General features: G+C 72.5%; 396 protein-coding genes, 11 tRNA genes, 3 rRNA genes, 1 other RNA gene, 6 pseudogenes and 1 riboswitch (2 of these 418 only partly in view). Of the genes and pseudogenes, 117 read left to right on the top strand and 300 right to left on the bottom strand.

Going from position 1 to position 461,373, the window contains the following annotated elements; genetic code table 11:
• From lysS to J421_RS16060, 20 genes are all read right to left on the bottom strand, one after another.
• Positions 1-327 carry the 5' portion of a lysine--tRNA ligase gene (gene lysS, locus J421_RS16155; protein WP_025412215.1) on the bottom strand. 1,239 nt of this gene lie to the left of the window's left edge, so only the first 327 of its 1,566 coding nucleotides appear in the window; the start codon lies at positions 325-327; the stop codon falls past the left edge of the window.
• Positions 324-1,449, bottom strand: a protein-coding gene (prfB, locus tag J421_RS16150; protein ID WP_425485770.1) for a peptide chain release factor 2 whose coding sequence is annotated in 2 segments (ribosomal slippage) — positions 324-1,376 and positions 1,378-1,449 — 1,125 coding nt in all. Because the reading frame shifts where the segments join, the coding sequence is not laid out codon by codon here. Before prfB ends, lysS begins: the two co-directional genes overlap by 4 nt.
• Before the next feature lie 135 nt (positions 1,450-1,584).
• Positions 1,585-2,397: a zinc-ribbon domain-containing protein gene (locus J421_RS16145; RefSeq protein WP_025412213.1), complete on the bottom strand. Its 813-nt coding sequence runs from the start codon at positions 2,395-2,397 to the stop codon at positions 1,585-1,587.
• On the bottom strand, positions 2,394-3,401 hold the full coding sequence (locus J421_RS16140) for a GGDEF domain-containing protein (protein ID WP_025412212.1): 1,008 nt from the start codon (positions 3,399-3,401) through the stop codon (positions 2,394-2,396). Before J421_RS16140 ends, J421_RS16145 begins: the two co-directional genes overlap by 4 nt.
• Positions 3,402-3,554: 153 nt before the next feature.
• The gene (locus J421_RS16135; RefSeq protein ID WP_025412211.1) at positions 3,555-4,469 is read right to left on the bottom strand and encodes a hypothetical protein; all 915 of its coding nucleotides are present in this window, start codon (positions 4,467-4,469) and stop codon (positions 3,555-3,557) included.
• 4 nt (positions 4,470-4,473) lie between these two features.
• Positions 4,474-5,493 carry a PorV/PorQ family protein gene (locus J421_RS16130; RefSeq protein WP_148306357.1) on the bottom strand — a complete coding sequence of 340 codons (1,020 nt, stop codon included), beginning with the start codon at positions 5,491-5,493 and terminating at the stop codon, positions 4,474-4,476.
• A complete protein-coding gene (locus J421_RS16125; RefSeq protein ID WP_104022703.1) occupies positions 5,474-5,641 on the bottom strand; it encodes a Trm112 family protein in 168 nt (55 codons plus the stop codon). The genes J421_RS16130 and J421_RS16125 overlap by 20 nt, the downstream gene beginning before the upstream one ends.
• Positions 5,638-6,519, bottom strand: coding sequence for a GTPase Era (gene era, locus J421_RS16120; protein ID WP_025412209.1), 882 nt, complete (start codon positions 6,517-6,519; stop codon positions 5,638-5,640). Before era ends, J421_RS16125 begins: the two co-directional genes overlap by 4 nt.
• A gap of 65 nt (positions 6,520-6,584) precedes the next feature.
• Positions 6,585-6,701 (bottom strand): 5S ribosomal RNA (rrf, locus tag J421_RS16115).
• Between the two features lie 108 nt (positions 6,702-6,809).
• Positions 6,810-9,778: ribosomal RNA gene (locus J421_RS16110) — 23S ribosomal RNA — on the bottom strand.
• Positions 9,779-10,088: 310 nt separating this feature from the next.
• Positions 10,089-11,613, bottom strand: a 16S ribosomal RNA gene (locus J421_RS16105).
• Together the 16S, 23S and 5S rRNA genes form the textbook arrangement of a ribosomal RNA operon.
• 541 nt (positions 11,614-12,154) lie before the next feature.
• Positions 12,155-12,226 (bottom strand) — tRNA-Lys (locus J421_RS16100).
• A 29-nt stretch (positions 12,227-12,255) separates the two neighbouring features.
• Positions 12,256-12,332 (bottom strand) — tRNA-Arg (locus J421_RS16095).
• 44 nt (positions 12,333-12,376) lie between these two features.
• A tRNA-Pro gene (locus J421_RS16090) sits at positions 12,377-12,450 on the bottom strand.
• Between the two features lie 15 nt (positions 12,451-12,465).
• Positions 12,466-13,128: an RdgB/HAM1 family non-canonical purine NTP pyrophosphatase gene (gene rdgB, locus J421_RS16085; RefSeq protein WP_025412208.1), complete on the bottom strand. Its 663-nt coding sequence runs from the start codon at positions 13,126-13,128 to the stop codon at positions 12,466-12,468.
• Positions 13,125-13,859: a ribonuclease PH gene (gene rph / locus J421_RS16080; protein WP_236646257.1), complete on the bottom strand. Its 735-nt coding sequence runs from the start codon at positions 13,857-13,859 to the stop codon at positions 13,125-13,127. The genes rdgB and rph overlap by 4 nt, the downstream gene beginning before the upstream one ends.
• Positions 13,849-14,352 carry a D-glycero-beta-D-manno-heptose 1-phosphate adenylyltransferase gene (rfaE2, locus tag J421_RS16075; protein WP_025412206.1) on the bottom strand — a complete coding sequence of 168 codons (504 nt, stop codon included), beginning with the start codon at positions 14,350-14,352 and terminating at the stop codon, positions 13,849-13,851. The genes rph and rfaE2 overlap by 11 nt, the downstream gene beginning before the upstream one ends.
• A complete protein-coding gene (lptE, locus tag J421_RS33645) occupies positions 14,346-14,864 on the bottom strand; it encodes an LPS assembly lipoprotein LptE (protein WP_025412205.1) in 519 nt (172 codons plus the stop codon). Before lptE ends, rfaE2 begins: the two co-directional genes overlap by 7 nt.
• Positions 14,865-14,880: 16 nt before the next feature.
• A complete protein-coding gene (locus tag J421_RS16065) occupies positions 14,881-15,531 on the bottom strand; it encodes a hypothetical protein (RefSeq protein ID WP_148306356.1) in 651 nt (216 codons plus the stop codon).
• Complete coding sequence (locus J421_RS16060; protein ID WP_025412203.1) at positions 15,524-15,934, bottom strand: acyl-CoA thioesterase; 411 nt, start codon at positions 15,932-15,934, stop codon at positions 15,524-15,526. The genes J421_RS16065 and J421_RS16060 overlap by 8 nt, the downstream gene beginning before the upstream one ends.
• 134 nt (positions 15,935-16,068) lie before the next feature.
• Between J421_RS16060 and J421_RS16055 the strand changes: the two genes are divergently transcribed.
• Positions 16,069-16,854, top strand: a complete 786-nt coding sequence (locus J421_RS16055; RefSeq protein ID WP_025412202.1) for a UDP-2,3-diacylglucosamine diphosphatase — start codon at positions 16,069-16,071, stop codon at positions 16,852-16,854.
• On the opposite strand, the gene murI is transcribed toward J421_RS16055, so the two are convergent.
• From murI to murA, 15 genes are all read right to left on the bottom strand, one after another.
• Entirely contained in the window at positions 16,789-17,601 is an 813-nt protein-coding gene (gene murI / locus J421_RS16050; protein WP_025412201.1) for a glutamate racemase, read from the bottom strand. The genes J421_RS16055 and murI overlap by 66 nt on opposite strands.
• Positions 17,598-18,350, bottom strand: coding sequence for a hypothetical protein (locus tag J421_RS16045; RefSeq protein WP_025412200.1), 753 nt, complete (start codon positions 18,348-18,350; stop codon positions 17,598-17,600). Before J421_RS16045 ends, murI begins: the two co-directional genes overlap by 4 nt.
• A gap of 23 nt (positions 18,351-18,373) precedes the next feature.
• Positions 18,374-18,775: a RidA family protein gene (locus J421_RS16040; RefSeq protein WP_025412199.1), complete on the bottom strand. Its 402-nt coding sequence runs from the start codon at positions 18,773-18,775 to the stop codon at positions 18,374-18,376.
• A 50-nt stretch (positions 18,776-18,825) separates the two neighbouring features.
• Positions 18,826-19,617, bottom strand: a complete 792-nt coding sequence (locus tag J421_RS16035) for a TatD family hydrolase (RefSeq protein ID WP_025412198.1) — start codon at positions 19,615-19,617, stop codon at positions 18,826-18,828.
• Between the two features lie 90 nt (positions 19,618-19,707).
• Positions 19,708-20,706 carry a protein translocase subunit SecF gene (gene secF, locus J421_RS16030; RefSeq protein WP_025412197.1) on the bottom strand — a complete coding sequence of 333 codons (999 nt, stop codon included), beginning with the start codon at positions 20,704-20,706 and terminating at the stop codon, positions 19,708-19,710.
• Between the two features lie 39 nt (positions 20,707-20,745).
• Positions 20,746-22,440 (bottom strand): protein translocase subunit SecD, encoded by a 1,695-nt coding sequence (secD, locus tag J421_RS16025; protein ID WP_025412196.1) that lies wholly within the window; start codon positions 22,438-22,440, stop codon positions 20,746-20,748.
• A 79-nt stretch (positions 22,441-22,519) separates the two neighbouring features.
• A complete protein-coding gene (locus tag J421_RS16020) occupies positions 22,520-23,494 on the bottom strand; it encodes a bifunctional riboflavin kinase/FAD synthetase (RefSeq protein WP_025412195.1) in 975 nt (324 codons plus the stop codon).
• Positions 23,495-23,498: 4 nt separating this feature from the next.
• On the bottom strand, positions 23,499-24,365 hold the full coding sequence (gene truB / locus J421_RS16015; protein ID WP_025412194.1) for a tRNA pseudouridine(55) synthase TruB: 867 nt from the start codon (positions 24,363-24,365) through the stop codon (positions 23,499-23,501).
• A 7-nt stretch (positions 24,366-24,372) separates the two neighbouring features.
• Entirely contained in the window at positions 24,373-24,801 is a 429-nt protein-coding gene (rbfA, locus tag J421_RS16010) for a 30S ribosome-binding factor RbfA (RefSeq protein ID WP_025412193.1), read from the bottom strand.
• Positions 24,802-24,908: 107 nt separating this feature from the next.
• On the bottom strand, positions 24,909-27,872 hold the full coding sequence (gene infB / locus J421_RS34495) for a translation initiation factor IF-2 (protein ID WP_025412192.1): 2,964 nt from the start codon (positions 27,870-27,872) through the stop codon (positions 24,909-24,911).
• A gap of 10 nt (positions 27,873-27,882) precedes the next feature.
• Positions 27,883-28,254, bottom strand: coding sequence for a L7Ae/L30e/S12e/Gadd45 family ribosomal protein (locus tag J421_RS16000; protein WP_025412191.1), 372 nt, complete (start codon positions 28,252-28,254; stop codon positions 27,883-27,885).
• Positions 28,255-28,256: 2 nt separating this feature from the next.
• Entirely contained in the window at positions 28,257-29,600 is a 1,344-nt protein-coding gene (gene nusA / locus J421_RS15995; RefSeq protein WP_025412190.1) for a transcription termination factor NusA, read from the bottom strand.
• An 11-nt stretch (positions 29,601-29,611) separates the two neighbouring features.
• Complete coding sequence (locus J421_RS15990; protein ID WP_104022697.1) at positions 29,612-30,082, bottom strand: ribosome maturation factor RimP; 471 nt, start codon at positions 30,080-30,082, stop codon at positions 29,612-29,614.
• Positions 30,083-30,197: 115 nt separating this feature from the next.
• A complete protein-coding gene (locus J421_RS15985; protein WP_025412188.1) occupies positions 30,198-30,926 on the bottom strand; it encodes a purine nucleoside phosphorylase YfiH/LACC1 family protein in 729 nt (242 codons plus the stop codon).
• Positions 30,923-32,230, bottom strand: coding sequence for a UDP-N-acetylglucosamine 1-carboxyvinyltransferase (gene murA, locus J421_RS15980; protein ID WP_025412187.1), 1,308 nt, complete (start codon positions 32,228-32,230; stop codon positions 30,923-30,925). The genes J421_RS15985 and murA overlap by 4 nt, the downstream gene beginning before the upstream one ends.
• Before the next feature lie 803 nt (positions 32,231-33,033).
• Here murA and J421_RS15970 point away from each other — a divergent pair.
• Positions 33,034-33,687: a hypothetical protein gene (locus J421_RS15970; protein WP_025412185.1), complete on the top strand. Its 654-nt coding sequence runs from the start codon at positions 33,034-33,036 to the stop codon at positions 33,685-33,687.
• Positions 33,684-34,664 carry a zinc dependent phospholipase C family protein gene (locus J421_RS15965; RefSeq protein ID WP_025412184.1) on the top strand — a complete coding sequence of 327 codons (981 nt, stop codon included), beginning with the start codon at positions 33,684-33,686 and terminating at the stop codon, positions 34,662-34,664. Before J421_RS15970 ends, J421_RS15965 begins: the two co-directional genes overlap by 4 nt.
• Here the strand turns inward: J421_RS15965 and gatB are convergent.
• Genes gatB through J421_RS15930 form a run of 7 tightly spaced genes read right to left on the bottom strand, consistent with a single transcriptional unit; the run spans position 34,661 to position 43,512 of the window.
• The gene (gatB, locus tag J421_RS15960; RefSeq protein ID WP_025412183.1) at positions 34,661-36,139 is read right to left on the bottom strand and encodes an Asp-tRNA(Asn)/Glu-tRNA(Gln) amidotransferase subunit GatB; all 1,479 of its coding nucleotides are present in this window, start codon (positions 36,137-36,139) and stop codon (positions 34,661-34,663) included. The genes J421_RS15965 and gatB overlap by 4 nt on opposite strands.
• A complete protein-coding gene (gene gatA, locus J421_RS15955; protein WP_025412182.1) occupies positions 36,136-37,617 on the bottom strand; it encodes an Asp-tRNA(Asn)/Glu-tRNA(Gln) amidotransferase subunit GatA in 1,482 nt (493 codons plus the stop codon). The genes gatB and gatA overlap by 4 nt, the downstream gene beginning before the upstream one ends.
• On the bottom strand, positions 37,614-37,952 hold the full coding sequence (gene gatC / locus J421_RS32830) for an Asp-tRNA(Asn)/Glu-tRNA(Gln) amidotransferase subunit GatC (protein ID WP_025412181.1): 339 nt from the start codon (positions 37,950-37,952) through the stop codon (positions 37,614-37,616). Before gatC ends, gatA begins: the two co-directional genes overlap by 4 nt.
• Position 37,953: 1 nt before the next feature.
• The gene (locus J421_RS15945) at positions 37,954-40,362 is read right to left on the bottom strand and encodes an ATP-dependent helicase (RefSeq protein WP_025412180.1); all 2,409 of its coding nucleotides are present in this window, start codon (positions 40,360-40,362) and stop codon (positions 37,954-37,956) included.
• Positions 40,362-41,552, bottom strand: coding sequence for a sensor histidine kinase (locus tag J421_RS15940; protein WP_025412179.1), 1,191 nt, complete (start codon positions 41,550-41,552; stop codon positions 40,362-40,364). Before J421_RS15940 ends, J421_RS15945 begins: the two co-directional genes overlap by 1 nt.
• Positions 41,553-41,558: 6 nt before the next feature.
• Positions 41,559-42,845 (bottom strand): serine--tRNA ligase, encoded by a 1,287-nt coding sequence (serS, locus tag J421_RS15935; protein ID WP_025412178.1) that lies wholly within the window; start codon positions 42,843-42,845, stop codon positions 41,559-41,561.
• A gap of 19 nt (positions 42,846-42,864) precedes the next feature.
• The gene (locus tag J421_RS15930) at positions 42,865-43,512 is read right to left on the bottom strand and encodes a hypothetical protein (protein ID WP_025412177.1); all 648 of its coding nucleotides are present in this window, start codon (positions 43,510-43,512) and stop codon (positions 42,865-42,867) included.
• A 205-nt stretch (positions 43,513-43,717) separates the two neighbouring features.
• Between J421_RS15930 and J421_RS15925 the strand changes: the two genes are divergently transcribed.
• From J421_RS15925 to J421_RS15895, 7 genes are all read left to right on the top strand, one after another.
• Entirely contained in the window at positions 43,718-44,074 is a 357-nt protein-coding gene (locus J421_RS15925) for a roadblock/LC7 domain-containing protein (protein ID WP_025412176.1), read from the top strand.
• Between the two features lie 16 nt (positions 44,075-44,090).
• A complete protein-coding gene (locus J421_RS15920; protein WP_104022694.1) occupies positions 44,091-44,648 on the top strand; it encodes a response regulator in 558 nt (185 codons plus the stop codon).
• A complete protein-coding gene (locus J421_RS15915; RefSeq protein WP_025412174.1) occupies positions 44,645-45,703 on the top strand; it encodes a mannose-1-phosphate guanylyltransferase in 1,059 nt (352 codons plus the stop codon). Before J421_RS15920 ends, J421_RS15915 begins: the two co-directional genes overlap by 4 nt.
• Before the next feature lie 34 nt (positions 45,704-45,737).
• A complete protein-coding gene (locus tag J421_RS15910) occupies positions 45,738-46,973 on the top strand; it encodes a putative sugar nucleotidyl transferase (protein ID WP_025412173.1) in 1,236 nt (411 codons plus the stop codon).
• A 4-nt stretch (positions 46,974-46,977) separates the two neighbouring features.
• The gene (locus tag J421_RS15905; protein WP_025412172.1) at positions 46,978-47,784 is read left to right on the top strand and encodes an MBL fold metallo-hydrolase; all 807 of its coding nucleotides are present in this window, start codon (positions 46,978-46,980) and stop codon (positions 47,782-47,784) included.
• Between the two features lie 137 nt (positions 47,785-47,921).
• On the top strand, positions 47,922-48,377 hold the full coding sequence (locus J421_RS15900) for a hypothetical protein (protein ID WP_025412171.1): 456 nt from the start codon (positions 47,922-47,924) through the stop codon (positions 48,375-48,377).
• An 89-nt stretch (positions 48,378-48,466) separates the two neighbouring features.
• Positions 48,467-48,931 (top strand): hypothetical protein, encoded by a 465-nt coding sequence (locus tag J421_RS15895; RefSeq protein ID WP_025412170.1) that lies wholly within the window; start codon positions 48,467-48,469, stop codon positions 48,929-48,931.
• A 63-nt stretch (positions 48,932-48,994) separates the two neighbouring features.
• Here J421_RS15895 and J421_RS15890 read toward each other — a convergent pair whose 3' ends face one another.
• On the bottom strand, positions 48,995-49,534 hold the full coding sequence (locus J421_RS15890; RefSeq protein WP_148306354.1) for a hypothetical protein: 540 nt from the start codon (positions 49,532-49,534) through the stop codon (positions 48,995-48,997).
• Positions 49,535-49,566: 32 nt separating this feature from the next.
• Here J421_RS15890 and J421_RS15885 point away from each other — a divergent pair, with 32 nt between their 5' ends.
• The gene (locus tag J421_RS15885) at positions 49,567-50,184 is read left to right on the top strand and encodes a helix-turn-helix transcriptional regulator (RefSeq protein WP_025412168.1); all 618 of its coding nucleotides are present in this window, start codon (positions 49,567-49,569) and stop codon (positions 50,182-50,184) included.
• Positions 50,185-50,247: 63 nt separating this feature from the next.
• On the opposite strand, the gene groL is transcribed toward J421_RS15885, so the two are convergent.
• From groL to J421_RS32125, 20 genes are all read right to left on the bottom strand, one after another.
• Positions 50,248-51,882, bottom strand: a complete 1,635-nt coding sequence (gene groL, locus J421_RS15880; RefSeq protein ID WP_025412167.1) for a chaperonin GroEL — start codon at positions 51,880-51,882, stop codon at positions 50,248-50,250.
• 38 nt (positions 51,883-51,920) lie between these two features.
• Entirely contained in the window at positions 51,921-52,229 is a 309-nt protein-coding gene (groES, locus tag J421_RS15875; RefSeq protein WP_025412166.1) for a co-chaperone GroES, read from the bottom strand.
• Between the two features lie 210 nt (positions 52,230-52,439).
• A complete protein-coding gene (locus J421_RS15870) occupies positions 52,440-52,631 on the bottom strand; it encodes a hypothetical protein (RefSeq protein ID WP_025412165.1) in 192 nt (63 codons plus the stop codon).
• A gap of 8 nt (positions 52,632-52,639) precedes the next feature.
• The gene (locus tag J421_RS34780) at positions 52,640-53,311 is read right to left on the bottom strand and encodes an early set domain-containing protein (protein ID WP_025412164.1); all 672 of its coding nucleotides are present in this window, start codon (positions 53,309-53,311) and stop codon (positions 52,640-52,642) included.
• On the bottom strand, positions 53,304-53,852 hold the full coding sequence (locus J421_RS15860) for an RNA polymerase sigma factor (RefSeq protein ID WP_025412163.1): 549 nt from the start codon (positions 53,850-53,852) through the stop codon (positions 53,304-53,306). Before J421_RS15860 ends, J421_RS34780 begins: the two co-directional genes overlap by 8 nt.
• Complete coding sequence (locus tag J421_RS15855; RefSeq protein ID WP_025412162.1) at positions 53,849-54,664, bottom strand: biotin--[acetyl-CoA-carboxylase] ligase; 816 nt, start codon at positions 54,662-54,664, stop codon at positions 53,849-53,851. Before J421_RS15855 ends, J421_RS15860 begins: the two co-directional genes overlap by 4 nt.
• Positions 54,648-55,412, bottom strand: coding sequence for an undecaprenyl-diphosphatase UppP (gene uppP, locus J421_RS15850; RefSeq protein WP_025412161.1), 765 nt, complete (start codon positions 55,410-55,412; stop codon positions 54,648-54,650). The genes J421_RS15855 and uppP overlap by 17 nt, the downstream gene beginning before the upstream one ends.
• Positions 55,413-55,436: 24 nt before the next feature.
• Entirely contained in the window at positions 55,437-56,567 is a 1,131-nt protein-coding gene (gene bshA, locus J421_RS15845; RefSeq protein WP_025412160.1) for an N-acetyl-alpha-D-glucosaminyl L-malate synthase BshA, read from the bottom strand.
• Complete coding sequence (miaA, locus tag J421_RS15840; RefSeq protein ID WP_158508811.1) at positions 56,564-57,496, bottom strand: tRNA (adenosine(37)-N6)-dimethylallyltransferase MiaA; 933 nt, start codon at positions 57,494-57,496, stop codon at positions 56,564-56,566. Before miaA ends, bshA begins: the two co-directional genes overlap by 4 nt.
• Positions 57,493-59,241 (bottom strand): DNA mismatch repair endonuclease MutL, encoded by a 1,749-nt coding sequence (gene mutL / locus J421_RS15835; protein WP_025412158.1) that lies wholly within the window; start codon positions 59,239-59,241, stop codon positions 57,493-57,495. Before mutL ends, miaA begins: the two co-directional genes overlap by 4 nt.
• A 17-nt stretch (positions 59,242-59,258) precedes the next feature.
• On the bottom strand, positions 59,259-61,763 hold the full coding sequence (locus J421_RS15830) for a BatD family protein (protein WP_025412157.1): 2,505 nt from the start codon (positions 61,761-61,763) through the stop codon (positions 59,259-59,261).
• Between the two features lie 85 nt (positions 61,764-61,848).
• On the bottom strand, positions 61,849-63,540 hold the full coding sequence (locus J421_RS15825; protein WP_025412156.1) for a VWA domain-containing protein: 1,692 nt from the start codon (positions 63,538-63,540) through the stop codon (positions 61,849-61,851).
• Positions 63,537-64,568: a hypothetical protein gene (locus J421_RS15820; protein WP_148306352.1), complete on the bottom strand. Its 1,032-nt coding sequence runs from the start codon at positions 64,566-64,568 to the stop codon at positions 63,537-63,539. Before J421_RS15820 ends, J421_RS15825 begins: the two co-directional genes overlap by 4 nt.
• 5 nt (positions 64,569-64,573) lie before the next feature.
• A complete protein-coding gene (locus J421_RS15815) occupies positions 64,574-65,632 on the bottom strand; it encodes a DUF58 domain-containing protein (protein WP_236646255.1) in 1,059 nt (352 codons plus the stop codon).
• Positions 65,629-66,597 (bottom strand): AAA family ATPase, encoded by a 969-nt coding sequence (locus tag J421_RS15810; RefSeq protein WP_104023132.1) that lies wholly within the window; start codon positions 66,595-66,597, stop codon positions 65,629-65,631. The genes J421_RS15815 and J421_RS15810 overlap by 4 nt, the downstream gene beginning before the upstream one ends.
• A 187-nt stretch (positions 66,598-66,784) precedes the next feature.
• Positions 66,785-67,522, bottom strand: a complete 738-nt coding sequence (locus J421_RS32825; protein WP_025412152.1) for a pseudouridine synthase — start codon at positions 67,520-67,522, stop codon at positions 66,785-66,787.
• 515 nt (positions 67,523-68,037) lie between these two features.
• Positions 68,038-68,406: a hypothetical protein gene (locus tag J421_RS32820; protein WP_025412150.1), complete on the bottom strand. Its 369-nt coding sequence runs from the start codon at positions 68,404-68,406 to the stop codon at positions 68,038-68,040.
• A 15-nt stretch (positions 68,407-68,421) separates the two neighbouring features.
• Complete coding sequence (gene scpB, locus J421_RS15800) at positions 68,422-68,970, bottom strand: SMC-Scp complex subunit ScpB (protein ID WP_025412149.1); 549 nt, start codon at positions 68,968-68,970, stop codon at positions 68,422-68,424.
• The gene (locus J421_RS15795; RefSeq protein WP_025412148.1) at positions 68,945-69,745 is read right to left on the bottom strand and encodes a segregation and condensation protein A; all 801 of its coding nucleotides are present in this window, start codon (positions 69,743-69,745) and stop codon (positions 68,945-68,947) included. The genes scpB and J421_RS15795 overlap by 26 nt, the downstream gene beginning before the upstream one ends.
• On the bottom strand, positions 69,742-70,416 hold the full coding sequence (locus tag J421_RS32125; protein WP_025412147.1) for a site-2 protease family protein: 675 nt from the start codon (positions 70,414-70,416) through the stop codon (positions 69,742-69,744). The genes J421_RS15795 and J421_RS32125 overlap by 4 nt, the downstream gene beginning before the upstream one ends.
• Positions 70,417-70,604: 188 nt before the next feature.
• Here J421_RS32125 and rpsT point away from each other — a divergent pair, with 188 nt between their 5' ends.
• The gene (rpsT, locus tag J421_RS15790) at positions 70,605-70,853 is read left to right on the top strand and encodes a 30S ribosomal protein S20 (RefSeq protein ID WP_025412146.1); all 249 of its coding nucleotides are present in this window, start codon (positions 70,605-70,607) and stop codon (positions 70,851-70,853) included.
• Positions 70,854-70,949: 96 nt separating this feature from the next.
• Here rpsT and J421_RS15785 read toward each other — a convergent pair whose 3' ends face one another.
• From J421_RS15785 to tadA, 8 genes are all read right to left on the bottom strand, one after another.
• Complete coding sequence (locus J421_RS15785) at positions 70,950-71,867, bottom strand: hypothetical protein (protein ID WP_025412145.1); 918 nt, start codon at positions 71,865-71,867, stop codon at positions 70,950-70,952.
• An 82-nt stretch (positions 71,868-71,949) separates the two neighbouring features.
• Positions 71,950-73,242, bottom strand: a complete 1,293-nt coding sequence (locus tag J421_RS15780; protein WP_025412144.1) for a dihydroorotase — start codon at positions 73,240-73,242, stop codon at positions 71,950-71,952.
• Complete coding sequence (locus J421_RS15775) at positions 73,239-74,213, bottom strand: aspartate carbamoyltransferase catalytic subunit (protein ID WP_025412143.1); 975 nt, start codon at positions 74,211-74,213, stop codon at positions 73,239-73,241. Before J421_RS15775 ends, J421_RS15780 begins: the two co-directional genes overlap by 4 nt.
• Positions 74,213-74,773 (bottom strand): bifunctional pyr operon transcriptional regulator/uracil phosphoribosyltransferase PyrR, encoded by a 561-nt coding sequence (gene pyrR, locus J421_RS15770; RefSeq protein WP_025412142.1) that lies wholly within the window; start codon positions 74,771-74,773, stop codon positions 74,213-74,215. Before pyrR ends, J421_RS15775 begins: the two co-directional genes overlap by 1 nt.
• A gap of 40 nt (positions 74,774-74,813) precedes the next feature.
• Entirely contained in the window at positions 74,814-76,112 is a 1,299-nt protein-coding gene (locus J421_RS15765) for a hypothetical protein (protein ID WP_148306350.1), read from the bottom strand.
• A gap of 84 nt (positions 76,113-76,196) precedes the next feature.
• A tRNA-Ser gene (locus J421_RS15760) sits at positions 76,197-76,284 on the bottom strand.
• Between the two features lie 100 nt (positions 76,285-76,384).
• Positions 76,385-76,471, bottom strand: a tRNA-Ser gene (locus tag J421_RS15755).
• Between the two features lie 37 nt (positions 76,472-76,508).
• Positions 76,509-77,015 (bottom strand): tRNA adenosine(34) deaminase TadA, encoded by a 507-nt coding sequence (gene tadA / locus J421_RS15750; RefSeq protein ID WP_025412140.1) that lies wholly within the window; start codon positions 77,013-77,015, stop codon positions 76,509-76,511.
• Positions 77,016-77,124: 109 nt separating this feature from the next.
• Between tadA and J421_RS15745 the strand changes: the two genes are divergently transcribed.
• Positions 77,125-77,886 carry a hypothetical protein gene (locus J421_RS15745; RefSeq protein ID WP_025412139.1) on the top strand — a complete coding sequence of 254 codons (762 nt, stop codon included), beginning with the start codon at positions 77,125-77,127 and terminating at the stop codon, positions 77,884-77,886.
• Between the two features lie 34 nt (positions 77,887-77,920).
• Here the strand turns inward: J421_RS15745 and clpB are convergent, their stop codons facing one another.
• The 34 genes from clpB to J421_RS15580 all read right to left on the bottom strand — a co-directional run bounded on the left by clpB (position 77,921) and on the right by J421_RS15580 (position 113,603).
• Entirely contained in the window at positions 77,921-80,527 is a 2,607-nt protein-coding gene (clpB, locus tag J421_RS15740; RefSeq protein WP_025412138.1) for an ATP-dependent chaperone ClpB, read from the bottom strand.
• A gap of 284 nt (positions 80,528-80,811) precedes the next feature.
• Positions 80,812-81,264: a hypothetical protein gene (locus J421_RS15735; protein WP_148306349.1), complete on the bottom strand. Its 453-nt coding sequence runs from the start codon at positions 81,262-81,264 to the stop codon at positions 80,812-80,814.
• Between the two features lie 400 nt (positions 81,265-81,664).
• The gene (recO, locus tag J421_RS15730; protein WP_025412136.1) at positions 81,665-82,468 is read right to left on the bottom strand and encodes a DNA repair protein RecO; all 804 of its coding nucleotides are present in this window, start codon (positions 82,466-82,468) and stop codon (positions 81,665-81,667) included.
• A gap of 58 nt (positions 82,469-82,526) precedes the next feature.
• Entirely contained in the window at positions 82,527-84,491 is a 1,965-nt protein-coding gene (locus J421_RS15725) for a TonB-dependent receptor plug domain-containing protein (protein WP_025412135.1), read from the bottom strand.
• 38 nt (positions 84,492-84,529) lie between these two features.
• Positions 84,530-85,330 (bottom strand): ABC transporter ATP-binding protein, encoded by an 801-nt coding sequence (locus J421_RS15720; protein ID WP_104022687.1) that lies wholly within the window; start codon positions 85,328-85,330, stop codon positions 84,530-84,532.
• Positions 85,327-86,301 (bottom strand): FecCD family ABC transporter permease, encoded by a 975-nt coding sequence (locus J421_RS15715; protein ID WP_158508810.1) that lies wholly within the window; start codon positions 86,299-86,301, stop codon positions 85,327-85,329. The genes J421_RS15720 and J421_RS15715 overlap by 4 nt, the downstream gene beginning before the upstream one ends.
• 10 nt (positions 86,302-86,311) lie before the next feature.
• Entirely contained in the window at positions 86,312-87,256 is a 945-nt protein-coding gene (locus tag J421_RS15710) for an ABC transporter substrate-binding protein (protein WP_025412134.1), read from the bottom strand.
• 50 nt (positions 87,257-87,306) lie between these two features.
• A riboswitch (cobalamin riboswitch) is annotated at positions 87,307-87,423 on the bottom strand.
• A gap of 57 nt (positions 87,424-87,480) precedes the next feature.
• Positions 87,481-88,686 (bottom strand): transthyretin-like family protein, encoded by a 1,206-nt coding sequence (locus J421_RS15705; RefSeq protein ID WP_025412133.1) that lies wholly within the window; start codon positions 88,684-88,686, stop codon positions 87,481-87,483.
• Between the two features lies 1 nt (position 88,687).
• Complete coding sequence (locus tag J421_RS15700; protein WP_025412132.1) at positions 88,688-89,224, bottom strand: bifunctional nuclease family protein; 537 nt, start codon at positions 89,222-89,224, stop codon at positions 88,688-88,690.
• A gap of 80 nt (positions 89,225-89,304) precedes the next feature.
• Positions 89,305-90,477, bottom strand: coding sequence for a methionine adenosyltransferase (gene metK, locus J421_RS15695; protein ID WP_025412131.1), 1,173 nt, complete (start codon positions 90,475-90,477; stop codon positions 89,305-89,307).
• A gap of 116 nt (positions 90,478-90,593) precedes the next feature.
• Positions 90,594-92,339 (bottom strand): phosphoenolpyruvate--protein phosphotransferase, encoded by a 1,746-nt coding sequence (gene ptsP / locus J421_RS15690; RefSeq protein ID WP_025412130.1) that lies wholly within the window; start codon positions 92,337-92,339, stop codon positions 90,594-90,596.
• Between the two features lie 10 nt (positions 92,340-92,349).
• A complete protein-coding gene (locus J421_RS15685) occupies positions 92,350-92,616 on the bottom strand; it encodes an HPr family phosphocarrier protein (RefSeq protein ID WP_025412129.1) in 267 nt (88 codons plus the stop codon).
• Entirely contained in the window at positions 92,616-93,416 is an 801-nt protein-coding gene (locus J421_RS15680; protein ID WP_025412128.1) for a PTS system mannose/fructose/sorbose family transporter subunit IID, read from the bottom strand. The genes J421_RS15685 and J421_RS15680 overlap by 1 nt, the downstream gene beginning before the upstream one ends.
• Complete coding sequence (locus J421_RS15675) at positions 93,413-94,114, bottom strand: PTS sugar transporter subunit IIC (RefSeq protein WP_025412127.1); 702 nt, start codon at positions 94,112-94,114, stop codon at positions 93,413-93,415. The genes J421_RS15680 and J421_RS15675 overlap by 4 nt, the downstream gene beginning before the upstream one ends.
• A complete protein-coding gene (locus J421_RS15670; protein ID WP_025412126.1) occupies positions 94,111-94,620 on the bottom strand; it encodes a PTS sugar transporter subunit IIB in 510 nt (169 codons plus the stop codon). Before J421_RS15670 ends, J421_RS15675 begins: the two co-directional genes overlap by 4 nt.
• Positions 94,610-95,062 (bottom strand): PTS sugar transporter subunit IIA, encoded by a 453-nt coding sequence (locus J421_RS15665; RefSeq protein ID WP_025412125.1) that lies wholly within the window; start codon positions 95,060-95,062, stop codon positions 94,610-94,612. Before J421_RS15665 ends, J421_RS15670 begins: the two co-directional genes overlap by 11 nt.
• Positions 95,052-96,089 (bottom strand): HPr(Ser) kinase/phosphatase, encoded by a 1,038-nt coding sequence (gene hprK, locus J421_RS15660; protein ID WP_025412124.1) that lies wholly within the window; start codon positions 96,087-96,089, stop codon positions 95,052-95,054. The genes J421_RS15665 and hprK overlap by 11 nt, the downstream gene beginning before the upstream one ends.
• Positions 96,086-96,496 carry an HPF/RaiA family ribosome-associated protein gene (locus J421_RS15655; protein WP_158508809.1) on the bottom strand — a complete coding sequence of 137 codons (411 nt, stop codon included), beginning with the start codon at positions 96,494-96,496 and terminating at the stop codon, positions 96,086-96,088. The genes hprK and J421_RS15655 overlap by 4 nt, the downstream gene beginning before the upstream one ends.
• Positions 96,497-96,517: 21 nt before the next feature.
• Positions 96,518-97,618, bottom strand: coding sequence for a glycosyltransferase family 4 protein (locus J421_RS15650; protein ID WP_025412122.1), 1,101 nt, complete (start codon positions 97,616-97,618; stop codon positions 96,518-96,520).
• Positions 97,619-97,709: 91 nt separating this feature from the next.
• Positions 97,710-98,132 (bottom strand): transcription antitermination factor NusB, encoded by a 423-nt coding sequence (gene nusB / locus J421_RS15645; RefSeq protein ID WP_025412121.1) that lies wholly within the window; start codon positions 98,130-98,132, stop codon positions 97,710-97,712.
• Positions 98,119-98,646, bottom strand: coding sequence for a 6,7-dimethyl-8-ribityllumazine synthase (gene ribH, locus J421_RS15640; RefSeq protein ID WP_025412120.1), 528 nt, complete (start codon positions 98,644-98,646; stop codon positions 98,119-98,121). The genes nusB and ribH overlap by 14 nt, the downstream gene beginning before the upstream one ends.
• A 195-nt stretch (positions 98,647-98,841) precedes the next feature.
• A complete protein-coding gene (locus tag J421_RS15635; RefSeq protein ID WP_025412119.1) occupies positions 98,842-100,047 on the bottom strand; it encodes a bifunctional 3,4-dihydroxy-2-butanone-4-phosphate synthase/GTP cyclohydrolase II in 1,206 nt (401 codons plus the stop codon).
• A gap of 78 nt (positions 100,048-100,125) precedes the next feature.
• Complete coding sequence (locus tag J421_RS15630) at positions 100,126-100,728, bottom strand: riboflavin synthase (RefSeq protein WP_025412118.1); 603 nt, start codon at positions 100,726-100,728, stop codon at positions 100,126-100,128.
• Positions 100,728-101,816, bottom strand: a complete 1,089-nt coding sequence (ribD, locus tag J421_RS15625; RefSeq protein ID WP_104022682.1) for a bifunctional diaminohydroxyphosphoribosylaminopyrimidine deaminase/5-amino-6-(5-phosphoribosylamino)uracil reductase RibD — start codon at positions 101,814-101,816, stop codon at positions 100,728-100,730. Before ribD ends, J421_RS15630 begins: the two co-directional genes overlap by 1 nt.
• Positions 101,816-102,847 (bottom strand): hypothetical protein, encoded by a 1,032-nt coding sequence (locus J421_RS15620; protein ID WP_025412116.1) that lies wholly within the window; start codon positions 102,845-102,847, stop codon positions 101,816-101,818. Before J421_RS15620 ends, ribD begins: the two co-directional genes overlap by 1 nt.
• 28 nt (positions 102,848-102,875) lie before the next feature.
• On the bottom strand, positions 102,876-103,937 hold the full coding sequence (purM, locus tag J421_RS15615; RefSeq protein ID WP_201773023.1) for a phosphoribosylformylglycinamidine cyclo-ligase: 1,062 nt from the start codon (positions 103,935-103,937) through the stop codon (positions 102,876-102,878).
• Entirely contained in the window at positions 103,934-104,860 is a 927-nt protein-coding gene (locus J421_RS15610) for a PfkB family carbohydrate kinase (RefSeq protein ID WP_025412114.1), read from the bottom strand. Before J421_RS15610 ends, purM begins: the two co-directional genes overlap by 4 nt.
• A 19-nt stretch (positions 104,861-104,879) precedes the next feature.
• Positions 104,880-106,631: an arginine--tRNA ligase gene (gene argS / locus J421_RS15605; protein ID WP_025412113.1), complete on the bottom strand. Its 1,752-nt coding sequence runs from the start codon at positions 106,629-106,631 to the stop codon at positions 104,880-104,882.
• A complete protein-coding gene (locus J421_RS15600; protein WP_025412112.1) occupies positions 106,628-107,017 on the bottom strand; it encodes an FmdB family zinc ribbon protein in 390 nt (129 codons plus the stop codon). The genes argS and J421_RS15600 overlap by 4 nt, the downstream gene beginning before the upstream one ends.
• Positions 107,018-107,090: 73 nt before the next feature.
• Positions 107,091-108,146 (bottom strand): hypothetical protein, encoded by a 1,056-nt coding sequence (locus J421_RS15595; protein ID WP_025412111.1) that lies wholly within the window; start codon positions 108,144-108,146, stop codon positions 107,091-107,093.
• A gap of 19 nt (positions 108,147-108,165) precedes the next feature.
• Positions 108,166-109,761, bottom strand: a complete 1,596-nt coding sequence (locus J421_RS15590) for an acyl-CoA mutase large subunit family protein (RefSeq protein WP_025412110.1) — start codon at positions 109,759-109,761, stop codon at positions 108,166-108,168.
• A 96-nt stretch (positions 109,762-109,857) separates the two neighbouring features.
• Entirely contained in the window at positions 109,858-110,928 is a 1,071-nt protein-coding gene (gene fbp, locus J421_RS15585; RefSeq protein ID WP_025412109.1) for a class 1 fructose-bisphosphatase, read from the bottom strand.
• A gap of 45 nt (positions 110,929-110,973) precedes the next feature.
• A complete protein-coding gene (locus J421_RS32120) occupies positions 110,974-111,384 on the bottom strand; it encodes a hypothetical protein (protein WP_148306347.1) in 411 nt (136 codons plus the stop codon).
• Complete coding sequence (locus J421_RS15580; protein WP_148306346.1) at positions 111,324-113,603, bottom strand: DNA internalization-related competence protein ComEC/Rec2; 2,280 nt, start codon at positions 113,601-113,603, stop codon at positions 111,324-111,326. The genes J421_RS32120 and J421_RS15580 overlap by 61 nt, the downstream gene beginning before the upstream one ends.
• Positions 113,604-113,736: 133 nt before the next feature.
• Between J421_RS15580 and J421_RS15575 the strand changes: the two genes are divergently transcribed.
• Positions 113,737-114,330, top strand: a complete 594-nt coding sequence (locus J421_RS15575) for a hypothetical protein (protein WP_025412107.1) — start codon at positions 113,737-113,739, stop codon at positions 114,328-114,330.
• 191 nt (positions 114,331-114,521) lie between these two features.
• Entirely contained in the window at positions 114,522-115,967 is a 1,446-nt protein-coding gene (locus tag J421_RS15570) for a hypothetical protein (protein WP_025412106.1), read from the top strand.
• Positions 115,968-115,985: 18 nt separating this feature from the next.
• Here J421_RS15570 and miaB read toward each other — a convergent pair whose 3' ends face one another.
• The 9 genes from miaB to alr form a co-directional block, all read right to left on the bottom strand.
• Positions 115,986-117,335 (bottom strand): tRNA (N6-isopentenyl adenosine(37)-C2)-methylthiotransferase MiaB, encoded by a 1,350-nt coding sequence (gene miaB, locus J421_RS15565; protein ID WP_025412105.1) that lies wholly within the window; start codon positions 117,333-117,335, stop codon positions 115,986-115,988.
• A gap of 310 nt (positions 117,336-117,645) precedes the next feature.
• Positions 117,646-118,392 carry a PEP-CTERM sorting domain-containing protein gene (locus tag J421_RS15560; protein ID WP_025412104.1) on the bottom strand — a complete coding sequence of 249 codons (747 nt, stop codon included), beginning with the start codon at positions 118,390-118,392 and terminating at the stop codon, positions 117,646-117,648.
• A 46-nt stretch (positions 118,393-118,438) separates the two neighbouring features.
• The gene (locus J421_RS15555) at positions 118,439-121,489 is read right to left on the bottom strand and encodes a beta strand repeat-containing protein (protein ID WP_025412103.1); all 3,051 of its coding nucleotides are present in this window, start codon (positions 121,487-121,489) and stop codon (positions 118,439-118,441) included.
• Between the two features lie 238 nt (positions 121,490-121,727).
• On the bottom strand, positions 121,728-122,879 hold the full coding sequence (locus J421_RS15550) for a hybrid sensor histidine kinase/response regulator (protein WP_025412102.1): 1,152 nt from the start codon (positions 122,877-122,879) through the stop codon (positions 121,728-121,730).
• Between the two features lie 142 nt (positions 122,880-123,021).
• Positions 123,022-124,212: a hypothetical protein gene (locus tag J421_RS15545; protein WP_025412101.1), complete on the bottom strand. Its 1,191-nt coding sequence runs from the start codon at positions 124,210-124,212 to the stop codon at positions 123,022-123,024.
• Positions 124,209-125,375, bottom strand: coding sequence for a hypothetical protein (locus J421_RS15540; protein ID WP_148306345.1), 1,167 nt, complete (start codon positions 125,373-125,375; stop codon positions 124,209-124,211). Before J421_RS15540 ends, J421_RS15545 begins: the two co-directional genes overlap by 4 nt.
• Positions 125,376-125,500: 125 nt before the next feature.
• Positions 125,501-125,941, bottom strand: coding sequence for a cytidine deaminase (gene cdd, locus J421_RS15535; protein ID WP_025412099.1), 441 nt, complete (start codon positions 125,939-125,941; stop codon positions 125,501-125,503).
• A 32-nt stretch (positions 125,942-125,973) separates the two neighbouring features.
• Positions 125,974-127,158 (bottom strand): phosphopentomutase, encoded by a 1,185-nt coding sequence (locus J421_RS15530; protein ID WP_236646254.1) that lies wholly within the window; start codon positions 127,156-127,158, stop codon positions 125,974-125,976.
• On the bottom strand, positions 127,155-128,285 hold the full coding sequence (alr, locus tag J421_RS15525) for an alanine racemase (protein WP_104022681.1): 1,131 nt from the start codon (positions 128,283-128,285) through the stop codon (positions 127,155-127,157). Before alr ends, J421_RS15530 begins: the two co-directional genes overlap by 4 nt.
• Before the next feature lie 51 nt (positions 128,286-128,336).
• Here alr and mazG point away from each other — a divergent pair, with 51 nt between their 5' ends.
• From mazG to J421_RS15510, 3 genes are all read left to right on the top strand, one after another.
• Positions 128,337-129,107 (top strand): nucleoside triphosphate pyrophosphohydrolase, encoded by a 771-nt coding sequence (gene mazG / locus J421_RS15520; protein ID WP_025412096.1) that lies wholly within the window; start codon positions 128,337-128,339, stop codon positions 129,105-129,107.
• The gene (locus tag J421_RS15515; RefSeq protein ID WP_201773022.1) at positions 129,104-131,017 is read left to right on the top strand and encodes a M1 family metallopeptidase; all 1,914 of its coding nucleotides are present in this window, start codon (positions 129,104-129,106) and stop codon (positions 131,015-131,017) included. Before mazG ends, J421_RS15515 begins: the two co-directional genes overlap by 4 nt.
• 74 nt (positions 131,018-131,091) lie before the next feature.
• Positions 131,092-132,504, top strand: a complete 1,413-nt coding sequence (locus tag J421_RS15510; protein ID WP_148306344.1) for an FG-GAP repeat domain-containing protein — start codon at positions 131,092-131,094, stop codon at positions 132,502-132,504.
• 15 nt (positions 132,505-132,519) lie between these two features.
• Here J421_RS15510 and asnS read toward each other — a convergent pair whose 3' ends face one another.
• Positions 132,520-133,821: an asparagine--tRNA ligase gene (asnS, locus tag J421_RS15505; protein ID WP_025412093.1), complete on the bottom strand. Its 1,302-nt coding sequence runs from the start codon at positions 133,819-133,821 to the stop codon at positions 132,520-132,522.
• 176 nt (positions 133,822-133,997) lie between these two features.
• On the opposite strand from asnS, the gene J421_RS15500 reads away from it, so the two are divergent.
• The 3 genes from J421_RS15500 to J421_RS15490 are packed head-to-tail and all read left to right on the top strand — an operon-like array spanning position 133,998 to position 137,135.
• The gene (locus J421_RS15500; RefSeq protein ID WP_025412092.1) at positions 133,998-135,587 is read left to right on the top strand and encodes a sensor histidine kinase; all 1,590 of its coding nucleotides are present in this window, start codon (positions 133,998-134,000) and stop codon (positions 135,585-135,587) included.
• Complete coding sequence (locus J421_RS15495; protein ID WP_148306343.1) at positions 135,584-136,192, top strand: hypothetical protein; 609 nt, start codon at positions 135,584-135,586, stop codon at positions 136,190-136,192. Before J421_RS15500 ends, J421_RS15495 begins: the two co-directional genes overlap by 4 nt.
• 19 nt (positions 136,193-136,211) lie before the next feature.
• Positions 136,212-137,135: a diacylglycerol/lipid kinase family protein gene (locus J421_RS15490; protein ID WP_104022680.1), complete on the top strand. Its 924-nt coding sequence runs from the start codon at positions 136,212-136,214 to the stop codon at positions 137,133-137,135.
• A 6-nt stretch (positions 137,136-137,141) separates the two neighbouring features.
• Here J421_RS15490 and J421_RS15485 read toward each other — a convergent pair.
• The 41 genes and pseudogenes from J421_RS15485 to J421_RS32110 form a co-directional block, all read right to left on the bottom strand.
• Positions 137,142-137,681, bottom strand: a pseudogene (locus tag J421_RS15485) (GNAT family N-acetyltransferase); the annotation flags it as partial.
• An 18-nt stretch (positions 137,682-137,699) separates the two neighbouring features.
• Positions 137,700-139,796: an ATP-dependent DNA helicase RecG gene (gene recG, locus J421_RS15480; RefSeq protein WP_025412088.1), complete on the bottom strand. Its 2,097-nt coding sequence runs from the start codon at positions 139,794-139,796 to the stop codon at positions 137,700-137,702.
• Between the two features lie 235 nt (positions 139,797-140,031).
• A complete protein-coding gene (gene ftsY / locus J421_RS15475) occupies positions 140,032-140,964 on the bottom strand; it encodes a signal recognition particle-docking protein FtsY (RefSeq protein ID WP_025412087.1) in 933 nt (310 codons plus the stop codon).
• A 79-nt stretch (positions 140,965-141,043) separates the two neighbouring features.
• Positions 141,044-142,861, bottom strand: coding sequence for a hypothetical protein (locus J421_RS15470; RefSeq protein ID WP_025412086.1), 1,818 nt, complete (start codon positions 142,859-142,861; stop codon positions 141,044-141,046).
• Positions 142,862-142,957: 96 nt separating this feature from the next.
• Positions 142,958-144,229, bottom strand: coding sequence for a M23 family metallopeptidase (locus J421_RS15465; protein WP_025412085.1), 1,272 nt, complete (start codon positions 144,227-144,229; stop codon positions 142,958-142,960).
• Between the two features lie 343 nt (positions 144,230-144,572).
• Positions 144,573-145,784, bottom strand: a complete 1,212-nt coding sequence (gene ftsZ / locus J421_RS15460; protein ID WP_025412084.1) for a cell division protein FtsZ — start codon at positions 145,782-145,784, stop codon at positions 144,573-144,575.
• A gap of 410 nt (positions 145,785-146,194) precedes the next feature.
• Positions 146,195-147,451, bottom strand: a complete 1,257-nt coding sequence (gene ftsA, locus J421_RS15455; protein ID WP_025412083.1) for a cell division protein FtsA — start codon at positions 147,449-147,451, stop codon at positions 146,195-146,197.
• Positions 147,448-148,275, bottom strand: coding sequence for a cell division protein FtsQ/DivIB (locus tag J421_RS15450; protein ID WP_025412082.1), 828 nt, complete (start codon positions 148,273-148,275; stop codon positions 147,448-147,450). Before J421_RS15450 ends, ftsA begins: the two co-directional genes overlap by 4 nt.
• Positions 148,272-149,687 (bottom strand): UDP-N-acetylmuramate--L-alanine ligase, encoded by a 1,416-nt coding sequence (murC, locus tag J421_RS15445; RefSeq protein ID WP_025412081.1) that lies wholly within the window; start codon positions 149,685-149,687, stop codon positions 148,272-148,274. The genes J421_RS15450 and murC overlap by 4 nt, the downstream gene beginning before the upstream one ends.
• Positions 149,688-149,720: 33 nt before the next feature.
• Positions 149,721-150,827 carry a UDP-N-acetylglucosamine--N-acetylmuramyl-(pentapeptide) pyrophosphoryl-undecaprenol N-acetylglucosamine transferase gene (locus J421_RS15440; protein WP_025412080.1) on the bottom strand — a complete coding sequence of 369 codons (1,107 nt, stop codon included), beginning with the start codon at positions 150,825-150,827 and terminating at the stop codon, positions 149,721-149,723.
• Positions 150,828-150,912: 85 nt separating this feature from the next.
• Positions 150,913-152,157 carry an FtsW/RodA/SpoVE family cell cycle protein gene (locus J421_RS15435; RefSeq protein WP_025412079.1) on the bottom strand — a complete coding sequence of 415 codons (1,245 nt, stop codon included), beginning with the start codon at positions 152,155-152,157 and terminating at the stop codon, positions 150,913-150,915.
• A complete protein-coding gene (gene murD / locus J421_RS15430; protein WP_025412078.1) occupies positions 152,154-153,566 on the bottom strand; it encodes a UDP-N-acetylmuramoyl-L-alanine--D-glutamate ligase in 1,413 nt (470 codons plus the stop codon). The genes J421_RS15435 and murD overlap by 4 nt, the downstream gene beginning before the upstream one ends.
• A 2-nt stretch (positions 153,567-153,568) precedes the next feature.
• Positions 153,569-154,723, bottom strand: coding sequence for a phospho-N-acetylmuramoyl-pentapeptide-transferase (gene mraY, locus J421_RS15425; protein ID WP_025412077.1), 1,155 nt, complete (start codon positions 154,721-154,723; stop codon positions 153,569-153,571).
• A 54-nt stretch (positions 154,724-154,777) separates the two neighbouring features.
• Entirely contained in the window at positions 154,778-156,187 is a 1,410-nt protein-coding gene (locus J421_RS15420; protein WP_025412076.1) for a UDP-N-acetylmuramoyl-tripeptide--D-alanyl-D-alanine ligase, read from the bottom strand.
• Positions 156,184-157,689, bottom strand: coding sequence for a UDP-N-acetylmuramoyl-L-alanyl-D-glutamate--2,6-diaminopimelate ligase (locus J421_RS15415; protein WP_104022676.1), 1,506 nt, complete (start codon positions 157,687-157,689; stop codon positions 156,184-156,186). Before J421_RS15415 ends, J421_RS15420 begins: the two co-directional genes overlap by 4 nt.
• Entirely contained in the window at positions 157,686-159,728 is a 2,043-nt protein-coding gene (locus J421_RS15410) for a penicillin-binding transpeptidase domain-containing protein (protein WP_025412074.1), read from the bottom strand. The genes J421_RS15415 and J421_RS15410 overlap by 4 nt, the downstream gene beginning before the upstream one ends.
• Positions 159,729-159,746: 18 nt before the next feature.
• Positions 159,747-160,076 (bottom strand): FtsB/FtsL family cell division protein, encoded by a 330-nt coding sequence (locus J421_RS15405; RefSeq protein WP_148306342.1) that lies wholly within the window; start codon positions 160,074-160,076, stop codon positions 159,747-159,749.
• Positions 160,073-161,065: a 16S rRNA (cytosine(1402)-N(4))-methyltransferase RsmH gene (gene rsmH / locus J421_RS15400; RefSeq protein WP_025412072.1), complete on the bottom strand. Its 993-nt coding sequence runs from the start codon at positions 161,063-161,065 to the stop codon at positions 160,073-160,075. Before rsmH ends, J421_RS15405 begins: the two co-directional genes overlap by 4 nt.
• Before the next feature lie 129 nt (positions 161,066-161,194).
• The gene (locus tag J421_RS15395; RefSeq protein ID WP_025412071.1) at positions 161,195-162,796 is read right to left on the bottom strand and encodes a tetratricopeptide repeat protein; all 1,602 of its coding nucleotides are present in this window, start codon (positions 162,794-162,796) and stop codon (positions 161,195-161,197) included.
• Between the two features lie 329 nt (positions 162,797-163,125).
• A tRNA-Val gene (locus tag J421_RS15390) sits at positions 163,126-163,199 on the bottom strand.
• A 3-nt stretch (positions 163,200-163,202) separates the two neighbouring features.
• The gene (locus J421_RS32815) at positions 163,203-163,373 is read right to left on the bottom strand and encodes a hypothetical protein (RefSeq protein WP_158508807.1); all 171 of its coding nucleotides are present in this window, start codon (positions 163,371-163,373) and stop codon (positions 163,203-163,205) included.
• A gap of 66 nt (positions 163,374-163,439) precedes the next feature.
• A complete protein-coding gene (locus tag J421_RS15385; RefSeq protein WP_025412070.1) occupies positions 163,440-164,477 on the bottom strand; it encodes a peptidase MA family metallohydrolase in 1,038 nt (345 codons plus the stop codon).
• Positions 164,408-165,358 carry a tetratricopeptide repeat protein gene (locus J421_RS15380; protein ID WP_025412069.1) on the bottom strand — a complete coding sequence of 317 codons (951 nt, stop codon included), beginning with the start codon at positions 165,356-165,358 and terminating at the stop codon, positions 164,408-164,410. The genes J421_RS15385 and J421_RS15380 overlap by 70 nt, the downstream gene beginning before the upstream one ends.
• A gap of 8 nt (positions 165,359-165,366) precedes the next feature.
• The gene (locus J421_RS15375) at positions 165,367-166,020 is read right to left on the bottom strand and encodes a CheB methylesterase domain-containing protein (RefSeq protein WP_104022674.1); all 654 of its coding nucleotides are present in this window, start codon (positions 166,018-166,020) and stop codon (positions 165,367-165,369) included.
• Complete coding sequence (locus J421_RS32115; RefSeq protein ID WP_025412067.1) at positions 165,995-166,822, bottom strand: CheR family methyltransferase; 828 nt, start codon at positions 166,820-166,822, stop codon at positions 165,995-165,997. Before J421_RS32115 ends, J421_RS15375 begins: the two co-directional genes overlap by 26 nt.
• Positions 166,823-166,854: 32 nt before the next feature.
• Positions 166,855-168,528, bottom strand: coding sequence for a DUF4388 domain-containing protein (locus J421_RS15360; protein ID WP_025412066.1), 1,674 nt, complete (start codon positions 168,526-168,528; stop codon positions 166,855-166,857).
• The gene (locus tag J421_RS15355) at positions 168,528-169,583 is read right to left on the bottom strand and encodes a DnaA ATPase domain-containing protein (protein WP_025412065.1); all 1,056 of its coding nucleotides are present in this window, start codon (positions 169,581-169,583) and stop codon (positions 168,528-168,530) included. Before J421_RS15355 ends, J421_RS15360 begins: the two co-directional genes overlap by 1 nt.
• The gene (locus J421_RS15350) at positions 169,580-170,188 is read right to left on the bottom strand and encodes a GTP-binding protein (protein WP_025412064.1); all 609 of its coding nucleotides are present in this window, start codon (positions 170,186-170,188) and stop codon (positions 169,580-169,582) included. Before J421_RS15350 ends, J421_RS15355 begins: the two co-directional genes overlap by 4 nt.
• A gap of 15 nt (positions 170,189-170,203) precedes the next feature.
• Complete coding sequence (locus tag J421_RS15345) at positions 170,204-170,821, bottom strand: DUF4388 domain-containing protein (RefSeq protein ID WP_025412063.1); 618 nt, start codon at positions 170,819-170,821, stop codon at positions 170,204-170,206.
• The gene (locus tag J421_RS15340; RefSeq protein WP_025412062.1) at positions 170,818-173,478 is read right to left on the bottom strand and encodes a tetratricopeptide repeat protein; all 2,661 of its coding nucleotides are present in this window, start codon (positions 173,476-173,478) and stop codon (positions 170,818-170,820) included. The genes J421_RS15345 and J421_RS15340 overlap by 4 nt, the downstream gene beginning before the upstream one ends.
• Positions 173,479-173,484: 6 nt before the next feature.
• Positions 173,485-174,117: a chemotaxis protein CheC gene (locus J421_RS15335; RefSeq protein WP_025412061.1), complete on the bottom strand. Its 633-nt coding sequence runs from the start codon at positions 174,115-174,117 to the stop codon at positions 173,485-173,487.
• The gene (locus tag J421_RS15330; protein ID WP_025412060.1) at positions 174,114-176,015 is read right to left on the bottom strand and encodes a chemotaxis protein CheA; all 1,902 of its coding nucleotides are present in this window, start codon (positions 176,013-176,015) and stop codon (positions 174,114-174,116) included. Before J421_RS15330 ends, J421_RS15335 begins: the two co-directional genes overlap by 4 nt.
• Complete coding sequence (locus tag J421_RS15325; RefSeq protein ID WP_025412059.1) at positions 176,012-176,374, bottom strand: response regulator; 363 nt, start codon at positions 176,372-176,374, stop codon at positions 176,012-176,014. The genes J421_RS15330 and J421_RS15325 overlap by 4 nt, the downstream gene beginning before the upstream one ends.
• A gap of 3 nt (positions 176,375-176,377) precedes the next feature.
• Entirely contained in the window at positions 176,378-176,872 is a 495-nt protein-coding gene (locus J421_RS15320) for a chemotaxis protein CheW (RefSeq protein WP_104022671.1), read from the bottom strand.
• Positions 176,865-177,887, bottom strand: coding sequence for an RluA family pseudouridine synthase (locus J421_RS15315; protein ID WP_025412057.1), 1,023 nt, complete (start codon positions 177,885-177,887; stop codon positions 176,865-176,867). The genes J421_RS15320 and J421_RS15315 overlap by 8 nt, the downstream gene beginning before the upstream one ends.
• Positions 177,884-178,483, bottom strand: coding sequence for a signal peptidase II (lspA, locus tag J421_RS15310; RefSeq protein WP_025412056.1), 600 nt, complete (start codon positions 178,481-178,483; stop codon positions 177,884-177,886). Before lspA (J421_RS15310) ends, J421_RS15315 begins: the two co-directional genes overlap by 4 nt.
• Positions 178,480-179,103, bottom strand: coding sequence for a signal peptidase II (gene lspA, locus J421_RS15305; protein ID WP_158508806.1), 624 nt, complete (start codon positions 179,101-179,103; stop codon positions 178,480-178,482). The genes lspA (J421_RS15310) and lspA (J421_RS15305) overlap by 4 nt, the downstream gene beginning before the upstream one ends.
• Positions 179,104-179,125: 22 nt before the next feature.
• The gene (locus tag J421_RS15300) at positions 179,126-179,569 is read right to left on the bottom strand and encodes a TraR/DksA family transcriptional regulator (protein ID WP_025412054.1); all 444 of its coding nucleotides are present in this window, start codon (positions 179,567-179,569) and stop codon (positions 179,126-179,128) included.
• Complete coding sequence (ileS, locus tag J421_RS15295; protein WP_158508805.1) at positions 179,569-183,021, bottom strand: isoleucine--tRNA ligase; 3,453 nt, start codon at positions 183,019-183,021, stop codon at positions 179,569-179,571. Before ileS ends, J421_RS15300 begins: the two co-directional genes overlap by 1 nt.
• Positions 183,022-183,023: 2 nt before the next feature.
• Positions 183,024-184,322, bottom strand: coding sequence for a YggS family pyridoxal phosphate-dependent enzyme (locus tag J421_RS32810; protein ID WP_025412052.1), 1,299 nt, complete (start codon positions 184,320-184,322; stop codon positions 183,024-183,026).
• A gap of 11 nt (positions 184,323-184,333) precedes the next feature.
• On the bottom strand, positions 184,334-186,301 hold the full coding sequence (locus J421_RS32110) for a protein O-mannosyl-transferase family (RefSeq protein ID WP_025412051.1): 1,968 nt from the start codon (positions 186,299-186,301) through the stop codon (positions 184,334-184,336).
• A gap of 81 nt (positions 186,302-186,382) precedes the next feature.
• Between J421_RS32110 and J421_RS15275 the strand changes: the two genes are divergently transcribed.
• Positions 186,383-188,266, top strand: a complete 1,884-nt coding sequence (locus J421_RS15275; protein ID WP_025412050.1) for a serine/threonine-protein kinase — start codon at positions 186,383-186,385, stop codon at positions 188,264-188,266.
• Positions 188,267-188,270: 4 nt separating this feature from the next.
• On the opposite strand, the gene cdaA is transcribed toward J421_RS15275, so the two are convergent.
• From cdaA to tilS, 5 genes are all read right to left on the bottom strand, one after another.
• Positions 188,271-189,062, bottom strand: a complete 792-nt coding sequence (gene cdaA / locus J421_RS15270) for a diadenylate cyclase CdaA (protein WP_025412049.1) — start codon at positions 189,060-189,062, stop codon at positions 188,271-188,273.
• A gap of 60 nt (positions 189,063-189,122) precedes the next feature.
• Positions 189,123-190,004: a dihydropteroate synthase gene (folP, locus tag J421_RS15265; protein ID WP_025412048.1), complete on the bottom strand. Its 882-nt coding sequence runs from the start codon at positions 190,002-190,004 to the stop codon at positions 189,123-189,125.
• A 103-nt stretch (positions 190,005-190,107) separates the two neighbouring features.
• Positions 190,108-192,081 carry an ATP-dependent zinc metalloprotease FtsH gene (gene ftsH, locus J421_RS15260; RefSeq protein ID WP_025412047.1) on the bottom strand — a complete coding sequence of 658 codons (1,974 nt, stop codon included), beginning with the start codon at positions 192,079-192,081 and terminating at the stop codon, positions 190,108-190,110.
• Between the two features lie 38 nt (positions 192,082-192,119).
• Positions 192,120-192,671 carry a hypoxanthine phosphoribosyltransferase gene (hpt, locus tag J421_RS15255; RefSeq protein ID WP_025412046.1) on the bottom strand — a complete coding sequence of 184 codons (552 nt, stop codon included), beginning with the start codon at positions 192,669-192,671 and terminating at the stop codon, positions 192,120-192,122.
• Positions 192,652-193,995, bottom strand: a complete 1,344-nt coding sequence (tilS, locus tag J421_RS15250; RefSeq protein ID WP_025412045.1) for a tRNA lysidine(34) synthetase TilS — start codon at positions 193,993-193,995, stop codon at positions 192,652-192,654. Before tilS ends, hpt begins: the two co-directional genes overlap by 20 nt.
• Positions 193,996-194,194: 199 nt before the next feature.
• On the opposite strand from tilS, the gene J421_RS15245 reads away from it, so the two are divergent.
• From J421_RS15245 to J421_RS15235, 3 genes are all read left to right on the top strand, one after another.
• Positions 194,195-194,383, top strand: coding sequence for a hypothetical protein (locus J421_RS15245; protein WP_025412044.1), 189 nt, complete (start codon positions 194,195-194,197; stop codon positions 194,381-194,383).
• Between the two features lie 103 nt (positions 194,384-194,486).
• Positions 194,487-197,468 (top strand): TolB-like translocation protein, encoded by a 2,982-nt coding sequence (locus J421_RS15240; protein WP_025412043.1) that lies wholly within the window; start codon positions 194,487-194,489, stop codon positions 197,466-197,468.
• 87 nt (positions 197,469-197,555) lie between these two features.
• Positions 197,556-199,010, top strand: coding sequence for a CoA-acylating methylmalonate-semialdehyde dehydrogenase (locus J421_RS15235; protein ID WP_025412042.1), 1,455 nt, complete (start codon positions 197,556-197,558; stop codon positions 199,008-199,010).
• Positions 199,011-199,020: 10 nt separating this feature from the next.
• Here the strand turns inward: J421_RS15235 and J421_RS34625 are convergent.
• Positions 199,021-199,389, bottom strand: a pseudogene (locus J421_RS34625) (hypothetical protein); the annotation flags it as partial.
• Between the two features lie 690 nt (positions 199,390-200,079).
• Positions 200,080-201,681 (bottom strand): annotated as a pseudogene (aceB, locus tag J421_RS34620) (malate synthase A); the annotation flags it as partial.
• A gap of 166 nt (positions 201,682-201,847) precedes the next feature.
• Between aceB and J421_RS15225 the strand changes: the two are divergent.
• A complete protein-coding gene (locus J421_RS15225) occupies positions 201,848-202,393 on the top strand; it encodes a thioredoxin family protein (protein WP_025412040.1) in 546 nt (181 codons plus the stop codon).
• Between the two features lie 274 nt (positions 202,394-202,667).
• Positions 202,668-204,584 (top strand): ATP-dependent metallopeptidase FtsH/Yme1/Tma family protein, encoded by a 1,917-nt coding sequence (locus J421_RS15220; RefSeq protein ID WP_104022665.1) that lies wholly within the window; start codon positions 202,668-202,670, stop codon positions 204,582-204,584.
• A gap of 100 nt (positions 204,585-204,684) precedes the next feature.
• Here the strand turns inward: J421_RS15220 and J421_RS15215 are convergent, their stop codons facing one another.
• From J421_RS15215 to J421_RS15205, 3 genes are all read right to left on the bottom strand, one after another.
• Positions 204,685-206,091 (bottom strand): hypothetical protein, encoded by a 1,407-nt coding sequence (locus tag J421_RS15215; RefSeq protein ID WP_104022664.1) that lies wholly within the window; start codon positions 206,089-206,091, stop codon positions 204,685-204,687.
• Positions 206,091-208,271: a S9 family peptidase gene (locus J421_RS15210; protein ID WP_025412039.1), complete on the bottom strand. Its 2,181-nt coding sequence runs from the start codon at positions 208,269-208,271 to the stop codon at positions 206,091-206,093. Before J421_RS15210 ends, J421_RS15215 begins: the two co-directional genes overlap by 1 nt.
• A 388-nt stretch (positions 208,272-208,659) precedes the next feature.
• Positions 208,660-209,286 (bottom strand): hypothetical protein, encoded by a 627-nt coding sequence (locus J421_RS15205; RefSeq protein ID WP_148306338.1) that lies wholly within the window; start codon positions 209,284-209,286, stop codon positions 208,660-208,662.
• A gap of 232 nt (positions 209,287-209,518) precedes the next feature.
• On the opposite strand from J421_RS15205, the gene J421_RS33640 reads away from it, so the two are divergent.
• Complete coding sequence (locus J421_RS33640; RefSeq protein ID WP_025412037.1) at positions 209,519-211,174, top strand: hypothetical protein; 1,656 nt, start codon at positions 209,519-209,521, stop codon at positions 211,172-211,174.
• A 29-nt stretch (positions 211,175-211,203) separates the two neighbouring features.
• Positions 211,204-213,324, top strand: coding sequence for a family 20 glycosylhydrolase (locus J421_RS15200; RefSeq protein WP_025412036.1), 2,121 nt, complete (start codon positions 211,204-211,206; stop codon positions 213,322-213,324).
• 3 nt (positions 213,325-213,327) lie between these two features.
• On the opposite strand, the gene J421_RS15195 is transcribed toward J421_RS15200, so the two are convergent.
• Positions 213,328-214,722 carry a DUF4403 family protein gene (locus tag J421_RS15195; RefSeq protein ID WP_025412035.1) on the bottom strand — a complete coding sequence of 465 codons (1,395 nt, stop codon included), beginning with the start codon at positions 214,720-214,722 and terminating at the stop codon, positions 213,328-213,330.
• Between the two features lie 147 nt (positions 214,723-214,869).
• Between J421_RS15195 and J421_RS15190 the strand changes: the two genes are divergently transcribed.
• Entirely contained in the window at positions 214,870-216,594 is a 1,725-nt protein-coding gene (locus J421_RS15190) for a glycoside hydrolase family 10-like protein (RefSeq protein ID WP_025412034.1), read from the top strand.
• A gap of 14 nt (positions 216,595-216,608) precedes the next feature.
• On the opposite strand, the gene J421_RS15185 is transcribed toward J421_RS15190, so the two are convergent.
• The 6 genes from J421_RS15185 to J421_RS15160 all read right to left on the bottom strand — a co-directional run bounded on the left by J421_RS15185 (position 216,609) and on the right by J421_RS15160 (position 224,503).
• On the bottom strand, positions 216,609-217,574 hold the full coding sequence (locus J421_RS15185; protein WP_025412033.1) for a CE1 family esterase: 966 nt from the start codon (positions 217,572-217,574) through the stop codon (positions 216,609-216,611).
• Entirely contained in the window at positions 217,552-218,535 is a 984-nt protein-coding gene (locus J421_RS15180) for a CE1 family esterase (protein WP_104022660.1), read from the bottom strand. The genes J421_RS15185 and J421_RS15180 overlap by 23 nt, the downstream gene beginning before the upstream one ends.
• Before the next feature lie 92 nt (positions 218,536-218,627).
• On the bottom strand, positions 218,628-221,012 hold the full coding sequence (locus tag J421_RS15175) for an aldehyde dehydrogenase family protein (protein WP_025412031.1): 2,385 nt from the start codon (positions 221,010-221,012) through the stop codon (positions 218,628-218,630).
• Between the two features lie 75 nt (positions 221,013-221,087).
• Positions 221,088-222,179: a deoxyribose-phosphate aldolase gene (deoC, locus tag J421_RS15170; protein WP_025412030.1), complete on the bottom strand. Its 1,092-nt coding sequence runs from the start codon at positions 222,177-222,179 to the stop codon at positions 221,088-221,090.
• Positions 222,180-222,238: 59 nt separating this feature from the next.
• On the bottom strand, positions 222,239-222,973 hold the full coding sequence (locus J421_RS15165; RefSeq protein ID WP_025412029.1) for a DUF2383 domain-containing protein: 735 nt from the start codon (positions 222,971-222,973) through the stop codon (positions 222,239-222,241).
• A gap of 90 nt (positions 222,974-223,063) precedes the next feature.
• Entirely contained in the window at positions 223,064-224,503 is a 1,440-nt protein-coding gene (locus J421_RS15160; protein ID WP_025412028.1) for an MBL fold metallo-hydrolase, read from the bottom strand.
• A 207-nt stretch (positions 224,504-224,710) separates the two neighbouring features.
• Between J421_RS15160 and J421_RS33635 the strand changes: the two genes are divergently transcribed.
• The 6 genes from J421_RS33635 (at position 224,711) to J421_RS15130 (ending at position 231,363) form a co-directional block, all read left to right on the top strand.
• Entirely contained in the window at positions 224,711-225,409 is a 699-nt protein-coding gene (locus tag J421_RS33635; RefSeq protein WP_201773021.1) for a hypothetical protein, read from the top strand.
• 13 nt (positions 225,410-225,422) lie between these two features.
• Positions 225,423-226,763: a flotillin family protein gene (locus J421_RS15150; protein WP_025412026.1), complete on the top strand. Its 1,341-nt coding sequence runs from the start codon at positions 225,423-225,425 to the stop codon at positions 226,761-226,763.
• 56 nt (positions 226,764-226,819) lie between these two features.
• Positions 226,820-228,601: an ABC1 kinase family protein gene (locus tag J421_RS15145; RefSeq protein ID WP_025412025.1), complete on the top strand. Its 1,782-nt coding sequence runs from the start codon at positions 226,820-226,822 to the stop codon at positions 228,599-228,601.
• Positions 228,602-228,680: 79 nt separating this feature from the next.
• The gene (locus J421_RS15140; protein ID WP_025412024.1) at positions 228,681-229,556 is read left to right on the top strand and encodes a formyltransferase family protein; all 876 of its coding nucleotides are present in this window, start codon (positions 228,681-228,683) and stop codon (positions 229,554-229,556) included.
• Positions 229,553-230,446: a polysaccharide deacetylase family protein gene (locus tag J421_RS15135; RefSeq protein WP_025412023.1), complete on the top strand. Its 894-nt coding sequence runs from the start codon at positions 229,553-229,555 to the stop codon at positions 230,444-230,446. Before J421_RS15140 ends, J421_RS15135 begins: the two co-directional genes overlap by 4 nt.
• Positions 230,447-230,595: 149 nt before the next feature.
• Positions 230,596-231,363, top strand: a complete 768-nt coding sequence (locus J421_RS15130) for a DUF5715 family protein (RefSeq protein WP_025412022.1) — start codon at positions 230,596-230,598, stop codon at positions 231,361-231,363.
• A gap of 7 nt (positions 231,364-231,370) precedes the next feature.
• Here J421_RS15130 and J421_RS15125 read toward each other — a convergent pair whose 3' ends face one another.
• The 20 genes from J421_RS15125 to thrS all read right to left on the bottom strand — a co-directional run bounded on the left by J421_RS15125 (position 231,371) and on the right by thrS (position 250,856).
• The gene (locus J421_RS15125) at positions 231,371-231,604 is read right to left on the bottom strand and encodes a hypothetical protein (protein ID WP_025412021.1); all 234 of its coding nucleotides are present in this window, start codon (positions 231,602-231,604) and stop codon (positions 231,371-231,373) included.
• Between the two features lie 13 nt (positions 231,605-231,617).
• Entirely contained in the window at positions 231,618-232,346 is a 729-nt protein-coding gene (locus tag J421_RS15120) for a phosphoribosyltransferase (RefSeq protein WP_025412020.1), read from the bottom strand.
• A 252-nt stretch (positions 232,347-232,598) separates the two neighbouring features.
• A tRNA-Met gene (locus tag J421_RS15115) sits at positions 232,599-232,672 on the bottom strand.
• An 85-nt stretch (positions 232,673-232,757) separates the two neighbouring features.
• Positions 232,758-232,831, bottom strand: a tRNA-Met gene (locus tag J421_RS15110).
• 36 nt (positions 232,832-232,867) lie between these two features.
• On the bottom strand, positions 232,868-233,176 hold the full coding sequence (locus J421_RS15105; protein ID WP_025412019.1) for an FtsB family cell division protein: 309 nt from the start codon (positions 233,174-233,176) through the stop codon (positions 232,868-232,870).
• An 18-nt stretch (positions 233,177-233,194) separates the two neighbouring features.
• Positions 233,195-234,475: a phosphopyruvate hydratase gene (gene eno, locus J421_RS15100; RefSeq protein ID WP_025412018.1), complete on the bottom strand. Its 1,281-nt coding sequence runs from the start codon at positions 234,473-234,475 to the stop codon at positions 233,195-233,197.
• A gap of 18 nt (positions 234,476-234,493) precedes the next feature.
• Positions 234,494-235,267 carry a lysophospholipid acyltransferase family protein gene (locus tag J421_RS15095; protein WP_104022658.1) on the bottom strand — a complete coding sequence of 258 codons (774 nt, stop codon included), beginning with the start codon at positions 235,265-235,267 and terminating at the stop codon, positions 234,494-234,496.
• Entirely contained in the window at positions 235,267-236,220 is a 954-nt protein-coding gene (thiL, locus tag J421_RS15090) for a thiamine-phosphate kinase (protein WP_025412016.1), read from the bottom strand. Before thiL ends, J421_RS15095 begins: the two co-directional genes overlap by 1 nt.
• Positions 236,220-237,773: an NAD(P)H-hydrate dehydratase gene (locus tag J421_RS15085; protein ID WP_104022657.1), complete on the bottom strand. Its 1,554-nt coding sequence runs from the start codon at positions 237,771-237,773 to the stop codon at positions 236,220-236,222. Before J421_RS15085 ends, thiL begins: the two co-directional genes overlap by 1 nt.
• A gap of 73 nt (positions 237,774-237,846) precedes the next feature.
• Complete coding sequence (locus J421_RS15080; RefSeq protein WP_025412014.1) at positions 237,847-238,038, bottom strand: hypothetical protein; 192 nt, start codon at positions 238,036-238,038, stop codon at positions 237,847-237,849.
• Positions 238,039-238,061: 23 nt separating this feature from the next.
• Positions 238,062-238,448: a Minf_1886 family protein gene (locus tag J421_RS15075; protein ID WP_148306337.1), complete on the bottom strand. Its 387-nt coding sequence runs from the start codon at positions 238,446-238,448 to the stop codon at positions 238,062-238,064.
• A gap of 142 nt (positions 238,449-238,590) precedes the next feature.
• Positions 238,591-239,895, bottom strand: coding sequence for a serine hydroxymethyltransferase (locus tag J421_RS15070; protein ID WP_025412012.1), 1,305 nt, complete (start codon positions 239,893-239,895; stop codon positions 238,591-238,593).
• A gap of 12 nt (positions 239,896-239,907) precedes the next feature.
• Positions 239,908-240,984 carry a Glu/Leu/Phe/Val dehydrogenase dimerization domain-containing protein gene (locus J421_RS15065; RefSeq protein WP_025412011.1) on the bottom strand — a complete coding sequence of 359 codons (1,077 nt, stop codon included), beginning with the start codon at positions 240,982-240,984 and terminating at the stop codon, positions 239,908-239,910.
• A 5-nt stretch (positions 240,985-240,989) separates the two neighbouring features.
• Entirely contained in the window at positions 240,990-242,147 is a 1,158-nt protein-coding gene (locus J421_RS15060) for an acyl-CoA dehydrogenase family protein (protein ID WP_025412010.1), read from the bottom strand.
• Positions 242,147-243,046, bottom strand: a complete 900-nt coding sequence (locus tag J421_RS15055; protein WP_104022656.1) for a 3-hydroxybutyryl-CoA dehydrogenase — start codon at positions 243,044-243,046, stop codon at positions 242,147-242,149. The genes J421_RS15060 and J421_RS15055 overlap by 1 nt, the downstream gene beginning before the upstream one ends.
• The gene (locus tag J421_RS15050; RefSeq protein WP_158508804.1) at positions 243,039-243,884 is read right to left on the bottom strand and encodes a CPBP family intramembrane glutamic endopeptidase; all 846 of its coding nucleotides are present in this window, start codon (positions 243,882-243,884) and stop codon (positions 243,039-243,041) included. The genes J421_RS15055 and J421_RS15050 overlap by 8 nt, the downstream gene beginning before the upstream one ends.
• Before the next feature lie 112 nt (positions 243,885-243,996).
• Positions 243,997-245,208, bottom strand: coding sequence for an acetyl-CoA C-acetyltransferase (locus J421_RS15045; protein ID WP_025412007.1), 1,212 nt, complete (start codon positions 245,206-245,208; stop codon positions 243,997-243,999).
• Positions 245,209-245,430: 222 nt separating this feature from the next.
• On the bottom strand, positions 245,431-245,925 hold the full coding sequence (locus tag J421_RS15040; RefSeq protein ID WP_025412006.1) for a cupin domain-containing protein: 495 nt from the start codon (positions 245,923-245,925) through the stop codon (positions 245,431-245,433).
• Positions 245,922-248,699 carry a TonB-dependent receptor gene (locus tag J421_RS15035; protein WP_025412005.1) on the bottom strand — a complete coding sequence of 926 codons (2,778 nt, stop codon included), beginning with the start codon at positions 248,697-248,699 and terminating at the stop codon, positions 245,922-245,924. The genes J421_RS15040 and J421_RS15035 overlap by 4 nt, the downstream gene beginning before the upstream one ends.
• 180 nt (positions 248,700-248,879) lie before the next feature.
• Positions 248,880-250,856, bottom strand: coding sequence for a threonine--tRNA ligase (thrS, locus tag J421_RS15030; RefSeq protein WP_025412004.1), 1,977 nt, complete (start codon positions 250,854-250,856; stop codon positions 248,880-248,882).
• Positions 250,857-251,054: 198 nt separating this feature from the next.
• On the opposite strand from thrS, the gene J421_RS15025 reads away from it, so the two are divergent.
• The 14 genes from J421_RS15025 (at position 251,055) to lexA (ending at position 265,432) form a co-directional block, all read left to right on the top strand.
• Positions 251,055-251,957 carry a BON domain-containing protein gene (locus J421_RS15025; RefSeq protein WP_025412003.1) on the top strand — a complete coding sequence of 301 codons (903 nt, stop codon included), beginning with the start codon at positions 251,055-251,057 and terminating at the stop codon, positions 251,955-251,957.
• Positions 251,958-252,100: 143 nt separating this feature from the next.
• On the top strand, positions 252,101-252,361 hold the full coding sequence (locus tag J421_RS15020; RefSeq protein WP_025412002.1) for a hypothetical protein: 261 nt from the start codon (positions 252,101-252,103) through the stop codon (positions 252,359-252,361).
• A gap of 113 nt (positions 252,362-252,474) precedes the next feature.
• Complete coding sequence (locus tag J421_RS15015; RefSeq protein ID WP_104022655.1) at positions 252,475-255,273, top strand: valine--tRNA ligase; 2,799 nt, start codon at positions 252,475-252,477, stop codon at positions 255,271-255,273.
• Positions 255,270-256,469, top strand: a complete 1,200-nt coding sequence (locus J421_RS15010; protein ID WP_025412000.1) for an Ig-like domain-containing protein — start codon at positions 255,270-255,272, stop codon at positions 256,467-256,469. Before J421_RS15015 ends, J421_RS15010 begins: the two co-directional genes overlap by 4 nt.
• Positions 256,433-256,756, top strand: a complete 324-nt coding sequence (locus tag J421_RS15005; RefSeq protein WP_025411999.1) for a hypothetical protein — start codon at positions 256,433-256,435, stop codon at positions 256,754-256,756. The genes J421_RS15010 and J421_RS15005 overlap by 37 nt, the downstream gene beginning before the upstream one ends.
• On the top strand, positions 256,753-257,325 hold the full coding sequence (locus tag J421_RS15000; RefSeq protein WP_025411998.1) for a D-glycero-alpha-D-manno-heptose-1,7-bisphosphate 7-phosphatase: 573 nt from the start codon (positions 256,753-256,755) through the stop codon (positions 257,323-257,325). Before J421_RS15005 ends, J421_RS15000 begins: the two co-directional genes overlap by 4 nt.
• Positions 257,322-258,020 carry a phosphoribosylglycinamide formyltransferase gene (gene purN / locus J421_RS14995; protein WP_104023125.1) on the top strand — a complete coding sequence of 233 codons (699 nt, stop codon included), beginning with the start codon at positions 257,322-257,324 and terminating at the stop codon, positions 258,018-258,020. Before J421_RS15000 ends, purN begins: the two co-directional genes overlap by 4 nt.
• Positions 258,021-258,068: 48 nt before the next feature.
• The gene (purH, locus tag J421_RS14990; RefSeq protein WP_025411996.1) at positions 258,069-259,610 is read left to right on the top strand and encodes a bifunctional phosphoribosylaminoimidazolecarboxamide formyltransferase/IMP cyclohydrolase; all 1,542 of its coding nucleotides are present in this window, start codon (positions 258,069-258,071) and stop codon (positions 259,608-259,610) included.
• 155 nt (positions 259,611-259,765) lie between these two features.
• Positions 259,766-262,168: a glycosyltransferase family 117 protein gene (locus J421_RS14985; RefSeq protein WP_025411995.1), complete on the top strand. Its 2,403-nt coding sequence runs from the start codon at positions 259,766-259,768 to the stop codon at positions 262,166-262,168.
• A 91-nt stretch (positions 262,169-262,259) separates the two neighbouring features.
• A complete protein-coding gene (locus J421_RS14980; RefSeq protein ID WP_025411994.1) occupies positions 262,260-262,715 on the top strand; it encodes a hypothetical protein in 456 nt (151 codons plus the stop codon).
• 168 nt (positions 262,716-262,883) lie between these two features.
• Positions 262,884-262,968, top strand: a tRNA-Ser gene (locus J421_RS14975).
• Between the two features lie 37 nt (positions 262,969-263,005).
• Positions 263,006-263,095, top strand: a tRNA-Ser gene (locus J421_RS14970).
• Positions 263,096-263,156: 61 nt separating this feature from the next.
• A complete protein-coding gene (gltX, locus tag J421_RS14965; protein WP_025411993.1) occupies positions 263,157-264,638 on the top strand; it encodes a glutamate--tRNA ligase in 1,482 nt (493 codons plus the stop codon).
• Positions 264,639-264,787: 149 nt separating this feature from the next.
• Positions 264,788-265,432: a transcriptional repressor LexA gene (gene lexA, locus J421_RS14960; RefSeq protein ID WP_025411992.1), complete on the top strand. Its 645-nt coding sequence runs from the start codon at positions 264,788-264,790 to the stop codon at positions 265,430-265,432.
• A gap of 89 nt (positions 265,433-265,521) precedes the next feature.
• Here lexA and J421_RS14955 read toward each other — a convergent pair whose 3' ends face one another.
• The 4 genes from J421_RS14955 to J421_RS14940 form a co-directional block, all read right to left on the bottom strand.
• Positions 265,522-266,421 carry a hypothetical protein gene (locus tag J421_RS14955; RefSeq protein ID WP_025411991.1) on the bottom strand — a complete coding sequence of 300 codons (900 nt, stop codon included), beginning with the start codon at positions 266,419-266,421 and terminating at the stop codon, positions 265,522-265,524.
• Between the two features lie 40 nt (positions 266,422-266,461).
• A complete protein-coding gene (locus J421_RS14950; RefSeq protein WP_025411990.1) occupies positions 266,462-267,073 on the bottom strand; it encodes a fumarylacetoacetate hydrolase family protein in 612 nt (203 codons plus the stop codon).
• Between the two features lie 97 nt (positions 267,074-267,170).
• Entirely contained in the window at positions 267,171-267,761 is a 591-nt protein-coding gene (locus J421_RS14945; protein WP_025411989.1) for a CAP domain-containing protein, read from the bottom strand.
• Between the two features lie 104 nt (positions 267,762-267,865).
• The gene (locus tag J421_RS14940; RefSeq protein ID WP_025411988.1) at positions 267,866-270,466 is read right to left on the bottom strand and encodes a helicase C-terminal domain-containing protein; all 2,601 of its coding nucleotides are present in this window, start codon (positions 270,464-270,466) and stop codon (positions 267,866-267,868) included.
• Positions 270,467-270,707: 241 nt separating this feature from the next.
• Here J421_RS14940 and J421_RS14935 point away from each other — a divergent pair, with 241 nt between their 5' ends.
• Positions 270,708-271,358 (top strand): PEP-CTERM sorting domain-containing protein, encoded by a 651-nt coding sequence (locus J421_RS14935; protein ID WP_158508803.1) that lies wholly within the window; start codon positions 270,708-270,710, stop codon positions 271,356-271,358.
• Positions 271,359-271,416: 58 nt separating this feature from the next.
• On the opposite strand, the gene J421_RS14930 is transcribed toward J421_RS14935, so the two are convergent.
• The 6 genes from J421_RS14930 to trxA all read right to left on the bottom strand — a co-directional run bounded on the left by J421_RS14930 (position 271,417) and on the right by trxA (position 280,043).
• Positions 271,417-272,706 carry a hypothetical protein gene (locus J421_RS14930; RefSeq protein ID WP_201773020.1) on the bottom strand — a complete coding sequence of 430 codons (1,290 nt, stop codon included), beginning with the start codon at positions 272,704-272,706 and terminating at the stop codon, positions 271,417-271,419.
• Complete coding sequence (locus J421_RS14925) at positions 272,703-274,433, bottom strand: hypothetical protein (protein WP_025411985.1); 1,731 nt, start codon at positions 274,431-274,433, stop codon at positions 272,703-272,705. Before J421_RS14925 ends, J421_RS14930 begins: the two co-directional genes overlap by 4 nt.
• Positions 274,430-278,005, bottom strand: coding sequence for a hypothetical protein (locus J421_RS14920; RefSeq protein ID WP_025411984.1), 3,576 nt, complete (start codon positions 278,003-278,005; stop codon positions 274,430-274,432). The genes J421_RS14925 and J421_RS14920 overlap by 4 nt, the downstream gene beginning before the upstream one ends.
• Before the next feature lie 22 nt (positions 278,006-278,027).
• Positions 278,028-278,768, bottom strand: a complete 741-nt coding sequence (locus J421_RS14915; RefSeq protein ID WP_104022652.1) for a DUF4159 domain-containing protein — start codon at positions 278,766-278,768, stop codon at positions 278,028-278,030.
• Positions 278,769-278,783: 15 nt separating this feature from the next.
• The gene (rsmI, locus tag J421_RS14910) at positions 278,784-279,602 is read right to left on the bottom strand and encodes a 16S rRNA (cytidine(1402)-2'-O)-methyltransferase (RefSeq protein ID WP_201773019.1); all 819 of its coding nucleotides are present in this window, start codon (positions 279,600-279,602) and stop codon (positions 278,784-278,786) included.
• A gap of 117 nt (positions 279,603-279,719) precedes the next feature.
• Positions 279,720-280,043: a thioredoxin gene (gene trxA / locus J421_RS14905; RefSeq protein ID WP_025411981.1), complete on the bottom strand. Its 324-nt coding sequence runs from the start codon at positions 280,041-280,043 to the stop codon at positions 279,720-279,722.
• 92 nt (positions 280,044-280,135) lie between these two features.
• On the opposite strand from trxA, the gene mce reads away from it, so the two are divergent.
• A complete protein-coding gene (mce, locus tag J421_RS14900; protein ID WP_025411980.1) occupies positions 280,136-280,549 on the top strand; it encodes a methylmalonyl-CoA epimerase in 414 nt (137 codons plus the stop codon).
• A gap of 119 nt (positions 280,550-280,668) precedes the next feature.
• Here the strand turns inward: mce and J421_RS14895 are convergent, their stop codons facing one another.
• Positions 280,669-281,106: a hypothetical protein gene (locus tag J421_RS14895; protein WP_148306336.1), complete on the bottom strand. Its 438-nt coding sequence runs from the start codon at positions 281,104-281,106 to the stop codon at positions 280,669-280,671.
• Between the two features lie 42 nt (positions 281,107-281,148).
• On the opposite strand from J421_RS14895, the gene J421_RS14890 reads away from it, so the two are divergent.
• The 9 genes from J421_RS14890 to ychF all read left to right on the top strand — a co-directional run bounded on the left by J421_RS14890 (position 281,149) and on the right by ychF (position 288,785).
• Positions 281,149-281,937, top strand: a complete 789-nt coding sequence (locus J421_RS14890; protein WP_025411978.1) for a pyridoxine 5'-phosphate synthase — start codon at positions 281,149-281,151, stop codon at positions 281,935-281,937.
• 25 nt (positions 281,938-281,962) lie between these two features.
• Positions 281,963-283,180, top strand: a complete 1,218-nt coding sequence (locus J421_RS14885; protein ID WP_104022651.1) for an Hpt domain-containing protein — start codon at positions 281,963-281,965, stop codon at positions 283,178-283,180.
• Positions 283,177-284,202 carry a lysylphosphatidylglycerol synthase transmembrane domain-containing protein gene (locus J421_RS14880; protein ID WP_025411976.1) on the top strand — a complete coding sequence of 342 codons (1,026 nt, stop codon included), beginning with the start codon at positions 283,177-283,179 and terminating at the stop codon, positions 284,200-284,202. The genes J421_RS14885 and J421_RS14880 overlap by 4 nt, the downstream gene beginning before the upstream one ends.
• Positions 284,199-285,182, top strand: a complete 984-nt coding sequence (ispE, locus tag J421_RS14875) for a 4-(cytidine 5'-diphospho)-2-C-methyl-D-erythritol kinase (RefSeq protein WP_025411975.1) — start codon at positions 284,199-284,201, stop codon at positions 285,180-285,182. Before J421_RS14880 ends, ispE begins: the two co-directional genes overlap by 4 nt.
• Positions 285,183-285,194: 12 nt before the next feature.
• A tRNA-Gln gene (locus J421_RS14870) sits at positions 285,195-285,265 on the top strand.
• A gap of 68 nt (positions 285,266-285,333) precedes the next feature.
• Positions 285,334-286,281, top strand: a complete 948-nt coding sequence (locus J421_RS14865; protein ID WP_025411974.1) for a ribose-phosphate diphosphokinase — start codon at positions 285,334-285,336, stop codon at positions 286,279-286,281.
• A gap of 161 nt (positions 286,282-286,442) precedes the next feature.
• A complete protein-coding gene (locus tag J421_RS14860; protein WP_025411973.1) occupies positions 286,443-287,084 on the top strand; it encodes a 50S ribosomal protein L25 in 642 nt (213 codons plus the stop codon).
• Between the two features lie 18 nt (positions 287,085-287,102).
• Positions 287,103-287,684: an aminoacyl-tRNA hydrolase gene (gene pth, locus J421_RS14855; RefSeq protein ID WP_025411972.1), complete on the top strand. Its 582-nt coding sequence runs from the start codon at positions 287,103-287,105 to the stop codon at positions 287,682-287,684.
• Positions 287,685-288,785, top strand: a complete 1,101-nt coding sequence (gene ychF / locus J421_RS14850) for a redox-regulated ATPase YchF (RefSeq protein WP_025411971.1) — start codon at positions 287,685-287,687, stop codon at positions 288,783-288,785. It begins immediately after the preceding gene.
• A gap of 234 nt (positions 288,786-289,019) precedes the next feature.
• Here the strand turns inward: ychF and J421_RS14845 are convergent, their stop codons facing one another.
• Entirely contained in the window at positions 289,020-289,985 is a 966-nt protein-coding gene (locus J421_RS14845; protein WP_025411970.1) for a PEP-CTERM sorting domain-containing protein, read from the bottom strand.
• Between the two features lie 881 nt (positions 289,986-290,866).
• Here J421_RS14845 and J421_RS14840 point away from each other — a divergent pair.
• The 6 genes from J421_RS14840 (at position 290,867) to J421_RS14820 (ending at position 298,020) form a co-directional block, all read left to right on the top strand.
• The gene (locus J421_RS14840; protein ID WP_025411969.1) at positions 290,867-293,116 is read left to right on the top strand and encodes a CHASE3 domain-containing protein; all 2,250 of its coding nucleotides are present in this window, start codon (positions 290,867-290,869) and stop codon (positions 293,114-293,116) included.
• Positions 293,113-294,276 carry an HD domain-containing phosphohydrolase gene (locus tag J421_RS14835; protein ID WP_025411968.1) on the top strand — a complete coding sequence of 388 codons (1,164 nt, stop codon included), beginning with the start codon at positions 293,113-293,115 and terminating at the stop codon, positions 294,274-294,276. The genes J421_RS14840 and J421_RS14835 overlap by 4 nt, the downstream gene beginning before the upstream one ends.
• Before the next feature lie 161 nt (positions 294,277-294,437).
• Complete coding sequence (locus J421_RS14830; protein ID WP_025411967.1) at positions 294,438-295,364, top strand: NAD-dependent epimerase/dehydratase family protein; 927 nt, start codon at positions 294,438-294,440, stop codon at positions 295,362-295,364.
• An 11-nt stretch (positions 295,365-295,375) separates the two neighbouring features.
• Entirely contained in the window at positions 295,376-296,020 is a 645-nt protein-coding gene (locus J421_RS14825; RefSeq protein WP_025411966.1) for a PIG-L deacetylase family protein, read from the top strand.
• A gap of 6 nt (positions 296,021-296,026) precedes the next feature.
• Positions 296,027-296,671 (top strand): sugar transferase, encoded by a 645-nt coding sequence (locus tag J421_RS32805; protein WP_025411965.1) that lies wholly within the window; start codon positions 296,027-296,029, stop codon positions 296,669-296,671.
• A 2-nt stretch (positions 296,672-296,673) separates the two neighbouring features.
• Positions 296,674-298,020 carry a protoporphyrinogen/coproporphyrinogen oxidase gene (locus J421_RS14820; protein WP_158508802.1) on the top strand — a complete coding sequence of 449 codons (1,347 nt, stop codon included), beginning with the start codon at positions 296,674-296,676 and terminating at the stop codon, positions 298,018-298,020.
• Here J421_RS14820 and J421_RS14815 read toward each other — a convergent pair.
• Positions 297,999-299,138, bottom strand: coding sequence for a glycosyltransferase (locus J421_RS14815; RefSeq protein WP_025411963.1), 1,140 nt, complete (start codon positions 299,136-299,138; stop codon positions 297,999-298,001). The two genes, J421_RS14820 and J421_RS14815, sit on opposite strands and share 22 nt — an antisense overlap.
• A 58-nt stretch (positions 299,139-299,196) precedes the next feature.
• Here J421_RS14815 and J421_RS14810 point away from each other — a divergent pair, with 58 nt between their 5' ends.
• From J421_RS14810 to J421_RS14740, 15 genes are all read left to right on the top strand, one after another.
• Positions 299,197-299,775, top strand: a complete 579-nt coding sequence (locus J421_RS14810) for an MgtC/SapB family protein (RefSeq protein WP_025411962.1) — start codon at positions 299,197-299,199, stop codon at positions 299,773-299,775.
• 120 nt (positions 299,776-299,895) lie between these two features.
• Complete coding sequence (locus J421_RS14805; protein ID WP_025411961.1) at positions 299,896-300,261, top strand: hypothetical protein; 366 nt, start codon at positions 299,896-299,898, stop codon at positions 300,259-300,261.
• Positions 300,262-300,444: 183 nt separating this feature from the next.
• Entirely contained in the window at positions 300,445-300,822 is a 378-nt protein-coding gene (gene rpsF / locus J421_RS14800; RefSeq protein ID WP_025411960.1) for a 30S ribosomal protein S6, read from the top strand.
• Position 300,823: 1 nt separating this feature from the next.
• On the top strand, positions 300,824-301,045 hold the full coding sequence (gene rpsR / locus J421_RS14795) for a 30S ribosomal protein S18 (protein ID WP_025411959.1): 222 nt from the start codon (positions 300,824-300,826) through the stop codon (positions 301,043-301,045).
• A gap of 2 nt (positions 301,046-301,047) precedes the next feature.
• Positions 301,048-302,127, top strand: a complete 1,080-nt coding sequence (locus J421_RS14790) for a DUF2232 domain-containing protein (protein ID WP_148306335.1) — start codon at positions 301,048-301,050, stop codon at positions 302,125-302,127.
• Between the two features lie 16 nt (positions 302,128-302,143).
• Complete coding sequence (rplI, locus tag J421_RS14785) at positions 302,144-302,587, top strand: 50S ribosomal protein L9 (RefSeq protein ID WP_025411957.1); 444 nt, start codon at positions 302,144-302,146, stop codon at positions 302,585-302,587.
• Positions 302,588-302,776: 189 nt separating this feature from the next.
• Complete coding sequence (gene rsfS / locus J421_RS14780) at positions 302,777-303,163, top strand: ribosome silencing factor (protein WP_025411956.1); 387 nt, start codon at positions 302,777-302,779, stop codon at positions 303,161-303,163.
• A 7-nt stretch (positions 303,164-303,170) separates the two neighbouring features.
• Positions 303,171-306,371 (top strand): DPP IV N-terminal domain-containing protein, encoded by a 3,201-nt coding sequence (locus J421_RS14775; protein ID WP_104022644.1) that lies wholly within the window; start codon positions 303,171-303,173, stop codon positions 306,369-306,371.
• Between the two features lie 24 nt (positions 306,372-306,395).
• Positions 306,396-307,913, top strand: a complete 1,518-nt coding sequence (locus J421_RS14770; RefSeq protein WP_025411954.1) for an SPOR domain-containing protein — start codon at positions 306,396-306,398, stop codon at positions 307,911-307,913.
• Complete coding sequence (locus J421_RS14765; RefSeq protein ID WP_025411953.1) at positions 307,910-309,250, top strand: SPOR domain-containing protein; 1,341 nt, start codon at positions 307,910-307,912, stop codon at positions 309,248-309,250. Before J421_RS14770 ends, J421_RS14765 begins: the two co-directional genes overlap by 4 nt.
• Positions 309,251-309,255: 5 nt before the next feature.
• Positions 309,256-312,789 carry a chromosome segregation protein SMC gene (gene smc / locus J421_RS14760; RefSeq protein WP_158508801.1) on the top strand — a complete coding sequence of 1,178 codons (3,534 nt, stop codon included), beginning with the start codon at positions 309,256-309,258 and terminating at the stop codon, positions 312,787-312,789.
• Between the two features lie 2 nt (positions 312,790-312,791).
• Entirely contained in the window at positions 312,792-313,859 is a 1,068-nt protein-coding gene (locus J421_RS14755) for a hypothetical protein (RefSeq protein WP_148306334.1), read from the top strand.
• 5 nt (positions 313,860-313,864) lie between these two features.
• Entirely contained in the window at positions 313,865-314,620 is a 756-nt protein-coding gene (locus J421_RS14750; protein WP_025411950.1) for an MBL fold metallo-hydrolase, read from the top strand.
• 19 nt (positions 314,621-314,639) lie between these two features.
• Complete coding sequence (gene aroF / locus J421_RS14745; RefSeq protein ID WP_025411949.1) at positions 314,640-315,692, top strand: 3-deoxy-7-phosphoheptulonate synthase; 1,053 nt, start codon at positions 314,640-314,642, stop codon at positions 315,690-315,692.
• Between the two features lie 27 nt (positions 315,693-315,719).
• The gene (locus tag J421_RS14740; RefSeq protein WP_025411948.1) at positions 315,720-316,388 is read left to right on the top strand and encodes a LolA family protein; all 669 of its coding nucleotides are present in this window, start codon (positions 315,720-315,722) and stop codon (positions 316,386-316,388) included.
• Between the two features lie 9 nt (positions 316,389-316,397).
• Here J421_RS14740 and J421_RS14735 read toward each other — a convergent pair whose 3' ends face one another.
• From J421_RS14735 to prfA, 5 genes are all read right to left on the bottom strand, one after another.
• Positions 316,398-317,993, bottom strand: a complete 1,596-nt coding sequence (locus J421_RS14735) for a S41 family peptidase (RefSeq protein ID WP_104022642.1) — start codon at positions 317,991-317,993, stop codon at positions 316,398-316,400.
• Between the two features lie 45 nt (positions 317,994-318,038).
• On the bottom strand, positions 318,039-318,710 hold the full coding sequence (tmk, locus tag J421_RS14730; RefSeq protein WP_025411946.1) for a dTMP kinase: 672 nt from the start codon (positions 318,708-318,710) through the stop codon (positions 318,039-318,041).
• Positions 318,707-319,060: a YlbF/YmcA family competence regulator gene (locus tag J421_RS14725; protein ID WP_025411945.1), complete on the bottom strand. Its 354-nt coding sequence runs from the start codon at positions 319,058-319,060 to the stop codon at positions 318,707-318,709. The genes tmk and J421_RS14725 overlap by 4 nt, the downstream gene beginning before the upstream one ends.
• Before the next feature lie 97 nt (positions 319,061-319,157).
• Positions 319,158-320,045: a peptide chain release factor N(5)-glutamine methyltransferase gene (gene prmC, locus J421_RS14720; RefSeq protein WP_025411944.1), complete on the bottom strand. Its 888-nt coding sequence runs from the start codon at positions 320,043-320,045 to the stop codon at positions 319,158-319,160.
• Positions 320,038-321,117, bottom strand: a complete 1,080-nt coding sequence (gene prfA / locus J421_RS14715; RefSeq protein ID WP_025411943.1) for a peptide chain release factor 1 — start codon at positions 321,115-321,117, stop codon at positions 320,038-320,040. Before prfA ends, prmC begins: the two co-directional genes overlap by 8 nt.
• A 201-nt stretch (positions 321,118-321,318) precedes the next feature.
• Between prfA and J421_RS14710 the strand changes: the two genes are divergently transcribed.
• Positions 321,319-322,131, top strand: a complete 813-nt coding sequence (locus J421_RS14710; RefSeq protein WP_025411942.1) for a Crp/Fnr family transcriptional regulator — start codon at positions 321,319-321,321, stop codon at positions 322,129-322,131.
• 6 nt (positions 322,132-322,137) lie between these two features.
• Positions 322,138-323,013 carry an MBL fold metallo-hydrolase gene (locus J421_RS14705; RefSeq protein ID WP_025411941.1) on the top strand — a complete coding sequence of 292 codons (876 nt, stop codon included), beginning with the start codon at positions 322,138-322,140 and terminating at the stop codon, positions 323,011-323,013.
• 35 nt (positions 323,014-323,048) lie between these two features.
• Here J421_RS14705 and J421_RS14700 read toward each other — a convergent pair whose 3' ends face one another.
• The 14 genes from J421_RS14700 to J421_RS14635 form a co-directional block, all read right to left on the bottom strand.
• Positions 323,049-324,620, bottom strand: a complete 1,572-nt coding sequence (locus J421_RS14700; protein ID WP_025411940.1) for a hydantoinase B/oxoprolinase family protein — start codon at positions 324,618-324,620, stop codon at positions 323,049-323,051.
• Entirely contained in the window at positions 324,617-326,572 is a 1,956-nt protein-coding gene (locus J421_RS14695) for a hydantoinase/oxoprolinase family protein (RefSeq protein WP_025411939.1), read from the bottom strand. The genes J421_RS14700 and J421_RS14695 overlap by 4 nt, the downstream gene beginning before the upstream one ends.
• Positions 326,569-327,912 carry an Lnb N-terminal periplasmic domain-containing protein gene (locus J421_RS14690; RefSeq protein WP_025411938.1) on the bottom strand — a complete coding sequence of 448 codons (1,344 nt, stop codon included), beginning with the start codon at positions 327,910-327,912 and terminating at the stop codon, positions 326,569-326,571. Before J421_RS14690 ends, J421_RS14695 begins: the two co-directional genes overlap by 4 nt.
• On the bottom strand, positions 327,909-328,910 hold the full coding sequence (locus tag J421_RS14685) for a Gfo/Idh/MocA family protein (RefSeq protein ID WP_025411937.1): 1,002 nt from the start codon (positions 328,908-328,910) through the stop codon (positions 327,909-327,911). Before J421_RS14685 ends, J421_RS14690 begins: the two co-directional genes overlap by 4 nt.
• A 2-nt stretch (positions 328,911-328,912) precedes the next feature.
• On the bottom strand, positions 328,913-329,725 hold the full coding sequence (locus J421_RS14680) for a DUF3611 family protein (RefSeq protein WP_025411936.1): 813 nt from the start codon (positions 329,723-329,725) through the stop codon (positions 328,913-328,915).
• Between the two features lie 88 nt (positions 329,726-329,813).
• Positions 329,814-331,145, bottom strand: a complete 1,332-nt coding sequence (locus J421_RS14675; RefSeq protein WP_025411935.1) for a SpoIID/LytB domain-containing protein — start codon at positions 331,143-331,145, stop codon at positions 329,814-329,816.
• A 55-nt stretch (positions 331,146-331,200) separates the two neighbouring features.
• Positions 331,201-332,592, bottom strand: coding sequence for a 30S ribosomal protein S12 methylthiotransferase RimO (gene rimO, locus J421_RS14670; RefSeq protein ID WP_025411934.1), 1,392 nt, complete (start codon positions 332,590-332,592; stop codon positions 331,201-331,203).
• A gap of 93 nt (positions 332,593-332,685) precedes the next feature.
• Positions 332,686-333,381 (bottom strand): hypothetical protein, encoded by a 696-nt coding sequence (locus J421_RS14665; RefSeq protein ID WP_148306333.1) that lies wholly within the window; start codon positions 333,379-333,381, stop codon positions 332,686-332,688.
• A complete protein-coding gene (locus J421_RS14660; RefSeq protein ID WP_025411932.1) occupies positions 333,378-333,878 on the bottom strand; it encodes a YajQ family cyclic di-GMP-binding protein in 501 nt (166 codons plus the stop codon). The genes J421_RS14665 and J421_RS14660 overlap by 4 nt, the downstream gene beginning before the upstream one ends.
• 91 nt (positions 333,879-333,969) lie before the next feature.
• Positions 333,970-336,231, bottom strand: a complete 2,262-nt coding sequence (locus tag J421_RS14655) for a beta strand repeat-containing protein (protein WP_104022638.1) — start codon at positions 336,229-336,231, stop codon at positions 333,970-333,972.
• Between the two features lie 407 nt (positions 336,232-336,638).
• On the bottom strand, positions 336,639-340,202 hold the full coding sequence (locus tag J421_RS14650; RefSeq protein ID WP_104022637.1) for a beta strand repeat-containing protein: 3,564 nt from the start codon (positions 340,200-340,202) through the stop codon (positions 336,639-336,641).
• 526 nt (positions 340,203-340,728) lie between these two features.
• The gene (locus J421_RS14645) at positions 340,729-341,589 is read right to left on the bottom strand and encodes a sigma-70 family RNA polymerase sigma factor (RefSeq protein WP_025411928.1); all 861 of its coding nucleotides are present in this window, start codon (positions 341,587-341,589) and stop codon (positions 340,729-340,731) included.
• 136 nt (positions 341,590-341,725) lie between these two features.
• Positions 341,726-342,475, bottom strand: coding sequence for a signal peptidase I (lepB, locus tag J421_RS14640; protein WP_158508800.1), 750 nt, complete (start codon positions 342,473-342,475; stop codon positions 341,726-341,728).
• Between the two features lie 355 nt (positions 342,476-342,830).
• Positions 342,831-344,330 (bottom strand): aldehyde dehydrogenase family protein, encoded by a 1,500-nt coding sequence (locus tag J421_RS14635; RefSeq protein WP_025411926.1) that lies wholly within the window; start codon positions 344,328-344,330, stop codon positions 342,831-342,833.
• 179 nt (positions 344,331-344,509) lie between these two features.
• On the opposite strand from J421_RS14635, the gene J421_RS14630 reads away from it, so the two are divergent.
• On the top strand, positions 344,510-346,093 hold the full coding sequence (locus J421_RS14630) for an MSCRAMM family protein (protein WP_025411925.1): 1,584 nt from the start codon (positions 344,510-344,512) through the stop codon (positions 346,091-346,093).
• Positions 346,094-346,149: 56 nt separating this feature from the next.
• Here J421_RS14630 and J421_RS14625 read toward each other — a convergent pair whose 3' ends face one another.
• The 7 genes from J421_RS14625 to J421_RS14595 form a co-directional block, all read right to left on the bottom strand.
• Entirely contained in the window at positions 346,150-346,641 is a 492-nt protein-coding gene (locus J421_RS14625; RefSeq protein ID WP_025411924.1) for a hypothetical protein, read from the bottom strand.
• Between the two features lie 5 nt (positions 346,642-346,646).
• A complete protein-coding gene (locus J421_RS14620) occupies positions 346,647-348,014 on the bottom strand; it encodes a sigma-54-dependent transcriptional regulator (RefSeq protein WP_025411923.1) in 1,368 nt (455 codons plus the stop codon).
• 37 nt (positions 348,015-348,051) lie between these two features.
• A complete protein-coding gene (locus J421_RS14615; protein WP_025411922.1) occupies positions 348,052-348,714 on the bottom strand; it encodes a hypothetical protein in 663 nt (220 codons plus the stop codon).
• Entirely contained in the window at positions 348,714-349,289 is a 576-nt protein-coding gene (thpR, locus tag J421_RS14610; protein WP_025411921.1) for an RNA 2',3'-cyclic phosphodiesterase, read from the bottom strand. The genes J421_RS14615 and thpR overlap by 1 nt, the downstream gene beginning before the upstream one ends.
• Entirely contained in the window at positions 349,255-349,533 is a 279-nt protein-coding gene (locus J421_RS14605; protein ID WP_148306331.1) for a hypothetical protein, read from the bottom strand. The genes thpR and J421_RS14605 overlap by 35 nt, the downstream gene beginning before the upstream one ends.
• The gene (larE, locus tag J421_RS14600) at positions 349,517-350,374 is read right to left on the bottom strand and encodes an ATP-dependent sacrificial sulfur transferase LarE (protein ID WP_025411919.1); all 858 of its coding nucleotides are present in this window, start codon (positions 350,372-350,374) and stop codon (positions 349,517-349,519) included. Before larE ends, J421_RS14605 begins: the two co-directional genes overlap by 17 nt.
• A 147-nt stretch (positions 350,375-350,521) precedes the next feature.
• On the bottom strand, positions 350,522-352,060 hold the full coding sequence (locus J421_RS14595) for a YifB family Mg chelatase-like AAA ATPase (RefSeq protein ID WP_201773018.1): 1,539 nt from the start codon (positions 352,058-352,060) through the stop codon (positions 350,522-350,524).
• A 192-nt stretch (positions 352,061-352,252) separates the two neighbouring features.
• Between J421_RS14595 and J421_RS14590 the strand changes: the two genes are divergently transcribed.
• A complete protein-coding gene (locus J421_RS14590; protein ID WP_025411917.1) occupies positions 352,253-352,957 on the top strand; it encodes a ParA family protein in 705 nt (234 codons plus the stop codon).
• Positions 352,954-353,964 carry a ParB N-terminal domain-containing protein gene (locus J421_RS14585; protein WP_025411916.1) on the top strand — a complete coding sequence of 337 codons (1,011 nt, stop codon included), beginning with the start codon at positions 352,954-352,956 and terminating at the stop codon, positions 353,962-353,964. The genes J421_RS14590 and J421_RS14585 overlap by 4 nt, the downstream gene beginning before the upstream one ends.
• A gap of 80 nt (positions 353,965-354,044) precedes the next feature.
• Here J421_RS14585 and J421_RS14580 read toward each other — a convergent pair whose 3' ends face one another.
• A complete protein-coding gene (locus J421_RS14580; protein ID WP_025411915.1) occupies positions 354,045-354,533 on the bottom strand; it encodes an FKBP-type peptidyl-prolyl cis-trans isomerase in 489 nt (162 codons plus the stop codon).
• 105 nt (positions 354,534-354,638) lie between these two features.
• Here J421_RS14580 and J421_RS14575 point away from each other — a divergent pair, with 105 nt between their 5' ends.
• On the top strand, positions 354,639-356,039 hold the full coding sequence (locus tag J421_RS14575; RefSeq protein WP_025411914.1) for an NAD-dependent succinate-semialdehyde dehydrogenase: 1,401 nt from the start codon (positions 354,639-354,641) through the stop codon (positions 356,037-356,039).
• A gap of 4 nt (positions 356,040-356,043) precedes the next feature.
• Here the strand turns inward: J421_RS14575 and J421_RS14570 are convergent, their stop codons facing one another.
• The 3 genes and pseudogenes from J421_RS14570 to J421_RS33975 form a co-directional block, all read right to left on the bottom strand.
• Complete coding sequence (locus tag J421_RS14570; protein WP_025411913.1) at positions 356,044-357,747, bottom strand: protein kinase domain-containing protein; 1,704 nt, start codon at positions 357,745-357,747, stop codon at positions 356,044-356,046.
• 81 nt (positions 357,748-357,828) lie between these two features.
• Entirely contained in the window at positions 357,829-358,488 is a 660-nt protein-coding gene (locus J421_RS33980; protein WP_104022634.1) for a sensor histidine kinase, read from the bottom strand.
• Positions 358,489-358,892: 404 nt separating this feature from the next.
• A pseudogene (locus J421_RS33975) lies at positions 358,893-359,288 on the bottom strand (HAMP domain-containing protein); the annotation flags it as partial.
• A 2,641-nt stretch (positions 359,289-361,929) separates the two neighbouring features.
• Between J421_RS33975 and J421_RS14555 the strand changes: the two are divergent.
• The 13 genes and pseudogenes from J421_RS14555 (at position 361,930) to J421_RS34775 (ending at position 375,267) form a co-directional block, all read left to right on the top strand.
• The gene (locus J421_RS14555) at positions 361,930-362,694 is read left to right on the top strand and encodes a creatininase family protein (RefSeq protein WP_158508799.1); all 765 of its coding nucleotides are present in this window, start codon (positions 361,930-361,932) and stop codon (positions 362,692-362,694) included.
• 56 nt (positions 362,695-362,750) lie between these two features.
• A complete protein-coding gene (locus tag J421_RS14550; protein WP_025411910.1) occupies positions 362,751-363,452 on the top strand; it encodes a DUF6134 family protein in 702 nt (233 codons plus the stop codon).
• Between the two features lie 151 nt (positions 363,453-363,603).
• A complete protein-coding gene (locus J421_RS14545) occupies positions 363,604-365,091 on the top strand; it encodes a TolC family protein (protein ID WP_025411909.1) in 1,488 nt (495 codons plus the stop codon).
• A gap of 37 nt (positions 365,092-365,128) precedes the next feature.
• Positions 365,129-366,433, top strand: a complete 1,305-nt coding sequence (locus J421_RS14540) for an efflux RND transporter periplasmic adaptor subunit (RefSeq protein WP_025411908.1) — start codon at positions 365,129-365,131, stop codon at positions 366,431-366,433.
• 140 nt (positions 366,434-366,573) lie between these two features.
• Positions 366,574-367,278, top strand: coding sequence for an ABC transporter ATP-binding protein (locus J421_RS14535; protein WP_104023123.1), 705 nt, complete (start codon positions 366,574-366,576; stop codon positions 367,276-367,278).
• Between the two features lie 27 nt (positions 367,279-367,305).
• Positions 367,306-368,547 carry an ABC transporter permease gene (locus J421_RS14530; protein WP_025411906.1) on the top strand — a complete coding sequence of 414 codons (1,242 nt, stop codon included), beginning with the start codon at positions 367,306-367,308 and terminating at the stop codon, positions 368,545-368,547.
• Between the two features lie 4 nt (positions 368,548-368,551).
• Positions 368,552-369,802: an ABC transporter permease gene (locus tag J421_RS14525; RefSeq protein WP_025411905.1), complete on the top strand. Its 1,251-nt coding sequence runs from the start codon at positions 368,552-368,554 to the stop codon at positions 369,800-369,802.
• 20 nt (positions 369,803-369,822) lie between these two features.
• The gene (locus J421_RS14520) at positions 369,823-371,067 is read left to right on the top strand and encodes an ABC transporter permease (RefSeq protein ID WP_025411904.1); all 1,245 of its coding nucleotides are present in this window, start codon (positions 369,823-369,825) and stop codon (positions 371,065-371,067) included.
• Positions 371,068-371,071: 4 nt separating this feature from the next.
• A complete protein-coding gene (locus J421_RS14515; RefSeq protein ID WP_025411903.1) occupies positions 371,072-372,337 on the top strand; it encodes an ABC transporter permease in 1,266 nt (421 codons plus the stop codon).
• Between the two features lie 170 nt (positions 372,338-372,507).
• Positions 372,508-372,960: a hypothetical protein gene (locus J421_RS14510; RefSeq protein WP_025411902.1), complete on the top strand. Its 453-nt coding sequence runs from the start codon at positions 372,508-372,510 to the stop codon at positions 372,958-372,960.
• A 112-nt stretch (positions 372,961-373,072) separates the two neighbouring features.
• Positions 373,073-373,810: a bacillithiol biosynthesis deacetylase BshB1 gene (bshB1, locus tag J421_RS14505; RefSeq protein WP_025411901.1), complete on the top strand. Its 738-nt coding sequence runs from the start codon at positions 373,073-373,075 to the stop codon at positions 373,808-373,810.
• A 7-nt stretch (positions 373,811-373,817) separates the two neighbouring features.
• Positions 373,818-374,612 (top strand): tryptophan 2,3-dioxygenase family protein, encoded by a 795-nt coding sequence (locus J421_RS14500; protein ID WP_025411900.1) that lies wholly within the window; start codon positions 373,818-373,820, stop codon positions 374,610-374,612.
• Positions 374,567-375,267: pseudogene (locus J421_RS34775) on the top strand (cyclase family protein). Before J421_RS14500 ends, J421_RS34775 begins: the two are co-directional and overlap by 46 nt.
• Here the strand turns inward: J421_RS34775 and J421_RS14490 are convergent.
• On the bottom strand, positions 375,264-376,358 hold the full coding sequence (locus J421_RS14490) for a hypothetical protein (RefSeq protein WP_148306328.1): 1,095 nt from the start codon (positions 376,356-376,358) through the stop codon (positions 375,264-375,266). The pseudogene J421_RS34775 and the gene J421_RS14490 overlap by 4 nt on opposite strands.
• Positions 376,359-376,492: 134 nt before the next feature.
• On the opposite strand from J421_RS14490, the gene J421_RS14485 reads away from it, so the two are divergent.
• Positions 376,493-377,659: a cysteine desulfurase family protein gene (locus J421_RS14485; protein ID WP_025411898.1), complete on the top strand. Its 1,167-nt coding sequence runs from the start codon at positions 376,493-376,495 to the stop codon at positions 377,657-377,659.
• Entirely contained in the window at positions 377,659-378,753 is a 1,095-nt protein-coding gene (gene mnmA / locus J421_RS14480) for a tRNA 2-thiouridine(34) synthase MnmA (RefSeq protein WP_148306327.1), read from the top strand. The genes J421_RS14485 and mnmA overlap by 1 nt, the downstream gene beginning before the upstream one ends.
• Positions 378,754-378,759: 6 nt before the next feature.
• Here the strand turns inward: mnmA and J421_RS14475 are convergent, their stop codons facing one another.
• From J421_RS14475 to J421_RS14355, 26 genes and pseudogenes are all read right to left on the bottom strand, one after another.
• Positions 378,760-379,911 (bottom strand): DnaJ C-terminal domain-containing protein, encoded by a 1,152-nt coding sequence (locus tag J421_RS14475; RefSeq protein WP_025411896.1) that lies wholly within the window; start codon positions 379,909-379,911, stop codon positions 378,760-378,762.
• 9 nt (positions 379,912-379,920) lie between these two features.
• Positions 379,921-380,562 (bottom strand): nucleotide exchange factor GrpE, encoded by a 642-nt coding sequence (locus tag J421_RS14470; protein WP_025411895.1) that lies wholly within the window; start codon positions 380,560-380,562, stop codon positions 379,921-379,923.
• Between the two features lie 221 nt (positions 380,563-380,783).
• Positions 380,784-382,058: a competence/damage-inducible protein A gene (locus J421_RS14465; RefSeq protein WP_025411894.1), complete on the bottom strand. Its 1,275-nt coding sequence runs from the start codon at positions 382,056-382,058 to the stop codon at positions 380,784-380,786.
• 15 nt (positions 382,059-382,073) lie between these two features.
• Positions 382,074-382,760 (bottom strand): CDP-alcohol phosphatidyltransferase family protein, encoded by a 687-nt coding sequence (locus J421_RS14460; RefSeq protein WP_025411893.1) that lies wholly within the window; start codon positions 382,758-382,760, stop codon positions 382,074-382,076.
• A gap of 52 nt (positions 382,761-382,812) precedes the next feature.
• Positions 382,813-383,490, bottom strand: a complete 678-nt coding sequence (locus tag J421_RS14455) for a GTP-binding protein (protein WP_025411892.1) — start codon at positions 383,488-383,490, stop codon at positions 382,813-382,815.
• 13 nt (positions 383,491-383,503) lie between these two features.
• Positions 383,504-384,031, bottom strand: a complete 528-nt coding sequence (locus J421_RS14450; RefSeq protein ID WP_025411891.1) for a roadblock/LC7 domain-containing protein — start codon at positions 384,029-384,031, stop codon at positions 383,504-383,506.
• A gap of 10 nt (positions 384,032-384,041) precedes the next feature.
• A complete protein-coding gene (locus tag J421_RS14445) occupies positions 384,042-384,422 on the bottom strand; it encodes a hypothetical protein (protein WP_025411890.1) in 381 nt (126 codons plus the stop codon).
• Positions 384,419-385,018 (bottom strand): recombination mediator RecR, encoded by a 600-nt coding sequence (recR, locus tag J421_RS14440; RefSeq protein ID WP_025411889.1) that lies wholly within the window; start codon positions 385,016-385,018, stop codon positions 384,419-384,421. The genes J421_RS14445 and recR overlap by 4 nt, the downstream gene beginning before the upstream one ends.
• A 1-nt stretch (position 385,019) precedes the next feature.
• Positions 385,020-385,337: a YbaB/EbfC family nucleoid-associated protein gene (locus J421_RS14435; protein WP_025411888.1), complete on the bottom strand. Its 318-nt coding sequence runs from the start codon at positions 385,335-385,337 to the stop codon at positions 385,020-385,022.
• A gap of 188 nt (positions 385,338-385,525) precedes the next feature.
• Positions 385,526-387,325 carry a DNA polymerase III subunit gamma/tau gene (gene dnaX / locus J421_RS14430; protein ID WP_025411887.1) on the bottom strand — a complete coding sequence of 600 codons (1,800 nt, stop codon included), beginning with the start codon at positions 387,323-387,325 and terminating at the stop codon, positions 385,526-385,528.
• A gap of 143 nt (positions 387,326-387,468) precedes the next feature.
• Positions 387,469-387,565: signal recognition particle sRNA small type (gene ffs / locus J421_RS14425), an RNA gene on the bottom strand.
• 33 nt (positions 387,566-387,598) lie between these two features.
• Positions 387,599-388,654, bottom strand: a complete 1,056-nt coding sequence (locus J421_RS14420; protein ID WP_025411886.1) for a threonine aldolase family protein — start codon at positions 388,652-388,654, stop codon at positions 387,599-387,601.
• A 59-nt stretch (positions 388,655-388,713) separates the two neighbouring features.
• Positions 388,714-389,004: a hypothetical protein gene (locus tag J421_RS14415; protein ID WP_025411885.1), complete on the bottom strand. Its 291-nt coding sequence runs from the start codon at positions 389,002-389,004 to the stop codon at positions 388,714-388,716.
• 124 nt (positions 389,005-389,128) lie between these two features.
• Positions 389,129-390,124, bottom strand: a complete 996-nt coding sequence (locus J421_RS14410; RefSeq protein WP_025411884.1) for a YihY/virulence factor BrkB family protein — start codon at positions 390,122-390,124, stop codon at positions 389,129-389,131.
• Positions 390,102-390,611, bottom strand: coding sequence for a YtxH domain-containing protein (locus tag J421_RS14405; protein ID WP_025411883.1), 510 nt, complete (start codon positions 390,609-390,611; stop codon positions 390,102-390,104). Before J421_RS14405 ends, J421_RS14410 begins: the two co-directional genes overlap by 23 nt.
• 107 nt (positions 390,612-390,718) lie before the next feature.
• A complete protein-coding gene (locus J421_RS14400; protein WP_025411882.1) occupies positions 390,719-392,308 on the bottom strand; it encodes a sigma-54-dependent transcriptional regulator in 1,590 nt (529 codons plus the stop codon).
• 51 nt (positions 392,309-392,359) lie between these two features.
• Positions 392,360-393,034 carry a hypothetical protein gene (locus J421_RS14395; protein ID WP_025411881.1) on the bottom strand — a complete coding sequence of 225 codons (675 nt, stop codon included), beginning with the start codon at positions 393,032-393,034 and terminating at the stop codon, positions 392,360-392,362.
• Positions 393,031-394,452, bottom strand: a complete 1,422-nt coding sequence (locus J421_RS14390; protein WP_025411880.1) for a class II fructose-bisphosphate aldolase — start codon at positions 394,450-394,452, stop codon at positions 393,031-393,033. Before J421_RS14390 ends, J421_RS14395 begins: the two co-directional genes overlap by 4 nt.
• Positions 394,453-394,510: 58 nt before the next feature.
• Positions 394,511-395,887: a glucose-6-phosphate isomerase gene (locus J421_RS14385; RefSeq protein WP_025411879.1), complete on the bottom strand. Its 1,377-nt coding sequence runs from the start codon at positions 395,885-395,887 to the stop codon at positions 394,511-394,513.
• Positions 395,888-395,899: 12 nt separating this feature from the next.
• Positions 395,900-396,673, bottom strand: coding sequence for an MBL fold metallo-hydrolase (locus J421_RS14380; RefSeq protein WP_025411878.1), 774 nt, complete (start codon positions 396,671-396,673; stop codon positions 395,900-395,902).
• Between the two features lie 13 nt (positions 396,674-396,686).
• Positions 396,687-398,129, bottom strand: coding sequence for a pyruvate kinase (gene pyk / locus J421_RS14375; protein WP_025411877.1), 1,443 nt, complete (start codon positions 398,127-398,129; stop codon positions 396,687-396,689).
• A 94-nt stretch (positions 398,130-398,223) separates the two neighbouring features.
• The gene (locus J421_RS14370; RefSeq protein ID WP_025411876.1) at positions 398,224-398,649 is read right to left on the bottom strand and encodes a hypothetical protein; all 426 of its coding nucleotides are present in this window, start codon (positions 398,647-398,649) and stop codon (positions 398,224-398,226) included.
• A 12-nt stretch (positions 398,650-398,661) separates the two neighbouring features.
• Entirely contained in the window at positions 398,662-399,432 is a 771-nt protein-coding gene (locus tag J421_RS34360) for a penicillin acylase family protein (RefSeq protein ID WP_260525831.1), read from the bottom strand.
• A gap of 29 nt (positions 399,433-399,461) precedes the next feature.
• Positions 399,462-401,201 (bottom strand): annotated as a pseudogene (locus J421_RS14365) (penicillin acylase family protein); the annotation flags it as partial.
• Positions 401,202-401,207: 6 nt separating this feature from the next.
• On the bottom strand, positions 401,208-402,335 hold the full coding sequence (gene tal / locus J421_RS14360) for a transaldolase (protein ID WP_025411873.1): 1,128 nt from the start codon (positions 402,333-402,335) through the stop codon (positions 401,208-401,210).
• A gap of 42 nt (positions 402,336-402,377) precedes the next feature.
• The gene (locus tag J421_RS14355; protein ID WP_025411872.1) at positions 402,378-403,697 is read right to left on the bottom strand and encodes a PQQ-dependent sugar dehydrogenase; all 1,320 of its coding nucleotides are present in this window, start codon (positions 403,695-403,697) and stop codon (positions 402,378-402,380) included.
• Between the two features lie 164 nt (positions 403,698-403,861).
• On the opposite strand from J421_RS14355, the gene J421_RS14350 reads away from it, so the two are divergent.
• Complete coding sequence (locus tag J421_RS14350; RefSeq protein ID WP_025411871.1) at positions 403,862-405,043, top strand: aminotransferase class I/II-fold pyridoxal phosphate-dependent enzyme; 1,182 nt, start codon at positions 403,862-403,864, stop codon at positions 405,041-405,043.
• 5 nt (positions 405,044-405,048) lie between these two features.
• On the top strand, positions 405,049-406,242 hold the full coding sequence (locus tag J421_RS14345; protein WP_025411870.1) for a PQQ-dependent sugar dehydrogenase: 1,194 nt from the start codon (positions 405,049-405,051) through the stop codon (positions 406,240-406,242).
• Positions 406,243-406,259: 17 nt separating this feature from the next.
• Here J421_RS14345 and J421_RS14340 read toward each other — a convergent pair whose 3' ends face one another.
• The 3 genes from J421_RS14340 to J421_RS14330 form a co-directional block, all read right to left on the bottom strand.
• Complete coding sequence (locus J421_RS14340; RefSeq protein WP_025411869.1) at positions 406,260-406,904, bottom strand: hypothetical protein; 645 nt, start codon at positions 406,902-406,904, stop codon at positions 406,260-406,262.
• Positions 406,905-407,085: 181 nt separating this feature from the next.
• Positions 407,086-408,567 (bottom strand): adenosylhomocysteinase, encoded by a 1,482-nt coding sequence (ahcY, locus tag J421_RS14335; RefSeq protein ID WP_025411868.1) that lies wholly within the window; start codon positions 408,565-408,567, stop codon positions 407,086-407,088.
• 34 nt (positions 408,568-408,601) lie between these two features.
• Positions 408,602-409,540, bottom strand: coding sequence for an ArsR/SmtB family transcription factor (locus J421_RS14330; protein WP_025411867.1), 939 nt, complete (start codon positions 409,538-409,540; stop codon positions 408,602-408,604).
• Between the two features lie 149 nt (positions 409,541-409,689).
• Here J421_RS14330 and J421_RS14325 point away from each other — a divergent pair, with 149 nt between their 5' ends.
• Positions 409,690-410,358, top strand: a complete 669-nt coding sequence (locus J421_RS14325) for a hypothetical protein (protein ID WP_025411866.1) — start codon at positions 409,690-409,692, stop codon at positions 410,356-410,358.
• Positions 410,359-410,441: 83 nt separating this feature from the next.
• On the opposite strand, the gene J421_RS14320 is transcribed toward J421_RS14325, so the two are convergent.
• The 8 genes from J421_RS14320 to J421_RS14285 form a co-directional block, all read right to left on the bottom strand.
• Positions 410,442-410,954 carry a hypothetical protein gene (locus tag J421_RS14320; RefSeq protein WP_148306324.1) on the bottom strand — a complete coding sequence of 171 codons (513 nt, stop codon included), beginning with the start codon at positions 410,952-410,954 and terminating at the stop codon, positions 410,442-410,444.
• A complete protein-coding gene (locus J421_RS14315) occupies positions 410,951-412,093 on the bottom strand; it encodes a M15 family metallopeptidase domain-containing protein (RefSeq protein ID WP_148306323.1) in 1,143 nt (380 codons plus the stop codon). The genes J421_RS14320 and J421_RS14315 overlap by 4 nt, the downstream gene beginning before the upstream one ends.
• A gap of 159 nt (positions 412,094-412,252) precedes the next feature.
• Positions 412,253-412,480: a cupredoxin domain-containing protein gene (locus J421_RS14310; protein WP_148306322.1), complete on the bottom strand. Its 228-nt coding sequence runs from the start codon at positions 412,478-412,480 to the stop codon at positions 412,253-412,255.
• Positions 412,481-412,581: 101 nt separating this feature from the next.
• Positions 412,582-413,232, bottom strand: a complete 651-nt coding sequence (locus tag J421_RS14305) for a DUF4142 domain-containing protein (protein ID WP_148306321.1) — start codon at positions 413,230-413,232, stop codon at positions 412,582-412,584.
• Between the two features lie 135 nt (positions 413,233-413,367).
• Complete coding sequence (locus J421_RS14300) at positions 413,368-413,610, bottom strand: hypothetical protein (protein ID WP_025411861.1); 243 nt, start codon at positions 413,608-413,610, stop codon at positions 413,368-413,370.
• Positions 413,607-413,831 (bottom strand): hypothetical protein, encoded by a 225-nt coding sequence (locus tag J421_RS14295; RefSeq protein WP_025411860.1) that lies wholly within the window; start codon positions 413,829-413,831, stop codon positions 413,607-413,609. The genes J421_RS14300 and J421_RS14295 overlap by 4 nt, the downstream gene beginning before the upstream one ends.
• A 91-nt stretch (positions 413,832-413,922) precedes the next feature.
• Positions 413,923-414,720, bottom strand: a complete 798-nt coding sequence (locus J421_RS14290) for a hypothetical protein (RefSeq protein WP_025411859.1) — start codon at positions 414,718-414,720, stop codon at positions 413,923-413,925.
• On the bottom strand, positions 414,717-416,741 hold the full coding sequence (locus J421_RS14285; RefSeq protein ID WP_025411858.1) for a protein kinase domain-containing protein: 2,025 nt from the start codon (positions 416,739-416,741) through the stop codon (positions 414,717-414,719). Before J421_RS14285 ends, J421_RS14290 begins: the two co-directional genes overlap by 4 nt.
• A gap of 149 nt (positions 416,742-416,890) precedes the next feature.
• Between J421_RS14285 and J421_RS14280 the strand changes: the two genes are divergently transcribed.
• Both J421_RS14280 and J421_RS14275 read left to right on the top strand, forming a co-directional pair.
• Entirely contained in the window at positions 416,891-418,537 is a 1,647-nt protein-coding gene (locus J421_RS14280; protein ID WP_025411857.1) for a protein kinase domain-containing protein, read from the top strand.
• Between the two features lie 15 nt (positions 418,538-418,552).
• A complete protein-coding gene (locus tag J421_RS14275; protein WP_025411856.1) occupies positions 418,553-418,888 on the top strand; it encodes a hypothetical protein in 336 nt (111 codons plus the stop codon).
• Positions 418,889-418,898: 10 nt separating this feature from the next.
• Here the strand turns inward: J421_RS14275 and J421_RS14270 are convergent, their stop codons facing one another.
• The 6 genes from J421_RS14270 to J421_RS14245 form a co-directional block, all read right to left on the bottom strand.
• Positions 418,899-419,198 carry a hypothetical protein gene (locus J421_RS14270; RefSeq protein WP_025411855.1) on the bottom strand — a complete coding sequence of 100 codons (300 nt, stop codon included), beginning with the start codon at positions 419,196-419,198 and terminating at the stop codon, positions 418,899-418,901.
• Between the two features lie 19 nt (positions 419,199-419,217).
• Positions 419,218-420,555, bottom strand: a complete 1,338-nt coding sequence (locus J421_RS14265) for a serine aminopeptidase domain-containing protein (protein ID WP_025411854.1) — start codon at positions 420,553-420,555, stop codon at positions 419,218-419,220.
• A 124-nt stretch (positions 420,556-420,679) separates the two neighbouring features.
• Positions 420,680-423,229 (bottom strand): vitamin B12-dependent ribonucleotide reductase, encoded by a 2,550-nt coding sequence (locus tag J421_RS14260; RefSeq protein ID WP_025411853.1) that lies wholly within the window; start codon positions 423,227-423,229, stop codon positions 420,680-420,682.
• Between the two features lie 488 nt (positions 423,230-423,717).
• Positions 423,718-424,236 carry a gamma carbonic anhydrase family protein gene (locus tag J421_RS14255; RefSeq protein ID WP_104022627.1) on the bottom strand — a complete coding sequence of 173 codons (519 nt, stop codon included), beginning with the start codon at positions 424,234-424,236 and terminating at the stop codon, positions 423,718-423,720.
• Between the two features lie 54 nt (positions 424,237-424,290).
• The gene (locus J421_RS14250) at positions 424,291-427,356 is read right to left on the bottom strand and encodes a PD40 domain-containing protein (RefSeq protein ID WP_148306320.1); all 3,066 of its coding nucleotides are present in this window, start codon (positions 427,354-427,356) and stop codon (positions 424,291-424,293) included.
• Positions 427,334-429,244 carry an N-acetylmuramoyl-L-alanine amidase family protein gene (locus J421_RS14245; RefSeq protein WP_025411851.1) on the bottom strand — a complete coding sequence of 637 codons (1,911 nt, stop codon included), beginning with the start codon at positions 429,242-429,244 and terminating at the stop codon, positions 427,334-427,336. Before J421_RS14245 ends, J421_RS14250 begins: the two co-directional genes overlap by 23 nt.
• Positions 429,245-429,448: 204 nt before the next feature.
• On the opposite strand from J421_RS14245, the gene J421_RS14240 reads away from it, so the two are divergent.
• Genes J421_RS14240 through J421_RS14230 form a run of 3 tightly spaced genes read left to right on the top strand, consistent with a single transcriptional unit; the run spans position 429,449 to position 431,192 of the window.
• Positions 429,449-430,438 (top strand): PP2C family protein-serine/threonine phosphatase, encoded by a 990-nt coding sequence (locus J421_RS14240; RefSeq protein WP_025411850.1) that lies wholly within the window; start codon positions 429,449-429,451, stop codon positions 430,436-430,438.
• A complete protein-coding gene (locus J421_RS14235; RefSeq protein WP_104022626.1) occupies positions 430,435-430,650 on the top strand; it encodes a hypothetical protein in 216 nt (71 codons plus the stop codon). Before J421_RS14240 ends, J421_RS14235 begins: the two co-directional genes overlap by 4 nt.
• Before the next feature lie 41 nt (positions 430,651-430,691).
• Entirely contained in the window at positions 430,692-431,192 is a 501-nt protein-coding gene (locus J421_RS14230; RefSeq protein WP_104022625.1) for a hypothetical protein, read from the top strand.
• 2 nt (positions 431,193-431,194) lie between these two features.
• Here the strand turns inward: J421_RS14230 and J421_RS14225 are convergent, their stop codons facing one another.
• The 3 genes from J421_RS14225 to murQ are packed head-to-tail and all read right to left on the bottom strand — an operon-like array spanning position 431,195 to position 434,750.
• On the bottom strand, positions 431,195-432,652 hold the full coding sequence (locus J421_RS14225) for a glycoside hydrolase family 3 protein (RefSeq protein WP_025411848.1): 1,458 nt from the start codon (positions 432,650-432,652) through the stop codon (positions 431,195-431,197).
• On the bottom strand, positions 432,649-433,824 hold the full coding sequence (locus J421_RS14220; protein WP_025411847.1) for an anhydro-N-acetylmuramic acid kinase: 1,176 nt from the start codon (positions 433,822-433,824) through the stop codon (positions 432,649-432,651). Before J421_RS14220 ends, J421_RS14225 begins: the two co-directional genes overlap by 4 nt.
• Entirely contained in the window at positions 433,821-434,750 is a 930-nt protein-coding gene (murQ, locus tag J421_RS14215) for an N-acetylmuramic acid 6-phosphate etherase (RefSeq protein WP_025411846.1), read from the bottom strand. Before murQ ends, J421_RS14220 begins: the two co-directional genes overlap by 4 nt.
• Positions 434,751-434,879: 129 nt before the next feature.
• On the opposite strand from murQ, the gene ggt reads away from it, so the two are divergent.
• On the top strand, positions 434,880-436,655 hold the full coding sequence (gene ggt, locus J421_RS14210; protein ID WP_025411845.1) for a gamma-glutamyltransferase: 1,776 nt from the start codon (positions 434,880-434,882) through the stop codon (positions 436,653-436,655).
• Between the two features lie 7 nt (positions 436,656-436,662).
• Here the strand turns inward: ggt and J421_RS14205 are convergent, their stop codons facing one another.
• A complete protein-coding gene (locus J421_RS14205) occupies positions 436,663-438,789 on the bottom strand; it encodes a protein kinase domain-containing protein (RefSeq protein ID WP_104022624.1) in 2,127 nt (708 codons plus the stop codon).
• 133 nt (positions 438,790-438,922) lie between these two features.
• Positions 438,923-439,909: a hypothetical protein gene (locus J421_RS32095; RefSeq protein WP_148306319.1), complete on the bottom strand. Its 987-nt coding sequence runs from the start codon at positions 439,907-439,909 to the stop codon at positions 438,923-438,925.
• Positions 439,910-440,038: 129 nt separating this feature from the next.
• Between J421_RS32095 and J421_RS14190 the strand changes: the two genes are divergently transcribed.
• The 3 genes from J421_RS14190 to J421_RS32800 all read left to right on the top strand — a co-directional run bounded on the left by J421_RS14190 (position 440,039) and on the right by J421_RS32800 (position 443,209).
• Entirely contained in the window at positions 440,039-441,943 is a 1,905-nt protein-coding gene (locus tag J421_RS14190; protein WP_158508798.1) for an ABC transporter ATP-binding protein, read from the top strand.
• A 64-nt stretch (positions 441,944-442,007) separates the two neighbouring features.
• On the top strand, positions 442,008-442,847 hold the full coding sequence (locus J421_RS14185) for a sensor histidine kinase (RefSeq protein ID WP_025411840.1): 840 nt from the start codon (positions 442,008-442,010) through the stop codon (positions 442,845-442,847).
• Positions 442,781-443,209, top strand: a complete 429-nt coding sequence (locus J421_RS32800) for a response regulator (RefSeq protein ID WP_260525853.1) — start codon at positions 442,781-442,783, stop codon at positions 443,207-443,209. Before J421_RS14185 ends, J421_RS32800 begins: the two co-directional genes overlap by 67 nt.
• 152 nt (positions 443,210-443,361) lie before the next feature.
• Here J421_RS32800 and J421_RS14175 read toward each other — a convergent pair whose 3' ends face one another.
• On the bottom strand, positions 443,362-444,090 hold the full coding sequence (locus J421_RS14175) for a cytochrome c biogenesis CcdA family protein (protein WP_025411838.1): 729 nt from the start codon (positions 444,088-444,090) through the stop codon (positions 443,362-443,364).
• Positions 444,091-444,144: 54 nt separating this feature from the next.
• On the opposite strand from J421_RS14175, the gene J421_RS14170 reads away from it, so the two are divergent.
• Both J421_RS14170 and J421_RS14165 read left to right on the top strand, forming a co-directional pair.
• A complete protein-coding gene (locus J421_RS14170; protein ID WP_025411837.1) occupies positions 444,145-446,505 on the top strand; it encodes a TonB-dependent receptor plug domain-containing protein in 2,361 nt (786 codons plus the stop codon).
• Positions 446,505-447,737 carry a DUF4249 family protein gene (locus tag J421_RS14165; protein WP_025411836.1) on the top strand — a complete coding sequence of 411 codons (1,233 nt, stop codon included), beginning with the start codon at positions 446,505-446,507 and terminating at the stop codon, positions 447,735-447,737. Before J421_RS14170 ends, J421_RS14165 begins: the two co-directional genes overlap by 1 nt.
• Before the next feature lie 110 nt (positions 447,738-447,847).
• On the opposite strand, the gene J421_RS14160 is transcribed toward J421_RS14165, so the two are convergent.
• From J421_RS14160 to J421_RS14095, 14 genes are all read right to left on the bottom strand, one after another.
• Entirely contained in the window at positions 447,848-448,309 is a 462-nt protein-coding gene (locus J421_RS14160) for a Fur family transcriptional regulator (RefSeq protein ID WP_025411835.1), read from the bottom strand.
• Positions 448,306-449,052 carry a hypothetical protein gene (locus J421_RS14155; protein WP_025411834.1) on the bottom strand — a complete coding sequence of 249 codons (747 nt, stop codon included), beginning with the start codon at positions 449,050-449,052 and terminating at the stop codon, positions 448,306-448,308. Before J421_RS14155 ends, J421_RS14160 begins: the two co-directional genes overlap by 4 nt.
• Positions 449,049-450,170 (bottom strand): ornithine cyclodeaminase family domain, encoded by a 1,122-nt coding sequence (locus J421_RS14150; protein ID WP_025411833.1) that lies wholly within the window; start codon positions 450,168-450,170, stop codon positions 449,049-449,051. The genes J421_RS14155 and J421_RS14150 overlap by 4 nt, the downstream gene beginning before the upstream one ends.
• A 179-nt stretch (positions 450,171-450,349) precedes the next feature.
• Entirely contained in the window at positions 450,350-452,632 is a 2,283-nt protein-coding gene (priA, locus tag J421_RS14145) for a replication restart helicase PriA (RefSeq protein ID WP_025411832.1), read from the bottom strand.
• A 5-nt stretch (positions 452,633-452,637) separates the two neighbouring features.
• A complete protein-coding gene (locus J421_RS14140) occupies positions 452,638-453,672 on the bottom strand; it encodes a dipeptide epimerase (RefSeq protein WP_025411831.1) in 1,035 nt (344 codons plus the stop codon).
• 132 nt (positions 453,673-453,804) lie between these two features.
• Positions 453,805-454,812: a serine/threonine-protein kinase gene (locus J421_RS14135; RefSeq protein ID WP_104022620.1), complete on the bottom strand. Its 1,008-nt coding sequence runs from the start codon at positions 454,810-454,812 to the stop codon at positions 453,805-453,807.
• Between the two features lie 12 nt (positions 454,813-454,824).
• Entirely contained in the window at positions 454,825-455,643 is an 819-nt protein-coding gene (locus tag J421_RS14130) for a GvpL/GvpF family gas vesicle protein (protein WP_148306317.1), read from the bottom strand.
• A gap of 41 nt (positions 455,644-455,684) precedes the next feature.
• Positions 455,685-456,743, bottom strand: a complete 1,059-nt coding sequence (locus J421_RS14125) for a magnesium transporter CorA family protein (protein WP_158508796.1) — start codon at positions 456,741-456,743, stop codon at positions 455,685-455,687.
• Entirely contained in the window at positions 456,740-457,537 is a 798-nt protein-coding gene (locus J421_RS14120) for a class I SAM-dependent methyltransferase (protein ID WP_158508795.1), read from the bottom strand. The genes J421_RS14125 and J421_RS14120 overlap by 4 nt, the downstream gene beginning before the upstream one ends.
• Positions 457,530-458,456, bottom strand: coding sequence for a histone deacetylase family protein (locus tag J421_RS14115; RefSeq protein ID WP_201773017.1), 927 nt, complete (start codon positions 458,454-458,456; stop codon positions 457,530-457,532). Before J421_RS14115 ends, J421_RS14120 begins: the two co-directional genes overlap by 8 nt.
• Before the next feature lie 58 nt (positions 458,457-458,514).
• Positions 458,515-458,850, bottom strand: a complete 336-nt coding sequence (locus J421_RS14110) for a hypothetical protein (protein WP_025411825.1) — start codon at positions 458,848-458,850, stop codon at positions 458,515-458,517.
• Positions 458,847-459,233, bottom strand: coding sequence for a hypothetical protein (locus J421_RS14105; protein ID WP_025411824.1), 387 nt, complete (start codon positions 459,231-459,233; stop codon positions 458,847-458,849). Before J421_RS14105 ends, J421_RS14110 begins: the two co-directional genes overlap by 4 nt.
• Before the next feature lie 40 nt (positions 459,234-459,273).
• Complete coding sequence (locus J421_RS14100) at positions 459,274-460,689, bottom strand: GAF domain-containing sensor histidine kinase (protein WP_104022617.1); 1,416 nt, start codon at positions 460,687-460,689, stop codon at positions 459,274-459,276.
• A 66-nt stretch (positions 460,690-460,755) separates the two neighbouring features.
• Positions 460,756-461,373 carry the 3' portion of an SDR family oxidoreductase gene (locus J421_RS14095; protein ID WP_104022616.1) on the bottom strand. 81 nt of this gene lie beyond the right edge of the window, so only the last 618 of its 699 coding nucleotides appear in the window; its start codon lies beyond the right edge, outside the window; its stop codon occupies positions 460,756-460,758.

Here is a 461,373-nt window from a genome sequence, read left to right as displayed (position 1 = left end):
GAAGTAGAGCTGCACGCGTCCGTCGGCGTCGCCGAGGTGCGCGAACGCCGTCTTGCCCTGCGAGCGCCACGCCGTTAGGCGGCCGGCCAGTCGGGCCGTGGGCCCCTCGACCGCCGCGCCGTCCGCCGCGCCGCCGCGCTCCAGCGCCTCGAATGCGGTGATGGCGTCCGCCGACGTGTGCGTCCGCTCGAACGAGTACGCGAACGGCTCGATCCCGCGCTCCTGCAGCGCGGCGAGCTTCTCGCGCCGGGCGCGGAGGAGCTGGCTCAGCTCCTCGCCCCCTTCCTCGGGTCCGTTCGGCCGCTCCACCGATTCGTCCACGCTCACGACGACCTCGCGGCGCCGGCGCCGGCGCCGAACTCCTTCAGGTAGGCCTCGATGAACGGGTCGATGCCGCCGTCCATCACCTTCTGCACGTCCGGGATCTTCAGCTCCGTGCGGTGGTCGTTCACCATCGTGTACGGCTGGAAGACGTAGCTGCGCGCCTGGTTGCCGAAGCTCACGTCGCTCTTCGTGGAGTCGAGCGCCGCCTTCGCCGCGAGCTGCTTCTCCAGCTCGATGTTGTACAGCTTGTTCTTGAGCATCTTCATCGCGGTCGCCTTGTTCTTGAACTGCGACCGCTCCTGCTGCGACGCGACGACGACGCCGCTCGGGATGTGCGTTAGGCGCACCGCGGAGCTGGTCTTGTTGACGTGCTGACCGCCCGCGCCGGACGCGCGGAACACGTCCATCTTGATGTCCTCGTCGCGGATCTCGATGTTGATCTCCTCGTTCACGACGGGATAGACGAACACCGACGCGAAGCTCGTGTGGCGCCGCGCGTTCGCGTCGAACGGCGAGATGCGGACGAGCCGATGCACGCCCGTCTCGGCACGCAGGAACCCGAACGCGTACTGGCCGCGGATCTCGAGCACGGCGCCCTTGATCCCCGCCTCCTCGCCTTCGGAGAGGTCGAGCACCTCGACCTCGAAGCCCTTCCGCTCGGCCCACCGCGTGTACATGCGCATGAGCATCTGCGCCCAGTCCTGGGCCTCGGTGCCGCCGGCGCCGGCGCTGATCTCCAGCTGCGCGTCGCGGAAGTCGTCGGCGCCCTGCATCAGCGAGCGCAGCTCGAACGCGGCGAGCTCCTCGTCGATCCCGTCGATCTCGCGACCGAGCTCCGCCGCCATGTCGGCGTCGGGCTCCATCGCCAGCAGGTCGCGCAGCTCCACCGCGCCCTCCACGCGCTTCGCGAGCGCGTCGTAGGGCTCCAGCCAGCCGCGCAGGTCGCGCACCTGCTTCACGACGTCCTGCGCCCGCTCCTGGTTGTCCCAGAAGCCGGGCTCACTCATCTGCGCGTCGAGCCGTTCCAGGCGTTCACGTCGGCTGTCGACGTCAAAGATACCTCCGCAGTTCGGAGACCCGCTCCGACTGCTGCTCGAGCTGCCGACCACGCTCGTTGTCGATCATCCTCGTCTCCTCGTTCGATCGCGATCCTTGCCGTGGCGCAGAACGAACCGGGCCGCATCCCGAGGGGAGCGGCCCGGACGTGTCGCTGCGCGGGTCTCGTGAAGTATAGCGCGCCGTGGAAGGCGCCGCGCCCGGCTAGAAGACCTTCCGGCCCCCGGCGAGGACGTCGTTGAGCGCGTCGCGGAAGTACGGCGTCGACTCCGCGAGCTCGGTGCCCACCTGCTCCACGTACTCCTCGTAGCTCTTCTTGATCTCCTCGCGGAAGAGCTGCTTCAGCGCGCCGGTGCGGAGCCCCTCTTCCCGGCGCTGCGGGTGGTACGCGACCAGGTCGGAGACGAGCGCGCGCGCGAGCCGCCGGGCCTTCTGCCCGGGGTCCGTGGACAGGTACGGGTTGACCGGGCGGCGGATCGCCGGGCCGGCCGAGGCTGCCGGCGAAGGCGACGGCGTGGCGGGAATGCTCGCGGTCGGCGTCGGGGTGCGCTGCACCCGCGGTTGATCGTGCTCGCGCGGCGCCACTGGGGTGGCCGACGGCGCGCCGGCGCCGAAGCGCGCGGCCGGGACGGCATCCGGCGACCGCCAGAGCGTGTCGCGCGGTGCAGCCGGTGGCTCGACGGCCGGCCGCGGGGCGGCCGGCGTCGGGACCGCGGGCGTCGGTGCCGCCGGCGTCGGGGCCCGGCGCGGGGCCTCGGCGGGAGCCGGCGCTGCGCTCGGCGGCTGAACTGGCGCCTGCTGGGCGTCCGCGGCGTGCGGCTCGGAGACTGCCGTCTGCGGGACGCGCGGCGCGGTCTGCTCGGCGATGGCTGCTGCCGGCCGCGGCGGCGTCGCACGCGTCACGCCGACCGCGATCACCCCGCCGCAGACCGAGCACCGCGCGCGCACGCCCCCGACGGGCACCTTCGTCGGATCGACCCTGAAGACGCTCTGGCAGTCCGGACACGTGACGTTCACGGCGACTCCTCCGACGACTGCGGGGTGGACGGCGCCGCGCCGATCGCGACGTCCTGTCGTCGATCGACCGAGAACACCGAGCCGGGTTGCGCCTTCGCGTAGCTCTTCATCTCCGAGGCGAGCGCGCTGACCTGTTCGGCGCGCGTGAAGGTGCGCCGCTCCGTCGTCACGACCCCGATCGAGACACTCATGAGCGGCACGCGGTGCAGCTTACCACGACGGTCCTTCCCGAAGTAGTACCCCGCGCGCCGATCGGTCTCGCGGTACTGGTAGGGCACGAGCGTCTCGAACGTCTCCACGATCGTCCCGCACACTTCCGCCATCGCCGACAGCGGCACGATGAACAGGAAGTCGTCGCCGCCGATGTGCCCCACGAACCCGCGTTCGCCACAGATCCCCTTCACGGTGTCGTGCAGCAGCAGCGCGAGCATCCGGATGACGCGGTCGCCCTCGTTGTACCCGTAGCGGTCGTTGTACTCCTTGAAGTGATCGAGGTCCGCGTAGCAGGTCGCGAACGGCTCCCGGCTCGCGATGCGCAGCTCGATCTCCGCCTCGATCTCCCACGCACCCGGGAGGCGGGTCGTCGGGTGGACGCCGGTGTCGCGCGCCGATCGACGCAGCAGCGCGGCGAGCCGGGCGCGCGCTTCGTCGTCGGGAAGCGCCGTCGGGAGCGCCTCGTCGGCGCCCGCGTCGAGCACGCCGGGCACCTGAGCGGCGGCGTCCACGAGCATCAGCGTCGGGACGATGCCGGTGAACGAGTCGCGCTTCACGCGCTGCGCGGCCGACATCGCGTCATCCAAGCGGCCTTCGCGGCCGTCGAGCACGACGACGGTGGGTCGGGCGCGCAGCGCCCGCGCCATGAGGTCGTCTGCCGAGTCCACGCGCGCCACGTTGCCGACGACGCCGGCGAGCCACGTCCGCACGACGCCCGGCAGCGCGCGGTCCTCCGCGCCGAGCACCACGGCCGTCGTACGCACGCCGCGCGTCCCCTGCGCGGCGGTCATGGGGCCCTCCGGGCTCGGGGTGGACAGGGGCTCTCGGCGGGCATCACGCGCGTTCGGACCGTACGGGGAGGGGTGTGGGCTCGGGCTACCGGAGTGAGGACGACCCACCCGGCGGGGGCGAAACGCCCGGCACGCCCGCCGGCCTCCGAGACGCTACGGTCGGCGCGCCGGGCGCCGGCCGAACGGCGGCCACGGCACCGTCGCCTCGATCCGGCGCTCGCCGAGTGGACCGCGCGACTCGCGCAACCGGACGCTCGCCAGGGCGTCGATCGCGCTCACGAGGTGGTTCGCGCCGATCACGATGAGCGTCATCGTCCAGTCGCGGGAGAGCTGGTTCTCGCGCGTGACGTCGCCCTTGTAGATGTCCCAATCGAGCTGGCGGTCGCGCCACGACCACAGGAAGTCGTCCTTCACGGCCCGCGTCGCGTACGCGGCGAGCGCGCGCTGGTAGCGCGGGTCGGAGGGGGGCAGCACGGTGAACGGGTCGTAGAACAGCGCCCGCGCCTCGTACCACTGCCGGCCGTTGTAGGTCAGCGTGTCCGTCTCCGGCGTCAGCGGCCCGGACGGCGTGCGGTTGTACGCGCCGCTCGCCACCCAGTCGTACAGCGCCTCGAAGTACGCCCAGCTCGTGTCGCGCTGCACGGCGCCGAACGGCGCGCGCGCGACCTCCCGCGCGCGTCGGCGGTAGTCGGCGCGGTGACGGTTCGCCTCGCGTCGGTACTCCAGCGCCTGCACCCACGCGTACGCTTCGGCCACCACGTAGGCGACGCCGCGCGTCTGCCGGAGCGCCGCCTGCCCCGCACCCGGCACGACGAGCGAGGCGACGGGCGCCCACCGCGGCGCCGGAAAGGCTCGCAGCTCGTCCGCCGCGTCCCGTCCGCCCGGCGGGCCCCCGACCCGCGGCGCGTCGGCGACATCGGGAGCCGCAAGCGTGTCCGGGGCGACGGGCACGACGCGCGCGCCGACGATCGCCGGTCGCTGGGCGGCAGCCGGCGCCGCGCCCCACGTCGCGCCGAGCGCGGCGCACGCGAGCGCGACGACGACAGCAGTCCCGCTCCTGCTCGGCATCGTCTCAGAACGTGTAGCGGAGACCCACGTACGTCGGCGGCTTGTCCGCGAACAGCGCCGACGTCGTGAGCTGACGCGCCACGTCGAGCGTGAAGTGCGACGACGTGACACCGAAGCCTAACGCGGGGCCGCCGTAGCCGCTGCGCTCCGCGTAGCCGGCGCGCACCGAGACCGTCTTGCGGTACACCGCCTCCACGCCGACGTGGTACATGCGCTCCAGCCGTACGCCGAGCGGCGTCGACGCGTCGGCCATGACACGGAGCGTCGCCTCGGGAACGTACCGCTCGACGCCGGGCACGTCCCATCCCACGCCGGCGGCGATCTGCGTCGGCAGCGGATCGGCCTGCGCGCGATCCTTCGTCTGCAGCCGGAGCCCGAGGTTGCGCACCGCGAGGCCGACGTGCACGCGCTTCGCGGAGTCGACGTCGAACTGCACGCCGCCGTCCAGCGCGCCGGTCGACGGATGCCGCGGCACCGTCGGGTCGCACTCACCGGTGCAGTCGAACGCGTACTGCACCACCTTCGCCGTGACGCCGGCGGAGAAGCGCGACGTGAAGCCGACCGCGTAGCTCGCCGCGAACGCGTAATCGGCGATCGACAGCGTGCCGGTGACGACGCCGTTGATGTCGGTGAGCTCCTGCGTGCCGAGGCTGTAGCGGTACACGCCGGCGGCGAACGTGCCGAGCACGCGCGACGCCTGCGCGTACGACGCCGTGACGCGCGTGCCCACCTGGTCGACGGCGTAGTCGAGCAGCGCGTCGCGATGCGTTAGGCGTGCGTAGCCCGCGGGGTTGATGAACAGCGCGTTCGTCCCGACCGGGTCGGCGACACCCGCGCCGCCCAGTCCCACGTTGCGCGCGTCGAACGGCACGAGGAGGAACGACGCACCGGCTTCAGAGGACTGCGCTGCCGCCGGGACCGCGACGCCGAACGATGCGACGAGGAGCGTCGTCGCCGCGCCCGTGCGGGCGCCCAGCCGGGGCGTGGAGCGCCTCCCGCGTCGCTCAGAGCGGCGACGCCTCATCGAGCAGCATGATCGGGATGTCGTCGCGCACCGGGTAGCGAAGCCTGCACCGGTGACACACGAGGCTCGATTCGGCCTCGCGGTACTCGAGCTCCCCCTTGCACTTCGGGCACACGAGGATGGCGAGTAGCTGCGGCGAGAGCGTCACTGCCCGGACTCCTTCGGGATGACAAAGCCGAACCGCCTGAGCGAGCGCGGGTCCCGGCGCCAGTTGGACAACACCTTGATCCAGAGGTCCAGATACGCCGGCGCCCCGATCAGCGCTTCGATCTTGCCGCGTGCGACGCGGCCGATCTCTCGAATGCGCGCCCCCTTCGCCCCGATCAGAATGCGCTTCTGACTCTCCCGCTCGACGTACAGAACCGCCCGAATGTAAACGGGCGAGCGGTCCTCGCGGAACTCCTCCACCTCGCAGGCCACGCTGTACGGCACCTCTTCCTCGAGCTGCTCGAGCGCCGTCTCGCGCACGAGCTCACTCGCGAAGAAGCGCAGCGTCTGCGTGCTGATCTCGTCCTCCGGATAGAGAAACGGACTCTCCGGCAGATACGCGCGCAGCTTTACCAGGAGTTCGTCGACTCCGTCACCGCGCGTCGCGGAAACGAACGCCGCGTCGGGGTGCCGCGCGCGAAGGCCGTCGAGCGCCGCCGTGTCGAGCGCGTCGATCTTGTTCAGCACGAGCACCGTCGGCGCGCGCGGCGGCGCGTCGAGCCGTGCCGCGTCCATGAGCGGCGGCGGATCTCCGTCCGTCGCGTCGACCAGGTACGCGACGACGTCGGCGTCGCGCAGCGCCTCGAGCGCGATGCCGCGCATCGCCTCCTGCAGCGCGTAGCGCGGCTCGAGCAGGCCCGGGGTGTCGAGCAGCACCATCTGCGCGTCGTCGGCGGTGCGGATGCCGACGATGCGGTCGCGCGTGGACTGCGGCTTCGGGCTCGTGATGCTGAGCTTCTCGCCGACGATGCGGTTGAGCAGTGTGGACTTGCCGGCGTTCGGCTTGCCGACGACGGTGACGATGCCTGCGCGGGTCATGCGATGGGGTCAGTGCAAACACAGAACCCCCGCCGCGAAGTCGCGACGGGGGTTCTGGAATGAGGTGCCGGCGACGGCCTACTCTCCCGCGCCCTCTCGGGCGGAGTACCATCGGCGCTGCAGGGCTTAACGGCCGTGTTCGGGATGGGAACGGGTGTGGCCCCTGCGCTCTAGTCGCCAGCGAAGCTGCAAGTGAAGTGGTAGTGATCGCGCGCGAATCTGAACCAAAGTAGCAATTGCGCGTTGTGTCTCGAGATCCACCTGCTGACAGGCGGGTGGATCGATTGGGAGTGATCAAGCCGCACGGGCGATTAGGACCGCTGCGCTCGGAACTCGTCGCCGAGTGTCCACGGGCGGCCTATCGACGTGATGGTCTCTCACGGCCCTTCAGGTCCCTCAAGGGGACAGGGAGCATTCATCTCGGGGACGGCTTCCCACTTAGATGCTTTCAGCGGTTATCCGTGCCGATCATCGCTACCCGGCGGTGCCCTTGGCAGGACAGCCGGGACACGAGCGGATCGTCCGACTCGGTCCTCTCGTACTAGAGTCCGCGCCCCTCAATGCTCCAACGCCCACGACGGATACAGACCGAACTGTCTCACGACGTTCTGAACCCAGCTCATGTACCACTTTAACCGGCGAACAGCCGGACCCTTGGGACCTTCTCCAGCCCCAGGATGTGATAAGCCGACATCGAGGTGCCAAACCGCGCCGTCGATGTGAACTCTCGGGCGCGATAAGCCTGTTATCCCCAGCGTACCTTTTATCCGTTGCGCGATAGCCCGCCCACGCGGCACTACCGGATCACTACGACCGACTTTCGTCCCGGCTCGAGCCGTCGCTCTCGCCGTCAGGCTGGCTTCTGCCGTTACACTCTGTGAGCGCGAGTACCGACCGCGCTGAGCCAACCATGCGCGCGCCTCCGTTACGCTTTCGGAGGCGACCGCCCCAGTCAAACTGCCCACCTGCCACGGTCCCAGCCGGGGTTTGCCCGACGTGGTGAGCACGCCGCATTCAGCAGGGTGGTATTTCACTGGCCCCTCCGCCCGAGCTGGCGCCCGGGCCTCAACGGGTCCCACCTATGCTACACAGCTGAATGCAGCGAGCAATGACAAGCTGCAGTAAAGGTGCATGGGGTCTTTTTGTCCTGTCGCGGGAACTCGGAATCCTCACCGAGACTGCAATTTCGCCGAGCGCGTGGTCGAGACAGTGCCCAAGTCGTTACGCCATTCGTGCAGGTCGGAACTTACCCGACAAGGAATTTCGCTACCTTAGGACCGTTATAGTTACGGCCGCCGTTTACCGGGGCTTCGGCTCAAAGCTTCGGGGGTTACCCCCCTGACCTCTCCCCTTAACCTTCCGGCACCGGGCAGGCGTCAGTGCATATACGGCGCCTTGTGCGGCTTGGCATGCACCTGTGTTTTTGCTAAACAGTCGCTTGGGCCGATTCACTGCGGCACAATTCCGCTTCCCGGGTCAACCGGGTCACGGCACTGTGCATCCCTTCTTCCGAAGTTACGGGATCATTATGCCGAGTTCCTTGACCACGTCTCACTCGTGCACCTGAGGCTACTCGCCTCGCCCACCTGTGTCGGTTTGCGGTACGGACATCCCAGCACTCCGCCAGCGACTTTTCTCGCCCGTCGACTCTACGACCCTTGAGCACCCCGAAGGGCGCTCTCGCCATCACCTCTCGGCCGAAGCCTACGGGGTTAGACGGTCATCCACAAAACCGCGGTCGCTTCGTTCCGGTGTCCTCGCTGGGTTCAACGTACTGGGACGGGACGGGAGTGTTCACCCGTTGACCATCGGCTACGCCTCTGGGGCCTCGCCTTAGGACCCGCCTCACCCTGCGCTGATTGCCATGGCGCAGGAACCCTTGGGCTTACGGTGTCGGGGGTTCTCACCCCGATTTGCGCGTACTCATTCCGGCATCCTCACTTCCCGCCGCTCCACCTCAAGGTTTCCACCGAGGCTTCACCGCTACGGGAACGCTCCCCTACCCCTCACACAAAGTGTGAAGGCCAAGCTTCGGCGGGCCGCTTAATCCCGACCATTCTCGGCGCATCCACGCTGGACCGGTGAGCTATTACGCACTCTTTAAAGGAGTGGCTGCTTCTAAGCCAACCTCCCGGTTGTCACGGCACGGACACATCCTTCGCTATACTCAGCGGCCACTTCGGGGCCTTAGCTGTGGCTCTGGGTTCTTTCCCTCTCGCCGCCGGACATTATCGCTCGGCGACTGCCTCCCGCGGTCCATCGGTCAGGTATTCGGAGTTTGGTTGGGGTTGGTAGGGGCCACGCCCCCCCGCGCCCATCCAGTCGCTCTACCCCCTGCCGACATACGGTGCCAAGCACCCGCCGCGAGGCTCTACCTCAATAGATTTCGGGGAGAACCAGCTATCTCCAGGCTTGATTGGCCTTTCACCCCTACCCACAAGTCATCCGAACGGTTTTCAACCCATACCGGTGCGGGCCTCCACTGGGTGTTACCCCAGCTTCACCCTGCTCATGGGTAGATCGCCCTGGCTTCGGGTCTACCCCCAGGCACTCCACGCGCCCTCGTTACAGGACTCGCTTTCGCTGCGGCTCCGGTCCACAAGACCTTAACCTCGCGCCTGAGGCGTAACTCGCCGGATCATAATGCAAAAGGCACGCAGTCAGACGCGCTGAGCTTGCGCCCAGCCGTCCTCCTACCGCTTGTAGGCCAGTGGTTTCAGGCTCTCTTTCACTCCCCGCACTGGGGTGCTTTTCACCTGTCCCTCACGGTACTCGTCCACTATCGGTCACACGGGAGTCTTTAGCCTTGGAGGGTGGTCCCCCCAGCTTCGCGCCCGGTTCCTCGTTCCGGGCGCTACTCAGGAACACCACTAGCCAGCGTCCATCGTCGTCAGTTACCGGGCTCTCACCGTCTCTGGCGCCCCGTTCCAGGGGACTTCACCTGACTTCACGCTGACCGTCCGTGGGTCCTACAACCCCACCCGGCAAGCCGGATGGTTTGGGCTCGGCCCCGTTCGCTCGCCGCTACTGAGGGCATCTCGGTTGATTTCTCTTCCTCCGGGTACTGAGATGTTTCAGTTCCCCGGGTTCGCCCTGCACTTGCGTGCAGTGACGGGGATCGCTCCCCGCCGGGTTTCCCCATTCGGGTATCCGTGGCTCATCGGGTGTGTGCCCCTCCCCACGGCTTATCGCAGCTTACCACGCCCTTCCTCGCCTCCGTGTGCCCAGGCATCCCCCACTGGCCTTCTGTCGCTTGACCACAATCGGGTTCAAGCACAACGCGCAAATTGCTACGAGTGATGTTGCTTGCTGCGCCGCCGCCGAAGCGCGCGACGCATGCGTTCGACTGTCCTCGTCGCCGAGTGCCTAACGGCAGTCGGCGCGCTGACGATCGCATCACGGTGTTGATTCGCGATCTACGATCACTACCACTTCACTTGTCAAACAGCACGGCCTAACGGGCTGGGCCCGCGGCCATATCTGAGAATCGAGTACGAGATCGTGCGATGCGCGAGGCGTGCGACTTCCGAGGACTTTCGAACTCTGAGGAGTTGTACTCGTCGCTCCGGTAAGGAGGTGATCCAGCCGCAGGTTCCCCTACGGCTACCTTGTTACGACTTCGCCCCAGTCACTGCGCTCGCCTTCGGCCGCTAGCTCCCTTGCGGGTTGCGTCACGGACTTCGGGCGCTCACAGCTTCCATGGCGTGACGGGCGGTGTGTACAAGGCCCGGGAACGTATTCACCGTGGCGTAGCTGATCCACGATTACTAGCGATTCCAGCTTCATGCCCTCGAGTTGCAGAGGACAATCCGAACTGAGGCACCGTTTGGGGATTGGCTCGGCCTCGCGGCCTCGCGACCTTCTGTCGGTGCCATTGTAGCACGTGTGTGGCCCTGGGCGTAAGGACCATGATGACTTGACGTCGTCCTCACCTTCCTCCGGTTTGGCACCGGCAGTCCCTCTAGAGTCCCCGGCATGACCCGCTGGTAACTAGAGGCGAGGGTTGCGCTCGTTGCGGGACTTAACCCAACATCTCACGACACGAGCTGACGACAGCCATGCAGCACCTGTGCACGAGCTCCGAAGAGGGGCCCCTGTTTCCAGAGGCTTTCCCGTGCATGTCAAGCCCAGGTAAGGTTCTTCGCGTTGCGTCGAATTAAACCACATGCTCCACCGCTTGTGCGGGCCCCCGTCAATTCCTTTGAGTTTCAGCCTTGCGGCCGTACTCCCCAGGCGGGGCACTTAATGCGTTAGCGCCGGCACTCAGGGGGTCGCTCCCCCAAGCACCTAGTGCCCATCGTTTACGGCGTGGACTACCAGGGTATCTAATCCTGTTTGCTCCCCACGCTGTCGCGCATCAGCGTCAGCACTGTCCCAGCAGGCCGCCTTCGCCACCGGTGTTCTTCCGGATCTCTACGCATTCCACCGCTACACCCGGAATTCCGCCTGCCTCTGACAAGCTCCAGTCTCCCAGTTCGCACGGCCGACCCGGAGTTGAGCCCCGGGCTTTCACCACACGCTTAAGAGACCGCCTACGCGCCCTTTACGCCCAGTGATTCCGGACAACGCTCGCACCCTCTGTATTACCGCGGCTGCTGGCACAGAGTTAGCCGGTGCTTCCTCACCCGGTACCGTCAGGCGCCTCGAAAAGCGCTGTTCGTCCCGGGCAACAGTGGTTTACAACCCGAAGGCCGTCATCCCACACGCGGCGTCGCTGCGTCAGCCTTTCGGCCATTGCGCAAGATTCCCCACTGCTGCCTCCCGTAGGAGTCTGGGCCGTCTCTCAGTCCCAATGTGGCTGGCCATCCTCTCAGACCAGCTACCCGTCATCGCCTTGGTGGGCCATTACCCCGCCAACTAGCTGATAGGCCGCGAGCCCCTCCTGGCGCCTAAATAGTTTCGCGCATCGGGGATGCCCCCGTCGCGCCGTATGCGGTATTACCCGGCCGTTGGGCCGGCTATCCCCCACACCAGGGCAGGTCGCTCACGTGTTACGCACCCGTTCGCCGGTGACGGATTGCTCCGCCCCCTGACTTGCATGTGTTAAGCACGCCGCCAGCGTTCGTCCTGAGCCAGGATCAAACTCTCCAAGAGAGAATCTGTCTGCTCTGCTCGAACGCGGTGTCCCATCGAACGTGGGATCACCACGTCCGGAATCATCAAGATTGCAGGTTAGAACTCTCCCCGACGCCCCTGTGAGCGTCGGATCAGCGAGTCCGCCTCGCACATCCTCACGATCTCGTCTCGATTGTCAATCAGCGTTACAACTTTTTCGCGCCGCGTCAGCGGCAGCCTTTTATTTTACTCAGTCTCGCCTGCCTCGTCAAGGGCTTCTTTCCCAGCCCTCGCTGCCGTGACCTGCCGGCTTACATGAGGCTTGGTCTGCTAAGCTCCATCAGACCAGCGAGTTGCGCTCGTTGTCTTCAGCGCATGTTTCTATTGTAACCGCTCCCGAGACCGCTTTCAAGGGGGGCCGAACAACGCGCCGCTTGCCGCGTCTCACGTCCCGCCCCGATAGCGGGGGCCACGTTGAACCCCTTCGCTGCACCAGGGTTCCACGCCTCGGCGAACCGCCGAGCCTGCCGCTCCTTCCGACAGGACGGCGGGGTCGTCCGCGTGGGACGACCCCGCCCAATGCACCGCCTAGGACTCGAACCTAGAACCTACTGATTAAGAGTCAGCTGCTCTACCATTGAGCTAGCGGTGCAGAGACTCACAACTTAACCGACCGGTAACTGGCGCGCCAGGAGGGATTCGAACCCCCGACCCACAGCTTAGAAGGCTGTTGCTCTATCCACCTGAGCTACTGGCGCTTGCACCACGCAGGGCGCCGCTCGAGCCGGGACTCCCTGTCAGGTCGGGGCGACTGGATTTGAACCAGCGACCTCCTGCTCCCAAAGCAGGCGCGATACCAGGCTACGCTACGCCCCGGACGACCACGGAATGCTAGCCCGTACGGGCTGGACCGTCAACCGCGCTCCATCCCGCCTCCCGGAGCGCGGAAACGAGCGCTCGGAACGCGCGTCCGCGGTGACTCACCCCCTCCTTCTGCGCAACGCTCGCCTCCGCGAACGTGACGCCGAGGTCGTCGGAGAGGAAATACGGGTCGTAGCCGAACCCCTCCCGCCCGCGCGCCTCGTCGAGGATCCGCCCCGGCGCCTCCCCGCGCGCGACGGTCTCGCGGCCGCCGTCGACGAACGCCGCGGCGCAGACGAAGCGCGCGCGACGATCGGCCGCGCCGGCCAGCGCCCGTTGCAGCTTCGCGTTGTTCGCCGCGTCTACTGCGGCCGACGCGCCGACCACGCCAGCGTAGCGCTTGCTGTGGACGCCGGGCGACCCGCCGAGCGCGTCCACGGAGAGACCGGAGTCGTCGGCCACTGTCGGTAGACCGCTCAGGGCGTGAAAGTGGCGCGCCTTCGCGAGCGCGTTCGACTCGAACGTATCGTACGACTCCAACTCGTCCTCCTCCGGCGACTCCGGCAGCCCGGCCGCCGCGAGATCGACGAGATCGACGCCGAGGTTCGCAAACAGCGCACGCAGCTCGCGAAGCTTCCCGGCATTCCGCGTGGCCACGAGGACCCGCGACCGCGACGCGCTCGACTCGGTCACGTGCCGGCGCGAGCGGTGCGCTGAGCGTCCTGCAGCTGCTGGATGCCGGACACCGCGAGATCCAGGAGCGCGTCGAGCTCGGCGCGATCGAACGTGCCGTGCTCCCCGGTGCCCTGCACCTCGACGAACCGCCCCTCCCCGCTCATGACCACGTTCATGTCCACCGCCGCGCGGACGTCCTCGTCGTAGTCGAGGTCGAGCATCGGAGCGCCATCCACGACGCCGACGCTCACGGCCGCGACGAGGCGCTTCACGGGCGAGACGGGGATGACGCCGGCGCTCGACATCGCGTCGAACGCGTCGGCGACGGCCACCGCGGCGCCGGTGATCGCGGCCGTACGCGTGCCGCCATCCGCCTGGAGGACGTCGCAGTCGACGCGCAGCGTGTGCTCCCCGAACCGGAAGTCGTCGAGCATCGCGCGAATGCTGCGGCCGATGAGCCGCTGGATCTCCTGGGTGCGGCCGCCGAGCTGGGCGCGCTCGCGCGGCGTGCGGGTGCGCGTCGCGCGCGGCAGCATCGCGTATTCCGCGGTGATCCATCCCTCGCCGCGCCCCTTCCGCCAGCCCGGGACGCCGGGCTCGACGCTCGCCGTGCACAGCACACGCGTCTTCCCGAACGACACGAGACAGCTTCCCTCGGCGTACTCGGCGACGCCGCGCTCCAGGGCGAGCGGGCGGAGGGCGTCGGACGCGCGACCCTCGCGGATGGTGGTGCGGGACTCAACGGGCACGAAGCTTCTCGATGATGGAGGTGGTGGACTGGCCGGGCGTCAGCGGGATGACGACGACGTCGCCGCCGCGCGCGCGCACCTCGGCCGCGCCGACGATCGTGGACTCGTCATAGTCGCCGCCCTTCACGATGACGTCGGGCTCGACGACGCGCACCAGCTCGAGCGGAGTGTCCTGGCCGAACACGACCACGGCATCCACCGCCTCGAGGGACGCGAGGACGTACGCGCGCTCGGCCTCGCTGCGCACGGGACGCTCGGGACCTTTCAGCCGCCTAACGGATTCGTCGGCGTTCAGACCGACGATGAGCGCGTCGCCCTGCCGGCGCGCCCCGACCACGACGTCGATGTGGCCGGGATGCAGCAGGTCGAAGACGCCGTTGGTGAACACGACGCGGCCGCGCTGCCGCCGGCGCCACGCGCGCGCCTCGTCCCAGGTGAAGATCTTGCGCGCCGGATCGAGCGAGGCGGTCGCGGTCGCGCCGCCGGCTACCACTGCGACTGCGCCCCTTCGACGACGTCGTTGATCATGCGCTCGATCGCGAGCCGGCGGCCGCCCGCCTCGTCTCGCTCGGCGTACTCGCCCTTCGTCGTGAGTCCCTTCCGCTCCCAGAGCGGCTTGCCCGACGACTGGTCGACGATGCTGATGTCCACGACGAGCTGGAGCTGCCGGCGCGCGGACGTCGCCTGGCGCGGATCGGAGCTGTAGCCGATCGGCACGTCGATCTCGTACTTCACGATCGAGCCGCGCACCACGGCGTCGGCCTTCGCCTCGGAGGCTTCGCGCAGGTTGAGCCGGTTCTGAAGCTGGCGGCGAAGCGCCTCGAACACCTCGCGCTGCAGCTCCGGCACGGGCGTCTCGTTGTCGAACGGCAGCACCGCGATGGTACGAACGTGCGACGGAAAGCCGCCGCCCGCGAAGTGGTACGGGCTGAAACGGCACGCGACCATGCCCGATGTCGCGGTGCCTAACGCGATGGCGAAGACGGCGGCGCGCAGCGCCGCCACGGCGCGCGCGCGACGCTCAGCGCTTCCAGATGGACGAGTCAAAGCCACTCACCTCCTCCGTCCGCTCGATGTGCAGCGTGAGCGTGCGATGCGCGGACTCGTTCTCGTAGCGAAGCGTCTCGGCGTCGCGCGTGACCCATTCCTGAATGCGACCGCCGTCGATGCGCTCGACGCGCGTGAGCCGCGGCCCGACGAACGTCACGCGCCACGTGGGATCGGTGCCGATGTCGGCGCGCAGCGTGTCGCCGACAACGCGTGCGGTCGTGTCGCGCGCGGCCGGCACGGTGAGTCGGCCGAGCGTCGCCCACAGCATGGCCGCTGGCGGGATGAAGCGGCGCACGAAGTCGGGCCCAGGAATCGTGAGCTGGTCGCCGATCAGGATCGCCCATCCGCCGCCGAAGCCGCCGTCGACGAAGAAGTCCATGCGCGCGCTGTCGGGCGCGATGATGCGCGCAACGCCCTCGCCGCGCGCCGAGAACCCCTCCTGCTCGCGGTAGTCCCACTTGAAGACGATGCGACGCGCGCCGTTCGGGAGCGCGGTCGACGGGAGCTTCACGACCGGCGTCGGCGCGCCGGCGAGCGGACGAGCGCGCGGCGCGCACGCCGCGGCCGCGAGCGCGACGACGGCGCCCAACGCGAGGCGCGAGAACAGGTGACGATCACGCACGGGCACGCTCCAGGATCTCGCGCACCGGGCCGGGCATCGCCGTCGGACGGCTGTTGCGATCGATCGACACGAGGCGCGTGGACGCCGAGACGAGCCGCACGCCATCGTCGGCGCGCGACACGAGATAGTCGAACGTGACGCTCCGCGATCGCACGTCCGTCATCGTCGTCTCGACGCGAATGAGGTCGTCGTACCGCGCCGGCGCGTGGAACCGCAGGCTCGCCTCCGCTACCGCGAGCGCGACGCCCGCCTCCTCCATCTGCCGATAGCTCATGCCCCCCGTCCGGATGAACTCCGTGCGCCCCACCTCGCACCACGCGAGATAGTTCGCGTGATACACGACACCCATCTGGTCGGTTTCGGCGTAGCGGACGCGGAGCTCGGTGACGTGGACGCGGGACACGGCGGTTGAGTCGACGACGGTGCCGCGGCCGCGGACACCGCGGCGGGCGCCGGCAAGATCGCCAACCCCGACCGCCGTTGTCCACCCGCGCCCGCGGCTTTGTCCATCGCACGGCGCCGGCTAGACTTGGGCTCGTGCTGCCCAGTCCCTGCTACATCTTCTCCGACGCGCACCTCGGCGTGGCGCGGCCCGAGCGCGAGCGCGAGCTGCTCGCGTTCCTGCGGAGCCTGCGCGGCGCGGCGGGCTCGCTGGTGGTGAACGGCGACCTGTTCGACTTCTGGTTCGAGTGGCGATCGGTGATGCCGCGCCGCGCGTTCCGCGTGCTGGCCGCACTCGCCGACCTCCGCGACGATGGCGTGCCGGTGCTGTGGATGGCCGGCAACCACGACTGCTGGGGCGGCGACATCCTGCGCGAGGACGTGGGTGTCGAGTTCCACGTCGGGCCGTGGGAAGGAACGCTGGCGGGTTGGCACACGCGCATCGAGCACGGCGACGGGCTGCGGCCACGGGAGGACCGCGGCTATCGGGCGATCCGGCCGGTGCTGCGACACCCGCTGTCGGTGTGGGCGTTCCGGCTGCTCCACCCGGACTTCGCGAGCCGCCTCGCGCACGGGAGCTCGCACGGCAGCCGAGCGCTCGGTCCAGGCGACGGCGGTGTGGGGCTCCGGCGCATCGCGTTCGACACGCTGGCGCGCGACCCCTCGCTGGAGCTCGTGGTGTTCGGGCACTCGCACGCGCGGATGCTGGACCGCGCGGAGGGCGGCGGCGTGTACGCGAACCCGGGCGCCTGGCTGGACGAGCCGACGTACCTACGGGTGGACGAGCAGGAGATCGCGGTGCTCCGATGGAACGGGTCAGCCGAGGGTGACCGTCTCCATGCTCTCGACCGGCGCGCCGAGGAAGCGCTCCGCCATCGTTAGGAAGTGGTCAGGCGCGTCGCTCGCCACGAAGCGATGCCGCACGATGGACCCGGGCTCAGCGCACATCTCGCGCTCGGCGAGCAGTCGTCCGGTCTCCGCCGCCGTCTCCTCGGCGCTGTCGATGAGACGCACGCCACGTCCGACGACCTCGCCGATGACCGGCTTGAGCAGCGGGTAGTGCGTGCAGCCGAGGACGAGCGTATCGACGTGCGTCTCGACCAACGGCTCGAGGTACTCTTGGGCGATGAGCCGCGTCGCCGCGTGGTCGGTCCAGCCTTCCTCGGCGAGCGGCACGAACAGCGGGCAGGCGCGCGCGCGCACGTGCGCATGCGGCGCGAGCGCGTGGATGGCGCGATGATAGGCGCGCGAGTTGACGGTGCCCACGGTGCCGATGACGCCGATCTCGCCGTTCGTCGATGCACGCACGGCGGCGCGCGCGCCCGGCTCCACGACGCCGACGACCGGCACGGGCAGCTCCTCGCGGAGCATGGGGAGCGCGTGCGCGGTCGCCGTGTTGCACGCGACGACGACGGCCTTCACGCCCTGCGCGAGCAGGAACGTCGCGATCTCGTGGCTGTAGCGACGCACGGTGTCGGGACTCTTCGGCCCGTACGGCACGCGCGCGGTGTCGCCGAAGTAGATGATCGACTCGTTAGGCAGCTGCCGCATCAGCTCACGTGCGACCGTGAGCCCGCCGATCCCCGAGTCGAACACGCCGATGGGCGACGACGACTCGGGGGCGCTCACCAGCTCACCTTCATCGCGAGCGTCGCCCCATGCTCACTCGGCCGCACGCTCACCTCGCCGGGCACGGCCCAGAGATTCGCGGACACGAACGCCTCGGCGCCGGCGATGAGGTGGTTGAACGCGATGACCGCGATCCAGTCCTCGAGGTGCAGTCGGCGCGCGCGGGCGAGACTTCCGTTGAAGAGATTCGGCACGCGCGTGCCCGCGCCCGTGCCCGTCACGGGGTTGCCTGCCGTGTCGACCGGGAAGCTCGTCGCGATGAGACTATCGCCACGAAACGCTTTCGCTTCGGCGAGGTCGAACGTGGACTTCGCGACCATCGCGAGCGCGCCCGCCTCCACGGCCATGAAGAACGCGCCGGTCGCCGTGCGGTCGAGCTTCGACTGACCGAGGCCAGGGACGAGGATCGAATAGATCAGCGCGCGTCGCGCGGAGATCGGCGGGCGCGGAATCGCGCTCGCGCCGACGGCGCGCGGAGGCCGCGGCGCACGGCGCGTCGTGTCGCGCGGTGGCGCGACCGCTGCCGGGACGTTGGGCGCCGTATCCGTGATCACCGGCACCGTCGGCCGCGTCGAGGGACGCACGGTGTCGGCGGGCGCCGGCGCGCGTCGTGTCGTGTCGCGGCGCGTCGTGTCCGGCCGCGGCACCGGCACCTGCGCGCGCGCCGTGGACGCGCAGACTGCAACCAGCGCGAGCGCACCGCCGCCGAGCCACCGCGCGCGCCACGCGCGCGAGACGAAAGGCGTCACTGCGACACCACGCCGAGCCCTCGTCAGCGCTGCGTCGGCAGCGCCGCGACGAGCTCGATCTCGACGCGAACGCCGCGCGGGAGCCCGGCGACGGCGACCGTGGAGCGTGCCGGCCGCGCGTCGCCGAGCGCGCGCGCGTAGACCTCGTTCACCGCGCCGAAGTCCGCCATGTCGGCGAGGAAGATGGTCGTCTTCACGACGTCGGACCACGACACGCCGGACGCGGTGAGCACGGCGGTCAGGTTCCGCAGCGCGCGGTCGGCCTGCGCGACGACGTCGCCCTCGACGACCTGCATCGTCGCGGGATCGAGCGCGATCTGGCCCGCGGTGAACAGGAACCCATTCGCCTTCACGGCCTGCGAGTACGGCCCGATGGCGGCGGGAGCGTCGGCGGTGTGAACGATTTCGAGCTGCGAAGCCGGCACGGAACGGTGATGTCGAGGGACGCGGTCCAGACGGGCGAACGCGCGGGAGTCTATCGGGGGGCTCCAGCGATCGCCAGCCCGAAGCACCGGCGTGCGTTGTCGATCACGAGCGCCGCGACGTGCTCGGCGGTCGCGGCACGCGCCTGCGCCAGCCGCTCGACGGTTCGCGGCACCCACGCCGGCTCGTTGCGCTTGCCGCGGTGCGGCGTGGGCGCGAGATACGGCGCGTCGGACTCGGCGAGCAGGCGGTCGTCCGGCACGAGACGCAGCAGCTCGTCGTCCGTCCATCGCTTGAACGTGACGATGCCACTGAACGAGACATACCAGCCGACGTCGAGCGCGGCGCGCGCGAGATCGTGCGAGCCGGTATAGCAGTGCAGTACGCCGACGACGCCCCGCTTCCCGGCCTCGTACACGAGCGAGAGCGTGTCGTCCGCCGCCTCGCGTGTGTGGACCACGACCGGACGCTCCAGATCGTACGCGAGGTCGAGCTGGGCCTCGAACGCGGCGATCTGCCGGTCGCGCGGCGAGTGGTCGTAGTGGTAATCCAACCCACACTCGCCGACGGCGACGGCGCCCGCGGCGACCTCCGCGCGGATGGCCGCGAGGTCGCGCTCCGCGTCGAACGTGTCGGCGTCGTGCGGGTGCACGCCGGCGGTGAACGAGACGAAGCCCGGATGCCGCACTGCGATCGCGCGGGCGCGCTCGGCAGCGGCGAGCGACTCGCCGATGCACACGAGCGCGAGCGCACCGGCGTCGCGCGCGCGGGCGATGACGTCGTCGCGATCGGCGTCGAACGCCGGGTCGGCGAGATGCGTGTGGCTGTCGACGAACGCGAGCACGGCGAGACGGGATCGACTGTTAGGCGCCCCGCCCGCAAACACCAACCGCCGCCCGGAGGGCGGCGGTCGCGGGTCGGGAGCGGCGTGCGGTCAGCGCGCGCCGACCGCCTGGTTCGAGCGCGGCGCGGCGGGACGCGGAGCCGTCGACGTGCTCTTCGCGACGGCGCCGGCATCCTTGCGCGGGTACTTGTTCTCGATCCAGATGAGGACCGAGGACGCGATGTAGATGGAGCTGAACGTACCGGTCACGACACCGAACAGCATGACCCACGCGAACGGGCGGATCACCTCGCCGGCGAACAGCAGCAGCGCGAGCGTCGCGGCGGACACCGTGGCGTGCGTCAGCACGGAGCGCGGCAGCGTCTCGTTCACCGACTGGTTCACGATGTCGTAGAACGAATCGGTCTTGCGCATGCGGCGCACGTGCTCGCGCACGCGGTCGAAGATCACGATCGTGTCGTTCAGCGAGTAGCCGATCACGGTGAGGATCGCGGCGATGACCGTCAGCGACACCTCGATGTTCATGATCTTGATGAACGCGAGCGTCGTGAAGATGTCGTGCGCCGTCGCGATCACGGCCGCGAGCCCGAAGCGCCACTCGAAGCGCACCGCGAGGTACGCGAGCGTGAGCAGGAACGAGATCAGGATGGCGTAGATCGCGCCGCGCTGCAGCTCGTCACCGACCTTCGCGCCGACGGCCTCGGTGCGGCCGATCTGGAAGTTGCCCGCGCCGAACTTCTGCGTGAGCGCGCGCTCGATGCGGCGTGCGACCGTCTCGGCGCCCTGCTGCCCCGCGACCTCGTGCGGATCCTTCTGCGCGCGAATGGTGAACTCGCGGTCGGATCCGAACTGCGCGATCTCGGCCTCGCGCGTCACCTGGTCGACGGCGGAGCGGATCTGACCGGCATCGACGCGCTGATTGAACTTCACCTGCATCAGCGTGCCGCCGGTGAAGTCGATGCTGTAGCGGATGCCACCGGTCACGAGCATCGAGCCGAAGCCGACCACGATGAAGGCAGCCGTCGCGATGAGCGCGACGCGCCACCACTTGATGAAGTCGTACTTGGTGTTGTGGAAGATGCGGAGCATGGTGCCTCTGGGCCTGTCGAGTGGGCGTCGCGTTCCGGGTCAGATGCTCAGCGACTCGACCCGCGGCGAGCGGTTGAGCCAGAGGAGGTAGAACGTGCGCACGACGAAGATGGCAGTGATCATCGACGCCGCGATACCGGCGAGCAGCGTCACGGCGAAGCCGCGCACGGGGCCGGTGCCGTACTGGTAGAGCACCGCGGCGGTGAGCGCGGTCGACACGTTGGAGTCGACGATGGCGCTCATCGCGTGCCGGAAGCCCTCGTCGATCGCGAGGCGTACCGACTTGCCGGCGTCGAGCTCCTCGCGGATGCGTTCGAAGATCAGCACGTTCGCGTCGACGGCGATACCGATGGACAGCACGAAGCCGGCGAGGCCTGGCAACGTGAGTGTGGCGTCGAAGCCGGCCAGCGTGGCGAGCGTGTAGAGCATGTACAGCACGAGACCGCCGACGGCGAGCAGCCCGGAGAAGCGGTAGTACACGAGCATGATGACGATCACGAGCGTGACCGCGACGGCGCCCGCCAGCAGCCCGTGCCGGATCGAGTCCTGTCCGAGGCTCGGGCCGACCTCGCGCGTCTCCTCGACGCGCAGCGGCACTGGCAGCGCGCCGGCCTTCAGCACGATCGCGAGATCCTGCGCGTCCTGCAGCGAGCCGCCGCCGAGGCGGATCTGGCCACGCGAGCCGATGGCGCTCTCGATCGTCGGCGCCGTGATGACGCGCTGATCGAGCACGACCGCCATGAAGTCCTTGATGTGCTTCGCCGTCTCGTTCTGGAAGCGGCGGCCGCCCTCGCGGCTCAGCTCGAACTGCACCGTGTTGCCCTCGACCGGATCGCTCGACGGCCGCGCGTCGGTCAGGTACTCACCGGTGATGATCGGGCGCGCATCCAGCACCCAGAGCGTGCGGTACACCTGGCCGTTCACGACCATGGTGTCGGCGCCCCAGCGCATGACCTTGCCCGGCGGCAGCGCGCTCTGGACCTCCGGCAGGTCGAGGAGCGACTGGAGTCGCAGGTAGTCGCTCTCGGCGACGACGTACTGGCCGGGGATGTTCGCGGGCTGGACGGCCTTCGTGAACGCGCCGGCGGCGTTCGGCTTCAGCAGGTTCGCGCTGTCGGCCGGCTTCTTCGCGGAGTCGCCGGTGGTGCCGGCGGCCTTCACGGTGTCCTTCTTGGCCGAGTCGCCGCTCGTGAGCAGCGAGCCGAGCCCCTGCTGCGGCGACGGCGTCGCCGTGGCGCCTGGCGTGCCGGCCGCGGACGCCACCGTCGGGAGCTTCGCGGCGGCGATCGCGTCGAGCTTCGGCAGCGAGCGCTCGAGCGCCTGCGTCTCGTCGGTGATCTGGAACTCGAGGAACGCGGCCTTCTGCACCACCGCCTGCGCGCGCTCCGGATCGGCGACGCCGGGCAGCTCGACGATGATGCGGTCGGTGCCGGCCTTCTGGACGAGCGGCTCCGTCACGCCGAGCTCGTCGATGCGGTTGCGGACGACGCGGATCGCGCGGTCGAGCGCCTCGGCCTTGTTCGCCACCGCGCCCTTCGACTCGTCGACCGCGAGTGTGAGGTGCATGCCGCCCTGGAGGTCGAGGCCGCGCTTCAGCGGGACGCGGCGCACGGTGTCGGTCACCATCGTGCCGTTGCGGTTCACGCGCTCGATCACGGTGCGCGGGAAGAGCGCATAGACGGAGAGCACGACCAGCGCTCCGATCGCCAGGAGGCGGTACTTCAGGTTCGACATGCGCCTGCAGGAGGTGGGGAGGTGGAACGAGGGGTCCGGGCGCCGGCGCAGGCCAGCAAACTCCCAGAAACTATTAAGGTTACGCCTTCGGGTGCATCACGTCAACGAACCCGCTCGCGTCGCGTGGCGTCACACTGGCCGCGAGGGCAGCACGCGCCGCCTCGGCGTCGCGGCCGAGCTGCTCGACGAGCGCCTCGACCGACGCGAAGCGCTGGACGTCGCGTAGGCGGGCGACGAAATCGATGCGAACGTGCGCGTCGTAGAGGTCCGCCACGGAGTCGAACAGATGCGCCTCGAGCGACACGCGCTCGTCGCCGAACGTCGGGCGGGGGCCGAGGTTCATCATACCCCCGAACGGGCCGCCGGGTGTCTGCACGACCACGGCGTAGACGCCGGCGAGCGGCAGCAGCTTCCGCGCGGACTCCGGCACCACGTTGATGGTCGGGTAGCCGAGCAGCCGGCCGCGCTTCTCGCCGTGCGAGACGATGCCGGCGACCGAATAGCGCCGGCCGAGCGCGGCACGCGCCGCGTCGAGGTCGCCCTCGGCGAGCGCGCGACGGGTGGCACTCGAAGAGACCGGATCCCCACCATCCGCGGCGACCGGCGGCACCACGTCGACGGTGAAGCCGCGCGACTCGCCGAGCTCGCGCAGAACCGACACGTCGCCGGTCCGGCCGCGCCCGAAGCCGTGGTCGTAGCCGATGAGCAGCTCGCGCATGCGGAAGCGATCGCGCAGCACGATGTCGACGAACTCGTCCGGGCCGTACTCCGCCAGCGTGCGCGTGAACGGCAGCACCGCGACGTAGTCGAGACCGCCCTGGGCGAGGACCTCGAGCTTTTCCCTTCCCGGCGTCAGGAGCTGGGGCGCAGCGCCCGGGTTCACGATCTCCAGCGGATGCGGCTCGAACGTGACGAGCACGCTCGGCAGCCCGGTCGCGCGCGCCCGGCCGACGAGCTGCTGGATGACGTCCCAGTGCCCACGGTGCACGCCGTCGAACGTGCCGACGGTGACGATGGTGTCGCGGACGTTCGGCGGAAGGCCCGATGCCGTCACCGGGTCAGCCCTCACGCAGCACGACGCGCGGCTGCCACCGGTCGCCGGCACGCTCGGCGAGGACGGCGAGCATGTCCGTGGCCTCGCTCGTCAACGCGGCCCAGCTCCCGTCGACGCGGGCGTCCACGGCGATGCCGCTCGTCGCCCGTCTGAGATCGACGTCGCTCAACGCCTGCACCGGGAGATGCGGGAGCGCATCGAGCGCCGGCCGCACTCGCGCGCGACCCTCACGCAGCGCGTCGAGCGAGTCGGCGTCGCTCACGTCGAACGCGCCGCTGTGCGTGCGTCGCAGGGCGGTGAGGTGCGCGGCGCTGGCGACGGCGCGGCCGAGGTCGCGCGCGAGGGAGCGGATGTAGGTGCCGCCGCCGCAGGTGACGCGCGCGTCGCATCCGGCGACCGCGGACTCGTCGCCACGCCACGCGAGGATCTCCCACCGGTCGACACGCACCCGCGCCGGCGCGAGCGTGACGGCAGCGCCTTCACGCGCGAGGTCGTACGCGCGGCGCCCGCCGATGCGCTTGGCCGAATACGCCGGCGGAGTCTGATCCAGCTCGCCGGTGAGCGACGGCAGCGCGGCTTCGATGGCGGCGCGCCCCGGCAGCGGCGCCTGCCTAACGACGGTGCCGTGCAGGTCCTCGGTGTCGGTCTCGGCGCCGAACTGGATCGCCGCCTCGTACACCTTCGGGTCGCCGCTCACGTGCGGCAGCAGCCGCGTCGCGGAGCCCACGAGCAGCACGAGCAGCCCCGTCGCGAACGGATCGAGCGTGCCGGCGTGGCCGATGCGCGACTCGCCTAACGCGCGGCGCGCCACGTTGACGACGTCGTGCGACGTGACGCCGGCCGGCTTGTCCACCAGCACCACTCCGAGCATCGCGGCGTCATTCCGTGGACGCGTCGGGCGAGGCGGCGCCCGTGGTGTGGTCGGACGGCTCGGCGTCCTCCTCCTTCGCCTCACGCTCGCGCTGCAGTTGCTCGAGCAGCGTCTCGATGCGCGCCGCGTGGGCGACGCTCGCGTCGTTGCGGAACTCGATCTCCGGCGCGGCGCGCAGACGCAGCGAGCGGCCGATGCGCCCACGCAGATGTCCGGCGACGCCGGCGAGGCCCTCGAACGTCTCGGCCTTCGCGGCGTCGTCGCCCATGATGCTCACGAACACGCGCGCGTGCCGCAGGTCGCGCGTGACCTCGACGCCGGTGACGGTGACGAGGCCGCGCACGCGCGGATCCTTCACGCCGTCGGCGAGGAACTGCGCGACCTCCTCGCGGATCGCCTCGGCGACGCGGTCGGGTCGTCGGTTGTCGAATGCCATACTCTAACCCCTATAGAATCGCTCCACGCTCCACACTCCACGCTCGACGCTCGGCCAGTCGCCGTGACTGAGCGAGCGTGGAGCGTGGAGCGTGGAGCGTGGAGGGGTTACGCGTTGGAGTTGGCGAGCGTGCGCGCGACTTCCTCGGTCCGGTAGCACTCGAGCACGTCCCCGACCTTGAGGTCGTTGAAGTTCTCGACGCCGATACCGCACTCGAAGCCCTCGCGCACTTCTTTGACGTCGTCCTTGAAGCGGCGCAGCGAGCCGATCGCGCCGTCGTAGATCTCGATGCCGTCGCGGATGACGCGCACGCGCCCCTGTCGGTTGATGACGCCGCTGCGAACCGAGCAGCCGGCGATGGTGCCGATGCGCGGCACCTTGAACGTCTCGCGAACCTCCGCCTCGCCGAGCACCACCTCGCGCTCCTCGGGCTTCAGCATGCCCTCGAGCGCGGCGCGCACGTCGTTCACCGCCTCGTAGATGATGCGGTACAGCTTGATGTCGACGCCCTCGCGCTCGGCCGATGCGCGCGCCTTGTTGTCGGGGCGCACGTGGAAGCCAATGATGATCGCGCCCGCCGCCTTCGCGAGCAGGATGTCGCCCTCGGTGATCGCGCCGACGCCGCGCTGCACGATCTCGACGGCCACCTCGGCGTTCGAGAGCTGCCCGAGCGCGTCGGCGAGCGCCTCCGCCGGACCGCCCTGGTCTGCCTTGATGAGCAGCTTGAGGTTCCGCGTGCCGCCGGGCCCCGCCTGCGACATGAAGTCCTCGAGCGTGACCACGCCCTTGGACGTGCGACGCGACTTCGCCTCGCGGTCGAGCCGCTCGCGGCGCTGCGCGATGTCGCGCGCGGCCGTCGCGTCCTCCACCACCGAGAGCTGATCGCCGGCCATCGGCACGCCCGTGAGACCGAGGATCTGCACCGGGATCGCGGGGCCCGCCTCCTTCACCGCCTTCCCGCGCTCGTCGAGCAGCGCGCGCACGCGGCCGGAGAACATGCCGCAGATGAAGTCGTCGCCGACGTGGAGCGTGCCGTTCGACACGAGCACCGTCGCGACGGGGCCCTTGCCCGGGTCGAGCTGCGCCTCGACGACCGAGCCGGAGGCGCGGCGGTCGGGGTTCGCCTTGAGATCCAGGATCTCGGCCTGCAGCAGGATCTGGTCGAGCAGCTCGCCGATGTTCGTGCCCTTCTTCGCCGAGATCTCCGTCGCGAGCACGTTACCGCCGAACTCCTCGAGCACCACGTTGTGGTTCAGGAGCTCCTGCTTCACGCGCCCCGGGTTCGCCTGCGGCAAGTCGATCTTGTTGATCGCGACGACCATCGGCACGCCTGCGTTCTTCGCGTGCGAGATCGCCTCGATCGTCTGCGGCATGAGCCCGTCGTCCGCGGCGACGACGAGGACGACGATGTCGGTCACCTGCGCGCCGCGGGCACGCATCGCGGTGAACGCCTCGTGACCCGGCGTGTCGAGGAACGTGATGTGACGCCCACCGGGCAGCGTGACGTGATACGCGCCGATGTGCTGCGTGATGCCGCCGGCCTCGCCGGCGACGACGTTCGCCTTGCGGATGTAGTCGAGCAGCGAGGTCTTACCATGGTCGACGTGACCCATGATCGTGACCACCGGCGGGCGCGACACGAGATCCTCGGCCGTGTCCTCGACGGTCTCCTCGCCGAAGTCCGCGAGGTACTCCTCCTCGCGTACGGCCTGGAACCCGAACTCGCCGGCGATCAGCTCGATCTGGTCGAAGTCGAGTCGCTGGTTGATGGTCACCATCAACCCGAGGTTCTTCAGCGCGAAGCCGACGATTTGGGTCGGCGAGACCTTCAGGATCTGCGCGAGGTCGGCGACGGTGATGAACTCGTTCACGCGCACCGTCGTGCGCTCGCGCTGCGCCTCGGCGGCGCGCAGCGCCTCCATCTCCTCGCGCGCGTCGTCGCGACCGCGGCCGCGGCCGCGGGTCGGCGCGCCGCGCATCCCCTGCATCGTGCGCGCGATGTTCTCCGCCACCGCGGCCTGATCCACGCCGCCGCGCCGGTTCTTCTTGCCGCCGCGCCGGCTATTGTCGCGCGAGGCGGTGCCGGCACCGGCGCCGGCCCCACCGCCGCCACCCGCACCGCCGCCACCGCCGCCGCCGCCGAACGACGCACCGCCGCCGCCCGGGCGACGGTCGTCACGACGGGCCCCACCCCCCGGGGCACCGGGCGTGGCGGACGCGATCGGCCGCGGCGCGCCCGGCGTCACGGGCCGCGGACGCGGCGCGCCGGGCACGATCGGCCGCGGACGCGGGCGATCGCCGGCCGGGGCCGACGGCGTGCTCGGCGACGCGCTCGCCACCGGCGTGGGCATGCCGCCAGCGGGACGGCCCGGCTGCGACGGACGCGGCGGAGCACCGGCGCCGCCACTCGGGGCCGCGGGGCGCGGCGCCGCGGGAGCCGGCGTCGGCTCCGCGGTCGTCTCGGGCTCCTGCGACACGGGCACGGCGACCGCGCGCTCGCGGTCGGCCCGGTCGCGGTCGGCGCGCTCGACGGGGACCTCGACCTGCGCCTCGGCCGGCGCGGTCCCGCGCGTGGCCTCGACCGGGGCCGGCTCGGCGGGCGCCTCGGGGGCGCTGGTCTCGGCGATCTGCGTCGGCGCCTCGACCGGCGCGGCCTGCGCCACGGCGGTCGCGCGCTCCGCGGCGACTTCGATCTCAGGGGCGGCCGGCTCGGCGACCGCGACCGCCGACTCTGGGGCCTCGGCGGCCGGGGCGAGCGGCGACTCCGCCGGGCGCACGCGGCGGCGCACGGCGTGGGGCGCCTCGGCGGCAGCGGCCGGCGCGGGGGCCGGCTCCGGTGCGGCAGGGGCTCGGCGTCGACGCGTGGGCTGCGGCGCGGCGGCCTGGGCCGCCCGCTCGGCTCGAGCGCGCTTCTCCCGCTCCCAGCGCGCGCGGATGCGCGACACCTGGTCGTCGGTCAGCAGTGTGAGGTGGCTCCGCACGGGCACCTCCATCTTCCGAAGAAGCTCGATGACTTCATCGGTGGAGATCCCGAACTCGCCAGCCATGTCGTGCACACGAAGCTTGCTCAAACCATCCTCCTCAATCGCTCCCACTCACGTCCGCATCGGACGCGCCGCCCGGCGGCCAGCGCAACGACGCTTCCGCGAGCATCTCTTGTATACCCCGTGCGAGGTTCCGGTCCGTGACGCCGACCGCCGCCGTGGTCTCCCGACCGACCGCGTGGCCGAGCGCCGCCGCTCCCGGACCCTCCACTACCGGCACCCGCTTCGCAGCGAGCAGCGGCAGCACCTTCTCGAGACTATGGCGCGAGACGTCGGGCGCAACGACGGCCAGCACGAGGGTTCCCTTCGACGCCGCCTCGCGCACCCGCTCGACTCCCACCACCGCCCCCCGCCCCCGGACGCCGAGGCCCAGCAGACGAAGCAGCTTCGCCTCGGCCGCCGGGTTCACGGTCAGTCTCCGGCGCTGGCCGACTCGTCGGCCGACGCCTGACCCGATTCGTCTTCCTCCTCCGTGGTCAGCTCGTCGATGATGCCGATGAGCCGATCGGCCTCCTGCGGCGCGATGCCGGGAAGGCGGAGGAAGTCGTCCCGCTCCAAATCAATGATATCGTTCAACGTACGGTAGCCGGCATCCTCGAGAACGGCCACGATCGCCGGATCGATCCCCGCGATGTCGCCCAGCCGGACGTCGGGCACTTCCTCCTCGACCTCGGGCGCGCCGAACAGCCGCTCCTCGCCGCCCTTCTCCAGCCACTCGCGGCTGGAGTAGAGATCGATCTTCCAGCCGGTGAGCTCCGACGCCAGGCGCACGTTCTGGCCGTTGCGCCCGATCGCGAGCGAGAGCTGGTCGTCGTCGACGATGGCCTGGATCGTACGCGACCCGGCGTCGCTGAACACGCGGGCGACCTTCGCCGGCGCGAGCGCGAGCTTCGCGAACCGCTCCGGATCGGCCGACCAGGGGACGATGTCGATGCGCTCGCCCCCGAGCTCGTTCACGACGGCCTGCACGCGAGCGCCCTTCAGCCCGACGCACGCGCCGACCGGATCGACCGAGTCGTCGCGCGAGAAGACGGCGATCTTGGTGCGGCTGCCGACCTCACGGGCGGCTGCGCGGATCTCCACGATGTTCTGCTGGATCTCGGGGACCTCGAGCCGGAACAACGCCTGCACGAAAAGCGCGTCGGAACGGCTCAGGATGAGGCGCGGGCCCTTCGGCGTGTCCTCTACGCGCTTCAGCACCGCGCGGATCGGCTCGCCCTGGTGGTAGTGCTCGCGGTGGTTCTGCTCGCGGTACGGGATGATGGCCTCCGCCTCGCGGAAGCGATTCAGCATCACGACCAGCTTGCCGCGCTCGATCTGCTGCACCTCGCCGGAGAGCAGCTCGCCGACCTTCGTCGAGAACTCGTCCTTGATGCGGGTGCGCTCGCCCTCGCGGACGCGCTGGATGATGCGCTGCTTCGCCGCCTGCACGGCGGCGCGCCCGAACTCCGCGAACTCGACCGGCCGCTCCAGGATGTCGCCGACCTGGAACTCCTCGTCCTCGAAGCGCGCCTCGTCGAGCGAGATCTCACGCGCCGCATCGGTGACCTCGGCGACGACGGTATAGAGCAGCGTGATGCGGATCTGCCCGGTCTCGTCGTCGATGTCCACCTCGGCGTTGACCGTGGGCCCGTACTTCTTCGCGAGGGCCGCGAGGATCCCGTCCTGGAGCAGCCCCTGGAGCTCGGCCCGGTCGAGCTGCTTCGCGTTCGTCAGCTCGCGCAGGGCGTTGAGAATGTCAGGCGATGCAACCATCCAAGACTCCTTTACCGATTCTTCCAGTGGAACGCCAGGCGGGCCTGCGTGACGTCGACGAGCGGGAGCCGGTGCTCCGTCCCCCGCTCGTCCCGCACGACCGCGATCTCCCCACCCGGCTCGCCTTCGACCGACACGATGTGCACCTCGGCCTTGCCGCCGGGCAACGGCCCCGCGGTCACGACCGCGGGCTGCCCGACGAACCGCCGCCAGTCGGCGGCGTGCCGGAGCGGCCGCTCCACCCCCGGCGACGACACCTCGAGGACGTACCGATCGCCCGCCACCCGCGTGGCGTCGAGCCGTGATTCGATCGCCCGCGACACCTGCGCGCAGTCGTCGACGGCCAGCGCGCTTCCGTCGCGCCGCTCGATTCGCACCTCCAGCACCGGACGCGTCCGACTGCCCCGCCGTCGGAGCTCGACGAGGTCGAACCCAAGCGAGTCAAGTTCAGTCGTGACAAGGTCTTCCAGTGCGTCAGCCACTCCCGTTTCAGTCCCTCACGGCAACAAAAAAATGTGGGGAACCTCCCCCACATTCAACCGCGCGGCCCTCTGCCGCGGCACACAATGATTAAGGTAGAGGCCCGGTAGCCCAGGGTCAACCCGACCGCGGAGCGTACAAGACGCCGACCTGGCGTCCGGGGTCGCCGGCGCGGTGCGAGAAGAAGCGCTCGTTGTCGCACCGCGTGCACGGTGCCTCTGGCCGCACGTCGCGCACGCCGAGGGCACGCGCCTGGTCGGCGATGATCGCGCGGAGGTCCACCGGCGTCGGCGCCGCGACCTCGCGGCCGGTGAGCCGACGGTGCACGTCGGGGCTCACCTCGTAGCAGCGGCCGCAGATCGCGGCGCCCATCGCGACGCGCAACTCCGACGCGGGCAGGCCGTGCGCCGCGAGCAGCCGCACCGCCTCGGCGACGATGTTCGCCTCCGTGCCGCGCCAACCGGAGTGCAGCAGCGCCGTGGCGCCCGACGGGTGGGCGACGAACACGGGGACGCAGTCGGCGACCGAGACCGCGAGCGCGGTGCCCCGCTCCGGCGCGAGATGCCCGTCGGCCGCGGGGCCGCGCAGCCAGCCGACCCACGCGCCGTCGTGGACGAGCACGCGCGCCCCGTGCACCTGGCGCGCGGTCACCAGCCGGCCGACGTCCGGGTCGCCGAACAGATGCGCGCGGAGCGCATCCCACCGTCCGAGCACCGCGGCCGCCGGCTCGTCGCTCGACGTCGAGAACGTGCCGGCGTCGCGCGTCGTGACGAGCGCGCGGATCCCCCAGTCGTCGAACGCGTCGAGCGACGCGTACGGGCCGGCCGCGAGCGCGCTGCTCGTCACCCGTGGCGCCGCTCGTCGACGCGCTCGATGCTCGCGCCGAGCGCCTTGAGCCGCTCGTCGATGCGCTCGTAGCCGCGCTCGATCTGCGAGACGTTGTTGATGACGCTCGTTCCCTCGGCGCACAGCGCGGCCAGCAGCATCGCCATGCCGGCGCGGATGTCGGGCGACTCGAGCACCGACGCGCGCAGCTTCGACGGCCCGGCGACGAGCGCGCGGTGCGGATCGCAGAGCACGATCCGCGCGCCCATGCCAATCAGCTTGTCGACGAAGAACATGCGCGACTCGAACATCTTCTCGTGCATCATCACGATGCCGTCGCACTGCGTGGCCGTGACGATGGCGATGGACATGACGTCGGCCGGGAACGCGGGCCACGGCTGATCGCTGATCGTGGGGATGTGGCCGCCGAGGTCCGACTGGATCTTCCGCGACTGTCGCTCGGGGATCACGAGATCGTCGCCGTCGACCTCGCACTCGATGCCGAGCCGCTCGAAACCCATCAGCGTCGACTTCAGGTGCTCGACGCCCGCGCTCTCGATGCGCAGATGCGACTGCGTGACGGCGGCGAGGCCAATGAACGAGCCGACCTCGATGTGATCGGGCCCGATGCGGTGCGTCGTGCCGTGCAGCGGCTGGCCGCCGTACACGGTCATCTGGTTCGACCCGATGCCGTCGATGCGGGCGCCCATCGACATCAGGAAGCGCGCGAGGTCCTGCACGTGCGGCTCGCTCGCGGCGTTGCGCAGCACGGTCGTGCCCTTCGCCATCACCGCGGCCATGAGCGCGTTCTCGGTGCCGGTGACGCTCGGCTCGTCGAGGAACACCTCCGCGCCGCGCAGCTCGGACGCCTCGATCTCGAACACGTCGGAGAGCGAGAACTTCGCGCCGAGCTGCTCGAGCGCGAGGAAGTGGGTATCGAGTCGACGCCGTCCGATCACGTCGCCGCCCGGTGGCGGGAGCACGATGCGGCCCGCGCGGCCGAGCAGCGGTCCGGCGAGCAGGATCGAGCCGCGGATCTTGCGCGACAGGTCGCGATCGAGCTCCGCGGGCACGACCTGCTTCGCGTGGATCCGCAGCGTGTTGCGCCCGTCCCAGTCGATCGACACGCCGAGCGACCGGACGAGCTCGACCAACGTCTCGATGTCCCGGATGCGCGGGACGTTCTCGAGCACGACCGGCTGGTCGGTGAGGAGCGCGCCGGCGACGATGGGCAGCGCGGCGTTCTTGTTCCCCGAGGGACGGATCGAGCCGGAGAGCTTGCGCCCTCCCTCGACGACGAACTGCACGGCGTGACTGGCTGGCATTGTGGCTGATGGGCGACCCACGTTCGTTTCTTGACACCTCTACAGAGCCCGAGATAGATAGCCGGCGACGGCGCTCGGCTGTACCGTGCGCCGCGTGCTCGTGGCCGCCACGGTTGGGCCTGGCCCCTGGTTTGCACGCGTCCGGGCCGCACCCGCGTGCTCCACCGACTCCCGCGCCTCATGATCTCTCCCGACGCGACGCTCGCCCATGTGGGCGCCTGGCTACTGGCGCAGGTCGCGACGCTGCCGGACACGATCGTGACGAAGCAGGCCCCGGTGCCGATCGGCTGGTTCGACCAGGTCGGTCAGTACCTGCGGGCCGCGATGACGCTTGCGATTCTCGTGCTCACGGTCGCGGTCGTGCCCGCCGCGTGGAACTTCCGGAAGAGCTATCAGAAGATCAGCGATCTGCTCGACCGCGTGTATGCGGACGTGAACCCGATCACGCACCACGCGAGCCGCATCGCGGAGAACATCGACTACGTGACGACGGCCCTGCGCGCCGACGTGCAGCGCGCGAGCGCGACGCTCACCGACGCGAACACGCGCCTGCAGGAAGCCATCCGCAACGCCGAGTCGCGAGCGCGAGACTTCGATGCGCTGCTCGCCGTCGTGCAGGACGAGACCGAGGGCGCGTTCGTGTCGACCGCGTCGACGATGCGGGGCGTGCGGACCGGGATGGAGACGCTGCGCGACGCGCTGCAGCTCACGCTGCGCGACGTGAAGCGGGCGGCGCTGGAGTCGCCGGTGCAGACCGAGGTCGCACGTGCGCGCGCGCGCGCGGCGACGCGGAGCTCGACGACGTGGCGCGCGACCTCGCCGCGGTGGACGTGCGGTACACGCCGCCGTCCGGAACGCCGACGGTCGGATCGCCGAACGAGCCGGCCGGACCGGCGACGTTCGGCGCGTTCGACGAGATCGTCGACGACGAGGTGGAGGAGCCGGTGTTCGAGGACGACATCTCGGCCGAGACCGAGGGCCTGTACGAGGAGGAACCCGAGCATGGAGAGCGGAGCCAGCAAGCGGGGGGGAGTCGCGGCCGGAGCGGCCGCGCGTCCGCCCGAGGCGAGGAGACGACGCGTAACGAGCCGCGCGAGTCGAACGCGACCGGTACGGCGAGCGACGACGACACGAACGCGCTGCTCGGCGCGGCGTTGATCGGTGCGGCGATCGGCGCGGGGCTCGGGCTGCTGGCCAGCCGCGCGTTCGAAGGGGACGCGATGAGCGTGGTGATGCGCTCCGCGCGCAAGCGGGTGAAGCGCGGCGTCCGCAGCGGCCGCAAGGCTGCGTCGGCCGCGGGCTCCGCGGCGGGCGAGGCGCTCGGCGACGCGCGCGACGCGGTCGGCCACTTCGCCGAGCGAGCGCGCGACTCGTTCGAGAGCGCGCTGCAGCGCGAGGTGCGGCAGCTTCGCAAGGCCGCGCGCCGCCGGCGTCGCCGGCTGGCCTTCTGGCGGTGACGCCGCGCGACCGCCGGCTGCCGCCGGCGGTCGCGATCCTCGGCGGCGCGCTCGGGTGCGTCGTCGCGGCGTGCGTGCTGGTGGCACTGCTCCCGAGCACCGCGCACGCGTGGACGCCCGGCACGCACGTCTTCCTCGGCGAGGCGGTGCTCCGCTCGCTCGACCTCGTGCCGCAGGCGATCGCGGATCTGCTGCGCGCGTTCCCGTACGACTTCCTGTACGGATCGATCGCCGCCGACACGAGCATCGCGAAGAAGTACGTGCCGACGGGACGCCACTGCCACTCGTGGAACGTCGGACAGGAGATCGCGGAGCAGGCCGACGACGAGCCGTTGCGCGCGTTCGCGCTCGGGTATCAGGCACACCTCGCCGCGGACGCCGTCGCGCACAACTACTTCGTGCCGCGGCAGCTCGCGGTGACCGCCAGCACGGCGTCGTTAGGCCACAGCTACTGGGAGAGCCGGTTCGAGACGCACCTCGGCGACCGGTGCAGCCGACGCGCGCGGGAGCTGATCATGCTGGACCACGCGCGCTCGGACGATCATCTCGACCGCATCCTGAGCCCGACGATTTTCAGCACATCGACGAACCGTCGGATCTTCCGCGGGATGGTGCACGTGGCCGACAGCGAGTCGTGGCAGCGGATCTTCTCGCTGATGACGGAGAACAGCCGCTGGGACCTCACCGATGCCGAGGTCGAGCAGCATCTCATGCGCTCGTTCGACTTCGTGATCGACTGGCTGCGGCGTGGCGAGCGCTCGGAGCCGTACCGCCTCGACCCGAGCGGCGACGAGCCGCTGACGACGGCGAAGCGCGTGCGCCGCGCCGCGCTGCGACGCGGTGGCAGCACGCTGGTGCGCGACGAGGCGGAGCGCCGCTTCGGCCTCCCCGCCTCGTCGCTGCGCTTCGCCGCCGAGCTGTCGATGCCGCTGTTCCTCCGGTCGCGCGTGCCGGCCGAGTCGCCTAACGGCAACTAGCGCACGCGTTCGGCGAGCAGGGCGTTCACGCGCTTCGGGTCCGCGCTGCCGCCGGACTTCTTCATCACGAAGCCGACGAGCGGCCCCTGGAGCTTGCGATCGCCGCCGGCGAAGCGCTCGGCCTCCGCGGGGTGCTCGGCGAACACCTCGTCGACCCACGCCCGCAGCTTCGCATCGTCGGTGACCTTCAGCAGCCCCTCGCGCTCGGCGATCTTCTGCGGCTCCACGCCGGTGCGGACCATCAGCACGAAGATCTGCGCGCCGGCGGAGTGGCTCACGACGTCGTCGCGGATCATGTCGAGCAACGCGGCGAGGTCGGCGGGGCGCACCTGGAGCTGGAACTCCTCGATGGTGTGCCCCGTCTCGTTCAGCACCTTCAGCACGTCGCGCATCACCCAGTGCGCCGCCGTCTTCGCGTCGCCGTGGATGCGCGCCACGCTCTCGAAGTACGTCGAGACGCCGCGGTCGGCGGCGAGCACGCCGACCTCCGCGGGGCCGAGGCCGTAGGCCTCCTTCAGCCGCTCGCGGTGCGCGGCGGGCAGCTCGGGGAGCTCGTCGCGGCGCGCCTCGATCCACTCGCGCGTGAGAATCAGCGGCGGGAGATCCGGCTCCGGGAAGTAGCGATAGTCGTGGCTCCCTTCCTTGCTGCGCGCCGGACGCGTCTCGCCGCGCTTGTCGTCCCACAGCATCGTCTGCTGCTCGACGGCGCCGCCCGACGCGATCAGAGCGCACTGCCGCACGAACTCCGCCTCCAGCGCGCGCTCGACGCCGGCGAAGGAGTTCATGTTCTTGATCTCGGTCTTCGTGCCGAGCCCCGTGTCGCCCCGCCGCCGAACGCTGATGTTCGCGTCCACGCGCAGCGAGCCCTCCTCCATGTTCGCGTCGCTCGCGCCGACGTACTCGATGATCTGCTTCAGCGATCGCAGGTACGCGCCCGCTTCCGCGGACGAGCGCATGTCCGGCTCGCTCACGATCTCGATGAGCGGCACGCCGGTGCGATTCAGGTCGATGGCGGTCCCGCCGGGGAAGCGGTCGTGCAGCGACTTGCCGGCATCCTCCTCCATGTGCACGCGGTGCACGCCGACGTTCAGCGGCGCGCCGTCGGGCGTCTCCCCGATCTGCACCTTGCCGCCGGTGGCCAGCGGCCGGTCGTACTGCGTGATCTGGTAGCCCTTCGGCAGATCCGGGTAGAAGTAGTTCTTGCGCGCGAACACCGAGATCTCGTGCACGTCGCAGCCCAGCGCGAGCGCGGCGCGCGTCGCGAGCACCACGGCCTCGTAGTTCAGCACCGGCAGCGTACCCGGAAGGCCGAGGCACACGGGGCACGTGTTCGCGTTCGGCTCGGCGCCGAAGTTCGTGGAGCAGTTGCAGAAGATCTTCGTGCGCGTGGCGAGCTGCACGTGCACCTCGAGGCCGACGACCATCTCGTACGTCTCGGCCCACGATGCGGACCTGCTCGGCGCGGTCGCGGTCATCGCATGCTCTCCGCATGCATCGCGCGCTCGAGCGCGTACGCGGCACGGAACATCAGCGCCTCACCGAAGTGCGGCGCGATGAGCTGCGCGCCGACGGGCATCCCGTCCACGCGACCCGCGGGCACGCTCATCGCCGGCACGCCCGCGAGGTTCGCCGTCACCGTGAAGACGTCGTTGAGGTACATCTCGTACGGATCGGTCACCGCGCCGAGCCGGAACGCCGGCGTCGGTGTCGTGGGCGTGAGCAGCAGGTCCACCGTGTCGAACACCTGCGAGAAGTCGCGCGCGATGAGCGCGCGCACCTCCTGCGCGCGGCGGTAGTACGCGTCGTAGTAGCCCGCCGAGAGCACGTACGTGCCGATGAGGATGCGGCGCGTGACCTCGGCGCCGAAGCCCTCCGAGCGCGTGCGCTCGTACATGTCGCGCAGCCCGTCGCTCGCCACGCGCCGACCGAACCGCACGCCATCGTAGCGCGCGAGATTGCTCGACGCTTCGGCCGGTGCGAGGACGTAGTACACGGGGATCGCGAGCGACGTGTGCGGCAGCGACACCGACTCCACGCGCGCGCCGGCGATCTTCAGGAGCTCCACCGCGTGGTCGATGCGCTCCTTCAGGCGCGCGTCGAGCGTGTCGGGGAAATACTCCTTCGGCAGCCCGATGCGCACGTCGCGCAGCGGCAGACCGTCGGAGACGCGCGCGCCGCCACCGCGGTACGACGGCACTGGCGTGTCGGTGCTCGTGGCGTCGAGCGGATCGAGGCCGGCGACCACCTCGAGCGCGAGCGCTGCGTCGTCCACCGTGCGCCCGAACACGCCGACCTGGTCGAGCGACGACGCGAACGCCACCAGCCCGCTCCGGCTCACGCGGCCGTACGTCGGCTTCACGCCGACGACGCCGCAGAACGCCGCCGGCTGCCTAACGGAACCGCCGGTCTCCGAGCCCAACGCGATGCGCACCGCCCCCGCCGCGACCGCGGCCGCCGACCCGCCCGACGAGCCGCCCGGCACGCGCGACGGATCGAGCGGGTTGCGCGCCGGTCCGTACGCGCTGTGCTCGGTGGAGGAGCCCATCCCGAACTCGTCCATGTTCGTCTTGCCGACGACGACGGCGCCCGCCTCGCGCAGTCGCGTCACGACCGTCGCCTCGTACGGGCTCACGTACCCCTCGAGGATCCGCGAGCCGCACGTCGTCGGCAGATCGACCGTGGCGATGTTGTCCTTCACCATCACCGGCACGCCGGCGAGACGACGCGGCGTCACGTCCGACCCGTCGCCGCGTGCGGCGTCGAGCGCGTCCGCGTCGGCGACGGCCGCGTCGTCGTCCGACCAGAGCACCGCGTTCAGACCGTCGCGACCGAGCTGCGCCTCGCTCGCGCGCGCAATGCTCGCGCGCACGACGTCCGCCGCCGCCACGCGACCGGTGGACACGAGCGTCGCGAGCTGCGCGATCGGCGTCGCCAGGAGATCCGCGTTGGTCACGCCTCGTCCTCCACCACCGCCTCCGCTTCCGTCTGCCCGACGTCGACGTGCGTCGCGAGGCGCGGCACGAGGAAGAACCCGTCGCGCGGATCGGGCGCGAACTCGTCGCGGCCACGCGCGAGCGGGTAGGGCTCACCTTCGTCCGCGCGCAGCCGCATGCCGCCGGCACCGACGCCGAGCACCGGATCGACGTCGCTCGTGTCGACGCCGGAGAGCACCTCCATGTGCGCGAGGATGCCGTTCAGCTCCGCGAGCAGCGCCGGGACGCGCTCGGGCGCGAGGCCGAGGCGCGCGAGCGACGCGATGTGGCGGAGGTCCTGCTCGGAGACGCTCACGTCAGTCCCACTCCCGTTCGAGGTTCGCCTGGGCGACGACGAGCGTCTTGCGACCGATCGTCTCGTCGTCGAAGTCGATGCGCACCTTCGCGTCGCGCCCGGCGCCGGAGATCTCGGCGATGGTACCCGCGCCGAACTTGCGGTGCCTAACGCGCGCGCCCGGCACGAGCATCGCGGCGTCCTGCGATTCCTCGGACGGGTCGGGCGTGGCCGGGGTGGAACGCCGCGCGCCGCCTGCGGGGAACGACACCGGCGCGCCGGGGCGACGCGAGGCGGCGCGATCGGTCCACGACGACGTCTGCTCGTCGGTGTCGTCCCACGCGCGCTCTCGACGCCCGCCGCCCCACCGCGAGCCCGCGTCACGTCCGCCGCCGCGCCGCCCACCGCCGAAGTCGGAGAGGAACGCGCGGCCCGAGCTGCGCGCCTTCATCGTCATGCGCCGCTCGACGAGGCCGTCGGGGATGCCGTCGAGGAAGCCGGATGGGCGCGACTGCATCCGCTCGCCGTTGCGCAGCCGCTGCTCGGCGTGCGTGAGCACGAGCTTCTCCTCGGCGCGGGTGATGCCGACGTAGAACAGCCGCCGCTCCTCCTCGAGCTGGGCGGGCTCGTCGTACGCGCGCGCGAGCGGGAACAGGCCGTCCTCGAGCCCCGTGATGAACACGACGGGGAACTCGAGCCCCTTCGCGTTGTGCATCGTCATGAGCGTCACGGCGTCGGCGTTCGCGTCGAGCGCATCGACGCCGGCGACGAGCGTGGCCTTCTGGAGGAAGTGGTCCAACGGCGTCAGTCCCACCTCCCCACCCTCGTCGGCGACCGTCTCGGCGGCGCCGTCGATGAGCGACTGCACGTTCAGCTCGCGGTCCTTCCAGTCCGGCCCCTCGGCCTTCAGGTGGTCGCCGTACTTCAGCGCGGCCACGAGGTCGCGCAGCAGCTCGTCGACGCTCGCCTCGGCCGCCGAGGCGCGCAGCCGGTCCACGAGCGCGATGAACTCGGCGAGCGCCGTGCGGGCCGCGGGGCGCAGCGACGACACGACGTCGGGCCGGCGCGCGGCCTCGAGCAGCGGCACGCGCTCGCGCTCCGCGATGCCGGCGAGCATGTCGACCGACGTGTCGCCGATGCCGCGCTTCGGCACGTTGACCACGCGTCGGAACGCCTCGTTGTCCGCCGGGTTCGCGACGAGCTTGAGGTACGCCATGAGGTCGCGGATCTCCCGCCGATCGTAGAACCGCACCGCCCCGACGAGCCGGTACGGGAACCCGCGCTTGCGCAACGCTTCCTCGAGCGAGCGGCTCTGTGCGTTCGTGCGATAGAGGATCGCGAAGTCGCGCAGGAGGCGGTGCTCGGTCGCGCGGCGTGTGGAGATCTCCTCGATGACGTAGTCGGCCTCGTCGCGATCGTCGAGGGCGCCGACGAGCGACACGCGCTCGCCGGGCGCGCGCGTGGCGCGCAGCGTCTTGCCGAGCCGCTCCTTGTTCTCGACGATCACGACGTTGGCCAACTCGAGCACGTTAGGCGTCGAGCGGTAGTTCTCCTCCAGCCGCACGACCTTCGCGTCGGGCCACGTCTTCGTGAAGTCGAGAATGTTCCGGATGTCCGCGCCTCGCCACCCGTACACGCTCTGATCCTCGTCACCGACCACCATCACGTTCCCGCTCTCGCCGCCGAGCAGCCTGACGAACTCGAACTGCGCGCGGTTCGTGTCCTGATACTCGTCGACGAGGATGTAGCGGAACCGCTTGCGGTACTGCTCCAGCACGTGCGCGTTCTCGCGGAGGATCTGCACGGGGAGGATCAGCAGGTCGTCGAAGCTGACCGCGTTCGCCTGCCGCATCGCCGGCTCGAGATCCTTGAACACGAGCGACACCGTCTTCGCGAACGGATCCTTCGCGAGGCCGTCGTACTCGCTCGCCGGCACGAGCTGGTTCTTCGCGTCCGAGATCGCCGACGCGACCGACTTCGGCGACGTATCCTTCGGCGACACGCCGTGCCGCTCCAGCAGCCGCTTGATCGCGCCGGTCGTGTCGTCCTCGTCGTAGATCGTGAAGCTCGGCGTGCGCCCGACGGAGTGCGCGTGCGCGCGGAGCATCCGCGCGCCGATGGCGTGGAACGTCCCGACCCACATGCCGACCGGCGCGTAGCCGAGCAGCCGCGCGATGCGCTCGCGCATCTCGCCGGCGGCCTTGTTGGTGAACGTCACGGCGAGGATCTGCGACGGGTCGACGCCGTGGTGCTCGACGAGACGCGCGATGCGCGTCGTGAGCACGCGGGTCTTCCCCGATCCGGCGCCGGCGAGGACGAGCGCGGGACCGTCCACGTGCAGCACGGCGTCGCGCTGCGCCGGGTTCAGACCGTCGAGCGGATCGCGGCGCGGCGCGCCGGCGTGACCCGCGGGAGTGCTGGGGTGCGACATCAGCGCAAGATAACGTCGAAGGCCGCGCCGCGTTCGGTGGGCGCGAGCACGAGCTTTCCGCCGTGGTTCTCCTCGACGATGCGCCGCGCGAGCGACAGGCCGATGCCCCACCCGCGCTCCTTCGTGCTGTACCCCGCGTCGAAGATGCGTCGCCGCAGCTCGCGCGGCACGCCGGGGCCGTCGTCGGCGACACGCACGCGCGTGGTCCCGTCCGCGAGCGACTCCGCGCACAGCTCGATGCGGCCGCCGCGTCCGGCGAGCGCGTCGACGGCGTTCTTCGTCAGCGCCTCGATGACCCACTCCAGCAGCACGGCGTCGCCCTTCACCGTGAGGGGTTCGGCCGGCGCCTTCACGTCGATCGTGACGGTGTGCGCGCGCGTCGGCACGCGGGCGCGGAAGTACTTCGCCATGCGCTCCACGAGCGCGACGACGTCGACCGGCTCGCGCCGCGGCGGACGGCCGATGCGCTCGAAGCGGTGCGCGACGCGCTCCAGTCGCTCGAGGTCGGCCTTCATGTTGTTCACCGCCGACTTCAGCATCGGGTCGGCGCGCGTGCCCTGATCCTCCACCTCGTCGTCGAGCAGCGCGATCCATCCGCTGATGCTCGACAACGGCGTGCCGAGCTGGTGCGCCGACTCGCGCGCCATGCCGGCCCACACGTGCTCGCGTTCGGCGCGGGCGCGGATGAGCAGCGCGTAGAGCCCGACGCCGACGATCGCCATGATCGCGAACGCCTGCAGCAGCGGCACGTAGCGCAGCCCGCGTACGAGCTTGCTGTCGCCGTAGTACAAGCGACCGACGCCGGGCTCCTCGATCGGCGTGTTCTGTCGTGCGAGCACCGGCATGAGCGCGCGGATGTCCGCGTCGCTGATGTTGTTGTTCCGCAGCTTGCTGCGCGCCACCGAGAGGTTGGTGTACCCCTGGATGCCGCCATCGGACCCCGTGACGATCATCGGGATCCCGGCGGACTGCTCCTCCACGATGATGGAGAACAGCGCGGCGAGCAGCCGCCCCTCGCGGTCCGTCGTCGACGTGTCGAGCACCGCGCGGTACGTCTGCGCGTAGATGCGTCCCTGCCGCTCCGCCTCGCGCCGCAGCTCCTGCACGACGCTCTGGGTGTACATGACGTACCAGCCCAGCATCGCCGTGACGCCGAGCGCCACCAGCAGCATCGGCGCGCGACGGCGCATGCGTCGCTAGCGCGCCGCCGGCCGCAGCGCGTCGTCCCCGACGTACGGGTGCAGCGGCTCGGGCAGCGGCACGGTGCCGTCGGCCTGCTGGTAGTGCTCCAGGAGCGAGGCGACGATGCGCGGGAACGCGAGCGCCGAGCCGTTCAGCGTGTGCACGAAGCGCGGCTTCTCTCCGGGCGCGGGACGGTAGCGGATGTTCGCGCGCCGCGCCTGGAAGTCGCCGAACGTGCTGCAGCTCGACACCTCGAGCCAGCTTCCGACGCCCGGCGCGAACACCTCCAGGTCGTACGTCTTCGCGCTCGAGAAGCCCGTGTCGCCGGCGGCGAGCAGCTTCACGCGATACGGCAGCCCGAGTCGGCGGAGCAGCGTCTCCGCGTGCCCCGTGAGGATCTCGAGCTGGTTCGCCGCGTCCTCCGGCGTCGCGTAGCGCACGAGCTCCACCTTGTCGAACTGGTGCATGCGCTGGATGCCGCGCGTGTCCTTCCCGGCCGAGCCGGCCTCGCGACGGAAGCACGGCGTGTACGCCGTGAACGCCATGGGCAGCTGCGCCGCGTCGAGCAGCTCGTCACGGTATAGGTTCGTGACCGGGACCTCGGCCGTCGGGATGAGGAACAGGTCGTCGCCGCGCACGGCGTACGCGTCGTCCTCGAACTTCGGCAGCTGTCCCGTGCCCGTCATCGACGCGCGGTTCACGAGCGCGGGCGCCCATACCTCCTCGTAGCCGTGCTCGCGCGCGTGCGTGTCGAGGAAGAAGTTCATGAGCGCGCGCACGAGCCGCGCCCCGCGGCCGCGGTAGAACACGAAGCCCGAGCCGCTCACCTTCGCGCCGCGCTCGAGGTCGAACAGGCCTAACGCCTGGCCGATCTCCCAGTGCGGCCGGAGCCCGTCCGTCGCGCGCGGCTCGCCCCACGTCCGCACGACGACGTTGCACTCCTCGCCGCCCGACGGCACGTCGGGGAGCGGGATGTTAGGCAGCTCGAGCAGCGCGGCGTCCAGCTCCTGCTCCGCGGCCGCGCGGCGCGCGTCCATCGCCGCGATCTCCTCGCCGAGGGCGCGCCCGCGCGCGATCAGCGCCTCGGCGTCCTCGCCGGCACGCTTGCGCTTGGCCACCTCCTGGCTCGTCGCGTTGCGCTCGGCCTTGCGCTCCTCGACCGCGGCGATGAGCGACCGCCGCTCGCGCTCGAGCGTCTCGACCCGGTCGAGGAGGGGGCCCGCGCCGTCGAGCGCCTCGCGGCGCCGCAGCGCGTCGCGCAGCAGCTCGGGGCGTTCGCGAACGAGCTTCAGGTCGTGCATGAGGTGCGGTGGCGGGGGCTCAGGACGAGGGGAGGCCCGGCTCGAGCGAGCGGAACCCGCAGTTCTGGTCGACGCGCGCCCGCATGTAGATCACCTGTGACCCGTTCGCGGGCCGGATGCTGTCGACGACGAGCTTCGCGTACATCGGCACCGTCGTGGCGCACGCCGCCGAGAGCGGCCCCGCGCCCTGCGTCTGCACGGCGACGACCTGTCCCGGCGTGACGACCGTCGCCGAGTCGAACTGGTAGCCGCTGTTCGGCGCCCGGGTCAGCGCGTCGAACGTCGTGTTCGCGATGATCTGCATGCCCGTCGTGAGCGACACGCCCTGCGGCGCGACGACGAGCTTCGGCGGCAGCAGGCGCACCTTGCCGCTCGCGTCGAGGTCGACCGCGACGTCGAAGTTGAGCGACAGGTTCGTGCGGACGATCGGGCGCACGCTCGACAGGCCGTACAGGCTGATCGCGGCCGGCAGCGTCGCCGGCGCCGTCGTCAGCGGATAGACCTGATACGTGACGGCCGCCGTCTCGAACGCGGCGACCGGCGCGAACGGGTCCGTGCCGCCGCACGCCGTCAGTGCGAGTCCGGCGAACGCGACCGCCGCGACCGACCGCAGTGCGCGCGGCGCGGCGGTGGGCGTGGCGGGACGGCGAGAAGGAAGGAGCGGCATCGAACTCGTTCGGGCGTTTGAAGATGCGAGTCAGCTGCGAACAATACCCGGCGGCCGGGACGACTTCAACCGACCGTCGACCACGCCTGCTACCCCACTGCGCCAGCCCCGATCGGCGTGACATCGTGCGCACGTTGCTTGACGGCTGCAGACCCGGTCCTGTAAGGTTCGCGCTTTCGCGCTGCCGCTTCCCGCGCCCCGTTCGATGTCCGCGATCCGCGACCTGCTCACCGCTCTTCGAGGGCGCCCCGGCGTCGACGCCGCGATCGTGGTCGGACGCGATGGCCTCGTCATCGACGACGAATCCCGGGACGGCGTCGACCGCGAGCGCATCGCGGCGCATGCGCCGGCCCTGCTCACCGCCGGCGACGACGTCGGCGCCGCCGCGAACCGCGGCGCGCTGGTCACGCTCGTGCTCGAGCACGAGCGCGGCGGTCTCGCGATCCTCTCGGTGCTGTCTCGCGACGCGTCGCTGCTCGTCCTGCTCGATCCGTCCGCCGACGCGGGCCCGCTGCTGCAGGAGCTGCGGCGCGAGCGCGCCCGGCTCGCGTCACTCGTCTGACCCCAGGCCGCCTCCCGTGACCCCCATCGACCCCTCTTCCGGCACCTCGTCGGAGTGGCATCGCGTCCCGCTCGCCGCGCCCAGCTCGCGCGGCGGTGACGACGTCGGTCGCCCGGCGAGCGATCGTCCCGTGCCGCTGCAGTCGGAGCTCGCCGCCGACCTGCCGGCCCCGGAGACGCAGCTGCGGCACGTGCTCGTCGCCGACGACGAGCCACACATCGGGCGCATCATCCAGATGAAGCTGGAGCAGGGGCCGTTTCGCGTGACGCTCGCCTACGACGGCCGCCAGGCGCTCGACGCGCTCGAGCGCGAGGGCGACGTGGACCTCGTGCTGCTCGACCTCATGATGCCGGAGCTGAGTGGGCTCGACGTGCTCGCCCAGATCCGCAACGACGAGCGGTATCGCGACCTGCCGTGCATCATCCTCACCGCCGCTGGCCAGGAGCAGCAGTACCGGCAGGCGATGGCCCTCGGCGCCACCGACTTCATGACCAAGCCGTTCAGCCCGAAGAAGCTGTACGCGCGCGCCGCGGAGCTGGCGGGCGTCAGCGACGAGACCACGCGCGATAGATGACGGCACGGAGCACATCGCCGGAGTCGCTCTGGGCGGTCGTGCTCGCGGGAGGCGTCGGATCGCGGTTCTGGCCGATGAGCACCCCGCAGCGCCCGAAGCAGCTGCTGCCGCTGGTCGACGACCAGCCCCTGCTCGTGAACACGCTGGACCGCCTCCGCCCGCTCGTTCCGCCGGCGCGGACGCTCGTGCTCACGAACGCGTCGCTGCGCGCGCCGATCCTCGCGCTCGTCCCCGACCTGCCGCCGGACAACGTCGTCGCCGAGCCGAAGCCGGCCGGCACCGCCGCCGCGCTCGCGTGGGCGGCGAAGCTCGTGGCCGAGCGCGGCGGCCCGGACGCCGTGATGCTGTGCGTCCACGCCGACTGGGCGGTCGGCGACCCGGGCACGTTCCGCGACACGCTCCGCCGCGCCGCCGACGCCGCCGTCGCGCACCGCAGCCTCGTCACGGTCGGCGTGGTGCCGACGCGCGACGATCCGGGTTTCGGCTACATCCAGCCGGGCGACGAGATCGAGCCCGGCGTGCGCCGCGTGGCGCGGTTCGTCGAGAAGCCCGACCGCAGCCGCGCCGCGCGCATGCGGGCCGAGGGATTCCTGTGGAACTCGGGGATCTTCGTCTGGCGCGCCGGCGACTTCCTCGACGAGGTCGACGCGCTCTGCCCCGAGGTCGCGCCCGCGCTGAAGGCCGCGGGCGACGATCTCCAGCGATTCTTCGACGACGTCACGCCGGTCGCGGTCGACGTCGGCGTCATGGAGCGGAGCCGACGCGTGCTCGTGCTGCCCGGCGACTTCGCGTGGGACGACGTCGGCACGTGGGGCGCGCTCGGCCGAGTCCGGCGCCACGACGAGGCCGGCAACGCGACGACGGGGCGGACGCATCTGCTCGACGCGCGGCGCAACGTCGTGCACGCGGAGGGGAACGCCGTCGTCCTGTACGGTGTAGACGACCTCGTCGTCGTGTCCGGCGACGGGCTCACGCTCGTCACGACCGTGGAGCGCTCGAGCGACCTGAAGTCGCTCATCGATTCACTTCCCGACGACCTCCGCCAGCGGCGCTGAGCCGCGCCGGCCGCTCGCCCTCCCTCCTCGCGCTGTGCCCCCCCTCATTCTCTACGACGACCACGTCGCGCGCGGCTTCGAGCCGTTCGCGCTCACCCGTCCCGTCTCCGAGCTGCGCGCCGGCGCGCAGCTGATCCGTCGGCGGTGGGAGCGCGCGCTCGGCCTGCGCGCGGAGGGGTTCGTCGCCGGGGCGCACCTCGCCGAGTTCGACGACCCGGGCACGCCGCCTGCCGCGACGGGCGTGCTTCCGACGGGAACCGTCGTCGCCAACGCGCGCGCCGTCGTCGCGATCGCGCGTGTCGACGCGGGCGCCGACGTGTGGACGTGCGGCGGGCGCGTCGCGGCCGTGCGGCTGCGCGAGCCGCTTCCCGTCGACCGGCTCGCCGACGGCGCGCTGGAGCTCGGCGCTCTCGCGGCTGGGGACTCGGCGCGTCGCGTCGAGACCGGCGGGCGCTGGATCGACGCGGTCTGGGATCTCGTCGGTCAGCTCGACGTGCAGCTCAAGGAGGACATCCCTGCGCTCGCCGCGATGCTCGACTGCGTGCCGCACGACGGCACGGTGTTAGGCACCGGCGCGGTGTACGTCGAGCGCGGCGCGACCATCGAGCCGTTCGTCGTGCTCGACACGACCTCGGGGCCGATCCTCGTGCGCGACGGCGCCACGGTGCAGAGCTTCACGCGCATCATCGGCCCGTGCTACATCGGCGAGGGCTCCACCGTCGTGGCCGACCGCATCAGCGGCTGCTCCATCGGGCACGTGTGCAAGATCCACGGCGAGATCAGCGCGACGATCGTCCTCGGCCACTCCAACAAGGGGCACGACGGGTTCGTCGGGCACTCGTACCTCGGCCGCTGGGTGAACCTCGGCGCCGGCACGACGACGAGCAATCTGAAGAACACGTACGGCCACGTGGCGCTGTGGACGCCGGCGGGCGTGCGCGACACCGGACTGCAGTTCCTCGGCACGCTGTTCGGCGACCACGCGAAGACGGGCATCGGCCTGCGCCTCACGACCGGCACGGTGCTCGGCGCGGGATCCAACGTGTGGGACGGCATGCCGCCGAAGGTGACGCCGCCGTTCGCGTGGGGCGGCGGCGCCCCGTATGATGCATACGACGTGGAGAAGTTCATCCAGGTGACCGAGCGCGCGATGGCGCGGCGACACGTGACGCTGAGCGACCGGTCGCGCGCGCAGCTGCGTGCGGCGGCGCGCGTGGCGTCGGAGGGGTGCGCGGCGGGCCGCTACGCGCCTAACGGCGGCCGGAGCTGACGCGATGCGCCTGTGGATGCTCGGCAGCGGCAGCAAGGGGAACGCGGTGCTCGTCGAGAGCGGCGACACGCGTGTGCTCGTCGACGCCGGATTCTCGGCGCGCCGGCTCGCCGAGCGGCTGACGGCGATCGGCATCGCGCCGGCGTCGGTGCAGGCGCTGCTGCTCACGCACGAGCACAGTGACCACGTCTCCGCCGTGCAGCGCGCCGTGAAGCGGTGGAAGTGGCCCGTGCACGCCACCGAGGGCACGCTGCGGGGCGCAGGCGAGCTGCTGGAGGGCGCGTCGACGCACGTGATCGCGCGCGGCGTGCCGTTCACGGTGGGCGACCTGCGGATCGAGCCGTTCGGCACCTCGCACGACGCGGCCGATCCGGTCGGCTTCGTCGCCACGTCCGTGTGCTCGGGCGCCCGCACGGCGGTCGTCACGGACCTCGGCTGCGTGACCGACGAGGTGCGCACCGCCGTCCAGCGCGTCGACGTGCTGGTGCTCGAGTCGAATCACGACGAGGGGCTGCTGGAGTCGGGGCCGTACCCCTGGCACCTGAAGCGGCGCGTTGGCGGCAAGCACGGGCACCTCAGCAACCGCGCGGCGGGCGAGCTCTCGATGCACTGCCTGCACAAGGGGCTGAAGCAGATCGTCCTCGCGCACCTCAGCGAGACGAACAACTCGCCGGCGGTCGCCCACGAGTCGATGCAGCGCGTGCTGCGCCGCACGCGCTACAAGGGCGAGCTGGCCGTCGCGCCGCAGCACGGCGTCGTGGGGCCGTTCGGCGATGGCGGCGGCCCCGGGGGACAGCTCACGCTGTTCTGAGCGTTCGCGCGACGAATCCGCGAGGAACGCGGGAAGAACGCTGGAGGGCACGCGGCGGCTACGCCGCCCGTACGGGGCTTCCGAAGGTTTGGGTCCAGCTGCTCACCCCCGCTGATCCCCAACCGCCCGGAGGCCCCATGTCCAGCTCACTGCGCCGGTCCCGCCTCGTCGTTCCCACCGCCATCGCCCTCGCCGTCGCGGCGGCCTGCTGCGACGACCCGTACACCGGCCCCGCGTCGCACCTCACGCCGCCGGTTACCGTGGCTTACGAGCCCGAGGTCACGATGTTCGTCGGCGACACCGTGAACATCGGTGATTTCATCCTCCTCGCCGACGGCGGTACGGCGTCGTGCGTGTCGGGCGACGAGACGATCGCCACCGTGCACGGCGTGGTCGACATCGTCGGCGAGGCCGCCGGCGAGGTCTCCATGCACTGCACGCGTACGCTCATCACCGGCGACCCGTCGAGCGACGAGACGGAGCTCGATCAGCGGTTCTACGACTACGACGTGCACGTGCGGGTGCGCGTGCGCGAGACCGCCGACGACCCGGCGCTGTGGTGGGATGGCGTGATGCTCCCCCGCTCGCGGTGAGGCGTCCGCGTCACCGACACCGTCGCCGTCATCGGCACCGCGCATCGAAGTCGACGGCGATCGTCACCCCGATCCATCCGGAGGCGCTCATGCCCCGCACCATCGTTCATCGCGCGCTCGGCCTCGTCGTCCTCGTCGCCGGCTTCACGCTCGCTGCCTGCGGCGACTCGTTCACCGCGCCGCCGCAGCAGGGGTCCGCCGCGACCCCGACCGACGAGACCGAGATCGCGCTGTTCGTCGGCGACACGCTCGACCTGGGCGTCTACATGGCGCTCGCCGTGGGCGACGTCGGCTCGTGCACGTCCGACGCGCCGGCGGTCGCCGAAGTCACCACCAGCGTCCGGATCGTCGCCGGGCGGCCGGGCGACGCGCGGCTGCGCTGCACCCGGACCGTCTTCAGCGAGCCCGGCTCCGAGCTGTCGGGTCGCGACGGCCAGTCGACGGAGCGGGAGTACTTCCACTACGCGATGCGGGTGCGCGTGCTCGACCGCGACGCGTCGGGCGGCTCGGCCCCCGCCGGCAGCGACGAGCCGACCACGGGAGAGCTCCCGTAGCCGGCGACGTCGCCGCCCGAACGATGGGTGGGGCGCGGGCCTAACGGCTCGCGCCCCCCGCGCTCAGTGGCACTCCGCGTCGAACTTCGTCACCTGGAGCGACGGGTAGCCCGACGCGTCGAACGTCATATGCAGGACCTCGTGCGCGACGATGTTCCCCGTCGCGCCGGCGCTTGTGACGTTGAAGTTGTAGGTCAGGTAGTACCCATCGAGCGCGGCCGCGGCGGTCCAGTCGTACTTCTCCTCGGTCGTGCCCGACGCGCGGTACGTGTCGCCGGTGACGAGGCCGACGCCCGTGACGCCCTGCGCGTTGACGTGCAGTCGCAGCGTCAGGTCACCGGTCGCGTTCGACGAGAGCTGCATGGACGCGTGCTCGACGCCGCTCATGGGGATGATCTCCCAGCCGGCGCGCGAGCACGGGATCCGGACGGGCATCTGAACGGGCACGCTGATGTCGTTGTACGTCCGGCTCTCGCCGGCGGCGGCGGTCGCGAGGGACGGCGACGACGAGGCGAGACGGGGGGCGGACGGCGCGTCGGCGCACGCCGCGGCAGCGAGGCAGAGGGTGGCGCGCAGCACCACGTTCACGAGAGAGCGATGCAACGGACGGTTCTCCGAGTAGAAGTGTGCGGTGCATGCCGGTCGGCGGCACCGGCGACCCGGATGCGGATCGCGACGCGATGATGCGACGCGACGGCCGCGGCGTCATGTCCCACGTTGTTGGGGAGTCGCGCGCGCCCGCCGTGCTGGCGTTCGACGCGCGCGGCCGCCTGCTGCATCACAGCGCGTCGGCGACGGCGCTGCTCGCCACGCTGCTCACCGCCGACGTCGACGAGCGCCGCGCCGAGGAGCGCCGCGCCGACGAGCCGCCGACGGTGGCGCACGTGGTTCACGCGCTCGGCGGCGAGCACGCGCGCGTCGTGCACGGGCGTGACGGACGGACCTATCAGCTCCACGTGCTCGCGGCGGCATCGCCGGCCGACGATCCCGACGCGCCGCGCACGTTCGTCGTCATCGACCGCACGAGCGACGACGACGGCGCGCACGTCGCGTCGGTCGCGCGACGCTTCGGCTTCTCGCCCCGCGAGCGCGAGATCCTCCGCGGCGTCGCACGCGGCGACGCGACGAAGGCGATCGCCGCGGCGCTCGGCCTCTCGATGCACACGGTGCAGGAGTACGTCGGGCGCGCGTGCCGCAAGGCGGGCGTGCGCACGCGGCGCGAGCTCGTCGCGCGGCTGATCGAGCACGGGTAGCGTGAACGACGAAGGGGCGGGAGCCCGTGGCCCCCGCCCCTCCCTCTGCCTAACGGCTCCGGCTCAGTACATGCCGCCCATGCCGCCCGCGCCGCCCGCGGGGGCGGCCGGCTTGTCTTCCTTCTTCTCGACGACCAGCGCCTCGGTCGTGAGCAGGAGGCCGGCGATGGACGCCGCGTTCTGGAGCGCCGTGCGCGTGACCTTCGTCGGGTCGATGACACCCGCCTGCACCAGGTCCTCGTACGTGTCCGTGAGCGCGTTGTAGCCGTACGTGTTCGCCTGCGCGCCGCGCACCTTCTCGAGGACGATGGAGCCCTCGTTGCCGGCGTTCTGGACGATCATGCGGAGCGGCTCCTCGATCGCGCGGCGGATGATCTGCACGCCGATCTGCTCGTCGCTCTCCTCGAACTTCAGGCCGTCGAGCGCACGCTGCGCGCGCACGAGCGCGACGCCGCCGCCCGGGACGATTCCCTCTTCCACGGCCGCGCGGGTCGCGTGCAGCGCGTCCTCGACGCGGGCCTTCTTCTCCTTCATCTCCGCCTCGGTCGCCGCACCGACGTTGATCACGGCGACGCCGCCGGCGAGCTTCGCGAGACGCTCCTGGAGCTTCTCCTTGTCGTAGTCCGACGTGCTCTTGTCGACCGCGGCGCGGATCTCCTTGATGCGGCCCTGGATGTTGTCCTGCGAGCCGGCGCCGTCGATGATCGTCGTGTTGTCCTTGTCGACGACGATGCGCTTCGCGCGGCCGAGGTCCGAGAGGACCGCGTTCTCGAGCTTGAAGCCGACTTCCTCGGAGATGACCTGCCCGTTCGTGAGGACCGCGATGTCCTGCAGCATCGCCTTGCGGCGATCACCGAAGCCCGGGGCCTTCACCGCGACCACGCGCAGCGTGCCGCGCAGCTTGTTGACGACGAGCGTGGCGAGCGCCTCGCCCTCGACGTCCTCGGCGATGATGAGCAGCGGACGGCCGCTCTGCGCGACCTTCTCGAGGACCGGGAGCAGGTCCTTCATCGAGGAGATCTTCTTGTCGTGGATCAGGATGACGGCGTCCTCGAGGACGGCCTCCATCTTGTCCGGATCCGTGACGAAGTACGGCGAGAGATAGCCGCGGTCGAACTGCATGCCGTCGACCGTCTCGAGCGTGGTGTCGAGGCCGCGGGCCTCCTCCACGGTGATGACGCCGTCCTTGCCGACCTTCTCCATCGCCTCGGCGATGAGATCCCCGATCTCCTTGTCGTTGTTCGCCGAGATGGCGCCGACCTGCGCGATCTCCTTCTTGCCGGCGGTGGGGACGGAGATCTTCTTGAGCTCCTCGATGATCGCCTGCACGGCCTTGTCGATGCCGCGCTTCAAGGCCATCGGGTTCGCGCCGGCCGTCACGTTCTTCAGGCCCTCGCGGAAGATCGCCTGGGCGAGCACGGTCGCCGTCGTGGTGCCGTCACCCGCGTTGTCGCTGGTCTTCGTCGCGACCTCCTTCACCATCTGGGCGCCCATGTTCTCGAGCGGATCGGTCAGCTCGATCTCCTTGGCGACCGTGACGCCGTCCTTGGTCACGGTGGGGGCGCCGAACTTCTTGTCGATGACGACGTTCCGGCCCTTCGGCCCGAGCGTGACCTTCACCGCCTCGGCGAGCTGGTCGACGCCGCGCTTCAGCGCCGCGCGCGCCTCGGTGTTGAAATGCAGTTCCTTCGCAGCCATGGCTCTCGTTCCTCGTATGTGAAGTGCTCAGCGCAGCGTCAGCCGACGATCGCCAGGACGTCGGACTCGCGGAGGATCAGGTACTGCTCGCCGTCGATGGTGACCTCGGTGCCGCTGTACTTCCCGTAGAGCACCTTGTCGCCGACCTTGACGTCCATCGGGATCCGCTGGCCGCCCTTCTCGTCGAACTTGCCCGGGCCGGCGGCGATGATCTCCCCCTGCTGCGGCTTCTCCTTCGCGGTATCCGGGATGTACAGCCCGCCCCGCATCGTCTCGGTCTCTTCGAGCGCCTTGACGACGACACGGTCGGCGAGCGGCTTCAGCGCGACGGCATTCTTCGTGGCCATTGCTTGCGCCTCTCCGATTGGTAGTGAGGGTCGTGTGCCTGCTATTAGCACTCACGCTGCGTGAGTGCCAACGCAGCGGCGAAACTACACGCCGGAGCGGTCAGCGTCAAGTTCGGTCGACGCCACCGTCCGGCGCGCTAAGTCTCTGCTATATAAAGCCTTATGCCGGGCGATCCCGCCATCCCGGCGGATCCGCGCCGACCTCGTCGGTCAGTGCGACAGCCGCGGCCCCGTCGCCCGCTGCCGGCGTGGCAGACGCCCGCGCAGGATCGCCGCCGGCACCGCGAGGCAGTAGCCGGCGACGAGCAGGATCGCCGCGACGGCGTTGCCCCCGAGCGCGAGGTCGGCGAACCCGCCGACCAGCGTGAGCGCGGCGATGATCGGCAGCCAGTGGTCGCGCATCGGTCGCGTCAGATCGTGTCGCCGACCGCGCGGGCCGGTGCGAGCGCCAGCGTGTCCGCGAGGAAGCCGCGCGCCGCCGCCCGTGCCGCCCCGACCCATTGCGAGTCGTCGACGACGAACCCGAAGCGATGCCGTCCACCGCGCAACGGCACGTCGGCCGCCCACGCGCCGCCACGCCGGCGCAGCTCCACGGCGCGGGCGCCCCACCCGGTGAAGTCGCCGACGAGCGCGACGCGCGACGCCGCCGGCGCCTCGAGCGCGAAGCGAACCATGCGCACCGTGTCGCGGATCGCGAGGACGATCGCGTTGTCGAGCAGCGAGTCGCGGATGACGGACGGGCGCACGACAGACTCCTCGCGGTTCGCCGGCCGCATGCCGATGCCGCGCTGCCCACCGAGCGCGCCGAGCCACCCGACGGCCAGCGTGAGACACGCGGCGAGCATCGCGCCCGCCGGCGACAGCGTGCCGCGCCGGAGCGCCCACCGCGGGCGCATCGGGCGGAGCGAGAGGAGCCGGGAGCGGAGGTGACCGCGGCGCGGCGCCGGCGCGTCGCGCACGGCGTCCATGATCGCGGCCACGGCGGCGTCGCGCCCTCCCCCGCGGGCCGGACGCACGTCGCGGCGGAGCGCCGCGGTGAGCGACGGGGGGAGCGTCTCGAGGTCGTCGTGCGCGTCAAACATGGTTCGTCTCCGTGAGCATCGCGCGAAGGCGCTTGCACGCCCGTTGAACGCGCATCTTGAGCGCCGAGACGCCGACGCCGGTCACCGCGGCCATCTCGTCGTAGGTCATGTCCTCGGCGAACTTCAGCACCACCGCCTCGCGCTGGTCGGCGTCGAGGCGAGAGAGCGCGCGCTGCAGTTCCTCGCGCGTCGCCTCGCGGTCGGCCGGATGCTCCTCGGCCGGCTCGCCGTCACCCTGCTCGATCCAGGCGCGCTCGTGGAGCGCCTGCACCCCGCGCCGCCGCGCACCCAGCGTGCGGCACTGGTTGACCACGATGCGGAACAGCCACGCGCTGAACTTGTCGCGCTCCTGGTAGGCGCCGAGGTGCCGGTAGGCGCGCAACAGCGCGTCCTGGACCGCGTCCTCGGCGTCGCCGCCCGCACCCAGCAGGTGCGTGGCGAGCCGCAGACAGCGGTCGTAGTACCGGTCGACCAGGATCTTGAACGCCTCCGCGTCGCCCTCGAGGACGAGCCGTACGGCGTCCGCGTCTGTCGTCGTCATGCCGGAGTAACTCGTCGGGGCGACGGAGCGTCACACCCGCTGAAGGAAGACCCGTCCGCGAGGACGAGAGAGCCGTGCCGGACCGCCTCCACCCGCCCCGCCGCCGTCTCCACCCGGAGCTCGCCGGCCGCCGAGATGCCGACCACCCGCCCGGCGAGCGGCGCGCTCACCGTACGGCCGACCGCCACGTCGCGATTCGCGAACGCCTCCAGCTCCGCCGAGTCGAGCGGCCCACGCCGGGCAGCAGCCTGCCGCAGCGCCGGCACGAGCGCCCGCAGCACGCTCGGCCGCCGGGTCCCGCCGCGCAAGTGCCCCGCACCGGGTACGTCCTCGGGCGGGCGGACGTTCATGCCGAACCCGATCGCCACCCATTCCGGCCGCCCATCGCGCCAGCGGGCCTCGACGAGCAGGCCGGCGAGCTTGCCGGCGGCGACGTACAGGTCGTTCGGCCACTTCAGGCACACGCGTCCATCGGCGAACGGCTCGACCGCGGCGGCGGCGGCGAGCCCCAACCGCAGCGACAGCACCTCGATCGCGGACGCGTCGTCCGGGCGCTCGACGAGCGTGAGCCAGATGCCGCCACCGGCGCGCGACGCCCACCGTCGTCCGGCCCGCCCGCGTCCGGCACTCTGCGCGTCGGCGAGGACCAGCGTGCCGGCCGGGGCACCGCGCGCCGCGGCCGCGTGCGCGACGTCCATCGTCGACGAGACGTCGGAGAAGAGCAGGAGCCGCGGGACGTCGAGGCTCCGCGCGAGCGCGTCCGCCGACTCGCCGTCGTACGACGGCGCGACGACGTCAGCGGAGGAAGACAAGGAAGTACGCGACGGCGAGCACGATGCGATACCAGCCGAACGCCGCGAAGCTGTGCCGCTTGATGTAGCCGAGGAACGACTTGATCGCGAGCAGCGCCGTCACGAAGCTGACGACGAAGCCGACCGCGAGCACGTCGAAGTGGCCGAGCAGATCCTTGTATCCCTTCAGCAGCTCGAGCCCAGTCGCCGCCGCCATGGTCGGGATGGCGAGGATGAACGAGAACTCCACGATCGTGCGCTTCGACACGCCGATCGCGGAGCCGCCGACGATCGTCGCCGCGGAGCGCGAGACGCCGGGGATCATGGCGATCGACTGGAACAGCCCGATGAGCAGCGCGCGCTTGTAGGTGATCTCGCCGAAGTCCACCTCGCGTTCGTCGCTCGGCCGGAACCGCTCGAACGCGATGAGCACCAGACCGCCCACGAGCAGCGCGCCGAGCACGACGTATACGTTCCCGAGCAGGTAGCCCTTCACGATCTTGTAGACCGTCAGGCCGAGTATGCCCGTCGGGATGAACGCGACGATCGTCTTCTTCAGCAGCTCGACGTCGAGCAGCTTGCGCCAGTACAGCACCACCACCGACAGGATCGCGCCGAGCTGGATGATGATCTCGAAGCTCTTCGCGAACGGGTCGTCCGCGATGCCGAGCAGCGTGCTGGCGAGAACGAGGTGCGCGGTGGAGGAGATCGGGAGGAACTCGGTGATCCCTTCGACGATGCCGAGGATCAGCGCTTCGAGAAACGACATGCGGGACGCGGTGGGGTTTGAGCGTCAGGCGCCGACGGCGCGCTCGTAGAGCTTCTCGTACTGGCTGACGACGGCGTCCTGGGAGAAGCGCGCGCGCGCGTCGGCGGCGGCCGCGTCGCTCATCGTGCGCCACTTGTCGCCATCGCGCAGGATGCCGAGCGCCGCCTCGGCCATCGCGTCGACGTCGCCGACGGGGCACAGCTCTCCGGTCTCGCCCTCGCGGATGACCTCGAGGAGGCCGCCCGCCCGGCTGCCGACGACCGGCACGCCGGACGCGAGCGCCTCGAGCGCGCTCAGGCCGAACGACTCGCTGCGGCTCGGCAGCAGGAACAGGTTCGCGCGCGCCAGCAGCGGCGCGACCGCGTCGATCTTGCCGAGGAACTGCACGTCGCCGTCGATGCCTAACGTTCGCGCCTCCAGCTCGGCGTCCACGCGGTCCGGACCGTCGCCGACCATCACGAGCACTGCGGGCATCACCTCGCGCACGCGCGCGAAGATGCGCACGACGTCGACCACGCGCTTCACCGCGCGGAAGTTGGAGATGTGCATCAGCACCGGGATCTCCGGTGGCGCCAGCAGCGTCGCGGCGCGCGGATGCGCGGCGCGGTCGTAGACCTCGGGGTCGATGAAGTTCGGGATCACCTCGACCGAGCAGCCGGTGCAGCCGAACGCGGCGATCGTCTCGCGGCGCAGGAACTCCGAGACCGCGGTGATGCGGTCGGAGCGCTCGATCGAGAATTTCGTGATCGTCTGGTAGCTCGGATCCTGCCCGACGATGGTGATGTCGGTGCCGTGGAGCGTCGTCACGACCTTGATGTCGCGCTTGCCCACGCGCAGCATCTCGCGGGCGAGGAACGCGCTCGTCGCGTGCGGGATGGCGTAGTGGCAGTGCAGCACGTCGAGCCGATGCTCCACGATCACCTCGTGCATGCGCACGGCGAGCGCGAGGTCGTACGGCGGGAACTCGAACAGCGGATACCGGTTCACCTCCACCTCGTGGAAGTACACGCGCGGCAGGAAGCTCGGGAGCCGGAACGGCTGCTTGTAGGTGATGAAGTGCACCTCGTGGCCGCGCGCGGCGAGCGCCATGCCCAGCTCCGTGGCGAGCGCGCCGGAGCCGCCGTACGTCGGATAGCAGGTGATGCCGATGTTCATACTGGAGTGCTCCTCTGTCCGTGCAGCCACGCATCGGCGATCGCCGACGCGTCGGGGCGGAGCGGGTCGAGCCACGTCACGTCGGCGCCGTGGAGCTGATGCCGGAACCACGTGCGCTGCCGCTTCGCGTACTGTCGCGTCTCCACCACGATCCGCTCGCGCGCCACGTCGAGCGGGATCTCCCCGCGCACGTGACGACGCAGCGTCTCGTAGCCCGTGCCGTTCCAGGCGGGCGCGTCGTCGGGCACGACATCGACGAGCCCACGCACCTCGTCCGTCCAGCCGACCGCGAGCATCGCGTCCGCGCGTTCGGCGATCCGCGCGCGCAGCACCTCGCGTCCCGGATCGACCACAAGGTAGCGAAGCGCGTGGCGCGAGGTGCGCGCCGCCTCGGCGTGGAGGTCGCTGACGCGCCGCCCGGTGAGCACGGCGACCTCCACGGCGCGCAGCAGCTGCGTGCGGCCGAGGTGCGCGCGCGCGGGATCGATCGCGGCGACCCACCGGCGCAGCTCGTCCGTCGACAGCGAGTCGAGCTGCGCCTGCAGCGCGCGTCGCGCGACGGGGTCGAGCGGTGGCTCCTCGAACAGCGGCGCGGCGATCGCGCGGAGGTAGAGGCCCGTACCGCCGACGACCAGCGCGCGCCGACCGAGTGAGCGTGCGTCGTCCAGCCAGCCGTCGAACGATGCCGCCCAGCGCGCTGCCGAGTACCGCTCGACCGGTTCGGCGACGTCGACGCCGAAGTGTGGGATGCGGGACCGCTCGTCGAGCGTCGGCTTCGCGGTGCCGATGTCGAAGCCGCGATAGACCTGCCGCGAGTCGGCGCTCACGATCGCGATCGGATGCCGCTTCGCGAGACACGTCGCGAGCGCGGACTTGCCGGCCGCGGTGGGCCCGCAGATCACGTCGACGCGGATCGGCTCCGCGCTCACCGGCGGCCGAAGCGTCGGTCGACCTCGTCCCAGCCGAGCTGCACGATCGTCGAGCGGCCGTGCACGTCGTGCGCGGGAAGCGTGGTGCGGGCGAGCGCGACGAACAGCGCGCGCATCTCGTCCAGCGAGAGGGGATCGCCGGCCTTGATCGCCGCCTTGCACGCGACGGTCGCGGCGAGCCGCTCGTGGCGCGCGTGCACACCGACGTGCCGGTCGCCGGTGAGCGTGTCGAGCGTCTCGCGCAGACACCGCTCGGCGTCGAAGCGCGGGTGCGGCGTGGGGACGCTGTGGACGAGCAGCGTGTGGCCGCCGAACCCCTCGACCTCGAAGCCGAGCCGCGCGAACAGGTCGCGGTGCTCGTCGAACGCGTCGCCCTGCGCGGGACCGAGGTGCAGCGTGAGCGGAAAGAGCAGGCGCTGCGACGGCGCCTCGCCGCGCTCGAGCGCGCCCATGAACTGCTCGTAGAGCACGCGCTCGTGCGCGGAGTGCTGATCGATGAGCACCACGCCGTCGTCGCGCTCGAACAGCATGTACGTCCGCCGCAGCTGTGTGAGCGGCGGCACCGCGATCTCCTCCTCCGGCTCGCGCATCGCGGTCGCCACCGATGCCGGCGCGTCGGCCACGTCCACGTCGGCGGCGAACAACCCACCGGGCGGCGGCGCGTCGACGCGCAGCGCGGAGCGATCGACCTCGATCGGCCGCGGCGTCGCGTCCCCCAACAGGCCGCGCTGCCACGCGCGTCCGACGTCGGCTGCGCTGTCGGGGGTGCCCAACGCGCGGCGCACGGCCCGCTCCACGGCGCGCTCCACCGTCCACCGGTCGCGGAACCGGACCTCGGCCTTCGCCGGGTGGACGTTCACGTCCACCTCGTCCGCGGGGAGCGTGACGTCGAGGAACAGCGACGGGCGCACGCCGGAAGGGAGCGTCGATCGGTACGCCGCCTCGGCGGCGCGCACGATGCCGGCGTCGCGCACGGCGCGGCCGTTCACGACGAGGAACACGCGCCGCGACGCGGTGCCGACGTCCGCCGGCCGCTCGACGAGCCCGCACACGCCGATCGCTCCCGCCACGTCGTCGACGTCGACGAGCGCGTCCGCGTAGCGCGCGCCGAAGATCGCGGCGACGCGCGAGCGGAGCGACGGCGCGGCGGGCAGCGCGAGCGCGGGTCGACCGTCGTGCGTCAGCGTGAAGCGCACGTCGCGCCTAACGAGCGCCGCGGTCACGACGGCGTCGCTGATGCCGCGCCACTCGCTGCGCGTGCTGCGCATGAACTTCTCGCGCGCCGGCGCGTTGTAGAACAGCCGCGCCACGCTCACCGTCGTACCGCGACGGCGCGCCGCGTCGCGCACCTCCTGGACGGTGCCCCCCTCGGCGGTGACGCGCGTCCCTTCCCCGTCCGCCGTCGCCGTCTCGATGTCGAGGTGCGACACCGAGCAGATCGCCGGCAGCGCCTCGCCGCGGAAGCCGAAGCTGCGCACGCCGACGAGATCCTCGGCGCGGCGGATCTTGCTCGTCGCGTGGCGCGCGAGCGCGAGGACGGCGTCGTCGCGCGACATGCCGGAGCCGTCGTCGCTCACGCGCACGAGCGTGCGCCCACCCGACTCGACGACGACGTCGACCGAGGTCGCTCCGGCGTCGAGCGCGTTCTCGACGAGCTCCTTCACGACGGACGCGGGACGCTCGACGACCTCGCCGGCGGCGATCTGGTCGGCGACGGCGGACGGCAGGATGGCGATGTGCGGCACGAGGGGAAGCTAACCCCTCACGGCGCCAGCCAGATCAGTCGGTCCGACTCGATCCACCCCTGTCGGCCGCCGTCGAGCGCGACCCGCGCCCACACCGTGCGCCGGCCCGTGACGCGCGCGACGTCCGTCGCCTCGACGGGCCCCGCGACCTCCGAGCCGAGCGCCGGCTCGGCGTGGAGCGGCCCCGACACGCGCACGACCGCGAGGTCGCGCGCCGCGTGCACGCGCGCGAGCTGCGCGCAGAGCAGCGCGGACGCCGACGCGCCGAGCAGCGCCGCCGTGCCCAGCGAGCCTATGGGCCAGCTGCGTCCGCGTCCGGCGAGACGCGCCGCGCCGGCGGCGCACGCGGCCACCCACATCGCGAGGCCCGTGAGCGCGGCCCAGTCGAGCGGCAGCGGCGGCACGCCCGCGATCCAGCCGTCCTGCGAGGCCGGCAGCAGATCCAGTCGCACGCGGAGGTCGGCGGCACGCGGGTCGAGACGAATGGCGCGCTGCCAGCCGACCGCGGCGCCGACCGTGTCGCCGACCACCCAGGCCGCGGTGCCCGCATTCGCCCATGCGTCGGGCGAGCGCACCTCGGCGCGCGCGGCGGTGGTGAAGTGCAGCGCCGCCTCGGCGTAGCGCCGCGTCGCGTAGGCCGCGACGCCGCGCTCGAACTCGGTCTCCGCGCGGGCGCGCGCTGCGGCGCGTGCAGCCGTGGCGGCGGCGGCGCCGAGCGCGGCGACGAGGAGCGCACGCAGCACGATAGCCCGCCGCGCCACGCCGGCGGTGTGCAGCGCGACACGAGTGCGCGCCTCGCGATCGACCGCGGCGAGCAGCGCGTGCGCCTCGTCGGCGAGCAGCCGGCCGTCGCGCGTCGCCGATGCCGCGTCGCGCGCCTCCGAGTACGACACCGCGTCGAGCCGCCGCGCGAACGCCTCGACGGCCGTCGCCGTCTCGGGCGTGACGCCGGCGCGGCGCAGACGGCGAGTGAGCACGCCGGCGCGCGCGCTCGCCACGTCGGCCCCCGCATCGCGCAGCGCGAGCCGCTCCGCGAGCGCGCCGCCGAACAGCTGCCTCACGCGACGGACGTCGGCCGCCGTCGCACCGCGCGCGACGTCGCGGAGGCGCGCGGCCGGCGGCGGCGTCGGACGCACGCGGCGCGGTCGCCGCGCCACGACGAGCACCACCGCGGGCAGCGGGGCGAGCAGCACGATGAGCCAGAACAGCGCGCGCGACGACACCGGTGCCGCGACGGGCCCGAAGTCCACGCGACGGATCTCGAGCGCGTGCGGCGCCACGCTGTCGGAGGTCGCGGCAGCGAGCGTGCCCGGCGACACGGCGACCGGCAGCGGCGTCGACGTCGCGACATCGTACACGCGACGGTACGGGTCGAAGTACGGGTAGCGGATCGTCGGCACTTCCTGGTCGCCCGCCGTGCGCGGCGTGACGATCCAGTCGAACTCCTTCGCGCCGCGCACGAGCAGTGCGGTGGAGTCCACCGTCACGCGCTCCTCGCCCGGCACGGCCGTACCCCACGCGATCGACAGCGGCGGACGCGGGAGCAGCTTCACGTTCGCCGTGCCCTCGACGCGCAGCGTGAGCACCAGCGGGTCGCCGACGCGCGTCGTTGCCGTGTCCAGCCGCGACGACGCGCGCAGCACGCCGACCGCGCCCACCCAGTCCGACGGACGCCCGGCGAGCGGCGGCGCGACGCCGACGATCGACGCCGGCTCGGAGCGCGCGGTGTAGCTCTCCTCGCGGCTGAAGAAGCCTAACGACAGCGGCAGCGAGTACGAGAGCTGCGCCGGCGGCACGTCCGTGCGCCCCGCCTCGAGCGGAAACACCGCGCGCTGGAAGACGTGCACGTCCCACTTCTTGCCGGCGATGACGCGATCGCGCAGCGACGTGCGCCCGGCCGGCAGCTCGTAGGCGAGCAGCCCGCGGAGCTCGGGCGGGAGGAACTCCGGGTTGCGGCGCAGCCGGGTACGCACCGCCTCGTCGAGGAACACCCCGACCTGATACGTCACCTGCTGCCCGACGTAGACCGTCTCGGGCAGCGCGAGCGCGTGGAAGTTGATGCCCTTGCTCGGCTCGATGCTCGCGCGCTCGACGATCGCGGGGAGATCGCCCGACGTCGGCGGCGGACCGCGTACGGTGATCGCCCACGCCGCGGAGCGGGCGAGCGCGTCGCGCATGCCCGGCGCCGTCACGCGCGCCTCGAACGGCGCGAACGTGTAGTGGCCGGCCGCGTTCGCCGGCGGCGCGAGCACGAACCGGTGCTCGATCGTCTGCCACGCCGACCGCGCCGCGCCGCGCCTAACGGCGCCGGAGTCGACGCCGCTCACCACGTTCGCCGTGACGAGACGGAACGGCGCGAAGCTCGGCGGCACGAGGCGCACGTCGCGGCCGGCGGGCGCGGTGATCTCGACCTGCACGAGCGCCGGGTCGCGCGGGCCGATCTGCGTCGGCGCGCTGACGGTCACGCCGATCTGCGCGAGGAGGCGCAGCACGGCGAGCACGAGAGCGGCGACCGGGCTCACGTGCGCGAGCGCCGACCGGGGCGGGTCGGCGCGAGGAGGACTGCGTGGGATGTCACGCCTTCAGGTTGCAACAGTGCGCGGAACCTTACCAGTCCTTTCCGCCCGGCGGTGGCGGCGGCTGGTTCTGCTTCTGCTTCTTCCCCTGCACGTCGCGCTCGTCGCGGGCCGCCGCGTTCAGCAGCTCCTCCGCCTGCCGCTCGCCGAGGCCTCCGGCCGGCCGCGGCTGCGGCTGCGCCTGCGGCGGCGCGCCCTGCCCGCCACCGCCGCCCCCGCCGCCCCCGCCCCCCGACTGCTGCTTCTTCTTGTGCAGCGCGAGCTCGTAGTTCCACTTCGCGTCGCTGTCCGCGGGATGCGCGAGGAGCACCTGCTTGTACAGCGCGAGCGCGGCGTCGAGATCCTCCGTCGCGCCGTCGCCCTTCGTCTCGAGCCCGCGGCGGAGATGCAGCAGCCCGAGATTGAACTGCGCACGCCAGCGCACGCCGGTGTCCGGCGCCTGGCGCGCGCGGTCGAGCGCGTCGCGCGCCGGCTCCGCGGAGTCCGCGGCGAGCAGCGCGGTGCCGAAGTTGTAGACGGCGCGCGGCGTGCCGCCGGCCTTCACGCGCTCGCGATACGCGGCGAGCGCGCGCGGGAAGTCGCCGTGCTGGTAGAGCCCGAGCGCATCGTCGTCGAGTTCGCGGCGCGTGCAGCCGGAGAGCATGGGGAGCAGCGCGAACAGCAGCAGCGCCGCGGCTCGCGCGGCGGCCGGCGCCTCGCGCCGCGACGCCCGTCGCCGCGTGGAGAGCCACGCGTCGAGCAGCACCAGCAGCAGCGCGGGCGCGACGAACAGCTGGAAGCGCGGTGTGAGATCGTTGCCAGCGGCGACGGCGCGGCGCTGCGCGCGCAGGTTGCCGAGCGCGGCGCGCACCCGGGCGGCCTTGTCGGTCGCCTCGGCCGGGATGAACGTGCCGCGCCCCATCTCGGCGGCCGCGCGCAGCAGGTCGGGCACGTAGTGCGTCACGACGACGTTGCCCGACTCGTCGCGCTTCAGCGTCGTCGTGTTCCCCTCGTGCACCGGGATCGTCGTGCCCTGCGCGGTGCCGAAGCCCACGGTGACGACGATGATCCCCGCGTCCGCCGCCTGACGCGCGGCCTCGCGTACGTCGTCCTCCGCCTCGAACGCCTCGCCGTCGCTCATGACGACGATCGCGCGGTCGCCGCCGCGTCCACGCGTGCTCTGGAGCAGCTCCGTTCCCTGGCGGATCGCGCGCGCGAGCGAGCTGCCGGCCTGCCCCACGACGCTCGGGTCGAGGTTGTCGAGGAACAGGTCGATCGCGCCCTCGTCGGTGGTGAGCGGCGTGAGGATGTAGCTGCGCCCCGCGAACGCGAGCAGGGCGACGCGGTCGCCGGGCGTCATCGCGCGCAGCCGCCGCACCTCCTGCTTCATCCGCGTGAGGCGGTCGGGGCGCTCGTCGGTGGCGAGCATCGAGAGCGACGCGTCGAGCGCGAGCACGACGTCGACGCCCGACGACTGCATCTCCGACCGCTCGTTGCCCCACCGCGGCCCGGCGAGCGCGATCGCGCCGAACAGCACCGCGCCGCCGAGCCGCAGCGCACGCCACCGTGCGCCGGTCCCCGAGATCGACGGCGCGAGCCGTGAGACGAGCGGCTCGGCGCCGAGCCGCGTCACGCGCGCGCGGCGCCGCCGTGCCCACACGTATGCGAGCGCGAGCGCCGCGAGCGGCAGCACGATCGCGAGCACGAGGAGCCACGGCGCCTGGAAGTACCGGAGCCACGTCATGCCGCGTCCCTCCGCGAGGCGCGTCGCCGCTCCTCCTCGTAGCGCCGCTGCTCGTCGCTCGCGCGCCGCGCACGCGCCTCGGCCTCGGCGGCCTCGCGCTCCTCGCGCGCCTTCACGCCGCGCTCCACGTCGTCCACCACGCCGCGCGCCTCGGCGAACGCCTGCCGCGCGGCGTCCGGCCCGATGCGGACGGCGGCGAACTTCACGAGGTCCGCGAACTCGAGCAGCGCGGCGAGCCGCTCGTGCGGCACCTCCTCGCGGCCGCCGAGCGCGCGCTGCACCTCGGTCGACGTGAGCGAGCGCGCCGCGTCGGGCAGCCGCGCGGCGAGGTAGTCGCGCACCACGTCGGCGGCGAGCGCGACGAGGCGTCCGTGCTCGCCAGCCTCGACGAGACCGAGCTTCTCCAGCCGCGCGAACTCGCGCACCGCGTGGCCGTACGGGTCGTCCACCCCGCGGCGCGAGCGGCGCTTCTGCAGCCACCGCGAGACGAGCCAGCCGATGAGCGCGAGCACGATCGCCGCGGCGAGGATCCACGGCCACCACTGCAGCAGCACCGATGGCGCATCCGGCAGCGGCGCGCGCGCCGGCTTCGGCACGCGGAGCGCCGAGTCCGTGGGCAGCACGGAGCGCACGTACACGCGGTACGCGCCTAACGGGACCCGTCGCTCTCCCGCCGCGTCGCGGACCACGACGTCGGCGAGGCCTAACGGCAGCGGCCCCACGTCCCACGCCGAGACGCGATAGGTCGCGACGACGTCGATCTCGCCCGCCGGCGCGCGCACGCTGTCGACGCGGCGCGGGTCGCGCGCCTGCACCGGCCCCGACGTGTCCGGCGGCGCCGGGAACGTGACGACCGTGCCCGCGGCCGCCTGCACGCGCACCTTCACCACGAACGGGTCGCCGACGGCGACCGTGTCGGGCGTCACCGACACGCCTGCGCGCAGCCCGGGCGTGGCGCCCTGCGCGGACGCGCGCGAGGCGCCTAACGCGAGCGCGATCGCCGCGAGCAGGTGGCGGGGCGCGCGCACCGCCGTCACCCGCGGCGCGCCCGCGTCTCGCGCGAGCGGAAGAAGTGGAGCAGCGGCTCCACGTACCCCTCGCCGGTGCGCACCGCCACCTCGTCGATCGCCAGGCGCCGCAGCAGCCGGCGGCGCTCCTCGCGGTCCGCCATCACCCGCTCGGCGAACCACGCGCGCAGCGCCGGATCGGCCGTGTCGCGCTCGACCACGACGCCCGTCTCCGGATCGAGGAAGCGCGCGAGGCCGACGTCGGGGAGCGCCAGCTCGCCCGGATCCTCCACCGTCACCGCGACGACGTCGTGCCGCAGCGCGAGGCGCTTCAGCGGCCGCTCGAGGTCCGGATCCTGGAAGTCGGAGATGAGGAACAGGATCGCCTTGTGGGTGAGCAGCCGGCCGAGGTAGTCGGCGGCGACGGCGATGCTCGTGCGGCGGCCCTGCGGCTCGAACACCAGCACGTCGCGCAGCAGCCGCAGCGCATGGCGGCGTCCCTTCCGCGGGCGCACGACGTGTTCGATGCGGTCGGTGAACAGCAGCGCGCCCACGCGGTCGTTGTTGCGCACCGCGGACAGTGCGAGCACTGCGGCGAGCTCCGTCGCCAGCTCGCTCTTGAAGCGCCGCTCCGTGCCGAACCGCTCGGAGCCCGAGAGATCGACGGCGAGCATCACGGTCAGCTCGCGCTCCTCCTCGTAGCGCCGCACGAACGGGCGGCGCATGCGCGCGGTGACGTTCCAGTCGATCGAGCGCACCTCGTCGCCGGGCAGGTACTCGCGCACCTCGGCGAACTCCATGCCCTGCCCCTTGAACACGGAGCGGTACTCACCGGCGAACAGCGAGTTCACGAGCCCGCGCGTGCGCACGTCGATGTGCCGGATCTGTCGCAGCACGTCGGGCGGGATGCGCGAGCGCGGATCGCTCGAGCGCGGATCGCCCGAGCGGCGGTCCGCGCCGCCCTCCTCCGCCGCCTCGCGCCGCGCCAGCACCTCGGCCGACGCGCGCGCGCGCTCGGGCTGCAGCGCCGCGCCGCCGGCGCGCCGGCCGCCTAACGACTCGCCAAGGCGGCGGAAGATCCTCACGGGCTCTCCACGCGCGAGAGCACGCGCGCGACGATGTCGTCGCTCGTCACCTCTTCCGCATCGGCCTCGAACGACGTGAGCACGCGGTGGCGCAGCACGTCGGGCGCGATCGCCTTCACGTCGTCGGGCGTCACGAACGTGCGGCCGCGCAGGAACGCATGCGCGCGCGACGCCTGCGCGAGCGCGATCGACGCGCGCGGGCTGGCCCCGAACTCGATGAGCGGCGCGAGGTCGCCGAGCCCCGCTTCGGCGGGCGCGCGCGTGGCGTGCACGATCTCGACGATGTAGTCGACGATGCGCTCGTCCATGTACAGCTCCGCGATGCGGTGGCGCGCGTCGAGGATCTGCTCCGGCGTCGCCGCGGGCTGCACGGTGATCGGCGTGCCGCCCGCCATGCGCCGCATGATCTCCTTCTCCTCGTCGCGCGACGGGTACCCGATGCGGAGCTTCAGCATGAACCGGTCGAGCTGTGCTTCGGGGAGCGGGTACGTGCCCTCGTTCTCGATCGGGTTCTGCGTCGCGAGCACGAGGAACGGCTCCTCGAGCCGGAACGTCTGCCCGCCGATCGTGACCTGCTTCTCCTGCATCGCCTCGAGCAGCGCGGCCTGCACCTTCGCGGGCGCGCGGTTGATCTCGTCGGCGAGCAGGATGTTCGCGAAGATCGGTCCCTTCTTCACCGAGAACTGCCCCGTGGTCTGATCGAACACCTGCGTGCCGACGACGTCGGCGGGGAGCAGATCGGGAGTGAACTGGATGCGGTTGAACGTCGTGCGGATCGTCTCGGCGAGCGTGCGCACGGTGAGCGTCTTCGCGAGCCCGGGAACGCCCTCGAGCAGCACGTGGCCGCCGGTGAGCAGGCCGATGAGCAGGCGCTCCACCATGTACTCCTGCCCCACCACGCGGCGCGCCACCTGCCGCACCACGCCCTGCACCAGCGCCGCGTCGGCCGACGCGGGAGGGGTCATCGTCGCCACGTTACGTGCTCCGTGATCTGGGCCACCGGGCGTCCGATGTCGCGTGCGCGCCCGTCGGCCGCGTCGATTTCAAGTTCGGGACCGCGCCCGCCTCTGCTGCGTCGGTCGCGCACCCGCCGATACCCTCGTGGCCGCCGGAGGTTCGCCCGGCGGCCACGCAATGGTCGTGCGGTGTCGTTCAGTGGTCGTGGCTGCGGCCCGTTGGTCCGTCGGCGCGCGCCAGCGCCTCGATGACGCGCCGCTCGGAGACCGTGAGGGCGCGGGTCGTTCCTGGTGGCAGCGCGCCGAGTCGCACGGGGCCGAACTGTACGCGCACGAGCCGCTCCACCTGCAGGCCGAGCGCCTCGCACACGCGCCGCACCTCGCGCGTGCGCCCCTCGGCGATCGTGATCTCGAACTCCCACCGGCGCGCGCCGGCGGGGCGCGCGTCGACGTGCACCGGCCGCACGAGCCCGTCCTCGAGCTCGATGCCGCGCCGCGCCATGCGGACCGCTTCGGGAGCGTTGCCGCGCACGAGCGCCACGTACGTGCGCTCCACCTCGGAGCTCGGATGCGTGAGGCGGTGCGCGGCGTCGCCGTCGGTGGTGAGGAGCAGCACGCCCTCGGTCATGAAGTCGAGGCGACCGACGTAGGTGAGCCCCGGCCAGTCGGGGACGAGCTCGAACACCGTCGGCCGGCCCTCGGGGTCCTTCCGCGTGGTGAGCACGCCGGTCGGCTTGTTCAGCACGAGCCACTGCGCGGCGACCGGCGCCGCGACAGGCTTCCCGTCGAGCGTGACGTGGTCTCGCGCCGGGTCGATCACCTGCCCCGTCGTCGCGGGCGTCCCGTTCACGTGCACGCGTCCGGCCGCGACGAGCGCCTCGGCCTCACGGCGCGACGACACGCCGGCTCGCGCGAGCGCGCGCTGGATGCGCATCGGCCCGCGCGCCGCGGGGCGGCCGGGCTCCAGGCGCGGAGGCGGCGCCGCGGGCGCCGCACGGCGCGCCGGACGCTCCTGCGCGGGACGCTCGCGCCCGGGACGCTCTCGCGCGGGACGCTCACGCGTCGGACGCTCACGGGTCGGACGCTCACGGGTCGGACGATCCCGGGCTGGGCGTGCGGGTGTCGCACGTTCGCCCGCGGAGTGGTCGCGGGTGGGACGCTCGCGCGCCGTGAGCTCACGCGGCGGACGCTCCCCCGACGGCCGCGGGCGCGCGGGTCGCTCGCGAGCCGGTCGCTCGCGAGCCGGTCGCTCGCGGGACGGTCGCTCGCGCGACGACCGCTCCTCGAACGATCGCTCGCGCGTCGGTCGCTCCCCGAACGATCGCTCGCGCGGTAGACGCTCCCCGAACGATCGCTCGCGCACTGGACGCTCCCCGAACGGTCGCTCTCTGACGGGTCGCTGTCCGCCCGGCCGCTGTCCGCCCGGCCGCTGTCCGCCCGGTCGCTCTCTCACCGCCCCCTCGCGCCGCGGACGCTCGCGCGGCGCGCGCTCGCTCCCGAACCGCTCGCGCGATTCGCCGGCGTCGCGCGCACCGAACGAACGAGGTCCGCGCGGCCCCTGCGGTCCCTCGCGACGCGCGTCGCCTCGCGCGTCGCGCCGGGGCCGCTCGTCGCGCTGGCGCGGCGGCCCGCCGCGTGCCGGCGCCCCACGCGCCGGCGCACCGTGCCTAACGTCTCCACCGCGGCCTCGCGGCGGACGCACGTCGCGATCTTCCTCGTCGTCGCTCCGCCTAACGCGATCGCTGCCGCCGCGCGCCAGCCGCGCCGGCCGCGCCGGCCGCTCGTCGCGTGCCGCGCGATCGTCGCGGCCGCCCCCACCCGTCGGACGTTCTCTCATACCGGCTTCGGCTCCGTGCGCAACGCCACCGCCAGCTCGTCGGCCCGCGGCAGCTCGTCGAGGTGGCGCAGCGCGAACTGCTCGAGGAACAACGGCGTCGTGCCGTAGAGCAGGGGCCGCCCGAGCCCCTCGGAGCGACCCACGACGTCCACGAGCCCGCGCTCGAGCAGCATCTTCAGCACGCCGCCGACCGACACGCCGCGGATCTCCTCGATCTCGGCACGCCCGATCGGCTGCCGGTACGCGATGATCGCCAGCGTCTCGAGCGACGCGGCCGACAGGCGCTGCGGCCGTTGCGCGAGCTGCGCGCGCTCGATCGCCTCCGTGAACTCGGGCCGCGTGAGCAGCTGCCAGCCGCCGCCCTGCTCCACGAGCTCGAACGCGTGCCCGTCGTCCGGGTCGTCGTAGTGCTGCCGCAGCTCCTCGAGCGCGGCCTCCAGCGCCCCGTCGTCGGCCGACGCGTCGAGCGCCCGGAGCTCGTCGTACGGCACCGGGCGCGTGCTTGCGAACAGCGCGGCCTCAAGCAGCTTCGCCAGCGACGTCACTCGCGATCTCCACCACGGCAAAGGGTCGTGATTGTTCGAGGCGCAGCTCACCGAGCTTCGCCATCTCGAGCAGCGCGAGCAGCACGCTGAGGATCTGCCACGGCTCCGCGTCGGCGCCGACGACGTCCGTCCACCGCGCGCGCCGACGCAGCGCGAGCACGCTCCGCACGGTCACGATCGCGCTCGCCACGTCGAGCGCGCGCGGCACGACGTCGTGGATCGTCGGCTCCTTCGCCGTGCGCAGCACGCGGTCCACCGCCGACAGCAGCTCGCTGAGCGAGAGCGCGAGCGGAGGCGCGCCGGTCGGCAGCATGGCGGCCAGGGCGGGGTTCCATCCGCGCGTGAAGCGCTGCCGTCGATCCTCGCCGAGTCGGTCGAGGTGCTCCACGACCTCGCGCACCTGCTGGTACTCGAGCAGCCGCCGCACGAGCTCCGCGCGCGGATCCTCCCACGCCTCCTCGTCGCCGCTGCGCGGCAGCAGGAGCTGCGCCTTGATGCGCAGCAGTCGCGCGGCCATCTCGAGGTAGTCGGCCGCCTCGTCGAGACCGAGCTCCTTCACGCGCGCGAGGAATTGCTGGGCCACCCGCGCGATGGGGATGTCGTAGACGTCCAGTTGCTCGTCGCGGATCAGCGAGAGCAGCAGGTCGAGCGGCCCGGAGAACTGCGCCAGCTCCACGACGAACGCGCCGGTGCCCGGGACGACCTGCTGCGGCTGGGCGTCGCGCGGCTCGACGACCGGGGCATCGCCCCACGTTAGGCGCTCGTCGTCGCTCACAGCGGGTTCGGCAGCAGGTACGGCGACACGAGCGTGGTCGCCACCGCGTTCAGCGCACCGGCCGGCGCCATCCAGATCGCGAGCACGCCGCGCCCCACCGTGAGGAAGAGGAGCACGATGAGGAACCCGAAGCGCCCGAGCTGCGCGTATCGCAGCCCCCACGCCGGCGGCAGCAGGTACTTCGCGACGTGCGAGCCGTCGAGCGGCGGGATCGGCAGCAGGTTGAAGAACGCCAGGATGAGATTGAACATCACCCCGGCCCGCATCATCTCCTGCAGGATCGCGAGCGACGTCGTCGCCGCGGGCAGCGCGCGGCCGAGCATGCCGAGGGGCACGATGAGTGCCGCGCAGACCGCCGCGAGAACGAGGTTCGTCGCGATCCCCGCCAGCGACACGATGATGTCGCCCCGCCGATAGCTGCGGTAATTGCGCGGGTCCACCGGCACCGGCTTCGCCCCGCCGAAGATGAACCCGCCCGTCAGCGCCGTCATGACGGGGAGGATGATCGTCATGAACGGGTCGATGTGCTTCACGGGGTTGAACGTCAGCCGGCCGAGCTGGTACGCCGTCGGATCGCCCTGCCGGAGCGCGGCGTAGCCGTGGGCGTACTCGTGCGCCACCATCGAGAAGAGCAGGACGGGCGCGACGATGAGGAGGTCGGTGAGGTTCAAGACGAAGCCCCGGGAGTGCCGGCCGCGCCGGACGGCGGCGGCGAGCGCGAAACCTATCGAGGGTGCCCCCCGCGGGTCAAACCGGTGAGATGCGCCAACTGCCTGTCCTGCCTTGACATGCACCGCCTCGGTCGGTAGCCTTCGAGGCTCGCGTGACCCGCGCGCCAACACATCAGGAGAACTCCCAAGTGCCGAATATCGCGTCCGCCAAGAAGAACATGCGGAAGTCGCGCGCCGCCGCGGTGCGCAACCGTGCGCAGCGCTCGGCGCTCCGCACCGCCCTCAAGAAGGGGCGCGCCGACGGCGCGTCCGATGCCGACAAGCTGAACGCGGTCAGCCAGCTCGACCGCGCCGCCCGCAAGGGCCTGATCCACAAGAACAAGGCGGCGCGCCACAAGGCGCAGATCGCCCGCAAGACGGCCGCCGGCGCGCAGTGAGCCTCGGCGCCTAGCGCCACGACACCGGGTCACGAAACGCGGCGGGGTCCCTCGATCGAGGGACCCCGCCGCGTTTTCTCCGCTCGCATGCCCGCCTCACATGGCCGCCAGCTCGCCACCGCACCGCTCGCAGTACCACTCGGTCGGATAGTTCATCTCGCCGCAGTCCTGGCAGCGGAGCGTGCGCTCCTGCCCCGCCCCCGACGCCGCCGGCGGCGGCGCCACCGCACCGCCGAGCGACGCCGCGAGCGCGTCGAGTCGCTGGCCCGTGCCGACGAAGCTCTCGTCGTCCGCCGCGCCGGCCACCTGCTGCCCGCTCGGCCACCCGGCCGCCCGGCGATCCGCGGCAGGTGTCGATGGCGCGGTCTGCGCGGCCTGGGAGGTCGTCGCCGCCGGCGGCGCCAACTCGTCGCGGGCCGCGGCGTCGAACGCGTCGGCGAGCCCGCTCGGTGCCGCACGCTCGGCCATGCGATCGGCGGCCGGCGCGGCGGGGGCGGCCGCGTCGGGCGCCGGAGCCGCCGGGCCGCGGATCTCGCCCGTCAGCGCGACCGGCGCCTCGGGCGACGGACCGCTCGGCGAACCACCTGCCCGCTGCAGCAGCGCGCGCAGCTCGGTCAGCTCCTCGGAGGTGCTCCGTCGCGCGCCATCCAGTTCTCGCACAGCGGCGGCCGCCTCCTGGACGCGGCGCTCCCCCTCGTCCGCCGCGAACTCGCCCACCAGCGTGCGCAGCTCCAGCTCCGCGAGCTGGTCCTGCCGCTCGCCGAGCGATCGCGACACCTCGTCGTAGCGCCGCGCGAGGTCGGCCTCCGCCGCCTGCAGCGGGCCGACGTGCTCGGCGAGCCGATCGCGCACGCCCTGCAGCCGCGTGTCGTAGTCGGCGCGCACGCGATCGAACACGTGCCCCGGCGTCGCGCCACGGCGCGCCTCGAGCGCCGTGAGCCAGCCCTCGTAGCGCTCCCGTTCCTCGATCAGCCCGCGGATCTCGTCCGCGGGCACCGTCATCGCGTTGGTCATCGCTGCCTCTCCCGGCCGGGCGGCCGGTATCGTCGGTGGGACGCGGAATATAGCGCGCGGCGCGCGCGCTCAGTGCGCCACGTCACGCGCCCATGTGGTGTACGACACGACCGTCGACGATCGTGCACACCGCGCGGCCGCGCAGCGTCTGCCCGGCGTACGGCGTGTTGCGCCCCTTCGTGCGGAAGCGCGTCGGGTCCACCACCCACTCGCGCTCGGGGTCGAACACGGTCACGTCGCCGGGGCTCCCGCGCCGCAGCGTCCCGCCCGGGAGATGGAACACGCGCGCCGGTGCGCATGCCATCTTCTCCACCAGCGTCGCGTAGTCGATCACCCCGGGCTGCACGAGCCACGTGACGAGCACCGCGAGCGCCGTCTCCAGCCCCACGATGCCGTTGGGCGCGTCCGCGAACTCGCGCTCCTTCTCGTCGTAGTGGTGCGGCGCGTGGTCCGTCGCGACGACGTCGATCGTGCCGTCGCGCACCGCCTGCTGCAGCGCTTCCACGTCCTCCGCGGTGCGCAGCGGCGGGTTCATCTTCGCGTTCGTGTCGTAGCCCTCCACCGCCTCGTCGGTCAGCGACAGGTGGTGCGGGCACACCTCCGCGGTGACGTTGATGCCGCGCTCCTTCCCCCAGCGAATCAGCTCGACGGAGCCCTTCGTGCTCATGTGGCACAGGTGCACGTGGCCGCCCGTGCGCCGCGCGAGCAGGATGTCGCGGATGGCCATGATCTCCTCGGCCTCGCTCGGGATGCCGCGGAGGCCGAGGCGCGCCGACGTTAGGCCCTCGTTCATCGCGCCGCCCTTCGCGAGCGTCGGCTCCTCGCAGTGGTCGGCCACCGGGATGCCGAACGTGCGCGCGTACTCCAGCGCCGTGCGCATCATCTGCGCGCTCACCACCGGCTTGCCGTCGTCGCTCACCGCGACCGCGCCGGCGCCCACCATCTCGCCGAACTCGGCGAGCGACTCGCCGCGCTGCCCCATCGTGATCGCGCCGATCGGGTACACGCGCGCGGCTTGGGCACGGATCGCCTGCCGGATGATGAACCCGACCGCCGCCTGGTTGTCGGTCACCGGATCGGTGTTAGGCATCGCGCATACGGCGGTGAAGCCGCCCGCCGCCGCCGCGCGCGCGCCCGTCGCGATCGTCTCCACGTCCTCCCGCCCCGGCTCGCGCAGGTGGCAGTGCACGTCGATGAAGCCCGGCGACACGACGAGCCCCGCGCAGTCGATCGTCTCCGCATCGTCGGGCGTCCCGACGCGCTCGCCCGCATGCTGCACGCGGCCGTCGACGAGCAGCACGTCGCCCGACGGAAGATCGAGTCCCTGCGACGGGTCGAGCACGCGCCCGCCGCGCAGCAGAATGGGTCGCGTCACGCGTCGCCTCCCCGGCCCTTCGCCGCCTCCGCGAGCTCCGGCCGCCCGCCGGCGAGGAGGTAGAGCACCGCCATTCGCACCGCCACGCCGTTGGTCACCTGTTCGAGGATCACGCTGTGCGGCCCATCCGCCACGTCGCTGTCGATCTCGACGCCGCGGTTCATCGGGCCCGGATGAAGGATCAGCAGGTCGCGCGGCGCGCGCTCGAGCCGTTCTCGCGTCACGCCGAACACGCGGTTGTACTCGCGCAGCGACGGGATGTACCCCGCCTCCATGCGCTCCAGCTGCAGGCGCAGCACGTTCAGCGCCTGCGCCCACTCGATCGCCGCCTCCACGCGGTCGAACACCTCGACGCCCAGCTCGTCGATCGCGTTAGGCAGCAGCGACCGCGGGCCGCACACGCCCACCTCGGCGCCGAGCTTCTTCAGGCCCCAGATGTTCGAGCGCGCGACGCGCGAGTGCAGCACGTCGCCCACGATGCACACGCGCAGCCCCTCCAGGCGCCCGAACTTGTCGCGCAGCGTGAGCAGGTCGAGCAACCCCTGCGTCGGATGCTCGTGCGTGCCGTCCCCGGCGTTGATCACGTTCGACTCGATGCGCTCGGCGAGGAACTGCGCGGCGCCGGACGCGCCGTGACGGATCACGACCATGTCGATCCGCATCGCCTCGAGGTTGCGCGCCGTGTCGACCAGCGTCTCGCCCTTCTGCACGCTCGATCCCGACGCCGCGATGCTCACCGTGTCGGCGCTCATGCGCTTCTCGGCGAACTCGAACGACACGCGCGTGCGCGTTGACGCCTCGAAGAAGAGGTTCACGCACGTCTGCCCGCGCAGCGTGGGCACCTTCTTGATCGCGCGCTCGCTGATCTCGCGGAACGGCTGCGCGGTGTCGAGGATGAGCCGGATCTGCTCGGCCGACAGCGGCTCGAGCGCGAGGAGATCCTTGCCGAGCTGGGTCGGGGCGACCGGCATCACACCTCCGAGCCCGCGTCGTCGCCGAGCGTCACCACCACGGCGTCGCGCCCGTCGAGCTCCTGCACGAGCACGTCCACCGGGCCCGCCATACCCGCGTCGAGCCGCTTGCCGACGATGTCGGCGTGGATCGGTAGCTCGCGTCCACCGCGATCCACGAGCACCGCGAGCCCGATCCGCGCCGGCCGTCCGAAGTCCGCCAGCTCGTCGAGCGCGGCGCGCACGGTACGCCCCGTGTACAGCACGTCGTCGACGATCACCACGCGCTGCCCGTCGATGTCCACCGGCAGCGACGTCGGCCCGACGACCGGCCGCGGCCCCACCGTCTGGAGGTCGTCGCGATAGAGCGTAATGTCAAGCGCGCCGCGCGGCACGTCCACGCCCTCGCTCTCCTGGATCAGCGCCCCGAGGCGCTCCGCGAGCTGCACGCCTCGCCGCTGGATGCCGACGAGAATCAGCCCGTCCGTTCCCGCGTTCAGCTCGACGATCTCGTCGGCCATCCGCTTCAGCGCGCGCTTCATCGCGCGCGCGTCGAGCACCGTGGTCTGTGTCGTTGCCATGAGCGGCGAATATAACCGCCCGCGGCACCGCCTGGTCGCGCTACGCGACGCTCCCGGCCACGGTCCCCCGCGCGCGCTTCGCGCTCACCCCGCGCACGCCGGCCTCGATCGCGTGCGCCCGTGCATGTCGCCGCTGCAGCTCGTAGAGTCCCGCGCCGCCCCGCGCCGCGGCCATGCACAGGAACGCGCCGGCCGCGAACCGCGCGGCGAGCATCAGTGACGGCTCGGGCACCTCGGCGCAGACGCGGAGCGCCGCGGCCGCCACCGCGACGGCGGCGACCCACGGCGCGGCGACGCGCCACGGCGTTAGGCCCTCGTCGATCCGACGGCCCTGCAGCTCGGTGAGCGCATAGCCGGTCACCGTCATCGCCGCCGCGAGCTCGCACCACCCGCCAGCGGGCAGCGACGCGGCGAGCACGGCCCACGTGGCCCATGCGCCGGGCTGTCCGGCGCGCGCGGCGGCCATCGGCGCCAGCGCGGCGAGCGCCAGGTACAGCCCGAGCAGCGGCAGCGCACGCCGAAGTGCCGGGCCTTCCACCCGTCGCTCGCGGCCGCGCGCGCCGAGCAGCATCGGGTGCAGCGCGGCGAACACGCCCGCGCTCACGGCGAGCGCCGCGACGGCCATCGGGGCCGACGAGACCATCGGCGCGAGGCCGACGAGCGACCACAGCGCCGCCGCCAGGCCGTGCGCGAGCGTCCCGCCACCGGCCGGCCCCCGGCTTGCCCGCGCGCTGCCGACGAGCGACGCGCCGTACAGCGTGAGCAGGATCAACCCCCAACGCGGTCCGTTCGCGTCGAACGCGGAGGCGGCCGACGCGGTGAGCCAGAGCAACGGCGCCGCCACGTACGCGCCGCCGACGAGCGGGAGATCCGGCGCCAGCAGCAGTGCGTCGTTCGATGCCCTCGCTCGCAGCCGACGGGCGAGGAGCAGGAACGCCAGCGCGCCGACCACGCCGCCGATCCCGACGCAGGCGATCGCGGCCAGCGTCACCGGCCGCGCGCCGAGCAGCGCGCACAGCTCGAGCGCCGTGCCGAGGCCCGCGCCGGCGGCCAGGCTCGCCTTCAACACGGTGCGGCCGCGCACCGCGAACGCGAGGAAGTACCCGAGCGGGATGCCACGCAGCGCCGCCAGCGCGAGTGTCGCGAGCGACGGCGCCCACTCGAACCGCGCGCGCAGCGGCCACGCGAACGTCGTCGCCTCGAGCGCCGCCGCGAGCTGCAGCGCGCAGACGTATGCGGCGAGCAGCACGCCGAGTCGGCGACGGACCACGCGCAGCCGCTCCTCCCGCGTGGGGCGCAGGATCACGGGCGCGGCATCGGCGAGTGTGGGGCGTGGCATGCCCGCGAAAGTCTCGGCACCGCGCGGCCGGCACTGAAACGCGCGCACCCGCCGGATCCCGGACGGGATCGGGCGGGCGCTCAGCGGACAGGGAGGGATTCGAACCCTCGAGACGCTTTTGACGCCTACACCGTTTCCAGCGGTGCGCCTTCGACCACTCGGCCACCTGTCCAGCACGCGCCGTCACAGTCGATGGACGCGCGCGCTCCAGCAAGGTCTATCCAGTTTCAGCAAGAAGGGTGGGAGCTTGATCGCTCAAGCTCCCACCCGGACGGACAGGGAGAGATTCGAACTCTCGATACCGTTGCCGGTATGCCGGTTTTCGAGACCGGTGCCTTCAACCACTCGGCCACCTGTCCTTGCAGCCTCAGAATTTAGCCCGACTAAACGTCTGCGTCAACGCGCGGACTGGTCGGTGAACGGACCCTCGAGCGGTGCGTCGATGCGGCCGCGTCGTGCGGCGAAGAAGTCGCGCAGCATCGCGCCGCATTCCTCCTGCAGCACGCCGCCGCGAACCTGCGGACGGTGGTTCAGCCGCGGGTGCCGCAGCAGGTCGCCCACGGAGCCGGCCATGCCCGCCTTGTCGTCCCACGCGCCGAACACTACGCGCGCGAGACGCGCGAGCACGATCGCGCCCGCGCACATGGCGCACGGCTCCAGCGTCACGACGAGCGTGCAGTCGTCGAGCCGCCACCGGCCTAACGATGCGGCGGCGGCGCGGATCGCGAGCGTCTCCGCGTGCGCGGTCGGATCCTGATCGCGCAGCGTACGGTTGGCCGCCGCCGCGAGCAGCTCGCCGTCGCGCACGATGACGGCACCCACCGGCACCTCGGCGTCCCGGGCCGCGTCGCGCGCGCGCGCCAGGGCCTCGCGCATCCAGTGCTCGTCGTCCGTGTCTCGCATGGCGTGAGACTAATCCGCCGCCCGGACGCGTGCGACCGGGTGGCGCGTCCGGCGCAGCGCGCGCACACTGGATGGGAAACCCGCGTTCTCCGGCCCCGTACGATACCCCATGACCGCTCCGCAGACGGCCGGCCCCCAGCCGCCCCAGCCTCCCCAGCTGCCGCCTCCGCCTTCCGGCGCGCCGGCAGACATCGCTCCGGCGCCGCCGCCCGCCGCGCTCGGCCCGACCGCCCTGCAGGGACCGTCGTTTCTCATCGGTGTCCCGCGCACGGCGCAGGAGCTCTCGGCGCTGCGCGCGCGCCGATCGGAGCTGTCCGACCAGCTCGTGTCCGCGACCTCGCGGCGCAACCAGCTCGCGCAGCGGCTTCGCACCGCCGACGGCGCGAATCGCGTCGGCCTCGAGCAGCGGCTCCAGTTTCTCGACCGCCGCATCCTGCAGCTCGAGAACGACATCGCCGTCACCGGCCAGCAGCTCACGGCCGCGCCCGCGAACGTGCTGGCGTCGGGATCGCTGTCCCTGCCACGCGGCGGCCGCTTCGACACGGACTTCGCTGCACGCGGCGCGATGGCCGTCGGCTCGCTGTTCACCATCTTCGTCCTGGCGCCAATGGCGTTCGCCGCCGCGCGACTGATGTGGCGCCGCGCGAACCATCCACGGCCCGCGCACGACCCCGAGACCGTCCAGCGCCTCGCGCGCCTGGAGACGGCCGTGGACACGATCGCGATCGAGGTCGAGCGCGTGGCGGAGGGCCAACGGTTCCTCACGCGCCTGTTCGCCGACGCGAGCGGCGGCGCCGCGATCCCGCCGGCGCCGCCGATCACCGAAGCCGTTCCCGCGGTCGTCCCGGACGAGCGGCGCTACCGGGGCTGATCGCGCGGCTGCACGTCCGAGCGCGTCCCCGCCGTCACACGCCGGCGGGGACGCGCGCCGTTTCGGGGGCGAATTCGAGGGCGCCCTTCCCGTCCGGCCGCGCGACGATCGTGTCCCCCTCGTTGAACCGCCCCTCCAGCACCGCCAGCGCGAGCGGGTTCTGGATCATGCGCTGGATCGCACGCTTCAGCGGCCGCGCGCCGAACGCCGGGTCGTAGCCCTCCTGTGCCAGCAGCTCGCGCGCCTCGGGCGTGAGCTCCAGCGTGAGCTTGCGATCGGCGAGCAGCCGCCGCAGCCGGCCGAGCTGCAGATCGATGATGCGGTCGATGTGCTCCTCCGTGAGCGGCTTGAAGAGCACGATGTCATCCACGCGGTTCAGGAACTCTGGTCGGAAGTGCTCGCGCATCGCGTTCCACACCTCGGTCTCCACGAGCGCCCAGTCGTCCTGCGCGTGCTCCAGGATGAAGGAGCTGCCGACGTTCGACGTCATGATGATGACCGTGTTGCGGAAGTCGACCGTGCGTCCCTGCGAGTCCGTTAGGCGCCCGTCGTCGAGGATCTGCAGCAGGATGTTGAATACGTCCGGATGCGCCTTCTCGATCTCGTCGAACAGGATGACCGAGTACGGCCGGCGGCGCACCGCCTCGGTGAGCTGCCCCCCTTCCTCGTATCCGACGTAGCCCGGCGGCGCGCCGATGAGCCGCGCGACGGCGTGCTTCTCCATGTACTCCGACATGTCGATGCGCACCATCGCCTGCTCGTCGTCGAACAGGAACTCGGCGAGCGCGCGCGCCGTCTCCGTCTTCCCGACGCCGGTGGGACCGAGGAAGATGAACGACCCGATCGGGCGATTGGGATCCTGCAGACCGGCACGGCTGCGCCGCACCGCGTCGGCCACGGCGCGCACCGCGACGTCCTGCCCGATGACGCGACGGGCGAGCTCCTGGTCGAGCTTCGTGAGGCGCTCGCGCTCGCTCTCCATCATGCGCGTGACCGGGATGCCGGTCCACCGTGCCACGACTTCGGCGATGTCGTCGGCCGTCACCTCCTCCTTCAGGAACTGCGGCCGTCCGTTGTGCGACGCGAGCTTCGCCTCAGCGTCCTTCATCTGCCGCTGCAGCTCGGGGATGCGACCGTAGGTGATCTCGGCCGCCTTCGCGAGGTCGCCCTGCCGCGTGGCCTGGTCGGCATCGACGCGCGCCTGCTCGATCTCCTGCTTGATGCGGCCGACGGCGCCTAACGTCTCCTTCTCCTGCTGCCACTGCGCTTTCATGGCCGACGAGCGCTCGCGCAGATCGGCCAGCTCGCGCTCGAGCGCGGCGAGCCGCTCCTTCGACGCCGGATCCGTCTCCTTCTTCAGCGCCGCCTGCTCGATCTGGAGCTGGATGATGCGCCGCTCCACCTCGTCGATCTCCTGCGGCATCGAGTCGATCTCGATGCGCAGCCGGCTCGCCGCCTCGTCGAGCAGGTCGATCGCCTTGTCGGGAAGGAAGCGATCGCCGATGTAGCGGTGCGACAGCGTGGCGGCGGCGACCACGGCGCCGTCGGTGACGCGCACGCCGTGATGCGCTTCGTACTTCTCCTTCAGGCCGCGCAGGATCGCGATGGTGTTCTCGACGCTCGGCTCACCGACGTACACGGGCTGGAAGCGGCGCTCGAGCGCGGCGTCCTTCTCGATGTACTTGCGGTACTCGTCGAGCGTGGTCGCGCCGACGACGCGCAGCTCGCCGCGGGCGAGCGCGGGCTTCAGCATGTTGCCGGCATCCGGAGAGCCCTCGGTCTTCCCGGCGCCGACGATGGTGTGCGTCTCGTCGATGAAGACGATGAACTTGCCCTCGGCGCTCGTGATCTCCTTCAGCACCGCCTTCAGCCGCTCCTCGAACTCGCCGCGGTACTTCGCGCCGGCGAGCATGGCGCCGATGTCGAGCGAGATGAGCGTCTTGTTGCGCAGCGACTCGGGGACGTCGCCGTTCACGATGCGCTGGGCGAGCCCCTCGACGATGGCAGTCTTGCCGACGCCCGGCTCGCCGATGAGGATCGGGTTGTTCTTCGTGCGGCGCGACAGCACCTGGACGACGCGCCGGATCTCCTCGTCGCGCCCGATCACCGGATCGAGCTTGCCCGCGCGCGCGCGCTCCGTGAGGTCGGTGGAGAAGCGCTTCAGCGCCTGGTACTTCTCCTCCGGATTCTGGTCGGTGACCTTGTGGGCGCCGCGGACGGCCTTCAGCGCCTCCTTCAGGTCGCCGTAGTCGGCGCCCACCGCGTTCAGCAGCGTGTAGCTGTCGGTGCCCTTCACGTTGCCGAGTGCGAGGAGCACGTGTTCGGTCGAGACGTACTCGTCGCCGAGATCCTTCGCTTCCTTCTCGGCGCGGTCGAGCACCTGGTTCAGCTCGCGCGAGACGGTGGGCTGCGCGTCCGTCTGCTTGGGGTAGCGCGCGGCCTCGGCCTCGGCGCGTCGGCGGAAATCAGTGACGTTGACGCCGAGCTTCTGCAGGATGGGAACGACGATGCCCTCGTCCTGCGCGAGCAACGCGAGAAGGAGGTGTACGTCGTAGACCTGGGGATTGCCGGCGCGGCGGGCGAGCGCCACCGCATCGTTGAGCGCCTCGGCGGTTTTGACGGTCAGCCGGTCGGCGTTGATCATCGGTCGGGTTCTCGAGAGTGGGATTTCGCGTGACCTCGTCGCGCGGCGATCGCGGACGTGTAGCGCGCGATGGTCACCCGGGAGGCGGGCAATCGCGGTGCCGCCCTTTCGCGCCTCCCTGGCACGTGGCGACGGCGGGCGTCCGTGGCGGTGTCAGGGCGCCGGTCAGAACGGCAGCCGAGGTGACCCCGAGGGCGAGCCGGAGGTAGAACGAAAGCGAGAACCGCCGACCGGCGGATGCCGATCGGCGGTTCGAATGCTCGCTCCGAGCGAGATGGCGGTCATTTGCCGTAGAACATCTTTCCGACGGCAGCCGTCCGGCCGTCCACCTCCAGTCGGTACATGTAGACGCCGGACGCGGCGTCCCGACTGGTGCTCAGGTATTTCCCGTTCCAGAACGCAACGTACCGCCCGCACTCGAGCTCGATGTTCTCGATCGGCTCGCCGCCACCGGTGGTGGAGGAGGCGCCTTCGATTACCGGGATGGCTACGACCTGCGCGAGCAGATTGTAGATCCGGAGCGAGACTCGATGTCGACTACCATCGCATTGCGCGGTGTCGCCGACGGTGAACGGGAGCCGGGTAGTGGGATTGAACGGATTGGGGTAGTTCTGCCCCACCGACCCAGAGCGGCGCTGGCCCGACGGCGGTTGCGACGTCTGGGCGGATGCACCGCGCGGCATGAGCGCGCTGAGAGCGAGCACTACTGTGAGTGCTGCCCAACGGAGCTTCATGGTCCTCTCCAAATCTGACAGACTAGGTGCCTGGTGCAGACTCCTGATGATGGGTGAGTGAATACACTTCGCGCGTTCGCAAGCTAACGAAACGGCTCAGCCGGTGCAAGAACTTCACACCCTACACGAGCCGAGCCTCGCTAAGTCACGATCGCGCGAACGCGGGAAGCTACGGATACTCCTACTACAACCTCAATAGTTGCAAGTACTTCCCGGGCTCACCTCGAGCACATTGTCAACTGTCGCTGGCGGCGTCGCCATGTTCGTGCCACGAAGCAAGCCACGGTCGGGCTCGCCGAGGGGCTGACTGATCAGTTCGCCGAGCCGGCGCCGGCCCCTCGTCACCTGTCTCGACGCACAAACGGCTGCGGCCGTAACGCAGATCACCACGCTCCAGCCGTCACGCAAGTCCGCGTCCACCCTCCGGTACCGCCGCAGACGCCGGCGAGTTCCACCGCTCCCCCTCCCACGCCTCGAGCGCCCGCATCGGACGCCCATCGGTGAGATGCTCGCGCAGGAACTCGCGGAGCAGCCGCTGATGCGCTCGCGCCGCGGGATCGTCGAGCGGCGTCGCGGACTCGGCCCCGCGCAGCCACTCGTGCAGCGACAGCCGCGCGGGGGCCGGCAGCAGCCGACGCAGCCCCGCCATCCGCGCACAGAGGTCACACAGCGTGCCTCCCGCCGGGTGGCTGAACGCCGCCGGTCGATCGAGTGGCACCGGCGTATGGCATTCGGCACACTCGGCGATCGTGGGCCCGAACCCGAGCTCGGCGACCAGATGCCACGCCCCGGCCAGGCCCGCCTCGCGTGTCTCCCCGCGGGGTGCCAGCCCGATCCGATCCAGCGCCGTGACGAGGGCCTCGTAGAGCGACGGCTCGGCGTCGTCGCGGCCGAAGCGGAGCATCAGCTCCGCGACCGCCGACGCGGCCGTGAACCGGCCGAGATCGGCGGCGAGCGAGGGGCGCGAGCGCGTGACGTCGAACCCGGCGAGTGTGTGCAGGTCGCGTCCGGGCTTCGCGTAGAACTGCGCCTGCCCCTCAGCGAACAGGTCGACGGCCGTGCCGAAACGGCGGGACGCGCGACGGGCGCCCTTCGCCAGCACCGCGACGACACCCGCGTCCCGCGTCGCGAGACGGAGGATGCGCGAGCTCTCGAGATAGCTGAACGCGTGCAGGACGACCGCGTCGGTCTGGATCAGGGCCACGTCGGAAATGTACCCCGGCGCGGCCCCGACGGTCTGCCCCTCGTCGGACCGGGGTCGGTCAGCGGCCTCCGAGCCGCACCCCGACGAGCACCGTGCGGCCAGGCGCGGCGAAGTTGAAGACGCCTTCGTACCGGCGGTCGAGAGCGTTCTCGACCCGGGCGGTGAGCGCGACCGGGGCGCGCGGCCCGGCGTCCAGCAGTCGGACGTCGAGCGACGCGTCGAGCGTGGCGTAGCCGCCGAGCACGACGGCGGTCGCCGGGAAGCTCGCGAAGTCACGGTCGTCGCGCGCGCCGACGTAGTTCAGCGTCGCGCCCGCCGAGACGCGCCGGCCGAACGGCCGGAGCGCGGTGAGGCTCGCCGTGCGGGTCGGACGGCGCAGCAGCCGTTCGCCGAGCACGAACGTGCCGCTCGCCCCGAAGCCCGCGTCGTCGACGCGGGTGTGGAGGTACGTGTAGGCCGCCCGCACGGTGGCGCCCGCGACGTCCGCCACCGAGGCCTCGAGCTCGACGCCGTTGGCGCGCGCCGAGGCCACGTTGAAGTAGTTCGGGCCGGCCGGCGACCCGGTCGGCGTGGCGCGGTACTGCACGAGGTTACGGAAGCGCTGGTCGAAGTACGTCGCGCCCAGCGTCGCACGCCCCCCGGCGAGCGACTGCTCGACGGCCGCCTCCCAGGTGGTGGCGCGCTCAGGCGCGAGATCGGGGTTGCCGGTGGTGAACGACGTCGTGAACTGCTCGGAGAAGAGCGGCTCCTTGAACGACGTGCCAACCGCGGCGCGCAGTCGCGTGCCCGCGGGGAGCGCGTAGCCTGCGCCGACGCGGTACGTGCCGAACGTACCGAAGCGGTCGTTGTCGTCGATGCGTCCGCTCGCCGTGTACGACAGCGCGGCGCCGGCGCGGCCGACCCACTGGGCGTAGTACGCCGTGTTCGCGCGCCGCTCGTCGAAGTGGGTGCTGCTCGGCGCGAAGCGCTGGAACTGCGACGTGCCGTCCGACTGCTCGCTCTGCCGCGACAGCTCGATGCCGGCGGTGAACACGTCGGCCGGCGTGACGTACACGTTCACGCGAGCGTCGCCGCTGCGGCGCACGTCGGCGCTCGTGCTGCGCGAGTAGAAGCGCTGCGTGTCGGCAGGCGCCGTAGGGTCGTCGACGGAGCGGCCGCGCGTCTCGTTGTCGGTCAGCGCGACTCTGCCCTCGACACGCGAGGCGAGGAACCGGCCGGCGTCGAGCCCCACGGTGAGGCGTCGATCGCCGCGGCGCGCGTGCTGGAACGGGACGACCGCGCCGGAGCCACTCGTCGGGTAATGGAACGTGCCGTCGGAATAGCGCGCGCTGAGGCGCGCGTCGCTGCGGTCGTCGGGGCGCACGCGCACCAGCGCGCTCGCGACGCTGTTGCGGAACTCGTTGTTCTCGGGCAGCAGCCCGCTCGACGCGTGATGCGCGATGCCTACCGAGTATCCAGCGCGCGCCGAGCCGCCCGCGACGCCGACGTCGCCGTCGAACGTGCCGTACGTGCCCCCGCGCGCGCTCGCCGTCGGCGTCGCGGGGCCGACACCGCGCCGCGTGAAGATCTGGATCACGCCGGAGACGGCGTCGGAGCCGTACAACACGCTCGCCGGACCGCGCACGATCTCGATCCGCTCGACGTTGTCGGTCGTGAGGAACGCGAGGTCGTAGCTGCCGCCGGGCAGGTTCGCGGGGACACCGTCGATGAGCACCTTCGTGTAGTTGCTCTGTCCTCCGCGGAGGAACAGCGACGTGGCGCCGCCGAACGAGCCCGATTGCACGAGGTGCATGCCGGGCACCTCGCGCAACGCGTCGGCGACGCGCGTCACGCCGCGCGCGCGCAGGTCGGCGCCGCTCAACACCGTCACGCTCGACGTGGAGGCGGCGACGGGGACACGCGTCGCGGTGACGACGACGGGTCCGAGCGACGTGGTGTCGCGTCCGTTAGGCGCGGGCGGCTGCGCGGCGGCGCGGGCGCCGAGCAGGGCGAGTGCGGGAACGAGCGTGGCAAAGGATCGCATCGAAGGAGCGCGTTGGAGGATCAAATCGGTCGAGGAAGTCATCGGCGCCCGCCGCGCAGCGGCACGAGGGCCGGCGCAGCGGTCGCGGGGTCGCGGGTGACGACGAGCGGCCAGTCGTAGACGCGCTCGAGGGTGGGGCCGTCCATGACGTCGGCGGGCGCGCCGGACGCAGCGACGCGCCCGGCGTGGAGCAGCACCATGTGCTGCGCGAAGCGCGCGACGAGGTTGAGCTGGTGGCTCACCAGCAACACCGCGCGGCCGTCCCGGGCCAGGCCGTCGGCGATCTCGAACAGCGCCATCTCGTGCGCGACGTCGAGGAACGTGGTGGGCTCGTCGAGCACGAGAGCCTCGCCGCCCTGCGCGAGCGCGCGGGCGACGCGGACGCGCTGCCACTCGCCGCCGGACAGCTCGTCGGTCGGGCGGTCGGCGAAGTCGCCGACGCCGGCGATTTCCATCGCGCGCGCCGCCGCCTCCGCGTCGGCGGCGCCGGACACCGACCAGCGCGTGCCGTGCGGCAGCCGGCCGAGCGCGACGTACTCGCGCACGCGGAGCGGGAACGCGAGCTCCTCACGCTGCGTGACGACGGCAACGCGACGCGCGAGCGCGCGCGGATCCATGGTGCGCACGCTCGCGCCCTCGAGGCGGATGTCGCCCGCCTCGAGCGGCACCCGGCCGAGCAGCGCGCGGACGAGCGAGCTCTTGCCGCTTCCGTTAGGCCCGACGACCGCGGTCACGCGACCGCGCGGCACGCCGAGGCTCACGCCGTCGAGCGCGCGGGCGCGGGCGCGCGGGTAGCGCACGCTCACCCCGTAGAACGCGAGCAGCGGCGCGTCGCTCATCGAGTCGCCCGTAGTCGCCAGAGGAAGAACGGCACGCCGATCATCGCGGTCACGGCACCGAGCGGCAGCTCCACCGGCGGGTGTGCGACGCGCGCGACGACGTCCGCGCCGACGAGCAGCGCGGCGCCGAACAGCCCCGCGGCGAGGAGCAGCGGCCGATGCGCGCGCGCGCCGCACGCCCGCGCGAGATGCGGCACGACGAGCCCGACGAACCCGACGAGCCCCGCCGCCGACACGGTCGCCGCGGCGAGCAGCGTGGCGGTGACGAACACGCGCCGCGACGCGCGGTCGACGTCGACGCCGAGCGCAGCGGCCGGGTCGGCACCGAGGGCGAGTGCGTCGAGGTCACGCGCGCCGGCGACGAGCACGGTGCCCGACACCAGCGCGTAGAGCGCGAGCCACCGGACGGCGGGCCACCGCGCGTCGGACGCGGAGCCCATCATCCACCAGAGCGCGTTGCGCACGGTGTCGGCCGGCGCGGCCGCGAGCAGGATCATCACGGCGGCGTTCGCGAACGCGCCGACGACGACGCCCGCCATCACGAGGAGCCTCGCGTCGCCGATGCCGCCCGCCGCGCGCGCGACGCCGAGCACCGCGGCAGCCGCCGCGACGGCTCCGCCGAACGCACCGATCGGCAACGCGGCGGCGATGGAGAGCCCCGCTCCGGTGGCGATCACCGCGCCGACCGCGGCGCCCCCCGACACGCCGAGCAGATACGGCTCGGCGAGCGGGTTGCGGAGCGCTCCCTGCAGCGCGGCGCCGCTCGTGCCGAGCCCCGCGCCGACGAGCGCCGCGAGCGCGACGCGCGGCAGGCGCAGGTCGCGGACGATGACGAGCGTGGTCGGGTCGCCGGCACCGCGAAGCGCCGCCCACACCGCACCGACGGGAAGCGTGACGGCGCCTAACGCGACGCCAGCGATGGCGAGCAGCGCCAGCGCGACGGCGCCGGCGATCCAGTAGCGGAGACGCACGGCGCGGCGCTCAGCGCGGCGACGACAGGCGGTCGCGCAGCTCGGGGTGCAGTTGGAGCGCGATGGAGCGCGCCGCCTCACCCAGGCGCACCGACGGCCGCTCGACGAGCGTCGTGTCGTCGGCGTACACGCGGCCCTCGCGCACGGCCGTGAGGCCGCGCCACGCGGGATCGGCGAGGATGCGCCTAACGGAGCTGGGGGCCGCGACGACGACGTCCGCGTCACGCCGCAGGACCTCCTCGCGGCCGACCTGCGGCGACGGCTGCGGCATGTCGGCGAATACGTTGCGGCCGCCCGCGGCGTCGAGCAGCTCGCTCATGAAGCTCCCGCCGCCGATGACGTACAGCGGATCGGCGAGCAGCGGCCAGACCACGCGCAACCGCGCCACGTTCGCGGTGACGGCGCGCACGCGGTCGAGCGAGCGCGACACGCTGTCGACGACGGAATCCGCACGCGGCCGCTCGCCGATCGCGTCGCCGACGAGGCGCACGCAGCGGAAGAAGTCGGCGATGCGGTCGACCTTCAGCGCGACGACGGCGATGCCCGCGGCGCGCAGGGCGTCGGCGGCCGAGCGGTTGTCCGCGCTCGCGTAGAGGAGCACGAGGTCGGGCCGCGCGCCGAGCACCGCCTCGACGTTAGGCCGGATGCCGGGGCCGAGGTCGGGAACGGCGCGCGCCTCGGAGGGATACTGATCCCAGTGCGTGCGCCCGACGAGCCGGCCGCCGGCGCCGAGCGCGAACAGGAGCTCCGTCGTCGTCGGGTTGAGCGAGACGATGCGCTCGGGCCGGTGTCCGCGTGGGACGGGTGCTCCGAAGTCGTCGACGCCGCTCGGCGCGGCCGCTGCTCGAGGTGTCGCCGTCGTGGAGTCGGGGACGTCGCGCGCGGCGGCACCGCAGCCTTGCGCAACGAGAGCGAGCGTCGCGAACGACGCGAGCGTGAGACGCGTGCGAATCATGGCCACCGACCCTCCCCCGAGGGTTTCGTGTGGTGGCGCGCAGGCGAGTCGTCTCCTGGCTCCGGGCCGCGTCGCTCGCCTTCCCAGCCGTTAGGCCAGTGGCGTACAGAGCGTGCGTGTCGTGCCCGATACAGTGGCGGGGCCGCGCCGGCATCGAACCGGCTTCCGTGTCCCGCGTGCGCGTCGAGTTGTGAATACGGCGCCGCGAACGGCGTGCGCGTATGCTAGCGAGGCGTACCGGGGCGAGCAAGCGCGGCGGCGAGCGCCGCCTTGAGATCCTCGCGCGTGCGGAGGTAGCGCTCGCGCGCGTCGGCGTTCGGCGCGGGCTCGCGCTCGAACGCATCGTCGAGCGACGCGATGCGCTGCGCGAGGGCCGCGGCGTCCGCGTCGACCGGCGGCTCGGCGACGGCGGCTGCGGGTCCCCCGGTCGCGAGCGCGCGGCGGCGGCGCGGCCGCGCGAGCGCGCCGACCATCGCGAGGCCGAGCGTCGCGAGCAGCGCGGGGACGATCCACCGCGTCCACAGGGGCGCCGGCGGTGGCGCGTCGATCGAGATGCGCGCGCCCGCGGGAACGTCCTGACCGAGGAAGCGGCGGAACGAGCGTCCCTCGACGAGCACCGGATCGACCGGCGTGAGCTGCGGGCCGCGCACGTCGGCGCGCGGGTCCTCGACGAGGATCTCGAACACCGACGCCGGCCGCTCGACCGTGATGTGCAGCGGGAAATCCGCGGCGGGCAGCGAGTAGCTGAACGCGATCTGCTTCAGTCCCGGGGCGAACGGCATGTGCAGGACGGCACGCGCGTTCGCGAGCGTCAGCGCGTCGGCGGGCACCTCGCCCTCGCGCACGCGGAACGAGCGTCCCTGCGGCGGCACCGGCGCGGACCAGGTGCCGCGCGCGTCGCCCTCGCGGTCGAGCATCGTGGCGGACGAGTCGTTCGAGATCTCGTAGACCTCGATGACGTCGCGCGATCCCGTCGCGTCCGCGCCGGAGACGATGAGGTGCCGCCCGCGCACCGTCATCGGCACCGGCTTCGACGTCGTGTCGTAGACGGAGATCTCCGCGCTCTCGCCGCGCACGTCGGGCTCGCGCAGCGGGTTCGTGAAGTACGCCACACCGCCGAAGCGAACCGACACGAAGTAGATCGCGTCGTCGCCGCCGAACGGCCGGTACCGGAACGCGAACGCGCCCGTCGCATCGGTGCGCGTGGAATCGAGCGGGCCCGCGCTGTCGGACGCGACGCGGTGCAGCGTCACCCAGGCATTCGCGACGGGGTCGGGCCCCTTCTCTCGCTGCACGAGGACGCGTCCCTCGACGGACCGCGTGCCGCCGCTGCCGGCGCTGCCGGCGCTGCCGGCGTTAGGCTGGGCGCCGCCGAGCGCCGGAACGAGCGCGGCGAGCAGGACGAGCGCGGCGAGTCGCAGGCGCGACACGCTAGATGTTGAACTTCCCGAAGTCCTCGGGACGCAGGTTCTCCAGGTACTGCTTGAGCTGCTCGGCGCTGAGCGACTCGGTGCGCTCACCCGACTTCGGCGAGGCGGGCGGCGACGTGTAGCCGGACTCCTCACCGGAGTCGAGCTCCTCGGAGGCCGCGGCGAGCAGCGACTCCTCGACGAAGATCGGCGCCTGCAGCCGCAGCGCGACGGCGATGGAGTCCGACGGGCGCGCGTCGATCTGCGCCTCGCCGCTCGGGCCGTGGAGGTGCAGCTCGGCGAAGTACGTGCGATGCTGGACCTTCGTGATGTGCACGCGGCGGAGCGACGCGCCGAGCCCCAGGATGAGGCTCTTGCAGAGGTCGTGGGTGAGCGGCCGCTCGCGCTTGACGTTGTTCATCTGCATCACGATGGCCTCCGCCTCGGGCTGACCGATCCAGATCGGCAGCAGGCGGGAGCCGTCCTTCTCCTGCAGGATCACCACGTACGTGTTCGTCGAGCTGTCGAGCCCCAGCCGGGACACGAGGACTTCGACCATCGGCATCTCCGGAGAACGTCAGAGAAAGGTACCCCGCGGCGCGCGGCCGGTGCCGGGGTCAGCCGGTCGGGGCGCCCGCCTCAGCGCAGCGCGCCGCGGAGGGCGTCCTGACGGTCCGTGCGTTCCCACGTGAACAGCGTCTTCTCGCCGGCGCCGTTGCTGATCGTCTCGGGCGTGCGGCCGAAGTGGCCGTAGGCGGCCGTGGCGCCGAAGATCGGCTTGCGGAGGGCGAGCGCCTCGGAGATGGCGCGCGGGGTGAGCTGGAACGTCGCGCTGACCACCTCGCAGATGCGGTCGTCGGGCACGGTGCCGGTGCCGAACGTCTCGACCATCACCGAGACCGGCTCGGCGACGCCGATCGCGTACGCGAGCTGCACCTCGCAGCGGCGCGCGAGCCCCGCGGCGACGACGTGCTTCGCGACCCAGCGCGCGGCGTACGCGGCGGAGCGGTCGACCTTCGACGGATCCTTGCCGCTGAACGCGCCGCCGCCGTGGCGGCCCATGCCGCCATAGGTGTCGACGATGATCTTGCGGCCGGTGAGGCCGGCATCGCCCTGCGGCCCGCCGATGACGAAGCGGCCGGTGGGGTTGATGTGGTACTTCAGGTCGGGCGCGCGCAGCCCCTCGGGCACCGACGGCTTCACGACCTCCTCCACGATCGCCTCGCGCAGCTCCTTGTTGCCGATGGTCTCGGAGTGCTGCGTGGAGACGACGACGGTCTCGACCTCCTTCGGGCGGCCGTCCTCGTACAGCACGGTCACCTGCGCCTTGCCGTCCGGGCGGAGCCACGAGAGGCGTCCCTGCTTGCGCAGATCGGCGAGGCGGCGCGTGATGCGATGCGCGAGGACGATGGGGAGCGGCATCAGCTCCTCGGTCTCGTCGGTCGCGTAGCCGAACATCATCCCCTGGTCGCCGGCGCCGCCGGTGTCGACGCCCTGCGCGATGTCGGGCGACTGCTTGTCGATCGTGCTCATCACCGCGCACGTCTTGCTGTCGAAGCCGTACGACGCATCGGTGTAGCCGATGCGGTGGATCGTGCCGCGCACGATGTCCGGGATGTCGACGTAGCAGTCGGTGGTGATCTCTCCGGCGACGACGGCGAGGCCGGTCGTGACGAGCGTCTCGCAGGCCACGCGGGCGGCGGGATCCTTCTCGAGGATCGCGTCGAGGACCGCGTCGGAGATCTGATCGGCGATCTTGTCCGGGTGGCCTTCGGTGACGGACTCGGACGTGAAGAGATGGCGCGCAGGCACGGCGGCTCACGACGAACGGGGGAACCGGCGTTCTGGGCCGGCGGTGGCGGGTGGTCGTACTCTAAGACGGGCCTCAGGGCCCGGCAACCCGCGCAGATCTCCCCTACGCCGTAACGCTACGCCGTGACGCGGCCGAGCTCCCGCTCCAGCGCCTCGAGCAGGATGCGCTCGGCCTCGGCGGCGGTGCCGGCGCGGAGGGCACGGCGCGCGGCGTCCGCGGCCCGGCTGGCGTGGATGCCGCGCACGATGCGCTTCACCGCCGGGACGTTGCGCGCCGCGACGCTGAGCTGCCGCAGGCCGAGGCCGATGAGCGCGAACGCCATGAGCGGCTGCGACGCCATCTCGCCGCACACGGCGACCTCGATGTTGTTGTCGTGCGCGACCTCCACCGTGCGCGCGATGAGCCGCAGCACGGCGGGATGGAGCGGCGTGAAGCGCGGCGCGAGCAGCGCGTTGCCGCGGTCGACGGCGAGCGTGTACTGCACGAGGTCGTTCGTGCCGATGGAGAAGAACGCGACCTCGCCGGCGAACGTGTCGACGGAGACCGCGGCGGCCGGCGTCTCGATCATGACGCCTAACGCGACGTCGTCGCGGTGCGGCACGCCGCGGGCGCGCAGCTCGGCCGCCGACTCCTCCATGAGCGCGCGCGCCTCGCGCACCTCCTCCACGGTGACGACCAGCGGCAGCATGATGCGCACGTCGCCGTGCGTGGCGGCGCGCAGCAGCGCGCGGAGCTGCGTCTTGAACAGCTCCGGCTCGTCGAGGCACATGCGGATCGCGCGCCAGCCCAGGAACGGGTTCGGCTCGACCGGGAACCCGCCGACGGGCAGCTTGTCGCCGCCGACGTCGAACGTGCGGATGACCACGGGGTGGCCGCCGAACGCGTCGACGACGCGCGCATAGGCGCGGTACTGCTCGTCCTCGTCGGGCATCGTGGCGCGGCCGACGACGAGGAACTCGGTGCGCATGAGGCCCACGCCGTCCGCGCCGCTGTTCGCCGCCTGCTCCGCCTCTTCCGGCAGATCGACGTTCGCGCGCAGCACGAGCGGCTCACCGTCGAGCGTCACCGGCTCGGCGGACGCGAGCAGGCGCAGCTCCTCGACCTCCTGCGCCTCGAGCTGCGCACGCACCTGGAACGCCGCGACCTCGGCGTCGGTCGGATCGACCGTGAGCGTGCCCGCGCCGCCGTCGAGGACGATCGTCTCGGTGCCCGTGAGGCGCGACGTCGCGTCGCGCAGGCCGACGACGGCGGGGAGGCCTAACGACCGGGCGAGGATCGCGATGTGCGACGTGTTCGTGCCGGCGTCGGTCGCGATGGCCGAGATGGCCTCGCGGTCGAGCTGCACGGTGAGGCTCGGCGTGAGGTCGTGCGTGACGAGCACCGCGCACGTGCCCTTCGGCACGTCGACCGGGTCGTGGTCGGGAAGGCCGAGCAGCGCGGTGAGCACGCGGATCTGCACGTCGACGAGGTCGCCGACGCGCTCGCGCAGCATGGCGTGCGGGCTGCGCTCGAAGCGGCGGCGCCACTCGAGCATCGCGAGGTCGACGGCCTTCTCCGCGCCGAGGTTCTGCCGCACGAGCCCCTCGATCTCGGTGAGGATCTCGGCGTCCTGCAGGATCGTGAGCTGCACGTCGAAGATCGCCGCCTCCTCCGCGCCGGCGTGGCGCTCGGCGCGCGCGCGCACGCTCTCCAGGCGATCGCGAGCGCGCGCGATCGCGTCGTGCAGGCGCGCGAGCTCGCGCGGGATCGCCTCGTCGGGGACGATGCGATGTGGGACGTCGGGCACCTCCCAGCGCAGGAGGTGCACCGGGCCGGTGACGATGCCGGGAGAGGCCGGAATGCCGCGGAGGACGAAGCTCACGGGCGCCCCGCTAGCTCTCGCCGAACTTGTGGGCGACGAGCGACGCGATCGCGGCGATCGCGTCGTCGGCGTCGGGGCCCTGCGCGCGGAGCGTGATGGTCGCGCCGCACTCGGCGGCGAGCATCATCACCCCCATGATGCTCTTCCCGTTCACCTCGATGTCCTCGCGCGAGATCGTGATGTCGCTCTTGAACTTCGAAGCGGCCTTCACGATCTCCGCGGCGGGTCGCGCGTGGAGCCCGTTCTTGTTCAGGATCCGGACGGACTGTTCGGCCATCATCGGGCGATCGAGTAGAGGACGAAGGCTGCCAGACAGAGAACGGCAAGACGCCAGCCCTCGATGCGCCCATGCAGCCGCGCGATGACCAGTGCACCGGCCATCACGGCGACCACCACGGCGCCGAGGAGCGCGCGCCCGGGCCCGATCACGCGCGCGAGGGTGAGGGGGAGCGCCGCGCCCCCGATGAATGCGGCGCCCTGATCGAGCCACTGCGGTCCCTGCCGCAGCACGGGGCCGCCTAACGCCTGCGCGACCTGCAGCCCGCGCGCGAGCCCGACGCGCAGCGCCCACGCGCGCAGCGCGAGATGGCCGGCGTTGTAGAGCGCGAGGAACCCGCCCACCACGGCGAGCGGGCCGGCGCCGGCCCCGAACGCGAGCAGCGCGAGCAGCGAGCAGAACGGAAGCCACGCCGCCCACACGAGCCGGTCGCCCACGCTGCCGAGCGGACCGCACAGCGCCGTGCGGAAACGCTCGATGCGGGTCGGCGGCTCGCCGGCGAGCTCCGCGCGGATCAGCGCACCGACCGCGACGCCGGCGAAGTACGGATGCGCGTTGAAGTACTGACTGTGCCGAGCGAGCGCCGCGCGATACGCCTCCCCGCCCTTGCCACCGGGCAGGAGGCGCAGCGCCGGCTCGGTGCAGAAGCCGATCCCGTTGCCGAGCAGGATCTCGTAGTTCCACGAGGCCTGGATCGCGAGCAGTCGCAGGAAGATAGAGAGACGGATCGAGAGCGGGAGAGCAGGCGGGCTCCCGACCGATGGTGACGAGGGCGTCATGGAGCGCGCGGGCTCGCTCATGCGAACGCCAGCAGCGCGAGCCCGCACAGCAGCCCGCCGAGAAAGAGCCACCGCGCGCGCGGCACCGCATGCACCAGCTTCCACACCGCGCCGCCGGCGACCATCGCGGCGAGTCCGACGACCACCGCGCGCGCGATGCGCCCGTCGGTGTGCCAGCGCGCGAGCGCCGCCTCCTGCGCCGGAATGGTCACGAGCAGCGCGGCGAGCGTGAGCAGGAAGCCGCGCAGCAGATCGCCGAACAGGCCGGCGAGCTGCAGGCCAACGACCGTGCGCGCCGACCCCGCCGCGAGCGAGTCCATCGACCGGCGCGCGAATCGGCCGTTGATCGTGCGCAGCAGCACCATGGAGCGGCCGCCGACCCACGACGTGGCGATCGCGAACAGCACGGCCATGCACATCGCGCCGGCGGTCATCGCCGTCTCGCTGCGCTCGGCCATCGCGTACAGCGTCCCGCCGACGACGGCGGCCGAGCCCCACTCGGGGTAGCGCGACGCGCCGATCGGCAGCGTCTCGAGCGCGAACAGCTCGAGCGTCGCCCCGATGATGAGCCCCGTCTCTGCGCTGCCGGCGAGCGCACCGGCGAGCGTCGCGGCGACGAGCGGCCGCGAGAGCATCGCCTGCGGAAAGCTCACGACGTCGAGCCCGAGCAGCGCGCCGAGCAGCGACGTGGGCACGAGCCCGACCGGCGGCTCGATCATGAGGACGCCTTGCCGGAGAGGACTTCGTCGAGCGGCACGGGGCGGGTCGAGGGGACGTCCTGCGCGGTGACGGCGACGCCGCGCGACGCCATCGCGCGCAGCGCGGCCTCCTCCTCGGGCGTGAGGAAGACGTAGCGCATGCGCTGCGCGCGCCCGACGCGGTGATGCACCCCGCCGAGGTTCACGGCGGCGATCCCCGGCGGGCCGCCGTTGCGGCGCACGCCCTCGATGAGCCGCGCCATCGTGTCGATGTCGCCGGTGAGCAGGATGCCGTGCCGGCGGTCGCCGGCGTAGCGCGCATGCGCGGAGATCGCGTCGTCGACACCGTGGAAGAAGACGTCCATCTCGGGCGGGACGCCCATGCGATAGAGCTCCTGCTCCCACTCGCTCGCCGCGACCTCGTCGTCGACGAGCACGATGAAGCCGATGTCGAGTGGTCGTCCCCAGCCCACCACGACCTGGCCGTGGATGAGCCGATCGTCGATCCGGTAGAGCTCAAGCGGCACCGCGCGCGCCCTCCGCCGGGGGTCGCGTGGGAACCACGGCGAGTGCGGCACGTCCCTTCTCGGCCGCGTGCGACGCCGCGTGCGCCGCGGCGGCCGCGGGATCCGCGTCCTCGTCGGCGGCGAACACGAAGTCGAGCAGCGTGGCGAGGTTCGCGCCCGTGACGAGCACGAGGTCGGGACGCTCGCGCTGCAGCCGGCGTGCGGCGAGCGTGCAGCTCCCCGCGGGCAGGTCGGTGAAGATCACGCGCAGCCCACCGTCGAGCGCGCGACGCAGATCGCGCTCGATGTCCTCGCCGCTCAGCCCTCGGTTCGTCATGAGCACGAACACGTCGTCGCGGCCGCTGATCTGGGTCACCGCGGAGGCCATGCCGGCCGCGAAGTCGGCGTGGCCGGCGAGCACCGCGCGCGCCGTCGTCGGCGCGGGGGGGGTGTCACTCGTCATCTTCCTGGAGATAGCGTCGCACGTCCGCCGGCGCGGCGCCGGCGGCGCCGGAAGGGCTCGGCCCCTCCGGCGCGAGCAGCCCGCCGTTCGCCGACGCCTGCCGCATGCGATCGATCAGGCGGCGGTTGAAGGCCTCGGCGGGATTGTGGCCGCTGTAACGGAGGAGGTGGTTCATCGCGATGACTTCCGCGATCACCGTGATGTTCTTCCCGGGGTTCAGCGGCACGCGGATCTTCGGCAGCTCGACGCCGAGGATGGTGTGCGTCTCGCCCTCGAGCCCCGTGCGCTCGACGAGCGCGTCCTGGTTCCACTCCTCGAGATGGACGACGACCTCGAGGCGCTTCTGCTGCCTAACGGCGCGGATGCCGAAGATCGCGGGGATGTCGATGAGACCGATGCCGCGGATCTCCATGTAGTGCCGCTGCAGCTCGTGGCCGCGGCCGATCAGCACGTCGTTGCCGCGCCGGTTCACGATCACCAGATCGTCGGCGACGAGGCGATGGCCGCGCTCCACGAGATCGAGCACGCACTCGCTCTTGCCGATGCCGCTCTGCCCCGTGAAGAACAGCCCCACGCCGAAGACGTCCGACAGCGATCCGTGCAGCGTCACGGTCGGCGCGAACGCTTCGGCGAGGAACGGCTTGATGAGACGGTAGAACTCCGCGGTCTTGAGGCGCGAGCGGATCACCGGGATCCCCGCCTCGGCCGCGAACTCCAGGAACGGCTCCGGCGGATCGAGCGACTTCGTCACGAACGCGCACGGGATGTCGTAGCCGAAGTACGCCTTCAGCGTGCGACGGCGCAGGTGCGGATCGAGCGTGCGCAGATACGTGATCTCGGTCTCGCCGAAGACTTGGATGCGCTCGTGCGGGAAGCGATTGAAGTACCCCGAGAGGACGAGCCCCGGGCTCGAGGCCTCGTGGCTCGTCACCGGGCGATCGAAGCCGATGGCGGCCCCGATCGGCTCGAGCAGCAGCGTGTCGCGCATGCGCTCGAGCAGCTGCCCGACGGTCAGTCGTGCGTTCACGAGGCGGCGGCGCGCCGTGCCGACGCGGCCCGATCGAGCAGCACGTCGGTGAACTCGTCTTCCGGCTCGCTCGCCTCCGACGCGATCGCCGGCGCGGCGGGCGCCGCGCCCACCTGTCGCTTGCGCGCGCGCTCGGCGCGCACATGCGCGACGTGCGCGTTCAGCCGCTCGAGCGCCGCGGCGAGCGCGCCCTCGTACTTCGGCGCGACCCCCTCGGCGACGAGCGGCTTGCGCCGCGCGACACGCAGCATGATCTCGACCTTGTGCACCGACCGCTCGGTGACGAAGCGGATCGACGCGTCGGTGGTGCCGCGAAGGCGCGTGGCGAGCTTGCGGACCGCCTGCTCCGCGCGCTGCTGCAGCGCCTCCGTGACGTCGGCATGGTGGGCGTGGAAGACGATGTGCACCAAGAGTGCCTCCTGCGGGCCTCAGTCGCCCGCGACTGCGGCGAGATGCGCGGCCGTCTCCGCGGCCGCGCGCTCCCACGTGAACGTCTCCGCGAAGCGCCGACCACTCGCGCCCAACGCGCGCACGAGGTCGGGGGAATCGGCCAGCCGCTGCAGGCGTGCGCCCATGGCGGCGACATCGCCGTGGGGCACGAGAAACCCGGTCTCCCCATCGCGGACACTTTCCCGGAGACCGGGTGAATCCGACGCGACGACGGGTGTCCCGCACGCCGCGGCTTCGAGGTTGGTGATGCCCCAGCCCTCCTTGGGGGATGCGAACGCGAGCGACCACGCGCGACGCAACAGGTCCACCTTCTCGGCCTCGCTGATGAACCCAAGAAACTGCACGCGATCGGAGAGCGCAAGCGACGCGGCGAGCCGCTCCAGCTCCGCCCGGAAGTCGCCCGTCCCGGCGATCGCGAGCCGGGCGTCGGGGTGCCGGACCTGGGCAAACGCGCGGATGACGAGGTCGACACCCTTGTACTTCTTCAGGCGACCGAGGTACGCGAACAATGGCGCGGGCGAGCGCACGGCGGGGTCGGGCGTGTAGTGCCCGGCGTCGATCCCCGGGTAGATGACGCGGATGAGCTCTCGCCGGATGCCGCGCCGCACGAGATCGTCGGCCGTGCTCTCGCTGATGGCGTGGAACGCGGTGTTGCGATACACGAGCGGCAGCGGACGCTCGGCGAGCCACACCGCGGCGGCGAGCGGCAGCGGCGCCTCCTGGAACACGGTGCCACCGAACAGATGCGGCACGAGCGCGACGACGCGACGCGCGCCCCACCGCGGCGTGAGCAGCGGCACCTTGTTGATGTCCTCGACGAGGACGTCGAACGGCGCGCGCGCGAACGCGCGACGCCAGTAGCCGCGCGCGAGGAACGGGAACGTGTGGCGCGTGCCGACGCGGTGCACGTCGATGCCGTCGATCTCGGCGCGTGGCGCGCAGCCGGGCCATCCGCCGCAGAGCAGCGTCACGTCGTGGCCGCCGCGCGCGAGCCGGCCGAAGATCTCGTGCAGGTGGATCTCGGCGCCGCCGGCCTGCGGGTTCTCGCGGTCCTGCCAATTGACCAGCAGGATCTTCACGACCGCCCTCCACGCTCCACGCTCCACGCTCCACGCTCGGGCCGCCCGAGCGTGGAGCGTGGAGCGTGGAGCGTCGAGCGTGTGCTGCCTCTCACAGGCGTCCCAGGCGTCGGGCCAGCGCGTCGACGACACCGTTCACGAAGCGCGCGCTCTGCTCGCTGCCGTATCGCTCGGCGAGCCGCACGGCTTCCTGGATGACGACCTTCGGCGGCGTCTCGCCGCGACGCAGCTCCGCGGCGGCGAGACGCAGCACAGTGCGCTCGATCGCACCGAGTCGCTCGAGCCGCCAGTTCGTGGTGACGTCGCCGAGCTCGCGGTCGATCTCCTCGCCGTGCTGGATCATCTCGCGCACGATGAACCCGGCGAGCCGCCGTTCCTCGGGACCGACGGCGAGGTCGTCCCACACGCGCGTCGCGACCAGCTCGAGCCCCTCGGCGCCGCGCACGTCCCACGCATACAGCGCCTGCAGCGCACGCGCGCGAGCGCGGCTCTCGAGGCGCTCACCTTTCGGCATCGTCGTCCTCCCCGTCCCCGCCCTCGAGATCCGACTCCGCATCGGCGGCCGAATCGAGCAGGTCGAACAGATCGGCCATCTCCATCGCGGCCATCGCGGCGTCCCACCCCTTGTTGCCGTGCGCGCCGCCGGCGCGCGCCTCGGCCTGCTCCATCGTGTCGGTGGTGAGCAGGCCGAGCGCGACGGGGACGTCGAACTCCGCGCTCGCGTCGGCGAGCCCGCGCGCGGCCTCGCCGGCGACGTAATCGAAGTGTGGCGTCTCGCCGCGGACGACCGCACCGACGGCGACGACGGCTGCGTAGCGGTCGCTCGCGAGCACCTTGCGCACCGCGGCGGGCAGCTCCCACGCACCGGGCACCCACACGACGTCGACGTCGTCGAACGCCGCGCCGTGGCGCGTGAACGCATCGACGGCGCCCTCGGCGAGCGGACGCGTGACGGACTCGTTGAACCGGCTGGCGACGACGACGAAGCGGCGTCCGCTGGCGTTAGGCGTGCCGACGAACTCGGGCATGTCTTGCTCTTCTTGGATTACAGGAAGCGTGCGGCGCATGAGTCGGGACTCGGGGACTCGGGACTCGGGACTCGGGACTCGGGTCGGATGGCACTCGCTCCGCTCGTGCCTTCATGAAAGCGAGCGCAGCGAGCACACCGCCCCGAGTCCCGAGTCCCGAGTCCCGAGTCCCGAGTCCCGAGTCCCGATTGACGGTCACGACGCGAGAAGGTGTCCGAGCTTCGCGCGCTTGGTGGCGAGGTAGCCCGCGTTCTCGCTGTTCGCCGGTGCCTGGATGCGCACGCCGCCCTCGGCGACGCGCAGCCCGTAGCCCTCGAGGCCGACGAGCTTGCGCGGGTTGTTCGTCATGACGCGGATGGACTTGAGCCCGAGGTCGAGCAGGATCTGTGCGCCGATGCCGTAGTTGCGCAGGTCCGGCTTGAAGCCGAGCCGCTCGTTCGCCTCGACCGTGTCGGCGCCGCTGTCCTGGAGCTCGTAGGCCTTCAGCTTGTTCAGCAGACCGATGCCGCGGCCTTCCTGGTCGAGATACACGATCACGCCACGCCCCTCGGCGGCGATCATCTCCATCGCCGTGTGGAGCTGCCAGCCGCAGTCGCAGCGCGACGAGTGGAACACGTCGCCGGTGAGACACTTCGAGTGCATGCGCACGAGCACGTTCTCGCCGTCACCGATCTCGCCGTGCACGAGCGCGACGTGCTCGTGATCGTCGACGTCGTTGCGGTAGCCGATGATGCGCCACTCGCCGAACTCGGTGGGGAGCCGCGCGTCGGCGACGCGGTGCACGAGCCGCTCGTGCGCGAGCCGGTACGAGACGAGCTGCGCGACGGTGATGAACGTGATGCCGTGCTTCTCGGCGAACTCCTCGAGCTGCGGCCGGCGCGCCGGCGAGCCGTCGGCGAGGAGGAGCTCGCAGATCACGCCAGCGGGCGTGAGCCCGGCGAGGCGCGCGAGGTCGACGGCGGCCTCGGTGTGTCCCACGCGCTGCAGCACGCCGCCGGGGCGCGCGCGCAGCGGGTTCACGTGCCCGGGGCGGCGCAGGTCGCCGGGCGACGTGGCCGGATCGACGGCGACCCGAATGGTGGTCGCGCGGTCCTGCGCGCTGATGCCGGTGGTCACGCCGAAGCGGCCGGAGGCGTCGATGGTGACGGTGAACGCCGTCTTCATCGCCTCGGTGTTGCCGCGGCTCATGGGGCCGAGCTCCAGCTCCTCGCATCGCTCGGGGGTGAGCGCGAGACAGATCCACCCCTTCGCCTCGAGCATGAAGTTGACCTTCTCGGGCGTGATCAGCTCGGCCGCGCAGATGAGGTCACCCTCGTTCTCGCGGTCCTCGTCGTCGGCGACGAGCACGAACTTCCCCGCCCTGATGTCCTCGATGGCTTGCTCGACGGTGCCGAAAGGCATGACTGAAACCTCGAATCGGCTGCGTGGCTGCGTGGCTGCGTGACGTCGCCGTCACGGAGTCACGCAGCCACGCAGCGTTCACGTGCGTGTTGTCAGATGTGGCGCGATCAGACGCTGGACATGCTTCGCGATCACGTCGGCCTCCACGTTGATGCCGTCGCCGGCGGCGCGGTCGCCTAACGTCGTGTGGCGGCGCGTGTACTCGATGATCGACACCTGCAGAATGCCGGGCGCGGGCAATGCGTTCACGGTGAGGCTCACGCCGTCCAGCGTGATGGAGCCGTGCGGCACGAGCAGCGCGTCGATCTCGTCGGGAACCGCGACGTCGATCAGCAGCGCGTCCTCGTGCACCACGGCCGAGCGCACGGTGCCGACGGCGTCGACGTGTCCCTGGACCATGTGGCCGCCGAGGCGGTCGCCGAGGCGCAGCGCACGCTCGAGGTTCACGCGCCGGCCCGCGGCCCAGTCGCCGAGGGTGGTGCGCTCGAGCGTCATGAACGCCGCCGCGACCGTGAACCAGCCGGCGCCCTTCTCGCGCACCGTGAGACACACGCCGTCGCAGGCGACGCTCTCGCCATCGACGAGGTCGTCGTAGCGACAGCGCACGCGGAACTCGCGCCCGGCGTCCGTGACGTCGACGCGCTCGACGAGGCCGACGTCGTCGACGAGGCCGGTGAACACTAGCGGGACTCCAGGGTGTGCACGGCGTAGATGGTCATGAGGTCGTCGCCGAACGCGCGCCGCGCGACGATGGGCAGCCGCCGCGCCGCCTCGGCGCGGGCCGCCGGCACGTCACCGAACGCGGGCAGCGCGCCACGGCCGAGTACGACGGGTGCCTGAAAGGTAATCAGCCGGTCGACCAGCCCGGCCGTCCAGAGGGCCGAGGCGAGCCCGGCGCCCCCTTCCACGAGCAGCGAGCGCACGTCGTGGTCGGCCCGCAGCGCGCGCAGCGCGTCGTGCAGCGTCGCCGCGCGCACGACGCGAACGCCGGCGCCCTCGAGATCGTTCAGGCGCGCGGCGGGCGTGTGCGGGCTCACCACGACCGCCGTGGGCACGTCGCGCGCGGTGCGCACGAGGCGCGACACGTCGGGGAGCCGCGCGCTCCGATCGAACACCACGCGCAGCGGCGGCACGCGCGGCGCGGACGCATCGCGCACGGTCAGCTCGGGGTCGTCGGCGAGCGCGGTGCCGATGCCGACGGCCACGGCGTCGCTCCCCGCGCGCAGTCGGTGCACCTCGCGGCGCGCGGCGCGCCCGGTGAGCCAACCCGGACGCCGCGTGTCGTCCGCGACCGCGCCATCGAGCGAGAGCGCGAGCTTCAGGACGACCCACGGGCGGTCCGACGCGAGCGCGTGGAAGAACGGCGCGTTCAGCTCGCGCGCGGCCTCGCGCTCGACGCCCGTCACGACCTCGATGCCGTGCGCGCGCAGCTTCTTCGCTCCACCCGCGGCGACCGGATGCGGATCCTCGGCGGCGACGACGACGCGCCTAACGCCGGCGGCGATCAGCGCGTCGCTGCACGGCGGCGTCTTGCCGTGATGGTTGCACGGCTCGAGCGTGACGTAGACGGTGGCGCCGCGGGCGCGGTCGCCGGCCGCCGCGAGCGCTGCGGCTTCGGCGTGCGGGCCGCCGTAGCGCGCGTGCCAGCCCTCGGTCACGATCTCGCCGTCACGAACGACGACGGCGCCGACCATCGGGTTCGGCGCCGTCGATCCCCAGCCGCGGCGGGCGAGCCGCAGCGCGCGCCGCATGAAGGCGGCGTCGTCCATCAGAACCCGACGCGCAGCCCCAGCGACGCGTACGTGTACGGGTCGTCGGCCCTGCGGTCGCCGAACTTGTTGTACGGCGTCGTGACCGAGCCGCCGCTCACACGCCCCACCTCCGCGGCGATGCGCAGCAGCGCGAGGTGCACGGAGGCGCCGGCGAACACGTTCGTGCGCGTCATCTTCTGCGACGGGCTCGCGACGGTGCCGTTGAAGCTCGCCGTGATCCCCTGCGTGATCTGCCGCGGCGCGATGAACGCGCTCGCGTCGGCGCGCGAATCGTAGCGGTCCTGCCCCACGCCCGCGGTGAGGCCGACGAGCAGGAAGCTCTTGCTGCCCGCGAGCCGCCACGCGGTCGTCTTCGCCTTGAGCCCCGTGACGCGGACCGAGTCGCTCGTGCCGATGCGCGCGCGCAGATCCACCGTCGGCAGGTCGCGCTGCAGCACGGACACCGAGATGCCCGGCACGAACGACGTCTCCTGCAGGATGCCGAGGCGCGCGCCGTAGCCGAGCTGCAGGCGGCCGCCGGTGGCGTGCACGCTCACCGGGTCCTTGTCGATGTCGGGCACGTAGAACGCGCTGACGAGCGCGTCGATGCCGCCGACGTTCGTGAGGCCGACGCTCAGGCCCTTGAAGATGCCGATCGCCGCGTCGGCGGTCGGCAGCCCGAGGACCTGGCTGCGCGGCGCGAAGTTGCTCGACTGCGGGCCGCTCACGCTGAGCGTGACGTTGCCCGTCTGCGGCAGCTGGCCGCGCACGACGTTCGCGCGCAGTCCCACCGTGAAGTGACCGAGCCCACCGAGCGTGCTCGCGTTGCCGATGACCGCGTTGCCGCCGGTGATGGAGACGCCGAGCTGCGGCGCCATGTAGTTGTACAGGTCGACCGCCTTCTGGCAGGCGTCCTGGGAGACGGAGAGCTGCGACGAGCACGCCGAAGAGACGGTGCCCTGGGCCTCGGCCTGCACGGCGACAGCAGCGACGGCGAACGTGAGCACTGCGACCTTGTACACCGCGACCGCGTACGAGCGACTCTGCACGGTATTCTCCGGGCTGCGAGCGTGATCGTTAGGCACCGGCGGCCGCGCCCTCGATCGCCACGCGGCCGCTGCCGGGCCGCACGCGGCCGAGCCGCCAGGCGCGCACGCCCCGCGCCTGGGCGGAGGCAATGACCGCGCCCGCGTGCTCCGGCGGTGTGATGACGGTCATACCCACGCCCATGTTGAACGTTCGGAACATCTCGTCGCGCGCGACGCCTCCGGCGCGCTCCAGCGCGCGGAACAGCGGCGGGACCTCCCACGAGTCGGCGTCGACGACGGCGTCGAAGTGCGGCGGGAGCGCGCGATCGAGGTTGCCGGGCAGACCGCCGCCGGTGATGTGCGCCATCGCGTGGACGCGGTCGAGCACCGGCTCGAGCGCGGGGAGATACGAGCGGTGCACCGCGAGCAGCGCGTCGGCGACGGTGCCGTCACCATCGGGAAACGCGTCGTGCGGGCCGAGGCGCATGCGCTCCAACACGATGCGGCGCGCGAGCGAGTAGCCGTTCGTGTGCAGTCCGGTGCTCTCCAGCCCGACGATCGCGTCGCCGTCGCGGACCCGATCCGGACCGAGCACCGCGTCCTCCTCGACCCAGCCGACGATGAAGCCGGCGAGGTCGAAGTCGGGCGGCGTGTAGACGCCGGGCATCTCCGCGGTCTCGCCGCCGATGAGCGCGCAGCCGTTCTCGCGGCATCCCGCGGCGACGCCGGCCACCACCGCTTCGACCGCGGTGGGATCGAGCTTGCCGAACGCGACGTAGTCGAGGAAGAACAGCGGGCGCGCGCCCTGCACGAGCACGTCGTTCACGCAGTGGTTCACGAGGTCGTGGCCCACCGTGTCGAGCCGGTTCGCCTCGACGGCGACCTTCACCTTCGTGCCGACGCCGTCGGCGCTCGCGACGAGCAACGGCGCGCGTGCGCCCGGCGGCACGCGGAACATGCCGCCGAAGCCGCCGAAGCGGCCGCGCGCGCCGTCGGTGAGCGTGCTCTCGACGAGGCGCTTGAGGCGGTGCTTCGCGGCGTCAGCGGCGTCGAGGTCGACGCCGGCCGCGCGATAGTCCATGCCCGAGCCGCCGCGCGATGCGTCGCTCACGCGCCCTGCTCCGCGAGCTCCGTCTCGAACGACACGAGCTGGCGGAACTCGCGCACGCGCCGATCGATGTCGTCGCGCGTGACGTCGAGCAGCCGGCCGATGGAGAACTGCTCCACCGCGAACGAGCCCATCGCGGAGCCGTAGATCACCGCGCGGCGCATGTTCGCCTCGCCGAGGTCACCGGTGCGCGCGAGATAGCCGATGAAGCCCCCGGCGAACGAGTCGCCCGCGCCCGTAGGGTCGAAGATGTTCTCGAGCGGATACGCCGGCGCGTAGAACACCGAGTCGGCGCTGAACATGAACGCGCCGTGCTCGCCCTTCTTGATGATCACGTACTTCGGGCCGCGCTCGAGGATCCACTTCGCCGCGTGCACGAGGTTCGTCTTCTCGGTGAGCTGACGCGCCTCGCCGTCGTTCAGCAGCACCATGTCGACCTTCGCGAACAGCTCCAGCAGCTCCGGACGGCGGCTCTCGATCCAGAAGTTCATCGTGTCGCACGCGACGAGCGTCGGCTTCTCGACCTGGTCGAGCACCTGCAGCTGCAGCCGCGGATCGATGTTCGCGAGGAACACGAACGGCGCCTCGCGGAACTGCGCCGGGATCTTCGGCGCGAAGTGCGAGAACACGCCGAGGTGCGTCTCGAGCGTCTCGGCGGAGTTGAGATCGTGGCGATACCGGCCGCGCCAGCGGAACGACGGCCCGTCCGCCTGCTCCACGCCGGCGAGGTCGACGCCGCGCTTCGCGAGCGGCTGCAGCTGATCGAGCGGGTAGTCGTTGCCGACGACGCCGACGAGCTGCACCGGCGTGAGGTGCGACGCGGAGGCGGAGAAGAACGTGCCCGAGCCGCCGAGCACGTGATCGGCCTTGCCGAACGGCGTCTCGACGGAATCGAGCGCGATGGATCCGACGACCAGTACGGACATTGATTGTGTTAGGCGGGATTTACATCCGGTCCGGCGCCGAGATGCCGAGGATGGTGAGGCCGTTGCGGAGCACGATCTGCGCGGCGCGAGCGAGCGCGAGACGCGCCGTCATGAGCGGCGCCTCCTGGCCCAGCACGTGGTGCTTGTGGTACCAGCCGTGCACCAGCCCCGCGGTGTCGAGCAGGTACAGCGCCACGCGGTGCGGCTCGAGCGCCTCGGCGGCCTGCGACACGACGCGTGGGAAGTCGGCGAGCGCGTTGATCAGCTCCTGCTCGGCCGGCTCGGCGAGCAAGGCGACGTCGACGTCGTCCCACTTCATGCTGGCCGCGTCCAGCTCGCCCTGGCGGAAGATCCCGCTCATCCGCGCGTGCGCCATCTGGATGCGATAGATCGGGTTCTCCTCGCTCTGCGAGCGCGCGAGGTCGACGTCGAACACGAGGTGCGAGTCGCCCTTGCGCTGCAGGTAGAAGTAGCGGACCGCGTCGCGCCCCACCCAGTCGATGAGATCGCGCACCGTGACGTAGGAGCCGGCGCGCTTGGAGATCTTCACCTCCTCGCCGCCGCGTGTCACGGTCACCATCTGGTGCAGCACGTACTCCGGATAGCCCGGCGGGATGCCGAGGCCCAACGCCTGCAGCCCCGCGCGCACGCGCGCCGTCGTGCCGTGGTGGTCGCTCCCCTGCACGTTGATGGCGCGCTTGAAGCCGCGCTCCCACTTCGTCACGTGGTACGCGACGTCGGGCACGAAGTACGTGTAGTCGCCGCCCTTCGCCGCGCTCTTGCGCATCACGCGGTCCTTGTCGTCGCCGTACGCGGTGGTGCGGAGGAACAGCGCGCCGTCCTCCTCGTACGTGTGACCGGCGCGCACGAGCGCCTCCACCGTCGCGTCCACGGCGCTCATGTCGTCCGACGCGATGTCCGGGGTCGCCTCGCGGGCGGAGCCCGGCGCGTAGAGCGACGACTCCAGGAAGTACGTGTCGAACGCGACGCCGAACGCCTGCAGGTCGAGGTTCTGCTCGCCGCGGAGCATCTGCACCGCGTGCCGGCGCATCTCCTCGAACAGGTCGTCGTGCACCGGGCGGTCGCCGGCGTTGATCGCCGCGACACCGGCCGTCAGCGTGACGCCGTCCGGCATGCCGCACTGCGCGACGAACGACTCGGCGATGTCCTTGATGTACTCGCCGTTGTAGCCGCCCTCGGGAATCGCGGCGTCGACGCCGATGCGCTGCGAGACACGGATCCAGGTGCTCTTCGCGAGGTTCTCGATCTGCGTGCCGGCGTCGTTGTAGTAGAACTCGCGCGACACCTGCCATCCCGTCCACTCGAGCAGCGTCGAGATGGCATCGCCTAACGCCGCCTGTCGTCCGTGGCCGACGTGCAGCGGCCCGGTGGGATTCGCGCTCACGAACTCCACCACCACGCGCTCGCCGATCCACTCCGTGTCGCGCCCGTACTGCCCGTCGCGCGCGAGGATCGGGAGGATGCCGCGCGCGACGAACGCGGGGTCGAGCTTGAAGTTGATGAACCCCGCGCCGGCGACGTCGGCCGACGAGACGCCGGCGTCGGCGAGGCTCATCGTCGCGACGAGCGACTGCGCGATGTCGCGCGGCGGCCGCTTCAGCGTGCGGGCGAGCGTCATCGCCAGATTCGTCGTCCAGTCGCCGAACGACGGATCGCGCGGCCGCTCCAGGATGACGTCGATGCCGTCGGGGGCGCCGAGCGCCTGGGCCGCGCGCGCGAGCTCGGAACGGATCCGGTCGGGCGCGCTCATGCGGCGCCCTTCGCGCCGCCGTCGCCGCCGGACTTCGGGGCCGAGGAGGAGGAGCTCGACGAGGAGCTCGACGAGGAGCTCGACGCGCTGCTCGACGACGCGCTCGACGACCCGGCATCGGAAGACTTCGTGCCGCCGCCCGACTCGCCACCGCTCGACGACTCCTTCGACTCCTTGGCCGGCGGCCCGCTCGTGCGGTGCGCGTTCTTGCCGTAGTCGGTCAGGTAGAAGCCGCTCCCCTTGAACACGAGCCCCGCGCCGCCGGAGATCGCGCGCTCGGCCACGGCGCCGCACGTCGGGCACACGGCGGTGCTCGGCGCCTCGCTGATCTTGTGGAACTGGTCGAACACGTGGCCGTTCGCGCAGCGGAACTCGTAAGTCGGCATACCGGCGTGACTTATCTGAGAGGGGACGGAGCCTCGTAGAATACCCGGGGCCGGATGCCGCTTCAAGCCACGATCAGCCGTCGGGCCGGTCCGTCTTGGCGCGCTGCTGGCGCACGAAGTCCTCCACGCCGGGCGGCAGCAGCAGATTGTCGGCGATGCCGGCGATCTCCTCGGCCTGACGCCACGCCTGCTCCAGCTCGGCGAGCTCGCCCTCCAGCGCGCGGCGCTCCTGCTCCTCGTGCAGTGCCATCTCGAGCGCCAGCCGCTGCGGACCGTGCAGACCGAACAGGCCCGTGCGCGGGATCTCGGAGGTCCAGCCCCAGTCGCGGTGACGCGTGCGCGCCGGGCGCGTGGTGACGCGACTCACGCGCGCGATCCGGTCGAGGAACGCGGCGGCGCTCCCCTGCGCTTCGATCTCGCGCACCGCCTCCGCGACGTCGGCCTTCTTGCCGCCGTAGCGGTTCACCTGCGGCATGAGCTGCGCGGCGGCGCGCTGCGCGGCGACCCCGGAGAAGTCCTCCATGCCGCGGCGGTGACGCACGTGCAGCACGAGCCCCTCGACGGCCGGCTCGATGCTCGTCTCCGCGAGGTGGCCGCGCTGCACCTCGAGGCGGCGGCCGTCGGGCGTGACGAGCGTCGCGACCTGCGCGGACGGGCTGCCGTGCGTGATGGCCTTCGCCGCGCTCTGGATCAACCAGATGAAGCCGCCGATGCCCACGCCCGCGACCGCACCGCCGACGACGATGGCGCCCAACGCGGCGACGCTCGCGCCCGCGATGCCGAGCTGCCGACGGCGGCGACGACCGAACTGGTCGCCGTAGCGCCACGCGGCGAACTCGGGACGCAGCGGCTCGCCGATGCGCACCAGCTCGAGCCCCTCGCGCAGCCGCGCGAGCCCGACGTTGTCGGTCGAGACGCGCAGCCGCGTGTCGCGGAACAGGCGCTCGCACTCCTCGATCGCCTCCCACCGCTCCTCGAGCGGCGTGAGGTTCCACCGCTCGCACCGGCGACACACGACCCACAGCCGGCCCTTCGCCGCGTCGTACGCCAGACGCCTGCCGACCGGGAAGTGCTCGACGACCTCGTTGCGCCCGAGCGGTTGATTGCAGAAGAGGCAGGTCGAGTACATCGCGGCGGCCGGCGCGGCGTCACATCGTCGGCGTGTAGTGGCCCCAGACCGCCGCGAGCGCGTCGGTGATCTCGCCGACGGACGCGCGGGCGCGCACCGCGTCGATCACGAGCGGCATGAGCGGCGGACGCTCGGCGTCTGGTTCGACGTAGGGGCGCGCGGCGTCGGAGATGGCGCCTAACGCATCGCGCACCGCGCTCGCGTCGCGGCGCGCGCGCACCTCGGCCAGCGCGCCGACCTGCGCGCGCTCGAGCGAGGAGAAGTCCGGCGCGGGGATGATCGGCGGCTCGCTGCCGTCGCCGAAGCGGTTCACGCCGACGACGACCGCCTCGCCGCGCTCGACGCGGAGCTGGTACTCGTACGCGCTGCGCGCGATCTCCTCCTGGAAGAAGCCGCGCGCGATCGCCTCCGGCGAGCCGCCCATGTCGTCGACCTGCGCGAGCAGCTCGGTCGCGCGCGCCTCGATCTCGTTCGTGAGCGCCTCGACATAGTAGCTGCCGGCGAGCGGGTCGACGGTCTGCGCGGCACCGCTCTCGTGGGCGACGATCTGCTGCGTGCGGAGCGCCAGGGTCGCCGCCTCCGCCGTCGGGAGCGCGAGCGCCTCGTCGTAGCCGTTCGTGTGCAGCGACTGCGTGCCGCCGAGCACCGCGGCGAGCGCCTGGACCGTGACGCGCACGACGTTGTTGAGCGGCTGCTGCGCCTGGAGCGTGACGCCGCCGGTCTGCGTGTGGAAGCGGAGCCGCGCGCTCGCGTCCGACGCGCCGAACCGCTCGCGCATCAGCCGCGCCCACAGCCGCCGCGCGGCGCGGAACTTCGCGACTTCCTCGAACAGGTCGTTGTGCGCGGCGAAGAAGAACGACAGCCGCGGCGCGAACGCGTCCACCGCGAGCCCCGCCCGCACCGCCTGCCTCACGTACTCCACGCCGTTCGCGAACGTGAACGCGAGCTCCTGCACCGCGGTCGCGCCGGCCTCGCGGATGTGGTAGCCGGAGATGGAGATCGGGTTCCACTGCGGCACCTCGGCCGCGCAGAAGCGGAACATCTCGGCGGTGAGCGCGAGGCTCGGCCCCGGCGGGAAGACGTACGTGCCGCGCGCGATGTACTCCTTCAGGATGTCGTTCTGCACCGTGCCGGAGAGCGACGCGCGCGGGATGCCACGCTCCTCCGCCACGACGACGTACATCGCGAGCAGGATCGCCGCCGTCGCATTGATCGTCATCGACGTCGACACGCGGTCGAGCGGCAGATCGGCGAGCAGCGCGTGCATGTCCTCGACCGTGTCGATCGCGACGCCGACGCGCCCCACCTCGCCTAACGCGCGCGGCGAGTCGGAGTCGAAGCCCATCTGCGTCGGCAGGTCGAACGCGGTGGAGAGCCCGGTCTGCCCCGCCTCGAGCAGGAGCTTGAAGCGCGCGTTGGTCTCCGCGGCGGTGCCGAAACCGGCGTACTGCCGCATGGTCCACAGGCGCCCGCGGTACATCGTGGGCTGCACGCCGCGCGTGAACGGAAACCTGCCGGCGTCGCCGAGGTCGCGCGCGTAGTCGACGGGCGCGTCGTCGGGACGATACGTGAGGCAGACGGGGATGCCGGAGGGGGAGAGGCGGTCGTCGGTCATCAACTCAAGCGTGGAGCGTGGAGCGGAGAGCGTGGAGCGGGCGCCGCATAATGAACGCTAGCCGCTCCACGCTCCACGCTCCACGCTCACGCTCGCTCAGCGCGCCACGCTGTACGCCCCCGCCCCCGGACTCACCCCGCCGCTCCCCGCCGCCACCACGTTGCCGGCGAGGATGTCGTTCGCCAGCTCCACCTCGTGCTTGCTGCCGATGTAGAGCGGCGTGCGCTCGTGCAGCTCCTCGGGCTGCACGTCGAGGATGCGGCAGTGGCCGGTCGACGCGCAGCCGCCCGCCTGCTCGACGATGAACGCGAGCGGGTTCGCCTCGTAGAGCAGGCGCAGCTTGCCCTTCGGGCTCTTGGCGTGCGCGGGGTACGCGAACACGCCGCCGGCGAGCAGGTTGCGGTGGAAGTCCGCGACCAGCGAGCCGACGTAGCGCACGCTCAGCGGCTTGCTGCCGCCCTCCAGGCCGCGGTAGTGCCGCATGAGCGTCTTCACCTCGTCGCTCCAGTGCTGCTCGTACGAGTCGTTCACCGACAGGAACTTCCCGGTGTTCGGGATCTTGATGTCGGGGTGCGACAGCAGGAACTCGCCGATCGACGGGTCGAGCGTGAAGCCGTGCGCGCCCTGCCCCGTCGTGTACACGAGCATGGTGCTGGATCCGTAGATCACGTAGCCCGCGGCGACCTGCCGCCGCCCCGGCTGCAGCATGTCCTCGAGCGTGCCGTGGCGGCCGTTCGTGATCTTCCGCATGACCGAGAAGATCGTCCCCACCGGCACGTTCACGTCGATGTTCGACGAGCCGTCGAGCGGGTCGAACAGCAGCACGTACTTGCCGCAGCGGAACCCTTCGGGGATCGGGATGATGTCGGGCTCCTCCTCCGACGCCATCGCGCACAGGCGGCCGCCGTGATCCATCGCCTTCACGATGATCTCGTTCGACAGCACGTCGAGCTTCTGCTGCGCCTCGCCCTGCACGTTGTCGGTGCCCTGCGCGCCGAGGATGTCGGCCAGCCCCGCGCTGCGGACCTTGTTCGCGATCATCTTCGCCGCGAGCGCGATGTCGTACAGGATGCCCGACAGCTCGCCGGTCGCTTCCGGGAACTGGCGCTCCTGCTCGATGATGAACCGCTCGATCGTGACGACGGAGGTAGCGGTGTGCCTGACCACGCGACGGGCCCTCGAGTGATGTGCCACCGACCCGGAAGCGGCGCGTCACGCCGGCGGGCGCTCGGCGAGCACCCCGCGGGCGAAGGCGTCCGCCTCGGCCTCGAATCGGTTCTGATGATAGCCGCGACGGAGCGACTCCCAGACGTACAGGAAAGGGAACGCCCGGCCACGACCAAACTGACGAACGTGACAGAGCTCGTGCAAGAGTAGCTCCGGTGCGACACGTGCCCCGGGCGCCAGCCATATGCATCGGCCGAGCGTGATGCCGGCGACCGTGCGCTGTCCCAGGCACCACCCGCCGACACGGGGCGGCAGCCCGCCGACGCGCCATCGTGCCTCGCCCAGCTCCGGATAACGGCGCACGAGATCGACCGGCAGCGCGACTGGCCGGCCAATCAGGGATCCGACGAGCCGCGCGACGAATCCGGCGTCGTGCTGCGTGGTGGAACGCTCCACCGCTCTCCTCCCGCGTCCACGGTGATCGCGCGGCCATCGGTCCGCACGACGATGGTGCCCCATCGATCGGTGCGCAGCACCTCGGCGCCGCCGAGCGCGAGTCGCCGCAATACGTCGTCGTTCGGCAGACCGTAGCTGTTCCCCGCGCCCACGCTCACCAGCGCCACGCGCGGCCGCACGAGCGCGAGGAACTCCGGCGTGGAGCTCGTGCGACTGCCGTGGTGCGCCACCTTCAGCACGTCGGCGCGCAGCGCGTCGGCGAGCGCGGCATCGGCCGCCGCACGCTCCACGAGCCAGCGCTCCTCGGGCGCCTCTGCGTCTCCCACCAGCAGGAACCGCACCCCGCGCCAACGTACCGAGAGGATCACGCTCGCGAGGTTCGGGTCGTCGAGCGACGCGGTCCACGCGGAATCCGGGGCGAGCACGCGCAGCGCGACGCCGTCGACGCGCAGCTCCTCGCCCGGACGCACGCGCTCCCACGCGACGCCGGACGTGCGGGCCGCCTCGAGCGACGCGCGGTACACGTCGCTGCCGAGCGCGAACGCGGCGTCGAGGTACCGCCGCGGATGCATCGCCGCGAGCACGCTCGCCGCGCCGCCGACGTGGTCCGCGTGCGGATGCGAGAGCACGAACGCGTCGAGCGGCCCACCACGACGGCGCAGGTACGGCAGCACCGTCGCGCGTCCGGCATCGCCGCCGCGCCACACTCTGCCCGCGTCGACGAGCACCCAGTGCCCGTGCGGCGTGCGCACCGCGATCGCATCGCCCTGTCCCACGTCGAGCATGTGCAGCTCGACCTCGCCGCTTCCGGAGACGGCGAGCAACGGCGACCACGCCGCGAGCGCGAGCGACGCCGCCGCGACGATCGCGGCGCGCGCACGGACCCATCGCGACCGCGCGGCGCACGCGGCGAGCAGCGCCACGCCCGCCCCCGCAGAGCACACGGCGGTGCCGAGGGACGGCGCGACGGCGAGCGCGGCGTGCGGCACGTCGGCGGCACCGCGAGCGACCGCGTCGAGCGCGCGGAGCAGCAGCCGCGCGGCGCCCGCGACGTGCAACGCGAGCGGCCTAACGGGTGCCAGGAGCACCGCGAGGAACAGCGTCGGCTGCAGCGCGGCGACGATCGGCGCCGCCACGAGGTTGGAGAGCGGCGCGACGAGGCTCACCCGGCCGAACGACCAGGCGACGACCGGCGCCGTGACGGCGGATGCGACCGCGCTCACCGCGAGCTCGCGGGCGATCGTCCGCCGCGCGCCACGCGGTGGATCCGTGAGCCCGTCGATCCATCGTCGGAACAGTGCTCGGCCGCCGACGAGTGATGCCATGCCCGCCACGGAGAGCTGATAGCCCACGTCGAATACCGCGCGCGGATCGAGCAGCAGCGGTACCGCGCCGCCTAACGCGAGGAACGTCCACGGCGACGACGGCCGCTGCAGCACGCGCGACGCGAGCTGCGCGCCGAGCATGGTGCCCGCGCGCACCGCGGGCGGCGGCGCCCCGATGAGCAGCACGTACCCCGCGACCGCGACGGCCGCCGCGACCGACGCCGTGCGACGCGACAGCCGCATCGCGCCGAGCAGCAGCTCGAGCGCCGCCGCGACGAGCGACACGTGCAGCCCCGACACCGAGAGGAGATGCACGAGCCCCGCATCGGCGAACCGGTCGCGGACGTCGCGCGGGATCGCGGCGGCGTCGGCGACGACGAGCGCGCGGGCGAGCGGCGCATCGGCGCCGAAGATCGCGTCGATGGTCCGGCCAGCGCGCGCCCGCATCGCGACGATCGTCATGTGCTCGCCGGTCCTCGCCAGCGAGACGTCGCGCACGAGGGCGCCGCGGGCCGTCGGCGCGAACGTGCCGCGCACCGTGACGACGTCGCCCGCGTCGGCGCGCCCCCGCGCGACGGTGAGCGAGAGCGCCAGCGCGCACCCGTGCGCCGCCGCGGTCACGCGCGCGCCGGGCGACGCGTCGGCCTCGAGCACCGCGTCGGTGCGGCCGCCGCGCAGGATCCGCGCGCGGCACGCGGCGTCCACGCGCCGCGCGGCGACGGTCTGCAGCATCCCGGCGGCGCACGCGAGCGCGAGCCCGACGTTCCGTGGATCGCGCCGGCACGCACACACCGCCGCGCAGGCGACCGCGCCGAGTACGACACCCGCCGGCAGCGCGGCGCCGAGCGCGAGGCCGGCGACGAGGGCGAGGTACGCGAGGAAGACGAGGGGCACCCGCCGAACGTGCGGCGGCGGCGCCTCACGCGCGTGCCCCGAGGAACGCCGCCCGGGCGGGCCGAACGCAGCGCCGCCCTTGCACGCCGCGGAGCGCGCGGCGAGCATGCACGCGCCCCCAGCAACGGCACCCGTGACGGATCCCCAGCAGCAACCACCGCCGCGCCGCGCGCGCCTCTTCCTCGACCGTGCGCTCTCCGCGTCGGCCGGCGTCGTCGCGCTCTCGGCGCTCGCGGTCTCGCTCTACCAGACGAAGATCATGCGCGAGCAGCAGCGCGCGAGCGCGTGGCCGTACGTGCGCGTGGGGCACAACTGGGATCAGCCGGGCCACGGCTACGCGATCCACGTCGCGAACGACGGGCTCGGGCCGGCCGTGGTGCGCGCCGTGGAGGTGCGCGTCGACGGGGTCGCGCGCCCCAACTGGGACGCGGTGGCGCGCGCGCTGCTCGGCCGCGACGCGCGCGCCTACTTCACCACGTTCCACCGCGGCAGCGTGCTGCTCCCGGGCACCGAGCGGTCGATCGTGCAGCTGCCGGTCGACAGCGAGGCCGTGGCGTTCTGGCGCGAGGCGCAGCGGCCGCTCCCGTCGGACACGTCGCGCGAGCGGCTCGAGATCGAGGCGTGCTACTGCTCGCTGTACGACGAGTGCTGGCGGATCGCGTCCGACCGCGAGGAGCCGCGGCGCGTGGCGGCGTGCGAGCCGCCGCGCGCGCCGTGGACCAACTGACCGGCGCGCGTCGTTAGGCGCGCCTAACGGCGCGCACGCGGCCGAGGACGCCAGGGGCCGGCAGACGACGCCGGCCTTGCAGCAATCCCTGGGATGCCTATCGTTGACCCGCTGCCGTTCCCGCCGGGCGGGCAGCGCCGCCGCGGCGGAAGCGACTCGGAGCAAGCTCACATCCTGCTTCGGAGGGTCGCATGCGCAACACGAACTGGCGGTCACTCGTCGTCGTGGCAGCTCTTCTCACCGCTGGAGCCGCGCGCGCGAAGGCCCAGGCGCAGCCGGCGGCGAACGTCCGCGCGCTCGAGCCTACGGGGGCACGCGCCGAGGCGGTCGCGCACTACGAGACGGGGCTCGACGCGAACCTCGTCGGGAACTTCGCGGCGGCCGCCCGCCACCTGCGCATGGCGCTCGACTCCGACAGCGGGTTCGGTCTGGCCCGATCGGAGCTCGCGCTGATCACCGGCGGTCGGCCGTCGATCGCTCAGCACGACCGCGCGGTCGCGGACGCCGCGAAGGGATCCGCAGGCGAGGCGCTGATGGCGCTCGCCCAGCGCGAGGGAGCCGCCGGCCGCGGAGCGAACGCGCGTGCGATCTGGGACGCGCTCGCGCAGATGTACCCGGACGATCGCCGCATCGCGTTGAAGCGTGCGCTGTCGCGCACGGACACGGCGCGCCTGAACCTCCTGCGCGAGCTGGCGCGGCGCGCTCCGGAATACGCGCCTGCGCACGCGTATCTCGCGGTGAGCCTCGTCCCGTCGGCGATTCTGACCTACGACCAGACGGTCGCCGACGAAGCGCTCGCCGCTGCCGACGCTGGGCTCCGCGCGCAGCCCGAGGGGGCGAGCCTCCTCGGCGTGCGCGGCTACGTGGCCGAGCGGCTGCTGCGGCACGACGAGGCGATGCAGTACCTCGACCGGTCGAGCGCGGCGGAGCCGATCGACTGGGTGTACTACACGAAGGCGGAGATCGCGTCGCGCGACCGCAAGGTCACGCTCGCGCGCGCCTATCTCGACAGCGCGATCACCGTTTCACAGAGCCTGCCGCGGCGCGTCGGCATGCGCGTCACGCAGGCACTGCTGCGCGTCGAGGAGGGAGCGATCGGCGACGCGGTGGCAGGGCTGAGGTCCATCGCGCAGCAGGCCGAGACCGACAACCTGCCCGGCGCGGCGGCGAACGCGCACGCCGTGACGTCGTTCCTCTACGCGGCGATGGGCGATACCGCGGCCGTCGGGCGCGAGCTCGCCGACGCCGCGCGGCTCGGCGAGTCGCGCGCCGATCTGGCCTTCTGGCGGATCTATGCGGCGGCGCTCACCGGCATGGGCACGACGGCCACCGAGCAGCTCGCCGCGTACGTCGACGAAGCACGGAACCCGGACTCCGGCATCAAGCCGGAGTACGTGCACAGCGCCACCGGCCTCGCGGCGCTCGCGAACGGGAAGTACGAGGAGGCCATCGCACACCTCAAGCAGGGCGGCGCCGACCCGGAGAACGAGCTGGCCACGATCGAGGCGCTGACGAAGCTCGGGCGAAAGAAGGAGGCCGCCGCCGCGCGCGACTCGCTCCTCGCGCGGAAGAACATGGACGTCAGCTTCGTGGAGGTGCCGGTCGCGATCTACCGCAGCACCATGAAGCGGAAGTGACGCGCCGCGGCGCGTCGCCTAACAGCTCGCCGCCATCGGCAGCGAGAGGCGGCGCGCCGGCTCGTCGCGCACGATCGCGCCGGTGAACGTGGACCCGCTGGTCCCGGTGAGCTCCACCGTGTAGTACGCGCCGACCGTGGCGCCCTCCACGGGGATCATCACCGTCTTGAAGTCGCGCGTGCGCGCCATCAGCATCTCGCCGCGCTTCGCCTCGCGCTCCACGAGCACCTCGTGGCGGGTGCCTAACAGGCGCAGGTTGCGCTCGCGCGCGCCGGCGCGCACGGTCGCGATCAGCCGCTCCAGCCGCTCGCTGGCGACCGCGTCGGACACGGTCTCGGACGCGGGCATGCGCGTGGCCGGCGTACCGTCGCGCGGCGAGAACTTGAACGTGTACGCGTCCTCGAAGCCGATCTCCTGCACGAGCGACAGCGTCTCCTCGAAGTCCGCCTCGGTCTCGCCCGGGAAGCCGACGATGATGTCGGTCGTGAGGTTCACACCCGGGATCGCGTCGCGCAGCCGGCGCACGCACTCCGCGTAGCCCTCGCGCGTGTACCGGCGCAGCATGCGCTTCAGCACGCGAGAGGACCCGCTCTGCATCGGCAGGTGCACGTGCTCGCACACCTGCGGCACGCTCGCGATCGCGTCGATCACGCGGTCGGTGAAGTCGTTCGGGTGCGGGCTCGTGAAGCGGATGCGTCGGATCCCGGCCACGTCGCCGACGGCGCGCAGCAGGTCGGCGAAGTCGTGCGCGCCGTCGTGATACGAGTTCACCGTCTGGCCGAGCAGCACGACCTCCGTCATGCCGTCGCGCACCACCTGCTCCGTCTCGCGCACGACGTCGTCGAGCCGGCGGCTGCGCTCCGCGCCGCGCGTGTACGGCACGATGCAGTACGTGCAGCGATAGTCGCAGCCGCGCTGCACGGGGATCCACGCCTTCACCTTGTCGAAGCGGCGCGGCGCGAAGTCCTCGTAGTGCTCCTCGAGATCGAAGCTCGTCGCCGTGACGCGCTCGCCGCTCCGCGCGCCATCGAGCAGCGCCGGGAGCGCGCGGTAGCCGTCGGGGCCGACGACGAGGCTGACGTGCCGCGCCTTCTCCAGCAGCGTCGGCCCGAGCCGCTGCGCCATGCACCCCGCGACGCCGAGCACCGCGCCCGGCTTCATGAACCGACGCAGCTCGCCGAGGCGCCCGATCACACGCTGCTCGGCGTGGTCGCGGATGGCGCACGTGTTGACGAGGATGACGTCCGCGCCCTCCGGCCCCTCCACCGGCTCGTAGCCGTTCGCGGCGAGCCGTCCGTACATGAGCTCGGAGTCGCTCACGTTCATCTGGCAGCCGTACGTTTCGATGTAGACGGTGGGCCGGGACATCTGCTACCGGTCGAAGGGCGGGTCGACGAATGGAACGCGTTGCGACCCTGCAACTTAGACGGTTTCGTCCGCCGGCGCGACCCGCCGCCGGCGCCGCCGTGCCCACACGATGCCGAGCACGCCCGCGCCGCCTCCGAGGCAGCAGCGCCGTGGGTGACCTCGTCGAACGTCGGCCCCACGCGCGTCGCGACCGCCAGCGCCTGGCTCAGAGCGAGCGCCAACCCACCTGGCCGCCCGCGTTCAGCGGCGTGACCGTGACAGCGAGGTTCGTGATTGACGTTCTCGCCCCGCGCGCCTCGCGCGCCGGTCGTTAGGCCACCTCGGACCGCCGGCGGCGCCGGGCGCCTAACGTGGCCATCACGGCCAGGCCGGCCGCGAGCAGCGGCATCGTGGCCGGCTCCGGCACGACGCCGCCCACCGGCAACACCGCGCACGGCGACCGCGCGCCGCAGCTGTCCGTGGGCAGCGTCGGGTCCAGGCCCACGACCTCGAGGTCGAGCACCGAGAACGCACGCGGATCCAGCAGCCTCGGCGTCGAGAAGCTGAACGTGAGGTACTGGCCGACGCCGCACGTGTTGCCCGCCTGTCCGAACCCGCCCACCGGCGCGCCGACCACGCAGCCTCCGACACCGTTGTTCGACAGCGCGGAGAGGAAGACGGCATCGCCGTTCTCGAACAGGTCCCAGGGCGACGGATCGGCGAGCGTCGCGCCGCCGATCGGCCCCGGCACCGGCAGCGCGCTCACCTCCGCGCCCGGCGCGGGCGGCAACCCGGTGCCGAACACGAGGAAGTAGATGCTCGTCGGCAGCGCCGGCGTCGACGTCGAGCCGAGGTTGCGCAGCGCGATCTCGAACAGCGTCGTGCCGCCGACGCCGCCGCCCGGCGTGGCCGTGAGCAGCACGTCGGCGCAGTTCGCGAGGATTCCCGTGGTGCACGCGCTGAAGTGGCTGGTCTGCGCGGCGGCGCGATTCGCCGCCGACGCGAGGAGCAGGACGATGCCCGCGACGGCGGCGCGTCCGCGTCGCGCGGCCCGCGTGCGGCGATGGTCCGAGCGCATGAGACCTCCGGGGAGAACGAGTCGTGGACGGGTCACGCGATGCGAGTCACGGCGAGCGGATGGCCGCCGCGCAGGCCTGCACGCCGCGCGCGCAGCCGAGTCGACCGCCCGACTCGCCGCCGCCCGCCGGCGCCGCGGCGCGGAACGAGGCGGTGCTTCCGGTGAGCAGCAGGTTGTAGTCGCCCGTGCCGGTGAATCCGCCGCCGGCGCTGGCGACGATCACGGTGTACGTCCCGGTCGTCGCGGCGACGAACGCGACGTGCGCCGCCGCGAAGCCGAAGTTGCTGGCGACGACGTTACCGTTAGGCCCGATCACGCGCAGCCACGGCGAGAAGCCCGACGTGACGCCGGTCTCCGCGAGGTCGAGGGCGATCGGGTCGCCGGCGTTCGCCGCGAACGTCCAGCCATCGACGTCGCCCGTGTAGATGGTGCCGGTGCTCGTGACGCCGCTCGCGAGCGCGCCGCCCTGGTCGCCGGCGGAGACGGTGAGCGTGCCGGGCGCCCGGATCAGCGTGAGCAGGTAGTCGCCGGTGCCGGTGAACCCGCCGCCCGCGCTCCCCACGATCACGGTGTAGGTGCCCGTGAGCGCCGCGTTGAACTCCAGCTGCGCGGCCGAGAAGCCGAAGTTGGATCCGACGGGCGCGCCGTCGGGCCCGACGATCCGCAGCCACGGTGAGAAGCCCGACGAGTTCGTGGTCTCGCCCAGGCTCACGACGACGCGGTTCCCCATCGTCGCCGTGAACGTCCACACGTCGACGTCGCCGAGGTAGATCGTGCCCGTGTGCGTCGCGCCGTTCGTCATCGGGCCGCCCTCGTCGCTCGCGGACACGGCGACCGCGCCCGGCGCCTTCGCGAGCGTCAGCAGGTAGTCGCCCGTGCCGGTGAAGCCGCCGCCCGCGCTCGCGACGATCACCGTGTAGGTGCCCGCGACCGGCGCGCTGAACTCCACCTGCGCCGCGGAGAAGCCGAAGTTGTTGCCGACCACCGTGCCGTTAGGCGCGACGACGCGCAGCCAGGGCGAGAAGCCCGAGGAGTTCGTCGTCTCGCCGAGACTCACGACGACGTGGTCGTTCGCGGCCGCGGAGAACGTCCAGCCGTCGATGTCGCCGAGATAGATGGTGCCGGCGTGCGTGGCGCCGTTCACGAGCGCGCCGCCCTGGTCGCCGGTCGAGACGGTGACCGCGCCCGGCGCCTTGATGTAGCTCAGCAGATAGTCGCCCGTACCGGTGAACCCGCCCCCCGCACTGCCCACGATCACGGTGTACGTGCCGGTGGTCGGCGCGGCGAACTCCACCTGGGCCGCTGAGAACCCGAAGTTGCTGCCGATCACCGCGCCGGTCGGCCCGACGACGCGCAGCCAGGGTGAGAAGCCGGACGAATTCGTCGTCTCGCCGAGGCTGACCACGACCCGGTCGCCCGCGTTGGCGGCGAACGTCCAGCCGTCCACGTCGCCCAGGTAGATCGTGCCGGTGTGGGTCGCGCCGTTCGTGAGCGCGCCGCCCTCGTCGCCGGTGGAGACGGTGAGCGCTCCGGGCGCCTTGATGTACGTCAGCAGGTAGTCGCCGGTGCCGGTGAACCCACCGCCGGCGCTGGCGACGACGACCGTGTAGGTGCCGGACATCGGCGCCGAGAACTCGACCTGCGCGGCAGAGAACCCGAAGTTGCTGGCCACCACGGAGCCGTCCGGCGCCAGCACGCGCAGCCACGGCGAGAAGCCCGACGAGTTGGTCGTCTCACCGAGGCTGACGACGACGTGCTCGCTCTGGTTGGCCGTCAGCGTCCAGCCGTCGATGTCGCCGCTGTAGATGGCGCCCGTCGCGGTGGCGCCGTTGACAAGCGGCCCGCCCTCGTCGCCGCTCGACGCCGTCACGATGCCGGGCGCGCGGACCGAGGTGATGAGGTAGTCGCCGGTGCCGGTGAACCCGCCGGCGGCACTGCCCACGATCACGGTGTACGTCCCCGCCACGGTCGCCGCGAACTCGATCTGCGCCGCGACGAAGCCGAAGTTGGAGCCGACGACGGTCCCGTTAGGCGCGACGATGCGCAGCCACGGCGAGAAGCCGGAGGAGTTCGCGGTCTCGCCGACGCTCACGACGACGTGGTCGCCGACGTTCGCCGAGAACGTCCACCCGTCGATGTCGCCGAGGTAGATGTTGCCGGTGTGGGTGGTCCCGTTCCCGAGCGTGCCGCCCTGATCGCCCGGCGACACGACCAGCGCGCCCGGGGCCTTGATCAGCGTGAGCAGGTAGTCGCCCGTGCCCACGCCACCCCCGTCGGCGCTCGCGACGAGCACCGAGTACGTGCCGGTGGTCGTCGCGGTGAACTCCACCTGCGCGGCGAAGAACCCGAAGTTGCTCGCGACCAGCGTTCCGCCGGGCGCGTTGACGCGCAGCCACGGCGAGAAGTTCAGCGTCGTGCCGGTCTCGCCGAGGCTCAGCACCACGTGGTCGCCGGCGTTCGCCGTGAACGTCCACGTGTCCACCTGGTGCGCGAGGGCGATGCGCCCCGTGGCGGTCGCGCCGTTCCGCAGCGGCCCCGGCCCGGCCGATACGCTGGCGATGGTGAACGCGATCGGCAGCTCGCTCGCGGCGAGCAGTGGCGCGAGCGTGCCGTCGCTGCGCGTGAGCGCCCACCGCCCGCGCACGACGTCGACCGAGACGGCCCCCAGCTCCGTGGCCCCCTGCAGCACGCGAATGCGGTACGTGAGACGCGTGGTGAAGCGGGCGTCCAGCAGATTCCACGACGCCACGTAGCGGCCGGCGACCGCATCGATCGTGATCGGCAGCGTGGAGCCCGACGGGGTCGTGGAGAACGTGACGACCGGCGGCGCCGTGCACGCCGTGCCGTTCCACGCGCAGACCTCCACGGTCGGTGCCGCGGTGGCGTCGAACGTCGACGGATCCTCGACGCCAGTCCCGAGCGGCGGCAGGAACTCGAACGTCGACGTGACGGCCGCGACGACGGGCGACTCGGCTGGCGCGGCTCCCGTGACACGCAGCGCCGCTGCGTCGGGGGTGGGCCCGCTCGGTGCCGTCGTGGCTTCGAACCGATCGCATGCTGCCACGAGGCAGGCGACGACGACGAGGCGGCGCAACATGGACGGTGCCTCCTGTGACGGGGAATCGTGACAGAGGCGGCGGCTGCCTGGCTACATCGACTGTCGCTGCGGGTCCGGCGACGCGTCGAGAGCGGGCGCGGCGTCCGACCGGAAGTGCCCGTGCGAGTGCTCGGCGACGTCACGAGCGGGCGGTCTCACGTCGGAAGGCGCGCCTATCATGCGGGCCGCCGGAGGACGCCGCAAGGCCGCGCGGCGGCGGCGACCCGTTAGGCGCCGATCAGGGCGGCGGCGGATCCGGCTCCAGCGGCAGCACGAAGTGGAACTGGCTGCCCTGCCCCTCCTCGCTCTGCACCCAGATCCGCCCGCCGTGTGCGTCGACGACGAGCTTGCAGAACGCGAGGCCGAGCCCCGACGACCGCACCCGCGGCGCGCGCGCGCGCCCCGTCTCGAACTTGCGGAAGATCAGCTCGTGGTACTCGCGCGGGATCCCGGGGCCGTCGTCCTGCACGGTGAAGCGCACGCCGTCCGGATCGCGCCGCGCGCCGAGGCGCACCGACTTCGCGTTCGCCGCATGCGTCACGGCGTTCTGCAGCAGGTTGCCGAACACGCGGCGCAGCAGCGCGCGGTCCGCGACGACGGTGGGCACGTCGGGCGCGACGTCGAGCGTCGCGTGCACGCCGGCCTGCGTGAAGCGCACCTCCCAGTCGCGCACGATCTCGGCCAGGAAGCGCGTCGGCTCGATCGGCGCCGGGTCCAGCGCGATCGCGCCCTCCTCGATGCGCGCGATCTCGAGCAGATCCTCGATGAGCGCGAGCAGCTCGTTCGCCTTCGACAGCGCGTCGCCCATCGCGCTGCGCTGCCGCTCCGTCGTCGGCCCGAAGTCGCCGTCGGTCACCATCTCCAGCGTCGCGAGCACGGACGTGAGCGGCGACTTGAGGTCGTGCACGATCATCTTCATGAGATCGTCGCGCACCTTCTCCAGCTCGCGCAGCTTGCGGTAGCTGTCCTCGAGCGCGTCGGTCGCCGCCTTCAGCTTGAGCAGGCTGCGCACGCGCGCGCCCAACACGAGCCGGTTGTGCGGCTTCGTGAGGAAGTCGTCGCCGCCGGCCTCGATCGCGCGCACGCGGTCGGCGGTGTCGTTCAGCGCGGTGACGAAGATGACCGGGATGCGCGCGGTGCGCGGGTCGCGCTTGATCCGGCGGCACACCTCGAAGCCGGTTTGCCGCTCGGGCACCATGAGGTCGCCCGGCGGCATCGACACGTCGAGGATGCAGAGATCGGGACGGCGCTCGAACGCGAGCCGCAGCGCGGAGGGGCCGTCCTCCGCGGCGACCGTGCGGTAGCCGAGGACGTGCAGCTGGTCGGCCAGCAGCTCCACGTTCGCCGGCACGTCGTCGGCGACCAGGATGACGGGCGCGTCGTCGGTCATGGACTGCTGATGAATCGGCGCTGGTGCGGCGGCGCTGATGAATCGGCGCGCATACGGCGCTGAAACCGCGCGCTATCTGAGCCGCCGTTCCAGCGCCGGGTCACCAGCGCCGAGCTATCAGCGCCGCAGCCGAGCATCACGATCACGGCCGGACGGTCAGGCCCACGCTGAGCGTCCACGCGCGCTCGGTCGCGCTCGACGCCGTGCCGCCGACGAGCGACCGCGACGCGTGCTGCAGCCCGAGGTCGAGGATCGCGCGGCCCCCGGTGAACGGCGCGCCGAGTCCGCCGGAGAACGCCGTCTCGCGCACATCGGAGTCGCCGAGCCCGAACGGCAGCGTGCGACGGCGCCCGCCGAGCCGGAACAGCAGCGCGCTCGGCCCGAGCCGCGGCCCGACCGCTTCCACGCCGGCGGCGTACTCCGGCGCGTCGGTGATGCGCAGCGCCGACGCGCCGAGGCCGTTCATCTTCGTCCACGACGTCTGCGACCACGAGGCGGTGAACGACGCGCCCGGCAGCCGGTCGACGCGCACGCCGACGCCGACGCGGTCCGGCACCTGCGCGCGGCGCAGCGTGGTGTCGTTGCGCTCCGCGCGCAGTGTGCCGCCGCGGCGATACGACCCGGCGACGCTGAAGCCCGGCACGATGCGCCACTCGGCGCCCGCGGAGAACGCCAGACCGGTGAACTCCACGCCGCTCGAGTCGCTCACCGTGCCGAACTGCGTCGTGTCGGTGAACGTGCGGCCGCTCACCACGCGGTGCTGCCCGGTGACGAGGTGTCCGGCGAGGCCTAACGACAGCCGGCGCCCGACGTTGTACGCCGCGCCGAGCCGCACGTCCTCCATGGAGCCGCGCGACTCGATCAGCTGCGTGCCCGTCACCGTCTCGCCGCCGATCGTCTCCGTGGACGGCACCGACGTCGAGAACGTGCGGTCGAGGAGCGTCGCCGCGGACACGCCGAGCTGCAGCTGCTCGCGGATCGGGATGCCGATGGCGATGAGCGGAAAGCGCGTGAGCGTCGCGTTCTGCGACTGCCCGCCGGACGTGACGCGGCGGAACTCGGGATCGTACTGCGCGGTGAACGCGGTGCGGCCCCACCACCGGCGGATGGCCGAGTTGATCGGCGAGGCGCCCCACGAGCCGAGCGCCGCGGGGTTGATCGGCGACGCGGGATCGAACTCGGCGACCGAGCCGCCGGTGCCGAGCGCGCGCGTGCTCAGCTCACCGCTCGGGTAGCCGTACCCCTGCGTGCTGAGGCTTCCCTGCGCGGCGACCGTTCCCGCGGAGAGCGCGACCGCGCCTAACGCGAGCGCGAGGCGACGTGTAGTGGTCACGGGAGTGCGAACTCCGTGCGGGGAATGAAGCTGATGCGGAGCCGCGGCCGCTGCGTCGGCGAGCCCTCGGCCGACACGAAGCGGAGCGCGGCGGCCTGCGCGCCCTCGAACCGCGCGCGGAGCACGAGCGCCCGCTGCGTCGTCGTGGGCAGCGCGTGCCACGCGCGGACGAGGTTCACGAGACTGAGCGAGCGCGCGCCGCTGTCCGCCGGCGACAGCCGCAGCGAGTCGACGCCGAAGTTGGAGCCCGGCGCCGAGAGATCGACCGACCGCCGCAGGTCGGCGATGGAGCCCTCCGCCACGACGACGTTCGGCGTGAGCTCCACCGTGTCGGTGCGCTCGGCCCCCGGCGTCGGGCGCTGCGTGAGCAGCAGCGTCGCGCGCACGATCGTGGCCGAGTCGACGAGCCGCGACGGCACCACGAAGCGCATGAACGTGCGCCGCGCCGGCAGACCGCCGATCACCAGGTCGCTGCCGAACGCCGGCACGGCGCCCGCCGCGACGATCGTGAAGTCGCGGAAGCCGAGCGCGGTCTCCGCGTCGCCCGTCGGCGTCGACGACGACGGCGTGAGCACGATCGGGCTGTACGTCGTGTCGCCCGCGCTCACCGGGTCGAAGCTCAGTCGCACGGGCGACGTCGCGGTGCCGCCCTGCGACGCGTCGATGCGCAGCCGGACCGGCGCCGTGCTCGAGATGCGGAGCCCGATCCGCAGCCGCAGCGTGTCGCGCGTCTTCGCCGCGATCGCCGCGTTCGAGATCCGCACGCGGAGGCTGTCGGTCGTGAGGCTCTCGGGCCGTACCGTCACCGTGCCGATGAGACGGTCGGGGCGGAACAACCCGTTCAGCGCCGCCGCCGTCGTGTCGTTCGCCGCCGTCGTGTCCACGTCGTACGCGGAGATCGTCGCGGGCTGCGTGAGCAGCTTCGTCGCCGTGTCGAAGTGGATCGTGATGAAGCCGGAGTCGACCTGCGTGATCCGCACCGAGTCCGCGGCGCCGGTCGGAAAGTAGCGCGCCGGCAGCGTGTCGAAGCGCACGATGGTGCGCACGTCGAGCGTGTCCGGGCGCGGCTGCGCGGCGAGGAGCAGGAACTGCTGCTCGCCGGGGAGCGGATAGCCCGTGAGCACGCTGTCGAACACCACGGCGTCGAGCGTCGTGTCGCTCACCGGGGTGTTCTCCGTCGGGCACAGCGCCGGGCACGCGGCCCCGCTCTCTATGCGTTCGGTGCATGCCGCCGCGACCACGAGCAGAGCCAGCGCGGTGAGGCGGAGCAGAATCGAGATTCGTCGCACTACCTGTCGTCCGTGAGAGAGCCCGACCCGTGGTGCTCGCGGAGCGAATCCGGGAGGAACGGGCTCGGAAGGAGTTCGTTCATGGTCCAGCGGCGGGCGAGCCCGTCGTGCACGACGCTCACGACCTCCAGCGTCGGCGCGAACTCGGCCAGCACCTGGCGGCACTGCCCGCACGGCGGCGTGGGATCCTCCGCCTCGGTCGCGATCACGATCAGCTCGAAGTCGCGCCGGCCCGCCGCGAGCGCGGTCATCACGGCGCCGCGCTCGGCGCAGATCGACGCCGGGTACGACGCGTTCTCCACGTTGCACCCGACGAAGACCTCGCCGGAGCGCGTGAGCAGCGCGGCGCCCACGCGGAAGCGCGAGTACGGCGCGTACGCCCGACGCATGACGTCGATCGCCGCCGGGATGAGGCGATCGAGGCGGGGATCGTCGGCCACGGCGGCGTCTGCGGCTGGTGCGGCGTCGAACGTCACCGCGTCACCAGCTCCCGGAGGAACGATCGCCCGCTGCCCCGGAAGTCGCTGCCGAGCCATTCCGCCACGGTCGCGCCGACGTCGGCGAACGTGTCACGCTCGCCGACGTCGGTGGGACGGACCTGGGGGCCGACGACGAGGAGCGGCGCGCGCTCGCGGGCGTGGTCGGTCGACGCGGTCGTCGGGTCGTTGCCGTGGTCGGCGGTGATGAACAGCAGGTCGTCCTCGCGAAGAAGTGCCTCGAACGTCGGGAGCGCGGCGTCGACCTCCCGCAGCGCCCCGTAGAACCCCGCAACGTCGTTCCGGTGCCCGAAGAGGGTGTCGAAATCTACCAGGTTGGCGAACAGCAACCCATCGGACTCCTCGCGCAGCCAGGTCGCGATCGCCTCGATCCCCTCGGCGTTGCTCCCGGTGTGGCGCGCCCGGAGGTTCCGGCCGGCGAACAGGTCGTCCACCTTGCCCACGCCCGCACGAGAGACCCCCGCCGCGGCAAGGGCGTCAAGCAGCGTCGTCTCGGGCGGCTCGATGGAGAGGTCGCGGCGGTTCTTCGTTCGCTGGTAGCGCCCCGGCTCGCCGACGAACGGCCGCGCGATCACCCGCGACACGTCGTGGGGCGCGACGAGCATCTCGCGGGCGGTCTCGCACGCCGCGTACAGCTCGGCCAGCGGGATCACGCCCTCGTGCGAAGCGACCTGGAAGACGGAGTCCGCGGACGTGTAGACGATCCACTTCCCCGTCGCCTGGTGCTCGGCGCCGAAGTCGTCGATGATCGCGGTGCCGCTCGCCGCGACGTTGCCGAGGACACCCCGGCCCGTCCGGGCCGCGAACTCGTCGATCACGTCCGGCGGGAAGCCGTCCGGGTACGTGGGGAACGGCCGCGCGAGCCGGATCCCCGCCAGCTCCCAGTGCCCCGTCGTGCTGTCCTTCCCGGCCGACGCCGGCTGCAGCCGTCCCCACGCGCCGCCCGGGTGCGCGACCGCCGCCATGCCGCGCAGCGGACGCACGTGGCCGAGGCCGAGCCGCTCGAGGTTCGGCAGCTGGAGCCCGCCGACGGCCTCCGCCACATGGCCGAGCGTGTCGCTGCCCGCGTCGCCGTACGTCGCGGCGTCGTGCGCCTCGCCGGCGCCGACACCGTCGAGCACGAGGATGACGGCGCGGCGGCTCATGCGATGCGGCGTCATGCGGCGTGCAGGTAGCGGCGCGGCACGCGCTGTCGCAGCCCGGTCAGCAGCTCGTACGGCGAGAGATCGCCCATGGCCGCGACGTCGGACACGGTGAGCAGCGCGCTCCCGTCGCGACCGATCAGCGTCGCGACGTCGCCAACGGCGCACGCGGTGCCCGTCACGTCGAGCATCGTCATGTCCATCGTCACGCGCCCGACGACCGGCACGCGGACGCCGTGCAGCAGCGCCACCGCGCGGTTGCCGAGGATGCGCCGGTAGCCGTCGCCGTAGCCGCACGCGACCGTGGCGATGATGCGATCGCCCTCGGCGCGCCACGTGGCCGCGTAGCTCACCGTCTCGCCGGCGCGCACGGTGTGCAGGTCGACCACCCGCGCCCGGAGGTGCGCCACCGGCGCGGCCTCGAGCGCGCCGCCGCTCGGCACGCCGTACAGGAACACCCCCGGGCGCGCGAGCGACCACGGCGACGGCGCGCGGTGCTCGATGGCGGGGCTGTTCTCCGCGTGCAGCAGCGTGGGCCGCGCGGCCAGCGGCAGCGCATCGAGCGCGGCGCGGAAGCGGTGCTCCTGCTCGGCGCGCGACGCCTGGTCCGTGTCGGCGGAGTGGAAGTGCGTGTACGCGCCCTCCGGCGGATGCGCCGCGGCGACCGCGCGCACGGCGTCCATCGCGTCCCACCGCACGCCGGCGCGGCCCATCCCGGTGTCGATCGACAGATGCCACGCGGCGCCGCCGAGCATCGTCCAGCGCACGACGTCGTCGGCGCGGTGGAGCGACGGCGTGAGCCCGGCGCGGTGCGCGCGCGGCAGCTCGGTCGGCAGCAGCGGCGTGAACACGAGGATGCGCCGCGCGATCCCCGCCGCGCGCAGCTCCTCGCCCTCCGCCACCGTCGCCACGCCGTAGCCCCACGGGTCCAGCGACTCGAGCGCGCGCGTCACGGCGAGCGCGCCGAGTCCGTATGCATCCGCCTTCACCATCGGCAGCAGCGGCACGCGCGCGCGGCGCGCGAGCGCGGCCGCGTTGCGCCGCAGCGCCGCGAGATCGACGTCCAGCCACGCGCGCTGGCGGTCGGGATCGTCGGCGTCGTGCGGCTCGGCCACTGCATGGTGCGGGTTAGATTGGTCGGTCATCCGGCGGCGGAATTGGCGGAGCCGCGAAACCTAAGGGACTCGGCGAAGCACATGCAAGACAAGCCCACGCTTGAAGATACGCTCGCGCTGATGCGCGATCTCCGGCGCCGCTGCGAGTGGGATCGCGCGCAGACGCACGACTCGCTGCGGCCGTATCTCATCGAGGAGGCGCACGAGGTCGACGACGCGATCCGCTCGGGCGACGACGCCATGCTGCGCGAGGAGCTCGGCGACCTGCTGCTCCAGGTGCTGTTCCACTCGGTGGTGGCCGAGGAGCGCGGCGCGTTCGATCTGCACGACGTGGCGCACTCGCTCATCACGAAGATGCGGGCCCGCCACCCGCACCTCTATCCGCCGGACGGGCAGGAGCCAGGCGAGCGACAGTCGTGGGAGTCGATGAAGGCGAGGAAGCGGCGCGGCAGCATCGAGGAGGGGCTGCCATCGGGGCTTCCGTCGCTGCACCGGGCGCACCGGCTGCAGGACCGCGCGGCGGGCGTCGGCTTCGACTGGCCCGACGTGGACGGACCAGCCGCGAAGGTCGAGGAGGAGCTGGCGGAGGTGCGTGACGAGCTGCACGGTGGGAGCGATGCCACTCGACTCGAAGCGGAGATCGGCGACCTGCTGTTTGCCGTGGTGAACCTCGCGCGGAAGGCCGGCGTGCACGCGTCGCTCGCGCTCGACAAGGCGAACGCGAAGTTCGCCGCGCGCTTCTCCGCGATCGAGAAGCTCGCGGCCGAGCGCGGGATCGACGTCAACTCGGCCGGCCTAACGGTGTTGGACCAGCTGTGGGACGAGGTGAAGGCCGCAGGGAGCGACCGATGAGCCCGACGTCCCGAATGCGCTCGACGCTGCTCGCCGGTCTCGGGCTCGCCGGTCTCGGGCTCGCCGTCGCCGCCGCGCCCGCGGTCGCCCAACCGCTCTATCGCCCGCGCGCCATCGCGAACGCCTACGCGAAGCACACGCGCTCGCCCGACGGCCGCCCCGGACCGGCGTACTGGGAGAACCACGCGCGCTACGTCATCACGCTCGACGTGACGCCGGCGTCGCGCGCGGTGCACGGCAGCGAGCGGATCACCTACGTGAACGAGAGCCCGGACACGCTGCGCGCGCTGAACGTCAAGCTGTTCCTCAACGCGCACAAGCCGACGGCGCCCCGGCAGGGGGCGACGAGCACGGACTATCTCACGTCGGGCGTGCACGTCGACTCGTTCACGGTGAACGGGGCCGCCGTCCGGTGGGGCGACGACGCGCGCGTGTTCACCAACCGCGCCGTGCGCCTGCCGACGCCGCTCCTGCCGCACGACTCCGTGCACCTGTCGTTCGACTGGCACTACGACCTCTCGCGCGTGAGCGGCCGCGAGGGGATGCTCGACTCCACCACCGCGTACCTCGCCTACTTCTACCCGCGCGTCGCCGTGTACGACGACTACAACGGGTGGGACACGATGACGTTCACCGAGTCGCAGGAGTTCTACAGCGACTTCAACGACTACGACGTCACGGTGCGCGCTCCAGCGAACTACGTCGTGTGGGGCACGGGCACCCTCGTGAACGCGCAGGAGGTGCTGCAATCCGCGCCGCTCGCGCGGCTGCAGGCGTCGCTCGCCGCGGACACGACGATCCACGTGGCGACGCGCGCCGATCATGCGGCGCACGCGGTGACGGCCCAGCAGCCGACGAACGGCTGGCACTTCACGGCGCGCGGCGTCCCCGACGTCACCTATGCGGTGAGCGACCACTACGTGTGGGACGCGGCGAGCGTCGTCGTCGACTCCGCGGCGCGGCGGCGCGCCGGCGTCCAGTCGGCCTACGTCGACACGGCGCCCGACTTCCGGTACATGGTGCAGTTCGGGCGGCACGCGCTCGCGTGGCTGTCGAGCAACTGGCCGGGCGTGCCGTACCCGTACGAGAAGACGACGATCGTGCAGGGGTTCGCCGACATGGAGTACCCGATGATGGTGAACGACTCCAGCAACCCCGACACGACGTTCTCGCGATTCGTCGCGGAGCACGAGATCGCGCACACGTGGTTCCCGTTCTACATGGGAATCAACGAGACGCGCTACGGCTTCATGGACGAGGGATGGGCGACGACGTTCGAGTACCTCATCAACGTGCCCGACATGGGTGCCGCGAAGGCGGGCGACTTCTTCCGGCGATTCCGCGTGCAGGGCTGGATCCGCGACCCGTCGCCGAACGAGGATCTGCCGATCGTCACGCCCGGCGACGCGCTGTCCGGCGCGGCGCTCGGCAACAACGAGTACGGCAAGGCGGCGTTAGGCTACCTCGCCGCGAAGGACCTGCTCGGCGACGCGGCGTTTCGCACCGGGCTGCACGCGTTCATCGACCGGTGGCACGGCAGGCACCCGATCCCGTGGGACTTCTTCGCGACGATGAACGACGCCACGGGCAGGGACCTGAACTGGTTCTGGCGCGCGTGGTACTTCTCGAACGGCTACATCGACCTGGCCGTCGACGGCGTGCGGAAGTCGTCGAGCGGCTACGCGGTCACGCTGCGCAACGTCGGCGGCATGCCGGCGCCGGTGAACCTCGTGCTGCAGTACGCCGACGGCTCGACGGAGCGCGTGCACGAGACGCCGGCGATCTGGGCGTCGGATCAGACGCGCGCGACCGTCGGCGTGCAGACGCGGAAGGCGCTGCGCAGCGTCACGCTCGACGGCGGCATCTGGATGGACGCGGACACCACGAACGATCGCTGGACGGCACCCTAAGCCGCGCCGGCGCCGCCGTGCGGCGCAACGTGCTATGCTTCGGGGCACGCCGTCCTCGAGCCCCGGAGCATCGCATGCGTTCGGCACCTGCTGCACGCGCGCACGACGGCCTCCGTCCACGCCAGCGCGCGCCGGCGCGGCTCGTCTGCCTAACGACGTTAGGCACGGCGGTCGCCGCCTGTGGGGACGCACGAGTTCCGACCGCGCCGGCGCGCGGACCGGCGGAGTCGGTGCATGCGCAGGCCGCGATGTCCGCCGCCAGCCCGGCCGACCACCCCGGCGTGCAGTACGAGTGTCAGCTCCCCGCCGCGGGGACCGACCTGCAGCTCCTCTTCCAGCAGCCCCAGACCGGCGAACTCGCATACTGGAGCCTGCACGGCGCGGCCCTTCGCTCGGCCGGTGCGCTGCCCGGCGTGCCGGCGTCGTGGGCGGGGCTCACCGCCGTCGGTGGGTCCGTGTTCTGGACCGTGCCGCCGAGCGTGGCCGTGATGGAGCGGCGATTCGCCGGGTTCACGACGCTCGTGGACCGCGGCCAGTTCCATCCGACGGCGCCCGACCCCTGGCGCGTGGTCGCCATCGGCTCCGTGAACAATCCGGGGTACAGCGTGATCTGGCGGCACCCCGTCTCCGGCGAGGTCGTGGTGTGGGAGGTGGCCGACGTCAACGTCGCGCCGTTCGTCCTGCGCTCCGTCTCCAACGGCGCCGTGCCGCTCGCGTGGCGCGTGGAGACGGCCGGTGACCTCGACGGCGATGGCGAGTCCGATCTCTTCTGGGTGAACGACGCGAACGGCGCGCGCGTCGTGTGGCTGCTGCGGCACGGCGCGTACGCCTCCACCGTCGACCTCGGTGTCGTGCCCACGGCGTGGCGTATCGGCGGCGTGGCGGACCTCGACGGCGATGGGCAGCGCGACATCGTCTGGCAGAGCACGACGACCGGGCACCTCGTCACGTGGATCATGAGCAACGGGGCGTACGTACGCACCGTGCCGACCGCCACGCGGCTCGGTGAGCAGGCTCGCGTGCCGACGCCGTGGCGACTGTTCGGCGTGCAACGCGCGGCACCCGTGCCGGCACCCGCGCCCAAGCGACTCGGCATCCACCTCGGGGCGCAGCAGTCGGCGGCCGTCGGATCCACGCTGCCGCTCTACGCGACGGGCGACATGGTCTGCTCCGCGTTCGGCCCCGGACAGGGGACGCCGCCGTGGAACGGCGACCCGAGCACGTTCCCGCCCGGGTACATCCCGCCGCCGTACATCCCGCCGTGCTACCTGAACCCGGCCGAGGTGCTGCCGCCCAGGTACACCGTCACGTGGACGTCGAGCGCGAGCGGCCTCGCCGCGGTCGCCCCGGACGCGGCGCACCCGCTGTGGGGCATCGTCACCGCGCTCGGCGTCACCGGCGTGCCGGTGACGGTGACCGCGACGCTGCGCGACCCGTGCGGCGGGATCATCGCGATCACGTCGGTCGCCGTCACGGTGACGCCGTGATACGTTAGGCCGCGCTCACGGCCGCAGCCGCCCCATCATCCGCGGGAACGGGATCACCTCGCGGATGTGCTCCACGCCCGCGATCCACGCCACCGTGCGCTCCAGCCCGATGCCGAAGCCGGAGTGCACGAAGGTCCCGTACTTGCGCAGGTCGAGGTACCAGTCGTACGCCGCGAGCGGCAGCCCCTCCTCCTCGATGCGCCTAACGAGCTTGCCGTAGTCGTCCTCGCGCTGCGATCCGCCGATGATCTCGCCCCGCCCTTCCGGCGCGAGCAGATCCGCGCAGCGCACCGTGCGCGGGTCGGCGGGGTTCTCCTTCATGTAGAAGGCCTTCGCCTCCTTCGGGTAGTTCACGACGAACACCGGGCGCTCGTACTTCGCCACGATCGTCGCCTCGTCGGGCGCGCCGAGGTCCTCGCCCCACTTGATGTCGCTGCCGCTCTCCTGCAGCAGCGTCACCGCGTCGCCGTAGTCGAGGCGGACGAACGGGTCGCGCACGCAGTCCAGCTTCGACACGTCGCGTTCGAGCACCGCGAGCTCGGCGACGCGCCGTTCGCGCACGCGCTCCACGAGGAACCGCACGAGGTCCTCCTGGAGGTTCATGTTGTCGTCCTGGTCGTACCACGCCATCTCCGGCTCGATCATCCAGAACTCGGTGAGATGGCGGCGCGTCTTCGACTTCTCGGCGCGGAACGTGGGCCCGAACGTGTAGATGCGGCCTAACGCCGCCGCAAGCGCCTCGCCGTACAGCTGACCGGTCTGGGCGAGGTACGCCTTCCCTTCCTCGAAGTACTCGGTCTCGAACAGGCCGCCGCTCTCGCCCTGCGCGCCGGTGAGGATCGGCGTGTCGCAGCGCACGAACTCGCGCGCGTAGAAGAAGTCGTGGATTCCCTGCTCCACCTCGCTGCGGATCCGCATGATCGCCGCCTGCCGCGGCGACCGGAGCCAGAGGTGCCGGTGGTCGAGCAGGAAGTCGACGCCGTGCTCCTTCGGCTGGATCGGGTAGTCCGCCGGGCTCGTGCCGATCACCTCGAGCGCGCTCACGCCGAGCTCGTGGCCGCCCGGCGCGCGCGGCTCCGCGCGCACCTCCCCGGTCACCGCCACCGACGCCTCGAGCGACAGCCGGCCGAGCGCGTCCCACGTCTCCGGCGACACCGCGCTCTTCACCACCACGCACTGCGCCACGCCGGTGCCGTCGCGGATGACCGGGAACGCGATCTTGCCCGAGGAGCGGAAGTGCGTCACCCAGCCACGCACGGTGACGGTCTGGCCGACGTGCGACGGCAGCTCGGCGATGCGCACGGACGGGAATGTCATTGTCTCATCAGCGGTTACGCGTGGGCCGGGAACCTATGCGGGGCGCCGGGACGGTGTCAACGGACGGGGCCGCGTGCCACAAGTCACCACCTGCATCACACCAGTGGTGTATCTTTGCGCCGGGCCCGGCTCCACCGTTCGGCGTCCCGGCCCCTCGCTTGCGCCCGTTCTCCCGCATGATCCTTCGCGCCCGCCTCGCGCTCGGTTTCCTCACCATCGCGCTGCTGCTCGCCGTCCCGCTCGCCGTCTCGGTGCTCGCGCTGCACCACGCGCGGCAGACGGTCGACGAGCTCCGCGACGAGGCGTTCGCCGCGTCGCTGCTGGTGGCGCGCATGACGGCGACCAACGCGCAGCTCCGCGAGAAGGAGGCGAGCGTCTACGTCGACAAGGGCGCGACCCCGTCGTACGTCGACGAGCTGCGCCGCGCCCAGCGCACGCTCCGCCTGCAGGCCGATTCGCTGAACCGCCTCGGCCTCGTGCCGCTGCGCCGCTCCCTCGAGCCGCCGCTCGCGATCATCGGCCGGTTCACGGAGGTCGAGATCGCCGCGCTCGCGGACGGAGAGCTGGTGCTCGCGCAGAACGTCTCCGAGCAGCAGATGATCCCGGCCATCTCGCAGGTCGACCGCGAGCTGCGCGGCGCGGAGAACCAGCTGCGCGTGATCGCCGCGAAGAAGGTCGACGACGCGTCCACCCAGGCACATTCGGCCACCCGGCTCGCGGCCCTCCTGCTCGCGGCGGCGCTCGCCGCGGCGGCGCTCGTCGCGGTGTCGATCACGCGCTCCATCAGCCGACCGGTGCGCGACCTCGAGCGCGGCATGCATGCCGTGGCCGGCGGCGACTTCGCGCACCAGCTCTCCATCAGCACCGAGCGCGGCGACGAGTTCGGGCGGCTCGCGTCGAGCTTCACGTCGATGGCCCACCAGCTCGCGGAGCTCGACAAGCTGAAGGCGGAGTTCGTGTCCGTCGCGTCGCACGAGCTGAAGACGCCCATCAACGTCATCATGGGCTACCTGAAGCTGCTCGAGGAGAACCTCTACGGCGAGCTGAATCCCCGGCAGGCCGAGGTGATCGGCGTCATGCAGACGCAGGCGACGTCGATGGGGCGGCTCGTGCAGCACCTGCTCGACGTGAGCCGCTTCGAGGCGGGCGCCGGGCGGCTCGAGCCGCGGCCGACGAACCTGCGCGGCTTCCTGTCGCAGCTCGAGGCGACGTACAACGTGCTGGCCATGCAGCGCGAGGTCACGTTCACCGTCACGGCGTCGGACACGCTGCCGGAGGTCGTGACGTGGGATCAGGACCGCATCAGCGAGGTCCTCGGCAACCTGCTGTCGAACGCGTTCAAGTTCACGCAGGCCGGCGGTCGCGTGGAGCTCGCGGCGACGACGGTGCCCGACAAGGTGTACATCGAGGTGCGCGACACCGGCGTGGGCATCGCGCGCACGCAGCTGCCGCACATCTTCGACAAGTTCTACCAGGCCGACAACCAGGACCGGGCGGGCGCCAAGGGCAGCGGCCTGGGTCTCGCCATCGCGAAGGAGATCGTCGAGGCGCATGGCGGCAGCATCGCCGCGCAGAGCACCGTCGGCCGCGGCACGAAGTTCTCCATCCTCCTCCCGGTCGTCGCGATCTCGCACGTCGACGGTCCCGTGCACGCCGCGGAGGTCGCGCCGGAGGACGCCGTGCAGGCCGATGGGCAGCAGGCCACCGCGTCGCACGAGAGCCGCGACTCCGAAGCGGCGGACGATGCCGCCGAGGTGACGGCGTGACCCGGACGGCTCGGCGCCTAACGATGTTCGCCCTCTCGGCCGTCGCGCTGCTCGCCCCCGAGGCGTGCTCGCTGCACCGTCGGCCGCCGGCGCCGCTCGATCCGGCGGCCGATGCCGCCGCGCAGTGGCCCGAGGCGCGCCGCATCGCGCAGAACTTCGCGCTCGCGCGCGCCTTCGCGGACGCCGACAGCACGCTGCGCGCGTTCGCCGCGCGCTTTCCGGGCACGCCGTCGGCTGCCGAGACGGTGTACTGGCGCGCGCTCGTCCGCCTCGACCCGACGAGCGACGAGCAGCCGAGCGCCGAGGTGCTCCGCGACGTGCGGACGTGGCTCGACGCGTACATCGCCGGCGGGCCGCTGCAGGAGCACTACGTCGACGCGGTGGTGCTGCGCCGCATCGCGACGCGCTTCGACTCGCTCCGCATGGCCGCCGACACGCGCCCCGTGCCGGTTGCGGCCGCGCCCGCGATCGTCAACGGCAATCTGGTGGCGCGCGACAGCCTGAAGGTGCGCGACGACGAGATCCAGCGGCTGCGCCAGGAGCTGGACCAGGCGAAGGCGGAGCTCGAGCGCATCCGCCGCCGCCTGGCGCCGCCGCGTCCGTGACACCCGCGTCGAGGTCGCGCTGAGCGCGCCGCGCGCCGTCGTTCTCGTCAACCCGGCCGCGCGGCACGCCGAGCGGGCCGAGGATCCCGCGCTGCTCGACGCGCTCCGGCGCCGGTGGCACGTCGACGTCGTGCGACCGACGAGCGCCGCCGAGACGACGCGGCTCGCCGCGGCGGCCGCCGCGGAGGGACTCGACGCGGTGATCGCCGCCGGCGGCGACGGCACCGCGGCCGCCGTCGCGCGCGGCCTCGCCGGCACCGCCACGGCGTTAGGCATCCTGCCGCTCGGCACCGCGAACGACCTCGCGCGGGTGCTCGGCCTCCGTCGTGCGCCGGCCCGCGCGGCGGCGCGGCTCGCGGACGCCCGCACGCGGTCGATGGATCTCGTCGCGATGAACGGCACGACGTTCTGCACCGTCGGCGGTCTCGGGATCGTGAGCGACAGCGCGCTCGCCGCGGCGCGGCTCAAGTCGGGCACGGGCCGGCTCGCGCGCGTCGCGCGCGCGCTCGGCGGCGGGATCTATCGCGCCACCGCGCTCGGCGAGCTGGCGACGCGGCGTCCGCTCCGCACGCGCGTCGAGATCGAGGTCACGAGTCCCGACGGCAGCGTGGGCCGGCTCGCGGTCGACTCACCGGGGCTGTTCGTCGCGAACCAGCGCATGTGCGGCGGCGGCCTGTCGCTGCCGCGCGTCGGCCCCGACGACGACGGCGTGTTCGAGCTGCTCGTCATCCAGCGCGTGTCGCGGGCGCGGCTCGTCGACGCGTTCACGCGGCTCACGCTGAAGCTGCCGATCCCCGATGCGGTGCTGCGCGTGATCCCCGGCGTCGCCGCGCGCATCCACTGCGAGCGCGAGGAGACGTTCCTCGGCGACGGCGACGCGTTAGGCACCGGGTGCAGCTTCGCGCTTCGCGCGCTCCCCCGCACGCTCCGCGTGCTCGCCTGACCCCGACAGATCCTTGTAGAAGATCGTCGTGGCGCACGGCGTGCCGTCGGGCATCAGCGCATAGTTCGGCACCACGCCCACGCGCGTCCAGCCGAATCGCGCGTACAGCCGCTCGGCGTCGCCGCCCGTGACGGTGTCGAGCACGAGCAGCGTCCTGCCGGCGTCGAGCGCCACCGCCTCCGCTGCGTGCATCAGCAGTGCGCCGAGGCCGCGCCGTCGCGCCGAGCGCCGCACGAGCATCTTCGCGATGTCGGCGCGGTGCGGCTGGTTCTCCGGCCACGCGTACACCACCTGCACCGTGCCGAGCAGCTCTCCGGTCACGCGATCCTCCGCGACGATCAGGGCCCGGTCGTCGGCGGCGACGCCGTCGGCCACGGCGCGCCAGAACCGCTCCGCACGATGGCGATCGAGCGGCGCCATGAAGCTCACTCCCGCGCCTCCCTCCACGCAGTCGATCAGCACGTCGCCGAGGGCGCCGACCAGTGCTCGCGCCTCGTCCGCTTCCACACACCGCACGACCGGCGCGTCCGCGTCCCGCTCGCTCATGTGTGCCGTCTCCTGGCGTCAGCCCACGCGGAACAGCTCCAGCGACCGGGCATAGCGGCTGCCTAACGCTTTCCGGAGGCCCGCGTGCTCCGGCGCCGTCAGCTCCGGATCCGCGCCGAGCATCTCGTCGGCGACGGCGCGGGCGATCTCGTTCAGCTCCTCGTCGCGCAGCGGGTCGGCGACGCGGAACGTCGGCTGCCCGCTCTGCCGCTCCCCGAACAGGTCGCCCATGCCGCGCAGCCGCAGGTCGGCGCGCGCGATCTCGAAGCCGTCCTCGGTGTCGACTAAGATGTGCAGCCGCTCCGCCGCCTCCTGCCCCACGTCGCCGAGCAGGATGCAGTACGACGCCTCGCCGCCGCGGCCCACGCGGCCCCGGAGCTGGTGCAGCTGCGAGAGCCCGAACCGCTCCGGGTGCTCGATCAGCATCACCGTCGCGTTGGGCACGTCGATGCCGACCTCGATCACCGTCGTCGCGACGAGCACGTCGAGCGCGCCGTCGCGGAACGCGCGCATCACGGCGTCCTTCTCGTCGCCCGGCATGCGGCCGTGCAGCAGTCCCACGCGGCGCCCCTTGAACGCACCCTCGGAGAGCTCCTCGTACGCCACCGTCGCGGCCTTCAGGTCGGTCTTCTCCGACTCCTCGATGAGCGGGTACACGACGTACGCCTGGCGGCCCTTGTCGAGCTCCCGCTCCACGAACTGCAGCACGCGCTCGCGGCTGCTCTCGGGGCGCAGCGCGCTCGTCACCGGCTGCCGACCCGGCGGCTTCTCGTCGAGGATGCTCACGTCGAGGTCCCCGTACAGCGTGAGCGCGAGCGAGCGCGGGATCGGCGTCGCGCTCATGAGCAGCACGTCGGGGCTCTCCCCCTTCGCGCCCAACGCCTTGCGCTGCTCCACGCCGAACCGGTGCTGCTCGTCCACGATCGCCACGCCGAGCCGCGAGAACGCGGTGGCTTCCTGCACCAGCGCGTGCGTGCCGACGACGAGCAGCGGCGCCGGCTGCGCGAGCAGCGTCGCCGCCTCGCGACGCGCCTTCGCGCCGAGGCGTCCGGTCACGAGCACGGGCACGATGCCCAACGGCGCGAGCAGCTTCGTGAACGTGCGCAGGTGCTGCTCGGCGAGCAGCTCGGTCGGCGCCATCACCGCGGCCTGCCAGCCGTTCTCCATCGCGAGCAGCGCGGCGAACAGCGCGACGACCGTCTTGCCGCTGCCGACGTCGCCCTGCAGCAGCCGGTGCATGCGGCGCGGGCTCGTCATGTCGAACACGATCTCGCGCAGCGCGCGCGTCTGCGCACCGGTGAGCTCGAACGGCAGCGCCGCCTTCAGCTTCGTGGTGAGGTCGCGCCGGTTCTGGAACGCGATGCCGTGGCGCGACTCGCGCGCGAGCGCGTTCGCGCGTCGGTGAAGGATCTGCACCGACAGCAGCTCCTCGAACGCGAGCCGCGCCCGCCCCGCCATCGCCTCGGCGATCGACGTCGGCCGGTGCACCATGCGCAGCGCGTCGGGCAGCGGCGGCACGGCGGCGCGCGCGATCGTGGGCGCGGGCAGGTACTCCGTGACCTGCGGCAGCAGCGCGTCGAGGTGCGCGTCGACGAGCCCGCGGATCTGCTTGAACGACAGCCCCTCCGTCGCCGGATACACCGCGAGCACGCGCCCGCCGGCGGTCCCCTCCTCCTCCGCGCCGAGGTTCACGAACTCGCGCGGCTGGAGCTGCCGCCCGTGGAAGAAGCGCACGGTGCCGGAGAGCAGCAGCAGGTCGCCTTTCTCGATCGTGCGGTCGAGGAACGGCTGCCCGGGCCACGACACCTCGATCATGCCGCTCGCGTCACGCACGACGGCCTGGAACACGCGCAGCCCCTTCCGCGTCGGCAGCACGCCCTTCGAGATGACGCGCCCGATGACCGTGCCGTCCATCCCCGGCTCGAGCTCCGCGATGCGCTTCACGGTGCTCGCGTCTTCGTAGCGGTGCGGCACGTGATACAGCAGGTCGCCCGCCGTCTGCACGCCGAGTCGCGCGAGCGCGAGCGCGCGCGCCGGACCGACGCCCTTGAGGTACGTGACGGGCGTGTCGAGCGTGACGCGGGGAGCGGACGGCGCGCGGCGCGGGGCCGACATGACTAACGCGGGGGATTGGACGAACGCCGAGGCACGAGTAACAGGACGCCGGTGCTTGCCGTGTGGACAGGACGAACAGGACGGACAGGATGAACACCAACAAGAAAAGCAGTGCTGCTGTCGTTGGTTCTCATCCTGTCCGTCCTGTTCATCCTGTCAAAGACGAACAGCAACGGTCATGTCGTGTGTCCGCTGTTCATCCTGTCGAACGTCGGCCCGACGCGTCACGCCGCCGTCACGCCTCCACCAGCTCCTCCGCGAACTGCGCCGGGTCGAACGCGTGCAGGTCGCCCGCCTTCTCCCCCGTGCCGAGGAACTTCACCGGCACGTCGAGCTCCTCGTGCACGGCGACCACGATGCCGCCCTTCGCGGTGCCGTCGATCTTCGTCACGACGAGCCCCGTCACGGGCACCGCCTCGGTGAACGTGCGCGCCTGCACGACGGCGTTCTGCCCGATGGTGCCGTCGAGCACGAGCAGCGTCTCGTGCGGCGCGTCGGGGATCCGCTTCGCGATCACGCGCGCGACCTTCTTCAGCTCCTCCATGAGCCCCGCGCTCGTGTGCAGACGGCCGGCGGTGTCGATGATGACGACGTCCACGCCGCGCGCGATGCCCGCGTCGATCGTGTCGAATGCGACGGCCGCCGAGTCGGCGCCCGCCTTCGCGCCCACGAACTCCGCGCCCACGCGTTCGGCCCACACGCGCAGCTGGTCGATCGCGCCGGCGCGGAACGTGTCGCCGGCGCCGAGCAGGACGGTCTTTCCCTGCTTGCGCAGCCGCGCCGCGAGCTTGCCGATGAACGTCGTCTTCCCTGCCCCGTTCACGCCGATCACGAGGATCACCGTCGGCTTTGACGCCGAGAGCTTCAGCGACGGGTCGCTGTTCCCCTCGCGCAGCTCCGCTTCCACGAGGCGTCGCAGCGCGTCCTGGAACTCCGGCTCGGTGCGAATGAGGCCGCGCTGCGCATAGCCGCCGATCTGGTCGACGAGCTTCAGCGTCGTCGCGACGCCGAAGTCGGACGCCAGGAGCACCTCCTCGAGCTGCTCCAGCGAGCCGTCCTTCACGCCGCCGCGGAGGATCACCCCCACGTCGGCGTTCGCGACGTCCTTGATGCGTTGCCAGAGCGACTTCTTGGGCGCGTCGCCTTCCTTTCTGAACAGCAGAGCCATCGACCGAGCCGGTTAGCGTGGAGCGGGGAGCGTGGAGCGTGGAGAAATCTACTCTACCCTCCACGCTCCCCGCTCCACGCTATCGCAGGCCCCACCGGCGCCGCAGCAACCACTCCGCGCAGAGCAGCGCCAGCGCCAGCGCGTAGAGCAGCCCGAAGTCGCGTAGCCGCGGCGTGAGGTCGGCCGCGCGCCCGCTGCCCACGGGGCCCGACGCGACCGTGGCGCGCCGCGGCAGCAGCTCGCGCGCGACGTTCACCACGAGCAGCGCGCCACCGCCCGGCACCGTGACGTCGTACGTGCCCGGGGCGAGGGGCGCGCTCGTCACCGGCTCGCCGCGCGTGCCGAAGTGCAGCCGCACCGTGTCGGCGCTCGCCGCGCCGCGCCGCCTGAGCACCGCCGTGACGAGCGAGTCGGCACCGCCGCGCCGCCACCGGATCGGCTCTCCCGCGCGCACGACCGCGTCGGCGACGACCGCGCCGCGCACGTCGCCGCGCCCCGCGGCGAGGAAGTCGAGGATGCCGCCCCACAGCCCCGTGAATGCGTCGGCCGCCGCGCCGCCGCGGAACTGCCAGCGCCAGAACCCCGTCGCGCCGACGACGATCACGCGCCGCGGCTGCTCGGCGCCGACGATCACGGCGCGCGGCGCGCCGCTGCGGGCGAGCCGCGCCCGCAGCACGTCGAACTCCGCGCCGGCGAGCGCGCCTCCGCCGAGATCCAACGGCGGCAGGCTGTCCCACGCGACGCCGGAGAGCGCGGCCGCGGCCGGCGATGCCGGCGCATCCGACGCGTACCATTCCGCGGCCGGCGCGGCGCCCGGCGCGGCCGGCGCCGTCGGAAAGAGCAACAGCGCGCCGCGCGTCGCCGCGCGCGGCGCGCCGAATACCGCGGTGTCGCCGTGCAGCACCAGCACGCCCGCGCTCAGCGCCACGCGCCGCACCTCCGCCTCGTCCACCGGCGCGAGCGTCCCCTCCACGCGCCACTGTCCCGGCGCGACGCGCAGATACGCGCGGGTCGGCAGCGACAGCGCGCCGCGCAGGACGGCGAGCATGCCGCGCGCGTCGAAGTCGGGCGCGGAGCTCACGAACACCGCCGCCGGCGCCGCGCTCACGTCGAGCGTCGTGGCGAGCGTGTCGTTGCGCGGCTCGCGATCACCCGCGGCCGCGATGACGGCGCGCAGCGGCACCGAGCCTGCGAGCCCGGCGAGCGGCAGACGCATCGACACCGTGCGCTCGCCGAACGCGGGCAGCGGTGCGACGCTCGTCTGCGCGCTCGAGCGTCCGGCGACGTCGACGCGCAGCGTGCCCGGCGCCGCACCGGCGGCGTCCGCGGCGAGCGACACGCGCACGTCGATCGTGTCGGTCGCGGCGGCGAGGCGTGTCGCGTCGATCGACGTCACCGCGGCATCCGGCCCGCGACGCGGCGACTCCACGCGCACGCGCGATCCGCGCGCCACGCCGCGCAGCGCGGCGGCGTCGTCGATCTCGCCGTCGGTCACGAGCTGCAGCACGCGCCCCGATGCCGCCGCGCGCTCGGCGAGCGACGCGATGGACGAGCGCGCGTCGTGCGGTGCGTCGTCGCCGCGCAGCGGGCGCGCGGAGTCGCCGATCGCCCACAGCGTGTCGCCGCCGAGCGCGCGCGCGACGTCGCGCGCGCGGCGGAACGCGTCGACGTCGCCGCCGCGCGTCCAGCTCGCGGACACGTCGAGCGCCACGACCGCGGACGGCGCGCGTGACCGTCCCGCGGGCGCGTCGAGCGCGAGCGCGGCGAGCAGCGTCACGGCGAGCGCGCGCAGCACGGCGAGCGCGAGTCGCGGCCCGAGCGCGGGCGACGAGCGCCGCGCATACGACAGCGCGGCGAGCACCAGTCCGGCCGCGGCGGCGGCGAGCCAGACGCTCACGCGCTCAGCCGACGTCGCCTGTCGGGGATTCCATCGTCACGACGGGCGGCGAGTGCAATCGACGCGCCGCCCGTGCATCGGTCGACGTGCGCGTGGTCAGTTCGCGTCGGCGACTCGCGTCGTGGCCGACGGTGCGCGCAGATCGAGCGCGGCGAACAGACGCGAGCGGAGCGCCGCGAACGCGCCGCGCTCACGCGCTGGAATCGGATCGGCGATCTTGTCGCGCAGCGCCTTGCGCGGGTCGCGCTGCACGCCGTCGACGAGCATCTCGAAGTGCAGGTGCGGCGCGGTCGCGAGCCCCGTCATGCCGACGTAGCCGATCGTCTTGCCGATGGCGACGAACGAGCCGCGCCGCACGCCCTTCGCGAAGCCGCGCAGGTGGCCGTAGCGGCTCACGTAGCCGTTCGAGTGCCTAACCTCGATGACGTTGCCGAAGCCCGACTTCCACCCCGCGTACGCGACGGTCCCCTCACCGATCGCGCGCACCGGCGTGCCGGCGGCCGCGGCGTAGTCCGTCCCCTTGTGCATCTTCCACTCGCCGAGGATCGGATGATTGCGCATGCCGAACACGCTCGAGATGCGGCGGAACTCCACGGGCGCGCGGAGGAACGCGGCGCGCAGCGACTTGCCGTACTGATCGAAGAACGTCGTGCTGCCGCCGCGCCGCTCGAAGCGGATGGCGTCGACTTCCTTGCCGCTCACCGTCATGCTCGCCGCGAGGATGTGCGCCTCGGTCGGCTTCCCTTCCGGATCGACCTTCCGCTCCAGCAGCAGGCGCACGGAGTCGCCCGGCTGGAGGTCGCGGTCCATGTCGACGCGGTACTCGAAGATGTCGGCGAGCTTCCACACGATCTCGGAGCGCTCGGCGCTCGGCAGCCGGTCGCCGAGCGCGGCGTGCAGCGCGTCGTGCAGGCTGGAGCGGATCGCGCCGCGGGCCACGAGCGTGTCGGTGCGCCACGCGAGCTTCTCCTCCATGCGCTGCCACGCGCCGGCGAGATAGCGGAGGCGCACCACGCGGTCGACGGCGGGCTTGTACGTGATCTCCTGCGGCAGCGAGTCGCCGGCGCGCGCGACCGTCGTCACCTTGATGCCCGCGCGCAGCGACGTCGCCTCACCGGCGGCGCGCAGCGCCTGCGCGGCGAGCACGCGGCTCACGCCGGCGCGCTGCAGCACCGACACGAGCGTCTCGCCGCGGCCGAGCGTGTCGACGCGCTCCCGCCACGCGGGCGCCACCGGCGCGGTGACGGGGAGCGCGACCTCGGTCGCCGCGTCGTTCACGGCGAGGTCGGTCACGGGGCGCGCGGCGGGGGCCTGCGGCGCGAAGTAGACGGCCGCGGCGGCGGCGCCGGCCACGACCACGTAGGTCACGGCGCGGGCTCGGCGGAGGCGGCGATCGTTGGGCGCCCCCGCGCGGTCCGAGGCGCGGCGGGCAGGCGGAGGGGATGTCGCGCCGGGGGGGCGGCGTGCGACTTGGTGTCGTTCACCAGGGAGCTCTCGGGGGGAGACGCGACGTACGTGGGCGTGGAAGGCTCCGGTCAGCCGCAGAGCCTAATGCCCGGTACGACCACCCGCAACACCTCACGGCGGCGCGACTTACCGAGGACCGGCGGGGCCGCGCCGCCGACTCGTTCCCTATGTGACGAACCGCGGGCGCACTCGTCACGAGCGCGCCCGCGGGCGGAGAGGCGAACCGGGGACCGCAGCGATCCGGTCAATCCATCTGCCGACGGATGAACGTCGGGATCTCCATGTCGTTCAGGTCCTGCGGCGTGCGGTCGGACGCCGGGTTGAGCGGCGCGGACAGCGGGGTCGTGCGCGGACGCGCCGCCTCCATCGCCGGCGCGGTGCGCGGCGCCACGACACGGGCGCCGGCCGGGGCGCGGTCGCGTCCGTCGCGGGTGAACGGGATGATGTTCTGCGCACCCGAGTTGCGCGACGCCTCCATCCCCACGCCGCCGACCTGCAGCTGCCGGTCGAAGCCCGTGGCGATGACCGTGACGCGAATCTCCCCCTGCATCGCCGGCTCGTGCACGGCGCCGAAGATGATCTCCGCGTCGTCGCCGACGGCGTCGTGCACGATCTCGTTGATCTGGTGCACCTCGCCGAGCGTCAGGTCGTTGCCGCCGGTGATGTTCACCAGCACGCCCGTCGCGCCCGACACCGACACGTTGTCGAGCAGCGGCGAGGAGATCGCCTGCTGCGCGGCCTCGGTGGCGCGGTTCTCACCGCGGCCCATTCCGGTGCCCATGAGCGCCGAGCCGCCGTTCTGCATCACGGTGCGCACGTCGGCGAAGTCGACGTTCACGAGACCGGTGACGCTGATGAGGGAGCTGATGCCCTGCGTCGCGTGCAGCAGGACCTCGTCGGCCTTCTTCAGCGCATCCTGGAACGGGATCCCCTTGCCGACGACGGCGAGCAGCCGCTCGTTAGGCACGACGATCATCGTGTCGACGTGCTTGCGCATCTCGGCGATGCCCTGCTCCGCCTGCCGCATGCGCTTACGGCCCTCGAACAGGAACGGCTTGGTGACGATGCCGACGGTGAGCGCCCCGGCCTCGCGCGCCAGCTCGCACACGACCGGCGCCGCGCCGGTACCCGTTCCACCACCCATACCGCACGTGATGAACACCAGGTCGGCGTTCTGCAGCACGCGCAGCACCTCGTCGCGGCTCTCGTCGATCGCCTGGCGCCCGATCTCCGGACGCGCGCCGGCGCCGAGTCCCCGCGTGAGCTTCTTCCCGATCTGGATCTTGACGTCGGACTTCGAGCTGAGCAGCGCCTGCGCGTCCGTGTTCACCGAGATGAACTCGACCCCCTCGAGGTGCTCGTCGATCATCCGGTTGACGGCATTTCCGCCGCCCCCGCCGACGCCCACGACCTTCATGCGGGCGTTCTGGGTGGCGCTCTCCTCGAATTCGAAGATCATGCGGGCACGACTCCGAGTGTGCTGCGTGTGGACGGGGAAAGAACGAAGCCGGGAGAGAGAGCTGCCGGGTCTTCGCGAGTCACGCGCGGCTGACGCAGGTGGGAGGCGCGGCCGGTGTCGTGACTCGGGCAGGGAGCGAATATAACACGTTTCGCCGCCGCTGCCATGTCGCCACCCGCTGCGCGGAAAGCGACGAAATGATGTCTAGCGCCGTCACGCGTTTTCCACAACAGCGGGCGACGCAACCGCGCGTCGGTGTGACGTCCGACACAGCGCGATCGGTGTGCCGCGCCACCCGCGCGGTCCGGCTGCCAGCGTGACGCCCGCCGCGCCAACGTGTCGGACTTGACAAGAGTTCCGCGCGCTTTCACGCCGCGCGTTAGGAACGCCGCTGCGCGTCGCACGGCTCAGAAGAAGTCCTGAAGCCACAGCTTCACGCGCTGCGCCCACTTGTCGACGCCCGGCGTCTCGATCGTGACGCGCTTCTTCTGCGGCGCACCGCCGATCGCCACGCGCGACGCGCCGTAGAGCGCGAGCCCGAGCACCGTCGCGTAGCCCGGTCCTTCCACCGACTCGCGCAGCCCCGTCACCTGCTCGCCCGGCGTGCCCACGCGCGCCGTCGTGCCGAACACGTCGCTCGCCAGCTCGGTGACGCCGGGCATCGCCGCACCGCCACCGGTCAGCACCACGCCGCCGCTCAGCCGACCACCATACGACGCGCCCTGCACGCTGCGCTGCACGAGGTCGAAGATCTCGTCGAGGCGCTGGTGCACGATGTGCGCGATCAGCTCGCGCGGGATCTGCCGCTCGCCGTGCGTCGCCGTCGCCGGCAGCGCGATGATCTCCTTCTGGTCGACGAGCGACTCGTACGCGACCGCGAACTGCTCCTTCAGCTGCTCCGCATCGTGCTGCGTGACGCCGAGTCCGTGCACGAGATCGTTCGTCACGTGCGCGCCGCCGAACGCGATCGTCGCGAGATGACGGATCTTCCCCTCGTGGAACACCGCGACGTCGGTGGAGCCCGCGCCGAGCTCGATGAGCGCCACGCCGAGCTCCTTCTCGTCCTCGGTGAGCACGGCGAGTGCGCTCGCCAGCGGCTCGAGCACGAGCTCGCGCACCTTGCACTCCGCGCGCTCCACGCTCTTGCGCAGGTTCGTCGCCGGCGACGCACCGATCGTGACGAGGTACATCTCCGTCTCGAGGCGCATCCCCGTCATGCCGACGGGGTCCTGGATGCCGCCGCCACGGTCGACGCTGTACTCCTGAGGGATCGCATGCAGCAGCTCGCGATCCTGCGGCAGCGGCTGCACGCGCGCGACCTGGTTCACGCGATCGACGTCGGACTTCGTGATCTCCGCGCCGGCGACGGCGACGATGCCCTGGCTCGTCATCGCGCGCACGTGCTCGCCCGCGATGCCGACGAACGCGGAGTCCGCCTGCACGCCGGCCATCCGCTCGGCGTCGTCGAGCGCGCGGCGCACCGAGCGCGTCGTCTCCTCGATGTCGGTGACGACGCCGCGGCGCATGCCGGTCGTGCGCGCCTCGCCGACACCGAGCACGCGAATTCCCGGCCGCTTCGGCAGCTCGCCGACGATCTCGGCGATCACCGCGACCGTCTTTCCCGATCCGATGTCGAGCCCCGCGACGGTTCGTTCGGTCTTCATGGCAGTCTGGCGATCACTTGATCACGATAGCGGAGATCGATCTCGGAGACGCGGACGCGGCGTCGCGCCAGGTCACTCTCGACCGGAAGCAGATCGGCGAGCCGCGCCGGCGTCACGTCGGGCGACACGCGCAGCAGGAACGGCGCCTGTCCCACGGTGTCGCCGCGCTCGGGCATCACCGTGAGCCGCAGCTCGTCGCGCCCCACGCGCCGCAGCTCGCTCACGCGCGCGTAGAGCACCGGCGCCTCGCGCCGCAGCGCGTCGAGCACGCGCAGCGCCGCCGCGTCGGGCGACGCGACGACGGGCACGTCGACACCGCCGACGCGGCTCGGATCGATCGGCAGCACGCGGCCGTCGGCGCCGAGCACGGCGAGCCCGTCGCGCGACGGCGTCATCGCGACCGGCACGCGCTCGCTGACCACGACGCGCAGCGTGCCCGGAAGATGACGCTCGACACGCGCGCTCGCGACGAGCGGATGCCGCGACACGCGCCGACCGAGCGCGTCGAGATCCGTCCACACCGACCACGTCGTGTCCACTTTCAGCCGCGCCAGCAGCTCGGCGGGCGGCGCGTAGCGTGCGCCGTCGATCTCGACGCGACGCACACGGAAGTACGCCAGCCGCGACAGCGCGCGTGGCACCCACCATGGCGACGAGGCGAGCGCGGCGACGAACAGCACGAGCACCGTGAGGCCGAAGATCGCGCGCCACCGCGGGCGACGCGGCGCGTCGTCGTCGCGCGCGCGACGCCGCGATGGACGCTCGACACGCTCGTCGTCGTGCTCGTCGTGCATCGCGTCGTGCGCGAACGCCGGCGCGCTCATGCCCCAGCCTCCGCGTGCCGCGGCGCGCGCAGCCGCTCGAGCAGCTCCGGACCGGTGAGCGTCACGTCGCCCGCGCCGAGCGTGATCACGACGTCGCCCCGCTCGGCGTGCGCCGCGAGCGCGTCGGCGAGGGCGGCGCGCTCGCCCCGCCACGTCACCGGGCGGCCCAACGCGCGCGCCGCGTCGACGATGAGATCCGCGCTCACGCCGTCGATCGGCTGCTCGCGCGCGGGATAGATCTCGGTGAGGAACACCGCGTCGGCCGCGGCGAGCGCGCGCGCGAACTCCCCGGCGAAATCGCGCGTGCGCGTGAACAGGTGCGGCTGGAACGCGGCGACGACGCGGCGGCCGGGGAACGCGGCGCGCGCCGCGGCGAGCGTCGCCTCGATCTCCGTCGGATGGTGCGCATAGTCGTCGACGACCTCGACGCCCGCACCCGCGCCGAGGCGCTGGAAGCGACGCTCCACGCCGCCGAACGACTCGAGCCCCGGCCGCATCGCGTCGAGCTTCGCGCCGAGCAGCAGGCCGACGCCGATCGCGGCGAGCGCGTTGCGCACGTTGTGCTCGCCCGGCACGCGCAGCGCGATCTCGCCCAGGTCCTCGCCGTCGTACGTCACGAGGAACCGCGTGCCGCCGTTCTCCGCGCGTACGTCGCGCGCGACGAGCCGCGCATCCGCGACGTGCGTGACGCCGAAGCGGACGACCTCCGACGACGCCGCGTACGGCAGCGACCGCGCGCCCTCGTCGTCGGCGCTCGCGACGACATAGCGCGCACGCCGCGCGTACTCGGTGAACGCGCCGCGGATGTCGTCGAGATCGCGATAGATGTCGAGATGGTCGGCCTCGACGTTGGTCACCACGGCGACATCGGGCGTCAGCGCGAGGAACGAGCGATCGTACTCGTCGGCCTCCACCACGAACAGCGCACGCTCTGCGTCGATCGACGCGCCGACGCGCAGGTTGCCACCCCATGCGCCCACGCGGCCGCCGGCGATCCCGGTCGGCGCGAGCCCGGCGGCGGTGAGCGCCTCCGTCGTCATCACCGTCGTCGTCGTCTTGCCGTGCGTGCCGGCCACGCCGACCACGGTGCCGCCGGCGATCGCCTCGGCGAGCGCTTCGGCGCGGCGGATCACCGGCAGCCCGGCGGCGCGCGCGGCCGCGAGCTCGGGGTGGTCCTTCGGCACGGCCGACGTCACGACCACCGCGCGCGCACCGCGCACGTGCGCCGGATCGTGGCCGGCGCGCACGTCGATCCCCAGGCGGCGCAGATCATCCTCGTGCGACGGGTGCGCGTCGCACCCGGTGACGATGGCGCCGCGCCGCGCGAGGAGCTCGGCGAGGGCGCTCATTCCGGCGCCGGCGACGCCGACGAAGTGGACCGGACGGGGATCGACTGCAGACAGGAGAGACATATGAGGCCGCGGCGCAATATAGACCGGCTCGCGTCAGATGGGAGCGCCAGCGACGCTCTCGAGCACGCGAGCCGCGATGCGCGCGGCGGCGTCGGGGCGGCCTCGCTCCGCGGCCCGCGCGGCGAGGGCCCCGCGCGCCGACTCCGAACGCAGCTCGCCGACCACGGCGTCGAGCCGCTCGGGCGTGAGCTCGCTCTGCGGCACGTGCACCGCGGCGCCGGCGTTCGCCATCGCGCGCGCGTTGTGCGTCTGGTGGTCGGCGGCCGCCGTCGGCAGCGGCACGAGCACGGACGGAATTCCCCACGCGCACAGCTCGGCGATCGTCATCGCGCCGGCGCGCGTGAGCGCGAGATCGGCCGCCGCGTACGCCTCCGCGATCGGCGACAGATACGGCCGCACGCGCACGCGATCCCCTGACGCGCCGTCGAGCGCCGCGTACGGCTCGTACTGATTCTTCCCCGTCGCCCACAGCAGATGCACGCCGTCGGGGAGCCCGCGCCGCACCCACGCGGCGAGCGTGTCGTTGATCGCCTTCGCGCCCTGGCTCCCGCCGACGGCGAGCAGCACGAGGCCGTTCGCCGGAAAGCCCCACGCGGCGCGCGCCGCCGGGCGATCGGGGCGCACCGCCGGCGGCGGCTCGATCGGGTTGCCGAACGCCTCGACGCGCGTGCGACGGCCCGGCTTCAGCAGTCGCGCGCCTTCGGGAAAGCCGAGGAACACCTCACGCGCCCAACGCGCGAACAGCCGCGTCGTGAGCCCCGGGTGGCTGTCCGCCTCGTTCAGCATCGTCGGCACGCCGTGCGTCACCCCGTACGCGAGCGCGAGCCCCGCCGCGTAGCCGCCGGTGCCGATCACGGCGGCTGGCCGCTCCTCGCGGAACAGCCGCCCGAGCGTGCTCCACGCGCCTAACGCGCCGCGCACGGTGAGCCAGTTCTTCCACGGCGCGCTGCGATACAGCGGATGGAGATCCAGCAGCAGGTGCGGGAACTCCGTCGTCGGCAGCACGTCGCGCTCGATGCCGCGGCGCGCGCCGACGAAGAACGGCTGCACGCGCGGGTCGGCACGCACGAGCGCGCGCGCGATCGCCAGTCCCGGGTACAGATGGCCTCCCGTGCCGCCCCCAGTCACCACGATCCGCATGGTTCCTCTACGCTCCACGCTCCACGCTCCCCGCTCACCATGCCCCGGCGGCACGGCGAGCGTAGAGCGTGGAGCGTGGAGAACACTACGGGGTGAACGGGTTGGTGGCGTGCTCGCCGACGATGCGCTGCTTCTCGCTGCCGATGTTCACCAGCAGCCCGGTCATGAGCAGCGACAGCACGAGGTTGGAGCGCCCGTACGAGATGAACGGCAGCGTGAGCCCCGTCGTCGGCAGGAGGCCGATGACGACGCCGATGTGCAGATACGCGGTGAGCACCATCGTCGTCGTGACGCCGACCGCCACCATCTTCTGGAACGGCGTGCGCGCCGCCGCGGCGATGCGGAAGCCGAGCCACGCGTACAGCGCATAGAACGCCGTGAGCAGCACGAGGCCGACGAAGCCCCACTCCTCGCCGATGTTGCTCCCGATGAAGTCGGAGTACGGGAACGGCAGGAAGCCGTACTGCTGCACGCCCTTGCCGAAACCCGTCCCGAACACGCCGCCGGAGCCGACGGCGACGAGCGACTGCTGCAGCTGGTAGCTCACGATCGCGTGCGCCTTCTCGTCGGGATGGAAGAACGAGATGAGACGCAGCACGACGTACTGGAGCTTCTCCGCCTCGTGCCAGAGCACCGGGATGCCCATCACGCCGAGCGCGATGAAGTGGCCGATACGCACGCCGCCGGCGAACAGGATGATCGCCATGATGAGCAGGAACGTCATCGCGATCGACAGGTCCGGCTCGAGGATCGCGAACATCGCGAGCGCGCCGACGACGAGCAGGAACGGGAACAGTCCCTTCGTGAGGCGACGCAGCGTGCCGTCCTCCTGCTTCTTCACGAGCAGCATCGCCGTCCACACGATGACGGCGAGCTTCGCGAACTCCGACGGCTGGATGGAGCCGCCGAGCAGGAAGCGGCGTGACCCGTGGATCGGCGGCGCGATGGCGCGCGTGAACGGCAGCACCGTCACCAGCATCATGAGCAGCGCGAGCCCCATGAGCGGCCACGCCCACTTGCGCCACCGCTCCGCGTCGAGCTTCGCGACGACGGCGAACACGATGATGCCGACGAGCGCGCCCGAGAGCTGCTTCATGAAGAAGTAGTAGCTCGGCAGCTTCGACTGCATGGCGACGATCGCGCTCGCGCTGTACAGCGTCGCGAGGCCGAACGCGAGCAGCACGGCGTTGACGAAGACGAGCGCACGCGCCTCGCCGCCCATGCGCCACCGCTCGCGCACGTCGGCACGCCGGGCCCGCGACGCGGCGCGCCGGTCGTACGTCCCGATTTGGGTCGGCTCGAGCCCGCGAGCCGCGGTCGTCGTCGTCATCGAATGCTGCCCGTTTCCGCGGCGAGTCGCCGGAACTCGGCGCCGCGCTGCGCATAGTTGTCGAACATGTCGAAGCTGGAGCAGGCCGGCGACAGCAGCACGGCCTCCCCCGGTCCGGCGAGCGCCCGCGCGCGGGCCATCACCTCCGGGAAGGACGAGCCGAGTCGCTCGACATGCACGAGCTCGCCAAGATCCTTCTCCACGATCGCGGCCGACTCGCCGTACGCGAGGACGACCTTGCCGAACCGGCGAAACGGCTCCGCGAGCGCCGTGTACGGCTCGCCCTTGTGCCGCCCTCCCAATAGAAGGACGAACGGCTTCGTCATTCCCGCGACCGCGACCAGCGTGGAGGCAACGTTCGTCGCCTTGGAGTCGTTGATCCACTCCACCCCGTCGAACGTCCCGACGGGCTCCATCCGGTGGGCGAGCGCGCGGAACGTGCGCAGCCCGTCGGCCAGCCGGCGCCGGGCGTCGGGCCCGGCGTGCGACGGATCGGCGACCGCCACCGCGAGCGACGCCGCGAGGGCGTTCGCGACGTTGTGGTCGCCGAGCAGCGGGAGCTCGGCGCGTGGGAGCAGCGGCTCCTCGAGCAGCACCAGGTCGCCCGCTCCGCGGTCGAAGTACGCGGCCGCAGCGTTCGTCCGCGTGCTGAACCCGTGCGTCTCCCCCGGCAGCACCGGGGGCGCGCCCGGCAGCCGGCGGAACAGGCCGAGGACCTCGGGCTCGTCGGCGTTCAGCACCCAGCGCGACCCGGCATGCGCGTTCGCGAAGAGGAGCGCCTTGTCGGCGTAGTACGCGTCGACCGAGGCGTATCGGTCCAGGTGGTCCGGACTGAGGTTGGTCACCACGCCCACCGTCGGGTTCACGCTCGGCGTGTCGTGGAGCTGGAACGACGACAGCTCGAGCGCGGCCCACTCGGGCGGGCGATCGCGCAGCGCGAGCTCGGCGAGCGGCGTCCCGATGTTGCCCGCGTCGACCGCGTCGCGGCCGAGCGCGCGGAGCAGGTGGCCGATGAGCGCCGTCGTCGTCGTCTTGCCGTTGGTCCCGGTGACGGCGACGTAGCGCAGCCGCGGCAGATAGTGCAGCGCGACCTCGATCTCGCCGACGATCGGCACGTCGCGCGCGCGCGCCGCGGCGAGGGGCGGCGCGTCGGGCGGCACGCCGGGGCTCGCGACGACGAGCGCCGCGCGCGCGATGCGATCGAGGTCGTGCGACCCGACGTCGACCGCCACGCCGTGATGCGCGAGCGCGCCGGCCGCCTCGAGCAGCGCGTCGCCACCGCCCGCGTCCGACGCGTACACCGCGTGCCCGTCGCGCGCGAGCAGCGCCGAGGCCGCGCGCCCGCTCTTGCCGAGCCCCACGACGGCGATCTCGCCCGGCGCGTGCCCGCGGAAGACGTCGGTGGGCACGGTCAGCGCAGCTTGAGCGTGCTGAGCGCGAGGATCGCGCAGAAGATCCCGATGATCCAGAACCGCACGACGACCTGCGTCTCCGGCCACCCCTTCACCTCGAAGTGGTGGTGCAAGGGCGCCCGCAGGAAGACGCGGTGTCGTTGAGCGTACTCGAGGCCGTGGCGCCGCTTGCGGTACTTGAACACGAAGCGCTGCAGGATCACCGAGAACATCTCGGCCACGAACACGCCGCCGATGATGAGCAGCAGGAACTCGCTCTTCAGCAGCACCGACACCGCGCCGAGCGCGCCTCCGAGCGCGAGCGAGCCGGTGTCGCCCATGAAGACCTGCGCCGGGAACGTGTTGTACCAGAGGAAGCCGATGCACGCGCCGAGGATCGCGGCGCAGAACACCGTCAGCTCACCCGCGCCGCGCAGGTAGAACACCTGGAGGTATCCGCTCGTGTCGTAGCGGCCGAACATGTACGCGAACACGCCGAACGTCGCCGCCGCGATCCCGACGAGCCCCGACGCCAGCCCGTCGAGACCGTCGGTGATGTTCACCGCGTTGCTCGCGCCGGTGAGGACGAACGTCACGAACGCGATGTACAGCCACGTCAGCGCCGCCGTCGACGGGATGATGAGGATGTACTTGAAGAACGGCAGCGTGGTCGACGCGCCGGGGAGCGTGGACAGCGGGAACAGCCACACGTACAGGCCTAACGCGAGCCCGGCGGAGAGCTGCCCGACGAGCTTGTAGCGCTCGACGAGCCCCTCGTTCTTCAGCCCGAGGCGCTTCTGCTTCAGCTTGAGGTAGTCGTCGAGGAAGCCGATGCCGCCCATCCACGCCGTGAGCACCATCGCCGTCACGAGATACTGCCCGCCGCGGTGCCACGTGTAGCGTCCCCAGAGCAGGAGCGGGACGAACGTCGCGACGAGGATGATGAGCCCTCCCATCGTCGGCGTGGTTCCCTTCCCGGCGTGCGTGTCGGGCGTGCCCTCGCGCACGACCTGATGCACGGCCATCGCGCGCAGTCGACGGATGATCGTCGGCGCGACGATGAACGCCACGATGAGCGCCGTGACGAACGCCGCCCCCGCCCGGAACGTGATGTAGTTCAGGAGGTTGAACGTCTTGATGCTGCGCGCCAGCGGCTGGAGCAGGAAATAGAGCACGTGTCTGACGGTTCGTGGCGCGGAGAATCTATGCGGGTGCTGCCGGCCGTGCTGCTATACTTGCTGCGACGCGGGCTCTCCTCCTGCCCACCGCTCGAGCGACGGCACGATGCGCTCGAGCGCGACGCCGCGCGAGGCCTTCAACAGGATCACTGCATCGGACGACACGCGCGGCTCGAGCAGCGGCCACAGCGCCTCGACCTCGCGCGCCGTGACGACGCGTGCATCGCGCGACGCGACGCGCTCCAGCGCATCCGCGAAGTCGCCGACGCCCGCCACCACCTCGATGCCGGCGTCGAGCGCGCGGCGCGCGATCTCCTCGTGCAGCCGATCGCCGTGCGCACCGAGCTCGCGCATGGTGCCGAGCACCGCGACGCGCTGGCGACCGCTGCCGGCGTGCACGAGCAGGTCGAGCGCGGCCCGCGTGCTGCCGGGGTTCGCGTTGTACGCGTCGTTGATGAGCGTCACGCCGCCGAGCTGCGACCACGCCGAGCGCATGCTCGGCTGGGGCATGCCCGCGACGCCGCGCGCCGCATCGTCGAGCGACACGCCGAGCGCGCGCGCCACGGCGAGCGCGAGCATCGTGTTGCGCAGGTTGTGCACGCCGCGCACGGCAGGTCGCACCTCGACGCCGTCGACGAGCAGCGTGCCGGCGCCGTCGCCGCCGATCGACCACCGCTCCGTCTTCAGGTCGCCGTCGTCGAGCCCCGCGCGCACGACGCGGCGCGCACGGCCCGCGGCCGCCTCGGCCACCTCGGGCTGATCGGCGGGTACGACCGCCAGCTCCACGTCGTCGAACGCGTCGCTCTCCTCGCGCAGCACGCCGGCGAGGTCGCCGAGGCCCTCGAGATGCTCCTCGCCGATCGACGTCATCACGGTCACGGACGGCTCGGCGATCGCGCGCAGGCGGGCGATCTCGCCGGGCATGTTCGTGCCCATCTCGACGATCGCGATCTCCGTCTCCGGCGGGATGGCGAGCAGCGTGAGCGGCACGCCGACGAGGTTGTTCAGGTTTCCGCTCGTCGCCGAGACGCGGCGCGCGGCGCCGAGCGCCGCCTTCAGCAGCTCCTTCGTGCTCGTCTTGCCGTTGGAGCCCGCCACGCCGACGACCGTGCCGCCCCACGCGCGCCGCCAGTAGCGCCCGAGCCGGCCGAGCGCGACGAGCGTGTCGCCCACCTCGTACACCGGCACGCCGAGTCCCGCGGTGCGGCGCGCGTCGGAGACGACGAGCGCGGCGGCGCCCTTCTCCACGGCGTTAGGCAGGAAGTCGTGCGCGTCGAACCGGTCGCCGACGAGCGCGACGAACAGGTCGCCCGACGTCACGGCGCGCGTGTCCGTGCTCACGGCGCGCAGCGGCTCGTCGCCGCGCGGCACCGCCCCGCGCAGCACGTCATGCAGCGCCGCGGCGACGCGGTCGAGGGTCCAGAAGTCGGTGGCGCCCGGCGCCGGCGTGGGCGTGCTCACGCGCCCACCATGTCGTTCCACAGCTCGGTCACGATCTCACGCTCGTCGAACGGGTGCTTCGTGGTTCCGCGGATCTGATACGTCTCGTGTCCCTTTCCGGCGAGCACCACGACGTCGTCGGGGCCCGCGATCTCCAGCGCGCGCGCGATCGCCGCGCGGCGGTCCTCGATGCGCGCGTCGGGCGCGCGCGACATGCCGGCCTGGATGTCGTCGAGGATCTTCTCCGGATCCTCCGTCCGCGGGTTGTCGCTCGTGAGGATGACGACGTCGGCGCCCTGCTCCGCGGCGCGCCCCATCTCGGGCCGCTTGCCCGGGTCGCGGTCGCCGCCGGCGCCGAACACCACGATGAGCCGCCCCGCCGTGAACGGGCGCATCGCGGCCAGCGCCCGCTCGAGCGAGTCCGGCGTGTGCGAGTAGTCGCGCAGCACCGTGGGCCGTTCGCGCAGGATCTCGAGGCGCCCGGGCACCTGGGGCACCGTGGCGAGCCGCTCGACGATGTCGCCGAGCGAGACGCCTAACGCGTGTGCGGCGGCGACCGCGGCGGCGGCGTTCGCCACGTTGAAGTCGCCGAGGAGCGGCACGCGCACCGGCGCCGACGCACCGCCCACCACCAGCGTCGCGCGCGTGCCCGCCGCGTCGAACGCGAGGTCGCGCATCTGCACGTCCGCATCGGCGCCGGCCGTGCTGAACGTGATCGTGCGCCCGGCGCGCGGCAGCGCGGCCCACGCGGGATCGTCGGCGTTCACGATCGCGGCGCCCTGCGGCTCGAGGTACTCGACGAGCCGCGCCTTCGCCGCGAAGTACGCCTCCATCGTGCCGTGGTAGTCGAGGTGATCGCGCGTGAGGTTCGTGAACACCGCCGCGTCGAACCGCAGCCCCTCGACGCGGCGCTGGTCGAGCGAGTGCGACGACACCTCCATGGCGACCGAGCGCACGCCGCGGTCGACGAGCACGCGCAGCACGCGCTGCAGCTCCACCGGGCCGGGCGTGGTGAGACCCGCGCCGCCCGGCATCTCCTCGCCGGCGCTCCCCACGAGGACGCCTAACGTGCCGATCGACGCCGCGGCGCGCGCCGGCGCGTCGAGCAGGTGGCGCAGCATGCCGGCGGTCGTCGTCTTGCCGTTCGTGCCGGTGACGCCGACGAGCGTGAGCGCCGTGGCCGGATGGCCGTACGCCTCGGCCGCGGCGATCGCGGCGGCGCGGCGGCCGTCACGCACGACGAGCGCGGGGAGCGTCGTGCTGCCCGGCCGCTCCACGAGCGCCGCGACGGCGCCGCGCTGCGCGGCGTCGGCGAGGTACGCGTGGCCGTCGGCCGCGGAGCCGCGCACGGCGACGAACAGCGTCCCGGGACGCACCGCGCGGCTGTCGTCCGTGATCCCCTGCGCCGCCTCCGGCAGCGTCCCTTCTACCTCGAGCAGCAGCCCCGCGGCGGCGAGCGCGCGCTCGATGGCGCGCGGCTCCACGCGCGGCCTGTCGGAGCTGTCGGGGGCGGAGGGACTCATGGTGCGCGGTAGAGGGTGACCTCGGTGCCCGCCGCGGCGAGCGATCCAGCGGCGGGAATGGTGCGTCCGGCGGGGGCGCCGTTCGCGAGCCGCACGTGGAAGCCCGCTCGATGGAGAGCGTAGAGCGCGTCCCGCAGAGGCAAGCCCTGCACCGCGGGGACCGCGCGCGGCGGAGAGGCCGGCGCGCGCGACGTCTTCGGCGCTGGAAGCCGCACCACGTAGCGGACCGCGCTCTGGTCGACCGCGTCCACGTCGTTCGAGTCGCGGCGGAGGTCGAGCGGCGCGGCGACGACGGTCACGGTGCGCGGCGCGACGGCCGTGTTCGCGCGTTCCGTGTCGCGCGCCGACGGCTTCGGCGAGTACGCGGAGCGCGCCTTCGGCAGCACGCGCGGCGCGAGCGCGGCGCGGTCGAGGGCGGCGTCGCGCGCGGCGAGCGCGGCCTGGATCAGCCCCTTCGTCACCGGGCCCGCGGTCTTGCCGCCGAAGTACGAGTCGCCCTGCGGGTTCTCGAGCTTCACGACGATGACGAACTGCGGATCCTCGACCGGGAAGATCCCGGCGAACACCGCGTTGTAGTGGCCGGCCGCGTAGCCGATGCCGCGCTCGACACGACGCGCCGTGCCCGACTTGCCGCCGAGCGTGAAGCTCGCGAGGTCGGCCGCCGTCGACGTGCCGCTGTCGACCACGGCCTCGAGCATCTCGCGCACGGTGGCCGCGGTGCGCGGGCTCATCACGCGCCTAACGACGCGCGGCTCGTGCCGCCACACCACGTTCCCCTCGTCGTCGCGCACCTCGCGCACGAGCGCGGGCTCGAGCAGCGAGCCGCCGTTCGCGACCGCCGCGTACGCCGTCGCGAGCTGCAGCGGCGTCACGGCCACCTCGTAGCCCATCGCCATCGACGCCGGCGACTGCGGCGTCCACTTCGACGGCGGCCGCACGAGGCCGCGCGACTCGGCGGGATACGGCACGCCGGTGGGCGAGCCGAAGCCCATGTCGCGCATCATCTCGAACTGCTCGCGCGGCGCGAGCCGCTGGGCGAACTTCACGATGCCGATGTTGCTCGACACGCGGATCACGTCGCGCAGCGCGAGCTCCTTGCGTGGCTCGTCGTCGTGGATGACGCGGCCGTTCAGCGCGTACTCGCCGTTCTCGGTGTTCACCACCTCGTCGGCCTTCGCGCGCCCGAGCTCGAGCAGCCGCGCGGCGACGAGCGGCTTCATGGTGGACCCGGGCTCGAACGGCTCGCTGAGCGCGGTCGCGGACGTGGTGCGCACGTCGGAGCGCTGGCTCGCGAGCGCGAGCACGTCGCCGTCGTGCGGGTTCATGACGACGATGTCACCACCCGTCGCGCCGAGGGTCTTCAGCGCGTCGGCGAGCGCGCGCTCGCAGATGTCCTGCAGCGCCGCGTTGATCGTGAGCGTGACCGCGTGCCCCGCGCGCGCCGCCTGCCCGCGCGCGAATGGCGACTCGAGCGCGCCGCCCTTGCCGTCGCGCAGCATCATCGCCGTGCCGCGCTCGCCGCGCAGCAGCGTGTCGAGGGCGAGCTCGATGCCGTCGAGCGGCCGTCCGTCGCCGCCCACGCGGCCGACGACGCGTCGGATCCCCTCGCTGCCGGAGAACACGCGCTGCACCACCGGCTGCGGGTAGACGCCGCGCTGCTCGGTGATCGCCGCGACGTCGGTGGGGAGGAACGTGCCCGGCACCTCGACCCACTTGCGCGTCGTGTCGACGGCGCGGCGCACCCACTCCTTCGCCGCGCCGGCCTTGCCGAGCGTGGCGGCGACCCGCGCGCGGTCGCGCAGCTCGCGCGGGGCGACGCGGATGCGCACCAGCTCGCGGTTCTCCACGAGCACGCGCCCGGACGCGTCGGTGATGGTGCCGCGCGGCGCGGGGATCGTGTCGTCGTCGAAGTGGAGCTGCGCGGCGCGCGCCTTCCACTGCCCGTGCTGCACGATCTGCACGTGCGCGGCCTTCGCGACGATCGCACCGGCGAACAGCAGCAATGCGCCGTGAATGACGTTGGTCCGCTCGATCGGCACCGTGAACGCTCCTGCTTCCTAACGCGCGGTCGGCGCGCGCGGCGCCGGACGCTGAATGAGGACGACCTGGGTGTCGGCCGGCACGCGCATGCCGAGCCGCTGCTCCGCCACGGGACCGATGCGCGCGCGGCTGGCCGCCACGCGCACCGCCCCTTCGAGCGCGGCCCGCTCGGCGACGAGCTGCGCACGCTTGCGCGCGAGGTCGCGGAGCTCGCGCGCCTGGGCGATGCCGCGGCTGCGCCGCCACACGATCCCCGACGCGATGAGGACGAACGAGACGAGCACGAGTCCCACGACGGCCCAGCCACGCTTGCGGCGCGGCCCGCGCGTCGATCGGCGGGCGCTCACGACGCCACCTCCGCCGGCACCTCGGCGCGCTGCCAGACGCGCAGCTTCGCGCTGCGCGCGCGCGGGTTGTGCTCGCGCTCGGCGTCCCCGGCCTCCACCGCCCGGCGCGTGACGGTCTCGCCGAGCGCGACGTGGCCGCACGTGCAGATCGGCTGGCGCGGCGGGCAGATGCAGCCGGTGCTCCACTCGCGGAACGCGTGCTTCACGAGGCGGTCCTCGCCGCTGTGGTAGGCGATGATCGCCATGCGGCCGCCGGGGGCGAGGCGATCGCGCAGCGCCGGCAGCGCCTGCGCGAGGCGCGACAGCTCGTCGTTCACCTCGATGCGCACCGCCTGGAACAGGCGGGCGAAGTCGCCGGGGCCGGTGCGGGGACCGAGCGCGCCGCGAATCGCGCCCACGAGATCGTCGCTCGTGGCGAACGCGCGCGTCGCTCGGCGTCGCGTGATCTCGCGCGCGAGGCGCGGCGCGCGGGGCTCGTCGGCGTACTCGCGGAAGACGCGAACGAGCTCGCGCTCGTCGGCGTCGTTGAGGAACGTGGCCGCGTCCGTCCGTGCGTCAGTTCCCATCCGCATGTCGAGCGCGACTCCCTCCCGAAAGGAGAAGCCGCGCGAGAGGTCGTCGATCTGGTGAGACGAGATGCCGAGGTCGAGGAGGACTGCGTCGAGGCGCTCGGAGGAGAACGCGTCGAGCTCGGCGACGTCGGCGTAGTTGGCGAGGAGAGCGCGGAAGCGCCCGTCGTTCAGGTAGGCCTGCAGGCGGGCCGAGGCCTCGGCGAGCGCCTGTGGATCCCGATCGGTACCGACGACCCGGAAGCCCGCCTCGAGGAGCGCGAGCGAGTGGCCACCACCACCGAGCGTGCCGTCGAGCGCGAGCGGGAGGGAGGTGCCGGCTCGACGGACTGTGGCTGGAGCCTCTCGAAGGAGACGGACGATCTCGGCCGCGAGTACGGGCGCGTGATACGCACTATCCCACCGAGCACGTTCAGCCATCGGACACGGCAACCTAGCGTTGCTCGAAAACGGGTCAATCGTGCGTCCAGGCAAGCTAGACTGTGGAAAAAAAGAGGGCCCCGGGGACGTCCCCGGGGCCCTCGTCGTCGAGCTTACGGCGTGCCGCGCTTACTTGCAGAGCGCCTTCGCGAACTGGTCCGCGTACGGCGAGTACTGCGCGAGCTGGGCGAGCATCTGCTGGGTCGCGGTCGGGTTGAACTTGCCACCCGCCGGCAGGTTGATCTGCGCCTGGGTGAACGCCGCCTGCGCCGTCTTGGACATGTCGCAGCCCTGCCGCTTCTCGGCCGCGCTGCCGCGGGCGAGCTTGTTGATGTCCTGCAGGAGCGTGGCACCGATCGAGAACTGCGTCGCACCGAGGAGGAACTGGCCCTCCGGGGTCGCGCTCGTCGTGTTCGCGAACTCGAAGAACGGCACCGCCCGCTGGAAGTCCGCGATCGCCTTCGACGCCTGCGCGGCCTTGAACACGTTCTGGCCGACGCTGACGGCGTAGAGCGCCACGGTGCTCGCGCTGTCCCCGGCGGTGAGCGCCGACTTGAGCGCCGCGAGCGCGCTGTCCGGCTGGTTCATCTCGGAGAAGATGCGCGCGCGGCTGATGTTGATGCCCTTCGCCTGCGGGTTGGACTGGGCAACCTTGTTCAGGACGTCCAGCGCCTGCTGGTTCTGGCCGGCCGTGCGGAGGATGTCCGCGTAGTTCGTGAGCAGCTCGATGTTGGTCGGGAACTTCGCCACCGCCTGCGCCATGAGCTGCGACGCCTTCTGCGGCTGGCTGTCGACAGCCGCGGCGGCAGCGAGGCGGGTGAACACGTCCGCCGTGGCCTGGGCCGTGTCGGCCTTGAGGAGCTCCTCACCCGCCGCGATACCGCCCTTGTAGTCCTTCGCCGCCAGGTGCACGCGCATCTGGAGCGAGAGGTAGTTCGGGTCGCCCGGGTTGTCGCGCACGAGCTGGTCGACGAACGGGATGGCCTTAGCGGCCTGGCCGCTCGCGGCGAACTCGTTGATCACCTGCTCGACGAGGCGGGAGTTCGCCGGGTCCGCGCCGACGAGCCGGAGCAGCATGTCCGTCGCCTCGGCGTTCTTGCCCGCGTCCTTCAGCGACTGGTACGCGACGGTGAGGGCCGGCTTGCTGCGCGGATCGATGCGCAGCACCTCGTTCACGACCGCCAGGATCGAGTCGGGCGAGGCCTTCTGCGTCACCATGATGTTGGCGAGGCAGATCCGGTTCAGCGTCGAGTTCGGGTAGGCGGCGATGCCCTTGCGGGCCTCGGCGATCGCCTCCGCGTACTTGCCGTCGCGCGCCTTGTTGACGCAGTTGCGCTCGGCGATGAACGCCTTCTGCGCGTCCTGGAACGCCTTCGACACGGCGCCCGCGGCCTGGTCGGGCTTCCCGACGCGGAAGCTGCCGAGCGGCTGGACGAGCGACTGGTCGCGCGTGAGGACGTACTGCGCGTCCACCCGGTAGCCGGCGCTGTCGCGGACGACGTTGCCGACCAGGAAGACGTCGCCCCGGAGCAGCTGGGCGAGCTGCCGGGCGTCGTTCATGTTGAGCGCCTCGTTCGTCGGGAAGCCCGACGCCTCGAGGTTGGACGTGATGTCCTGCTTCGGCAGCACCCACAGCTGCTTCACGGACACGTCCTGGGAGATCCGCGTACGGATGGCGTCCGCGGCCTGCACGCCGGCGTTCTTGTCCGCGGAACGGAATACGGTGACCACGAGCCGCGGGGCATTGGGATCAGCCGTGCGGGTGGTCTGCGCCGCGACCGGCGCGACGGGGGCGCTCGCGACAAGGCCGGCGGCGAGAGCCGAGAGCGCCTGGCAGTACCGAGCCTTCAATGGGTTAACCTCCAAAGCGTTAAACATCCGTACCCCCAACGCATTATGACGGTTCCGGCGAGCGGCGTGCCAACCGGCTCGTCAACACCCGAGAGCTGCCACTCTCCACAGTCCTAAGACGGCGCGGGCGCCGGAGGTGATCCCGTGTCCCCCGACGCCCTTCAACGACCGCGCGGCGCGCGGCTCCGTTGGAGACCCGGCCGGCGGAATGGGCGAAGAGGGACTCGAACCCCCGACCCCCTGTGTGTAAGACAGGTGCTCTGACCGGCTGAGCTATTCGCCCCGGTTACTTCACGATCGCGAGCGGCACGAAGACGCAGTACCCGAGGACGAGCAGCAACGGGGCCAGCGTGTCGCCACCGCGCCAGAGATCGGCGTAGCCGGCGAGCAGCACGACGAACGCGACGAGCCACCACCGGTACGTGCGCGTCCGCGCCACGATGCTGGGCTGAGCCATGCGCGGTAGACTAGAAACGCCATGTTGGGGTGTCAACGGAACGCGCGGCGCGACTCGCACACTTAATCAAGTGCTAATGGAACGCTCCTCGGGCGGCTCGTCGGGAGCCCCGAGGAGCGCGGCGAGGGCGCTCTCCCGCTCCTCGCGCTCGGCCACCTCGTCGGCCGCGCGGAGCGCCTCGAGCCGGCGCTTGTCGCGACGCCGGCGCGCGATCCACAGCGGCAGGAACGCGACGGAGAAGATCGCCGTGGCGAGCGACAGGTTCGCGACGAGCGCGAGCGCGCCGTAGCGCCGCCGGGTGCGGGTCCGCCACAGCGCCTCGAACGCGTCGCCGGTCATGCCGTACGCGCTGCGCACCGCGGCGTCGAACCGGCCGGTCTCCTTCCAGTACCGGAAGAACAGCGTGAGCCCGCGCTCCGGATCGAGCGACGCGAGGTCGGAGACGGCGCGGAACGCCAGCGCGTAGCTCTGCTCGGCCGTGCGCGAGCCCTCGTAGAACCCCGCCTCGAGCGAGTCGAGCGTGGGCATGCCGCCGAGCAGCAGCGCGACGTTCGTGGCGAGCGACTCGTCACGTCCCCACTCGCCGGCGGCCCAGCCGGCGTATCCCTCGTCGAACCAGCGCGGCGGGAGGTCGCCGAGGTACTCGTGCAGCGCGAGGTGCGCGAGCTCGTGGCGAAAGACGCTCACGGGGTCGCCCGCGTCGGAGCCGGCGGATCGTCCCTGCATCACGATCCGCTGGAGGTCGGGGAACGCGATCGCGGCGCCCCACTCCGGCGCCTCGGGCCCGACCCACGCGCGGAAGCGGCGCGCGTCGGGGGCCACGGCGAGCAGCACGCGCGCCTTCGGCCGCGGCAGACCGGGATACGTGTCGCGCTTCACGGCGGCGGCCAGCAGCGCGCGCGCCAGGTGCGCGTCCGCGGGATAGGCGACGGCGGTGAAGCGGCCGACGTCGAAGCGCTCGGCGCCGGGCGCCGCGATCGGCGGCTCGGCGGGCTGCGCGGAGGCCGGCGCAGCGGCGGCGGCGAGCGCGGTCGCTACGCCGGCTGCGGCGCGAAGGAGTCGGCGACGGAAGGTGGCGCGCCACCCTGCTCCACCGCCGCGCACATGTCCTCGCACCGCTTCGCCCATGCGTTGAACTTGCCCGACGCCGCGCCCGCGCGCCACGCCTCGACCGCGGCGGCGCGATCGCCGCCGAACCAGAGCGCGCGCCCGAGCTCGTAGCGCGCCTCGACGAGGTTCGGGCCGTGCGCGATGGCGCGCTGGAAGAAGTTCGCCGCGTCGTCGAACATCTCGCGGCGCAGGTACACGAGGCCGAGGTAGTAGTTCGCGTAGAGCGCGGCCTTGCGATCCTCGCCGCCGCGCGCGGCGCGCACGAGATGCTCGATCGCCTCGCCGTAGATCCCCTTCTGCAGGCACACATAGCCGACGTTCACGCGCGCGAGCTCGTGCTCGGGCTGCCGCGCGAGGACGCTCTGCAGCACGGCGAGCGCCTCGTCGTAGCGCGCCTGTCCCATGAGCGCCCAGCCGTGCAGCGCAGCGGCCTCGAGATCCTCGGGCGCGAGCTCCAGCGCGCGCGCGAGCGCGGTCTCCGCCGCGACGTAGTCGGCGACGCAGATCGCGCTCCACCCCTTCGCGACGAACGTCGACGCGCCGAGGTGGTCGACACGAGTGCTCAGCTGACCGGCCGCGGCGGAATCAGGGGCGGCGTCCCTCGCGTCGCTCGGGACGACGTCGGGCATCTCCACGGCGGTCGGGAGGCGCTTCCACTTCGCGGCGAGGGCCTTCGCCTCGTCCTTCAGCGCGAGCAGCGCGGCGGCCTCGCGGTCGGCGTCGCGAATCAGCGCGATGATCTCGGCCTTCAGCGCGTCGCGCGCGTCGGCGGCGAGCGGCGCGCCGGTCGCGTCGAGCTGCGCATCGAGGCGGGCGTCGAGGTCGGCGAGGCGCGCGTTCAGCGCGACGAGGTCGGTGGCGGCGATCGAATGCACGGCGAACGTCAGACGGCGGGGACGTTAGGCGGGAGATGGCGCACGGCGTCGGCGACGGCCTGGCCGAGCTCCGCGAGCGGCACGACACGATCCGCGCCGGCCGCATCGAGCGCGGCCTGCGGCATGCCGAACACGACGGACGAGTCGCGGTCCTGCACGAGCGCGGCGCCGCCGGCCCGGCGCACCGCGCGCAGACCCGCCGCGCCGTCGCGCCCCATGCCGGTGAGCACCACGCCGACGGTGCACTCGCCGAACGCGCGCGCGGCGGACTCGAACAGCAGGTCGGCCGCGGGACGGACGCCCCACAGCGGCTCGCGGGGGTCGAGGCGCACGCACGGCACGCCGTCGGCGAGATCTACGAGGATGTGCAGGCCGCCCGGCGCGAGGTACACGTGGTCCGGCTCGAGCACGTCGCCCTGCACGGCCTCGCGCACGGGAAGCGCGCTCAGTGCGTCGAGGCGGCGGGCGAGCGAGCCGGTGAAGCCCGGCGGCATGTGCTGCGCCACGAGCACCGCGGCACCGAGCGACGCCGGCAGCGCGGGGAGCACGCGGGCGAGCGCGTTAGGCCCACCGGTGGACGCGGCGATGACCACCACCCGGGACGGATGGCGCGTGACCCGCGGCGCGGGCGCCAGCTCAGAGGCGGCGGTAGATGCGCTCACGTTGGTCCACCGCGGCGAAGCGCTGTCGGGCCGGCCCGAGCAGCGTCTCCACCTTGCCGAGGAACAGCATGCCGCCGGGCGCGAGCGCCTCGTGAAAGCGCTCGAACAGCACCTCCTGCGTCTGCCGGTCGAAGTAGATCAACACGTTGCGGCACACGATGAGGTGCCACGGCCCGGCCGGCGGCGGCTCGAGCAGCAGGTCGCGGTGCTCGAACGCGACGAGCGAGCGCAGCTCGGGCGCCGCGGCCGCCGGGAGCGCGCCCGGGAAGTAGCGCTCGCGCAGCTCCGCTGGCGTGTCGGCGAACGCCGCGTCGCCGAACGTGCCGCGCGCGGCGGCCGCGAGGCTCGCACGGTCGATGTCGGTGCCTAACACGAGCGCGCCGTCGAGCCGCGCGGTCTCGCCGCGCGACTCGGCGTGGCGATGCAGCAGCGCGGCGAGCGAGTACGCCTCCTCGCCCGACGACGTGCCGGCGCTCCACACGCGCATCGCGCCGCCGGTGACGTCCCACAGCTTCGGCAGCGCCTTCGCGGCGAGCGCGCTCCACGAGTCCCAGTTCCGGAACAGCTTCGTGACGTTGATCGTGAGCGCGTCGAGCAGCCGGTCGTATTCGTGCGCGTCGGCGTCGAGCACGCGCGCGTAGTCGTCGAACGTGTGGACGCCCTTCGCGCGCATGCGCACCGCGATGCGCCGCCGCAGGCACCGCTCCTTGTAGCTGCCGCAGCGGAAGCCGCGCTCCACCGTCACCTTCACGAGGAGACGGGCGAGGCCTTCCGGATCGTCGGCATCGAGGGGAGCGGTCACGAGTGCTGCAGGGGATGTGATGGTGAGCGTCGTCACGCGGGCACCTCGCGTCCGAGTGCCGCGAGATTGCCGCGCGCGATCGCGTGCTGCGGATCGACCTCCAACGCGCGGCGCCACGCCACGGCCGCCGCGTCGCGGTCGCCCTGTCGGAGCCTCACGTTGCCCAGCCGCAGCCACGCATCGGCACCCGCCGCGGGCGCGATCGCGACGGCGCGCTCGTAGCACGCCGCCGCGTCGGCGAATCGCCCGGCGCGGTAGTGCGCGTCGCCCGCGGTCTTGTGCGCCGGCGCGAGCGTCGCGTCCTCGGCGAGCGCCGCCTCCGCGTGTCGCAGTGCGTCCTCGGCGCGCCCTTCGTGCAGCCGGAGCGCGGCGAGGTTCGCGAGCAGCGCCGCGGCGCGCGGGTGCGCCGCGTGCCCCGCCTCGAGCAGCTCGCCAGCGCGCGCGGCGTCACCCGCGCGCGCGGCCGAGAGCGCGGCATAATGGTACCACGCCGCGGGGCGCGCGCGCGACTCCGCGTCGGCACCGACGCCGGCGCGCATCAGCACGTCCGCCGCGTCGGCGTTTCCGGCGCGCAGGTGCAGCGACACGCGCAGCGCCTGCACGCGCGCATCCACGGGCAGTCCGCGCCGCTCCGCCTCGTCGAGTGCCTCGTGCGCGTCGCCGAGCGCACCGAGCTCGCGGCGCGCGACGGCGAGCGCGTGGAACACGACGGCCGGCGCGCCGGGGAGCGCGGCCGCCTCGCCGAGCGAGCCCGCGGCCTCCGCCCAACGGCCGCGGCGCAGCGCGACGAGACCGAGGTGGAAGCGTGCGTGGCCGTCGGTGGGCGAGAGCTCGAGCACGCGCTTGAACTCGCGCACCGCCTCGTCGAACAGCGACGCGCGGTAGAACGCGACGCCGAGGTTGCGATGCTCGTCGAGCTTCGCGCCCGCACGCGGATCGGGCGGCGTCGTGGCGCCGACGCGCACGACGAGCCCCGCGTCGGCGAGCGCGAACAGCGCGCGCATCGCGTCGAACTCCACGACGCCCGCGGCGTCGGCGAGCTGCGCGACGTCGCGCCGTCCGTCGATCGTCGGCAGGACGCGCAGCTCGCCCGGCGACAGCTCGATCTCGCGCGCGACGAGCAGCGGCACGACACGCTCGGCGTCGAGCGCGCCGGCAGCGTCGCGCGGCGCGTCGGCGGCCGGCGCGAACACGGAGTCGCGCCCCGGTACGTGGTGCGCGATGCGCGCGCGCTCGTCGGCGCGACGCGCGCCCTCGAGCAGCAGCGCCGACGGATCGATCGAGAGCGGGGTGACCGGAAGGTCGACGCGCACCTCGGGCTCGAAGCTGAACGTCCCCTGCGTCCACGTGAACAGCTCGAGCACCGCTTCCTCGACCTGCAAGCGCGCCTGGCGCACGAGCGCCGCGGGATCGACCGCGCCGCGGCGGATGAGCAGCTCGCCCAGGCGGCGCGACGGATCGGCGACCTGCTCGGCGAGGGCGGCGCTCAGGTCCGCGGCGTCGACGGAGCCGGCGCGCAGCAGCTGCTCGCCGAGCTTGTCGCGGCGGTTCACGAGCGACGCGTGCGCGACGCGGCCGTTCACGAAGTAGATCGAGCCGAAGTCGCCGGCGCGCGCGACGCTCAGGCACCCGGTCTTCTGACCGAGCGCGAGGAGCTGCAGCACGTCGGGGAGGCCCGCTTCGGCGAGGCTGCCGCGGATGGCCATCAGCGGTACGCCTCCACCAGCAGGTCGCGCACGTCGGGCCAGTCGAGCACCCACCCCTCGGCGTTCACGACGGGCGGCGTGGTGGGCGCCGGCGTGGCGCGCCTGGCAGCCTGCTCGGCGGCGACGCGCGCGGCGACGCGCGCGGCGTCGCGCGCGGCCGCCTCGCGCTCCGCGGCCGCGCGCTCCTCCTGCTGCCGCGCGATGCCGCGCTCGAACTCGGCCAGCAGCGCGTCGACGTCGGGGGCGGCCGACTCACGAAGCGCGCGCTCCAGCACCTCGACGTCGTGTCCCTCGGCACGCCACCGCGCGCTCGCCTCGCCCAGCCTGACGCGCCACGGCTCGGCGTACGCCGCGACCTCGCGCGCGACCTCGTCGAGGAAGCTCGCGAAGTCGCCGTCGTCGCCGAGCGAGAAGCGCTCGGTCGCCGGCGCGGTGCCCGCGCGGCCGAGTCGCCCGAGCAGCTCGCGCACCGAATCGACCGGCTCGTCCGCGACGCTCGCGAGCACGTCCGGCGCGAGCGTGAGCGAGCGGGCGGCGGCGGCCTGGCGCACGATCGCGAGGCGCACCTCAGCGTCGGGCGCGGTGAGGCGCACGAGTCGCGCGCGCGCGCTGCGCGCCACCCACGCGGTGGCCTCCTCGCGCGAGACGGCGGTCCCCGCCTCCGCGATCACGACCTGCGCGCCGGCGGCGAGGGCGGCGTCGACCAGGTCGCGGAGCGCGGCGGCACGCGTCGGCTCGAGTCCGGCGCGCACGTCGTCGACGAGCACGATGGCGGCGTCGCCGAGCGGCGGCATCGGGTACTCGTCGGCGCTGAGCGCGAGCATGCGGCGACCCGGATGCAGCTCGCGCGCGCGCGACGCGACGGCGCCTAACAGGTGCGACTTGCCCTGCCCCGCCCCCGCGCGCACGATGAGCGGGTTCCACCGCGCACCCGGCGACTCGGCGACGAGGCGCGCCGCCTCCGCCGCCTCGCGCGTGCCGTCGCCGACGACGAACGTGTCGAAGCGGAAGCGCTCGTCGAAGACGAGCGTCCGCGCGGCGGCGAGCGTCGTCACGCGGCGCCTAACGTGGTGCCGGCCGTGAGGCGGCGCAGCACGGCGCCGCACGCCGCGCGCATCGTCTCGAACACGTTCGTGCCGCGCAGCGCGTCGGCGGCGAACTCCGGCACGCCGCGGAAGTTCAGCACGTCGGCGAGCTCGCTCGGATCGGCCGCGATCTCGCGCGGGAGGTCCTGCTTGTTGTACTGCAGGACGAGCGGCACCTGCCGCGGATCGACGCCGTGCGCGGCGAGGTGCTCGTGCAGGTCCTGAAAGCTCTCGACGTTCTCGTCGAGCTGGCGGCGGCGGCTGTCGGCGACGAACACCACCGCGTCGGCGCCCTGCAGCACGAGGCGCCGCGTGGCTGCGTAGTACGACTGTCCCGGCACCGTGTAGAGCTGGAAGCGCGTCGCGAAGCCCGCGACGACGCCGAGGTCCACCGGCAGGAAGTCGAAGAACAGCGTGCGGTCCCCCTCGGTCGCGAGCGACACCATGCGACCGGCGCGATCCACGGGCAGCCGCTCGTGGATGAAGCGCAGGTTCGTCGTCTTCCCGGACCGACCCGGCCCGTAATAGACGATCTTGCAGGTGATCTCGCGCGTGACGTAGTTGACGAGGGGCACGGTTCGGGTCTCCGGTCAGATCTCTGACGCGTCCCCTGCGTCGCGGGTCACCGTCAGCAGGCCCTCGCCGACGAGGCGGTGCACCGCGGCGGCCACCGCGAGCAGGTCGCGCCCGCTCCGCGCGGCGATCGCGCGCAGGTCGGCCACGCCGTCGGCGTAGGCGAGCACCTCCCACTCCTCGGGCGCGAGCACGACGGGCGCGGCGTGCGGCGCGACGGGAGCGAGGCGCGGCGCAGCGTGCGCGCCGGGCACCCGGTCGGCGAGGCGCGCCCACTCGTCGGCGCGGCGCGCGGCCTCCATGAGCACCGAGTCGACGCCGACCGTGCTGCCGCGCGTCGCCGTCGTCTCGTCGAGCGGCTCCACGGCGAACCGGCCGCTCGACCAGCCGAGCAGCTCGATCGCGACCTCGCGCACCTGCCGGTCGCCGCGCGCCGCCAGCTCGCCGTCGATCACCGCGTCGCGGATGCGCCCCTGCACGAGCGTGAGGTGCGCGCGTCGGCCGGCCACCGCGTCCGTGACGTGGAGGATGCCCGTCTTGCGGCCGAGCTCCAGGAGCTGAAGCACGTCGGCCAGTGCGACCTCGCGCAGCGAGCCCTCGATGACGGCGGCGCGCGGCTCGGCGGGCGCGGTCATGCGGCGGCCTCCACGCGCCCCGCGTGCGCCGACAGCCCGCGGCGCGCGCGCATGGCGCCGACGCTCGCCGGCTCCAGCTCCACGACGCGTCTCCAGCGCGCGCGTGCGTTAGGCACGTCGCCCGCGTGCACGAGCAGCTCGCCGTCGAGCGCGAGGGCGAGCGCGTGCTCGGGCTCGAGGCGCAGCACGCGGCGCACGGCGACGGCCGCGTCGACCAGGCGCCCCTCGTCGAGCAGCAGCGCGCCGAGCTGCGCGAGCGCGTCGACGTGCAGCGGGTCGGCGGCGAGCACGTCGACGAGCAGGGCGCGCGCGCCGCGGCGGTCGCCGGCGTGCGCACGCAGCGCGGCCATCTCGACGCACGGCTCGACGAGGCGCGCGCCGCCCGATGCCGGCTCCACGAGCGGCGCGAGCGCGGCTTCCGCCGCGTCATCGTGCCCGGCCGCGGCGAGCGCGCGCGCGAGCGTGAGACGCAGCCGCCAGCGCTCCGGCGCGAGCGCGAGCCCGCGGCCGCACGCGTCGGCCTCGGCGTCGTGCTCGCCGAGCGCGCGCCACGCCTGCGCGACGAGCGCCCACACGTCCGCGTCGTCGGCGAACGCCTCGGCGCGGCCCAAGGCCTCGCGCGCGGCATCCGGATCGCCGGCATCCGCGCGCGCGACGGCGAGGAGCGCGAGCGCCTCGGCGTGCGCGGGGTGGTCGGCGACGAACGCGTCCGCGGCGGCGAGCGACGCGTCGCGACGGCCGGTCTCGCGCAGCATGCGAAGCTCGCCCAGCCGCGCGCGCAGCGACGCGGCGTCCGCCTGACGCGCCTCCTGATACCGCTCCAGCGCTTCGCCGAAGTAGCCCTGCGCGGCGAACGCGTCGGCGAGGAGCACGAGGCCGGTGGCCCGGTCCGCGCCGCGGGCGAGTGCCGCGCTGACCGCCGCGGACGCGCGCTCGTAGAGCCCGGCCCGCAGGCACTCCTCGGCGACGACGAACGCGCGCGCGGGATCGTTAGGCGCGGTCGGATCCGACGGCTCCTCGGCCGGCGCGAGCACGTCGCCGAGCAGCGCGTCGAGCGCGTCCTCGGCGATCGAGAAGCCGTGCACCGGAGCATCGAGCGCGTCGGGCGCGGGCGCGACGGTGAGCGGCACGGCGCCGCCGAGGTCGAGCGCCAGCTCCAGCGGGCGACGCATGACGAGCGGCGCGTGCGCCATCGCGTGCTCCGCCTCGCGACGCGCCGCGGAGAGATCGCCCGCCGCCGCGGCGAGGAAACCGAGCTCGTAGCGCGCGTCGGCGCGCGAGGGATCGGCGTCGAGCGCGCGGGCGAGCGCGGCGCGCGCGTCGGCGGTGCGTCCCGCGGCGGCGAGCATGGCGCCGAGGCCCGTCCACGCGTCGGCGTCGGCGGCGGCATCGCGCAACACCGCGCGATACTCGGCGAGGGCGCGATCGTGCGCGCCGGTGGCGACGAGGAGCTGTGCGTGGTTCAGCCGCACGCGCCGTAGCGTCGGGTCGAGCCGCACCGCGGCGCCCAGCAGCTCGACCGCCTCCGCGCGCTCGCCGCGCGCGGCCCGCAGGACGCCGAGGTCGTTCAGGATCGGCGCCGCGGCGCGACGCTGGCCGGCGAGCGCGACGCCGCGCCGGTACGCGTCCTCCGAGTCGACCACGCGTCCCGCGAGATGCGCGGCGACGCCGAGCGCGTGCCACGACGCGGCGTCGTCCGGCGCGAGCTCGACGAGGCGTGAGAGGTGTGGCAGCGCGTCGGCCGGCGCGCCGCGCAGCAGATGCAGCTCGCCGAGCGCGCGCGCGACGTGCCGCTCGTCGGCGCCGCAGGCGAGCGCGCGGCGGTACTCGCGCACCGCCTCGTCGAAGTAGCCCTTCTCGCGCAGCGCGAGGCCGAGCGCGAGGTTCACGTCGGCCCCGCCTAACGGTGCCGACGGCGCCGCGGCCACCGCTGCGGCCACCTCCTCGGGCGCGACGCCGGGCGCCGCGAGGTTCAGCTGCGCGCGTCCGAGCGACGGATTCAGCGCGAGCGCGCGCGCCGTCGCGGCGGCCGCATCGTCGGCGCGACCGAGCTCGCCGAGCACGAAGCCGCGGACCCAGTGCGCGTCGGCGTGCTCCGGCGCGAGCGCGATGGCCCCGTCGAGCACCGCGAGCGCGCGGGCGGGCTCACCGCGGTGATAGACCACCTCGCCGAGGTGCGCGCGCGGCAGCGCGGCACGCGGATCGAGCGCGATGGCCTGCGTGAGCCACGCCTCCGCCGCGTCCAGGTCGCCGACGCGCTGCTCGAACAGCGCGCGGAGGATGCGCGGGCCGGGTGCATCGGGCGCGAGCGCGCACAGCGCGTCGAACTCGCGCCGCGCGTCGTCGGCGCGGCCCGTCTCGGCGAGCAGCAGCGCGAGCTCGCGGCGCGCGTCGAGATCGCCGCCGTCGGCGCGTACGCGGGCGCGCAGCTCCTGGGCGCGCTGGGCGCGCACGGCGAGCCCGCCCGCGGCGTCGAGATTGCTCCGCGCGAGCGTCATGCGCGGGTCGAGCGCGAGCGCGCGCGCGAAGGCGGCGGCGGCCCCGGCCCGCTCGCCGCGGGCGAGCAGCACGACACCGAGGTTGTTCTGCGCCCCCGCGTCCGCCGGATCGGCGCGACGCGCGAGCGCGGCGAGCGCGCCGGCGTCCTGCTGCGACATCGGACGTTACGCGAGCCGCACGGCGCGGAGGATCGCGTGCAGCGAGGCCGGGTCGGGCAGCAGGAAGAAGAAGCCGTGCAGCCGCTCGGCGATGTCCTCCATGAAGAACTCCGTCTCGACGACGAACACGTACTCGGACGTGAAGTTCTCGCCGAGGCACGCCGGCGTGCAGATCGCGCTCGACCGGTCGACGATGAGCGTCGGCGGCGACGGGAGCAGCACCATCCCCATGAAGTCGCTCAGCGCGTTCAGGTACGCACCGCTGAGAATGTTGCCCGCCTCCTTGATCGCGGAGCGCTCGAGCTCTCCGAGCGCGACCGACGAGCCGGCGGGACGGCGCAGCATCAGCTCCGCCATGCGCATCACTGTCGGCTTCGGGAAGACGAGCAGCGTGCGGCCCGTCAGATCGCCGAGCATGTCGAGCAGCACCGCGGCGACGGGCTCCTCGGCGGCGCCGAACTGCGGGGGCACCTCGTCGAGGTGCGTGATGTTCAGCCGCGGCACGCTGATCATGATCGTGCCGCCGGTCATCTGCGACAGCGCGGTCGCGGCGTGACCGGCGCCCATGTTCGCGACCTCGCGGAGGGCGTCGAGCTGCAGCGGCGTCAGCGTGCGGAGGTCGTCGAGCGTCGTCGTCATCCGAGGGTTGTCTGGAGCAGCGTGGGGGCGTCGAGCACCAGCGCCGGCGTTCCGTCTACGAGTATCGTCGCGCCGCCGAAGATCCTGAGCGCGCCGCGAAGTGGCGGCAGCGGACGCACGATCACGTCCTGCTGTCCGTCGAGCGCATCGACGAGCAGCGCCGCGCGCCGCTCGCCCGCCTCGATCACCGCCATCTCGCCCTCGGACGCGGCCGCAGGCGCGGAGGCAACACCGAGGGCGTCGCGCAGCCGCACCACCCGCAGCGACTCGTCGCGCACGCGCCACACCTCGCGCCCGCCGTCGTGGCCGAGCGACTCGGCATCGACGTCGGCGGTCTCGCGCACGCTGCCCACGGGCACCGCCACGGCGGAGCCGCCGACGCGCGCGACGAGCGCGCGGCCGAGGGCGAGCGTGAGCGGCAGGCGCATGGAGAAGCACGTGCCCTCGCCGGCCTGCGTGGAGAGCGAGAGCGTGCCGCCGAAGCGGCGCACGCGATCGCGCACCGCATCGACGCCGACGCCGCGGCCGGAGACGCTGCTCACCTCGCGCGCCGTCGTGAAGCCGGGGCGCGCGAGGAGCGCGAGCAGTGCGTGATCGTCGAGCGCGTCCGGCACCGCGCGTCCGTCGTCGGCGGCACGGTCGCGCACTCGCCCGCGGTCGATGCCGCGGCCGTCGTCGCGCACGCTCACCACCACCGCGTCGCGGTCGCGCTCCGCGCGCAGCACGATGCGGCCCACGGCGGGCTTCCCCGCCGCCACGCGTTCCTCCGGCGACTCGAGGCCGTGGCTCACCGCGTTGCGCAGCAGATGCACGAGCGGCTCGTGCAGCTCCTCCAGCACCGCGCGGTCGAGCGCGACGTCGCCGCCCTCGACGACGAGCTCCGCGCGCTTGCCGAGCACGCGCGCGAGATCGCGCACCACGCGCGGCAGCCGCTCGAACACGTCCGCGGCGGGCGCGGTGCGCGTGCCGCGCACCTCCTCGTGCAAGGCGCCGACGAGACGCGCGATGTCGGCCGCCGCCGCAGCGACCGCGGGATCGGCGACGCCGCCGAGTGCCGCGGCGAGGCGGACGCGCGCGATCGTGAGCTCGCTCGCGACGTCGAGCAGCGCGTCGAGCCGCGCGCGCTCCACGCGCACGAGCGCCGCGGGCGCAGGCGACGCGGGCGGGGGCGACGCGGCCCTCGTGCGCGACGACGCGGGATCCACGACGGCCGCGGACTCCACGCGCACCTCGGCGACGTCGCCGGCCGCGCGGGCCGCCGCCTGCAGCGCCTCGCCGGACGCGGCGGTGCGGAGCCGCACGCTCAGTCGGCCGTCGAACGTCGCGTCGAACAACGCGTCGCGCGGCGGGACGCACGCGTCGAGGGTGCCTAACGCCTCCAGCTTGCGCACCGCGACGGCGGCCCGCGCGCCGGGAAGCGCCGCATCGGGGTCGATGCGAACGTGCACGACGGGCGCACCGGGAAGCGGCGTGAGCACGGCGGCGGTGGGCAGCGCCGCGGCCGGCGCGTCGCTCGCGAACTGGCGCAGCGTCTCGGCGTCCGCGGCGAGATCGAGCGTGCGGCCGGCGAGCGACGCCTCGACCGCCTCGTCCAGCCGATCGACCGCGGCGACGATCGTATCGACGAGCATCGGCTCGATCGCGAGCGCGCCGTCGCGCATCGCGGCGAGGGCGGTCTCCAGCGCGTGGGCGAACGTCTCCACCGCCGCGAGCTCCATCGCGCCGGCCATCCCCTTCAGCGAGTGCACGGCGCGGAACAGCGCGTCCACCGCCGCTGCGCGCGCGGCCGCGTCGGGCGTGCCTAACGCCGACGCGGCCGTCGCCGCCGCATGGAGCAGTGTGCGACTCTCGGTCGCGAACAGCGCCGCGTAGCGCGACGCCGTGGACGGCGCCGTCACCCCAGCACGCGCGTCACGGCCTCCAGCACGCGGCTCGGCTGGAACGGCTTCACGACGAAGTCCTTCGCGCCCGCCTGGATCGCCTCCACCACGAGCGCCTGCTGCCCCATGGCGGAGCACATCAGCACCTTCGCGTCGGGATCGAGCTTCACGATCTCGCGCACGGCGTCGATGCCGCCCATGTCGGGCATCACGATGTCCATCGTCACCAGGTCGGGGCGCAGCTCCTTGTAGCGCTCCACCGCCTGCATCCCCGACTCGGCCTCGCCGATGACGTCGAAGCCGGCCTGCGTGAGGATGTCGCCGACCATCGTGCGCATGAAGATCGCATCGTCGCAGATGAGCACGGACTTGGCCACGCGTCACTCTCCCTCGAAGAGCTCCTCGAACAGCGCACCGACGTCGAGCACGTCGGCCGCGGCCGGGAGGCCCGCTGTCGTGGCGGTCCCGACCTCTCGAGGGAGGAGACGCACGGAGGCGCGCCGGGGCAACGTGTCGCGCGGATGTCCGAGCGGCGGCCGCTCCCCGTCCTCCACCGGATGCACGCCGTCGATCGCGAGCACGCCGAGCGCCGCACGCCGGCCGTCGCGCTCGACGACGACGAGCCACGGCACGTCGGTCGCGATGCCGCCGCGCCGGGCGAGATCGGCCACGGGTACGAGCGTGCCGCGCAGCGCGAGCAGCCCGCGCACCCACGGCGGCGTGCCGGGAACCGGCATGGTGTCGCGCGCGCGCAGCACCTCGAGCACGTCGCGCACCGGCAGCGCGAGACGGTCGTCGCTCACGCGCACGAGCATCACGCGCGGTGCTTCGTCGTCTTCGACGTGCGGTTCTTCCTGGTGCAGCTCGTCAATCATCGACGTCGTAGAAGCCGAACGCGGCGAGCGGATCGGCGTGCGTGGACAGCGCGGGGTCCTCGGCGATGCGCGCGAGCGATGCGCGCAGGTCGTCCGGAAGCGGCGCGCGCAGATCCATCTGCGCGCCCGTCACGGGATGGCGGAAGCGCAGCCACGCCGCGTGCAGGAAGTGCCGACGGGGCGGCAGCCCGACGAGCCGGCGTCCGCCGCCGCCGCCGTACGTGTCGTCGCCCAACACCGGGTGCCCGATGCTCGCGAGGTGCACGCGGATCTGATGCGTGCGACCCGAATGCAGATGCGCGCGCAGCAGGTCGCCCGCATCGAACCGCGCGAGCCGCGCGAAGTCGGTGCGCGCCGCCTTCCCTCCCTGGACGATCGCCATGCGCTTGCGGTCTCGCGGATCGCGGCCGATCGGCTTCTCGACCGTGATGCGCTCCTCCTTCAGGTGCCCCCAGCACACCGTGGCGTAGCGGCGCGTCACGCGCCGATCGGCGATCGCGGCGCTGAGCAGGCGATGCGCGCGATCGCTCTTCGCGACGACGAGCAGCCCCGACGTGTCCTTGTCGAGCCGGTGGACGAGGCCCGGGCGCTCCTCGCCCGCTCCGTCCGCCAGCTCCTGTCCACGTCCGACGAGCGCGTTCACGAGCGTGCCCGACCAGTTGCCGGGCGCGGGGTGCACGACCATGCCCGCGGCCTTGTTCACGACGACGAGGTGCTCGTCCTCGTACACGACCTCGATCGGGATGGCCTCGCCGATCACCTCGCGCCCGGGCGGCTGCGGCACGTCGACGACGGCGGTCTCGCCGGCACGGATGCGGTAGCCCGCCTTCTCGCGCCGGCCGCCGACGAGCACCGCGCCGGTGGCGATGAGCGTCGCCGCCTGGTTGCGCGACAGGCCGAGTCGCGCGGCGACGAGGACGTCGAGTCGGCTCCCCGCGTCGTCCGCGCCGGCGGCGACCTCGTGGCGTCCGGGGGCGGCGGGCGGCAGGCCGGCTCCGCCCACCGGGTCGGTCACGGCTCGCTCGACTCGCGGGCGAGCCGCTCGTCCGGCGACAGCTCGGTCGGCGCGGCCGCGCGGCTCGCGTGGAGGTCGCGACGCCAGAGCAGGATCACCAGCGCGACCGCGCCGAGGCTCACCGCCGTGTCGGCGACGTTGAACGTCCAGAAGCGCACGTCGCCGACGCCGATGTCGATGAAGTCGACGACGCCGCTCGCGGAGCGGAGCCGGTCCACGAGGTTGCCGAGCGCGCCGCCCATCACCGTCGCGACGGCGAGGCGCAGCGCCGTGTCGTGCCGCGGCGTCCCCGTGAACAGCCGCACGAGGAAGCCGAGGATGAGCAGCGTGAGGAGCGTGAACACCCACCGCGACGCGTCGCCGAGGTGCATGCCGAACGCCGCGCCGGGGTTGAACGTCAGCGTGAAGCGTACGACGTCGCCGATGATCTCGTGCGGCATGTGCCGCGGCACGAGGTGCGTCACGGCGAGGTGCTTCGTCCACTGGTCGAGCAGGACGATGACGACGATGATCGCGATCGCCGTGAGCGCGGAGCCGGCGCGTGACGATCCGTGCCGCGCGTCGGTCGGCGAGACGGGAGCGAGCGTGGTGCTCACGGCAGGTCGCTCGACGGCTGCACGGCCGGCTGCACGGTCGGCTGCGGACGCTCGGTCACCATCGCCGGCTCGGCGGCGGGATCGTCGCCCCACAGCACCCACGCGAGCAGGAACGCGCCGACGCTCACCGCGACGTCGGCGAGGTTGAACGTCGGCCAGCGCACGGCGCCGGTACCGAGGTCGAGAAAGTCCACGACGCCTTCCGCCGAGCGGAGTCGATCGAGCGCGTTGCCGACGGCGCCGCCGCACACGAGCGCGAGGGCGAACGTGCGCAGGTTGTCGCGGTCGCGCGTCTGCTTGTAGAGCCGCCAGAGGATGGACAGCACGCCCGCCGTGAGGGCGAGGAAGATCCACCGCGAGTACGGCCCGAGGTGCAGGCCGAAGGCGGCGCCGGGATTGTACACGAGCGTCAGCCGCACGGCGTCGCCGGCGACGGCGTACGGCACTCCCGGCGGATGCAGCGCGTAGACCGCCATCGCCTTCGTGACGACGTCGGCGAGCACCACGGCGAGCACCACGGGCCAGAACACGACGCCGTTCGTGCTCGCGTCGCTGCTCGATGACCCGGTGAATGGCACGTACGCCGTGTCGGTCGGCCTCTCGGCCGGCGGGGTAGTCACGTCGTCCTGCATGCGGCGCGACTCAGCCGCCCTTCTTGCTGTCTTCCTCCTTCTGCTTGCACTCGATGCAGAACCGCGCGTGCGGCAGTGCGTCGAGGCGCTCGAAGGCGATCTCGTTGCCGCAGCTGTGGCAGCGGCCGAACGTCTCGGGCGAGCGATAGAGCCGGCGCAGCGCTTCGTCGATGTGCCAGAGGAAGCGCCCCTCCTGGCTCGCGAAGAGGAACGCCTTCTCACGCTCCATGGCGTCGGTGCCCTGATCCGCCATGTGGAACGAGTACGAGCTCAGGTCGCCGTCCGACTCCTGCTGGCTGGCGCCGAACGTCTCGCCGTGATGGCCGAGCTCCTTGAGCACGCGCTTCCGCTCCTCGAGCAGCCGCTTCTCGAAATGCGCGAGCTGCTTCTTGGTCATCGGCTTGTGCTTCTTCGTCGTGCCGGTCGTGCCCGTCGTAGCACCGCTGGTCGGCATCAGAACTCGTCCTTACTGAGAGAGACGCGGACCTCGCGACCGTCGAGGTCGAAGGTCTGCGTCACGTGTGGTCGGGATGAACTGGGCTCCGTCGCCCCATCGGGTCCCGTATCACCGACGGATGACGACTTAGTACCCCCGGATGTTCCAACGGCGAGCTGGGTCGCGAGCACCTCGCCCGCGACGTAGTCGTGATGCTCCCGGACCGCCGCCTCCACCTCGGCAGCTCCGGCGACGATCAGCCGGATGCGGTCGCTCACCGCCAGGCCGGCCTCCTTGCGCAACCGCTGTACCCGGCTGACGACCTCCCGGGCCAGCCCCTCGCGGCGCAATTCGGGGGATACCGCAGGGTCGAGCGCCGCCACGTACCCCTCGGATTCCTGGACAACGTAGTCGCCCGAGGCACGCCGCACGATGGTCAGATCTCCCGGCTCCAGCAGGTGATCCGCGCCGTCGATCACAATGCCGACCGCTTCGCCGCGCTCGAAGCGCCGCAGCGCGTCGGCGCCGAGCCCGGCCACCGCTTCCGCGGCGCGCGGCGTCGACTTGCCGAAGCGCTTGCCGAGGACGCGGAAGTTCGGCTTGGGCTCCAGCGTGACGAGCGCGTCGCCCGACGCCGCCCACCGCACGCGCTTCACGTTCAGCTCGGACGCCAGCAGGGGCTCCAGTTCGTGCACCAGCCGCGCGACCTCACCCACCGCGCCCGCACCATCGGGGAACGGGATCACCGCCACGAGCTCGCCGAGCGGCTGGCGCACCGGGATCTTCACCGTCTCTCGCGCGGCGCGGCCGAGCGTGGCGAGCCGCCGCGCGGCGTCCATCGCCGCCTCCAGGTCGTGCTCGCGGCCCCCGCGCTCCGGCCGCACGTACGGCGCGAGGTGCACCGAGCTGCCCGCGAGCTGCCGGTGCATCCAGTCGGCGAGGAACGGCGCGACCGGCGCGAGTAGCCGCGCCGTCACCACGAGCACCTCGCGCAGCGTGGCGAACGCGGCGCGCCCGTCGGCCGACTCGTGGCCGTTCCAGAAGCGGTCGCGCGACAGCCGCACGTACCACTTCGACACGTCGTCGTCGAAGAACTCGACGATGCGCCGCACCGCGGTGGTCGGATCGTACGCCTCGAGCAGCGCGTCGGCGTCGCTCTCCACCGCGGCGAGCCGCGACAGCACCCAGCGGTCGAGCAGCGACCGCGCCGCCACCGGCGGATCGTCCGCGCCCGGCTCCCAGCCGAAGTTCGCGTACAGCGCGAAGAAGTTGTAGACGTTGCGCAGCGTGAGCAGGAAGCGCCCCGCGAACTCGCGGATCACGCCCTCGTCGAACCGCCGCTCGATGGCGAGCTGTCCGACGCCCATGAAGAACAGCCGCACCGCGTCGACGCCGTGCCGCTCGATCACGGCCCACGGGTCGACCGCGTTGCCGCGGCTCTTCGACATCTTCTTCCCCTGCGCGTCGACGACGGTGTTGTTGACGACCACCGCCCGATAGGGCGCTGCCACGCTCTCCGCTCCACGCTCCACGCTCGCTCCGTCGCCCGCCTGGCCGAGCGTGGAGCGTGCAGCGTGGAGCGTGGAGGAATTGTTAGGCAGCGCGTCGCCGAGCCCCGTCGCGATCGCGAGCAGCGAGTAGAACCAGCCCCGCGTCTGGTCCACGCCCTCGGCGATGAAGTCGGCCGGGAACTGGTGCGCGGTGAGGTCGCGGTTCTCGAACGGGTAGTGCCACTGCGCGAACGACATCGAGCCCGAGTCGAACCACGTGTCGATCACCTGCGGCACGCGGCGCATGGTCCCGCGCCCGCTCGGCGCCGGCCACGTGTACTCGTCGATGAACGGCTTGTGGGGATCGAAGTCGTCGGGCAACGGTCGGCCGATGCGCTCGGCCAGCTCCGCGTAGCTGCCGATGACGTCGACCTCCGACGGATCGGCGTCGTTCACCCACACCGGCAGCGGCGTGCCCCAGTAGCGGTCGCGCGAGATCGCCCAGTCGATGTTGTTCTCGAGCCACGTGCCGAACCGGCCGCTCCCGACCTCCTCGGGGTGCCAGTCGACGCGCGCGTTGCGCGCGAGCATCTCGTTCGCGTACGCCGTGGTGCGCACGAACCAGCTCTCGCGCGCGTAGTAGATCAGCGGCGTGCGGCATCGCCAGCAGTGCGGGTACGAGTGCACCATCGTGCCCGCCTTCCACAGCACGTCGCGCTTCTCCAGCTCCGCGACGATCGCCGGGTCGGCCTTCTTGAAGAACGTGCCGCCGATGACGGGCACCGACGCCTCGAACTCGCCGCGCGCGTTCACCGGCTGCAGGAACGCGAGCTCATGCCGCCGCCCCGCCGCGTAGTCGTCGGCGCCGAACGCCGGCGCCATGTGCACGATGCCGGTCCCCTCCTCCGCCGACACAAACTCCTCGGCGAGGACGATCTCATGCTCCCCCTCGAGGGGATACGGCACCCAGTCGAGGGGGCGCGTGTACCGCTTGCCGGCGAGCTCGCGCCCCTGCATCTGCCCCACGACGTCCCACCGATCCTGCCAGTCGCCGCCGAGCACCGCGCTTACGCGCGCCTCGGCGAGCACGATCGTCCAGTCGACGCCGGACTTCTTGCGCAGCTCGACGTACGTGAGATCGGGATGCACCGCGAGCGCCGTGTTCGACACGAGCGTCCACGGCGTGGTGGTCCAGACGAGTAGACGGCGACGGCCGGGACTCGGGACTCGGGACTCGGGACTCGTGGGGGAGTCGAGTCCCGAGTCCCGAGTCCCGAGTCCCGACGGCTCGGCCAGGTCCAGTGCCACGAAGACGCTGGGATCCTCGACGTCCTCGTACCCCTGCGCCACCTCGTGCGACGACAGCGACGTGCCGCACCGCGGGCAGTACGGCAGGATCTTGTGGCCGAGGTACAGCAGGTCCTTCGTGTGCAGCGTCTTCAGCGCCCACCACACGCTCTCCACGTACTCGTTCGTGTACGTGACGTACGGATCCGAGTAGTCGAGCCAGTAGCCCATGCGGGCCGAGAGCTGCTCCCAGTCGGCGCGGTAGCGGAACACGCTCTCGCGGCAGAGCCGGTTGAACTCCGCGACGCCGAGCTTCTCGATGTCCTGCTTGCCGCTGATGCCTAACGCCTTCTCGACCTCGATCTCGACCGGCAGGCCGTGCGTGTCCCATCCCGCCTTGCGCAGCACGCGGAACCCCTTCATCGCGCGGTGGCGGCAGAACAGGTCCTTGATCGTGCGCGCGAACACGTGGTGGATGCCGGGGCGTCCGTTCGCCGTCGGCGGGCCCTCGAAGAACACGAAGTCGGGCGCACCCTCGCGCGCGGCGAGCGTCTGGGCGAAGAGGTCCTCCTCCGTCCAGCCGTCGAGGATCCCCCGCTCCAGCGCGTCGGGCGACTGGTCGGGCGGGATCTGTGCGTAGCGCTCGCGCTCGGGCGCCTGATCGCGCTCCTGCACTGCGGTGGTCTCCTCCACGGTCACTCCGTCGTCTTCTGCGTGGCGTCGGCCGCGGCGCGGCCGTCGTCCTCCCCTCCGCCCGTGGCCGCGAGCCGTGCGCGCTGCGGCACCGGCGGCAGCGCGGCCGCCTCCGACGCCGCCAGCTCGGCGAGCTGACGTTCGGCCTGCAGTCGCAGCTGCGCGATGTACGTGCGGTGCACGCGGTCCAGGCTCGCGATCTCGTCCTCGATGCGCCGCGCCTCGCCGCGCAGCCGCTCGATCTCGCGCTCGGCGTCGCGCCGCGCGGCGGCCACGGTGCGCTCGGCCTCGAGCTGCGCCTCGCGTCGGAGCAGCTCCGCCTCGCGCTCGGCCTGCGCCTGGGTGTCCTCGCGCAGCTTCTGCGCGCCGATGAGTGCCTCGTTCAGCGCGCGATCGCGCTCGCGGAACGCGCGCAGCTGCTCCAGGAAGTTGCGGGCCTTCTCGTCCAGCTCCTGGTTGGCGCGCGTGAGTCGCTCGATCTCCTCGGCCACCTGCTCGCGGAACTGGTCCACGCGCGTCTTGTCGTAGCCGCGGAAGGCGGTGCCGAAGTCGTATCGGCGCACGTCGAGCGCCGTGAGACGGAAGGTCGCGTCGGTCATCTGATCCTGTGGCGGCGCGTCACTCGCGCGCGCGCCGAAGAGTAGCGTGCCGAGACGCACCATCGTCGCGCCCTCCTCGACGGCGATCTCGTAATCGTTGGACATTCCCATGGACAGCTCCGTCGCCGGGTGGCCCACCTCGGCGAGCACCGCGCGCGCGGCGCGCGCGCCGGCGAACACGGTGCGCAGCACCGACTCCGGCGCGTCGAACGGCGCCATCGTCATCACCCCGCGCACGACGATCCCCGGCAGCGTCGCGAGCCGCTCCGCCTCGGCCCGCAGCTCGTCCGGCGGATAGCCGCCCTTGGTCCCCTCGCCGCTCACGTTCACCTGGAGCAGCGCGTCGACGGCGCGGCCGCGCTGGATCCCGTGCGCGTGGACCGCGTCGGCGAGACGCGCGCTGTCCACGGAGTGCACCAGCGCGAAGCCGTCGATCTGCTTCACCTTGTTGCGCTGCAGGTGACCGATGAGGTGCCACCGCGCCGGCACGTCCACCGCCTCCATCTTCGCCAGCGCCTCCTGCACCTTGTTCTCCCCCACGTCGCGGATGCCCGCGTCCCACGCCGCGCGCACCGCCTCGGGGCCGTGCGTCTTGGTCACCGCGACGATCGCCACGCGTTGCCGGTGCCCGCCCCGCGCCACGGCGCGGTCCACCCGTTCACGGATCTCGTGGAGGCGCGCGGGAAGGTCCGAAAACGGCATAACGTGCAATTCTACTTGAGGTTACAGGTCGCATCAAGGGACCGCACCAGCGCGCGACGCGGGCACCCGAGCAGCGCCTGCGCCCACTCGCCGGCGCCGTCGGAGCCCGGGCGGACCGGTGCGAACAACGTCGTGTCGATGCGGGCCGCGATGCGCGCGGTCGCCACCGAGTCCACGACGCGCCCGTCGCCCGTGGCAGCGGTGCGCACCCACACGAGCCCCGTCAGCGTCCACGTGCCGCCGATCCGCGTGCGGTCGGCGTCGCTCACACCGACCGCCGCGGCGAGCGGCCGCCGCTCGCGCGCCGCAGCGTCGGCAATCTCGCGCAGGACGGAGGCGGTGCCGCTCCACCGTGCCGGCGCGTCGGCATGCAGCAGTCGGTGGCGGCGCGCGAGCTCGCCGCGGTACCACGGCGCGCCGAGCAGCGGCACGGTCACCGGCGTCACGTCCGGTCGGCGGCGCTCGCCGAGCTGCAGGTACCAGATCGGGTACGTGTCGTTGTCGCCGACGAGCAGCAGCACCGCGTTCGCCGGCGCGCTGGCGAGGATGCCGCTCGCGAGCGCACGCGGCAGCTCGGCGTCGGGACTGCGGCGTCGCGCGACGGCACGCCAGTTCGTCGCGATCGGCAGCGCGGCGAGCACCAGCCCGACCGCGCGCGGTGCCCCGGGCGGCGCCTGCCTAACGCGAGCCATCGCGCGCCGCGCGACAGCCATCGCGCCGAGTCCCGCCCACAGCCCCCACGTCCAGAACGCGAGCGCGAAGAAGTAGTCGCGCTCGCGCGCCTCGTGCGTCGCGTCGTCGGGGAGCACGCCCCAACCGAACGACGGGCCCGCGCGCAGGTTCAGGTACGCGACCACGCCGAGACTGCCGGCGACGAGCAGCACGAGCGTCGCGTTGAAGCCGCGGACGCTCGCCCGCCGCAGGTCGCGCGCGCCGAGCACGCCGAGCGCCGCGTACGCGAGCGTGAGCGGCGTGCGCCACGGGCTCGGCCCCGCCCGGCCGTCGACGCCGAGCGCGAACTGCCAGTCGGCCCACTCGAAGACGTTGGCGACCTGGATCCACCACGGCGCGGTGCGCGGCCACAGCCCGGGCACGGCGTACTGCCGGCGCGCGATCACGTCGGCGAGCGCGCTCCACGTCACGGCGTGGCCCTGGTCGAGCGCCGGAGCGTGCCGCGCGCGCAGCAGCAGCACCACCGCGCCGCTCACCCCGAGCGCGACGGCCGCCGTCATGCCGAGCGCGGCGAGCGCCCGCCGCCTAACGGGCGGCGACGACGCGGCGAGGCAGACCACCCCAGCGACGCACAGCGCGAGCGACACGCGTCCCGTGCCGGCCGCGAGCACCGCGGCGCCGAACAGCTCGAGAGCGCAGCGCCAGTCGACGTGGCCCGACTCGTCGCTCGCCGCGAGCAGCGCGATGGCCGGCGCGCCGACGAGCGCGCTGAGATGCAGCGGCACCGCGAGGCCGAACAGGTACGCGATGAGATACGCGTGCCGTCGTCCGCCCGCCGCGCGTCCCATGCGATCGGCGGCGAGGAGCGCGAGCGCGACGAGCAAGAGCGACGCCGAGTAGACCTCCGCTTCCGTCGCGTCGAGCCAGATCGTCGACGTCGCGCCGGCGCAGAGCGCAGCCGCCACCGCGGCCCACCCGCTGCGCATCCAGCGCGCGAGCAGCAGCGCCGCGATCGCACCCGACGCCGCGGCGCACAGCGCCGACAGCAGGCTCGCCGAGAGCACGGGCCCGAGCGGCGCGAGCACGAGCACCGCGACGCGGCCGAGCAGCACGAACAGCGGCGTGCCCGGGGGATGCGGGATGCCGAGCGTGTGGAACGCGGCGAGGAACTCGCCCGCGTCCCAGAACGTGACGTCGGTCGCCGCCGAGAGCGCGTAGAGCGCGAGAAGCGCGACGCCGGCCACGAGCGCCGTGCGTCGCGCGCGCGGATGGGAGCGGGCGTCGCCCGGCACGTCGTCGAGCGGCATGGGGGCGAAACGTCGCACGTCGCGACGCCGCTCGGCACCCCCAGCCTCGGGTTCGCGGCAGGACGATTACATATTGCACCCATGGACAGCGAGATCCTCGCCCTGCAGGAGGCCGCGCGCGGTCGCTTCTCGATCGAGCGCGAGCTCGGACGCGGCGGCATGGGCGTCGTGGTGCTCGCACGCGACCTCGCGCTCGACCGCGCCGTGGCGCTCAAGGTGCTCCCGGTCACCCTCGCGCGGCAGCCGGCGCTGCGCGAGCGGTTCCTGCGCGAGGCGCGCACGGCGGCGGGGCTGTCGCACCCGAACGTGGTCCCCATCCACGCCGTCGAGGAGCACGACGACGTCGTGTTCTTCGTCATGGGCTACGTGGACGGCGAGACGCTGGCACGCCGTGTCTCGCGGGTCGGCCCGCTGTCGCCGGCGGACGCGACGCGGCTCGTGCAGGAAGTGGCGTGGGCGCTCGCCTACGCGCACGGGCGCGGCATCGTGCACCGCGACATCAAGCCGGACAACATCCTCATCGAGCGGGCGACCGGCCGCGCGCTCGTCACGGACTTCGGCATCGCCCGCGTCGCCGACGCCACACGCGCGCTCACGATCGACGGGCACGTGATGGGCACGGCGCAGTTCATGAGCCCCGAGCAGGCCGCGGGCGAGAAGGTCGACGGACGCAGCGACCTCTACTCGCTCGGCGTCGTGGCATTCCTCGCGCTCACCGGCGCGCTGCCGTTCGAGGCGGAGTCGGTGACCGCGCTGCTCGCGATGCAGGTCACCCGTCCCGCGCCGCCGGTCGCGTCGCGCCGCCCGGGCATCCCGGCGCGGCTCGCCACCGCGATCGATCGGTGTCTCGCGAAGCAGCCCGACGACCGGTTCCCGTCGGCCGAGGCGCTCGCCGACGCGCTCACCGAGGTCGAGACGCGCACCGTCGACGTGCCGCCGCAGGTGCGCAACTTCCAGCGCGTCGCCGAGCAGAGCACGATGATGCTGTTCATCGTGACCGTGTTCTCGCTCGTGAGCCTGCCCGGAAGCGGCAGTCGCTGGCCGGCGATCATCGGCGGGCCGGTCGGCGCGATCGCCGCGGTCCTCCTCGACCTCGGCCGCCGCGCGCGCCAGCTGCTCATCGACGGCTACGGCGCGGGCGACGTGATCCGCGCCTTCGTCGTCGAGCGCGACGCCCGCGAGGCCGAAGTCGCGGTGATGTACAGCGGCAAGCGGCAGGCGCGCATCGCGCGCATGCGGCGGCGCGCGTTCATCGTCGCGGGGACCTGCATGCCGCTGGCGATCGCGCTGCTGTTCACGCGCAGGCTGCTGCACTGGCCGAAGCCGCTCTCGATCGGCCTCGCGATGCCGTTCTACATCGCGGCCATCGTCGCGCTCATCATCGGCCTGAACTCGAGCCCGAAGGCGGAGCGCCGGTCGTGGGCGTTCGCCGGCCGACTGTGGCGGAGCGGCTTCACGCTGTTCTTCTTCCGCCTCGCGGGGCTCGGCGTGCGCGCCGAGGACCGCGCCGCACCGTCGCTCGATCCGACGCGCGCGGACGTCGTGCTGCCCGACGCGGTGCGCCGCGACCTTCCCGAGCTTCCGAAGCTGCTCGAGCGCTACGACGCGACGCTCGCCGCGCTGCGGCGGCGCGAGGAGGACGTCGAGCGGGCGCTCGCCGAGGTCGGCCCCGGCGCGGCGGGCGATGGCGGCGACGGCGCGTGGCGCGCGGACACGCCGTCGTCGGCCGAGGGAGCCGGCGTCACGACGCGCGCCGTGCTGCTCAGCCGGCGTCTGTCGCTCGTCAGCGACCTGCGATCCGCGCTGGAGCTCGTGCGCGCGCAGCGCACCGACGTCGTGGCCGCGCACGAGAACGTGCGCATCCAGCTCGCGCGCGTCCGCGCCGGCATCGCCCGCTCGGCCGACCTGCAGCCCGACGCGGCGACGCTGCAGTCGATGCTCGATGCGGCGCAGCCGGGAGGCTGAGCGGCTAGGCGGCGACGATCGCCTGCTCCGCCCCGCGCGGCAGTCGGCCGGTGAGCGTGTCGCGCAGCTGCGCCGGCGTGAGGTTGCGCACCAGACGCGCGCCGGTCGCGAGCGAGATGATCCCCGTCTCCTCGCTCACCACGAGCACGAGCGCGTCGGTCTCCTCGGAGAGGCCTAACGCCGCGCGGTGGCGCGTGCCGAGCGAGCGGTCCTCGATCGGCGCCTGCGACAGCGGAAGGATGCAGCTCGCGCCGATGATGCTGTCGCCGCGGATGATCACCGCGCCGTCGTGCAGCGGCGAGTACGGCGTGAAGATCGTCGTCAGCAGGTCGCCCGAGACCTTCGCGTTCAGCGGCGTGCCCGTCTCCACGTAGTCGCCGAGCGGCACGTCGCGCTCCACGACGATGATGGCGCCCGTGCTCGAGCGGCTCAGTCGCTCCACGGCGTCGGTCACCTCGTCGACGACCTCCTCCTCCTCGAGGCGGCGGAAAAGGTGCGTGACACGCGCCTGGCCGAGGTGCGCGAGCGCCGCGCGCAGCTCGGGCTGGAACACGATGAGCAGCGCGAACGCGCCGTACTTGAAGACGATCTCGAGCAGGTACGTGATCGTCGTCAGCCGCAGCGCCCACGCGACGCCGTAGCCGATGCACAGCACGGCGATGCCGGAGAGAATCTGCACCGCGCGCGTGCCGCGGAACAGCAGGAGCAGCCGGTACAGCACGAACGCGACGAGCGCGATCTCCACCGCGTCGCGCCAGCCGAAGTTCAGCAGCCGTACCTGCTCGACAAGGTCCATATGGCGCCCAACCTAATAGACAGGGCAGGAGGGCAAGAGGGCATGAGGGCAGGAGAGTCGTCAGCCCTCGTGCCCTCCTGCCCTCGTGCCCTCCTGCCCTCTCAGTACGGCCCAGGCGACGTCCAGCGCCTCGCGGTGCGCGCGCACGTCGTGGACGCGGAACAGCCGCGCGCCGTGCGCGAGCGCCGCCACGTGCGCGCCGACGCTCCCGTGCACGCGCGCGGCGGGCTCGCTCACGCCCGAGAGCTCGCCGATGAATCGCTTGCGCGACGCGCCCACCATGAGCGGCCGGCCGAGTGCCGCGAAGCGCGGGAGCTCGCGCAGCACCGCGAGCGACACCGCCGAGCGCTTGCTGAAGCCGACCCCGGGGTCGAGCACGATGCGGCCGCCGGGGATGCCGGCGTCGCGCGCGGCGTCGAGCTGCGACGCGAGCTCGCGTACGACGTCGCCGACCGGGTCGTCGCCGTAGTCGGCGTGCGCGAACGTCGCCATATCGGCGACCGTGCCGCGCGAGTGCATGAGGATCACACCCGCGCCGTGCGACGCGCAGACGTGGGCCATCTCGGGGTCGAGCCGCAGCGCGGACACGTCGTTCACGACGTCCGCGCCCGCGTCGAGCGCCGCGCGCGCGACCTCGGCCTTCGTCGTGTCGATGGAGATCAGCGCGTCCGGCCGCGTGAGGCGCAACGTGCTCACGACCGGCAGCACGCGCCGCAGCTCCTCGTCGACGGGAACCGGCCCCGCGTTGTGCGGCCGCGTCGACTCCCCGCCGATGTCCACGCCGTCCGCGCCGGTGTCGAGCAGCCTCTCCGCGTGCGCGACGGCCGCGTCGGCGTCGGCGAGCCACCCGCCGTCGCTGAACGAGTCCGGCGTCACGTTGACGACGCCGAGCACGAACGGCCGGCCTAACTCGATGACGCGTGACGGCAGTATCCAGCGCATGGCCGTGTCCTCCACGCTCTACGCTCCACGCTCCACGCTCACTCCGTCGGGCGACGAAGCGAGCGTGGAGCGTGGAGCGTAGAGCGTAGAGAGACTCTCTCGGTTACGCGGGCGCGATCTCCGGACCGCCGAGGAACGGCGGCGTCGACGGCTTCGGCTGGAACACCGGCGACGGCTGCGGCGTCGGCGTCGAGCCGCCGGACGACGGACGCGGCGGCAGCTGCTCGCCGCGGCGCAGCACCTCGATGTCCTCGCGCGTCAGCGTCTCGCGCTCGAGCAGTCCCGCGGCCACCGCGTGCAGCAGAGCGATGTTCTCGGTGAGCACCTGCTTCGCGCGGTCGAACGCGCCGTCGATCACCTTCTTGACCTCGTGGTCCACGAGCTGCGCGGTGCTCTCGGAGACCTCGCGGCGGCTGCCGATCTCGCGGCCGAGGAAGACCTCGTGCTCCTGGTCGCCGACGAGGATCGGGCCGATCGCGTCGGACAGACCCCACTGCATCACATAGCGGCGCGCGATGCCCGTGGCCTGCTGGATGTCGCTCGCCGCGCCGGTCGTCACGCGCTCGCGCCCGAAGATGATCTCCTCGGCCACGCGCCCGCCGTACGCCATCGCGAGCCGCGCCTCGATCTGCTCGCGCGTCACGCTCACGCGGTCGTCCTCGGGCAGCGTGAACGCGAGGCCCAACGCGCGGCCGCGCGGCACGATGGTGACCTTGTGCAGCGGGTCGTTCCCCTTGACGATCATCGCGCAGACCGCGTGGCCGGCCTCGTGGTAGGCGGTGAGGCGGCGCTCCTCCTCCTTCATGACGAGCGACTTGCGCTCGGCGCCGAGCATCACCTTGTCCTTCGCCTCCTCGAAGTCGGCCATGTAGATCTTGTCGTGGCCGCGGCGCGCGGCGAGCAGCGCGCCCTCGTTCACGAGGTTCGCCAGGTCGGCGCCGGCCATGCCGGGGGTGCCGCGGGCGAGCCCCGTGACGTCGACGTCGGGCGCGATCGGCTTGTTGCGCAGGTGCACGCGCAGGATCCCCTCGCGGCCCCGCAGATCCGGCGCGTCGACGACGATCTGCCGGTCGAAGCGGCCCGGGCGCAGCAGTGCGGGGTCGAGCACGTCGGGCCGGTTCGTCGCGGCGATGAGGATCACGCCGTCGTTCGACTCGAAGCCGTCCATCTCCACGAGCAGCTGGTTCAGCGTCTGCTCGCGCTCGTCGTGACCGCCGCCCAGCCCGGCGCCGCGATGGCGGCCGACGGCGTCGATCTCGTCGATGAAGATGATGCACGGCGCGTGGGCCTTCCCCTGCTCGAACAGGTCGCGCACGCGGCTCGCGCCGACGCCGACGAACATCTCCACGAAGTCGGAGCCCGACATCGAGAAGAACGGACGCCCCGCCTCGCCAGCGACGGCCTTCGCGAGCAGCGTCTTGCCGGTGCCCGGAGGCCCGACGAGCAGCGCGCCCTTCGGCAGACGTCCACCGAGCTTCGTGAACTTCTGCGGGTCCTTCAGGAACTCGATGATCTCCTGCAGCTCGACCTTCGCCTCGTCGGCGCCCGCCACGTCGGCGAACGTCACCTTCGGCGTGTCGCCGGTCAGCAGCTTCGCCTTCGACTTGCCGAAGGAGAACGCCTTCGCGCCGCCGGCCTGCATCTGCCGGAACAGGAAGACCCAGAATCCGATGAGCAGGATGTAGGGGAGGAACGTGACGAGAATGCCGCTCACCGACGTCCCCGCGTCGCGGGCGTCGATCTCGACGTTCTTGTCGCGCAGGCGCTGCACCTCGGCGTCGGAGTTCTCGACCGGGAGCTGCACCGTGAAGCCCTTCACCGGCCGGCCGTTCGGCGCGACGGTGATGGGCTGGTTGAACTGGCCGACGATGACCCGTCCCCCCTGCACCGTGGCCTGCCGCACGTTCCCGCGATCGAGCTCGTGCGAGTACGTCGTGTACGAGATCTTCGGCGCCTGATCCCGGCTCCCGTTCGTGAACTGCAGGAACGCGACGGGGATGAGGATGACGAAGATCCAGAACGCGAGCGTCTTGGACCACCGCTGGAAATTGGCGGGCTTTTTCGGCGGCGTTGGCATGTTCGCTGGCATTTACCGCACCGGTTACTGCCGTGGAGTCACTGCAGGCTCGCCACGTACGGCAGGTGCCGAAAGTTCTCCGCGTGGTCGAGCCCATAGCCCACGAGAAACTCGTGCGGCGCGTCGAAGCCGACGAAGCGCACGGGATGCTTCAGGTGGGAGGCGATGTGCTTGTGGAGGAGCGCGCAGATCCCGAGCGACCGCGGCTTCCGCTCGCCCAACAGCTCGACGAGCTGTTGCAGCGTGCGGCCGGAGTCGACGATGTCCTCCACGAGCAGGATGTGCTTCCCCTCGAGCTGGGTCTCGGGGTCGTAGAGCAGCCGGACCATGCCGCTCGACACCATCGCGTCGCCATAGCTCGACGCGACGAGAAAGTCCACCTGGAGCGGCCGATGGATGGCGCGCACCAGATCGCTCAGAAAGATGAAGCTGCCCTTCAGCAGCCCGAGGACGAGCAGCTCGCCGTCCGGGTAGGCGGCGGTGATCTCGTCGCCGAGCGCCTTCACCCGAGCCGCGATCTGCTCCTCGGAGAAAGCGATGCGGCGCAGAGCGCGCCCTTCCAGCCGCGGGTCAGCCGTCGATGCGTTCACAGAGGAAGTGTACCCCCGGCCGACCGGGCCGGTCCGTTGCCGCGTCGCTGCGGCGTACTCCAGGGATCCACACGATCTCGTCGTCCATGAGGACGACCGGCCAGCCATCCCGCTCGCGGGCGGGCACGCGCGCATCGGCGAAGAACCGTTTCACACGACGTGCCGCTTGCCCCCCCACCACGCGCATCCGGTCGCCGGCCCGCCACGGGCGGACGGCGAGCGACCGGTCACTCGGCAGATACGCGCACCAGGGCGAGTCCGTTTCGGCACACCCCGGCCGCAGCCGCCATCGGCCGACGACCACGCCCTCCCCGCTCCCTCCCCTGAGCGGCACTTCCCCGACCGCCTCCGGCGCGACGACCGGGCGCGGGCGCCACGGCCGGAGAACGATCTCGCCGCGGCCAGCCGTTACTTCGACGGGGCCGGAGAGTTGAATCTCGGCCCCGACGTCGGCTCCCGCGGCGATGCTCATTGTAAACTCCACCAGCCGGACCGTTCCGCGGCGGTCGAGGCGCACACCCGCACGCGCCGCGATCGCCGGCCACAGCACGGCCAGCTCCTCCGCATCATACCGAGCGAGATCGCGGGTGGCAACGACGAACGCCCCCCCGGCGCCCCGGCGGAGCGCGACGTTCGCGTCCACGAAGTGCTCCACGTCACCGCGCCATGCCGCCGCGCGCGCCGCCACCGCGAGCAGCTCGTCGTCGATCGCGCGATGCGCCGCGCGGAGGGCGGGCAACAACTCGTGCCGCACGCGGTTCCGGCGATGCCGCGGCGCCACGTTGCTCGGATCCTCCAGCCACTGGAGCGCGCGCGTCGCGGCGTACCCGGCGACCGTGCGCCGCTCCACGTCGAGCAGCGGCCGCACGACGTCCGGCGCGCCGGCGAGCAGCCCGGCGAGGCCGCGCGGCCCGGCGTCGCGCAGGATCCGCAGGGCGACGGTCTCCACCTGGTCGTCGCGCGTGTGGCCCGTGGCGACGGCCGACGCGCCAACGTCGCGGGCGGTCGCCCGCAGGTACCGCCACCGCGCCTCGCGCCACGCAGCTTCGCCTCCGGCGGCGAGCTCGCCCCGCCCGACGACGACGGGAAGGCCGCGCGCCGCGCTCTCGCGCCGGACGAGCGCCGCGGCGTCGCGGGCGTGGGCGCCGGTGCCGTGATCGAACGTCGCGACGGCGGCGATCCGCTCGGCGGCGACCACCGCCGCGGCGTCGAGCAGCACCATCGAGTCGACGCCGCCGGAGACGGCGAGGACGACCCGGTCCACCGGCTCGAGGCGGGCGCGCACGGCGTCGCGCACGCCGCGTACGACGTCTGGGATCCCCATGCGTCCGAATGGGTAGCGGTCGGCCACAGGCTCTCGCTATCCCCCGGATGGGGGACCTCAGTGCAACGATTCACCCCCGCCCGCGTCGTCGCGGCGCGGCACCTGCCTCGGCGAGCGTCATCGTCGACGCGGTGCGCCGCTACCGACCTCCGACCCGGCTCGCTACGTTTCGCGCCACACCTGATCAGAGGACGACCTCGTGGAATCGCACAACGTGTTCGGCACCCTCTGGGCTGCCTTCGGGATGACGGCGTATTACATGGCGCTGGTGTGGATCAACACGCTGCTCGGCATGTTCCTCTCGCCGCTGTTCCTGATCCCGATGACGTGGCTTCAGGATCGCGTCGCCGCCCGCGGGCGCCGCACGGAGCCGGTCGCGACGCGCTGACCACGGCGCGCTGAACGCGGCGCGGCACCTGCGATTCCTTCCGCGAGGGCGGGCGCCGACCGGGCGCCCGCCCTCGTCGCATTCCACCGCGTCACCCTCGTCGATGCCACCGCGCTGCGCCGTCGCTCGGATCGTCGCCGCCCAAATCGGCGCGCTGCTCGCGGCCGCATCGCTCGCCGTCGCGCGGCTCGGCGCGCAGAGCATGGAACCGTACGTGCCGATCGCGCCCGCCGCGGCGTGGCGCACGCTCGAGACGCCGCACTTCGTGTTTCACTTCCCGCGCGAGCTCGAGCCCTGGACGCGTGACGTCGCCGCGCGCATCGAGGCCGAGCGCGACGCCGTGCGCGCCCTCGTGGGTTGGGCGCCATGCGATCGGGTCACGGTGCTCGTCGCCGACCCGTACAATCAGGCGAACGGCTCCGCATATCCGTTCCTGCGCGGTCCGGCGATGTTCCTCTGGCCGGTTCCCGACGAGCCGCGCGACGCGGTCGGCACGTCGAGCGCATGGACGCAGCTGCTCGCGGTGCACGAGTTCGCGCACGTCGCGCACCTCACGCGCCCGACGCGCAACCCGCTGCGTGCGCGCCTCGCGATGCTGCTCCCGACGAACATCGGCCCCATCGGCCCGAAGACGCCGCGCTGGGTGTGGGAGGGCTACGCGACGTACGTGGAAGGAAAGCTCACCGGCGGCGGCCGTCCGTTCGGTGCGTGGCGCCCGGCGGTGCTGCGACAGTGGGCGCTCGAGGGCAGGCTGCCGACGTACGCGCAGATCAGCGGCACGGCGGGATTCGCCGGCGGGAGCTTCGCCTATCTCGCGGGCTCCGCGTACTTCGAGTGGCTCGTCGCGCAGCGCGGCGACTCGAGCCTCCCGTACGTCTGGCGCCGCCTCACGGCACGCACGCCGCGCACGTTCGACGCCGCGTTCGCGGGCGTGTTTCCCGGCTCGCCGGCGGAGCTCTACGCGCGCTGGTCGGCCGAGGTCACCGCGGAGGCGATCGCCGCCGAGCGGGCGCTGCGCGAGACCGGACTGGCGGAAGGGACGCTCGTGCAGCGGCTGCGCGGCGCGACCGGCGATCCCGCCGTATCGCGCGACGGTGCGCGCGTCGCGCTCGTCGTGCGCACGCCGGGCCGCGCGTCGCGCGTGGTGGTGTGGCGAACCGGCGCGGAGCCGCGCGACACGACGCGCGAACGCGCCGCCGCTCGCCTACGCCGGCGCGCCCGTGTGCGCGATCCCGAGGACGTGCCCGCGACGCCGTATCTCCCGCCGCCGAAGCGCGCCGTGGCGACGCTGCGCTCCCGCGACGGCCGAGCGTTCCGCGACCCGCGCTGGCTCCCCGACGGCGAGCGGATCCTCCTCGAGCGCGACGAGCCGCTCACCGATGGGCGATTTCGCCCCGACCTCTGGCTGTGGGACACGAAGCGCGGCTCGGTGCGGCGCGTGACGCGCGGCGCCGCCGTGCGCGACGCCGACCCGAGCCCGGACGGCCTAACGGCGTTGGGCACCCGCTGCACACCCGGCTGGTGCGACGTCGTGCGCGTGGACCTCGCGACCGGCGCGGTGTCGACGCTGATCGAGGGCGCACTGGAGCGCACGTTCTCGCGCCCGCGCTGGGCACCCGACGGCCGCCGCTTCGCCGTCGCCGCGCAGGAGGCGGGACCGTGGCACGTGCTCGTCGGCGCGGTCGACGCGCCCGGCGGCGGGCTGCGTGCCGTGGGCCCGGACGACGGTGCGTCGCGCTACGACCCCGCGTTCCTGCCCGACGGACGTGCGCTGCTCGTCGCCGCCGACGTGGGTGGCGTGCCGAACATCGAGCGGCTCGATCTCGCGACCGGGGTCGCGACGGCCGTCACGCGCGTCACGGGCGCCGCGATGGCGCCCGAGCCGATCGGGCCGCAGCGCGCGGCGTACTTCCTCGCGCTCCGCAGCACGGGATTCGACCTGCGTCGCATCGCGCTCGACAGCGCGCCCGCCGAACGTGCGGTCGCATCGCTCGTCGGCACGGGCGCGCGCGTCGCGGTCGGCGCCGGCGCCGCAGCGGCGGGCGCCGCGATCTCGCTCCGCCGTCCGCCGGCGCCGGCGGATTCCTTCCCTGCGACCGTGCTCGGCGCGTCTCGCCGCTACGGCCTCGGGCCGCACCGCTACTCGCTGCTCCCCGGGCTCGTCGCGGGGGGCGACGGCGAGGGCGGCACGGTCGCGCTCACCGCCGCGGATCCGGTCGGGCGTCTCACGTGGGTGCTCGCCGGCGCGGCGGGCGTGCCGCGGGTGTGGCACGGCGGCTCGCTGTCGGCGGCGCTGCGCGCGCTGCCGGTCACGATCGACGCGCAGGCGTTCGCCGCGGCACAGCGCATCGACGTCGCGAGCGGGCTCGAGACGGCCGTCGACCGCCGCGACGACGTGCGCTACGCGGGCGGCCTGCTGGCGCTCTCGCCGCGCGCCGTGCTCGGCTCGTCGGCGATCGCCGCACGGCTCGGCGGTTCGTTAGGCACCCTGCGCGCCGACTCCCTGCGCGGCGACCGCGCGCTCGCGTTCGCGGAGCTGCGCGCCGGCACGACGCACGGACGCGGCGACGTGCTCGCCTCGGCGTCGGCAGCGATGACCGGCGCCGTGGGCCGCAGCGCCGGGCGGCCGTTCCAGCGCTGGCTGGGCTCGGCGGCGCTCGCGATCCGGTCGCCGCTCGTCGCGGTGCGCGCGAGCGGCGCGGTCGGCGAGACGAGCGGCGGCGCGCCCACGTTCGAGCGCTTCGCGGTCGGCGGCGCCGAGTCCACGCTGCTCGACGGTGCGCTGCTCGGACAGCGCGTGCTCATGCCGGCGCTGCCGACGGCGGCGCTCGTCGGCCGCCGCGTGCAGGTCGCGCGCGCGGAGCTCACACGCGCGCCACTGACGCCGTACGCCTGGGCCGCACGCACGCCCGACGTCTCCTCGACGTGGCTCCGCGTCGTCGGCGTGGAGGCGACGTTCACGAGCGGCCCGGTGCCGTTCGCGCGCGCACCGGGGACGCACATCGTCGCCGGCGCGGCATACCCGCTGGACGGACCCACGCGCCGCCGCGCACGCATCTACGCGTCGGTGGCGCTGCGCCCGTGAATGCGAGCGTATAGCGTAGAGCGTGGAGCACCCGAGATCTCCACGCTCCACGCTTTACGCTCCACGCTCGCTCCTTCGAGGCGCTCCATGAAATATGATCCACTCCGCAACCACGTCGGCGGCGCACTCGTCGACGCGGATCTCCCGACGCTCGACGTGTACGACCCGAGCCACGGGACCGTGATCTCCCGGGTGCCGCTCTCCGGCGCGCGCGAGGTCGACGCCGCGGTGCAGTGCGCCAGGGCCGCGTTCCCGGCGTGGTCCGCGCTGCCGATCAAGGAGCGCGTGCAGGTGTTCTTCCGCTACAAGGCGCTGCTCGAGCGCGACGTCGACACGCTCGCCGCGCTCGTGAGCGAGGAGAACGGCAAGATCGAGAGCGAGGCGCGGGCCGAGATCCTGAAGGCGGCGGAGCTGTGCGAGTTCGCGTGCTCACTGCCGCAGATCGCGACGGGCGAGCTGCTCGAGGTGAGCCGCGGCGTGGAGTGCCGCGTCGAGCGTTTTTCGTTAGGCGTCGTGGCGTCGATCGCGCCGTTCAACTTTCCGAACATGGTGCCGCACTGGACGATCCCGAACGCGATCGCCCTCGGCAACTGCATGATTCTCAAGCCGTCGGAGCTCGTGCCGCTCAGCGCGAACCGCACGGCGGAGCTGCTGCTCGAGGCGGGACTGCCGGCGGGCGTGTTCCAGGTGGTGCACGGCGGGCGCGACGCGGTGGAGGCGATCTGCGACCACCCCGACATCGCCGCCGTCTCCTTCGTCGGCTCGACGGCGACGGCGAAGGTCGTCTACCGCCGCGCGACGTCGAACCTCAAGCGCTGCCTCGCGCTCGGCGGCGCGAAGAATCACCTCATCGTCATGCCCGACGCGGACCGCGAGATGGCGGCGTCGAACATCGTCGCGTCGATGTCGGGGTGCGCGGGGCAGCGGTGCATGGCCGCGTCGGTCATGGTCGCGGTGCGCGACGTCGATCCGGTCATCGCGCGCATGGTGGAGGTCGCGCGGGCGATGGTGCCCGGCCGCGACATCGGTCCGGTCATCTCCGCCGCGGCGCTCGAGCGCATCGTGCGCTACGTCGACGAGGCGGAGGCGGCCGGCGCCACGGTGCTCGTCGACGGACGCGGCGTGAAGGTGCCGGGGAAGGAGGGCGGCTACTTCATCGGGCCGACGATCATCGACCACGTCACGCCCGACATGCGCATCGCGCGCGAGGAGGTGTTCGGCCCCGTGCTCGCCATCGTGCGCGCGACGTCGCTCGACGAGGCGATCGCCGTGGAGAACGCGTCGCCGTATGGCAACGCCGCGTCGGTCTACACCGAGAGCGGCGCCGTCGCGCGCCGCGTCTTCGAGCGCGCGAGCACGGGCATGGTCGGCGTGAACGTCGGCGTGCCGGTGCCGCGCGAGCCGTTCTCGTTCGGCGGCTGGTACGAGTCGCGCTTCGGCGTCGGCGACATCACCGGCAAGGGCTCCATCGAGTTCTGGACGCAGTCGAAGAAGCTCACCACGAAATGGAACCGCGCGGCCGGCGTGAACTGGATGAGCTGACCCGCGCGCGTCAGCTCGGTATCGGCCGCTCCCCCTCGCCGTCGCCGCCGAGCGCCGCGAGCAGCGCGGCGGTCGAGGGGTCGACGAGCGCGGCATCGGCGACCGACTCGGCGCCCGCCATCGCCAGCGTGCCGCGCACCAGCGCGCGGTAGCCCGCGGCGGCCTCGCGCTCGCGCGCGACGACGTGCCATCGGTAGCCGAGCGCGCCGAGCGGCTCGCGCCAGTCGCCGGTCGCCAGGCAGTCGTACGCGAGCGGCTTGCCAGGAAAGCGCGTGTGCAGCGCGTCGGCGAACGCGCGCGCCGCGCCGAGGTCGGGCACCGGCGTGTCGCACCACAGCACGTCGGCGTACGGCGCGTACGCGAGCCCGCACGCGATGGCGTCGTCGATCGACGCGCCCAACGACGCGCCGGTGCGGGCGACGATGACGGTGGGCGTGTCGAGGACGTCGGCGGCGAGTCGCGCGGCGCTCAGCGCGCGCACGAATCGCCCGGGAGACGACGCGGCCGCACGATCGTCGAGCACCACGCCCGCGGCGCCCGCCTCGATGAGCGACGTCGTCGCGTCGAACGCCTCGAGCGGATCGTCGCCGCGCAGCTCGACGTCGGCGACGATCGGCACGAGCCAGCGGCGCGGCGCGCTCCCCTGCTCCGCCTCGCGACTCCACTCCTCGCGGTCGGCGCGGCGCAGCGCGTCGTTCAGCCGACGCGCGTGCGCCGCACTCGTCGCCAGCAGCGCGTCGACGCCGGCGCCCACGAGCCGCGCGGCGTCCGCCTCCGACGCGACGCCGGTCACTCGGGCGTCGGGCCACTGCGCCAGCAGCTCCCGCAGCCGCTCGGCGCCTAACGCAGCGAGCGTGTAGTGCACGCGCACCGAGCCGCGCAGACGCACCACGTCGGCCGGCGCGTAGTCGCGGCGCGCGGCACCCGCGCCCGCCTCGCGCCACCGCGCGGAGAGCGCCTGCACCTGGTCCGCGAACCCGACGTGCGCCGCGTCGGTCGCCCGCGACGCGCGCGCCGCGTCGTCAGGCGGCGCGCCGGAGCCACCGCCCGCGACCGCGTCGATCCTTTGCTCCAGCATCGGGTACGCGGGGAGCGTGAGGAACTCCACGAACTCCGAGCCGAGCACCAGCCGGTCGAGCAGCCCGGCCGCATCGCGCAGCCGCGACGGCGCGTCGCCGCGCTCGCGCTCCAGCGTGTCGAGCACCTCGTCGCGCACGGCGGCGTACCGCTCCGGCGTGAGCGCGGTCCCGTCGGTGGTCGTGACGCGATGACGGATCCACTGCCAGAGTTGGGCGCGCGAGATCTCCGCCGTCGCCGCGTCCTCCATGAGGTTGTGGATCGCGACGGCGCCGGACCCGCGCAGCCACGCGTCCAGATAGAGGAGCGCCACGTCGACGTTCGCGCGCACGCCAGCGTCCGTGACGCGGCCGTCGGGGACCTCCAGCCGCAGCAGCCCGAACGCGTCGTTGCGCACGTCCTCGCGCAGCACGTCCTTCTGGTTCGGCCGCGCGCCGAGCCGGTCGCGGAACACCTCCATCGCGACGGGCACGAGATCCGGATGCGCCACCCACGTGCCGTCGAACCCCGCCGCGGCCTCGCGCAGCTTGTCCTCGCGCACCTTCGCGACGGCGGCCTCGGTGACGGCGGGGTCACGCCGGTTCGGCACGAACGCCGCCATGCCGCCGATCGCGTGCGCGCCGCGCTTGTGACACGCGCGCACGAGCTGCTCGGTGTACGCGCGCATGAACGGCACCGCCATCGTCACCTGCGCGCGGTCGGGGAGCAGCATGTCGGCGCGCGCGCTGAACTTCTTGATGATGCTGAAGATGTAGTCCCACCGCCCCGCGTTGAGCCCCGCCGCGTGGTCGCGCAGCTCGTACAGGATCTCCTCCATCTCGAACGCGGCGAGGATCGTCTCGATGAGCACCGTCGCGCGCGCGCTCCCGCGCGGGATGCCTAACGACGCCTCGGCGAACGTGAACACGTCGTTCCACAGGCGCGCCTCGAGATGGCTCTCGAGCTTCGGCAGGTAGAAGTACGGGCCCGCGCCGCGCTCGAGCTGCGCCGTGGCGTTGTGGAACACCACCATCCCGAAGTCGAACAGACTGGCCGACACCGGCGCGTCGTCGAGCAGCACGTGCGCCTCGTCGAGATGCCAGCCGCGCGGGCGGATGAGGAGCGTCGCCCGCTCCGCGTTCAGCCGGTACGCGCGCCCGTCGGGGCCCGTGAACGCGAGCGTGCCGCGCACCGCGTCCTGCACGTTCGCCTGGCCCTCGACGACGTTCTCCCACGTCGGCGAGAGCGCGTCCTCGAAGTCGGCCATGAACGCGTCCGCCCCCGAGTTCAGCGCGTTGATCATCATCTTGCGGTCGACCGGACCGGTGATCTCCACGCGCCGGCGCTCGAGCGCGGGCGGACACGGCGCGACGCGCCAGTCGCCCTCGCGCACGCCGCGCGTCTCCACGAGGAAGCCCGGGATCACGCCGGCGTCGATGTCGCGCTGGCGGTCGTGGCGCCGCTGCAACAGCTCGCGCCGGCGGGCGCCGAACCGACGCTCGAGCTCGGCCACGAACGCGAGCGCGTCGCGCGTCAGCACACGCTCGGCCGCGCTCGCGGCGGCACCCAGCGGCCTGGTGAGCACGGTGACGCCGGCAGGCGGATCGAGCGGCATGAGGACCCCTGGGCCGGGTGGGCGATGCGGGAGCGGCGAACGCGTGCGGCGAACGTGTCCGCCACCGCAGCCCGGGCGCAAGATGAGGGCTCGTCAGGATCCCGGGCGTCGAGGGTCCGATTTTCGCCTGACGGCGCCCCATGGACGCCCCGGTATCTTTCGACCCATGCAGCTGAGCTACCGATCCCGCTACGAGCACGCGCTCCGGTTCGCCGAGTTCCTGGAGCGGGCCCAGAAGCACGCGCAGCTCTGGCGCGACACGTACCGGCTGGCGCGGGTGCCGGACGAGATCGTCGCGCGGGCCGCCGCGGTCGCCGGCCAGTGGCACCTGCTCGTGATGGTCGAGGACTGGTGCGGTGACGCGGTGAACACCGTGCCCCACCTCGCCCGACTGGCCGAGCGCGCCCCGAACCTCGACCTGCGCGTCGTCGGCCGGGAGGACAACCCGGACCTCATGGACGCGCACCTCACGAACGGGTCGCGCTCAATCCCGGTCGTCATCGCGCTCGATTCGGCGTTCGTCGAGCACGGCTGGTGGGGGCCCCGGCCGAGCGAGCTCCAGCTCTGGGCGACCACGGTCGGCAAGACCATGGAGAAGGACGAGCGCTACCGGTACGTCCGCACCTGGTACGCCCGCGACCGCGGCCGTACCACGCTGGACGAGGTCGTCACGCTGCTCGCGCGCGCCGCCGAGCGCGACGTCGCCGCCTGAGGCCGTCACGGCGCGCTGGCCGCACGTTCAGTCCGGCGGCTGCGCGCACGAGGGATCGTGACGAGAAGCGGCGTGTAAACAGTTATCCTTGAAGTTCCCCGGATAACCACGTCGCACGGCGCGATACGCGGAGATCGGTCCTCGCGTATGGTCGTGTTACAGGGCGTTCCAGCCCGTCGTCTGCCCCTCGCGGCAGCGTCGCGCCGGCGTCCCGTCTCGTCGCCACTTCCGCACGCCACCGGCCGCGCCCCGCGGACCGATCCCGCCTTTCCGCATGCCCCTCTTCCGTAAACCTGCCGTCCTGCGCTCCGGCCAGCAGTCGCCGTCGAAGGAGCGCCGGAACCTGCGCACGCGCGCGAACCTCGGGCTCCTGTCGCGCAGCGGTGGCCCCGTGCGCTACTGGACGTTCGGCATCGTGATCGCGATCGCGATCGCCGCCGTCGTCGGCTGGCGGGTGCTGCATCCCGCCGCCGATGCGCCGCCGGTCATCGCGTACTCGGAGCTGTCGCGCGCGATCGCCGCCGGGCAGGTGCGCGACGTCCTGCTCGACGAGGGCGACAACCGCGTGCTGGCCGAGCTGACCGCGAAGCAGCTGGTCTACGGCCGCGTCACCAACGTCGTGACGGCCACCATCCCGCCGCGCGGTGTGTCGGTGGAGACGCTCGACCGGTGGTCGCAGTCCGGCGCCCGCGTGCGCGTCGCGGAGCAGGACCGCCTGCACTCGCCGGAGCAGATCATCCAGCTTCTCAGCTTCGCCGCGCTGCTCGGCATGATCGGCTTCCTGGTCGTGCGATCGCGCGGTGGTGCGACACGGACGCGCTTCGCCGCGACGCCCCCGTCGCGCCGGCTCACGCTCGCCGACGTCGGCGGCGCGCGCGAGGCGCAGGCCGACCTGCGCGACGTGATCGCCTACCTGAAGGACCCGGAGCGCTTCCGCAACATGGGCGCGAAGTGCCCCAAGGGCATCCTGCTCGTCGGCCCGCCGGGCACGGGCAAGACGCTGCTCGCGCGTGCCGTCGCCGGCGAGGCGGGCGTGCCGGTGATCCAGGCCGCCGGCTCCGACTTCAACGAGATGTACGTCGGTGTCGGCTCCAAGCGCGTGCGCCAGCTCGCGAAGCAGGCGCGCGACGCGGCGCCGTGCATCGTGTTCATCGACGAGTTCGACTCGTTGGGCGGCCGCCGCGGCCGGCCGAACCGCTCGGGCGAGGAAGAGGTCACGCTGAACCAGCTCCTCGTGGAGATGGACGGCATGGCCGGCAGCGAGGGCGTCGTGTGGATGGCGGCGACGAACCGCGAGGACATGCTCGACCCCGCGGTGCGGCGGCCGGGACGCTTCGACCGCGTGGTCGAGGTGTCGCTGCCGACGACGAACGATCGTCTCGAGATCCTGAAGATCCACGCGAAGACGTCGAAGCTCGCCGCCGACGTCGACCTCGAGCGCCTCGCCGCGCTCACCGTCGGCCACTCGGGCGCCGAGCTGGCGAACCTGCTGAACGAGGCGGCGATCATCGCCGTGCACGCCGACTCGTCCGAGATCACGAACGCGCACATCGAGCAGGCGCGCGACAAGATCCTGCTCGGCCGCGTGCGCTCCGGCGTCACGGTGAGCGAGGACGAGCGTCGGCTCGTGGCGCTGCACGAGGCGGGACACGCGATCGTCGGCCTCGTGGCGTGCCCCGAGGACAAGCTGCACAAAGTCACGATCGAGGCGCGCGGGCGCACGCTGGGCGCCGCGCACTTCGCTCCCGACGTCGACCGTCACCTGCACACGCGCCGCTACCTACTCGGCCTCATCGCGAAGGCGCTCGGCGGCCGCGCGGCGGAGCTCGAGTTCTTCGGCCCCGAGGCGATCACGTCGGGCGCGGGCGGGGACCTGGTGCAGGCGACGAACGTCGCGCGCCGCATGGTGGCCGACTTCGGCATGAGCGAGCAGGTGGGGCTCGTGAGCGCGGATGCCTCGGCGCAGGGCGGCCAGCCGAGCTCGCAGCTCATGAGCCAGATCGACACCGCGGTCCGCGCGCTGATCCGCGAGCAGGCCGACCGCGCCGAGGCGCTGGTGCGGGAGCACCGCGCGGCGGTCGAGGCGGTGGCGCAGGCGCTGCTCGAGAAGGACGTGCTCTCGGCGGACGAGGTGATCACGATCGCCCGTGCGCAGGGCGTGCACTGCGCGCAGCAGCTGTCCGCCGCCTAACGGCGAGGGCAGGAGGGCGGGAGGGCAAGAGGGCACGAGAGATTCCGATTCTCTCGTGCCCTCGCGCGTTTCGCGCGCGCCCTCTTGCCCTCCTGCCCTGTCACTTCCAGAACGGGATCTCGATGGGCCGCAGCGGCGTCGCGTTCCGGCTGTCCGGCGCGCGCGGCGCGGGCATGACGGCCAGCGTGTGCGGGCCCGAGGCGAGCGTCGCGGTCGGGAGGTACGCGATCATCCCGCGGCGGCCGGTCGCGGGCTGGGTGTAGAAGCGCAGCGCCACGTCCTGCGGCGCGCCGTCGAGCGTCACGGTGTGCATGCGCGAGAGGCACGCGAGCACCGCGGTCGCGTTGCGCTCCACGACGTCGCGCTGCTTGCCGCTCGGCGCGATCGCGAAGTGCAGGTGTCCCGGGCGGAGCGGCGCGGCCTGCGGGCACGACGCGGCGAGCGCGGGGTCGTGGCGGTCCGTCGAGTACGGGATGAACAGCCGCACGTACGGATCCTGGATCACGTCCGACTGGATCGTGATCGCGCCCGGGTTCGACGCCGCACCGCGCATGGACTCATAGTGGTCGGCGTCGACGCCGCGGATTGCCTCGTCGTCGGGGACGTAGCGCGGCGCGCCGCCGGCGAACGCGCCGAGGCGGACGAACAGCTCGACGATCGCGATGAGCAGCGCGCCGACGAACGTGGCGTAGAACGTCGCCATCAGCAGCCCTTTCCGCACGTTCGTGTACAGCGTGAACATGATCGGGCCGAGCAGCGACGAGCCGTTGACGCGCATCGCGACGCGCGCCGCCCTGCGCAGACGACGCCCGGCGACGCTGTCGGGCGCCCAGCGGCGCCCGTACTTCTTGTCGACGACGCCGATCGCGACGAGCGGCACCGCGAAGCCGAACGCGAGCAGCTCGAACACGAGCAGTCCGTGCCGGCCGCCGAACACGAGCTGGTTGATCGCCCACGCGACACCGCCGAACAGCGCCGACCCGACGAGCGAGAAGAGGCACGTCACGACGACGAGGAACGCGAACGAAAAGATGACGCTCGCGAAGTTGTCGACGCGTGCGATGATCGACGGGATCGACGAGTGCCGCCTGCGGTACTCCTCGATCGTCGCCGGGCCGGCCCGCGACTGCATGCGCTCCCAGTCGACGCCGCGCGGGAACACCGAGTGCAGTCCGACGAGTCCGACCCAGTATGCGCGCAGCGTGAGGTTGAGCAGGAACGCCGCGATGAGCGTGTAGACGATGACCTTCGTGTACAGGTAGCCGAGCAGCACCGCCATCAGCCAGCCGCCCGTGGCCTTCGGCATCAGCTGCTCGCGCAGTGCGTCGATGGATCCGGGAAGCTGGAACAGCGCGAACGTCACGGCGCCGGCGATGAGCAGCTCCAGCTCCCACGCCGCGCTCACCTCGGTCGGGATGCGCTGCTCGACGATGGGCGCGGCGGGCGGCGCCGCCGCGGGCGCGCCTAACGGCTCCCCCACCCGCTCCGGTGCCGCGATCGTCGACATCAGCGCGTGCCGGCTGCCGCGGCCGCGGTGGTCGTCGGCTGCTTGTCCTGCAGCCAGTACCCGAACCATTGCCGCAGCCGACCGAGCCGGTCGACGAGCAGCCACGGCTCACCGCTGCGCGACAGCTCGTGCGTCGAGCGCGGGTAGCGCACGAGCTCCGCCGGCACGCCCATCTTGCGCAGCGCGATGAACCACAGCTCCGCGTTCCCCATCGGCGTGCGGAAGTCGTCCTCGCTCTGCACGATGAGCGTCGGCGTGCGCACCTTCGTCACGTGTCGGATCGGCGACAGCGTGTCGTACATCGCGAAGTTGTCCCACGGCTTGCCGGCGAACTCGAACTCCGTGAGCCCCTGCGCGTCGGACGCGCCGTACCAGTACGTCCACTCGCTGATCATGCGGTCGGCCTCGGCCGCCTTGAAGCGGTTCGTCTTCGTCGTGATCCACGCGGTCATGAAGCCGCCGTACGAGCCGCCGGTGACGCCCATGCGCGTGGAATCGACGTCGGCGCGCCGCGCCGCGATGTCGACCGCCTTCATGAGGTCCTCGTAGTCCTTCCCGCCCCAGTCGAAGCGCGACGCGTACGTGAAGTCCGCGCCGTAGCCGCTCGACCCGCGGGGGTTCGTGTACAGCACCCACATCCCCTCGGCGGCGAGGTTCTGGAACTCGTCGAACCACCCCTCGTTGTACTGCGAGTGCGGGCCGCCGTGGATGTAGAGCGCGAGCGGGTACTTCTTCCCCGGCTCGTAGCCGTACGGCTTCATGAGCCACCCCTCGATCTCGACTCCGCCCACGCTCTGGTACGTGAACCGCTCGGCGTCGCTCCACGCCACCTCGGCGTTCAGCGCGTCGTTGAAGCTCGTCACCTTGCGCTCGTTGCGGCCGTCGGGCGTCGCGACGTAGAGCTCCGTCGGGTGCGTGACGTCGGTGGATACGTAGGCGACCACGGTGCCCGCGTCGTCGGTCGACGGCGACGCGATGCGGCGACGCCCGCCGAGGACCTCGCGGATCTTCTTCGTCGCCGGCGAGACGAGCAGGAAGGCCGAACGCCCGCCGAGCGACGCCGACATGCCGATGTCGCCGTTAGGCAGCCACGTGATCGACTCCGGCTCGTACTTCCAGTCGCCGAGCAGCTCGGTCGGGGCGGCCGCGGTCGGAGCGGCGGCGTCGACGACGTAGAGGCGCGCCGACTTCGTGCGCGCGGGACGTCCGACGAACGCGATGCGCCGCGAGTCGGGCGACCACGCGAAGTCGCTCTCCGTGCCGTCGTACGCGGCGACGCGCCGCGGCTCGCCGCCCGTCGCGGGGATCACGAACAGGTCGACGTCGTTGCGCGACGCCTCGTCGCGCGCCGCGTCGTACGGCAGCCGGCCCAACGAATCGCGCTCGGCCTCTACGGCGGAGTCGGAGCGCAGCCGCGGGTCGGCGAGGAACGCGATCCAGCGGCCGTCGGGCGACACCGACACGCCGCGATGCGAGTACGCCGTGCTCGTGAGCTGCTTGCGCGCCGCGTCGCCGCTCTGCACCCAGATCTGCGACGCGTTCCAGCGGCGCGCCTCGCGGCGGTTCGGCACGAAGCCGCGGTCGTTCGACTTGTAGCCGAAGTCGACGACGTGGCGGCCGTCGAAGCGCGCGGGGTCGGCCGGCCGGGTGATCGCGCCGTAGGGCGGACGCGCCATGGCCTGCATGCGGCCGAACGGGTCGCGCGCCGTCGTGTCGCGCGCCGGGCCGGTGCTCGTGTCGCCGAAGACGAGCACGCGTCCGTCGCGCGACCAGCTCGTCGCGATCGGTCCCTCGACCGGCTCCGCCTCGCCGCCCGCCGCGTCCATCCGCAGCCGCCACGTGGTCGCCTTCACGCCCGGTCGCGTCGACGCGAAGTACAGGTACCGCCCGTCGGGCGACCAGCGCGGACTCGTGCTCTCGGTGCTCGGCGACGTGTACCGCGCCGGCGCGCCACCGGCGACCGGCGCGACCCAGACCTCGCTGTGTCGCTTGTTCTCCGACTCGCGCACGGTGGTGACGGTGAACGCCACGCGCTTGCCGTCGGGCGAGACCGCCGGCGAGCCGACCGTCGCGACGCGGTACCAGTCGGCGAGCCGGAAGGCGTGGCGGGCGGGGGTCGCCTGCGCGCCGAGCGCGGCAGGAAGTGCGACGAGGCCGAGGAGGGACGCGGTGATGCGCATGGGCCGAAAGATTGGGACGGGGACTGGAACCTCACCATCACTAACGGGTATCCTGCAACGTCCGCTGTCGCGTGGCTTCGGAGGCACGTGGGCGGATGCGCGGGTCGAACCTCCAAAGCTCCGATCCGCGTCGTCCCTTCCTATCCGGAACATGTCGAACCCGCATCAAGGAGGTGATCCTTTGTCTACGTCTTCCCGTACGTCCAAGGTCACCGGTAACTGCCGGTAAGCCAGTCAGTTACCGCCGGTGACCGAGGATCGGAAGCCGGAGCGTGGTGCGGGTCGGGTAGTACCCGAAGTCGACCATGCGAGAAGCCCCTCTCCGATGACGGGTCGGAGGGGGGCTTCTGGCGTCCGGCCTCTCGAGTGGGCGGTCCTGCCCTAGCTGCTACTTCTTCGACCGCACGCCGGCGGTGATGCCGAGCAGCCCGGCGCCGACGAGCAGCGGCTCTGCCGGCTCGGGCACCACGGTGTCCACGTCCGGCGGCTCCTCGAACGTGTATTCCGCCTCAGACAGCTGGGACGTCGCGTCGACGGATCCCTGCGGGAGGCTGGCGCTGAACACGAACGACGCCACGTACGTCTCGGGCGCCTCGTTGCCACCGGGGCTGGCGACGTTGTTGTCGGAGACCAGCCAGATGCAGGAGAGCACCGGGCAGGCGGGCGCGGCGACCGGTATGCCCACGGGGCGGTTCCCGTTGCTGTAGAACCACAGGTCGTCGCTGCGCACGGTCTGGGCGACGTCGTCGAACAGCTCGGCGAACCCCGACTGGACCGCGAACGGAACGATGGGACCGGCCGGTCGCCCCGCCGCGTTGCGGCGCTGCCCCATGATCGGAAAGAGCTGGCCGATGCCATCGAGCGCGGGGTTCTCCGAGACCCGCATGACGAAGCGCTGGCCGCGGAAGGCACCGATCGGCGTCCCCGGCGGAGGCTGCGCGGCCGCGGTCGCGGCGCCGAGGTACACGGCGGCGAGCGAGGCTCGCCGAAGCCAGGTGGGAAGGTGCGTTTGCATGGCTACCTCCGGGTGAGGGAGAGGCCGGCAGCATTTGCAACGCAGCAGCTTCACTATCGGGCTCCCGGACTGGAGCGTCAAACAAATTCCGCCCGTCGAGTCGAGCTCGACGCGCTGGCGCCGTCCATGCACTCCGCGTAGCCTACGCCGTCCCCGCCGGCCGCTCGAGGCCGGTACACCAGTCCGGCAGTCCATCCGTCAGCCGCGACCTTTGAAGCATCCGACGTCCTCGATGGCCGCTCTCGCGGTCGCGGCGCTTCCGCTGTGCGGGACGCGTCTCGCGGCGCAGCGGTGCGAGCGCATCGAGAGCCGCACGAACCTCGCGGCGGTCGCCGGCGAGCGGGTGCTGAGCGTCGACGTCTCCACCGAGAACCCGGCGGAGCACGGCATCGTGGGCGCGGTGACCGGCCTGGTGCACGTGCGCACGCGCGCCGGCGCCGTCCGGCAGCGGCTGCTCATCGCGCCGGGCGACGTGGCGGACACGGCGCGCGTGGCGGAGTCGCTGCGTCGTCTGCGCCGCCTGCGCTTCCTCGACGACGCGTCGATCGTGGCCGAGCGGTGCGAGGGGACCGATGGCGTCGCGCTCACCGTGGCGACGCGCGACGCGTGGAGCATCTCCCCCGAGCTGCGCGCCGCCGCGCCACCGCCGCCGGGGGCGGAGGAGCTGGAGCCGTCGCGCGGCCTGCGGCTGCCTAACGGTCTGCTCGGCGTCGAGGAACGCAACTTCCTCGGCAGCGGGCGCGAGGTGCGCGCGGGGATCGAGACCCGGAGCGGTCGCGTCGGCGGCAGCGTCTCGCTCGTTGACCCATTCGTACTCGGTTCGCCCATAGTCGGCCGCGTGCGGCTGTCGCGGCTGCCTAACGAGCGGCTGTCGAGCCTCACGCTGCGCAGCGACGAGCGCGACGTCGCCCGTCCGTGGCGCGGCTCGTTCACGGCGACGAGCGCGTCGCGGTGGCCGATGTTCGGCGCGGCTGGCCACTTCTCGCGCGGCGGCGTGCAGGGGCTCGTCGGGCGACGCGTGACGGACGACGCGGCGGGCGCCGCGCTCTACGTGAGCGCGGGCGCGGAGCTCGCGAGCGCGCGCATGACGCGCTTCGACGGGATGCGCACGCCGGGGCCCGAGACGGTCGCGCGCCGCTTCGTCGGCGCCGACGTCGGCGTGGATCGCGTGGCGACGCGCTACGCGCCGACGACATGGCTGCTGCCGCACGACGCGGTGTTCGACGTGCCGATGGGCTTCGAGTACTCCGCGGTGGTCGGCGTGGGCGAGAAGCTGCTGCTGCGGGCACCGGCGGCGCATCTGGACGCGTGGGTGGGGCGCATCTGGCATCCGGGCGACCGCGCGCTCCTCGCCACCGACGTGTGGAGCTCGGGCTTCCTCTACAGCCGGCAGGTCGAGGCGGGCGTGCTGCGCACCGCGGCCACGCTGCTCGCGGCGGCGCCGCACGGCAACTGGATGGTGCGCGTGGCGGGCGAGCGGCTGCTGCGCACCGATCCCGACGTGCGGCCGCTCGTGGGGCTCGACCCCACGGCCCCGATGCTCAGCACCGGCGACCGGCTCGCCGGACGCGCCGTCGCGGCGACGCTGGAGCGCTCGTTCCGCTTCGACGCGCCGGTCGGGGGGCGCACGGCATTCGACGTCGCGGCGTTCGCGTCGGGATCGCTGCGCAACCAGCCGTGCGGGACGGAGACGCAGAGCATCAGCGCGGCGGTCGTCGGCATCGGCGTGCACACGGCGCCGATCGCCGCGACGCGCGCGACGATGCGCCTCGACTGGATGGTCCCCGTCGCCGCGAGCCCCGGCCTGCGCCGCCGCCCGTACGCGCGGATCACCGTCGCCCCGGGCTTCGTGGCCGACCGCGTGCGCGACGCGCTGCGCGGGCGCTGAGCCGTCAGGCCGTTAGGCGCCGGCCCGACGTGTCGATCGTTCGTCGCGCGCTCGCGCCGGTCGCGGCGCTCGCGTTAGGCGGCGCGCTTCCCTGCCGGGCCGCCGCGCAGTCCCCACTCCCGCTCGTCCCCGCGCCGCGCGAGGCTACGGCGGGTGCGCCGTTCGCCGCGCCCGGCGGGGTCGCCGTGGACGCGCCCGCCGATGCGGGCGACCGCGGCACGGCGACGGATCTGAGCGACGTGCTGCGCGAGCGCGGTCAGCTCGCCGCGGCGCGTGGGGGAGCCGTGGCGCGGGTGCGGCTGCTGCGGCGCGAGTCGGCGGCCGGGCGCGCCGCGCTCGCGCGTGCCGGACTCGCGTTCGACGCCGCGATGACGCCCGAGGGCTACGTGCTCGTCGCCGACGGCGGGCGCGTCGACGTGGTGGGCGCGACGTCGGCCGGCGTGTTGTACGGCGCCCAGACGGTGAAGCAGCTCGTGGAGGGGCGCGGCACCGCGACGCGCGTGCTCGGCGCGCGCGTGCGCGACTGGCCGGCGATGCGCTGGCGCGGCTTCCACGACGACATCTCGCGCGGCCCGGTGCCGACGCTCGAGTTCCAGAAGAAGCAGATCCGCACGTTCGCCGCGTACAAGATGAACGTGTACTCGCCGTACTTCGAGCACACGCTGGCGTACGCGTCGGACCCGCTGTTCGCGGCGCCCGGCGGTGCCGTCACGCGCGCGCAGGCGCGCGAGCTCGTGGAGTACGCGCGCCGCTACCACGTGGAGATCGTGCCCGAGCAGGAGGCGTTCGGGCACCTGCACCACGTGCTGACGTGGGAGAAGTACACGCCGATCGGCGAGACGGAGCGCGGCAGCGTGCTCGCGCCGGAGGATCCACGGACGATCCCGCTCGTCACGCGGCTGTTCACCGAGCTGGACTCGCTGTTCCCCGGCCGCTTCCTGCACATCGGCGCCGACGAGACGTTCGACCTCGGACGCGGGCGCACGGCCGACGAGGTGCGCGCGCAGGGCTACGGCGCCGTGTACGCGAGCTTCGTCGCCCGGATCGCGAGCGCGTTGAAGCCGCTGAACCGTCGGCTCGTCGTCTGGGGCGACATCGCGAGCGACCATCCGGAGCTCGTGCCCATGCTGCCGAAGGACATGATCGCGGTGCCGTGGAACTACGATCTCCCGCTCGCGTCGTACGACAAGCTGTTGCAGCCGTTCCGCGCGGCGGGGCTCGAGACGTGGGTGGCGCCCGGCGTGTCGAGCTGGAACCGCGTCTACCCGAACAACGACGTCGCGCTCCAGAACATCCGCGCGTTCGTGCGCGAGGGGCAGAAGGCCGGTGCCACGGGCGTGTTGAACACGTCGTGGGACGACTTCGGCGAGGGGCTGTTCAACCAGCAGTGGCTCGGCGTGATCTTCGGCGCCGCCGCGTCGTGGCAGGCGGGCGACAGCGATCCTGCGCCGGCGCTCGCCGCCTACGCGCGCGACTTCCACGGCGACACCACGGGCCACGTCGCGGAAGCGGAGCGACGGCTCATCGCCGCGCACGCGCTGCTGCGCACCGCGGGACTCGGCGACGCGAGCGACCGACTGTTCTGGGTCGACCCGCTGTCGCCCGAGGGGCAGCTCGTCGCCGCGCGGCTGCTGCCGGTCGCGCGCGATCTGCGGCTCGCCGCCGAGGACGCGATCGAGCACGTGATCGCGGCGCGCCGGGCCGGCGCCACGCGCGAGCCCGACGCGCTCGACGCGATCGAGCTCGGCGCGCGTCGCGTCGACGCGATCGGCCTGAAGTTCCAGCTCGCCGACGACGTGCAGCGCATCTACGCGCGCGTCTACGCGATGAACCGCGACACCGCGCGGGCCCGCGACCTCCGCTGGTACGACCTGGCCGACGTGACGGGCATCAACGGCCGGCTGCAGGATCTCCGCGACCTGTTCTCGCAGACGCGCGACCTGTACGAGGCGGCGTGGCTGCGCGAGAATCGCCCGTACTGGCTCCGCAACGTGCTCGCGCGCTACGACGAGGCGACGCAGCTCTGGGTGCGCCGCATCGACCGCCTGAACGACGTGCGCTCGCGCTGGGCACGGGACCACACCATGCCGCCCGGCGACTCGCTCGGCATCCCGGCGCCCGTCACGCGCGTGCCGCCGAAGGCACCGTAGCGCTCACTTCGCCCACAGCCCCGCCTCCCCTTCGAGCAGCACGCGCACGACGAACGCGTCGTTCGTGAGGTAGAGGCCCGTTAGGCGCAGGCTCGTGACGCCGCCGCCGACGACGACGTCGGGCGCGAGCGGGCGGTTCATCTGCGCCGTGAGCTGCGCGCGCGCCGAGTCGAGCTGCGGGCCGAGCGCGAGGCGGCCCCCGTTCGTCGCCTGCTCGATCGCGTGCCGGATGAGCGGCGCGCCGAGCGTCGCCTTCACGCGCGACAGGAAGTCGCGGCTCTCCACGCTGTAGTGCAGGTCGTCGACGACGAGCGTGCGCGTGCCGACGTCGAACCGCGGCCGGCCGGCGAGCGTGAGCGACGCGTTCATGCGGCCGGCGAGCGCGAGGCGCACGACGGCCGAATCGCCCGCTCCCGCGACGTCCACGCGCGTCACCTTCAGCGGCTCGCGCGCCGTCTCCGCGGCGAGCAGCTCCGTCGCGCGTCGACTCACCGCGGCGAACGGCATCTCCACCTGCACCGGCACGCGGAGGCCCCGCGCGAGGGGCGCGAGCGCGAGTGACGGCAGCGGCCGCACCGTGATGTCCGGCCGCGCCCCCGTCACCACGCGCGGACGCGCGACGAGCGTGAGCCCGGTGCGGATCGTCGTGCCCTGCCCGTCGAGCGCGGCGAGCCCCACGCGCTCGGGGTTCATGAGCAGCCACAGCGAGCCCGTGGAGTCGAGCGGCATCGGCTCCTGCATCGCGCGCCACAGCGAGTCGGCGGGGCGGCGCAGGTCGGCGAGCGTGGGGAGCGCGGAGTCCACCTCCTGCGCCACGCGCGCGAGCTGCGCGTCGGCGATGCGGCGCATGATCGGCGTCGCGTCGATGCCGAGCAGCGTCACGCGGCACGGGTCGGGAAGCGACGACGTGAGCGACGTGTTGCGCGACGCGAGCCGCCAGGCGGTGGTCCAGTACAGCGACGTCGTGAAGCGCAGCTCGGCGCGCGGCATCGGCTCCGGCGGGTAGCCGCAGCTCCCCACGCTGCCGCCGGTGGGCAGCGACACGCGCCCGCGGTAGCGCAGCCGCGCGAGCACGTCGATGCGATCGCCGGCGACGTGCAGCGCCAACGTATCGCGGCGGAACACGTACTGGTGACACACGGCGCCGCCGAGCGATTGACAGCGCGCCTGGTCCAGGCTGTCGGCGCGCGGCAGCGTACGCTCGAGGTGCGTCTGCACGGCGCTCGTCACGATCGTGACCGGCAGCGCGATCACCGCCGGCTCGCTCGGCGGCAGCGTCGTCGGCGTGAGGAACTCGGACTTCGCCGCCCGTCCCTGTCCACCACAGGCGCCGAGCAGGACGGCGACGAGCGTGGCCAGGCATGACGGTGCGACACGTGCGGGAATCTTCGACGGCATCGTGGAGTATGAACGTGCTCGCCGCGCTGACGGAGCGGCGGCGACGGAGGCATGGAGCGGCGCATGCACGAGCGGCACGGCAGCGATCGAAGAATACCCCGCCCGGTTCCACGTGCACGGCGCGACCGTGCGGCGCGTGACGTTTTCGTGCGGGCCGCGACCGCGGCGATGCTCGTCGTCGCCGCGATGGGCGTCGGCGTCGGCGCCGCGCAGTGGAAGCCGGACCGCGCCGCATCGGCCGCCGCGTGCGGGGACCCGCTCCCGGACGAGGAAGTCGCGTCGCTGCAACTGCCGCCGGTCACGCGCGAGATGCGGGCCGCGTGGGTGTCGCCGGTGGAGGGCGGCGAGTGGCCGTCGCGCTCCGACATGTCCCCCGACGCGCAGCGCGCCGAGCTGCTCGCGGTGCTCGACCGCGCGGTCGCGCTCGGCCTGAACGCGGTCGTGCTGCACGTGCGCGTCGCCGCCGACGCCATGTATCCGACGCGGCGCGCGCCGTGGTCGAGCTACCTCACGCGTGCGCGCGGCGAGGCCGCGTCGCCCGGCTACGACCCGCTCGCGTTCGCGGTCGCCGAGGCGCACCGGCGCGGCCTGCAGCTGCACGCGTGGTTCAACCCGTTCCGCGCCGCGCCGCCCGACGGCGACTATCGGCCCGGCGCCACGTTCCTGCGGCGCGAGCATCCGCGGTGGATCGTGCGCTACGGCTCGCAGACGTGGATCGACCCCGGCTACCCGGACGCGCGGCGCAACGTGCTCGACGCGATCCTCGAGGTCGTGGACCGCTACGACATCGATGCGGTGCACCTCGACGACTACTTCTACCCGTATCAGGAGACGGAGACGATCCGCCACCGCGTCGGGCGCGGCAAGCGGCGCCACACCGTCGTCACGCACCGCACGATCGAGTTCCCGGACGCGACGAGCTGGGCGCGCTACGGCCGCGACAAGTACGACACGCGCGGGGCCTTCCGCCGCGCGAACGTGAGCGACTTCATCGCGTCGCTCTACCGCGGGGTGAAGGAGCGCAAGCCATGGGTGCTCGTCGGCATCAGCCCGTTCGGCATCTGGCGCCCGGGCAATCCGCCGGGGCTCTCGGGGCTCGACGCGTACACGGAGATCTTCGCCGACTCGCGCCAGTGGCTGCGTGAGGGATGGCTCGACTACCTCGCGCCGCAGCTCTACTGGCAGCTCGACGGCGAGGAGCGGCGCTTCACGCGGCTCGACGCGTGGTGGCGCGGCGAGAACGTCGCCGGTCGGCACATCTGGCCGGGACTGTTCACCATGCGCGTGGAGTCGCGCGGCTCGCCGTGGCCGGCGGCCGAGATCCCGGCGGAGATCGCATGGCTGCGGCAGGCGCGCGCGGGCACGCCCGAATCGTTAGGCCACTTCCACTTCCGCCTCGCCGCCATGGCGCCCGACGGTCCGCTCGGGCAGCGGCTGCGCGACACCTACGCGGAGCCCGCGCTGCCGCCCGCCAGCCCGTGGCTCGGCGCGGCGGCACCGTCGGCGCCGGTGCTCGCCGGCTGCGCGTCCGACGCCGCCGCGGAGCCGCCGGAGCCCGCCCCCGCGTCCGGCCTGCGCGTGACGAAGGACGCCGCCGCGCCGCGGTCGCGTGGTGAGATGGCGCCGACGCCGCGCACGCTCGTCGCGGGGCCCGCGGTGCGCGTGCACGCGGACACGGGCGCGGCACCGGTGCGGTGGTGGGTGCTGCAGCTCCGCGACGCGGCCGGCCGCTGGTCGACCACGACGCTGCCCGGCGATCTGACGCTGCTGCCGGTGCTGCTGCCTAACGGCGAGCGGGCGCGCGCCGCGGCGGTCGTTCCGGTGAGCCCGACCGGCGTGACGGGTCGGCCCGCGGTCGTGCGCGTCGAGTAGGCGCCGGCCCGGCGTCAGCGCGCCGCCGCGCGCGAGAAGAGCTCGAGCATCAACGACGCGCCGTCGAGCGGCGACGGCGCGGGCGAGAACCACCACGGCTTCGCGCCGCCGGGCCACGCGTGCCCCTGTCCGCGCACGATGACCTGCTCGACCCCGACGCCCGTCGGGCAGTCGGCCGATCGCACGATGGCGGCGAGCGGCGTGGAATCGCGGACCGTGGCGCCGGCGCACCCGTCGCGCGCCGCCCAGAACGCCTGCGCCGCATCGAACGACGTCGCGTATGCCGGCGAGCCGCGCGCCGCGTTCTCCGCGTGGTCGCGCGCCAGCTCGTCGTCGCGCTCGCCGCGCACGAGCAGCACCGTGAGACGGCGCGCCGGCTCGCAGGGTGTCTCCGGCATCGTCCCGGCCACGGAGGCGACGCCGGCGACGAGATCGCTCGCGTCGCACGCGAGCAGCAGCGCGAGCGTCCCTCCCGACGAGAGGCCGGCGGCATACACGCGCGAGCGGTCCGCGTGCTCCGTCGTCGCGAGCGCGTCCACCACGGCGCGCGCGAAGCCAACGTCGTCCACGCGGTGGCGGAGCGCGAAGCCGCAGCACGTCCGCACGTTCCAGGTGAGATCCGCATAGCGGAGCGATCCGGTGCCGTTGAGATACGCCACCTCGTAGCCGAAGCGGTCGGACACCGCGTCCAGGTTCGACTCGGCGCGCACGGTCGTGGCGTTGCCCGTGTTCCCGTGGAAGACGAGCACCAGCGGGCGCGGCACGTCGTTCGTCATGCCGGCCGGGAGGTGCAGCATGTACGACCGCTCGCGCCCGCCCACCCGCACCGTGTGGAACGTCGTGGCACCGGGCCGCGCCGCCGCGAGCGGCCGCGCGCCGAGCAGCGGAGCGCATCCCGCGGCGAGCGCGAGGAGGCCTAACGCCAGGCGCGCGAGCGCCGCGCTCACCGCGGCTGGCTCACCGCCGGCCCGGCCCGGCATGCGCGGCGCGCATGCTCTCGCGCGCCGTGGCGTCCTCGTCGAGCAGGAACCGCGCGACGATGGTCGACGCGTCCACGTGCGGCGATGGACGCGGCTCGAACATCCACACGCGCACCCCGCCCGGCCAGATGTGCCCCTGCCCGCGCACGATCAGCTCGCGCACGTCGCGCCCCGGCGGGCACCCGAGCTGCGACACGAGGACGTAGTCGGCGGTGCTGTCGACGCGCGCGTCCGGTGCGCACCCGTTGTGGGCCGCCCAGAAGCGGCGTGCGCCCGGGAACGACACGGCGTAGAAGTGGTTGTTGCGATGCCGATGCTCGGTGTGGTCCTTCTCCAGCTCCACGTCCTCATCGCCGCGCACGAGCAGCACCGCCATGCGCGCGCGGGTCGCGCACGTCGTGTCGGGCATGGCGCCCGCCACGTCGGCCGCACCGTAGATGAACTGCCGCCGCGCGCAGGCGAGGAGCAGCGACATCATGCCGCCCGCCGAGAAGCCCGTGGCGAACACCCGCGACGAGTCCACCGGAAGCGCGTGCGCGAGCGTGTCCACCACGGCGCGCGCGAACGCCACGTCGTTCACGCGCAGTCGCTCCGCGGAGCCGCAGCAGGTGGCCGCGTTCCACGTGAGCCCCGCGAAGCGCAGCTTGCCCGTGCCGTTGAGATACGCGACCGCGAAGCCGAGGCGGTCGCCCACCTCGTTCAGCCGCGTCATCTCCATGTTGACGTTCGCGTTCTCGGTGTAGCCGTGGAATGAGAGCAGGAGCGGCACGCGCCGACCCGAGTCGGCGGCCGGCGGCAGGTGGAGGAGGAACGACCGCTCGCGTCCGCCCACGTGCAGCGTGTGAAAGGACGTCTCACCGGGCGCCGCCGCCGTGAGGCCGCGCGCGCCGATGAGCTGCGCGCACGCCGCTACGAGCAACACGGCGACCAGCGCCGCCACCATTCGCACGCGTCTCGTCATGTCCCGCACTCACACCGATTCGGGCCGATCCGTCGTCCGCCGCACCTAATACACTGGACGTGCCACGGGCCCCGATGTGAATGCGGCGGCGGTCACTCGCCGTACGGGATCCACACGTTCTTGACCTGGGTCGCCTGCCGCAGGAACTCGCGCCCCTCGGCCACGCGCGCGTCGCGCCACGCACGCGGCGTCCACTCCGTCCACGTGCGCTTCATGTTCGACGCGGACGCCAGCTCGACGGCCTTCGCGCCCTCGCGCGGACCGAAGTACCAGATCGCGTCCACGTCGTCGTGCTCGGCCAGCGTCTTCGCGAGCGAGTCGCGCTCGCCGGTGACGATGTTGATGACGCCACCCGGCACGTCGCTCGTGTCGAGCACTCCGTAGAAGTCCGTCGCCGCGAGCGGGTACTTCTCCGACGGGATCGCGATCACCGTGTTGCCGGTGGCGACGAGCGGCGCGACGAGCGACACGAAGCCGAGCAGCGGCGCCTCGTCCGGGCACGCGACGCCGACGACCCCGATCGGCTCGTTCATCGCGAGCGCGACGCCACGGATCGGCACGTCGTGCACGAGACCGTCGTACTTGTCGGCCCACGCCGCGTACGTGAACAGCCGCGACACCGCCGCGTCGATCTCCGCGCGCCCGTCGCCGCGGCCGGTCAGGTCGTCGATGCGGCGCGCGAACTCGTCGGCGCGCGCGGCGAGGTTCTCGGCCGTGTAGTAGAGGATCTGCGCCTTCGCGTGGCCGCTCGTCTTCGCCCACCCTGCCGCCTTGTGCGCGGCCTCCACGGCGTTGCGCAGATCCTTGCGGTTCCCCTCGCCGACGGCGCCGAGCACACGCCCGTCCGCGCCGAGCACCCGCCGGCTGTAGCCCGAATCGGGACGTGCCTGCTTGCCGCCGACATAGAGCTTGGGAGTTCGGTCGATCGGCGGTAGACCGTCGGGACTCGGGACTCGGGACTCGGGACTCGGGGCTGCGGACTCCCGAGTCCCGGGTCCCGGGTCCCGAGTCCCGGCAGGCTTCAGATACTCCCACATCCCTTCCCGCCCGCCCTCGCGCCCGAAGCCCGACTCGCGATAGCCGCCGAATCCCGCCGCGGCGTCGAACAGGTTCGTGGAGTTCACCCAGACCACGCCGCACTTCAGCTTCGGCGCGACGTCGAGCGCGAGGTTGATGTTCTCGCTCCACACGCTCGCGGCGAGCCCGTACGGCGTGTTGTTCGCCAGCGACACCGCCTCGCCGGGCGTGCGGAACGTCATCGCGACGAGCACGGGGCCGAAGATCTCCACCTGGGCGATCGTCGCCGACGGGCTCACGTCGGTGAACAGCGTCGGCGGGTAGAAGCATCCTTCCGCCGGGCACGCCCACGACGGCTGCCACATCTGCGCGCCCTCCTCGCGTCCCTGCTCAACGAGTCCGCGGATGCGCTCGAGCTGCACCGGGGCGACGATGGCGCCGATGTCCACCGCCTTGTCGAGCGGGTTGCCGAGCCGCAGGCGCTCCATGCGCGCGCGCAGCTTCTCGTACAGGCGGTCGGCGACGCCCTCCTGCACCAGCAGCCGCGAGCCGGCGCAGCACACCTGCCCCTGGTTGAACCAGATCGCGTCGACCACGCCCTCGACGACGCTGTCGAGGTCCGCGTCGTCGAACACGATGAACGGGCTTTTGCCGCCCAGCTCCAGCGACAGCTTCTTGCCGCTCCCCGCCGTCGCCTTCCGGATGATGCGTCCCACCTCGGTCGATCCGGTGAACGCGAGCTTGTCGACGCCCTCGTGCGCGACGAGCAGCTTGCCCGTCTCGCCGTCGCCGGTGACGATGTTCAGCACGCCGTTAGGCAGCCCCACCTCGTGCGCCAGCTCGGCGAACGCGAGCGCCGTCATCGGCGTGAACTCGGCCGGCTTCAGCACCACCGTGCAGCCGGCGGCGAGCGCGGGCGCGACCTTCCACGCGAGCATGAGCAGCGGGAAGTTCCACGGGATGATCTGCCCCACGACGCCCGCGCCCTCGTAGCCCGCGAACTCCGACTCCAGCAGCTGCGCCCACCCGGCGTGGTGGTAGAAGTGCCGCGCCACGAGCGGGATGTCGATGTCGCGCGTCTCGCGGATGGACTTCCCGTTGTCCATCGTCTCCAGCACGGCGAGCAGCCGCGAGTGCTTCTGCACCGCGCGGGCGAGCGCGTACAGGTAGCGGGCGCGCGCATGGCCGCCCAACGCCTTCCACTTCGGCAGCGCGGCGCGCGCCGCCTGCACCGCCGCGTCCACGTCGGCCTCGTTGCCCTGCGACACGCGTGCGAGCCGCTTGCCGTTCGCCGGCTCCTGCACGTCGAACAGCCGCGCGTCGTCGACGTCGGTCCAGCGGCCGTTCACGTACTGCCCGAACTTCCCGTCGTGCGCCTGGAGCCACTGCCTAACGGGCGCGTCCGCCTCGGGCGCCGGCCCGTACTCCATGGTCTCGAAGATCTCTGCGACCGTAGTCATGTCGTGTTCGCTGCGTGGCTGCGTCGCTGCGTCTGCTGCGTGCCGTTACGCAGCGACGCAGCCACGCAGCGGTCGTTAGACCATGGGATGACGATGCGCCGCCGAGTAGCGCCCGGTGACGAAGTGCTCGAGCTGCCGCTCGATGTCGGTGAGCAGCGCGCTCGCGCCCAGGCGGAACAGGTCCGGCTTGAGCCAGCGATCGCCGAGCTCCTCCTTCATGAGGTACTCGTACTCGAGCGCCTGCTTCGCCGCGCGAATGCCGCCGGCGGGCTTGAACCCGACCTTGTAGCCGGTGCGCTCCTCGTACGCCCGGATCGCGCGGCACATCACGACGCCGTAGGGCAGCGTCGCGTTCATCGGCTCCTTGCCCGTCGACGTCTTGATGAAGTCCGCGCCGGCCATCATCGCGACCTCGCTCGCGCGCGCCACGTTCGTGAGCGTCGCCAGCTCGCCGGTGGCGAGGATCGCCTTCAGGTGCGCGTCGCCGCACGCCTCGCGGAACGCGGCCACCTCGTCGTAGAGCGCGTTCCACTCGCCGCGCAGCACGTGCGCGCGCGTGACGACGATGTCGATCTCGGTCGCGCCGTCGTCCACCGAGGCGCGGATCTCGGCGATGCGCTCGCGCAGCGGCGACAGCCCCGCCGGAAAGCCCGTCGACACCGCGGCGACCGGGATGCTCGTGCCGCGCAGCGCCTCCACGGCCGTGGCGACGTAGCGGTGGTACACGCACACCGCGCCCACGGTGATGTTCAGCTGCGCGACGCCGAGCGCCTCGAGCAGGTCCGGGCGCACGGGGCGGCGGGCCTTCGCACACAGCCGCAGCACGTTGCTCGGCGTATCGTCGCCCGACAGCGTCGTGAGGTCGATGCAGGTGATCGCGCGCAGCAGCCACGCGGCCTGCCACTGCTTCTTCACCGTGCGCCGCGTCGGGATCGTCGCGGCCCGGCGCTCGACGGCGCTCCGGTTCACGCGGAGCGCGCGCACCACGTCCAGGTCGAGTGCCGTGCCCGGGTTGCGCTCCAGCGAGCCGTCGTGGTGCGGGTCGCGGGCCGGTGCCGGGCGCTCCAACGTCGGACGCGGCTCCAGCAGACGCGCGCCGCTCAGCGTGCCGCCGGCCACGCTCGACGCGTCGCGCAGCGCCTTGGCGGGGGTTCGTTTCGCTTCCATGCCCCAATCTACCTACCGCGGGGCGCCGCTTGGAGCCGGCGCCCGGCGCCCCACGTGGCTCAGCGCCGGGCGCGCAGCGCCCTCGCGACGGCAGTCGTGACGAGGAAGCCGACGCCGGCCGCGATCGCGCCCACCGCCAGCACGCGGTTCGACGGCCGCTGCGGCATCCGCTCGGGGAGCCGCTCGCGCAGCGCCGCCGCCCCACGGCGCGCGGCCTCGAGGCCGCGCCGCCCGTGACGCTCCGCCGCCTCGACACCGTCGGCGAGCCGCGCCTGCACCGTCTCCGCCGCGCGCGTCGCACGGCCGGCCACGCTCTCCGGCGCCACGCCGAGCGTCGCGAGCTGGTCGGCCGCCCACTCGTAGTGGCGCGCCTCGTCGTCCGCCGCGCCGCTCACGATCTCCGAGATCGCCTCGGGCCACTCCGTCGCGTGCGTCGCGGCCCGCGTGTACTTCTCGCACACCTGCGCCTCGTTCGTCTTGAACGCGAGCATCACCGCGCGGTCGCTCCCCATCGCGCCGAGCGCCTGCATCGCGAGCTTGAACGGGCCCGAGGCGATGTGCGCGCGCTCGACCGGCGTGCCGCCGAGGCGAAGAATGACGCGGGTGAGGTCAGCGATGTGCCGCTCGTGATCGGCGCGGAACCGCATCACCGTCTCGCGCCGACCGACGTTCGTGAGCGCACCGATGGCTATCGTGTACGCCTCCGCCGCGTCGTGGTCGAGGGCGAGCAGGTCGTTCAGCTCGGCGAGCGCCGAAGCGTCGAGGCTACCGCGTGGCTCGGTGGGGACCGTCATCGGTGCGTTCTCCGGTGTCGTTCGTTCGATCGTACGGCGAGGCAGGCCAGTCCGCACACCTCGCGCCGCGGGCGCGTGCGCGCCGTTCCGTTAGGCGTCGTCGCGTTCCACCGGCAGCCCCGCCTTCTGCCAGGCCGCGTAGCCGCCAGCGAGGTTCGCCACCTGCGACATGCCGTTCGCCTGCAGCACGCTCGCCGCGATGGCCGAGCGCGACCCGCCCTGACAGTGCACCACGATCGGGCGGTCGTGCGCGAGCGCGCGCACGCGCTCCACTTCCTCCGCCAGCCGCGCGAGCGGCACGTGCGTCACGCCCGGCAGGTGCCCCGCCTCCCATTCGCTCTCGTTGCGCACGTCGACGACCGCGACCTCGCCGCGCTCGAGTCGCGCGCGCAGCTCGCTCACCGTCGTCTGCGGCGTCTTCTCCAGCGGCCCGTGGCGCGCCGCCCACACGTCGAGCACGCGCGCATCGAACCACCCGCCGAAATCGTCGACGCCGACGAGCGCGAGCGCGCGCGCCGCCTCCGCCACCCGGTCGTCGCTCCCCGACTCCGCCACCACGAACACCGGGCGATCGAACGGAAGCAGCGACGCGACCCACGTCGCGAACTTCGCGCCGAACGGCACGTTGACGGTGCGCGGCACGTGGCCGGCCGCGAACCGCTCCGTCGACCGCGCGTCGATCACGAGCCCTTCGCGCAGCGCGTGCACGAGCGTCTCCGCCGGAACCTGTCGCGGCGCGGCGCGGTCGCCGAGCGTGGCGGGACCGTCGCGGTTGATGCGCTTCATCAGGCCGAAGTACGGCGGCGCCTCGGGCTGGCCGTCGAGCACCGCGCGCACGAACGCGTCCTCGTCGTCGATCTGCAGCGCCCAGTTCGCGATGCGCTCGTAGCCGAGCGTGGACTGCGGCACCGCGCCGAGCGACTTGCCGCACGGCGAGCCGGCGCCGTGGCCGGGCCAGATCTGCAGGTAGTCCGGGAACTCCGCGAACCGCTGCAGCGATCGGAACAGCGTGCGCGCTCCGGACTCCATCGTTCCCGCGATGCCCGCGGCCTTCTCCAGCAGGTCCGGTCGTCCGACGTCGCCGACGAACAGGAAGTCGCCCGTCATCGCGCCGAGCGGCTGCGTGGCGCGCTCGTCGTTCGTGATGAGGAACGTGAGGTGCTCCGGCGTGTGCCCCGGCGTGTGCAGCGCGCGGACGCGGATCCGCCCGACCTGGAACTCGTCGCCGTCGCGCAGCAGCGTCGCCCCGGCGTCGGCGGCGAACTCGTACTGCCAGTCGGCGCCGCCCTCCGCGGAGAGCAGCAGCCGGGCGCCGGCGCGCTCCGCCAGCTCGCGGGCGCCGGACGCGAAGTCGGCGTGGATGTGCGTCTCGGTCACGTGCGTGATGCGCAGGCGGTGGGCGGCGGCGACGTCGAGGTAGTGCGTGGCGTCCCGCACCGGGTCGACGACGAGCGCCTCGCCCGTGGCCTGGTCGCCGATCAGGTAGCTCGCCGCGGCGAGGGACGGCTCGTAGATGCGCTCGAAGTACATGGAAAAGTCGTCGGGTGGGCCGGTCGGTGGCTCCGGCGAACCCACCAATATGCCCGCCGGCGGCGCTCGGCGCACTCCGGTCATCAGGGCGCCGGTGAAACGTCTGGCTCGGGCACGCCGTAGTGTGGATACAATGCTCAGCGTATCATCGGGGGCGGTTCGCTCGTCGTGCTCGGCGCGACGGTGGCCGTCCCCGTCGTCATTTCCATGGACATCTACACGTTCAGCCTCGCCCTCGGCGGTGCCGGCCTCGCCGTCATGGCGCTCGGATCGATCGGGCACCACGGCCACGGCCAGTCGCACGGTCACGGTGGTCACGGCCACGGCGGCCACGGTCACGGGGGCCACGGCCATGCGGGACACGGCCATGCCGGCCACGCCGCGCACGGGCACGACGCGGGACACGCTCACGGTGTCGGCCACGGGCTCGCCGGCGGGGCGCAGTCGGCGCTGCTCTGGACGCTCGCCACGCCGCGGCTGGTGTTCGCGACGCTGCTCGGCTTCGGCGCGGCGGGGCTCCTGCTGCGCACGGTGCTCGGCGGGATGGTGCTGCTCGTCGTCGCGCTGCTCGCCGGGCTCGCGTTCGAGCGGTTCGCGATCCGGCCGCTGATGAACCTCCTGTTCGGGTTCGCGTCCTCGCCGGCGCTGACCCTCGAGAGCACGCTGTTCGACGAGGCCCGCGCGGCGAGCGGATTCGACGCGAACGGCGAGGGACTCATCGCCGTCGACGTCGACGGGCAGGTCGTGCAGGTGCTCGGTACCCTGCGGCCCGAGGACCGGGCGCTCGGCGTGCGCGTGCGCGCCGGCGACCGGCTCCGCATCGAGGACGTCGACGGCGAGCGGCACCGCTGCACCGTGTCCTATCTCGGCCCGCGCGCACTCTTCCCCCAGCAGCCTAACGGCTGAAGGACGCCCTACCATGCAAAGCCTCATCGCGATCGCGGTCGTGGTCTTCGCGCTCGTCTTCGTCGTGCCGCTCATCGTCGCCTCGTTCCTGCGCAACGTGGAGGCGGGCACGATCCGGCTCGTGAGCTGGCTGCACGGCGGCACCGTGATCTACCGCGGCCCGGGCAAGTCGAAGGAGATCCCGCTGCTCACCACGGGCACGACGATCTCCAGCAAGGTGATCAACGTCGACCTCGACATCACCGACCAGACGGCGGACCTCGACGACGCCGGCGTGCCGCGCCCCATCAAGGTGCGCATCCTGGCGAGCGCCATCGTGTCGGTTGGCGACACGGACGCGCTGATCAAGACCGCGGCGAACCGGTTCTTCTCGAAGACCGACGCCGATCAGCTCAACACGCTCACCGATCTCCTCTCGAGCTCCGGCCGCCGCGCCATCAACCTGCTCACGCACGACCAGCTCTTCTCCGCGAAGACGGCGCCGACGGTGCGCGCGCTGCCGGCGCCGATGCCGTCCACCGCCCTCGCCGCGCGCCAGTCGGTGGAGGTGATCCCCTCGGCGCACGATGCCGTGATGGCTGTCGAGGACGACGACGACCCGCTCGCCGTGATCATCCGCAAGGCGTGCTCGCGCGAGCTCACCGACCTTGGCCTCATCTTCAACTCGCTGAACATCAAGGTCGTGCAGTCGGAGGTGGCCGAGGCGCGCCGCCGCCAGAGCGCGGCCGAGGCGCAGGCGAACGCGGAGATCGTCGCCGCCACGCAGACGCGCCGCGCGCGCGAGGCGCAGCTCGAGGCCGAGCGCGTGATCTCGGACAAGCAGCGCGAGCTGGAGCAGACGCGCGCCGCGAACGCGGCCCTCATCGCGCAGGCCGAGGCGAAGAAGCAGGAGGCGTTAGGCGTGCAGCGCGTCGCGGAGCTCGACGCGACGCAGATCGCTCAGGCGCGCGCCGACGCCGAGCGGGTGCGCATCGAGGCGCAGGCCGCCGCCGAGGCGGAGGCGATCCGCATCAAGACCATCGCCGCCGCGCAGGCGGAGAGCATCGAGAAGGTGAACGCCGCGATCGCCGCCGGCGGCGAGAGCTACTTCCGCTACCGCCAGATCGAGATGCTGCCGCAGATCGCGCCCGCGATCGCCGGCGCGCTCGCCGAGGCGAAGCTGGTGACCATCTCCAGCGACGGAAAGGGCGCCGCCGACTCGACGACGAACAACATCACCGGCGTGATCCAGACGGTGCTCGCCGCGCAGCTCGTGGCGCGGGGCGGCCTCGTGGAGGGCAACGGCATCCCGCCGGTGTCCGCGCCTAACGTCTCGCTGCCGCCGGTGCCGGACCGCCCCGTCACGCGCAAGTGACGCTCGTGTGAGTCTCGCGGTGCGGAAGGGCACGCTTACTGCTCCCGGCGCGGGAGATGCTTCTGACCCCACGCTATCTCCCGCGCCTCACCGCGACCATCGGGCTGTTCACCCGCTACGGCCTGGCGGACTTCGCCAAGCAGCAGGGAATCCAGGCGCTCGCGCAGCCGCCGGAGGACGACGGAGCGCTCGACGGCGACACGGCGAAGCTGGCCGAAGGCTTCCGTAAGCGGCTCGTGGAGCTCGGGCCCGCGTACGTGAAGCTCGGTCAGGTCCTCTCCACGCGCCCCGACCTCCTCCCGCCGGCCTACATCCGCGAGCTGGAGAAGCTGCAGGACGACGTGCCGTCGGTGCCGTTCGCGGACATCGAGCACACCGTCGAGGAGGAGCTGGGCGGACGCATCGGCAAGCTGTTCTCGGAGTTCGAGCACGACCCGCTCGGCAGCGCCAGCCTCGGACAGGTGCACGCGGCGTGGCTGCGCGACGGGCGGCCCGTCGTCGTGAAGGTGCAGCGCCCCGACATCCGGCAGCAGCTCGCGGACGACGTGGAGTTCTTTCACGAGCTCGCGGCGTTCCTCGCCGCGCACACCGAGGCCGGCGCGCGCGTCGACATGGTGGGCGTGGTGCAGCAGCTCGAGCGCGCGCTCGCCGACGAGTTGGACTATCGCGTCGAGGCGCGCAACGCGATGACGTTTCGCCGCTCGCTCGCCGACTTCCCGCGCATCCTCGTGCCGCGCGTGATCGAGGCGTACAGCACCGAGCGCGTGCTCACCACCGAGCGCATACGCGGCGTGAAGATCGACGCCGTCTCGCCGCTCGCGCGCCTGGAGCACGACTTCGCGCCGGTGGCCGACGAGCTGACGCGCGCGTACCTGAAGCAGATCGTGCTCGACGCGCACTTCCACGCCGACCCGCATCCGGGAAACGTGTTCGTCGTGCTGCCGTCGACGGAGAACCCGCCGACGCCGACCGAGGCGCGCGAGAGGGATCGCCGCGCCGTGCCGCGCGAGGCCGCGACACCGCTCGCGCGCATGGAGTCGCAGGCGCAGCAGCGCGCCGCGCCGCAGCCGCCGGAGATCGACGCGAAGCTCGCGCTCATCGACTTCGGGATGACGGCGCGGCTTCCGACGTCGCTGCGCGAGCAGATCGTGCGGCTCATGCTGGACGTGGCCGACAACCGCGGCGACGACGCGGCGGAGACGCTCATCGAGATCGGGCAGACGCTGCCGGGCTTCGACCGCGCGGGGTACGTGCGCGAGATCGCGTCGCTCATGGCGCGCAACTACGACCTCACGGTCGGCGACGTCCAGATCGGGAGCGTGCTGTACGAGTTGATCAACATCTCCTTCCAGCGCGGGCTGCGACTTCCCGCGGAGCTGACGCTGCTCGCGAAGGCGATGTTCAACCTGGACGCCGTCACGCGCGCGCTCGACGCGACGTACAACCCCATCGAGACGATCCGCGACTTCGGCAATCAGGTGATGGCGGAGCGCGCGCGGCGCGAGCTGAGCCCGCGGCGGCTCATGCAGCTCGCGTCGGAGGGCGGCAACCTCGTCGCGTCCCTGCCGCACCGGCTCGACCTCATCACGCAGCGGCTGGCGAGCAACGAGTTCGCGACCCGAGTCGAGGTGCCGCAGGTCACGCAGCTCACGTCGGCGCTGCAGAAGGTCGCGAACCGCATCTTCTCCGGCGTCGTGCTCGCCGGGTTGCTCATCGCGAGCGCGATGCTGCTGCCGTACCGCCGCTCGTTAGGCACGGCCGGGTTCGTGCTCGCGGGTGCGCTCGGGCTGTGGATGGTGCTCTCCATCCTCTGGTCCGACCGCCGGGATCGCCGGTGACCGCGCAGGCGATTGCGCCCGGTGCGCGGCCCGGTCATGTTGGGCTGCGCCCCGCCCCGACCGCACCGACCGCGCCGTCATGATTCCCTTCGACCTCGCACCACGACGCCTCGAGGTGCCGGCCCACACCGAGCCCACGATCGTCGTCGTCACGGGGGCGGAGCCGCGACACGTGCGCTTCGCGCTGCGCATGCAGCAGGCGTTCGGCACGGACGTCGTCGCCTGGTATCAGCTCACGCGTCCCCCGAGCGCGCCGCCGCCGGCACCTCCCGCCGCGCCGCCCGCGCCGGAACCGCTGCTGCGCCGTGCCAGGCGTGCGGTGCGACGCGCGCTCGGACGCCGGCCGCCGGTCGCGCCCGAGCCGCCCGCCTCCATCTTCCTCGAGGAGATCGAGGTCCTGCGGCCGCATGCCGTCGTTCCACCGCGGCTGCTGCCGGCGAGCGAGGCGAACGGCGACACGTTCGTGCGCGAGCTGCGCGCGCTGCGGCCGTGCTTCCTGCTCACGCTCGGCGGCGGCTTGTACGGTCGTGACGTGCTGGAGTCGGTGCGCGGCCTGCCGATCAATCAGCACGCCGGCTACTCGCCCGACTACAAGGGAAACCAGACGACCTACCAGGCGCTGTACCACCGCGACCTGCGGCGCGTGGCGTCCACCGTGCACGTGACGACGACGGGCGTCGATGCGGGGCCGATCCTGCGCCGCTCCACGCCGTGTCTCACGCCGAGCGACTCGGTGCAGACGGTGATGGAGCGCGTCGTCGCCCTCGGCACGGAGCTCATGATCGAGTGCGTGCGCGAGATCCGCGACACGGGAAGCATCCTCGCGTTCGACCAGCCGCTCGACGGTGTGACCTATCTCGCCCGCGAGTGCGACGCGCACGTGCGCGGTGCGGTGCACGGCGACTTCGGGCGCGGCTGGCTCGGCGCGGCGCTGCGACGGAGGCGCGCCTGGTGAAGCCGGGGTGGTACGTGCTCGGGTTTCACGAGGTGTCGTGGGAGGAGAACCCGTATCTCAGCGGCCTCCCGCTCACGTGCCCGCCCGATGCGTTCGCGAAGTGCGTCGCGTCGCTCGCGCGCGTCGCGACGCTCGCGAGCGTGGCCGAAGGCCACGAACGGTGGCGCGCGGGCGCGCTCGACCGCGCGTACGTCAGCTTCTGGTTCGACGACGGCTACGTCGGCGTGCGCCGCTACGCGGCACCGATCCTCGCTCGGCACGGCGTGTCCGGCGCGCTGTCGGTCAACAGCCGCTTCACGAGCCGCACCGAGATGTTCTGGCGCGCGAAGCTGTCGTACCTCAGCTACCGGGACGGCATGCGCTTCGTGCGGAGCCGGCTGCGCGCCCGCGGACACGACGCCGCGGAGCCCGTGCGCCACGCGACGCTCGACCTGTTCTCCCCCGAGTTGGTCGCCGACGTCGACACGGTGTATCGCCGCTTCACGTCCGACGCCGATCGGGCCGACGCGTTCCGCATCTTCGACGACTGGGACGGTGTGCGCGCGCTCGCGTCGAGCGGCTGGACCATCGCGAACCACACGGCGGCGCACTACCCGGTGCTCGAGCCCACCGCGCTGCCGCTGCTCTGCGACCAGTTCGCCGAGTGCGAGCGCGAGCTCGAGGCGCAGCTGGGCGTGCCGAGCGCGTACTGGGTCGCGCCGTTCGATCGCAAGCCGCACCGGGCGCCGGCGTTTCAGGCAACGTTCGACGCGTGCGCCGGTGGGCGCACGCTCGTGCTCGTCGGCAACGCCGTGAACCGCGACTTCCGACCCGGGAAGCCGATCGAGCGCATCGGGCCGCCACCGGATCTCGCGTCCCTGCCCGACCTGCTCGCGCGACTGCCCGACTAGCGGTCGCCGATGGAACGCGAGCGCGGACGTGTGGTAGTACACATGTCCGCGTGACGCCGGTCACATTCCCCTCCGGTGTCCGCGGCCCACGTCGCGCGTGCGTCCGTCCGCGCGATGCCGCTCTGTGTCGCCGGCCCGGAGGAGCAGTCATGAAGTCGTCCATCTGGCGCGGCGTCGCGCTCACCGTCGCGCTCGCGAGTCTGTCGCGTTCCGCCGCGGCGGCCGGCCTCAGCGGGTCGCACGCATCGATGGTGCGACAGCACGCCGCCGCCGTGGCGCTCGACTACACGTTCCTCGGCTCGCCGTCGCAGGTGCGCGAGTTCGTCGCCGAGGGGCGGCTGGAGCCGGTTGCGCCGAGCGCCGATCTCGCGCTGAGCGGCGTGTCGTTCCCGTACGCCCGGCCCGAGGTGCACCTCTTCGTCGACCGCCTCGCCGCGCAGTACCACGAGGCGACTGGCGAGCGCATGGTGGTGACGAGCCTCGTGCGGCCGCTCGACGAGCAGCCGAGCAACGCCAGCGACCTCTCCGTGCACCCAGCCGGCATGGCGGTGGACCTGCGCGTACCGGCGAAGGCCGCGACGCGCGCGTGGCTCGAGCGTACGCTGCTCTCGCTGGAGAAGGCCGGCGTGCTCGACGTCACGCGCGAGTACCACCCATCGCACTTCCACGTCGCCGTGTTCCCCGAGGCGTACGGCGCCTACGTGGCGCGCATGGGGCCCACGGAGGCCGCGCGGGCGGCCGCGCCCGCCCCGATGCCTAACGCCACGATGGTCCCCGCCGCGGCCGCGGCGCCCGACCTGATCGTCGCGGCTCCGCGCGGTGCGCCGCACGCGCTCGTGGCGCTCGCTGCGCTCCTCATGGTCGTGCCGCTCGGCGCCGCCGCGGTCGCGCACCGGCGCACGCCGTCGGGCGTCTGAGCGTGCGTCAGGCGTGGTCCGCCACGCCTTTCGCGCCGGCCTGCCGGGCGCAGTTCGCGCAGCAGTAGAACGTGCCGTTCGCCTCGATGCCGTGGCCGACGATCTTGCAGCCGCAGTGGTCGCACACCGGCGCGAGCTTGTGGATCGCGCACTCGAAGCTGTCGAACACGTGGCGCTGTCCCGCCGTGATCACCTCGAACGACAGGTAGTAGTCGTTCCCGCAGACCTCGCACTTCGCCATGACCGCCTCCGGCTCACGGGGGAGTCTTCCACTCGGCGGCTGCGTCGAGCGGATCCATCGGCAGCGGCAACGGCATGCGCGACCTTGGCGCGGACGTGAACGCACGCGCGTCGGCGAGCAGCTCCTGCACCTCCTCGTCGCTCGTCTGCGTGAAGTCCTCGTACCAGCGGCCGACGGCGACGAACGGCTCGGGTGTCAGCGCGCACACCGTGTCGTCGGCCTCCATGCGCAGCGTCTCGCACGTCTCCGGCGGCGCGATCGGCACGGCGACGACCACGCGCTTCGCCCCCTCCTGACGCACGGCCGATATCGCGGCACGCATGGTCGATCCCGTCGCGAGCCCGTCGTCGACGAGGATCACCGTGCGGCCCGCGACGTCGGGCGCGCCGCGACCGCCGCGGTAACGCTCCTCCCGGCGCGCGAGCTCGCGCCGCTCCACGTCGGCCACGGCTCGCAGCTGCGCGTCGGTGACGCCGGCCCGCCTAACGAGATCGTCGTCCAGCACCATCACGCCGCCGCTCGCGATCGCGCCCATCGCGAGCTCCGGGAACTGCGGCAGGCCGAGCTTGCGCACGATGAACACGTCGAGCGGCGCGTGGAGCTCGCGCGCCACCTCGTACGCCACCGGCACGCCGCCGCGCGGCAGCGCGAGCACGCGCACGTCGGGATCGTTCCGGTAGGAGCGCAGCTCGACGGCGAGTCGCCGCCCTGCGTCGACGCGGTCGCGGAATCGTGCAGCCATCGTGGCCTCCAGGCACGTCGGTCCGCTCGACGATCCGCTGCACGCGGCGCGCCGCGATCGGGTCAGCGACGCCGGGGTTCGCGTGCGTACGTGCCCATCAGCTCGGCCGTCTCCGGCACGTGCCCCGTCGTCGCCGTGTCGACCTCGGCGCGCCCACGTGATGCTCAGCGGCATCGTTCGGCTCCCCGACGGCGCGCAACGAACGACGCCCGCGGAGTCGGGGACCCGGCGGGCGTCGTCATCACTTCGAAGTAGCAGGGGCGGGACTCGAACCCGCGACCCCGGCATTATGAGTGCCGTGCTCTAACCGGCTGAGCTACCCTGCCACGGGCCGTATCATCGGCCGGCTCATGAACTTAACCGGACTGACCGGGAAACGGAACGGCCGGCTCCGGGAGCCGGCCGTCCGTATGGCGGGGGCGGGATTTGAACCCGCGACCTTCGGGTTATGAGCCCGACGAGCTACCAGGCTGCTCCACCCCGCGTCGTTGATCCCAAGTATATCCGGGCCGTTTCGATCGTCAAGGCCCGCGCTTCGTGGAGTCGGCGTCGGGCCGCGGGTCCGCGAAACGGTACAGCAGCTCCTTCTCTCCGCGCACCATCCCGAACTCCTCGCGCGCGATGCGCTCCTGCAGCGCGGGATCGGTCTCGAGTCGCTTCTGCAGCGCGCCGAGCGAGTCGACCTGCCGCTGCAGGGAGTCGATGCCGGCGAGCAACGACTTCTTGCGCGCACGCTGCCGCAGCAGGTCGGTGGTGCCGTACTCGCCCCCCTGGAGCGCGTACACCACCACGCCGAGCACGATGGCGCCGATGAGAAGCTTCCGGATCACGGCGTCACCACACGCAGATCAGAGGCCGAACGGCCCGCCCGCGGCGAACTCCGCGACGTCGCCGAGCTGCTCCTCGATGCGCAGGAGCTGGTTGTACTTCGCGACGCGATCGGAGCGCGACGCGGAGCCCGTCTTGATCTGCCCCGCGTTCGTCGCGACCGCGAGATCGGCGATGAACGTGTCCTCGGTCTCACCGGAGCGGTGCGAGATGATGGAGTTGTACCCGTTCGCGCGCGCCATCTCGATCGCCTCGAGCGTCTCGGTGAGCGTGCCGATCTGGTTCACCTTCACGAGGATGGCATTCGCGACGTCGTCCGCGATGCCGCGGGCGAGCCGCTCGCTGTTCGTCACGAACAGGTCGTCGCCCACGAGCTGCACTCGGCTGCCTAACGTCTCGGTCAGCTTCGCCCAGCCGTCCCAGTCGTCCTCGGCGAGGCCGTCCTCGATCGACACGATCGGATACTTCTCCGCCCACTCGGCGTACAGCTCCACCATGCCGGCGGCGTCACGCGCCTTGCCGCCGCTCTTCTTGAACGTGTACGTGCCGCCCTTGTGCAGCTCCGACGCGGCGCAGTCGAGCGCGAGCGCCATGTCCTTCCCCGCCGCGTAGCCGGCCTTGTCGATCGCCTCGAGCACGACCTTGATCGCGTCCTCGTCGCTCGCCAGGTCGGGCGCGAAGCCGCCTTCGTCGCCGACGCCGGTGGAGAGCTTGCGGCCGACGAGCACCTTCTTCAGCGCGTGGAACACCTCGGCGCCCATCCGCAGCGCCTCGGCGAACGACTCCGCGCCGACGGGGACGACCATGTACTCCTGGAAGTCGACGGTGTTCGTCGCGTGCGCGCCGCCGTTGAGGATGTTCATCATCGGCACGGGCAGCACGCGCGCCATCGGCCCGCCGAGGTAGCGGTACAGCGGCAGCTCCTGCTCGTTCGCCGCCGCGCGCGCGACGGCCATCGACACGCCGAGGATCGCGTTCGCGCCGAGCTTGCCCTTGTTCTCCGTGCCGTCGAGATCGAGCATCAGCCGGTCGACGCCGATCTGCTCCGACGCCTCGACGCCGTTCAGCGCCGGCGCGATCACCTCGATCACGTTCGTCACCGCCTGCTGCACGCCCTTGCCGAGGTAGCGCTTCGCGTCGCCGTCGCGCAGCTCGAGCGCCTCGTGCTCGCCCGTCGATGCGCCGCTCGGCACGGCGGCGCGGCCCGCGGCACCGCTCTCCAGCGTGACGTCGACCTCGATGGTCGGGTTGCCGCGGCTGTCGAGGATCTCGCGGGCGGTGACGTCGATGATCGTGGACATGAAGGTCGCTGTGGGTGGTCAGTCGGCGGCCGCCGCGGGGGCCGCGGCGGTGGTGGTGGTCGGATAGGGCGGGCTCTCGAGACCGTAGATGCGTCGGAAGCCTTCGGCCATGCGCTCGTAGACGGCGCGACTCAACGCGTCGCGCTCGTCGTACGAGAGTCCCGCCGTGGAGACGGGTTCGAGCAGGTGCACGTCGACGACACCGGGCGTCACGCGCAGCGTGCCGCGCGGGTTCGCCTCGATCGTGCCGTGAATGATGGTCGGGATGATCGGCACGCCGGCCGCGATCGCGAGCACGAACGGCCCCTTCTTGAACGGCCGCAGCGCGTACGACGTGCCGCGCGTCCCCTCGGGGTACACGACGACGTTGCGCCCCGCGCGGATCCGCACGGCGGCCTCCTCGTAGCTCTGGAACGCGGCCTTCCGATTCTCGCGCTCGATGGGGATCGTGCCCACGGCGCGCGCCGCGCTGCCGAACAGCGGCACCTTGAACAGCTCCGCCTTCGCGACGAACGAGTACTGCGGCAGCACGAGCACCAGCGCGAGCACGTCGTACCAGCTCACGTGGTTGGACACGAAGATGTGCGGCTCGCCGGGGACGAGCTGCTCGCCGCCGTGCAGCACCACGCGCACGCCCGACGCCTTCAGGATCCCCGCGGCCCACCAGCGCGGCGCCCTGTCGAACACGCTCCCCGGTCCCTCGCGCACGCCGAGCAGCTTCGCGATGATCACGAGCGTGCCGCACACGAACGTGAGGAAGATGAACGTGAGGCCGGCGATCAGGGTGCGCATCAGATCGAAAAGTGGTCGTGCCCCTGCGGCAGGTCAACGCGCACGCCCTCACTCGCGTCGTCGTCGAGCACGACGTCGCCACTCGACGCGCCCGCCGCCTCGACGGTGCCGACGCGCGTGAGCGGCGTGCCGAGCTCGCGCTCGAACGCCGCCGCGTCGACGGCGCCCGGCGGCGCGCAGCACGCGAGCTCGTACTCCTCACCGCTCGCGAGCGCATCGCGCACGCTCACGCCCGCGACGCGAGGCACGCGACGCGCGTCGACGCGGAGCCGCACGCCGCTCGCCGCGGCGACGTGCCGCAGGTCGGCCGCGAGCCCGTCGGACACGTCGATCATGGCCGTGACGCCACGCCCGGCCAGCCATCGTCCCTCGCGCAGTCGCGCCACCGGCCGGGCGAAGCGCGTGCGGTCGAGCGCATCCGGCGTCTCGCCGCGCTCCAGGGCGCGCAGCGCGCGCAGCGGACCGCCCAGGAGCCCGGTGACGAACAGCTCATCCCCCGCGCGTGCACCGGAGCGTGCGACGGGCTGCGGGGCCGCGCCGAGCACGGTGACCGTGATGGACAGCGTGTCGCCACCCGAGAGGTCGCCGCCGACGATGCGCGTGCCGGCCAGGCGCACCGCGTCGCCGATCCCTTCGGCAAGCGCCTCGAGCTCCGCGCGCCACGCATGCGGCACGACGAGCGCGACGACGATGCCTAACGGCGCCGCGCCCATCGCCGCGAGGTCGCTCAGCGCGCCGGTCGTCGCGCGCGCGCCGATCTCTCGCGCCGTCAGCCACCCGCGCCGGAAGTGCACGTTCTCCACCGATACGTCGGTGCTCACGACGAGCCGCTCGCCGCGCGGGACGTCGAGGACCGCGGCGTCGTCGCCGATGCCCTCGGCGAGCGCGCCCCATCGGTCGACGAACGCGCGCACCGCGTCGAACTCGGCGCCGGGGCCGAGCGCGTGCTCCATCAGCCCGGAACCGCGGGCAGCTCGGCGAGCACCGGATACGGCGCCCGCGCCGCGTCGCCGCGCCACGCATCCGACAGCGCGCCGAGCACGTCGCGCAGCGTGGTGCCGCGCACGCCGCCGCGGCGCGCCGTCGCGATCTCGCCCGCGCGGCCGTGGATCCAGGCCGCGGCCGCGCCGCGCTCCGTCGCGCGCGCGTCGGCGTTCGCGTGCACGAGCAGCGCGGCGGCGATCCCGGTGAGCACGTCGCCGCTCCCCGCCGTCGCGAGTGCCGGGGTGCCCGTCGCCGACACGAGCGTCGCGTGCTCGTCGCTGATCACGGTCGGCACGCCTTTCAGGAGCACGCTCGCGCCGAGCGTCGCGGCCAGCTCGCGTCCCACGTCGAAGCGCCGCGCGAGGATCTCGTCGAGCGACAGGCCGGCGAGGCGCGACAGCTCGAGCGGGTGCGGTGTGAGCAGCGCGGGCCGGCCGCGCAGCAGCGTGCCCAGTCGCGCCGTGTCGCCGGCGAACATCGTCACCGCGTCGGCGTCGAGCACGACGGGCCCGCGCCACGCGGCGAGCACGCGCTCGGCCAGTGCGCGGGCCGCGTCGTCGCGTCCGAGACCGGGGCCGAGCACGACGACGTCGGCCCACTCCGTGACGGTGTGGGCGAGCGCCGCGTCGTCGGTCGGCCACGGCGACGCGAGCGCCTCGCGCAGCGCGGTCTGCGCGACCGGCACGCTCTCCGGCGCGACGACGACGCGCGCCATGCCCGCTCCGCTGCGGAGCGCCGCCTCGGCCGAGAGCAGCGTCGCGCCGGCCATGCCCGCCGCGCCGCCCACGATCGCGATCTTGCCGCGCGTGCCCTTGTGGGCCGCGGCGTCGAGCGCCGGCGCGAGCCGCGCGACGTCGGCCGCGCCCGACAGCACCGGCCCAACGTCGTTAGGCGCCTCGCCGAGGCCGATGTCGACCACCGCGATGGTGCCCGCGTGGCCGCGCGCGACGAGCAGGCCGCGCTTCAGCGTGCCGAACGTCAGCGTGAGATCCGCGCGCACCGTGTGCGGGTCGAAGTTCTCGCCCGTGGTCGCGTCGAGCCCCGTGGGCACGTCGAGCGCGACGACCACGGCGCCGGACGCGCGCGCCACGTGCATGCGCTCCACGGCCGCGGCGGCGAACGGTGCCGGCGCACCGCGCGCGCCGGTGCCGAGCACTCCGTCGACCACGACCGCCTCCGATCCGGTCGGCGCGTCCAGCGTGCCGTCGGCCAGCGCGCGCGCACGCTCGTAGCGCGCGTCGTCGGTCTTCGGCTCGTCGGCGCCGTGCAGCGCGGCGCGCACCGTCGCGCCCCATCGCCGCAGCGCGGCGGCGACCACCCACCCGTCGCCGCCGTTGTTGCCCGGGCCGGCGTGCACGGCGACGCCGCCGCGCAGGCGGTCGCCGTAGCGGCGCGCGATCTCGGCCGCCGCGGCGGCACCGGCGCGCTGCATGAGCGCGCGCGACGGCGTGCCCGCGTCGATCGCCGCGCGATCGCGCGCCGCGGACTCCGCCGCGGTGACGACCGGGATGCGAGAGGTCACGACGCGAAAGCGGCGGCCACGTGGGCCGCCGCGAGCGTGGCAACGACGAGCGTGCGAGCGACGATCACTCCGCTCACTTGTGCGACTGGCCCACCGTCCGTCCGTAGCCGATCTCGCCGTTGTCGATGCGGACGTTGAAGCCGCACTCGGGATTGCTGCACACCCACGCCTTGTACGTGATGGGCGCGCCGTCGCGGCCGTAGTCGCTGAGCGGGAGCAGCGTTCCGTTCTGGCACTTGTGACACTGCGGCAGCTCGGTGGGCATCGATCAGAGCTCCGTCGCGCGCATCACCCGAGGAGCGCGCAGTTCCATGGGTAGTCGCGCTCGAACGCCTGGTCGAAGTCGAATACGCGCGCGAAGTCGTCCTTCGTGTCGTGCGGCTGACTGATGAGGAGGCCGAGGTCGACGAGCGCGAACACGATGTCGCCGATGTCGTCGGTGCACCGGATCCCCCAGTGCTCGAGGACCAGTCGCGCGACCACGCCGTAGCGCTCGAGCGCGAGGTCGCGGCAGGCGCGGGCGAGCTCCGCCCCGCTGATGTGCCGACGCTCGGGGAGCCGCGTCTGGCTGAACTCCAGCGCCGACAGCACGAACAAGAACGCGCGCTCGTGAAAGCGCGGCTCGCGCAGCCGGATCTGATCCATGATGCCGTCGCGGAACGCCAGCTCTGACAACGACGGTGCTCCAGGTGAAGCGGGTCCAAAGTGACGCGCGGCGGCGCCTGCGACCGTCGGTCGCGCGCCGCCGCGCCGGGGAATACTGGCGGGCACCCGCGCCCACCGCAACCCGTCGACGCCCTACCGTTGACGCGATCGCTCAGCCGTGCGTGAGGTCCGCGGTCGCCGGATACAGCGGGAAGCGGGCCGCGAGCGCCCGCACTTCCTCGCGCACGCTCTCCGCCACCGCGGCGTTCTCGGCGTCGGCGAGCGCGCGGTCCATGAGATCGGCCACGGTGCCCATCTCCGCCTCGCCGAAGCCACGCGTCGTCACGGCCGGCGTGCCGACGCGGATGCCGCTCGTCACGAACGGCGACTGCGTCTCCTTCGGGACGGTGTTCTTGTTCACCGTGATGCCGGCCGCGTCGAGCGCCTTCTCCGCCACCTTGCCCGTGAGCCCTCTGTTGCGCAGGTCGAGCAACATGAGGTGGTTGTCGGTGCCGCCCGACACGACGTGGAAGCCGCGGGCCACGAACGCGCCGGCGAGCGCCTTCGCGTTCGCCACGACGCGCCGGCAGTAGTCGGCGAAGTCGGGGCGCAGCGCCTCCCGGAACGACACCGCCTTCGCGGCGATCACGTGCTCCAGCGGCCCGCCCTGCGCGCCGGGGAACACGCTCTTGTCGATCGCCTTCTGGTGCTCGGCCTTGCACAGGATCATTCCGCCGCGCGGGCCGCGCAGCGTCTTGTGCGTGGTCGTCGTCACGACGTCGGCGTACGGCACCGGCGACGGATACACGCCGGTCGCGGCGAGCCCCGCGAAGTGCGCCATGTCGACCATGAAGATCGCGCCGATCTCGCTCGCGACCTCGGCGAACGCCTGCCAGTCGATCGCGCGCGAGTACGCGCTGTAGCCGGCGATGATCATCTTCGGCCGGTGCGTGCGCGCCAGCTCGCGCATCTGGTCGTAGTCGAGCAGCCCCTCGTCGGTGACGCCGTACGAGATCGCGCGGTACAGGATGCCGGAGAAGTTCACCGGCGACCCGTGCGTGAGGTGGCCGCCGTTCGAGAGGTCCATGCCGAGGAACGTGTCGCCCGGCTTCAGGAACGCGGTGAACGCGGCGAAGTTCGCCGATGCGCCGGAGTGCGGCTGCACGTTCGCGTGGTCCGCGCCGAACAGCTCCTTCGCGCGATCGATCGCGAGCTGCTCGATCTGGTCGACGATCTCGCATCCGCCGTAGTAGCGCTTCCGCGGCAGCCCTTCCGCGTACTTGTTCGTGAGCGGGGAGCCCATGGCCTCGAGCACCGCGGGCGACACGAAGTTCTCGCTCGCGATGAGCTCCAGGCCATCGTTCTGCCGGCGGATCTCCTCGCCGATGAGCGCCGCGACCTCGGGATCGGCGGCGGTGAGGGCCGGACCCGGCGGGCAGCGGTCCCAGTCGCTCCAGTGGTTCGTTCCGTTGTTCATGACGCGCTCACCTCACGACGCCTTGTTGGGCCACTGTGGCCACGTCTTCACCATGCTCCGCACCGCCGCGATGCGGCGCTCGGCGAGGCGATCGGCGGCCTTGTAAGTGGGAATGCGGTCCTGTTGCGCGATCTCGAACACGTTCAGCACCGTGTGGTAGATCTCGTCCGCCTTGCGCAGCGAGCGCTCGCGGCTCCAGCCGGCCAGCTCGCTGTAGACGTTGATCACGCCGCCCGCGTTCGCCACGTAGTCGGGGGCATACAAGATGCCGCGCGACTCCAGCTCGTCGCCGTGGCGGTCCTCGAGCAGCTGGTTGTTCGCCGCGCCGGCGACGATCTGCACGCGGAGCTGCGGGATCGTGCGGTCGTTGATGACGGCGCCGAGCGCACACGGCGCGAAGATGTCGGCCGCCTGCGCGTAGATCTCCTCCGTCGGCACGGCGCGCGCACCGGTCGCGTTCACCACGGCCTTCACGCGCTCGGGATCGATGTCGGTGACGACGAGCGACGCGCCGGCCTCGCTCAGCTCCTGCGCGAGGTAGTGTCCGACGTTGCCGCACCCCTGGATGGCGATCGTGCGCCCCTCGAGCGAGTCGCGCCCCCACACCTGCCGCGCCGACGCCTGGATGGCGCGGAAGACGCCGTGCGCGGTGACCGGCGACGGATCGCCCGACGCGCCGGCGAGCCCCGCGACGTAGTCGGTCTCCATGTGCACGAAGTCCATGTCGCCCGTGCTCGTGCCGACGTCCTCCGCCGTCACGTAGCGGCCGCCGAGCGAGTCGACGAAGCGGCCGTGCGCGCGGAAGATCATCTCGCGCTGCACGGTGCGGTTGTCGCCGATGATGACGCTCTTGCCGCCGCCGAGGTTGAGCCCCGCGACGGCGTTCTTGTACGTCATGCCGCGCGCGAGGCGCAGCGCGTCGATGATCGCCTCCTCGTCGCTGGCGTAGTTCCAGAAGCGCGTGCCGCCGAGCGCGGGGCCGAGCGTGGTGTCGTGGACGGCGATGATGCCGCGGTAGCCGGCCGCCTTGTCGTGGCACACGACGACCTGCTCGTGGCCCATCTCGGCGAGTCTGTCGAAGAGATTCATTGCAGTCAGGTATAGAGCTCGCGCGCGATCACCACGCGCTGGATCTCCGAGGTGCCCTCGTAGATCTCCGTGACCTTGGCGTCGCGCAGGTAGCGCTCCACCGGGTACTCCTTCACGTAGCCGTAGCCGCCGAAGATCTGCACGGCCTCGTCGGCGACGAACATCGCCGTCTCGCTGGCCATCAACTTCGACATCGCGGCGAACTGCGTGACGCGCTCGCCGCGATCCTTCGCGGCGGCCGTCGCGTGCAGCAGCGCGCGCGACGCCGTGACGCGCATCGCCATGTCGGCGAGCTTGAACTGGATCGCCTCGAAGTCACGGATCGGGCGGCCGAACTGTCGACGCTCGTCGGCGTAGTCGCGGGCCGCCTGGAGCGCGGCGCGCGCGATGCCGAGCGCCTGCGCGCCGATGCCCAGCCGCCCGTGCTCGAGCGACTGCAGCGCGTAGGCGAGCCCCTGCCCCGGCTCGCCTAACAGATGGCCAGCGGGCACGCGCATCTCGTCGAACACGAGCTGCACCGTCGGCGACGCGCGCAGCCCGAGCTTGTTCTCCTTCTTGCCGACGTGGAAGCCCGGCAGGTCCGGCGTGATGACGAACGCGCCGATGCCGCGACTGCCCTGCCGGTCCGCGGCCGTGTCGGTGCGCGCCATGACGAGGATGACGCCGGCGTGCGACCCGCTCGTCACCCACGACTTCGTGCCGGTCAGCACCCAGCCGTCGCCGTCGCGCGTCGCTTGGCAGCGCAGCGACGCCGCGTCGCTCCCCGCGTCCGGCTCGGAGAGCGCGAACGCGCCGAGGATCTCGCCGCGCGCCATCGGCCGCAGCCACCGATCCTTCTGCGCTTCGGTGCCCCACCGCAGCAGCATCTGCGTCGGCAGCGAGTTGTGCACGCTCATCATCACGGCGACCGACGCATCGGCCGCCGCGATCTCCTCGAGCGCGATGAGGTAGGTCACCGTGTCGAGCGCGAGCCCGTCGTACTCTTCGGGGAGGAGCATGCCGAGAAACCCCGCGTCGCCGAGCTGCTTCACCAGCGCGGGCTCGAAGTATCCCTCGCGGTCCCACTGCGCGGCGTGCGGCGCGACGTGCTCGCGCGCGAACGTGCGCGCGAGGTCGCGGATCTCGCGCTGGGTCTCGGTGAGCGGGAGAAGATCGGAGAGCATCAGTATTGATAGAAGCCGCGACCGGTCTTGCGTCCGAGCCACCCCGCCGCGACGTACTTCCGCAGCAGCGGGCACGGACGGTACTTCGGGTCGCCGAGCCCGCGGTGCATGACCTCGAGGATCGCGAGGCAGGTGTCGAGGCCGATGAAGTCCGCCAGCGTGAGCGGTCCCATGGGATGGTTCATGCCGAGCTTCATCACCGTGTCGATGGCCTCCGGCGTGCCGACGCCCTCCATCACGCAGTACACGGCCTCGTTGATCATCGGCATGAGGATCCGGTTCGCGACGAAGCCCGGGTAGTCGTTCACCTCCACCGGCGTCTTCCCGACCTTGCGCGCCAGCTCCATCGTCGTCGCGGTCGTCGCGTCGCTCGTCGCTATTCCGCGGATGACCTCCACGAGCTGCATCACCGGCACGGGATTCATGAAGTGCATGCCGATGACGAGCTCGGGGCGGCGCGTGCGCGCAGCGATCTCGGTGATGGAGATGGAGCTCGTGTTCGTGGCGAGGATCGCGCCCGCGTTCGCGAGCCGGTCGACGTCCTGGAAGATGCGGAACTTGAGATCCGCGTTCTCCGTCGCTGCCTCGACGACGATCCCCGCGCCCTCGACCGCCGCCATGTCGACGTGCGTCGAGACGCGGGCGAGCGTGGCGTCCTTCGCCGCCGCGTCGATCGATCCCTTCTTCACCTGTCGGTCGAGGTTCTTCTCGATCGTGGACAGGCCGCGCTGCAGCGCGCCGTCGTTCACGTCGATCATCGCCACGTCGTAGCCGGCGGCCGCGAACACGTGCGCGATGCCGTTGCCCATCTGCCCCGCGCCGATGATCGCGACCTCGTCGATCGGCTCGGTGCGGTACGGTGCGCCGCTCTGCGAGGCGGCGGTCGTCGCTTCAGCCATCGGCGTGCTCCCCGGCGGCCACGCGGCCGCGCTCGAGAAAGTGTGAGGCGCCGCGCCACCGGAGCAGCGCGAGCGCCGAGAGGATTCCGAGTCCGGCGGCGAGTCCCCCCTCGGGGCCCCACGCGCCGCCGGTCAGCCAGTCGGGTCCCGCGTCCACCGTGCGGTAGTCGGGCATGGCGAACGGCAGCCCGCTCACCGCCGCGTGGACCGCGGCGCTCAGCGTCCAGTTCCACGCGAGATGCGTGGCGAACGCGGCCCACACGCTGCCCGTCACGAGCACCACGGCGCCGAGGAAGCATCCCGCGAGCACGACCATCACGATCGACAGCACCGTGACGCCCGGGTTGCTGACGTGCGCGATGCCGAACAACACGCTCGTCGCCGCGAGCGCCGCGACCGGGCCGGCGCTCTCGCGCAGCACCATGAACGGATAGCCGCGGAAGATGAGCTCCTCCAGCAGCGCGGCGGGCGCGAGCTTCGCCAGCAGCGACCCGGCCGCGCCGAACCAGCTGCCATCAGCCGACGGCAGCACGCGCAGCTCGCGGCCGACGATGAGCAGCAGGCACGGCACGCCGATCGCCACGGCGCCGAGCAGCGCGCCTAACGCGAGCCCGCGTGGCCGCAGCGCGGCACGTCCGAGCCCCACGTCGGCCCACGGCCGCCGCTCGACGAGTCGCAGCACGAACAGGTGCGCGGCCAACGCGCCCGCGACCCACAGCCAATCGGCGAGGCTCAGCCAGTACGCGTTGAGCGGGATGCCGAGCGCGCGGAGCACCGCGGCGAGCAGCGGATACACGAGCTGCGCCGCGACGAGCAGCCCCGCGACGAGCGCGAGCACGAAGAGCAGCAGCCGCCACCCCGCACGCAGCCGCCCGTCGGAGGCGAAGAGCCACGCCGGCGGCCGGTCTCCGGCGCGCGGCGCCGCCGCCGGGGGGGGACGGCGCCAGGGCTCAGTCGACGCGCTCCACGCTGAGCGCCACCGCGTCACCGCCGCCGAGGCACAGGGTCGCGAGGCCCGTCGACTTGCCGCGGTCGGCGAGCGCGTACAGCAGCGTGGTGAGCACCCGCGCGCCGCTCGCGCCGATCGGGTGGCCTAACGCGATTGCGCCGCCGTGCACGTTCACGCGGTCCCATGCCCAGTCGAGGCCCTGCCCGGTCGCGATCGCCTGCGACGCGAACGCCTCGTTCGCCTCGAACAGATCGTAGTCGTCGATCGACGTGCCCGCCTTCTTCATGAGGTTCTGCACCGCCGTGATCGGCGCGAAGAACAGGTCCTGCGGGTTCGTCGCGCCGGTCGCGTAGGCGGTGATGCGCGCGAGGATCGTGAGGCCGTGCGCGCGCGCGTACTCCTCGCTCGTCACGACGACCGCCGCACCGCCGTCGTTCAGCGACGACGCGTTCCCCGCCGTCACGCTGAGCTCCTCCGCGGGCACGCCCTTCGTCGCGAACGCGGGGCGCAGCTTCGCGAGCGACTCCGCGGTCGTGTCGCGGCGCGGCCCTTCGTCGGTGTCGACGACGAGGTCGCCCTTCCGACCCGGCACGCGCACCGGCACGATCTCGTCCTTGAACTTGCCCGCGTCCTGCGCGTCGACGGCCTTGCGGTGCGACGCCGCCGCGAACTCGTCCTGCTGCTCGCGCGAGATCCCGGCCTTGCGCGCGGTGTACTCGGCGTGGCCGCCCATGTGCACGTCGCACATCGCACACCACAGCCCGTCCTTGATCATGCCGTCGACGAGCTTCTGGTCGCCGAGCTTCACGCCGTCGCGCATGCCGTAGACGTAGTACGGCGCGTTCGACATGGACTCCTGCCCGCCGGCGACGATCACCTGCGCGTCGCCCGCCTTGATCGCCTGTGCGGCGAGCATCACCGACTTGAGACCGGATCCGCAGACCTTGTTGACGGTCATCGCGGAGACCGTCGCGGGCACGCCGGCCTTCAGCATCGCCTGCCGGGCGGGCGCCTGTCCGACGCCGCCCTGCACGACGTTGCCCATGATGACTTCCTGCACCTCGTCGGCGGGGACGCGCGAGCGCTTGATCGCCTCGCGGATCGCCGCCGCGCCGAGGTCGGGTGCGGTGAGCGAACCGAACGCCCCGAGGAACTTGCCGATCGGGGTGCGCGCGGCCGCCACGATGACGGGCTGACGCGATGTATCGGGCATGACGAGTCGGGTCCGGGTCAGGAGCGGCGTCCCGCGCCTGCCGGGCCACCCGCTCAGCCTGGGAAGCTACCCGGCGGCCAGGCGGGGTTCAACGGAGATGCGCAGGAGCGGGCACGAGGCGCGGGCACGGCAGGACGCATCATCTCCATCGCGTTACCATCATTTCCATACACCGCTCGATGGGAATCGATGGTAACGCCATGAAGATGATGCGTCCCACGCTCAGCCCAGCGCTCTGACCTCCGCGAACCGCTCCCGCAGGATCCGCGCGTCGTCCGGCCGGTCGTCGAGCAGCGCGAAGTCGGCGAAGTCGAATCCTGGACCGACGGTGCAGCCGACGAGCGCGTAATCGCCCGTGGTGCGCGCGGCCTGCCACCACCCCGCGGGCACCGTGTGCGTCGGACGTGCGCCGCTGCCGTCCACCGGCGCCAGCGTGACCGAGCACGACGATGCGAGCGCCGGATCGATGCACAGCAGCTCCAGCGGCGCGCCCTCGTAGTGGTGCCACACCTCGTCCGCGGCGACGCGATGCCAGCGGCTGTGTGCGCCGGCCGCGAGCAGGAAGTAGATGTTCGTCAACGCGTCGCGCTCCGCTCCGTCGCCGCGCGTCACGCGGTCGACGGAGCGGAACAGCTCGCGATACCATCCACCCTCCGGATGCGGCGCGAGGCCGAGCGTCGCCACGAGCTCGGCGGCGCGCGCATGGAGGGGCTTCAAATCCCGACGCCCACCCGCGCGTACACGAACCGGCCGTTGAACCCGAACGGCGAGAAGGAGCTGTACGGGAAGATGCCGAAGTTCGCGTTGCCGGCGACGTTGGAGCGCACGTTGCCGAGGTTGTTGTTCTGGTCCGGGTACACGTCGAACACGTTGTCCGCGCCGGCCGTGAGCGTGAAGCGGCGCAGCACCTTGTACGACGCGCTCACGTCGGTGATCCACTTCGCCCCGAACGTCTGGTCCAGGTTGTCGCTGCCGACCGTGGCGCGCGTCGTCACCGACCCGAAGCGCTGCGTGCGCGCGACGAGCCCGAGATCGTGGTACTCGTAGTTCGCCGACGCGAGGAAGTTGTCGCGCGGCTGCCCCTCCTCGATCCGTGCGCGCTCCACGCGACCGAACAGGTTCTCGTTCTGGTTGCCGAGCTCCGGCGGCGTCTGCGCGACGAGCGTCGCGTGCGTCTTGTTGTGGTTGTACCCGGCCATGAGGCGCACGAACCCGGCGGAGCGCAGCGAGAGGCCGTAGTTGCCCACCACGTCGATGCCGTTCGTGCGCGTGTCGATCGCGTTCGTGAAGTAGCGCGCGCCGGAGACGCCGAGCGGGCGGAGCAGGTTCTGCACCGCCGTGCCGGTGAAGTTCTCGGAGAGTACGATGCGATCGGTGATGTTCACGCGGTACAGATCCACGGTGAACGACAGGCTCCGCGCGGGCTCGAGCGCGACACCCGCGCTGTAGTTCGTGGAGTGCTCGGGCTTGAGCGGCTTCGCGCCTAACACCTTCGCGAGGTCGGAGCCCACCGGCGCCGTGCGGATCTCGAACGGCACGCCGTTCACGAAGTTCGTCGCCGTGGACGAGAAGTAGGTCTGCTGCAGCGACGGCGCGCGGAAGCCGGTGCCGAACGCGCCGCGCAGCACGAAGCCCGGCACGATCGTGAGCCGCGACGCGACCTTCCCGGTGGTCGTGGAGCCGAAGTCGCTGTAGTGCTCGTAGCGCACGGCGCCGCTGACCAGGAACTGCTTCGTGATGTCGCTCTCGACGTCGGCGTACACGGCGGCGTTGTTGCGCGACGCGTCGACCGCATTGCTCGGCTGGAAGCCGGGGAACACCTGCGCGCCGGGAATCGCCTTCGCACCGACGACGACGTTGCCGTTCGCGTCGAGCACCGGCGCGCCGCCGTCCACGTACGAGGCGACGTCGCCGGCCTTGATCCGATACTGGTCCACGCGGAACTCGGCCCCCGCCGCGAGGCGCAGCGGGATCCCCGCGGTTCCGACGTGCACCTCGCGCGACAGATCGAGGTTGTTCATCCACTGTCCGAACACCAGCGTGCCGGCGTAGAAGTTCGTCGGGCTCGCGGCGCCCATCGACGCGTTGTTGCTGTGCGTCACGTCGAAGCGGAAGTTGTCGCGGCCATACCCGGTGCTGAGATCCCACTGCCAGCCGGCGACCTTGCCGCGCGCGCCACCGAAGCCCGAGAAGTCGCCGATGGTGCTCTCGATGAACGGCAGGAAGCCGTTCGGGTAGATGCTGCGCACCGTCTGCGTGTTCTGTGTCACGCGGCGGAAGTTCCCCGCCGAGCGCCCCTCGCGGTGGTCGAATCCGCCGAACGCGTACAGCTCGACGCCGTTCGCGAGGTCGTAGCCGCCGTTGAACATGCCCACCGCGTCGGCCACGGCGGCGTCGCCGAGCTCGTAGTTCATTGGGCCGGTCGAGAGGTCGCGGAACGTGCCGTTGGTCACCTCGGCGAACGTCTGCGGTCGCGGGTCGGCCAGCGTGCGGTTCGTGTTGCCGCGGTTCCGGTACTCGACGCCGCCGTGCAGGAACCGCGACTGCGACGACGCGACGCCCTTGTCGAGCGCCGCGTGCACGAGCCCTCCGTCGTGCGCCGAGCGGCTCGGCGTCTGCGCGGTGACTGGCGTCGCGACGCCGCTCACCAGGTTCGTGCCGTTCACCGTCTGGCCGCCGTAGGTCGTCGCCGTGCGCCCATACTCCGCCGTGAGGTTGCCGTCGGCGCCCGACTTCAGCACGATGTTCACCACGCCGGCGATCGCGTCGGAGCCGTACTGCGCCGCGGCGCCGTCGCGCAGCACCTCGATGTGATCGATCATGCTCGCCGGGATGGCGTTCACGTCGACCGCCGCCTGTCCGCGTCCCACGGAGCCATTGAGGTTCACGAGGGCGCTCGTGTGACGCCGCTTGCCGTTCAGCAGCACGAGCACCTGGTCGGCGCCCAGTCCGCGCAGCGTGAGCGGGCGCACGTGGTCCGTGCCGTCGGTGATCGACGGCCGCGGGAAGTTCACGCTCGGCGCGAGCTGCTGGAGGATCTGCGCCGTCTCCGTGCGGCCCGTGCTCTTGATCTCCGCCGCCGACAGCACGTCGACCGGCACCGGCGACTCGATCACCGTGCGCGCTTCCGTGCGGCTGCCGACGACCGCCACCGCCTCCAGCGTGCTCGCGGCGCGCGCCAGCCGGAAGTTGCGCGTGACCGTGCCGCCCGCCGTGACGACGACCGTGTCGCGCGGCGACGTGTAGCCGATCAGCCGCGCGCGCAGCTCGTACGTGCCGGGACGCAGTGCGATGCGATACGTGCCGTCGGACTTCGTGAGCGCGCCGTACGGCGTGCCGGTGACGGCGATGGTCGCGCCGACCATGCCCTCGCCGCTCTCGCCGGTGACGCGTCCGGTGACCGTGCCGAGCGCCGGCTGCTGGGCGGCCGCGCGCTCCGCGGCGAGGACGAGCGATCCGGCCAGGAGGAGCCGGGTGACGTGCAGGTGCATCACGAACCTCCGACGACGCGCCGCCGGCGCTCGTGGCGACGCAGAAGGTGGGACGGGGGTGCGGGGAGTGCCGCGCAATGCGACGTCTGCGTCTACTTCATGTGCCAGAACGAGCGACCCGCCGATCGCACGGTGGGTCACCGGCGGCCGGCGGGTCGGGGCGAGTCGTGCGCGCGCGGGTCAGGCCGTCGGCGGCGCGTCCTGCCAGAGCGCGCGCGTGCGGATCTCGTCGGCGAGCCGCGCGACGAGCGCGTCGAGGCCTAACGATTCCTGCTGCTTCTCCGCGCCGCGCCGGCGGAGCGTCACCGTGCGCTGCTCCTGCTCGCGGCGGCCGACGACCGCCATGTACGGCACCTTCAGGTGCGACGCGTCCTTGATCACCTCGCGGTAGTCCTTGCGGTGCTCGCGGTCGTAGCCCACGCGCACGCCCGCCGCGCGCAGCGCGCCGACGACCTCCTCCGCGTACGCGTCGTAGTCGGCGGCGATCGGCACCACGCGCACCTGCTCCGGCGCGAGCCACGTCGGGAAGTTGCCCGCGAAGTGCTCGATGAGGATCGCGATGAACCGCTCGAACGACCCGCTCACCGCGCGGTGGATGACGACCGGCCGGTGCGGCGCGTTGTCCTCGCCGACGTAGCTCATGTCGAACCGCTCGGGGTTCATGTAGTCGAGCTGGATCGTGCCGAGCTGCCACGCGCGCCCGATCGAGTCCGTCACGTCGAAGTCGATCTTCGGGCCGTAGAACGCGCCGTCGCCGGGCTTCAGCTCGTACGGCATCCCCGTCGCCCCGAGCGCGGCCTTCAGTCCCGCCTCGGCGCGGTCCCACTGCTCGTCGGAGCCGATGCGCTGCTCGGGGCGCGTCGCGAACTTCAGCGTCGCCTTCAGCCCGAACGCCTCGTAGTAGCCGAGGATGAAGTCGAGGAGGAAGCGCACCTCCGCCGTGATCTGGTCCTCGCGCAGGAACACGTGGCAATCGTCCTGCTGGAACTGCCGCACGCGCGTGAGCCCCGAGAGCGCGCCCGACACCTCGTTCCGGTGCAGCACGTCCATCGTCACGAGCCGCAGCGGCAGCTCGCGATAGGAGTGCTTCGAGGAGTTGAAGTAGACGTAGTGCGACGGGCAGTTCATCGGCTTGAGCGACATGTCGTGCTCGTTCGTCTCGTTGTCGAGCACGAGGAACATGTTCTCGCGGTACTTGCCCCAGTGGCCGGACTGCTCCCACAGCGCCTTGTTGTAGAGCAGCGGCGTCTTCACCTCGTTGAAGTCGCGCTGCTGTCGCTCGCGCACGAAGTCGACGATCGTGTTGTAGAGGATCGTGCCGCGCGGCGTCCAGAACGCGGCGCCCGGCGACACCGCGTGGAACTGGAACAGGTCGAGCTGCCTGCCTAACAGGCGGTGATCGCGCCGCTTCGCCTCCTCGATGCGGTGCAGGTGCTGCTCGAGGTCGTCCTTCTTGAAGAACGCCGTGGCGTAGATGCGCTGCAGCATCTGCCGCTTCACGTCGCCGCGCCAGTACGCGCCGGCCGTGTTGAGCAGCTTGAAGTGCTTCAGCCACGACGTGTCGGGCACGTGCGGGCCGCGGCAGAGATCCACGAAGTCGCCGTCGCGGTACGTGGAGATGACCTCGTCCTCGGGGAGATCCTGCAGCCGCTCGAGCTTCAGCGGATCCTCGCGAAAGACGACGCGGGCCTCGTCGCGCGACACCTCGCTGCGCTCGAACGCGAGCTTCTCCTGCGCGACCTTGCGCATCTCCGCCTCGAACGCCGCGAGGTCGTCGGGCGTGAACGGCTTCTCGACCTCGAAGTCGTAGTAGAAGCCGTCCTCGATCGCCGGGCCGAAGCCGATCTTCGCGTCGGGGCGGAGCCGGCGCACCGCCGTCGCGAGCACGTGCGCGCCGGAGTGGCGCAGCACGTCGAGCGCCTGCGGGTCCTTCTCCGTGAGGACGCGGAACGCGCCACCCTTCCGCAGCGGCGTGATGAGGTCCTGGATCTGTCCGTCGACGCTCACCGCCACGGCGGCGCGCAGCAGCCGCTCGCCGATGGATGCGACGACGTCGCGCGGGAGCGTGCCGTAGGGCACCTCGCGCGTCGCGCCGTCGGGCAGCGTGAGCGTGATCGTATCGACGTCGGGAGCGTGAAGAGCGGCGGACGCGTCCATCCTGGCGAGGCTCGTGCGGGTATGCGAGTGTGAAGCGCGCATGCCGCACGCCGCGCATGCCGCGCGGGCCGTCGGAGGCCAAATCGCGGGCCGGCAGGTGGCCTTGTTCTTGCGCGCTCGCGCACGCAGCATCGCGCCGTCGTCTGACGCGCAACTTATTCCAGCATCATCACCTCCGCCACTCGACCACTCACGAACATGGCATCCAGGTACCGTGCGCTCCGCCGCCGTCGCCGGCACGAAGACTCGAGCAACGTCGGCCTCTTCGTGGCCGTCGGCGCGCTCGCCGGCATCGCCGCCGGAGTGTTGCTCGCCCAGCGGTACGGGGGGCTCTCGGCCCTTTCCGAGAAGGTCTCGCGCGGCGTGCGCGATCGCATCGGCGAGCGCTTCGGCGAGCGGTTCGCCGATCGCTTCGGCGACGGCGAGCGGCGCGAGCGCGAGGCCGCCGGCTTCCGCGACCGCGGCATCGAGGGACAGGACTACGACGACGAGCCGCTCGACGACGAGTACGCCGACGAGGGCGAGGAGCTGGAGGAGCGTGTCCTGGAAGCGTTCCGCAACGACCCGATCCTGAGCGAGCGCGCGATCGACATCGGCGCGATCGGCCGCGGGATCATCGAGCTCACCGGCTGGGTCCACGCCGAGGACGAGACCCAGCACGCCGTCACCGTCACCCGCGGCGTGCCGGGGGTGGACACCGTCGTCAACAGACTCGTCGTCCGCGACGAGGAGGAGCGCATGGATGATTCGGCCCGCCGCTACGAGAGCGGCGAAGCGGAGACCTCGCCCCGATGGGAGGGCCAGGGCGTCGGCACCGGCCGGCCCCGCCAGGGCACCTCGGCCGACCCCGGCCGCCACTCCGACCCGCGCGCGGTGCTCGAGGACCGCTGGCAGGGGAAGGACAAGGCGATCCGCGCCGCCGCCGAGGACATCGACGGCCTCGCCGAGCGCCGCGACCGCGCCGAATCGACCCCGGGCGACCGCACCGGCGGCGCCCCCGTCGCGCCCAGCGGCGTCCCGAAGGGCGACCACGTCGCCGACCCCGCGTCGGCCGAGCCGATCCTTCGCGAGCAGACCGGACGAGTCACGCGCGCTGATTGAGCGAGCGCGGAGCGCGGAGCGGGGAGCGTGGAGCCGATTCGGTCTCCACGCTCCCCGCTCCGCGCTCCACGCTCGCTGTCTCCGGTGTCGGCGGGTCCGAGCCTTGCCGAAGGCAGTCGGACGTACCAACACGGAGGAAGTAGATGTCGGATCGCCAGAAACCGCACAACGGACGGGACCGCAGCGGACACTTCAAGGTCCGCCAGGAAGATTTCGAGGACAAGCTCGCCGACCCGAACGGGCCGGAGTTCATCGCCGATGACGTCCGCCTCGGCGGCGCCGTCGAGGACGTCGGCCTGGAGGGCGGCCGCCGCGCCGACGAGCTCCAGCGCGAGATCGACGTGAACCGCGAGGTCACCGAGCGCTTCCGTCGGCCGGACGCCGGCCCGACGGGCCAGCGCTGACGCGCGGCCCGAGGGCAAGAGGGCAGGAGGGCAGGAGGGCAGGAGAGTCGACAGCCCTCCTGCCCTCCTGCCCTCTTGCCCTCCTGCCCTCCTGCCCTCGTTAGAATTGCGGGATGACCGCTCCGACCGACACGACGGGCGCCTCGCCCATCCCGCCGATCTACAACGCCGCGGCCACCGAGCCGGCAGTGTACGCCGCCTGGGAGGAGGCCGGCGTGTTCGCCGCCCGCCCCGAGGACAGCGCGCGCCTCGGCGGGCCCCGGCCGCCGTTCACCATCGTCATCCCGCCGCCGAACGTCACCGCGGTGCTCCACATGGGGCACGGGCTGAACAACAGCGTCCAGGACGTCATCGTCCGGTGGCGGCGCATGGCCGGCGACGAGACGCTGTGGGTCCCCGGCACCGACCACGCCGGCATCGCCACGCAGAACGTCGTGGAGAAGCAGATCGCCCGCGAGGGGCTCACCCGCTACGACCTCGGGCGTGAAGCGTTCGTCGAGCGCACCGTCAAGTTCGTCGAGGAGACCGGTGGCGCCATCCTCCAGCAGCTCCGCGCCATCGGCTGCTCGTGCGACTGGACGCGCACCGCGTACACGCTCTCCCCCGAGCTGTCGCGCGCCGTGCGCGAGGCGTTCGTGCGGCTGTGGGAGCGGGGGCTCGTCTACAAGGGCCACCGCGTCATCCACTGGTGCCCGCGCTGCATGACGTCGCTCTCCGACGAGGAGGCGGAGTTCCACGACGCGCAGGGGAAGCTGTACCACATCAGCTACCCGCTGCAGGACGACCCCACGCGCTCGGTCACGGTGGCCACCACGCGCCCCGAGACGATGCTCGGCGACGTGGCCGTCGCCGTGAACCCGAGCGACGATCGGTACCGCGATCTCGTCGGCACGTACGTGCTGCTGCCGATCGTGAACATCCCCATCCCCGTCGTCGCCGACGAGTACACCGACCCGACGTTCGGCACCGGCGTGGTGAAGATCACGCCGGCGCACGACGCGAACGACTTCGAGGTCGGCCGCCGCCACGGTCTGCCGCAGCCGATCGTCATGACCGCCGAGGCGATCATGGACGAGGTCTCCGACGCGGCCGGGCGCGTGCCCGATGGGATCCGCGGGCTCGATCGCGACGCGGCGCGCGAGCGCATCGTCGAGCTGCTGCGCGAGGCCGGACGGCTGGAGAAGGTGGAGAACCACCCGCACGCGGTGCGGAAGTGCTACCGCTGCGAGACCGTGGTCGAGCCGCGCCTCAGCGATCAGTGGTTCGTGCGCATGGCGCCGCTGGCCGAGCCGGCGCTCGCCGCGCATCGCCGCGGCGAGACGCGCGTCCTCCCCGAGCGGTGGGACGCCGTCTACGTGAACTGGCTCGAGGGGATCCGCGACTGGAACATCTCGCGTCAGCTCTGGTGGGGACACCGCATTCCGGTGTGGTACTGCGACGCGTGCGGCGGCGAGCCGATCGTGAGCCGCGCCGACGTCGCGAGCTGTCCGACGTGCGGCGGCACCGTTAGGCAGGACGAGGACGTGCTCGACACGTGGTTCTCGTCGTGGCTCTGGCCGCTCTCCACGCTCGGCTGGCCCGACGAGACGCCCGACCTCGAGGCGTTCTATCCGACCGACGTGCTCGTGACGGCGCCCGAGATCCTGTTCTTCTGGGTCGCGCGCATGATCATGGCCGGCCTCGAGTTCAAGGGCCGCGTGCCGTTCCACACCGTGTACCTCACCGGCACGGTGCGCGACACGCAGCACCGCAAGATGTCCAAGTCGTTGGGCAACGGCATCGACCCGCTCGACGTCGTCGCGCTCTACGGCGCCGACGCGCTGCGGTGGACGGTGATCGCAGGGCTCGGCCTCGGCGCCGACGTCATCCTCGACAACCGCGATCTCGAGAAGTCGTTCGCCGCGGGCCGCAACTTCTGCACGAAGCTGTGGAACATCGGCCGCTTCCTGCTCACCAACGTCGGCGACGAGCCCGTTAGGCCGCTCGCCGACGTCGACCGGTCGCGCCTCACGCGCGCCGACCGCTGGATCCTCGCGCGCCTCGACATGGCGGTGGCCGAGTGCGACGGCGCGCTGGGCCCCGCGCGCCCGGACGCCTCGCACCGCTGGGCGAGCGCCGAGCGGTTCGTCGGCCTGCGGCTGAACGAGTACGCCGAGGCGGCGCGCCGCTTCGCGTGGAACGAGCTCGCCGACTGGTACGTGGAGTCGACGAAGGGGCGCCTCGCCGGCCCGGACGCGACGCCCGAGGATCGCGAGGTCGCGCGCGCCGTGCTCACGCACTGCTTCGACCAGGCGATGCGGCTGCTGCATCCGATCGTGCCGTTCATCACCGAGTCGCTGTGGCAGCGCATCCCCGGGCGCGTCGAGGGCGAGCTGCTCGCGCGCGCCGCGTGGCCGCACCTGCGCACCGGCGACGCCGGCGCGACGGACGCGCGGGTGGCGGAGTTCGAGATCGTGCGCGCCGCCGTGGAGGGGCTGCGCCGCACCCGCTCGGAGTACGTGATCGCGCCGAGTGCGTGGATCGACGCGGTGATCGTCGCCGGCGACGACGCGCGCGCCGTGTTCGAGCAGGAGGCGGCGCTCGTCGGGCGGCTCGCGCGCGCGCGCCTCACCGTCGCGCCCTCCGCGCCGGCGGGCGGCGGCGCGGCGCACGTCGTCATCGGACGGGGCGTGGAGCTCGTCGTGCCGCTCGGCGGCATCGTCGACGTGGAGAAGGAGTGCGCGAAGCTCGGCAAGGAGCTCGCGGACCTCGACAAGCAGCTCGGCGCGCTGCGCGGCCGGCTGTCGAACGAGCGCTTCGTCTCCGGCGCGCCGGCCGACGTGGTGGAGAAGGAGCGCGTCAAGGAGCGCGACTGGACGGAGCGGCGCGCGCAGCTCGCGGCGAAGCTCAGCGCGCTGTGCGGCGCGCAGTGACCGGCGCGGGTCGCGGCGGCCGCGGCGTCGTTAGGCGGCTCGCCGCGGTCGCGTCGGTCGCCGCGCTCGCCCTCGCCGCGTCGCGCTGCGCGTCGCCCGGCATCCCGCCGGGCGGCCCGCCCGATGACTCGCCGCCGCAGCTGCTGCGCATCTCGCCGGAGAGCGGCGCCACGAACGTGCATCCACGCGAGTTCGAGCTCGAGTTCGACGAGGTCGTGGCCGAGGTGCCTACCGGCGCGAACGCGGCGAGCGGCGCGCCGGCGGCGGGCGGCGGCTCGTTCACCGGCAATCCCACGGGGCCGAACCTCGCGTCGATCATGGTGCTGTCGCCGCGCGCCGGCGCGCTGCGCGCGGACTGGCATCGCGACCGCGTCACCGTGCACGCGCGCCAGCCGCTGCGCGCGAACACGACGTACACGCTCACCGTGCTGCCGGGCCTCGCGGATCTGCGCAGCAACGTCCGCGACTCGGCCATCGTCGTCGTGTTCTCCACCGGACCCACGCTCGACACGGGGCGCGTCGGCGGCATCGTGTTCGACTGGGTCGCGGGCCGCGTCGCGCAGCGCGCGCTCGTCGAGGCGATCGGTCCCGACAGCGTCACGTACGTCGCGGTCACCGACACCGGCGGCCGCTTCGTCATGCGCAACCTGCCGGTGGGCACGTACGCGTTTCGCGGCGTGCTCGACGTGAACAACAACCGCGCGTTCGACCCGCGCGAGGCGTACGACCTCGTGAGCGTCGGGCCGCCGCAGTTCGCGCGCGGCGACTCGGCGAAGGTCGAGCTACTCGCGTTCGTGCACGACACCCTGGGTCCGCGGCTCACCACCGTCGCCGTCACCGACAGCGTCACGCTGCGCCTCACGTTCGACAAGCCGCTCGACCCGGCCGCTCCGGTCACGCCCGATCGCTTCCGCGTCGTCGGCCGCGACTCGACGGTGGTGCCGGTGATCGCCGCGTACCGTGCCGTCGACTTCGACAGCCTGAAGGCGCGCATCGCGCGCGCGCGCGCGCCGACTCGATCGCCCGCGCCGGGACCGCGCGCGACACGACGCGTCGAGCGCCCGCCGCTCCGCGGGTCGACACGGCGCGCGCGCGCCGCGACAGCATCGCCGCGGCGCGCCGCGACTCGACGCGCGGCCGCCCGCCCGCACCGCCGCCGGTGCCGAGCCGTCCGTCGCCGTCCACCGACATCGTGATCGTGCTTCGCCAGCCGCTGCGGCCGAACGCGTTCTACCGCGTGTCGGCAAGCGGGCAGCGCTCGGTCTCCGGCGTCACGCTCGCGCTGAGCGAGCGCCAGTTCACCACGCCGAAGGCCGAGCCGCCGCCGGACAGCACGCGCCGCGCGCCGGGCGATACGACGCGCCGGGTGCCCAACGACACGACGCGCCGGGTGCCCAACGACACGACGCGCCGGGTGCCTAACGATACGACGCGGCGCGTGCCCAACGATACGGCGCGCCGCGTGCCGGGCCGGCCGCGATGAGCGACGACGGAGCCGGCCGCCGGGCGGTGTTCTTCGACCGCGACGGCACGCTGATCGACGACGTGCACTACATCGCCGATCCCACGAAGGTCGTCCTCCGCCCCGGCGCGGCGGGCGCGGTGCGGCGAATCAACCAGGCCGGGTGGCTCGCCATCGTGGTCACGAACCAGTCCGGCATCGCGCGCGGCATGCTCACCGAAGACGACTACCGGCGCGTCGAGGCGCGCGTCGGGGAGCTGTTGGGCACCGGCGGGGCGCGGCTCGACGCGAGCTACTTCTGCCCACACCTCCCCGAGGTGACCGGACCCTGCGCGTGCCGCAAGCCGGGCACCGCGCTGTACGAGCGCGCCGCGGCGGAGCACGGCATCGACCTCGCCCGTTCGGCCTACGTGGGCGACAAGCTGCGCGACGTGGAGCCGGCGCGGCGACTCGGCGGCCTCGGCGTGCTCGTGCCGTCGCGCGACACGAAGTGGCTCGACCAGCAGCGCGCGCGCGACGAGTTCACGCTGAACACCACGCTCGACGCCGCGGTGGATCGCGTGCTCGCGTGGCGGGGGAGCGCGTCGTGAACCGCGCGCGCATCGCGGTGCTCGCCTCCGGCGGCGGCTCCAACCTCCAGGCGCTGCTCGACCACCTCGACGCGCTCGGCGACGCGCGCGCGGCGGACGTGGTGCTCGTCCTCGCGAACCGCGCCGACGCCGGTGCGCTCGACCGCGCCCGGGCGCGCGGCATCGCCGCCGACACGCTGCGCGAGCCGGGCGACGGCGACGCGCTGCTCGCGCTGCTGCAGGCGCAGCGCGTCGACCTCGTCGTGCTCGCCGGCTACCTGAAGCTCGTGCCCCGCGCGGTCGTCGCCCGCTTCCGCGGCCGCATGCTGAACGTGCACCCTGCCCTGCTCCCCGCGTTCGGCGGCGCGGGCATGTACGGCGCGCGCGTGCACCAGGCGGTGCTCGACGCCGGCGCCCGCATCTCGGGAGCGACCGTGCACTTCGTCGACGACCAGTACGACCGCGGTCCCATCGCCGCGCAGTGGCCGGTACCCGTCTACGCCACCGACTTCGCCGACACGCTCGCGAAGCGGGTGCTGCGCGTGGAGCACCTGCTGCTGCCGCGCGTGGTGCAGGCGGTGGCCGCGGGTGACGTGCGCCTCGCGCCCGACGGCTCCGTGGTCGGCGCGTTCCGCGATGGCCCGCCCGATGCCGCGTTCACGGTCACGACCGACGCCGACGCCGTCGCGCACGAGATCGACCGCGCGCTCCGTTAGGCACCCCGTCTCGCCGCGTTCCCCGCTCCCCGCTCCACGCTTTCCCCAATGCGCGCTCTGCTCTCCGTCTCCGACAAGACCGGACTCGTCGACCTCGCCCGCGGCCTGATGGCGTTAGGCGCCGAGCTGGTCTCCACCGGCGGTACCGCGCGAGCGCTGCGCGACGCCGGCCTTCAGGTCATGGACGTCAGCGAGATCACGGGCTTCCCCGAGATGCTCGACGGCCGGGTGAAGACGCTGCACCCCGTCGTGCACGGCGGTCTCCTCGCGCGCCGTGACCTGCCCGGGCACATGGACGCGATCGCCGCGCACGACATCCAGCCGATCGACGTCGTCGTCGTGAACCTGTACCCGTTCCGCGAGACCGCTGCGCGCCCCGGCGCGACGCGCGACGACGTCGTCGAGCAGATCGACATCGGCGGCCCGTCGATGCTCCGCTCCGCGGCGAAGAACCACGACGCCGTCACGGTCGTCGTCGACCCGGCGGACTATGACGAGGTGTTAGGCGTCCTGCGCGGCGCGGCGGCGGAAGACCTGCGCGTCCTCCGCCGCCGCCTCGCGGCCAAGGTCTTCGCCCACACCGCCGCCTACGACGCCGCGATCGCCGCGTGGTTCGCCGAGCAGGAAGGCGACCGCTTTCCCGCGCGCCTGACGCTCGCCGTGGAGCGCGCGCAGGGACTGCGCTACGGCGAGAACCCGCACCAGCGCGCCGCGTTCTACGTCGAGCGGCGCGGTGCGGGGCTCGGCGCGCTCGTCCAGCGCGGCGGCAAGGAGTTGTCGTTCAACAACCTACTGGACCTCGAGGGCGCGCTGCTCGCCACCGATCCGTTCGCCGACGAGACGCGCGCCTGCTGCGCGATCGTGAAGCACACCACGCCGTGCGGCCTCGCCATCGGCGCCACGGCGCGGGAGGCGTACGAGAAGGCGCTCGCCTGCGATCCCACGAGCGCGTTCGGCGGCATCATCGCGCTCACCGTGCCGGTCGACGACGAGGCCGCGGAGTCGATCAGCCGCCTGTTCGTCGAGTGCGTCGTCGCTCCCGAGTTCACACCCGGCGCGATCGAGACGCTCGGCCGCAAGAAGAACCTGCGCATCCTCGAGGGGCGCGCCCCGGCCGACCCGCGCGCGCTCGACGTGAAGCGCGTGCGCGGCGGGCTGCTCGTCCAGGACCGGCTGCCTGCCGTGAGCGTCGACGATGGCTGGACCGTCGTCACCGACCGCGCGCCGACCGACGAGGAGCTCGACGACCTCCGTTTCGCGTGGCGCGCCGTGGCGAGCGTGAAATCCAACGCCATCGTGCTCGCCCGCGGCGGCGCGACGATCGGCATCGGCGCCGGGCAGATGTCGCGCGTCGATGCGTCGTTCCTCGCCGGGCACAAGGCGCGGCAGCTCGGCCACGACACCGCCGGTACCGCGCTCGCCTCGGACGCGTTCTTCCCGTTCCGCGACGGCGTCGACCAGGCCGCGGCGGCCGGCGTGCGCGCCATCGTGCAGCCCGGCGGCTCCGTCCGCGACGCCGAGGTCGTGGCGGCGGCGAACGAGCACGGCATGGCGATGGTATTTACCGGGGTGCGGTTGTTCCGGCATTGACCCGCTGAGTGACTGCGTGGCTGCGTGGCTGCGTAAGCGCCGGAGTCACACGGAGCTACGCAGCTACGCAGCCACGCAGCCATGGGTTCCGGTGACGAACCGGCTATTCTTCTGGTTTACGTTCGGCAGCTCCCGATCTCCCCGCTTCACCCGTCATGGCCACCTCCGTCCGATCCGAGCGCCTCGCCGCCACTGAGCGGTCGAGTCCCGCCGCCGCGACCGCCGAGCTGGACTACCGTCCCTCGTACATCGCGGCCGGCGTCGTGTCGCTCGTCGTGCTCGTGCTCTACCTGCTCACGCTCGCCCCGTCGACGTCGATGTGGGACACGAGCGAGTACATCGCCGCCGCGTACGTGCTCGGCATCCCGCACCCGCCGGGCAACCCGTTCTTCGTGCTGATCGGCCGCGTCGCGTCGCTGCTGCCCATCGGCGGCAGCGTCGCCGCTCGCATCAACGTGCTCGCAGCGCTGTGCAGCGCGGTCTCGGCCGGCCTCTGGTTCCTCGTCGCCGAGCGCGTGCTCGTGAGCTGGCTCGCCCGCCGCTGGCAGCGCATCGTCGGCGGCGCGGTCGCGGCGCTCATCGGCGCCACGGCGTTCACGGTGTGGAACCAGAGCGTGGTGAACGAGAAGGTCTACACCGTCTCGCTGCTGTTCTTCGCGATCGTGTCGTGGCTCATGGTGCGCTGGTCCGACGAGCCCGAAGGGACGCGCGCCGACCGCACGCTGGTGCTCGTCGCGTATCTCATCGGCCTGGGCTACGCGAACCACCCCGCGGGCTTCCTCGTCGCGCCGGCCGTCGCGGCGGCGGTGCTGATCCGCAAGCCGCTCACGCTGCTCCGCTGGAAGCTGCTGCTCGCCGGCGCGGCCGCGTTCATCGTCGGCCTCACACCGTTCGTCTACCAGCCGATCCGCGCCGCGCACTTCCCCGCCATCAACGAGGGCGAGCCCACGGCGTGCACGAACGGTCCCAAGGTCGACTGCACGCTGAGCAAGCTGACCTACGACCGGTTGATGGCGAACATCAATCGCGACCAGTACGGCAAGCCGTCGCTCGCCGAGCGCCAGGCGCCGTTCACCGCGCAGGTCGGGATGTGGTGGCTGTACTTCAAGTGGCAGTGGCTGCGCGATGCCCACAGCGAGCTGCCTGGGCTGCAGAGCGGCCTCGCGGTGCTGTTCCTCGCCCTCGGCCTCGTGGGCGGGTGGGTGCACTGGAACCGGGACCGACAATCGTTCTGGTTCTTCGGCCCGCTCGTGTTCACGGTGACGTTCGCGCTGATCTACTACATGAACTTCAAGTACGGCGCGTCGCAGGCGCCGGAGCTGGGGAACAACGTCCAGCGCGAGGTGCGCGACCGCGACTACTTCTACATCTGGAGCTTCTCCACGTGGGGCGTGTGGGCCGCGCTGGGCCTCGTGTGGGTGTGGGAGTCCATCGCCGCGCTGTTCGGCGCCGACAAGGTGAAGCTCGGCCGGCAGTACGTCGACCAGCCGCGCGAGCGGAGCTGGCTGCTCGCGTCGCCGACGCTGGCGCTCGCGTTGATTCCGCTCTTCGGCAACTGGAAGCAGGCGTCGCGCGCGAACCAGAAGGACACCGCGGCGTTCGCGAAGGATCTGCTGAACTCCGTCGAGCCGTACGGCATCCTCGTCACCGTCGGCGACAACGACACCTTCCCGCTCTGGTATGCGCAGGAGGTCGAGGGGATCCGGAAGGACGTCATCATCGCGAACACGTCCCTGCTGAACACCGACTGGTACACGCGGCAGCTCGTTAGGCGCCCCGTGTACGAGTACGACGCCGCGAAGGGTCCGGCGATCTACCGCGGGCAGACGTGGCCGAAGCCCACGAAGCCGCCGATCAATCTCAGCATGAAGGAGCTCGACGCGATCCCGCTCGGGATCAGCCTCGGGCAGCAGAACACGTTCGTGAAGGGCGTCGGCGCGGACACGATCCACGCCACCATCCAGGGGCAGGAGCTCTACCGCGCGGATCTGCTCGTGCTCTACATGATCCGCGACGCGTACCCCGAGCGGCCGGTGTACTTCAGCCGCACGTCGGGCGGCTACGGCCAGGAGCTCGGTCTGCAGAGCTACCTGCTGACCCAGGGACTCGCCCGCAAGCTGCTTCCCACGCCTCCCGTGCCCGGCAAGGACACGATCATGATGCAGGGCGAGGGATGGGTGGACCTGAAGCGCACGACCGACCTCTGGCAGTCCGTGTTCGAGGGACCGAAGGCGCTCATCAAGCGGGGCGACTGGGTGGACATGCCGAGCCGCGGCATCCCCGACCTCTACACGATCACGGGGATCGAGCTCGCCGAGGCGCTCGCGCGCACGGGGCGCCCGCAGGTCGCGCAGCAGGTGATGGCCACCACGCAGCAGCTCGCCCGCGCCATGCACAGCGAGCGCGACTTCGGCCTCGACCGTCCGATCCCGAACATCACGGGCCCGGGCGAGAGCCCGCTGCCCAACCTCATCCCTGCCGCGCCAACCGACTCGGCCGCGCTCCCCGGCGCGAAGAGTGGCGCGCCCCCGCCGACCAAGGTGGCGCCCCCACGCTGATCGCGTGGAACGCGCTTGACGGTGCGGCGTTTGCGAGTTGCGGGCGGTGGGACCACTGGGTTCCGCCGCCCGCTTTCATTACGGAGGGTTCATGACCGACCCGCGCCCAGCGAAGCGCGCCGACCACGATTCGGATGCGAGCCCGCGCACCGACCGCCGGCACAAGCACACGGTAGGCGGATCCGCGCGCAACCCACGCAACGACGTGCAGCGCTACATCACGCGGCATCGGCTCGAGCCATTCCACCGCGCGCTGTGGACGCTCGCGGTCGCGGTGTTCGGGGACGAGGCGACCGTGGTACCGCACATCCGCACGGTCAGCGGGCGCAAGCGCCTCACGTTCGTGGTCGATGCGGCGGACCCCTCGGCGAGCATGGACTACGAGCACTTCCTGCCGCGCGAGCGTGCGTTCTGGACCGCGTACGCCCACGTGCCGAAGCCCGAGATCCCGTTCCTCGTCGCGGTGCGGCCGGCACGAGGCTGGTGCCGTCTCGAGGCGCTCGCGCCGATGTTCGCGTTCATGCCGACGGGCGACCTCGAGGCCTGACGACGCTCGGCGTCGTGAGCCGCGAAATCGAGCGGGGCCGCGCGACATCGTCGCGCGGCCCCGCTCGCACATCTCGGGTCGGGCGTACTTGCAGCCCACAGCGGCTCGCCTTGCGTCGGCCTACGACCCCGGCCATCTTTCGTAGACGGGCCCAGGCCTTTGGTTCGAGGAGGGCTGGCCGAATGGTTAAGGCAGCGGTCTTGAAAACCGCCGTCGCGCGAGCGACTTCAGGGTTCGAGTCCCTGGCCCTCCGCTCGGCTCCTTCTCGTCGCTGCGCCGGAGCCAATACTGGAGAGATGGCCGAGTGGCTGAAGGCACCGGTTTGCTAAACCGGCATAGGGGGTCAACCCCTATCGGGGGTTCGAATCCCCCTCTCTCCGCTTCGCGGGTCCGTCGGTTCGCCGGCGGACCCGCGTTTTTCGTTCGGTACCCCGATCTCGCATGAGCTCCGATTCCACCGATTCCGCGCGCACGCCGCGCCTTCGCTTCGCTCCGTCGCCCACCGGCTACCTCCACGTCGGCGGCGCGCGCACCGCGCTGTTCAACTGGCTGTACGCGAAGCACTACGGCGGCCAGTTCCTGCTCCGCATCGAGGACACCGACCGCGCGCGCAGCACCGAGGCGAGCACCCGCGCGATCTTCGAGGGGCTCGGCTGGCTCGGGCTCGCGTGGGACGAGGAGGTCGTCTTCCAGGGCGCGCACGGCGAGCGGCACCGCGCCGACGCGATGCGTCTCGTGGAGCGCGGCGCCGCGTACCGCTGCTTCTGCACGCCCGCGGAGCTCGACGAGCGCCGAAAGGCGGCCGAGGCGGAGGGCAACGCGTTCCGGTACGACCGCCGGTGCGACCGTCTGTCCGCCGACGAGGTGGCTCGCCGCGTCGACAGCGGCGAGCCGTTCGCCGTGCGCTTCCGCGTGCCCGAGGGCGAGACGTCGTGGACCGACGTCGTGCACGGCCGCATCACGTTCCCGAACAAGGACATCGAGGACTTCGTCGTCCTCCGCTCCGATGGGACGCCGATCTACAACATGGCCGTCGTGTCGGACGACATCGCGATGGCGATCACGCTCGTGATGCGCGGCGACGACCACATCTCCAACACGCCGAAGCAGATCCTGATCTACGAGGCGCTCGGCGCCGAGCTGCCGACGTTCGCGCACCTCCCGATGATTCACGGGACGGACGGCAAGAAGCTCAGCAAGCGTCACGGCGCCACCGCGGTCGGCGACTATGAGCACATGGGCATCCTCGCCGAGGCGATGCTCAACTTTCTCGCGCTGCTCGGCTGGTCCCCGGGCGGCGACCGCGAGGTGATGACCGTCGACGAGATGATCGCGCTGTTCTCCACCGACGGCCTGCAGAAGAAGGCCGCCGTGTTCGACCCGAAGAAGCTCGAGTGGATGAACGGGCAGCACCTCATGCTGCTCCCGATCGACGCGGTGGTGGCGCGCGTCGGTGCCGCGCTCGTCTCCGCTGGGCTCACGACGGAGGAGGATCTGCGCGCGCGCCCCGACTGGTACGCCCGGCTGCTCGAGCAGCTCCGCGTGCGCGGCCGCACGGTCGACGAGATCGTGCGTCAGGCGCCGCCGTTCCTGCGCGATCCCATCGAGTACGACGAGGACGCGGTCGCGAAGCACCTGCTGAAGGACCCCGCAGGCAGCGCGGCGCTGCTCGGCGAGACACGTGACACGCTCGCCGCGCTGCCGGATTGGAGCACCGCGCCGATGGAGGAGAGCCTCCGCGCGCTCGCCGAGCGGCGTGGCGTCGGTGCTGGCAAGCTGTTCCAGCCACTGCGTGTGGCGCTCGTCGGATCCGCCGCGAGCCCAGGCATCTTCGACGTGCTCGAGTTGCTCGGCCGCGACCGCTCGCTGCACCGGCTCGACGTCGCGGTACGACGCATCGAAGGCGTGCCGCGCAGAGCGTGACGATGCGCTCGGTACGGTGTGACGCACTCCGTACTTTTCCGTACGCGCGTCGTTGACCTCAGGAACGCTTGATCCTACATTGGCGCAAAATCTTGTCGCCGGAAGCCACCACAGGTTTCCGGCGTACGCACATCCAGAGGAGACCCCTCATGGCGGAGCCTCTCACCCCGATCGAGCGGAAAGTCTACCACTTTCTGCTCGACTTCCTCGCGGAGAACACGTACCAGCCGAGCATCCGCGAGATCGGCAAGAAGTTCCGGATCAAGAGCACGAAAACGGTCTCGGACCTCCTTCAGTCGCTCTCCGCCAAGGGGTACATCGAGCGTGATCCGTCGCGCTCGCGAGGCGTGCGCATCGTGGGCTACTCGGGACCCACGCGCGTGCAGCCGCTCCCCTACTACGAGCGGGTCGCCGGCGGCGAGGCGAGCGCCCGCCCGGAGGACCGCGCGGGCCACATCAGCTTCGACCGCCGCTTCGTGCCGGGCGACGACGCGTTCGTGATCCGCATGAAGGGCGACTCGCTGAAGAGCCGCGGGGTGCTCGACGGCGACTACGTCGTCGTCTCCCCGTCGGCGCCGCCGCGTGCCGGTGACATCGTCGCCGTACGCTTCGGCGACGAGACGACGATCCAGACCTACGGCGCGGTCGACGCGGCGAGCGCGGTGCTGAACGCGGCGCAGAGCGCGGGCGCGACCGAGACGCTGGACGGCGCGTTCGCGGTCGTCGGTGTCGTGTGCGGCGTCTTCCGCCCGTTCTTCGACCGCGAGGCGTTCGACTCCGCGATCACGACCTGACGGAGAGGGCAGGAGGGCAGGAGCGCAAAGAGGGCAGGAGAGCCGATGACTCTCCTGCCCTCTTTGCCCTCCTGCCCTCCTGCCCTCTTCTACTTGTCGGGCGTCGACGGAGCCTGGGCGCGCTGCTGCTGGTCGGCCATCCGGGCGGCGCGCTCGCGGTCCTTGCGGGCGCGGATCTCCTTCACCTGCGCGCGGAGCATGTCCTCGCCCTGCTCGCGCTGCGCGTGCTGCATCAGGTCGGCGCGCACGTTGGCCAGGCGGCGGTCCTCGGCCATCTGAATCGGGTTGCCGCGCAGCTGCTGCTGGACGTTCGACGACAGCAGCGCGAGGATCGCGTTCGGGATCGCGATCTTGCCGAGGTGGATCGACGACTGATCCATCCCCCACTTCCCGCCCGGGCCGTTCACGGTCCAGTCGCCCGGCTTGCGCGCACTGGCGAGCGCCTGCTGCTCGGCCAGGATGGAATCACGCGCCGCGCCGAACGTCTCCGCCATGACGCTGTCGATGCGCTCCTTGGAGCGCTGCGGCGAGAGGAGGGGGGCCGAGCCGCCGGCGGACGGCGCCCACAGGCGGCCGTCGGTGTAGGTCGGGCGGATCCCTTCGGTCGCGCCGCCGCCGCCGACGACCGCGCCAGCGCCGCCGGTCTCGGTCGGTGCGGCCTGCGGGTTGACGGCCGGCACCTGGTCCGGCACCGTCGTCGGCGCGGCGGGGGCCGGGTTCGGCGCGGGACGTCGGGTCACCGGCCGGCCGTCACCGCCCGCGCGACCTGCGACGGGCGCGCCGGTCGCCTTCGGCAGCTCCACGAAGCCGATGCGCTCCACGACCGGCGGCGCGCCGCGCTCGAACAGCTCGGTCCACCGCAGCCCCTCGCTCACGCCCTTCAGGAACGCCGCGAGCAGCAGCGCGTTCACCGCGAACGACGCGGCGAGCGCCCCGCGCGACCGGCGTGGCCGATCGGTCGTCCGTCTGCGGCGTGAGATGGAGAGCATGCCCCGGGGTACCCTCAGAACGGACGGTGTTCCGCGGCGGTCAGGCGGCCGCCACGGTGCTGCGAACCGAGCTGAGGCCCACGACCTCGACCTCCACGACGTCTCCTGCCGCGAGCGGGCCCACGCCGGCAGGCGTACCGGTCGCCACGACGTCGCCCGGCTCCAGCGTCATCACGCGCGAGATGTACGCGAGCAACATCGGGATCGAGAACGCCATCTGGCTCGCCCGGCCCCGCTGCCGCTCGTCGCCGTTCACCCGGGTGACCACCTCGAGCGCGTCGAGGTCGGCCGGCACCGGCGCCTCCGGACCGATCGGGCAGAAGGTGTCGAATCCCTTCGCGCGTGTCCACTGCCCGTCGCTGCGCTGCAGGTCGCGGGCGGTGACGTCGTTCAGCGCTACGATCCCCCGGATCGCCTTGCGCGCCGCGCCCTCGTCGGCCCGTCGCAGGGGCGCGCCGATGACGACGCCGATCTCTCCCTCGAACTCCACCCGCTGGCTCTCCGGCGGCAGCTCGATCGTGCCATCGGGCGCCAGGACCGAGGTGGGCGGCTTCAGGAAGAGCAGCGGCTCCTTCGGCATCTCGTTGCCGAGCTCCTTCGCATGCTCGACGTAGTTGCGACCGACACAGACGATCTTGCCGGGACGGGTCACGGACGGTGGATGCAGGATGAACGGGGGAACGGCGGCCTGTCCAATCTAAAACGGCGGCCGCCGCTCCAACGTTCAAACACCGGCCTTCGGGACGACCCTAACGCGTGCCGAAATCCACGGTGTACATGCGCACGCCGGTGTAACCCTGGTAGGTCCCGAGGCTCACGCCGATTCCGATCTGGCGGAGCGTGCCGTTCAGGATGTTCGCGCGGTGCCCGGCACTGTTCATCCAGTTCGTGAAGATCGCGTCCGGCGCCCCGTACGTCCCGCTGCCGAGCGCGATGTTCTCGGCCAGCGCCGTGTACGGCGTGTAGCCGAAGCTCCCCACGCGCACGTTGAACGCGGTGCCGTCGTACGAGCTGTGCGAGAAGTAGTTCAGGTCGATCATCTCGTTCGAGTGCGACCGCGCCGCGGCGGTGAGCTTGGCATCGACGCAGAAAGTTCGGAGCCCGCTCTTCGTGCGCTGGGCGTTGTGCAGGTCGAGCGTCCGCTTCTCGTCGGCCGAGAGGTACACCGTCGCGCCGGCACAGTCGGTGACGGCCACGGTGCGGGCGACGGACAGCGATGCGGACGGCTTGACGGCGGCGGGAGCGTCGGCGGTGGCGTCGGGAGCGACCGGCGAGTCGGAACAGGCGGCGACGAGCGCGAGCGCGGCGAAGGCCGCGAGCAGACGGGAGGAGAGCTGCATCGGCGGGGCTGCGGGGGGAGGCGGTGGGTACCCGAAGTATACCCGAAGCCCAGCACGCGATCGGCGCCGTGGGGCGCCGGTTCGGCGATCGACTGACTGCCCCGTCAGTCCTCGCCGACCGCTGCGGAGCGGGCCGCGTAGAACGACTCGACGTCGGCTCGCGCCCGTGCCCACGGGGCGAGCACCCGACGCGCGGGGGGGAGCGCGTCGAGCAGGTCGCGGCCGTAGCCCTTGCTGACGAGCCGCACGTCGGAGATGACGACGACCCCGCGGTCGACGCCGGTGCGGATGAGCCGCCCGAAGCCCTGCTTCAGCCGCAGCGACGCGTGCGGCAGCATGTACTCGCGGAAGCTGTCGCCGCCGCGCGCCTCGATCGCCTCGCACTGCGCGGCGGTGACGGGCTCGCTCGGCACGCGGAACGGCAGCTTCGCGATGACGAGCGCCCGCAGCGCGTCGCCCGGCACGTCGACGCCCTCCCAGAACGACGCCGTGCCGACGAGCAGCGCCCGGCCGCTCTCGCGGAATCGATTCAGAAGCGCGTCGCGCGTGTCCTCGCCGTGCACGAGCAGCGGCCATCGCCGGTCGGCGCCGCGCGCGCGCAGCTCGGCGGCCGCGCGCATCAGCTCACGGTGGCTGGTGAACAGCACGAACATGCCGCCGTCCGATGCGGTCGCGACGTCGAGCACGTGCCGCACGACGTGCAGAAAGTGCGCGCTCGCGTCGACGTTGGGCGCCGGCGTGTCGCTCGGCACGACGAGCAGCGCCTGGCGCGGATACTCGAACGGCGACGGATAGATCGCGGTCGCCGGCTCGAACTCGGGCGCCGTGAGTCCCAGCCGGTCGGAGAGGAAGCGGAACGCATCAGGACTCGGGACTCGGGACTCGGGACCGGGGCTCCGCATTCGAGTCCCGGGTCCCGAGTCCCGAGTCCCGGGACGAGTCGCCAGCGTCGCGCTGGTGATCACCGCCGTCTGCACGCGCTTGAACAGATCCTCGCGCAGGATCGGCGCGAGGTCGAGCGGCACCGACGTGACGACCACGTTGCGCTCCTTGCCGCGCAGCTCGATCCACCGCACGCTCGGCGGCGTGCCGTCGGCCGGACGGAGCGCGCGCACCAAGCCGTCGCCCGCGGTCTGCAGGCGTCGCGCGACCGCGCGCAGCTCGCCGAGCAGCGGGGCGAGCGCCTCCAGTCGTTTCTCGTCGGACTCCAGTCGCTCGCGCACGAGGCGCAGCCCCTCGTGCAGCAGCTCGATCTCGCCCAGCAGATCGTCGAGCGCGGCGCGAAGCCCGGCGTCCCACACCGGGTCCTGCGCGAACGCGTCCGTTAGGCGCACGACCGGCTGCGCCGCCTGCTCGAGGTACGCGTGCAGCAGGTCGAACAGCAGGTCGGCCTTGTCGCGCGACGCGTGCGCGGCGGGCACGAGGCGCGCCTGCACGAGGTCGAGGCTCGCGGTGCTGAGCAGGTCCGACTTCTCGGCCAGCTTCGCGATCAGCGCGCCCAACAGGCCCTTCCCCTTGCGGTCGAGTCGCGCGAACAGCCGCTGCAGCGAGCGCCGCGTGACCGACGCGCCGAGGTGTGCGGCGGCGGCGTCCTCGAGGTGATGGCCCTCGTCGACGACGAGGCGCTTGTACGCCGGCAGCACGGCCGCGTCCTCCCAGTTCTGCTGCACGCGCCTGACGGCGACGTCGGAGAGCAGCAGATGGTGGTTCACGACGATGATGTCGGCCTGCGCCGCCTTCTGCCGCGCCTTGAAGAGGAAGCAGCGGTCGAAGTGCGGGCACTTCATGCGCTGGCAGAGATCGGGCTCCGCCGAGACCTCGTCCCACACCTCGGGACGCGGCGGCGTCGGCAGGTCGCTCACCGAGCCGTCGCTCGTGCGCTCCGCCCACTGCTCCAGCACACCCAGCTCGCGCGCCATCCCCTCCTCGAGCAGCGCCGGGCCGCCGCCGCGGGCCTGCTCCAGCCGCAGCAGGCAGAGGTAGTTGCGCCACCCCTTCAGCAGCGCGAAGCGCACCTTCTGGTCGGTGAGGGACTCCGCGAGGAACGGCAGGTCCTTGCCGACGAGCTGCTCCTGCAGGTTGATCGTGTTCGTCGACACGATCGTGCGCTCGCCGTTCGCGGCCGCCCACCGCAGCGCGGGCACGAGGTAGCCGAGCGACTTGCCGACGCCGGTGCCCGCCTCCAGCAGCCCCACGCCGCCGTCGTTGTATAGGCGCGCGATCTCGGAGGCCATCGCGCGCTGGCTCGGCCGGTCCTCGTAGCGGCGCATGCGGCGCGCGATGGGCCCGTCGGGACCGAGCGTCGCGTCGACCGAATCCGGATCGATGTCGGCGGTCGTCTTCGCCGGCGGCACCTCGACGACGACGTACAGCTCCGTCGCGTCGTTGTCGACGATGCCGAAGCCGACGCCGTTGCCGTGCACGCGCGCCGCGACCTCGAGATCCGCGTTCGACGGCTCGAGCAGGCCGCTGGGGTGGTTGTGCACGAGCATCTCGCCGCGCTCGGCGAACCCGGGGAGCGCGAGCACGCTGCGCACGTCGCCGCGCGCGACGACGCGGGCGCTCGCCACCGTCCCCTCCTCGTCCACCTTGCAGACGAAGCACACCTCGCGGCCGCCGGCGAGCCGGATCGCCGCACGGATCGCGGCGGCGGCCGGGCGGCTGAGACGGGCGTCGGTGGAGGGAGGAAGCTGCAGGCGCGGCACGGCGGGGGCTTGGCGGGATCCCGAACAGAACCCCAAGGAAGCTAACGCGTTTCGTGTCCTCGTAAACGCGGTCCGAGCGGTGTTGCTGCTTGCTGAGCCCGGCGGGGCCTCGTATATAGGGGCCGTCGGCGACGAGCTGAGCCACACGTCGTGAATGAGTGAGAGCCTCGAGGAGGCTCATGCGTTCTTCCGTGCGTTGTTCGCCGTGCTGCTCTCCACTTCTCCAGGGAGGCTCGCCGCCATGCTCTCACGATTCAGTCGCTGCAGCAACACGCTGAGGACGGTCGCCGTCGCCGCGCTTTCGCTCTCCGCAGCGACCGCAGGTGCGCAGTCGCTGAGTGGAACGCTCACGATGGACGATGCGTTCCAGGTGTACCTCGGCACGTCCGCCACGACCCTCGGCGTCGCGATCCCGGGCGCGAACGGCAACAGCTGGCCGACAGACGTGACGTTCGGCCCGCAGGCGCTCACGCCGGGAACGAACTACTGGCTGCAGATCGTCGCCACGAACTCGGGCGGCCCGGGTGCGTTCATCGGCCAGTTCTCTCTCACTGGCGGCTTCCACTTCGCGAACACCACCCAGTCGCTGCTGACCAACACGACGGAGTGGAGCCTCCGATCGGGGAGCTTCGCCGGATCGCCGCTCGGGATCGCCGACGAGGGTCCGAACGGCACCGGCCCGTGGGGCACGTTCGGCAACATCTCTCCGTCGGCACACTTCATCTGGGACGGCACGAGCAACTGCGACGTGTGCACGATCTACTTCGCCGCGCCGATCATCGCGCAGCGGGTCACCCCACCGGGTACCACGGTGCCCGAGCCGTCCACCTGGGCGCTGGTCGCCACGGGCGTCGTGGCGTTCGGCATCGTCCGCCGGCGACGCTCCGCCTGAGCCCACGAGACCGTACAGAAAGTGGAAGGGCGCTCCTGTCGGGGCGCCCTTCGTCGCATCAGGTCTTCAGCGGCTTCTTCTTCGCCGCGGGGAACAGGACGTTGTTGAGGATGAGCCGGTAGCCGGGCGACGTGGGGTGCAGCGCCAGGTCGGTCGGCGCGTTGCCGATCGCGTGCTGCGGGTCCTCGGGATCGTGCCCGCCGAGGAACGTCCACGAGCCCTTGCCGTAGTCGCCGTGGATGTACTTCACCCACGGCGCCCCCTCCTCGCTGGCGAGCACCGTCACGCCCGGCTTCAGCGTCGCCTTCGTGAACGACGTCGTCACCCCGTAGAAGTCGTTGATGACGTTGCGGTGGTCCTGCACCAGCATCGTCGCGACGGGGTCGAACTTCGCGGCGAACGCGAACAGCGCGAACGTGCCTAACGGCTGGCGGCGCCCCGGCACGTTCACCTGGTGGCCGTCGATGTCGCTCAGCGCGTTCACGAACGGCCCTTCCACGTGCGCGTCCTTGAACGCGAACGAGCGCGACCAGTTGAACTTGCGGTCGGCGTCCGGATCCGGCGGCGAGCCGTCGACCTGGGGGCCCGCGAAGTCCACGTCCTTCCCCGCGATCGCGAGGTCGAGCGACTCGGTGGCACCGCACATCGCGAACAGGAAGCCGCCGTTCTCCACGTACTGTCGGATGCGCTCGGCCACCGCCTTCTTCACGCCGGGCACGCCGCCGGGGATGTTGTACTTCTGCGCCGTGGCGAGCGCGCGCTGCCGCTGCTCGATGAACCACGGTGCATCGCGGTAGCCGAGGTACAGCTTGTTCTGCTGGCCCGTGAAGTCCTCGTGGAAGAGGTGCACCCAGTCGTACTTCGACAGCTCGCCGTCGAGCACCTGGTCGTCCCAGATCTTGGCGAACTCGATTCCCGCGTACGTGAGCGCGAGCGTGACCGCGTCGTCCCACGGCGGCGAGTTCGGCGGCGTGTAGATGGCGACCTTCGGCGCCTTCTCCAGTGGCACGGCGTCCATGTTGCCCGACGCGATCTCGCGCCGGATCGCGTCCACCGATCCGGCGTCCTCCTGCTCCACCGAGACGCCCACGAGCGCGGCACGCCGCCGCAGCTCGGGCAGGTCGGGGAGGAAGAACGCGCCGCCGCGGTAGTTCAGCAGCCATTCCGCCTTCTGGCCGTCCTTCAGCGCGTTGTACACCAGGCCGTACGCCTTGAGGTGGTTGCGCTGCTCGTCGTCCATCGGCACGAGCAGCATCTGCGCGCCGGCGATCCGCGCCGCGAGCAACACGATCGCGCCTAACACGAGCCCCGCTCCCCGCGCCCAGCGCCACGCTCCACGCTCGCTCATTTCGCTCTCTCCAGCTCGCGCCGCGCGATCGGCACGAGCGCGCTGCGCGGGTACGTCACGATGAGGTGCTCGAGTCGTTCGGCCGCCTGCGCGCGGTCGCCGCGCGCGAGCAGGGTGCGCGCCCACGCCAGCTCGGCCTCGGGCGCTTCCGGCGACTCGGAGAAGTCGGTCACGATGTGCTGCCACACGGCGAGCGCACCGACGGTGTCGCGGCGCGCGGCGCGCAGCCGCGCCGATGCCGCGAGCAGCAGCGGCGCCGCCTCGGGCAGCGCCTTCGCCGCGGCCTCGAACGACTCGGCGGCGCGCGCGCTGTCCCCGCGCGCGGCGCTGAGGAACGCGTCGCCCACCGTCGGCGCGGAGTCGGCGCGTGTCCGCGCGAGCAGGGCGAGGGCGGTCATCGCCATCGCCGGGTCGGTGCCCGGCGCGTCGCTCGTGCGCTTGAGCAGCGAGCGCGCCTGCTTCAGATCGCCCGCGTAGAGCGCGAGCCAGCCCGTCGCGCCCCCGTCGTCGGCCGCCTCGCCCACCGCCGCGAGCGCGGCGCGCGCCTGCGCCACGTCGCCCGCGCGCACCCACGCGTCGGCGACGAGCGCCGCCGCGCGCGCGCGGTCGCCCGCATCGAGCCCGCGCGCGTCGGCGACGAGCCGCGCCGCGTCGGCCGCGCGGCCGAGTCGCGACAGCGCCTCGACGCGCAGCAGCGTCGCGGTGCGCGTCGAGGCCGAGTCGCGCGCACGATCGAGCAGCGCGAGCGCGCCGGCCGCGTCGCGCGCGGCGAGCGACGCCGCGGCCGCACGAAGCAGCAGCGGCGCGCCGCCGCGCAGCGACGCGAGCCGCGTCCACGCGTCGCGCGCCGCGCTCCACTGCTCGTTCGCCTCGGCGCGCTCGGCGAAGTCGTGCCACGCGGCGATCGACGAGTCGTCGGGCGCGAGCATGGACAGCGCCGCCCACGCCTCGCTCGGCTGCCGCCATGCGACGAGCAGCTGCGACAGCACGCGTCGCGCGCGCAACGTGAGCGGCGGGGCAGCGAGCGCCGCGCGGATGGTGTCGCGCGCGGCGGCCGGCGCGGGCTGCAGCGCGAACAGCGCCGCGGGCTCCGCGTAGTCCAACCGCCCGAGCGCGTCGCGCCACGACGCGGCGGCCTGCGACCACATGCCGAGCGCCGACTGCATCTCCGCCGTCTCCAGCGCGAGCTCGCCCATGCCGCGCAGCGCGCGCTGCGCGAGGCGAAGCACCGTATCGGCGGCCGCCGGACGCCCGGCGTCGAGCAGCTGGCGCGCATACTCGCGGTACGGCGCCGCGTCGTTAGGCACCGACGCGCGCCACTGGTCGAACGCCGCACGCGCCGCGTCGTCGCGGCCCAACGTGCGCAGCGTGCGGAGCTGGATCGCGCGCAGTGTGGGGTCGCGCGGCCGCGCGCGGAGCGCGGGCTCCAGCACCGGCAGCAGCGAGTCGACCTGGCCGAGCCCCGCGAACGCGCGCTCGAGGCCGAGGATCGCCGTCGCGCGCGCGTCGGAGTCGGTGCCTGCGGCAGCGTACGCCTCGCGGAACGCGACCGCCGCCTCGCGCATCTTCCCCGCCCCCTCGAGGTCGAGCGCGCGCGTGAGCGCGGCCGCGGGAGCGCCCTGCGCCGTCGCTCGCGTGGCGGCGCCGCAGACGAGCGCCGCGGCCAGGGTGCCCGCGAGCCGCCTAACGAGCCGCCGGAGGACGCGGCTCGTCCCAGGCCGCGTCACTGCGGCGTGCCCGAGCCGGCGTTCAGGCGGCGGAAGTACTCGATGACGAGCCGGCGCTCCTCCGCGGAGAGGCCGCGGAGCTGCGCCCATTCCGGCGTCTGGAACTTCGTCGCCGCGCGGCCGGACGTCGTGCCCTCGGCCGGCGCGATGCCGTTGATGCCCGCGCCGGAGCGCGCCTCGCGCTTGCCGCTCTCGTCGCGCTCGTCCTGCTCCAGCGTGCGGCCGGCATCGAGCAGGCGGCGATAGAGCTGCTGCTGACGCTGCGCGGTCTGCGGGTCCGCGCCGACGCGCTCGAGCTGCTGCGCGAGCTGCCGCGCCTCCTTCGCCAGCGCGTCGGCGTGGCCGGTCGCGTCGTTGTCGCCGATGTCCTCGAGCTTGTCGGCCACGCCGCGCTGCTGCTTCGCGAGCTGCCGCGCCGCCTCGCGCCCCGCGCCGCCCGACTGGCCCGGCATCGGGAGCTGCAGCGCCGACGACTGCTGGTTGATCTGGCCCTGCTGCTTCGCGAGGTCGCGCATCTGCGCGATCATGTCCTCGAAGCCCGAGGCGGACTGCGCGCCGTTCACGCGCTCGCGGTCGCGCACGAGCGCCGCGGCGGCGCGGTTCAGCGACTCGCCCGCCTCGCGCATCTGGTTCGCGGCGCTCGCCGACTGCTGCGCTCCCGACTGCCCGGGCTGTCCCTGCTGCAGCGCCTTCGTCGCGTCGGCGACCTGCTGCCGCGCGTCGCCGAGCGCCCGCTGCGCGCGCTGCGAGAGGAGCGACGACTTGCGCCCCGCCTGATCGAGGCGCTGCGCGGTCTGCTCGACGCCCTGCTGCACGGCGCCCTGCTGCTCGCGGAGCTGCGAGGGGTCGGCGCCGCTGCGCGCCTGCTGCTCCACGTCGGCCTGCTCGCGCGCCATCTGCATGGTCTCCTGGATCGCGCGATCGAGCTCGGAGCTCAGCTCGTTCTTCCACGCGTCGATCTGTCCCTGGCGCGCCTGCGAGAGCTGGTCGGCCGCCTGCTGCATCTCGCGCGACGCCTGCTGCGCCGCCGACGCCGCACCCTGCTGCCCGCCCTGCTGCTGCGCTCCCTGCTGCTGGCCACCCTGTTGCTGGCCGCCCTGCTTCGGGCCGCTCTGCTGCTGACCGCCGAGCTGCTGCTGGGCGCCGCTCTGCTGCTCGCCGGCCTGCGGCGGCTGGCTCGCGGAGGGCGTGCTGCCCGCCATCCGCTGCGGCGTCGCGCCTGGCTTCTGCTCGGGGCGCGGCTCCTGGCGCATGCTCTTCGCGCCCTGCTGCGCGGCACGCTCCATCGCGTCGGCCGACGCGTCGGCGTGCTTCGTCGCCTCGGCGGCCTTCTGCGCACCCACGTCCGCCTTCTCGTTGCGCAGCCGCTTCGTGAGATCGTCGACGTCCTTCTGCAGCGCGCGCGAGCGGTCGGCGAGCTCCTTCGCGTCGTCGCCGCCGTTAGGCGCGTTAGGCGCGTTAGGCGCCTGCTTCTGTGCCGAATCCGGCGACTGGAGTCGCTGCGCCTCCTTCGCCTGCGCGGAGGCGAGGTCCTTCGCCTCGTCGCGCAGCGTCTGCATCGAGCCCTCGAGCGCCGCGCGGCGCAGCATCTCCACGCTCTTCTCGAGCTGCTGCCGCAGGGCCTTCTGCTGCGCGGCGAGCTGCTCGAGCGACTGCTGCGCCTGCGCCGCCGAGAGCTTCCCGGCGTTCTGCTCGAGCGACTGGAGCTGCTGCGCGAGCTCCGGCGTCAGCGCGTCACGGAGGAGCTTCTGCACGTCGGCGAGCTGCGACGCGAGCGAGCTGTCGAGCGCGCCCGCCTGCTTCAGCTGCCGCTCGAGCGCCTTCGCCTGATCCTGGAGCTGCTGCACCTTCGACGAGAGCTGCCGCTGCTCCTGCGCGAGCCCCTTCGCGCGCTCGGCGGCCTCGTAGCTCATCGCCTTGTTGTCGCCGCCCGACTTCGCGGTCGTGCCCTGGTAGCGGCTCTGATCGCGCTGCGACGCATCGCGCGAGCGCGCCGCGTTGTCGGTGCGCTGGGCGAGGTCGCGCTGCGCCTGCGCCGCGGCGGTGGCGCGCTGCACGGCGGTGTCGGCGGCCGCGCGCGCCTGGGCGCGCAGCTCGCTCGTCGTCGGCACGCGCAGCACCAGCTCGCGGCTCAGCGCGCTCTGATGCCACGGCGACGCATCGAACGCCACCGCCTGCACGTGCAGCTTGTCGCCCGCCGCCATCGCGCGCGCGGCGAGGTCCACGTTCGCGGCGCCGTTCCACAGCGGAACGCCGGAGGCGAGCCGCGCTTCGTTCGGCGTCTCGCGCGTGCCGTCGGCCTTCTCGCGCCACGCGCGCAGCGCCACCGACTCCAGCCCGTGGTCGTCGCTCGCCGCGAGCGCCACGCGCACCGGCGCGACCCCGTCGACCACGCTGTCGCTCGACGGCGTCACGATCTCCACCCGCGGCGCCGAGTCCGGAACCACCTCGAGCTCGAGCGGCGCCGGGACGTCGGCCACCAGGCCGCCCGGGCCACGCGCGCTCCAGCTCCACCGGCCGCTCGTCTCCGCGACCATGCGACCGGCGAAGGTGTGGCCGTTAGGCACCAGCCGCACCGTCGACGCGCCCGCGCCGAGCGTGACCTCGTCGAGTGCGGTCGACGCGCGGCCGCTCACCGTGAGCGCCGTGCCCCGCGGCACGCGCACCGGCTCGCCGCTCGCCAGCGTTTCCGGCGCGCGGCCCAGGTACGCCGGGTACTCCGCGCGCACCGCGACGTCGCCGACGAACGCGCGGTCGGTCACGGCCACCGAGGCCGTGTCCGCGACCGCACGCCCGTCCGTCGCCGTGACGATGAGATCCGCGTCCAGCGGCCCGACGTCGAGCATGGCGACGCCCTGCGGGTTCACGGCGACCGTGTGCACCTCCCACGCGCGCCCGGTGAGCCGGTGCGCGACGCGCACGTGGCGACGCCCCGGCGCCTCGAGCCGCACGCGCAGCCGCTCGCCGCGCACGAGCGCGCGCGGCAGCGACGCGAAGCGGAGCGGCGGCAGCAGCGTGCCGCGCCACGCGTCGGCGGGGTGCAGCAGCGCGGCGACGCCGTCGCCCGCGACGGCGAGCGAGCCGGCGAGGGCGAGCGCCGCCGCGGCGGCGAGCGAGCCGGCGACGGCCGCGCGGCGTCCCGCGCGCCGCTGCAGCGTGGGCACGAGCGATCTCGCCGCACGGCCGTCGCCGGGGTCGCGCAGTCGCGACGCGACCTGCTCGGCGGCGAGGGCGCCTAACGCGCCGGTACGCGCGACCTCCAATGCGCCGCGCACCTCGCCGGCCCGCAGCGCACGCTCCCGCTCGATCGCGGCGGCGACCGGCCCGACGCTCGCGTCGCGGCGCAGCGCGCGGCGCACCGCGTAGGCGACCGCGAGCCCCGCGGCGACGACGACGAGCCAGAGCACCACCGGCACCACGCGCGGTAGGTCGAGCCACCGCGCGCCACCGAGCGCGAGCCCACCGACGGCGACGAGCGCGCCGATCGCCGCGGCGCCGAGCGCGCCACCCGCGACGAGCAGGCGCGCGCGCAGGCGGCGCTGCTCCCGGCCGACCAGCTCCGAGATCGTCATGCGCGTCCCGCGAAAGCGTGGCTCATTGCAGCCGACTCGTGACCGCGTACACGAACAGGTTCACGCCCATGCGCAGCGCCGCCTCGTGCAGCTCCGGCGGGTCGCCGGGATACGTGCCGACGTCCTCCCATCCGTTCCCGAGATCGCACTCGTGCGTGTAGAACACCGCCAGCCGGGGCCCGACGAAGATGCCGAAGCCCTGCGGCGGCTTGCCGTCGTGCTCGTGGATCTTCGGCAGCCCCTTCGGGAACTCGTAGACCGCGTGGTATATCGGGTGAGACAGCGGAACCTCGACGAGCGGCCGATCGGGGAACACGCGCGCGATCTCACGACGGAAGCTCTCGTCGAGCCCGTAGTTGTCGTCCGCGTGCAGGAAGCCGCCCCGCTGCACGTACTCGCGCAGCCGCACGATCTCCTCGTCCGAGAAGTGGACGTTCCCGTGGCCGGTCATGTGGAGATACGGGTAGTCCCAGAGACGCTCGTCGGTCAAGCGGATTCTCGCCTCCTCCTTCTCGACCGGGAGCGACGTGCGCTCGCGGATGGCGGCGAGGAGGTTCGGGAGGCTCGACGGGTTCGCGTACCAGTCGCCTCCTCCATCGTACTGCAGGCGGGCGATCGTGAGGTGTGGCGCCGACGCGAAATGTGACGTGACATGTGACGAAGCGCGCGCCGCGACGCACACGCCGCACAGGGCGAGCGCGCCGCCCACCCGGCGCGCCGTGCGCCGCCACGCGGCACTCCGCGCTGCACTCCGCTGTCGCATCCTCACTCGCTCCCTCTACGTCGGGTCATCCGTCGCCTGCGCGATGCGATACGCCTCGTTGCGCCCGATCCCGAACTCGGCCACGAGCGCCCGGCCGACGTCGCGCGGGGTCGCGCCCGCCGAGCGGAGCGCGGCCGCGCGCGCACGGAGCGTCGCCTCGTCGGGTGCCGGCGCATCTCCGGCACCGCCCACGACGATCACGACCTCACCGCGCGGGGCCTGCTCCGCGTAATACGCACCGAGCGCCCCGACCGTTCCCCGTCGGATCTCCTCGAAGGTTTTCGTCAACTCGCGGGCCACGGCCGCGGGCCGCTCGGCGGCGCCGGCGTCCGCCAGGTCGGCGAGCGTCGCACCCACGCGCCCCGGCGCCTCGTAGAGCACGGCGGTGTGGCGCGACGCGGCGATCGCCTCGATCGCCTCGCCCCGCTCGCGTCCCTTGCGGGCGAGAAAGCCGTAGAACGTGAACCGCGTCGCGTCGAGCCCGGACGCGACGAGCGCGGCGAGCAGCGCCGACGCGCCGGGCACCGGGCTCACCGCGATGCCGGCGTCGATCGCCGCCGCGACGAGCCGCGCGCCGGGATCGGAGAGCAGCGGCGTCCCCGCGTCCGAGACGAGCGCGAAGCTCTCGCCGCCCCGCAGCCGCTCCACGATCTGCGGCGTCATGCGCGCCTCGTTGTGCTCGTGATAGGCGAGCATCGGCGTGCGCACCTCGTACGCATCGAGGAGCGACCGACTGTGCCGGGTGTCCTCGGCCAGGATCGCCGCCACCGACGCGAGCACCTCGGCGCCCCGGTGCGTCATGTCGCCGAGGTTGCCGATGGGGGTGCTGACCACGAACAACGTTCCTGCCATAAACGCTCCACGCTCCACGCTCCACGCTCGCTACGCCCGCCGCGAGATGGCGAGCGTGGAGCGTGGAGCGTGGAGCGTGGAGCGAACTCCGGTTCTCGATCAGGCGTGCTGCTTGAACTTCGCCTCGAGCGTCGAGCGCGGCACGGCGCCGATCACGGTGTCGACGACCTTGCCGTTCTTGAAGAAGAGCACCTGCGGGATGGAGCGGATGTTGAACCGCATCGCCGTCGACTGGTTCGAGTCGACGTCGAGCTTCAGCACCTTCGCCTTGCCCGCGTACTCCGTGGCCAGCTGATCGACGATCGGCGCGATCATGCGGCAGGGGCCGCACCACGTCGCCCAGAAGTCGACCACCGCGAGCCCCTCGTGCTGCTCGACCTCCGACTGGAAAGTCGAATCCGTCACCGCGTTCACGTTCGCCATCCGAGTCCTCCGCGGCGGGTCCCCCCGCGTCGCATCGAGAGTAAGTTTGGGCGCCCGACCACCCGTTCCAGCCGAGAGCGAGCGCCAACGTCATGCCAGAGAAGCCCGCCGCGCGCGGCACCCGCATCGCCCACGTGGGCCTCGCGGTGCGCGCGCTCGACGAGATCCTGCCGTTCTACCGGGACGTGCTGGGGATGCCCGAGACGCCCCTCGACGACGCCGACGGGGCCCGCATCGCGGGGCTCGTCGCCGGCGAGTCGCTCGTGGAGCTGCTCGAGCCGGCCGACGAGAGCTCCCCGATCGGGAAGTTCCTCGCCAAGCGCGGCCCCGGCATCCACCACATCTGCTTCGCCGTCGACGACCTGGACGGAACGCTCGCGCGCTGTCGCGCGGCAGGCATCCGCCTCATCGACGAGCGGCCGCGCATCGGGGCGGAAGGCAAGCGCATCGCCTTCCTCCACCCGAGCGCGACCGCCGGCGTGCTCGTCGAACTATCTGAATACTAAAACACCGACCAAGGGCGGGCTTCCAGGGCAGGAGGGCACGAGGGCAGGAGGGCAGGAGAGGGTCACGGTCTTCTCGCTCCTGCCCTCCTGCCCTCCTGCCCTCCTGCCCTCCTGCCCTGTCAGGGATGGCAGAGGTCGGTCACCTTCGCGATGTCGAACGACTCCACGTACCACCGGTCGTGCGGACCCGGCACGGCGGTGAACGTCGTCCGGCGCACGAGGCCGCGCTGACGCAGCTCCACCTCGAGCTGGCGCCCGGGACCGCTGTTGCCCGGCCGGTCGTCGACCACCTGCGCCGAGTCGTGGGTGAGGTAGCACTGGAGGGCGCGCATGCGCTTCTCCACGGTGTTGGCGTCGTCGCGCGACGAGATCGGGCCGCTCGACGTGCCGAACAGCGACGCCATCGTGCGGACGTCGCCGGCGTGCGCGGCGGCGAGAAACTCCTGCACGGCGCCCGTAGCGCTCGGCGCGCCGGCGCCGCCGACGGCTGGGGCGGTGCGGCAGGCGGCCAGCAGGATTGCGGCAGTTGCCGCGACGGAGGCGACTATCTTTCCCACGCTCACTCCACTTGGGTTGTCGATGCCGGTAAGCTAGCGCGCATGTCCGACTCTTCTACACCGGCGGGCGGCCGATTCGTCGCGCCCCACCAGCGGCTGTACGTCAACATCGACCACGTCGCCACGCTCCGGCAGGCACGGCGCGGCGCGGAGCCCGATCCCGCCGAGGCGGCGCGGCTGTGCGAGGAGGCCGGGGCAGACGGCATCACCGCCCACCTTCGCGAGGACCGGCGGCACATCCAGGACCGCGACGTCGACGCGCTCGCCGCGGGGGCGCGCACCGTGCTGAACCTCGAGATGGCGGCGACCGAGGAGATGCGCGCCATCGCCGAGCGGATCCGTCCGCACCAGGTGACGCTCGTCCCCGAGCGGCGGGAGGAGATCACCACCGAAGGGGGCCTCGACGTCTCGCGCGACCAGGACGGGCTGGCCCGGCTGATCGCGGACCTGAAACGCGCCGGGGTGCGTACGAGTCTGTTCATCGACCCCGACGACCGCATGGTGAGACTCTCCTACGAGCTGGGCGCCGACGCCATCGAGCTGCACACCGGCCGCTACGCGCACCACCCCGACGCCCCCGAGCCGCTCGCCGCGCTCGACGCGGCGTCGCGGCAGGGCGCGTCGCTCGGCCTCGCCGTGCACGCCGGCCACGGGCTCACCGTGCGCAACGTCGGGCCGGTGGCCGCTATCCCGGAGATCGAGGAGCTCAACATCGGGCACTCGATCGTGAGCCGCGCCATCTTCCACGGTCTCGCGGCCAGCGTGCGCGAGATCCGCGCGGCGATGGACGCCGCCCGCGCCGCGCTCCCCGCGTCGGGGACGCCGGCGTGACCGTCTTCTCGAGGAACGAACCAGCGTGACCAACCCGAGCGGTGTCGTGGATTTCTTCGCGATCGAGGCGGGCGAGTACGTGGCCCGGCTCGACGCGCTGCTCGCCGCGTCGGGAGGACGCGCGCCGGAAGCCGAGCCGCTCGCCCGCGAGGCGCGCGCGCTCCGCGGCTCGGCGACCATGGCCCGGCAGCCGTCGCTCGCCGCGCTCGCCGGCGCCATCGAGACGGTCGCCGTCGGGCTGCGCGACGGCCGTCAGCCGTGGACGCCGCACGCCGCCGACGCGCTCGTCGCCGCGGTCGACGCGTTCAAGGCGCTGCTGCGCCGGGTCCGCGAGTGGTCACCCTCCGACGACGCGGCGGCGAACGAGCGCGTGCGCGAGCTGCACGGCCTGGCCGCGGCCGACACGACGGTGATGCGCGGGGCAGTCATCGTCCCCATCGCGAAGCTGTTCGCCGATGGCGACGGCCCGCATGTCGTCCACCGCAACCCGCGCCCGCCGATCACCGCCGACCTGCGCTTCCGACAGGCCGCGGTGCCGCTCGCCTCGACACTGCGCCGGCTGATCGGCGAGGCGCGCCACGCGACGGACGAGGCGTCGCGCCGCGCCGCCGGCGACGATCTGCGCGCCGCGCTCCGCGACCTGGGCGAGCTGGCGGAGAGCTACGACATCGACGCGGTCGCGAACTTCGCCCGCGCCCGCGAGGCTGCCCTGGCCACGCTCGAGGAGCGGGCGCTCGACACCGTCGATTCCGCCGCCCAGGCGCTCGTGGAGAGCGCCGGCACGGTATGGGCCCGCCGCACGCCGGCGGCATCAAGCATGGTCGTCGAGTCCGCCGCGCCTGCTCCGCGCCCGACCCCCGTCGGCTCCGCGCCGGCGGCAGCTGCGCCGCCCGCGCCCGAGCGCGGCGAGCCGGCGGCCACGCCGCCGTCCGGACAGGCGCTCGTCGCCCTCCTCGAGACGAGCATCACCGGCCTGCACCGCATGGTCGACGATGAGGCGCTCGCCACGCCGCCGGGTGCACGCGGTGCACGCGGCGCACGCGACGAGACGCCGGCCGCCGAGCCTCGGGGCGCGGATGTCGTTCCCATCGACACGCTCCTCTACCGCGGACGCGCCGCCCTCGAGCGCGCACGCGAGCTGCGCAACGCCCTGCGCGGCGCCGACGCACCCGACGCCGTGCTGCTCGACGAGCTGTACGACCTCCTCGACCTCGCCGCGCTCGAGGAGTCCGTGCACGCATGAAGCTCGACTGGCGGAGCGCGCTCGGCATCGTGCTGAGCGCGGCCCTGTTGTGGTGGACGCTGAAGGACGAGAGCCTGACGGGGATCTGGGGCGCACTGCGGGGCGCGAACGTGTGGTGGTTCCTCGTCGCGTCCGCGGTGTGCATGCTCATCTTCCCGCTCCGCGCGCTGCGCTGGCAGGTGATCCTCGAGCCGGTCGCCGGCCGGCTGCCGTACGGGCCGCTGTGGCGGGCGACGTGCATCGGCATGATGGTGAACAACGTCGTGCCGTATCGCGCGGGCGAGCTCGCGCGCGCGTTCGCGCTCACGCGCGAGGTGCCTAACATCTCGTTCGCCACCGTGCTCGCGTCGCTCGCCGTGGACCGCGTGTTCGACGCGGTGGTGCTGCTGCTGCTCACGTTCGCGCCGCTGCTCGATCCGGCGTTCCCGTGGAACGCGAGCGCGCACGCGCTCCCCATCGGGGCGATCGCGCGCACGGCGCTCGTCGGCGTCGTGGTGCTGCTCGCGCTGCTCTACGCGCTCGTGTTCTTCCCCAACCGTCTCATCCGCCTGTTCGAGCTCGCGACGCGACGCGTGGCGCCGGGAATCGAGCGGCGGGGCGCCGAGGCGCTCGCCGCGTTCGCCGAGGGGCTCGGCGTGCTGCGGCATCCGGGGCGCTTCGTGGCGGTGTTCATGTGGACGCTCGTGCACTGGATCGTGCAGGTGGCGTCGATCTGGATCGGCTTCTTCGCGCTCGGCATCCGGGTGCCGTTCGGCGCCGCGCTGCTGCTGAACGGCGTGAGCTCGTTCGCGTCGGTGCTGCCCGCGGCGCCCGGCTTCTTCGGGCAGTTCGAGCTGTCGTCGAAGCTCTCGCTGCGCGTGTACGGCGTGCGCGACACGCTCGCCGTGGGGTGGGCGTTAGGCTATCACGTGCTCACGTTCATCCCCATCACCATCGTCGGCGCGGTGTACTTCGCGCGGCTTGGCTTCTCGCTGCGCGAGCTCACCGCGTCGGGCGAGCGCGACGAGCCGCGCGCGGCGTGAGCGTCAGCGGCGTGAGTGCGGCGCGCGAGGCGCGCGAGGCGCGCGTGGTCGCGCAGGCGAAGGTGAACCTGTTCCTCCGCGTGCTCGCGCGCGAGGCGACCGGCTTCCACCAGATCGAGACGCTGTTCCAGCGCCTGGAGCTCGGCGACGGCGTCGCGGTGCGCGCGGGCGTGAGCGGACGCGCGCTGGACTGCCGCGGCGCCGACGCGGGCCCCGTGGAACGGAACCTCGCGTGGCGGGCCGCGGTCGCGTATGCCGACGCGACCGGATGGCCTAACGGCTTCGCGATCGAGATCGACAAGGCGATTCCCGTCGGGGGCGGGCTCGGTGGCGGCAGCGCCGACGCGGGCGCCGTGCTGCGCTGCCTGAATGCGCTCTCGCCGTCGCCGCTCGGCGCGTCGGAGCTGCTCGCCGTCGGCGCGCCGCTCGGCGCGGACGTGCCCTTCCTCACCACGGAGTCGCCGCTCGCGCTCGCGTGGGGGCGCGGCGAGCGGATGCTCGCGCTGGAGTCGCTGCCCGCGCGCCGCGTGCACCTCGCCCTGTTCGACGAGGGCGTGTCGACGGCCCACGCCTACGCCGCGCTGGCCGCGCGACGCGACCGGTCGCACGAGCGTCCGCGTCCCATCCTCTGGCAGGCGGGCCGGCTCGCGCGGTGGGACGACGTCGCGCTCGTCGCGTCGAACGACTTCGAGGCGGTCGTGCTCGCGGAGCGCACCGACGTCGCCGAGGTACGCCGACTGTTCGGGGCGGTGAGCCAGCGGATCGACGACACCGACGGGGGCGATGCCGGCGCGACGCCCGGCGACACGGCGCCATTCGCCCTCATGTCCGGCTCCGGCGCGACGGTGTTCCTCGCGTCGCCCGAGCGCACGGGGCTCACGTTCGAGGTGAACCCGCCCGCGGAGGGCGAGCGCGCCGCGTTCCGCATCGTGGAGACGCGCACGGCCACGCGCGTTGCCCCGGTGGTGGTGCCGGACTAGGTTTCGCGCGCCTGCCCCGTCGTTCAATGGCAGGACCTCCGGCTTTGGACCGGAAGATCGTGGTTCGAATCCACGCGGGGCAATCCGTTCGACTCGACTCATGACGAGCGCGCCGGTCACGACCGCGCTGTCCGAACAATCCGATTCGCTGATGGAAGGCTCGGCTGCGCCAGGCTTCAAGCTGCTCTCCGGCACCGCGAACGCGGGACTCGCGCAGGAGATCAGTCGTCATCTCGCGATCGATCTGTGCAAGGTGACGCTCAGCCGGTTCGCCGACGGCGAGATCTTCGTGCGCATCGACGAGAACATCCGCGGGCAGGACGTCTTCATCGTCCAGTCCACCAACCCGCCCGCGGAGAACGTGATGGAGCTGCTGCTGCTCATCGACGCCGCGCGGCGGGCGAGCGCGGCGCGCATCACGTGCGTGATGCCGTACTACGGCTACTCGCGCCAGGACCGCAAGGACCAGCCGCGCGTGGCGATCGCCGCGAAGCTGCTCGCGAACATGATCGAGACGGCGGGCGCGGATCGCGTGCTGGGCATCGACTTCCACCAGCACCAGCTACAGGGGTTCTTCGACGTGCCGGTCGACCACTTGTACGCGGCGCCGGTGTTCGTGAACCACTACCGCAAGAAGAACCTGAAGGATCCGGTCGTCGTCGCGCCGGACGCCGGCGCCGCGAAGATGGCGCGCGGGTTCTCGCGCCGTCTCAACGGGTCGCTCGCCATCATCGACAAGCGCCGCCCCGCCGCGAACGTGGCCGAGGTGGTGAACGTCGTCGGCGACGTGAAGGGACGCGACTGTCTGCTCGTCGACGACATGATCGACACCGCGGGCACGCTGAGCGAGGCCGCGCGCGCGCTCAAGCGCCTCGGCGCCGAGCGCGTGTTCGCCTGCGCGACGCACGCGCTCCTCAGCGGTCCCGCGTCGCAGCGGCTCACCGACTCGCCGATCGAGGAAGTGACGGTGACGGACTCGATCCAGGTGCGCCCGGAGCGGCGCTTCGAGAAGCTCGCCGTGCTCTCGGTGGGCGAGCTGCTGGCGAAGGCGATCCGGTTCACGCACTCCGAGCAGAGCGTCTCGAGCCTGTTCGACTGAGGGCCGACCGACCGCGAGGGCGGGTAAGGCCTTCCATGATCGCGACTTACCCGATAGGTTGGGAGGCTACGGGTGAGAGGCGGCCCCCGCGTTTCCGGCGCGTGTGCCGAGGGTAACCCGGCTCGACCGACTCAGTCTTTTCCGGAAACAGGAACCTCCTCATGGCCACCGCCTCCCTCGCTGCGGAGCTCCGCAACGAGACCGGCAAGGGTGCCGCGCGCAAGCTCCGCGCGGCCGGGCGCGTCCCCGCCGTCATCTACGGGCACAACCGCGAGCCGCAGGGCCTCTCGGTGAACGCCCGCGAGCTCAATCGGCTCCTCGAGCACATCGCCGCGGGCAGCACGGTCGTGGAGCTCGGTGGGCTCGCCGCCGCCGGCACGCGCACGCTGATCCGCGAGATCCAGCGGCACCCGCTGAAGCGCCACATCGTGCACGTCGACTTCCAGGAGCTCGTCGCCGGCGAGAAGGTGAGCGTGAGCTGCCCGCTCGTGTTCGTCGGCACGCCGCTCGGCGTCCGCGAGCAGGGCGGTCTGGCGGAGGAGATCATGCGCCAGGTCCAGATCTCGGTCGACCCGGCGAACATCCCGAACCACATCGACGTCGACGTCTCCGGCGTCACGATCGGCCACCCCGTGCACGTGAGCGACCTCAAGCTGCCCGAGGGCGCCGTCGCGCTCGAGGAGGCGAACGCCACGGTGTTCGCGGTCGCCGCGCCGCGCACGCACGAGGAGACGGTCGTCGCGCCGGACACCGCGACCGCCGCGGAGCCCGAGGTCATTCGCGCGAAGAAGCCCGAGGAGTAATCTCCGGTCGGAGCCGCGTTGAAAGTCATTCTCGGCCTCGGCAATCCCGGCAAGGAGTACGAGGCCACGCGCCACAACGTCGGCTGGTGGGTCCTGGACCACCTGGCCGACGTTTGGCGTTTCGACGGCTGGCGAAAGGACGGCGAGGCGCTCGTGTCGACCGGACTGGTCGGGCCGCACAAGGTGCGGCTCGTGAAGCCGCAGACGTACTACAACCTCAGCGGCAGCGTGCTGCGCCCGTACCTGCGCCGCCCGTTCTGGTCGGCGAAGGTCGACCTGTTCGTGGTGTGCGACGACGTCGCCCTCCCGATCGGCCGGTACCGCATCCGCCCGCAGGGGAGCGCCGGCGGGAGCAACGGCCTGAAGAGCATCGAGACGACGCTGGCGTCGCAGGACTACCCACGCCTGCGCATCGGCACCGGCCCCCCGCCCGACGCGCCGCCCATCGGCCGGCTCGTCGACTACGTGCTGTCGCCGATGGACCCGCTCGACCGCCGCATCGTGCACGACCTGCTGCCGCGTCTCACCGACGCGTGCGAGACGTGGGCCCGCGACGGTGTCGTCGCGGCGATGAACAAGCACAATCGCACCGACCAATAAATGCTTCGCATCGGCATCGTGGGCCTGCCTAACGTCGGCAAGTCGACGCTCTTCAACGCGCTGACCTCGGCCGGCGTGCTCGCCGCGAACTATCCGTTCGCGACGAAGGACCCCAACGTCGGCCGCGTCAACGTTCCCGACGCGCGCCTCGACCGGCTGGCCGACATCGTGAAGCCGCAGCGCACCGTGCCCGCGGCGGTGGAGTTCGTCGACATCGCGGGGCTCGTGAAGGGCGCGTCGCAGGGCGAGGGACTGGGCAATCAGTTCCTCGCGAACATCCGCGAGACCGACGCGATCGTGCACGTCGTGCGCTGCTTCGAGGACGACGACGTGCTGCACGTCATGGGTTCGGTGGACCCGGTGCGCGATCGCGAGGTGATCGAGTTCGAGCTCGCGCTCGCCGACCTCGCGACGGTGGAGAAGCGGCTCGACCGCACCCGCCGCGCCGCGAAGACCGGCGACGCCGAGGCGAAGGCGGAGCTCGCGGTGCTGGAACGGGCGCACGAGTTCCTGAAGGAGGGGCGCGGTCTGTGGGAGGCCAAGCTCTCGGCCGAGCAGCTCGCGGTGCTGCAGCCGCTCTCGCTCCTCACGTCGAAGCCGATCCTCTACGCCGCGAACGTGACCGACGCGGAGCTCACCGGCACGGAGGGCGAGCACCTGCGCGCGCTGCGCGCGGCGGTGGAGTCGAGCGGCGAGCCGGCGGAGATCGTTCCCTTCTCCGCGAAGATCGAGGCGGAGCTCGCCGAGCTTCCGCCGGAGGATCGCGGCGACTTCCTCGCGTCGTTAGGCCTGGAGAGCGCGGGCCTCGACCGGCTGATCCGCGCCGGCTATCACCTGCTCGGCCTGCAGACGTACTTCACGGCCGGCGAGCAGGAGGTGCGCGCGTGGACGATCCACGGCGGCGACACCGCGCCGAAGGCGGCGGGCGTGATCCACACGGACTTCGAGCGCGGGTTCATCAAGGCGGACACGGTGAGCTACGACGAGTTCGTGACGAACGGCGGGTGGAAGGGGGCGCGCGAGAAGGGCGTGGTGCGGAGCGAGGGGAAGGAGTACGTGGTGCAGGACGGGGACGTGATGCTGTTCAAGTTCAATGTCTAGCGCTGCTCGGCGTTGACACCGGGCGTCGTTCTTCAACGACATACGGCGTCGAGTTCACACCCGGCGGAGCGATTCCGCCGGGTTTTCGCGTTCCCGCGGACCCACTTTGGTCTCACCTACGAGGAGACACTGCGCTCTTCGAAGGTCCTGACCCGCAGCCATGGCGCCTCGCGTCGACCGCAATGGCCCGGAGCCGTCGATCATTTTCGGCGTGGGCAGCGCTCCTGCAGAGGATCACGCTCCTGGGCGGTGTCGCGGTGCGAGGCGGCGCCGCCGTCTTGTCGTTAGCCCGACCACGACGAGCCCGGTCGCGGTGAGCCACTCGATCGACGGCTCCGGCACCGCCGTGGCGAGCGACCCGGGGTACTGGAACTCCGCGCCCATGAGCTCCACTGGTGGCGGCTGACCCGGGCCGCCCAGCACGCGTACGGCGTCGAGCAGGGTGCCGTCGCGCGAGAACTGGTAGAGCATGCCCGGGTCCGCGCCGCCCATGGTCAGCCAGAGCGTATTGTCCGCCGGATCGAACGCGAGTCCTGTCACCCCCGTCGCGTTCGGAATGCCCGCGATGCTGAACGACGAAAGGATTGTTCCCGTCAGGGAGTAGAGGTAGACCGCCGGACGGGGCCAGGCGAAGCTGGCGACCCACAACCCATTGTTCGTCGGGTCGTAGGCGATCCCCATCGACATCACCGCGAGCGGGAAGAGCGGCGTCAGCCCCGTCCAGTCGAGATTCCCACGGTAGACCATGTTGAGCTCGTAGGCGGGGCGCCACGGGACCGTGTAGCTGTACCTCCCGTCATTGGCACCGTCATAGAAGCAGCACGGCGGTGGCCAGCCCGGAGGCTGCGGCGTGATCGGTGCCCGGTCGTAGGGCGTCCCGATCGCCGTCCCGGTGAGCGTGTACTCCTGGCCCAGGCGACCCGGCTCATATCCCATCGTGTGGATCGTCTCGTCGACGACCAGGTCGTACGCAATGGTCCCGGGCGTCGTCGGCATCACGCGCGTGACCGCGCCTCCCTGCACCACGTAGATCGGTGCGTAGAACGGCCCCGGGTTCGGGTAGTTGAGCCGCGCATCGTACGCCGTGAGGTACAGGGGACTCGTCTGCGCGCCGGCGGGGTACGCCGCTGTGGCTAACGCGGTGGGACCAAGGGCGAGCGCGGAGAGCAGGGCGGCTGTCCTGTGCGCCTCCGCCGTCACGTGCGCGGCACCGCCGCGGGACGGTCGCGCCCAACCAGGTATGCGGAGGCGCATGGTTGCTCGGAAGTATCGGGTAGCTGGATCGAGATCGGACCAGGGACGCGTGAGAGCTCGGCAAAGGCCATTCCCGTCGTGGCAGCATTGTCGCGTGTGCCCCGGTCTGACGCGGCCGCGATGCTCAGGCAACTGGAGGAGGAGGTCTCGGCGTGCTGCCGTTGGGCGTCGGCAAGACGCGACGAGCCACCCAGATCTGTGAGGTCGGCCCTCGTACGGGCCCCGCGCTGCCGCTACGCGCGCCGCGCCATCCTCCGCGGTCATCGCCGGTGATGCGGACCGCGTACCGGCACAGCCACCCGGCGACGGTCTGCGCGCTGCCACCGCCTAACGGGCCCCGCCCGCGCGCCTAACGGTGGCCGCTCGAAGCGGGCCCGAAGGCCGCCCGCGCGGGCACGCTCCGGTCACACCGCTGAGTGAGGTAGCGATCCGGTGACGAGTCAAGTGGCCATGCACACGTTCAAGTTGAACGTCTGAGCGATCCCGCGCCGACCCGGCCCCACAGTCCACTGTCCGGTGCCAGCGCCGCTGTAGCAGTAACTGTGACAGTCCACGCACTACTGTCACCAGTCCCTCAGATCGACTGCGACATCGTGTTAGGTTGAACGGCCGAGCCAACCGTGCCGTGTCTGCCGCGACGTCGCGGCCGCCGTCACGCGGGCCATTGCGAGACGGGGGACGATGCCGGGACAGACGCGCCGCCGCGTAGGCGGATGGGTGCAGTGAGGCCTCACGCGGCGGAAGCCGTCGCCGCGACGCCAGCGGTCCATCGAGCGTTCGGGGCCGGCATTGCCGCGATCGTGCTGGCTGGTGCCACAGTCGCCGCCATGCAGGGCGCGCAGCGTCGCAGCGAGAGTTGGGTGCGGCACAGCCGCGAGGTGGCACGCGGCGCGCGCCAGGCCGAGCGGCTCGCTGTCGACCGCGAGACTGCGGTCCGCGGATTCCTGCTCACGGGCAACGCGCTCACGCTCGCCCCGGAGCTGGCCGCGCGCCGCGCCCTGCCGGAGCTCCTTGACTCGCTCGGCGAGATGACGCGCGACGATGCCGGCCAGCAGCGGCGGCTCGCCGCCATCCGCGGGGCCATCGCGCGATGGGATCGCGAGTTCGCCGAGCCCGCGCTCGCGCGCGGGGCCGCGTCCTCGCCGCCGTCGACGCCGTCGACGCCGTCGCAAGCCGACGTCCGTGCACGGCTCGCCGGGAAGCCGCTCTTCGACGAGGTGCGCGCGGCGTTCGACGCGTTCGTGCGAGCGGAGGATGCGGTCTACGCGACCCAGGTGCGCCGGAACAGCGTGCTCCGTCTGGCGAGCGGCGCCGCGATCCTGCTCGAGCTCATGGCGCTCGTCCTCGTGCTCGTGTGGCTGCGCAACCGCGTGGCGGCGCAGACCGCGGGGCTGGTCGCGAAGCAGCAGCAGCTCGAGGAGCAGGCCGTGGAGCTCGAGGTGCAGACCGAGGAGCTGCGCGAAGCGAACCACACGCTCGAGCAGCAGGCTGTCGAGATGGAGTTGCAGACAACCGAGCTCACCGCCGCCAACGCCTCGCTCACGGAGTCGCAGGACCGCTATCGGCGGCTCGTCGACTCGGCGCCGTATGGGATGCTGGTGCACCGCGACGGGCAGATCGTCTTCGCGAACGCCGCGGCCGCCCACATCCTCGGGTTCGAGCAGGCGGACGATCTCCTGCGGCGCGACGTCTACGGCCTAGTGCACCCCGACGATCGTGGACAGGTGCGCGATCGCGTCCGTCAGAATCTCGACACCGGGGCGGCGACGCCGCTCGCGGAGCTACGGATGCTCCGCCCGGACGGCACGACCGTGGAGGTGGAGACCGTGGGCATCCCGCTCATGCACGACGGCGCGCCCGCCGTGCAGGTGGTCCTCCGCGACGCGAGCGGCCGGAAGCGGCTCGAGGCCCAGTTTCGCCAGGCGCAGAAGATGGAGGCGGTCGGCCAGCTTGCCGGAGGCGTGGCCCACGACTTCAACAACCTGCTCACCGTCATCATCAGCTACAGCGGCATGCTCCTCACGGAGCTCCCCGCCAGTGACCCGGTGCGCGCGGACGTGCAGGAGATCCGCCGCGCAGCGGAGCGCGCCAGCGCACTCACGCGGCAACTGCTCGCGTTCAGTCGCCAGCAGCTGCTCGAGCCGCAGGTGCTCGACGTGAACGTCGTCGTGCGCGACCTGCAGAGGATGCTGCACCGCGTGCTGCGCGAGGACGTGCGGCTGGTGACCGTGCTCGCGGCGCGGCTCGGGCGCGTGTACGCCGACGCCGGACAGCTCGAGCAGGTGATCGTCAACCTCGCCGTCAACGCTCGCGACGCGATGCCGACCGGCGGCACGCTCACGGTCGAGACGGCGGACGTGGATCTCGACGGCGAGTACGCGCTGACGCACGCCGGCGTGACGCCCGGCCACTACGTCATGCTCGCCGTGAGCGACACCGGCGTGGGAATGGACGCGGCCACGCAGGCGCGGATCTTCGAGCCGTTCTTCACGACGAAGCCGTTAGGCCATGGCACCGGGCTCGGGCTCGCGACCGTGTACGGAATCGTGAAGCAGTCCGGTGGTCACGTCTGGGTGTATAGCGAGCCGGGTGTGGGCACGACGTTCAAGGTGTATCTGCCGCGGGTCTCCGCGCCGCTCACGCGACCGCGCAGTGGCCCCTACCCCGCCGTGGCGCGTGGGTCCGGAACGATTCTCCTCGTGGAGGACGACGAAACGGTACGCCGCGCCGCGCGCCGCATTCTCGAGCAGGCCGGCTACCAGGTGCTCGAGGCACGCGACGGCGCCGAAGCGCTGCGCGTCGCCGGGACCAACGGCACCGGCGCGGTGCGCGTCGATCTCGTGATCACCGACGTGGTGATGCCCGCGATGAGCGGCCCGGAGTTCGTCGCCGCGCTTCGCGAGGCGCGGCCCGACGTGCCCGTGATCTTCATGTCCGGTTACACGGACGACGCGGTGCTCCGACAGAAGCTCGTCGAGCCGGGGGTGGCGTTCGTGCAGAAGCCGTTCACGCCGGAGGGGCTCGCGCGCAAGGTCGGTGACGCGCTGTCGGGTGCACCACCGCAGGTCGAACCGTGACCGCGCCATCGGAGGAACGGCCGCGCGTCCTCGTGGTCGACGACGAGCCGTCCGTCACGGCCGCCGTGGCCCGTGTGCTGCGGCGCGGCTTCGACGTCACACCGACGCACTCGGCCGACGAGGGGCTCGCGCTCATTCGGCGGGGGCCGTCGTTCGCCGTCGTCATCTCCGACTTTCAGATGCCCGGCATGGACGGCGCGGCCTTTCTTCGCGAGGTCCGGCGCGTCGCCCCGGATACCGCGCGCGTGCTGCTGACGGGGCGGACCGACCTCGCCGCCGCCGTCGCCGCGGTGAACCAGGGGCAGATCTTCCGCTACCTCGCAAAGCCTCCGTCGCCCGACGTGCTGACGACGGTGGTGACCGCGGCGACCGAGCACCACCGCCTGCTGCGCGGCGAGCGCGAGCTCCTGGAGCAGACGCTGCAGGGCAGCCTGAAGGCGCTGCTCTCGCTCATGGCGCTCGCGCAGCCCGCGGCGCTGGGTCGCACGAGCCGCATCAAGTCCCACGTCACGGCGATCGCGGAGCGTCTCGACGTCGCGGACCGCTGGTCGCTCGAGATCGCCGCGCTCCTCTCGCAGGTCGGCTGCGTCACGTTGCCCGACGACACGATGCAGAAGCTGGCACGCGGCCAGGCGCTCACCCCGCGCGAGCAGGAGCAAGTGGATCGGTTGCCGGGCATCGCGGCGACGCTCGTCGCGGGCATCCCGCGGCTCGAGCCCGTGCGCGAGATCCTCCGCTTTCAGAACACGCACTTCGACGGCGCCGCATCGCCGGAGCCCGGGGTCGCTGGCGCGGCGATCCCGCTCGGCGCGCGCGTGCTCAAGGTCGTCCTCGACTACGACCTGCTCGAGACGCAGGGCATGGCAGCCGACGCGGCGCTCGCGGCGCTGGAGGCTCGTCCCGGAGGGTACGACCCTGCGGTGCTCGCGGCGGGCCGCCAGGTCTGGCTGCCGGCGGACCCACGGCCCATCGTGCGCGAGATGCGACTCGCCGACGTCCGCCCCGGGATGGTCTTCGCCAACGACGTCGTGGGGTCGAGCGGCGTGCTGCTCGTCGCGCGCGGCCAGGAAGTGACCGACGCGCTGCTGGAGCGCGTGCGCTACGACTGGCGCGGCTGGGCGCACTCGCAGCACGTCGTGATGCTCGAGCGCTGGACGTAACGCGGTCGTCCCGCGGCGGCCGCCGCGCGGCGTCGTGTTAGGTTGATCGTCACACGTTCGGGCTCGGCGTCCGGGCAATGACGATGTGACGCGAGGCCCGGTCGGGTTGGTATACGTGGATCCGAGCGTCGCAGCGGCGGTTCAGTCGAGAGGCAGGTGGCATGCACGCAGTCGTGGTCGGAGGTCTGGGATTCCTCGGCGGCGCCGTCGTCGACGAGCTGCTCGCGCGCGGCGATGCCGTCTCCGTCGTCGACCCGCACGCGGCGCGCATACGCTGCGACGAGCGGTTCGGCCCTGGACGCGTGCGCGCGCTCGACGGCGACATCCTCCACCCGGCGACGCTGCGCGACGCGTTCCACGGCGCGGACGAGGTGTACCACCTCGCGGGTCGGCTCGGCACCTCGGAGCTCGACGACGACGTCCCAGCGGCGATCGCCACGAACGTCACCGGCGCCGTGCACGTGTTCGAGGCCGCCGCTGCGGCTCGTGTGCCGAGCGTGTTCTACCCGTCGAAGCCTAACGTCTGGCTGAACACGTACACGATCACGAAGGTCGCCGCCGAGCAGTTCGCGGAGCTGTACGCCGCGCAGCGCGGGATGCGCATCTGCTCGCTGCGCTACTTCAACGCCTATGGCCCACGACAGGCGCTCGGCCCCGTACGCAAGATCGTCCCCACGTTCGCCGCGCAGGCGCTGCGCGGGCTGCCGCTCGGCGTGTTCGGCGACGGCGAGCAGACGGTGGACATGATTCACAGCGCCGACCTCGCGCGGCTCAGCGTGGACCTGCTGCGGTCCGGCTATCGCGGCCCGCCGCTCGACTGCGGTCGCGGCGTCCCGCTCACCGTGAACGAGGTTGCCGCGGCGGTGAACGCGTACTTCGGCAATCGCGCGGGCGTGCGCCACCTGCCGATGCGCCGGGGCGAGACGCCGCGCACGACGCTCGTCGCCGACATCGCCCCGCTGCGCGCCGCGCTCGGCACGCTGCGCTTCGCCGATTGGGACTCGTCGCTCGCCGAGACGCTCGCGTGGTACGCGTCGCGCGACGCGCGCGAGCTCGATCTCGCGTTGGGCGCCTCCAGCGCGGCCTGAGGGCGACGGCGGTGCGCGTGCTCGCGGTCGTCGCGCACCCGGACGACGAGACGCTCGGCTGCGGCGGCACGCTCGCGCGCCTCGCCGACGAGGGAAACGAGGTGACCGCGCTGCTCGCCCTGCGGCGCTGCGACCCGCGCGGCGTCGCCAACTGGAGCGCGCTGGTGGAGTGCTTCGAGCGCGCCTGCGCGCTGCTCGGCGCGCGCGCCGCGGTGCACGACGCGCCGCTCGACGAGACGCTGGCCGAGACGCACCCGCACGAGCTGCACGACCGCGTGGCGCCGTGGGTGGCGCGCGCGGATCTGGTGCTCACGCACTGGCCGGGCGACGTCAACCAGGTTCACCGCGGCGTGGCGCGTGCCGTGGAGATCGCGACGCGGCCGTTCCGCCGCCGCGTGAACGTCTCGCTGTTCGAGATCCCCTCCTCCACCGATCAGACGTTCGGCGTCGCCGGCGCGCATGCCTTCCTGCCTAACGAGTTCGTGCTGCTCGGCACGGATCACGTGCGCCGCAAGTGCGAGGCGATGGCGCTGTACTCCACCGAGCACGCGCCGGGCCGCACGGCAGCGGATGTGGAGCGCCGGCTGCGCGTGCGCGGGGCCGAAGTGGGCGCCGAGTTCGCCGAGGCGTTCGCGGTGGCGCGACGCTTCGTCTGACGCGACGTGACGGGACTCGCTCGTCGCCGAGGTGCGCGCGACGCGGCCAAGCGCGCGGTCGACGTCGTGGGCGCCGCCGCGCTGCTCGTCGCGGGCGTACCGCTCATCGCGCTCTGCGCGCTGCTCGTACGGCTGCGCAGTCCGGGCCCCGCGCTGTTCCGCCAACGCCGCGAGGGGCTCGGCGGCCGGCCGTTCACGCTCTACAAGCTGCGCACGATGCGCGTCGACGCGGACGCGGTGCTCGCGCGCGTGCTGGCGGACGATGCGGCGGCGCGTGACGAGTGGGCGCGCTATCGGCGACTGCGCGACGATCCACGACTCGTTCCCGGCGTCGGAAGCTGGCTGCGGCGCACGAGCCTCGACGAGTTGCCGCAGCTGTGGAACGTGCTGCGTGGGGACATGAGCCTCGTCGGCCCACGCCCGCTGGAGCTGCCCGTGCTCGATCGATTCCCGGCGGCGGAGCGCGCCGCGCGCGCGGCCGTGCGGCCTGGCCTGACGGGCCTCTGGCAGGTGTCCGGCCGCAGCGAGACGGACCTCGTCACGCTGTGGGCGATCGACGCGGAGTACGTGCGCAGCCGGTCGCTGCTCGGCGACCTGCGGATCCTCGTGCGCACGCCGCGCGCGGTGCTCACGCGCCGCGGCGCGTACTGAACGTGCCGCGTGTCGCCGTGATCGGCGCCGGGCCCGCCGGGCTCGCGGCGGCCGATCGACTCGGGCGCGCCGGTGTGCACGTGGAGCTGTTCGAGGCGTCGTCGCGCGTGGGCGGGCTCGCGGGCTCGGTCGAGCGGTGGGGACGGGCGGTCGACCTCGGGCCGCACGTGATCGCCGGCGGGCCACCGGCCGCGGTCGCGCTGTGGACGGAGCTGCTCGGCAACGCGTACCACTGCGTGCCGCTGCGTCGCGCCATCGCCATGCACGGTACGCTCGTGCCCTATCCACCTCGTCCGACGTCGCTGATGCGCGCGCTTCCAGCGACCACGCTCGCCGCGTGCGTCGCCGGCGCCGCGGCGGCGCGCGTGGTCCCGCGTCGTGGCGCGCAGCCTAACGACAGCGCGGGCTGGGTGGCGGCGCGCTACGGTCGCGCGCTCTACGACGCCGTGCTCGCGCCGTACGTCGAGAAGCTGTGGGGGCGGCCGGGCGAGCGCGTGGACGCGAGCTTCGCGCGTGCGCTGCTCGGCGACGCGCCGTCGGACGAGCGCGGCGCGGCGCGCGGACCGTGCGAGCGCGAGCGCGCCGACACGTTCGCGGTGCCCGTCGGCGGCACGGGCGCCGTCTGGGAGCGCCTAACGGATCGGATCCGCGCGCGCGCCACGGTGCACCTCGACACGCCGGTCGACGGCGTCGAGGTGCGTGACGAACGCGTGTGCGGCGTCACGGTACGCGGCGAGCGGCGCCCGTTCACGCACGTCGTGTCGAGCATGCCGCTGAGCCGGCTCGTGCGCCTGACGAGCGGACTGCCACCGGAGACGCTCGCTGCGACGGACCGTCTCTCGAGCCGGCACGCGCTCGTGGTGCACCTACGCGTGGTCGGCGCGCCGCTGCTGCCGTACGCGTGGGTCTACGTGTTCGACCCGCGTCTCGCCGTCGGACGCGTGACCGACACGCGCGCGTGGGGCGTCCCGGGACCGACGTACGAGGACGGGATCGTCACGCTGGAATACTGGTGCGGCGACGAGAGCCCTGCGTGGCGCGGTGACGACGAGCGCGTGCTCGAGCGCGCGAGCGCCGAGCTCGCGGCGAGTGCCCTGCTCCCCGGCGCGCGCGTGCTCGACGGACGTGTGACGCGTCTGCGCGGCGCGCTGCCGGTGCCCGAGGTCGGGTACGGCGACACGCTGCGCGCGATCACCGCGTCGCTCGCGTCCGTGCGCGGGCTCCTCACGATCGGGCGCCACGGCGGCTTCGCGTTCAACAGCACGGCGGAGAGCCTCGCCGACGGCATCGCGGCGGCCGACGCGATCCTCGGCGAGCTGGGAGTCGCTCAGTCGCCGACGGTGCCGTAGCGCGCGAGCGCCGCGTCGACGTGCCGCACCAGCGCGTCGCGAAAGCGCTCGGGCGCGAATCGCTCGGCGTTCTGGCGGCATGCGGCGGGCGAGATGCGCGCCGCGCTCGCCTCGAGCCGCCGGATCGCGTCGCGCAGCGACTCGGCGGTCTGCTCGGCGAACAGCACGCCCGTCGGCCGCTCCTCGTGCAGGTCGCGCACGATCTCGCGCGCGCCGCCGCGGCCGAGCGCGACGACGGGCGTGCCGCACGCCTGCGCCTCGGCCATCACGATGCCGAAGTCCTCCGGCGCGGTGAAGACGAACGAGCGGGCGCGGCGCATGTGGTCGCGCAGCACCGCGTCGGACACGCGTCCGAGCAGCGTGACGTTAGGCCCGGCGAGCCGCTCGATGCGCCGGCGCTCCGGCCCGTCGCCGATCACGACGAGCCGACGATCGGGCATGCCGTTGAACGCTTCCACCGCGAGATCGAGTCGCTTGAACGGCGTGAGGCGCGACGCGGCGAGATGGAAATCCTCGCGCGGCACGCGAGGGTCGGGCGTGTAGAAGTCGACGTCGACCGGCGGATGGAGCACCGCGGCGTCGCGTCGGTAGCACACCTCGCACCGGCGCGCGACGAAGCGCGAGCACGCCACGAATGCGTCGACGCGCGCCGCCGCGATCGCGTCCCACACGCGCATCCGGGCGAGCATCACGCGCGCGAGCACCGCCTTCAGCCCGCGCATGCCGTGCGCGCGCAGGTAGAGCGGCTGCAGATCCCACGCGAAGCGCGGCGGCGACATGAGGTAGCACACGTGCACCTGCTCCGGCTGCACGACGACGCCCTTCGCCACCGTGTGGCTGTTCGACAGCACGAGGTCGTACCCCGTGAGGTCGAACTGCTCCATCGCCAACGGCATGAGCGGCACGTAGCTCCAGTACCGGGTGCGCGCGCCCGGCAGTCGTTGGATGAACGACGGGATCACGCGCGCATCGCCGAGCACCGCGGCGCGATGCTCCGCAGGCAGGAAATCGACGGCGGTGAAGACGTCGGCGCCCGGGTAGCAGCGCAGCATCTCCTGCAGCACGCGCTCCGCCCCCGTCATCGGGCCGAGCCAGTCGTGGACGATCGCGACTCTCATGCGAGGCAAAGTATTCTTCGTCGCCCATCACGCTCGTTCCGCCACCGACCCCATTCCCGTGCCGACCGACTTCGTAGCAGGCGCCGAGGACGCGCTCCTCCGACTGAGCGCGGCGACGCTGATCGGCGCCGCCGTGGGACTGAACCGCGAGCTGCGCGGCAAGCCGGCCGGCATGCGCACGCACGCCCTCGTCTCGCTCGGCGCGGCGCTCGTGATCCTGTCGACGACGCTGCTCGCGAACGGCGGGGGCGGCGTCGATCCGAACGCGGTGAGCCGCTCGATCCAGGGGATCGTCGCCGGCGTCGGCTTCCTCGGCGGCGGCGTGATCCTGAAGACGAGCGATCGGAGCAGTGTTCGCAACCTCATGACCGCGGCGTCGATCTGGGTGGTGGCGTGCCTCGGCATCGTGTGCGGCGCCGGGCAGTGGTCGCTCGCCGCCGCGGCCCTGGCGCTCACGCTGCTGGTGCTCGTGTTCGGTGGTCCGACCGAAGGCGCTATCCGCCACATGGTGCTCCGGCAGCAGCGCGCCGGCGGCTCCGGCGGCGTCGGCGGCACCGACGCCTCGGCCGAGCGGCGGCGCATGGAGCGGCGGCGCACCGGCGAGCATCGGACGATCGACCCCGAGGAGGACGCGTGAGCGGGGGCCCGAGCCGCCGCGAGGATTGACGCGGCCGCGCACGGTCGTCACCATCCTTACGCGGTGGCACGAACCGCGCGAGACGTGCGATGCGGCCCGCCACTTCACGCACCGTTCGCCATGTCCGATCACGTCGTAGAGCCGTTCATTCCTCGACAGCTCGACCGGGAGTTCGCGCTCGCCGTTCGCGCGGCGCTGTCGCTGCCCGATCCGACGACCGCGTCGCTGCGCGACCTCGTCGCGGCGGTGGTCGCGACGCTGCGCGAGCAGGGGGCCACGGTCGAGCAGGTGCTCGACGCGATGGAGGACGCGGTGGCCGCCGTGCTCGCCGCTCGAGTGTCCGGCGGGTACCACGTGGTGGACCCGAACGCGCCGCGCAATCCCACGTCGGTGCTCGCCGACCACGTGCGGCTGCTGACGAGCGAAGTGCTGCTCGACCACGGGCTGCAGACGCCGAAGTCGCGCATCCCGCTCACGGTCTCCTGACGGTCGCGTGACCGTCGGCGCCTCCTCCGGTCGGGGAGGCCCCGAGTTGCCCTAAGTGGGCGTTACGACTATACTTCGGGGCTGTTCACATCGGCCGGCGCGGCAGTCGCGCCGGCCCCCGACCCTCCTCCCGCCTCGGCAACCGGCGGGGGGCGGCCACGACCACAGGGAGGATTGCCACTCGTGCCCGCGAAAGCGAATCGCACGTACGAGGCGGTGTACATCTTCGACTCTGCGCTCGAAGACAACGCCATCGCCGAGAAGCTCGCCCGGCATCACGGGCTCTTGAAGGCCGCCGCGGAACCGACCGTCGAGCACTGGGGGCGGCGTCAGCTGGCCTACCCCATCAAGCGGCGTGAGAGTGGTTACTACGCCATCGCCACGTTCAGCCTCGCGGACACCACGGTGCTCCCCGAGTTCGAGCGCGCGCTGAAGCTGGACGAAGGGGTGCTCCGCTATCTCATCTCGCTGCACGAGCGCGAGCTCGGCGCCCCGCCGATGAGCGAAGAGGAGCTCGCCGCCCGGCGGGCCAAGGACGAGGACGACGAGGACGAGGAATAACATGCGCCGACAGAAGAAGGCCGATCCGTTCGCCGAAGCGCGGATCCGGTTCGTCGACTACAAGGACGACCGCCTCCTCTCCCGCTTCATCACGGAGACGGGGAAGATCCTGCCGAGCCGCCTGAGCGGCGCCTCCGCGCGTCACCAGCGTCAGGTCGCGAAGGCGATCAAGAAGGCGCGCTACCTGGCCCTGCTCCCCTACACCAAGGGGAACCAGAGCTGAGCATGGCGGCGGCCGCCACGCCGGTCGGACGCGAGCGAGGGTGGGGACCGATGGTCCTCGCCCTCGCGACGTGCCTTGCCGTCGCGGCGGCCCCGTTCTGGCCTCCGGCCGCCGGGCTCGCCGCGGCGCTCGTGCGCGGACTGGTCCCGGTCGAGCAGCTGCTGCTGCTCGTCGTCCCGACGCTCGCCGCCTGCGCGGCGGTCGCCTGGTGGGCCGGCGGGCGGCTCGCGCCGGCGCTCGCGTGGCTCGCACTCGCCGCGTGGGTGCTCGGTCAGCCGCTGCCGGCCGAGTCGCCGGGATACGCGGCGGTGGCGCGCGGCTGGGCGCTGGCGCTCGCGGCGGCGTTCGGTCTCGTGTCCTTCGTCCGGCCGCGGCTCTCGTTCTTCGTGCGCGCGCTCAGCGCACTCGGCGTCGCGTGCGCGGTCGCGCTGCTCTGGCTCGTGCTCACGGGGCACGATCCGGGGCGGCTCGCCGGCGTGATGGGCACCGAGCTCGCCCGCCGCAGCCAGGCGTCGCTCGACGCGTGGCAGCGGCACCTGCGGACGGCCGGTGTGTGGCGCACGGTGAGCGAGCGGGCGCCGGAGCTCGCGGCGCGGGCGACGACGTCCGCCGAACGGCTCGGTGGGCTGCCGGCGCGCACGGCGCCGCTGGTGCCCGCGCTGCTCGGGCTCGAGTCGCTCGCCGCGCTCGCGCTCGCGTGGGGGCTGCATCACCGGCTGAGCCGCGTGCGGCTCGGTCCTCCGCTCGGCTCGCTGAAGACGTTCCGGTTCAACGACCAGCTCGTGTGGGGGCTCGTGGCCGGCGTCACGATCGTCATCCTGCCGTCGCTCGCGCCACTGCGGGCGGTCGGATTCAACCTGTTGTTGTTCTTCGGCGCGCTCTACGCGCTGCGCGGACTCGGCATCCTCCGCTGGCTCGCCTCCGAGCGAGTCGCGCTGGCGGCGGTGATCGGGGTCGCGCTCCTGCTCCCGATCGTCGGTCTCGAGCTGCTCGCCGGCATGCTGTCCGGCGTGGCGCTCGCGATCGGCCTCGGCGACACGTGGGGCGACTGGCGGAATCGCCGGGCGCGTCAGGTCTCGTAACTTCTCGGAGGTATCGGTGGAAGTCATTCTGCGGCAGGCGGTCGAGAAGCTCGGCAATCCGGGCGACGTGGTGACCGTCTCCAACGGCTACGCGCGCAACTTCCTGCTGCCGCGCGGCGTCGCCTTCGAGGCGACGGAGGGGAACAAGAAGCGGATCGCGCAGGAGAAGGCGCGGCTCGAGGCCGCCGAGTCGGAGCGCCGCCAGACGGCGAGCGAGTTCGCGAAGGTGCTCGAGGAGGTCTCGATCACGTTCGCGGCGCGCGTCGGCGAGGAGGGCAAGCTGTTCGGCTCCGTGACCGCGGCGGACATCGCGCAGCAGCTCGAGGCGCAGGGCCACAAGGTCGAGCGCCGCCAGATCGACCTGCACGAGCCCATCAAGGCGCTCGGCGTCTATCGCGTGCCGATCAAGCTGCACGCGGACGTGAAGCCCGAGATCAAGGTCTGGGTCATCAAGCAATAGGGCACGAGGGCATGAGGGCACGAGGGCAGGAGAGCTTCCGAGTTCTCCTGCCCTCGCGCGTTTCGCGCGGGCCCTCCTGCCCTCGTGCCCTGGCTCACTTGCTGCGGTTTCCGGCCGTTAACGTTCAGGAACCAAGCGGCCGAGCCCGGGTAGGCTCGTGGTTCCGCGTTCCCTCTCGTGCCCTCCTACATGGCGAAGACCTCCCAGCTCTCCTCCGCCGAGGCCGCGCAGCGCGCCGCGCAGGCGGCGCTCGACCTGAAGGCGAACGACGTCGTGATCCTGAATCTCAAGGGGGTCACGGACATGGCCGACTTCTTCGTGATCGCGAGCGGCACGTCGGACACGCACGTCCGCGCGATCGCGCAGAACGTCATGGAGGATCTGGACAAGCTCGGCGTGCCGGTGCACCACGAGGAGGGCGTGACGCAGGGGCGCTGGGCGCTGCTCGACTACGTGGACTTCGTGGTCCACGTCTTCCACCCGACGCTGCGCCACTTCTACCAGCTCGAGCGGCTGTGGAGCGACGCGGAGGTCGTGAAGGTGCAGCCGCAGGACGCGCCCGCCGGGGCGCAGTGAGGACCTGATGTTCGGTCGACTCGTCCGCCGCCTAACGGTGTTGGGCGCCGCCGCGGCCTCCGCCGCCGCGCTCGCGCCGTCGCGCGCCGGGGCCCAGCTGTACTTCGGGCAGAACCTGGTGCAGTACGACCGGCTCGACTGGCGAGTCATCGAGACCGAGCACTTCCTCGTCCACTACTATCCCGTCGAGCGGCAGGCCGCGCACGACGCGGCGCGGATGGCCGAGCGTTCCTACGCGCGGTTGTCGCGGCTCATGCAGCACCAGTTCCGCGAGAAGAAGCCGATCATCGTCTTCCAGTCGCGCGGCGACTTCGCGCAGAGCAACGTCTTCGGCGATCTCGGCGAGGGCACGGGCGGCATCACGGACATCCTGCGGCAGCGCATGGCGCAGCCGCTCACGGGCGACTACCGCTCGTTCGAGCACGTGCTGATGCACGAGATGGTGCACCAGTTCCAGTACGACATCTTCGCGCGTGGCAAGGCGGGCGCGAACATCCAGCAGTACGCGCAGGTGAACCCGCCGTCGTGGTTCATGGAAGGGATGGCGGAGTTCCTGTCGCTCGGCTACGACCATCCGCAGACCGATGCGTGGCTGCGTGACGCCGCGATCAACGGCAACCTGCCGTCGATCAAGCAGATGACCGATGAGCCGGACAAGTACTTCCCGTACCGGTTCGGCTTCGCGCTCTGGCAGTACGTCGGCCGGCGGTGGGGCGACGAGATCATCGGCGAGATCATGAACGCCGTGCCGAGCCTCGGCGTCGAGCGCGCGTTCCGGCGAGAGCTCGGCATGTCGCTCGAGGATCTCAGCGACGAGTGGCACGAGTCGGTGCAGGACCGCTTCCTCCCGACCGTCGTGTCGATGGAGCGGCCGCGCAAGTTCGCGCAGCCGCTGCTGACGCAGCGTCGCACCGGCGGCGTGGCTGACCTGTACATCGCGCCCGCGCTGTCGCCCGACGGCAAGTACATCGCGTTCATCTCCTACGGCAGCCTGCTGCGCGGCGAGGTGTTCCCCGACCTGTACCTCGCCGACGCACAGACCGGCAAGCGGCTCAAGCGGCTGGTGCGCAGCACGACGAACGCGCAGACCGAGGAGCTGCGGCAGCTCTACTCGCAGGCGAGCTTCTCCCCCGACGGCAAGCTGCTCGCCTACGTCGGCCAGACCGAGGGGAAGGACGTCCTCTACCTGCTCGACGTCGCGACGCGCGAGACGATCCGGCGCTTCGACCTGCCGCTCGAGGGCGTCACGAGCCCCTCGTGGTCGCCCGACGGCAAGCAGCTCGTGTTCAGCGGCAACGAGGGCGGCATCACGGACCTCTACGTCGTGAACGAGGACGGCACCGGGCTGCGCGCGCTGACGCACGACCGCAACGGCGATCTGCAGCCGTCGTGGTCGCCCGACGGCAAGACGATCGCGTTCGCGAGCGACCGCGAGACGAACTTCGACGTGCTGCGGCTCGCGAAGTGGACGATCGCGCTGTACGACGTCGCGAGCGGCCGCATCACGGAGCTGCCGCGGCAGGCGGGGCTCAACATCAACCCTCAGTGGGCGCCCGACGGCCGTTCCATCGCGTACGTCTCCGACCGCACGGGCGTCGCGAACCTGTTCCTGTACGACCTCGACGCCGGCGAGCACTACCAGCTCACGAACGTCGTCGGCGCGGTGAACGCGCTCACCGAGTACAGCCCGGCGATCACGTGGGCGCACGCGACCGACGTGCTGGCGTTCACGTACTACGAGAAGGGGACGAACAACGTCTGGTCGATCAAGAACCCGCGGCTGCTGAAGCGCGCGCCGTTCCGCGACCACGCGACGACGCCCGCCGTCGTCGCGACGCGCGACACGACGCCGGCCACCGCCGTCGCGCCCGACACGAGCGACGGCAGCCGGTCGATCTATCGCGCGCCGAGCGCCGAGCTGCGGCCGTCGGCGACGCTCGGCGCCGCGGGGTCGGGGACGCCGCTCACCGTGACGGCGATGCTCGACAGCGCCGCGCTCGCGCTCCCCGACACGACGCGGTTCAAGGACTACAAGTACGCGGGGGGGTTCCAGCCGGAGTACGTGTCGCAGCCGCAGGTGGGCTACGGCGCGAACAACTTCGGCCAGGGCGTGTTCGGCGGCACGACGATCGTGCTGAGCGACCTGTTAGGCAACCAGCAGCTCGCGTTCTCCGGCGCGATCAACGGCCGCATCAGCGACGCGATGGTGTTCGCGAGCTACGCGAACCTGAGCCGCCGCATGCAGTATCAGACGGGCGTCTCGCAGATGCCGTACTATCTGCTCGGCGAGCGCGTGCCGATCACCGACGACCAGGGACAGAACGCGGTCGAGGACCGGTACCTCCGCTACGTGCAGCGCGACGTGTTCGCGACGGGCCTCTACCCGCTCGACCGGTTCCGCCGCATCGAGTTCGGCATGCGCGCATCGAGCGTGTCGCAGTCGCAGATCACGGTGACGTCGACGCTGCAGGGCGGCTTCATCACCGGCCAGAAGCTCGGCAAGCCGCAGAAGATCGGGTCGGCGTGGATGCTCTCGCCGTCGGTGGCGTACGTGAGCGACAACGCGCTGTACGGCTGGACCAGCCCGCTCATGGGACACCGGTACCGCGTGCAGTTCGAGCCGTCGGTGGGCAGCTGGCGGTGGCTCGACTACCTCGTGGACGCGCGCCGCTACGACCCGATCCTGTTCAACTTCCTCACGGTCGCGACGCGCTTCACGACGAGCATCACGGCGGGGCGCGACGAGACGCGCTTCCGGAAGTACATCGGACGGGCCGACTTCGTGCGCGGCTACGACCGACAGGCGTACGACACGTACTTCTGCAGCGGCGAGAACGCGCCGGCGAACGCGGGCGACGCGTGCGGCGCGCTGCAGCTGTTCGGCAGCCGCGTCGCGTTCGCGAACGCGGAGCTGCGCTTCCCGCTCGTGCGTCGGCTGGACCTCGGCCTGCTGCCGATCGCGCTGCCGCCGGTGGAGGGCGCGTTCTTCTACGATGCCGGGCTCGCGTGGGACGGCGGCATGAAGGTGACCGCCCGGCGCCCGGCGAACTACGACCAGAACACGATGCGCTTCCCGCTGCGGAGCTACGGCTTCGGGATGCGCATCAACCTGTTCGGGTTCGTCGTCCTGCGGTGGGACTACGCGAAGCCGCTCGACGCGGCGAACCGGAAGGCGTTCGGCACGTGGTCGTTCGGGCCGTCGTTCTGAGGCGCCGACTGATTAGCTTGTAGCGTGCGTTCGACCGTTCTCCTCACGGCGCTCGTGCTCGCCGCGTGCGGGTCCGACCGCCGCTCCGCCACCACCGACACCGGCGCCGCCTCGTCCGCCGCCCGTCGCGGTCCCGACGCCGTCCTGCTGCGCGTGCCGCGCGCCGGCGGCCGGGTCTCGGCGTACGTGTACCCGAAGCTCGACTCCGCGGTGTGGCGCTCGAGTGAGGCGGCGCCGGCGCTCGACCACGTGCTCGCGTTCGACGGCGAGAGCGGGCTGCTCGCGGCCGTCGACGCGCGCGGGATCCCGGTCCGTGTCGACCTCCGGCTCGGCACCGTGCGCCAGGCGAACAAGACACCGCTCGCGTCGCTCGCGTCGCTGAACGGCGTCGACATCTTCGGCGTCGCGCCGCCCAACGATGTGACGCGGCTCACACCGAGCGGCGAGTCGTGGGCGGTGAAGCTGCCCGCGCCGGTGCAGGCGATCGAGCCGCAGCGCGACGGGGGCATCCTCGTCGCCGCGCGGCGCGGGAGCGCGGGCATCGTGTGGCGTCTGCGTCCCCCGGGCACGCGCATCACCGACTCCGTCGTCGTCGAGCACGCGGACCAGGCGATCAGCGCGCGCACGCCGGAGCGCGTGTTCTTCCAGGCGGGACGCGATCTCGGCGGCGTGCAGAGTCGAACGCTGCAGCCGCTGCAGGTCGTGCGATTCGACGCGCCGGTGCGCGCGATCGCGGCGACGCCGAGCGGCGACCGCTTCTACGTCGCGCTGCAGGACCAGCCCGCGCTGAAGGTGCTCGATCGGTACAGCAACAGCGTCGCCGGCACGGTGGAGCTGCCGGGCACACCGTCCGAGCTGCGCATGGACCCGCTCGGCCGCTACGTGCTCGCGCGCGCGGCACGCGGCGACTCGAGCTGGGTGGTGGCGGTCGGCACCGACAAGGTCGTGGGCACGGTGCGCACCGCGTGGCGCACCGACCTGCCGCTCGTGCTCCCCGACGGCGCGATCCTCACCGTGGTCGGCGACGACGCGGTGCTCGTCGACGGGCAGTCGCTGAAGCAGCTGCGCAAGATCGACGGCGGCGGCGCGGATCTCTGGCACCTCGTCGTGTGGAACGGCTTCCGTCCGCGCGCCGCGGGGCTCGACAAGCCGGTGGAGTTCCAGTCGGAGGCGCCCGTCGACAGCGCGCCGACCGACACCGCGGCGGCGACCGACAGCACGGCGCCGCACCCGGACACCACCGCACACGCACCGGACACGACGCACGCGCCGCGGCCGATCGTGCCGCAGGCCGAGGCGGCGGAGACGACGGCGAAGGGCTTCACCGTGCAGTTCGCGGCGGCACGCACGGAAAGCGAAGCCAAGGCGACGCTGCGCCGGCTCAAGCTGCCGCGCGACATCGCCGCGCGCATCATCCCGTCGACGCGGCGCGGTCGACTCGTGTATCGCGTCGTCGTCGGTCCGTTCGCGACGCGCGCGCAGGCGGAGCGCATCGGCCGAGCGACGGGACACGACTACTGGCTGTACGAGGGCGCCCCGTGAGCGCGAGTCCTCCGGTCGCCGCCGGCGACGCGTGGCTCGAGGAGGGACGCCGCGCGGCGCCCGTGCTCGATGCGGTCGCGTCGGCGGTCGTCGTCGGACGCGATGCGGACGCGGCGGCGTGGGTGGCGCTCGGCATGGCGCGCGCGCAGGCCGATCGGCGTCGCGTCGCGATCGCGGATCTCGTCGGCGAGTTGGCGCCGCTGCAGGCGCTCGTCGACCCGGAGAGCGACCCGCACGGGATCTCCGACAGCTTCCTGTACGGCGTGTCGCTCAACAAGATCGCGCATCCGGCCGACGCGACCGGCAACCTGTTCGTGCTCCCGAGCGGCAGCGAGGCTGTCGCGGTCGAGGAGGTGTTCACGAGCGATCGGTGGCGGCGGCTCGCGAGCGGCTTCCGCGAGGTCGGTGCCCTGCTCCTCCTCGTCGCGCACGCCGACACGCCGGGGCTCGACACGCTCGCGACGATGGTCGACGGCAGCGTGGTGGTGGGCGACGCATCGGGCGCCCTCGCCGACGCGCCGCCGCCGCTCGCAGTGATCGCGCCGACGCGCCGCCGTCCGGTGCGCACGTCGACGACGGAGCCGACGGCGTCGGCCGCGCGGCCCGAGCCCGCGCCCACCGCGCCGGCCGGCGATCCGGCGTGGCGCCGTTGGGCGGTGTACGCGCTGCTCGCCGTCGTGCTCGCGGGCGCATTGAGCGTTTGGCTGTGGTCGCGCTCCACGTCGGTGCACGGCGACGTGCCGGTGCGCGCCGACTCCGCGCGCTCGGCAGCCGCTCGGCGCGACACGACGCGCGCGGACTCGGCCGCGCCGGCGCCTAACGGTCCGCTGCCGGCGCTCGTCGTCGCGAACCCCGCGGACTCGTCGAGCGCGGTGACGTACTCCGTGATGGTGGCGGCGTCCAACACGCCCGAAGGCGCGTTGCTCGACCCGCGCACGATGGCGACGCTGTCCGCGACCGCGCTCACGCCGGTGCTGGACGACGGCGCGCCGTGGTACCGACTGTTCGTCGGCGCGTTCGCGACGAAGGCCGGCGCCGACTCGCTGTTAGGCGCGCTGCGCCAGCGCGGTGTGCTGGGCGAGGGATCCGGGATGTCGGTGCGCGCGCCGTACGCCCTGCTCGTGGCCGACCACGTCCCCGCGCAGGACGCGCCGGCGCGCGTGCAGGCGCTCGCGCGCAAGAACGTTCCCGTCTATCCGCTGTCGCGCGGCGACGGCACCGTGGCGCTGTACGCCGGCGCCTTCGAGCGGCCGGAGCAGGCCGCGTGGCTCGCCCGCGCACTTCAAGCCGCGGGCGTCGTCCCGACGCTCGTCTACCGAACCGGGAGAAGTCTGTAGTGCGGTTGACCAAGCTCGAGCTCCACGGCTTCAAGTCGTTCGCCGACCACACGAACCTCGTGTTCGACCGCGGGGCCACGGCGATCGTGGGGCCTAACGGCTGCGGCAAGTCGAACGTCAGCGACTCCATCCGGTGGGTGCTCGGCGAGCAGCGCGCGCGCATGCTGCGCGGGGGCTCGATGACCGAGGTCATCTTCCAGGGCTCCTCGGCGCGCAAGCCGGTGAACGTCGCCGAGGTGTCGCTTCACTTCGACAACGCGGACGGCACGCTGCCCGTGCCGTTCAAAGAGGTCGTCATCACGCGGCGGCTGTCGCGCTCGGGCGACAGCGAGTACTTCCTGAATCGCGCGCCCTGTCGCCTGCGCGACATCCAGGATCTCGTGCGCGGCACGGGGCTCGGCGCCGACTCGGGCGTCGTCATCGAGAGCAAGATGATCGACGCGCTGCTCTCGGACCGCCCCGACGACCGGCGCGAGCTGTTCGAGGAGGCGGCGGGCGTCGGCCTGTACCGCGACCGGCGTCGCTCCGCCGAGCGACGGCTCGAGGAGACGACGGTCGACCTGTCGCGCCTCGACGATCTCATCAACGAGGTGGGCCAGCAGGTGCGCGCGCTCGCCCGGCAGCGACGGCGGGCGGAGCGGCACGCCGAGCTGACGGCGCGGCGGTTCAACGTCGAGCTCACGCTCGCGGGCCGCGAGATGGAGGAGTGGCGCGACGAGCTCGCGCGGCTCGACGCGCGGCTCGCCGAGCTGCAGCAGGCGAATCCGCAGGCGGAGGCACGACTCGGCGAGGCGGAGCGCGAGCGCGAGCAGGCGCACCAGCGCCGCGGCTCGGCGGAAGCGAGCCGCGGCGAGCTGGCGCGCATCGCCGCCGCGCAGCGGGAGGACGTGCTCACGCTGCGCGGCGAGATCGCCGTCGCCGAGGAGCGCCATCGCAACGCGTCGTCGCGCCGGTCGCGCGCGGAGGAGGAGCGCCGCGAGGGCGAGGCGTTAGGCGAGCGGATGCAGGCCGAGCGCGAGCGCGCGATCGACGAGCGGCGGCAGACCGAGGAGGCGCTGCGCGTCGCGATCGAGGAGCTCGCGCAGCGCACCGCGCTCGAGGAGGAGACGCGCCGCGTGGTCGCGAGCGCGCGGCAGCAGCTCGAGCAGGCGGAGCGCTCGGCGCGCGAGCTGCGTGAGCAGGCGCGCCGACTCGAGATCGACCGCGAGGCGACGAGCCGCGAGCAGACCGAGGTGCGTCAGCGGCGCGAGGCGCTGGAAGCGGATCTCGCGCAGCTGCAGGATCGTCACGCGCTCGCGAGCCGCGAGCTGGGCGAGGCCGCGCAGGCGGCCGACGCGGCGCGCGCGCAGGCCGAGGAGGCGCAGGCGGCGCTCGACGAGGCGCGGCAGCTCGTGCGGCAGGCGCGCGAGCGCGAGGCCGCGGCGCGCGCGGACGTCGCGAAGGTGGACGAGTCGCGCGCATCGCTGCAGGGCAAGGTGAACGGGCTGGAGGCGCTGGAGCGCGACCGCGTCGGACTCGCGCCCGCGGCGGCGCGGCTGCTGAAGGAGCGCTCGCGCTTCGGCGAGGCGGCGATCCTCGGTCCGCTCTCCGACTTCATCACCGCCGACGCCACGACGGCGGCGCTCGTGGAGCGCTACCTCGGCGCGACGGTGCACGCCGTGGTGGTGCGCGACACCGATGTCGCCGACGCGGTGCGCGACTGGCACTCGGCGGCGAACCTGGGCCCGCTGCTGCTGCTGCCGGCCGATGCCATCCCGCCGGCGCCGGAGGGCGGCCTCGCCGAGCAGGTCGGCGCGGCCGAGGCAGCGGGGACGTGGGTGCGCGCGCTGTTAGGCGGTGTGCGCACGCTCGGCGACGGCACGGCGTTCGTGGACGCGCGCGGCGCGATGCTGCTGCCGGGTCAGACCGGCGGGCCCGGTCCGCTGCGCCGGCGCGCGGAGATCACCGAGCTGCGCGCGGAGCTGGAACGGACCGACGCACGGCGCAACGAGGCAGTGCAACAGCTCGAAGCCGCGCGTACCGCGGTGTCCGAGGCCGATCGCGCGCAGGTGGTCGCGGCGGAAGCGACGACGGTCGCGCAGCAGGAAGCGCGGCGTGCCGACGACCTGCGCGCGGAGCTCGAGCGGCGCCGCGCGCGCGCCGAGCGTGAGCTCGCCGATGCGCAGCAGCTCGACGCGCGCCTCGTGCGCCGCGACGAGGAGCTCGCCGAGCGGCTCGCCGCGCTCGACGAGCGCGCACGCATCGCCGTGGAGCAGGCGGACACGCGCGAGCGCGAGGCCGCCGACGCGCGCGCGCAGCTCGCCGAGAGCGAGCACGCGCTGGAGACCGCGCGCGAGGAGCGCACGGTGTGGCAGGTGGAGCAGGCGCAGGCCCAGGCGCGCATGCAGGTCGCGCAGGACCGCGAGCGCCGGCTCGCGCAGGAGCTGACGACCGCGGCGCAGCGGCTCGAGGCGCTGCACCGCGAGCTGAGCACGCTCTCCGAGGCCGACAGCCAGCTCGCCGATCAGATGGGCGCGTGGCGGATGGACCTCGAGTCGCGCGAGGCCGCGTTGGGCGACATCGAGCAGCGGCTCGCCGACGCCGAGCAGGAGGTCGCGAGCGCCGACGAGGCGCTCACCGCCGCCGAGCACGCACTCGACGACGTGCGTCGCGCGAACGCGGCGCTCGCCGAGGAGCTGCACACCGCGGCGCTGCGGCACACGCAGCTCGCTGGTCGGCGCGAGGCGCTGCGCGAGCGACTGGAGGCCGAGTGGCGGCGGCCGCTCGACGAGCTGCTGTCGTCGTTCGAGCCGCTCGAGGACGAGGCCACCGGGCTGCGCGAGGAGGCCGAGGAGCTGCGCCGTCAGCTCGAGCAGCTCGGCGTCGTGAACCCGCTCGCCATCGAGGAGCACGAGGAGGAGGTACGGCGGTTCGACTTCCTCTCCGCGCAGCGCGACGACCTGTCCCAGGCGAAGGCCGCGCTGCAGCAGGCGATCCGCGAGATCGACACGACGGCGCGCGAGCTGTTCCTCGCCACGTTCGCACAGGTGCGCGAGAACTTCCGTCAGATCTTCATGACGCTGTTCGGCGGCGGCGAGTGCGACATCCGGCTCGAGGATCCGCAGCGTCCACTCGACTGCGACATCGAGATCCACGCGAGCCCCAGGGGCAAGCGCACGCAGCGCATTCATCTCCTGTCCAGTGGAGAGCGCGCACTGGTGGCGCTGTCGCTGCTGTTCGGCATCTTCCTCACGAAGCCGAGCCCGTTCTGCCTGCTCGACGAGGTGGACGCGCCGCTCGACGACCAGAACATCGGCCGCTTCGTGCGCATGCTGAACCAGTTCAAGTCGAAGACGCAGTTCATCATCATCACGCACAACCCGCGCACGACGACGGAGGCTGCGGACGCAGTCTACGGCGTCACCATGCAGGAGCCCGGGGTGTCGTCGCTGGTGAGCGTGCGGCTGCGCGGGCAGCAGGTGGACGCCGACGGCAAGGGCGACGGCGCTCCACGGGCGGACGCGGAGGAGAGCAGCGAGGCCGTGGCCGCGTCGGCGTGATCGTGCGCTCGACGACGGGCCGCGCGGTCCGGCGCGGCGTGGGGATGGTGTGCGCGCTCACGCTCGCGGTGGGTCCCGCGTGGCTCGCCGCGCAGGGCACCACCGTGGTGACCGTCACCCCGCCGCCCGAGGACACGCTGCGCTCCGTGACGCCGACGTTCGTCGTCAGCGCGACCGGCTTCGGCGCCGGCGACCTGGTGCCGACGCGGTTCCAGCTCGACACCTCGTTCCGCTTCACCGGGCCGTTCGTGCTCGACACGACGGTGCTCGCGCGGGGCGGCGCCGTCACGGTCTCCCCTACGCGCGCGCTGCCGGAGAACGTGCGCATCTTCGCGCGTGCGATCGTCACCGACCCGACGACGGGCCTCAACTTCGCGTCGCCGATCACCGGCCCGAAGCTCACACCGTTCTGGCTGACGCTCATCACGCCGCCGACCGTCGTCGGTCAGCCGGTGCGCACGCGCACGCCGCGCTTCGTCTGGCACAGCCCGCAGGTGAACGAGCCGCCGGGGCCGTGGAACTACACGATCACCATCACGAACCTCGGTCAGATCAGCTCCTTCACGAACGTGGGCTCGGACACGAGCTTCGTGCCGAAGGTCGATCTCGAGCTGAACGCGGTGTACACGTGGAGCGTGCAGGCCACGCTGGCCCGCTCGGGCCAGTCCACGATCGCCGCGGCACGCACGTTCTTCATCGAGGACCCGATGCAGACGGTCGCGACGACGGACATGTCGCCGCCGTTCCCGAGTCCGTTCCCGGGCATCACCCGCCCGGGCACGTGCATCTGGTTCGACCTGAAGAACGCGTCGACCGTGGAGCTCGACGTGTTCGACCTGCGCGGCCTGCACGTGCGACGGCTGGTGCCTAACGCGGACGTGAACGGCACGCTGCCCCCGGGCCGCTACGGGCGCGGCCGCACCGAGACGAACGAGGGGTGCGACCCGCACTTCGAGTGGGACGGCACCGACGACCGCGGCGTGTACGCGCCGGAGGGCGTCTACCTCGTGCGCTTCAGGGGCGACGGGGTGACGCGCATCCGCAAGGTGCTGTTCCGCGGCCCGCCCTGACGCGCATGCGCCTAACGACCATCGGCACCGGCGCCGCGGCGCCCGACGCGCGCCGGGTGAACGCCGGCCATCTCGTGGAGGCGGGCGGCACGAAGCTGCTGCTCGACTGCGGCAGCGGTGTCGTGCACCGCATGGCGGGCGTCGGTGCCGACTGGTCGGGGATCACGCATCTCGCGCTCACGCACTTCGACGCCGACCACGTGAGCGACGTCGCGACGCTGTTCGTCGCATGGCGGTGGGGACAGCTCCCTGCCCGCTCGGCGCCGATCACGGTGATCGGGCCGCCGGGCACGCGCGCGCTGCTCGAGCGAATCGCCGCGGCGCTGTGGGACAAGCTGCTCGCGCCGGGCTACCCGGTGGTCGTGGAGGAGCTCGCGGCCGGCGGCACCATCGCGCTCGGCGACGTCACGCTCCGGTCGCAGAAGGTACCGCACACCGACGAGAGCGTGGCATATTCCGTCGAGCACGCGGGGCGCCGCCTCGTCTACACGGGCGACACCGCGGCGGACGACGCGCTCGGCGCGTGGTCGCACGGATGCGACCTGCTGCTCGCGGAGTGCTCGCTGCCCGAGGAGATGGCGGTACCCACGCACCTCACGCCGGAGCGCGTGGCGCGGCTCGCCGCGACGGCGCAGCCTCGGCGGCTGGTGCTCACGCACTTCTATCCACCCGTCGAGCGCGTGGACATTCGATCGCTCGTCGCGCGACAGTGGGATGGCTCGGTGGAGCTCGCGCACGACGGCTGGAGCACGGACATCTGAGCGACTACGAGGAGACGTCATGCTGGTGGTGATGCAGAGCGGCGCCACGCCCGAGCAGATCGAGGCGGTGTGCGACGCGATCCGCGCGATGGGATTCCAGCCGGTGGCCATGCCCGGCGCGCAGCGCACGGCGGTGGGACTCATCGGGAACGATCGACCGGTGGACGGCAGCCCCGTCGCGGGCATGCCCGGTGTCGCCGAGGTCATCCGCGTATCGCAGCCGTTCAAGCAGGTCTCGCGCGAGTGGCGGGCCGAGAACACCGTCGTCGAGATCGCGCCCGGGGTCGCGTTCGGTGGACGCAACGTGGCGGTGATCGCGGGGCCCTGCTCCGTCGAGAGCGAGGCGCAGATCATCGCGTCGGCGCACGCGGTGCGCGATGCGGGCGCGGTGGCGCTGCGCGGCGGCGCGTTCAAGCCGCGCAGCTCGCCGTACTCGTTCCAGGGGATGGGCAAGCGCGGGCTCGAGCTGCTCGCGAAGGCGCGCGACGAGACGGGCCTCGCCATCGTCACCGAAGCGATGGACGAGGAGGGCGCGAACCTCGTCGCCGAGTACGCCGACTGCATCCAGATCGGTGCGCGCAACATGCAGAACTTCTCGCTGCTGAAGGCCGTCGGCCGCATGGACAAGCCGGTGCTGCTGAAGCGCGGCATGGCGGCCACGATCCAGGAGCTGCTGCTCGCCGCCGAGTACGTGCTCGCGGAAGGCAACACGCGCGTGATCCTGTGCGAGCGCGGCGTGCGGGGCTTCGATCCCGCGACGCGCAACATCTTCGACCTCTCGGCGATCCCGCTGGTGCACAAGCTGTCGCACCTGCCGATCATCGCCGACCCGAGCCACGGCGTGGGACTGCGCGAGCACGTGCCGTCGATGGCGCGCGCGTCGATCGCGGCCGGTGCCGACGGGCTGATCCTCGAGGTGCACCCGAACCCCGACCGCGCGCTCAGCGACGGCGCGCAGACACTGCACACGGAGCAGTTCGCGCGGCTCATGCACGAGCTGAGCACGATCGCCACCGCGATCGGGCGCGAGATGGCGCACCCAGCCGGAACGGTGGCCGGCCGCGCCGGGTAGGACAGTGCATCACCAGTGGCCTTTCCGATGCGACTGATCCATATCCCGGCCGTCCTCGGCCTGCTCACCGCCGCGACCGTCGGCGCACAGACGCCCGCGGCGACGATCGACCGCGCGGCGCGCGCGTTCAAGCAGGCGGGCACGGTGCGCGCCACGTTCGAGCAGACGCTGAACAACCCGCTCACCGGCAACCAGTCGAAGAGCACCGGCGAGCTCGCGCTCGCGCAGCCCGGCAAGCTCTCGCTCCGCTTCACCGGCGTCGGCGACCGCGTCGTGTCCGACGGCAAGTACCTGTGGGTGTATCTGCCGAGCGCCGCGCCGGGCCAGGTGCTGAAGCTCCCCGCGACGAGCAAGTCCGGCGTGGGGCTCGACGTGATCGACGATCTGCTCACGTCGCCGCGGACGAACTACGACGTCGCCGACGGCGGCGCCGCGACCATCGACGGCCGCGCGACGCACGCGGTGATCCTGACGCCGAAGCGCGAGGGCCAGGGGATCACGAAGGCCCAGGTGTGGGTCGACGACGCGAGCGGCGCGCTGCGTCAGGTCGTGCTCACACAGGACACGGGGCTCGAGCGCACGTGGCACATCACGTCGTGGACGCCGAACGCGAAGCTCGCGAAGTCCACGTTCACGTTCGATGTCCCGGCGGGCGCGCGGGTCGTCGATCAGGACGCGTTCAGAGGCGCTCGGTAGAGTCGCGGCTCACCCGTGCGACGCGCTCGGCTTCGGTGCCCGCGCGAACAGCTCGCGCTGCGACCGCGCGCCGCGCGCGAGGCCTAACGCGGCGTTGATCACGGGGTCGTCGGCCGCGCGGCGGCGGAACTCCACGTCCTGGCCGAACACGTAGCGCGAGATCTCGTACGTGAGCTGGCGCGTCACGAGCTGCTGGGCGGACTCGAACGCGCCGCGGTCCATCGTAATCTTGCGCGCCGCCATGCGCCGCCACAGGTCGTCGCGCATCGCGGGCGTGACGACGAAGTCGGGGCTCGTCACCGCGCCCGACGCCTTCACGCTGAGCGCGTACTCGGTGAGCGCGTCGCGGAACGCGCCGACCTGCCGGCCGAGCGCGCGCAGGAAGCCCAGCTCCGCCGGCGGCACGGCGGTGTCGCCAGCGGCGACGTCCGGCGTGATGCCGCCGCCGCCGTACACGGTGCGCCCGCCGTCGGTCTTGAACTTCTTGCGATCCGCCGGCTTCTCGGGCGCGACCTCCTCGTCGTCGTCGTCCTTCGTCGCATCGATCGGCTTGTTGATCGAGCGTCCGGCCGGCGTGTACCACAGCGACGTCGTGAGCTTGACGGCCGAGCCGTTAGGCAGCGGGAAGACGCTCTGCGCGCTGCCCTTGCCGTACGACGTCGTGCCGACGATGAGCGCGCGGTCGTGGTCCTGCAGCGCGCCGGCGACGATCTCCGAGGCGCTCGCGCTGCCCTCGTTCACGAGCACGACGAGCGGCAGCCCCGCCCACCGCTGTCCCGCCGAGTCGACGAAGACGTGGTTCGCTTCCGGCGTGCGGCCGCGAATGCTGACGATCGGCTGGCGCGGATCGAGGAACAGGTCGGCGACGCTGACGCCCTGATCGAGCAGGCCGCCGGGGTTGCTGCGCAGATCGAGGAGCACCGTGCGGGCGCCGAGCGCGCGCAGCGAGTCGACGCCCTGCTCCACCTCGCGCGCGCTGGCGTTCGAGAACACCGTGAGGTCGAGGTAGCCGATGCTGTCGCGCAGCAGCGCGACGTGCCGCACCGAGCGCACGTGCACCTCGTCGCGCTCCACGCTGAACGGGATGCGTCCCTCGACGCCCGGGCGCTCGATGAGCAGGCTGACCTTCGTGTGCGGCGCGCCGCGCAGCCGCTTGCTCGCCTCGTCCACCGTCCAGTCGTGCGTGGACTCGCCCCCGATCTCGACGATCCGGTCGCCGACGCGGACGCCGGCGCGCTCCGCCGGGGCGCCGGCCACCGGGTCGATCACGGTGAGCCAGCCGTCGCGGACGTCGACGCGCAGGCCGAGCCCGGCGTACGTGCCGCTGGTGCTCTCGGCCAGCCGCTTCAGCCGGTCCGGCGTGAGCACGACCGAGTGCGGGTCGCCGAGCTCGGAGACCATGCCGTCGAGCGCCTTCTCGTACAGCGAGTCGCCGCCGATCGAGTCCACGTAGTAGTGCGAGACGTGCTCGACGACCTGGTCGAACAGGCGCGCGCCGTTGGAGGCGCCGGCACCCTGCCCCTGGAGCCCACGTCCCACCAGCCACCCGCCGGTCACCAGCGCCGCGCTGAGCGCCGCCAGCACCACGATCCCACGAGAGCGCATCGATTCCTCGAGCTGTGTCCGCCGGAGCCCGGCCGGATCCGGTCTCTATAGAGACTCGCCTAGACCCGAGAATGTTTCGGGCCAGCGCGACTTCAGTGCGGCGTCGATTCGTGCTGCGACCTCGTCGACGGAGCCGCCGGCGTCGATCTGCTGCACCGGCCCTGCCTCCGGGTGCGCGGCCTGCCAGGACCCGTCGGCTGCGGCGAGGAATGCGGCGCTCACCCGGGCGTGGAACGCCGCGTCCTCGCGCTCCATCCGGTCGAGACCGCCCCGAGCGTGCATGCGGGCCTGCGCGACGCCGGGGTCGACCGTCAGCAGCAGCGTCAGGTCGGGCGTCAGCCCTCCAACGGCGAGCTGGTTCGCGTCGCGCACCAGCATCTCGTCGAGGCCGCGCCCGGCGATCTGATAGGCGTACGTCGACAGGAAGAAGCGGTCGAGCAGCACGATCGTTCCCTCGCGAAGCCGCGCCTCCAGCTGCGCCACGAGCTGCGCGCGGGCCGCCATGAACAGTAGCGCCTCCGCGCGCGGCGAGACGCCGTGCGCGGCCGGCTCGAGCAGCAGCCGTCGTATCTCGTCGCCGAGCGGCGTGCCCCCGGGCTCGCGGTAGCGCTCGGCGCGGATGCCTAACGCGACGAGGCGGTCGGCGAGCCGTGCCACCTGCGTCGTCTTGCCGACGCCCTCCGCGCCTTCGACGACGAGGAGCAGCCCTCGACTCACCCGAGCGTGATGATGGAGCTCGCGGCGCCCTTGCGGATCCCCTCGCTGATCCACTCGTTCACGCGCAGCATGAGCTTGTCGAAGTTGTCCTGGGCCGCGATCGCGCGCTGGTAGGTCGCGTTCACCTGCACCTTCGACAGCAGGTCGTCGAGCTGCTGCTCCATCTCGGGCGTCGGGTTCTGGCCGCGCTCGATCATCGCCTGCGCCTCGGAGCGGAGCCGCTCCATCTCGCGGATGAGCGTGACCGCCTCGCGGTCCTCGCCGAGCGCGTCGCTCGTGCGCTTCACGGCGCGGTACTCGTCGCTCTGTCCGATGAGCCGTCCGAGCTCGGTCGCTTTGTCCTGCAGCATATCCGGGTTTCTCCACGCTCCCCGCTCCACGCTCCACGCTCGCCACGCGCCGCGAACGGGCCGAGCGTGGAGCGTGGAGCGGGGAGCGTAGAGAGCCTCAGGTTTTGATCGCGAGCACGAACCGCTCCCGCCCCGCGAGGTCGAGTCGAACACGCACGCCGCGATACCGGCCGTCGGTGGCCGCGAGCTCCGCGGCGAGCGACGCGCGGCGCGCGTCGACCTCGAGCGCGAGCAGCCCGCCAGGCTCCAGCACGTCGGCCGCCTGCCGCACGATCGCGGCGGTGGCCGCCATGCCGTCGGCGCCGCTGAACAGCGCGAGCGCGGGCTCCCAGTCGCGCACCCCCGCCGGCAGGGCGGCCGCTTCCTCGAACGCGATGTACGGCGGGTTCGACACGACGCAGCGCGCGCGCACGCCGCGCACCGGCGCGAGCAGCGACCCGGCGCGGAACTCCACCGGGCAGCGCAGCGCGCGGGCGCACAGATCCGCGTTGCGGCGCGCGACGTCGAGCGCGTCGAGCGACACGTCGGTCGCGATCACGCGCTCGAGCGGCCCCTCGCTCGCGAGCGCGAGCGCGATCGCACCCGAGCCGGTGCCGACGTCCACCGCGATGCCGGCGTGCCGGGTGCCTAACGCCGCGAGCACCTCGTCGACCAGCATCTCGGTCTCCTGGCGTGGGATCAGCACGCGCTCGTCGACGTCGAGCGTGAGGTGGCGGAACGCCGCGCGCCGCGCCGCGTACGCGAACGGCGCCCCCGACGCCCGGCGGGCCGCGGCGCGGCGCGCGGCGTCGCGCACGTCCTCGTCCACCGTGGCCCCGCGGTGCAGCGTCGGCCAGAAGCGCGGCACGTCGAGCAGCGCGGCGACGAGGTCGCGCGCCTCCTCGCGCGCCTGCGCGAGCCCCGCCGCGGCGAGCGTGGCGGCGATCTCGCTCACCACCGCCTCGACGGTGAGCGCGGCACCGGCGACGGTGCGCTCGTCAGTCATCGGCGAGCCGCTCCTCGACGTCGGCGAGCTGCAGCGCTTCGATGAGCGGCGCGAGCTCCCCGTTCATCACCGCGTCGATGTCGTGCGACGTGAAGCCGATGCGATGGTCGGTCACGCGGCTCTGCGGGAAGTTGTAGGTGCGGATCTTCGCCGACCGGTCGCCGGTGCTCACCTGCGAGCGGCGCAGCCGCGCGCGCTCCGCCTCGCGCTCCGCGATCATGCGGTCGAGCAGCCGCGCGCGCAGGATCTCCATCGCCTTGATCTTGTTCTGGAGCTGCGACTTCTGATCCTGCTGGCTGACGACGACGCCGGTCGGGATGTGCGTGATGCGCACCGCGCTGTCCGTCGTGTTCACGCTCTGCCCACCGGGACCCGACGAGCGGAACACGTCGATGCGGAGATCCTTCTCGTCGATCTTGAGGTCGATCTCCTCCGCCTCCGGCAGCACGGCGACCGTCGCCGCCGACGTGTGGATGCGCCCCTGCGCCTCCGTGGCGGGCACGCGCTGCACGCGGTGCACGCCGCTCTCGTGGCGCAGCGCGCCGAACGGGCCCGTCCCGTCGACCTTGAACACCGCCTCCTTGATGCCGCCTAACGTTCCCTCGCTGATCGAGATCGGCTCCACGCGCCAGCCGCGCCGCTCGACGTAGCGCGTGTACATGCGGAACAGGTCCGCGGCGAACAGCGCGGCCTCGTCGCCCCCGGTTCCGGCGCGGATCTCGACGATGCACGGGCGATCGTCGAGCGGGTCCCGCGGGATGAGCAGCGGACGCAGCGCGCGCTCGAGCTCCGCGACCTCCGCCTCCAGCCGCTCCACCTCGGCGCGCGCCTCGGCGGCCAGCTCCGCGTCGTCGGTCGTCGCGAGGTCGCGCGCGTCGACCAGCTCACGCTCGGCGCGCTCCATCCGCCGGTTCGTCTCCACGACCGCGGCGAGGCGATGGTGCTCGCGCGCCAGCTCGGCCAGCCGCTTCGCATCGCGCGCGGTGTCGCTGTCGGCGAGCTCCCGCTCCACGTCGGCGGCGCGCGCCACGGCCTCGCTGAGCCGCTCGCGCAGCGCGTCGGCGACGCTCACTGCGGCGCCTCTCCGGGGTGCGGCGCGGGTCGAGCGGACACGATCGGACGACGAGGAGGCACGACGGACAGGGGGCGATGGGTGGCGGGCCGCGCAATATACGCCGAGCCGAGGCTAAGGAACAAGCTGACAAGGGCTTGCGTCACAGGAAGATCACGCGCGTGGCGTTGACATCGGCGCGCACAGCGCGCAGCGTATGGCATGCTCGTCCATCGACTCGCCGACTTCCTCGCGTCCGTTCCGCTCTTCAGTCGCTTGTCGACCGACGAGCGTCGCGGCTTCGCCGCCCTCGCGCGCGAGCAGCGCTATCCGCGCGGTGCGCTCATCGTCCGGCAAGGCGACCCGGGCGACGCGCTCTACGTCCTCCGCTCTGGCTCCGTGAAGGTCGCCATCGTTGGCGACGACGGACGCGAGGTGATCCTCGACACGCTCGGCCAGGGCGCGCACTTCGGTGAGCTCGCGCTCATCGACGGCCGGCCGCGCTCCGCGCACGTCGTTGCCGTCGATCCCGCGGTGCTGCTCGTGCTGCGACGCGAGGACTTCCGGCGCGAGGTCGAGCGGCAGACGCGCGTCGCGTGGGCGCTGCTCGAGGAGCTGTCGCGGCGGCTGCGCGACGCGGACGAGAAGATCACCGCGCTCGTGCTGCTCGACGTCCCGGGGCGCGTCGCGCGGCTGCTGCTCGATCGCGCGACCGGCACGCCGCCGACGATCGAGCGCGCGCCGACGCACGAGACCATGGCGCAGATGATCGGCGCGAGCCGCGAGACCGTGTCGCGCGCGATGCGCGAGCTGCAGGACGCGGGGCTCATCGAGGTCGAGCGGCGCATGGTCCGCGTGCTCGATCAGGAAGGGCTCGCGCGCCGCGGCCGCCCGGGCGCGACGCCGTCGCGCGCGGCGCGCGGCGCGGCGCGCCCGGCGGAGGCGCCGGAGGACGTGGACAGCGACGTCGCCGACAGCGACGTCGACGACGGCGACGCCACCGGATCGAGCGACGCCGGCGCGGGCGACGAGTAGCGTCGCATGGGCGGGTGGAACGTGCGGCTGTGGGGCGTGCGCGGCTCGGTGCCCGCCCCGGGGTCCGCGACTCGTCGACACGGCGGCAACACGTCGTGCGTGACCGTGCGGACCGCCGAGGGCCACTGGCTCGTGCTCGACGCGGGCACCGGCATCCGCGCGTTCGGCGAGGAGCTGCTCGCGACGACGCCGCCTAACGACGGCCGGACGCCGCTCGAGCTGACGCTGCTGCTCACGCACGTGCACTGGGACCACGTGCAGGGGCTGCCGTTCTTCGCGCCGCTCTACGACCCGCGGCTGCGCCTCACGTTCGGCGTCGCGGCGGCCGTCGAGCCGACGGTGCGCGCGAGCCTGCAGCGGCAGATGTGCCCTCCGTCGTTCCCCGTCCGCCTCGACGCGCTCCGCTCGACGATCGCGTTTCTCCCCGTGGCCGACGCGGGCACGCGCGTGCACGACGCGACGGTCCGGCCGATCGAGGCGCATCACCCCGACGGCGCGGTCGGCTGGCGCCTCGACGACGTGGACGGTACACGCCTGCTGGCGTTCCTCCCGGACAACGAGATCGACGAGGCGCACGGGCGACACGGGCTCCGCACACGCTGGGTGGAGATGCTGCGCGGCGTCCGCCTGCTGCTGCACGACGCCACCTACCTGCCCGCGGACGCGCCGCGCCATCGCGGCTGGGGCCATTCCGCGTGGGACGAGGCCGTGCGGCTCGCCGTCGAGGCGCGCGTCGAGCGGCTGGTGCTGTTCCACCACCACCCCGACCGCTCCGACGCGGCGGTCGACCGCATCGTGGACGAGGCGCGCGCGCTCGCGGCGTCGTTAGGCAGCCCGCTCCGGATCCTCGCCGCCGCCGAGGGACTCGTCCTGCACGTCTAGCGCCGCGTCACGCGTCACGCGTCACGCGAGACGCGTCACGCGTGACGCGCGCCGTATCCTCCACCGCCGGGCGTCTCGATCGTCACCACGTCGCCGGCACGGAGCCGCACGCGGCACTTCGCGGGAAGCGGCTCGCCGTTCAGCAGGTTCCGCCCGGGCGTGCCGTCATCCCCACCCGCCGCGCCGCGCGGCGCGCGACGACGGCGCTCGGTGAGCAGCGTCACGGTGCACGGCTCCAGCGCGCGGTAGCTCCGCACCACGCCGTCGCCCCCGCGGTGCGCGCCGGCGCCGCCGCTCCCCGCGCGCACCGCGTATCGGTCCACGCGCAGCGGGTACGCCGTCTCCAGCGACTCCACCGGCGTGTTGAGCGTGTTGCTCATCCCGACGTGCACGCCGGTCGGGCCCTCGCCGACGTCGCTCGCGCCCTGGCCGCCGCCTAACGTCTCGTAGAACGTCCAGCCGTCGCCGCCGAACGTGACGTTGTTCATCGTCCCCTGCCCCTGCGCGGGCACGGTCACGCCGGCGTCGGCGAGCGCGGCGAACAGGGTGTCGGTGAGGCGCTGCGACATCTCGACGTTGCCGGCGGCCACCGCGGCGGGCCACCGCGCGTTCGCCACGCAGTCCTCCGGCACCACGAGCGAGATCGCCCGCGCCACGCCGTCGTTCGTCGGCACGTCGTCGTCGAGCAGCGTGCGCAGCACGAACACCGCCGCCGCCATCGCCACGCTGCGCGGGCAGTTCACGTTGCCGCGCACCTGCGGCGACGTGCCCGCGAGGTCGACGTGCAGCCGGCCGCCGACGATGCGCACCGACGCGCGCACCGGCACGTCGTCCTCCGTCACGCCGTCCCCCTCCAGCGCGTCGACGGCGGACCCCTCGGCCCCCTCGAACGCGGCGAGCCGTGCCGACGCGCGCCGCGTCGTGTACGCGAGCAGCGCGTCCACCGCCGCACGCACGCGCGCCTCGCCCGACCGCGCCCACAGCGCGCGCCACCCGTCGCGCCCCGCCGCGCACGCCGCGAGCTGCGCGCGCACGTCGCCGAGCCGCTCGTCGGGCGTGCGCACGTTCGCCAGCAGCAGCGCGAGCACGTCGTCGACGATCTCGCCCGCGCGCACGAGCCGCACCGGCGGCACCACCAGCCCTTCCTGCACGAGCTCCGTGGCCCCCTGCGGCATGCTTCCCGGGCTCATGCCGCCCACGTCCGCGTGGTGCGCGCGCACGGCGGCGTAGCCGATCACGGCGTCGTGCGTGCGATCGTTAGGCCGCGCGGGGTCGCCGATCGCCTCCACCGTCGTGAGGTCGGGGAGATGCGAGCCGCCGCGGAACGGATCGTTCAGCAGGAACACGTCGCCCGGCTCCGGTCGACGTGCGCGCACCGCGGCCACCGAGTCCGGCATCGCGCCGAGGTGCACGGGGATGTGCGCGGCCTGCGCCACCATGCGGCCGTCGCCGTCGAACAGCGCCGCCGATGCGTCGCGGCGCTCGCGGATGTTCGGCGACAGCGACGCGCGCACGAGCACGCTGCCCATCTCCTCGGCGATCATCGCCACCGCGTTCGACCACACCGTGAGCTCCAGCGGATCGAACGTCGCGCGCTGCTCGCTCATGCGACCTCCACGAGCCACCCGCCGGTCGGCAGCGCGCGCGCCGTCCACCCGTCGGCGACGCGCAGCGTCGCGTCGGGCAGCGCCACCGTCGCCGCGCCGTGCACCGTCGCGTCGAGCGCCGCACCGTCGTCGACCATCGCGCCCTGCACGAACGTCGCCGGCGCCGCCCGCTCGCGCCGCGCGAACCGCACCGCGTGCCCCGGGTCCGAGACCGCGTGCCGCGCGCTCACCAGCTCCACGTCGTGCGCGAGCGTGAACCCCATCCGCGCGCGATGCGTCTCGGCGAACCGACGCGCGATCGCCGCGCCGTCGTCGCCGTCCACGAGCGGCACCTCCAGCTCGTGCCCCTGCCCCGCGTAGCGCGCCCGCACCCATGTGCGCGACTCGCGCGCCGCGGCGCCGGCGCGGCTGCCTAACGACGCGACGAGGGCGGCGACGTCCGTCGCGGCGAGCTCGGACGCGCGCCGCATCACCGAGCCGATCGCCTCGCGGCGCGCCGGCGCGAGCGCGAGCCCCACCGCGCTCAGCACCCCCGCGTGCGGCGGGACGAGCACGGTGCGCACGCCGAGCTGTTCGGCCAGCGCGCACGCGTGCAGCGGGCCGCCGCCGCCGAACGCGACGAGCACGCACGCGCGGGGGTCGAGCCCCCGCTCCACGCTCACGCGGCGCAGCGCGCGCGCCATCTCCGCGTCCGCCGCGCCGAGCAGCGCACGCGCCACCCGCTCCACGCCGTCGCGCGCGCCGCCCAGCCCGACCCGCTCGGCGAGCGACGCGACGGCCCGCACCGCGAGATCGGGATCGATCGCGACGCCGCCCTGGAACTGCCCGCGCCCGATGTGGCCGAGCGCGAGGTGTGCGTCGGTGATCGTCGCTTCCGTGCCGCCGCGCGCGAAGGCCGCGGGTCCGGGCACCGCGCCCGCGCTCCGCGGCCCCGCGCGCAGCGCGCCCGCGTCGTCCACCCACCCGACGCTGCCGCCGCCGGCCGACACGGTCTCCACGAGCACCCGCGGCAGCGCGATCGGCACGCCCGCCACCGTGCCGCCCGCCTCCACGAGCGGCTCGCCGTCGACGATCAGTCCCACGTCCGCGCTCGTGCCGCCGATGTCGATCGTGAGCGCGAGCGGGTAGCGGTCGGCGCCTAACGCGCGCAGCACGGCCGCCGCACCGGCGACGCCGCCCGCGGGTCCCGAGAGCGCGAGCGATGCCGCGCCGCGCTCCGCCTCGCGCGCCTCGCGCACCCCGCCGCTGGACGTCATCACCATCGGCGCGGGAACGCCGCGCTCCGCCAGCCGCGCCGAAAGCCGCGCGAGGTAGCGCGCCACGCGCGGGCGCGCGTACGCCTCGGCCGACGTCGTCGCCGCCCGCTCGTACTCGCGGATCTCCGGCAGCACGTCCGACGACAGCACAATGTCCACCCCGGGAAGCCGGCGGGCCAGCGCCGCGCCTAACAGCCGTTCGTGCCCCTCGTCGCGGTACGCGTGCAGCAGCGACACCGCCACCGCCTCCGGCGCGAGCGCCGCGACCGCGTCGGCCACCTCCGCCGCGGCCTCCGGCGTGAGCGCGCGCACGATGCCGTGCGGCTCGATGCGCTCCGGCACCGCCACCGTGCGCTCCACCGGCACGAGCGGTGGCGGATGATGCGCCGTGAGATCGTAGAGCCGCGCCCGCGCCTGACGGCGCAGCCGGAGCACGTCGGTGTGTCCTTCGGTCGCGCAGAGTGCCACGCGCGCGCCGGTGCGCTCGAGCAGGAGGTTCGTCACCACGGTCGTGCCGTGCACCACGCGCGCGACCGACTCGCCGGATGCACCGAACGCGTCCAGCGAGGCGAGCACGCCGTTGCTCTGGTCTGCGGGATCGGAGAGGACCTTCGCCGTCGTCACGCGCCCCTCCGCGTCGAGCGCGGCGAGGTCGGTGAACGTCCCGCCGACGTCGACGCCGACGTGCCAGGTCATGCGCGGGACATGCGCCGCAGCCCCCACCACAGCCCCGTGTGCGCGGGCAGCGCGAGCGCGAAGATCTCCCCGCTCTTCTGCCCCACGCCTAACGCGACGAGCCACCCGACCACGCTCAGCGCGAGCAGCAGCGCCGCGACCCGCTCGGCGCGCCCGGCCCAGCGCGCGCGCGTCGCCCGCAGCCGGCTGCCCACAGCGGGAACGACGAGCACCAGCGCGATGAGCACGAGCGGGCTGAACGCCCCGAGGTTCAGGTTGCGTCCCATGAACACGTGCCGCGTGACCGTCCCCGCGAGAAGCACCGCGGTGCCGGCGAGGCCCGCGACCAGCGTCCACACGCCCGCCACGACGCCGAAGCCCGCATCGGCCCCGCGCCGCCCGGCCGCGCTGGCGCGCCCGAGCACCGCGAGCGTTGCGCCGAGCGCGAGGCCGCCGAGCAGGTAGGCGAGCAGGTGCGATGTCGGGCGTTCCGGCTCGGGAGCCCTCGTCGCCGCGTAGAGCTGTCGCTCCTGCAGCACGAGCGGCGCGCTCGACCCGTCCGGCATCGTGACGCGCACCCCGCGCAGGTGGCGCATGAGCCGCACGGGCAGAAACGATTCCTCCCAGGCCGTGAGCTCGCGGTCGGCCGGCCGGCCGAGCGCCAGCTGGATCCCGGTGTACACGGCGGGATCGCCGTCCGTTAGGCGGCGCGTGTGCGAGCGGTACGTCGTGCCGGTGAGTCGCGTCGCGGTCGCGCGGCGGATCGCGCCGCCGAGAGCGCGGTCGAGCGCGTCGCGGACGCGGGTCGAGCAGTTGTCGAGGTAGTAGTCGTACCGGTAGAACTTGTTCTCCTCGCGCGCGTTCCACTCGATGTACTGCAGCAGCGCGAGCCGCTGCGCGGGCGTCAGGTTCAGCTCCTGCGCCCACACGGAGCGGTTCTCCTCCCGCGCATAGTGCTCCACCAGCGCGTTCGCGTCGAACCCCTCCATCCAGTAGCGCGTGTCGCCCGTGAGGAACCGCTGGAGGAACCGCGGCTGGTTGAAGTCGAACATCCCCCAGTTGTAGGCGACGTCGATCCCGCGCCGCGGATCGGAGATCCAGATCGCGTTGTGCCCGAACCGCTCCCACACCGCGCTCCCCGCGCCGACCGTGAGCAGCATCACCCGCAGCTCGCTCCCCGGCTCGGCCACCGCGGGCGGAGCGCTCTGGGCGCCCTGCCCGGCCTGCATGCGCTGCTGCGGCCCCGGCGCCGGCGCGGAGAGCAGCGGTCGCTGCGGGAGTGTCGGCGGCGTCTGCGCGACGGCCGCGCGCGTGCAGCACGCGACGGCGAGCGCCGTCGTCAGGCGGCGGAGCAGACTCACAGTCGGATCTCGCGCCGCTCGTCGGCCGCCTTGTAGATCGCCTCCAGCACGCGCATCACGCGCACCTGGTCGGTGGGCGCCTCGTACGGCGTCGTACCCGTCGCCACGGCGACGAAGTGCGCGAGCTGCGCGCGATACGACTGCAGGAACGGGCTCTCGCGCGCCGCGGCGCCCGACGGCGACACGTCGACCGCGCGCCCGTTCAGCTCCTTCACCACGCGCAGCGGCGCGAGGCGCGCGCTCCCGCGCGACAGCATCACCTCGAACCACGACCGCTCCTCGTCGCCGACGTACGACCACGACACGTCGAGCCCGAACGACACGTCGCCGGCCAGCTCCAGGCCGACCAGCATCGTGTCCTCGATCGCGTTCGCGCCGCGCCCACGCCGCATGTATGCGCCGACGCGCTCGGGCTCCGGAAAGTCCGACAGCCACAGCGCGAGATCGAGGAGCGGGAAGCCGTGCTCGAGGAACGCGCCGCCGCCCGCTTCCGCGCGACGCTGCCGCCATCCCTGCGGCGGACGCGGCGCGTACACGCCGGCGCGCACCGCTTCCACCTTGCCGAGCTCCCCGTTCACGATGTACCGCTCGAGCGCCTGCACGTCGCTGCGGAACCGGTGGTTGTTGCCGACCACGACACGACGGCCGCTCTTCTGCGCTGCGCTCAGCACGCGCTCCACGCCGCGGGCCGTCATCGCCAGCGGCCGCTCGCACAGCACGTGCAGCCCCGCGCGAAGCGCGCTGAGCGCGTGCGGCTCGTGCAGGTGGTTCGGCGTCGCGAGCACGATCGCGTCGAGGGTGTCCGAGTCCAGCAGCTCCTCGAGATCCGTGTACACGTCGGGCACGTCGAACCGATCGGCGAGCGCGCGCGCCTTCGCGGCGTCGTTGTCGCACAGCGCCACCAGCCGCGCGCCACGCATCTTCGCCAGCACGGGGATGTGCGCGACCTGCGCGATGGCACCGGTCCCCACCACCGCCAGCCGCAGCGCGTCCGTCATGCTCAGCCCCCTCTCGCCAACGGCCCGAACACGAACGCGCCGCCCACGCGGAGAGAGCCGTAGCGCACCGTGCCGACGAAATCGTACCGCGACTGTCCCGTGAGCTGCACGTTGGGCAGCAGATGCACGTCGAGGCCCACCGCGGCGCTGATGCCTAACGACGCCGCGTCCAGCGCGCGCTCGATGAACGTACCGCTCACCGGCGCTCCGTCCACGTTCACGAGATGCGCGGCGATGCCGCCGCTCACCCACGGCGTCATGATGCGCGGCAGCAGCCGGCGCGCCCGGCGCGCGAGCCCCGGCTCCCACCGCACGTCCGGTCCCGCGGAGAGATCCGCCACGCGGATGCGGCCGAGTCGCAGCGTGTCCGCGCGCGACGGCGTGACCACCCGCTGCACCTCGCGCGCGAGCCGCGCCACCTCGGCGTCGGTGTAGCGCGTCGCCCAGTACGACGACACGAACAGCACGCGCACGCCGGGATAGATCTCGCCGTAGTCGGCGTGCAGCGAGTACACGCGCGTGCCGATCGCCTGGCCCGGCCACGCCCACCCGAACGTGATCCCGGCGGTCTGCAGGCGCATCCGGTCCAGTCCAAACAGCGAGAACGCCGCGGGTCGCGCCGCGCGCGCCGAGTCCTCGGCGAGGATCCGCGTCAGGATGCTGTCGCGCATCGCGGAGTCCGACGGCGCGATCGGCAGCGAGTCGCGGCGCGGGAGGGAGTCGCGTCGGGGGATCGTGTCGCGCCGTGGCGTCGAGGGCGTCGGCACCTGCGCGGCCGCACCGCGCGCGCCGAGCGTCGCGCACGCGACGGGCACACCGACGACGAGACCCCACGCGCGCGCCCGAGCCCCGCGAGCCCCGCGAGCCCCGTGCGTCGCACGCGTCGCGCGCGTCACGCGCGCCTCATTCCGCGCGCTCCACCGTCGCGCCCGGGAAGTACGCCCGCAGGATCGCGCGGAAGTCCTGGCCGGCACGCGCGCGCCCGACGGCGCCCCACTGACACATCCCCACTCCGTGACCGTTGCCATTTCCGCGAATCGTCAGGCGCGCGAGGCGCCCGTCCGCGCCCCGCTCCGCGTCGACGGAAAAATAGGTGCTCGGCAGGATATCGCCACCGACCGAGCGCACGGCGAAGCGAATGTCGTTGCCGCGCAGCAGCGCGCGTCCTCCGTCCGTCGCGATCGACAGCACGCCGACCCGGCCGCTGGCCGTGCGCGACGACACCGCGACGTCGCGCACGGCGCCCACCGGCACGCGTGCACCGCTGCCCGCGCGCAGGTAGCGATCGAGCACGCCGCGCAGCGTCGCCTCGTCCCACGTGCGCGTCCACCGGAAGCGCGGCGCGATGTCGCAGTAATAGCGATCCGTGCCCGGGATGCGATCGCTCACGCGCCGCAGCCATGGCTCGTTCTCCGACTGCCACAGCTCGTCGGGATCCGCGGTGCTGCCGCCGCACGACGAGTGATACGGCGCCGACACCACGGCGCCCGCATAGCGGATGACGAGCCCCGTCGTGCTCGCAACCGCGCGATCGGCCGCGGCACGCTCGGCGTCGACGCCGCCGTACACCTGGTCGCTCGTCGTCGCGCGCAGGTCGTACGGCAGCGCGGCCTGACGGATCGCGACGTCGCGCGGCTCGAACTCGGGCAGGCGGCTGTACACGTAGCTGCGCGCCGCCACGGCCTGCGCCTGCAGCGCCGCGGCATCCGCCGGTGCGGGCGCGTCGAGCTCCAGCGGCACCACGCCGCGCAGATAGTCCTCCACCGCGACGCGATTCACGACCGCGATGCCCGCGTTCGTCGCGTGCGCCCACAGCTCGCCGCGCCAGCGCCGGCCGTTGAACGTGAGATAGCCGTCGGACGTCGTCGCGCGCGCGACCAGCGGCCCGTCGCGCCACGGCGTCGCGCCGTCGGGGCCCACCGCGCGCAGCTGCAGCCCGCGCCGCTCCACGCGCCACTCCATGCCCCCGCTCACGCGCGCGAGCGGCGAGCGCGCGTCCTCGCCGAACACGCGCCACTCGCCGGTGCCACCGAACACGGGGAGCGTCGCGCCGGTGGCGAGCGCCACGCGCGCCACGCGTCCGTTGAGCAACGCCGCCACCTCGCCACCCGCCGAGCTGCGCGGCGGCGTCGGGCGTGAGGCCCGCGGCCCGGCGCGCTGCGCACACGCCATCGCCAGCACGGCGCCTAACGTCGCCGCGGTCAGCGCCCGGCCCACGTTCCGCGTCCACTGCATCCGAGCGTCTCCGGGTTCGCGTGTGGCCCGTGGTGCGTGCGCGCCGACTCCGGGCTTATCGACCGTAGCTCCCGACCGTCGGCAACGCGATCGTCGGCAGCGCGCGCCTGCGGCCCGGTCGGCGCGCGGACCATGCCGACACCACGCGCAACGGCGTCGCCACGAAGTCGTAGTCGTCCGCCACCTCGTCGATCCGCGCTTCCACGAACGAGCCCGCGGCGGCATCGGTGTCGAGCCACGTCACGCCGTCCACGTCGTCCGCCTGCCACGGCGCGCGCGCCTGCGCGGGCTCGCCGTCCGCGGCCGCGCGGTCGACGAGCAGCGTCGTCGTGCGTCCCGCGTACTCCTCGTAGCGCTCCGCCGTGATCGCGCGCTGCAGATCCGTTAGGCGCTCGAGGCGCTCGCGCTTGATCGCCTCCGGCACGTCGTCGACCATCGCGTACGCGCGCGTGCCCTCCTGCGGCGAGTACGTGAACGCGCCGACGCGATCGAAGCGGATCTCCTCGAGGAAGTCGAGCAGCTGCTGGAAGTCGGCCTCGGTCTCGCCCGGGAAGCCGACGATGCACGTCGTGCGGATCGCGAGGTCGGGCACGGCGGCGCGGAAGCGCGCGACTTTCTCGCGGATCGTGCGCTGCCGCTCGGGGCGGCGCATGCGCTCCAGCACCGCGTCCGACGCGTGCTGCATCGGCATGTCGAGGTAGCGCAGGATGCGCGGGTTCGCCGCGATCACCTCGAGCAGCCGCGGCGTGATCCCCGTCGAGTACAGGTAGAGATTGCGGATCCACGGAATCGACGTCTCGCGCACGAGCGCCTCGAGCAGCTCGGGTAGCCGCGTGCCGTCGCGGCGGTCGCGCCCGTAGTGCGCGAGATCCTGCGCCACGAGGTTCACCTCGCGCGCGCCCTGCAGCTCCAGCAGCTGCGCCTCGCGCACGATCTCGTCGAGCGAGAACGAGCGATGGCGCCCGCGCATGAGCGGGATCGCGCAGAACGCGCACCCGTGATCGCACCCCTCGCTCACCTTGAGGTAGCGCACGTGCGGCAGCTCGCCGGCGAACAGCCGCACGCCGGGATGTGCGACCAGCGGGTCGGGCGACACCACGCCGCGCGCCGCGAGCTCCGGGATCAGGCGATCGACCTCCGACGCGCCGAGGAACAGGTCGACCTCCGGCAGCGCCTCGGCCAGCTCGCTCTTGTGCCGCTGCACCATGCAGCCCACCGCGACCACGGCCTGACACGCGCCGTCCACCTTGAGCCGCCCCGCGTCGACGATGGCGTCTATCGACTCCTGCTTCGCCGCGTCGATGAAGCCGCACGTGTTCACGAGGATCACCTCGGCCGCCTCCAGATCGTCGGTCGGCTGCGCGCCGTGCGCGACGAGCTGGGCGAGATAGCGCTCGCTGTCGACGGTGTTCTTGTCGCAGCCGAGGGTGACGAGAGCGACTTTCACGACGGAGGTGGCTCGAGGAACGGCGGTGACACGCAGAACTGCTTGCTACTCCGCAACTTAGCCGAACGTTCCCGATCCCTCAACCGACCGCCGTCACGGGTTCGCGAGCGTCAGCGCCTGCACGATCGACCCGGTCCGCGGCGCGCAGCCCGGCGCCGGCGGCGAGCGCGTGCCGACGAGCTGCAGCTGCTGCGGGCCGTTCGGGTACAGCGGCGCCCCGGCCGCGTCGCGCGCCGCGGTGTTCACGGTGAACACCACCGGTGCGACCGGAGCGTCTGGTGCAGCCTGCGGCACCGGCCGTGTCTCGACGGAGCGGCCCGCGAGCCGCAGCTCGACGGTCGCGAACGTCGTCGGATCGACGTTCGCCGTCACCGTCACCAGGCCGCGCACCGCCGCGAGGTCCACCGCGGTCGGCGGCGATCCGGTGGTGATCGACTGGATCGTTAGGCGCAGGACCGCGAGCTCCGCGACGGTGACCGGCAGCGTCACCGGAATGCGCTGACCGCCGTGCACGACATCGATGTTCAGCGTCGTGATGCCCGCGCCGACGCCGAGGACCACTCCATCCGTCGTGACCTGCGCGACGCACGAATCCGCGGACCGGAACGCGAGCGCGATCGATTCGCCACCGAAACCGTGCACCGTCACTCGCTGCGTCTGTCCGATGCCGACCCGCACCGACGTCGGGTCCACGGTGAACGATGGACCCTTCGTCACCACGACCGGCTCGTCGCTCCCGCAGCCGATGGCGGTGAGCAGCACGAGCGATGTGACCACCCGGCGCATCATCGATAGTTCCCGAACTTCAGCTCCACGCCGTAGTCGCCCTTCCGCAGCACCGCGATCGCTTCCTGCAGCTCGTCGCGCGACGGCGCGCTGACGCGCACCTGATCGCCCTGGATCGCCGCCTGCACCTTCTTCAGCTTCGCGGCCTTGATGTCCGCGGCGACCTTGCGCGCGGTCTCCGAATCGAGCGCGGTCTTCAGCTTGATTTCGCGGCGTACGGTGTCGCCGCCCGCCTGCTTGATCTCGCCGATGTCGAGGTTCTTCACCGGTACGCCGCGGCGAATCAGCTTCGACTGCAGCACGTCGAACAGCGCGGTCATCTGGAACTCGCTGTCCGCCGTCAGCGCGAGCAGCTCCTCGCCGCGGCGGAAATCGATCTCGGCGCGCGATCCCTTGAAGTCGTATCGCTGCGCGATCTCCTTCTGCGCCTGGTTCACGGCGTTGTCCACTTCCTGGAGATCGACGCCGGTCGTGACGTCGAACGACGAGAGCTGGGCCATCGGAGCGTACCCGGTGGACGTGTGAGGGGAGCACGTGAGCGCGGGCCCGGAGCGATCGCTCCGGGCCCGCGCGTCGAGCACGACTGCGAGCTTACTGGCCGATCGCGTTGAACACCACGCCGACGCCGAGGCCCACGACCGACGCCGAGAGCGAGTTCGGGCCGGGCTGCGTGCTCAGGCGCCACGAGATGCGCGCGATACCGTTCGCGTCGGTCTGCGCGGTCGGGTTCGAGACGGTGCCGTTGCCGTTCGGGATGAACTGCACCGTCACGCCGGCGAGCGGCTGACCCGCCGCGTTCTTCACGAGCACGGCCGGCTGCGTCGGCACCAGCGTCCCGGCCGGCGCCGTCTGCGCGTCGCCCGCGAAGATGGTGACGACCGCCGACGTCGGGATCGCCGTACCCGTCGCCGTGAACACGATCGGGTTGTTCGTGATGCTGGGGGCGGAGACGGTCGCGTTCAGGATGTTCTGCCCCGGCGCGCCACCGAGCTGCCAGCCCACGGCCGCGCGCCCGTTCACGTCCGTCGGCACCGAGAAGCCGTTGTTGATCGGGATCACGTCATTGCTGAGCGGCAGGAGGCCGGCGCCCTGGTTCCCCGGGTTCACCTGGAAGTTCACCAGCACGCCCGCCACCGGCCTGCCGTTCGCGTCGCGCACCTCGACCGTCGGGTTGATGCCGACCATGGTGCCCGCCGTCGCCGACTGGCCGTTGCCCTGGACCTCGCGCACGATCGTCGGAACGTTCTGCTGCACGACGGCGATGAACACCACCGCGTTCAGGTTGCCGACGTTCGCCGTGACGACCGCGGTGTCGATCACCGCGCCGGCGTCGAGTCGCACGCTCGCCTGGCCCTGCGCGTTCGTCTGCACCGACGTCGCGGTGAGCGTCCCGGCCTTCGCCGAGTCGATGGCGAACGTCACGGTCTGGCCCTGCACCGGGAAGCCCGCGGCGTCGCGCACGAGCACCGTGAACGGACCGGATTGCGAGAACGCCGTCACGACGACCGTGTCCGGCGTGACCTTCGTGATCGTCGCCGGCGCGCCCGCCTGACCGGTCGCGGTGAACACCGCGGGCGGCAGGCCGGCGACGCGCGCCTCGAACGTGTTCGTCCCCGGCGTCGCGCCGACCGTGAAGCCGCCGGCCGCGGCGATGCCCTGCGCGTTCGTCGTCTGCGTGCCGCCGAGCACCGAGCCATTGCCGCTCGTCGGCACGAACGTCACCGTCACGCCCGACACGGGGTTGCCGAACTGGTCGCGCACGAGCACCGACGGCGCCGCGGTGAGCGGCGATCCTGCGGGCACCGACTGGTTGTTGCCGCTCTGGATCGTCACCGTGGCCGGCGCGCCGGCCGTGCCGGCGATCGTGAACACGGTGCTGCCGACGCCCTGCACGTTCGCCGTGATGATGTTCGGTCCGACCGTCTGACCGAGCGTGAGGCCGCCGAGCGTCGCGATGCCCTGCGCGTTCGTCGTCTGCGTCGCGCCGGTCACCGTGCCGCCACCACTCGTGACCGTGAACGTCACCTGGGCGCCAGCGACGGGATTGTTGTTCGCGTCGGTCACCAGCACCTGCGGCAGGTTCGTCGCACCGAGCGCGACGCCGGCCACGCCGGAGATGTTCGTGCCGCGCTGCGCCGTCACGCGCGAGGCGGCGCCTGCGGTGCCGGTCGCCGTGAAGCTGGTCGTGAGCGGCGATGTCAGCGTGGGATCGACGACCTGCGCGGTCAGCGTGTTCGCACCCGCGGTGCTGCCGAGCGTGAAGCTGCCGACGGTGGCGATGCCCTGCGCGTTGGTCGTCGCGACGGCGTTGGTCACCGAGCCGCCGCCGCTCGCGACGGTGAACACCACGCTGATGCCTTGCACCGGATTACCGGCGGCATCCTTCACCAGCACCGACGGAGCGGTGGTGACGGCGGTGCCGACGGCGGCCGACTGGTTGTTCCCCGCCTGGACGGTGATGCTCGCCGGCTTGCCGGGGCTCACCGTCGCCGAGAACGTGATCGGGGTGACGCCGGCGACGGTGGCGTTCAGCGTCTGCGTGCCGACGGCGGTACCGAGCGTCCACGTCGTCGTGGCCTGGCCGTTCGCGTCGGTGCTGACGGTGGAGGGATTTGCGGTCCCCGTGGTCGGCGTGAACGTCACGCCCTGCCCGGAGAGCGGATTGCCGTTCGAGTTGAGGACGCGAACGGTGACCTGCACGGCATCGCCGGCGCGACCGGTGACCGTCTGGCTGCCGACGGCGACGATCGAGCTGGGATTGGTCGGCTCCGTCGTGTTGTCGCAGGCGGTAGCGACGACGAACGCGCCGAGCAGGGCGACGCGTGCGAGTGCGCGAGGACGAAATAGGCGCATGGGTGATGCGGGCGAGTGGTGGATGGACGCGCCGATCGATCACGCCTCGGCGAGGTCGACCGGGAGCGGCCGGACACCCTGCAAGCGAAGCGCCGATCGCGTGCGCGACGCGAGGGTTTCGGTGTGCGCCAGTCACTTCGACGGGTTCGGGCCGCCCGGCGTCGGGGGCACACGGACCTGCGGCGACCAAGGCTGCGTCTCGGGCGTCGGCCACGGGCCATCGCGCGCGGCTGCGTGCGTCTGCTTCGGCACCGTGGGCTGTCGCGGCGGCGCGACACCGGAGCGGGAAGCTAATGGGGCGCGCGCGGGGCGCGCCACCGGCCCGCCTGCCGTGGGGGGGAAAGCACGAAGGGCCCCGCCTTTCGGCGGAGCCCTTCGCTTCGAGCGACTAGTCGATGACTAGCTCATTACGGGATCACGTTGACCTGGATCGGACCCGCGATCAGCGCGTCGCCGTTCGCCGAGACACCGACCGCGATCACGTCGTAGGTGTTCTGGCCACCCTGCGGCGCGAAGATGAGCGGCGTCGTCGCCGACGTCAGCGTGAAGGACGACGTGATCACGCGCTGGCCCGGGAACGCTGCCGGGTTGTCCTGCACGAGACCCGCCGGGATCGAACCGATGAACTGGTACGTCGGCGCGCCGTTCGGGCCGAGACCCGTGTTGACGTACAGCTCGATCCGCTGGAAGGGCGAGATGAACGTCCCCGCCGTACCCGTCTGGACCGTCTGGATCGTCGCCGACGTCGCCGTGTTGGCCGTCCCGCCACCCGAGATCGTGATGGCGTTGCCCGGCGCGTTGTTGCCGGTGAAGGCCTGCAGCGAGAACGTGATCAGGTTCGACACCACGCTGCCCGTCGCGAACGACTGCGGCGTGCCCGCGATGTTGTTACGCGGGATCTGCACCGTGGCGACGGCGGTGTTGTTCGCGAGGTCCGCGACGATCGCCGACACTTCGCTGGCGATGATCGGCGAGCCCGGCGCACCGGCCGCGCTGGTGAAGGCGATCGAGCGGACGAAGTTCGGAACCGTCAGCGCGATGGCCTGGTTGTTGGCCGTGAAGACGTTGTCGAACGCCGTGCCGATCGCGACCGGCGGGTAACGGAGGTTCAGCGTCCCCGTGTAGCCGATCGAGGCCGAGACCGAGCCGAGCTCCAGGTTGTCGCTGGCGGCAACCGTGAAGTTGGCCGGCTGGTTGCCCGTGATCACCTGCGGCAGCGAGATGCCGCCGGCGAACGGCGCCTTCGCGTCCACCACCACGATGCGGGTGACCGACGTCGAGACGTTGCCCGCCTGGTCGCGCGCCTGGGCCGTGATGGAGTACTGGCCGTTCGCGTTGCCCGGCAGCGTGATGCTGCCCGCGACCGCGATCGGGGCGCACGTGCCACCCGGGGTGTCAGCGAACGTCAGGTTACCAGCCGCGTCCGCGCTGATCGCGCAGTACGTGCCCGGGGCGCTCGTCGTGAGCGAGCTGTTGCTGGCGACGTCCGGCTGGTTGCCGACCGGCGTCGTCGTCGAGCTGATGCGAGCCGTGCGCGAGACCGTGACGAGGATCGGGTTGAGACCGAAGCCCGTCTCGTCGGCACCCGCGAACTGGAAGGTCAGCGGAGCGCCGTTCGTCGTGACGGTGTTCTGCGTGAAGCCCGCCGTCTGCTGGACCGTCGGAGCGGCCACGTCGACGCCGAACGACACGAACTGGTTGCCGCTGACCGCGGTACCCGTCGCGTTGATCGTGAGCGGACCGCCGCCCACACCGCTGCCCACGCGCTGGTTCCGGCGGTTGCCGAGCGCGTCGACGAGCGAGATGGCGACGTTGAACGCCGTGTTCGAGGCGTTCGGGGCGAGCTGCGAGCCGGTCGTGATCGCCGTGCCGCCCGTCAGCGTCGTCGCGCTGGTCGAGCTGCCGGCGAAGAACTGCACCGACACGCGATCCACGCCGCCGAAGTCAGGGTTCGCCGTCGTCGTGCCGCTCAGGATGTTGTTCGCGGTGACGAGGAACTGCGGCGTCAGCGAGTTCTGGAAGTTGAACCCACCGTTGATGAAGCCGACGAACGAGGTACCCGTGTTGGCGAAGTTCGCCGACGGCGGGCCCGCGGTCGGGTTGCCGAAGTTGATCGCCGGCTGCGGGTTCTGGTTGTCGATGAAGATCGGCGAGGCGACGGTGTTGCCGAAGCCGCCGTTGAAGCCGGCCGGCTGACCGGCGGCGTTCAGGACGGTCGTGTTGCCCGTGCCCGCCTGCGTGCCGACGACGACCAGCGTACCGCCGCCCGTGTAGATACCCTGCGGGTTGAAGGCCGGCGCGATGCCGGCGTTCGGCGACGTGTAGCCGGCGAGCGAGCGCTGGCCGAGCGGGTCACCGTTCGGGTTGAAGACGTCGCCCGAGCCACCCGGGAAGGTGACCGAGTACGACGCGGCGCCCGACGTGGCCGAAGCGGTGCGCTGCTCCACGATCCCGTTCGCGTCCTGCAGCGAGATCGTGAACGACTGCGTGCCCGGGTTCACGACCGGCGTGAAGTTCACCGGGAGAACCGTGACCGTGATGTCACCGGCGCGCCACAGCACGCCCTGCGGACCGGTCGCCTGACCGGTCGCGTTCACCGCGGCCTGCGAGGCCGACGGCGTGTTCGCGACGTTGACGAAGAAGCCCGACGCGTTGTTGACCGTCAGGATCTGCTGGATCGTCGCCGTCTGCTGCGTGCCCGGGCCCGTGCCCGTCGTGCCGGTGTGGAAGAACACCGTCGCGCTCAGCGGCTGCTGGCCGTTCGTGACGAGCGGCACACCAGTCGTCGAGTTGAACTGCGACGTGTTGAGCTGGCACGTGATCGGCGCGACGTCCGCCGAGCCGTTCTGGAGCGCCGCGCGATACGCGGCCGCGAGCTGCGCCGTGAACGTCTGGCAGTTCACGCGCTGACCACCGATCACCACGACGACGCTGTCCGGCCGGTTGTCGCCCGGATCGAGGTTCATCGTGAGGAACAGGTTGCCGCCAACGTTCGTGAGGTCGGCCGGCTGACGGCCGTTCGGGCCGATGACGTCGACGCTCTGGATCGTGAGGCGGACCGGCGCGAGCGCGCCGACCGTGAGGCCGATCGTCTGACGGATGTTCGTGTCAGCGACGGACTTCACCGTGATGACCGACTGACCCGCGCTCACCGCCGTGATCGTGCAGGGCGAGGTCGTGCCGCCGGAGATCGTCGCGACGCTGGTCGTCGACGAGGTGCAGGTCACGCCGGTCGAGGTACCCGCCGGAGCGCCCGGGGCCAGGGTCACCGTCGTCGCGATCTGCGACGTCTGACCGACCTGGAGCGTCAGCGTGCTCGAGCCGACCGTGAGGCTCTGGACGAGCGACTGCGCGGTGACCGTCACCGGAATCGTCGCCTTGAGGTTCGGGTTCGCGACCGACGACGCCGTGATCGTCGTCGTACCCGCCTTCACGCCGGTCACGACACCCGTCGTCGAGTTGACCGTCGCGATCGTCGGATCGCCCGAGGTCCACGTCACAGCCGTCGACGTGTTCGCCGGGGCGCCCGGCGCGAGGCTCACCGTCGCGGCGAGCGTCGTCGTGCCACCAACCGAGACCGTCGCCGAACCCTGCGAGATCTGCACGGCGAGCACATTGCTCTGCGCCGCGTTGATCGTCACCGGGATCGTCGCCGGGAACGTCTGGCCGTTGCTGGTGACCGTCACGTTGATGACGCCAGCGCCCGCCGTGTTACAAACGACCGTGGCGCCGCTCGCGCCAGCCGGCGTCACCGTGAGATTGCTGCCGCCCGACGCAAAGGCGATCGACGTGTTGCTGCCACCGGTCACCGTCACGCCGACCGCCACCGTCTGACCCGTCGTACAAGTCAGCGAGGTGGGGTTGAGCGTAATGGTGGGCGCCGGAGGCGTGACCGTGACGTCATCACCGCACGCCGCGAGGCCGAAGCCCACGGCGCCGACGACGAGTGCACGCCAATTGACGAGTCTCATTCGCTAGGTCCTCTGTTGTTGCCTGGTGTGGCGGATCGAATCCGCCGGGAGTGCGCACTCAGCGCGGTCCTACCGTCGTGCACTTGCTCACGAACTTGCTGGCTTGCCACCCGCCCGAGCTGCGACGGGGTCCTGCACGAGCACCTTCCTCTCACAAGAGTCTCGCAGAACCGGACACCTCCTGGAGAATGGGCACACTACGCCCCCGAGGGGGCACTGTCGCATAGACGCCGCAACCTATCCAGCCTCGAATCATTGTCAAGCACGCTTCCCCCTACGCCGTGCGGCGGAAGTACCTCGTGCTGTGACCATGACGCGGTGTATCCGTGCTGCGTCGACGACGACATCGGTAGGAGCCACCCTGACTCGCTGGTGCGGCCCGGCGCCGCGCAAACCGTGTGCGCGACGCTGCCGTTACCGCGAAATGACCGACGAAGGCCCCGCCGCGTAACGCGGCCGTCGGAATCAGGGGGCGGGTGGGAAGGACGAGAGGGGGGGCCGGCGCGTCACGCCGGCCCGGAAGGGCTCAACCGAGGAAGGACTCGAGCGCGCGCGCGCGCGAGACGTGCCGCAGCCGCGACAGCGCCTTCTCCTTGATCTGCCGCACCCGCTCGCGCGTGATCCCGAGCAGGGCGCCGATCTGCTCCAGCGTCATCGGCTCCTCGCCGTCCAGACCGAAGTAGAGTCGGAGGATCTTCGACTCCCGCTCCTTCAGCCCCGACAGCGACTCCTCCACCGCCTCCGTGAGCGCCTTCTCGAACGTCTGCTCGTCGGGCGTCGGGTTCACGTTGTCGGCGAGATAGTCCAGCAGGCGGTTGTCCTCGCCCGGCGTGAGCGGCGCGTCGAGCGAGAGGTGGGCCTGCGAGATCGACATCGTCTTCGCGACCTCTTCCTCCGACAGATCCATCCCCTCGGCGATCTCGGCGTGCGTCGCCTCGCGCCCGAGCTCCTGCAGCAGCGAGTTCGCCCGCTTGCCAATCCGATGCAGCGTGCCCGCGCGATTCAGCGGCACGCGCACGATGCGCGACTGCTCCGCCAGCGCCTGGAGGATCGCCTGCCGGATCCACCACACGGCGTAGGAGATGAACTTGATCCCCTTCGTCTCGTCGAACTTGTGGGCCGCCCGGATCAGGCCGAGGTTCCCCTCGTTGATCAGATCCGAGAGCGAGACGCCCTGGTTCTGATACTTCTTCGCGACGGACACGACGAAGCGCAGGTTCGACCGAACCAGTTTGTCGAGCGCCTCCTGGTCACCGGTGCGGATCCGGCGCGCGAGGTCGGCCTCCTCCTCGCGCGAGATCAGCGGGTACGCGGAGATGTCCCGAAGGTACTGGTCGAGCGACCCTTCTTCGTAGGAGTGCTTCTTGGAGGCGGGCGTGACGGCCATGGGGACCTACGGCTCCTCGTGCCACGGTGCAACGGTTCGCGCGTGCCGCGTCGCACGGCACGAACTCCGGTGGGGACTGCAGGCGCCGCGGGCCCGGACTCCGCTGCGCGACGTCGGAGACGTCGAGGGGGACGATCTATCGCACACGCTCGCCGAGGCGGGACCAGCGAATGGCCCTCAACCAGGCGAGTCGATCGGCACTATCGGGAGCGTAGCTGTAATACACGACCATCGGGCGGCCGCGCACGAGCGAGTCGGGCACGAAGCCCCAGTACCGGCTGTCGAGCGAGTTGTCGCGATTGTCGCCGAGCACGAAGTAGCTGCCACGGGGGACGATCAACGGCCCCCAATTGTTTCGCGACGGATGATCGCCCGGATCGCGCGTCGCGACGGCCAGTTCACCCGCCACGGCACTGGTCGGTGCCGCCACCGCGGAGCGCACCACGTAGTCGCGCTGCCAGCGGAACTCCTCGAACGTGGGGTCGACGCCCGGCTCGGTGTGCGTCACGTACTGCTCGCGCTGCGCATGGCCGTTCACGAACAGCTCGCCGTCCCGCATCATGAGCGTGTCGCCCGGCACGCCGACCAGCCGCTTCACGAAGTTCTTGCTCGGATCCTCCGGCCACTGGAACACCAGCACGTCGCCGCGCTGCGGATCGCGCAGCCGCGGGAGACGCTGGCCGGTGAACGGCACCTCGGCCCCGTACACCAGCTTGTTCACCAGCAGAAAGTCCCCCACGAGCAGCGTGTGCTCCATGCTGCCGCTGGGGATCTTGTACGCCTCGACGAGAAACGTCTTGAGAACGAGGAAGAGCAGGAACGCGATCTGGAGCACCTTCGCCCACTCCCACAGCCATCCGATCCGCAGCCGCGGGACGTGGTTCACACGACGCAGAGCCTCGGCGCGTGCCACATGGGTGGCGTAACCGCGATCGACCGGACAGGTGGGAGAGACGGCCGAACCGGTGCTCGAGTCCATGTACGACGTGGTCGAAGCCGGCGTGAAAGGCGGGAGGGTCACGGTGCGCGCCGACGCGCGTTGGAATCAAACCGCTCCCTGTCAAGGGCGCAAGCCGACGAGCCGGCCTCTATCCGTATCACTACGCGCACCATCATGTTCCGGTTGGAGACTACTCACATGACGCGCGCGTCACAAACGTTGCCAGCATCCTACGCGCGGACGGGAAGCTCCGTTGGGCCCACGGCAGGGCTCCCCGTCCATACGCGGTAGGGCGCCCGACTCAATCAGGCGTTCCCAGATAGTTGTCGATCTGGGCACGCTGCAGCGTGCCCGAGTAATCGAGGTACCCAACCTTCGTCTCCGAATAGAACTCGTAGACCTCCCAGCCGCCCTCGCGGTGGCCGTTGCCGGTCTGCTTCACGCCACCGAACGGCAGGTGCGCCTCGGCACCGATGGTCGGGGCGTTGATGTAGGTGATGCCGTTGTCGAGCGTCTCCAGCGCGCGGAAGGCGAGGTTCACGTCGCGCGTGTACAGCGACGACGAGAGCCCGTACTTCACGTCGTTGTTGATGCGGAACGCCTCGTCGGCCGAGTCGACGCGGATCACCGACAGCACCGGGCCGAAGATCTCCTCCTGCTCGAGCCGGCTCCCCGCCTTCACGCCGGCGAAGATCGTCGGCTGGAAGAAGTGGCCGTTCTGCAGGTCCTTGCCACTCGGGCGCTCGCCGCCGAGCACGAGGTCGGCCTTCTCCTTCTGCCCGATCTCCACGTAGCTCTCGACCTTCTCGCGCGACGCTTCGTGGATCAGCGGCCCGACGTCGGTGCCATCCTTCCGGCCGTCGCCCAGTCGGAGCGCCGAGGCGCGCTTCTCGAGGTCGGCGAGGAAGCGGTCGTGGATCCCCTTCTGGAGGATGAGGCGGCTGGTCGCCGTGCACCGCTGCCCGGTGGTCCCGAACGCCCCCCACAGCACGCCCTCGAGCGCGAGGTCGAGGTCGGCGTCGTCGAGCACGATCTGGGCGTTCTTGCCGCCCATCTCCAGCGACAGCCGCTTGTGCATCCGGCCGCACGTCTCGCCGACGATCCGGCCCGTCTCCGTTGACCCGGTAAAGGAGATGACGGGCACATCCGGATGCTCAACGATCGATTTCCCAACGGTTTCGCCGAATCCGTGGACGAGCTGGATGACCTCCGGCGGCAGCCCGGCCTCGAGCAGGATCTCGACGAGCACGTGGCCCGTGTGCGGCACGTCCTCGGCTGGCTTGAAGACGCACGCGTTCCCGCACAGGAGCGCCGGGAACATCTTCCAGGTGGGGATGGCCATCGGGAAGTTGAACGGCGTGATGATGCCGCAGACGCCGACGGGGCGGCGGAAGCTCATCGCCCACTTGCTCCGTAGCTCGCTCGGCACCGTGTGGCCGAACAGCCGACGCCCCTCCGTGGCCGCGTAAAAGGCCGTATCGATCCCCTCCTGCACGTCGCCGCGCGTCTCGTTCAGCGGCTTGCCCATCTCGCGCGTCATCAGATCGGCGATCTCCTCCTTGCGACGGACCATGAGGTCGCCGACGCGACGGAGGACGTCGCCACGGGCGGGCGCCGGCGTCCGCCGCCAGAGCGCGAAGCCGCGCTGCGCGCTCTCCACGGCGCGCTGCACGTCCTCGGCGCCCGAGCGCGGGAAGCGACCGACGAGGTCCGTGGTATCCGCGGGGTTGCGGTTCTCGAAGTAGTCGCCCGTGGATGGCTCGACCCACTCACCGCCGATGAAGTTCTTGAAGGTCGTCATGTGCACGCTGGTCGTGGCCGGTGGGCGCCGTGGCGCCCCCGGCGGATTGCGGTCGCGACGGAACTCCGCCGCGTCACGCGGTGAATCTAGTGGCGCGATCCCGCGCCCCGGGGTCGAACCCGTGGAACGCACGCGCCCGCGTTGGCGGGACGTCCACGCTCGCTCGTAACTTGTTGGCCATGCTGATCCACCGCCGCATCGCGCGCCGCCTGCTGGCAGCGCCGATCCTCGCGGGCGCGCTGCTCGTGCCCGCCCTTCTCTCCGCGCAGGCCGCGCCCCGCCCCGGGACGCTCGGCCCATCGCGCCCCGCCGCGCCACCGCCCCGCCAGCCGACGCCCACCGCACCCGGCGCCGCGGCTCCCCTCCCGGTGCTCCGGGGCGACACGACACGCCCGATGGCGCTGTTCGGCACCGTCTATGACAGCCTCTCGCAGACGCCGCTCCGCGACGCCACCGTGCAGGTCGTGAGCGAGACCGACCGGTCGCAGTCGTTCGTCGGCACGACGGACTCGGAGGGGCGCTATCGCATCACGGGGGTGAAGCCGGGGCGCTACCTCGCCGGCTTCTACCACGAGATGCTCGACGCGGTCGGCCTCGAGCAGCCCGTGATGCGAGTGCTCATCCAGCCAGACACCGCGGCGCGGCTCGACTTCGGGATCCCGGGGCAGCGCACGCTGCGCGCGCTGGTGTGCAACGCGCCGCCGGGCGACACCACCGGCGCGCTCGTCGGCGTGGTGCGCGACGCCGAGTCCGGGAACGCCGTGCCGAACGCGAAGGTCGTCGTGACCTGGAACGAGCTGCAGATCACCCCGGCGGGCCTGCGCAACGCCCACCGCCGCTATCCGGCGAAGGTGCGCCCGAGCGGGGGCTACGTGATCTGCGGCCTGCCACCGGACGGCAGCGTGGAGGCGAACGCCGAGGCGCCCGGGCGGCCCGGCGGCGTGATCGACGTGCAGGTGCCGCCGCGCGGCATCGTGCGCCGCGACTTCTTCCTCGGCGACTCCACGTCCGTCATTGCGGTGCAGCTGCCGGACACCATGGCCGCGATCGAGAAGCGGCCCGCCAACCCCATCACGGTCACCCGCGGCAACGCGCGCCTGACGGGCACCGTGAAGGGGCGCGACGGCCGCGTGCTCACCGGCGCCCGCCTGCAGGTGTGGGGCAGCGGGGTCCAGGGACGCACGACCGACAACGGCGCCTTCTCGCTCGGCGGGCTTCCGGCCGGGACCTACAGCCTCGAGGTGCGCGCCATCGGCTACGAGCCGAAGCGCGTCGCGGTGGACCTGTCGGCGAAGCGCCCGGCGAACGTCGACGTGGTGCTGGAGAAGCAGGTCGCCGTGCTCGCGGGCGTCACCGTCACCGGGCAGCGCACGAAGGCGGAGACCGACTACAACGGGTTCCTCGAGCGGAAGAAGAACGGCTTCGGCCGCTATTTCACGCAGGAGGACATCGAGAACCGGAACCCGATGGTGATGACCGACATCATGCGCATGTCGCCCGGCATGCAGGTGTCGCCGAACGGCTCCTTCGGCTACGTGCTGCGCGGCCGCGGCGGGTGCACGCCGGAGATCTTCCTCGACGGCATGCGGGTGATGCAGGGCGCCGATGACCTCGACAACATCGTGCGGCCCACCGAGGTCTCGGGCGTCGAGGTGTACAACAACGCGTCGAGCGCACCCGCGCAGTACGGCGGCTCCGCGGGCGGCGACTGCGGGGTGGTGCTGATCTGGACGAAGCGCGGCGGGCCGAACCCGCGGCGCTGAGCGCTACGAGCCGGCGACGCGATGGGGGGCGACCGCATGGTCGCCCCCCATCGCGTTCACCGGCACGCCCACATCGCCGGGTGGTTCGGGTCGGGCATCGCGTACCCGACGCGCGGCAGGACCTCGATCGCGCCGTACACCCCTGCCGCGACGAGCATCGCGAGCGAGAGCACGTGGACGAGCGCCGCGCGGTGCCGCCACGCGGCCACGGCGGTCCACAGCGCGGCGAGGCCGGTGACGGCGATGGTGGCCAGATAGCCGGCGAGCCACGCCCCGCAGCGCGTCTCGTACGGCCAGACCACGACGCCGGCGAGCAGCAGCGCGGTCAGCAGCACCCGGACGAGCAGCCCCGCGGTGGCCTTCCAGTGGCGGCGCGGAGCGGCCGTCGCGACGGCGCTCACCGGCGCCGGGCCCGGGCGCGCGGCGGGCGCGCCGGCCTTCGCGGGCACGCGCGCCGGCGCCGGATCGGGGACCAGCGCCTCGTCCGGAGTCGACGAGATGCGCCGGTCGATCTCCGCGAGCTCCTTCTCCCAATTGCGGTCGGGCATCGAGGTCAGCCCTCCTCTCGCTTCAGGCCGTACCGTTCGATCTTCTTGTACACGTTCGATCGCGGCATCTCCAGGACGCGCGCCGTCTCGGAGACGTTCCAGTCAAACTGCCGGAGCTTCGCGAGCAGGAACGCCCGCTCCGCGGCGTGCTTGAACTCCTCGAAGGTGCCGATGTCGGAGAGCGAGCCGAGGCCGCCCGCCTCCACGGCGCGACGGCCGACGAGCCGCTCGACGTCCGCGAGCGTGATGCGCGCGCCGCTAGAGAGGATCAGCAGCCGCTCCACGGTGTTCCGCAGCTCGCGCACGTTGCCCGGCCAGTCCAGCTCCATGAGCCGCTGGAGCGCCGCGTCGTCGATCCCCTTCGCGGGAAGCCCGTCCTGCCGCGCCAGCAGCGAGAGGAAGTGCCGCACGAGCAGCGGGACGTCCTCGCGCCGGTCGCGCAGCGCCGGAACGCGCAGCGGGACGACGTTCAGCCGGTAGTAGAGGTCCTCGCGGAACCTGCCGTTCGCGATCTCCTCCTCGAGGTCCTTGTTCGTCGCGGCGATGACGCGGACGTCGACCTTGGCCGGCTTGGAGCCCCCGATCCGTGTGACGACGCCGTCCTGCAGGACGCGGAGCACCTTCGCCTGGGCGGTGAGGCTCATGTCCCCCACCTCGTCGAGGAACAGCGTGCCGCCGTCCGCCTGCTCGAACTTCCCCGCGCGGTCCTGCACGGCGCCCGTGAACGAACCCTTCATGTGGCCGAACAGCTCACTCTCGATCAGCTCCGACGGGATCGCCGCGCAGTTCACCTCGACGAACGGCTTGGCCTTCCGCGCCGACTGCTTGTGGATCGCGCGCGCGACGAGCTCCTTCCCGGTGCCGTTCTCCCCCGTGATGAGCACGCGGGCGGGCGTGCCGGCCACCTTGTCGATCTGGTCCAGCAGCGCGCGGATGACGTACGAGCGGCCGACGATCTCGTAGCGCACCTCGATGGTCTCGCGGAGGCGAGCGTTCTCCTCGGCCAGCTCGGTGCGGTCGAGCGCGTTGCGCAGCAGGACGAGGATGCGGTCGGTGTCGAGCGGCTTCTCGAGGATGTCGTAGGCGCCGAGCTGGGTGGCCTCCACGGCGTCCTTGATCGTGGCGTGGCCGCTGATCATCACGACGCACGCGTCGGGGTCCTGCTGCTTCAGCCGCTTGAGCGCCTCGAGCCCGTCCATCCCCGCCATCTTGATGTCCATGAACACCAGCTGGGGATTGAACCGGTCGTATTCCGCCAGCCCGTCGGCCGCGTTGCTCGCGGTGCGGACCTCGTAGCCCTCGTACTCGAGAAGCTGGCCGAGCGCGCTGCGGATACCTGGTTCGTCGTCGATGACGAGGATGCGACGAGGCATTGGGACCGTGACGGGGAGGGCTTGGAAGGGGACGGGCCTAGTGGCGCTTGTACAGCGTGATGCGGCCGCGGGCGACGCGGACGTCGCCGATGTAGTCGGGGATCGGGATCTCGAGCGCGTCGGCGGCGGTGCCGGGGCGCGGCGTGCCGCGACGGACCCGGCGCACGAGCGTCGGGATCATCTTCTCCGGCACCGGCACCGAGCCGACCTGCACGTCCTGGACGTGGAAGACGGCGCGGCCGGGCTCCACGACTTCGAACGTGCCGCCGAGCCGGAGAGTGTCACGCTCGCTCAGCAGATTCCTCAACGGGCCGAGCGCGCCCGCGAGGTCGCGCAGCGCGACGACCGAGCGGACGTACACGCGGTCGTCGATGACGGCAGCCTGCGCGTTCTCCGCCGACCGCGGCAGCGCGCTCGCGAGCGACAGGAACGCGTACGACGCGAGATCGCCGGGGCGGAGCGAGACGTAGACCGGCCCGCGCGGCGCGGCGAGGGCGCGCACCTCGCGCTCGCCGCGCTCGGCCGCGGCCGGCGACAGCGATTCCCACGTCGACGTCGTGTCCGCCCGCGCGGCGACATGGCCCGTGGAGCGGTCGACCACCGCGCGCGCGGGCGCCCACCAGTATCCGCGCGTGAGGTAGCCGACCACGATCAGGAGCAGCACGAACAGGCAGCCGAGCCGCCGCAGACACCCGAACATCACGCCTCCTCGCTCTCACCCCCCAACACCAACGCGGACACGACGCGGTACCTCGCACCTCCCGGGCCCAGCACGCTCTCCATCACGTCGGCCATGCGGGCCCGGTCCACCGTGCGGAAACGTACGGCCTCGGCCTCGCGCGTGAGCAGCGCGGCATCGAGGCGCACGCCCGCGCGGACGCGGCCGATCGTGACGTGTGGGTGGAACGGTCGCCCCTCGCGCGGCACGCCGAGCGCGGCGCACGCGGATTCGACTTCCTGATACAGCCGAGACAGGTCGGGGTTCGCGGCGACGCCGACCCAGAGGACGCGGGGCCTGCCGAGCGACGGAAAGGCGCCCACTCCGGCGATCTCGAGCCGGATCGGCGGCAGGCGCAGCAGCGGCGCCGTGAGACGCTCGGTGAGCTGCGCCACGAAGTCGTCGGAACGGTCGTCGAGGAACTTCAGCGTCAGGTGGAGCGCGGGCTCGCGCGTCCACGAGACGGCGCGACCGAGCGCCTCGCGCAGCGGTTCGACGGCCGCGTGCAGCTCGGCGCGGCGCTCAGGGGAGAGGTTCAGCGCGACGAACGTCCGCATCGCCCTCGGCCGACGAGAGCTCGATCGCGACGTGCGTGAAGCCGCACGCGCGGGCCAGCGCCACGACCTCCGCGCGGGTGGCGGCGTCGAGCGGCCGCGCAGTGCGCGGCCGATGGGACACGCGGAGGATGGCGAGTGCGCCGTCGGCCTCCACGTCCGCCGGCACGCCGGCCGCCGCGAGCGCCGAGCGGAGCTCCGCCGATCGAGCGGCGCGCTCGGGCGGCGCGTCAGCCGGCGACGACACCACCGAGAACGTTGAGGGAGCCCGACCGGAAGCCCCGCAGGTCCACCGCGACCCGCTGAAAGCCCGCCGACAGAACGGCGGCACGCACCTGCTCGGCCGCCTGCGGCTCCAGCCAGCGGTCGATCTCCGCGGCCAGCATCTCGATGCGCGCGAGCTCGCCGTGGTGACGCACCCGGAGGTCGCCGGAGACGCCGAGCGCGCGCAGCGCCCGCTCCGCGCGCTCGACCTGCGCGAGCCGTTCGACGGTCACGGCCGTGCCGTACGGCAGGCGGGACGCGAGACACGGCGCCGACGGCGCCGCCGCGGTGGGCAGCCCCCGGCGGGCGGAGAGCCTGCGGATCTCGGCCTTCGTGAGCCCGACGTCGGCCAGAGGCGAGCGGACGTCGCGCTCCCGCCCGGCGCGCGCGCCCGGCCGATGGTCCCCGAGATCGTCGGCGTTCGTGCCGTCGACGAGCGTCGCGCCGCGCGCGGTGGCCAGCGGCGTCAGGCGCGACCACAGCTCCCGCTTGCAGAAGTAGCAGCGGTTCGAGGGATTCGCGGCGTACTCGGGATCCGCCAGCTCGTTCGTGTCCAGCTCCTCGACCGGGATGCCGAATCGCTCGGCCACGCCCCGCGCCGTCTCCCACTGCTCGGCGGGATACGACGCGCTCCGCCCGATCACCGCGAGCACGCGCTCCGGACCGAGCGCCTCGACCGCGACGCAGGCGAGATACGAGGAGTCGACCCCGCCGCTGTAGCCGACCACCACCCCGCCCGGCTGGTCGCGCAGCCACGCGACGAGCGCGCGCTCGCGCTCGACTGCCGGGTCGTCGGGTGCCTCGTGGGATAGAGACGGCTCCATGCCGGGAAGCTACCCGGGCGACGGGAGCGCTTGAAGGGATCGCGGCGTGAACGGCCACGGGCCAGCGACCGCGTCCTGTGGCGCGCCTTCGATGGTGCCGCGGAAGGCGGTGCCACGCAGCGCGCGGGGGGCGGGCGCGCGCATTCTTCAGCAGGCGGCATCGACGTTCGGGGTGGGCATCGCGGGCGCGGGGTCGCAGGTGGCCGGCCGGAAGCGAATGGCCTCGGCGACGTGATCGCGCTGGACGCGCTCGACGGCCTCGAGATCGGCGATCGTGCGGGCCACCTTCAGCACCCGGAAGAACGCCCGCGCCGACAGCCCGAGTCGCTCGGCGGCGAGGACGAGCAGCTCGCGGCCGGCGGGGTCGACCCGACCATGCGCGTCCACCCAGCGACCCGCCGCCTGGGCATTGCAGGCGATGCCGGGCCACGACGCATATCGGAGCCGCTGACGGTCACGCGCAGCCTCGACGCGCGCCCTCACCACGGCCGACGCCTCGCCGCGGGCGGCGGCGGCCATGTCGCGCGGCGGCACCGCGCCGACGCGGACGTGCATGTCGAGCCGGTCGACGAGCGGACCGGAGAGCCGGGACTGATATCGCGCCACGTCGACCGGCGCGCAGCGGCAGGTCGCGCCCGGCTCGCCGGCTCGCCCGCACGGACACGGATTCGCGGCGCCGACGAGCGTGAACTGCGCCGGGAACACGACGGTTCCGGCGGCTCGCGCGAGCGCCAGGCGCCCATCCTCCAGCGGCTGCCGCAGCGCGTCGAGCGTGCTGCGCGGAAACTCGAGCAGCTCGTCGAGGAACAGCACGCCGCGATGCGCGAGCGTGATCTCTCCGGGACGCGGCGGGGTGCCACCCCCGACGAGCCCCGCGGTGGAGATGGTGTGGTGCGGCGCCCGGAACGGGCGGCTCGGCGCGCCCGCCGCGCAGTCGAGTCCCGCGACCGAGCGGACGGTGAGCACCTCGAGCGCCTCGTCGGGGTCGAGGCGGGGCAGGATCCCCGGCAGCCGACGGGCGAGCATCGTCTTGCCGGCCCCGGGTGGCCCGAGCAGCAGGACGTTGTGGCCGCCCGCGGCGGCGATCTCCAGCGCGCGCCTCGCGGCGCTCTGCCCGACCACGTCGGCGAGGTCGTCGACCGGCTCGTCGCGCGGCGCTCGAGGAGCAGGACACCGGGCGTCGGCCAGCTCGCCGGCGACCAGCGCGTCGACGACGTCGGCGAGCGTCGCGGGCGCGGCGATCCGGACGTCGGCCGCGTGCGAGGCCTCGGCCACGTTCGCGCGCGGCAGGACGAGGCGGAGGCGCTCGCGGCCAGCCCACGCGGCGATGGGAAGCGCGCCGCGCACGCGCCGCAGCGTCCCATCGAGCGCGAGCTCGCCCACCACTGCGGTGTCGTCGAGCGCGTCGGCCGGGACGACGCCGAGCGAGACGAGAATGCCGAGCGCGATCGGGAGGTCGAACGCGGTGCCCTGCTTGCGGACGTCGGCCGGCGCGAGGTTGACGGTCACCCGTCGCGGCGGCAGCGGGTGGCCGGCGTGGGCGAGCGCCGTGACGACGCGCTCGCGGCTCTCGCGAACGGCGCCCATCGGCAGGCCGACGACGGTGAACTGCGGCAGGCCGCGGGCGACGTCGACCTCGACCGTCACACCGAAGGCATCGACGCCGAGGACGGCGGCGGATCGCACGGCAGCGAGCATGGGGCCATGATCGCCAGCGTCCGCTCGCCGAAACGGATCCGGGCGACGCAGATCGCGGCCGCCGGAACGCCCTCGGCGCTCCAATCGGGCGGTGTTCGGATGTATCTTGCTCGCCCTTCCCGGCGGCGGCCCGGCACCGGCCTCGGTGTCCGACAGTCGGACGGCTTCTCCCCATTCCGCATGAGTGTCCGACAGTCGGACAGCGGCCGCGTGCTCGCCGTGGGCAGCGGCAAGGGCGGCACCGGCAAGACGACCGTCGCCGCGGCGATCGGCTACGCGCTAGCGACCGAACATCATCGCGACATCGCCCTTGTGGACTTCGATCCCCAGGGATCCCTGACGCGATTCACCGGGCAGCGCGCCGTCGCCGACCCGTTGCATGCGGAGCCGGTCGAGGTGCACGGGATGACGCTCTACCGCGGGGGCGCCACGCTCGCCGGCGTCAGCTCCGCGGCGCTCGGGAAGCACCTCGCGCGTACGATGCGCCCTGGGCGGACGGTCGTCGTCGACCTCCGCCCGATGCTCGACGATCCCGGACACGCCGTCGTGCTGGCCGAGGCGCGGGCCTTCCTGCTCATCGTGCCGGAGCTGAACCCGGAATCGATCCCGGAGACGCGCAAGCTCGCCGCGATGGCGGAGGCGCGCGGCATCGGATACCGCATCGTCGGCAACAAGGAGGAGAACCGCCGGCCGGTGAAGCGCGCGCTCGGCTTCCTGCAGTCCGGGTTCGGCGCGCAGCTGTCGCAGACGGTCATCCGGCGCGGCGCCGCCGTGGCGGAAGCGCACGAGCGGCTGCTGCCGGTCACCGCGTACGCGCCCGACTCGCCGCCCGCGCTCGCGATCCGCGCCATCGCCGACGAGCTGGTGGCCGAGGGGATCGTATGACGCGCAAGCCGCCGCGCGGCACGCCCGATCTGTCGTCGGCGTTCGCCATCGACGCCGACGAGCTGAGCGTCCTCACGCAGTGGAGCCCCTCGACGACGGAGGTGATCCTCCGGGTCCCGACCGACGACGTGCGGCCGTCGCCGTTCCAGCCGCGCGGCCGCCCCTCGCCGCGCGCGGTCGAGGCGGTGCGCGCGGCGATCGCGACGGCGGGCGGCATCGCGGTCGCGCGGGAGGCCGCCGAGCCGTCGCCGTTCACGGGACTCGACGCCGAGGCGCGCGCGCTCGGCGACCTCGCGATCGACGTGGCGGAGCACGGTGTGGAGACGCCGCTCGAGGCGCGCCGCATCCCGGGCGGGACGCTGGAGCTGCTCTCCGGCCACCGACGGCTCGCGGCGGCCCGGCTGGCCGGGCTGGCCGAGGTCCCGGTGGTGGACCGGGGCGACGTGCCCGATCACGTCGCGGCCGCGGTGGTCTACCGCCGGAACCTGCTGCGGAAGGACTTCACCGCGTGGCAGGAGGCGTCGTCGTTCGCCGCGATCCGCGAGAACCGGCGCGGCGCGGGGCTGCCGGACAGCGTGCGTGCGGTGGCGCGGGCACTCGGCACGAGCCATGGCCGCGCCGGCGACCTGCTGACGATCGCGCGCGCGTTCGACGCCGACGTGGTGGAGGCCGTGGGCGCGCCGGGCGATGTGGTGGAGGACGTGCTGTCGCGACTCACGTTCCGCGCGCTGCGCGAGCTCGCGACGGGGTCGTCGACGGCCGAACGCGTGGCGCGGCTACGGGTGCTGGCGGGGGTCGAGGAGCCGCCGCGGGCGCCGCGTCGCACGGCGGCGGCGGAGCGGCGCGAGCGGCGCGGCGGCGGGTTCACGCTCACGGTGCGGAAGCCGCCCGAGCGCATGACCGCCACCGAGGCCGCGGCGGCGCTCGAGATCCTCTCGGGCGAGGTCGACCGACTGCGTGCCCGGCTCGCTGCGCTGGGTCCGCCGGCGGCCCGGCCGCGGCGGTAGCGCGACCCGGCAGCGGCCTAACGATCGCCTAACGGTCGCCTAACGACGGCCTAACGACCCCGCCTAACGTTCGTCGCGCGTCAGGCCCCGACGCCGACGAGCGTGATGTCGAACACGAGCACCGAGCCCGCGGGAATGGTGCCCGTCGTGTGTCCGCCGTAGCCGAGGTCGGGCGGGATCACGAGCCGGCGGCGGCCGTTCACGCGCATCGGCTCCCCGGCGAGGATCCCTTCGTCCCAGCCCTTGATCACCTGCCCCTGCCCGAGCACGAACGTGAACGGCGTCTTGTTCACGTTCGTGTCGAACGTGTGCCCGGACGTCAGCTGGCCGGTGTAGTAGACCTTGAGCGTGCTGTCCTTCATCGCCTGCTTGCCCGTGCCCACCGAAAGGTCCTGGTAGTAGAGCCCCGACGGCGTGCGCTTCATGAGCGACAGGTTCACGTTCAGCGACGCGGCGTACGTCGTCGTCGCCGGGTCCTCGTTCGGTGCCTCGACGTCGCGACAGCCGAGGGTGACGGCCGACGCGAGCGCGGCGACGAGCGTGAGGACGTAGCGGGTGGGGCGCGGCATGCGGAATGAGTCTCGTGGACGATAGGAGCCCGGCGCCCGGAGGTTAAACGGCCGCCCGTACTGCTCGGAAGTAGTTTACCGCCGACCCTCCCATTCGATCCGTCCATGCCGATCGCGACCGTCGACCCGACCACCGGCGAGACCCTGCGCACGTTCCCGCCGCACGACGAGGCCGCAGTGGACGCCGCGCTGGCTCGCGCGGCAGATGCCGCGCGCGAGTGGCGCCGCACGCCGGTGGCGGAGCGTGCCGCGCTCGTCGGCCGCATCGGCGTGCTGCTGGACGAGCGCCGCGAGCGATACGCGCGGCTCATGACGATGGAGATGGGCAAGCCGCTGCAGGCGGCGCGCGACGAGGCGGCGAAGTGCGCGACCGCATGCCGCTACTACGCCGAGCACGCCGCGCGATTCCTCGACGGCGAGACGCTCGTGCACGACGACGGCGGCGTGGGACGCGTGCGCTACGACCCGCTCGGCGTGGTGCTCGCGGTGATGCCGTGGAACTTCCCGTTCTGGCAGGTGGTGCGCTTCATGGCGCCCGCGCTCGCCGCGGGGAACGTCGGGGTGCTGAAGCACGCGTCGAACGTGCCGCAGTGCGCGCTCGCGCTCGCGGAGGTGGTGCGCGACGCGGGCGGCCGGCGGGGACTGTTCGAGACGCTGCTCATCCCGAGCGACCGCGTGGAAGCGGTGATCGCCGACCCGCGCGTCGCCGCGGTGACGCTCACCGGCAGCGAGGGCGCGGGCAGCCACGTCGGTGCGGCCGCGGGGCGGCATCTGAAGAAGTCGGTCCTCGAGCTCGGGGGCAGCGATCCGTTCGTCGTCATGCCGAGCGCGGACCTGGACATCGCGGCGCGCACGGCGGTGACGGCGCGCACGATCAACAACGGCCAGTCGTGCATCGCCGCGAAGCGGTTCGTGGTGCACACCGACGTGTACGAGCCGTTCCTCGACCGCTTCGTCGCCGGCATGCGTGCGCTGCGTCTCGGCAACCCGATGGACGAGGGCGTGCAGGTCGGACCGCTCGCGACGGGCAGCATCCGCGACGACGTGCACGACCAGGTGCGCCGCACGGTCGTCGCCGGCGCGCGACTGCTCTGCGGTGGCCAGCCGTTCGACGGTCCTGGGTTCTTCTATCCGCCGACGGTGCTCGCCGACGTGCCGCTCGACGCGCCGGCCGCGACCGAGGAGGTGTTCGGCCCCGTCGCGGCCGTGCTGCGAGTGCCTAACGTCGACGAAGCGATCCGCGTGGCGAACGCGTCGCCGTACGGGCTGGGCGCCGCCGCGTGGACGACCGACGCGGCGGAGAAGCAGCGCTTCGAGGCGGAGCTCGACGCCGGCTCGGTGTTCCTGAACGGCATGGTCGCCTCGGATCCGCGGCTGCCGTTCGGCGGCGTGAAGCGCTCCGGCTACGGACGCGAGCTGAGCGCGATCGGGATGCGCGAGTTCGTGAACGTGAAGACGGTGCGCGAGGCGCGCGGCACGTCGTCGACGACCGCGACGACCGAGTGAGTCGTCAGGCGAAGATGCGGCTCAGCAGCCCGCGGCGCGCCGACGCGCGCGACACCTCGTCGACGACGGCGCGCCACGCGTTCTGCATCTCGGTCGCGTCGGAGAAGCGCGCTTCGGCGTCGGCGGCGAGGCCGCGCCGGAGCCAGTCGGCCACCGCCGGCTCGAACCCGTCGAGGTCCACGCGCCCCTCGAGCTGACGCGCGAGCACCGCGGGGCCCCCCGCCTCACCGAACGGCGGCTGCGCGGTGAGCGCGTAGTACACGATCGCGGCGAGCGCGAAGCAGTCGGCCGCCGGTCCCTGCGGCTCGCCCAACAGCTGCTCGGGCGGCGCGAACGCCGGCGTGCCCGACGACCCCACACTATCCTCGCCGAGCGCGTTCGCGATGCCGAAGTCGGCGAGGCGCCAGCGACGGTAGCGGTCGATGAGCACGTTCTCCGGCTTGAGGTCGCGGTGGATCACGCCGATGGCGTGCGCGGCGGCGAGTCCCTCGAGTGCCGCCTCCACCTGCGGCGCCAGCTCGGCGAGCTTGCGCGCGCCGCTGCGCCTAACGAGGTCGGCGACCGACCCACCTTCCGCGAGCTCCATCGTGTACCACGACACGGCGCCGCGCGTGTCGAAGTCGTAGATGGGCACGATGGCAGGATGCGCGAGCTGCGCGGCGAGCTGCGCCTCGCGGCGGAACCGTGCGACGGCGCCGCTGTCGCGCGCGATGTGCGGGTGGAGCATCTTCAGCGCGACCTCGCGGCCGAGCGACAGGTCGCGCACGCGCCACACCGACCCGAACGTGCCGCTGCCTAACGGCGAGAGGATCTCGTAGTCGTCGCCGGTGGCCCACCGCAGCCGCGCCTCGAGCGAGTCCTCCGGCGCATCGCCGTCGCCGACGAGGATCGCCGGTCGCAGCGACACGCCGCGGTCGAGCGCGCGCACCATCGCGACCACCGACGGATGCCGCTCCCGCGGATCGGGGTGCAGCGAGCGATCGATCACCGCCGCGGCACTCGCGGGACAATCGGGCCGCACCAGCGCGATCGGCGGTGGATCCTCGATGGGCGGGACCTCGCCGGTGAGCGCGAGGAACGCCATCGCGCCGAGCTGCCACTGGTCGCTGTACGTCGTGGGCTCCCACGCGCCGGGCGGCCATTCCGGCGCCGGCGGGCACAGCTCGGGGTCCGGCGCGAGCTCGCGCGGGATCTGCTCGCGCCGCACCGCCCACTGCCAGCCGAGGAGCCACAGCCGCCCCGACGGCGTGAGCCACGTCGTGCGACCGGAGAGCGCGCCGTGCACGGTGCCGCCGTCGTGCAGGTACGCGGTCACCGCACCCGCCTCGCGCAGCAGCCGCAGCACCGACGGCACGTCCTGCACGCCCTGCCGCCGCACCCGTGCCGTGAGCGTCTCGCCGGCGATCCAGCGGCGCAGATACCCGGGCCCGCGGCGCGAGTCGCGGTGCTGGGTCCAGTAGTGATAGGTGGTCGGGATCGCCGGGTGGTTGCGGTGCGCGAGCTCGCGCGCCTCGGTCCACAGCCAGTGCTCGTGCGCGGGGTTCGGCGCGGTGACGAGCGACAGCGACCGGCCGAGCGCGTCGATGACCTCCTGGAAGTGCCGGTGCTCCTCCTCGACGAAGTCCACACCCCACGACCAGCCCGGCGGCAGTTGCCACTGCGCGAGATGCGCCGGCAGCGTGACGGCGGGAAGCGGGGTCGGCGACACGGAGCGGTCGAGAGGATGAGGGGTGCGCGGTGGCAGAATACCGAGGCGTCGGACGTGCGGGTAGGGTCGCGTGACCCGCCGTCAGTCGTGCCGGCCGTCGCCGTTCGCGCGCAGGCGCAGCGTGACCTCGGTGCCGACCCCGACGCGCGACCGGAGCCCGATCGTGCCGCCCCACCCTTCGATCATGCGCCGGCTGATCGCGAGCCCGAGCCCGCTGCCGCTCGTGCGCGTGGAGAAGTGCGGCTCGAACACGCGCGTCTGCAGCTCGTCGGGGATCCCCTCGCCGTCGTCGGCGACGCGGAGCATGACCTCGCTCCCGTCGCGATCGACGGAGACGCGCACGGTGCGCGCCCGCGCATGGCGCGCGTTCTCGAGCAGGTTGAGCAGCACCTCGCGCAGCTCCTCGTCGCGCGCGAGCGCGTGCACCGGCGCGTCCGCACCCTCGATCTCCCACGCGAGCGCACCCTGGCCGAAGCGCTCGAGCGCGACGACGTCGCGCGCCACGGCGGCGACGTCGGTGGCATGCGCGGGCAGCCGCTGGTCGGGCGCGGTGCCGTAGCGGCTGAACGAGCGCGCGATCTCGTCGAGCCGGTCGATCTCGACGAGCACGCGTTCCACGTTGCGCTCGAGGATCTCGTCGAAGTTGCCGCGCCGGTCGAAGTACGCGCGCCGCAGGTGCTGCATGCCGAGGCGGATCGGCGTGAGCGGGTTCTTGATCTCGTGCGCGACCTGCCGCGCCATCTCGCCCCACGCGAGCACGCGCTGCGCGCGCGCGCGAGCTCGGTGAGGTCGTCGAGCGTGAGCACGGCGGCACGGTCGTGCGCGACGCGCGGGACGTCGAGGCGCGTGAGCCGCGCGCGGAGCTGGCGGCCGTGCAGCTCGAGGTCGAACTCCTCGTCGCCCGGCCCCGGCTCGCGCCGGTCGAGGAACTCCCGCACGCGCTGCGCGAGCTCGCCCGGCGCGACGTCGGCGAGCGGCGCTCCGTCGGGAAGCGCGGTGCCGAGCAGCTGCTCGGCGCGCGGGTTCGCGATCGTTAGGCGGCCGTCGCTTCCGACGGCGACGACGCCGCTCGCGACGTTGCGCAGCACGGCCGCAGTGCGCCGCTGCGCCGCCTCGAGCGCCGAGCGGCTCTCGCTCAGATCCGTCGCCATGCGACGGAACGCAGCGAACACCGGACGGAACTCGGTCGGTGGCTCCACGGTCAGCGCGGGCTCGCGCTCGCCCGCCGCGATGGCGAGCGCCGCCTCGCGCAGCGCGCCGACCGGACGCGCGAGCTCGCGCGCCGCGAGCCCGCTGAGCCAGAGCGCGGCGAGCGCGCCGCCCGCGGCGACGAGCAGCACGAGGAAGCCGAGGTCGCGCCGTCGCTGGTCGAGCACCACGTCGTCGGTGCGCGCCGGCGCGGCGACGACGACGCGCTGCGACGCCGCGTCGACCGCCGCGCGGTAGCCGAACAGGGCGTCGGTGCGCCCGGCGCGCAGCTCCTGCGACGACTCCTGCTCCTCGCCGAGCGCGACGTGCAGCGCCTGGTCGCGCGGCAGCATCAGTCCCGTCGGTGCGAGATCGACGAGCAGCGGGTCACTCGCGCGCTTCAACACGCCACCCTCGTAGACGAGCAGCGGCGTCTGCAGACGGCCGCCGAGCGCGGCGAGTCCCCCGCCGCCCGAATCCGGCACCTCGGCCGCGGCGGCGCGCAGCGTCTCGCGCACGAGCAGCCGGCGCCCCTCGACGTCGCTCGACTGGAGCTGACGGTACGACCACACCGCGAACGTCGCCGCGGGCACGACGAAGAAGCCGAACAGGGCCACCGTCAGGCGCGCGCGGTAGGAGCGGCGCGACGCGGCGCGCAGCACGCGCACGCGGCGGAGCAGCATCCCGTCCGCCGCCGCGGGCACCGTCCACAGCACACCGATGACGAACATGTCGAGCAGCACGAGGAGCGCACCGCGCTGCACCAGCACGTCGAACGGTCGCAGCTCGACCTCGACGTGGGCGCGGGCGCGTCCGGTGCCGATGTTGACGATCCAGTCGCCGTGGATCTCGCTCCCCTCACGCGTCCACGTGGGCGCCGGCGCGTCGACGGCACGCGCGTCGCGCGGGAGCCGCTCGAGGAGTGACACCGTGTACGGCACCTCGCCGCGCGTCGGCGGGCGCAGACCGAGCAGCGGCGCGAGCGGCTTCTCCGGCACGACGCGCGTGCGCGAGAACACCGCGACCGTCGTCACGCGCCCCTCGTGCGGCACGGCGAGCACCGCGGCGACCCCCGGCTCGCCGTTGAGCCGAGCGACGGCCGCGTCCCCCGTCTCGCGCACCGTCGACACGAGCTGCCGGACCGTCACCGAATCGACGGACAACGCCTCCGTCGCCACGGTGGCGGCGACGCTGTCGGAGTACCCGACGGGCACCCAGCTCGTGAGCACCACCGGCAGATCGGCGGCCCACAGCGCCGACGACGCGTAACGCTCGAGCAGCTCGGCCTCGGTCCGCGGCGGCGCATCGGCGAGCTGACGGTTCATGCGCTCGAGCAGGCTCTCCGCGGTCGAGTCGGGCGTCGTGAGGCCGCGCACGTCCTGCTGCGCGAGTTCGACGCGCCGGTGCGCGACGGCCCCCCACACGAGCGTCGCCGCGCCGAGCCCCGCGACCGCCGACGCCGCGACGACGACCGCGCGCGTGCGCCGGGTGAGCGCCAGCGCGCCCACGGCGGCGCACCAGAGCAGCGGGTACCAGCTCGGCCAGCCCGCCGGAGCGCGCCACAGCACCGGCCCCACGACGGCGGCGATCCCACCGAGCAGCGGCGCCACGAGCGGCGGCACGCCGCGGCCGCGGCCGAGCACCACGCGCCCCGCCGTGGCGCCGGCGATCATGAGCGCCGCCGCCGGCAGGAAGAGCGCGAGCTGCCACCCCACCCAGAGCTGCAGCGTGGCGCCCAACGTGGGCGGGCTGATGCCGCGCGCGAGGTCACGCAGGACGAACGGCGCCACGCCGGTGACGCCGAGGACCACGATCGCGGAGACGAAGCGCGAGGCGAGCGGCCGACCGGAGCGCAGGATGGCGAAGATCGCGAGCAGCAGGACCACGCTCGTGAGCGCGAGCGCGCCGAGGCTCGCGGTGTACCCCAACCCGTTAGGCACGAAGAACACGGACGGGTCGAACAGTCGCGTCGCGTTCGACAGAGAGCTGAGGGGCACGACCTGGATCGCCGCCAGCGGCACGAGCAGCGAGCCGAGTCGGCGCGAGAGCAGATGCCGCGACTCGCCGCGTGGCCGGCGCCACGCGCCCGCGACGAGCACCAGCACCATCGCCGCGAGCCCCGGCGCCGCCTGCGACCGGCCGCGCTCGACGACGCGCGCTCGCAGCGACTCGCGGCCGGGAGGATCGCGCTGCAGCGCGACGAGCGGGCCGCCCATCCACGTCAGCACGTGCCACGAGCTGTCGAGCCCCGCCCGTGGCGCGGCGAAGTGCGACCGCCATCCGCCCGTCTCGTCGGTCAGCGTCTGGCCCAGCGAGCGGGCGAACAGCGTCCCCGGCGGGTTCGCCTGGAGCAGCTCGGTCGCGATCACGCGCGCGGCGCCGCGCTCCGCCGACACGTACAGCACGACGTAGAACGGCGTCTCCAGGACGCCGCTCGGCCCGCGCATCGAGTCGAGCGGGACGCGCACCTCGCCGGCCCACGCCGTCGGCCGGCCGCCGTGGAGCAGGACGAGCCCGCGCTCTCCACGGCCGTGACCGATCAGCTTCCCGAGCCGGTCGAACGACGCCGGCGACGAATCGGGGACGGCGAGGCCGGCACGGGCGATGGACGCGAGCTGCTCGGCGGCCTGGGCGACGGCGCGCACGTACGCCGCCTCCCCGTCGCGCTCGCGGAGCTCGCGGGTGCGGAGCCACGCGCCGTCGACGTCGCCAAGGAGGCGCTGGGTCCACCACGCCGGCGTGCCGAACGCGACCGCTGCGGCAGCGAACAGCAGGGCGACGACGCGCGCGACGCGGATGCGCCACGCGACGACGACAGCCACGCCGGTGGCGACGAGCGCGCCCGCGAGGTACGATACGCGCGGCTCCCGCATCCAGAGCGCCGCGAGCAGCGCCGCGGCGGACGCCGCGACGAGGGTCGCGAGACGTCCCGCCCCCCGGTCAAGCGCCGGGCGCCCGATCTGCCGGCTCGCGGCCGGTCCCGCCTCGTTGTCGATGACCGCCCTCCCTCCCACCGGCCGACCGCGCCGGCTCAAAGAGCTGACGCCGCCGGACGTGGCGGCGATCCTCCAGAACGACCCGCGCCTGCTCGTGCCGGTCGGCTGCACCGAGCCGCATGGTACGCACCTGCCGATCGGCTGCGACAGCATCATCGTCGACCGCCTGGCCGACGACCTCTCCGCGCTGAGCGGCGCGATTCGCGCGCCCACCGTGGAGTACGGCGTCAACGCCCCGACGCGCTCCCCCGCCCCGGGCGCGGCCGGCGTCCGGAAGAAGACGCTGCACCGCCTGCTGAACGATCTCGTGGCGGCGTGGGAGAACTGCGGGTTCGAGGAGCTGATCCTCCTCACCGCCCACGCGTTCGACCCGCATCAGGAGGCGTTGGCCACGGTGATCACCGCGCGGGCGCGCGTCCGTGTCGTGGACCTGTTCGCGATCAACCTGTCCGACCTGCTCGAGGGACAGCTGGAGCCGATGCACGGGGACGAGGTCGATACGTCGCTGATGCTACACCTCGCTCCGGAATTGGTCCGCCTCGAGTCGGCGGAGGATTATATGGTCGAGCGCGGCGACCTACGGAAGTTCCGCCGCGGCTCGGGCAAGGCGCCGCGCGGGACGGCCGGCACGCTCGGCCGGCCGTCGCTCGCCTCGGCCGAGAAGGGGAAGCTGCTGTACGAGCGCATCCTGGCGCGGGTCGCCGTGCGCATCCTCGGTGTGGCGGAGTCGGCGCCGGCGTCGTCGACGGCGGCGTCGGCCTGATGCGAGCGGCCCTCCGGGTGGACCCGTCCGTAGCCTCCGGGGTACGTCGAGGTACCATGTTCCGCACCGCGATCCGCACTCTTCGCCTCGCGCTCTCGCTCACGCCCGTCGCGCTCGCCGCCCAGGTGACGACGGCGGACGAGGGCACGTTCACCGTCACCCGCGAGGGGGCGCGGATCGGGCGCGAGGAGTTCCGCATCATGAAGCAGCCGGTCGCCGGCGGCGTGGAGTACGTGGCGCGCGGCCTGGGCGCGTACGGCGACCGCCGCATCACGGCGGCGCTGCAGACCGACGCCGGTGGCTCCCCGCTCCGCTACCAGGTGGACGTGAAGAATGGCGTCGAGAACGAGGCGCGCCTCACCGCGCAGATCGTTCACGGCCGGCTCAGCACCCAGGTGCGGACCGCACGCGGCGAGGCGGCGAGCGAGTTCGCCACCGGCGACGGCTCCGTGATCGTGGACGACGAGATCTATCACCAGTACTACTTCCTCCCACTCTCGGGGCGGCTACGCTCCGGGTCGGGGGAGCTGTCGTTGTTGGTGCCGCGGCGTAACGCGCAGGGGGCGGTGCGCGTCAGCCGCGGGGGCTCCGATCCGGTCACGATCGGCGGACAGACGCTCGCCGCGACGCGCTACGTGCTGACGGCCGCGGGCGCACCGGAGCGGCAGGTGTGGTTGGATGCGAACGGCCGCGTACTGAAGGTCAGCGTGCCCGCCCAGGGCATCGTCGCGCTGCGCGACGACCCACCCGGAAGCTGATCGTCGGGCCGGTCCCACCGGTCCGCACAGACACCGAATTTCCATCGTGACGAGCCGTCGGATTCACGCCGACGGCGCGTCTCGTCGTGCGTGAAACCGCCGTCCGGGGCGTCCCGTACGTGCGGCTGACTTCATCTCGGATCCTCCTCCCATGCGATTCTCGCTCCTCGCTGGCGGCCTGCTCGCCGCCGCGGTCGCGCTCCCCGCGCAGCAGCCCACCACCGCCCAGCCCGCCCCCTCGCAGGCCGCCGGTCCGACGCTGACGCTCGACGACGCCATCGCGCTCGCGCGCCGGAACAACCCGACGTACCAGTCCAGCGTGAACGAGCGGCGCCGCGCCGCGGCGGCGGTGCGCAGCGCTTACGGCGCGCTGGCGCCCCAGGTCTCGTCGAACTTCTACACGCAGTATCGACAGGGCGGCCAGCAGCTGTTCGCCGGCACGAGCATCGGCGCCTCCGCGGACCAGATCAACGCCGGCGGCGGGATCGACGTGAACGCGCAGTTCAGCGCCCAGAACATCCTCACGCCGCGCGTGCAGCGAGCGAACGCCGAGGCGGTCGAGTCCGACATCACGGCGTCGGAGCAGACGCTCCGCTCGAACGTGACGGCCCAGTACATCCTCGCGCTGCAGCAGCAGGCGCGCGCGGCGCTACAGGACACGCTCGTCGCCACGGCAGCGGCGCAGCTCGAGCTGGCGAAGGCGCGGGTGGCGGTCGGCGCGGCGACGATCCTCGATGCGCGGCAGGCCGAGGTCGCGCTCGGGCAGCTCCAGGTCGCGGCGATCCAGGCGCGCAACCAGGCCCAGGTCGAGAAGCTCCGCCTGTTCCAGCAGATGGGCGTGCAGCAGCCGACCGACGTGCAGCTGACGACCCGGTTCGAGGTCACCGAGCCGCGCTACTCGCTCGACGCGCTGCTCGACGAGGCGCGCAAGGGCAACCCGACGCTGAACGCGCTCCGCACGCGCGAGCACGTCGCCGACGTCACGGTGAAGGCGTCGAAGGGCGCGTACCTGCCGACGCTGGCGCTGAGCGCGGGGCTGAGCGGCTACGGGAACACGTTCACGAGCACCGACGGGCTGGTCGGCCAGGCGCTGCTCCGCAAGCAGAACAACTGCTTCTCGGTCGCGGAGATTCGCCAGGCGGTCGGGCAGCCGGCCGATCCCGACGCGTGCAACGCGCTCTCGCTCTCGCAGAGCGAGGTCGCCGCGGCGCGCGCGCAGAACGGCCGCCTGTTCAACTTCACGAAGGCGCCGTACAACGTCACGGCGCAGGTGTCGCTGCCGATCTTCAACGGCTTCCAGCGCGAGCAGCAGGTCCAGCAGGCGATCGCGGCGCGCAACGACGCGGAGTACCGCACGCGCGGGCAGGAGCTGCAGACGACCGCCGATGTGACGGCCGCGTACCTCACGCTGCAGGCGAACCGGCAGTCCGTCGCGCTCCAGGAGAAGAATGCGGCGACGGCGCGCGAGGCGCTCGCGCTGGCCCAGGAGCGCTACCGCGTCGGCGCGAACACGTTCATCGAGGTCTCGCAGGCGCGTGACGTGTACGCCCGCGCGCAGACGGACTACGTGAACGCGATCTACGACTTCCATCGCTCGTTCGCGCAGCTCGAGGCCGCCGTCGGGCGCCCGCTGCGCTGACCGCACGACTCTCCCCAGATCCCCCTCCGGAGCCCCCATGGGTAAGCCCCTGAAGTTGTCCATCGCCGGTGTCGTTCTCGTCGGCCTCGCCGCGGTCGCGGTGATGGGCGCGAGCAAGCGCGACAAGAAGGCGGTCGAGGTGAAGATCGAGCAGGTCGGCCGGCGCGATCTCGTCTCGTCCGTGACGGCGAGCGGACAGGTCATCCCGCACACGAAGGTCGACGTCGCGGCGGACATCAGCGGCCGCATCGTCCGGCTCGCGGTGAAGGAGGGAGACATCGTCACCCAGGGGCAGTTCCTGCTGCAGATCGAGCCCGAGCAGTACGCCGCGGCGGTGCAGCGGCAGGAGGCGGCGCTCGCCGGGGCGCAGGCGCAGGCCGCGCAGGCGCAGGCGAACCTGATCCAGGCGGAGCGCGCCTACGACCGCATGGCGAAGATCAAGGCGCAGAACGCCAACCTCGTCTCCGAGTCGGAGCTCGATCAGCTCAAGACGGCGGCGGACGTGAACAAGGCGCTCTCCGACGCCGCGAAGCATCAGGTGGAGCAGGCGGTCGCCGGGCTACGCGACGCGCGTCAGGCGCTGGCGAAGACGACGATCAACGCGCCGATGAGCGGCCGCGTGACCCGCCTGAACGTCGAGCAGGGCGAGACGGCGGTCCCGGGCACGTTCAACAAGGACGCCGCGACGCTGCTCACGATCAGCGACATGGGCGTCCTGGAGACGAAGGTGAAGGTCGACGAGACCGACGTCGCGCACGTCTCGCTCGGCGACTCGGCCGTCGTGCAGATCGACGCCTTCCCCGACACGACGTTCGTCGGCCGGGTCACGAAGATCTCGAACAGCTCGGTGAAGGGCGCCGCCGGCCAGCAGGCGGCCGATCAGGCGATCGACTTCGAGGTGACGATCCAGCTCGTGAACCCGCCGCAGGAGACGCGGCCGGACTTCTCGGCCACGGCGAAGGTCATCACCGACGCGCGGAAGCACGTGCTCTCGATCCCGATCATCGCGCTCACCGTGCGCGAGAACGAGAACGTGCCGCACGCCGACAGCGCGCCGACGATGGGCGGCCGCGAGCCGCAGAAGGAGGTCGGCAAGAAGGACGTCGAGGGCGTGTTCATCGTGGCGAAGGACAACAAGGTGACGTTCCGCCCCGTAAAGGTGGGTATCGCCGGCGATCGCTACTTCGAAGTGCTCGGCGGGCTCAAAGAGGGGGAGACCATCGTGGCGGGAACGTACCAGGCCATCCGCGACCTGAAGGACGGGCAGCTCGTGCGCCAGGCCGTGGACAAGAACGCGAAGGACGCGAAGACGAAGACCGCGACGGCGGGGGCGAAGTCGTGACCACGCCCTCGAACCTCAGCACCACGGGCGAGCACGACATCTCGACGACGGCGGAGCGGCGCGCCGTCGTCGCGCAGCCCGGCGAGAACCCCGGCGACACCTGGGTCATCGTCACGCGCGGCATCAAGCGCGACTACGACATGGGCGGTGAGGTGGTGCACGCGCTGCGCGGCGTGGACCTCGCCATCGGCCGCAACGAGTACGTCGCGATCATGGGCCCGTCGGGCTCGGGCAAGTCGACGTTCATGAACGTGCTCGGCTGCCTCGACACGCCGTCGGCGGGCGAGTACTGGCTCAACGGCCAGAACGTCTCGCAGATGAGCGACGACGAGCTGGCGCGCGTCCGGAACAAGGAGATCGGGTTCGTCTTCCAGACGTTCAACCTGCTCCCCCGCTCCACCGCGCTGCAGAACGTCGAGCTGCCGCTGGTCTACGCCGGCGTGCCGTCGGCCGAGCGCCGCAAGCGCGCCGAGGGCGCGCTCGACGCGGTGAACCTCGGCTCGCGCATGCACCACAAGCCGAACGAGCTCTCCGGCGGTCAGCGCCAGCGCGTCGCGATCGCGCGGGCGCTCGTGAACCGTCCGTCGATCCTCCTCGCCGACGAGCCGACGGGGAACCTCGACTCGAACACGTCCGAGGAGATCATGCGCGTGTTCGAGGATCTCGCGCGGCAGGGGCAGACGGTCGTCATGGTCACGCACGAGCCGGACATCGCCGCGCACGCGCGGCGCGTCGTCGTGCTCCGCGACGGGCTCGTGTCGAGCGACGAGCGTCGGGCGCAGTTCGTGGCGCGCATCCACGCCGGCGGCAGCGTGCACGAGACGGCGGGCACCGCCGGCACGTAACGCGCGCCGGCCTCACTCCCTCCTTCCGTGCCGTTCCTCGAGGCCGTCACTCTCGCGCTGCAGACCCTCCGCGTTCAGAAGCTGAAGAGCTTCTTCACGCTGCTCGGCGTGACGATCGGGGTGATGTTCCTCATCGCGGTCGTGTCGATCGTGAACGGGATGGCGCGGTACGTGGAGCAGGACTTCGCCGGGAAGTTCCTCGGGGTGAACACGTTCAACCTGCGGCGCTTTCCGGACATCAACAACGAAGTGGACGACGCCACGTGGAAGGCGTGGCAGCGTCGGCCGCCGATCACCGAGGAGGACGCGCTCGCCGTGCGCGCGTCGCTTCCCGGCGGGACGCGGTGGGCGATCCAGGACGTGCGCTGGGTGACACCGCTCACGCGGTACGCGCGCGGCGGCCCGCAGGTGATCGCGCAGGCGGTGACGCCGGAGTACTTCGCGATCAAGGATCTCGTGGTCACGCGCGGGCGCGTGTTCACGGAGCAGGAGGCGCAGTACGGCGCCGCCGTCGCCGTCATCGGCGAAGAGGTCGCGTCGCTGTACTTCCCGGGCGTCGATCCGCTCGGGCGCGAGTTCACGATCGACCACGTGCCGTTCACGGTGGTCGGCGTGCTGGAGAAGCAGGGCACGGTGTTCGGCTTCTCGCTCGACCGGCAGATCGTCGCGCCGTTCTACTCGCCGATGCGGCGCATCACGCACTCGCGCGTGAACCTGTACGGCGTGGTCGTGCAGGCGACGACGGACGCGGAGCTCGCGAACGCGCGCGAGGTCGTGCGCGAGACGATGCGCCGGCGGCACAAGCTGCGCCCCGGCGTTCCCGACGACTTCGCGTTCGAGAGCTCGGAGACGGCGCTGCAGGAGTGGCTGTCGATCAAGAAGTACCTCGTGCTCGCCGGCACGCTGCTCCCGGCGATCGGCCTCGTCGTCGGCGCCATCGTCATCATGAACATCATGCTCGTCGCAGTCGTCGAGCGGACACGGGAGATCGGGGTGCGCAAGTCGTTAGGCGCGCGCCGGCGCGACATCCTCGGCCAGTTCCTCGTCGAGTCGACGACGCTCAGCGTGGTGGGTGCCGCGCTCGGCGTGCTGCTCGGCGTGGCGCTCGCGCAGGCGGTGAAGGCGGCGACGCCGCTGCCCGCCGCGGTGGCGCCGTGGTCGGTGCTCGCCGCGGTGGCGTTAGGCGCCGGCGTGGGGATCGTCGCGGGCGTGTATCCGGCGAGCCGCGCCGCGCGGCTGGACCCGATCGCGGCGCTCCGCCAGGAGTGACGCGATGCGACTCCGCGACCGACTCTACCAGCTCGCCGAGGGCGTGCTGATCGCGCTCGACGCGATCCGCGCGAACAAGGTGCGCGCCGGCCTGACGATCCTCGGCATCGCCGTCGGCGTGTTCGTCGTGACCGTGATGTCGGCCGCGGTGCACGGCATCAACGAGGGCGTCGCGCGGTCGATCGCCGCGGCCGGGCCGACGTCGTTCTTCCTCACGCGGTGGCCGGCGGAGATCAACTCCTGCAACGGCTCCGCGGACAGCTGCCCGTGGCGCCGGTTCCCGCCGCTCACCATCGACGAAGCGCGCCGCATCGAGCGGCTGCCGACGGTGGGGAGCGTCGTGTCGGAGGTGGGCTCGTCGGCGCGCGTGCGGTACGCCGATCGCGAGCTGCCGTCGGTGGGACTCACCGGCTACTCGCCCGCGTGGCTCGACCTCGTGGGCGGCGACATCGTGGAGGGGCGCAACATCACGTCGTCGGAGAACGAGGCCGGCGCGCGCGTGGTGCTCGTCAACCCGCCGCTGAAGGAGCGGCTGTTCGCCGGCGGCGAGGCGGTCGGCAAGGACGTGCGGCTGAACGGTGAGCTGTTCCGCGTCGTCGGCGTGTACCAGCCGCTGCCCAACGCGTTCGAGAACGGCGACAAGGGCCGCCTCATCGTGCCGCTCGAGACGGCGCGGCGTCGGCTGCAGGTGGACGTGCACTGGCTGCAGATCTCCGTGAAGCCGCGCCCCGGCGTGGCGCGCGACGCGGCGATCGACGAGGTGCTGACGATGCTGCGCGCCGAGCGGCATCTGCATCCCGGATCGGTCAACAACTTCTTCGTCTCGACGCCGGAGAAGATCCTCGAGCTGTACAACAAGATCGTCGGCGCGTTCTTCCTCGTGATGATCGTGCTGTCGGCGGTGGGGCTGCTCGTCGGCGGCGTCGGCGTCGTCGCGATCATGATGATCTCCGTGACCGAGCGCACCCGCGAGATCGGCGTGCGCAAGGCGTTGGGCGCCACGCGGGCGACGATCCTCTGGCAGTTCCTCGTCGAGGCGGCGACGCTCACGAGCGTCGGCGCCGTGTCCGGGCTGTCGCTCGGCGTGCTGCTCGCCTACGTCATCCGTCACAGCACGCCGATCCAGGCGTCCGTGCCGTCGCTCGCGATCGTCGCGGCGCTCGCCGCGAGCGCGCTCACCGGCATCGCGTTCGGCCTCCTCCCCGCGGCGCGCGCCGCCCGCCTCGACCCGGTCGAGGCCCTTCGCTTCGAGTAGTCGCTCCCGTCCCCCCGCTCATGCCCTTCTGGGAAGCCGTCACCCTCGCGCTGCAGACCATCCGCGTGCAGAAGCTCAAGAGCTTCTTCACCGTGCTGGGGGTGCTCATCGGCGTGATGTTCCTCATCGCCGTCATCTCCATCGTGCAGGGGATGAGCAACTACATGGAGAACGACTTCGCCGGGAAGCTGATCGGGGCGAACACGTTCACCGTCAGCCGCATGCCCAACTTCCAGGTGGGCGACGTGTCGGAAGCGGAGTGGCGCTCGTGGCAGCGCCGGCCGCGCATGTACGAGACCGACGTGCGCGTCATCCGCTCGGCGCTTCCGTCGGGCACGCCGTCCGCGATCGAGGGGCAGGTGTTCGCGTACGCGACGTCGCCCTACGCGCGGCGCCGCCAGGTGCAGGCGGTCGCGGCGGACGGCGACTACTTCCAGATCAAGAAGTACAACCTCACGAACGGGCGCGCCTTCACGCAGCAGGAGGCGGAGATGGGCGCCCGCGTGCTGGTGATCGGCACCGAGGTGGCCGAGCACTTCTTCCCCGACCTCGACCCGGTCGGGCGCGAGCTGAAGATCTCGGGGATGCCGTACACGATCATCGGTGTGATCGAGAAGCAGGGGAGCGTGTTCGGCTTCTCGCTCGACCGGCTCGCCATCGCGCCGTACCACTCGCCGCTGGCGCGCATCACGAACCCGCAGGACGACATCGACGGCCTGATCGTGCAGGCGGCGTCGCGCGAGCAGATCGCCGACCTGCAGGACGTGGTGCGCGAGACGATGCGCTCGCGCCACCGCCTGCAGCCGGCGGAGAAGGACGACTTCGCGCTCAGCAGCTCCGAGTCGGCGCTCGCGTTCTTCGACGAGATCAAGGGGAAGATGACCGTGTTCGGCGCCGCGCTGCCGGCCATCGGCATGATCGTCGGCTCCATGGTCATCATGAACATCATGCTCGTGGCTGTGGCCGAGCGCACCCGCGAGATCGGCATCCGCAAGGCGCTCGGCGCACGCCGGCGCGACATCATGACGCAGTTCCTCGTGGAGGCGGCCACGCTCAGCGTGATCGGCGCGGCCATGGGGATCTCGCTCGGCCTCGTCGGCGCCAAGCTGCTGTCGATCGCCTTCCCCTTCCTTCCCGCGGGCATCGCGCCGTGGTCGATCGGCTTCGCGCTCGCGTTAGGCGCCACGGTGGGCGTCATCTCCGGCGCGTACCCGGCGAGCCGCGCGTCGCGGCTCGACCCGATCGCCGCGCTGCGCCAGGAGTGACGCCGTGAACTTCCTCGCTCGTATCGTCCAGTCGCTCGAGGGCGTTCTGATCGCGCTCGAGGCGATCCGCTCGAACAAGTTCCGCGCGTTCCTGACGATGGGCGGCGTCGCGATCGGCGTGTTCGTCGTCGTCGCCATGGCCGCCGCGGTACACGGCATCACGAAGAGCTTCCAGAGCGACGTCGAGGACTTCGGCGCGACGTCGTTCCAGGTGCGCCGCCGCGACATCAGCCTCGGTGGGTGCGACGGCACCGACGAGAACTGCCCCGACCGGCGCAACCCGGCGATCAGCCCCGAGGAGGCCGCCGCGATCCGCGCGCTGCCCAACGTGCAGGCGGTGACCGAGATCTGGGGCGACCAGAAGCCGTTCCAGTACCGCGACCGCTTCCTCTCCTCCGTCGGCTACGACGCGCTCAGCGACCAGTGGCTGCAGACCGACCGCGGCGACATCTCCCCGGGACGCAGCTTTTCGGAGCAGGAGAACAAGGCCGCGGCGCGCGTCGTCATCATCAACGACACGCTGCAGGCGCGGTTGTTCGGCGACTCCGATCCGATCGGCAAGCAGATCACGATCGAGCGGCAGCCGTTCACGGTCATCGGCGTCTACCACACGAAGGGCGGCTTCCTGAAGACGATGGACGGCCGAGGCCCCGACCGTCCGCGTGCGGTGATCCCGATCGAGACCGCACGCCGGCACCTGAACCTGTGGCGCTACGGCGTGGTGCTCATGGTGAAGCCGCGCGACGGCGTGAATCAGGCCGACGTGATGGACGACGTCACCGCTCTGCTCCGCTCGCGGCGCGGCCTGCGCCCGTCGCAGCGCAACAACTTCGCGCTCGTGACGCAGGACCGCATGATGGAGGTGTTCAACAAGCTGTTCGGCACCCTCTTCATCATCGGCCTCGCGCTCTCCGCGGTCGGCCTCCTCGTCGGCGGGGTGGGCGTGGTGGCGATCATGATGATCTCCGTGACGGAGCGCACACGCGAGATCGGCGTGCGGAAGGCGCTCGGCGCGACGAAGGGGACGATCCTCTGGCAGTTCCTCGTCGAGGCGGCGACGCTCACGAGCCTCGGCTCGGCCGCGGGGCTGGTCCTCGGGGCGGGCGCGGCGCTGCTCATCAACTCGACGACGCCGATCCCTGCCTCGGTGCCGCCGTCGGCGGTGATCTCCGCGCTCGTCGCGGCGGCGGTGACGGGCATCGCGTTCGGCATGGTGCCGGCGATCCGCGCCGCGCGCCTCGATCCGGTGGAGGCGCTCCGCTACGAGTGAGCGCCCACGGATGCGGCCGCCCGTGACGCGCGCACGGGCGGGGCGTCATCGGGACAGGTGCAGCGTGCGTGCGGCACTTGCGGGGTTTCGTTCCCGGAACTCATGTTCCGCGAGGGTGTTCCAGCCCACCCCGCCCGACCGAACGCTCTTCCCGTCGTGAGGAGTTCCGCATGCGACGTCCCCTTCGCGCGTTCACGCTCGGCGCCGCGCTGCTCAGCGCGGCGTGTGCCGGCCATGGCATCTCGCTCGGCACGTCGAATCGCCCGACCGATCCTGCGCTGCTGCTGAGCTGTGCGCGCTCGGTCGCCAGCGAGCGCGGGCTCGCCGAGATCACGCAGTCGCCGGAGACGATGGAGCTCCAGGCGAAGAGCGTGGTGGACGTGTCCACGCCGTCCCAGCGCGGCGCGACGCCGTCGTACGACGTGCTCACGGTGAAGATCGCGCAGGCGAAGCAGGGCCTGCGGATGCTCGTTGGCAGCTCGAGCTACGCGCTGCGGCAGCTCCGCACCGGAGGCGTCGGCACGTCGGCCGCGAAGACGGAATGGGTCGGCACGCCGCCGTCGGAGCGCGTGGGACTCGTGCGCGACGCGGTGCTCACGCAGTGCGGGACGCTCGGGAACTGAGCGCAGAGCGCAGAGCGCAGAGCGCAGAGCGCACAGAGGGCCTCCGGGACTGGTTCCTGGAGGCCCTCTCTGCGCTCTGCGCTCCGCACTCTGCGCTGCTAGATTGGGCGCCATGCCGACACCGGACGACGCGTCGACCGTGGACGTGCTCGCGATCGCCGCGCACCGCGACGACGTGGAGCTGACCTGCGGGGGCACGCTGATCAAGAGCGCACGACTGGGCCGCCGCACGGGCATTCTGGATCTCACGCAGGGCGAGATGGGGACGCGTGGCTCCGCGGCGCTGCGCCAGCGGGAGTCGGAGCGGGCGGCGGAGATCCTCGGTGTGTGCGTGCGCGAGAACCTCGGGCTGCCCGACGCCGGGATCACGAACACCACCGAGACGCGGGCCGCGCTCGCGACGGTGATCCGGCGTCTGCGACCGCGCGTCGTCATCGCGCCCGCGCCGCAGGGACGGCACCCGGACCACCGCGTGACCGCGGAGCTGGTGCGCGACGCGTGCTTCGTCGCGGGGCTCGCGAAGGTCCGTCCCGACGTGCCGAAGTTCCGGCCGAAGAAGCTCGTGTACTCGATCACGTACCGCGAGGACTACGCGAAGCCGACGTTCGTCGTCGACATCAGCGACGAGTTCGAGCGGAAGCTCGAGGCGATCATGAGCTACGCCTCGCAGTTCGACGGCGAGACGCAGGCGGGCGAGGTGTTCCCGAACGGCGAGCCGCTGTACGACATCGTGCGCCACCAGGCCGCGCACTACGGCTCGCTCATTCGCACGCGCTACGGCGAGCCGTTCTACACCATCGAGACGATGCGCGTCGACGACGTCGCGGGTCTCGAGGTCTCCTCCTTCTGACGGCGACGTGACCGACGGCGATCACACCGACGGCGACCGCTCGACGGCGACCGCCGTGACGTACGGCTCCTACCTCGCGCTCGACGAGCTGCTGTCGCTGCAGCGCCCGCGCGCCACGGTCGGCGGTGCCGAGCATCCGGACGAGCTGCTGTTCATCGTGGTGCACCAGGCGAGCGAGCTGTGGTTCAAGGTGATCCTCCACGAGCTCGACGCGCTCGTCGCGGCGTTCGAGGATCGCTCGGCGGAGCGCGCGCTGTGGCACCTCGGCCGGCTGAATGGGCTCATGCGCATCGTGTCGGGGCAGCTCACCGCGCTCGACACGCTGCCGCCGCAGCGCTTCATGCAGTTCCGCACGTACCTCGGCACGTCGAGCGGCTCGCAGAGCGTGCAGTTCCGCGCGATCGAGGCGGCGTCGGGGCTGCGCGACGAGCACTTCCTCGCCGCGCTGCGCGAGCACGGCGAGATCCCGCCGCTCGTCGCGCGCATGCTCGACCGGCCGACGCTCCAGGAGCTGTTCCTCGCCCTGCTCCGCTCGAGCGCCGTGACGCCGGAGGAGCTGTACCTCGGCCCCGGTCCGTCGACGCTGTTCTTCCTCGCCGAGGGACTCATGGAGTACGAGCAGCAGTTCGCGCGGTGGCGGTTCCAGCACGTGCAGCTCGTGGAGCGGATCATCGGCCCGGGCACCGGCGGGACGGGCGGCACGTTAGGCGCCCGCTATCTCGCGCAGACCGTCTCGCAGAAGTTCTTCCCAGTGCTGTGGGAGGTTCGGAGCCGCATGTACGGCGCGGCCAGCGCGAGGTGACCCGCGACGCGCTGATCGACGTGAGCGTACCGCTGCGGCCCGGCACGCCCGAGTGGCCCGGCGACACGCCGTACACGTGCGGCTGGACGTGGGCCATCGCCGACGGCGCGAGCGTGAACGTGTCGACCATCTCCATGAGCCCCCACGTGGGCACGCACGCCGACGCGCCGCTGCACGTGCGCGAGGGCTGGCCGGCGAGCGACGCGCTGCCGACGTCGGCGTTCGTCGGACCGTGCGCCGTCGTCGACGTGCCGGGCGTCGCGCGCGCGAGATCGAGCTGGACGAGCTCACCGCACACGCGCGCGAGGCGAACGTGCATCTCGACGACGTCGCGCGTCTGCTGCTCCGCACGGGACGCACGATCGCCACCGGCACGTTCCCGCACGACTGGCCGTGGCTGTCGACGGCGTGCGTGCGCGCGCTCGCCGCACGCGGCCTCGTGCTGCTCGGCGTCGACGCGCCGAGCGTGGACGCGCGCGAGAGCAAGACGCTCGACACGCATCACGCGCTGTTCGACGCCGGCGCGTTCAACGTCGAGAACCTCGACCTGCGCGCGGCGAGCGCGGGCCGCTACGAGCTGCTCGCCGCGCCGCTGCGGATCGTGGGGCTCGACGCGGCGCCGCTGCGGGCGCTGCTCCGCCCCGCCTCGCGTTAGGCGCCGGCCGCGCGCTCGGCGCCGACGCGCTCCTTCAGCCGCGCGAACGCGCCGCGCACGCCGGTCGGCAGCTCCAGGTCGTCGGCGATCGCCGCGATCTCCTCCGCATCGCGCCACGCGCGCTCCAGCTCCGCGAGCTCCCCCTCCATCGCGCGGCGCTCGCTCTCCTCGTGGGCCGCCATCTCGAGCGCGAGGCGCGCGGCGAGCGGCAGATGGCGCAGGATGCCAGGGTCGCGCGTCACCCAGCTGCTCGCGGCGAGCCGGCGCCTGTCCGCCTCGGCCACGAGCGCGAAGCACTCCGCCGGGGTGCGGGCGGTCTCCAGCAGGTCGACGGCGTCGCGCACCGTGCCGCGCGGGGCGCCGTTCGCGTTCATCTTCGGCAGCAGCATCGCGGCGACACGCAGCGCCTCCTCGCCGCTCAGCGTGTGGGCCCCGGCGCGCCCGGTCGACACCTTCGCCAGCCATCCCGTCGCATCGCGACGCACGCCCTCGACGTGCAGCACGAACCCGTGCTCCCGGTCCGCCCGGATGCGGGCGGTCGTGAGGTCCTTCGATCGGATCTCGAGCGCCACCTCGTGCCCGGGGATGCGGACGGCGACCACGGTGCGGCGGACGTGCCGGATCGCGTTCACGAAGTTCACGAGGTTGATCGCCGGCGAGACGGCGCCGAGGCTCACGAGACCGAGCACGGGCCCGGCCAGCACAGTCGCGGCGCCGGCCGCGGCCACTCCGGCCGAGACGTACAGCGCCCGCCGGCGGCGGCGGCCGAACTGGTCGCCGTAGCGCCACGCCGCGAGCTCCGGCCGCATCGGCGCGCCGATGCGTACCAGCTCCAGCCCCTCGCGCAGCCGCGCGAGCCCGACCTGGTCGGTGGAGACGCGGAGCCGCGTGCCGCGGAACTGCCGCTCCGCCTCCTCGATCGCCTCCCAGCGCGCGTCGAGCGGCGTGAGGTTCCACCGCTCGCAGCTGGGGCAGACGACCCACAGCCGGCCGCGCGCCGCGTCGTACGCGAGACGCCGTCCGACCGGGAAGGATTCCAGGACGTCGTTCCGGCCGAGCGGCTGGTGGCAGAACAGGCAGGTCGAGTACACGGCGCTTGCATCCGGGTGCTGCGCCGCGCGCGGGGACGCAGCGCACGGCTCGGTCGTCTCACACTCGTGCATCGTCGTTAACGGCGCAACGTGCGCCCTGGCCGGGACTTGAAAGGATTCGGTACATTTCGTCCATGCGCGATCCCATCTACCTCGACCACGCCGCCACCACTCCAGTTCGCCCCGCCGTCCGCGAGGCGATGGAGCCGTTCTACGGTCCGCGCTTCGGCAACCCGTCCAGCACCCACCGCTGGGGTCGCGACGCGCGCGCGGCGCTCGACGAGGCACGGGAGCGGGTGGCGCGATGTCTCGGCGCGAACCCGGACGAGGTCTGCTTCACGTCCGGCGGCACCGAGGGCGACAACTTCGCCGTGCTCGGCGCGTGGCGCGCGGCACGCTGGCGCGGGCGGAACGCCATCGTCACGTCGCCGATCGAGCACAAGGCGGTGCTCGCCGCGGTGCATCAGGCGGCGAAGGAGGGGGCCGTGGAACGCCTCCTCGACGTGACGCCCGACGGGGTGGTCGACGAGCGGTCGTTCGACCGGCTGCTGGACGATGCCGTCGCCACGTGCTCGGTGATGTGGGTGAACAACGAGACCGGCGTCGTGCAGCCGATCCCAGCGCTCGCCGCGCGCGCCAAGGCCGCCGGCGCGCTGTTCCACACGGACGCGGTCCAGGCGTTCGGCAAGCTGTCCATCGACCTCCGCACGCTCGTCGTGGACACGCTCACGCTGTCCGGCCACAAGATCGGTGCGCCGAAGGGGATCGGTGCGATGTTCATCCGCCGCGGCACGCCGTTGGAGCCGCTGCTGCACGGCGGCTCGCAGGACCGCGGTCGGCGCCCGGGCACGGAGAACGTCGCGTATGCCGTCGGCCTCGCCCTCGCGATGGAGCTCACGCTGGCCGAGCAGGAGACCGAGCACGCGCGGCTGTCCGAGCTGCGCGACCGGCTGCAGGCGCGGCTGCTCGAGCGCATTCCCGATCTCGTGGTGCACGGGCGCGGCGCCGAGCGCGCGCCGCACGTGCTGAACGTCTCGGTGCCCGGCGTGGACGGCGAGGCGCTGCTCATGGCGCTCGATCTGCGCGGCATCGCGGCGTCGGGCGGCTCCGCGTGTCAGAGCGGCAACGCGGCGCCGTCGCACGTCCTGAGCGCGATGGGCGTCGCCGACGACCTCGCGTCGTCGGCCGTACGACTGAGCCTCGGCTCGCTCACGACGGCCGAGCACATCGACCGCGTGGCGGAGCTGTTCCCCGCGCTGGTCGACAAGGCGCGCGCACAGGCGGCGACGCCGAGCTGGTGATGTCGAAGGGCCGTGTCCTCGTCGCCATGAGCGGCGGGGTGGATTCGTCGGTCGCCGCGGCGCTGCTCGTGGAGCAGGGCTACGACGTCGTCGGCGTGACGATGAAGCTGTTCTGCTACGGCGACGACGTGCCCGACCGGCCGTGCTGCTCGCTCGACTCCATCAACGACGCGCGGCGCGTGTGCGTGCAGCTCGGCGTCCCGCACTACGTGCTGAACCTGGAGAGCGCGTTCGGCCGCGACGTCGTGGACGACTTCGTGAGCGAGTACTCGCGCGGCCGCACGCCGATCCCGTGCGTGCGCTGCAACACGTTCACGAAGTTCCGCGACCTGCTGCGCACGGCGGACAACGTCGACGCGCAGTGGATCGCGACCGGACACTACGCGCGCGTGATCGACGGCGAGCTGGCGCGCGGCGTCGACCGGTCGAAGGATCAGACGTACTTCCTGTGGGGCATCGACCGCGCGGTCGTTAGGCGCATGCTGCTCCCCGTCGGCCACCAGACGAAGGCGGAGACGCGCGCCGTCGCGCACCGGATCGGTCTCGAAGTCGTCGCCGAGAAGGTGGAGAGCCAGGACATCTGCTTCGTGCCGGACGGCGATCACACGAAGATCATCCGCCAGCGACTCGGCGCCGACGCGCCGGCGCTCGCGCGCGGCCCGCTCGTGCTGTCCGACGGCCGCACGGTCGGCGTGCACGACGGCTATGCGCGCTTCACGATCGGACAGCGGCGCGGCCTCCCCGGCGGCTTCGCGGAGCCAATGTACGTCGTCGACATCCGCCCCGCCGAGCGCGCGGTGGTGATCGGGCCGCGCGACGAGCTGTTGGGCCGCGGCGTCGTGGCGCGCGGCGTGAACTGGCTCGTCGACGCACCGGCCGTCGGGGCGCGCGTGGACGTGCAGGTGCGCCACCGCGCGCGTCCGGCCCGCGCGGAGCTGGTGCGCGTCGACGGCGACGAGATCGAGCTCGCGCTCGACGAGCCGGTCGCCGCGATCACGCCGGGCCAGTCACTCGTGCTCTACGACGGCGACCGTGTGCTCGGCGGCGGCATCATCGAAGCCGCGCGGCGAGGGCTGCCGGTGCTCGCCGCCTAACGGCGGTCAGTACTTCAGGCCGAGCTTCTCGGCGAGCTGCTTCATGAGGCCCTGCTGCTCCTCGTCGAGGTGCTGCGGCAGGGTGATGGTCGGCGCGACGAGCAGGTCGCCGCGCTTGTCGCCCTTCGCGATGCCCTTGCCCGGCACGCGGATGCGCTTGCCCGGCTGGATGCCGGCCGGGATGCGCACCTGGATCTTCGTGCCGTCGAGCGCCTTGATGGCGACCTTCGAGCCGAGCGTCGCCTGGGCCATGTTGAGCTTCACCGGCGCGATGACGTCGAGCCCCTCGCGCTTGTAGAAGTGGTCGGGCTCCACGTTGAACGTGATCACGAGATCGCCCGGCGGGCCCCCGTGCGCGCCGCGCCCGCCCTGCCCCTTCAGCCGGACGCGCGTCCCGGTGTCGGTGCCCGGCGGCACGGTGATGCGCACCGGCTTCTTCGTGCGGACCTCGCCGGCGCCGCGGCACGTGGGGCACGGCTCGGACGGCACCTGGCCGCGGCCCAGGCACATCGGGCACGGGCGATTCACGGCGAAGCCGCCCTGGCCGAACGAGATCGTGCCGCGCCCACCGCACTCGGGGCACGTCTTCAGCGTGGCGCCGGGCGCTGCGCCGCTGCCGTGGCAGGTCACGCACTCCTCGGTGACCTCGAGCTCGATGTTGATCTTGTCGCCTAACGCCGCGACGCGGAACGGCACGTCGACGCTGAGCTCCACCGTCTGCCCCTGCTCCGGCCCCTTGCGCGCGTTCGCGCGCTGCTGCCCGCCGAAGATGGAGCTGAAGATGTCGCCGAAGCCGCCGAGGCCTCCGATGTCGAACTGCGAGAAGTCGAACTGCGCGCCGCCCGGCGCGCCGCCGGGAGCGCCGCCGGGCGCGCCGGCACCGGGACGCGGCCCGGGGCGTGCGCCGCCGAAGCCGCCGCCGAAGCCGCCTAACGCGCCGAGTCGACGCATCTCGTCGTACTGCTTGCGCTTCTCCGCGTCGCCGACGACACCGTACGCCTCCGAGATCTCCTTGAAGCGCTCGGAGGCTTTCGGGTCGTTCTTGTTCGCGTCGGGATGGTACTGCTTGGCGAGCCGGCGGTACTGCTTCTTGACCTCGTCCTGCGTCGCCGTCGGCGAGACCCCGAGCACGGCGTAGTAGTCTTTGCCGTTCGCCATGTGCTCAGGTCATCCGTTGTACTGCTTGACCACGACGCGCGCGGGGCGCAGGAGCTGTCCGCCGAACACGTAGCCGCGCTGGTACACGCGCGCGACGACGTGGTCCTCGGCCTTGTTCGACGTCGGCTCCGTGGCGACGGCCTCGTGGCGCGACGGGTCGAACGCCTCGCCCACCGGATCGACGACCTGCAGCCCGGCGCCGGAGAGCGTCTTGAGCAGCTTCTTCTCGACCATCTCGACGCCCTGCACGACGGTCGTCGCGTCGGTGGTGCCCGGGTCGACGTGCGCGAACCGCGCGAGGTCGTCGATCGCGTCGATGAGGTGCCGCACGAGGTCGGCCTGCGCGCGCGAGCCGGCTTCCTGCGCCTGCTTCGCGGTGCGCCGCTTGTGGTTGTCGAACTCCGCGGCGAGGCGCAGGTAGCGGTCGCGCTGCTCGTCGAGCTGGCGCTGCGCGTCGTCGCCGGAGATGACCCCGCCCGCGGTGTTGGTCTCGGGGCTCGACGGCGGCGTCACGTCCGACCCGTCGCCCTGCGGCGCGGGCGGTGGGGTGCCGTCGCCGGTCGCGCCGCCGTCATCGGGTGGCGTGGCGCGCGGATCGTCGGTGGCGAACGCGCTGTCGTCCGCCGGAGCCTGCTGGTCGCGAGGAGTCATGCGTCGGGAAGCTAACGGCCGGAGCCGCCGCAGGAGGGTACGAATGGGAGAAAAGAGAGACGGCATCGGCACGCGGAGAAGGCTCGCACGCGCCGGGCCGTCGCCATAGGGGGTGCAACCGACATGCCCTGTCCGTGTGCCGATCCGGCAGAGACGACGTCCGACCTTCTCGCGCGTTCGACACCAGCGCCGACGAGGCTGCCGCCCCGGCGGGCGAACCCTCAGCGCGGACGCGAGGCGCCCGCGACGAGCCGACGCACCATCTCGAGTGCGTGCTGCGCCGCGCGGTAGCGGATCTCCGCGCGGTCGCCGATGAACGCGCCGCGATGCACCGCCGGCTCGGCGCCCGCCAGGTCCACCGCGAGCCACACCGTGCCGACCGGCTTCTCCGGCGAGCCGCCGCCGGGCCCCGCGACGCCGGTGATGCCGACGCCGATCGACGCACCGAGGCGCTCGCGTACGCCGCGCGCCATCTGCCGCACCACCGCCTCGCTCACCGCGCCGTGCTCCGCGAGCGCGTCGGGATCGACGCCGAGCTGCCGCACCTTCACGTCGTTCGAGTACGCGATGACGCCGCCCACGACCACGTCGCTCGAGCCGGCGATGGCGGTGAGCCGCGCGCCTAACAGTCCGCCGGTGCAGCTCTCGGCGACGGCGATCGTGAGGCCGGCCGCGCGGCACGCGTCGAGCACGACGGCGGCGAGATCGGCGGCGTCCTCGCCATACGCGTGCCGCCCGACGCGCTCGCGCAGACGCTCGGCGCCGTGCGTGAGCGCCGCGTCGGCAGCCGTCGCATCGAGGCCGCGCGACGTCAGGCGCAGGTCGACGCCGTCGGGCCCCGGCAGGTAGGCGAGCGCGAGCCCGTCGACGCCGCGCGCGATCTCGCCGAGCCGATCGGCGATCGCGCTCTCGGCGATCGCGGTCGTGCGCACGGTGCGCGAGCGCACGACGCGCGGCGACTCGTTAGGCATCGCGGCGCGCTCGCGGACGAGCGGCAGCAGCTCGTCGGCGAGCATGCCGCGCATCTCGCGGGGGACGCCGGGCAGCATGGCGACCCACCGCCGTCGCTCGTCCTCGAGCCAGATGCCGGGCGCGGAGCCATGGCGGTTCGTGAGCACGCGCGCGCCGTCGGGGATCGCGACCTGCTGGCGATTCGACGCGGGGAGCTCCGTCCCGAAGCGCTTGCGCCATCGCTCGGCGAGCTGCGCGAGCAGCGTCTCGTCGACGTGCAGCTCGCGGCCGAACAGCCGCGCGATGCTCGGCTTCGTCATGTCGTCGGCCGTCGGACCGAGGCCGCCGGTGGTGATCACGGCGCCGGTGCGCTCGAGCGCGTCGCGCACCGCGCCCGCGATCTCGCTCGCCTCGTCGCCCACCGACGTGCGGCGCACCACCTCGACGCCGACCGCCGCGAGCTCGCGCGCGATGTGCGCTCCGTTCGTGTCGACGGTGAAGCCGAGCAGCAGCTCGTCGCCGATGGTGACGATCTCGACGCGCACGCGCGGGCGGAGTGCCTAACGCAGCGGCGCGGTCGGCTGACGCAGCAGGCCGCCGTACCGGCGCAGGTAGAGGTAGAGCGAGTAGAGCGTGAGCGCCACCGCGCCCCACATCGCGAGCCCCCCGACGATGCCATTCAGCAGCGAGAACGCGTAGAACGGCGACCGGCCCACCCACGCCTCGCGCTCGGCGAGCGTGAGCGCGTAGAACCACGCGTACGCCGACCCGACCCAGATCGACTGGAACGTCGTCTTCCACTTCGCCGGACCGATGGCCGAGATGACGACGCCGCGCCGCTTCGCGTACTGACGGAACACCGTCATGAACAGCTCGCGGCCGAGCACCACGATCACGATCCAGAGCGGCAGCCCCGCGGCGCCCAACGGCGTCACGAAGCGCAGGTCACCGGCGCTCGGCGTCGAGCCGGCGGAGACGTCGAGGAGCGGGCCGCGCTGCAGCGCGTACATCGGCACGAGCGTCGCCACGAGCAGCGCCTTGTCGGCGAGCGGATCGAGCAGGCGGCCGAGATCCGTGACGAGGTTGCGCGTGCGCGCGAGGTGCCCGTCCCAGTAGTCCGTGACCGCCGCCGTGACGTAGAGCACGAACGCCGCGAGGCGTGCGGTCGGCGACGGCGTCAGCGGCAGCAGCGCGATCAGCGGCGCCACTGCGATGCGTGCGGCGGTGATCGCGTTCGGAAGGTTCACGGGCTGCGCGGTCGGGACGTCGATCGCCGGATCGTGGACCGCGTGAAGATAATCAGCCGAGCGACTTGATGACGAGCTTCGCGACCGCCTTCAGCGTGTCGAACACGCCCTCGCCGGTGGAGGCGATCGCCTCGAACGACGGCACGCGCTCCCACCATTCCCCGCTCGGCAGCCGCTCGACGAGCATCGTGCCCGGCTGGAACGGGTTGGGCATCGGCCGGCAGCGCGTCGGCTCCGCGACTTCCCACCCGGGATTCAGCATCGCCTCGAGCTCCTCCACCGGCGCCGCGTTGGGCAGGTCGCGCTTGTTGTACTGCACGACGAACGGGAGCTGCGTCAGGTCGTACCCGTGCTCCGCCATGTTGTCGTACAGGTTCTGCATCGACTCCTGGTTCGCTTCCGCGCGATCGACCTGCGAGTCGGCCACGAACACGACGCCGTCGACGCCCTTCAGAATCAGCTTGCGGCTCGCGTTGTAGTACACCTGCCCCGGCACCGTGTAGAGGTGGAAGCGGGTGCGGAAGCCGCGGATCTCGCCGAGATCGACGGGCAGGAAATCGAAGAACAGCGTGCGCTCGGTCTCCGTGGCGAGCGAGATGAGCTTCCCGCGCGTGTCCGGATTGACCTTGCCGTAGATGTGTTCGAGGTTCGTCGTCTTGCCGCCGAGACCAGGACCGTAGTACACGATCTTGCAGTTGATCTCGCGCGACGCGTAGTTGATCATCGACATCGGTACGCGTCTCCTACGAGAAGAGTCGGTCGATCTCGTCCTCGGCGCCCGCGAGCAGGTCGGCCGGGGCGACGCCGAGCGAGCGCGCGAGCCCGCCGGTGTGCGGGGCGGCGCCGGGGGCGGTGGCGCGCGCGAAGACACCCTCGAACACGCGCGAGAGCTCGTCGACGACGCCCTTCAGCTTCAGCTTCACGAGGCCGAGCGTCGCGCGGTTGTCGAACAGCACGACGAGGATGATGCGGCGCGCGACGTCGGCGAGGAACATCGACTCGCGCTCGCCCTGGTGGAACAGCGTCGTGAAGTCGCGTTCCCCGATGAGCCGCGCGAGCTGGTCGTTCGCGCTGAAGTCGGCCGCGGTGAGCGACGCGAACGCCGTCGCGTCGAACGCGGGCGCCTCACCGATCGTCGCGACGAGCTGCCCCGCCCGGTCGACGAGCAGCGCGCAGCGCGAGTTGCTCTCGTAGAGGAACCGCTGGAGCGATCCGGTGATCGCCTGGAAGTCGTCCTCGGTGAACGACCAACTCGCCGCGCCTGCCGCCATCTCGTGAGTCCTAGGGTCCGTGCCGCTCCAGCAGCTCTTCCACCGCGCGCAGTACCCGCCGCGCCCGGCGGCGCAGCAGCGGGTGCGGCTCCCAGGCGATGTAATCGCGGAGCAGCCGCACGGTATCAACGCTCGGACGGGCCCCGAGGTAACTGATTGCCGCGAATCGGCGCACCGGGTGGTGGCTGAACAGCCCCCGGCGGTTGACGTCGAGCAGCCGGCTCCAGAGCGCGGCGCCGACGGCGATCCCCCCGATGAACCCCAGCGCGGCGAGGGCCGTCGGAGCGAGCGCCGTCGGAGCGAGACGCGTCGAGCCGTGCGCACGAGCGCGGCGCCGCCTCCGCCGTCCACGCCGGGGGACGACCGCGACGCGCGTGCCCCCGAAGCTCACGCCATCTCCCGGCGGGCAGACAGCGCCTGCGCGATCGTGACCCCGTCGGCGTACTCCAGGTCCCCGCCGACCGGCAGCCCACGCGCGATCCGCGTCACGGCGACGCGGCCGCCGGTGGCGGCGGCGAGCGCGCGCTGGACGAACAGCGCCGTGGCCTCGCCCTCGAGGCTCGGATTCGTGGCGAGGATCACCTCGCGCACCTCGTCGTGCCGCGCGCGATCGGTGAGGGCGCCGATCGTGAGGTCCTCGGGCGTGACGCCGTCGAGCGGCGAGAGGCGGCCGCCGAGGACGTGGTACAGCCCCCGATACTCGCCCGTGCGCTCGATGGCGCCGATGTCGGACGCCTCCTCGACGGCGCAGATGACGGTCGGGTCGCGCCGCGGGTCGCGACACACCGCGCAGAGCTCGTCCTCGGAGAGGTTGAAGCAGCGCGCGCACGGCCGCACGCGTTCGGCGAGCGTCATGAGCGCGTCGGCGAGCCGGCGGCTCTGCTCGGGGCGCTGCTTCAGCAGGTAGTACGTGAGCCGCAGCGCCGTCTTGCGCCCGATGCCGGGGAGCTTCGAGAGCTCCGTGGCCAGCTCGTCGATCGCGGACAACTCAGAACGGGAGCTGGAACGGGAGATCGAGCCCGCCCGTGATCTGTCCCATCTGGGCCTGCTGTGCCTCGGCGGCCTTCTTCTGCGCGTCGGAGACGGCGACGAGCACGAGGTCCTCGAGCATCTCGACGTCGTCCGGGTTCACGACGCTCTTGTCGATCGTGACCTTGCGCACGGTGCCCTTGCCGTCCGCCTCGACGGAGACCATGCCGCCGCCGGCGCTGCCGGTGACCGTCTGGTGCTCCAGCGCATCCTGCATCTGCTGCAGCCGCCCCTGCATCTCCTGGGCTTGCTGCATGAGCTTCATGAAATCGGTCATGGCTGAACGATAACAGCGGAAGCGGATGCTGCGGAATCGGGTGCGGCACTGGGAGCATTGAACCGCAGAGGACGCAGAGGACGCAGAGGGGAACCAATTCTCGTTGGTTTGCTCTGCGTCCTCTGCGTCCTCTGCGGTTCACGCACGAAGGCCTCGCGCTCGCCGGGGCTCGACACCGGACATCCCGCTCAATCGAGGAGGTCGAGATCGAGCTCGGAGATCGCCGCGCCAAGCGTGGGGTCGCGCTTCGCGAGCGACGCCATGCGCTCCGCGCGCACGCTCTCCGTAGTGAGGCGCTCCACCGGCGCCGGCGAGTCCGGGGCGCGGACGACGAGGCGCGACGCGTTGGGCACGACGAGGCGCAGCGCGGTGAGCACGTCGTCGCGGCCGCTCTCCAGCGCGAACACGTGCGCGTCGTTCGCTTCCTGCAGCTCCACCGTCACGACGCCGCTCGCGGCGATCGCGACGGGGAGCGTGGCGGCGAGCGCGGTGCCGACGAGCGGACGCGTGCTGCGCGCCTGCTCCACGACCTCCTCCCAACGCTCGGCCAGCGTGTGCACGTCGACCACCGGTGCCGCGCTCGTCGCGCGCGGCGGTGCCGGGCGCTCGAGGACCGTCGTGCCGGCGGCGCGTGCGGGAGCGGCGCTCGCCTCGGGGGGCGGCTCGGGCGGCGCCCAGTCGCCGAATGCGGAGCCCGTGGCGCGTGACTCGGGCTGCGGCCGCGGAGCGGGTTGGGCGCTCGGCGGCGGCGCGGCACGGCGTGGCGGCGGCGCGGGCGTCTCGACCGCGGTGGATGGAACCGAGCGCCGGGCGCCGCCGGCGGCCGAGCCACTCGGCGTCGGCGCGCCACCGAGCTCGCGCAGCACCGACTCGAGATCGACCGCGCGGTCCATGAGCGCGAAGCGGACGAGCAGCGTCTCGAGCAGGAGGCGCTGCTGACCGCTGCGGCGGAAGCGCGGCTCCGCCTCGACGAGGAGCTGCAGCATGCGCAGCAGATCGGCCGGCGCGATGCGCTCGCGGCGCTCGTCGAGCGCCTGTCGCAGCCGCTCGCTGAGGTCCGGCGCCGTCCCGCCGAGCGCGGTGGCGAGCAGCGCGCGCAGCACGTCGCCGAGGCCGGCGAGGAAGAGCGTGAAGTCGACGCCCGCGTCGGCGAGGCGCGCCACCGCAGCGAACACGTCGCCCGCGCGCCGAGCGGCGACGAGGTCGAGGATCGCGAGGTACTCGTCCTCGGGCACGAGGCCTAACGCCTCGGCGACGCGGTCCGTCGTGACGCGCGCGTCGGCGCCGAGCGAGAGGACCTGGTCGGTGAGCGACAGCGCGTCGCGCAGGCCGCCGTCGGCGGCACGGGCGATCATGCCTAACGCTTCCGGCTCGAACGACACGCCTTCGGCCGTCAGCACGGCAGTGAGGCGCTCGCGGATCTCGGCCGGGCCGATGCGGCGCAGGTCGAAGCGCTGTAGCCGGCTGAGGATCGGCGCCGCGGTCTGCGCGATCTTCTGCGGCTCGGTGGTGGCGAACACGAACACGACGCGCGGCGGCGGCTCCTCGAGCACCTTGAGCAGCGCGTTCCACGCCTCGCGCGTGAGCATGTGCGCCTCGTCGACGATGTAGACCTTGTAGCGGTCCTCGCCGGTGGGCGCATACATCGCGCGCTCGCGCAGCTCGCGCGCGTCGTCGACGCTGCGATTGCTCGCCGCATCGATCTCCACGACGTCGAGGCTCGACGCGCCGCTCCAGATGCGGCGGCAGCTCGCGCACTCGCCGCACGGCTCACCGTCGCCCTTCGCGCCGCGCACCTCGCAGTTGAGCGCCATCGCGAGCACGCGGGCGAGCGTCGTCTTCCCGGTGCCGCGCGGGCCGCACAGCAGGTAGCCGTGCGCCACGCGGCCGCGCGCGATCGCCCCCTTCAGCGTGTTCGAGACGTGCGACTGGACCGCGACCTCGGAGAACGACTTCGGGCGGTACTTTCGCGCGAGGGCGAGGGCCATCGGAGGGCAGCGAGGAGCGTGGAGCGAGAGACGAGGCGGGCTCGCGGAATCTCGCGGACGGGCGAGACCGTCGCCAGCGTGCGGCGCGCCACCCCGAAACGCGAACCGGCCGGCGCCTCCCGTGGGGACGGCTGCCGGCCGGATACTCCAGGTCTGACGGAGCTACGTGAGACACCACACGCGGCTGCTACCTGCGGGGTCCTGACCGGGTTAGCGGGCTCGCGCCCTCCGGGACCTGGAGCACCCGTAAGTTAGTCGAGCGCCCGGTCTCACTCAAGCCGCGGAGGCGTGTTCGGCCTCGAGCGCACGCGCGATGGCGTCGGCCGCACGCCGCACGCCGGCTGCGTCGACGTCAAGGTGCGTCACCGCACGCACGCGCGTCGGCGTCCAGAACGAGAGCAGCACGCCGAGCGCGCGCGCGCGGTCGAGCACCGACGTCGCCGTGGGCTGCGGCAGATCGATCATCACGATGTTGGTCTCCGGCGTCACCGCGCGCGCGCCACCCGCACCGTCGATCGCGCGTGCGAGCGCCTGCGCGTTCGCGTGGTCCTCGGCGAGGCGCTCACGGTGGTGCGTGAGGCCGTGCAGCGCGGCCGCGGCGAGCACGCCCGACTGCCGCATGCCGCCGCCGAGCCGTCGACGCACGGCGACGGCGTCCGCCATCGCCGCGGCGGGCCCGGCGAGCACCGCGCCGACGGGCGCGCCGAGCCCCTTCGAGAACGACACCATCACCGTGGTCGACGACGCGGCGAGCCGCGCCTCCGACGCACCGGTCGCGACCGCGGCGTTCCACAGCCGCGCGCCGTCGAGGTGCATGGGCAGTCGGTGCGCGCGCGCGACGTCGGCGATCGCGTCGAGCTCCGAAGCGCTCGTCAGCACGCCGCCGGCGCCGTTGTGCGTGTTCTCCACGCACACCAGGCTCGCCCGCGTCGCGTGCACCGAGGCCGTGTCGGCGACCGCCGCGGCGTCGATCACCCGCCGGCCGGGGCGGAGCGCGACGGGCCGCACCTGCACGCCGACGAGCGCGGCGGCGGCGGCGTGCTCCCAGTCCATGATGTGCGAGGCGCCGTCGAGCAGGATCTCGGTGCCGCGACGAGCGAGCAGCCAGAGCGCGGTCTGGTTCGCCATCGTGCCCGTCGGGAAGAACAGCGCGCGTTCCTTGCCCAGCAGCTCGCACGCGCGCGCCTCGAGGCGTCGCACGGTCGGGTCGCCGTCGAGCACGTCGTCGCCCACCTCCGCGTCGGCCATGGCGCGCCGCATCGCGGGAGTGGGCTTGGTGACGGTATCGCTGCGAAGATCGATCGGGGCTGCGGACGGAGTCGTCGTCATGCGGCACAAGCTAGTCGAGCCGCACGACGACGGGATCCGACCCGCACCTCACGCACTGCTCAGGGCTTCTTCGCGTTCGTGCTGGGCGACTTCACGTCCACCGTGGGGACCTTCACCGCCGTCTTCTTCGATCCCACGGTCGGCCGGTCGACGATCAGCGTGTCCTTCGTCGTGCCGACGGTCGGCGTGTTGATGGTGTCCGTCTTCGTGCCGACGTCGACCGACGGGGTGTGGATCGTGTCGGTCTGGGTCCCGACGACCGGCTTCTCGACCTGGTATTCCCCTTCCCCAGTCTTCTTGCAGGCCGCGAGGGACGCGGCCAGAACGATCGTGATGGCGAGCTTGCGCAAGGGTGCCTCCGGATTCAGGTGGTGTGCACCCCGCCAAAGGCAACCTTCAGGCCACGCCGCGGTCGCGCCCGCCGTGACGCAAGTCACTGTGAGTCGGGGACATACCTCGGTCCGCGCGTACGGCTCAGTCCTCCAGCGTGGCGCGCTGCTGCCGCCTAACGCGACGCAGCTCGTACACCTGCCCCACCTCGCCGCCGAGGATGAAGATCATCGCCGCGTAGTACACCCACGACACCAGGATCACGAACGCGGCGAGGGTGCCCGTGTACAGCGAGCCGGGATTGAAGCGCGCGATGTAGTACGCGAACGCGGCCTTCGCCAGCTCGAGCATGCCGCTCGTGAACATCGACGCGAGCAGCGCCGTCTGCCATCGCACGCGTCGGACGGGCAGATACTTGTAGAGCGCGTAGAACAGCGTCGCGATGAACGCGAACGCGACGAGGCGACCCACCCAATACTCGAACGCGCCCATCACGTCCTGCCGCACGCCGATCCCCTGCAGCACGTGCACGCCGCGCGACGTCGCGATGGCGAGGTACGCGCTCAGCGCCGAGTAGACGACGAGCAGCATTGTCGAGAGGATCGTGATCTGGATGTCGAACAGCTTGCCGGCGACGATGCCGCGCTCCTGCTCGATGTCGAACACGTCCGCGAGCACGGAGCGCAGCGAGCCGAAGAGGCGCGTGGAGAACCACACGAACGTCACCGCGCTCAGCACCCCGACGCGGCCGCGCGTGCGGACGGCGTCGGTGACGATGCCGATCAGCAGGTCGTGCGATCCCGTTAGGCTCCCGGGCAGCAGGCGGTCGAGCAGCGCGGCGACGGTCTCCGCCGACCGCTCCGCCGACTGGTTCAGGAGCGACGCGAGGCCGCTGAGCAGGAGCAACGCGAACGGGACGACGGCGAGCAGGATGTTGAACGCCAGCCCGCCGGCGAGGAAGAAGATGTTGTCCTCGCCCGAGTTGTCCCAGACGCGCTTCGCGTAGTCGCGGAGCATCCACCACGCGCGCACGAGCGCGGGGCGGGCGCGACGACGAACGAGGTGGCGCCCGGTCGCGCCGGGCAGCGGGGCGGAGCCCGCCGCCGCGGCGACCGGGTCAGCCGGTACCGGCGGCCCCACCCTCGTCGCCGCCCGACGTCTCCCCGCCGATCACGCCGGTGGCAGGGATGACCATCGGCGTGCGTATCGACTCGCGCGCGGCCGACGTGCCGGCCTGGTAGGCGGCCTTCGTCTGCGCGATGCGGCGCTCGAGATCGGCGCGCGCCTGCTGCGCGGCGGCCCGTCCCGCCTCCACCGCGCGCTCCACCTGGCGGCGCTTCAGGTCCACGGCCTGCCGCGCGCGGTCGACGCGCTGCGACACCGCGTCGCGCGCGTCGCCGATGCGGCGCGACACGCCGTCGGAGACGTCGTCCGCGAAGTCGCGCGCGCGGTCGCGGGCCTCGCGGGCGCGGCTCGCGATCTCGCGTCGCGTCTCCTCGCCCGACTGCGGCGCGAGCAGCAGCGCGATGCCGGCACCGACGGCGAGGCCGAGCAGGAACGCTCCAGCACTCCCGCTGTTCTTCTCGATGATCAGGTACGGCTCGTCGTCGATCTCGTCGTGGCGCATGTGGTGCTCTCCGGAGAAACCTCAAGCTCGATTCGCCCGCACGGGCGACCGACGCGCCGCAAGATGCGAACGGCGCGCCAGCCGCGGGAGCCCCTCAGCGACCTTTCTCAGCTCCCCTTCCGCGAGCGCGCCACGGGCGGCGCCTTCGGCGACTTGCCGACCGGCGACGCGACGTTCGGCGGCATCGACACCGGCGGCGCCTCGGGCGCACCGGAGCCGTTCGCGCCGGCGCCGTGCGCGGCCGCCGCCGGGGGCGGCGTCACGGGCGTGGCGCCGTCCGCGCCGCCGCCGCCGTCGTTCCCCGGCTCCGTGCTGCTGCCGTCGCCCGAGCGGCGCTCGATCATCGCGAGCAGCTCGCCGCGTACGTCCGCCACGTTCATCCCGGTCACCTTCGCAGTCTTCGCGAGGTCGCCCCCGCTCGACGCGAAGTTGCGCAGCACGAGCTGGCGCCGCGCCTCGGCGAGCGACGCGCCGACGGGCAGTGTGACCGCCGCGTTGAACTCCCCGGTGAACGCCCGGTGCCGGCGGGACGTGATCTCCTCGATCGTGATGCGGTTGCCGCGGGCGAGGATGACCGCCTTCTCCACGGCATTGCGCAGCTCGCGCACGTTCCCCGGCCAGGCGTACGCGTTGATCCACTCGAGCGCCACCTCGTCGAAGCCGTCGATCTTCTTGCCGTTGTCCTTCGCGAAGCGGGTGAGGAACTCGCGCGCGATGAGCTGCACGTCACCGCCGCGGTCGCGCAGCGGCGGCAGGTCGATCTCGACGACGGCGAGCCGGTAGTACAGATCCTCGCGCAGGTCGTTGTCGGCGATCGCCTTCTGCAGGTCCTTGTTCGTCGCGGCGACGATGCGGATGTCGACCGGGATCTCGCGCTTGCCGCCCAGGCGCCTAACGGTGCGCGTCTCCAGTGCGCGCAGCAGCTTCACCTGGATGTCGGTCGCCATCTCGGCGACCTCGTCGAGGAAGATCGTGCCCCCCGACGCCTCCTCGAACGCGCCGGCCTTCTCGTTCACCGAGCCGGTGAACGCGCCCTTCTCGTGGCCGAACAGGAGGTTCTCGAGGATCTCCTTCGGCAGCGCCGCACAGTTCAGCGCGTAGAACGGCCCCTTCGCGCGGTCGCTCTTCTTGTGGATGGCACGCGCGACGAGCTCCTTCCCGGTGCCGCTCTCGCCGAGGATGAGCACGCTCGCCATCGATGGCGCAACACGCTCGATCATGTCGTAGACCGCGCGCATCTGCTCGCTTTGGCCGATCAGCTCCCCGTAGTGCGTGAGCCCCTCGAGCCGCGTCTCCAGCTCGCGGTTCTTCTGCTGCAGCGTGAAGCCTTCGAGCAGCCGCGGAATCTGCGCCTTCAGCTTCGTCAGGCGCTCGGCGGTGAGCGGCTTCTCGATGTAGTCGCGGGCGCCCTGCTTGATGGCGTCGACGGCGATGTCTGTGTTTCCCTCGCCCGTGATCATCACGAACTCGGTCGGGATCTGCCGCTCGCGCATCGCCTTCAGGAGCGCGATCCCGTCGACCTTCGGCATCTTGAGGTCGGCGAGCACGACGCCGAACGAGCCGTCGCCGAGCAGGTCCAGCGCCTTCTGGCCGTCGTCGACCGACTCCACCGTGTAGCCCTCGGCCTCGAGGATCGCGCTCAGCGGCAGGCGGGCCTTCACGTCGTCGTCGGCGATCAGGATCTTCGGTTGCTTCATGGCAGTCGGCGGTGCTGGCACAGGTGTGACCGGCCTCTTGCGGGGGCCTCGCTAGTATGCGTCCGGGGACACCGGGAGCGCGATACGGAGCATTTCGGATTCGACGTCGAGCTCCACGGCCGCGGCGGCGAGCGCGCGCGCCACGGGCGCCGGGAGCGTCGCGCCGAAGCGCGGCGCGATCTCGACGGTCGGTCGTGCGTCAGACCGCGTGCTACACCGTAGGCGACGCGGTAGCTCATCCGCAGAATCCGTTCCAGCAGTCTCGGCCGTTCCGGCGGCGTCGACCACGGCGAGAAGCCCCGCGACGACCGCCAGACGCGTCGCCGTCGGGTCGCCGCCCGCCGGACAGGCGCGGACGTCCTCGAGGTCCAGCGCGATCCCGCGTCGAGCGAGATCGGCCGCCAGCAGCCTCGCGGCGTGACGCAGCACGAGGGCGGCATCTGGCGTGCCCCGGGGGCGGCGGCCGAGCGCGAGCAGCGCTTCTGCCAGCCCGGCGACCTCCTCGAACTGCCCCGCGGCCGCCTCGGCGAACGGAGCCACCGTGCCGGCGTCCACGCCGGGGCGTGCGCGCGCCTTCACGACCTCCACGTTCATGACCGCTCCGTTCAGCGCGTTGTTGACGTCGTGCGCCGCGCGGGCGACCAGCGTCTGGAGCGTGAACGACCAGAGCCCGGCGAGCGACTCGTCGCCGGGCTCCGCGCCCTCCGGGCTCGTCGGGTCGGTCAATCGCTGAGGTCCGCGTCGTCGGGCGCCGCCTCGACTGCGGCGCGGCCGCTGGTCGGCATCGGGCGGTGCTGCTCGGGGGCGGTGACGAACTTCTTCACCGCGCTCCGCGTGCCCTGAACGCCGAGCTGCGTGAACAGGAACTCGAACTTCGCGTCGTACGCGCCGGCGAGCGTCGCCTTCACGTCCGCCGGGAGCGCCCAGAGCTGCTTCTTGAACGGCCCGATCGCCTTCTTGCGCGACTTGTAGTAGAACTGCTCGTCGGTGTCGGTCGCCTTGCGCTCGTCCTTCGCGCTCGTGTCCAGCCAGCCGTACATCTCCCGCCGCAGATCGTTAGGCAGGTGATCGTACATCATGTTCTGGAAGTTCGTCGCGAGGTGGATCTCCGCCGTCTCGGCCTGCGGGAACAGGTTGAACTTCGAATCGGGGAGCGTCGACGCGCCGTGCTGCACCGCGCCCGACATGCCGTACTCCTTCCGCGCGATCTCGCCGAGCGTGCGCAGCGTGTCGATGTCGAGCGCGACGTCGGCGATGGAGCCGTCGGGCAGGACGGTACCGCCGTGGGACGTGCCGCTCTGCACGCTGATCTTCGAGAGGCCCGGCATGCCCGGCGCGACCTCGGAGAGCACCTGGTTGTAGCCCTTCATGAACGCGTGCAGCTCTTCGGGCGTCGAGTTCTCCGTACCGACCTCGCCGATCTCACCGCCGATGGAGATGGTGACGCCCTGCGGCTCCAGGCTGCGCACGTACTGCGTCAGCTGCACCGCCGTCTCGTAGTTCAGCCGCTGCTGCTCGTCGAGCGACTGCTTCGACAGGTCGACGAGCGTCGACGTGTCGATGTCGATGTTGTAGAAGCCGGCGTGGATCGCCTCGACGGCGAGCTGCTTCACCGCGTTGACCTCGGTGACCGCGTCGACGGCGAACTTCTTCGCGTTCACCTGGAAGTGGTCGCCCTGGATGAACAGCGGCCCGCGATAGCCCTCGCGCAGCGCGGCACCGATGATGACGCTCACGTACTCCGCCGGGCGCTGGTCGGTGTAGGCGATCTCCGAGCGCGCGATCTCGAGGATGAACGCGCCGGCGTCGAGCTTGTTCGCGGTGCGGATGATGGAGCGCACGGTGTCGTACGTCATCGCCCGGATGTTCATCGCCGGCACGGTGAAGCCGTGCACGTCGCCGCGGCCGCGCGCCATGTACAGCTCGTGGATCGACGCCGGGCGTACGCCGACGGCCTGGCCGATCTCCCAGAGGAGCCAGCGGGCGAACTCCTTCTCCTCGTCGGTCCCGAACACGGCCTGCCGGACGACGGGGTCCAGCGCTTCGGTCGCGAGGGCGCGCTCGTCGACGACGCTGACGCGCCCGCCCTGGACGGTGACGGCGCCGCCGAGGAGCTGGTTTTCACTGCCGACCTGCGTTGCCATCGAAGCCTCTGAGCGAAGTGGTCCGTGGAAGTTCAGCGTAGTTGCGGAATTTAGCGGCTCAGACCCGCCGCCGGGGATCGGGCTTCGGGAGCTGGTCCCACTCGGCGCGCGCCGCGTCGCTGCCCGGGCGACCGAGGATCGCGTACGTGAACTGCTTCCCGAGTTCGACGCCCGGCTGGTCGAACGCGTCGATGTCGTAGAGCGCGCCGGCGTACGCGGTCGCCAGCTCGAGCAGGAAGATGAGCGCGCCGACGTGCCACGCGTCCACTGCGTCGAGCGTGATGGTCATGTTCGGGCGCCCACGCCGCGCGAGCGCGCCGGCCGTGGCGCGACGCTCCGCGTCGAGCAGCTCGCCGAGCGAGTGGCCGCCGAGGTACGCGAGGTCCGGCACGTCGGCGTAGAGCTTGGGGATCGGTCCGAGCGCGGTGCGGCCGGCGACCTCGACGAACGTGATCGTCTTGTCGGCCGGGCCCTCCATGAAGAGCTGCACCTGCGCGTGCTGGTCGGTGGTGCCGAGCGCGGCGATCGGCGTGGGGCCGACGTGCGTGCCGTCCTTGCGCACCTTGCCGAGCGACTCGGCCCACAGCTGCACGAACCACGCGGCGAAGTCGCGCAGCGGATCGGCGTACGGCATGAGCACGTGATTGTGCTTCCCGTGCCGGTCGTCGGCGAGCCACTGCAGCAGCGCGAACGTGCCGGCGGGATTGCCCGCGAGGTCGTCGCCCGCGCAGCGCCGGCGCATGTCGGCCGCGCCGGCGAGCAGCTGCCCCGCGTCGATGCCGATGAGCGCCGCCGGCAGCACGCCGACCGGCGTGAGCACGCTGAACCGGCCGCCGACGTTGGGCGGGATGTCGAGCGCGGCGATGCCCTCCTTCGTCGCGATCGGCCGCAGCGATCCCTTCGCCGGATCGGTGACGAAGACGAGGTGCTCCTTCGCGCGATCGCCGAACCGCTCGTCGAGCGCGGCGCGGATGATGAGATACTGCGCCATCGTCTCCGCCGTCCCGCCGGACTTGGAGATGACGACGAACAGTGCGCGCTCGAGATGGAGGCGCGACATGACGGCGTCGATCGTCTCCGGGTCGACGTTGTCGAGCACCGTCAGGCGCGGCTTCCCACCCCGCTCCTCGCGCGACAGCGTGTTCCACGCGTGCGGGCGGAGCGCGGTGCGCAGCGCGATGGGGCCTAACGCGGAGCCGCCGATGCCGAGGATGACGACGTCCTCCCAGCGGTCGCCGGCCCGCTGCACGAAGTCAGTGGTCTGCCGGAGCAGCGCCGCGTCCTCGGGCAGGTCGACGAATCCCAGGTCGCCCCGTGCGACGCGCGCCATGACCGCCGCATGCGCGGCGCGGAAGCGTCCCGCGGCGAACTCCCAGTCGGCGTCCGTCACGGCGCCGGGGAGGAACATGTTCGTGTAGTCGATCGAGAGTGCCATGAGCGCCTCGGGTCAGACGTCGATGGTGAGTCCGTCGTACGCGGGCCTAACGTCGGGCGGCAGCCGCGACTCCAGCTCGGCGTGCGAGTAGCGGTGCGTGAGGTGCGTGAGGTACGTGCGCTCCGCGCCGACGGCGCGCGCGAGCTGTACCGCCTCGGGGATGCTGAGGTGTGTCGGGTGCGGCTCGAAGAACAGGCCGTTCACCACGAGCACGCGCGCGCCGCGCAGTCGCTCCACCGCCGCGGGCGGGATCGCCTTCGCGTCGGTGACGTAGGCGAGCGCGCCGATGCGGTAGCCGAACACCTCGGCGCGGCCGTGCGGCACGCGCACGGGCGTCACGTCCGCGCCGGCGATGCGCACCGTCTCGCCCTCGGCGAGCACGCGGGGAATGCCTTCCGGCTTGTAGGTGCCGGGGAGCGCCATGACGCTCGGGTCGAAGATGTAGCGGAACTTCTGCTGCAGCGCGCTCATCGTCGCCGCGGAGCCGTACACCTCGAGCGCGCCGCCCCGCGCCGTGAACGCGCGGATGTCGTCGATGCCGTGCGTGTGGTCCGCGTGGTCGTGCGTGTACAGCACCGCGTCGACGTGCCCGACGCCCGCGCGCACGAGCTGGAGCCGCAGCTCGGGCGGCGTGTCGACGAGGATACGTCCGCCCTCGTCCGTCTCGACGAGCGCGCCGACGCGCGTGCGCCGGTCGCGCTCGTCGTTCGAGTGGCACACCGCGCACCCGCATCCGATCTGCGGCACGCCGAAGCTCGTGCCCGTCCCGAGAAACGTGAGCCGCATCAGCGCGACCGCATCAGTGCGGCACGACCTCCACCTTCAACGTGTTCGTCGTGCCCGGCTCGTCGAACGGCACGCCCGCGGTCACCACGACGCGGTCGCCCGGCACGGCGAGCTCGCGCTTCACCGCGGCGTCGAGCGCCACGCCGATCATCTCGTCGTAGGAGTGCTGGTGCGGCACGAGCTCGGGCACCACTCCCCACACGAGCGCGAGCTGCCGCGCGGTGCGCTCGGTGTCGGTGAGCGCGAGGATGGGCACCGGCGGACGGTGCGACGACACGACGCGCGCGCTGAAGCCGCTCTTCGTGAAGACGCACACGAGCGGGGTGCCCAACTGCCGCGCCGCGGCGACCGTCGCCGCGGCGATCGCGTTCTCCGTCGCGACGAACGCGCCGCGCACGCGCCGCTCGTCGCGCATCGCCGCGCTGCCCGCCGGGTGGGCCTCGATCTCGGCGATGATGCGGCGCATCGCCTGCACGGCGAGGTTCGGGTACTTCCCCGCCGCGGTCTCCGCCGAGAGCATGACCGCGTCGGTGCCGTCGAGGATCGCGTTCGCGACATCGCTCGCCTCGGCGCGCGTCGGACGCGGGTGCTCGATCATCGACTCCAGCATCTGCGTCGCCGTGATCACGGGGCGGCCGTGCCGCTGCGAGACCTCGATGATCTGCTTCTGCGCGAGCGGCACGCGCTCGAACGGCAGCTCGACGCCGAGGTCGCCCCGCGCGACCATCACCGCGTCGGTGGCGCGCACGATCTCCTCGATGTTGTCGAGCGCCTGGTCCTTCTCGATCTTCGCGACGATGAGGATCCCCTTCGGCAGCAGCGCGCGCAGCGACTCGACGTCCTCCGCGCGGCGCACGAAGCTCAGCGCCACGTAGTCGAGCTGGTGCTCGATCACGAACTGCACGTCGGCGCGGTCCTTGTCGGTGATCGACGGCGCGGAGACGCTCACGCCCGGGAGGTTCATCCCCTTGTGGCTCTTCACCGGCCCGCCGTGCACCACGCGCGCGCGGACGCGCCGTCCCTCGACGGCGAGCACCACGAGCTCGATCAACCCGTCGTCGACCAGGATCCGGTCGCCCGAGCTCACGTCGTCGGCGAGCGCCTCGTACGTGATCGGCAGCTGACGCGCATCCCCCTCGTCGACCGCGGGCGGCTCGCCTTCGGGATACAGGACGATCTCCTCGCCGGCTTCGAGCGGCACCGGCGCCTCGAGGTCGCCGATGCGGATGCGCGGGCCCTGCAGGTCGCCGAGGATCGCGACGGCGCAGCCGGCCTCGCGGGCCGCCTCGCGCACCAGGCGCACGCGCTCGGCGTGCTGCTCGTGGGTCCCGTGCGAGAAGTTGATGCGGGCGACGTTCAGTCCCGCGTCGATGAGACCGCGGATGGTCTCCCGCGACGTACTCGCGGGGCCCAGCGTTCCGACGATCTTGGTGCGCGCGTGATATTTCGTGGGCACGATCCGGTTGCAGCGGTTGCGTGGGAGCGCGACGTCGCTCGCCGACGTGGCTAGGAATGCTCCAACCTGCGACCGTGCAACTTAATCACCCCGGTCACCCGCGGGCCCGCACCTCGTCGCTCCGGCCGACGCGGGTGGCCGGGCCGAGGATCTTGTCGGGCGGCACGTAGTACCGACGGCGCGCCGGACGCCCTCGCAGGTCGGCCCCGAGCGCGGCGGCGCTCCACGCGAGGAGCGCGGGGAACAGGACCGAGAGCGCGAAGAAGACCGCGGGCGGCAGCTTCGCGATCTCCCCGAACAGCGTGCCGAGGCCGTACAGGCGGCCGTCCATCGCGTCCACGCCCAATAGCGCCGCCCACGCTAACGCCCCGGCGAGCGCCGCGCCGGCGGCCGGCCGCCGCATCCACCGCGCGGTCACGATCCCCCACACGAACGCGACGATGGGCACGGCCCACCACGCGACGAACACGGTGACGAGCCCCAGCAGCGCGGCGAGGACGAGGACGGAGAGAGCACGCATGCGTGGGAGGGGTCAGCGACCGGGAACGAGGGTGAGGGCGCCCGCCGAACGCGCGCCGGCCATCTCGCTCGCGGCGTGGGGAACGAAGAGGGTGTCGAGCTCTCCCGCAAGCCACTTTCCGATGCGGTCCTTGTAGCGCGGGCTGAGCGGATTGCCCGACTGGCCGCCGGGGTAGATCGACATCGCGTGCACCTCCGGGCCGAGCTCGACGACCATGCGCCAGCTCGGGCCGTGCGTGCCGGTGCCGGGCGACGGCGCGATCGTCGATGGCCCGCCCTGCACCGGCAGGTCGAGCGCGCCGAGCGCCGGGATCTGCAGCAGGTGCTTGATGTTCGCGTGGCGCATCCTGCTCCACGTCCACCCACCGGCGTCGGGCTCGCCGTACTTGCGGCGCGCGCTGTCGAGCGCGGCGACGAGGCTCGCCGCGACGACGTCGTCGCGATGCTCCACGCGGTCGCCCGTACGCCGCACGTCCCACCACGCGCTCGCCGAGTCGGCGAGCAGCTCGGCGAGGATCGCCGTGGGGACGTTCACCGCGCGGGCCGGCGTCGTCGAGGGCTCGCCGAACGCGCCGGGGGCGGGGCGCGCGCCCTTCGCCTCGTCGTCCAGCTCGTCCCACGTGCGGATGGACAGCTCGCGCATCGCGAGCTCGAACAGCACCGCGCGCGTGTCGTCGCGCGTGTAGCGGCGGTCCCACTGCGACAGCAGCCGGCCGGCCTCGGCGAGCTTCGCGGAGTCGACGCCGGCGTGCGCGGTGTTGGACGCCGCGAGGAAGAACGGCACGAAGTAGTCGGCGCGCGCGCGCTGCCCGGATCCGTCTGCATGCGGCGCATCGCGTCGGGCGTCATCTGCGAGTCGGCGCGCAGCAGCGCGTTGATCCGGAGCGCGCGCCACGGATCGTACGAGCCGCCGATGTACCAGCCCGCCTGCTTCGGGTCGATCGGCTGCTGATTCGCGCTCGCGAGGTAGCCCTGCGGCGGGTCGAACGCCTGCGGGTACTGCGCGAGCGGAACGATGCCGCGCCAGTCGTTCGCCGACGTGGTGCCGTCGCGCAGCTCGAGACCGCTGCCGTCGCCGGCACGCAGCGGGTAGTGGCCCGTGGAGCGGATGCCGATGTGCCCCTGCCGGTCGGCGGTGAGCATGTTCTGCGCGGGCGCCCAGTACACGGCCCCCATGATGTCGTGCCACTCGGCCACGCTGCGCGCGCGCGCCACGCGCTGGAACCCCTCGACCTCGTTCGAGCCCGGCTCGAGCACGGTCCAGCGCATCGACACCCAGCGGCCGCCCTCGCGCCGCATCGGTCCGCGGTGCGTGAAGTACAGCGTGTCGGTGGCGAGCGCGGAGCCGTTAGGCGCGCGGTACGTCTCCACACGCGTCTCGAGCGGGCGCCACACGCCGTCGAGCATGTACTTCGTGGGGTGCGCGTCGTCGTCCACGCGCTCCGCCCAGTAGTCCATGACGTCGGCGCCGGTGTTCGTGAACGTCCACGCGACGTCGCGGTTGAAGCCGATGATGATCCCCGGCGCGCCCGGGATGGTGACGCCGTACACGTCGAGCTGCCCGGGCACCACGAGGTGCGCCTCGTACCAGATCGACGGGAGCGTGAGCTCGAGGTGCGGGTCGCCGGCGAGCAGCGCGTAGCCGTTCTTCGTGCGGCGCGGCGCGACCGCCCAGTTGTTGCTCGCCATCGTCGTCGGCTCCTCGCTCAGCGCACGGTGCGCGGCGAGACGGAGCGGGAACGCGTCGCCCACGAGCGCGGCGACCGTCGCGGCGGCGGTGTCCGGCGCGCCCGGCGGCGGCAGCGGCGCGAAGTCGAAGCGCGGCGCACGCTGGCCGTTCGGCTGGATCGGCTCGACGATCGGCTCGGCCACCGGGAACAGCGCCTCGGCGGCCGCGCGACCGACGCGGGCGGCAGCCGCGGCGCGGTCCGTCTCCGGGTCGATGTCGGCGAGCGTGTACCCCATGCGGTTCATGAGGTGCAGCGAGTTGATCGGCTCCCACCGCGGCGGCGCGAGGCCGAGCATGCGGAACTCCATCGGCACGTCGCCCGGCGCCAGCTTGCCGATGTACGCGTTCACGCCCGCCGCGTACGCGACGACGTTGCGCCACGTCGCGCTCGTGGTGTCGACCGCGCGGAGCTTGCGCTCGGCGGCCCACGGCATGCCGAGGTGCCGCATCTCGCGGTCGAGCGGAAGCACGCGCGCGCCGCCCATCTCGGTGAGCCGTCCGCTGCCGGCGAGCGTCTGCACGTACATCTGGAACAGCCGGTCGCGGGCGACGACGTAGCCGAGCGCGCGGTACGCGTCGTCCTCGCGCGTGGCGAAGATGTGCGGTACGGCGCGCGCGTCGTAGATCACGCGCACCGGCGCGCCGAGGCCGGGCACGGCGATCTCGGTTCCGTTAGGCAGGGCCGTCGGGCCGCGGGCGGCCGACCACAGCCCGCGCGCCGGGTCCAGGAGCGGCCCGAGCGCGGGAAGCGGGCCCGCCGGGCGCGCCCCCACGTACAGCGCGCCGGCGAGGACCGCGAGGGCGAGCGGGGTGCGCGCGCGCATCGCCGCTCAGCGCGCGGCGAGCGACGACACCTTCTTCTCGATCCCGCCGAGCAGCCCGTCGAACGACTTCTGGAACGACGTGATCCCCTCTTCCAGAAGCTGGTCGGTCACCTGACGCATGTCGATGCCGAGCGCGGTGAGGTCGGCGAGCACGCGCTCGGCCGCGTCGAGGTCGGCGTCCACCGTGCGCGCGACGACGCCGTGGTCGGCGAACGCGTCGATCGTCGCCGGCGGCATCGTGTTCACCGTGTCGGGGCCGATGAGCTGCTCGACGTACATCACGTCGCGGTACGCCTTGTTCTTCGTGCTCGTGCTCGCCCACAGCGGCCGCTGCACGCGTGCACCCTTCGCGGCGAGCGCGTCCCACCGCGGGCCCGAGAACTTCTGCTGGAAGAGGCGGTACGCCATCTTCGCGTTCGCGATCGCCGCCTTGCCCTTCAGCGACTCGGCGTGCGCGCGCCGGTCCTCGGGGAGCGTGGCGATGAGCGCGTCGAGCTTCTTGTCCACGAGCGTGTCGACGCGGCTCACGAAGAAGCTCGCGACGCTCGCGATGCCGTCCACCGGCTTGCCGGCCGCGGCGCGGGCGTCCAGCGCGTCGAGGTACGCGTCGATCACGCGGCGGTGCGCGTCGACGCTGAACAGCAGCGTGATGTTGACGTTGATCCCCTCGGTGATGAGCTCGCGGACGGCGACGGCGCCGGTCTCCGTGCCCGGCACCTTGATCATCACGTTGGGCCGCTCGACGGCGCGCCACAGACGCTTGGCCTCCTCGACCGTCGCCTGCGAGTCGTTCGCGACGCCGGGCGACACCTCGATCGACACCATCCCGTCGGCGCCTTTCGTCGCGTCGTAGACCGGGGCGAAGAGGTCGCACGCGCGGCGCACGTCCTCGGTCTCGACGAGCTCGAACAGCTCCCACGGCGACAGCCCCGACTCGGCCGACGAGAGCTGCTTGTCGTACGCCTCCCCCTCGGCCATCGCCTTCTCGAAGATGGTCGGGTTCGACGTCATCCCGGTGAGCGCCTCGTCGCGGATGCGCCGCTCAAGGTCTCCGTTGAACAGCATCGTGCGGTCGATGTAGTCGAGCCAGATCGACACGCCGGCGGCGTGGAGCTGCTGGAGTCTATTGGACATGGGTCGTGAGCCTCGGTGATTGGGAACGCCTAACGGGGACGCCTAACGTCCGACGTAGACGATCTTCCAGATGCGCCCCTTCGCGTCGTCCGTGACGTAGATGCCCCCGTCGGGCGACTGCGCGAGGCCCGACGGGCGATGGGCGGCGGCGTTGGGCATGCTGCGGATCTCGCCGCCCGCGAAGCCGTCGGCGAAGGTCTCGTACGCGCCGGTGAACTTGCCGCCCGACATGGGCGCGAACGCCACGCGGAAGCCCGCCTGCGGCAGCGGCAGGCGGTTCCACGAGCCGTGGAACGCGACGAACGCGCCGTCGCGGTACTTCGCCGGGAACGCGCGCCCCGTGTAGAACAGCGTCGCCATCGGCGCCCAGTGCCCCGGGAACGCGACCGCCGGCTCGGCCTTGCCCGCGCAGCGGCCGACCTGCTTGCCGTCGCCGCCGTACTCGGGGGCGAGGACCTTCTTCTTCTGGAACTGGTCGTAGTAGCAATAGGGCCACCCGCCGTCGGTCCCCTGGTCGACCTTGAACAGCTCCTCGGCCGGGAGCTCGGCGCTCTGCTGGTCCGTGAAGCCCCAGTTCTGCGACAGCTGGTCGCGGCCGTGCGACGTGGAATACAGTGCGCCGTCACCCGGGTGCACCGCGAGTCCCTCGGCGTTGCGCAGACCCGTCGCGTACCGGTTCGTGGCCGTGGGCTCCTGGTTCTGCTTGTTCGCGTCGAAGCGCCAGATCCCGGCGCGCATCGTCAGCTCGGGGCACGGGTCCTTGCCCGGCGAGCGGTTCTGCCGGTCGGACTGCTGACACGAGTTCGACGGCGAGCCGAGGTCGACGAACAGGTTCCCCTTCCCATCGAGCACGAACGGGTGCGCGTCGTGGCCGCCCGTCGGCAGCCCGGTGACGATCACCTCGGGTTCGCCGTTAGGCGTCAGGCGTCCCGCGGTCATCGGATAGCGCACGATGCGCGTGGAGTGCTCGACGTAGAGCCACCCCGGCACGAGCCCGATGCCGGTGCCGGTGCCGCTCCCGAACGTCTCGCGCACGTCGGCCTGGCCGTCGCCGTTCGTGTCGCGCAGGGCGAGCACGCCCCCGCCGGAGCGCGCGCTCGACCGGTTCACGAACACGTCGCCGTTCGGGGCCACCACGATGTGACGCGGGGTACCCGCTCGGTCGTCGAAGATCGTCGCGCAGAAGCCGGCGGGGAGCGTGATGCCGCCGTTGTCGGCGGCGCAGGCGGGCTTCGCGGCGGCCGAGGGGCCCGCCGTCGGCGTCACCTCGCCGCCCACCGCATGGGAGTCGACCGCGCGGCCGTCCCCCGAGCCTTTACCGCACGCCACGGCGATCGCTCCCGCGGCGACCAGCAGCAGCATCCCTCCGTGTCCACCACCCCGACCGGCGCGCGTTTCGCGGACCATCGCAGTCACGTCCTCCCCCTGAGCTCGAGTGTTGGTGCCCAGCCGCAGCCCGAGGGGTAAGTTATCGAAGCGGCGCGTGCGTGCGCCGCTGCCGTCGTCACGTCCATCACGTCGTGCACATGCCGCCAGCCCCCTCCCCGACCGCCTCGCTCTCGCAGCTCCCGCCGTACGTGTTCGCCGAGCTCGACCGCCTCAAGGCCGACGCCCGCGCGCGCGGGCAGGCGTACCTCGACCTCGGCATCGGGAGCCCCGACCAGCCGACGCCGCCCGCCGTGGTCGACGCGGTGCAGCGCGCGATCGCCGACACGTCGCGCCACGGCTACCCGCCGTTTCGCGGCTCGCCGGAGCTGCTCGCCGCCGCGGCCGGGTTCATGGCCGAGCGGTTCGGGGTCGTGATCGACGCGGAGCGCCAGGTCGTCGCGCTCAGCGGCTCGAAGGAGGGGATCGCGCAGATCCTCGCGGCGTACTGCGGCGCCGGCGACGTCGCGCTCGTGCCCGACGTCTACTACCCGGTGTACGGCCGCGCGCCGCTGCTGAACGGCGCCGAGGTGCACCTGCTGCGCGCGGCGGCGCCGGACTTCCTGCCGTCGCTCGACGACGTGCCGGCCTCGGTGCTGTCGCGCGCGAAGGTGCTCGTCGTGAACTACCCCAACAACCCGACGGGCGCGGTCGCCGACCGCGCGTTCCTCGACCGCGCGGTGGCGTTCGCGCGCGACCACGACCTGCTGCTCGTGAGCGACCTCGCGTACAGCGAGCTGACGTACGACGGCTTCGTCGCGCCGAGCATCTTCGAGATCGACGGCGCCGCGGCGGTCGCGGTGGAGATGCACTCGTGCTCGAAGGCGTTCAACATGGCGGGGCTGCGCATCGGCTTCGCGACCGGCCGTCCCGACGCGCTCGACGCGCTGCTCGCCTATCGCTCGAACGTGGGCTACGGCACGCCGTGGGTCGCGCAGGCGGCGGGCGCGCACGCGTTCTCGCACTGGCGTGAGCTGTCCGCGCCGGTGACCGCGGAGTACAAGCGCCGCCGCGACGCGGTGTACGGCGCCCTCGCCGCCGCCGGCTGGGACGCGGCGCCGCCGAAGGGCGCGATGTACGCGTGGCTCCCGGTGCCGGCCGGCTTCGACGACTGGGGATGGGTGCGCGCCGCGCTCGACGAGACGGGGATCGTCGTCACGCCGGGGCTCGCGTTCGGTCCCGGTGGGCAGGGCTTCTTCCGCATCTCGCTCGTGCAGCCGGCGCACGTGCTGTCCGATGCGGTCACGCGCCTCGCGCAGCTCGCCGAAGCGCCCGTGAGCTGACGCCCATGCGCCTCGCGTTCGCGTTCCTGCTGCGCCGCGCCGTCACCGCGCTCGCCGCGACGGCGCTCCCGTCGTGCTCCGAGCGCGGCGCGGAGGCCGCGGCGCCGGTGGACTCGACCGCCGGCAGCACCGCGCCGGTGCAGCTCGTCGCACGCGAGGTCGTCTCCGGGCTGGACGCGCCGCTGTTCCTCACGTCGCCGCCCGGCGACGCGCGGCTGTTCATCCTCGAGCAGCCCGGACGCATCCGCATCGTGAGCGGCGGCCGGCTGCTGCCGACGCCGTTCCTCGACATCGCTGCCAAGCTCACGTCGGGCGGCGAGCGCGGACTGTTGGGCCTCGCGTTCCATCCGCGCTACGCGCAGAACGGCCAGTTCTACGTGAACTACACCGACCGCAACGGCGACACGCGCGTCGAGCGGTATCGGGTGAGCGCGGACCGCGACCGCGCGGACGCGGCGAGCGCGTCGCTCGTGCTCACGGTCGCGCAGCCGTTCGCGAACCACAACGGCGGCATGCTCGCGTTCGGCCCCGACGGCAAGCTGTACGTCGGCATGGGCGACGGCGGCAGCGCCGGCGATCCGCAGGGCAACGGCCAGAAGCTCTCGACGCTGCTCGGCAAGCTGCTGCGCCTCGACGTCGACGACGTGCCTAACGGCGCCGCCTACTCGGTGCCGGCGGACAACCCGTTCGTGTCGGCGTCCGGCGCGCGCGGCGAGATCTGGGCGTTCGGGCTGCGCAACCCGTGGCGCTTCTCGTTCGACCCGCCGTCGTCGCGGCTCTACATCGCCGACGTGGGACAGGGGCGCCTCGAGGAGGTCGACGTCGCGGGGGTGCGCGAGGCCGGCGTGAACTACGGCTGGAACCGCATGGAAGGGAGCGACTGCTACAATGGCGCGTCGTGCGATCGGTCGCAGCTCCGGCTGCCGGTTGCGGAGTACGGCCACGACCAGGGCTGCTCGATCACCGGGGGCTACGTGTACCGCGGCGCGATCGCCGCGCTCCGCGGGCACTACTTCTACTCCGACTACTGCTCCGGCTTCCTGCGCAGCCTCCGCGTCGCCGACGACGGCAGCGTCGCCGATCGGCAGACGTGGAACGTCGGCGCGCTCGGCAACGTGACGTCGTTCGGCGTGGACGCGGCGGGCGAGCTGTACGTCGTGTCCCAGAACGGCAAGGTCTACAAGCTCGAGACCCGTTAGGCGGCCGCTCCGGCCGCTCAGTGCTTGTGCGTGCGCGCCCCGGTGTGGTTCGCGCAGCTCACGTTCGGGTTGTACTGCGCGAAGATGCCGTTCGGGTTGTCGCGGTACAGCCAGACGTGCCGGTCGTAGTGCGGCTCGAACATGTGCGCCTCGTCCGCCGCCGTCGCGGGGTCGTCGACCATGCGATCGAACGGCACGCCGCGGAACGACGGCGGCGCGCTGTTGCCCGCCTTCTCCCACGCCTTGATGAACACGAGGTTCTCGACGGCGACGAGATCGAGCGACCCGTCCTTCTGCGGCTCGTAGATGAGGATCGCCGGCTTGCGGAAGTCGATGTGCGTGCCGGTGCCGTCGACGCGCGGGTTCGGCGGGCCGGTGATGCCGAGCAGGTCGGGGCGCACGTAATGGATGCCCATCGCGCCGAGCGCCGCGGGGCGTCCCATCATCTCCGCGGTGTCGCAGAGGTCGAACGGATCGCGGATGTACCCTTCGGCGAGTGCGACCTTCACGTCGCGGAATCGCTCGGTCGCGGCGCGCACCGCCGTGAGATCGGGCTCGGCGAACTTCGGGCGCGCGGCGCTCCCGTTGGCGAGGCTCTGCGCGGACAGCGGCGACGCGGACAGGACGACACCGAGAGCGAGCAGTGAGGCGACGAGTCGCATGGTCGTTCTCCGGTTGAGGGAAGCTGAGGAGCCGGCAATTTCCCTCAACCCGGAAGCGCGCGCGTGAGTCGAACGACCCAGAACGGAGAGGGCAGGAGGGCAGGAGCGCAGGAGGGCAGGAGAGTCGTCGGCTCTCCTGCCCTCCTGCCCTCGCGCGCTTCGCGCGCGCCCTCCTGCCCTGTCAGTACCGGTAGTGGTCCGGCTTGTACGGCCCCTCGACCGGCACGCCGATGTACGCGGCCTGGTCGGCGGAGAGCGTCGTGAGCTTCACGCCGAGCTTCGCGAGGTGCAGGCGCGCGACCTCCTCGTCGAGCTTCTTCGGCAGCGTGTAGACCTTCTTCTCGTACTTCGCGTTGTTCGTGTGCAGCTCGAGCTGCGCGAGCACCTGGTTCGTGAAGCTGGCGGACATCACGAAGCTCGGGTGGCCCGTCGCGCAGCCGAGGTTCAGCAGGCGGCCCTCGGCGAGGATGAGCACCGAGTGCCCGTCGGGGAACACGAACTCGTCGTACTGCGGCTTGATGTTGACGCGCTTCACGCCCGCCTTCTTCAGGCCGGCCATGTCGATCTCGTTGTCGAAGTGGCCGATGTTGCCGACGATCGCCTTGTCCTTCATGCGGCGCATGTGGTCGACGGTAATGATGTTCTTGTTGCCCGTCGCCGTGATGAAGATGTCCGCCGTCTCGATCACGTCGTCGATGGTGAGGACCTGGTAGCCCTCCATCGCCGCCTGCAGCGCGCAGATCGGATCGATCTCCGTGATGACGACGCGCGCGCCCTGCCCCTTCAGCGCCTGCGCGCACCCCTTGCCGACGTCGCCGTAGCCGAACACCACCGCGACCTTGCCCGCCATCATGACGTCGGTCGCGCGGTTGATGCCGTCGACGATCGAGTGGCGGCAGCCGTACAGGTTGTCGAACTTCGACTTCGTGACCGAGTCGTTCACGTTGATCGCCGCGAACGCGAGCGTGCCGGCGTTCATCATCTCGTACAGCCGGTGCACGCCGGTCGTCGTCTCCTCGGAGACGCCGCGGATGCCGGCGATGACCTTCGTCCACCGGCCCGGATTCTTCTGCGCCTCGGCGCGCAGCAGCTCGAGGATGACGCCCCACTCCTCGGGATCGTTCTCGGCGTCGAACGCGGGGATCGCGCCGGCCTTCTCGTACTCGGCGCCCTTGTGCACGAGCAGCGTCGCGTCGCCGCCGTCGTCCAGCAGGAGGTTCGGGCCGCTGCCGTCCGGCCACATCAGCGCCTGCTCGGTGCACCACCAGTACTCCTCGAGCGTCTCGCCCTTCCACGCGAACACCGGCGTGCCCTGCGGGTTCTCCGGCGTGCCGTTCGGCCCGACGGCGACCGCCGCGGCCGCGTGGTCCTGCGTCGAGAAGATGTTGCACGACACCCAGCGGACGTCCGCGCCGAGCGCGGTGAGCGTCTCGATGAGCACCGCGGTCTGGATGGTCATGTGGAGCGAGCCCATGATCTTCGCGCCGGCGAGCGGCTTCTTGCCGGCGTAGCGCTGGCGCAGCGCCATCAGGCCGGGCATCTCCTGCTCGGCGAGGCGGATCTCGTTGCGCCCCCACTCGGCGAGCGAGAGGTCGCGCACCTTGAAGGCGGGTCGGTCGGCCGCGGAGGTCTTCGCGGCGGTGGGCTCGAGCAGGGTGCTCATCGTGACGGTCTCGGTTGGTGAAGGTGCGGCGCGCCTAACGCGCCGGGGAAAGGGCGCGTCGCGCGGACGCGGCGAACAGCGGCGGCCCCTTGGCCGCGGGGTCGTGCAGAAGCGGGACGATGCGCACGGCGTCGGCGCCGGCCGCGCGCATCCAGCTCTCGACCCGCGACGGGTCGAAGCCGAGCCAGACGTGCCCCATCTCGGCGCGGTACGCCTCGCGGTCGTGCGGCAGCATGTCGACGACGACGAGACGGCCACCCGGACGCAGCGCGCGGAGCGCCTCGCCCAACACGCGAGCCGGGTCGGCCGAGTAGTGGAGCGCGAGCAGGATCAAGGCGGCATCGAGCTCGCCGTCATCGAGCGGGAGCAACTCGAGCGAGCCCTCGCGCAGCTCCACGTTCGCGCGACCGTCGAGCCGACGGCGGGCCTCGGCGAGCATCGCCGGCGAGTCGTCGACGGCGATCACCCGCCGCACGAACGGCGCGACGGCGTCGGTCGTCGCGCCGAGGCCGCAGCCGAGGTCCCCAACGACGGCGTCGGGATCGAGCAGGGCGAGGAACGCCGACTGGTCGACGCGCGTGCCGAACAGCTCGGCGCGGGTGCGATCCCAGCGTGTGGCGGCGGAGAAGTACGCGGCCCGACGCACCAGCAGCAGCGCGGCGAGGCGGGCGGCGTCGGTCGCGGCGTCGGGGTGGGCAGCGAGCGGCGCGCGCACGGCGCTCCAGACGGCCTGCGCCGGATCGTCGAGCTGCGCCGCCATGCGGTAGCGGCGGCTGGTCCCCTCGGTGCGGGCGGTCACCCACCCGGCGTCGGCGAGCGTCTTCAGGTGCCGGCTCACCGTGGACTGCGGGAGCGCGAGCGCGCCCGCCAGCTCGGTCACCGCGAGCTCGTTCCGCTCGAGGACGAGCAGCAGCCGGCCCCGGATGGGGTCGGCCAGCGCGGCGAGGTGGTCGAGGACAGGAGGGGCGGCCATGTCTATTCGTATATCCGGATCAAAGGATATATGCCGGGGTCCGCGCCGGCAAGACGGAGCCGTTGTCCGGTTGCGGGGCTGGACCGCGTATCAACTCCGTTGCACCTTCGCTCCGCCCCTATCCCCTTCCCCTGCTCGGAGGCCTTGCCATGCTCGAGTCGTTGGCGTCTCCGTCCCCGCGCCGCAGCTTCCTGCAGCGCCTGGCCGCCGGCACGGCGGCGTTCCTCGCCACGGGTGGCACCGCGGCCGCTGCCGAGTCGAGCCGGCACGGCCTCGCGGCACCCGACGATCCGCTGTTCGCGCGCATCAAGGGCAAGCACCGCCAGGTCTTCGACGTCACCGCGCCTAACGACGGGTGGGGCCCGGTGTTCGCCCTCACGTGGATCGCGACGACGAAGGAAGCGCTTGGCGTCCCGGACTCCGACATCAGCGCCGTGATCGTGCTGCGCCACTTCGCCATGCCGCTCGCGCTGAACGATCAGATCTGGGCGAAGTACCACATCGGAGAGTTGATCAACGTCACCGATCCGAAGACGAAGACCACCGCGGTCCGGAACGTGTTCCACGAGAACCTGCCGCTGAACCCGGGGCTGACGTACCAGAAGCTCGCGGCGAATCCGAGCGTCGTGCTGCTCGCGTGCAACAAGGCGCTCACGGTGCTCAGCGGCATGGCCGGCCAGCGCATCGGCGTGTCGGCGGACCAGGCGAAGCGCGAGTGGACCGCGGGGCTCATCCCCGGCATCTCGCCCGTGGCGTCCGGCGTGTACGGCGTGCACCGCGCGCAGATGGCCGGCTGCACGTACTGCCAGGGCGGCTGAGCAGCCCGGCCGGACGACGTTAGGCACGACACGGTGGCCGCGCCCGGAGCTCCGGGCGCGGCCACCGCGTCGTTAGGCAGCCGTCAGATGCGCCGCTCGTTCGGCGGCGTCGCTGGCGTGTCGGCGACGACCGGCGCGTGCGTCACGGGATGCTCGTGCGCGTGCTGCGTGAGGTGCGAGGTCTGCCGCCCCATGAGGATGCGCACCGCGCGCACGTCGTGGCCGACGTCCACGAGCAGCACCGCGAGGTCGCCGACGCCCCACAGCAGCCCGGCGAGCACGATGAGCCGGCTCACCTCCGACACGAGCGTCGGCACCGACTCCACGCCCTGCCGCGCGAGCCCCGTGACCACCTCGGCGATCAGCATCAGCACGAGGACGATCGCGATCATGCGGAACAGCTTCGACAGGTAGCGGAGCCCGGTATACGGCTCGATGTCGGCCGCACGCACGCCCATGAGCGGGTCCAGCGCGCGCCGCGCGGTGTCGCGCCCATTGTCGCGCCCATTGTCGCGGCCATTGTCGCGGCCGTTCTCACGGCCGTTGCGCACCGCGGTCTCGTCGCTCGTGCGAGGAAGGATCTCTCTGTCGCTCATCCGCCATTGCTCCCGCCCGTCCATCGGGCGCGATACCCGCGGGCGTCGATGTGAGTGAAGGGACCGTGCGCACCGTTGCCGGGATAGATGCCGCACCCGCCGACGAGCTCGGGATGCGCCTGCTCCACGCGCTCCACCGCGCTGCAGACCACCTGCGCGTCGCGGATGTCGATGCGTCCGTCATGATTGAGGTCGTCCATCTGGCCGTCGCCGTCGTTGTCGATCCAGATGTCGTTCGCGTCGCCGTACATGTGCCGGCTGAGGTTCGCCCGACCGGTCTTGTCGCCGCCGCCGGCGTTGTACTGCGGCGAGCGGAACCCGCTCATCACGTGGAATCCCTTCGCGGCGATCCCATGCGACTCGAGGTCGGCGAGCACCAGCTCGTCCTTGTCGAGGATGGACGGCTGCACCACGACGTACTTCGGCCAGACGTTCTGCTGGTCGTGGGTGAGGAAGTCGCGGATGCGCAGGTGCTCGGACAGCCGCGTGTCCTGCGTCTCCGGGGTGACCTCGATGAGGCCGCGCGGCGGCGCGTACTTCGCCGGCGGCGCCTTCGCCGGGCCGCGCGCCCCGTGCTCCGTGGGCCACGACCCGATGTAGTAGAGACCGATCCGGCCGCCCTTGCGCTCGGAGAGCGGCGTGAGCGTGACGACGCTGAGATCGGTCACCGGCCGGAGCGCGTTCGCCACGCGAAGCGCGACCTGCCCGACCGCCGACGGACGCGGCGCCGCCGAGTCGGTGCCGTAGACCACCTCCGCACCGTGCGGCAGCGCGCCCGCCGAGTCGCCGGGGGTGCGCATGACGATGCGCACCTTGCCGCTCGCGCCGCGCAGCGGAACCAGAGCCTCGAGCGCGGCGCTCGTGAGATACGCGGTCGACGGCGCGTCGGGGTTCGTGAGCGCCGCGGCCACGGAGCGCGTCGTCGGGGTCGTCGCCTCGCCGCCGCTCTCGGCGGTCGTCAGCGCGCGCGCCTGCACGATGGTCCAGATCCACGCGACCGCGAGCACCGCGAGGACGACCGACGAGATCACCTCGAGCCAGCGCTCCGCGCGCGGAGACACCCCGGCCCGGTGCCACCAGCTGCCGGGTGGCTCGGGAAGCTGCAACGCCCGCTCCACGAGCTGGGCGACTGTTTCCATCGGCTGCCTCCGCGACGACGGGGATCCATCCGGCGACCCGCGGCCGGACCGACCGCTCCTGTCGCGTGATCCGTGCCGAGCGGAAGCGAGGCCGGGGACGGCTCGCGATCGTGCCCGCGAACCGTCCCCGGCCATCGGCTCATCCGTGCCGCCGCCGACTCATCGCACCTCGATCGTCGCCTGCATGTTCGGGTGGAAGATGCAGTAGTACGGATGGCTGCCGGCCGCCGCAGCGACCCAGCGCCAGCTCTTGCCGCCGTCGATCGTCTTCGAGTCGAACGCGCCGTCGCGCGCCGTCGCCGTGTGCGGCACGAAGTCGGTGTTCTTCCAGACGACGGTGTCGCCGGGCGCGACGCGCAGCGTCGCCGGCTGAGTCACGAAGTTCACGATGGTCACAGTGTACGCTCGCGGCGGCGGGCGTCGCGCGCACGAGGCCAGCGCGAGCCCCATCGCGATCGCGCCGGCGCTCGCGACCCCTGCCCGCGACCTCACTTCTTGCCGAGCCCGGACTGGATGCTCTTCGCGCGGTCGAGGTGCGCCGCGACGACCGGCCGCACCTTCTGCAGCAGCGCCTTCAGCTCCGCGTTCTGCGCGCCCGGAATGAGCGTCTGATCGAGCGCGTTCAGCACCGCCTGGTGGTAGTCGACCTCGTGCGCGATGTACGCCGAGTCGAACGCCGCGCCGCTCATCCCCTGCAGGGCGGAGTTCGACGCGTCGGCGCCGCTCTTCAGCTGCTGACTGGTCGGGTTGTCCTGCGGCGTCACGTTCAGCTTCGTCGCGAGCGCGACGGCTTCCTTGTTCGCGCCCGAGTGGTCCGTGATCATCGTCTGCGCGAAGTCCTTCACCGCCTTCGCCGTCCCCTTCTTCTTCGCGAGCTCGCCGGCGGTGCTGTCGATGGAGTTCGCCGTCACCGCGACGTGCGCGATCTGCGCGTCGTTCAGCGCGCCCCCGGACGCGCTCGCACTCGCGGTCGGGGTGCCCGACGTGGCCGAATCGCTCCTGGCGGCAGGAGCAGCGGTCGCACCCGCGGTGTCGGCCGCGGTGTCCTTCTTCGCGCAGGCCGCCAAGAGGCAGGCGAGGCTGGCCCCGCTGACGAGAACGACGCGCGCGAACGATCTGGTGGAGGACTGGACGGACATGTGGGCTCTCCGGACGTGGTGTAGGAACGCCGTCTGCTCGAAACGGAGAATAGCGCAGCAATTTCTGTTCTTTTGCGCCATCCCGCCGTTCGGCGGCGACCTTGACCACATCCGCGCGCGTCGCGGCGCGTCGAGCTACTCGACGCGCTGGACGACCACAGGCTCCTTCGCTGGCTCCGGCCGCCAGTCGTCGAGCCCCGTGGCGCGCTCGCGACGCGCGCGGAGGCCGAGTCCAACGAGCGCCGCCGCGCCGAGGGCGAGCAGTCCGGGCGACGGCGGCGCGGGGGCCGGCGCGGGCCTAACGGCTCCCACGCGGGCGGCGGCGAGCAGCAGGCCGCCGGCGACGATCGGCGCCATCACGAGCTTGCGGCCGATCATGCGCTCCGCCTCCGCGCCGCCGTGGCCGCGGCCCGATCGCTCGCGAGGACGGCGGTGACCCGCGACATCCACCCCGGCCCGGAGATGAAGTGGGCGGAGCAGAGCTCCCGGCCGCGGAGCACGGTGCCGACCGGCGACGGCGCGGTGCGGCGCGCCGCGATCGCGGCGACGAGCGCGTGGAGACGACGCGGAGCGACGGCGTGCGACGTGGACGGCGACATGAGGCCTCCCGGCGGTACGGTGTGTCGTGGACGCCGGGACTATGCGCCGCGCCGAGTCACCGCTGCGTCATCACCTCGTCACCTCGGGCCGTCATCGAGCGCCGACGAGCAGGTGGCGAAGCGCCGGATCGGGGTTCGTGAACGCCGCGCGGAAAGCCGCCCACGCGCGGCGGCTGGCGTCGCGATCGCCGCGACGCTCCTGCCACTCCGCGAGCCGGCGCTGCGCGAAGGAGTATGCGAGCCCCCGCAGCACCAGGTGCCCCGGCGGCACGCGCCGGTAATCCACCGCGCGCGCCATCGTCACGACGGCGGAATCCAGCTCGCCGACGTGCGCATACGCGTCCGCCACGATCCACCGCATGATGAGGCTCGGCGCGCGGTCCGCGTTCAGCGACTCGTGCTCGCCCGCCCGCGCGAGCGGTGCGAGCGTCTCGATCACGTGCGCCCACCGTCCCGCGCGGCCGTCGATGAGCGACGCGATGACGACCGGGCCGTGGCCGAGTCGCGCCAGCTCCACCGGCGGCAGCGCGTCGAGGTGTCGGAGGACGGCACGGGCGCCGCTCGTGTCGCCGCGCGCGGCGAGCCGCAGTCCGCGCGCCTGCACGGCGCCAGGGGTGCTGTCGCTCGCCAGCGAGGCGCCGATCGCCGGCTCCGACTCGCCGCTGACGATGGCGAGGATCGAGCGCGCGTTCTCGTACCAGCGCTGCTCGGCGCCCGTCGACCGCGCGGCCGCGGCGGAGAGGATGCGCCCGGCCGCGGCCACCTCGCCGTGGACGGCGCGCACCGCGGCGAGCGCCGTCGTCGCGTCGATCCGGAGGCTCGGAGACGAGCCGGGCGCGTTCGCCGCGCGTGTCGCGACGCGCTCCGCGTCGGCCCACCGGTTCGTCACCGTGGCGAGCAGGATCGATGCGTCGTCGGCGTAGACGCCGGTGAGCGCGCGCGCGCACGCTCCGCGGCGCGATCCGGACGGCCTAACGCCATCAGCATGTCCGCCGCGTTGATCACCATCGGCGGATCCTGATCGCGCCCGAACGGGTTGTTCGCCGCGGCGCTGTCGAAGTCCGCGAGCGCGTCCTCGTACCGACCGAGCATGTACATGTACAGCCCGCGGTTGCTGCGGCCGCCGACCGAGTTCGGGACGAGCGACAGGTACTGCGTGTACCACTTCACCGCCGACGTGAGGTCGCGGTCGATGGCGTACGCGGCGTCCGCCTTCAGCCGGTAGCTCTGCGCGGTGCTGAGCCGCTGCGGTCGACGCAGCGCCTCGCTCAGCGTGAGCCGCGCGGAGTCGAGATTGCGCGCCTCGATGTAGTTGAGCCCCATGAGCGCCCACGCTGCCGCGAAGCCGGTGTCCAGCGCGACGGCATCGCGCAGCAGCCGGTTGCTCCCGGCGACGTCGCCGCTCTCCTTGCGGGCGAGCGCGTCGACGTATCTGCGGTAGGCCGGGAGCGAGGGCGTGGCGATGTCGAGCAGCACCTGGTTGCGTTCGAGCTCACTGCGACGCTCGCCGAGCTGCTCGCGGAGCGCGTGGCCGAGTCGCTGCACGACGGGAACGACGCTGTCCGCGGAGGCGACCGCCGACGCGGTGGCGATCTCCTTCCCCGCGTCGTGGTCCACCACGCGCACGACGAGCCGGTATCCGTCGCCGGCGGTCTCCACGTTCCCGGTCACCACGGCACGCACGGAGCTGCGCTCCGCGAGCTCGCGCGCGAGGTCGACGTTCACGCGCGTCGTCTCGGGCCGACCCGACGCGCGGAGCGCCCCGGCGAGCGCGGACCGCGGCATGGTGGAGACGAACCGCGACTGATTCAGCTCCGTCGTCACGAGCTCGCGCACCACGCGGCCGAGCGCCGGGTCCGACGGCGGACCGTCGAAGTCGGAGACGACCACCCAATCGCGCCGCTTCAACGGCGACGTCTGCGTGCGCACGGCTACCGCTCCGACGACGGCGAGCGCGGAGAGCGCCACGCCGACGCCGGCCCACACGCGCAGCCGGCGCGCCGCGCGGCGCGTCATGCGGCGGCGGCGCGTCGGATCGACGAGCGCGGCGGAGAACTGCTCCATGCTCGCGAAGCGGTCGGCCGGATCCTTCGCCAGCGCTTCGGCGAGCGCGTTGGACACGGCGCGCGGCACGTCGGGACGCAGCGACTGGATCGCCGGCGGATCCTCGTACCGCCGCTGCGTGACGATCGCCTGCAGCGTCGGGCCCTCGAATGGCGCGCGCCCGGTGAGCATCTCGTACAGCACGCACGCGAGGCTGTACACGTCGGTCCGATGATCGAGCGCCGCGATGCCGATGCTCTGCTCGGGGCTCATGTAGCGCGGCGTGCCGACGACCATGCCCGTGTGCGTGAGCCGCGACTCCGAGTCCTCAAGCGCGAGCGCGATCCCGAAGTCGGCGACGAGCGGCCGGACACCGCCGGTGTGCCGCCGCCCATCGGGCGAGTGCCCGGCCAGCAGGATGTTCTCCGGCTTCACGTCGCGGTGGATGACGCCGCACTCGTGCGCGAAGCCGAGCGCCTCGGCCACGTCGCGCGTGATCCGAACCGCCTCGTCCACCGGAAGCCGCTCCTCGCGCTCGAGGCGGTCGCGCAGCGACTCGCCCTCGATGAACGGCATCGTGAAGTAGAGCAGCCCCTCCGTCTCGCCCGAGTCGTAGAGCGGCAGGATGCCCGGATGCGACAGGCGCGCGGCCGTCTGGATCTCGCGGAGAAACCGCTCGGCCCCCATCGCGACGGCGATCTCCGGGCGCAGGACCTTCAGCGCGACGAGCCGGTCGTGCTTCAGGTCGTGCGCGAGGTACACCCTGGCCGTCGCGCCGACGCCGAGCTCGCGCTCGATCCGGTAATTGGCGGCGAGGACGGTGCCGAGGTACTGCTGGAGATCCCTTGCCATCACGGGCCACGTCATCGGTGCTCACTATACGACCCCGCCGTGGCCCCTACCAGGGTCGTTCCTCCCTCGGTCCGAGCGGTCGACTTGCTATCTTGCCTGCGGTGGTGATCCGCCTACCCGCGCCCACCGTCGATGCACGATCCCCTCCCCTGCGACCCTTTCGCGTGCTCCGACTGACGACGTTCGGCGGCGTGCTGCTGCGCGACGACGGCGAGCCCCACACCGGCGCGGCGAGCCAGCGCCGACGGCTGGCGCTGCTCGTGCTGGTCGCCGCCGCGGGCACGCGGCCGATCAGCCGCGACAAGCTGGTCGGCGTGCTGTGGCCCGACGTCGACGAGGAGCGCGCGCGCCACGCGCTGCGCCAGGCGCTGCACGCGCTGCAGCACGCGCTCGGCGGCGACGCGCTGTTCCTCGGCACGTCGGCGCTGCAGCTCAACCCCGCGGTCATCAGCTCCGACGTGCAGGAGCTCGAGGAAGCGGCGGAAGCGGGCGCACACCAGCGAGTCGTCGCGCTGTACAAGGGTCCGTTCCTCGACGGCTTCGTGGTGAGCGACGCGCCGGAGTTCGAGCACTGGGCCGACGCGCAGCGCGCGCACTTCGCGCGGCTGCACACCGCGTCGCTCGAGGCGCTCGCCGCCGAGAGCTCCGCGCGCGGCGACCGCACGGGTGCGGTGACCTGGTGGCGCCGGCTCGCCGCCGAGCACCCGGTGAGCTCGCGCTATGCGCTCGGTCTCATGCGCGCGCTCTCCGACGCGGGCGACCGCACCGGCGCGCTGCAGTTCGCCGCCGTGCACGAGACGGTGGTGCGCCAGCAGCTCGGCACCGAGCCCGATGCTGCGGTCGCCGACCTCGCCGCGCAGCTCCGCGCCGGCGAGGAGCCCGACGCGACGACCGCGCGGGGCGGCGCGCGCGCGGCGGCCGCGCTGCGCGCCGACGCGGTGCGCGAGCGCGCACGCGACCGGCGGCTCGCGTGGCTCGATCGCACGCTCGGCGCGCGCTTCGACATCGACGCGCAGACGTCGCGGCACGTCGTCGGCGCCATCGTGAGCTACCAGGCGTTCGATCGCACGCGGCGCGTGCCGGTCGAGATCCATCTGCTCGATGCCGGCGTGTCGACGAGCGCCGACTTCGACCTGCTCGGCGCGCACCTCGACCGCATCGCGTCGCTCGACGAGCCGCACGTGGCGCCGCTGTACGAGCACGGCGTCGCGGAGCACGTCGTGTACTACGTGGTCTCGCGCCCGGAAGGCGTGTCGCTGCGCGACCGGCTCGCGCGCGAGCGGCAGCTGCCGTTAGGCGAGGCGCTCGCCGTCGCCGACGACGTGGCGGCGGCGCTGGCGCACGCCCACGAGCGCGGCGTGCGTCACGGGGACCTGCGCCCGAAGTACGTCGTCGGCGGCGACGCGGGCTGCGTCGTGACGGGGCTCGGCATCGCCGAGGCGCTGGTCAGCGCGACGGCGCACGATCGGACGTCGACCGCAATCCGCGTCGGATCGCCGGCGTACCAGAGCCCCGAGCAGCTCACCGGCGCGTCCGGCGTCGACGCCCGGTGGGACGTGTACGCGCTCGGCTGCATGCTGTACGAGATGCTCGCCGGCGAGGTACCGTTCGCGAGCGGCAACCCGACGCATCTGGTGAGCGCGAAGTTCACGGCCCCGGTGCCGTCGCTGCGCGAGCGGCGCGACAGCGTGACGCCCGAGCTGGACGCGGTGGTGCGGCGGTGTCTCGCGAAGTCGCCGTCGGACCGCTACCGCGACGGCGGCGAGCTGCGCGCGGCGCTCGCCGCGGTGCGCCCGACGGCGGGCGCCTAACGAAACGGAGTCGACATGAAGCTGACGGATCGCCAGCGGCTCGTGCTCAAGGAAGCCGTGGCGGAGATCGACGTGCCCATTCCCGGCCGGAACGAGGCAGGCCCGCGGTGGGACGGCCTGGTGCTGAGCATCCGCAACCAGCTCGCGGCCCGGCACCGCGCCGCGGTGACGACGGGGTTCGACAAGCCCGGACCGATGTTCTCCGAGGCGCAGGTCACGCAGATCATGACGCAGCTCGTGGAGCGCGGGCTGCTGTCGGTGGCGCGCGGCGCGGACTACTCCAAGCGCGTGACGGTGACCGACGCCGGGCGCGCCGCCCTCGCCACCGGCGGCGACGCCGACGACGAGTGACGGCGCGCGCTCACCACTGGTCGACGGCGCCGCGTCGCTTGGAGTAGAGCAGCGCCGCGTCCTTCATCGCCTGCGCCGTGGCGATGATCTCGTCGAGCAGCGCCGGCAGGAAGTCGGGATCGAACCCCCGCTCGTCGACCTTGAGGTCGACGTCGGCGCTCTCGGCGCGGCGGCGCAGGAGCTGGTGCAGCGCCCGACTCACGCGGTTGGCGTCCTTCAGGTCGGGCCCGAGGCCGTCGAAGAAGTCCGTGTACGGCGTGGGGTGCGTCGGGCGCGGCCCGTTCGTGGAGCGATGGTAGCGCTGTGACATCCCGGAAGGAGTAATCACCCTAGGCGGGCTTCACAGCCTGGTCGAGCCACGCACGCACCGTCGGCAGCAGCGCGGGGTGCGCCTCGCCCGGCCCCGCGCGCTGCTGGCGGATGGCCTCGCGCGGCGGCGGCGCGCTCTCGAGGCCGTGGTCCATCCCCTCGATGACGCGCAGCGATGCGCGCCCCGGATGGAACCCGTTGATCATGTCGACGAGGTACCGGCTGTCGGCCTCCGACGTGACGAAGTCGGACGTGCCGTAGATCACGAGCACCGGGCGGTCGATGCGCTTCCAGTGCTCGGCCTGGTCGACGTCGCCGACCTGCTGCATGTAGGTGTACGGCTGCGGCAGCGCGAGATTCCCCGCGCAGCCGGGCAGCGCGGCGGTGATCGCCTGCGGCGTCTCGTGGAGGACGTGGAAGCGGTAGGCGCACTGCACGTGCAGGCGCATCTCGCGCTCCACCTCGTCGTACGGGCGGCCGAGCAGCACGAGCTGTCGCCGCGCGTTCGCGAGGTCGTACTCGAGCCAGTTCAGCCCCGTGGTCTCCGCGAGCACGAGCGCGGAGACCGGGATGGAGTCCGCGACGATCGAGGCCTCGATGGGTCCCATGCTGTGCGCCACGATCGCGACGTGCGCGCTGTCCACGCGCGGGTCGGCTCGCAGCGCGCGGAGCCCCGCCGTTAGGCCGGCGATCTCGAGGTGCAGGTCGGCAGCGGGGCTGTCGCACGACGGCCCGTCGCTGTCGCCCATGCCCACCTTCTCCACGCGCATCACGGCGTAGCCGGCCCGCGCGAGCCCGTAGATCAGCGTGCCGTAGCCGCCCTGCTCGCGCAGGCCGTCGAGCGAGTAGCAGCCGACGCCGCCCATGAACAGCAGCCCGGGATGGCGGCCCGGCGTCGCCGGCCGCACGGTGATCGTGCGGCGTCGCACGCCCGCACCTTCCACCGAGCCGTAGTCCACCGTCACGCCGGGTGCCGCCGCCTCCAGCGGCCGCGCCACGGCGCGCGCGCGCAGCTCGAGCGTGTCGCGGCCGCGGCGCACACGCAGGGTCACCGGCCGCCCGGCGAGCAGTCGACCGCTGCGCGCGACGAACGTCGCGACGTCGGTCACCGCGGTGTCGTTCAAGGTGAGCACGCGGTCGCCGGCGTGCACGCCCGCGAGCGCGGCGGTGCCGGTGGGCCCGATGGCCTGGATCACGACGCCGCGGCCGTCCGCCGCGGCGGAGTCGCGGGTGACCGCGACGCCGAGCACGGCGTGGCGTGGCAGGCCACCGATGGTGTCGGGTACGGCGGGCTGGGCCTGCGTTAGGCGCGCGGCGGCGAGGCCGGCGGCGAGTACGGCGGCAGCGAGCGTCGACATGGTTCGCGATGCGGGTCTCTGATGCGTGACCAGCAAAAGGTGAGACCCGGGGATCCGCGGTCGCAACCGTGGAGCCCCGGGTCTCGTCACATCCGGCGCGCGCCGCGCCCGGCGCGTCAGCCGATCAGCCGCACTCGCTGAACCCGCACACGTGGCACTTCACGCACCCTTCCGCGAACTCGAGCTGGCTGCCGCAGTCGGGGCACGTGCCCATGAACGACTCGCCGGGATCGTACGCCTGCAGCCCGAGCTGGGCCTGCGCTTCCGCGCCACCGTTCGCCACCGGAGCGGGCACCACCGGGATCGACGCGACGGGCGTCTGCATCGGGAGCGTCGGCGCGAGCAGCTCCTGCTGCACGCCCTGCTTGTCGCGCCACCACTCCTCGAGCGCGAGGCCGACGGCGTCGGGCACGGAGAGCACCTTGTTCGGGCCGAGGCCCACGGCACGGTCGGAGCTGATGCCGCGGAGCTGGCGGTGGATCTCCATGAGCGGGATGCCGCTGCGCAGCGCGAGCGAGATCATGCGGCCCAACGCCTCGGCGTCCGCCATCGCGGAGCCGCCGGCCTTGCCGAGGTTGATGAAGACGTCGAACGGCTGGCCGCGGTCGTCCTCCGAGATGTGGACGAACATCGTGCCTAACGGCGTCTCCTTGCGCATCGACGTCGAGCGGAGCTTGTCGGGGCGCGCACGCTTCGCGCGGCGCTGCAGGTTCTCCGCCTCGGCGTCGTAGAGGCTCTTCTTCGTGCGCTCGAGCTCCGCCTCGAGCTCGGCGATCGTGCCGGTGAGCTCACCGACCTGCCGCTTCAGCGCCGGCAGCTCGCCCGCGCCCGGTGCGGCGACGGAAGCCGCGGCGGGCGCCCCGCCCTTCTCGCGCTCCTTCTTCGCCTGCTCGGTGGCGCCGGTGGACAGCACCTGGTTGTCGCGCGACCCGTCGCGGTAGACGGTGACGCCCTTGCAGTTCAACTCGTACGCGAGCTCGTAGATCGCGCGCACGTCGTCGACGGTCGCCGTGTGGGCGAAGTTCGTCGTCTTGGAGATCGCCGAGTCGCAGTGCTGCTGGAAGGCGGCCTGCATGCGCACGTGCCACTCGGGGGTGATCTCGTTCGCGGTGACGAACACGCGCTGCCACCGCTCCGGGATCTCGGACTGCTTCACCGAGCCGGTCTTCGCGATGCGCTCCATGAGCGCGTCGGAGTACCATCCCTCGCGCTGGGCGACGGCGACGAAGTCCTCGTTCACGTCGGGCATCATGACGCCCGCCTGGTTGCGCATGAACGCGACCGCGAACAGCGGCTCGAGCCCCGACGAGCAGCCGGCGATGATGGAGATCGTGCCCGTGGGCGCGACCGTCGTGACGTTGCAGTTGCGGAGGAGCTGCATCGGGCGGATGCGCGCACCGCTCGCGTCACGCGCGCACGTCTCGTCCGGGCCCCAGATGGAACGCGCCCACTCCGGGAACGGCCCGCGCTCGTTCGCGAGGCGCTCGCTCTCCTTCTTCCCCTCGACGTCGAGGAACTCCATCACGCGGCGGCCCATCTCCACGCCCTCGGGCGTGTCGTACGGGATGCCCATGCGCACGAGCAGATCCGCGAAGCCCATGACGCCGAGCCCGATGCGGCGGATGCGCTTGGACAGCGCGTCGATCTCCGGCAGCGGGTACTTGTTGACGTCGATGATGTTGTCGAGGAAGTGCGTCGACGTGCGGATGTCGCGCGCCATCGCATCCCAGTCGACGACGCCGTCCGTCACGTACCAGCCGACGTTCACCGAGCCGAGGTTGCAGACGTCGTACGGCAGCAGCGGCTGTTCGCCGCACGGGTTCGTCGCCTCGTACGCGCCGAGGTGCGGCACCGGGTTGTACCGGTTCGCCTCGTCGATGAAGAACACGCCCGGCTCGCCGGTGCGCCACGCGCCGAGCACCATCTTGTCCCACACCGTGCGCGCGTCGAGCTGCGCGACGACGCGGCCGCTCGACGGCTCGACGAGGTCGTAGCTCGTGCCCGCCTGCAGCGCCTGCATGAACTTCTCGGTGACGGCCACCGAGATGTTGAAGTTCGTCACCTGCGTGAGGTCTTCCTTGCAGGTGATGAACTCGAGCACGTCGGGATGGTCGACGCGCAGGATGCCCATGTTCGCGCCGCGCCGCGTGCCGCCCTGCTTCACCGCGTCCGTGCTCGCGTCGTAGAGCTTCATGAACGACACGGGGCCGCTCGCGACGCCGGTCGTCGAGCGCACCATGCTTCCCTTCTGCCGGAGGCGGCTGAACGAGAAGCCGGTGCCGCCGCCGCTCTGGTGGATGAGCGCCATCGAGCGGAGCGTGTCATAGATGCCGTTCTGCCCGTTGGACAGCGCGTCGTCGACGGGCAGCACGAAGCACGCAGAGAGCTGGCCGAGCGGGCGGCCGGCGTTCATGAGCGTCGGCGAGTTCGGCACGAAGCGACGCTGCGTCATGAGCGCGTAGAACTCTTCGGCCAGCGCCTGCACCTGGGCATCGCTCGCGCCGTAGCGGCGGTCCGCTTCGGCGACCACCGTCGCCACCCTCCAGAACATGTCCTCCGGCGTCTCCGTCGGCTTGCCGGCGGCGTCCTTCACGAGGTAGCGCTTCGCGAGAACGGTCCGCGCGTTCTGGCTGAGTTGCGCGGGGATGGCGGGCGGCGTGGTGCTCAGCGGCATGCGACGGCTCTCCACCTGTGGGTACGGCGATGTATCGACAGCACCGAGTGCTGCGGGACGGACGGCTTGTGGCGGCGGGGAGGCAGAGTCTAGTGGTGCTTGCTCGGTTCCACAATGGAGTGCGTCACACACCCGTGTCGGACTGTCGGACGACGTGTCCCTGCCGCCGTCTCACGCGTCACCGCCGATTCGGCAGCAGGCGCGCAATCGCATGTGAGACAAGAGGTAGAGACGCATTCGCCGACAGCTGTTCCACACCGTTGCGCAGCACGCCAGACTCGACCGCACCGCCCTCTGCTCGACGTCGCCAGACGCCGGCTTGCTCGCCTTCACGTGTGGCATCTCCCGTGCCGCTGTTGCGCGACACGTGGCGTCCCACGGACCCCTTGCGCGGCCGTGTGTCACACGTTCCCATGGCGACGGGTCCGGACAGCCCGGGACCGCCTAACGCGCCTCCCAACGCGCGTCCAGCCGCCTAACGCTGACCGTTAGGCGCCCGTCGCGGTCTCGCCGACGTGGCGCGGCAACTCGCCCGCGGCGTGCCGCCGCTGCAGCGCGAGATACGACGCCACGCCCCGGCGGATGCCCGCCCGGTGCGCGTCCGTCGTCGACCGCACGACGCGCCCCGGCGCGCCGACGACGAGCGAGTTCGGCGGGATCGTCGTGCCCTCCGTCACCACCGCGCCCGCGGCGACGATGGAGCCCGCGCCGATCACCGCGCGGTTCAGCACGATCGCGCCCATGCCCACGAGCACGTCGTCCTCCACCGTCGCGCCGTGCACGACCGCGCGGTGCCCCACCACCACGCGCGCGCCGAGCGAGCAGACGAGCCCCGGATCGGTGTGCAGCACCGCGCCGTCCTGCACGTTGGTGTCGGCGCCGACGACGATCCGGTCGCTGTCGGCGCGGATCACGGCGAACGGCCACACGCTGGCGTGCGCGCCCAACGTCACGTCGCCGCACACGAACGCGAGGGGATGGATGAACGCGGTCGGATCGATGGGCATGACTCGGCGCGGCGGCTCGGTGCGGTGAGAGCGGATTCTTCGGCGCTGCGCGCCTCAGAATGCCAGGCCTAACGTGAAGTACACCCGCACCGCCGACGGCGCGAGGTCGCGCTGCGCCACCGGTGCCGCGACGCCGAGTCGGAAGCGGTACGGCACGTCGTACGAGAGCGCCGCGTCGAGGCCGAGCTCCGCGCCGACCGACGCCATCCACGTCGGCGACGTCGGCGAGCGGCGCGACGGCGCGCCCGACGCCGTCGCCAGGCACAGCGGCTGGGCCGTGCGGCTCACCGACGTCGGACACCACGCGCTCCCCGCGTCGGCGAACGCGGTGACGAACAGCCGGTCGGCGAACACCGGCAGCAGGCGCGCGCCGCGCGCCGGCAGCGCGAGCGGCGCGCGGTACTCCACCGAGCCGGCCGCCGCGCGCACGCCCTGCTGCGCGCCGCCCGCGAACCCGCGCACGCCGAACGTGCGCGACGGGTCGCCGATCGTGAGCCCCGGCAGCACCTCCGCCGAGCTGCCGCTCACGCCGCCCGCCGTGAGCTCGGTCGCGGTGCGCGCGTCGGTCGCGCCGCCGGCGGCGCGCAGCGCCAGCACGTGGTGCGCGAACCCCGGGAGGTCGAGCGACTTGAACAGCCGGCCGACGCCGGTCGCGCGGCGCGACCACGGTCCGAGCCGCCCCTCCTGCCACCGCTGCTGCACGGACCCGGAGAGCGACACGCCGTCCTCCGGCGAGATGCTGCGCACCGGACGGCGCGTGTTCGACCATCCCGCCGACACGAACAGCGCCGGGAACGAGCGGCCGAGTATCGAGTCGGCGCGCGGCACGAGCGGCGCGAACGTCGACGTGTAGCCCCGCTGCTCGTACAGCGCGCCGACCGACAGCGACGCGCCGGTGCGCACGCGCGGCCGCGTGAACGTGAGCGTGAGCGCCGCGGTGCGCGACCGGCGAAACAGCGGCACCGTGTCGAGCACTCCGCTCGCGCGCACCAGCGTGCTGTCGTACACCCACGACTGGCTCGCGCTGAGATCGACGAGCGGCTGCGCGAGCCGCGCGTAGCGATACGCGACGCCGCCCTCGAGGTCGCGCGTGTCGAGGTTCATCGTCGCCTGCGCGGCGTACGAGTGCCGTCCGAGCACGTCGACGCCGCTCGTCGCCGCGCCGAGCGTGACGCTGCCACCGTCGGAGGGGCCCGAGATCGGCGTCCAGTAGCGCGGCAGCAGCGAGCGCCACGGTCGGTAGCGGGTCGTCGCACCCGTCGTGCGCTCCGCCTCCGCGGCCAGCCGCGACGCGGCCGTGTAGTACGTCGCGTCGCCGTCCGTCGCGACGGCGTCGAGCCGCGCCTCGTCGGTGACCGCGACGTGGTACCCGTCGACGTGGAACAGCAGCGCACCGAGCACGCGACCGTCGGGCGACGGCGCGGGGTCGCCGAGTCCGGTCGTCACGCCGCTCAAGCGCCGCGCGGGGCCGACGCGTGCGAGGTCGCGCACGTCGGCGGCGTAGATCTGCGGCGCACCCGTACGGTCGGACGACCAGTAGAGCCGCCTGCCGTCGGGCGACCAGCTCGGCGCGCCGTTCACCGCGCGGTCGCGCACGGCGTCGACGAGCGCGCGCCCGGTGGTGTCGAGCACGACGACCGCGGAATGCCCGCCGCGCACGAGCTGCACGGCGGCGACGATCCTGCCGTCGGGCGACCAGCGCGGCTCCGTCCACTGCGTGTCCGCCGATGCGCGCGTGAGCGGGACGATCGTGCGGCCGTCCGGCGACACCCGCACGAGCCACGTGAGCCCCGCCGCCGACTGCACGGCGACGATGGAGCCGTCGGCGCGCGCGTCGGGGCTCGTCAGGCGCGCGCCGCGCGTGAGGCGCCGCTGCCCGCGCGACGCCGCGCCGAATCCCGGGTCGCCGACCGACGCGTCCTGCACCCAGAGGTCGCTGCGCACTTCGAAGCGGTCGGTGAAGTCGGTCTGCGCGAACAGCACGCGGCCGCCGGGCAACGGCACGTTCGGCGAGAGCGAGTTGCGCCGCCCGAGACGCCGCCGGTCGCCGGCGACGTCCACGCGCTCCAGCGCCGGCACCGAGCGGCCATCGTTCGCGCCGTAGAGCAGCGTGCGCGCGTCGGCCCAGCGCGGCGACTCCACGAACCAGCCGGAGCGCGTGAGCTCGCGCCACGCGCTCGTGTCGCGCCGCGCACCGACGTCGCGCACGACCGAGTCGCGCCACGCGCGCCACGCGTCGGTGAACGAGAGCCCGAACGCGGCGCGCGCGGCGTGGTCGAGCCGCCACGGGATCAGCTGCGCGCTCTGCCGGTCGACGAAATCGCCGACCTTCTGCGGGCCGCCGTGCCGCGCGATGTAGTCGACGACGAGCGATCCGTACGCGTACGCGCGATCGCCCAACGGGAACACCGAGCCGGCGAGACTGAGCTGATCGAGGCGCGGGATCTCGGCGTCGGCGGCAGCCGCGCGCGCGATGAGACGGTGCTGCGAGCCGACGATGCGTCCGGCGCCGGTGAGCCGCGACTCGAAGTAGACCGCGAGCCCCTCGGTGAGCCACGACGGCCCGTACGAGTTGGGGAACAGCGCCGGGTTGCGGCCGAAGATCCCCTGCGCCAGTCGCCACACGCCGCGCGTGCGGTCGAGATGGAAGACGTGCGTCAGCTCGTGGGTGATGACGATCGGCAGCCAGTCGCCGTAGAACGCGCGCAGCGACGACGCGTCGATCGGCGGCTGCGCGTAAATGACGATGCGGTTCGTCGGCACGCGCTGCGCGTAGCCGTTCGAGAAGTCGACGTTGTCGGTGAGCACGAGGTCGACCGGCCCCCGCGGCGGCGCGAGCTCGCTCGCGAGCAGCCCCCACGCCCGCTCCGCCGCGGCGGCGGCCTGCCGCCCCTGGTCGTCGAGCGTCGTCGGGAAGTGCACGCGGAAGTGCGGCGTGGCGAGCGTCCGCCAGTCACCCCGGGGGTCGACTCCCTGCGCGAGCGCCGCGCGTGCCGTTAGGCATCCCAGCACGGCGAGCGAGCGTAGAGCGCGGAGTGTGGAGCGAACACGCCCTCGGTGCTCCACGCTCCCCGCTCCACGCTCCACGCTCACCGTGTCAGCGCGGACCGGCCAGGTCACGGAAATACGATTCCAGACCGGCGACGATGCCGCGCGCGTAGAGCTCGCGCCCTTCCGGCGTGCGCATCGCGTTCTCCTGCTCCGGGAACATGAGGAACAGCCCCTCGGTGAGCACCGCCGGATACCACGTCGGGCGCGCCACGGCGAGGTTCTGGTAGTGCACGCCGAGGTCGGGAATGCGGAAGCGCTTCACGAGCTCGCGCTCGACGTACCGTGCGAGCGGCTCCGAGTGCTGGTGGTAGAACAGCGTGCTCGTGCCGTAGTTCGCGAACGGGTTGGTGCCCTCGCCGAACGCGTTGAGATGGATGGACACGAACACGTCGGCGTTCGCGCGGCGCGCGATGACGGCGCGGTCGCCCAATGCCACGGGGTCCGCGGTCGTCCGCGTCATGACGACCTTCGCGCCACGCTGCTGGAGCATGTCGCGTACGAGGAAGCCCACCGGGAGCACGGCGGCCGGCTCGGTGAGCCCCGTGCCGCCCGTCGCGCCGCCGGGCGGGTGGCCCGGGTCCACGACGACGGTGAGACCACGCAGCGGCGCGCGCGGGTCGATCGTCGGCGTGCGCCGCAGCCGCAGCGTGAACGATCCACCCGCCGCGTCCCACAGCACCTGATAGCCGTACGGCGCGCGCGACAACCGTAGCGTCACGCGCGCGCGGTCGGTCGCGTCCTGCGTCCACACGATCTGCCGCACGAGCGTGTCGTTGCCGATCATCGGCAGGATCTCGGGCGTGAGCTGCGTACCGTAGAGCAGCAGGTCCACGTCGGTGCCGCGCTCGACGATCTCGTACGGGGGCCGGTCGCCGGTGCCGAACGTGACGTCGACCCACCCGGCGGATGGCGCGAGGCGCACGTTGCCCACGACGCGGCGCGCCGGCGCGGCGCCGGCCGGCAGCGCGACGACGTCGGCGTTAGGCACCCAGACCTCCAGCCGCGAGTCGAGGCGTACGCGCGTGAACTCGCCCTGCACGCCGGTGCGCTCGACGATCGTGCCGGGGATGAAGAACCACTTGTAGAAGCCCCCCGGCACCGGCCGGCCGATGATCACGCGATCGGTGTCGGCCGCGGCGTCGGGGCGGCCGAGCATCACGAAGTCGCGCGCGAGCGTCGAGTCGGGCCCCGTGCCGGGGCGGTCGGCGAGCGTGACGCGCAGCGGCCGCAGGCGGACGGTGTCGCGTCCGCGCGCGGCGACGAGGCGGGCCGAGCGCGCGGCGGCGAGCACCCGTGCCGGCACCTCGGTCACCCAGGTGGTCGCCGCATCGTCGCCCGGGGCCACGCCGCGCGCCGCCGACCAGTCGACGAGCGGGATGCGCGCCGAGTCGGCGGCGATCCAGACGGTGGCGTTGCGCGGCGCGCGGAGCGTCACGCGCACGGGCTCGTCGCCGCGGAGCGACAGGGTCTCGGCCGGCCCCATGCTCTCCTCGTCGACGGCCAGCGAGCCGGTGGCGCCGAGCGGACGCCGCGGCGCCACCCGCACCGGGATCGTCCGGCGTGCCGTGTCCGCACCGCGGACCGCGACCAGCTCGTAGCGCGGCGCGGACGCCGGGGGCACCGGCACGAACGCGAGGAACGCCCCGTTCGGGGCCACGGGGACCGTCTCGCCGTTGATCCGCAGGGTCGCGTCGCCGCTTCCCACCTGGCCGAACACGAACGTCGAGTCGAGCCGGCCGAGCGCCTGGTTCTCGCCGGGGGAGACGACACGGATGTTCAGGGCGCCGTTCACGCGCGGCACCGGTGGCAGCCCGACGCGCTCGGGAGCCTCGGCGGGCGTCGGCGCCGGCGTGGGCGTCGGACGGGCGCGGGCGCAGCCGAACGCGCTGGCGAGCAGGCTGGCGAGGACGGGCGCGATCGCGACGCGCGCAGGACGGGCCGCAGGGCGGGTCGTCATGCGCGGGGAAACTAACGGCGGGCCGGGGGTGCGGGGAGTCACGCCGGTCGCGGCGACGGACGGCCCCGGCGATTGACCCCCCTCTGAGCGGCGTCTATCTTCGCGCCGGATGACACTCGGCACTCGGCGCAGCTTCCAGGGCGCAACCTTCTCGGTCGGCGGGCGTAGTGGTCGCATGCGCCTGTTCCCGTGCCGAGCCGAAGCGTGGGCGTGATCTTGTCGCCCGACACCTCCGAGATGGCCGCCGCGACGGGAGTGGTGGTGCGCGTCTTCGCGCGCACCGACGTCGGGCGGACCCGGGAGCACAACGAGGACGCGTTCCTCGTCGCCGATCTGCGCGCCGAGGAGGCACTGCGGTTCGACGACGGCGAGGCGCCGGCCCGGCCGCAGGAGGTGCTGACCGGCAACCCGGGGATGTTGTTTATCGTCGCCGACGGGCTCGGCGGCGCCGCCGCCGGCGAGGTGGCGAGCCACATGGCGGTGCAGACCGTCTTCGACACGCTGCGCAACCGCCTCGCCGGCCCGGCGGCCGACCCGGCGCGCTTCGCCACCGCGCTCCGCGATGCGACGCTGGCGGCGAACGAGGCGATCCACCTGCACGCGCAGCGGAACCGCGAGCTGCACGGCATGGGGACGACGATCACCGCCGCGGCCCTCCTCGGCGATACGCTGTTCCTCGCGCAGGTCGGCGACAGCCGCGCGTACATCATCCGCGACGGCGCGGCGCAGCAGATCACGAAGGACCAGTCGCTGATGCAGAAGCTCGTCGAGGCCGGGGAGATCACCCCCGAGCAGGCGGAGCTGAGCGCGCGCCGCAACATCATCCTGCAGGCGCTCGGCCCCGAGACGAGCGTGAAGATCGACCTCACGCACCAGCTGCTGCGGCGCGGCGACCTGCTCGTGCTGTGCAGCGACGGGTTGTTCGGGCAGGTCCGCGCCGAGGAGCTGGCGCAGATCGCGGCGACGGCGCCCGATCTCGATGCGCTGTGCCGCGACCTGATCGACCGCGCGAACGACCGCGGGGGCCCGGACAACATCACCGTCGTCGCGGCGCGGTTCGACGGCGCGGCGCTCACGCCGCCGTCGACCGGCGACGCCGTCGGCCACCAGGCGTTCCTGCTCGCGGGCCAGACGGAGGAGCGGCGCACGCCGTCCGAGTCGGTGCCCGTGACCGCGACGCTGCCCCCGCGGTGAGCGGCGCGCCGCTGAGCGCCACGCCGCCCGGGGGCGTGTCTCCCGCCCCGCGCATCCCCGAGCGGCCGCCCGCGCCCTCGTCGCCGGTGTTGCCGCACCAGGGCAACGCGGTGCGCGAGCGGCGGGAGCGCGTGCGGGTGTACTACCTCGTGCTCGGTGCGGCGGCGATCCTCGTCGCGCTGCTCTCGCTCTGGCAGCTGCTGCACCGCTGAGCCGTTAGGCATCGCCGCCGCGGAGCGCGCGCGAAGTCCGCATGCGACGTCTGGTCCTCGGTGCGCTCCTCGTAGTCGGCGCCCGCAGCGCGCTCGCTCAGAGCCGGGTGACGCTCGCGGCGCCGCTGCCCGCCGGGGCCCGCGTACGCGTCACCCAGAGCGACTCGGGCAGCCGATTCCGGAACGGCATCCAGGCGAGAGTCGTCGCCATGCGCGGCGACACGCTGGTCGTTGCCGTCGATCGTGCCGAGACGGTCGCCGTGCCGCTGACGCGCGATACCCGCGTCGAGCTGTTCCGCGGTCGACGGCGACGCCCGCTGCGCGGGTTCCTGATGGGGGCGGGCACCTGCGCCGCGATCGGCGCCGCCGTCGGCGCGATCATGCCGGACGATCCGCCGGGCGAGTTCACCATCGGTCGCGGCGATCGCGCCGCGATCCTCGGCGGCGCGCTCGGGATCGTCGGCGGGGTGATCGGCCTGATCGCGGGCGCCGCCGGCGACGACGTGTGGCAGCCCGTCGCCGTGCCGGTCGACGGGCGCTGAGATCAGCCGCGCCGCGCGGCGAGCCAGCGCGCCGCGGCGCGCTGCATGGCGACGTCGCCCGTCCACGCGCACAGCAGCGGCACCTCGTCCGGCACGGCCGACGCGAGGCTCGGATGCGCGAACAGCGCGACGATCGGCAGGCGCCCGGCCTGCGACGCGCTCGCGCACACCGCGGCGACGCGCGACGCGACGTCGGCCTGCGCGTCGGCGTCGCCGTGCTCCGCGTCGTCGCCCGGGAACAGCGCGACGACGAGCGGGGCTCCCGCATCGGCCGGCGACGGCTCGTCGACCGGGCGCACCTCGTGTCCCGCGGTGCGCAGCGTGTCGACGAACCCGTCGTACGCGCTCGCCTCGGCGCCGCAGTCGACGTAGAGCACCTCGACCACCTGCGGCAGCGCGGGCGGCGCGCCGCGCACGAGATGCACCACGCGGTCGCACAGTTGCGCGCCCCACGCGGCGTCGGACGCCGTCGGGCGGCGCCAGTCGTTAGGCGGCGCGGCCCACTGCGCCCACTTCAGACGCCGCCTGACGCTCTGCCGCGTGCGCTCGGGATCCAGCCGCCGCTCGGCGAGCGCGCGCTCGAGCGCGGCGATCACCGCGGGCACGTCGTTGGGCGCGAGCAGCACGTCGCAGCCCGCGGCGAGCGCGCGCACCGCCGCCTCACCCTCGTCGCCGCCGGGCGTGCCGCGCACCGCGGTGGGTAGATGGGCGACGACGAGGTTGTCGTAGCGCATCTGCTGGCGCAGGAGCCACTGCAGCAGCTCGCGCGAGAACATCGCCGGCATGCCGCTCGGGTCGAGCGCGGGATAGGCCGCGTGCGCGGTCATCATCGACGCGACGCCGGCGTCGATCGCCGCGCGGAACGGCACGAGGTCGGTCGCGTGCATCGCGTCGCGGTCGGCGCGCACCACGGGCGCCTGGCCGTCGGCGTCGAGCGGCGCGCGGCCGAGCCCCGGGAAGTGCTTCGCGCAGGCGAGCACGCCCTCGGCCTGACACGCGGTGATCCACTCCGCCGCCATGCGCCCGACGACCGCGGGATCGGCGCCTAACGATCGCGTGCCGACGACGGCCGCGTCGTCGGCCAGCTCGAGATCCACGACGGGGGCGAGGTCCCAGTTCACGCCCATCGTGCGCGCCTCGCGCGCGGTGAGACGCGACGCGCGGCGCAGCGCCTCCGCGTCGCCGAGCCACGCGAGCGCGGCGAGCGGCGGCAGGCCGGCGGCGCCGGTGAACTGCTGCCCCGCCCCGCGCTCGAGGTCCGCGCCGATGAGCAGCGGCGTGCGCGAGCGCTGTTGCACCTCCTTCGTGAACGCGCGCACCGCGTCCTGGTCGCCGCCGAACAGCACGAAGCCGCCGACGCCGTGCGCGATCGCGGCGAGGGCCTGCTCGCGCGCGGCCGTGAGTCGACCGCCGGCGTCGGCGCGCAGCGCGACGACGAGCAGCTCCGCAGTGGTGCTCACGACGCGCGCTCCAGCGGCCCGCCGGGCGTCAGCTTGCCGAGCACGCGCGGGCCCCGCGCGCCGGTCGCCGTCGGCACGTTGCCCGCGCGTCCGTGCACGTGCAGCCAGCCGAGGAGCGCGAACGCGACGGCCTCCTTCGCCTCGCCGTCGAAGAACAGGTCGTCGAACGCGCGCACCGTCACCTCCGGCCGGTCGCGGTGCAGCTCCGCCTGGATGGCCGCGACGAGCGCGGGATTGCGCGCTCCGCCGCCGGAGAGGAGCACGTCGTCGATCGGCTCGGGGAGGAAGCGACGATACGCGTCGGCGAGCGCGCGCGCCGTCAGCGATACCGCGGTGGCGACGAGATCCTCGTCGCGCGCGTCGGCACGCGCGTCACGGCACATGGCGACGAGCCGCTCGACGTACGCGGCGCTGAACAGCTCGCGGCCGGTCGACTTCGGCGGCGGCGCGGCGAAGTACGGCTCGGCGAGCAGCACGTCGACGACGCGCGCGACCGGCGAGCCGGCAGCGGCGAGCCGTCCGTCGACGTCGTAGGGGAGCTCGGGGCGCACGAGGCGCGCGACCGCGTCGATGACCGCGACGCCGGGTCCGGTGTCGAACGCGCGCGCGCCGCCGCCTAACGACACCGGCGGCACCACCGTGACGTTGCCGATGCCGCCGAGGTTCTGCAGCGCGCGCCAGCGGTCGCCCGCGAACAGCAGCGTGTCGGCGATGGACACGAGCGGCGCGCCCTGCCCGCCGGCGGCCATGTCGCGCACGCGAAAGTCGGCGACGACGTCGACCGCGAGCCGCTCGGCGATGACGGCCGACTCACCGAGCTGCCACGTGGCCTCGCCCGGCACGTGCCAGATGGTGTGGCCGTGCGACGCGATCGCGCGCACGTCGTGGCGCGACACGCCGCCGTCGGCGAGCAGCGCGGCCGCCGCGTCGGCGAACCACTCGCCGAGCTCGAAGTTCAGCCGGCAGTACTCCTCGGGCGACGCGCCGCGCATGGCGGCGTGCAGCCGGTCGCGCTGGGCCGGCGTGTAGTCGCGCTGCGCGAACGCCACGAGGTCGGCCGCGACGCGTCCGGCGTCGCCATCCGCGAACCGCACCGCGGCCGCCGAGATCCCGTCGACGGAGGTGCCGGACATGAGCCCGACGAAGACGTCGGGGACCGCGCGGCGCGTCACGCGACGGGCGGCGGCGTGACGGGCGGCGGCGCACCCGGCAGCACGCGCCGCACGACGCCGCCCGCCTCGGAGATCGCGCGCTCCGCCTGCTCGCGGTCGACGCCGAGCGAGTACATGACGATCGCCGTCTTCACGCTGCCACCGGCGGCGTCGATGATCGCGCGCGCGTCGTCGCGGCTCGCACCGGTGACCTCCATCACGATGCGCTGACTGCGGTCGACGAGCTTCGCGTTGGTCGCCTTCAGATCCACCATCAGGTTGCCGTACGTCTTGCCGATGCGGATCATCGCGCCGGTGGTGATCATGTTGAGCACCATCTTCGTCGCGGTGCCGGCCTTCAGTCGCGTGCTGCCGGTGACGACCTCCGGCCCGGTGATCGTGACGATCGCGACGTCGGCGACGGCGAGCGTGCTCTCGGGCGGCGGCGAGCAGGCGACGATGCCGGTGGTCGCGCCGAGCTCGCGCGCGCGGGCGAGCGCACCGCGCACGTACGGCGTGGTGCCCGAGGCGGCGATGCCGACGAGGACGTCGCGCGGGCCGACGTCCCGCGCGTCGACGTCGCGCGCGCCCCGCTCGGGGCTGTCCTCCGCGCCCTCCTGCGCGCGGAACATGGCCTGCTCGCCGCCGGCGATCATTCCCTGCACCATGTCGAAGTCGACGCCGAACGTGGGCGGGCACTCGGAGGCATCGAGCACACCGAGTCGACCCGACGTGCCCGCGCCCGCGTAGAACAGGCGCCCGCCGGCGCGGAACGCGCGCTCCACGATCGCGATCATCTCGGCGATGCGGTCGCGCTGCGACGCGACGGCGAGCGGCACCCCGCGATCCTCGGCGTTCATCAGGTCGACGATCTCCTCGGGCGACGCGAGGTCGATGTCGGCCGTGCGAGGGTTCCGTTGCTCGGTGACGCGGGAGTCGAGAACCAAGGGCGCGCGGGCGAAGTGGGCGGCCCGTCGTCTGTACTGGCCGGCTGACGCGCGGCTAAGTTATCCAGCGCGACTGGCCCATCGCAACGGGCCGCACGCACGAGAAGTCTCTCACCATCCGACGTCGTCATGTCGTCACGCATTCGCCTTCCTCGGACGACGCGCCCGCTGCTCCTGGCCGGCCTGTCGGTGCTCGCCAGCTGTCGTGTGTCGCACGTCACACCCGCCGCGTCGAACGACGCCGCGCCGACGCTCGCCGCGCGGCAGGCCGCCACGTTCCCCACGGGGTGGCGCTTCCAGCCCGGCGCGCGCGCCGCGTTCGCGGAGCACGCGATGATCGCGAGCAACAGCCAGCTCGCGAGCGACGCCGGACGCGAGATCCTGCAGCGCGGCGGCAACGCGGTGGACGCGGCGGTCGCGGTGGGGTTCGCGCTCGCCGTGGCGTACCCGACCGCGGGCAACATCGGCGGCGGCGGCTTCATGCTGATCCGCCTCGCCGACGGCCGCACGGCGGCGATGGACTACCGCGAGATGGCCCCCGCCGCGGCGACCCACGACATGTACCTCGACGCCGCGGGGAACCCGCAGCGGACGAGCACGGAGGGACCGCTCGCCTCGGGCGTCCCCGGCGCGGTGGCGGGGATGGCGGAGGCGCTCGCGAAGTACGGCTCGATGTCGCTCGCGCAGGTCATGGCGCCGGCCATCCGGCTCGCGTCCGAGGGGTACGTCCTCGACAGCGCGGGGTGGCGCTCGCTGCGCGGCGACAGCGCGAAGCTCGCGCGCTACGCCTCGGCGTCGCCGTTCTTCGCGAACGGACGGCTCCTGTCGCCGGGGACGCGCGTGGTGCAGCCCGACCTCGCGCGCACGCTGCGGCGCATCGCCGAGCGCGGGGCGACGGAGTTCTACACCGGCGAGACGGCCGACTCGCTCGTCGCCGAGATGCAGCGCGGCGGCGGCATCATCACGAAGCAGGACCTCGCGGGCTACAAGGCGATCTGGCGCGAGCCGCTGCGCACGACGTACCGCGGCTTCACGGTGTTAGGCATGCCGCCGGTGTCGTCGGGCGGCACGACGTCGTTCGAGATCCTGAACCAGCTCGAGACGTTCCCGACGCTGCCCGCGTTCGGCAGCGCGGCGTACGCCCACCTGATCGCGGAGACCGAGCGCCGCGCGTTCATCGACCGCAACGCGAAGCTGTGCGACCCCGCGTTCTGCACGGTGCCGGTGGCGGAGCTCACGAGCAAGGACTACGCGCGGCGCCTCGTGGCGACGATCGATCCCGCGCGCGCGTCGCGCACGCCGGCGGGCCCGGACATGCCGAGCTCCCTGCACACGACGCACTACTCGGTGGTGGACGCGCACGGCAACGCGGTGTCGACGACGACGACGCTGAACCTCGGCTTCGGCTCCGGCGTGTGGGTGCGCGGCGCGGGGTTCTTCATGAACGACGAGATGGACGATCTCGCGGCCGCGCCGGGGAAGCCGAACGCGTTCGGACTCGTGCAGGGCGAGCAGAACGCGGTGCAGCCGGGCAAGCGGCCGCTCAGCTCCATGACGCCGACGATCGTGCTCGACTCCGCGCAGCGCGTGCTGCTCGTGGTGGGCGCGGCGGGCGGGCCGACGATCATCTCGGGAACGACCGAGGTGCTGCTGAACGTGATCGACCACCGCATGACGCTCGGGGACGCGATGCGCGCGCCGCGGCTGCACCACCAGGCGCTGCCCGACAGCCTCGCCTACGAGCGCGGCGGCCTAACGACGGCCGCGATGGACTCGCTGCGCGCGATGGGGCACGGGCTGCAGCAGCGCGGGTCGCTCGTGAACGTGAACGCGATCCTGCGCGTGAAGGGCGGCTGGGAGGGACAGCACGAGCCGCGCGGCTCCGGCGGCGAGGCGGGCTACTGAGCGGCGCTCAGGGGTGCTGGCCGCGCTTCTCGAGCTCGAAGCGCGCGCCCTCGTGCCCCTTCGCGGCGGCGCGGCGGAGCCAGATGAACGCGACGCTGTCCGACTTCCGCACGCCCTTGCCGCTGAGATAGGCGCGGCCGAGCCAGTACTCGCCGGTACTGTCGTCGCGGTCGGCGGCGCGCTGCCACCACGCGGCGGAGCTGTCGTCGCTCTTCTTCACGCCGCGCCCGCTGCGATAGTGCTCGGCCAGCGCGAGCATCGACGGCACGTCGCCGGCGTGCGCGGCGCTGACGAAGTAGCTCACGGCCTTCGGCTCGTCGCGCGGCATCCCGGTGTAGCCGACGGCGAGACGCTGGGCGAGCATCCGCTGGCCGACGACGTGCCCGAGCCCCGCGGCATCGACGAGGAGCCGCGTCGCGCCGGCGGAGTCGAGCGGCACGCCGCGCCCCTCGTCGTGCAGGCGAGCGAGCCGCACCATCGCCTCGGGGTCCTTCGTCGCGAGTCGCGTGTACCACGCGGCGGCGGAGTCGTAGCGACCGGCGCGCTCGTGAAGCTGGCCGAGCGCGAGCTGCGCCCAAGTGTTGCTCGCGATGCGCGCGAACGCGCCGCACACCGCCAGCACGTCGGCCGGACGCGCGCTCGCGGACGGGCGCTCGCACGCGGAGCGGCCGCGCGCGATGCGCGCGACGAAGCTGTCCGCCGCCGGCGTGCCGTACTTGAGGCCCGCGCGCGCCACGCTCACGCTGTCGCTCGCGCGCTTGCGCGCGACGACGGAATCGGGGAGCGGCGCGGCCGCCGCCGCGCTGTCGCCCGTCGCGGCCGTGACGCCCGCCGCGCTGTCCGCGCGCGGCGCCGCGGTCGACGCGGTGGCCGGCCCGGGTGCCTGCGCCGCGACGCGGCCCGGCAGCGGCGCCGGCGTGGCGGCAGACTGACGGCGCGCCTGCCACGCCACGCCGGCGGCGACCGCCGCGATCACGGGGACGGCGAGCCAGGCCAGCGCGCCGCGGCGCTTCGCCCGTGGCGGCGGCGGCGCCGGCACGGTCGCAACCGCGGGCACGTCGGCGGTGGGCGGCGGCGTGCGGCGGCGCTCCATGCGCTCGGTCTCCGCGCGCACGACGCTCAGCACCTCGTCGGCGTAGGTCGGGTCTGCGCGCAGATCGGCGATGAGGTCGCGCATCGACGCGAAGCGGTCGTCCGGCTCCTTCGCCATCGCCTGCTCGATGGTCGCGGCGAGCGCGGGCGGCGTGTCCGGGGCGAGCGCGAGCAGCGGCTTCGGCGTGGCGAGGAGCTGCTTCGAGAGGATGGAGCGCACCGTGGGCCCCTCGAACGGCAGCGCGCCCGTGAGCATACGGTAGCCGATGACGCCGAGCGCGTACTGGTCGGCGCGCGCGTCGATGTCGCGCTCGCCGACGGCCTGCTCGGGGCTCATGTAGTGCGGCGTGCCCATGACGAGCCCCGTGCTCGTGAGCACGGCGCTGTCGGAGCTGGCCTCGAGCGCCTTCGCGATGCCGAAGTCCATGAGCAGGACCTGATCCTCGCGACGGTCGAGCATGATGTTGTCGGGCTTCACGTCGCGGTGCACCACGCCCGCGTCGTGCGCCGCCGCGAGCGCGTCCGCCGCCTGCAGCAGGATGCCGCGCGCCTGCTCCGGGGTGAGCTGCTTCACGCGATCGAGGCGCGCCTTCAGCGACTCGCCGCGGATGAACGGCATGACGAGGTACGCGAGCCCCGCCGCCTCGCCGATGTCGTAGATCGGCATGATGTGCGGGTGCCGGAGCGCCGCGATCGTCTCCGCCTCGCGCCGGAAGCGGATCATCATCTGATCGTTCAGCGCGAACTCGGGGCGCGTGACCTTGATCGCCACGTCGCGCTTGAGCCGCAGGTCGCGCGCGAGATAGACCTCGGCGAAGCCGCCGGCGCCGATCCGCTCGCCGAGGTCGTAGCTCTTGCCGAGCAGCGCGCGGAGCCGCGGCAGCAGCTCCGACATCGGCACGACGACCGAGCCGGCCGCCACGAACTCCCCCGTCCGACGATCGATGCCCGCGGGTGTGGCCACGCCGCAGACGTAGCAGAACGCCGCGTTCGTCGGCAGGGTGGTCTGGCAGTTCGGACAGGCGCGCAGGGCCTGCTCCATCGCGGCGTCTCCCGGGCTGGCGTGCCCCGACTATCGAGCGCGTCCGGAATCGACGCAAGGGCGAGTACGACGAAGGGCGGCCGGTGAGCCGCCCCTCGAAGACCGTCGGGCTCCGCGCCCGATCACCTCGACATCACATGCGGACCTGTGTCGCCTCGTTCAGCTTCACCGAGAGGTCGGCGCCGTCGTTCAGACAGCCCTCGTAGTTCGCCGTCGCCGCCGCGGCCGCAGCGCCCGCCGCCGCGCCGGTCGCCGCGCCGATCACGGTGCCCTTCGTGTCCTTGCCGAGGATCTGGCCGGCGATGGCGCCCGCGATCGCGCCGCCGATGACCTTCTGGCGGTCCTTCGACGCCGGCTCGTTGCGCACGCGCGAGATCTCGGCCGACTGCGTCGTCGCGTCGACCGCGTAGGTGTGCCCGCCGAACGTGATCGAGATGACGCGGAAGCCCATCTGGATCTTGTCGTTCGCGTTCTCGCTCCGCTTGAGCTGCGTGATCTCGACGGTGGCCTGCGAGCCGGCCGGGATGGTGACGCCGTTGGAGCCGCTCACCGCGCTCGAGAGCGTCGCCGTGAACCGCTCGCCGACGTGGTTCGTGTTCGTGCAGACCTTCGAGTTGGAGCGCAGCGCCAGCGTGGTGCCGGCCGGGATGGAGCCGACGTTCGAGCGCTCCGCGGCACCGGCGCCGCCGGCGTTCGGCGTCACCGTGTTACCGCTCGCGGTGACGGTCGGCTTCGCGGGCGCGGGCGCGGGGGCCGACGTCGTGGGGCGCGGCGCGGGCGGCGGGGGCGGCGTGCGCGTGCGCACGGTCGTGCCCGAGGAGCTCGAGGTCGTGGTGCGCGGCCGGGCCGGCGTCCGGGTCGGCGCGGGCGTCGGCGCCGGAGCGGGCGCGGTCGCCGTGGTCGTCGGCGGCGTGGTCGTGGCCGGCGGCGTGTTCGCCGGCACGTCCTGCAGCTGCGGCTGCGCGGAGGTGTCACTGCCCGCCATCGCGAGGTCGCGGGAGAGCGCGGTATCCTGCGACAGCGCATCGTTCTTCCGGTCGCCACCGCACGCGGCCGCGCCAGTGGCGAGCGCCGCCAGCGCGGCCAGAAGCGGAGTCCGGAGACGGGTATATTTCGACATGCGTGAGCTCCAGGTGGATGAAGGCGTCGTGCCGCACCTCGTCGGGATCCTACCCGGGTCGCGGTCGCAGGTGCCGGGGTGGACTGGCGGGCAACGCGCATGCCAGGGTTGAGGGCGCTTCGGCGTCTGGTGCCGTTCCTGCGCCCCTACGCGGGACGCATGGCGCTCGGCCTCGTGCTCGTGGTCGCCTCGGCGTCGTTCGGGAGCGTGATCCCGTGGCTCCTGCGCGAGGGCGTCGACGAGCTCACTGCGGGCGCGCCCACGGCGCGTGTGCTGCGCGTGGCGGGGCTGATGCTCGGCGCGTCGGTCGCGGGCGGCGCGCTGCGCTTCTTCATGCGGCAGGTGCTGAACGCGGTGAGCCGCCACGTGGAGTACGACATCCGCGACGCGCTGTTCGCGCGGCTCGTGACGCTCGACGCCCCGTTCTACGCCCGGTGGCGCACCGGCGAGATCATGGCGCGGGCGACGAACGACCTCTCGGCCGTGCGCATGGCTGCGGGGCCGGCGATCATGTACCTCGTGAACACGGTCGCCGGCGGCGCGTTCGCGCTGGCGTTCATGCTGCGCATCGACGCGCGGCTCACGGGGCTCGCCGTGCTGCCGATGGTCGCGCTGCCGTTCATCACGGTGCGCCTGGGCCGCGCGATCCACGACCGCTTCGAGGCCGTGCAGGAGCACTTCGGCGAGATGACGACGCGCGCGCAGGAGAACCTCGCCGGCGTACGCGTGGTGCGCGCGTACCGGCAGGAGGCGTCGGAGTCGGCGCGGTTCGCGGCGTTAGGCGCGGAGTACCTGACGCGCAATATGGCGCTGGCGCGGCTCAACGGCGTGATGAACCCGTCGTTCTCGCTGATCGCGGGGCTTGGCGCGGTGGTGGTGATCGGTGTCGGCGGAGGGCTCGTGCTGCGCGGCGCGATCACGGTCGGCGCGTTCGTCGCGTTCGGGATCTATCTCGCGATGCTCACGTGGCCGCTCATCGCGCTGGGCTGGGTGACGAACCTGTTCCAGCGCGGGGCCGCGTCGATGGCGCGGCTCGGCGAGCTGCTCGACGCGCGCCCCGACGTGTCGTCGCCGGAGCGGCCGATCGCGCTGCCGCCGGCCGCGCGTGGAGGCCGCAGACTGACGTTCCGCGACGTCGGGTTTCACTTCCCGCAGGTCGGGACTGGGGACGCGGGACTCGGGACTCGCGAGGGACGCCCGAGTCCCGAGTCCCGAGTCCCGAGTTCCGAACCGCGTTGGGTCCTTCGCCACGTGTCGTTCGACCTGCCGGCGGGCGCCACGCTCGGCGTGGTGGGCGCGGTGGGGAGCGGGAAGACGGCGCTGATCGACCTCGTGCCGCGCCTGTACGACCCGCAGGAAGGCGAGGTGCTGCTCGACGGCGTGCCGCTGCGCGACCTGGATCTCGCGGCGCTGCGGCGGGAGATCGGCTACGTGCCGCAGGAGAGCCTCCTGTTCAGCGAGACCATCGGCCGCAACATCGGCTACGGGCTGGAGGGCGGCCGCGAGGAGCCGACGTCGGTGGTGCGCGTGGAGGAGACGACGTCGGGCGCGACGGAGCCGGGGACGGGCGACGCGATCCGCTGGGCGGCCGACGTCGCGCAGCTCGGCGAGACGGTGGCGGAGCTGCCCGCCGGCTACGAGACGATACTCGGCGAGCGCGGAGTGAACCTCTCCGGTGGGCAGAAGCAGCGCGCCGCGCTCGCGCGCGCGCTCGCCCGCCGGCCGCGCGTGGTGCTGCTCGACGACGCGCTGTCGGCGGTCGACACGCACACCGAGGCGGCGATCCTGCGCGGGCTGCGCACCGCGCTCGAGGGGCGCACGACGGTCATCGCGTCGCACCGCATCAGCGCCATCCGCGACGCGTCGTGGATCCTCGTGCTCGACGACGGGCGCGTGGTGGAGCAGGGGCGGCACGAGGAGCTGCTCGCGCGCGACGGGCGGTACGCCGCCCTGCTCCGCCGCCAGCAGCTCGCGGACGCGATCGAGTCGGACGAGGAAGACGCGGAGGACGAGGCGGCAGCGGCCGGAGCGTGACGTACGCCGCGTCGCGTGTTCGTACGGAGTTGGCACCGGGTGTTTCCGCCGGTACGTTACCGCCATGGTCCCGACTTCCGTCACCGTGGAACCGAAGCGGCACGTGCTTTCGCACACGGAGAGCCTCGAGGCGCGCCTCGCCGCGCTCGAGTTCCAGACGGCGGAAGCCGCCCGGCTCATCGCCGAGCTGCAGGCGCGCGACGCGCTGAAGACGCAGTTCCTCGCGAACATCTCGCACGACCTGCGCACCCCGCTCTCGGCCATCATCACGCACGCCGAGGTGCTGCGCGACGGCATGCTCGGAGAGCTGAACGAGAAGCAGGTCGCCAGCCTCTCGGGCATCATCAAGGGCGGCCATCAGCTCATCCAGATGGTGAGCGAGATCCTGACGTACGCGCGCGGCGCGGCGAACCAGCTCGCGCTCGCGCCGACGGACTTCTCGTTCGGCGCCGTGATCGACCAGCTCGTGATGCTGAACCAGCCGCTGGTGGCGAAGAAGCGCCTGCAGCTCACGACCGACACGCCGGCCGATCTGCCGCCCGTGCGCGCGGACCGCGAGAAGATCAGCCACGTGCTCGGGAACCTGGTCGGCAACGCGATCCACTTCACGCCGGAGGACGGGCGGGTGTGGATCCGCGCGCGACTGCGCCCGTCGGCGGGCGGCCGCGAGCTGCTCGTCGAGGTGGGCGACACGGGGATCGGCATCGCGCCGGAGCACCACGATCTCGTGTTCCGCGAGTTCGCGCAGGTGGACTCCTCGGCGTCGCGGCAGCACCACGGCACGGGGCTCGGGCTCGCGATCGCGCGCAAGCTCGTGGAACTGCACGGCGGGCGGATCTGGGTGGAGAGCGCGCTCGGCGACGGGAGCCGCTTCTACTTCACGATCCCGCAGGACGCCTCCTGACGCCGCTCGTCCTCGTCGTCGACGACAGCGAGCTGGTGACCGACGCCCTCGCCGTCCTGCTCGACGCGGTGGGCTACCGCAGCCGCGCCGCCGGATCGGTGGCCGAGGCGCTGCGCGCGACGCGCGAGGAGCCGCCGGACGCCGCGCTCGTCGACCTCACGCTCCCCGACGGCGACGGTCTCGACGTCGTGCGCACGCTTGCCGCCGAGGGACGGATGCCGCGCGCCGTCGTGGCGCTCACGGGGCGCGACGATCCCGAGACGGAGGCGCGCTGCCTGGCCGCGGGATGCCGCGCGGTGCTCGTGAAGCCCGTGAGACCCGCAGTGCTCGTCGCGGGGCTGCGCGAGTGGCTGGGGGCCTGACAGGAGCGACAGGAGCCGGTGCGGTTCTTTTCGACAGGATGGACAGGACGGACAGGATAGAACCAACAGCACGTGCGGTGCCTTCGTTGTTGGTTCTCGTCCTGTCCGTCCTGTCCATCCTGTCACGAAAGAGGCACAGGCATCCTGTCTTCTCAGATCCGCGAGCGGATCGCGTCGGGAGTGAGCCCTTGCAGCATCGTCGTCAGCACGCCGAAGTAGTTCGTCACCATCAGCAGCCCGACGGCGACGAGCAGCGCGCCGGAGACGCGCGAGACGACGCCGAGATGCGCGCGCAGACGGCGGAACGCGGCGAGGAACTGCGGGATGGCGACCGCCGCGAGCACGAACGGCACGGCGAGCCCCAGCGAGTACGTCGCGAGGAGCACCGTGCCGCGCCCGGTGTCGGCCGCGCTCAGGTTGTACGTGAGGATCGCGCCGAGTATGGGCCCGATGCACGGCGTCCATCCCGCGCCGAACGCGATGCCGACGAGCACCGTCCCGAGGTAGCCCGCCGGCTTGTCGGCGAGGTGCACGCGCCGCTCGCGGTCGAACGCCGCGAGGTGAAACGCGCCGAGGAGATAGAGGCCGAACGCGATCACGAGCACGCCGCCGAGCCGCGTCACCACGCCGCGGTACGCGACGAGCAGCCGACCGAGCGCGCTCGCGCCCGCGCCGAGGGCGACGAAGATGAGCGAGAAGCCGAGGACGAACAGCAGCGCGTGCACGAGCGCGGCGCGGCGCGCGCGCTGCGCGTCGTCGAGGCTGACGCCGGTGATGAACGTGACGTAGCTCGGGATGAGCGGCAGTACGCACGGCGACAGGAACGACAGCAGCCCGGCGACGAACGCGGCGAGCAGTCCGAGGGAGGAACCCGCTTCCATACCGGAAGTATACTGCGTCGGCGGCCTCGCGCCGTCGCCTCGTTCCCCCACGCCGTGTCGCCGATCTCCCGCACGATCCCTCTCGTCGTCGCCGCGCTGACCGCTGCGTCGTCGCTCGGCGCGCAGCCGCGACCCGCGACGGGCGCGGTGCGGGTCCGCGTGGCGTCGGCGGTCACGGGCGAGGGGGTGCCACGCGCCGTGGTCTCGCTCGACGCGCCTAACGCGGCCCCGCGGCGCCTGTCGGCGGACGACGCGGGCGTGGCATCGTTCGGGGGCCTCGCCGCGCACGCGTGGACGGTGCACGCACGCGCGCTCGGCTACCGTCCCGCGGCGTCGACCGTGAACGTGCGCGCGGGGGACACGACGGTCGTCACGCTACGGCTCGATCCGGCGCCACAGACGCTGGAGGCGATGCGCGCCGAGGAGCACGCGACGGAGCGCGGGCAGTTCGAGCGGACGCCCGATCCCGGCGCGATCACGCTGACGGGGCGCGCGATGCGGTCGGTGCCGTCGATCGGCGAGCCGGACGTGCTGCGCGCGGCGCAGCTGCTCGCCGGCGTGGTGGCGCGCAACGACTACACCGCGGGCTACAACGTGCGCGGCGGCGAGAGCGATCAGAACCTCGTGCTGCTCGACGGGATCCCGGTCTACAACCCGTTCCATCTCGGTGGGCTGTTCGGGACGTTCATCGACCAGGCGGTGGGCAGCGTGGACATGCTCGTCGGCGGCTTCCCCGCGGAGTACGGCGGTCGGCTGTCGAGCGTGCTCGACGTGCACACGCGCGAGCCGGAGCGCGCCGGCGTGCACGGCACGGTGGGCGTGTCGATGCTGACGTCGAGCGCGACGCTCGGCGGCACGGTGGACGACGGACGCGGCGCGTGGACCGTCGGCGCGCGGCGCACGTACATCGACAAGGTGGTCGGCGCGCTCACGTCGAAGACGCTGCCGTACCACTTCCAGGACGCCCAGGGGAGCGCGCGCTGGGCCGTCGGCGGCGGCACGCTGTCGCTCACGGCGTACGCGGGATCGGACGATCTCGGCGGCAGCTTCGCGGACTTCGGCGACTCGTCGCAGGCGGGGGGCGGCGCGTTCGCGTTCCGGTGGGGGAATCGCCTCGCCGGCCTCGCGTACAGGCGGCCGTTAGGCGGCGGGCGGTGGCGGGACAGCGCGCGCGTGTCGCAGCGCGCGTCGGTGACGGCGTTCTCCACGCTGCTCGACCTCGGCGCCGGCACCATCCGCTTCTCGGACGATCTGCTGGAGATGCAGGCGGCGGGGCAGCTGCTCGCGTGGCACGGCGCGCATCAGCCGCGCGTGGGCTACGAGCTGTCGCACCTCGCGATCGACTACGACGTGACGTCGACCGGATCCGGCGCGGCGCTGTTCACGCTGCGACAGCGGCCGACCGCGCTCTCGCTGTACGCCGACGACCTGTGGAAGCCGGACGATCGGCTGCTCGCGCGGCTCGGCGTGCGCGCCGAGGGCGTGAGCGGCGCGCGGTGGGCCGGGATCTCGCCGCGCGCGTCGGTGCGCTGGTTCGCGACGCCGGACCTCGCGTTCACCGTCGCGGCGGGACAGTACGCACAGTGGACGCACGCGCTGCGCAACGAGGACGTGCCCGTGCGCATCTTCGACTTCTGGATCGCGAGCGACCGCTACACGCCCGTGTCGACGGCGACGCACGCGATCGCGGGCGCGGAGCGGTGGTTCGGCGCGCGGACGTTCGTGCGCGCGGAGGGCTACGCGAAGCGCTACCGCCATCTCGTGGAGCCGAACGACGCCGACGACCCCGCGGTGCGCGGCGACGAGTTCCGCGGCGTGCACGGCTGGTCGTACGGTGCCGACGTGCTGGTGCGGCGGCTGGAGGGGTCGCGCTTCAGCGGGTGGCTCGCGTACGGCTACGGTGTCGGATCGCGCGCGCACGACGCGCTCGGCGACGGCGCGTCGCCGGGGGGCGTGCTGTCGACGGACGAGGGCGCGTACTGGCCGGCGCAGGACCGCCGCCACAACCTGAACCTCGTCGGCAGCTGGAAGCTCGGGCGCGGCTACGTGTTAGGCACCCGGTTCGGCTACGGCTCGGGCACCCCGTTCACCGACGTCACGGGGCAGATCGTGCGCCGGCTCTACGACGGGTCGAACAACACGTGGGACACCGGCGTGAACCGGCCGGGCCCCGAGCCGGTGGGCGGCGCGCGCAACGCGTCGCGCTATCCGCCGTTCCATCGTCTCGACCTCGGCGTGACGCGCACGTTCGTGCGCGGGCGCACGACGTGGACCCCGTCGCTGCAGCTCATCAACGTGTACAACCGACAGAACACGTTCGTGTACGCGTTCGACTATCAGGCCAACCCGCCGACGCGCACGGCGATCTCGCAGTTCCCGCTGCTGCCGAGCGTGGGACTGACGGTGGAGTTCTGATGCGGCGGGTGCTGGCGTCAGGCGTGCTCGCGCTCCTCGCGGCGTGCGAGTTCGGCGAACGGAGCGTCGCGCCGGGCGAGGAGCGGCCCGTGGTGCACGCGGTGCTGAACCCGACGCGGATCGCGCAGAGCGTGCTCGTGGAGCGCACGCTCACGGGACGCGTGTCGGTGTTCACCGACTCCGCCGCGTCGGCCGTCGATCCAATCGTCAGCGGCGGCGGCGTGCCGATCAGCGGCGCCCGCGTGACCGTCGTCGGTCCCGATGGCACGACGGCGACGGCGATCGAGACGCGCGTGTCGCGCAACGGCGCCGCGCCGGCGGGCACCGGCGTCTATCGCTTCGTGAACACGGCGCCCGACGCGGGGCGTGGCGAGGAGCGGCCGCCGGGCTTCGGGCTCGCGAACGAGATCGTGCTGGTGCCGGGACGCCGCTACCGGCTGCGCGTGGAGACGCCGGACGGCCGCGTGACGACCGGCGAGACGCTGGTGCCGGGCAGCACGCTGCCGCCGGACGACTTCCGCGCGCTCGAGTTCAACCGCGACACGGACACGCTGAGGCTCCGGTGGGACGCGCTGCCCGGCGCCCGCACGTACACGCTGCGCATCGACACGCCGTACGGCGCGTTCTTCATGTTCAGCGACTCGACGTCGGTGAGCCTCACGGGCGAGCTGCGCAACCTGTTCGCCGACCGGCTGCCGCGCGTGTTCCAGGCCGGGTTCACGCAGAACGTGTGGGTCGCCGCGGTCGACACGAACTACTTCGACTATTACCGCTCGGCGAACAACCCGTTCACCGGCTCGGGGATCATCAACCGGCTGGACGGCGGCATCGGGTTCTTCGGGTCCTACGTGCCGGTGATGGCGCGCGCGCTGTTCGTCCGCGCGTCGAATCACGATCCGGTCGACGGGCGCTACGTCTCGGCGTCCCCAGCGGGCGAGGAGATCCTCCGCGTGTGGCTCGACGCGCGCGGCAACGGCGTGGCGGAGGCGACGGCGGCGTACCGGCTGCCCGGGGGCGATCAGTACGGGTGCCTCGGCACGCTGCAGGGCGACGAGCTCCATCTCCGCACGCTCGACCCGCAGGACTACCGGCGCGTGCTGCGCACGATCGACGGCGTCGTGCGCAACGACACGATCTTCGCGCGCGTGGCGGGACTGGTGTCGACGAACGATCCGGGGACGCGGGTGTTCGTGAAGCGCGCGGCGCCGGATACCTCGAGCACGCTGCGCTGATGCTGCGGCGCTGAAACCTCGGCTCTGATACTGCGGCGCCGAAACCACGGTGCTGGTACCGCGCGGTTTCAGCGCCGCCGGTTCAGCGCCGCCTCACGAGCGCCGATTCATCAGAGCCGCCTCTGGCACCGATCACACACGCCGTAGATGACGAGCCGGTGCCGCTGCCGCGCGAAGCGGTGTCCCTCGGCGATGAGCGTCGTCATGCGATCCAGGCGCTCGTCGCGGAACTCCGTCACGCGCCCGCAGACGGTGCACAGCAGGTGCTCGTGCTGCGGTTCGCCGCGCGCCGGCTCGTAGCGGCGGAACCCCTCGCCGAAGTCGCGCTCGACCACGAGGCCGCTGCGCACGAGCACGTCGAGCGTGCGGTACACCGTGGCGGTGCCGAGCGGCGTGCCGCGCGACGAGAGCGCCCGCACGACGTCGTCCGCCGACAGGTGGCGCGACGAGCCGAGCACCACCTCGGCCACGGCGACGCGCTGCGCGGTGACGGGCAGGTTGTGCTCGCGGAGGTACGTGCGGAACGCCTCGAGCGCCTCGCGCGCGTCGCGATCGACCTCGCCGCCCGTCACGGCGCGTTAGGCGCCGGGCCGAGGATGCGCGCGACGAGGTCGGGCCCGAGCCGGTCGGGGTCCGCCGTGTCGCCGGCGCGACGCTGCACGCCCCGCACGACCGCTTCGACGGTGACGAGCGGCGCGACCGCCGACTCGACGACGTCGGCGTCCCACTTGCCGCGGTCGGGACCTTTCAGCGTGAGCCGATAGCGGCCGGTGAACACCGTGTGTCGCGCACGCGCCGGCGTCGGCGGCAGCACGTCGTCCTCCTCGAGTGCGTCGGACGCCCGCGTCGTGTCGTACGGCCCGCCCAGCTCGTGCGCGGCCGCTTCGACGCGGAGCGTGTCGGATGCGTCGGCGACCGGTTCGACGGCGACAGGTACATCGGCGACGGGTGAGGCCTCGAGCGGCGCTGCTTCGTTAGGCGCTTCGTCCGCAGGAACGCCGTCCTCGGACGTCGGCGCGACCGCCGCGTCGTCCGTCGGATCGCACGCCTCCGCGGCGACGCCCGCGGCATCCGATTCCGCAGTCTCCGCCGGCGTATCCGCTTCCGCCGCGCCGGTCTCCTCCGGCAGCGCCGCGACCACCGCGACCCCCGTCTCTACCCCGCCCTGTCGGATCGGTGGAAAGAGGTGCACCTCGACGAGCCGCTCAAGCGGCACGCGCGCGACGATCGCCGCGAGGAATCGGCGGCGGGTGTCGTCGGCGAGCCGCTGCGCGCCGGAGAACGGCGGGCGACCGCCGGACGCGGGGCCGGTCACGCGAGCACTCCCGCGCCGCGCTCCGCCAGCTCGCGCTCCACGTAGAGGCGGAGGATGTGCATGAAGTCCTGCGCGTTCGTCACGACGCCGAACGCCTGGTGCGTCCCGCGGTCCTTCAGCTTGCTCACGACGAACTCCGCGGAGTCGACGCAGATCGTCGGCAGCTCGCGCAGCGTCGGCAACGCGTCGTCCGCCGTGTCCGACTCGGCGACGAACGCCGGCAGCATGTTGCCCGTGGCGATCGCGTGCAGCGCGGTGGCGACGAGCACCGCCATCGTCGCGCGCGTGGTGTGCGCGCGCATCGCGTCCTGCGCGGCGACCATGTCGGTGATGACGTCGGGGAGCGGTCCGTCGTCGCGGATGGAGCCGCAGAGCACGAACGGCACGTCCTTCTCCACGAGCGCGTGCATGATGCCGCCGGTCACGATCTCCTGCCGCACCGCGGCGGTGATGGAGCCGGCCGCGCGCACGCGGTTGATCGCACGCATGTGCAGCCCGTGCCCACCGCTCGTCGACTCGCCCGTGCCGGTCATCCCCAGCGTCGTGCCGAAGATCGCCGCCTCGATGTCGTGCACCGCCACCGCGTTGCCGGCGAGGAATGCGCCCACGAAGCCGTTGCGCACGAACCACGTCATGTCGGCGCGCGCCCGCGAGTGCACGAGCGCCGGCCCGGCCACCCAAACCGGATAGCCGCCGCGCTCCCGCTCGTCGACGAGGATGCGCGCCATGAGCGCGTAGTCGATCGGCTTCTCGCGCGACACCTCGCTCGACATGAACTTGAACTCCCCCGCCCCGTTCGCCCCCGCGCCGGGGACGTTGACGAGGATCCCCTCGCTCCCGTCCTCCGCCGCGCCGACGGCGACGAGCTGTCCCGCGCGCACCCGGCGCCCCTCGCGCGCCCACAGTGCCCCCTCCGCGTCACGCACGAGCGCGGCGTCCATCCGCGGCTCGCGCGGCATGCGCCAGCGCCCGTCGATCTTCGCGTACGTCGGGAGATTCGTCGTTGCGAAGAATCCCTCGGGGAGGACGCCGTCGGCGGGGGCCGGGACGAACCGGGCCTCGGGGGCCGCGGCGAGGCGCGGAGCGGTGAAGTCGGGGTGCGGGATGAGGATGGACACGTCGGAATTCTAACCCGGACGGCGGGTCGGATGAGGCGGTTCTGGGACGGCGGCTCTGGGACGGCGGTTCTGATACGGCGGGAGGGGCGGGTGCAGCGGGGCACTCCCGTCCCTCCCGATTCTTCAGAACCGCCGTTTCCGAACCGCAGCTTCAGACCCGCCGCTCCAGAACCGCCTCATCAGAGCAACGCCACCGGGTCCCGATCCAGCGCCACGCGCAGCCCGGCGCGTTTCGGCACCGCGAACCGCTCCAGAAAGTACCGCGCGACCCGCGTCAGCTCCGCCGGCCGCTCCGCCTTCAGCAGGAAGTGCCATCGCCACCGCTGCTTGATGCGCTCCACCGGACACGGCGCCGGCCCCACGAGCCGCACCGCGTCGCCCGGCGCCCGCGCCAGCAGCCGCTCCACCCACGTCGCCGCCTTCTGCGCGAGCTCCGCGGTGGCCGTCTCGTCGGTGCCGCTGATCACGACGTTCGCGAGCCGCACCGCGGGCGGGTACGCCGGCGCCATCCGGCTCGGCAGCTCCTCCCCGACGAACGCGCCGTAGTCGTGCCGCACCGCGCACCGCACGGCGTGATGCGTCGGCACGCGCGTCTGGATCAGCACGCGCCCGCCTTTCGGGCCGCGTCCAGCGCGCCCGGCGACCTGGCTCAGGAGCTGGAAGCATCGCTCCGACGCGCGGAAGTCCGGCAGGTTGATCCCCGTGTCGGCGTCGATCACCCCGACGAGCGTCACGTTCGGGAAGTCGAGGCCCTTCGCGATCATCTGCGTGCCTAACAGGATGTCGACCTCGCCGCGCGCCACGCGATCGAGGATCTCCGTGTGCGCCCACTTCGCGCCGGTCGTGTCGACGTCCATGCGCGCGATGCGCGCCGCCGGGAACCGCTCCGCCAGGATGCGCTCGACCTGCTGCGTGCCGAGCCCGCGCTGCCTCAGCGTGGGACCGCCGCACCGCGCGCACTTCACGCGCGGCGGCTCGGTGTGGAGGCAGTAGTGGCAGACGAGCTGCTCGGGCGTGCGATGATACGTGAGCGCGATCGAGCAGTTCGGGCACGTCGCGACGTCGCCGCAGTTGTTGCACTGCACGTACGCCGCGTAGCCGCGCCGGTTCAGCAGCAGGATGCTCTGCTCGCCCTTCTCGATCCGATCGGCGAGCGCCAGCTGCAGCTCGCGCGAGAGCACGCCCTCCACGGTCAACGCTCCACGCTCCACGCTCGGGTCGGGTAAGCGTGGAGCGTCGAGCGTGGAGCGTGGAATCCCGACGCGAAGGTCGATCACGTCGACGGCCGGCAGCCGCGCGCCGCCGACGCGCTCGGGCAGCGTGAGCAGCCGGTACTTCCCCGATGCCGCGTTCGTCCAGCTCTCCAGGCTCGGCGTCGCGCTGCCCAACACGACGACGGCCCCCTCCGCGCGCGCGCGCACGATCGCCACCTCGCGCGCGTGGTAGCGCGGCGACTCGCCCTGCTTGTAGCTCGACTCGTGCTCCTCGTCGACGACGACCGCGCCGAGGTCGGCGACGGGCGCGAAGATGGCCGAGCGCGCGCCCACCGCGATCCGCTTCTCGCCGCGCCGGAGCGCGAGCCACGCGTCGTACCGCTCCCCGTCCGAGAGCGCGCTGTGCAGCACCGCGACCTGGTCGCCGAACGCGCCCCGGAAGCGGTCCACGGTCTGCGGCGTGAGCGCGATCTCCGGCACGAGCACGATCGCGCCGCGGCCGCGCGCGAGTACCTGCCGCAGGAGCTCGATGTACACGAGCGTCTTGCCGCTGCCCGTCACGCCGTGCAGCAGGAACGTCTCGCCGCCGCGTCCGGCCGCGATCGCCTCGACCGCCGCGCGCTGCTCCGCGCTGGGCACCGGCGGGGTGGCGCTGCCGGCGCGCGACGCGAACGGATCGCGCGCCACGATCTCGTCGCGCACCTCGACGAGCCCGCGCGCGACGAGCCCCTTCAGCACCGACGGCGAGAACGCCATGCGCTCGGTGAGATGGTCCACCGCCGCGCGGCCGCCGAACGACTCCAGCAGCTCGAACAGCGCGCGCTGCTGCGGCGCGCGTCCGAAGATCCGCTCGCGGTGCAGCAGCGACTCGAGGTGGCGACGCACCGTCGCGACGCGTCGCGTGCGCTGCGCCGGCTCGGGCGCCGCCGCGCCGGTGAGCAGCGCCGGGAGCGCGCAGCGCAGCGCGACGCCGAGCGGCACGATGTAGTAGTCGGCGATCCACCGGCACACCGCGAGCAGCGCCGGCGTCACCGACGGCTCGGCGTCCGGCGCGTCGAGGATCGCCTTCGGGGCCGCGCTGCCTAACGATCGCGGGTCGCCCGGACCGAGGTAGATCCCGACCTCCTTCCCCGTCCGCAGCGGCACCACCACGCGCGAGCCGGGAACCAGCGGATGCCGGAGCCGCTCGGGCACCGCGTACGTGAACGTGCGGAAGAGCGGGAGCGGGAGCGCGACCTCGGCCAGCATCTCGCCTAACGTCGCGCCACGCCGAGCCCGGGCCGGTCCGGGATGGCGATCTGGCCGCCGTCGATCGTCGCGCCGACGTACGGGTCGTCGGCGAGCAGCGCGGCGCCGTCGAGGTCCGCGTAGTCGAGCAGCGGCGACAGGTGCGCGGCGGCGGTGATGCCGAGGCTCGTCTCGATCATGCAGCCGCACATCACGAGCAGCCCGTGCGACCGCGCCGTCGCGATCATCCGCAGCGCCTCGCGCAGCCCGCCGCACTTCGCGAGCTTGATGTTGATCCCGTCCACCGCGCCGACCAGTGGCGGGATGTCCGTCGACACGACGCAGCTCTCGTCGGCGACGATCGGCAGCGGCGAGCGCTCGCGCACGAAGCGCATCCCCGGGATGTCGTGCGCGGGCAGCGGCTGCTCCACGAACTGCACGCCGAGGTCCGCGAGCAGCTCGATCATGAGCAGCGCGTGCTTCGGCGTCCACGCCGCGTTCGCGTCCACGCGCAGCAGCGCGTGCGGCGCCGCCTCGCGCACGAGCCGGATGATCTGCTGGTCGCGCGCGATGCCTTCCGCGCTCCCGAGCTTGATCTTCAGCACCGGATACGCCGACGCCTCTTCCACGCGCGCGCGCAGCGTCGCGTCGTCGGGGGCGATCGCGATCGTGAAGCTCGACTGCGGCGCACGCGCCGGATCGAGTCCCCACATCCGGTACAGCGGCACGCCGAGACGCTTCGCCGCGAGATCGTGCAGCGCGGCGCTCACCCCGCTCTTCGCCGCGGCGTTGAAGCGGATCGTCGCGTTCATCCGCGCCTCGGCCTCCTCGAGGTGCCACGGATCGAGGTCGGCGAGCACGGGCCGGAACCGCGCGAGCGCGGCGACGACGCTCTCCGGATTCTCGCCGTAGAACCGGTTCGGCGCCGCCTCGCCGAGCCCCTCGGCCCCGTCCGCGTCGCGCACGCGTACGGCGACGGTCTTCCACTCGCTCGCGCCGCCGCGCGAGATGGTGAACGTGTGCTTCGTGCGGACGGTGACGATCTCGTGGAAGAGCTCCATTGCAGGGCTGATGATGCGGTTCTGGTGGGGCGGCGCTGTTGAGGCGGCGTTGAGTCCGCGGCACTGATAACGCGCGTGTTCAGCGCCGAAGTATCAGCGCCGAAGTATCAGCACCGCCTCAACAGCGCCGGTTCACGGTCTGGGTCTCGCCGGCGTCGGCCATCGCGTCCGCCACGCGGCCCGCAGCTCCGGCGCGCGACGCTCGACGAGGAACCCGATGAGCGCATCCGCGAGGTCGCCCGCGCGCTGGTAGCGCTCGGCCGGGTTCTTCGCGAGACAGCGCATGGTGATCGCGGCGAGCGCCGGCGGCGCGCCGGGCGCCACGATCTCGATCGGCGTCGGCGCCTCGTGCACGTGCTTGTAGCCCACCGCGTACGCGTCGGGCCCGTCGAACGGCGGGTCGCCGCTCAGCATCTCGTAGAGCAGGATGCCTAACGCGTACACGTCGCTCCGGCCGTCGAGCAGGCGCCCCATCGCCTGCTCCGGCGACATGTAGTGCGGCGTGCCCATCGCGCGACCCGTCGCCGTGAGCCGCGCGTGGAAGCGCGTGCTCGCGATGCCGAAGTCGGTGACGGCGGCGTGGCCCTCGGTGTCGAACAGCACGTTGTCCGGCTTCACGTCGCGGTGCACGACGCCGCGCCGATGCGCGTAGTCGAGCCCCTGCGCGGCCTGCGCGGCGGCCGTCGCCGCGCGCTCCGGCGTGAGCGTGCGCCGTCCCGTCATCGCGTCGGCGAGCGAGCCGCCGGACAGGAACGGCATCACGATGTACGACACGTCGCCGAGCTGTCCGTAGTCGAGGATCGGCACCACGTTCGGGTGCTGCAGCCGCGCCGCCGCCTCCGCCTCGCGGCGAAAGCGCGTGCGCATCTCCTCGTCGCGCGCGAGGTGGCGCAGCAGCACCTTGATCGCGAGCGGCGTTCCGAGCGCGGCGTGCTTCGCCAGGTACACGTGGGCCATGCCGCCACCGCCGAGCCGCCGCTCCACCGTGTAGCGGTCGCCGGTGGCGCGGCGGAGCGTCGTGATCTCCTCGTCGGGCGGCTCGAGCGCGGGCGGGCCGGGGAGCGCGGGCAGCGCGGCCTCGCAGCGCTGGCAGCGCGGCGCGCTCGCGCGGTTCCAGGTGCCGCAGTCGGGACAGAACACGGGTGCTGCGCCTCAGGTGGTGAACTGCATGCGCACGAAGTCGAACGGCGGCCACGGCCCCGAGCACTCCATGCGCAGCGCCGCGTGACGCCGCCCCTGCAGCGCCACCGCATCGACGAACGTGGCCCACCGCGACCGCTCGATGAGGAACGAGCCGTGCGCCTCGCTGTCCGGCTGCGCCGCGTCGGGACCGGCGCGCAGCACGATGAGCGCGACGGCGTCGCGCCGCAGCTCGCGGAACGCGTCGGCGGCCAGCGACACGAGGTCGCCGGCGACCGCCGACGCTTCGTCGCCCGCCGGCGTGAGGCGCAGCGTGGCGGGCGGCACGCCGGTCGCCGCCGCGTGCACCGTGTTCGGGTCGCCCCGCCTAACGGTCACGCGCGCCACCGCGCGGTCGGTCACGAAGTCGAGCGCCTCGGCCAGCGTGTAGTAGTGCAGCTCGAGCCAGCCGAGCAGGCGCTCGCGCGAGCGGAACACGGTGCCCGGCGGCGCGGGCACGATCGCCCGACGCTCGAACACCTCGCCGACGACGGCGCAGTGCACGTCGAGATCGCGCGGCACGAGATGGTCGGCGGCGTACGGTCCCGGGCTCACGACCGCGCCGAGGTCGCGGAACGTCACCAGCTCGGTGCCCGCCGCGAACGGCGTCGCCGCGCTCTGGTGCTGGTCCATCGCCGCCACGCCGAACAGCCGCAGCCCCACGCGCTTGTCGCCGCGCACCGACATCGCGCCGAGCGGCGTCGCGCGCGTCGACGTCGTGTGCTCCGCCGTGTGCGAGAGCGCGTGCTCGCCCGTCGCGCGCGTCGACGGCGCCGGGTGCTCCGCCGTCACGCGGTCGTGTCCCGACCCCGACCCTCCGTCGCGGTCCGCGCTCACAGCAGCCGCAGCCAGCGCAGGAGGACCAGCAGCACGGCCGCCACCACGATCTGCAGCACGACGAGGAGCGCGAAGCCGTGCGGCTGCGACATGAGCGGGATGTGCGCGAAGTTCATCCCCCACATGCCGCTCATGATCACGAACGGCAGCGTCACCGTCGCCACCACGGTGAGCCCCTTGCTGCTCCGGCTCAGCCGGTTCGACACCTGCGACAGATAGCTGTCGAGGGTGCTGGAGAGCAGCTCGCGGTACGTGTCGAGCGTGTCGTTGATGCGTAGCACGTGATCGTACACGTCGCGGAAGTACACCTGCACCGACTGCGGCAGCAGCGCCGAGGGCCGGTTCGTGAGCTGGTTCAGCACCTCGCGCTGCGGCGCGAGGTGGCGTCGCAGCGTGAGCACGAGCCGCTTCACGCCGAAGATGTCGCGCAGCGCGCCCTGGTCGAACTGGACGAACACGCGCTCCTCGAGCTTGTCGAGCAGCTCGTCCAGCCCGTCCAGCAGCGGAAAATACGCGTCCACCGACACGTCGAGAATCCCGTGCATGATGCGCGCGGCGCCGCGCGCCAGCAGGTCGTCGCTCAACGCCACGCGCTCGAGCATCGTGCGCACCGAGTCCGACGCGTACGAGTGCACCGAGACGAGGAAGTTCTGCCCGAGGAAGAAGTAGAGGTTCTGCGTCTCCACGTCGTACGGGTCGGGCGTATCCTCCTCGAGCTTCACCGCGCGCGCGATCACGAACAGGAAGCCGTCGTACTCCTCGTACTTGACGCGGCTGTTCGGGTTGAGCGTGTCCTCGACCGCCAGCGGGTGGAACTTGAAGATCTTCTCCAGCAGCGCGTGCTGGTGCCGGTTCGTGGCGTCGACGTCGACCCACAGCGTGCCCGCCGTGTCGGCGAGCGCGGCGGCGAGCGCTTTCGGCGGCAGGTCGCGCTGCACGGTGCCGTCGCCGGCGCGGTAGAAGCTGCACGGCGTCCACGCCGGCGTGGCCTTGTTCGACCCCGTCGACGACACCGACGTCGCCGCGTCGGCAGGTGCGCCGCCGGAAGGGGTCACGTCTCCCGCGCGTGTGGCCATTTCACCCCCCGGATGAGCTGGAAGCCCAGCGCCCGCTCGCGTGCGAGCTCGCGCAGCAGCGTCGACTCGCGCTCCACCGCCTCGCGCGCCTCGCGCCAGCGGAGCCGCCGGAACGAGCCCGAGACGATCTGCATCTTCGCCTGCCAGGAGAGCTTCGGCTCGTCGCCGACGCCCGGTGCCTCGTCCCCCTCGTCCGTCCAGTCCTGCACCTGGAGGTCCACCACGCCGGCGTCGCGCAGCATCTGCTTCCACTCCACGACGTGATGCGGGCGCAGGCCGAGCCGGTCGACGAGCAGCGTGCGCGCGTCCGCCGACAGCGTCGGTCCCCACGATAGCTGCAAGAGCACGACGACGCCCATCGGCTTCGTCACCCGCGCCAGCTCCGCCACCGCGCGCTCCGGGTCGCGCGCCGCCGCGAGCACGGGCTCGCCCACCGCGGCGTCGAACACCGCCGTCTCGTGCGGCAGGTCGTCGAGCGACGCCTGCTGGAACGCGAGCGGCAGCGACGGCGTGCGCTGTCGCGCGCGCTCCTCCGCCTCCTCGATGTCCTCGGCGTCGGAGTCGACGCCGGTCACCGCGGCACCGGTGCGCTGCGCGAGCCACTCGCAGCTCGTGCCGTCGCCGCAGCCGGCGACGAGGATCTCCTGCCCCGCGCCCACCTCGAGCTGCGACGCCACCTCGCGGTACAGCTCCGCCCCCGCCGCACGCCAGCGGCCGAGCACCAGCTCCTGCACGAGCCGGAGCACGACCGGTGCCGGGGGTGTGTTAGGCACCGGTGCCATCGGCCAACGCCCGCATGTGCGTCACGCATGCCTCGCCGAGCCGCGGCGGCGCGTAGCCGCCCTCGAGCGCGCTCGCCACGCGCCCGCCGCACCATGCCTCCGCGCGCGCCACCACCGAGCGTGTGAGCGTGTCGACGTGCTCCATCTCCAGCGTGAAGCCGCCTAACGGATCGCCGGCCAGCGAGTCGAACCCCGCCGACACGAGCACGAGCTCCGGCTCCCACCCCGCCGTCGCCGCGTCGACCGCGCGCTCGAACGCGTCGACGTAGCGCGCCGCGGGAAGCCCCGCCGGCATCGGCACGTTCCACACGGTGCCGTGCGGCCCGCGGTCCTCCGCCGCGCCGGTGCCGGGATACCACGGCCACTGGTGCATCGACACGAACCGGATCGCCGGCTCCTGCTCCACGAGCGCCTGCGTACCGTTGCCGTGGTGCACGTCCCAGTCGAGGATCAGCACCCGATCGAGCCCGCGGCGCGCGCGCGCGTGGTGGGCCGCGATCGCCACGTTGCCGAACAGGCAGAAGCCCATGCCCGACGCGCGCAGCGCGTGGTGTCCCGGCGGCCGCACCGCGGCGAACGCGCGGCGCGCCCGGCCGCCTAACACGAGGTCCACCGCGTCGAGCACCGAGCCGGCGCCCGCCGTCGCCGCGTCCCACGAGCCCTCGCTCACGACGGTGTCCGCGTCGAGCCGGCCGCCACCGTGCGCGGCGAGCGCGCGCACGCCGCGCGCGTAGCCGGCGTCGTGCGCGAGCGCGAGATCGTCCTCCGTCGCGTGCCGCCCCTCGACGTGCAGCACGCGCTGGAACAGGTCGGGCGCCGTCGCCAGCGCGCGCGTCACGCCGCGCAGGCGCCCCACGTGCTCGGGATGATCCCACCCCGTGTCGTGTCGCCCGCAGTCGGCGTGCGACACGAAGGCCAGCGGGGCGCGCTTCGCCCCTCCCTCGCTCACGGGTGCCCCCACACGGCGCTCAGCGGACCGGCCGCCGGCGCCGGAGCATGAGGAGGAGGATCGACCCGTCGGTCGCTCCGACGTCGGCCAGCGACGCGTGCTCGTCGACCACCGCACCGTGCAGCTTCACCACGAAGTCGTCGTGGTACGGCGCGTCGGACCACAGCACCTCGAGCGCGCGCAGCTTCAGCGTGAGCACCGGCTCGGTCGGCGGCGCGGTCATGCGCACCGTGTCCCATGCGTCCGACAGCTGCACGCGCACCGTCCATCGCTCCGGCGCGTCGGCCGCGCCGACCTCGATGACGCCCGGCTGCGCGCGGAGCTGCGCGGTGAACGGCGCACGTTCCGCGCTCACTTGGTCGCCCCCGTCGACGGCGGCGCCTTCTTCTCCGGCGCCGGGCCCGCGTCGTCGTCCCACTCGCCGCCCTCGTCGTCCGGACCGCTCGTCGCGTCCTCCGTCGGGAACGGCGGCAGCGTCGCGAAGAAGCGCGCGAGCTGCTGGTCGAACAGGTACGTGGAGCCGGTGACCTGCGTCCCCTCCGCGTCCGTCGCGACGCCGATGAGGATCTCCTCGCCGCCCTGACCGCGGAGACTCACGAACGTCGGTCCCTCCTTCTCCGGGAAGGCGGCGTAGATCGTGTTGCGACGCGCGAAGAAATGCTTCGCGGCGGCGAGCACCTCCGCCGGCGCGAGCGTGGTGCGCGTGTGCTGCAGCGTGCGGCGCTGTTGGTTCGACATGCCTGCGGGACGGACGGTGAACGTGCGATGACGAGCGCGGTCAGCGGGCGCCGGCGGCCCTCGTTAGGCGGAACGCCGGCACGCCGTGCGCCGGCGTCGGCATCGCGAGCCGCGGGTCGGCCGGCGCGACGTACTCGAGCGGCACCTCCACCGTGAACGTCGAGCCCACCCCCACCTCCGATTGCAGCTCGATGTCGCCGCCGAGCAGCCGCGCGAGGCGCCGCGCGAGGGCCAGGCCGAGTCCGGAGCCGCCGTAGCGGCGTGCCGCCGAGCCGTCGACCTGGCGAAACTCGTCGAACACCATCTGCTGCGCGTCCGGCGGGATGCCGATGCCCGTATCCTGCACGCGGTACGTCACGCGACCGTCGTTCACCTCCACCGACACGCGCACCTCGCCCGACGCGGTGAACTTGAACGCGTTCGTCAGTAAGCTAACGAGGACCTTCACCATTTTCTTGCGGTCGGTCCGCGCGGCACGCAGCACCGTCGTCGGCTCGTCCACGCGCAGCGCCACCGCCGGCGGCCGGTTCGTGACGCGCGACAGCGCCTCGTGCAGCGGCGCGCGCGGATCGAACTCCTCCGCCTGCACGTCGAGCCCCCCGCGCTTCAGCGTCGTCAGCTCCAGCAGGTTGTCGATCAGCTCGAGCAGTCTCTCGCTCGCCACCTGCACGTGCGTGAGATCGCGTCGCTGCGCCGTCGTGAGCGGACCGGAGAGATCGTCGAGCAGTAGGCTGACGTAGCCCATCACCGCCGACAGCGGCGTGCGCAGCTCGTGGCTCACGTTCGCCAGGAACTCGTCCTTCACCCGGCGCGCCTCGAGCACCGCGACGTACTGCCGCTCCAGCTCCGCGTTGCTCTCCACGAGCGCCGCGTTCGCGCGCCGCAGCTCGTCGATCAGCGCCGCCTTCTCCGCCGCGTCCGCGAGCTGGTCGGCCACCACGCGCAGCAGGTTGCGCTGCGCGTCGGTGAGCTGGCTCGGATCCGCGAAGTAGAACGTCACCGCGCCGAGCACCGGCCGCGCACCGGGCACCGCGCCGCCGGGCACGAGCGGCAGCGCGACCATCGACCGGATCCCGAGCTCGCGCGATACCTCCTGCCAGTCCGCGTCCGCGTCCTCCGCGAACACGTCGGGCACCTCGATCACGCGCCGCTCGGCCGCCGCCTCGCCGCTCGGGCCCGCGCCGAGCCGCACGCGCGCGTCGCCCAGCCAGCGCACGAATCGCTCCGGCCAGTCGTGCGCCGCCGCGAGCCGCATGAGCTCCGAGCCCGGCTCCACGACATAGACCGACGCGAACGCGGCGCCGAGCAGCGGGCACACGCGGGCGAGCGCGAAGCGGTACAGCTCCTCCGGGCGGTCGGCCGCGTGGAGCGCGCGCGCGATCTCGCGAACGACGCCGAGCTCGCGCAGCACGTGCCCGATGGGCGACGAGGCGACGGGGGGGATGGGAGACGTCACACGCTGTAATCTCGGCGGCTGCCGGCGATTACGACAGATGAGCCTCCCGGATCGTCCCGGGCCGCCCTAGCGGCGCCGGGGCCGCTTCGGCGAGAGCGCGCGCACCTCCAGCCGGTGGATCAGCACCTCCGGCGGGGCCGCCACGATGTGCGCCACCGACTCGGCCACGTCCTCCGGCAGGAGGTTCCAGTCCTTCGCCTGGCCCGAGCCGAAGTGCGTCGCCACGGAGCCCGGCATCACCACCGACACGCGCACGCCGGCGTCGCGCACCTCGAGCATGAGCGATTCGGTGAACGCCATCACCGCCCACTTCGTCGCCGCGTAGCAGCTCCCACCCACGAACGCGGAGCGCCCCGCGATCGATCCGATGTTGACGACGTCCCCGCGCCCGCGCTCCACCATGCCCGGGAGCACGGCGCGCGTGACGTGGTACAGCGCGTTGAGGTTCACGTCGACCATCCTGCGCCATTCCTCGGGCGCGAGCTCGAGGAACGGCTTCAGCGCCCCGACGCCGGCGTTGTTCACCAGCACGTCGACCGCCTGGCCGCCGAGCGTCCGCGCCACCGCGTCGCCGTCGGTGACGTCGAGCGCGATCGGCCGACAGCGTCCGCCGCGCGCATCGATCTCCGACGCGAGCGTGTCCAGCTCCGTCGTCGAGCGCGCGACGGCGAGGATCTCGTGACT

Origin of the sequence: Gemmatirosa kalamazoonensis (assembly GCF_000522985.1) — a bacterium.
Taxonomy (GTDB): Bacteria; Gemmatimonadota; Gemmatimonadetes; order Gemmatimonadales; family Gemmatimonadaceae; genus Gemmatirosa; species Gemmatirosa kalamazoonensis.
The sequence above is the reverse complement of the archived record's forward strand: the minus strand, read 5'-3'. Positions and strand labels throughout refer to the sequence as shown.

Excerpts from the sequence above, each read along its gene's own strand:
- J421_RS15360 (WP_025412066.1), bottom strand. The coding sequence starts at position 168,528 with ATGGCCATCCGCGGCAGCCTCGCCGAAGCGGGCCTCCCCGACGTGCTG.
- J421_RS15150 (WP_025412026.1), top strand. The coding sequence starts at position 225,423 with ATGCAAAGCCTCATCGCGATCGCGGTCGTGGTCTTCGCGCTCGTCTTC.
- J421_RS14790 (WP_148306335.1), top strand. The coding sequence starts at position 301,048 with ATGGCGGCGGCCGCCACGCCGGTCGGACGCGAGCGAGGGTGGGGACCG.
- rsfS (WP_025411956.1), top strand. The coding sequence starts at position 302,777 with ATGGCGAAGACCTCCCAGCTCTCCTCCGCCGAGGCCGCGCAGCGCGCC.
- J421_RS34780 (WP_025412164.1), bottom strand. The coding sequence starts at position 53,311 with ATGTTTGACGCGCACGACGACCTCGAGACGCTCCCCCCGTCGCTCACC.
- nusB (WP_025412121.1), bottom strand. The coding sequence starts at position 98,132 with ATGCCGAAAGGTGAGCGCCTCGAGAGCCGCGCTCGCGCGCGTGCGCTG.
- J421_RS14985 (WP_025411995.1), top strand. The coding sequence starts at position 259,766 with ATGGCCACCTCCGTCCGATCCGAGCGCCTCGCCGCCACTGAGCGGTCG.
- J421_RS15500 (WP_025412092.1), top strand. The coding sequence starts at position 133,998 with ATGATCCTTCGCGCCCGCCTCGCGCTCGGTTTCCTCACCATCGCGCTG.
- J421_RS15775 (WP_025412143.1), bottom strand. The coding sequence starts at position 74,213 with ATGCCGGTCGCCCCGACCCAGCTCGGCAAGGATCTCCTCGCGCTCGAG.
- J421_RS14435 (WP_025411888.1), bottom strand. The coding sequence starts at position 385,337 with ATGACCGATTTCATGAAGCTCATGCAGCAAGCCCAGGAGATGCAGGGG.
- J421_RS14475 (WP_025411896.1), bottom strand. The coding sequence starts at position 379,911 with ATGGCGAACGGCAAAGACTACTACGCCGTGCTCGGGGTCTCGCCGACG.
- J421_RS15080 (WP_025412014.1), bottom strand. The coding sequence starts at position 238,038 with ATGCCCACCGAGCTGCCGCAGTGTCACAAGTGCCAGAACGGAACGCTG.
- J421_RS14550 (WP_025411910.1), top strand. The coding sequence starts at position 362,751 with ATGTTCCGCACCGCGATCCGCACTCTTCGCCTCGCGCTCTCGCTCACG.
- J421_RS14695 (WP_025411939.1), bottom strand. The coding sequence starts at position 326,572 with ATGACCTGGCACGTCGGCGTCGACGTCGGCGGGACGTTCACCGACCTC.
- J421_RS15905 (WP_025412172.1), top strand. The coding sequence starts at position 46,978 with ATGCGCCTGTGGATGCTCGGCAGCGGCAGCAAGGGGAACGCGGTGCTC.
- trxA (WP_025411981.1), bottom strand. The coding sequence starts at position 280,043 with ATGGCGAACGTGAACGCGGTGACGGATTCGACTTTCCAGTCGGAGGTC.
- ribH (WP_025412120.1), bottom strand. The coding sequence starts at position 98,646 with ATGCCCGAGTTCGTCGGCACGCCTAACGCCAGCGGACGCCGCTTCGTC.
- J421_RS14485 (WP_025411898.1), top strand. The coding sequence starts at position 376,493 with ATGCGCGATCCCATCTACCTCGACCACGCCGCCACCACTCCAGTTCGC.
- J421_RS15185 (WP_025412033.1), bottom strand. The coding sequence starts at position 217,574 with ATGCCGGGCCGGGCCGGCGGTGAGCCAGCCGCGGTGAGCGCGGCGCTC.
- J421_RS14920 (WP_025411984.1), bottom strand. The coding sequence starts at position 278,005 with ATGACGATCTCGGAGCTGGTCGGCCGGGAGCAGCGCCGCCTGCGCGCG.
- J421_RS15035 (WP_025412005.1), bottom strand. The coding sequence starts at position 248,699 with ATGCACCTGCACGTCACCCGGCTCCTCCTGGCCGGATCGCTCGTCCTC.
- J421_RS14350 (WP_025411871.1), top strand. The coding sequence starts at position 403,862 with ATGCCGCCAGCCCCCTCCCCGACCGCCTCGCTCTCGCAGCTCCCGCCG.
- J421_RS15240 (WP_025412043.1), top strand. The coding sequence starts at position 194,487 with ATGCCACCGCGCTGCGCCGTCGCTCGGATCGTCGCCGCCCAAATCGGC.
- J421_RS15885 (WP_025412168.1), top strand. The coding sequence starts at position 49,567 with ATGCCGGTCGGCGGCACCGGCGACCCGGATGCGGATCGCGACGCGATG.
- asnS (WP_025412093.1), bottom strand. The coding sequence starts at position 133,821 with ATGACATTCCCGTCCGTGCGCATCGCCGAGCTGCCGTCGCACGTCGGC.
- J421_RS14315 (WP_148306323.1), bottom strand. The coding sequence starts at position 412,093 with ATGGAAACAGTCGCCCAGCTCGTGGAGCGGGCGTTGCAGCTTCCCGAG.
- J421_RS15810 (WP_104023132.1), bottom strand. The coding sequence starts at position 66,597 with ATGACCCCTCCCGCGTCGGCCGACGCGGCGCTGGTGCAGGGCGTGGTG.
- tal (WP_025411873.1), bottom strand. The coding sequence starts at position 402,335 with ATGTCCAATAGACTCCAGCAGCTCCACGCCGCCGGCGTGTCGATCTGG.
- larE (WP_025411919.1), bottom strand. The coding sequence starts at position 350,374 with ATGGAGCCGTCTCTATCCCACGAGGCACCCGACGACCCGGCAGTCGAG.
- mnmA (WP_148306327.1), top strand. The coding sequence starts at position 377,659 with ATGTCGAAGGGCCGTGTCCTCGTCGCCATGAGCGGCGGGGTGGATTCG.
- J421_RS14205 (WP_104022624.1), bottom strand. The coding sequence starts at position 438,789 with ATGGAGCAGGCCCTGCGCGCCTGTCCGAACTGCCAGACCACCCTGCCG.
- murC (WP_025412081.1), bottom strand. The coding sequence starts at position 149,687 with ATGTCTCTCCTGTCTGCAGTCGATCCCCGTCCGGTCCACTTCGTCGGC.
- J421_RS14105 (WP_025411824.1), bottom strand. The coding sequence starts at position 459,233 with ATGTCGAACCAACAGCGCCGCACGCTGCAGCACACGCGCACCACGCTC.
- J421_RS14890 (WP_025411978.1), top strand. The coding sequence starts at position 281,149 with ATGTCCGACTCTTCTACACCGGCGGGCGGCCGATTCGTCGCGCCCCAC.
- thiL (WP_025412016.1), bottom strand. The coding sequence starts at position 236,220 with ATGGAGCACGCGCTCGGCCCCGGCGCCGAGTTCGACGCGGTGCGCGCG.
- J421_RS14545 (WP_025411909.1), top strand. The coding sequence starts at position 363,604 with ATGCGATTCTCGCTCCTCGCTGGCGGCCTGCTCGCCGCCGCGGTCGCG.
- J421_RS15590 (WP_025412110.1), bottom strand. The coding sequence starts at position 109,761 with ATGACCGACGACCGCCTCTCCCCCTCCGGCATCCCCGTCTGCCTCACG.
- J421_RS15340 (WP_025412062.1), bottom strand. The coding sequence starts at position 173,478 with ATGTCGCAGCAGGACGCCGGCGCGCTCGCCGCGCTCGCGCGTCGCGCC.
- J421_RS14980 (WP_025411994.1), top strand. The coding sequence starts at position 262,260 with ATGACCGACCCGCGCCCAGCGAAGCGCGCCGACCACGATTCGGATGCG.
- J421_RS15675 (WP_025412127.1), bottom strand. The coding sequence starts at position 94,114 with ATGATCGAGCCGCCGGTCGGGCTCGTGCCCACGTCGCTGCTCGGCGCG.
- J421_RS15735 (WP_148306349.1), bottom strand. The coding sequence starts at position 81,264 with ATGAAGCTCCGTTGGGCAGCACTCACAGTAGTGCTCGCTCTCAGCGCG.
- J421_RS15550 (WP_025412102.1), bottom strand. The coding sequence starts at position 122,879 with ATGACCGACGACGCGCCCGTCATCCTGGTCGCCGACGACGTGCCGGCG.
- J421_RS14140 (WP_025411831.1), bottom strand. The coding sequence starts at position 453,672 with ATGGAGCTCTTCCACGAGATCGTCACCGTCCGCACGAAGCACACGTTC.
- J421_RS14230 (WP_104022625.1), top strand. The coding sequence starts at position 430,692 with ATGCGACGTCTGGTCCTCGGTGCGCTCCTCGTAGTCGGCGCCCGCAGC.
- pyrR (WP_025412142.1), bottom strand. The coding sequence starts at position 74,773 with ATGGCAACGACACAGACCACGGTGCTCGACGCGCGCGCGATGAAGCGC.
- J421_RS32825 (WP_025412152.1), bottom strand. The coding sequence starts at position 67,522 with ATGCGCATCCAGCGCGCGCTCGCGCGAGCCGGCGTGTCGTCGCGCCGT.
- J421_RS15925 (WP_025412176.1), top strand. The coding sequence starts at position 43,718 with ATGTCCGCGATCCGCGACCTGCTCACCGCTCTTCGAGGGCGCCCCGGC.
- J421_RS15165 (WP_025412029.1), bottom strand. The coding sequence starts at position 222,973 with ATGACGGTCCCCACCGAGCCACGCGGTAGCCTCGACGCTTCGGCGCTC.
- J421_RS15020 (WP_025412002.1), top strand. The coding sequence starts at position 252,101 with ATGTCGGATCGCCAGAAACCGCACAACGGACGGGACCGCAGCGGACAC.
- J421_RS15700 (WP_025412132.1), bottom strand. The coding sequence starts at position 89,224 with ATGGTCGAAGTCCTCGTGTCCCGGCTGGGGCTCGACAGCTCGACGAAC.
- J421_RS14385 (WP_025411879.1), bottom strand. The coding sequence starts at position 395,887 with ATGGCACTCTCGATCGACTACACGAACATGTTCCTCCCCGGCGCCGTG.
- J421_RS15710 (WP_025412134.1), bottom strand. The coding sequence starts at position 87,256 with ATGATTCGCACGCGTCTCACGCTCGCGTCGTTCGCGACGCTCGCTCTC.
- J421_RS14935 (WP_158508803.1), top strand. The coding sequence starts at position 270,708 with ATGCTCTCACGATTCAGTCGCTGCAGCAACACGCTGAGGACGGTCGCC.
- J421_RS14575 (WP_025411914.1), top strand. The coding sequence starts at position 354,639 with ATGCCGATCGCGACCGTCGACCCGACCACCGGCGAGACCCTGCGCACG.
- J421_RS14815 (WP_025411963.1), bottom strand. The coding sequence starts at position 299,138 with ATGAGAGTCGCGATCGTCCACGACTGGCTCGGCCCGATGACGGGGGCG.
- J421_RS15210 (WP_025412039.1), bottom strand. The coding sequence starts at position 208,271 with ATGCGCATCACCGCGTCCCTCCTCGGCCTCGTCGCACTTCCTGCCGCG.
- thpR (WP_025411921.1), bottom strand. The coding sequence starts at position 349,289 with ATGCGGACGTTCGTCGCGCTGAACCTCTCCCCTGAGCGCCGCGCCGAG.
- mazG (WP_025412096.1), top strand. The coding sequence starts at position 128,337 with ATGCAAGACAAGCCCACGCTTGAAGATACGCTCGCGCTGATGCGCGAT.
- J421_RS14300 (WP_025411861.1), bottom strand. The coding sequence starts at position 413,610 with ATGATCGGCCGCAAGCTCGTGATGGCGCCGATCGTCGCCGGCGGCCTG.
- alr (WP_104022681.1), bottom strand. The coding sequence starts at position 128,285 with ATGACCGACCAATCTAACCCGCACCATGCAGTGGCCGAGCCGCACGAC.
- J421_RS14390 (WP_025411880.1), bottom strand. The coding sequence starts at position 394,452 with ATGGCAACGCAGGTCGGCAGTGAAAACCAGCTCCTCGGCGGCGCCGTC.
- J421_RS33640 (WP_025412037.1), top strand. The coding sequence starts at position 209,519 with ATGGCCGCTCTCGCGGTCGCGGCGCTTCCGCTGTGCGGGACGCGTCTC.
- J421_RS14380 (WP_025411878.1), bottom strand. The coding sequence starts at position 396,673 with ATGCGGCTCACGTTTCTCGGGACGGGCACGAGCTTCGGCGTGCCGCAG.
- J421_RS14880 (WP_025411976.1), top strand. The coding sequence starts at position 283,177 with ATGAAGCTCGACTGGCGGAGCGCGCTCGGCATCGTGCTGAGCGCGGCC.
- J421_RS14325 (WP_025411866.1), top strand. The coding sequence starts at position 409,690 with ATGCTCGAGTCGTTGGCGTCTCCGTCCCCGCGCCGCAGCTTCCTGCAG.
- J421_RS14630 (WP_025411925.1), top strand. The coding sequence starts at position 344,510 with ATGCTGATCCACCGCCGCATCGCGCGCCGCCTGCTGGCAGCGCCGATC.
- ftsY (WP_025412087.1), bottom strand. The coding sequence starts at position 140,964 with ATGGCTCTGCTGTTCAGAAAGGAAGGCGACGCGCCCAAGAAGTCGCTC.
- J421_RS15060 (WP_025412010.1), bottom strand. The coding sequence starts at position 242,147 with ATGCTCTCCGATCTTCTCCCGCTCACCGAGACCCAGCGCGAGATCCGC.
- J421_RS15435 (WP_025412079.1), bottom strand. The coding sequence starts at position 152,157 with ATGACGACGACGACCGCGGCTCGCGGGCTCGAGCCGACCCAAATCGGG.
- tilS (WP_025412045.1), bottom strand. The coding sequence starts at position 193,995 with ATGGGGATCCCAGACGTCGTACGCGGCGTGCGCGACGCCGTGCGCGCC.
- J421_RS14805 (WP_025411961.1), top strand. The coding sequence starts at position 299,896 with ATGTCCGATCACGTCGTAGAGCCGTTCATTCCTCGACAGCTCGACCGG.
- ggt (WP_025411845.1), top strand. The coding sequence starts at position 434,880 with ATGTCGTCACGCATTCGCCTTCCTCGGACGACGCGCCCGCTGCTCCTG.
- J421_RS14175 (WP_025411838.1), bottom strand. The coding sequence starts at position 444,090 with ATGGAAGCGGGTTCCTCCCTCGGACTGCTCGCCGCGTTCGTCGCCGGG.
- J421_RS33635 (WP_201773021.1), top strand. The coding sequence starts at position 224,711 with ATGGACATCTACACGTTCAGCCTCGCCCTCGGCGGTGCCGGCCTCGCC.
- J421_RS15685 (WP_025412129.1), bottom strand. The coding sequence starts at position 92,616 with ATGGCCGAACAGTCCGTCCGGATCCTGAACAAGAACGGGCTCCACGCG.
- J421_RS15335 (WP_025412061.1), bottom strand. The coding sequence starts at position 174,117 with ATGACGACGACGCTCGACGACCTCCGCACGCTGACGCCGCTGCAGCTC.
- nusA (WP_025412190.1), bottom strand. The coding sequence starts at position 29,600 with ATGGTTGCATCGCCTGACATTCTCAACGCCCTGCGCGAGCTGACGAAC.
- J421_RS14655 (WP_104022638.1), bottom strand. The coding sequence starts at position 336,231 with ATGCGCCTATTTCGTCCTCGCGCACTCGCACGCGTCGCCCTGCTCGGC.
- J421_RS32815 (WP_158508807.1), bottom strand. The coding sequence starts at position 163,373 with ATGGCTCAGCCCAGCATCGTGGCGCGGACGCGCACGTACCGGTGGTGG.
- J421_RS14470 (WP_025411895.1), bottom strand. The coding sequence starts at position 380,562 with ATGACTCCTCGCGACCAGCAGGCTCCGGCGGACGACAGCGCGTTCGCC.
- J421_RS14260 (WP_025411853.1), bottom strand. The coding sequence starts at position 423,229 with ATGCCGCTGAGCACCACGCCGCCCGCCATCCCCGCGCAACTCAGCCAG.
- J421_RS15600 (WP_025412112.1), bottom strand. The coding sequence starts at position 107,017 with ATGCCGACTTACGAGTTCCGCTGCGCGAACGGCCACGTGTTCGACCAG.
- thrS (WP_025412004.1), bottom strand. The coding sequence starts at position 250,856 with ATGGACGCGTCCGCCGCTCTTCACGCTCCCGACGTCGATACGATCACG.
- prmC (WP_025411944.1), bottom strand. The coding sequence starts at position 320,045 with ATGACTGACGAGCGCACCGTCGCCGGTGCCGCGCTCACCGTCGAGGCG.
- J421_RS15825 (WP_025412156.1), bottom strand. The coding sequence starts at position 63,540 with ATGACGTGGCTCCGGTACTTCCAGGCGCCGTGGCTCCTCGTGCTCGCG.
- J421_RS15945 (WP_025412180.1), bottom strand. The coding sequence starts at position 40,362 with ATGTCGCACCCCAGCACTCCCGCGGGTCACGCCGGCGCGCCGCGCCGC.
- J421_RS15595 (WP_025412111.1), bottom strand. The coding sequence starts at position 108,146 with ATGTACTCGACCTGCCTCTTCTGCAATCAACCGCTCGGGCGCAACGAG.
- J421_RS14860 (WP_025411973.1), top strand. The coding sequence starts at position 286,443 with ATGGCCACCGCCTCCCTCGCTGCGGAGCTCCGCAACGAGACCGGCAAG.
- J421_RS32095 (WP_148306319.1), bottom strand. The coding sequence starts at position 439,909 with ATGTCGAAATATACCCGTCTCCGGACTCCGCTTCTGGCCGCGCTGGCG.
- J421_RS15345 (WP_025412063.1), bottom strand. The coding sequence starts at position 170,821 with ATGACCGCGCCCGCCGAGCCGCGCGCCGCCGTCATCGAGGGCTCGCTG.
- secD (WP_025412196.1), bottom strand. The coding sequence starts at position 22,440 with ATGTCGAACCTGAAGTACCGCCTCCTGGCGATCGGAGCGCTGGTCGTG.
- J421_RS15510 (WP_148306344.1), top strand. The coding sequence starts at position 131,092 with ATGCGTTCGGCACCTGCTGCACGCGCGCACGACGGCCTCCGTCCACGC.
- J421_RS14740 (WP_025411948.1), top strand. The coding sequence starts at position 315,720 with ATGCGACTGATCCATATCCCGGCCGTCCTCGGCCTGCTCACCGCCGCG.
- J421_RS15095 (WP_104022658.1), bottom strand. The coding sequence starts at position 235,267 with ATGCGCACCCTGATCGCCGGCCTCACGTTCATCTTCCTCACGTTCGTG.
- J421_RS14665 (WP_148306333.1), bottom strand. The coding sequence starts at position 333,381 with ATGATGCGCCGGGTGGTCACATCGCTCGTGCTGCTCACCGCCATCGGC.
- J421_RS15610 (WP_025412114.1), bottom strand. The coding sequence starts at position 104,860 with ATGTCCGTACTGGTCGTCGGATCCATCGCGCTCGATTCCGTCGAGACG.
- J421_RS15145 (WP_025412025.1), top strand. The coding sequence starts at position 226,820 with ATGCTTCTGACCCCACGCTATCTCCCGCGCCTCACCGCGACCATCGGG.
- gatB (WP_025412183.1), bottom strand. The coding sequence starts at position 36,139 with ATGACCGCGACCGCGCCGAGCAGGTCCGCATCGTGGGCCGAGACGTAC.
- J421_RS14615 (WP_025411922.1), bottom strand. The coding sequence starts at position 348,714 with ATGTTCGGGTGTCTGCGGCGGCTCGGCTGCCTGTTCGTGCTGCTCCTG.
- J421_RS15220 (WP_104022665.1), top strand. The coding sequence starts at position 202,668 with ATGCCCCTCTTCCGTAAACCTGCCGTCCTGCGCTCCGGCCAGCAGTCG.
- J421_RS15915 (WP_025412174.1), top strand. The coding sequence starts at position 44,645 with ATGACGGCACGGAGCACATCGCCGGAGTCGCTCTGGGCGGTCGTGCTC.
- J421_RS14955 (WP_025411991.1), bottom strand. The coding sequence starts at position 266,421 with ATGCTCTCCATCTCACGCCGCAGACGGACGACCGATCGGCCACGCCGG.
- J421_RS14455 (WP_025411892.1), bottom strand. The coding sequence starts at position 383,490 with ATGTCGATGATCAACTACGCGTCGCGCGAGATCAACTGCAAGATCGTG.
- J421_RS15785 (WP_025412145.1), bottom strand. The coding sequence starts at position 71,867 with ATGACCAACGCGATGACGGTGCCCGCGGACGAGATCCGCGGGCTGATC.
- J421_RS15045 (WP_025412007.1), bottom strand. The coding sequence starts at position 245,208 with ATGCCCGATACATCGCGTCAGCCCGTCATCGTGGCGGCCGCGCGCACC.
- bshB1 (WP_025411901.1), top strand. The coding sequence starts at position 373,073 with ATGCCGACACCGGACGACGCGTCGACCGTGGACGTGCTCGCGATCGCC.
- truB (WP_025412194.1), bottom strand. The coding sequence starts at position 24,365 with ATGCTCGGAGTGGTGCTGGTGGACAAGCCGGCCGGCGTCACGTCGCAC.
- rpsR (WP_025411959.1), top strand. The coding sequence starts at position 300,824 with ATGCGCCGACAGAAGAAGGCCGATCCGTTCGCCGAAGCGCGGATCCGG.
- J421_RS15560 (WP_025412104.1), bottom strand. The coding sequence starts at position 118,392 with ATGCGCTCGGACCATCGCCGCACGCGGGCCGCGCGACGCGGACGCGCC.
- J421_RS15720 (WP_104022687.1), bottom strand. The coding sequence starts at position 85,330 with ATGAGCGACGCGCCGCTGCTCGCGTTCTACGGGGTGAGCGTGCGCTAC.
- J421_RS14645 (WP_025411928.1), bottom strand. The coding sequence starts at position 341,589 with ATGGCCGTCACGCCCGCCTCCAAGAAGCACTCCTACGAAGAAGGGTCG.
- J421_RS15895 (WP_025412170.1), top strand. The coding sequence starts at position 48,467 with ATGCCCCGCACCATCGTTCATCGCGCGCTCGGCCTCGTCGTCCTCGTC.
- J421_RS14580 (WP_025411915.1), bottom strand. The coding sequence starts at position 354,533 with ATGCCGCGCCCCACCCGCTACGTCCTCACGCTCGTCGCCGCGCTCGCG.
- J421_RS14705 (WP_025411941.1), top strand. The coding sequence starts at position 322,138 with ATGGGCGGGTGGAACGTGCGGCTGTGGGGCGTGCGCGGCTCGGTGCCC.
- J421_RS14165 (WP_025411836.1), top strand. The coding sequence starts at position 446,505 with ATGCGGCGGGTGCTGGCGTCAGGCGTGCTCGCGCTCCTCGCGGCGTGC.
- J421_RS15680 (WP_025412128.1), bottom strand. The coding sequence starts at position 93,416 with ATGAGCGAGCCCGCGCGCTCCATGACGCCCTCGTCACCATCGGTCGGG.
- ftsH (WP_025412047.1), bottom strand. The coding sequence starts at position 192,081 with ATGCCAACGCCGCCGAAAAAGCCCGCCAATTTCCAGCGGTGGTCCAAG.
- J421_RS14255 (WP_104022627.1), bottom strand. The coding sequence starts at position 424,236 with ATGCCCATCGATCCGACCGCGTTCATCCATCCCCTCGCGTTCGTGTGC.
- J421_RS15235 (WP_025412042.1), top strand. The coding sequence starts at position 197,556 with ATGAAATATGATCCACTCCGCAACCACGTCGGCGGCGCACTCGTCGAC.
- J421_RS15055 (WP_104022656.1), bottom strand. The coding sequence starts at position 243,046 with ATGGCTGAAGCGACGACCGCCGCCTCGCAGAGCGGCGCACCGTACCGC.
- folP (WP_025412048.1), bottom strand. The coding sequence starts at position 190,004 with ATGCGCTGGATACTGCCGTCACGCGTCATCGAGTTAGGCCGGCCGTTC.
- J421_RS15745 (WP_025412139.1), top strand. The coding sequence starts at position 77,125 with ATGACCGCTCCGCAGACGGCCGGCCCCCAGCCGCCCCAGCCTCCCCAG.
- tadA (WP_025412140.1), bottom strand. The coding sequence starts at position 77,015 with ATGCGAGACACGGACGACGAGCACTGGATGCGCGAGGCCCTGGCGCGC.
- J421_RS14930 (WP_201773020.1), bottom strand. The coding sequence starts at position 272,706 with ATGAGCGAGCGTGGAGCGTGGCGCTGGGCGCGGGGAGCGGGGCTCGTG.
- J421_RS14735 (WP_104022642.1), bottom strand. The coding sequence starts at position 317,993 with ATGCGCTCTCGTGGGATCGTGGTGCTGGCGGCGCTCAGCGCGGCGCTG.
- J421_RS15440 (WP_025412080.1), bottom strand. The coding sequence starts at position 150,827 with ATGCGGATCGTGGTGACTGGGGGCGGCACGGGAGGCCATCTGTACCCG.
- secF (WP_025412197.1), bottom strand. The coding sequence starts at position 20,706 with ATGCTCCGCATCTTCCACAACACCAAGTACGACTTCATCAAGTGGTGG.
- cdaA (WP_025412049.1), bottom strand. The coding sequence starts at position 189,062 with ATGGACCTTGTCGAGCAGGTACGGCTGCTGAACTTCGGCTGGCGCGAC.
- J421_RS15125 (WP_025412021.1), bottom strand. The coding sequence starts at position 231,604 with ATGGCGAAGTGCGAGGTCTGCGGGAACGACTACTACCTGTCGTTCGAG.
- J421_RS14660 (WP_025411932.1), bottom strand. The coding sequence starts at position 333,878 with ATGGCCCAGCTCTCGTCGTTCGACGTCACGACCGGCGTCGATCTCCAG.
- rbfA (WP_025412193.1), bottom strand. The coding sequence starts at position 24,801 with ATGGCATTCGACAACCGACGACCCGACCGCGTCGCCGAGGCGATCCGC.
- era (WP_025412209.1), bottom strand. The coding sequence starts at position 6,519 with ATGACCCGCGCAGGCATCGTCACCGTCGTCGGCAAGCCGAACGCCGGC.
- J421_RS14340 (WP_025411869.1), bottom strand. The coding sequence starts at position 406,904 with ATGCGACTCGTCGCCTCACTGCTCGCTCTCGGTGTCGTCCTGTCCGCG.
- J421_RS14330 (WP_025411867.1), bottom strand. The coding sequence starts at position 409,540 with ATGGCCGCCCCTCCTGTCCTCGACCACCTCGCCGCGCTGGCCGACCCC.
- J421_RS14725 (WP_025411945.1), bottom strand. The coding sequence starts at position 319,060 with ATGCTGCAGGACAAAGCGACCGAGCTCGGACGGCTCATCGGACAGAGC.
- J421_RS15160 (WP_025412028.1), bottom strand. The coding sequence starts at position 224,503 with ATGTACTTCGAGCGCATCTACGAGCCGTCCCTCGCCGCGGCGAGCTAC.
- J421_RS15515 (WP_201773022.1), top strand. The coding sequence starts at position 129,104 with ATGAGCCCGACGTCCCGAATGCGCTCGACGCTGCTCGCCGGTCTCGGG.
- J421_RS15175 (WP_025412031.1), bottom strand. The coding sequence starts at position 221,012 with ATGACTACGGTCGCAGAGATCTTCGAGACCATGGAGTACGGGCCGGCG.
- J421_RS14285 (WP_025411858.1), bottom strand. The coding sequence starts at position 416,741 with ATGACGTGGCCCGTGATGGCAAGGGATCTCCAGCAGTACCTCGGCACC.
- J421_RS15530 (WP_236646254.1), bottom strand. The coding sequence starts at position 127,158 with ATGACGCCGCATCGCATGAGCCGCCGCGCCGTCATCCTCGTGCTCGAC.
- J421_RS15415 (WP_104022676.1), bottom strand. The coding sequence starts at position 157,689 with ATGAGTCCCTCCGCCCCCGACAGCTCCGACAGGCCGCGCGTGGAGCCG.
- J421_RS15870 (WP_025412165.1), bottom strand. The coding sequence starts at position 52,631 with ATGCGCGACCACTGGCTGCCGATCATCGCCGCGCTCACGCTGGTCGGC.
- J421_RS14555 (WP_158508799.1), top strand. The coding sequence starts at position 361,930 with ATGACCGCCCTCCCTCCCACCGGCCGACCGCGCCGGCTCAAAGAGCTG.
- J421_RS15320 (WP_104022671.1), bottom strand. The coding sequence starts at position 176,872 with ATGATTGACGAGCTGCACCAGGAAGAACCGCACGTCGAAGACGACGAA.
- dnaX (WP_025411887.1), bottom strand. The coding sequence starts at position 387,325 with ATGGCCCTCGCCCTCGCGCGAAAGTACCGCCCGAAGTCGTTCTCCGAG.
- J421_RS15195 (WP_025412035.1), bottom strand. The coding sequence starts at position 214,722 with ATGCCGTCGAAGATTCCCGCACGTGTCGCACCGTCATGCCTGGCCACG.
- J421_RS14185 (WP_025411840.1), top strand. The coding sequence starts at position 442,008 with ATGGTCCCGACTTCCGTCACCGTGGAACCGAAGCGGCACGTGCTTTCG.
- deoC (WP_025412030.1), bottom strand. The coding sequence starts at position 222,179 with ATGGAAGCGAAACGAACCCCCGCCAAGGCGCTGCGCGACGCGTCGAGC.
- J421_RS14685 (WP_025411937.1), bottom strand. The coding sequence starts at position 328,910 with ATGACGGACGCGCTGCGGCTGGCGGTGGTGGGGACCGGTGCCATCGCG.
- J421_RS14775 (WP_104022644.1), top strand. The coding sequence starts at position 303,171 with ATGTTCGGTCGACTCGTCCGCCGCCTAACGGTGTTGGGCGCCGCCGCG.
- ribD (WP_104022682.1), bottom strand. The coding sequence starts at position 101,816 with ATGGACGACGCCGCCTTCATGCGGCGCGCGCTGCGGCTCGCCCGCCGC.
- J421_RS14305 (WP_148306321.1), bottom strand. The coding sequence starts at position 413,232 with ATGTCCGTCCAGTCCTCCACCAGATCGTTCGCGCGCGTCGTTCTCGTC.
- J421_RS14650 (WP_104022637.1), bottom strand. The coding sequence starts at position 340,202 with ATGAGACTCGTCAATTGGCGTGCACTCGTCGTCGGCGCCGTGGGCTTC.
- J421_RS14620 (WP_025411923.1), bottom strand. The coding sequence starts at position 348,014 with ATGCCTCGTCGCATCCTCGTCATCGACGACGAACCAGGTATCCGCAGC.
- J421_RS14245 (WP_025411851.1), bottom strand. The coding sequence starts at position 429,244 with ATGACGACCCGCCCTGCGGCCCGTCCTGCGCGCGTCGCGATCGCGCCC.
- groL (WP_025412167.1), bottom strand. The coding sequence starts at position 51,882 with ATGGCTGCGAAGGAACTGCATTTCAACACCGAGGCGCGCGCGGCGCTG.
- ahcY (WP_025411868.1), bottom strand. The coding sequence starts at position 408,567 with ATGAGCACCCTGCTCGAGCCCACCGCCGCGAAGACCTCCGCGGCCGAC.
- J421_RS14750 (WP_025411950.1), top strand. The coding sequence starts at position 313,865 with ATGCGCCTAACGACCATCGGCACCGGCGCCGCGGCGCCCGACGCGCGC.
- J421_RS32110 (WP_025412051.1), bottom strand. The coding sequence starts at position 186,301 with ATGCCGCTCGACGACGTGCCGGGCGACGCCCGCTCCCATCCGCGCGCG.
- aroF (WP_025411949.1), top strand. The coding sequence starts at position 314,640 with ATGCTGGTGGTGATGCAGAGCGGCGCCACGCCCGAGCAGATCGAGGCG.
- eno (WP_025412018.1), bottom strand. The coding sequence starts at position 234,475 with ATGTCCACGATCATCGACGTCACCGCCCGCGAGATCCTCGACAGCCGC.
- argS (WP_025412113.1), bottom strand. The coding sequence starts at position 106,631 with ATGAGCGCGCCCGACCGGATCCGTTCCGAGCTCGCGCGCGCGGCCCAG.
- J421_RS14520 (WP_025411904.1), top strand. The coding sequence starts at position 369,823 with ATGCCCTTCTGGGAAGCCGTCACCCTCGCGCTGCAGACCATCCGCGTG.
- J421_RS14585 (WP_025411916.1), top strand. The coding sequence starts at position 352,954 with ATGACGCGCAAGCCGCCGCGCGGCACGCCCGATCTGTCGTCGGCGTTC.
- J421_RS16135 (WP_025412211.1), bottom strand. The coding sequence starts at position 4,469 with ATGCCGAGCAGGAGCGGGACTGCTGTCGTCGTCGCGCTCGCGTGCGCC.
- J421_RS15635 (WP_025412119.1), bottom strand. The coding sequence starts at position 100,047 with ATGCCTTTCGGCACCGTCGAGCAAGCCATCGAGGACATCAGGGCGGGG.
- J421_RS14710 (WP_025411942.1), top strand. The coding sequence starts at position 321,319 with ATGCTCGTCCATCGACTCGCCGACTTCCTCGCGTCCGTTCCGCTCTTC.
- uppP (WP_025412161.1), bottom strand. The coding sequence starts at position 55,412 with ATGTCGTTTCTCGAAGCGCTGATCCTCGGCATCGTCGAAGGGATCACC.
- J421_RS14865 (WP_025411974.1), top strand. The coding sequence starts at position 285,334 with ATGGAAGGCTCGGCTGCGCCAGGCTTCAAGCTGCTCTCCGGCACCGCG.
- groES (WP_025412166.1), bottom strand. The coding sequence starts at position 52,229 with ATGGCCACGAAGAATGCCGTCGCGCTGAAGCCGCTCGCCGACCGTGTC.
- recG (WP_025412088.1), bottom strand. The coding sequence starts at position 139,796 with ATGTCGGCCCCGCGCCGCGCGCCGTCCGCTCCCCGCGTCACGCTCGAC.
- J421_RS15180 (WP_104022660.1), bottom strand. The coding sequence starts at position 218,535 with ATGACGAGACGCGTGCGAATGGTGGCGGCGCTGGTCGCCGTGTTGCTC.
- J421_RS33980 (WP_104022634.1), bottom strand. The coding sequence starts at position 358,488 with ATGGCGCGGCAGGTCGCGCACGAGATCAAGAACCCGCTCACGCCGATC.
- J421_RS15225 (WP_025412040.1), top strand. The coding sequence starts at position 201,848 with ATGCAGCTGAGCTACCGATCCCGCTACGAGCACGCGCTCCGGTTCGCC.
- J421_RS15140 (WP_025412024.1), top strand. The coding sequence starts at position 228,681 with ATGATTCCCTTCGACCTCGCACCACGACGCCTCGAGGTGCCGGCCCAC.
- J421_RS15205 (WP_148306338.1), bottom strand. The coding sequence starts at position 209,286 with ATGCAAACGCACCTTCCCACCTGGCTTCGGCGAGCCTCGCTCGCCGCC.
- J421_RS15065 (WP_025412011.1), bottom strand. The coding sequence starts at position 240,984 with ATGAATCTCTTCGACAGACTCGCCGAGATGGGCCACGAGCAGGTCGTC.
- bshA (WP_025412160.1), bottom strand. The coding sequence starts at position 56,567 with ATGAACATCGGCATCACCTGCTATCCGACGTACGGCGGCTCCGGCGCG.
- J421_RS15940 (WP_025412179.1), bottom strand. The coding sequence starts at position 41,552 with ATGCGCCGTCGCGCGCCGATGCTGCTGGTGGCGCTCGGCGTCACGGCG.
- J421_RS16140 (WP_025412212.1), bottom strand. The coding sequence starts at position 3,401 with ATGACCGCCGCGCAGGGGACGCGCGGCGTGCGTACGACGGCCGTGGTG.
- J421_RS14675 (WP_025411935.1), bottom strand. The coding sequence starts at position 331,145 with ATGCAGTGGACGCGGAACGTGGGCCGGGCGCTGACCGCGGCGACGTTA.
- J421_RS14700 (WP_025411940.1), bottom strand. The coding sequence starts at position 324,620 with ATGAGCGAGCAGCGCGCGACGTTCGATCCGCTGGAGCTCACGGTGTGG.
- J421_RS14510 (WP_025411902.1), top strand. The coding sequence starts at position 372,508 with ATGCGACGTCCCCTTCGCGCGTTCACGCTCGGCGCCGCGCTGCTCAGC.
- J421_RS14420 (WP_025411886.1), bottom strand. The coding sequence starts at position 388,654 with ATGACGACGACTCCGTCCGCAGCCCCGATCGATCTTCGCAGCGATACC.
- J421_RS15930 (WP_025412177.1), bottom strand. The coding sequence starts at position 43,512 with ATGCCGCTCCTTCCTTCTCGCCGTCCCGCCACGCCCACCGCCGCGCCG.
- priA (WP_025411832.1), bottom strand. The coding sequence starts at position 452,632 with ATGCTGGCCGAGGTCGCGCTCCCGCTCCCGCTCTTCCGCACGTTCACG.
- J421_RS32810 (WP_025412052.1), bottom strand. The coding sequence starts at position 184,322 with ATGCCGTTTTCGGACCTTCCCGCGCGCCTCCACGAGATCCGTGAACGG.
- murA (WP_025412187.1), bottom strand. The coding sequence starts at position 32,230 with ATGCCAGCCAGTCACGCCGTGCAGTTCGTCGTCGAGGGAGGGCGCAAG.
- miaB (WP_025412105.1), bottom strand. The coding sequence starts at position 117,335 with ATGTCCCGGCCCACCGTCTACATCGAAACGTACGGCTGCCAGATGAAC.
- J421_RS14915 (WP_104022652.1), bottom strand. The coding sequence starts at position 278,768 with ATGCGACAGCGGAGTGCAGCGCGGAGTGCCGCGTGGCGGCGCACGGCG.
- J421_RS15015 (WP_104022655.1), top strand. The coding sequence starts at position 252,475 with ATGACCGCTCCGACCGACACGACGGGCGCCTCGCCCATCCCGCCGATC.
- J421_RS14830 (WP_025411967.1), top strand. The coding sequence starts at position 294,438 with ATGCACGCAGTCGTGGTCGGAGGTCTGGGATTCCTCGGCGGCGCCGTC.
- J421_RS15120 (WP_025412020.1), bottom strand. The coding sequence starts at position 232,346 with ATGGCTGCACGATTCCGCGACCGCGTCGACGCAGGGCGGCGACTCGCC.
- gltX (WP_025411993.1), top strand. The coding sequence starts at position 263,157 with ATGAGCTCCGATTCCACCGATTCCGCGCGCACGCCGCGCCTTCGCTTC.
- J421_RS14265 (WP_025411854.1), bottom strand. The coding sequence starts at position 420,555 with ATGTCGACGCTCGCTGCCGCCGTACTCGCCGCCGGCCTCGCCGCCGCG.
- J421_RS15725 (WP_025412135.1), bottom strand. The coding sequence starts at position 84,491 with ATGCGATCCTTTGCCACGCTCGTTCCCGCACTCGCCCTGCTCGGCGCC.
- J421_RS16130 (WP_148306357.1), bottom strand. The coding sequence starts at position 5,493 with ATGAGGCGTCGCCGCTCTGAGCGACGCGGGAGGCGCTCCACGCCCCGG.
- J421_RS14345 (WP_025411870.1), top strand. The coding sequence starts at position 405,049 with ATGCGCCTCGCGTTCGCGTTCCTGCTGCGCCGCGCCGTCACCGCGCTC.
- J421_RS15130 (WP_025412022.1), top strand. The coding sequence starts at position 230,596 with ATGAAGTCGTCCATCTGGCGCGGCGTCGCGCTCACCGTCGCGCTCGCG.
- J421_RS14295 (WP_025411860.1), bottom strand. The coding sequence starts at position 413,831 with ATGTCGCCGTCCACGTCGCACGCCGTCGCTCCGCGTCGTCTCCACGCG.
- J421_RS14400 (WP_025411882.1), bottom strand. The coding sequence starts at position 392,308 with ATGAAGCAACCGAAGATCCTGATCGCCGACGACGACGTGAAGGCCCGC.
- J421_RS14370 (WP_025411876.1), bottom strand. The coding sequence starts at position 398,649 with ATGCGTGCTCTCTCCGTCCTCGTCCTCGCCGCGCTGCTGGGGCTCGTC.
- J421_RS15000 (WP_025411998.1), top strand. The coding sequence starts at position 256,753 with ATGAGCGACGACGGAGCCGGCCGCCGGGCGGTGTTCTTCGACCGCGAC.
- rsmH (WP_025412072.1), bottom strand. The coding sequence starts at position 161,065 with ATGGCTGAACGTGCTCGGTGGGATAGTGCGTATCACGCGCCCGTACTC.
- mce (WP_025411980.1), top strand. The coding sequence starts at position 280,136 with ATGCCAGAGAAGCCCGCCGCGCGCGGCACCCGCATCGCCCACGTGGGC.
- J421_RS15900 (WP_025412171.1), top strand. The coding sequence starts at position 47,922 with ATGTCCAGCTCACTGCGCCGGTCCCGCCTCGTCGTTCCCACCGCCATC.
- J421_RS15665 (WP_025412125.1), bottom strand. The coding sequence starts at position 95,062 with ATGACGAGTGACACCCCCCCCGCGCCGACGACGGCGCGCGCGGTGCTC.
- J421_RS14540 (WP_025411908.1), top strand. The coding sequence starts at position 365,129 with ATGGGTAAGCCCCTGAAGTTGTCCATCGCCGGTGTCGTTCTCGTCGGC.
- J421_RS14275 (WP_025411856.1), top strand. The coding sequence starts at position 418,553 with ATGAAGCTGACGGATCGCCAGCGGCTCGTGCTCAAGGAAGCCGTGGCG.
- J421_RS14625 (WP_025411924.1), bottom strand. The coding sequence starts at position 346,641 with ATGCCCGACCGCAATTGGGAGAAGGAGCTCGCGGAGATCGACCGGCGC.
- J421_RS14320 (WP_148306324.1), bottom strand. The coding sequence starts at position 410,954 with ATGAGCGACAGAGAGATCCTTCCTCGCACGAGCGACGAGACCGCGGTG.
- J421_RS14405 (WP_025411883.1), bottom strand. The coding sequence starts at position 390,611 with ATGCGCCACGACGAGATCGACGACGAGCCGTACCTGATCATCGAGAAG.
- J421_RS14945 (WP_025411989.1), bottom strand. The coding sequence starts at position 267,761 with ATGCAGCTCTCCTCCCGTCTGCTCGCGGCCTTCGCCGCGCTCGCGCTC.
- J421_RS15765 (WP_148306350.1), bottom strand. The coding sequence starts at position 76,112 with ATGCCACGCCCCACACTCGCCGATGCCGCGCCCGTGATCCTGCGCCCC.
- J421_RS15215 (WP_104022664.1), bottom strand. The coding sequence starts at position 206,091 with ATGTCGACGATCGCGGCACCGGAGCGGGTGGGGGAGCCGTTAGGCGCG.
- purH (WP_025411996.1), top strand. The coding sequence starts at position 258,069 with ATGCGCGCTCTGCTCTCCGTCTCCGACAAGACCGGACTCGTCGACCTC.
- lexA (WP_025411992.1), top strand. The coding sequence starts at position 264,788 with ATGGCGGAGCCTCTCACCCCGATCGAGCGGAAAGTCTACCACTTTCTG.
- J421_RS14535 (WP_104023123.1), top strand. The coding sequence starts at position 366,574 with ATGGGCGGTGAGGTGGTGCACGCGCTGCGCGGCGTGGACCTCGCCATC.
- J421_RS14590 (WP_025411917.1), top strand. The coding sequence starts at position 352,253 with ATGAGTGTCCGACAGTCGGACAGCGGCCGCGTGCTCGCCGTGGGCAGC.
- J421_RS14635 (WP_025411926.1), bottom strand. The coding sequence starts at position 344,330 with ATGACGACCTTCAAGAACTTCATCGGCGGTGAGTGGGTCGAGCCATCC.
- ychF (WP_025411971.1), top strand. The coding sequence starts at position 287,685 with ATGCTTCGCATCGGCATCGTGGGCCTGCCTAACGTCGGCAAGTCGACG.
- J421_RS15025 (WP_025412003.1), top strand. The coding sequence starts at position 251,055 with ATGGCATCCAGGTACCGTGCGCTCCGCCGCCGTCGCCGGCACGAAGAC.
- J421_RS14840 (WP_025411969.1), top strand. The coding sequence starts at position 290,867 with ATGCAGGGCGCGCAGCGTCGCAGCGAGAGTTGGGTGCGGCACAGCCGC.
- J421_RS15860 (WP_025412163.1), bottom strand. The coding sequence starts at position 53,852 with ATGACGACGACAGACGCGGACGCCGTACGGCTCGTCCTCGAGGGCGAC.
- ftsA (WP_025412083.1), bottom strand. The coding sequence starts at position 147,451 with ATGAAGACCGAACGAACCGTCGCGGGGCTCGACATCGGATCGGGAAAG.
- J421_RS14355 (WP_025411872.1), bottom strand. The coding sequence starts at position 403,697 with ATGCTGCTGCTGGTCGCCGCGGGAGCGATCGCCGTGGCGTGCGGTAAA.
- serS (WP_025412178.1), bottom strand. The coding sequence starts at position 42,845 with ATGCACGACCTGAAGCTCGTTCGCGAACGCCCCGAGCTGCTGCGCGAC.
- J421_RS15450 (WP_025412082.1), bottom strand. The coding sequence starts at position 148,275 with ATGAGCGCGCCGGCGTTCGCGCACGACGCGATGCACGACGAGCACGAC.
- J421_RS14525 (WP_025411905.1), top strand. The coding sequence starts at position 368,552 with ATGCGACTCCGCGACCGACTCTACCAGCTCGCCGAGGGCGTGCTGATC.
- J421_RS15070 (WP_025412012.1), bottom strand. The coding sequence starts at position 239,895 with ATGAACAACGGAACGAACCACTGGAGCGACTGGGACCGCTGCCCGCCG.
- J421_RS14270 (WP_025411855.1), bottom strand. The coding sequence starts at position 419,198 with ATGTCACAGCGCTACCATCGCTCCACGAACGGGCCGCGCCCGACGCAC.
- J421_RS14450 (WP_025411891.1), bottom strand. The coding sequence starts at position 384,031 with ATGGCGGCAGGCGCGGCGAGTTGGTCGTTCACCGAGGACGACTTCCAG.
- J421_RS15555 (WP_025412103.1), bottom strand. The coding sequence starts at position 121,489 with ATGTTGCGCCGCCTCGTCGTCGTCGCCTGCCTCGTGGCAGCATGCGAT.
- J421_RS15570 (WP_025412106.1), top strand. The coding sequence starts at position 114,522 with ATGCGCAACACGAACTGGCGGTCACTCGTCGTCGTGGCAGCTCTTCTC.
- J421_RS15300 (WP_025412054.1), bottom strand. The coding sequence starts at position 179,569 with ATGCCGACCAGCGGTGCTACGACGGGCACGACCGGCACGACGAAGAAG.
- J421_RS15275 (WP_025412050.1), top strand. The coding sequence starts at position 186,383 with ATGGACAGCGAGATCCTCGCCCTGCAGGAGGCCGCGCGCGGTCGCTTC.